Source organism: Aeromonas sp. BIGb0405 (assembly GCF_024807335.1).
Taxonomy (GTDB): domain Bacteria; phylum Pseudomonadota; class Gammaproteobacteria; order Enterobacterales; family Aeromonadaceae; genus Aeromonas; species Aeromonas rivuli.
In genome coordinates, this window is the sequence record NZ_JANUEP010000001.1 from 687,218 (window position 1) to 1,020,545 (window position 333,328).

A 333,328-nucleotide genomic window follows, 5' to 3' on the forward strand; every position below is an offset into this window, starting at 1 on the left:
GTTCAAGGAGAATGGCATAGACATCTCCTTCAACCAGATGGATGTCTATATCAAGAACCTGCAAGGGGACGAGCAGAAGATTGCCTCTCACCCCGCCCTCCCCCGTGAAGATGGCAAAGCCGTCTGATCCTGACGGGTGGATCACTGACCAAGGGAGGCCCTGCTGCAGGGCCTCCCTTTTTTGTGGCCGTTCAGGCGGGTCATGCCATGGCTTGCCCGCGCCTCAGCAATCAATGCCAGGACAGGCACCACCATTGCATTTGCGAAATGGGCCCCCATCTAATGGATTCAAAAAAGGACTATACAAAGGATGCTGTCATGGATTACCTCTACGCCGTGGTGCTGTTTGCCATCTCATCCTCCATCACCCCCGGCCCCAACAACATCATGGTGATGACCTCGGGGCTCAATTTCGGTGTCAGGAGAAGCTTGCCACTGCTGGCCGGGATCTGCGTCGGTTTCGCCATCATGCTGTTGCTGGTTGGCCTGGGCTTTGGCCAGCTGTTCAGCTTGTGGCCTGACCTGCATCTGCTTATCAAGGTCACAGGCACCCTCTATCTGCTCTATCTCGCCTGGTTGATCGCCCGCTCGGCCGGGATGGCGACGGGCAAGGAGCAACAGCAACCGCTCTCCTTCATCAAGGGGGCCCTGTTCCAGTGGGTCAATGCCAAGGCCTGGGTGGTTGCCACCGGCGCCATTGCCGCATTCACCACAGTGGGTGCGAGCTTTTACAGCCAGAATCTCACCATAGCCCTCACCTTCTTCATCGTCTCCTTCCCCAGTGTCGGCATCTGGATGCTGTTTGGCTCCCTGCTAAACCGCTGGCTGCAACATGACCAGGCCCGCCGGTGGTTCAACTACACCATGGCACTCCTGCTCGTCCTCTCGGTGGTGCCGGTGCTCGGCGAGCTGCTAGCACAGCTCGGATAAGCCCCTGCGGCAACGGCATCAAAAAGAACAGGCCCCGAAGCGGGGCCTGTTTCATAGGGGTGATTGCCATCACCTGATGCTGGTTGATGCCACCTTAGCTGCAGGGGCCAATCAGCTTCCAGGGATCCCCGGCCGTGGGCAGGTTACCGCTGCTCCACCACTTGGCCTCATAGATATTGCCGTTGTAGGTCACCTTGTTACCCGTGGTGTAGACGGAGCCGGTTGCCCAGTTCGCCGGGCAGGTGGTGCTGCTGCCAGGTTCGAAGCTGACCGACAGGCTATGAGCACCATTCAAGGCATTGAAGGTGTAGCTGCCGGCCACGGCCTGAGCCACCCCATCGACGCTCAGGGACTTCACCTTGTAACCGGTATTGGGCAGCAGGGTGACGGTAAAGTTGGTGCCGCCTTTTCCTTTCAGAATGCCGTTCGCCGGTGCAGGGGAGACAGTACCGCCCGCCCCTATGTTGACGCTGATGTCGAAGAAGACGGGGATGTCGATGGTGGCTTCGCTGTAATTACCGCTAAAGCCGGCGAAGTTGGCGGCCGTGATGGTGTTCACCGCCGTGTTCTTCAGCACTATCTTCTTGGCATCGCCCTTGGCATAAGGCTCCACCAGGGTGATGACCACATCACTCCCCTCCTGAGTCAGCTTGATGCCGGAGAAGGGCACCGGCTGATTGCTCGGAGTGGTGATGACCGTCTTGGCCGGATCGAAGCGATTGGCCACCAGGGTCATGTTCCAACCCCAGTTCAGCGAGCTGAGCGGCACTATGTAGCCGAGGCGATCGTAGCTGCCGGTGACATTGCTGAACATCTCGGGTCTGATGTCGTTGAGGGTCAGTCCCACCAGCTCGTAGGAGGAGTAGATGCCGCCATCTTCCGCCTGCGGGCCCATCACCACCGAGGTGGCCGTCTCATAGGCTTTCAGGTGTTTGAAGCCGATACCGGCACTGCCCGCTATCTTGTCGACCGCAGGATCGAAGCCCTGCACCACCTGCTTGCCCGAGTTCCAGGCCAGGGTATAGATGTCGGACTTGGTGATGACGGCGGCCGGATTGGCCTGCACAGAGGCCGCGCTGACCCCCTTGAGTACCACCCGCTGACCGGCGAATTGCAACTCGGCGCCATCGGCTACATCGCCAATGACCAGATCGGCCAAGGGTTCGGCCATGCTCCAGCCACGCAACACGATGAGATCGTCGCCGACCGTGAAGTCGTTGACCGTGGTCAGACCGTTCGCCTGCTCGTTGAGCAGGATCTGATCCTTGCCACCGCCGGTGATGACGGTGTCATTGCCCCAGCCCGCCGTCAGCACCTCATCATAGGGCGAGCCTTGGGTCGTGCTGTTGCCCGGTGTATCGAACAGGCTGTTGTAATCACCAAACTTGTAGACGTACTTGGTGATGCAGGTACCGAGTTCATCGCAGGTGATCTGGTTCTTGGTGAGCAGGGAGCCCACGCCCCAGGCGCCACGCAGGTGCGCCGCGGCCAGGATGCCGGACATGGTGGCCTGCACCTGGATAGGCTGACCATTGTCATCGGTGTCGGGCCAGCTCTTGGCAAGGGCCTGGGCCCAGGTCATGTTGGCGTCCTTGAGCAGCTTGCTGATCACCTGATAGTTGAAGTGCATGGCATCGCGCATCACCAGCTCCTGCTTCTCGGGCAGGCGCAGGTCGGCCAGGGAGTTGATGCCATTCTTGCCGACGAAGGTGCCCTGCCAGCGGTTGACATCGGTCACATAGACCTTGTTGCCGCCCGAGCCCTCGATCTCGGCCAGGGCTTCGGTCTTGCAACCCGCCCAGGTGGAATCCGGCACGAACATGTAGAAGCTGTCGTACTCCTTGCCATCTACCGTCACCTGTTTCGGACTGTAGTAGCCGGCATCGATCAACACGGCCTCACCCAACTGATAACCGATAAAACCCCACGCGTTCAAGGAGTTGTACTGCATGGTCCTGAACATGGCCGCATTCGTCGGGGTGGAGGAGTTATAAATATTGCCCACCCCCAGCTTGTTGAAGAAGCCGCTGATGGTGGTCGGCTCGGAGAGCATGGTGCCGGTGGAGCAGTCCCGCACCAGGCGACCCGGCGCCGTCACCTGGGCATAGGTGTAGACGGGGTTGTCGAGGTTTTGCAGATAGAAATCGGCCAGTGCCGGATTGATACCTGATTCAAAGTTGCGCAGTGCATCCAGGAAATCCTGGGTACCGCCCTTCGCCGCCAAGGCGGGGGCAGCCAATACCAGCAACACGGTTGCCGACACTATTTTCATGGTGGTTTTCAAATCCCGAACCCTCGTATTAGTCCATTAATAACTGGGCAATAGCCCATGAGCTCCCAACCACAGACTCCTAGGAGAAATCCCCCGCCATTCTCATGGCGGGAAAAGCAAAAACTTAACTGACCAGGCTCACCGCCCGGCTCTGCTGGGTAATCAGGGTGCCATTCAATACCTGCGCCGCGGCGCGAGCGCTCTCGGGGCGGGCCGAGTGACTGCACAGGTAGTAGCGCACATCCGGATAGCCGAGCAGGTCGTAGGGGCTGCGCAGCGCCACCACGATCAATTTCTCGACGTCAAGGCTGAGTCGGCGCACCAAGGCCTGAGCCTCCTCTTGGGCGAAGTCTTCGCCGGGCAGGGGGTGATTTTCGGTCACCACCAGCAGCCAGCCATCTCCCACCGCCCCAAGCTGATCCAGGGTCAGGGGTCGCACCAGGCGAGTGCCGTTGTCCAGGGCTGCGAGGAAGTGATCAAATGCTGGTTCGCGCTGATTGGGGCCTATGCCACGGGGATTGGTGAGGTTGTGATAGCTGGCGGCCGGGGTGGCATTGAGCACATGGAGTGGCCCCTCGCCAAGCTCTGGCACCTGACGCAGCCAGGTCAGCGCCTGGTTGGCGCAAGTGTTGGCCACCTTCTGGCTCGCGGCCATGTCGATGGTTTGATAGAGCGCCATGGGCACCAGTTTGGCGAGTTTGAAGGCGACGATGCGCGCCAGAGCGGCATCGATCAGCGCCTCGTCCAAGTCCCCAGCCGCCACCGCGGCCATGATGCCGTGGATCATGGCGAACTGCTTGTCGAGGTAGGAGTCGCTGTGATCGTAATGCTCCTCGGAGAGCATGATCATGTTGATGCCTGCCTTGAGCGCCTGCACCGCCGCCGTGGCGGGGGAGTAGTGATGAACGATGGCGCCCATGTTCATGCTGTCGGAGATGATGATGCCCTCAAAGCCCATCTCGTCGCGCAGCAGATCCTGCAAGATGACCGATGACAAGGTGGCCGGGTGTTGAGCATCTATCTGCGGGTAGAGGATGTGGCTGGTCATGATCAGATCCACCCCCGCATCGATGGCCGCCTGAAAGGGGCGCAGATCCTGCTCGCGCAGCTCATTCAGGGACTTGTCGACCCTGGGGATCTCCCTGTGGGTGTCACCATGGGTATCCCCATGACCCGGGAAGTGTTTGCCGCTGCCGCAGATCCCGCCCTGATGAAGGCCGCGCACCGCCGCCGCCGAGTGCAGTGCCACCTTGGCCGGTCGGTCGCCGAAGGCGCGGCTGTCGATGATGGGGGAGCTGGGATTGAAGTTGACGTCACAACAGGGCCCAAGGATGCAGTTGAACCCGGCAAAGCGCATCTCCTCGGCCATGGTTTTATACATGAGTTCTGTGCCCTGTCCGGTCTCGGCCACGCCGAGGGCCAGGTTGCCGGGCCCGGTGGTGGACTCCCCCACCAGTACCCCCCAGGCCCCCTCCTGATCCACCCCGAGCAACAGCGGCAGACGGCCTTGTTCGGCGCCTATGCTTGCCAGGTCCCGGGTCAACTGCTGCGCCTCGGCGAAGGTGTCGCTGTTGTCCTGGCTGAGGTAGCAGCCCCCCAGGTTGTACTCGGCTATCATGGTGCGCGCCTGCTCGGCGGACTTGCCGGGGAAGGCCAGAATGAACAGCTGGCCTACCTTCTCCTTCAAGCTCCAACCGGAAATGATGCTTGCCACCTTGGGATCTATCTTCATGTTCTCGTCCTTAAGTCTCAAAGAGTTAACTTACTTCTTACGCAGCTGTTTGAGCTGGCCCATGGTGAAGGTGACGGCGACGATGACGATGATGCCGCGCAGGATCAGCTGCTGATCCACGTTCAGCCCCATCAGGATCAGGCCGTTGTTGACCATGCCCATGATGAGGGCGCCGATGACGGAGCCCACCACCATGCCCTTGCCACCAAACAGGTTGGTGCCACCTATGATGACGGCGGCGATCACCAGCATGAGATCGCTCTCCCCCAGGGTGTAGCGGGCACTCTGCAGCCGTCCCGAGTAGAGGATGCCGGCCAGGGCGGCGAGAAAGCCGTTGAGCATCAGCACGTAGAGCTTGATGCGGTTGATATTGATGCCCGAATACATGGCGGAGATCTTGTTGCCACCCGTGGCCAGCACCTGTTTGCCAAAGCGGGTGTTGCGCAGCACGAAGGCCCCGATCACCGTCACCAGAATGGTCCAGATGAAAAGCACCGAGATGGGCCCTATGTCACCCGAGCCGAAGATGAACACATAGAGGTCGTTGTCGATGGGGATCGACTGCAAGGAGGTGGACCAGCGGGCGATGCCGGTGATGATGCCAGTGGTCCCCAGGGTCACCAGGAAGGAGGGGATACCGACCTGGGTCACGAACAGGCCGTTGATGGCCCCTATCATGGTGCCCACCAGCAGCGCCGCCGAGACCGCCAGCAAGATGCTGTCCGTCTCTTGCAGGGTCAGGGCCGAGACGATGGCGCTGAGGGCGACCGTGGCACCGAAGGAGAGATCTATCTCGGCGGCGCTCAGCACGAAGGTCATGCCCACCGCCATGATGGCGATGGTGGCAGTCTGGCGCGCGATGTTCATCAGGTTGACGGAGCTCAAGAAGCCCTTGTCATGGAGCACCACCGAAAAGAACACGAAGATGCCGACGAACACCATGTAGATGATGTAGTCACGCCAGTTGATACGGCTGCCCTTGGGGGCGGCCGGCAGGGTTAAATCTTTCATCCTTGACTCCTCGTTTGTCATTGAACCGCCGCCAGCAGCGTCTCTTCATTCATGCGCCGCCCTTCCAGGCAGGCAACGATGCGTCCTTTGTTTACCACATAAATGAGGTCGCAGAAGCTGGCGACCTCGGCATACTCGCTCGACACGAAGATGGCGCCATTACCGGCGGCGACATAGCTGTCCACTATCTTCATGATCTCGTACTTGGCATGGATATCGATGCCGAAGGTGGGATCGTCGAGCAGCAGCACCTTGGCCTCGGTGGAGAGGCATTTGCCGATCACCACCTTCTGCTGATTGCCGCCGGAGAGAAAACGCACCGACTGCTCGGGGCCGCTGGTCTTGACTCCCAGGCTCTTGATCTGGGCACGTACCATGGCGTCACCCTTGGGTTTGTCCAGGCTCAATCCCTGGGAGAGCCGGTCATAGGCGGCCATCAGCATGTTGTCGGCCACGGAAAAATCGAGTACCAATCCCTGACTGCGCCGCTCCTCCGGCACCATGTTGATGCCAAGCGCGATGGCCTGCTTGGGGGAACGGACTCGCACCGGCTCGCCATTGATGCGGATCTCGCCGCCCTGAATGGGGGTCAGACCATAGATGGCCTCGAGGATCTCGGTGCGCCCGCTGCCCAGCAGCCCCGCCAGTCCCACCACCTGGCCCGGCATCACCTTGAGGGAGATGTCGTGCAGTTGTGAATTTGATACCCCGTCCAGCTCGAGCAGCGCCACGGCATCCGGCGCCGATGCCGGGCGCGGCCAACTCAGGCTGGTGTCGCCCTTGCTGCCGAGCATGGCCTCGACCAGCGCCTCGACACTGGTGTTGCTGGTGTTGGTGGCGAGCACCGTATGGCCATCACGCAGTACGGTCACTGCATCGCAGACCCGCATGATGTCGCTCAAGTAGTGGGTGATGTAGATGATGGACATCCCCTGCCCCTTGAGGGTGGCGATCACCTTGAACAACTCGTTGATCTCGTTGTTGGACAGTGAGGCAGTCGGCTCATCGAGCACCAGGATCCGGGCATTCTGGGCCAGGGCCTTGGCTATCTCGACGAACTGCTGCTGGCCGACACTCAGGCGTCCCACCTCGCAGTTCGGGTCCAGATCGACACCCAGCATGGCCAGCAGGGGTGCGGCACGGCGCACCCTGTCCCGATTGGAGATGATGGCGCCACTCTCTGCCCCCCCCGCCAGGAAGATGTTGTCGGCCACCGAGAGGGTCGGCACCAGGCTCAAGTCCTGGTAGACCATGGCGATCCCCTCGGCCTGGGCCTCCTTGGGAGTCGTGAAGCGGCAAGGTTTGCCAAACAGCCGCACCTCGCCACCATCCCGGCCATGAAAGCCGTTGAGCAGCTTGACCAGGGTGGATTTGCCCGCCCCGTTCTGGCCGACGATGGCATGCACCTCGCCACGCTTGAGGCTGAACGACACATCCTTGAGTACAGGTATGCCGTCAAACCCCTTCTTGATACCACTCGCCTCTATGGCGTACAGCTCCATGTGATGACTCCTTCCATGGGATGAGGCAGCCAGCCGCCCTTGGGCGACGGGCTATGGGCTTATTGACTGAGTGCCTTGGTCACGGCGGCCGGCGGATCCCGCCGCAGGGCCTGCTGCCAGGCCTCGGCCAGGTTGTCACGGGTTACCGCATCGGCGGAGACGGTGACGAAGGGGGGAGTCTGCTCCCCCAGCTTGGCGAGGGCACCCATGGTGGCCAGAGTCTGGCCGAGGTCATAAGGTAAATCCGTCACTATGCCGGCCACGTTGCGGCCCTTGGCCATGTCTAGGGCATTGGCGGCGCCCAAGTCCATGGTGATCACCTTGATGTCACTGCGCCCGGCGGCGCGGGTGGCGGCCACCACCCCCTCTGCGATGGAATCCCAGGGGGCATAGATGGCCTGGATATCCGGGTGTTGGGTAATGAGAGCAGAGGCAACGACCTCGCCATCATTGGCGTTGGCAATGCCCTGCTTGGCGAGGATCTGGATGCCGGGGTGGTGCTTGGCCAGGTTGGTCAGCACCGCCTGATCCCGCTGATTGGTGACGTAGTAATTCGCCTCGTGGTAGATGAAACCTATCTTGCCCTGCTCACCCACCGTCTTGGCCAGCATGTCGGCGGCCAAACCGCCCATCTCGAACAGGTCATCGGTGACGATGCCGGCATAGTCCTTGCCGTACTCGAAACCGCTCGGCAGGTTGCTGATCAGCACCAGTTTGCTGCCCTGCTGCACCGCAGGACGGAAGGCGGCGGCGCCGGAGACGGGATCGACCACCAGGGTGAGAATGATGTCGGGGGACATGGCCATCACGGTTTCCACGTCCGTCTTCTGCTTGTTGGCATTGAATTCGGCATCGGTCACCGCCACCACCTTGACGTTCAGATCCTGGAACTTGTCCTTGGCACCCTTGATGAGGGCACTCGACCAGTCTGAGGTGGTGTGCATCAGGATGGCGGCCGTGTAGTTCTGGGCCTTGACCCTGTCTTGCTGAGCCGTGGTGAGTGTTACCTGGGTATAAGGGGTCGATTGTTCGCCATTGGGCCCCAGGGTCGTGGTCGCCTCGGCGGCGTGGGCCCCGTTGCCGAGCAGCATGGCGGCGGTCAATCCTGCCAGTAAAAAGTGTGAGCGTTTTGCCAACATGGTATTCTCCCTATATCCATTGAGTGGTTGATAGGTATTATCTAGGTGTTTTATAGCCTGTAATGAGATGCACCTCACTAAAGAGCGCGATTTTTTTGCGATTCAGCTCACAATACGTTTAATTTTTGTTAATTAATGACAGAAAAAAACCTGATCGCCTAGGTATTCCATGGATGAGCAGAGCGCGGAGTAGGGGTGAATGAAGGTGACATACGGGGCCCGATCACGAGATGCAGAACTGGAAGGAACATGAGTAACAAGCTGACCGCCATAGACGAGCAGGCGCTCTGCCATCAGCTGCTGGCGCGCAATGACATCTATTTCATCAGCTTCGATGAGCAGGAGCAGGTGGTCGCCTCCAGCTATCCGGTTGACACCCTGACCCTCAACCGGCTCGACGATCTGGTGTTCCTGGTCGGTCCCGACTATCTGAAGGCCATGCGCCAGCGGATCCGGGGCAACCTGCCCACTCTGCGGTTCGAGATCCTCAACCTTGCCTTCGAGCTGTTCGCTCACCACGGGCCGGACGGCACCCGCAGCTGGTGCCTGCAGATCAAGCCAAGCGATAACCAGGACGCCTCCGGCATAGAGCAGGATCACCGGCTCATCAACGAACTCGGTCACTCCCTGGCGGCCCTCAGCGGCAATCAGGGGGCAGCCCCCGGCGAGCAGCATCAGCAGCTGATCGCCCGCCACCTGCCCGAGGTGGAGCAGAAGCTGACCCAGATCCAGGATCCGGCCCTCAAGATGTGCCTGGAGCTTATTCGCGCCAGCATGGAGAAGAGCCTGCACGGCCTGCAGGAGGAGGGAAATCAACGCCTGCTGGAAGTGCTGACCCCCTCTGAGATGCAGGTGGCCGAGTTTATTCGCAGCGGCATGTCCAGCCAGGAGATCGCCAGCGCCCTCAATGTGGCGCGCAAGACGGTGGAAAATCATCGCAACAGCGTGCGCATCAAGCTTGGACTGGCCAACCGCGGCGTGAACCTGCGCAACTATCTGCTCAGTCTGGAAAAATAGTCTGGAAAAATAGCCTGCACAGTCACAACAGACGGGGCTGCTCTGTCATGGGTAAATCTATGCAACTATCTGCCTAGTCTGAAAAAATTGCCTGAGGCAACTTGCATCACCCGCCGCTCAGTCTGGAAAAATGACCCCATGATGGGCGTCAGCGCACAAGGAGAACCCCATGCAACAAGTTGTTTATGTCGCCAATCCGGTCAGCGGGTTGATCCATGTCTTTGCGCTGATGGAGGATGAGCTGGTGCCGCTGCAACAGGTGCAGACCGGGGGGGAAGTGCAACCACTGGTCATCAGCCCGGACCAGCGCTGGCTCCATGCGGGGGTGCGACCCGACTTCATGGTGCAGAGCTATCCCATCCAGGCTGATGGTCGACTCGGCGAACCGAGCTCGGCTCCCCTCGCGGGCAGCGCCTCCCACACCTGCACCGATGCACGGGGCAGACTGTTCTTCGCCGCCTCCTACGCCTTCAACCACGTCAGCGTCTCCCCCATGGATGCGGCGGGTCGGGTGCTGGCGCCCCACCAGCGCATCGATGCACTGATGGCCGCCCACTCGGTGACCCTGCTGGCCGATGAGCAGGGTCATCAGGAGCTGCTGGTCGCCTGCCTCAAGGAGGACGTCATTCGCCGCTTCACCCTGGGGGACGATGACCTGCTGGCCCCCCACCCCCTTGGTGACATTCACACCGCCCCCGGCGCCGGTCCGCGCCATCTGGCGCGCCACCCCGACAACGGTGATATCTATTGCCTCAATGAGCTCGATGGCACCCTCAATCGCTACCACCGGGAGGCGGATGGGCATATCAGCGCGCGGGAGAGTCTGGACATGCTGCCCGAGGGTTATCAGGGAGAGCGCTGGGGGGCCGACATCCACCTGACCCCGGATGGGCGTTTCCTCTATACCAGCGAGCGGGCCAGCAGCCTGCTCAGCCTGTTCGGTATTGACCAGGAGAGCGGCGCCCTGACCCCCCTCACCCACTTCCCGACCGAACCGTGCCCCCGTGGCTTTGCCATCGACCACAGCGGGCACGCGCTGATTGTGACCGGGCAGGATTCCCAGGATGTGGCCCTGCACCGCATCGCACCCGCGACGGGGCAATTGAGCCTCGCCTCCCGCCAGCCGGTGGGCAAGGGGGCCATGTGGGTGAGGATATTGAAGCTCGACGGACGCCCCGCCTGAGCGCCCGAGGCTCACGCGACCTCAGTCGCCACAAAGAGAGGCGGCGCTCAGATAGAGCGCCGCCAGCGGGAAAGATCAGCCAACCCGGCGACTACTTGCCGTTGAGATCATCATCCGGCCAATATTTGTAACCCTGCATGGTGGCCTGTACCGCGACCCCCTGCTCGGTGAGCTGGTACATCTTCACCTTCTGGAAATCGGCGTTGGCCGCTTCGCTGACCACCACCTTGCCATCATCGGCCGACTTGGCGGCCAGATCAGCCTGGGCACTGGCATCGAATCCTGTGGTGATGAATCTGTCCAGGGCGGTGACATCGTTGAAGATGATCAATGCCTGGAATTTCTTGATCCCCATGCCGATCCCCATCCCGGCCGTCGCCATCCTCATATAGGTGTCACGGCCGGTGCGGTTGTCATGGAGCACGCCATATCCGCTGCCCGCACTGAGCACCAGCAGGTTGTTGTTCACATTGGTAAAGACGGCATAACCCTTGGATTTTGCCACCTCCTGTCGGATGCCCGCATCCTGACCATACAGGGTGGCGAGGGTCTGCTGGCGCATCTGTTGAATGTTGCTACGCTGCTCGGCCGGGGTGTCTCCCTTGGCGGCACAACCAACAAGCAGCAGAACGGCCACAATATGAATCCATAGACGCATCTCATTTCTCCTTCATGTTTCACGTGCGGAAGCTGCCTTCAGATGAAGCTCCAGCTCCCACTCCAGAGTCCAGTCAGAGACAGGACTCTGATCCCTTCGATCACGCTCCCGTCTCCCGAAAACCCCAACCAGATATCAGTACCTTGTGAAGTCCATCTCCCCAACAGCCACAGGTTCTCTGCGGATCCCCCCAGCAACGCGCGCTGGGGGCGTGCACAGACAAGGCATCGATGGAATGAGGCACCGATACCCTTGCCTACCCCTTGCTCACCTCACCGAGAAATGCGGTGAAACGCTGCCAGGATTTGGCATCGGCGTCGGCGCGATAATTGGCGCCGCCAAAGACGCTGAAGGCATGGGGGGCACCGCTATAGCTGGTCGCCTCATGGGCCACCCCCGCCGCTTCCAGCTCACCTATCAGCGTGGCGAACTCTGTCAATGAAACAGCCTGATCCGCGCTGCCATGCTGGATGAGCAGGCTCGCCTTGGTCTGCTTGTAGTCCTGGCCGGGGGGCGTGGCCAGGCCACCATGAACACTCACCACCCCCTTGAGATCGGCGCCGCTGCGGGCCAGCTCCAACACGGCCGCGCCGCCGAAGCAGTAACCCAGTGCCACCACATTGTCGAGGCGCCCACCCAATCGGCCCGCTTCGGTCAACGCTGCCATCAGCAGTTTGCGCATCTTGGGTCTGTCCTGATAGAGCGCGCCGGTGAGCCGCTTTCTCTCCTCCATCTCGGTCGGGCGCACACCGGCCCCAAACAAGTCGACGGCAAACACGCTATAACCGAGCGCCGCCAGCATCTCGGCGCGTTTGACCTCGTAGTCGGTCAGACCGTCCCAATCATGCACCAGCAGCACCAGAGGGGCCTGCTTGTTGCTGCCAAGGTAAAAGCCCTCAAACGCTTGGCCATCGACGCTATAACTGACCGGGCCCGCCTGACTCACACCGCCCCATGCCAATCCGAACAGAGCCAAAATCCATACCATCTTCATCACGTTCTCCTTGTTAGCCCGTTGCAACTCACTGCGACCCTGATTGTAGCCGCTCTCAGGCCAGGCCTGCGGAGCATGACCCGCAGCCGTCCCACCATGGCTGGCGACCCAATAAGAAGAGGCCACCCTGGGGTGGCCTCTCATTGGCTATATGGCGACGAAGGGGGGCTTAATCCTTGGCCGACTCCATCGCGCCCTCTTGCGAGTGCGCAGGCAGGATCAGGTTGAGCAGGATGGCGGCTACCGAGGCCAGACCCACACCGGCCAGGGCGAAGTCACCGATCTTCAGCTCCAGGGCGCCGACGCCAACGGTCAGGGTCACGGCGACGATGGCGATGTTGCGGGCCAGGCCCAGATCCACCTTGGACTCCACCAGGGTCTTGAGGCCGATGGCGGCAATGGATCCGAACAGCAGCAGCATGATACCGCCCATCACCGGCATGGGGATGGAGGTGAGCAGGGCGTTGAACTTGCCGAAGAAGGCCAGGATGACGGCAAATACCGCAGCCCAGGTCATGGTGACCGGATTGAAGTTGCGGGTGATCATCACGGCGCCGGTCACTTCCGCATAGGTGGTGACGGGGGGGCCACCGATGAAACCGGCGAAGCAGACGCCGATGCCGTCACCGGCCAGGGTGCGGTGCAGACCCGGGTTCTTGGTGTAATCCTGGCCGGTCACACCACCGATGGCGAGCACGCCGCCGATGTGTTCGATGCAGGGGGCGATGGCCACCGGCAGCATGAACAGGGCGGCGGCCCAGTTGATCTCCGGGGTCTCAAAGTGAGGCATGGCCAGCCAGGGGGCGTTGGCCATCCCCTCAAAGCTCACCTGCCCCATCATGATGGCAGCCACATAACCGGCGATGACACCGGAGAGGATGGGAATGAGCTTGATCCAGCCCTTGCAGAACACGGCCGCAATCAGGGTCACCGCCAGGGAGATCCCCGCCAGGGTGAGGGCGGTGGTCGGCTCGACGACCTGATCGCTACCGGCACGGCCCATGGCCATGTTGCAGGCGACCTGGGCGACGGAGAGACCAATCACCATGATCACCGGGCCAATCACCACAGGCGGCAGCAGCTTGTGCACGAAGCCCATGCCCCGCACGCGGATCAGCGCCGCCAGGATGAAGTACATGAAGCCGGCCGCAAACAGGCCAAACATGGTGGACGGCAGTCCCCAGGTCTGGGTGGCGTAGATGATGGGGGCGATGAAGGCGAAGCTGGAGCCGAGGAAGATCGGCACCTGGCGGCGGGTGCAGAGCTGGAACAGCAGGGTACCCACACCGGCGCCGAGCAGGGCCATGGAGGGGTTCAGTCCGGTGAGCAGGGGCACCAGCACCATGGCACCGAAGGCGACAAACAGGATCTGCAGCCCGGCGACACTTTGCTTGACTAAGGAAAACATGAGCGTCCTTACGATTTTGATGACTGAGGGTGATATTTCACACTTTTCAATCATCACTACATCTTTTCAAGGCAGGCTTGACACAAAAAAGCATCAATTTTTACCTTTTACTGCTTGGGGAGGGCGAGAAACTAACCTTTTAGGCGGGATTCGTTGCTACAAGCATCGAGGACGCGATTTTACGCACCTTTATGGCAAATTCCAATCGTTTGCCTATGGGATAATTTTTTATTTGTCTATTTTGCGAACTTGAAACGAGACAGGCGACCCGAGGGTCGCCTGTCTTGATGGAGTAGCCTCTTATACCTTGCGATAAGGCAGGTAGGTCGGCTCCCACATGTGGCTGAGGATATGTTGTTCCAGATCCTGGCCTATCAGGGGATGGGTCGGATCTCGGCGAACGATGTCTTTGAGCACCGCGGTAGCAACCCGCACCGAGATGGCGCGCAGGTCACGGATCGGCGGGAAAACCGTGCCACGGGCCAGATCGGCCTCGCTCACGCACTCGGCCAGGGCGAAGGCCGCCGTGGTGAAGATGTCGGCGCCAATCTCTTTCACCTGGCTGACGATGGCGGCCAGCCCCACCCCGGGGAAGATAAAGACGTTATTGCCCTGACCGATGCGATAACGCTCCCCCTGATGCTCGACATCGGCGAACGGGCTGCCGGTGGCGACGATGGCCTTGCCCTGACTCCAGCGGTAGATGTCTTCCGGCAGTGCCTCGCAGTTGGCGGTCGGGTTGGAGAGCGGGAACACCATGGGGTGTTCGCAGTGCTCGAGCATCAGCTTGATGTGCTGCTCCTGGAAGGCCCCGCCAGCCCCGCTGGTGCCCAGCAGCACGGTGATGGGAACATGACGCAGCACCTCGGTCAGCCCGGCCTTGCCCTGCACATCCCATTGCGCCAGCAGCAGACCCGGTTTGGCGTAGCGGCGCTTGTACTCGTCGAGCCCCTCGCGGTTGTCACACACCAGCCCCTGGGTATCGAGGATATAGATGCGATCCCGCGCCGCCTGCGGATCCAGCCCCTCGCGGATCATGCCCGCACAGATCTGATCCGCCACCCCGACCCCGCCGGCGCCGGCGCCATAGACCAGATAGTTCTGCTGGCCCAGGGTCTCGCCCTTGAACTTGACCGCTCCAATGATGCCCGCCAGCACCACGGCGCCTGTCCCTTGGATGTCATCATTGAAGGAGGGCAGTGCCTGCTGGTAGCACGCCAGATTGTTGAAGGCATTGGACTTGCTGAAGTCCTCCCACTGCAGCACGGCATTGGGGAAGTGACGCTTGACCCCGGCCACGAACTTGTCGATGAAGTCGTCATACTCCTTGCCGCGAATACGACGATGGGGCTGGCCGAGATACATGGGATCATCCAGCAGCGCCTGATTGTCGGTGCCCACATCGAGCGCGATGGGCAGGCAGCAGGCCGGATGAATCCCCGCCCCCAGGGTATAGAGGGAGAGCTTGCCGATGGGGATGCCCATGCCGCCCACCCCCTGATCGCCGATACCGAGAATACCCTGGCTATCGGTGACCACTATGATGCGAATCCCTTTACCATCGAAGTGCCGTGCCTGGGATCCCATGTCCTCGACATTTTGCGGGGTGATATAGAGGCCGCGCGCCTTCTGGAAACGGTGGCTGAACTCCTGACACGCCTTGCCCACGGTCGGGGTATAGATGATGGGGGTCATCTCCTCCACATGCAGGGAGATCAGGGCGTAGAACAGGGTTTCGTTTCTGTCTTGCAGCGCGCGAAGATACTGATATTTCTCAATGTCGCTGCAGGCGCTTTGAAAACCCTGATAGACCCGTTCCAGCTGGGCCTCGAAGGTCTGTACCTGGGGTGGCAGCAGACCGTCCAGGTCAAAGTCGGCGCGCTCCTGTTCGGTGAAGGCCGTGCTCTTGTTGAGGTAGCGGTTGTTGAGCAAGTCGGTGCCGGTGAGGGACACGGGGCGAAAGGCATTGCCTTCTGCATCTTTCCAGAGCAGATATTGTCCAGTAGCCATAGTCATTCTCTTTGATTTACATGAAGTTGCCATTGCGGCGAAGAAGCGAGACACATAGTGAAATCAATCATATAACTTTTACTTCACCGATTTTGTGAGGCCGGGCATAAAGTCGCTCACCCCAGCGGTGTCCTCCCGGCCCCTGCCCCACCCTCGACTAAGCTAGATCTGCCATTGTCATGGAGCAGCCGCCGCTGGTGCCGTGGCTTCGCGACTCGGGCACACATATCAACCGCACTTCGGACTCAAGGAAGCTCATCATGGGAAGCACGCGACTGGAAGCCTTTAGCGATGGCGTCATCGCCATCTTGATCACCATCATGGTGCTGGAGCTCAAGGTGCCCCACGACGCCAGCTGGTCGGCGCTCATCCCGCTGCTGCCGGTGTTTCTGAGCTATGTGCTCAGCTTCATCTACTTGGGGATCTACTGGAACAATCATCATCACATGCTGCACACCTGCCGCCATATCACAGGCCCCATTCTCTGGGCCAACCTGCACCTGCTGTTCTGGCTCTCCCTGATCCCCTTTGCCACCGGCTGGATGGGGGAAAACCACTTCGCCAGCTTGCCGACCGCCCTCTACGGCCTGGTACTCTTGATGGCGGCCATCGCCTATTTCATGTTGCAGACGCTGATCATCCGCTCCCAGGGCCCGCACTCGCTGCTCAAGCGGGCACTCGGCAGCGACTGGAAGGGCAAGGTTTCCCCCCTGCTCTATTTCAGCGCCATCGTCGCCGCCTTCTGGGCCCAGTGGCTGTCCCAGCTCATCTATGTGCTGGCCGCCCTGATCTGGCTGGTGCCGGACAGTCGCATCGAGCACATCCTGGCCGAGCATGAGGCGCACTAGCTCGCCTTCCCCCATGGCGTCCATCAGCCAGTATCCCGGTTCGGCTGGCAGCATCACGCCCCGGCGAAGGGCTCAAGGCGGAGCGGATTGATCTGGATCACCCCAGAAAGCCCGGCAGCCGGATATAAATGCCATTGCCCTGCCGGCCCCCTTGGCGCAAGATCGGCCGGAGCCGAACCGCAAACGGCGACGGTGCCCGCAACGAGCCCGCGGCCAGCATCCTTCCACCGAACCTGACAGAGCGACATGACGCCAGACTCCGCAACCCCTAGTGCCCACTTTCCCGTTTCTGCCGTGATCCTGGCCGGTGGCCGCGCCACCCGCATGGGCGGCGACGACAAGGGTTGGGTGCCCCTGGCGGGTCAGCCCCTGATAGTCCACGTGCTCGATCGCCTGCGCCCCCAGGTGGACGAGGTGCTGATCAACGCCAACCGCAGCGAGGAGCGCTATCGGGCGCTGGCCCCGGTTATCGATGATGGCAACGGCAATTTCCTGGGTCCCCTGGCGGGCATGCAGGCTGGTCTTGCCGCCGCCCGCCACGACTGGGTGCTGTTCGTGCCCTGCGACGGCCCCGGCCTGCCGATGGATCTGATGAGCCGCTTTCGCGCCGCGCTGACGCCGGACATCGAGCTGGTGGTGGCCCATGATGGATCTCATCTGCAACCCGTGGTCGCCCTGCTGCACAAGTCCCTGCTCCCCTCCCTGCGCCAGACACTGGCTGAGGGGGAACGCAAGATAGCCTGCTGGTTTGCCCGCCACCGGATGGCGGTGGTCTCCTTCGTCGATCAGCCCGATGCCTTCATCAACCTCAATGATCAGACCGAGCTGGCCGCCTACGAGGCGCGCCTGCTGGGTGCAAGCGGATCGCTGGCAGGGGACGCACGCCCATGATCCCTGCGCAACGGCCCCTGCTCGGCTTCGTCGCCTGGAGCGGTACCGGCAAGACCACCCTGCTGGAGCGCCTCATCCCGCTGCTGACCCGGCGCGGCCTGCGGCTCGGGGTGCTCAAGCATACCCATCACGATTTCGACATGGATCAACCGGGCAAGGACAGCTATCGCCTGCGCCAGGCTGGCGCCTTGCAGGTGATGGCGGCCTCCTCCCTGCGCCACGCCCTGATCTGCGAGACCCCGGAGCAAGAGCCCTCATTCGAGGCGCTGCTGGCCCGCTTCGACTGGGAGCGGCTCGATCTGCTGCTGGTCGAGGGGTTCAAGCATCACCATTTTCCCAAGATAGAGCTCCATCGCCGCGCCCTCGGGAGGCCCCTGCTGTTCCCAAGCGACCCGGACATAGTGGCGCTCATCAGCAATGAGCCCGAGGCGACCACCCTGCCCCAGTTTCGTTTCGAGGCCCTGGACGCCATCGCCGACTTCCTCTGCGCCCGGCTGCCCCGGGATACAAGCAGCCAGCCCCCTTTATCGCCGCCGCTGCGCCTGTTCGCCCTGGCCCTGGAGGCCATGCCCAATCCGGCGGGGGAGGCTTGCCTGCCCGGCCACCTCAGCCAGGATGCCAACGGCTGCTTGCAGGTGCGCCCGGCAAGTGCTTTCATGCCCTCAGCCCTGCCCTCGGCCAACTGCGTGATCGAAAACCCCGCCCGATCGGCCATCATCCCCGGTGAGCGGGTCCGGATCCGCCTCTTGCCCTGATGGCGAGCGTCAGCCGGCACGGCAACACGAGAAGATCAACCTGACATGAGACGACTCCCTTGCGCCTGAACACGCCGCTCTCCCGCTTCGATCTGCTGATCTATGGTCGCTACCGTCTGGTCCACGGCCTGCGCATCTCCCTGGCCTTCACCCTCACCTTCCTGCTGACCCGGGAGCTCAAGCTGCCGGAGAGCACCTGGCCCCTCATCACCCTGGTGGTGGTGATGGGCCCCATCTCGTTCTGGGGCAATGTCTTGTCGCGGGCCCTGCAACGGGTGGTCGGCACCATCTTCGGCGCCGCCTGCGGGGTGGTGGCCCTCTATCTGGAGCTCTACTCCCTGCCGCTGATGCTGGTATGGTGCAGCGCCATCATGTTCCTGTGCGGCTATCTGGCGCTTGGCAAGCGCCCCTACGTAGGGCTGCTCATCGGCATCACCTTAGGCGTGACCATGGGCGCCATGCCGGGGGACATAGAGACGGCGCTGTGGCGCAGCGGCGATGTGATCCTCGGCTCTTTGCTGGCGCTGCTGTTTTGCAGCATCTACCCCCAGCGCGCCTACAGCCACTGGCGGTTGCAGCTGCACGACACCCTGCTGCAGGCGCACCGCCTCTATCACACCCACCTCTCCCCCAATATTCTGGAGCGCCCCAGGCTGGCCCAGAGCCACTCCCGCCTGCTCTCCAAAGTGGTCAGCCTGCGCCCCTTGCTGGCCCCCGCGGTCAAGGAGACCCGCCTCAACAGCTCCCTGTTCGAAGCCATCCAGACCACGATGCGCAACACGCTCTGCACCCTGGAGATGCTGGCCAACACCTACTGGCGGGATCGGCAGAGCCACTTCCTGATGCAGAGCAACCCCGCCTTGCGCACCTGTCAGCAGGCTGCCGAGGAGGTGTTCACCCAGCTCGCCCTCATGCTCAAGAGCGGCGACAGCAGCGCCGCCGAGCAGGCCATCGCCCGATTGCAAGCGGCGGCCGCCCAGGTGCAGGCCGAGGTGCGCCCGGGGGCCGATGACGAGGCCACCATCAGCGGCTACCTCTGGCTCAATCTGCAGCTCACCGAGCAGCTCAGCCACCTGGGGCGCTTGCTGGGACTGGTGCTGCAGCCATACGCCACCCCCGCGGCGCGAAAATGACAAAGCCCCGCAGAAGCGGGGCTTTGTCATCAGGATGGGAGCGGGATCCCCCCAGAGGCAGCGTGGCTCAGGCGGCCACGCGTCCGGTGCGACTCATGGTCGCCAGCTGCGCCTGGGTCAGGGTTGAGACCAGGCGACCCTGATAGTAGAGATCGACCACATCGCCCCGGCGCTGGCCTCGCATTGTGCTGCGGCTGCCATCCTTATAGTGCAGCTCCATCAGGGCGTTATCTGCATCCGGGTAGCTAATGTCCATGCTGCGAACATCGGCGGGCAGGCTGGCCAGGGGTACTGTCTTGAGGGAGCTGTCCAGATGCTGATTCACCTTGATGGCCGTGTCGACCTTATGATCGACCAGCGCAGGAGACTTCCCGGTGATGGGGTTGGTCCCTGACCAGAACTCCACGGTATTGAAGATGAAGAGATCCGCTGTTGCGGCCAGGCCATAGACGGGTGAAAGCAGCACGAAGACGCCGGCGCGGCCATAACGGTTATCCACCACCTTGAGGTTGCCTTTCGTCACCATGGAGGAGAGCCCCATCTGCCCCATGCAGCCACCCAGCCCCAGGGTGCCCATCGCCAGCAGCAGCGACAACGCCACCTTCTTGCTTATCTGTTGTGCCATATCCGTCATGTCCGCCGTCTTGAATCATCGAAAGGCGGCCAGCCTAAACAAGGGGGGAGAGGGTCACAATCGGCAAGGGGGAGGCAGTACAGGCAGGGTTCAGTTTAACGGTGCGATCGCGCAATGAATCAACAATGGAGGTGGCATCTCTCGCCATCCTCTGCTTGAGGGCAACCTCTTAACCAAGATGGTACCGGGCACGCACCGCCAACCCTCCCCCTTATAGCTAAGAGTCGATCGATTCCACCTGGCCCAATCTTGCCCGCCCGCAGCGGTCAATCCGGCTGCCGCTCCAGGTAGCCTGAATGCCCCACGAAGCCGGCCTGTTCATAGAGAGGGCGGCCAGCCTCGCTGGCATGGAGCCACAGCTTGCCAAACTTGGCCAGGTCGGCGTAGCGAGTCATGGCAGCCAGCAGTTGCCGAGCCAGTCCGCGCCTTCGCCATGAGGGGCGGGTATAGATGTTGAGCAGATAAGCCTCCCGGCCAGGCAGGTTGCCGGGGTACGGCGGCCGCTCGAACAGGGCCAGGCTGCCCACCGCCAAGAGCCCGCTCCCCGCCTCTCCTTCCTCGGCGATCCAGGAGATGAGCCTGCCTTCGGCCATGGCACGGCTGAAATAGTCGACACTGGCCTGATGCAGCGCCTCCCCCTGATCCCCCAACGCCTCCCCCAGCTCGGCAAAGAGCGCCATGCGCAGCGTGACCAGTTCAGGGATGTCGGCCAGGGTAGCCTGACGGATATTCATTGCCTGGTCTCCCAGCCACAATCGGGGTTCGCCATGTTGACGGGGGAGCCCGCGGCAAAGGCGATCAGGTTGTCAAAAGCCTGACCCAGATAGAGCTCGTAGCTGTCGCGGGTGACATAACCGAGGTGGGGCGTGCCTATCACATTGGCCATGGCAAGCAAGGGCTCCTGGCTCGGGGGCTCGCACTCGAACACATCGAGGGCGGCAAAGCCGGGTCGCCCGGCCTGGAGCGCCGCCAGCAGAGCGCCGGGCACCACCAGCTCGGCCCGGCTGATATTGACCAGCAGGGCATCGGGCTTCATCAATGCCAGACTTGCAGCAGTGACACAATGGCGGGTGGCCTCGCACAGTCGCAGGTGCAGGCTCAGCACATCACTATGGCGAAACAGCGCCGCCTGACTCGACGCCGCCCGATAACCTGCACTGCAGGCTGCCGCGCGGGATGCCTCACTGCCCCACACCAGCACCGTCATACCAAAGGCCTGACCGAAGGCCGCGACCCTGCGCCCTATCTTGCCAAACCCCCAGATACCCAGTGTCAGCCCCTCCAGGGAGCGCCCCAGCCCCAGGCTGCCGCTATCTTGCCACTGTCCCTGCTGCAACCCCTGCCAATAGGCGGGCAGCTGGCGGCTCGCCGCCAGGATCAGGGCCCAGCACAGCTCGCTTGGCGCGACAGGGGAGCCACTCCCCTCCACCACCAGCACCCCATGGCGGCTGCAGGCGGCAAGACTCAGGTGCTGGCTGACTTTGCCGGTCTGGCTGATGATCCGCAGCCGGGGCAGCTGTGCGAGCAGGCTCTCATCGACTTGGCTGCGCTCACGGATCAATACCAGGGCATCGAACGGGCGCAGCCGCGCGACCTGCTCGGCCTCGCTCTGGGCAGGAGTCCGAAACAGCGTCACCTCATGGTCTGCCAACTTGGCAAAACAGGCCAGCTCGCGCGTGGCCCCCTGATAGTCGTCCAGTATGGCTATCTTCATCCCTGCTCCCCTGGCCCATAAAAATGCCGGTCAATGACCGGCACCATGGTGCATCAAGGTATCTCCATCTGACAACTCAATGCGGCAACTGGCTCTCGCGCCCTCTCAACCGACTGGCGATGGCCTTATCTCTGTCTGGTGATCAGCCAGCGATCCAGCGAGACCGGACCCGCGCCCCATACCACCAGGGTCAGCAGCATCCAGCCCCAGAGCTGGTGATCGAAGAAGCCGCTCGGCCACAGGGTCGGATAAGAGATGACGGCGATGATATTGAAGCCAAACAACAGCAAGGCCGCGGGACGCGTCAGCAGACCAAGGAGCAGCAGCACAGGAATGAGCAGCTCGGTGGCCGTGCCCAGGTAGGCGGCCCACTGCCAGGGCAGCAGGGGCACCTGGTACTCGAACTCGAACAGATAGAGGGTCGAATCCCAGGCATTGAGCTTGAGCCAGCCCGCGCGAAAGAAAGCCTGGGCAACCCAGAGCCGCGCCAGCAGCAATACCCAGCCCGACAGGGTTCCCTGCCAACGATCGGCCAGTTGCTGACCACGGGCGATAAGATGTTCCATCAGATAATTCCTTTCTGTTTACTTATTGATCGTCAACGCCCGGTGCGGCGTCGAGTGAAAATGCCACCAGCAGCCCCTGCGCCACCAGTTGCGGCAAAAGTGCGCCAGGGTTGAGCGCTTCATCGAGCTCGGTCAGGGGGATCCCCTGGCGGCAGGCCTGCAACAATTGATACTGCGCGCCGTCTATGGCCACAGGGATGACACTGAAATCCGGCTGTTTTTGCAGCGCCAGCCAGCATGGTTGCAACGGCTCGGGGGGAGCCTCGCCCCCCGTCAACGCCATCCGCCACAGGCCGACCACGTCGGCGCTCACCGACAGCAAGAGAAGATTGTCGGCAACCAGCAAACGTACCCTGTCCCACTCATCCGGCGCCAGCGCAGCCAGCGCCTCCGCTGGCCATTGGCGATGCTCGAATGGCAACAGGCTCGCTCGCTCCAACTGCCATTCGAAGCGGGCCAACTCTGCCAACCAGGGCAGATGCGCCGTGGTCGGCAACTTCTCGAGCCAGTCGGCGAACCCTGCGCCATAGCAGGTCACACAGCCCTCTCCTGGCGGGTTGGCCAGAATGAACCCCCGGGCGGCGGCATTGAAAAAATCCTCCCCAACCATGGCCTGGCTCGCGGCATAGCTGATGGAGAGCACCTCGGTGAGACTGAGGATGAAGTTGTTTCGATAGACCTGCAGCAAGGCCTCGGGAGGAAAGCGTCCCGGCTGGATGTGTGCTGCGACCTCATTTGGCTCGCCGAGCAGGCTGGCGGCAAACTCCCGTTGCAACGCCCTGACGGATCCCGGGTCTGGTTGCTCAGTCACCCGCTCAGACATGGTGTCTCTCCTGGCGCCGAGCCATGGTAAGTTCGGTAATCTCGCTGGCCTTGTCCGCCTCGGCAATCAGCACAGTGAGCGCCGGGATCTCGAGATCCCACTCAATCAGGGTCGGAATAGTCCGCCTGACACAGATATCGCGATAGAGCGCCCAGACGGGTTCCACCACCGGGCAACTGTGGGTATCTATATAGAGGTGGCCCTGCTCGAGGGATTTGTCGGTAAAGCCGGCCAGGTGGATCTCTTTGACGGTATCGAGATCGATGGCTGCCAGGTACTCGGTGCAAGGGAAACCATGATTGAAGGCGCTGACATAGAGGTTGTTGAGATCGAGCAAGAGGCCGCAGCCACTGCGCTGCTGCAACTGCGCCAGAAATTCCCACTCCGGCATGCCTGCTTCAAATTGCAGGTAAGAAGAGGGATTTTCGATCAATAGCTCGCGACCCAACTGATCCTGCACCGCCTTTATCTTGTCGCTCATCTGGACCAAGGCCTGCTGGGTGTAGGGCATGGGCAGCAAATCATTGAAATGACGGCCGTCGACACTGCCCCAGCTCAGATGCTCAGAGATGCGCGCAGGCTTGATTGCCGTGAGCAGGGCGCGCAACTGGGCAAGATGGGCCCCATCGAGGGTATCGCTGGAGCCCAGGGACATGCCCACGCCGTGCAAGCTGATGGGGTAATCCTCGGCCAGCTGACTGAGCACATGAAAGGCCCGGCTGTGGGGCTCAAAATAGTTCTCGCTGTGCACTTCCAGCCAGCCAACATCGGGGCGTTCTGCCAGCATGACTTGGTAGTGCGGGGCGCGCAGGCCAATACCGATGGAGGAGTGCATCAACCCTGTCTCCCTTGCATACCAGGAGGAAGGGGCGACTCGTCAACCGCGCGTCGCCCCATGAGTGCTTACTTCGGCTGCAGGCTGCCACCAGCCAGTTTTTCGCACAGCCCTTTTGGCATGACCACGAAGGCATCACCCGCCGCATCAGCCTTGGCGGTACCGGCGCAAGAGCTGGTCTTGGTCGCGCAATCATTCTGGCCAGCCTTGACCACGCCGAAACACTTCTCTTTCTCGTCGGCGGCCATGGCGGGCGCGGCGATAAACTGGCTGCCCAGGGCCAGCAGACCGGTCATGGCAGAGGCAAGTGCGATCGATTTCTTCATGTTCATATTCCTTCTGAATAGAGGTCGTCGGGGTTGAATGAACCGCGGCGCGGATTCAGTGAATAGAACCGGCCCCCGCCCACTAATCTTTCAGGCAATGTCAGAAAAATGTCAAACAGGCAGGACAGCCTGCATTCAATACAACCTAACAATATGTTTTAAATGAAAAAATAAAATAAAAAAAAGGCAGCTGCTGCTGCCTTTTTTATTTTCGTGCCGAGGGGTTATCCCATCAGTAGAAGATGCGGTCGCCCCGTTCACTCATTTTCAACCAGACCGGCTTGGTACTGGTTTTGCTCCAGACTCGGTGCAGATAGCTGTAGAAACGCGCCCGATCGCGGCGAAACAGCATGATGGGAAACGCCAGCACGCCGACCAGGAGCACCAGGGTGCGACGCAGGATGATGCGAGTCAGGGAGAAGGGATGAAACATGATTGAACGCCTCACTGGTAAGACCACTCAGCAAAGTTTACGCCATGAATTGTTGAATTACTACACCATTCTTACCCATATGGCCGCCAAATCCTGCATTCAATGACAGAGATGAAACTTAATTACGTTTATTAACTAAACAATAACAATGTTTGCCCAAGCAGCCACCCTTGACCAGAGTTAGAGCAGATACGACAGGGGGATGACGGATGAAGATAGCGAACATGGTGCTCATCGGCCTGTGCGGCCTGCTCGCCCACAACGAATGGCAGGAGTGGCGCAGCAATGTCAATGACAGGATAGCCTTTGCTGACAAGGGGGTACCTACCGCCAGCCTGTGGCAGTGTGGTCTGCTCAAGCAACGCATGGCCGAGCTGGATGAAATCAGCACGCAAGGTTCGCCCATGCAACGGCAGGATATGATCGAATTGAGGAAATATCTGGATATGCAGTGGCTGTCACATCGGTGTGACATGGCATTGGAACAGGGCTAGAACGAGGGAAATGAAGGAGATAATGGAGGCACGTTCCGGAGTCGAACCGGACTAAACGGATTTGCAATCCGCTGCATAACCGCTTTGCTAACGCGCCACAGGGTCAAGACTTCAATACTGTAACTGACATCTCATCCTTGGTGTCGATGAGATAAATTGGAGCGGGAAACGAGACTCGAACTCGCGACCCCGACCTTGGCAAGGTCGTGCTCTACCAACTGAGCTATTCCCGCCTGAACTCATGCTGCCCGGTCTTGCCTGACAACGAGGCGCATTATACGTACCCCCGCAGGCAGCACAACCCTTTTTTGTGCCTCGAGCCCCGAGGCGCGACCGTTTGCTCAGGCTTTATTCGCTTTGGGTAAAAAAAGCGCGTCCCGCTGTGACCCCACTGACGAATTTAGGATAAAGCCATTGAAATACAATGCCTTTGGCCCGAAACTGGCAAAGTTACTAATTGGATTCTCAATAGAACTTGATACGATGAAATGGATCTTCAAGGCGCGCGGACTCAAAACACAACTGATGCTCGCGTTTTTCATGCTGGGCATGGTGCCCTTTCTGGTGGTCGCCCTCTTCTTCCTCCACACCCACGGCAAGGATCTCACCGCCCAGACTTCGAACCATCTGGTGTCGGTGCGTAACATCAAGAAAAACCAGCTGGAAGACTATTTCGCCAACCTCAAGGCTCAGGTGATGGGTTTCTCCCAGCAGGATTTTGCCGGTAACAGTATCGGTCGCTTCTATGGCTTCACCGGTGCCTTCGAGAAGTTGGGTACCACCCCCCAGGAGGCGCGCCTGCGGGCCCATAATCGCTACATCACCGGCTCCTGGGATCAACTGCGTAAACCCGATCCCCAAAACAGCGATATTGAACCCTCCATCAGTGCGCTGATCCTGGCGGACGAGATGTATGGCCGGGTCCATCAGCGTTTTCACCGTGGCTATGCCGACATGGTGCGCAAGTCAAACTACAGCGATATCTTCCTCATCGACATCAATGGTGATGTCGTCTATTCGGTCACCAAGCGTGCCAACTTCGCCACCAATTTACTCTCAGGCCCCTACCAGTCGAGCGGTCTTGGCGACACCTTCGCCCGTATCAAACGCCGGCTCGACAGCGGTGAATCACCACAGAAGATCTTCGAATTCACCGACTTCGGCCGCAATGAGTTGACCGGCGAAGTGGTCGCTTACCTGGCCGCCCCCGTGATGCAGTACGACTATGTGCGCGGTGTGGTCATCTTCGAACTGCGCCCGGACAAGCTCAACGAGATCATGGGGGAGCGTGAAGGGCTGGGGGAAACCGGCGAGACCATCCTCATAGGCCCGGACAAACGGATGCGGGCCAATGCCTGGCTGGCACCGGAGTTCAGCGTCGAGAAGAGCTTCTCCCCCGACTTTCGCCCCCTGGAGACCCCCCTTATCCTCAAGGCGCTCTCCGGTGAGCAGGGCGTCGGACTTTTCGAGTCCTATCAACGGGATGAGGTACTGGCCGCCTACACCCAGGTGAAGGTGTACGATACCGAGTGGGCCTTTATCGCCGAGATATCGACCCGGGAGGCCTATGATCCCATCCGCAAGCTGGAGACGCTCTCCGTGCTGCTCGGGGTTGGCTCCCTGGTGCTGCTCATTCTCTTCTCCCGCTGGCTGTCCAACTCCATCACGGCACCGCTGCGCTCCCTCACGGCTGCCGCCGAACAGGTGGCAGATGGCGCCCTGGATCACCCCATCGCCATCCCCCGCACCGAAGATGACATAGACCGCCTCGCCCAGGCGTTTCGTCATATGCAGCGCTCGGTGAGGGACAAGATAGATTTGATCGAACGCCAGACTCAGGAGCTGCAACAGCAGGTCAAGCTGACCCACAAGCAGAACCTCAGCCTGCAGCAGGCCGACAAACTCAAAGATGAACTGCTCGCCAACACCTCCCACGAGCTACGCACTCCCATCCATGGCATCAAGGGGATGGCGGAAGCCATGCTGGCCGGTCAACAGCAATTGACCGAGGGTCAACAGCAGCAGCTGGGTCTCATCATCAAGAGCGCCGATGGCCTGGCGCGGCTGGTGGACGATCTGCTCGATTACCACCAGATGCGCTATGGCCAGCTGGAGATCCACTCCCAGTCCGTCAACCCCAAGGGGGTGGTGCGCCTGGTGCTGGATCTCTGCCAGCATCTGGTACAGGCCAAACCGCTGACCCTGGTCGATATCACGCCACAGGCGCTGCCCGCCGTACTGGCGGACGAGCAACGGCTCGAACAGGTGCTCTACAATCTGGTCGGCAACGCCATCAAATACACCCCTCAGGGAAAAGTCGTGCTGAGCGCCAGCCAGGATGAGCACTTCCTCTGGATCAAGGTCACGGATACCGGCATCGGTATCGCCCAAGAGAATCTGGAACACATCTTTGAACCCCTGGTACAGATGAGCCATGAAGCGGGCAAGCAGGGAGCGGGGCTGGGCCTCTCCATCACCCGCCAGTTGATCGAGTTGATGGGAGGGCGACTCACGGTGCAGAGCGAGCCGAGCGTCGGCTCCACCTTCTGCTTCAGCCTGCCGCTCTCCCATCACGATGCCCTGCCCGGCCCGAGCGAGTTGCGTCCCAAAGAGCATCCACTGGTGCGCCATGTCCCTCTGAACCTGCCCGAATGGGAGAGTGAAGACCTGCCCCCCCCTCCGCCGGATGCGCCCTTGCTGCTGGTGGTGGATGACGAGCCCATCAACTTGCACATCTTGCGCCACCTGCTGCAACCTTGCGGCTATCGGATATTGCCGAGCAGCGATGGCCATGATGCCCTGGCCAAGCTCGCCACCGAGCCGGTGGATCTGGTGCTGCTCGATGTGATGATGCCCACCCTGTCCGGATTCGATGTCTGTCGCCGCCTGCGCGAGAAGAGCCCCAAGGATCAATTGCCGGTGCTGCTGCTCACCGCCCTCAATCAGCCCAAGGATATCGAAGAGGGCTTCAATGCGGGGGCCAACGACTATCTGGTCAAGCCGTTCTGCAAGGAGGAGCTGTTCGCCCGGGTACGCTCGCTGCTCGAGGCCAGACAAGGCCGTGCCACCCTGGTTGAAAACCGACTGCTCAAACAGGAGATAGAACACAGACTGAATCTGCAGGAGAGCCTGCGTCAGGATCAGCAACGCCTGCTCGCCCTCATCAGCGAGGGGGGGGATGCCATGGTGTTCATCGACCAGCAGGGCAGAGTGCTCTTTGCCAGCCGCGCCCTGGCCACCCGTCTCGGCCAGGAGCCCGAGGCCATGGAGGGGCAATCCCTCGATGAGTGGCTGAGCCAGCCCCTGCACAGCCAGTGGCCGGATATGACGAACCTTGGTGAACAGAGTCTGCAGTTCTGCGTGGCCGGTCAGAGTGAACTCACCCTGGTGCGCGCCCTGCCTATCCAGCTCAATGGTTGCCATGCCTATGCCCTCATCTGCAGCCAGAGCGCGCCGGATGAGCACAGAGTCGCGGCCCTGGAGAATGCCCTCAAGAGCCTGTCACGTCAGGCCATCATCGAAGATGAACACTTGCTTGGGGAGTTGAGCCGACTCGGTGGCGAGTTCCGCTCCCTGGCCGACAATCTGATCCGCCAGCAAGATGATGATCCCCTGCGCCACGCCCTGGTCGACACCATGCGCCTCTCCCTCGATGCCTGGCAACACAGCACCGGCAAGGGCAAGATAGTCTTGGCGGAGAAGAGCAAGCTGTGGCGAGTCTACATGGACAGATCCAGCCCCCAGACCCGCACCCTGGACAAGTATCTGAGTCTGGATACCCTGCCCAAGGCGCCACGCTGGAAGACGGTGGTCGCCACGGCCGAGTACGTGATCAAGCAGTGCCCCCTGAGCGAAGCCCAGCAGCAGAGCCTGCACCAGAGTGCCCAGCTGTTGCGCCAGCTCGCCAATCGCAAGGGCTGATCCTCAAAAGCCACTCTCAACCCAGAGTGCCCGCTGGCAGCGGGCACTCTGGCCCCTCTCCCTCTGCCCAAGACGTGCCATGGCAGGCGCTGGGCCCCATATCCCAGTCCAGGCTGAGACGAGGTTGCCCCTCAAGTCAGCCCCGTGCTCAGTGCACTGCCCGGGGCTGACTCGTCACCCCTCTGTATAGCACCTCTCTGTATCGACGCCTCCTCTAGGCTGCCAGGGCCCCCCGGACAGACGATGGCGCATCTCCTTGCCCCCTTTCCGCTCATCGGGCCCAAACCCTGTCAACCCCATGGGCCCGCTTAAAGGTCCCTCACCCCAGATGCAACCCGCAAACCGTGCAACCACAGATGAGCAGAGCTGAAGGAGCCACTCCTGGCCTGGCGGCGCTGCCCCAGACTCCGCCTGATGGCGTCTGACCCATGCGCAGCCCCCTGTCATCGTCCATGGTCCAGCACCGGGAACATCGCCCTCCATGAGCCTTGCCTGTCCGGGAACGAGCATCAGAAGCGGGCTGGCGATGGCGTTTTCTCCCCCCTCTCCCCCCCGTCATGGAGAGTGCCCCAGCAGCCGCACCAGGTTTTTTCCTCAAGAGAACAAAGAATGCAAAGGGCGGATAAAAACCGACCAGATCTTCGTCACATTATCGTCAAACCCAGGGCTTAAATAGCACTTTTTGCGCGAAAGCAAATAACTTAAACAATTGATGTTAATCATCTAATAAATGAAATTGACGTTTTCAACGTCGAGAAGGGGATTTTTACGATATCGACGTAAGGATTAAATGTTTCTTTCTTGTTAAACCTGCTTAGCTAAGGGGGGTCATACAGACCCAGACATGAGGTAGAGCGCCAGCCATGCGCCCCTCAACAAGATCAACAGGGACGTCCATATAACAAGGAAATAATATGCTTGCCAAAGTATCCCGGGTCGCCGCCGCCTGCATGCTGGGGAGCCTGATGCTCTCTGCCGGGGCCGCCAATGCCGCCGACAACAAGACTGTGCTGACCCTGGTCGCCCAACAGGAGACGGCGTGGGTCAAGAACTTCAACCCCTTCCTGCAGGCCGGTCTGCTGCACACCACCAAGGAGTTCATCTATGAGCCCCTGGTTATCTTCAACGAATTGCAGGGAGGCAGACCCGAGTACCGGCTCGCTACCCACTATGAATTTGGCAAAGACCTGAAATCGGTCACCTTCGACCTGCGTCAAGGGGTCAAATGGTCCGATGGCGAAGGCTTCGATGCCGATGACGTGCTCTTCTCCTTCAACCTGGTCAAGGCCCACAAGGCATTGGACGAACGGGCCATCTGGACCCAGATCACCGGGGTCGAGAAGCTGGGCCAATACAAGGTCAAGTTCGAGCTCGCTGGCGTCAATACCGGCGTGGTCAACCAGATAGCCCTGGTGCCGCTGGTGCCTGAGCATCAGTGGAAATCGGTCAAGGATCCGGTCTCCTTCACCAATGACCAGCCGGTCGGTACCGGCCCCTTCACCCAGGTCGACAACTTCTCCGCCCAGCTCTATACCCAGTGCCGCAACCCGCACTACTGGGATAATGCCAATCTCGCCATCGACTGCATTCGCATGCCCCAAATGGCTACCAACGATCAGGTGCTGGCCGCCGTCATGAAAGGGGATGTGGACTGGTTCGGCTCCTTCGTACCGGACATCGAGCGCCTCTACGTCGGCAACGATCCCAAGCACAACAAGTATTGGTTCCCCGCCTCCGGCACAGTGGCGTTCAACGTCAACTTCCAGACCAAGAACCCGGGCAATCACGAAGCCTTCAACGACATCAACTTCCGTCGCGCCTTCTCCATGGCCATGGACCGCCAGTCCATGGTGGACATCGCCGGTTACGGCTATCCCACCATCAACGAATACCCGTCCGGCCTTGGCAAACTGTTCGACAGCTGGAACAACCCGGATGTCGACAAGAAGTTTGGCAAGTACAACAAGTTCGACATGGCGGCCGCCCAGGCCCTGCTCAAGGAAGCCGGTTACAAGGACTGTGATGGCGACAAATTCCTCGATACCCCGAGCTGCAAGAAAATCGAGTTCAAGATCATAGTGCCGAACGGCTGGACCGACTGGGTCAACACCGTCCAGATCGGGGTGGAAGGGCTCAAGGCGCTGGGGATCGATGCCAAAACAGCCACCCCCGAAGCAGCCGTCTGGACCGACAACCTGGTCACTGGTGATTTCGATGTGGCCCTGCAAGGTTACCTGACCGGTGCCAACCCGCAGAACTACTTCGAGACCGCCTTCCATTCCCGGAACATGGGCGAACGTGGTAACCGCTTCGCGGCACCCCGCTACAAGGATCCCGCACTGGACAAGCTGATTGACGGCTTCAGCCAGACCGCGGATCTGGCCAAGCAAAAAGTGCTCATGAACGAGATCCAGGAGCGGGTCGGTGCCAACCAGACCATCATCCCTGTCTACAACAACCCGACCTGGTATGAGTACAACACCAAGCGCTTCCATGGCTGGTTCAACGCCGACAACCCGGTCGCCAAGCCCCAGGTACACAGCAACACCCCTGAGCGCCTGCTGCACGTGCTCGCCCTCAAACCTAACGTCTAAGGTTCATTTAAGTCTTGACAACACGGGCCCCGCGGGGCCCGTTTCCATTCATCCTTCTCCAGCACGCCAGCACCACCACGCATCAACGGGATCCCATCCCCCCGCCGCCCATCGCTTGCCATCCGCGCCCTCCCTCTCCAGGCCACCAACAAGGAGCCGCGCTTGATACCCCAAGCTCGGCAGAGCGCTTATCCGCCCCCCATCATCGATAGAGATGATCGGCAGGCAGAACTAAAAGCAAACTCCGCATCGCCCAATGACGCCCTCGCCAACCTCATGGGGCCAGATCCACCTGCCAGGGGCATGACAGCGCTCAGATAAGGAGACCGACTCGGCGCCACAGGTGACCAGCCAAGGTTGGGCTGTGGGTGCCAGTTGGGCGCATGGGGGCCATGCTTTTGCCACTTTCCAGTTCTCCCCATATCTGGCGTCCCCAGAAGCCAATGGACAGGGATGCCCTTGCCGCCTTCATGCTGACCGCCGGCCCCCAAGGAGATGCCTGCTCCGGCACCGATAACGGCCGCTGAGGCCTTGTCGGGCTCAGTGATGCAAAAGAAAGCCACCCCATCACAGTGATCGCCTCAAACCCTGGCCCAAGCCCGCCGAGTGCCTTCTTGATAGCTCTCTCTTTGCCAACCAAAGAGTCGAACGGTCCCCTTGGCTGGTGCACAACTGCGAGCCAGGATGGGTAAGGCAATATGGCGCTCACCAAGATCGCCGGCGGGTCGGAACCGGATCCCCAGACACAGTCTCCTCATTCGCTCCCCCCTCGCCCAAACGGCCCTGAAAACAGATGAGTGATAATCAATATCACCTGCAAGATAGGGCCTGCCTGGCACTTTCCAACCTTGTTTCAAATGTAAAAAAAAGCCCTGATGGCAACGGAAAAATCTGGGACGATCGAGGTCACACAATCGGCTGGCATGGCTTTTAAACGCGAACTTTATGTTTAGCGTAAATAAATGTAAGTATATAATTTTAAAAGGTTTGAAATGGAATTTAACGAGAATGACGAAAGAATTTTGGTTTTTACGAAATCGACGAAATCAGGCCTTGTTGTTCTTCTGTTAACTCTGCTTTGCTAGGGGCGTTGGATTAGATAAAGACAAGGGTGCAAAACCTGCCCAACACAGAGGGCCGATATGCATAGCATGCGATGTCGGTGCTCCATTCCAAAACATGGAAGACCAATAAGAAAGGAAAACATATGCTTGCCAAAGTATCCAAAATAGCTACCTCAGTCATGCTGGGAACCCTGATGATTGCTGGCGCCACCAGCAGTGCCATGGCCGCCGAGAACAAGACGGTGCTGACCATGGTCGCCCAACAGGAGACAGCCTGGGTCAAGAACTTCAACCCCTTCCTGCAGGCCGGTCTGCTGCACACCACCCGTCACTTCATCTATGAGCCGCTGGTGATCTTCAACGATATGCAGGGTGGCAAACCCGTCTATCGTCTGGCGACCCACTATGCCTTCAGCGATGACCTGAAGTCCGTCACCTTCGACCTGCGCGATGGCGTCAAGTGGTCCGACGGTGAAGCCTTCACCGCCGACGACATCATCTTCTCCTTCAATCTGGTCAAGGCCAACAAGGCGCTGGATGAGCGCTCTATCTGGACCCAGATCAAGGGCATCGAGAAGTTGGGTGACCACAAGATCAAGTTCGACCTGACCGAGGTCAACACCAACGTGGTCAACGACCTGGTGCTGATCCCCATAGTGCCTGAGCACCAGTGGAAGTCCGTCAAGGACCCGGTTGCCTTCACCAACGACAAGCCGGTCGGTACCGGTCCCTTCACCGAAGTGGACAACTTCTCCGCCCAGCTCTATACCCAATGCCGCAACCCGCACTACTGGGATAACGCCAACCTCGCCATCGACTGTATCCGCATGCCGCAGATGGCCACCAATGACCAGGTGCTGGCCGCCGTCATGAAGGGTGATGTTGACTGGTTCGGCTCCTTCGTACCGGACATCGAGCGCCTCTACGTCGGCAACGATCCCAAGAACAACAAATACTGGTTCCCGGCCTCCGGCACAGTGGCGTTCAACGTCAACTTCCAGAGCAAGAACCCGGGCAACCACGAAGCCTTCAACGACATCAACTTCCGTCGCGCCTTCTCCATGGCCATGGATCGCCAGTCCATGGTGGACATCGCCGGTTACGGTTACCCGACAGTCAACGACTATCCGTCAGGTTTGGGCAAGGCGTTCGCCTCCTGGGATAACCCGGACGTCGAGAAGAAATACGGCAAGTTCAGCAAGTTTGATGTCGAAGGTGCCAAGGCGCTGCTCAAACAGGCTGGCTACAAAGATTGTGACGGCGACAAGTTCCTCGACACCCCGAGCTGCAAGAAGATCGAGTTCAAGGTGCTGGTACCCAACGGCTGGACCGACTGGGTCAACACCGTCCAGATCGGCGTCGAAGGCCTGCAGGCACTGGGTCTGAACGCCAAGACCTCCACCCCGGAAGCCACCGTCTGGACAGACGCCCTGGTCACCGGTGACTTCGATGTCGCCCTGCAGGGTTACTTTGCCGGTGCCAACCCGCACAAGTACTTCGAGACCGCTTTCCACTCACGCAACATGGGTGAGCGTGGCAACCGCTTCGCGGCCAACCGCTACAAGGATCCGGCGCTGGACAAGTTGATCGATGACTTCACCCAGACCGCCGATGCTGCCAAGCAAAAAGAGATCATGTTCGCTATCCAGGAACGTGTCGGTGCCAACCAGACCATCATCCCGGTGTTCAACAACCCGACCTGGTATGAGTACAGCACCAAGCGCTTCCATGGCTGGTTCAGCGCCGACAACCCGGTCGCCAAACCGCAGCTCCACCCGGATACGCCTGAGCGTCTGCTGCACGTGCTGTCCCTCAAGCCGAACAGCTAAATCCTCCTGGCCCCCTGCGGGGGGCCTTCTTCCCCGCCGCCTGCCCACTTCCCGGATCTGCCGGGGTTGGGGTAGCTATGCCCGGTGCGGGGCAGACTTGCAGTAAAAGGTATCATCATGGGATTTATACTAAGACGTTTCTCCTTCTATCTGGTCGCCTTCCTGGTGGCCGCCACCATTAACTTCCTGCTACCCAGAGCCATGCCAGGGGATCCCGTCTCCGTCATGTTTGCCCGGGCCGGCGCCATGATGGAACCCGCAGCCCTCGAGGCACTCAAGGCCACCTTCGGCTTTGTAGATGGTCCGATTGGCACTCAATTTCTGACCTATGTGAAGAGCGTCTTCACCTGGGATCTGGGCACCTCGGTGCGCTACTACCCGCAGCAGGTTGCCGACGTACTGGGTCGCGCCATCGGCTGGACCCTGTTCCTGGTAGGCACCTCCACCATCATCAGCTTCTCCTTCGGCTCCATCGTCGGCATCTTCGCCGCCTGGTACCGGGGTGGCCGCATGGACAGCATCCTCTCGCCACTCACCCTGGTGATGCAGGCCATCCCCCCCGTGGTGGTCTCCCTGCTCGCCCTGTTCCTGTTCGGGGTCAGCCTGGAGTGGCTGCCCATCGGCTACGCCTACAGCCCCGAGATCACCGCCGATTATGGCTGGGAGCACATCAAGAGCATCATGCTGCACGCCATCATGCCGGTCGGCACCCTGGCCATCGTGCAGGTGGGGGGCTTCCTCATCACCATGCGCAACAACATGATCAACCTGCTGGGGGAAGACTACATCACCATGGCCAAGGCCAAGGGGCTCTCCAACAGACGGGTCATCTTCAACTACGGTGCCCGCAATGCCATCTTGCCAAGCGTCACCGCGCTCTCCATGGCGCTGGGGTTCGTCATCGGCGGCTCCCTCATCACCGAGGTCATCTTCAACTACCCGGGACTGGGCCTGACCCTCTACCAGGGCATCCTGGCGCGCGACTACCCGCTCATTCAGGGGCAGCTGCTCATCATGACCATCACCATGCTCAGTTTTAACTTCCTGGCCGACATGCTCTACGTCTTCCTGGATCCCCGTCTTCGTACCGGAGGTAAATAAGATGCGTATGCCTACCATCCTCAAGATTTTACTGGGCAACAAGAAGGCCGCCTTCGGCCTCGCCATCGTCGTCTCCTTCGTGTTGATGGCCCTGTTTGCTCCGCTGCTCGCCAGCAATGAGCCGACCAAGCGGGTTGCCCGTCCCCACCAGCCGCCCAGTGCCGAGTACGTGATGGGCAGCACCCGCATGGGGCACGATATCTGGTCCCAGTTCACCAATGGCGCCCGCATCTCGCTGATGGTGGGCTTCGGGGCAGGCCTCTTGGTCTGCGCCCTGGCCATCGGCATCGGCATCACCGCCGGTTACTTCGGCGGCCTCATCGACGAGTGCCTCACCTTCCTGATGAACGTCATGCTGGTGATCCCGGGGTTGCCGCTACTGCTGGTGCTGGCGAGCTTCATCGGGGAGGCATCCCCCCTGGTGATAGCCCTCATCATAGGGTTAACGTCCTGGGCCTATGGGGCGCGGGTCATTCGCGCCCAGACCCTGGCCCTGCGGGAGAAAGAGTTCGTCATCGCCGCCGAGGTGCTGGGTGAGCCGGCCTGGCGCATCATCCTGGTGGAGATCCTGCCCAACCTCATCTCCATCATCGGGGTGAGCTTCATCGGCTCCATCATCTACGCCATCGTCACCGAGGCGACCCTGGAGTTCCTGGGCCTGGGCGATCCGACCGTGGTCAGCTGGGGCATCATGCTCTACAACGCCCAGACCTCCAGTGCCATCCTGGTGGGCGCCTGGTGGGAAATTCTGGCCCCCTGCTTCGCCATCGCCACCTTGGGCGCCGGTCTGGCCCTGCTCAACTTCGCCATCGATGAGATAGCCAACCCGCAGCTGCGTTCCCACAAAGGTCTGCGTCGCTGGAAACAGCTCGCCACCCCCGTCACCCCCATCGCAGCCCAGGAGAAGACAGCATGAAATCGCAACAACCCCTGCTGTCGGTGCGCGAGCTGTGCGTCGACTACATCACCGAGAGCGGCGACGTGCGCGCCGTCAATTCGGTCAGCTTTGACATCATGCCGGGGGAGGTGTTCGGCCTCGCCGGTGAATCCGGCTGTGGCAAGTCCACGGTCGCCTTCTCGGTAGCCCGGCTGCACAAGCCGCCCGCCTACATCAGCGGCGGCGAGATCCTGTTCAAGGGGGAGAACATCCTCGGCTTCGACGACGAGCGGCTGCGCAGCTACCGCTGGCGTCAGGCGAGCGTGGTGTTCCAGTCCGCCATGAACGCGCTCAACCCGGTGTTGCGCATGGAGGAGCAGTTCTGCGACGTGCTGCAAGCCCACAACCCCAAGCTGACCCGCTATGAGGCGATCAAGCGCGCCCAGGAGCTGCTCGCCATCGTCGACATCCATCCGAGCCGGCTCAAGGATTATCCGCACCAGTTCTCGGGCGGCATGCGTCAGCGGCTGGTGATCGCCATCGCCATGGCCCTCAACCCCGAACTGCTGATCATGGATGAGCCCACCACGGCCCTGGATGTGGTGGTGCAGCGGGAGATCTTGCAGAAGGTCTATGCCCTCAAGGAGAAGTTCAACTTCTCCATCCTGTTCATCACTCACGATCTCTCGCTCATGGTCGAGTTCTGCGATCGCATCGGCATCATGTACGCCGGGGAGTTGATCGAAGTCGCCCCCTCCAAGGCGATCCTGACCGCGCCCCTGCACCCCTATACCAAGGGACTCGGCAACTCCTTCCCGCCCCTGCACGGCCCGAAAACCGTGCTGGAAGGGATACCCGGCACCCCGCTCAACCTGCTGGAGGTGCCGGTGGGCTGCCGCTTCCAGGCGCGCTGCGCCAAGGTGCACGAGCGTTGCCGTCAGGAGTACACGGCCCTGGCCGAAATTCGCCCCGGCCAACAAACCGCCTGCCATCTCTACGCCGACGGCCTGGCCGATGACGAGCTGGCATCCGAACCTTTGATCTTCGCTCAGGCCGCTGGCTGTTAAGGAGTCTTCCATGCATATCGCCGATACCCAGGCTCCCATCATCAAAGTCGAGCACCTCTACAAGGACTTCTCGGTCAACTCCAATGCCATCAAGAGCGGCAAGATGCGGGCCCTCTCCGACATCACCTTCAACCTGCACAAGGGCCGCGCCCTGGCGGTGGTGGGGGAGTCGGGCTCGGGCAAGAGCACCATCGCCAAGATCATCGCCAAGATGTACAAGCTCTCCAGCGGCCGCATCCTCTATCGCGGCCGGGATCTGGAGGAGTTCAACAAGGGCACCGCCCTGCTCGACTACCGTCAGAGCGTGCAGATGGTGTGGCAAGATCCGTTTGGTTCGCTCAACCCGACCCATACCATCTATCACCACATCGCCCGCCCCCTGCTGCTGCACAGCAAGGTGCTCGACAAGAGAGATCTGCCGGACATGGTCCATGACCTCTTGGAGAAAGTGGGGCTGACCCCGGCCAAGGCAACGGCGGCCAAGTACCCGCACCAGCTCTCCGGCGGCCAGCGCCAGCGGGTCAACATCGCCCGCAACCTGGCGGTGGAGGCGGAAGTGGTGCTCGCCGACGAGCCCACCTCCATGCTCGACGTCTCCATTCGCATCGGCATCCTCAACCTGATGGAGCAGATGAAGAACGAGCTCGGGGTCTCCATGCTCTACATCACCCATGACATCGCCACCGCCCGCTACGTGGCGGAGGATCTGGCGGTGATGTATGTGGGTCACATGGTGGAGTGGGGCGAGGTGGACGAGATCCTGCACCACCCGCAGCACCCCTATACCCAGCTGCTCATCTCGGCGGTGCCCGACCCCGAGAAGAGCATCCACGCCGAGCTCGAAGGCGGGCGCAAGGGGGAGATCCCGCTCTGGACGCCGGAATCCTATGGCTGCCCCTTCGCCGGGCGTTGCAACCAGGTGATGACCCGCTGCAAGGAGGCCATGCCGCCCGTCACCAAGCTTGCCGACAATCACTTCGTGCGCTGCTACCTGCACGAATAAGCCCGAAGGGGCGGCCTTGGGCCGTCCCCTTCCTGAATCAAATACAGAGGCGAGATGGCATCGCAGATGCGGGGAGTACCTCATGCCTGCACCGCTCATCCATCCTCTGTGCCCTTCCCCGAATGTTGAGGTATCGATGGAACTGCTAGTCAATCAGGTGGGTTATGAGTGTCAGGGTCGCAAGCAGGCACTGCTGCAGACCCGGCCCGGCCAGATCCAGGAGGGCCTGGCGCGATTGCTGCCGCTGACCGGCGGCCCTGCCCTGTTTGAGAAGCCCCTCAACGAGGAGGTCTGCGTCCCGGGCTGGCAGCAACGGGCCTTCTGGGTCATCGACTTCAGCGCAGTCACCCAGGCCGGCGACTACCGGCTCGAGGTGATCACCGCCCATGGCATAGTGCGCTCCGCCCGCTTCCGGCTGGGTGAGCGGTTACTGACCCAGCACTGCCTGTCTGACGTCATCCACTACTTCAAGGGTCAGCGTTGCAGCGGCCAATATGACAAGGCGGACAGAGCCGCCCCCCTGTTCGGCGGCGAGCAACGCCGTGACGTGCACGGTGGCTGGTATGACGCCAGCGGCGATGTCAGCAAGTACCTGAGTCACCTCTCCTACGCCAACTACCTCAACCCCCAGCAGACCCCGCTGGTGGTCTGGTCTCTGCTCAAGAGCCGGGAGCTGCTGGCCCGACGTCAGGATATCGACAGCCTGAACCTGGGCAAGCGTCTCGATGATGAGGGATTGCACGGCGCCGACTTCCTGTGCCGCATGCAAGACGAGTCCGGCTTCTTCTACATGACGCTGTTTGACAAGTGGAGCAAGGATGTCACCCAGCGCGAACTGTGCGCCTACGCCACCCAGCAGGGGCTCAAATCCGGCAGCTGGCAGGCGGGCTTTCGCCAAGGTGGGGGCCTGGCCATCGCCGCCCTGGCCCGCGCCGCCCGGGCCGGGGTGAGTGGTGACTTCGCACAGGCCGAGTATGGCGAGGCGGCCCGGCGCGGTTACCTGCACCTGCGCGAGCACAACTTTGCTTATCTGGATGATGGCCAGGAGAACATCATCGATGAGTATTGCGCCCTCCTGGCTGCGGTCGAGCTGACGCACAGCCTCGGGGATGAGTGGCGGGCCGAGGCGCGTCACTGGGCCGAGCGGCTCTGTGCCCGCTTGCGCCCCCACGACGCACTTGGTCACTACTGGAGCGCGAACCAGGATGGCTCGCGCCCTTACTACCATGCCGCCGAGGCAGGCTTGCCGGTACTGGCCCTGCTCGAATACCTGGCGCTGGAGACAGATCCCGACCGCATCGCCAGGGCCGAACTCGTCGTGCGCCAGGCCCTGCTCGCCGAGCTGGCCCTGACCGGGCGTCCCGGCAACCCCTTCGCCCTCGCCCGCCAGTACGTGAAAGGGGTGGATGAGGCACCTCGGGTGAGCTTCTTTATGCCCCATCACAACGAGTCAGGCTACTGGTGGCAAGGGGAGAACGCCCGGCTGGCCTCCCTGGCCGCCGCGGCCTTTGCCGCCGCCGCCCGGCTGCCGGATCTGGCCGCTTCCCTCGACGCCCACGGTCAACGACAACTGGACTGGATCCTGGGGCTCAATCCCTTCGACGCCTGCATGCTCATCGGGCACGGCATCAAGAACCCGGGCTACACCGCGGGCTACCCCAGCGCCCCGGGCGGCATCTGCAACGGCATCACCTCGGGTTTCGAGGACGAGGCCGATGTCGCCTTCATCCCCGATGAATATCGGGATCGCCTGGATCAAAACTGGCGCTGGGGCGAACAGTGGATCCCCCATGGCGCCTGGTTTGCCTTGGCGATCAGCTGGCAGGGGACTCGTCATGAGTAAGCACCCTGTGTTGCCCGATAACATCGCCTACTGGGTCGGCGTCGATGGTGGCGGCACCCATACCCGGGCTCGCATTCGCAACCAGAAAGGCGAGTTGCTCGGTGAGGGACGCGCCCCCGGCTCCAATCTGGAACTGGGCATCGATCTGGCCCAACGCCATGTGCTGGGTGCGGTGCAGGGCGCCATGACGGCGGCCCGGCTGCCGGACTCGGCCCTGGCCCGGATGAGCGCCGGGCTGGCGCTGGCCTCCGCCGAGCTGGAGAGCTGCTATCGGGACTTTCTGGCCCAGCCCCTGCCCTTTGCCGAAACCCGGTTGACCTCGGATGCCTTCGGCGCTTGCCTGGGTGCCTTTGGCGGCGACGAAGGGGCCATTCTCATCGCCGGCACCGGCTCGGTCGGGCTCATCTTTCAGGGAGGCCGCATTCGCACCTGTTCGGGCCGCGGCTTCCCCATCTCGGATCTGGGCAGCGGTGCCTGGCTGGGCCTGCGCGCCATCCAGCAATCCCTGCTCTGCCACGACGGCATACTGGCCCCCAGCCTGCTGGCGGTACGCCTGCTCGACCACTTCGGACGGGATCAGGCGGCGCTGGTCCGTTGGGCGGCCCAGGCGATCCCGGCCGACTATGGCCGCTTCGCCCCCTGGGTGTTCGAGGCGGCAAAGGACGAGGATCCCCTCGCCCAAGCCCTGCTGGCTGAAACCCGGGATCAGCTCGAGACCCTGATTGGCGGCATGCTGGCACAAGGTGCCAACCAGGTCGCCCTGCTCGGTGGCATAGGAGAGCGGCTGCGCCCTCGCCTCGGCCATCTTCCCCTTGTCACCCCGCAGGCGGATGCCCTGGAAGGCGCCATCCTCTTTGCGAAACGGAAGGAACTGCCATGTCTACACCCCTGATCACCATTGCCATCGAACGCCGCGATGAAGAGGACGTCTGGGTCTTGTTGACCCTGGACAGGCTGCCGAGCGAGCCCTGGCAACTGCACTTCTGCCTCGGCCGTCAGGTAGACGCCAGCAGCCTGAAAGGGGGTGAACTCATCCACCAGAGCGGCACTTACAAGGTGATAGCCCCCCACCCGGGGAGTCGAGAGCTGGCACTTTGCTGTCGCAAGACGGTGTTCAAACACCTCACCGACATGCCGCAAGGCTTCTTCCTCAGCCTGCCAGAGTCCCAGCATGGTCCCCAGATCATCCCCGTCACAGTGGCAAGCCAGGAGCTCGGTCTCGACTCTCCCGCGTCAGTGCAACCTGAACTGGCCAGCGTCGATAGCGAGCACGGCATAGTGCCGCAGCCCCGTCGCCTGGTGCGCCTTGAGGAGAGTTACTTTCGGCTCGCCGAGCGTGCTCATGTCAGGGGGCCGGGCAACCTCAGCGCCCTGCTCGGCCACTTCAACGAACTGACCTCCCTGGCCCTTGAGCAGGATCACGACGCCGAAATCACCCTGATCGAAGCCGGACTGGCCGATGAGGCCTATCGCCTGCACATCACGCCACAAGGGGTCGAGATTGCCGCCGCCGGCCTCACGGGCTGGCGTCATGGCCTGGTCAGCCTGGCCCAATGGTATCTGCAACATGGCGAGAGCCTGCCCTGCATCGAGATAGAAGATGAACCGCGCTTTGGCCTGCGGGTCATTCATCTGGATTGCGGCCGTCACTTCCAGCCGATGGCGAGCCTCAAGCGCCTGCTCAAGCAGATGAGCCTCTACAAATTCAACCGCTTCCACTGGCACCTGACCGATGACGAAGGCTGGCGCCTCGAGATCAAGGCCTTCCCGGCCCTGACCGAGGTGGGCGCCTGGCGTGGTCACGGCTTGGCCATCGGCCCCCAACTCAGTGGCGGCGCGCCGCGCTACGGCGGTTTCTACAGCCAGGATGAAGCCCGCGAGCTGATCGCATACGCCGCGAGCCTCGGCATCGAGGTGATCCCGGAGATCGACATTCCCGGCCACTGCCATGCCGCCATCAAGGCGCTGCCCGAACTGCTGATCGAGCCTGCGGATCACTCCCGCTACCTGTCTGTGCAATTTTTTGACGACAACGTGCTCAACCCGGCGCTGCCCGGAACCTATCAGTTCCTCGACAAGGTCATGGACGAAGTGTGCGAGCTGTTCCCGAGCAAGTTGGTGCACATGGGGGGCGATGAGGTGCCCCACGGCGTCTGGACCGACAGCCCGGCCTGCCAGGCGCTGATGCAGCAGCAGGGCTATCGGGACATCCGGGAATTGCAGGGTCACCTGCTGCGCCACTGTCAGGACTATCTTGCCGCCAAGGGGCGACAGATGGTGGGCTGGGAGGAGGTGTTGCAAGGGGACAAGGTGGGCAAAGAGGCCATCATCTGTGCCTGGACCAGCTTCCAGGCGGGCCTGGACGCTGCCAGTCAGGGGTATCCTGTGCTGATGGCGGCGGCCCAGTACCTCTATCTGGATCTCGCCTGCAACGACAACATTGACGAACCTGGCCTCTACTGGGCAGGCACTCCCAATCTGGAGCAGGTCTACTCCTGTGACCCTGCCCCAGCCGATTTCCATGCCAACGATAACATCCTGGGGGTGCTGAGCCCCCTGTGGTCCGAGCTGGTCCATACCCGTGACCGACTCGACTATATGCTGTTCCCACGCATGCTGGCCACGGCGGAAGTCGCCTGGAGTCTGCCGAGTGACAAGGATTGGGCGCACTTCTGTGCCCGGTTGCCCGGTCAACTGGCGATACTCGACCAGCAGCAGGTGCGCTACCGGACACCGCAAAGGTAATGTTGTCACTCTGTTTGGCGGTCTGCGCGGCCGCCTTTTTTTATCCCGTCCCCAACCTCTTGTTTACTTCTTCGCATCAAAAGACATACACTTTGCGCGGCTTTTAACGTGCCATATGGATACATATTATCCACCTGTTGCCCTGTAAATCCCATAAGCAGCCCTTAATGGATCTCGATTGAAGCCGATAATAATAACAACGCTCGCCCATACGAAAGGAACTCTCCCATGCCCAATCAGCCGGCTCCCCTGATCGACCAGGAAGTGACCTTCCCCGACTCGGTCCAACTCGTCTCTATCACGGACTTGCGTGGGGTGATCACCTATGCCAATCCGCACTTCTGCGAGGTGGCCGGTTATACCCGGGAACAGCTGATTGGCCAGCATCACAATCTGGTCCGCCACCCCGAGATGCCCAAGGCCGCCTTCGCCGACCTCTGGCTGCAACTCAAGGCAGGCAAACCCTGGCGCGGCATGGTCAAGAACCGTTGCAAGGATGGTCGCTACTACTGGGTCGATGCCTACGTCGCCCCGCTTTATGAGGAGGGCAAGATCAGCGGCTACCAGTCGGTGCGCTGCAAGCCCACCCCCGCCCTGATCCAGCGGGCCAGCACCATCTACCGCACCCTGCGCCAAGCGGAGCAGGGCGCAACCTCCATGAGCGTCTCCTTTACCCGCCTGCGGCCCGGGTTGGCGCTGGCTGGTCTCGCGGCCCTGGTGGTGCTGGCCTGGCAAATGGCCGGGACAACTGCGGCGCTGTTGATGCCAATGCCCTTGCTGCTGCTCGGTCTCCTCTATCGCGACGAGCTGATCGGCACCCGCCACTATCTGCGCGGGTTGCGCCACGACTATGACAGCCTGACCCGTCAGGTCTATTCGGGGGGGGAAGAGGTGGCCATTGCCGATTTCCACCTCAAGATGGGCGAGGCAAGGCTCAAGACGGTGCTGGGCCGGGTCAATGATGCCACCATGCCGCTGCAACAACTCGCCAGCTCCCTCAAACTCGCCTCGGGTCAGGCCTGCAGCGCCATCGGCGAGCAGGATGCCCAGACCCAGCAGATGGCGGCCGCCATGACCCAGATGGCCAGTACGGCCCAGGAGATAGCGCGCAATATCCAGGACTCCCACGGTCAGGTGGACGAGGCTCGCAGCCGCTGCCTGCAGACCGATGATCAACTCGCGCAGACCGAACGCCAGATCACCGCCCTGACCGGTCAGGCCGAGCAGGCGTATCAGGCGGCCGTCAGCCTGGCCGAGGAGTCGGCACGGATCGGTACCCTGATGAGCGAAATCCAGGGCATCGCCGATCAGACCAACCTGCTGGCCCTCAACGCCGCCATCGAGGCCGCTCGCGCTGGCGAACAGGGCCGTGGCTTCGCCGTGGTGGCCGACGAGGTGCGCACCCTCTCCACCCGCACCCACAAGGCAACCGAGCAGATCCAGGGCAGCATCAACCAGATCCAGCAGACCCTGACCCAGTGGCAGGCGATGATGCAGACCAACTTGCAGCAGACCCGCACCTGCGCCGACTTGACCCGCCAGGGATCAAGCAGCCTGCATCAGGTGCTGGAAGAGATAGAGCAAGTCAGTGCCTGCGGGGCCCAGATAGCAGCAGCCGCCGAGCAGCAGCAGGCCGTGGTTGAAGAGATCAGCCGCAACATCCACTCCATCTCCGAGCACTCCCAGCACAACAGCCACAAGATGCGCGAGGTCGATGAGGTGAGTCAGGCACTGCTCAACCAGTCCAGCCAGCTCAAGGGGCTGAGCCAGACCTTCGGCTGACCTTGCCCCCATAACGGGGCCTTTGTCACACTTGCCCAGCTGACGACACAGGCGCCACCAACATGGAGCCTTTGCCAAACTTGCCCCCATAACGACAAAGGCGCCACAATGGCGCCTTTGTCGTTATGGAAAATGATCAGCCATGCAAGGAACGGAAACCGGGCTCACCAAACAGGCCAGGATAGAGGCCATACTGGCGCTGATACCGGCCGGTCGGGTGGCAAGCTATGGCCAGGTAGCGGATCTCGCCGGCTTGCCAGGCCGGGCTCGTCTGGTCGGCAAGGTACTCAGAGAGACCCAGAAAACCCTGCCCTGGCACCGCGTGCTGGGGGCCGGGGGCAAACTCTCCCTGCCCAAGGGATCGGTGGGATTCGACGAACAGACGGGGCGCCTGCAACAGGAGGGGGTGCCAGTGATGGGGGGACGGGTCAGAATGAAGGAGTGGCAGTGGCAGCCCGATCTCGCCGAGCTGCTGTTCCTGATCCCCTTCTAGGGATCCCTTGCCATGACATGGCGCCCATGACGAGCCCCATGATAGGGCTCATCCCTCGCGAGATGAGAGGATCTCGTCACTGCGAACCTGCACGGGTATGGTTTCCGCCTCCCGCTGCAGCAACACCAGCTGGCTCTGTCTGTCGACCTCCAGCACGTAGCCAACCCCCTCGCGCGTCAGGCAGCTCATGCCTGGCCGGATCTCGTTGATATCCATCTTTGACTCCTTGTCTTGCCTGCCGCTACCTTGCAGCTTTTGCAGTATATCCCCATAAACGAAAAAGGCCCCGCGTTATGCGGGGCCTATCGACATACAGGGATCAGGCCTTCTTGGCCTTGGCCAGACTCTCCTGCCACTTGCCATTGTCGTAGTGGGCCGTCCAGCCTGTCGCCTTGCCGTTTACCTCGGTCATCACGTACTGCTCCTTGGTCTTGCGACTGAAGCGGACGATGGATGCGTTACCGTCAGGATCTGACGCCGGGGCATCGGCCAGGTACTGGTGCTTGGGCGAGAGCCGCTCCTTGAAGCGTTTGAGCTCTTCCACCAGGGGAGCTCGGGTCTCCCGGGATTTCGGGAAATTGCTGGCCGCGAGGAACAGACCCGCCGCGCCATCACGGAGCACGAAGTGCGCATCGGACTGGCTGCACTTGAGCTCTGGCAGCGGCACCGGATCTTCTTTTGGTGGTGCAATATCGCCATTTTTCAGGATCTTGCGAGTGTTTTTACAGGTCTCGTTGGTACAGCCCATGTACTTGCCGAAACGGCCGTTCTTGAGCTGCATTTCGCTGCCACAACGGTCGCAATCTATGCTGGGTCCTTCGTAGCCCTTGAGCTTGAACTGGCCCTTCTCGATTTCGTAACCCTCGCAGTCGGGGTTGCGACCACAGACGTGCAGCTTGCGGGTCTCATCGATGATGTAGGCATCCATGGCGGTGCCACAGAGGGTGCAACGATGCTTGGCGCGCAGTGCCTCGGTTTCGGCCTCTTCCCCATCGGCCGCGGAGACGAACTCGTCCGCCGAGACCAGGTTGATGGTCTTCTTGCAGCGCTCTTTGGGCGGCAGGGCATAGCCGGAGCAACCGAGGAAGACCCCGGTGGTGGCGGTGCGAATGCCCATTTTGCGCCCACAATCCGGGCAGTCGATGTCGGTCTGCACCATCTGGTTGGCGCGCATGCCCCCCTCTTCAGCGGGTTTGTCGGCCTGGGCCAGCTCTTCAGTGAACTCGGCGAAGAAGGCATCGAGTACGTCCTTCCACTCCTGCTCCCCCTGGGCCACCTCATCGAGCTTGTTCTCCATCTTGGCGGTGAACTCGTAGTTCATCAGTTCGACGAAGTTCTCCACCAGACGATCGGTAACTATCTCCCCCATCTTCTCGGCGAAGAAGCGGCGGCTCTCGACCCGCACATAGCCCCTGTCCACTATGGTGGAGATGATGGACGCGTAGGTGGATGGACGGCCAATACCGCGTTTTTCCAGTTCGCGCACCAGGGCCGCTTCGGTAAAGCGAGCAGGCGGCTTGGTGAAGTGCTGGCGAGGGTCCAGCTTGATCAGCTTGAGCGCCTCACCGACGGTCACCGCTGGCAACTGGGTATCTTCGCCTTTGCGGCCCATGGGCGGCATCGCCTTGGTCCAACCGGCGAAGCGCAGAATACGGCCACGGGCTTTCAGCTCGAACTCACCGGCCTTGACGGTCAGGGTGGAGGCATCGTACTGGGCCGGGGTCATCTGACAGGCGACGAACTGGCGCCAGATGAGGTCATAGAGCCGCACCGCGTCCGACTCCATCCCTTCCAGCTCGCTGGTGGTCAGGGTGACGTTGGAGGGACGGATCGCCTCGTGCGCCTCCTGGGCCCCGGCTTTGGAACCATAGAGGTTCGGCTCGCTTGGCAGATAGGGGGCGCCGTACTGGGTGGTGATGTAGTCACGCACCGCCTCGACCGCCTCTTTGCTGAGGTTGGTGGAGTCGGTACGCATATAGGTGATGTAACCGGCCTCATAGAGACGCTGAGCCATCATCATGGTCTTCTTCACCCCAAAGCCCAGACGCGTCGAGGCGGCCTGCTGCAGGGTGGAGGTGATGAAGGGAGCAGAGGGCTTGGAACCGGTCGGCTTGTCTTCGCGGCTGATGACCTTGTAATCCACCCCGTTCAGGGCGGCCAGGGCGGCATCGGTCTCGGCCTTGGTCACCGGCTTGAAGTCGGCACCATTGCGGCTGAGCACTTCCATGCGCAGGGATTCGTCCCCGGCGGTCATCAAGTCGGCATGCAAGTCCCAGAATTCCACCGGCACGAACGCCTTGATCTCGCGCTCCTTGTCGACGATGAGGCGCACGGCCACCGACTGCACCCGACCGGCGGAGAGGCCGCGGGCCAGCTTCTTCCAGAGCAGCGGGGAGACCATGTAGCCTACGACCCGGTCCAGGAAGCGCCTGGCCTGCTGGGCATTGACCCTGTGCATGTTCAACTCGGACGGCTGGGCAAAGGCCTCCTGGATCGCGCTCTTGGTGATCTCGTTGAACACCACCCGCTTGTAGCGGCTCTCGTCACCGCCGATGATCTCGCGCAGGTGCCATGCAATCGCCTCTCCCTCTCTATCCAAGTCGGTTGCGAGATAGATGGTGTCGGCCTTGGCGGCGAGACTCTGCAGTTCACTGACGACTTTCTCTTTGCCGGGCAAAATCTGGTAATTCGCCTGCCAGCCATTGGTCGGATTGATCCCCATGCGGGCAAACAAGGCGTTGCGATCCTTGGCAGCCTTCTCGGATTCGCTGAGCTTGATGCCGCGAATAACGGGTTTCTTGGGTTCGCTGCTGGCACTGCCGCTGGTCGGCAGGTCGCGGATATGACCGACGCTGGATTTCACCACGTAGTCTTTACCCAAGTATTTATTAATGGTCTTGGCCTTGGCCGGAGACTCTACGATGACCAGTGATTTGCCCATGCTGTAACTTTTATCCTCGTTGCACCCGTCGGGGTTGGTGTGCGGTTTTGTGGGGCTGTATAAGAGATTTGACGCCAAAAAGCAATCTTGGCGACAACTTTGCTTACCATGGCTAACCGCATCGCTTCTTTATTTATTAATGCGAAGCCGAGCCGCCGGACGCAACCGCTTTTTCATTTTTATGCCGCACATCGCCGTTTTTTATATCCGAAACAACATAACAAACCGCCCTCGTAACATAACAAAGCACTTTCGTTATCAGCTTGTTACAACAGACAAAATCTCTTTATAATGGCCACATCCCGCAGCTTTGTGCGCGGAAGGAACCGCAACCCATATAAAAATCGAAAGGATGTACTCTGATGAAGCACTTCGAGGTTAACTTCGACGGCCTGGTCGGCCCGACCCACAACTACGCCGGCCTCTCCTATGGCAACGTCGCCTCCCAGAACAATGCCAAAGAAGCCTCCAACCCGAAGGAAGCGGCCAAGCAGGGGCTGCGCAAAATGAAAGCGCTGACGGATCTCGGCATGACCCAGGGGGTACTGGCTCCTCAGGAGCGCCCGGATCTCGCCACCCTGCGTCGCCTGGGGTTCACCGGCTCCGATGCACGGGTGCTTGAGCAGGCAGCCCGCCAGGCGCCCGCCGTGCTGGCCGCCTGTTTCTCCGCCTCCAGCATGTGGACCGCCAACGCCGCCACCGTTTCGCCGAGCGCCGACACCCAGGATGGCCGCATCCACTTCACCCCGGCCAACCTGACCAACAAATTCCATCGCTCCCTCGAGCCCGACGTGACAGGGCGCATCCTGCGCGCCGTCTTCCCGGGCGATCGCCATTTCTGTCACCACAGTCACCTGCCGGACAATGATCACTTCGGCGACGAGGGGGCCGCCAACCATACCCGGCTGTGTCGCGCCTACGGCGAGGCGGGCGTCGAGCTGTTCGTCTATGGCCGCAGCGCCTTTGACGTATCCCAGCCTGCGCCCAAACGCTACCCGGCGCGCCAGACCCTGGAAGCGAGCCAGGCCATAGCCCGTCTGCACGGCCTCGGCGAGGAGACCGCCGTCTTCATCCAGCAGAATCCGGAGGTGATCGATCAGGGGGTATTCCACAACGACGTCATCGCGGTGGGCAACCAGAATGTGCTCTTCTTCCACCAGCAGGCCTTCCTCAATACCGACTCGGCCCTGGCCGAAGTGCGCACCAAGTTTGGTGAAGGCGACCTGCACTTTATCGAGGTGCCGACTGCCGAGGTCTCGGTACAAGATGCGGTGAAATCCTATCTGTTCAACACCCAGATCCTGACCCTGCCCTCAGGCGAGATGGCGATCATCGCCCCGACCGAGTGCCGTGACAACCCGGCCGTGTCCGCCTATCTCAACAAGCTGGTTGGCCTGGGCACCCCCATCAAGCAGGTGCACTTCATGGATGTGAAGCAGAGCATGCGTAACGGCGGCGGGCCCGCCTGCCTGCGGCTGCGGGTCGCCATGAATGATGCCGAGCTGACTGCGGTCAATCCGGCCTGCCTCATCAATGACGGCCAGTTTGCCCGACTGGACGCCTGGGTCGAGAAGCACTACCGCGACAGCCTGGCCCTGGATGACCTGCGCGATCCGGCCCTGGTGCAAGAGTCCCGCACCGCCCTGGACGAGCTGACCCAGATCCTCAAACTTGGCTCCGTCTATCCCTTCCAGCGCTAAGAACCTGGTCACGATCTTACTGCGAGGCCGTGATCAAGGCTCATGCGCGGCTCGGAATCCTCACGTATGCCTATACGCTCCGGTTCCTGCGCTGCTCTTTACCTTGCTGACGACCTCTCGTGACAGCTCGTAGACAGGTTCTAAGCCGCAACAAAGCCATAAACGAAGGGCCGGGCAAGAGCCCGGCTTTTTCATTTCGTTTGCGTAATGGCTGCTCAGCGCCAGGGGCTCTGCTGCCAGAGCCGCTCCAGCCCCTGCACCAGCCCCAGCGCCCCCTGCTGGCCCAGCTTCTGGGTCAGCGACTTGGGCTTTTGGAAGCAGAGTCCCACCAGATGCCGCTCTTGCGCACGGCGCAGCAGGTAGTCATCGCTGGTACAGAGCTCATCCACCAGCCCCAGCTCCTTGGCATGACCGGCGAGCCAGTGCTCCCCGGTGGTGACCTTGTCGATCTCCAGGGCCGGGCGATGGGCGGCCACGAAGCCTTTGAACTGCTCATGGATGGCCCCCAGCTCCTCGCGAAACTTCTCCCGACCCGGCTCATCGTTCTCGCCGAACATGGTGATGGTGCGCTTGTATTCGCCTGCGGTGTGCATCTCGAATTCAATGTCGTGCTTTTTCAGCAACTTGTTGAAGTTGGGCATCTGAGCCACCACGCCGATGGAGCCGACGATGGCGAAGGGGGCCGCCAGTATCCGGTCAGCCACGCAGGCCATCATGTAGCCACCGCTGGCCGCCACCTTGTCGATGGCCACCGTCAGGGTGATCTGCTTGTCCCGCAGTCGCTGCAACTGGGAGGCCGCCAGGCCATAGCCATGCACCACACCGCCGCCGGATTCGAGACGCAGCAATACCTCATCGCCAGGCTGGGCGACCCCTATCACGGCGCTCACCTCTTCCCGCAGGGAGGCGACTTCTCTGGCATCCATGCTGCCATGAAAGTCCATCACGAACAGACGGCGCCGCTCATCCCCTTGCTTGCCACGCTGCTTGCTGCGCTCTTTTTGCTGTTTCTCGATCAGCTTGCGCTCCTGCTTGCCGGCAAGAGAGGTGCGCAACCTGTCCTGGGTCTGCTCCAGCTCGGCGGAGAGATCCCTTATCACCAGCTCACCCTTGCGGGACTTGGGGTGGCGCGCACTGACCAGCATCAGGATCAAGGCGCCGATGGCCAGCAAGAAGGTGAGTGTCTTGGCCAGAAACAGGCCATATTCGCTCAGAAATGCCACAGAGAACTCCGTTGAGAGTGAAAATTTTTCCCATTCTAGGGAGTTTGCCCAAAGGGCGCAAAGACTGTTGCCAGCCCCAAAGCAGGCCGCGGCTGGGGAGCCGTCTCCCGCCCTTGGCGCCGGGTGTGCCTCGGCCAGCGAGCCGGGAGAAACAGTACACAGAGCGCGTCATTGCCTGGCGCCTTTGAATTATTTGCTGGCAAGCCTCTCGTTTTCTTCACATTTTTACCCCGGGACGCTGGTCAAACCGCCAAACGCCTCAGTACACTTGCCCGGATAATGCCAGCGCCTTGCTCGACAGCAATGATCGAGCGCACTGGCCAACCGCAGAGAATCAAAGGAGTCGTCATGCTCGATTATCAGGCCCCCGCCACCTTGCTCAACAACAAAGTCATCCTGGTGACGGGGGCTGGCGATGGCATTGGCCGTGAAGCGGCACTGACCTTCGCAGCCCATGGCGCCACCGTCATACTGCTCGGCCGCACCGTGGCCAAACTCGAAGCCGTCTATGACCAGATTGAAGCCGCCGGTCACCCCTTGCCCGCCATCGCCCCGGTCGATCTCAAGGGGGCCACCGCCAGCCACTACCGTGGCATGGCCGAGACCTTCGCGCAGCAGTTCGGGCGCCTCGATGGCGTCCTGTTCAATGCGGGCCTGCTCGGTACTCTGTCGCCCTTCGAGCATATCCAGGAGAAGGAGTGGGACGAGGTGATGCAGGTCAACGTCAAGTCCGAATTTCTGCTGACCCAGGCGCTGCTACCGCTGGTGCGTCAGACCGCCAAGCAACATGGCGAGGCCTCCCTGCTGTTTACCTCCTCCGGTGTGGGCCGCAAGGGCCGCGCCTACTGGGGCACCTATGCCATCTCCAAGTTCGCGGTCGAAGGCATGATGGAGGTACTGGCCGACGAGCTGGATAACACTGGGGTGCGGGTCAACAGCATCAATCCAGGGGGGACCCGCACCAAGATGCGGGCCAGCGCCTTCCCGGCCGAAGATGCCATGACGCTCAAGACGCCAGCCGATCTCATGCCCCTTTATCTCTACCTGATGGGGGCTGACAGCCAGGGCAAAACGGGCCAGACCTTCGTCGCCCAACCCAAATAACCAGAAAAACAGGCCTGTCCCGCCAATGGCAGTTAGTGTTATTAGAGTCCGTTGATACGGGCTTGGTGCAGAATAACCAGCAGGTGAGTTATGTTTCGACCCAAGAGTACCTTCGAGCAGTGGCGCATCTTTCAGGCCGTGGTCGACTGTGGCGGCTACGCCCAGGCGGCCGAGGCACTGAACAAGAGCCAGTCCTCCCTCAACCATGCGGTAGCCAAGCTGCAGCAGAGTCTGGGGGTGGCGCTGCTGGAGGTACGTGGTCGCAAGGCGGTGCTGACGCCTGCGGGAGAGATCTTCCTCAAGCGCGCCCGCCAACTCAGCCTGCAGGTTGAAGACCTCGAAAACCTGGCCGACAACCTGGAGCGCCAGTGGGAACCCCAGATCAACCTCTATGTCAGCACGCTGCAACCCAGGGAGCGACTCTACCGGGCGCTGGCCCGCTTCTATCCTCGCAGTAGGGGCTGCCGCATCAACCTCCATGAGCGGGTGCATTGCCACTTCAGTGCCTTGCAACTGGGGGACTTGATGATCTCGGAGCACCTGCCAAGCGATCGCACCGGCCTGCCCCTGGACGAGGTCACTCTGTTGCCCCTGTGCGCCCCCGGGCACCCCCTGGCCTGCGAACCAGCCCCCCTGCCCCTGGACAGACTGGCCAGCCATAACCAGATAGGTCTGCATCCCCCCATTCATCGCTCGGTGGACTGGAATGATGCCGAGGATACCGGCTGGAAGGTGACCCACTATCAGGAGGCGATCGCCCTGCTGCAACAAGGGCTCGGCTATGGTTGGCTGCCACGCCACCTGGCCAACGGCGCCCTGGCCGATGGCAGCCTGGTGCCGCTCACCCTGGAGGGTGGCAGCGAGCGCCACCTCTATACCTACCTGCTGACCATGAGCCCGGATGCCCTGGGCCCGGCTACCGAATTGCTGCTGCGTTGCCTGCGCGATGAGTACCAGCATCCGGATAAGCGCCCGGAGCGCTAAGGCCAAGACCCGGATCCACCGCCGGGGCCACCGTTGCACGCCACTCTTCCCTCACCCCCTTGCCAGCCAATAAAAAACCCGCACAACGCGGGTCTTCTCTTCTATTCATGCCGCTGGCCACAGGCCAGGCTCACTCAGGCATTGGGGACTCGCCAGCAGGCGACCAAGGCCAGCATGGCCAGGGTCAGCGCCACCATGAAGACACCGTGGAAGCTCCACAGCTCGGCGACGATGCCGGCGATGGCGCCCGCCAGTATGGAACCGGTGCGAATGCTGTTGGCGAACAGGGTGGTAGCGACCCCGGCCCGACCCGGCATCAAGTCCTGGAAGTAGGACATGCCGATGCCGGCGATGATGCCGATGAAGATGGCATTGAACAGCTGCAGCGCGATCAGTGCCTGCTGGCTCGACAGCGTCACCAGGCCGATGTAGAAACCGACCCCGGCCAGCACCGCCACCAGCATCATGGGCCGCTTGCCGAAGCGGCGGGTGTAGTAGCCCGCCAGCAGCATGAAGGGGATCTCCAGCGCCGCCGCCGTGCCCATCAAGATCCCGGCCAGCTTCTCATCCAGTCCGAGCTCGCGGGTGATGTAGAGCGGCATGTTGATGAGATACATGCTGTTGCAGGTCCACATCAGGGTCGAGGCGATGAACAGCGCCCGCACCGAAGGATCCCGCCAGCTGCTGACCCTGGGGGCAGTCTCATCTTTCACCGGCAGTGGCAGTGACGGCAGCCAGCGCCACACCACCAGACCACAAATGAGATAGGCCAGGGCGGAGGCGAGATACATCACCTCGAAGCCATAGCCAATGGCCAAGGCGAACGCCATGGGCGGCCCTATCACCCAGGCCAGGGAGAACTGGGCCCGCATCACTGAGCTGAACATGTCGGCGCGCTTCTGCTGGCGATCCGCGTGCTCGCGCGCCAGGGCGAATAGCTGGGGGCTGGCGGTGGCCGCCAGGCTGGCCAGCAGCACCCCGAGACTCACTAACAGCCAGTAGTTGCGGTTCCAGGCAAACAGCAGGGAGAGCACGATACCGGCGGCGCAGCAGCGCAGGATCAGGGTCTTGCGATCCCCCTGACTGTCGGATCTGTGGCCAAGCCATTGACTGACGAGGATGCCAACCAGGGCATTGACCGTGTAGAACAGGCCGACCAGGAAGGGACGAACCTGCACCTCCTCGGCCAGGAACAGGCTCAAGGTGGGCACCTGCAGGGCCACCGCGACCCCCGTCATGAAGGTGACGGCCAGAAACGACAACGAGACGGGATCCGGACGTTTGATGACCGCAGTCAAGGATTTCATAGGGCTATCACCGAATTGGAGGAAGGAGGTGCGAGTGCACTGCATGACGATGGCTATTTTATGACACTATCAAGAGCCAGCTCAAGGCTTGCGACTCCCCCACGGACACCGTACATTGAGAGGCCATGTCGCCAGGCGGCACTCCCCATGATGGCAAGCCAGTGGCAGCCAGGCCTCGCACCTCAGTGGCCGGGGCCCCAGACCGGCAACCCCATGGCGACAAGACTATTTGGCTAAAAAAGGATGGCAGATGTTTGATTTTGACAGGGAAATTGACCGCAGCGGCACCATGAGTCTGAAGTGGGACAAGTACAAGGGCCAGGACGTGCTGCCCATGTGGGTCGCGGATACCGACTTCGTCTCTCCTCCCAGCGTGCTGGCAGCACTGACCGAGCGGGTCGCCCACGGCATCTTTGGTTACTCGCGCCCCTCCCCTCGTCTGATTGAACTCATCATGGCTCGCCTGAGTGAGCGTTATGGCTGGCAGATAGAGGCCGAGTGGCTGGTATTCCTGCCCGGCGTGGTCCCTGGTCTCAATCTGGCCTGCAAGGCCTGGAGCCAGCACGGTCGCGGCATCATCACCCCCAAGCCGGTCTACTACCCCTTCTTGCAGGCACCAGGCTTCAATGACCGGCCCCTGCTGACCGTGCCCATGGTGGAGCAGGATGGCCGCTGGCTGATCGATATCGAAGAGCTGGAGCGTCAGGCTCCCTCGGCAGATCTGCTGCTGCTCTGCAATCCGCAAAACCCGGGCGGTACCATCTTCACCCGCGAAGAGCTGGCCACCATCGATGCCATCGCCGAGCGCCACAACCTGGTGGTCTGCTCGGACGAGATCCACTGCGACCTGCTGCTGGACAAGGATGCCAGGCACATTCCCTATGGCGCCATCAGTGCTGAAGCCGCCCAGCGCAGCGCCGTCATGATGGCGCCGAGCAAGACCTTCAATATCGCCGGCCTCTGCTGCTCCTTCGCCGTGGTGCCCAATGCCCGGCTGCGCCTCAAGTTGCAACAGGCGATGCGCGGCATCAGTGCCGACGTCAACCTGCTCGGTTTCGTGGCGGCCGAAGCCGCCTATGAAGGAGGCGAGGCCTGGCTCCTGGCGCAGCTCGACTATCTGCGTGGCAACCTGGCGCTGATCGAGGCGGCCGTGGCCCGCTGGCCGGGGGTCAAGATGGCGCGCAATCAAGCGACTTACCTGGCCTGGATAGATGTGGGCGCCCTGGGCCTGGAGAATCCCATCCCCTTCTTCGAGCAGGCGGGGGTTGGCCTCTCCCCGGGTGCCCAGTTTGGTGACGGCGATTTCGTGCGCCTCAACTTTGGCTGCACCAGAGCACTGCTAACCAAGGCGCTGGCTCGCATGGAGCAAGCCATCCTCACGCTGCCCAACTAAACCCGATGGGCCCAGTGGCCCATCCCTTTTTCCTGATTGGTTATCTATGCGCCCACGAATATCTACCCTGCTCGCCCCCCTGTTTGCCTTGCTCTGCTGGGGAACAAACGCCCAGGCCGCTGACAGCTACCTCACCATCAGCACCGGGGCCCTCACCGGCGTCTATTACCCTGTCGGTGGCGCCCTCTGTCGCCTGTTCAACGCAGATAGCGCGTACAACAACCTGCACTGCAGTGTGCAGAGCACCAAGGGTTCACTCGCCAATCTGCGCGATCTGGCGAGTGGCAAGAGCCAGCTCGCCCTGGTGCAATCCGATGTGCTCTATCACGCCGTGCATGGCACTGGCCCCTTCGTACAGCAGGGCCCAGATGCCTCACTACGCACCCTCTACCGGCTTCATCGCGAGTCGGTCGCCCTGCTGGTCAGCGAGAAGAGCAGTATCAGCAGCCTGGGGGATCTGCTGGGTAAGCGGGTCGATCTCGGCAGTGCCAACGGGGGGGACAGGATCACCATCATGGCCCTCATTGAGGCCATGGGCTGGCAGAGCAAGGATTTCGGCACCGTGGCCGAACAGGGGCCCGATCGCCTGCAAGGTCTGTGTGATGGCACCCTGGATGCCGCCTTCGTGGTCGCGGGTCAACCGAGTCAGGTTATCTCGGACTTGACCGGCCGTTGCAAGGCACGGCTGGTTGCCATCGAGGATGGCAAAATCAATCAACTGATCGAGGGCTCAACCTATTACGAGCAGGGTCGCATCGCGGCCAATCTCTATCCGGGCCAGACACTCTCTCTGCCCACCATCGCGGTGTACGCGGATCTGGTGGCCCTCGATACCTTGCCCGCCGAGACGGTACATCAACTGCGGCGGGTCATGGACGCGCGGCTCAAGCAGTTCACTCGCCTGCACCCGGCCCTGATCGCGCTCACCCAGGAGAGCATGATGGCGCCGACCCCGGCACCGCCCCATGCCGCCATGCTGGATGACGCCAATGCGCCCCCGGCAAGCGATGCCACACTGCCGAGCCTGATGCCAGCGTCACTGCAACCTGAGCTCTCATCGTCATCGGCCGACGCCACCACCCTGGTTTCCGGGGCTGTCTCGACCGAATCAACCCCGACCGAAGTGGATAATGCCGTCGAAGGTGCCGTCGAAGGTGCCGTCGAAGGATCCGCACCAGCGGCCATGGCAACAGGCACAGTCCCCGCCCCAGCCGAGACAGAGCAACCAGCCTCGGCCGCCAGCAACCCAGTGCCAGCTGGCCAGGAGCCCGCGGTGAGCGACCCCGTTCAGCCATCAGCGGCTCAGCCAGCCCCTTGAGTCTGCGGTCAGGCCCGCTGGGCAGATAACCGCACTACCCGATGAAACAACGGCCACCCCAGGGTGGCCGTTGTTATGTGGTGAGGATCCGCTCAGTCGCCATCCAAATGGGATGCATCGCGCCTGCCCATCTGAACCCATCGGCCCCCTGGCTGGCCCATCGACCGCTTATTCATCTCCTCCCCCTGTGCGCTCCTTGCCCTGTCCCTCCTTGGCCTGCTCACCCAAGGCCAACTCCAGCCCGAGATAGGGGTGAGGACGCTGTATCTCCTCCTCCACCCAGTGCAATAGCTGCTTGATAGCCCGGGACAACACCTGATTCTGGCGTACCACATAGCCCAGGCTGGTACTGGGGAAATCGTGCAGCTCGCTGACCGGCGCCGTGAGCTTCAGCCGCGGGTGCAAGGAGAAATCGGGCACTATGGCGACCCCGAACCCCGCCTCGGCCCAGTCGAGCTGGGCATCCACGCTGCCCACCTCCATGATGCGACAGGGTGGCAGCCCGAGCAGGGGCAAGGAGGGATCAATCAGCGCCCGGGTGCGGGTGTCGTGACCGAGCAAGATCAGGGTCGGCTCGTCGAGGGGATCGCTCTGCCCCGCCCTGACCCTGGCTTGCCAGCGGCTCAATCCCTGACCCAGGGCGCACCAGGTCACCTGTTGCAGCTCGGTATAGAACAGCGGTTCACTGCGCTTTTGCGCCATCACGAAGCCGAGATCCGCCCGCCCTGCCTTGACCAACTCGGCGGCCTGATCCGAGGTGGTGTTGAACAGGGTGAGATCGATGCCGGGGAAGGCTTGCTTGAAACGCTGAAATGGCTGGATCAGCAGCAGGCGCGAGATGATGTCGCTGGCGGCGATGGCGAGCTTACCTTGGCTGAATTGCCCCAGGGCATTGAGATCGGCTTGGCAGAGTTGCAGCTCGGCAATGGCGCGCTCGGCGCTTTGCAGCAAGCGCTCCCCCGCCTGGGTGAGCCGAAAGGGACTGCGCTCGATCAACCTCACCCGGGTCGCCTGCTCCAGATTCTTGAGGTGCAGACTGACATTGGGTTGGGTCATGTGCAGTTCGGTCGCCGTCTGGCCAAAGTGCTGCAAGCGCGCCAGGGTGACGAAGGTATTGAGCCAGTGAATATCCAACATGGGGTCACTCTCGCCCGCGGCAGGCGCGCAGTGGCGCGTCATGGCGGGTCTTTGCCGATAAATTGGTCACAATTATATGACTTCCTTATCGGAATTATAAAGATAATTAATTTTTCTAATCCGCCCCAGGCTCCTAGGATGAACGCCTAACGTCTTAGGAGAAAGTCACATGTCGTCTATCGTAGTCGTAGGTGCTAACTGGGGTGATGAAGGCAAAGGCCGCATCGTCGATTATCTGGCAGGCCAATCCGCCGCCAGCATCCGTTTTCAGGGCGGCAACAACGCCGGCCACACCGTCGTCAACGACCTGGGCACCTTCAAGCTGCACCAGCTGCCGAGTGGCGTATTCAACCCCGATTGCCTGGTCGTGCTTGGCCCTGGCATGGTCATCAGCCCAGAGCCTTTGACCAAGGAATTGGCCGAAGTGAAGGCCGCCGGTGTCAATCCCAAGATGGCCATTTCAGATCGTGCCACCTTCTGCCTGCCGATCCACGCCCTGGAAGATACCCTGGAAGAACTCCGTCTGGGCGATGGCGCCTACGGCTCCACCCGTCAGGGCATTGCCCCGGCTTACGGTGATCGGGTCATGAAAAAAGCGATCCTGGTCGGCTGGCTGAAACAGCCAGAAGTACTGGTCGAACGCATCCAGTTCTTCCTCGACTGGAAACTGCCGCAGCTCAAGGCGCTCTACCCGAGCTTCGAGTTCAGCCAGACCGCCCAGGAAATGGCCGACTGGCTGCTGGAAGTGTCCGCGCCCTGGATCGACGCCGTCTGCAACGTCAGCGAGCCGCTCAAGGCCATCCAGGCCCAGAACGGCACCCTGCTGTTCGAAGCCCAGCTGGGCGCCGGCCGTGACCTGATCTATGGCGAATACCCCTGGGTGACCTCCTCCCACGTCTCCGGCGCCTACGCCGGGATCGGTGGCGGCCTGCCGGCCCTGCGCCCCGAGCGCGTGATTGCCGTGGCCAAGGCGTTCAGTACCTCTGTGGGTACCGGCACCCTGATCACCGCCATGGAGAACCAGGAAGAGTTCCGCAAGTTCGCCAACGAGTTCGGCGCCACCACTGGCCGTCCCCGTGACATCGGCTACTTCGATGCGGTCGCCACCAAGCAGGGTCTGGAGATCCAGGCCGCCAACGAGATCGCCCTGACCAAGCTGGACTGCCTCTCCGGCATGCCGGACTTGAAGATCTGCGTGGCCTACGAAGGCGCCAACACCGAGAACCCGATCTGGCCGCAGACCGCCGGTCTCAAGCCGGTGTACGAGTCCATGGAAGCCTGGAGCGAAGAGATCTCCCACATCCGCAAGTTCGAAGACTTGCCCAAGGCTGCCCAGCACTATGTGCTGCGCATCGAAGCCCTGCTGGGTGTGCCGGTGCCCATGGTCTCCGTCGGCCCGGGCCGCGAGCAGATGATACTGCGCTAAGCCGCCTCAGCGCCCTTGGCAAGATAAAAACCGACACCTCCGGGTGTCGGTTTTTTTATGTCTTCACCCCGCACTCCACAGCGCCACCCCTTGAGAGCCCGCCATCACAAACGCACTCAGATTCACAATGGTGCCTATGTACGCGGGATGGGATTGAGTCGTTCAGTGACACCGCCTTTCCCCTGCCTCAACAGACTGATGCCATCCTCCATCGAGGCAGGCCAGCTGATGGACCAGGCATTCAGCTTCAACGGTGTCGGCCGCGAGGAGAGAACCGCTCTCCCAGCCGCTTCACCGCCTGTAGCAAGCTGGCACTCGGCCTGATCTGCGTACCTCGCCTTTCCCTGACCCAAGGCTGCACGTTGATCGTGGCTGGAGCACTGCCATCTTTAACCTCTGGTCATCACGCAACGCCGTTCACATCCCTATGTCTGGCGGCGTGGACCCGAGCAATGCGCATGGACGAGTTGGCCCTGCTGGTACGGAAAGCCGTTGCCGCCCTCTGAGTCGCCCCTGTTTCAGCAACAGTTCAAAGCCCTGCTCCTCAGGGCTTTTTTATGAACGCCTCTGTGCTGCTGGTTGATGGCCGGATCTGGCCAGGAGCCTTGCGCGCCCATGACCTTGGCGCAACCAGGATGGGAAGTATCGGGGTCAACCATAAGGAGGAGGAAGAGGCAGAGGGTTGCGCTGATATCCGATGGTCATCGGTGGCAAGAACATGCCAGTCACTCAGGATCCCCAACGCAACAGGGGGATCAGGCGCTCAGTGCTAGGTCAACAACAGCGCATAGTTACCACCTCTTCCCCAAGGTCGGCCTTGTGACCAACATCAAGCTAAGCCCATTAATGTGAAAGTGTGAACCACAGCCGATTATTAACTGCTTTCGTCACCTGAGCAGGTGAAATGACGAAAATAAAACTAAATGATTGAAATATATCTGTTTTTATAAAAATTAAGCCTCACTGAAAAACCACCCATCTGACTCCTTATTTTTCCATCCTTTGAAATCGTGAACGGCACCAAAGTGACAGGTCAATATGGGACTATTTTAGTGATACGCGAAATATCAGTTAGATCTGTAAGTCATTACAATGATGTCAATGAGGGATGATTAGTTAACCATAGGTTGTGACGGCAAGAGACAGCTTCATCCCCCCCTATACAACTGGTTTTTAATCGTGAGGTAGTGGTTATGGAAAAGAAACGGATTTACCTGTTTTGCTCTGCCGGGATGTCGACGTCACTGCTGGTCTCGAAGATGAAGGCCCAGGCTGAGAAATATGATGTGCCCGTGGAGATAGATGCCTACCCGGAAACCCTGGCAGCCGAGAAGGGGCAGGATGCGGATCTGGTGCTGCTGGGCCCGCAGATTGCCTACATGCTGTCTGAGATCCAGACCCTGTTGCCGGGCAAGCCGGTCGAAGTCATCGACTCCCTGCTCTATGGCAAGGTCGATGGGTTAGGGGTCCTCAAGGCCGCCGTCGCATCCATCAAGAAGAGCCTCACTCAGTAAGGAGAACACCGTGAGCACCATGATCGCATCCCTGGAAAAGGCCATATTGCCCATTGCCGTCAAGCTGGGTAAGCAGCCTCATGTCAACGCCATCAAGAATGGCTTCATCAAACTGATGCCCCTGACCCTGGCCGGGGCCATGTTCGTCCTGATCAACAATGTCTTCCTGAGTTTTGGGGAGGGATCCTTCTTCTACTCCATGGGGGTGCGACTCGATCCCGCCACCATAGCCACCCTGGACGGCTTCAAGAGCATTGGCGGCAGCGTCTACAACGGTACCCTGGGGATCATGTCCCTGATGGCACCCTTCTTCATCGGCCATGCCATGGCAGAAGAGCGCAAGGTTGATCCCCTCTCGGCCGGTCTGCTCTCGGTTGCCGCCTTCATGACGGTCACCCCCTTCAGCGTCGGTGAGGCCTATGCGGTCGGTGCCAACTGGCTGGGTGGCGCCAACATCATCTCCGGCATGATCATTGGTCTCGTCTCGGCCGAGATGTTTGCCTTCGTCATTCGCCGCAACTGGGTGATCCGCCTGCCTGACAGCGTACCGACCTCGGTAGCGCGCTCCTTCTCGGCGCTGATCCCCGGCTTCATCATCCTCTCCATCATGGGGATAGTCGCCTACCTGCTCCAGACAGAAGGCACCAACTTCCACCAGATCATCATGGACACCATCTCCACCCCCCTGTCCAACATGGGTGGCCTGGTCGGCTGGGTCTATGTGCTCTTCTCCCCGCTGCTCTGGTTCTTCGGGGTCCATGGTTCTTTGGCGCTGTCGGCACTGGAGAACGGCATTCTGGTGCCCTTCACCCTGGAAAACGTCGCCCTCTACACCCAATACGGCTCCGTTGAAGCCGCTATCGCCGCCGGCAAGACCTTCCACGTCTGGACCAAGCCGATGCTCGACTCCTACATCTTCCTCGGTGGCACCGGTGCAACATTAGGCCTCATCCTGGCGGTGTTCATGGTGTCGCGTCGCGATGACTACCGTCAGGTGGCCAAGCTGGGTCTGCCCGCCGGCATCTTCCAGATCAACGAGCCCATCCTGTTTGGTCTGCCGGTCATCATGAACCCTGTGTTGCTTATCCCCTTCGTGATGGTGCAGCCGGTGCTGGCGACCATCACCCTGTTTGCCTACAACACCGGCTTTATCCCGCCCATCACCAACATGGCGCCCTGGACCATGCCAGCCGGATTGGGGGCCTTCTTCAACACCAACGGCAGCATAGCCGCAGCCCTGCTGGCGATATTCAACTTAGGGATAGCCACCCTGATGTATGTCCCCTTCGTGCTGATTGCCAACAAGGCCCAGGCCGTTATCGAGGAAGAACAGGAGAGCGAAGAGGATATCGCCCTGGCCCTGAAATTCTGATGACACTCCCGGGAGGAGCCTGGCTCCTCCCTCTTCAAGCCGAAGGAGAAGATGATGATGTATCGCTTTGCGGATGATTTTTGGTGGGGCAGTGCCAGTTCGGCGCCCCAAGCGGAGGGAGCCTCCAGCCGAGATGGCAAGTCCGACAACATCTTCGATTACTGGCACACCCTTGAGCCGACGCGCTTCCATCAGGGCATAGGCCCGGCGCAAGCCTCGACCTTCTATGATCGTTTCGAGAGCGATATCGCACTGCTCAAGCAGCTCAATCACAACAGTTTTCGTACCTCCATCTCCTGGTCCCGGCTGATCCCGGACGGGACGGGCGAGGTCAATCAGCAGGCGGTCGCTTTCTACCATGCGGTCTTTGACCGCTTGCTGGCCGAGGGGATCACCCCCTTCATCAATCTCTACCACTTCGACATGCCCCTGTGCATGCAGGAGCAGGGCGGTTGGGAGAGCCGGGACGTGGTGGCGGCCTATGTGCGTTACGCCAGCATCTGTTTCGAGCTGTTTGGTTCGCGCATCCAGCACTGGTTTACCTTCAACGAACCCATAGTGCCAGTCGAGTGCGGCTATCTCGGCCACTTCCACTACCCCTGTGTGGTGGATTTTCGCCGCGCCGTCACTGTCGCCTATCACACCGCCCTGGCCCATGCCGGTGCGGTAAAGGCCTTTCGCGATGCCCATGCCAGTGGCGAGATTGGCATCATTCTCAACCTGAGCCCCACCTACCCCAGATCCGATTCGGCGGCAGACAGCCAGGCGGCGCGCTGGGCCGACTTGCTGCTCAACAAGAGTTTCCTCGATCCCGCCCTGAAGGGGAGCTATGACCCCGAGCTGATCGACCTGCTGCGCCAGCATGATTTGCTGCCAGAGGTGGAAGCCGGTGACAAGGCGCTACTCAGTGCCGGGCGAGTGGATTGGCTGGGCATCAACTACTACCAGCCACGGCGAGTCAAGGCCAAGGATCAGCCCTGCGCAGGGGCACCGCACACCCCCGAAGATCTGTTCGATTTCTACCAGATGCCGGGTCGCAAGATGAACCCGCACCGGGGCTGGGAGATCTATGAGAAAGGGGTCTACGACATCCTCACCGAGCTGCGCCTTGGCTATGGCAACCCCCGCTGCTACATCTCGGAGAACGGCATGGGGGTCGAGGGGGAAGAGCGCTTCATCGGCCCGGAGGGACGGGTAGAGGATGACTATCGCATCGACTTTATTCGTGGTCACCTCGAGTGGCTGCATCGCGGCCTGCAAGAGGGCAGCGCCTGCTGCGGGTATCACCTCTGGACCTTCATCGATAACTGGTCCTGGCTCAATGCCTACAAGAATCGCTATGGCCTGGTCCGGCTGGATCTTGACAGCCAGACCCGCACCATCAAGAAGAGTGGCTATTGGTTCGCCGAGGTGGCACGCAATCATGGTTTCAATTAAGTGAGATTCAATTAAACCGCTTTCAATCAACTAGCCGTAATCAAGGGGATAAAGAGATGTTCGATATGGACCACATAGAGGCTGAGACCACGACGTGCGATGACATGGAAGAGGTGGTGATGGGGCTCATCATCAACTCGGGGCAGGCACGCAGCCTGGCCTACAGCGCCCTGAAGAAGGCCAAGGAGGGCGACATGGCCGCCGCCCGCCTGCTGATGACCCAATCCCGCGAGGCCCTCAACGCCGCCCACCTGGTGCAGACCCAGCTGATTGAGAGCGATCAGGGCGAGGGCAAGATCCCGGTCACGCTAGTGCTGGTGCATGCCCAGGATCACCTGATGACCTCCATGCTGGCGCGGGAGCTCATCAACGAACTCATCGACGTGCACGAAAAGCTGCTCGGCAAGTAACAGCGGCATCGGCCAGTCACAAGGGGCGAATAATGAGCGTCAAGACCATCCGGGAAAACGAGCTGTTCAATAACAGACCCTTCCACATGTTCATCTACAACAAGCAGGTGAGCGGAACCGGGTTGCATCAGCACGACTATTACGAGTTCACCCTGGTGTTGACCGGCCGTTACTACCAGGAGGTCAACGGCAAGCGGGTACTGCTCGAGCGCGGCGATCTGGTGTTCATTCCGCTGGGCTCTTCCCATCAGAGCTTCTACGAGTTCGGCACCACCCGGATTTTCAACGTCGGGATCAGCCGCCACTACTTTGACGAGCACTTCAAGTACCTGCTGCCGGAGCACTTCGTGGCGTCCCAGGCCTATCCGCTCAAGCATGAATTTCTGAGTTATATCGAGTCGGTGCTGGTCTCCCCCGGTTTTCGGGAAGAGGCGCTGACCGAATTTCTCGAAGGGGTGACCTATTCGGTGATGAACCGGCTGCGCCACCATAAGGACACCTCGGCCAGCGAGGATCTGCCGCTCTGGCTCCATGAGGCGGTTGAGCGCATGCACGATCGCCCGCTGTTTGCCGAAGATGCCCTGGCCAATCTGATCCATCTCTCCGGCAAGAGCCAGGAGTACCTGACCCGTGCCACCCGGCGTTACTACAACAAGACGCCGATGCAGATCATCAACGAGATCCGGGTCAACTACGCCAAGATGCAGCTGGAAGTCACCAACGACTCCGTGGCCGACATTGCCTTCGAGACCGGCTACAACGATGTCAGCCTCTTTATCAAAAACTTCAAGAAGCTGACCTCCTTCACCCCGGGCAGTTACCGCAAATATCTCTATCCGAAATTTGAGACCCCAGTCTGAGATGGGCTAACCATATTTTTATTTAAAAACAGCGCGTTGCAAAACAGCTGTCCCAGATTGACCGGCCCCTGTCACAGGTGGCTGCGGCCCACTGCACCCCAGATGCAGGGCGGCCCCTTATTCAACCCAATTTGAAAATGATGAAAGAGGTGTTTATGAACAAGACGCTTAAAGTGGTCACCATAGGTGGCGGAAGCAGCTACACCCCGGAGCTGGTCGATGGCTTCATCAAGCGCTACGCCGAGCTACCCATCGACGAGCTGTGGCTGGTCGATGTCCCCGAAGGCCAGGGGAAACTGGACATCATTTTCGACCTCTGCCAGCGCATGATCAGCAAAGCCGGCATCCCCATGACGCTGCACAAGACCCTGGATCGCCGCGCCGCCCTGCAAGGCGCCAGCTTCGTCACCACCCAGCTGCGGGTCGGCCAGCTGCAAGCCCGGGAAAAAGATGAACGCATTCCCCTCAGCCACGGCCTGCTGGGTCAGGAGACCAATGGTGCGGGCGGCCTGTTCAAGGGGCTGCGCACCATACCGGTCATCTTCGACATCATCAGGGACGTCGAGGAGATCTGCCCGGATGCCTGGCTCATCAACTTCACCAATCCGGCCGGCATGGTGACCGAGGCCGTGCATCGCCACACCCAGTTCCGCCGCTTCATCGGGGTGTGCAACATTCCGGTCGGCATGCAGATGTTTGTGCGCGACGCCCTCAAGGTCAGCGCAGAGGACGCCCTCTCCATCGACATCTTCGGCCTCAATCACCTGGTGTTCATCGGCGACGTGCTGGTCAATGGGGTATCGCGCTTCGATGAACTGCTTGAGGGAGTGATAGACGGCAGCCTCACCAGCTCCAGCTCGGTCAAGAACATCTTCGATCTGCCCTTCGATGCGAGCCTGATGCGCGGACTGCGCCTGCTGCCCTGCTCCTACCTGCGTTACTACTTCAAAGAGAAAGAGATGCTGGGGATCGAGATGGGCGAATTCTACAAGGGCGGCGCCCGGGCCCAGGTGGTGCAGAAAGTCGAAAAAACGCTGTTTGAGCTCTACCAGAACCCTGAACTCAACGAGAAGCCCAAGGAGCTGGAGCTGCGCGGCGGCGCCTACTACTCGGATGCGGCCTGCGAGGTGATCAGCGCCATCCATAACGACAAGCGCAGCGAACAGTATGTGATAATCCCCCACCATGGCCATGTCACCAACATTCCGGCCGACTGGACCGTCGAGATGACCTGCCTGGTGGGCCGTGATGGCGCCACTCCTCACCCGCGCCTCACCCGCTTCGACGACAAGGTCAACGGACTCATTCACCTCATCAAGAGCTTCGAGATTGCCGCCTCCCAGGCTGCCTTGAGCGGCTCCTTCGATGACTTGCTGCTGGCCATGAACCTCAATCCGTTGATCCACTCGGACAACGAGGCAAAAATCGTTGCCCAGGAGCTGCTGCTGGCCCACCGCGAGCACCTGCCCAAGTTTGCCGCCGCCATTGCGGATCTCGCCTGAGAACACTGGGCCCCGTTGATCATCGGCGGGGCAATACAGGAGATAGAGATGCATAAAAGATTGATTATCAACGCCGACGACTTTGGTCTCTGCCCTGCCCAGAGCTACGGCATAGTGGAGGCTTTCGAGCATGGGGTGGTCAGCTCGACCACCGCCATGGTCAACTCCCCGGCCATAGAACACGCGGCCTGGCTGGCCAAACGCTTCCCGGACTTGCCCATCGGACTGCACTTCGTGCTCAGTTGGGGCAAGCCGCTCTCTCCTCTCTCCTGCCTGGTCAATGCCAAGGGCGAGCTGGACAAGAGCATCTGGCAAAAAAACGAGCAGGGTCTGCTGGTCGCAAGGGAAATCATGGAAGAGTTAAGGCAGCAGTTCGACCGTTTCGTCACCCTGTTTGGCCGCTCGCCCAGCCACATCGACAGCCATCACCATGTGCATATGCTGCCGAGCCTCTATCCCCTGGTGGAAGCCTTCGCCCACCAGCAGGGCATTGCGATGCGCATCGATCGGGAGGAGGTGCGCCGTCACGGCCTGACCGTCAACCATGAGCTCAGTTGCCAGCGTTTTGACAGCCGCTTCTATGGTGAATCACTCACCCGGGAGCTGTTGCTGCAACTGCTGGATGATGCCAATGAACAAGGGGTCAACTCCCTGGAGATCATGTGCCACCCTGCCTTTATCGATCTCGAGGTGCAGCGCAGCGCTTATCACCAGCCCAGGCTCACCGAGCTTGCCATCCTCACCGATCCGGCCTTGCCGGCTCTGATCGCCGAGCGAGGCTATCGCCTGTGCAGTTATCGAGATTGGTCATCGCAATAATGGCTGACCACCCAAGTACAAAAACATCCAATGCAAAAAGGCCACCCTTTGGGTGGCCTTTTTGGCTTCAATAAATGGCGGAGGAGGTGGGATTTGAACCCACGGATGGTCACCCATCGCCGGTTTTCAAGACCGGTGCATTCAGCCGCTCTGCCACCCCTCCGCAGCAGTGCGACGGATATTACCCATGCTCGGTGCCCTTGTAAATCCCCTGCCAGACTGTTTGCTGCTTTATTGGGCTATTTGGCGCATCTGGTAGACAAAAAGGTCATAATCCATGCTTTTTCAAGCAGATGGCTTGACTTGGGTTATGGCTACACCACTATAGGCAACACTGTAAAAATGCCAGGAAAGATGGAATGAAGACGATCAAGCATGCCCTGTTTTGCGCCCTGGCTGGCGCCTCCCTGCTCGCGGCCCCCGTCCAGGCCAGCGAACTGACCAAGTCCGATGTCGAACAGATAGTGCGTGATTATCTGGTCAAGAATCCGGAAATCCTGGTCGAGATGTCCAACGCCCTGCGTGCCAAGCAGGAGGGACAACAATCCGCGAATGACAAGGCGATGATCCAGTCCCATGCCAAGGAGCTCTATGCCGCCAAGGATCCCGAAACCGGTAATCCCAAAGGCAAGCTGACCGTGATCGAGTTCTTCGATTACAACTGCGGCTACTGCAAACGGGCTCACCCCCTTATCAAGCAGCTGCTGGCCGAAGACAAGGACATTCGCTACATCTACAAGCAGTTCCCCATACTGAGCCCGACCTCCGCCTATGCCGCTCGCGCAGCCCTCGCGGTTGAGCTCAGTCAGCCCGAGAAATATCAAGCCTTCCATGACGCTCTCTATGCCCATCAGGGCCCCCTGGCCAGCGAGGCTCAGGTCAAGCAGATCGCCGAGAGCGCCGGGGTCAACTGGAGCAAGGCCGAGGCCAAGTTCAAGGATGACAGCATAGACAAGGCACTGGGTACCAACCGAGCCCTTGCCGAAGCCATGAACATCTCGGGCACCCCGGGTTTCATCATCGGCGATCAGATCCTCCGTGGTGCGCCCCGCGACATGGCCAGTCTGCAAGACGTGATCAAGGATGTGCGCGCCGGTAAAGCCATCCAGTAACGGGTTAGTCACACTCTCGCTGTCAAACTAAAACGCCCCGACCATTGGTCGGGGCGTTTTGCTACTTGTCTTGCAGATCAGTCGGCGGTCAGCCCTTATACCCCTCGGGGTTGCCGCTCTGCCAGCGCCAGGTATCTGTCATCATCTGTTCCAGCCCACGCATTGCCTGCCAGCCGAGTTCGGCACTGGCTTTATGGGGTTCTGCCCAGCACTCGGCGATGTCGCCGGGGCGACGCGGTTTTATCTGGTAGGGAATGGTGCGACCACTGGCGGCCTCAAATGCGGCGATCATCTCCAGCACCGAATAGCCCTGACCGGTGCCCAGGTTGTAGGTGAACACCCCGGTGTCGCTCTGGATGCGGGCCAGCGCCTTGAGGTGGCCGATGGCGAGATCCACCACATGGATGTAGTCACGCACTCCGGTGCCATCCGGGGTCGGATAGTCGTTGCCAAACACCCCCAGCGCCTTGAGCTTGCCCACCCCGACCTGGCTGATATAGGGCAGCAGGTTGTTGGGGATGCCGTTGGGGTCTTCGCCGATGAGGCCGCTCTCGTGGGCGCCGACCGGGTTGAAGTAACGGAGCAGGACGATGGCCCAGCGGGGGTCGGACGTGGAGAGATCCCGCAGTATCTCCTCCACCATCAGCTTGGAGCGACCATAAGGGTTGGTGGCGCTGGTGGGGAAATCTTCTCGCAGGGGCACAGAGGCGGGATCGCCGTAGACGGTGGCCGAGGAGCTGAACACCAGCCGGAACACGCCGGCCCTGGCCATCTCCTCACACAGCACCAGGGTGCCGGTCACGTTGTTCTGGTAATAGGTGAGCGGGATCTGGCCGGACTCCCCTACTGCCTTCAACCCGGCAAAATGGATAACAGCGTCTATCTGGTGCGAGGCAAACAGCCCCTGCAGGCAGGCTCTGTCGAGAATATCCCCCTCGACGAAGGTAACGGCCTTGCCGGTGATCCGCTCAACCCGCCTGAGAGACTCAAGGGAGGAGTTCGACAGATTATCCAGTACCACCAGTTGCTGCCCGGCATTGAGCAGTTCAACCAGGGTGTGAGAGCCGATATATCCGGCGCCGCCCGTGACCAGTATTGTCATTCTTTTATTCCGTGTTCTGGTGAAACTGGCCAGAGTGTACTCGCCCTGACCCGGCGGGAAAAGAGTGAGATACTAATGAGCCCTCAGCAATCCAGGCCAATATCTCCCCGGGCCGTGCAAGAGCAGGCCAGCACCACTCCCTGCTCCAGCTCAGCCGGAGTCAGGGTCGCCACGCTCTGGCGATCTATATCCCCCGTGGTGGTACAACGGCAGCTGCCACAGACCCCGGCCCGACAAGCGGCATTGATACGCTCCCCCGCCTCTTCCAGGGCGGCGAGCAGGGTCTGCCCCGGCAGTATCTTCACCTTCTTGCCGCTCTTGGTGAGGGTCAGCCAGAAATGGTCGTCAACGGCCGCAACCGGCGCCGCACCCGATGTAACAGCAGGCAGGCCGAACGACTCCTGATGCAACTGCGCCGCCGGCAGCCCCAGCTCTGCCAGCATGGTGCTCACCGCCACCATGTAAGGGGCCGGGCCGCACAGATAGACGTGGCGGCCGAGCAAGTCCGGTGCCAGCTCCTTGAGCATGGCGGGGCTGAGCCGGCCCACCCAGGGATGATCCACCGGGGCATCTTCCTGCACTCTCTCCAGTACTAGGGCATGGCGCACGCCTGGATGAGCCTCGGCCAGCGCGGCCAGCTCGGTGGCGAAGATCACATCCGCTGGCGATCGGGCGCTGTGGACAAAGCGGATGTCCGCATCGGGCCGTCTGGCCAGCTCGTCTCGCAGCATGGCCCACATGGGGGTGATACCGGAGCCCGCGCTCAGCAGCAGCGGCCGCTCGCAGGGCAGCGCAGTCAGATTGAAGTCACCGAAGGGGCCGTCGGCCCGGATCTGGTCCCCCACCTGCAGGCTCTGATGCAGATGGTGGGAGACCCGCCCCACATCCTTGATGGTGACCTGCCAGCAAGGGTCCTGCGGGCTGGAGGAGAGGGTATAGGCACGGCACTGGGGCTGGCCGTCAATCTCGGTGTGCAGGGTCACGCACTGACCGGCCAGCACGGCGGGCAAGTGGCCATCAACGGCGACAAACTGCCAGCTTGTCACGTCGTGGGTCTCGGCGCGACGGCCGATGCAGTGCAGGGTGAGAGAGGTGGAGGTCATCACAAGGCTCCTCGGTCTGATGAAAAGGTCTGATTCGAAAAAAGGCGAGCCGGGGGCTCGCCAAAGGCTTACAACATGGTGGGCCACGCCCGGATCAGGCCGCCAGGATCTCGGCCAGATCTGCTTCGGCCGTGGTGGTTCCCTTGAGACCGAACTGCTCTTCCAGTACCTTGAGCAGGGCCGGTGTCAGGAAGGCCGGGGCGGTCGGGCCGGTGCGAATGTCTTTCACCCCGAGGGCCAGCAGGGTGAGCAGGATGACGATGGCCTTCTGCTCGAACCAGGAGAGCACCAGAGTCAGCGGCAGATCGTTGACGCCGCACTCGAACGCCTCGGAGAGCGCCAGGGCGAGCTGGATGGCGGAGTAGGCATCGTTGCACTGGCCCACGTCCAGCAGGCGGGGAATGCCGCCGATGTCGCCGAAATCAAGCTTGTTGAACTTGTACTTGCCGCAGCCCAGGGTGAGCAGCAGGCTGTCTTTGGGGGCGGCCTTGGCAAACTCGGTGAAGTAGGCGCGCTCGGCCTTGTCGCCGTCACAGCCGCCCACCAGGAAGAAGTGGCTGATTTCACCCGCTTTCACCTTGTCAATCACTGCCGGGGCGGCCTGCATCAGTGCGTTGCGGGCAAAGCCGATGGTGATGAAGTGCTCAAGCTCGGTGTGTTTGAAACCGTCCAGCGACAAGGCTTTCACCACCACGGCGGAGAAATCGTCTCCTTCGAGGTGTGTCACCCCCGGCCAGCCGACGATGGAGCGGGTAAAGATGCGATCGCTATAGTCGCCCACGTTGGGATCGATGATGCAATTGGAAGTCATCACCACGGCACCTGGGAAGTTGGCAAACTCCTTCTGCTGGTTCTGCCAGGCGGAGCCGTAGTTGCCCACCAGATGCGGGTACTGCTTGAAGAAGGGGTAGGCCAGCGCGGGCAGCATCTCGCCGTGGGTGTAAACATGGATGCCGGTGCCTGCGGTCTGCTCCAGGATCAGCTTGAGATCCATCATGTCGTGGCCGGAGACCAGGATGCACTTGCCTGGCACTGGAGTGACGCGCACTTGGGTCGGCTCGGGGTGGCCGAAGGCACTGGTTTCGCCCAGATCCAGCATCTCCATGATGCGGAAGTTGAGCAGGCCAATCTCCATGGCGCATTTGAACAAGGGATCCAGCTCGCTCGGATCCGTGCTGAGCCAGCTCATGATGCGATGGAACTCGGCGGCCACGGCGCTATCCTGCTGACCCAGTACCCGGGCATGTTCCATGTAGGCAGCGGCACCCTTGAGGCCGTAGAGGCAGAGCAGACGCAACCCCATGATGTCTTCGTGCACCTCGCTCTTGCCGCGATTGACCGCGGTTTGCGGCGCATGGGCCAGCTGGGCGAGCAGCTCTTCACCCGGCTCGAAACCGGCTGCCTCCGGCAAGCCGGTGACTTGTACCGCCAATGCAGACAGACGGTCGGCCAGCTGCTGACGATGAGCCAGCGCCTGGTTCACATAGCCAACGATACGGGCAGAGTCGAAGTTGACGTTGGTGAGGGTGGCGAAGAAGGCCTTGGGCACGAAGGCATCGATCTCGTTGTCGATGACGCCGTGCTCGCGGGCGGCCAGCGCCCAGGCGCTGAGCCCCTGCAGCGCATAGATCAGCACGTCCTGCAGATCCGAGGTTTCGGCCGTCTTGCCGCACATACCTTGTGCATAAGCGCAGCCATTGCCTGCCGGGGTACGAATTGTCTGTTCACATTGCACACAAAACATCATGCCTCTCCTAATTGGACATTTCAGTTGTTTGTTCTGTGGCAATTCTATGTCTCTCGCAAAAAACTTAATAGGCATTCAATTTACCAATTAACTTTTCATTGATGCAGATCAAAAACAAAAAAGCCGCCCAAACGGGCGGCAACTGGGTGGATAGCCAGATAAAAAGGAGAAACAACTCAGCGCATTGATACCGATAATGGGTTCAATCCAGATAGGCTCGCAACATCCACACCAACTTCTCCTGTTGCTGTATGTAGTCAGACAGCAGGGCACTGGTGCCCTCGTCCCCCGCCTCGGCGGCGAGATTCAGGATACGGCGCTGAGTGCCGAGCAATTCGCGAAAACCATCCAGCAGGGAACCGACACAGGCGCGGCCGTCATGCAGCCCTTTCTGCTCGGGGATCGCAGACACCTTGAGATAGTCGCTGAAGCTATGGAGCGGCACGCCATCCAGGGTGAGGATACGCTCGGCCAGGGCATCGACTTTCAGCAGCAGATCGTTGTAGATCTCTTCGAACTTCAGATGCAGTTCGAAAAACTGATTGCCGCGGATGTTCCAGTGGAAGCCACGCACATTCATGTAGAGGATCTGGTAGCTGGCCAACAGCTGATTCAGCTCGGTTGCCAGGGCTTGAGATTGGGCGGTATCCAGACCAATTGGATTTTTCATCATGCACCTCCAGATTTGAAAACAGGAGTAGCTTATCGCCAGGCAGACTCAAAAGGTAATCGTTGTTAACTAAGCCGCTGATAGGAATTGGCTATCAGTGCGCTCTCCCGAGGATCATGATGAGGCTCGGGAGGGCGCAGTGGTCTCCTGTCGCTCGATATAGAGGATCACCTCGCCGAGATGAATGCCGAACTTGCTGATCTCGGCCCGGTTGATGAGGCGATCTTGATCGAGCAGATACATCCAGTCATCGAAACTGACCCGCACCACCTGGTCATCCGGCAGCACCAGATCGAGTTGATAGCGCCAGTTGAGGGCAAAGCCTGCCGTCTTGCCCACCGCCTCCCCCACCACATCGCTCGCGGTGCCGCGCCAGTGACCGTCGGTTCCCCTGACGAGGTGCCAGGTTCGGGTCTGTTGGCGGCCGTCATCGAAATAGAACTGCTCGAACAGCTCCCCCTTGCCATCCTGCCAATGCCCCTGCATCTCGACCCGGAAGCGACTGGTCACCTCGCCGCTACGGTCGGTCACCAGGCCATGAGCCACCAGCTTGCCGTTGAAGAAGCGGGCAAGATCCCAGTCTGGCCCCTGGCCGCGATAGGTATCGAGGTTCACCCCACAGCCGCCGAGGCAGGCCAGAAGCAGCAAGAGAATGATGCCGCGCCCGCGGCCATGATATCCAGTCATAACAGACTCCTGATGGTGGGACTGCAACCCCCTGGCACTGTGTGGCTCTTGTCTGGAGCCTCCATCACAGGGATCGGGTCAAGCCAGCTGTCAGTGATGCTGACCCGGGCTATGCCTCACAGATGAGATACGAGGACACAGCGACGCAGGATCGCTGCCCGCATCAGGGTTGACCACGCAGGCGGCGAGTCAGGGCCGGATCCCGACTGTTGTCGGCGAGCCAGATGGCGAGAAAAGCGTCAGGAAAGCCAGGTTCTGTGATGGGGCCCAGGGGGGCGTCCCGCAGCCAGAGTTCACCCAGCCCCTGCTCGTTGACATAGAAGGTGAGCCTGTCACCCTTGTTGACGTCGGGCAGCAGGCTCGACAGCGCCCCCAGCCAGCGACCCTGCTGCTGCGCATCCCCAAGACCCAGCCGCTGCCACTCCTGGCCAGTAGCATCCAGAATATCCTGCCGGTCTATGTCCCGGGCATAGGTGAGGGAGAGCGCCTGAGGGTAGCGGCGCGCCACATAGCGGCCATCCTGGCTGTAGAGGGTTGCGTCATAGAGCTTGAACCAGAGCCAGTGCATCTCCCCCTGCCCCACAGTTCGAAGCTGCTGCCAGGGGGCCGCCCAGCTCACAGCGCTCCAACAGAGCAGGCTAATGCCAGCCCATGTGCCAACGCGCAGGATCTTCCAGTTCATGCCAATCTAGCTCCTGTTCTTGCAAGGTATTGATGTCTTGCAAAATGACCCTGTTGAGCTGGCCCTGGCCGTCCCGCTGGCAAGAGATCACCAGAAAGAAGCGCTCGGCCTGTTCGAACTGAGTCTCCTTGGTCCATTTTGAAAAAAGCAGTGTCTCGGTCGAAAAGGTGTTCATCTTGACTCACCTCCAAAGCATGACCCTTAGCCTCACCAGGAGGGGCAACAAAAAGCTCCATATGAGCAGTAAAATGATGCCACCTGACCAGATGCCCTCATCCCCGATGCCCCATCCTCCTATTTCAGATCCTAAGTGTACTGCGTCAAGTTTGGCACCGATAAGATAAGAGCCGGCGCCACCCAGCCCCCCTAGCACGGCCTGTTGCCAACGGGGCAGATTGGCCAGCCAATCCAGACCGTGGGCCAGGGTGAGGGCAAACCCGAGCCAGAGCAGGGCGAGCCAGGACGGAAAGCCGTCATCGAATTCAAAGAGCCCAAGCACCATCAATCCATAGTCCAGGGCACAGCCGAGCAATGCCAGCGGCAACAACCGCAGATCCCGCCAGGGTGTTGGCGAACAGAGCAGGTGTAGCGCCAGCAAGAGCCCCAGCGGCCAGATCAGCTGCTCACTGACCGCCAGCCACCAATAGAGGTTGAACCCCAGCAGCTGACCCCAGCGCCAGATGGGCGCCCCCGTGCGGGGCAAGGCGTTCAATCCCCGACCGGCGCGCCGCCGTGCCAGGCCGTCGGGCCCGGCTTGGCGGCCTCCAGCTGCACCAGGCTGATGGCCCGCTCCCAAAATCCCCCCTCGCAATAGGCGAAATAGAAGTGCCACAGCCGGATGAAGTCCTGGCTGTAACCGAGCCGGGGCAGCTCGGGGGCCAGGGCGAGGAAGCGTTCACGCCAGTGGGCCAGGGTTCTGGCATAGTGATGGCCGTGATCATGCAGCCGCACCAGCTGCATGTCGGTCTCCCTGGCAATCAATGACGCCATCTGGGAAACACTCGGCAGACAGCCGCCGGGGAAGATGTAGCGCTGGATGAAATCGACGCTGCGCAGATACTGGGCGTGGCGCTGATCGGCGATGGTGATGGCCTGGATCAGCAGCCGACCACCGGGTTTGAGCAGCCGCGACAGCTGGCGGAAGTAGTCCGGCAGGAAGACATGGCCCACCGCCTCGATCATCTCGATGGAGACCAGCTTGTCGAAGCGCCCCTCCAGCTTGCGGTAATCCTCCAGCAGCAGGGTGATGCGATCCCCGAGCCCCTCCCGCGCTATCCAGTCGCGAGCGTAGTCATGCTGAGCCTGGGAGATCGTCGTCGTGGTCACCCGGCAGCCATAATGGCGGGCGGCATAGATGGCGAGCCCCCCCCAGCCGGTGCCGATTTCCAGCAGATGATCATCCGGGCCCAACGCCAGCCGCTCGCAGATGGTGCGCAGCTTGGCCTCCTGCGCCACCTCCAGGCTCGCCTCCGCGTGGGGATAGATAGCGCTCGAATATTGCATCTGGCTATCGAGAAAGCCCTGATAGAGCCGATTGCCCAGATCGTAGTGAGCCGCAATGTTGGATCTAGACCCCGTAAGCGTGTTGCGATTGACCCAGTGACGCACCTTGTTGAACGGGAAGCTGAGCCAGCTCAAACGCCGCTCCAGCTTGTCGAGCAGCGCCATGTTGCGCACCAATAACCGCACCAGGGCGACCGGATCCGGGCTGGTCCAGAGCCCTTCAACCCAGGTCTCCCCGGCGGCGATACTGCCCCCCAGCAGCAGGCGACGGTAGAAGCCGGGATCGTGCACCACCAGCTCGCACTGCAGCTCAGCAGCGGGTTCGCCAAAGCTGAACTGGCGTTCGCCATCGCGCAACAATAGATGGCCCTGTTCCAGCCTGGGCAGCAGGCCAAGCACCAGGGTGCGGGCCCAGCGATCGATAAGCGTCATTGAGGTCGGGGATTGCACCAGTTCCATCAGCGAGTCTCCGGATGGCTAAAGAGTGGGGTTCGTTTGATAAACAGACGCAGCGCCTGCCAATAGATGCCGAGCAGTACCCGCATGGTCATCCAGGGCCAGCGCAGCAGCAGCCTAATCAGGGCGCCACGTTCGAACGGCTGCCTGGCCAGCGCCAGGGTGGCATCGAACAACTTGGCCTCCCCGGTGTCGGGATGGCTCTCTATGTGGATCAGGGTGTGCTCCCCCGGGGAGCGAATGCGCCAGTGATAACGCATCGCCAGTCCCATGAAGGGGGAGACGTGAAAATCCTTGGCATGGGGGGCCAGGGCGGCGAGGTCGAGCAGGTAGTAGTGGCGCTCGTTCCAGGGGGTATTGGCCACTTCGGCCAGCAGATAGCGGGCCACCGCCCCCCGATAGCAGAAATAGAAATTGACCGGGCTGAAGTAGAAACCCAGACAGCGCACGTTGCCCAGCAGCAGCACCCGCTCATCGGGCTCGGCTTCGCCGCCCAGCTCCCTCACCTTGGCCCACACAGCCCCCTTGAGGGAGCCCTCGCTGCCAGGCAGATAATCCCGCCGACAAAACGACAGCAAGCCTGCCCGCTCGACCCCGAACCAGGGGCCCCGGTTGAGAGTTGGCAGCTCATCCAAGTCCAGCCCCAGCATGAAGAGGCCATAGGAGAAAGCGTGGGCCCGGGGGGCGAAGCGGCGATGGCGCACCGACCCTTGCCAGAGGGCACTGTGCCTGATCGCATCGGCCGCAGTCATAGGTCCACCCCGAAACGGCGGGTCACGTCGAGGGCGCTGCGCACCCCGTCTTCGTGAAAGCCGTTGTACCAGTAAGCGCCGCAGAAATGGGTATGGCGCTGGCCACAAATCTGCATCCTCTGCTCCTGAGCCGCCAGGGACCCCAGATTGAAGACGGGATGCTCATAGACAAAGCGGCGCAATACCTTGCCCTCATCGACCTGTCCCTGGGGATTGAGACTGACGCAGAGCGCCTCTCTGGTGCGGATCCCCTGCAAGATGTTCATGTTGTAGCTGACCAGGGGGCGCTGGGTCTCGCCCTCCCCAAGCTGGTAGTTCCAGCTCGCCCAGGCCTTGGGGCGGGTCGGCAGACAAGTCGCATCGGTATGGAGCCAGACATCGTTGGCCTGATAGGCCATGGCACCAAGCAGGCGCTGCTCATCCGCGCTGGCATCCCGGAGCAGGCCGAGGGCCTGGTCGCTGTGACAGGCGAGGATCACCTCATCGAACGCCTCCTCCCCGTGGCGACTGTGGATCCTGACGCCCCGCTCGGTGCGAAAGATGGCCTGCACCGGACTGGCGAGCCGGACTCGCGCCTGCCAACCCCGAGTCAGGGGCGCTATGTATTGCCGTGAGCCCCCGGGGATCACGTACCACTGGGGACGATTTGCCACGTTGAGCAGGCCGTGATGATCGAAGAAGCGCAGGAAGAAACCGAGGGGGAAGCCGCGCATGTCCGCCAGGGTCGATGACCAGATGGCCGCCCCCATCGGCAAGATGTAATGGCGAGCGAAGTAGTCGCTAAATCGCCCCTCTTGCAGGAAGCGCCCCAGGGTCAGTTCCGGCTCTGCCTCTTTCCCCTCCTCGGCCAGCCAGGCCTTGGCCTCGCGATTGAAACGCAAGATCTCCCCGATGAAGCGGTAAAAACCGGGTCTGAGCAGATTGCGGCGCTGGGCAAACAGGGTGTCCAGATTGTGACCGTTGTATTCGAGCCCCGTGGCGCTCTTGACGGAAAAACTCATCTCCGTGGCCTGGCGGGCCACACCGATACGATCGAGCAGGCGCAGAAAATGGGGGTAGGTGCGGTCATTGAAGACGATGAAGCCGGTGTCGACGGCATGACTCTGCCCATCCAGGTTGACATCCACGGTCGCCGTGTGGCCACCGAGCACGGGGGCGGCTTCGAACAGGGTGATCTCATGATGGCGGTGCAGCAGGTGGCCCGCGGTCAATCCCGAGATCCCCGCGCCGACGATGGCGATTTTTTTCATTATCCGAGTCCTTTCGAGAGCCGTAACCAGAGCCCGGTCGGCAAGGCACCCAGCAGGCGCAGCAGGCAGATGAAGCCATTTGGGTAGTGAATATTGTGCAGGCCCCGCGCCAGACCACGCCGGGTGGCGCTGGCGGCCTGGGCCACCGTCATCAGACAGGGCATGGTGAAGCGGTTGCGGGCCGTGAGCGGTGTGTCGATGAATCCCGGACGGATCAGGCTGACCCCTATCCCCGATGCCTTCAGATCCAGGCGCAGGCTGGCCGCCAGATAATCAAGCGCCGCCTTGGAGGCGCCATAGGCCTCGGCCCTTGGCAGCGGCAGCCAGGTGACCGACGAGCTGACGATGGCCAAGCGGCCACCGGGACCGAGCTGGGGCAGCAGGGCCGCCAGACAGTGGCCGGTCGCCACCAGATTGGTCTCTATTACCCGGGCGAACAGGGCCCCATCGAAGCGCGGCAACTCATCCAGGTATTCGCAGCTACCGGCATTGAGGATCAACAGATCCAGCCCATTCAACTGCCGGGCCGCCCCCTGGCAGGCCGCGGGATCCCGGGCATCGAAGCAGAGCGTCTGGATCCCGAGGGCCGCCAGCTCGGCCAGCCGCCCCTCATCGCGGCCACAGGCCCACACCCGCCAACCATCGCCGTGATAATCCAGCGCCAACTGGCGACCGAGTCCCGAGCTGGCCCCCGTGATCAATACCCCCTTGCTCATGGCCCCCACCTCCTTGTGATGACAAAAGAGACAATAACAACAGGAAGAGAAATCGCTAACTGAAATAATGAGTTAGCCATCATTTCCCCAACCTTCCCTTGATGATGCGGACCAGGGGGCCGAGCAGGGGCAACTGCTCGTAGAGCATGGCGCCCAGGTCGAAATAGTCTTGATGCAGGCGAACCTGGCCCGCGTTATTGAACTCCAGCGCTGTGGCGCCCCGCACGCTCACCGGCGCCCCCCGGGCCAACCGCGGATGACGCAGTGTCATGGTCCAGCCGAGCCAGGCACAGTCGCCCTGCTGCTGACTGCGTTCTATCTCGAAGGTGCAGGATTCGAGCCCGCCATACAGCTCGGCGAAGTAGTGTTCGAGGGCCGCCAGCCCCTGGATGCGATGGGCCGGATCCACGAACAGCACATCCTCGGCATAGATCTCCCGCAGTCGGTGGAGCTGATGCTTGTCGAGCCCCTGATAGAGCGAGATAAAACGATCCAGGGCCGCGCTCATGTCAGCGCTCGGTCAGCGCAGAAGGCCAGAAACGAAATAACAGAGTCACTCATCAAGGTTTCTCCAGATGACGGAACATATCGATGGCCACCAGCCTCGCTTTGCCGTGGTCCACCATGGGAGCCGGATACCCATCGCGCCCCTTGGCTCTTAACCACTCATGGGGTTGATGCAGGTATGGCTCCGGCACATCAATCAGCTCTGTTACCCAAGTACGCACAAACTCCCCTTGTGGATCAAAACGTTGGCCCTGAGTAGTCGGATTGAACACCCGAAAATAGGGGGCGGCATCGGCGCCCGTTCCCGCCGCCCATTGCCAGCCACCGTTATTGGCAGCCAGATCGCCATCGATCAGCTTGCTCATGAAGTACTCCTCCCCCAGCCGCCAGTGAATGTGCAGATCCTTGGTGAGAAAGCTCGCCACTATCATCCGCAGCCGGTTGTGCATCCAGCCGGTGGCGTTGAGGCAGCGCATGGCGGCGTCGACGATGGGAAAACCGGTGCGCCCCTCGCGCCAGGCGGCGAAGGCCAGCGGATCCCAGCTCCAGGGCAGGGCCGCTGTTTCCGGTTTGAACGGCAAGTTCATGGAGAGGCCCGGCACCTTCACCAGCAAGTGACGGTAGAACTCGCGCCAGATGAGCTCACTCAACCAGACATAGCCGGGTTGCCCTTTGGCTTGAGGCCGATGACCGAGCCGCTGCTGCAATGCCGCCACGCACTGACGCGGGCTGATGATGCCCGCCGCCAGATAGGGGGAGAGGCAGGAGGTGCCCGGCAGGGCGGGAAAATCTCGCGCTGCGGGATAGTCCAGCACCCCCTGCTCGAGGAAGAGGTGCAGACGGCGCTCGGCCTCCTCCTCTCCCACCGGCCAGTGGGCGTTATCCCAGGGCTTGGTCAGCCCGGACGACACCAGGGATGCCCAGGCTAATGGCTTGCCCCGGGGAGGAGGGGCGCGGTGAATGACAAAGCCGTCCTCATCGAGGGCCTTGAGCCAGGCCCGGCTAAAGGGGGTGAATACCTTGAACATCTCACCACTGCCGGTCAGCACTCGCCCCGGTGGCAGTACGCAGCAGCCGTTGAACCAGTGACAGCCAATGCCCTCCTGCGCCAGCCGCGCACTCACGGCGCCATCGCGGCGTAGCTCGTCTATCTCTATGGCCTGATTGGCATAAAGATGGGTGACCCCCAGATCGTGACTGAACCTGGCCAGCGCCTCGGGGAGCTCGGCGAAGGTCTCGACCTCGAGCAGGTGAAGGCGGATGCCGAGGGCCGCCAATCCTGCGCCCAGGGTATCGAGCTGCGCCAGCATGAAATCCCGGCGAATGTCGGCCATATGATGCTGGCGCCACTGCCCCTGGCTGATGACAAAGAGGGCGGCCAGCTCGCCCGGTTCGGCGCAGGCGTGGCGCAGCGCCGGGTTATCCCGCAGACGCAGATCGTTTCGAAACCAGACCAGCTTCATGGTCGCTCCTGTTTCAATTCCATTAAAAACGCGATGAGAGAGAGAGGCCCCCTTCACCCTTTGGCTGCGGACTTGCCCCTCGATTGCCCCCCGGAGCCTCTGCCGGCAGGGACAGGGTTCGGCTGCATGGCGAGCCAGTCAGCCAGGCTCGGCTGCCAGGCAAGGGCCTGCAAGGCATCGATCTGGGGCGGCTCAGGGTAGAGACGGCCCAGGGGGCCCATGGCCTGAGTACCCACTGGCCAGGGGGTCGTCAGCTCCCCCCTGGGAATGGCCGCGCCCATCAGCACCAGCCAGTTGTCATGGCTGCGACCGGCAAGCAGTTGGGCGAGCCTGGGGTCGCAAGGGCCGATGAGTTGCACCTCATAACCCTGATTGATCAGTTCATAAGCGTGCCAGAGCAGTGCGAGTGGCCCCACCTTGCCCCAGCTCGCCAGCGTCAGTGGCCGCCCCTTCCCCTGACCGACCAGGTGGCGACCGAAGTAGTGGGCGAGCCAGTCTAGCCAGTGGTGACGCAACAGATCCGCATCCGGCCTGTCGGTCATGGCCATCAGTCGATCCAGCACGGGTTCGAGCAGCTGGCTGCGCACCAGATCGAACGGGTAACTGGCGATCAGATCGTTGAGCCCCTGTTCCAGCTGGCGGGTCTTGAGATCGAGCAGCAGCTGCCAGAGGCTCTCCTGGCTCTGTTGCCAGTGATCACTTGGCGCCACACTCTGGCTATCGCCAAGCAACCCCTTGACCTGACCTATGCTCACCCCCCGCTCCAGCCAGCTCAGGATCGCCTCTATGTGCCGGATATCCTGTTCGCTGTAGAGGCGATGCCCCTTCTCGGTGCGAGCCGGCTGCACCAGACCGTAACGGCGCTGCCAGGCGCGCAGGGTCACGGCATTGACCCCGGTCAGGCGGGATACCTCGCGGATGGGGTAGCGCGCCTCCCCCGAGGCCGCCTCCCGCTCCTCCCCCTCTTGCGGGGCTGTCTGTTGTGATGAAACGGATGGATCATGCATGAGTGAGTTCACCTTGCGGGCTTCCCGGGGTTCAGAGCCCATATCGGAGCCTGAGCGCCTCGGGATGCGGATTGAGATAGACCTGATCGGCGAGATAGGCATTGGGATATTCGCGCAGGTAGTGACGGATCAGGGTGAGCGGCACCAGCAGTGGCAACAGACCGGTGCGGTACTTCTCTATTGTCTCGGCCAGCTCCTGCTTCTGGCCCTGACTCAACACCTGTTTGAAGTAACCCTGCAAATGCATCAACACATTGGCATGACCACGGCGATTGGCGCGCAGCTTGAGCGCCGTCATCAACCCCTTGATATAAGCGTCGGCACTCTGGGAGAGGGTTTGTTGATGCAAGTTGCCGAGCAACCGGCCGAGGGCCTGGTAGTGGCTGGGGGCATGGGAGAAGACCAGATATTTGTAGCGGGAGTGAAAGGCAATCAGGCTCGCCTTGCTGATCCCGCTGGCACACAACTGTTGCCAGTCGTGATAGGCGAACACCCGCAACACGAAGTTCTCCCGCAATATGGGGTCGCAAAGGCGGCCATCTTCCTCCACCGGCAACAGGGGGTTGGCCTCCATCAGCGCCTTGGCGAACAGGCCAATGCCCTCCTTGGCACTGCCCTCGTTGTTGGTCGAGTAAATGCGCACCCGCTCCATGCCGCAGCTCGGCGACTTGGCGCAGAGGATGTAGCCGGCGATGTGGTCAAGCTGGCGCACCTGCCGTTCACTGAAGGCCGTCAGGGCGTCGGTGACATCGAAGCTGCCATTGCTCGCCTCGGCGCGGATCGACCCCTGGCGCTTGACCAGGCGGATGGCGGCCCGGGGCGAGCCCAGTCCTATGGCCATCTCCGGGCAGATAGGCTGGTATTCGAAGTGGACGCCAAGATCCCGTTCGCAGAAACTGGAGCGCTTGTGGCCCCCGTCGAAGCGCACTTCCTGCCCCAGCAGACAGGCACTGATACCGACCTTGATCTTGTACATGATTGCGCCCCTTGTATAAGCATTGAACCAGTTATAGCAGTTATACAAAGAAATGAAAGTTGTATAACTATTACGAACCGATACGACACAAGGGGGAAAACAGGATCACCGGAAAATAAAAAAGCCCATGACACTGTCATGGGCAAGCGGCTTACTTGGGGGAAATCCAGTATGAACAAGAGGATCAGAAGCTGTACTTCACACCCAGGCTGGTGATGGAGCCTTGCTGCAAGTCCCAGTGGCGATAGGTGTAATCGGCGGTCAGGGCCAAACTCTGGGTGAGCTTGTAGGCAGCGCCGACCTTGAAGTCTTGCATGTCGTCGGTCATGTTGGCGTAGCGATAGGCGGTAGAGAGTTCAACCTGACCCAGGTCGTAACGCATGCCCACTTCACCATAGAGACTGCCGCTCTGCTTGCGGGCCACGGAGTCCCAACCCTCGACGTCATGGCTCAACTCGCGCTCCAGGCTGTAACCCATCAGGCCGGTCTCCCCATAGAGGTTCAGGCCGGTGCTGATCGGCGTGAACACACCCACGCCCAGGCTGGAGATGGCCATGCTGTCATTGCCGCTGTTGCGGGAGCTGTATTCGGAACCGAAACGACCATAGAAGTTGCCTGCAAAGGACTTGGACAAGTCCAGGCTCAGACCACCAAAGTCGCGATTGTCATTGTCCTTGCCACCCACGAACTCGGACTTGGTATGGGCCCAGGTCGCGGCCCCTTTGGCATAACTGAAGGCATCCTGCGCCATGGCGGAAGCGGAAGAGCAGGCGGCCAGCACCATGACGGAAAGGGTAAGTTTTTTCATTTTGATGACTCCTCGTTGAGATGGCGTCATTGTGCACATCTCCCCTCCCGGTGCCGAGAGCCAAGCTGTTGCCAAACCATGTCAGATGTAAGCAACTGTTGCTGTCAGATTTAACCGACTGTTTTTAGGCATAAAAAAACCTCCCGCAGGAGGTTTTTATCGACAACAGGGCTCAACGGAACAGCACTTCCTCTATCTCGACCCGCACCAGAGGCTGGTCACCCTGCCCGGCCGGCCTGGCCATCTCGATCTCGAGGGAAGGACGCTTCTCGCCCTTGCGCAGATAGGTCTCGGGCAGGCGGTTCTCGGCGACCCAGAAGCGGGCCTCCTGGCGCACCAACTGGACACCCTGACCATCGAACAGGCTGACATAGCCCCGCACACCGACCACGTTGCGGGTCCCGGTGTTGTGCACCATGAAATGCAGCCGATAGGGATCTTCCGCCACCAGGCTGTCCAGGCTCACCACCACACCATCCCGGGATGCCTCGCTCAGCAACTTGGGATTGGCCAGGGCCTGCTCGGTCAATACGGGCACAGCCACGGCGCGAGGGGTCGTGGTCTGCGTCGTCGTTGTGCTGCTCTTTGCAGGCTTGATCAGCAGGTACTCCCAGCTGAAGTCATCGTTGAGCTGTACCACACGGCCGTCGGCCAGGGTCACCTGAGTGAGCGGCGCGGCCTGGGCCAGCACTGGACCGAGGGAGAGGGCGAGCAGCAGGGGAAGGGCTTTCATGGCATTCCTGTCAGGCAGATGCAAAAAGGGGCGCCAGTATAAACAGTCGCCCCCTGCTTGCCTATGACGCCGCTCACACTGCTGGCGTCACGACCGGTCAACCCGCGATGTCATGGCAATTGGGCAGGGCCATGTCCAGGGTGACATAGTCAAAGGCCATCCCCTTGAGGGCGCGATAGATGTCGAGTTGACGATCGAACCCATGGGCGCGCTGATGGGATGGCAGCCGCACCCTGGCCAGGGTGATGCAGTCATCGCTCAGGGTGTGAAAATGCACCTCCGCCTCGTCGAGTCCCATGTCGGCCAGGACCTGCTCCGCCATGTCGATCATCTGTACATGGCTTCGATCCATCTGGCTGATGTGCTGGAATCGGCGATTGAGGTAGCCACCGCTGGCCTTGCCCCAGCGGTCGAGTTCACGCTTGTGGAAACCGTAACGAAAATCCCTGTGGCACATGCCCTCCCTGGCGAAGAGCCAGAGAGTCCGTGGCGGCGCCTGATGAAAGCGCCCCAGATAGGCCTGCATCTCCTCGACCGACGCCGGGATCAGCAGCGGCAGATGTTCCCAGCCCGCCTGTTGCGCCCTGGCCTCATCGATGAGACGCACCGGATCCCGCGCCACCTTGGGCGGCTGCTCGATATCGCAAAACAGCATCTCGTCGGTCTTGAGGACGCGCTGCTCTATGTTGTAGCGCTGGCAGTAGCGATGGGCGCGAGCCAACTCACGTCGGCTGAGCAGTGGATTGTCCAGGGTCAGGGCACGGATGCGCGTCCCGCTGGCGCGACAGAGATCCATGCCATAGCAAGATTCCAACCGTCCCGAGAAAGAGACGACCAGCTCGTCATAGGTGGACAGGATGTCGATGAGGCGCTGCTCCCTGGCCTGAAAAGTCTGATCATATCCCTGATTCAGTAGAACAATATTGGTATCCATGGATGCCTCGTCTGTGAATCCAGAAGGGCATTTTGACCCGAGGATCCTGAATGGGCCATAAATGAGACATCAGAAAAATGACACTTCCATCGTCAATGACTATTAATCATGATCCAGATCAAGCCGCCCATATCAGCGAATGCGACCCTGTCCGCAGCCGTCAATGAGCATCCCCTGCTGGCAAGTTTTACTTGCATCACACCGGCAAATCCCTTAAAGCTAGGGCATTGACATTCCAAGGCAGTCCCATGCATTCACTATTCCTCTTTCGCTTCTCGTTTATCCGGCCCACCTGAGGGAAGGCCAATCGTCGTATAAACCGGAAACTAAAGACGAATCGAGCCTCCCTAGCGGAGGCTTTTTTATGAATAATATCAATGGCATATCTGGACAGGTACGTATCATGGTAACCCTAGACGACATCAGGCAGGACATCACCCAGTTGGATCAGGAGCTGCTTGCCCTGCTGGCCAAGCGCAAGGCCCTGAGCATAGCGGTCGCCCGCGCCAAACAAGCCAATCCGCGCCCCATTCGCGATCATCAGCGGGAGCAGGATCTGCTGGTCGCCCTGATCCAGAAAGGGCGGGTGCTGGGTCTGGATGCCCAGTATGTGACCCGTCTCTATCACACCATCATCGAAGATTCGGTGCTCTCCCAGCAGGCCTACCTGCAAGGGCTGCTCAACCCTGAGCAGCAAGAGCCCATGACCAGCGTCGCCTACCTGGGGCCCCGTGGCTCCTACTCCAGCCTGGCGGCACGCAAGTACCTGGCCCGCTACAAGGATCAGGTGGTCGAGGTCAACTGCCAGAACTTCCGCGAGGTACTGGACTCCGTGGAGTCAGGCCGTGCCGCCTTCGGGGTGCTGCCCATCGAGAACACCAGCTCGGGCTCCATCAACGAGGTGTATGACGTGATGCAGCACACCAGCCTCTCCATCGTCGGCGAGCTGACTTATCCGATTGAGCACTGCGTGCTGACGGCCGTGCCGACCGGGCTCGAACGCATCAAGACCTTCTACGCCCATCCCCAGGTGTTCCAGCAGTGCTCTCACTACCTGAGCAAACTGGAGGGAGCCCGCCACGAGATCTGCGACTCCTCCTCCAGTGCCATGATGAAAGTGAAAGAGCTGGCCAGCCCCGAGGCGGCGGCCATTGGCAGTGCGGATGGCGGCGAGTTGTATGGCCTGACGGTGCTGGCCGAGCAGTTGGCCAACCAGAAAGAGAACTACAGCCGCTTCATCGTCGTGGCGCGCAAGCCCATCGATGTGGCGTCGCAGATCCCGGCCAAGACCACGCTCATCATGTCCACCTCGCAAAAGCCGGGCTCCCTGGTCGAGGCGCTGCTGGTGCTGCGCAATAACAGCATCAACATGACCAAGCTGGAGTCCCGCCCCGTGCAGGGCAACCCCTGGGAGGAGATGTTCTATCTGGATGTCTCGGCCAATTTGCAGAGCGCCGAGATGCAGGCGGCCCTGGTCGAGCTGACCCAGATCACCCGCTACATCAAGGTGCTGGGCTGCTACCCGAGCGAGGATGTCAAACCCACGGCCGTGCCCCCCGTTATCCTGGGATAAGCCAAACCAGGGGTTCAGGCGTCAGGTAGGGGCGGCAAGATAGCGCCGCCCCGCACCATGCAGGGCACCTGAATCGACAAGCAACATGCCGCGAAAACAACAAGGCGACCCACGGGTCGCCTTGTTGTTTTCTACGCAACTGGTTGCTATCTAGCGATGCCGTCAATAGAGACTGATGCTCAGTATTGCCCCGCCATCAACTGATTGAGATGGTAGAGGTTGCGAGTATCAAGCTCCAGCTCGGTGGCATAGGTGTTGCCACGGGGATAGGTCGCCACCACCCGGGCGCCACGCACCATGCCTGCCACCGAGACATCCAGGGCATTGGAGACCTGTTTGAGATCCTGATAGCGGGAGCTGGCACTGACCTGCTGGCCATTGAGCTGCTCGGCCAGTTCACGATAGGCATCCATCTTGGAGGCGCGAATGGCTTGCAGCATCCGCTCGGACTGGGAGGGGCCGGGCTGGATGTCGATCACCGCATATCCCACCGCCTTGAGCACGGGGAAATCATCCGGCTCACTGACGTTGTTGCCATATTCCACCACACGGTTGCCACTGCATGCGGTGAGCAGCAGGGCGAGCAGGCATCCAAACAGGGTCTTCATCTTGCTTACTCCATCTTGGCTTGGGGGGCGCACCGGCGCCGCACCCTCAGGGGGTCAGGTTGACCAGGTGGCCCTGAGGGGTTGTCCCCGAGCCGCGCTGCAACAGGCCCCGGTTGACCGAGGCACGTCCGAATGAGTTGCTGGCACCAGAGAGGTACTGCAGCGGGATCAGGCTCTGGGCCGTGGTCTCCACCATCTTGGTACGCAAGTCTATGATGCGGGCGTTCACTAAAATGCCCTGCTTGTTGCGGCTGAAGGTGCCGGTCAGGATGCGGGTGATGGGCAGCCTGGCAGAGAGATCCTTGTAGTTGCGGCTCATCACGAAGTCCCCTTGCGGGGTCACCTTGATATTGCCGGTCATCTTGAAGTCGACCACCACCTCACCGCGCCGGTTCAGCTCATAGATGAAGCCCTCTTCTATCTGCTGGCCCATCCAGTTGGTGTCCTGCAGGGTATCGAGATCGACGAAGGAGGAGACGGCAATGGGTTCGGTCAGGGTGGAGAGGGATTTGCGCTCCATCAGCTGATCGGTCATGCGCGCCACCAGCCAGTTCAGCTCCATACCGGGCGCGGCCTGGCGGGGATCCCCCACCTTGCGGTCTATGGGCTCGGAACCACAGGCAGACAAGGCCAGGGCAAGGGCCAACGCCGTGATCAATCTATTCATGGATAAGCTTCCTGTTCTGCATCTCACCTGTTATCGGACGAGACTGACAAAGCTTGAGTGTGGAATAAGGCACGACTCTTGCTTTATTTTCGCCAGCATCCACACCCGAGTCGGCATGGGAACTCCCTGCCCCCTGCAAGGTTCATGTTATGAGAATAATCAAAACGTCGCTGCTGCTTGCCCTGCTGCTGGTCACCACTGGCCTGCGAGCCGAGCTGATCGAGGCCCAGGGCAGCGCCGCCATCCTGGATGGCGACGAGGCCTATGCCCGCGAGGAAGCCACCCGGGATGCCCTGCGCCAGGCGCTGTTGGCCAGCGGCGCCGCCGTCTCCAGCGTGCAGCGCCTGGAAAACGGCAGCCTGAAATCCGAGCAGATCCAGATCCGTTCAGGGGGGGACATTCGCCACTATCGCCTCAAACGCGAAGAGGTGCGCAACGGCCGCATGTACATCACTGTCCAGGCCGATATCCAGGCCCAGCGCCAGATCTGTCCGAGCCAGGAGTACGCCAAGGATTTGACGCTGGTCCGGCTCAGGTTGCGTCATCCCGAGCAGGCGAGCTATGGCGCCCTCGACGATCTGCCCGCCAGCCTCTCCCGCCGCCTGTTCGAGCAACTGGCCGCCGCCCCCAAAGGGGTGTTGGCACATCAGTGGCTCGATGAGAACCTCGCCATAGACCCGCTGCACCTGCAACAGGGGGATCGCAGCGCCCTGGAGGAGATCAAGGCGCTGAGTCTGCGCACCGACAGCCAGTATCTGGTGCTCGGCAGCCTGGACGATCTCTCCCTCGAGCCTCAGGGCAACCAGCTGACCAGCTGGTATCGGGATCCGGTGCGCAGTTTTCGCATGCAGCTCTATCTGTTTGATGGCATCAACGGCAGCCTGATGGGCCGCAAGGAGTACCAGGGGCGCGCCGACTGGACCTTCGCCAAGCAAGACCAGGTAGGCAGTGACAGCAGTGAATTCTGGCGTTCCAGCTACGGCCAGGAGGTGGATTATCAGCTCAAGCAGGCGGTGCAGGACATCATCAGCCAGCTGAGTTGCGCCCCGGTCACCGCCCGCATCGTCGCCATGGGCGAGCGCGGCCCCCATATCAATCTGGGGCGGCTAAATGGCGTCAAGCTGGGGGATCAATTCCGCATCCAGCACAGCGCCGACTTCACCGATCCCTACGGCAAGGCACGCATGCAACGCAACCCGGCCAATGGCCTGTTCGAGGTGGTTCAGCTGTTTGATGACGGCGCCATACTGTCGACACGGAACAAATATTCGCCATTTAACATCCAAGTCGGCGATTTTGCCCTATTGGAATAGAAATCAAGAGTTTAAAAGTGCGGTGGTTTTTGTATAATGCCCGCCACTCGCTCCCGTAGCTCAGCTGGATAGAGCGGTCCCCTCCTAAGGGACAGGCCACTGGTTCGAATCCAGTCGGGAGCACCAGATACAACGAGGGATTAGCATCTTTATGATGCTAATCCCTTTGTCATTTTCGGCCCGTTTCCCCTCTCGGCTACACGCGATTACCCCAAGGCCTGATGCAGAGTGCTTGCGACATTGTGAGGGAGTAACAAGGGGCATTCAGGCAAACAAGGTCGATAAGCCTCAGTCAACGATCTCTATGAATCCTATCTGGGAGATAGCCTATTTGAAGGCGCACTGCGCCGGGTCAAATACCACTTTCCAGTCCTTTTTCATGTCGACCACTGTCCAGCCATATTTGGGCGCCAGTTTCAGCCCCTCCACCAGAGTACCGCTGCTGGGGGGATGGCTGTCATAGGCATATTCCCGCGTCTCATCCGTATGGCGAACAATCAGGCCAAATGGCTTGAAGTCAGGATTGCTCGTGGTGTACTGCAACATAGGAACATCTCCGTCACTGTTGCCAAATGCACCCACCGGACGCTGACCCATAAAGAGGTGGATAGCGGCAGGTTTGGCGGCCTCATCATCGTAATAGGCCCCCTTCATCGTCTTCCTTATCGAGGTGCCATCCTCTGCCACCGCAAACTCGCCCAGCGCAAAAGAACCCACCACTTGCTCAGGAGGAATGCCGTACATCTGCTCGGCGAAGACGCGCATAAAATCGATGCCACCACCGGAAACTATCCAGGTTTTGAAACCATTATCCCGCAAATATTCAAGCAGTTGTTTCATGGGCAGATAAGCAAGTTGGTCATAATGGCAACCAAAGCGTGGATGCTCGCGGTTATCCAACCAGTGTCGAACCCGCTTGGCATATTCCTCTGTGGTCATGTCACTGTGAGTCAAGGTCAGCAGCTGCATCAGACCAGGTTTGCCCGCCTTGACCAGCGTTTTCATGTCATTGGCCAAGACCGCCTTGACGATGGCATCTTGCTGCCACTCGGGATGTGTCGGGGCGAGCCGCTTTATCTCATCGATGGCGAACTGCAATTGGAAGGTCAGCGGAGCCTCGGGCCAGAGGGTGCCATCGTTGTCAAAGACGACATAACGCTTGTTGACCGGAATGAAGGTGTTGGCGCCCGCCTCGGTCGCACCAGCCACCCAGGCTTTGATGGAGCCCTTGGCCGCCGTCTCTTGCCAGGCCGAGAGAGGGTCGGGAACGCTTTCGGCATTCGCACAAAATGCCGTGCCCAGGATCAAGGCGCAGAGTATGCGGTTTAGCTTCATCTTCATTTCTCCTTCGTAGTCGGGATGAGATCGGGTAAGGGAACAGGATCCCAGAATCGTTTTATGGCGGCCTGGGCAAACAGCCAGCTACGCCGGAGCGGACGACGTGCCAGGTATCCGGCACCAGCCAAGATGATGAGTATTGAGATTGTCAGTGCATACCACCATGGGTGAGCCTGGGCCGAAGCACGCAACACAGCTTCCCGACCGGCGGCCCGGGGGGCCCCTATCTGGTAATCGGCTCCGGGAAGTTCGGCCAATTGCCACTCTTGCCGCTCGGTATCCCACCACCTCAAGGCGAGCGGTGGGAGAGTGATGGTGCCTTGTTGCACGGGCAGATAGCGCAGGCGCTCTTCGCGTTGGCCACCAAGGAAGTCGCCTCGCCCAGACTCCAGCAGCCCACTCACGGGGGTGAGTCGCTGGGTTTGCGTTCCTTGGATGGCGTAGAGCAGTTGCGGTATTTGTGCGGGCACGGCTCCTTCTGCCTTCACCGTCACCTGACGCTCGATAGCGTCGCCGGCATGCAGGCTATCGCCCTCTCCTGCGCGATAAAGTGCAATCTGCTGGGTCAGCGTCACCTTGCTGGCGGGCAAAAAACGATCCGGTTGCCGGACATCCGCAGGCCAGGCGATCGCTTGCTCTATGGCAGGCAGTTGAACCGTATGAGGCGCCTGCCCCGCCGAGGAGAGGGTCACCTCCATCGGTGCAAACCTGAGGCTACCCTGATCCCAGGCAGCCACCAGTTTCTCCAGCCGAATACCACTCCAGCTCTTTCCCCCCTCCTGACGCGTCAACAGCTGATTGGGCAGCGGGGTGGTCAGCAGGGCACCATTCTCGACGACCATATCGGGCCAGCTTGGCGGCGGGTTGAACCAGGAATCTGTCCAGTAAGTCACGGCAATGCGCAACGGTTGGCCCGGCACGACCTTGGCAGGTGCCACCAGCTCACGGCTGATATTCATCTCGCTGTGCCCTGGAAAACTGATGATCAGCAGTAGCAATAGCCAGTGTCTCATTGGCCCTCCGGCGGGTCGGCCTGATAAAGATTGCGCAGCAAGCCCGCAGGAGAAAGTTGCACATTGTCATACCACTGCTCCAACTGGGGATTGGCAGTGTCCCCTGGTTGGATATCCTGCTGATTGACCCCCTCCCCTTTTTTCAGATCATCTTTGATCTCATCGGGATCAATCCCCTCTTGCTCCTCTTGTGAGGCCTCTTTGTCCCGCTCTTTTTTACGCAGTTGCATGATGATCTCGGCTATCTTGGCACGGTTGGCCTGTGCCATCTCCCAGTCGGGGCGCAGACTGAGGGCCTGATCATAACTGTCTATCGCCTGTTGCCAGGATTTCTGCTGGGCATAGCTGTTACCAAGCCAGAGCAGAGACTCCGGCGTCGCTGGCGCCTGGCGCAAGGCGGTCGAAGCCGCCACATAATCCCCGGCGTAATAGCTGGCTAGCCCCCGGCGCAAGGGCTCCTCAAACTGTTGCGCCGCCTGGGCATAATCCTGGCGATCAAACGCAAGCTGACCTTGCTGATCCCCTGTCAACCACCAGTTGATCCAAGCGGCCTCGCTGTGGCCGGAGTAGAGGCCGAGCGGCAAGGCCACCAATGCCACACACAGCAGTTGCCTGCGCCAAAAGAGCAGCAGCACCAAGATGGGAATCACCAACCAGTAGCCACTGTCTTTCCACTTCAGATCCTGGCGTGCATTGTTCTGCGCCTGCACCGCATGGGCGATGTTGCCCGAGATGGCGGCGATATCCCCATCATCAGCACTGGCCAGGGTGACCGGGATGCCGGCATCTTGCAGGGACTGAAACTGGTCGACATTGAGCCGGGTATCGATACCGCGATCGGCATAAGCCGCCGGCATGGTGCCCCCTCGCTCTGTGCCCACGACCCAGACCTGCACGGGGAGTCTGGACCCGGTCAAGAAGGTCGCCTCCTCGGCCGTGATGGCATCCGCGACGATCAGCAAGCTGTTTGCCCCATCCGGGGTGTCAGGTAAGTTTTTCTGCGCCAGATCAATGGCTTGACCCAGAGCCGAACCGTCCCCCTTGGGCATCAATCCCGGATCTTGCGCGTCGAGAAAGAGGGAGAAGAAGTCCGGATCCTGGGTCAAGGGCGTGGTCAGGTGCGCAGAACTGTCATAGGCGATGAGCCCAAATCCAGTGCCGGGGGAGCGCGACACCAGTGACATTATCTTGTGCTGCATGCGTTGGTGGCGACTGGGGGTCAGATCTTGCGCATACATCGCCAGATCCTGTTGAAACAACACCATGACGCTGCTCTGTGGCGACAAGGCTGCGGGCAGCTGCTTCTGCCAACTCGGTCCCGCCAACCCAATCACCCCCAACACACACAATAGGGGTAACAGCTGCAGCAAGGGCCTTGTTTGCCCGATGATCAGTGCCTTGGCCACCGGCTTGTCCATGACCTGATACCAGGCACTTCGCGAATGGCGGACCACAAACCACAGGCCCACGCAGAGCAGCAAGCCCAGCAGACGCCAGGGGTAGAGGAAATGAAAATCGCTCATGTCAGGCTCTCCTTGCGATGAGCCACCAGGGTCGAGAGCAACAAGAGCAGCAGGGCCAGCAACAAGGGCCATTGGTATAAGGGCTGCTGCCAGGACCAGCCCAGGGTTTTCACCTGTACCGGCGTCAGCTCATCAATGGCTTGCCAAGCGCTATCGAGGGCCGCGCCCGTGCGCGCCGCTTGCCAGCTACGCCCCCCGGTGATGTCGGCTATCTGCTTTAACAGGGCAAGATCGACCTTGTCATCGCCCTCACTCTGTTCATCCCCAAAGGCGATGGTGTGGATCTGCACCTGATGCTTGGCGGCCAACTGGGCGGCCAGGGTCGGCGCCAGCTGCGAGGCAGTATCATTGCCATCCGTCAACAAGATGGCTAACTTGCTGGTGTCCTCATCTTGTCCCTTGTCTAGCATCTTGACCGCAACCCCGATGGCATCCCCAATGGCAGTCTGCTCCCCTATCATGGCGGGAGCGAGCTGGGTGATGCGAGCCTGTAGCGCATGCTTATCCGCGCTGATCGGCGCAAACGGGTAAGCGTTGCTGGCAAAAATAACCAGACCCATTCTGTCTTGTTTTCGTGCCGAGACAAACTTGGCGACAGAATCCTGCATGGCTTTCAAGCGGGTATCCCCCCCTGGCAGATCATTTTTCCCCATGGACCCAGAAACATCGAGGATCAGCACCATGTCTCGCATCGGTTTGGTGATGTGCTGAGGCGGGGTCAGCAACTCGGGGCGAGCCAGTGCACAGACCAACAACCCCCAGATGAGCCAAAACAACAGGCGCTGCCACACACTGGATTGTGGCGGCGCCGCCTTGAGGTTCAGCTCTTCGATCAGATGAGGGAGAAAAGGGACCCGTACATACTCTGCAAGTGGCCGCTCTTGGGGTAGCAAGAAACGACTGATGAGGGGCAGCATTATCAGCAACCAGGCCCAGGGCCAGGCAAAGTCAAACCGGGATAGCCAATCAGACATGAGGCAGGCTCCCTATCCAGGTTGCGACCTGCTGAACCAATCGGGCATTTTGTTCATCAGACAACTGATTATCCTGTTGGCAGTAACGCTCGCACAACAGGGATCGCAGTGCCTCGTCGATGGGAACGCCATCCAATAATTGCACCGGCGAGAGGGCTTTCGCTATGTCGGCGCGGGGTCGATGCATGAGTAAAATACGTTTGATCATGGTGATCCAACCATCGGCATCTTCCAGCGTGGTAAGCAGCTGGCTTGCCTCACGCCGCCACAGGTTTCGCCGCCAACGGGCGAGACGGCTTATCAGCATAACAAGCGCCCCCAGCAGCAGCAGGGTAGCCAGCAGATACCAACCTGGGGCCTGTGGCAACCAAGAGACACTGGCTGGCAAGGGGGGGTGCAGCAACTCGGGTACGGTAAAGCCTTTTTCAAGCATTCATGCCCCTTTCTGGAGTTGCCGAACCAGATCCTGGCTGGTCACAATATGATGAACCCTGGCACCTAACCTGCTCAGACGCTGCTCCTGATCTGCCAGCCGCTGGGTGATAGCCCGTTGAATGTCCTGGGTCATGGAGGTCGAGAGCGACACTGTGGCATCGAGTCCCTGATAACGGGCTCCCACAGTCCCCTGAGTGGGGAGCCGCAGATGGAGATCGTCATAGACGACGAAGGCATTCACCTCACAGCGGCGCCTTAACCCCGCAAGGATGGCTTCACAGCGCGTATCCAGATCGTGAAAATCACTGATCATTGCCAGCCAGGCTCCCGGCGGGATCAAGCGATGCACCTGCTGCAATACCTCGGCCAATCCCAACTCTTTCTGGGGCTCGGCAGGGTAGCGCTGTACCAAGGCTTGATTGAAGCGGCTGATGTCCTCAAGCACCGGTCCCAGATTCTGTTTCGGGGAGCGGCAAGGGTGGACAGCCAGATCCTCATCGCTAAATACCACGGCCCCCAAGCGGTCGCTGTCATGCCAGCTGCGCCAGGCAAACAGGCCAGCTATCATGGCGGCCGCCACCGACTTGGTTTTGCCTCGCGTGGTGAAATACATATCCAGGCGTTGGTCAATCAACAGGAAAACGGGCCTCTCCCGCTCCTCGTTATAGAGACGAATCCAGGGAGTACGCAGGCGTGCCGTGGCTTGCCAGTCAATAAGGCGCACGTCATCACCCTCCTGATAGCGGCGCAGCCCTTCAAAGTTCAAGCCCCGTCCCTGCTGACGGGAGACTCGCTCCCCGGCAAGGGCTCCTGGCGAAAGCCGCTCGGGGGCATTGTTGAGCAACTTGGCCTCCCCTGCCAGCGCCATCAATGCGGCGCGATCGATGCTGAATAATGGTTCCATCAGGCGACAACGGTCTCGAGCAGTGTCCGGATGGCATCATCTGCCGAGAAACCGTCCGCATTGGCCTGATAGCTCATCATCAGACGATGGCGCAACACGGCAGGGGCAATATCCTTGATGTCTTGTGGCAAGACGCTGTCACGTCCTGCCAACCAGGCGTTGGCTCGGGCGCAGCGCTCCAGTGCCAATGTTCCCCGTGGACTGACACCGAGGCTGATGTAGCTCGCCAGGACGTCACTCACCCCTTGCGGATGGCGGGTCATGGCCACCAGGTTGACGATATAGTGCTCCATGGCCGGGGCAACATGGACTCGGGATACCTCCTGCCAACAGGCCTGTAGATCCTGTTGCGCCACCAGTTTGTCTGGCATCACAGAGGGCGCACTGTCTGTGCCGGGGCTGATGCCCTCATACTTCTCCCGCTGTTCTGCCCTGACCAGTTGCATGACAAGCTGTTCGTTCTCTTTGGAGGGATACTCCACCAACACTTTCATCAAGAATCTGTCCAACTGGGCCTCTGGCAGTGGCCAGGTCCCCTCCTGGTCGACCGGGTTCTGAGTGGCCAACACCATGAAGAGCCCTGGCAATGGCCAGCTTTTCCCAGCCACGGTCACATGGCGCTCTTCCATCGCCTCGAGCAAGGCCGACTGCACCCGGGCGGAGGCGCGGTTGATCTCGTCGGCGAGAATGATATTGCCAAACACGGGGCCAGGTCTGAACCTGAACTGCTCTTCCTCCGTGGTCGCATGCTGCTGGTAGATTTCGCTGCCGGTAATATCCGATGGCAGCAGATCAGGCGTGAACTGAATCCGGCTATATTCCCCTTCTATCTGTCGGGCAAGCGCGCGCACCGCGCGGGTCTTGGCCAAGCCTGGCAAGCCCTCCAGCAGCACGTGCCCATCGCACAGCAACGCGATGATCAGCATCCTGACCAACCCCTCTTGCCCGATCACCTGTTCATTCATGCGCAGCTCAAGCTGGCGCAGCTTCTCCCTGTGACTCATGAACGAGCTCCCGATTGTTCGTTTTGCAAGATAGTGGCAATCCCCACCACCATGGGCTGGGCGAAGTCGAAGAAGGCCTTGATGCCCGGGCAGAGGTAGTTGAGGCCCAACTCGCCATCAGGGGTTCTCACTATGCGATTTTTAGGGCACTCCCCCCAGCACAGGCTGAGGTAAGGACAACGCTTGCAGTAGTCAGGCAGGGTATCTTTCTTGCCGAACCCAAAGGCTTTCTGACGCTCGGAAAAGGCCATGTGCGCCAGTGGGGTGGTCTCAATATTGCCCAACTGATATTCCGGATAGACGTAGTGATCGCAGGAATAGATATCGCCATTCTTCTCAACGGCCAACCCCTTGCCACAAAACTCCGAGGTGATGCAGATCTGGGCAGGCATCCCCATGGTCTGGGCAACCGCCGTCTCGAACAGATTGACCTGCACACGGCCCAGATCGTTGTTGACCCACTCCTCAAACACCGCGATCAGGAAGCGTCCCCAGTCATCGGGATCGACCGACCAATCCGTCACAATAGAATCCAGATCTCCCGGTTTGGCCCGTCGCGATCCCGTTACGGGAATGGTGTCGTCATGCCAAAACTGCGGCGCGGTTGACTTAAAATCGACAGGTTCAACACAAGGGTTGAACTGGATGTAGGTTGCCCCCAGCTCCTGAGTCAGAAAACGATACACCTCGAGGGGGAAGCGAGCATTGGTGCGGTTGATGGTGACGAGGGCATTGAAAGGAACCTGATGGCGCTTGAGCGCGGCAACCCCATCCATCACCTTATCGAAGGTGGGCTTGCCGCTGCGGGTCAGGCGATATCTGTCATGTAACTCACGGGGCCCGTCGATGGACAGACCCACTAAAAAATGGTGTTCCTTCAGGAACTCGGCCCATTGATCATTGATCAGGATGCCATTGGTTTGCAGGTCATTCTCGATGCGTTGACCCGGCTTTTTATATTGCTGTTGAAACTTGACGACCTTGTGGAAAAACCCCAGGCCCATCAGCGTTGGTTCACCGCCTTGCCATGAGAAGACAACTTGTTCTCCATCCTGGCTGGCAATGTATTGACGGACAAAATTTTCCAGCACCTCATCGCTCATACCAGTATGGCGATCCTGATGCAGCAACTCTTCTTTATGCAGGTAGAAGCAGTAGGTGCAATCTATGTTGCAGGTTGAGCCTGTCGGCTTGGCCATCACATGAAAACGCCGCACCCAAGCTGGTCCCTTGCCGATATATTTCTCTGCCGACGCCAAGGCTTTAACAGGCAATGTTGTGCTGTGCTTCATAATGCTCCCTAAAGAGGGGTGGGGAAAATCCCCACCCAAATACATCTATCAGTTGTTCTTGGAGCCATTCTCAATCAGCGCACTGACATCAGAGACGGTGAAACTGCCCGGCTTCTGCCGTGGCGGGAACGCCTCGAAGCTCTTGATCATGTCTGTTGCGTATTTCTGCGCACCGCCAAGCAGATAGAGGCGATCATAGAACCAGGCGTTGTAGCCCATACCATCAGTGCCCTTCTCTAACGGATCCACTTCCAGATCGAAGATAAGGGGCACACGCAGCTTGGTGAAGGGATACTTCCACACATCCATGCCTGCGTGTTCCTGGATCATGAAGTGGGCCTTCCAGCGACCGTAGCGCATGGCAAGCAGGTCGCCGTCATCACTCCAGTAGAAGAACTCTTTACGTTGGCTCGGCTCCTTCCCTTGCAGATAGCCAAGCTGGTTATAACCATCCAGATGAACCTTGTAGGTCATCTTGGCGGTCTTGTAACCCTTGAGCAGCTTGTCCTTGATGTCAGGCTCGCCCGCTGCGGCCACCAGGGTCGGGAACCAGTCATTACTGCCAAAGATATCGTTGATCATGGTGCCCGGTTTGATGTGCCCCGGCCATTTGGCCATGGCCGGCACCCGGAAGCCCCCTTCCCAACCGGTGTTCTTCTCGCCGCGGAACGGTGTAATGCCGGCGTCAGGCCAGGTTGCCGTCATGGGACCGTTATCCGTGGTGTAGACGACGATGGTGTTGTCTTCGATACCGAGGTCTTTGATCTTCTTCAGGACCTCGCCAACCATCTTGTCGTGCTCGACCATGCCATCTGCGTAATCACCCAAGCCAGTCTCACCCTTGCTGCCATCTTTCAGGTGAGTCTTGTTGTGCATGCGGGTGGTGTTGAACCAGGTGAAGAATGGCTTCTTGGCCTTGACCTGACGCTCCATAAAGTCGTTGTTGGCGGCCAGGGTCTCTTCATCGACAGTGCCCATGCGCTTGATGGTAAGCGGGCCGGTATCTTCAATATTGCCATCGGCACTGCTCTTGATGACGCCGCGCGGGCCAAACTGCTTGCGGAAGGCGGGGTCTTTCGGGTAATCCGAGTTCTCCGGCTCCTCTTCCGCATTCAGGTGATAGAGGTTGCCCATGAACTCGTCGAAACCATGGGCGGTCGGCAAGAATTCATCGCGATCCCCCAGGTGGTTCTTGCCAAATTGGCCGGTAGCATAGCCAAGATTTTTCAACATTTCGGCTATGGTGGGATCTTCTTTTTGCAGACCCTGAGGTGCCCCGGGCATCCCTACCTTGCTCATCCCGGTACGAAACGGCATCTGACCGGTAATGAAAGAGGAACGGCCTGCCGTCGAGCTCTGCTCCGCATAGTAGGAGGTGAACTTGGCCCCCTCTGCAGCAATGCTGTCGATATTGGGGGTCTGGTAACCCATCATGCCCTGGTTATAGGTACTCAGGTTCCAATAACCAATGTCATCACCGAAGATGACCACTATGTTGGGTTTTCCTTTGTCTTGCTCTGGGGCGGTTTTGGCCGCGTCGGCAGCATGTGCCGAAGAAGTAGCACCAAAGGCCAGCGTCAACATGCTGGCGATCAAGGTCCTTTTGGATGGTAGGCTGTTCAGCATTCTCATGACTCCATTTTTTAGAAGGTCGGACTCAGTGTATAGACAAAGCAACTTAGGATGGTTGCCTTTGTTTATAAAACACACCGTTTCAGCCACCCGACATACGAAAGTGCCACATTAAAATGAGCACTAACACAAAGGGTTAACTCCAGCAGACTCGATGCATCGCTGGATCCCGGCTCGGCGCTGGTACTCATTTTTATGCTTGCAGCGTATGACGACATTGTGATGGCAGCACTGTCATACTGTGTCACAAATGAGCCACCATCAACCATGATACGGCCTGAACCAGAGGTCACTTCTGAGGCCCCAGCTTTGTGATATGCCTCGCAAAAGCGTGAGGGAAGCGTCTGGAGGTTAGGGGGCGCCGGGCGGTTCAGACCGCCGCCAGGGGTAAACCTCGGGTCAATCCAGTTGGCAGGAGCAGGTTTATCGAGCAAGAGTCCGTTTAACGCGGCTTTAAGGATGTGATCGAGATTAACTAATACAAATAAAAACAATTATCATTTGTTGTCATGAAAAAAATCCTCGGATAGAATTCGGGCTCCTTTGCTCGAGAAGACTCTTGTGATCCCTAAGCTCCACAGTGCCTACCCCTCGTCGGTCATACATTTAGCACTATTAATCAATATGTTATCTATGGGTAGCATGATGATGGTGATGCCGCTTGGAGCGGATCTGGTGCTTTATCTGGGCATGGCACCCGAGCTGACCGGTTATTTCAGTGGTGGCGCGACCCTGGGGGCGGCCCTGGTGGGACTCCTCGCCGCCCCCTGGCTGGATCGCTTCAATCGACGCCCTGCTCTGCTGCTGCTGCTCACCCTGCGCTTCCTGCTGCTGATGGCCTGCTCTCTGGTACAAGAGAGCCAGCAACTGCTGATCCTCTTCATTCTCTCCGGCTGTGTCGCCGGCCCGCTCTCGGCCATCTTGATGGCGGCCGTGCTGGATCTGGTACCCCCGGCCGAACGGGGCCGCAAGCTGGCCTATGTCGGCATGGCTTTTTCCCTCGCCGCCATATTGATAGTGCCTCTCTCCCTGACGCTCTCTCAATGGTTCGGCTGGCAGAGTCCCTTCCTGTTGCTCGGCGGCGCCGGGCTGCTGCTGGTGTTGGCCGCCTATCTGCTGCTGCCCTCCCTGCCGGTCAAGCAGGAGCCGAGTCTGCTTGGCATCTGGCGTCTGGCAACATCCCCCCTCTGCCAGGGAGCCCTCACCGTGCTTGCCCTGCAGATGGCCGGCCACTTTCTGCTCATTCCGCACTTTGCCAACTACTTCCAGTTCAACCTGGCTTTCCCCCGGGAACAGATAGCCGCCCTCTACCTGTGCGGTGGCCTGGCCAGCATGGCAACCATGCGCCTGTGCGGTGTCTGGATTGATGGCGGCCGCGCTCAGGGTGCCATCCTGATCACCAGTCTGCTGCTCGCGCTGGTCACCTTCGTTGGCTTCGCCCAGCCCTTGGGGCTGCCCATCTATCTGTTATTCACCCTGTTTATGGCGCTGAGCTCGGCCCGCTCCAGCACCACCCTGGCCATCACGGCGGCCATCCCCGCCCCCCAGCAGCGCGCCGCCTTCATGTCATTCCAGGGGACGGTCACCAATATTGCCGCCGGGCTCGCCAGCCTGGGATCGGCCCGCTATCTGCAATCGGATGAACAGGCCCGTCTGCTGGGCTTCGACACCCTCGCCTGGCTCAATATCGCCTGCACCCTGCTGGCTTGCCTGGGTGTGGTATTGCTGCTCAGGGCACTGAAGAATTCACATAACAATAATAGGTCTGACAAGCAGGTCAGACAGGGAAGTTAGTGAGCCTAACAAGCTGTTTTTCCTCAACAATAAATACGTTTAAATGGAGTTTTGACATGCAGTTCACCCCCGGCTTTCCCTTGAACCCGTTGCAAACCAGCCTGATCTCCCTCGGCCTGCTGGCGATGCCAGCCCTGGCTCAGACTGAGCCAACCAAAGCCAACGAGACCATAGTCGTCACTGCGACCCAGACCAAGCACACCGAGTTCACCGCACCGGCCAGCGTGTCCGTGGTGAGCCGCGCCGATCTGGACAAGATGAACGTCAATAACATTGGCGATGCGCTCAAGCATGTGCCGGGTGTCAACATCATCGCCACCAACCCCACCGGCCGTAACGAGATCAAGATCCGTGGCATGGGCGGTGACTACACCCTGCTGCTGATCAACGGCAAGCGCGTCAATGCCCGCGAAACCCTGGGCAGCGCCTATGGCAACGACTTCGACCTGAGCTCCATCCCCATGGCGGCCATCGAGCGCATCGAGGTGATCCGTGGCCCCGTCTCCTCCCTGTACGGTGCCGATGCACTGGGCGGCGTGGTCAACGTGATCCTGCGCCAGGCCAAGGAAAAAACCGAGGCAGCCGTGGCCTACACCCACACCATGCCCACCAAGGGTGAGGGTGGCGATGCCAACCAGGGCAGCGCCTTTGTCTCTGGTGCCCTGATCGACAACAAACTGCTGGGCAGCGTGGTGGTCGAGGGGTATCAGCGTGACAACTGGAAGAGCGAGCAGAGCAACAACCCGGATGCCGATGCCCTGGAAAAGCGTGAAGTGGTCAACGTGCTCTCCAGCCTGAAGTGGCTGGTCAGCGACAACCAGGACATCGATTTCGATCTGGGCTACAACCAGAACGACATGGACAGCTACTTCAACAACGTGCCGCGCGCCCCGACGGCGCCGGCCACCCCGCACAACGTGCAGGAGCTCGATCGCCTGAGCCTGGGGCTGACCCACAATGGCCGTTGGCAACATTTCGACAGCCGGGTCCGCTACTACTTCGAGCAGACCGATCTGATGGATGACTCCCAGCTCAATGGCGGCGCCGCCGATGTCACCCAGACCAACAACACCGTCGACGGTCAGGTCAGTGGCTACCTTGGGGATCACCTGCTCACCTCGGGCGCCGAATTCCGCGATACCGAGCTCGAGCACAGCCGCAACATCACCACTGGCAGCGTCAGCGCCAGCCAGAGCGCCGTCTATCTGCAAGACGAGTTCAGCTTCGGCGATCTGGCCCTGACCCTCTCCGGTCGCCTCGATCACCACGAGACCTATGGCAATGAGTTCAGCCCCCGTGCCTATGCCCTCTACACCCTGACCGACGAGTGGGTGCTCAAGGGCGGTATCGGCAAGGCGTTCAAAGCCCCGACCCTGGCCCAGTCCAGCGAAGGCTTCTCCACCACCGCCTGCCGTGGCGCCTGCCAGGTGATCGGCAACCCGGATCTGAAGCCGGAAACCGCGGTCAGCTATGAGTTCGGTACCGCCTACGAGGCCGATCGTTTCGGCGCCGGTGTGACCGGTTTCCACAACGAAATCGAAGACTTGATCCAGAGCGATCAGTGGGGCCCTGGCTACCGTCCGACCGTGATGACCTACCTCAACGTCAAGAAGGCCCGCATCAAGGGTCTGGAACTGACCGGTTGGGTCGATGTGCTGGACAATGTGCAGCTGGGTGCGAACTGGACCCTGCTTGACTCCGTCGATCGCAGCACCGGCGACGATCTGGCCAAGACCCCGGATCACACCGGCAACCTCAGCCTGGATTGGCAAGCGTCCGACGTCGTCAGCGCCAACCTGGCCTGGCAATATGTGGGCAGCCAGATCATCAAGGTGCCGGCGCGCAACGCCCAGGCGTTCAAGTCCGAGAGCTACCAGACCCTGGACGTCAACACCAACTGGACAGTGACCCAGGCCCTGGACTTCAAGCTCGGCATCACCAATCTCACCAACACCCAGCGAGACGAAGTCGCCACCGACGCAGACTTCATCCTGGAAGGTCGCTCCGTCTACGCCGGCGTAGAGTACAAGCTGTAATAACCCCTGTATGCGGGAGCCCAAGCGGGCTCCCTTTTTGCGTTTCTATCGTCTCGATTTAAAGGAGTCTTTGAGTGCTCAGGTACCAAGCGAAGCTGTTCTGGCTCGGAGTGCTGCTCCTCTTCCTGCTGATTTCTCTGTCACTGGCCACGGGCGCCGGTGTCTATGGTGGCCGCGAGGTCGCCGGTTTCCTGTTGGGCGATCCTCTCCTCGTCGCCGATGAAAAACTCGCCATGATAGTCAATACCCTGCGCCTGCCCCGCACCCTGGCGGCCCTGGTGGTGGGTGTCTGTCTCGCGCTGGCCGCCTCCATGCTGCAAAGTGCCACCCGCAATCCCCTGGCCGAACCCGGCCTGCTCGGCGTCAACGCCGGCGCCGTGTTCGCCCTGGTCATCGGCCTCACCTACTTCGGGGTCGAATCCGCCTACGGTTATCTGCTCTGGTCCGGCATGGGCGCCCTGCTCGGTAATGTCATCGTACTGGGCCTCGGCCTGATGGTGGGTAAATCCAACCCGCTCAAACTCATCCTGGTGGGGGTCGCCCTCTCCGCCACCTTCGGCGGCCTCTCCAACTTCCTGCTGCTCTCCAACAAGGTGGTGCTTGAGCAGTTCCGTTTCTGGAACTTAGGATCCCTGGCCGCCTCCAGTCAGGATGCGGTACTGACCGTGCTGCCCTTCGCCCTGGCTGGCCTGCTGCTGACCCTGGCCCTGTGCCGCCAGCTCACCCTGATGCAGATGGGGGACAACCAGGCCCAGGCGCTCGGCATCCGGCCGACCCGGGTGCGCATCGGCGTGCTCTTGGCCGCCACCCTGTTCACCGCCTGCGCCATCGCCATCGCCGGTCCCATCGGTTTCGTCGGCTTCCTCGCCGCCTATTGCGCCCGTCTGGTGGAGCCGGTACGCCTCGCCATCCAGGTGCGCTTCTCCGCCCTGTTTGGGGTGCTGTTCCTGCTCGGTGCCGACATACTGGCGCGCTGGCTGCTGCAGCCGTTCGAGCTGCCGAACGGGGTGATCCTGGCGCTGATCGGCGCCCCCGTGCTCATCCTGGTGGTGCGCAGCGGCGGTTTCCGCTCCCTGTTGGCCGTGAAATAGGGCATCTCATGACGCATACAATCAACAAGACTCCCTCGCCCGCCCTGCCAAGCGGCACCTTCTGCCTGCGAATGGGCAGCCGTACCCTGCTGCTTGAGCGCCGCGCCTGGTTCATCACCCTCGCCCTGGCGGTGGTGCTGGTGCTGCTCTCCCTGTTGGCGCTGACCCTGGGCTCGGGCAAGATCACCATGTTGGGGGTCATCCAGACCCTGCTGGGCGAGGGGAGCCGGCTCAGCGAGGTGACGGTGTTCAAGATCCGGTTGCCACGCATCGTCGCCGTGCTGGTGGCGGGCGCCGCCATGGGCCTCTCCGGCTGCCTGGTACAGACCCTCATTCGCAACCGCCTCGCCACCCCGGACATGATCGGGGTCAACGAGGGGGCCTCCCTGGCCATCATCATCTTCTCCCTCTACCTGACCCTGGGCAGCTGGCCCTGGTGGGCCGCGCCGCTCGGCGCCCTGTTCGCCGCGGCCGTGCTCTATGCCCTGTGCAACAAGCCGGGGGATCAGGGTTACCTGTTCGTGGTGATCGGCATCGGCGTCTCCGAGCTGATGAACGCCATCGGCCAGTTCGCCATGTCCACCCAATCCCTGGTGCACCTCACCAGCCTCTATCTGTGGAACATGGGCAACTTCGTCGGCCAGGGCTATGGCACTGTCGTACCGGTGGGAATACTGATCCTGCTGATCTGCCCCTGGATCATCTACCTCTCCCGCGCCCTCGGCGTGTTGCGCCTAGGATCCGTCACCGCCCAGACCCTCGGGGTGAATGTGAACCGGGTGCAGCTCGGGGTGCTGGCCCAGGCCATCATGGTGGCGGCGCTCGGCACCGCCATCGGCGGCCCGGTGGTGTTCATCGCCATGGCCGCCCCCATCCTCGCCTCCTGGCTCAGCCGGGATCGCACAGTGCCGCTCTGGATAGCAGCGCTGTCCGGCGCCCTGCTGCTGCTGGCGAGCGATACCCTGGTGCGGGTGCTGGCCAGCCCCCATGAGGTCGCCACCGGCATCATGACCCGTATTCTTGGCGGCATGCTGCTGCTGTTCATTCTGATCAAAGACAGACAACGGGCGGACTGATCATGACACTCATCCATTTCCAAGACAGACCGAGGGCCGCCTGATGACGCTCACCACCCATAACCTGCATTTCGGCTATCAGCACAAGACGGTCTTCAACGACGTCTCCTTCACCATTCCCAGGGGCAAACTGGTGGGCATCGTCGGCCCCAACGGCGGTGGCAAGTCCACCCTGCTCAAGCTGCTGGCGGGCCAGGAGCAGCCCCAGAGCGGGGAGATCCTGCTCAAAGGCAAGCCCCTAGGGAGCTATGGCATGAAGGCCCTGGCCCGGGAGCTGGCCTACCTGCCCCAGCGGCCGCTGATGCCCGCCGGTATCCGGGTCGAGCAGCTGGTGCAATATGGTCGCCACCCCCATCAGGGCTGGTTCAATCAGTGGAGCGAGGAGGATGCGCGCATGGTGCGCTGGGCCCGGGAGCAGATGCAGCTCGATACCATCTGGCAGCAGAGTGCCAGTTCCCTCTCCGGCGGTCAGGCGCAGCGGGTCTGGCTCGCCATGGTGCTGGCCCAGGATGCGGACATCATCTTGCTGGACGAACCCACCAGCGCGCTGGATATCGGCCACCAGACCGAGGTGATGGAGGCCATCCACCAGATCACCGCCGAGGGCAAGACGGTGCTCATCGTCATTCACGATCTCGCCACCGCCGCCCGTTACTGCGACGAGCTGATCGCCCTGGGAGACGGCGGCGTTCAGGCCATGGGGCCGGCCCGGGAGGTGGTGACCAAGGCGCTCATCGACCGCCTCTACCAGACCGACGTCGATATCCTGCACGCCCCCGGCGACGGCGCCCCCGTCATAGTGCCCCGTCGGCGCACCGAGGCGGCTGCGCAAACGGATAACCCTGCGGCCAGACAGCAGGCCTGAATGAAAAAACCGCCCATCCGGCGGTTTTTTACTGTCTCATCCCTTATGTCTTGCTCTCATCATCCGTCAAAGTGCCAGCAGGGTAAGCAGACCCCCGGGCAGCCGCTGCCAATGCAGGGTGCAGTGCCAGCCCGCGGGCAAGTCCGGGGCAAGCGCCGTCTTCAGGTTCAAAGTCAGAGTTTGGGCCTCCATGGCCGACCAGCTGGCATCGAGAAAATCGAAATAGCGCCCCACCCTGGGATGGAGCGCCTTGAACAGGCTCTCCTTGGCGGAGAACACCAGGGTCAGCCCCTGGGCCACGCTCAGATCGGCAGCGGTGGCGCTCTCTGCCAGCCTCGCCCACTCCTCCTCATCGACGATGCCGGGCCAGAGCTGCTCCGCCTGCCCCGCCCCCAGCCAGGCCTCCAGATCCAGCCCGAGCCCGGCGTGGCCGGGGCGCACCGCACAGAGCGCCATCCCCTCCCCCAGCAGCTGGCTGTGGCTGATGCTGCCCTCCATGCCTGCTGGCCAGCGCGGCTCGCGGGCCGCGCCTATGGTCACCACCTGGTCCCCCAGGCCGTAGGGGCTCAGGGCATGGCGCGCCGCCAGCCGACCCGCCAGAAACTCTCCCTGACGCTTGCTCACCGCCCCCTGCAGGGTCGCGGGCAACAGGATGCCGTGCGCCGCGAAGCAGGCCGGGCTGAAGGCGGCGGCATCGAAACAGACCCGGTGGATCGGCAGCTCGTCCATCCCCGCCACTGTCAGCAGGTCGGTGTGGTGGATGAACTCCGTAGCGGGGGTAAGGGAAGGTAGCATCAGCACAATCTCGCAATGGGGAGCCCATGGTAGCAAAGCGCCGTCATGGCACAAATACAAATGACAACGCTTCTCAATTGACTTGTGGTAGCATAGTCCCGCCCATTTGGGGCCGATAGCAGACGGCTCATTCAGGCAACGCGTTCCGGTAATCAAATAGTGCCCGCAAACGGTGGCGCCGATTTCACCCATTAAGGATGTAACCATGACGATCCCCTCCCCCTTGGTAGCCGCGCTGGTACTGGCCAGTGTGATCGGCTGTCAGGCCCAGGCCCAGACTGACACCCGTCAAGTGACCGATGCCGATGGCAACACCCTGAGCGTGCCCGCTCACCCCAAGCGGGTGGTGGTGCTGAGTGAGCTCGATCTCGACACCGCCCTGACCCTGGGCGTGCAACCGGTCGGCACCGTCAACGGCCGCGGCCAGGCTACCCTGCCCCGCTACCTGCAAGGCAAGGCGGGCAAAGATATCGCCGTGGTCGGGGATCTGGACAATCCCAATCTGGAGCGCTTGATCGATCTGGAGCCGGATCTCATCCTGACCAATCAGACCAAGCCCGAGCTGCTGAGCCTGCTCAAGGAAATCGCCCCCACAGTGGTCACCGGCAACTGGGGTCAGCCCTGGAAAGAGGTGTTCAGCCGCAGCGCCCTGGTGCTCAATAAAGAAGCCGAAGGCAAAGCCTTCCTCGCCCAGTATGAGGCCCGTCTGCAACAGGCCCGCACCACGCTTGCCCAGCATCAGGGCGAGCGCCTCAGCATAGTGCGCTGGAATCCGAAGGGACCGAGCTACATGCACGGCGGCACCTTCGCCAGCAGCGTGGTGATGGAGATGGGTCTGGCCCGCCCGCCGCACCAGATAGGCGACAAGAGCCCCCACTCCCCGGCCCTGAGCCTGGAGTCCCTCAATCTGCTGGACGGTGACTGGCTGGTGATCGGCACCCTGAGTGCCAGCGGCGATGCGGTGGATGCCATGCAGCAGGCCGAGCAGACCCCGGCCTTCCAGCAGCTGGGTGCCATCAAGGCCAAGCGTTTCGGCGCCGTGGACGGGTCGCTCTGGACCTCCACCGGTGGTCCCCAGGCCGCCCTCAAGGTGATCGACGATGTCGAGCAGCTGATGAGCAAACCGGATGCGCTCCCCGTCACCCGCTGATCCTGCCCGTCCCCCCGTCAAAAAGAGAAGCCCGCATCGCTGCGGGCTTCTTGTTTATCGGCTTCTTGAGTCTTCCTCGTCGCCTCACTCCGGCAAGGGCAGCGCCTTTCTGTCGAGCTTGCCGCTACCGGTCTTGGGCAGGGCGTCGAGCAAAATAATACGCGCCGGCACCATATAGTGCGGCAGGCTGGCCTGTAGCCCCTTGCGCAGGGCCAGGCGATTGAGGGTCACCCCGGCTTTGGCCTCCACATAGCCCACCAGCATGGCCTCGTCCCCTTCGCCAAGCAGCCGCACCGCCGCCTCCTGCACCCCGGCTTGACGGCGCAGGCCCGCCTCAACCTCGCCGAGTTCGATGCGAAAACCGCGCAGTTTTATCTGATCGTCCCGCCGCCCCAGATAGCGGAAGCTATCCGCCCCCAGCCGCCGCACCCTATCCCCGGTGCGATAGAGGCGATGATTATCGAGCCGCAGGAAGGCCGCCGCGGTGAGGGCGGGTTTGCGCCAGTAACCCTCGCACAGGGCCGGACTCTCGATGCAGAGCTCGCCGCACTCCCCCTCTGCCACCGGCTGCCCCGTCTCGTCCAGCACCCAGTGGCGATAGCCGGGCAGGCTGTGACTGATGGTGATCTGCCCGTCGATCGGGGGCCAGCGCACCTCGCTCACCAGAGACCAGACGGTGGCCTCGGTCGGGCCATAACAGTTCCACAGCCGCTGGGTGCGGCTGCACAGCTGCTCGGCCAGCCCCGGATCCAGCGCCTCGCCGCCGCACAGGGCGATGAGGCTGTCACTCCCCTGCCAGCCCGCTTTGAGCAGCATGCGCCAGCAAGCCGGGGTGGCCTGCAGCCAGTTGATCGACCTGTCCGCCGCCAGCAACGCCATCATCCCCAGGGGATCCTTGTTGTGCCGGTTGCCCGCCACCGTCAGCCGACCCCCGCTCCAGAGCGGCCCCAGCATCTCCAGCAGGGAGATGTCGAAGGCCGGGGTGGTGATGAAGAGCCAGTGACAAGCCGGGGTCAACCCGAGCCGCTCGCGGATCCCGTCGAGGAAGCAGAGCAGCGCACGCCGACTGATCACCACCCCCTTGGGTTCACCGGTCGAACCCGAGGTGAACATCATGTAGGCCGCTTGACTGTCATCCACCCGAGGCCAGTACATGGCCGCGTTCTCGTCGCCGGGTGCCAGCCGCGACAGCGGGCGCTGCGGGCAACCAAAGTCGGGCACCCCTTCGCCATGGTTGCAGATCACCGCCGAGAGCCGGGCCTGCCGGGCGATGCCCTGCAACCGCTCCCCCGGGAAATCCGGCTCCAGGGGCACGAAGGTGAGGCCGAGCCGCAAACAGGCGAGCAGGCTGGCCACCAGATCCGGCGTGCGATCCAGATAGAGACCTACCCGCTCCCCCACCGCCAGCCCCTGCAGGCTGGCGGCAATCTGGTCGACCCGGCCACTCAGCGCCCCATAGTCTTGCCAGACTCCATCCATGGCGATGGCCGGAGCCAGTGGTGTGCCATTGAGCATGCTCGTCAAGCGGGCACTCAGCCCCTGCCCAACCACCTCGGCATGTGGCGGGGTTGTCCCCGCCTTGCTGGCTGCCAGCAATGCCTGCGCCGTCATGACACCGCCTCCGCCAGACGCACCAGCCAGTGGTTGAACAGTGCGCTGGGTGAGGCATGGGCCTTGAGATCCCGCAGGGTCAGCGGCTGGTGATCCGCCGCAAAGGCCCGATTCAGCGCCGCCAGCAGGGTGAGCTGCTGCACCGAATCCACCCCGAGCCCGGTCAGGCTCTGCTGCCAGCTCGCCCCCTCGCCGCAGTGTTGCTGCCACAGGGCCAGCAGACGACGGGCCTGGGGATCCTGGGCCAAGGCATCGACCGGACAGGCCTCGCACTGCGCAGGGGCCAGGCTCGGAGCCACTGCACGGGCCGCCTCGACGCCCGCCAAACGAGCGGGCTCGGTCAAGGAGACCTGTGCCAGCCATTCAAGCTCCGCCATCCACTGCCCCAGGACCGCCTCGGCGCGTTCACGCCCTATCAGCTCGCCATCGTATTCGAAGCGCAGATTGAGTTGCCCGCCACGGGCATTCACCACCAGGGAGAGCGGCAGCTCCACCTTCTCGACCACGCTGCCAAAGTGCGGCATCAGCTGATGGGGCTCCAGCGTCCGGGGCCGCGCCGGCATGGGGTAGTTCTCGAACACGAACAGGCTCTGGAACAGACGAGCCCGGCCCTTGGTCAGGGCGGCGAGGGACTGGGTGCCGTGCTGGTTGAGGGCCAGCGAGTCCCGTTGCAGCTGCGCGATGTGCTGCCCGAGGCTCGCCTCGGTGCGCCAATCCAGGGCGAGCGGCAGGCTGTTGATATAGAGCCCGACGCTGTCGGTGATCCCCTCGATGGGGAAGTCCCGGCCCGGGGTCACGTTGCCGACCAGGGTGACCTCGTCGCCGCACTGGCGAGCGAGCAGCCGATGCCAGGCATACTGGGCCAACAGCCCGGCGGTCACGCCGAGCTCGCGGGCCCGACTTTCCAGTTGGGTAGAGATACCTGATGCCAGGGTCTGGCCGCAGACCTCGGGTCTGTGCTGGGTCAAGTGCGGCTCCAGTGCCACCCCGAACAGGGCGGCCAGATCGTTGGGCCGTGCCAGCAAGTGGGCGCGCCCCTTCCAATAGGCCTCATGCTCGGCTCTGTGACTGGCGATATGGCGGCCGAATTCGAGCCAGGCCCGGTCCGGACTTGGCTGCGGCAGCCGCTCGTCGAGCTCGGCCTGCTGCATCCCCTGTTGATAGTGACGATGCAGGCTACCCAGCAGCACAGGGCCGCTCCAGCCATCCAGCACCCCATGGTGAGCGCTCAGGATCACCCTATGGTGATCGGGGGCCAGTTTGAAACAGGCGATGCGCAGCAGCGGGGCTTTGTCCAGCGCAATGGGCCGGGCCAAGTCCTGCTGGCGATAGGCCGCGATGTGTGCCTCGGCCTGCACGTCGCCAGACAAGTCCTCATAGTGGAGCGGCAGCTCGGCGTGGCGCAGGATACGCTGCAGGGCAACGCCCTCCTCCACCAGCAAGGCGGCGCGCAGCACGGGCCAGCGGGCGAGCTGCCCCTGCCAGGCGGCCTGGTAGACAGTCACATCCAGCCCCTGGTGATAGTCCATCTCGGTCTGCAGGTGGTAGGCGCTATCTCTGGGGGCCAGCGCCCTGTGATAGACCATGCTCTCCTGCAAAGAGGTCATGGGCAGCAGGGTCTCGACCTCGCCCCCTGCCAGCCGCGGATCCAGTACCCGATCCAGCGCACTCTGGCAGAGCGGCAGCCCGGGGAAGTCACTCGGGGTGTGGCGCGGCGACTGCACCGCGCAGCAAGCCTCGACCAGCGCCGCCAGATTGGCCGCCAGGGCCGTCATCAGGGCGTCGCTCGCCCCTTGGTTGAGGGCACCGACCTGACGCAGGGTGAGGCAACCGCCGTAAACACCGCCGTGCAGACTGATGAGCTCGCGCGGCAGGTTCTGTGGCGCCGAGGGTTGGCCCGGCGCGATGGGCAATGGCTGCCAGGGGGCAGGCGTGCCTCTGTGGGAGACCCCCAGATAGTTGAAGACGATGGCAGATTGCGGCAAGGCGTGGGGCAACCCCTGACCACGAGGGTGGTGCAGGCCCAGGGCGTTGAAGCCCACCCCCTTGTCCGGCACCGCCCGCAGCCGCTCCTTGGTATCGCACACCAGATCCCCCCAGTTGCCCTGGTTGGCCAGCGCCAGCGGATAGGTGCTGGTAAACCAGCCGAGGGTGCGGCTCACATCCAGTCGCGGATCGATAGCTTCACGGCCGTGCCCCTCCAGCATCACGCACTGCTTGGCGCCGTAGCCGAGATCGCAGAGGGTGCGGGTCAGGGCCGCCAGCAGCAAGTCCGGCACCTGGGTGAAGTGAGCCCGATTGGCCTCATCAATGAGGCGAGCCGTGGTATTTTCATCAAGGCGCAGCAGGCTGGCGGCTGCGCGGCCATCCGGGGCGCGCTGCGCCTCCAGCAGCCGCTGATCCATACCTTTCCCCTGGGCCTGCCAGAATGCCAGCTGCTGCTCTTCACGCAAGGCATAGGCCTTGAGCCCCTCGCCCCACTGGCGGTAGCTGCTGCCCTTGGGTGCCAGTTCTCTGCCCTCGGCGAGACGCACCAGATCTTCGGCCAGGATGCGCCAGGAGACGGCATCGATGACCAGATGGTGGAAGGCGATAAAGAGCCCTTCAACCGGCGCTGCGTCCGCCTCGCTCGCGAGATTGCAAAGCCGGGCCCAGGCCAGGGTCTGGCCGAGCTCGGGCTGGAAGGAGCCCTGCCAGCGGGTCAGGCGAGCCTGCAACTCGGCCTCATCCAGTCCGGCCGCGTCCAGCACATGTAGGGGGGGCAGCGCCAGTTCGGGCAGATAGCGTTGGCCTGTCTCGGTCACGGCCAGACGCAGGGCGTCATGGTGAGCAGTCAGGGTATTCATCCAGCCAGTCAGGGCGGCGTCGTCGATACCGGCGGGCAGGCGCAGGATCACCCCCTGGTTCCAGTGACCGGACTTGGCGAAGCCCTGCTCGAAGAACCAGTGCTGGATCGGGTGCAGGGGGAATTCCCCCTCGAGCACGCCCTGCTCCGTCAGGTGGTTGACGACTTGCTGTTGACCGAGCTGGCGGCAGAGGCGGCGCACCGTCTTGGCCTCGAACACATCTTTCACGCTGCAGTGCAGCCCGGCATCCCGCAGCCGGGTGGTGAGCTGGATGCTGAGGATGGAATCCCCGCCGAGGCGGAAGAAGTCATCCTCGACCCCAAGGGGCTGCTTGAGCACCCCTTGCCAGATGGCGAGCACTTGTCGCTCCAGCTCATCCTTGGCCTCGCTCTTGCTCTGCTGCCAGTCGATGGCGGGCAGGCGGCGCAAGTCCAGCTTGCCGTTGGGGGTGAGCGGCATCTCGGGCAGCCAACAGAGCTTCACCGGCACCATGTATTCCGGCAGCTGTTCACCGGCCCGTTGCAACAGCGCCTCGCCATCTGGCTGCGTAGCGCCTGACTGCAAGCAGGCATAGGCCAGCAGGCGGCCCTGTTGCACCACCACCTTGATCTGGCGGATGGCGGGCTCCAACGCCGCAATCTGGGTTTCTATCTCGCCCGGCTCGATGCGATAGCCGCGCAGCTTGATCTGCTCGTCCAGTCGGCCCAGATAGCTGACATTGCCATCGCGGCGCAGCAGGGCACGATCGCCGGTGCGATAGAGGCGATAAGTCTGACCATCAAGAGTGAGCTCGACGAAGGCCTCATTGGTACGCTCCGGCAAGTTGAGGTAGCCACGGGCCAGGCCGAGCCCGGCCAGGCAGAGCTCGCCGGGTACCCCGACCGGGCAGGGGTTGCCTGCCTCGTCCAGGATCAGCGCTTTTAAATTGCTGATGGGCTGGCCTATGGTGATGGGCGCCCCCGGGCTGAGCCGCGCGCAGAGCGCCGTGACGGTGCACTCGGTCGGGCCGTACATGTTAAACAGCGCCACCCTGTCTCCCCAGCGATCCACCAGGCTGCTCGGGCAGGCTTCGCCGCCAAAGCCGATGGCCTTGAGGGAGCCGAGATCCGCTGGCGGCAGCAGATTGGCCAGCAGGGCAGTGGGCAATATCATATGGCTGGCGCCGCACGCCATGGCCCCATCGATCACCCCCTCCCCCGGCTCGCCGAAGTGCAGGGCCGCGCCGCAAGAGAGCGGCAGCAGGGTGGTCATGTTGCCCGCATCGAACGAGAGGGACATGCAGTTGAACATGGCGCCGTTCTGATCGAGGGCGATGCGCGCCCCGTGATCCCCCATCAGGTTGACCAGGCTGCCCTGCTCCACCATGACTCCCTTCGGCAAACCTGTGGAGCCCGAGGTGTAGATGATCTGGGCCAGCATGGCGGCGTCCCGGGGGATGGCGGGGGCGCTGGTTGGCAGCCCATCCAGCGCCAGCCGATGCAGGTTGTGGTAACCGGCAGCCGTGCCCGCCAGCGCCTCCCCAAGCCGCGCATCCGGCTCGCCCCCTAGCACCAGCGCGATGCCAGCGTCGCTCAGGATATGGGCCAGCCGCTCGGCAGGATAGGCGGGATCGAGCGGCACATAGGCCGCCCCCGCCTTCCAGCAAGCCAAGAGGCCAATGACGAAGGCAGCGTCCCGCCTGGCCTGGATGCCGATGGCGGCGCCCGGGGTCACCCCCTGGGCCTGCAGCCAGTGGGCCAGCCGGTTGGCGCGCTCTTCCAGCTCGCCGTAACTCAGGGCACCCTCGCCGTCACTCACCGCCAGGGCGTCTGGACGGGACGCTGCGCGACGTTCGAACTGGCAGAGCAGGGTGTCGCGGCTGGGGTAGTCCTGCGGCAGGCTGGCCAGCTCGGCGGCGAGCGCGGCACTGTCTGTACCCGCTTCCAGGGGCAGTTGCCAGATATCGGTCTCCGGGGCCGCCACCACGGCGCGCATCAAATGCAGCAGGCGATCGGCGTAAGACTCGATGGTGGCGCGCTCGAACAGGGCGGTGGCGAACAGCCAGTCCACCCTGACGGAATCCATCAGCTCGGTTACCTTGACCGAGATGTCGGTCTTGGCGGGCAGCACCGGCGAGGTCTCCTCCAGCAGCTGGCAGCCGGGAATGAGATCGTTGAAATCCACCTTGGCCTGATAGACCAGCATGATCTGGAAGATGGGGTTGATGGCGGTGGTGCGATCGGCGCCTATTGCCTCGGCCAGCGCCTCGAAGCGGTAGAGCTGGTGATCGAAGGCCGCCAGATCCTCCTCCCGGCACTGCTGCAGATAGTCGATAAAGCTGGGCTTACCGCTGAGTTGAGTGCGCAGTACCAGGGTATTGACGAAGAAGCCCACCAGAGACTCGATTTCGTGGCGCTCGCGGTAGGCGAGCGGGGTGCCGATGACGATTTCCTTTTCGCCGCTCTGGCGCACCATCAGCAGGGCGAACAGGGCGTGCAGACCGATAAAATTCGAGGTGCTATGGCGCTGGCAGAGGCGCTTGAAGCTCTCCCACAGGGCGTTGTCTATGGTGGAGAAGACCAGCTCGCCGCCGCTGGCCTGATGGGCCGGGCGCGGCTTGTCCAGCGGCAGGCCATGTACCTCGGGGCTGCCGCCGAGCCTGTCCACCCAAAACGGCTTGAACTCGGCGTGATAATCGAGAAAACGCGGGGAGTTGAACCAGCGGGCATAGTCGAGGTAGGTGAGCGGCAACTCGGCCACGCTCAAGGACTCCCGGTTCTGATGGGCCAGGAAGGCGCGCTTGAGATCGGCGAACATGTTCTTGACCGACCAGCCGTCGGAGATGATGTGGTGCTGGGTGATGAGCAGCACGTGCTCGCGGCTGCCGAGGCGGATCAGGTGCACCCGGCTGAGATCCCCCTGGGTCAGGGAGAAGGGGCGCCCTATCTCTTCGCGCACCCGGCGGGCCACATAGGCCTCGCGCTCGGCAATGGGCTCTGCGCTCACATCCTCTATCTGCAACTTGAAGGGCGTATGGGGCAGGATCTCCTGGGCCCCCCTGCCCACCTCGTCCTTGACGAAGCGGGTACGCATGCTGGGGTGGCGGGCAAACAGGTGATCGAAGGCAAATTCCAGGGCGGCCGTGTCCAGCTCGCCACTGACCCGGAAGTAGACCGGCATGTTGTAGAGGTGGGAGGCCTCTTCGTACTGCTCGATAAACCAGAGTCCGCTCTGGGAGGAGGAGAGCGGCCCCTGCTGGGCGCCTTTCGTTTCAATCTGGGCAAGGATGGGGGCCTCGAAGGCGGCGCGGGCCGCCAGGCAGCGCACCAGCTCATCCTTGTGCGCCTTGATGAGGGCGCCGATGGCCGGGGTCACCGCCTCCTTGCTCGATTGGGAGATGAGCTGGCCCTTGTCATTCAGGGCCAGCTTCACCCCCTGCCGCTCCAGCTGTTTCAACAGCAAAATCATATTGTTCATCTGTTTCTCAGACCTCAGGCACTCAAGGTGGCGCCGCCATCGACGACCAGATCCTGCAGGGTGATGTGACTGGCCAAGTCCGAGGCCAGGAAGAGGACGGTATTGGCAATCTCCGCCGGGGTGGCGATCTTGTTCAGTGGTATACCGAGCTTGAACTGATCCGGCAGCCCTTTGATGGTGCGGGCCATGGCCGCCTCATCCGGCAACATGCCGCGCAGCATTTCGGTATCCGTCGAGCCCGGTGACACCAGGTTGACCCGCACGCCGAAGGTTGCCAGCTCCAGCCCGACCGTCTGGGTCAGGCTGGTGACCGCCGCCTTGGAGGCGCAGTAGGCCGCCATCTGCATGCGCGGCACATGGGCGGCGTTGGAGCCGATGGTGACGATGGCGCCGCGCTGCTGCCCCTTGAAGTGGGGCACCAGGGCCCGCAAGAGATAGAAGACGCCGCTGGCGTTGACCCCTATGCAGTCATCCCAATCCGCGTCGCTCAGGGTTTCGGTGGGGCCGAGGCGCAACACCCCGGCCCCGTTGACCAGCACATCCAGCCCGCCATCGGCCAGCAGCCGTTCACAGCAGGCATTGACCGCACCTGAGTCGCGAATGTCCAGCAGCCGGGTGGCGAAGGGGTAATCCGCATGGGGGAAGGCTTGATCCAGCCCGATCACCTCGGCGCCGGCGGCGACGAACTGCTGTGCCACCTCGCGCCCTATGCCACGGCCGGCCCCGGTCACCCAGACCCGCTTGCCGGTGAAATCAAAGGCCATCTTTTGCTGCTCCTGCTTCATCACTGTCTCCATCACCACACCATCTCCACGCTCTCTTCGTCTTCAGTCAGCTTGCCGTCGAGGAAGCGGCAGAAATCATCGAGGCGCGGGTGATCGAACACGTCGGAGACCTTGACCTGCACCCCGAACTCGGCGCCGAGCCGGTTCACTATCTGTATGGTCTGCAGGGACTGGCCCCCCAGCTCGAAGAAGTTGTCCGCAGGCGCCATGGTGGCCAGCCCCAGGATCTGCTGCCAGATGGCGCCAACCCTGTTCTCGGTCTCGCTGCCCAGGGTCAGGGCTTCCCCACCCGCCTGGTACTGGGCCAGCAGCCCCTTACGATCCAGCTTGTTGGAGCCGGTGCGGGGCAGTTGATCAAAGTGGCGATAGTCGGTGGGGATCATGGCGGCGGGCAGCACTTTGGCGAGCTGCCCCTTGATGACCCGGCTGTCGCGCTCGGCCCCGGCCACGAAGGCCACCAGCCGGCGCACATTGCCGATGCTCACCCCCTGCACGCAGGCCTCATCCACCCCGGGCAGGGCCAGCAGCTGGGCCTCCACCTCGCCGGGCTGGATGCGATAGCCGCTTATCTTGAACTCGTTGTCACGGCGCCCCAGGTAGACCAGACGACCGGCCACCCAGCGCACCCGATCGCCGGTGCGATAGACGGGCAGATCCCCCTCACCGATCCTCAGGGTGCCAAAGCTTCCCGTAACGCCGCCCACATAGCCGTTGGCGAGCTGCGGGCCGAGCAGCACCAGCTCCCCCTCCTCGGCGGGTTGCTCCCCCGCCCCCAGAATGAGCGCCTGCATGCCAGGCAGCGGCAGGCCGATGGGCAGCTGGGCCTGGGTCGGATCTTCCCCTTGCAGCTCATGAGTAGTGACCACCACCGTGGTCTCGGTGGGGCCGTAGGTGTTGAACAGGCGCACATCAAGGCGGCCCTGGCGCTGCCACTGGGCCAGCTGCTCGGGGTAGACAGCCTCGCCACCGATGATGACGGTGGCGAGCGATGCCGGAATATGGGCCTGACCCGCCCCCAGCGACACCACCCACTCGTTCCAGAAGGCGGTAGGCAAATCGAGATGGGTGATCCCCTGCTGCTCTATCCCGGCCACGAAGGCGGGAATGGATTCGAGCAGGGCGTCGGTGCGCAGCACCAGGGTCGCACCGGCGCTCAGGGTGGCAAACACCTCCTCGATGCTGGCGTCGAAGTTGAAGGGGGCGAACTGCAGCATCCGCGCGCCTTCATCCAGGTGATAACGGCAGCGGGCGGCGGCGGCGAAGTGATCCAGGGCGCCGTGGCTGATGGCTACCCCCTTGGGCAGACCGGTCGAGCCCGAGGTGAACATCAGATAGGCCAGGGCGTTGCCGCTGGCGGGTTGGCAGAGGCGATCCGCGCTCACCAGATCCCCGGCCAACAGGGTGCGGCCTTCAAACAGGCTGGCCAGCTTGTGGCGATATTCGGCCTGGGTGATCAGGGTCTTTACCTCCCCCAGCCGCAGGATATGGCCCTGACGCTCCAGGGGCTGCTCGGGATCCAGCGGCACATAGACAGCGCCGGCCAGCAGCACCGCCAGCTGGGCGAAGATGGCCTGGGGAGAGCGAGAGAGCATGACGCCGACCCGCTCCCCCGGCTGCACGCCTGCGGCCTGCAGGGCTGCGGCCATCTGCTCGGCGCGGGCCAGCAGCCCTTCGTAGGTAAAGCGGGCCTCTCCCTGCTCCAGCGCTATCTTGTCCGGGGTGTGCGCCGCGAAGTGACAGAGCGCGTCCAGCACCGGCTGCACCTTGAGCTGCTCGTGGGCGGGGCCGCAGATAAGGGCCCCCTGACGCTGCTCGGCCAGCCAGTCGGCCTTGAGAGTGCCCAGGGTCAGGGCTGGCTGGGCCAGCCAGCGACCCAGCAGGGTGAACAGGGTATCGGCGATGGCCGCCAGATCCCCCTGCTGGTAGCAGCCGGGGTTGGCGTCCAGATCCAGCCTGGGCTGGCCGTCGACGCCGACCTGGATTTCGATGGTGAGATCCTCCACCGGCCCGGCGCTGATGTTGAGGATATGAGCACTGAGCGGCCCGAAGCGGCGGGCATGGTCGAACGGCATGATATTGACCAGGGGGCCAAACAGCCGCTTGTCGCCCCCCACCAGACCAAGGTCGCGGCGCAGCAGCTCGTAGCGATAGTGTTGATGCTTGCGCACCCCGCGCTTGGCCTTGGCCACGGCGCCTGCGGCCCCCGCCAGATCGCTCTCATCATTGAGTGCCAGCGCCAGGGGAGTGATGTTCATCTGCATGCAGGGCACGGTCAGGGACGCCGAGCCGATGCGGTTCATCATCATCAGGCCGAGCAGGGTCTCGCGCTGGCCGCTGGCAAGGGACAACTGGGCCGAGAGACCGGCCAGCAGCAGATCCGGCCAGCCCAGCTTGTGCTCGTCGGCAAAGCCGGTCAGGGATTGCCACAGTGCCGCCGGCAGCGGGCGGCTCTCGCGAATAAACTCGGCGGCGATGGGGGCGCGGGCCTCGCCAAAGGACTTCACCTCGGGCCAGTCCTGCAACTGCTCCTGCCAGAAGCTGCGGGCGGCGGCGTTCTTGCCACTCGAATCCCGGGTCAGCTCCTCGGCCAACACCTCGGCCAAACCGCCAAAGGGAGAAGGAGAGCACAAGGCCCCCTGCAACGCCTCGCCATAGAGCTCGGCGATGCGCTGGAACAGCAGGGTGGTGCCAAAGCCGTCCAGAGCGATGTGATGCACGCAGCTGTAGAGGAAGTCGCGGCCGGGGCCGCGCAGCAGGGCGAAGCGGCAGGGGGATTCGCGGGTCAGCTCGAACGGACGGCGCAGATCCGCCCAGGCCCAGGCGCGGGCGGCGGCCTCGTCGTCACTCGCAAGGTTCACCTCGCCATAGGCGAGCGGTGCCTCGTCCGAGACGAAGCAGACCGCCTCCCCGTTCTGCTCGAAGTGGCCCTTGAGGGCCTCGCACTCACCCACAGCCCGGCTGAGCGCGACCACCAGCAGGTTGCCATCGACCTTGCCATCGAAGGCGATGCACTCGGCGGTGTTGAATATCGCCTTGTCATCATTGAGCAGATGACCGGACCAGAGCCCCTGCTGGGGAATGGTGAGGGGGAAGCGACTCATGGGGTCACCTCCAAGGTTTTTTGCTCAGCCAGCTTAGACTCCACCAGGCGCCACCAGCCATTGAGGGTCGGCGTCTTGGCCAAGTCCACGAAGCCGAGCTCCACCCCGGCGGCGCGCCACTCGGTGAGCAGGGACATGATGCGCACCGAGTCGAGACCGTAGTCGATGAGGTTCTCGTCCGCATCGAACTCTTCTTCATCCTCGTCGATATGGCTCAGCAGCCTGGCCTTGAGCCCGTCATAGCTCAGCAAGGGGTTCTGCTCTTCTGCTTGAGCCGCCTTGGCCACTGGTGCTATGGCCAGCACCTCCTCGCAAAGCACTACCTTGCCGCAGCGGGTCGCCACGTAGTCGAGCGCCATCTGGTGGTCGGCCAGGGAGAAGTCCGCCACCCCGTCTGCCAGGAAGAAGGGCTGGATGTCGCGCATAAAGGCGTCGCAGGCGGTCATCATGCAGCCGATATGGCCGTAGATGCCGCCGATGATGAGCTGATCCCGGCCTTGGGCCTTGAGCATCTGCTCGAACTCGGAGCGCTGGAAGGCGCTGTAGCGCCACTTGACCAGTACTGTGTCGTCGCGCTCCGGGCGCAGCGCTGCCACCACCTGTTGCAGCTCGGGACTCTTGTTCAGACCCGGGCCCCACATGTCGTTGAGCAGGGCGCGATCCTCTGGCGCCTGATCCTTGGGCTGGGCCGTGTAGTAAACCGGAATGCCGAGGGCCTTGCAGTGCAGGCGCACCGCCGCCAGGCGCTCGGTGAGTTCCGCGATCAGCGGGCTGTGCTCGCCATAGAAGGCGGTGAAGTACTCCTGCATGTCGTGGATGAGCAGGGCGGCGCGGCGCGGCTCCAGGGTCCAGCTGACCTTGTTGGCCTTCCATTGGCTGGGCATGGCGTAATTGTTCAGAGTAGGGATAGCCATAACGTCATGATTCCTTTTAGTTTTAAACTGTGAATGTGCTGTCTGCCTGGCTGCTGGCAAGAGAGTGGGCGATGCGCTCACGCAGTCCCTTCTTGTCAATCTTGCCCACCGCCGTCATAGGCAGGGCCGCGAGGATCTCGAAGCGGTCCGGCAATTTGAATTCGGCCACGCCGCGCGAGCGCAGGAACTTGCGCAAGATAAGCGCCTTGAGGCCCGGCTCTGTGGTGACGATAAAGGCGCAGCTCTTCTCCCCCATGGTGCTGTCCGGCATGGAGACCAGGGCCGCCTGGGTGATGGCCGGGTGGTGCAGCAACTGGTTCTCCACCTCTTCCGCCGCTATCTTCTCGCCGCCGCGGTTGATCTGATCCTTCTGCCGACCCACCACGGTCAGGTAACCATCGGGGTCTTGCACCACCAGATCGCCGGAGCAGTAGAATCCCTCGCTATCGAACACCCGAGCGTTGTGGGCCGGGCTCTGGTAGTAGCCACGGAAGGTGTAAGGGCCGCGGGTGTGCAGGGCGCCGGGCTGGCCCGGGGCGACCGGATTGCCCGCCTCATCGAGGATGCGCACCTCGTCATCCGGGCTCATGGGGCTGCCCTGGGTGTGGATGATCTTCTCGTCGGGGTCAGAGAGCCGGGTGTAGTTGACCAGGCCTTCGGCCATGCCAAACACCTGTTGCAGCTGGCAACCGAGCAGCGGGCGGATCTTTCTGGCCACCGCCTCGGCCAGCTTGGCACCGCCCACTTGCAGCAAGGTCAGACTCTCGAGCTGGCGACGCACGGCAGGGTCGGCTTCGGCCGCCTGCAACCAGAGGGAGACCGCGGGCGGTACCAATGAGGTCAGGTTGACACTGTGGCGGGCCACCAGCGGGAAACAGCTCGTGGGGCTGGGATCTTGGGCCAGCACCACGGTGCCACCCGCCTCGAACACCCCTAGGGCGCCGGGGGAGCTCAGGGGGAAGTTGTGGGGGGCCGGCAGGGCGCACAGGTAACGGGTATAGGGGCCGAGGCCACAGATCTCGTTGCTGCGGCGCACGCTGTAGAGATAGTCGTCGTGAGTGCGGGGAATGAGCTTGGGAGTGCCTGTGCTGCCGCCGGAGAGCTGGAAGAAGGCCACCTCGTCCGCCGGGCTTGGGCCATGGCTCGGAGATGTGCCTTGCCACACGGGGTTGGCGGTCTTGTCTTCCCCCAGCCAGTGGGCCAGGCCCAGCTCACCCTCTTCACCATCGAGCAGCACCAGCTCGGCGCCCATGGTTTGCAGCAATTCACCGCTGCGATCTCCGCTTGCAAACAGGGGATGAGCGAGCGAGCCGATAAACAGCCTGGGGCGGATCTGCTCGGCGTAAGAGGACAGCTCCAGCCGATTGTGGCTAAAGAGCGCGTTGACCGGGGCTATGCCGACTTTCAGCAGGGCGAAGAACACCTGATAAAACTCGGCCACGTTGGGCAGTTGCACCAGGGCGGTATCGCCGACCCTGAAACCATGGCGGGCGAGCCGCGCCGCCAGCCGGGTCGAACTGGCATCAAGCTCACGGTAGCTGACGCTGCGCTCACCGCAGACAATGGCAGTGGCATCCGGCGCCGCGTCGCACTGGCGACTCAACATGGCGGTCAGCGGTTCACCCCGCCAATGACCCTTGGCGCGGTACGATTCGGCCAGCTCGGTCGGCCAGCGGGTGTAGGGCAGGAAGCGGTTGGATTGACTCATAATGCCACCTCGGTGCCGAGGCCCAGGGCTTTTAGCATGGTGCCAAGCTTGGTGCCGGTCTCTGCCCACTCCATGGCGGGATCCGAGCCCGCGACTATGCCGGCCCCGGCGAACAGCTCCACATGGTGGCCATCGAGCACGCCGCAGCGGATCACCACGGCCCACTCGCCGTTGCCCTGGCTGTCGCACCAGCCGACGATGCCGCTGAACAGGGCGCGCCTGAAGGGCTCCTGCTCGCGGATGAACTGGCGCGCCAGCTCGGTGGGATAACCGCACAGGGCCGGGGTGGGGTGCAGCTGGCAAGCGAGGGAGAGCACCGAGGCCTCTCCCCCATGCAACTGGCCCGCGATGGGGGTGCCCAGATGCCAGAGGGTGTCGGTGCTCATCAATGAGGGTGACGGGGGAATGGTCAGCTCACGGCAGTGAGGGGCCAGCACCCGCCGGATCTCGTCGATCACCAGCCGGTGTTCATGCTGATCCTTGTGGGAGGCCAGCAGCTTGCTCGCCACCGCCTCATCCTGCTCCGGCTCGCCGCCGCGCTTGGCCGAACCGGCCAGCGGATGGGTGAAGACCGCGCCCTCACTGACCCGCAGCAGCAGTTCGGGGCTGGCGCCGATAAGGCGGCCGCCCTGCCCGAGCGGCAAGGAGAAGTGAAAGGCGTTGGGGTTCTGGGCCATCAAGCGGGCCAGCACCTGCTCGGGGTCGGCGGGCTGGCTCAGTTGCAGCGTGAGCTTGCGCGACAGCACCACCTTGGCGAGGGCGCCTTGCGCGAACGCATCGAGGGCCGAACTCACCGAGGCCTGAAACTCGGCGGCGGCGGGGATGCTGCGCACCGAGATGGCCTGGTTAGACACCTGGGGAGAGGGCGCGCTGACCCGGCGCGAGCTGCGCTCAACGCGGCCAGGCACATAGAGGCAGGAGGCCTCGCCAGGATCGAAGGCAAAGGCGCCGATCAACAGCGGGTTAGCCTGGCCTGCGGCCTGCGCTGCCGCCAGGGCCTGGGCTATCTGCCGCTCCAGCCGCGACCATTCACAGGCTGGCGTCCTGATCGGCTGGCCCAGATCATGAGCCCGGATCTCTCCCAGGCTCGACGTAAACAGGATGTCGGGGGGCGCGGCCTGAACCGGCGCACGGGTTTCCATCACAAGAGTATCCATATCACACCCATCTAATACGACTCAAAATGATAATCATTATCAGTTTGTATTTATGCGGCGCTAAAATACTCGCTTTGAAATCCCCAGGTCAATGGAATTTACTCGGGACATAACTGGAACCTCTATACGGGTATAGCCATGCCGGGGGCCGGGTGCGATGAACGGCAGGACGCCTGCCCCTGAGCCAACTCCTTCTTCAATCCGGGGCTGCGACAAGGAATGACCGACTGGTGTCCGGGAAGGGCGCCAAACCGTCAGGCGCGAGCAAGTGGCAACCCATGACGAGGTGTCAGCCAAATCACACTCTCTCAGGCAATTGATAATAATTTTCATTTGCCTGAGAATAAGCGCCATTGTCAGCCAGGAGTCTTCCCATGTCCCAGCCCGTCCCGGTCAATCGTCCCCGTCTGCTCACCGTCAAGGGGGTGCAGGATCTAACCCCTCATATGCGCCGAGTCTGCCTGACAGGCCCCGATCTCGCCGACTACCCCTTCACCTGTGGTGGCGCCCATATCAAGATCATGTTGCCGCAACCCGGGCAGCCCCATGCCGTCTTGCCAACACCCACCCCGCAAGGCCCCCGCTGGGAGGACGCGAGTCAGAAGCCCATCATGCGCACCTTCACCATTCGCGCCTTTCGCCACGAAGCGCTGGAGCTGGATATCGATTTCGCCCTCCATGGCGAGACAGGCCCGGCCAGCCGGTTCGCCCTCCATGTCAAGCCGGGGGATAGCCTCGCCATCTCGGGCCCCGGTGGCCCCAACCCCATGTTGCAGGTGGCAGATAACTACTACATGGTGGGGGATCTCACCTCCCTGCCCGCCATCTGCGCCATGGCCGAGGTGATGCCAAGCCAGGCCCGGGGACACATAGCCCTGCTGGTGCCCCATGAGCAGGAGATCCAGGATATTGCTCTGCCAGCCGGCGTCAGCCTGCGCTGGTTCATCGGCAACCCGGATCAGACCGCGGCCCTGGTCAGCCACTTCACCAGCCTGCCCATGACGGGCGAGCAGAGTTACTTCTGGTTCGGTGGTGAGGAGGGCCTGGTCGTGCCCATGCGTCGCCACGTCAGGCGCACCCTGGACGTGGATCGCAGCCGCGTCTATGCCGTGCCCTACTGGCGCCATGGTAAAGACGAAGAGGCCTACCACCATGACCGCCACGACGTGATGGACAGCTAATCCTCCATCGGTTCCTGTCAGGGCCCGCGGCACACCAGCCCGGGCCCTGCTTGTTTCGGCCATCCCCATTCTGCTCTCCCCCCTCGTTAGTGCTTGCATGTCGGGCACAAAACAAGATAATGATAATCACTCTCAATTGAGGCGCTGGATAGCCCATGAGCAACACCAGATCTGTTGTATCCGGCCCCTTCTCTTTCGTTCGCATCACAAGGTAACCCTGATGGCAGTCTTGAACTCGGTAATGCGTGCCTGCGCAGTGGCAGCACTCCCCACCCCGGCCGAACTCTTGGCACAACAACCCTGCCCGGCCCCCATGCAGGCCCGGATAGCACAACATCGTCAGCAGGCCAGCAACATTCTGAGCGGCGCCGACGACCGCCTGCTGGTGGTGATAGGCCCCTGCTCCCTGCACGATCCCGAGGCTGCCCTCGACTATGCCAAACGGCTGGCCCCGCTGGCCGAGCAGTATGGCGATCGTCTGCAGATAGTGATGCGGGCCTACTTCGAAAAACCGCGCACCACTGTCGGCTGGAAAGGGCTGGTATTCGATCCGCACCTGGATGGCAGCCATGATCTCGACCAGGGCCTGCGCCTGGCGCGCCAACTGCTGCTCGACATCGGTGACCTTGGCCTGGCGACAGCGACCGAGTTCCTCGATACCACCAGCTTCCTCTATCTCGCCGACCTCATCAGCTGGGGCGCCATCGGCGCCCGCACCACGGAGTCCCAGGTCCATCGTCAGCTTGCCTCGGCCCTGCCCTGCCCGGTTGGCTTCAAGAATGGCACTGACGGTAATGTCAGGGTTGCCATGGATGCCATTCAGGCAAGTCAGGCCTCTCACCTGTTCACGGCGCCAGGCAGCGAGGGCGGCATGGTCGTGATCCGCAGTGAGGGCAATGAGGCAGGGCACATCATCTTGCGGGGTGGCGCCCACCCCAATTACCACAGAGCCGATGTGGAGGCCGCCGCCGCGCAGCTGCGCCAACAGGGGCTCAACGGGCGATTGATGGTCGATTGCAGCCATGGCAACAGCCAGAAGCAGCACAAGAACCAGCTCAGGGTGGCCGAGGCCCTCTGCCATCAGCTGGCCGATGGCAGCCAGGCCATCGCCGCCGTCATGGTCGAGAGCTTCCTGATCGAAGGCAGCCAGGCCCCCGCCCCCTTGAGCGAGCTCACTTACGGCCAGTCGGTGACCGATGCCTGCCTCCACTGGGACGACAGCCTGCGCCTGCTCGCCATGCTGGCCAATGCCGTGTCGGATCGGCGCCGTCAGCACCTGACCCAGAGAGCGCCACAGCCCCAGTGGGATGCCCAGCTCGCCGGATAGCCTCGACCGCTGGCGCCGCCTTCATTCAGGCGGCGCCAGCCACCCGGCGACCATTCCCCCTCCCCATCACGCCCCCACGCCAGACCCGGCGCAGATGGCGCCCTCCCCTCTATACTTGGCCGATGCCCCCTTCACCCAAGGCCTCCCATGCTGCTGCGCGTTATCCTCTGTCTGCTGCTCTGCCTCACCTTGGCCCCCCTGCCCGGGGCAAGCCCCCTCAAGGTCGAGATAGTGCACAAGGGGTTGGTACACCCCTGGGGCCTGGTCTTTCTGCCCGGCGGCGATCTGCTGGTGAGCGAACGACCCGGCCGCCTGCTGCGCATCCAGGCCGATGGCCAGCGCCAGAAGGTGTCAGGCCTGCCCGAGATAGCAGCCCAGGGCCAGGGTGGCCTGCTCGATCTGGCACTGGATGAGCAGGGCTGGCTCTATTTCAGCTACAGCGAGCCAGGCGCCGGGGGCAGCAGTACCGCCGTGTCGCGCGCCAAGCTGCAAAATAATGCGCTGGTCGAGGTGCAGCCTCTGTTCAGTCAACGACCCAAGGTGGAAGGGGGGGCGCACTTCGGCTCGCGCCTGGTGCTGGGGAGTGATGGCCTGCTCTACATTACCCTGGGCGATCGCTTCAATTACCGCAGTCAGGCCCAGCACCTCGACAATCACCTCGGCAAGACCATTCGCCTGAACCGGGACGGTAGCCTGCCGCCGGATAACCCCTTTATTCACACCCAGGGTGCCCTGCCCGAGATCTGGAGCCTGGGCCATCGCAACATGCAAGGAGCCGCCTGGCGGCCCGAGGTCAACCAGTTCTGGACCCACGAGCACGGCCCCCAGGGCGGGGATGAGGTCAATCTCATTCTGGGTGGTCGCAACTATGGCTGGCCCAGGGTCAGCTTCGGCGAGGAGTATGGCGGCGGCAAGATTGGCGAGGGCAGTTCGGCCCCCGGCTTGACGAGCCCGCTCAAGGTCTGGGTTCCCTCCATCGCCCCCTCGGGCATGGCATTTCACTCGGGCGCTCACTACCCCCAGTGGCGGGACAAGCTGTTTATCGGCGCCCTGCGCGGCCAGTCACTGCGAGAGCTGACCCTGGCCGGTGACATCATAGTCGGCGAACGCACCCTGCTCGGGGAGCGGGGGGAGCGGATCCGCACCGTCAAAGAGGGCCCGGATGGCGCACTCTACCTGCTCACCGACGGCGCGGCGGGCAAGTTGCTGCGGTTGACCCCCTGAGCGCCCCCTCGGCTAGACTTGAGGCGACCGGCATCCCCAACCTCCACAAGGAGCACAATGATGAAAACCCTGACGATTATCCTCTGCTGCGGCCTGCTGTTCGCTTGCAATACCATGAGCGGCATGGGCAAAGATGTCGAAAAGGTCGGCGAAAAGATTCAAAAGAGCGCCGACAAATAACCCCAGCCGGGCGGTACCCTGCCGCCTGGCTCCCTTCTCTGGCCGCCCCGGCTTGCCACAGCGTTTGTGTTGCCACTTCCCATTGCTCCGCGACCAGACAGGCATCCCGCTCGCCCGCGTCATCGCCTTCCCGTGCCGAGGATCCCCTTGCGCTTGTTCACTGCGCCAGCTCCCGTTAACAGAGCGCGGCTGGCTGCCAAGCAGGAGGCTCATCCTGGCGATCCACGGTTCCAGCTGTGACCGACCCCTTGACTCAGTTACACTCTTGCTGTTGGCCGTCGATGCAGGCGGCCCTCCTCCACAGGGATCAGACAAGAGAAGGGAATCATGGGTAACAAGAAGAAAACCAAAGCTGAACAATCAGTGCCGACAACGGCCCGTGAACAACTGGGTAACAAGGAGTACGCAAAGGAGCTACGCCGCCTGCACGTGGAGCTGGTGAAGCTGCAGCAGTGGGTCGTGCATAAAGGGCTCAAGGTGTGCATCGTCTTCGAGGGGCGCGACGGTGCCGGCAAGGGGGGCACCATCAAGGCGATCACCGAGCGGGTCAGTCCCCGCGTGTTCAGGGTCGTGGCCCTGCCCGCCCCCACAGAGCGGGAGAAGAGCCAGCTCTATGTCCAGCGCTACGTCCCCCATCTGCCCGCCGCCGGCGAGATCGTCATCTTCGATCGCAGCTGGTACAACAGGGCGGGGGTGGAGCGGATCATGGGGTTCTGCACCCCGGAGGCGAGCGACAAGTTCCTGGCCAGCACGCCGCAGATGGAGTGGTCCATGGTCGATTCGGGGATCATCTTGCTGAAATACTGGCTGGAAGTGAGCCCGGAGGAGCAGGAGCGGCGGCTGCGAGATCGTATCGATGATGGTCGCAAGACCTGGAAGCTCTCCCCCATGGACATCAAGTCATTCGATCGCTGGGATGACTACACCCAGGCACGGGATGCCATGTTTGCCGCCACCGACACCACCTGGGCCCCCTGGTTCGTGGCGCGCTCCGAGGACAAGAAACGGGTGCGACTCAACATCATCTCCCACCTGCTGGCCCACATCCCCTACGAGGATCTGCCCGCCGACACGGTCAAGTTGCCCAAGCGCAAGATTGGCAAGGTCAAACCCACCGACCATCCGTTCCGCTATATTCCGGAACTCTTCTGAGTACCAGCAGGGGGAGCCTGTCGCTCCCCCTGTACCACGGCTATTGACCGCCCCCTTGAAGCACAGGTGAAGCGCAGACGACGAGCCCGATACCGCCCCGAGGCGCTTAGCCGCGCCCAGAGCCCTCTCTAAGACCCCGTCAGGGCCACTAGGCGCTGGCCTGAGCCAGGGGATCCCCATCCAGGCTCACCAGAGATAGCTGAACCCCGTGCTGGGCCAGCATATCGCGGGCATTCTGGGCCAGTCTGTCATCGGTGATCACCTGATCGACCGCCTCCCAGCCCACCACCTTGAAGGTGCCCACCTTGCCATATTTGGACGAGTCACAGATGAGGATGCGGGTCGAGGCCGCCTCGACCACGGCGCGCTTGACCGGCACCTTCTCCTCATTGGGGGTCGAGATACCATGCAAGTCCCAGGAGGAGGAAGAGAGGAAGGCAATATCCAGATGCAGATTGCGCAGGAAGTGGGCGGTCGCCTCCCCGGCGCAAGACTGATTGTCACGGATCACCATGCCACCGGTGTGATAGAGGCGACCCAGACCATGTTCGATCAGGTAGGCGCACACCATGAAGTCATTGGTCACTATCATGAGGTCGTCGCGCAGGGCCAGCTCCCGCGCCAGCTCCAGGGAGGTGGTGCCCGCATCCAGATAGACAGTGCAACCCGCAGGTACCTGATCCGCGGCCAGGCGCGCGATGGCGAGCTTGGCCGCCTGCATCAGGCTGCGCTTGGCGGCGTGGGAAGGCTCGCTCTTGATCCGCTGGGAGAGGCTGACCCCGCCCGAGACCGACAGCACCCGCCCCTGTCGCTCCAGCTTCTGGATATCCCGGCGCACCGTCATGTGAGAGACGCCGAGCCGCTCGGTGAGCGCCAATATGCTGACTACGCCGCGCTCGGTCAGCAGTTGCAATATCTGTTGCTGTCGTTCTATGGGGATCATGGGGGCTCCTCCCTGTTGAGCCGCCATTCTAGCCCAGCTAAATGGTAAAAAATGATAAAACTTCACCACAATCACCAAAATTAACATTTAGTCACACACGTGACGTTATTAATCCGCATTAATAGGGCTTCAACCGAACCAAATCACAAAAAATAACATCAATTAAGTTAAAAAATGTGAGTTAAGCCTGATATTTGACCGGCGTTAATCCCTACTATGAGCCCATACGCCGTCTCATAGAGGAACTCAGCATGTCTCACCCTTATCAGGTTGCCGTCATCGGCCTTGGCGCCATGGGCATGGGCGCCGCCCTCTCCTGCCTGCGGGCCGGGCTCCACACCCATGGCATAGACCTCGACTTATCGGCCCGTGAACGACTGGCCACCGCCGGTGCCACCAGTGTCGGCGCGGATGCCCATGCCATCGCAGACCGGCTCGATGCCGTGCTGCTGCTGGTGGTCAATGCCGCCCAGGTGCGCCGCATCCTGCTCGGCGAAGAGGGGCTGGCTCGCCGCCTCACCCCCGGTACCGCCATCATGATCAGCGCCACCATCGCCAGCGAAGAGGCACAGGCCATCGCCGCCGAACTCGGCGCCCTGAACCTGCTGGTGCTGGATGCCCCGGTCTCCGGCGGCGCCATCAAGGCCGAGGCCGGCGAGATGACGGTGATGGCCTCAGGTAGCCAGGCCGCCTTCGATCGTCTGCAACCCGTGCTCGATGCGGTAGCCGCCCATGTCTTCGCCATCGGCGAGCGTCCGGGTCAGGGCAGCACGGTCAAGATCATCCACCAGCTGCTGGCCGGGGTACATATCGCCGTCGCCGCCGAGGCCATGGCGCTGGCGAGCCGCGCAGGGGTGCCGCTGGATCTCATGTATCAGGTGGTGACCCAGGCGGCAGGCAACTCCTGGATGTTTGAGAATCGCATGCCAAGGGTACTGAACGGCGACTACAGTCCCCGCTCTGCGGTGGACATCTTCGTCAAGGATCTCAAGCTGGTCGCCGAGCAGGGCCAGGCACTGAATTTCCCGCTGCCTCTGGCGAGCGCCGCCCTCAATCAGTTCCTCAGCGCCAGTAACGCAGGCCACGGCAAGGAGGACGACAGTGCCGTCATCAAGGCCTACGCGGGCATTCAACTGCCGGAGGCCGCCCAATGAAACTCGGGGTCATCGCGGACGACTTCACTGGCGCCACCGACATCGCCGGCTTCCTGGTAGAGAACGGCCTCGCCACCTTGCAGCTCTCGGGAATCCCGGACAACGCCGAGCTGCCCGCGGCGGACGCCCTGGTTGTCAGCCTCAAGAGCCGCTCCTGCCCGGCGCAGGAGGCGGTGACCCGCTCCCTCGCCGCCCTCGCCTGGCTGCGCGAACAAGGTTGCGATCGCATCTATCAGAAGTACTGCTCCACCTTCGACAGCACCCGCGAGGGCAACATAGGGCCGGTGACGGATGCGCTGCTCGATGCCCTGGGCGCTGACTTCACCCTGATCTGCCCTTCACTGCCAGTCAACGGCCGCACCGTCTATCAGGGCAACCTCTTTGTCGGTCCCCAGCCCCTGTCAGAATCCGGCATGCGCCACCATCCCCTCACCCCCATGACCGACAGCAATCTGCTGCGACTGATGGATGCCCAGGGTCGCGGGCGTACCGGACTGGTGCCCTTCAACACCATAGCGGCGGGGCCCGAGGCCATTGCCGCCGCCCTGACCACCCTCAGGGAAGATGGCTATCGCTACGCCGTGGTCGATACCCTGACCGAGCAACATCTGCTGGATATCGCCGCCGCCGTCAGCGACTGGCCGCTGGTCACCGGTGGATCCGGGCTCGCCATCGGTCTGGCCCGGCTGTTTAGCCAGGGCCAGGCAGAAACGGCCCGGGCGTCGGGCCATCCCATGCCGGGTCGCTGCGCCATCTTGTCCGGCTCCTGCTCCCAGATGACCAATCGCCAGGTCGCCCACTACCGCGAACAGGCACCGAGCCTGGCCCTGTCGGTCGAGGAGTGCCTCAAGGACCCGACCTACCCGGCCAGACTGGCCGATTGGGTGCTCAGTCAGGGCCCAGGCCCGGCCCCCCTGATCTACGCCACTACCACCCCTGAGGTCCTCGGCGACATCCAGCGCCAACATGGGGCTCAGGCCGCCAGCGAGGCGGTGGAAGCCTGCTTCGCCGCCCTGGCCGAGCGGCTGGTCGCCGCCGGGGTGAGCAACCTCATCATCGCCGGTGGCGAGACCTCGAGCCGGGTCACCCAGGCCCTCGACATCAACGCCTTCCACATTGGCCCCCAGATAGCGCCGGGTGTGCCCTGGGTCAGGGCCACGGACAGACCCCTCTCCCTGGCACTCAAGTCAGGCAATTTCGGCGATGAGGGCTTCTTCTCCATCGCTCAGGAGTTCTTTTATGACTGAACAATCACTGCGCGACACCATGGTCATGCTGGGGGCCTCCCTGTTTGCGCGAGGTTATGCCACGGGCGGGGCGGGCAATCTCTCGGCCCGGCTGCCGGATGGCACCCTGATCGCCACCCCGACCGGCTCTTGCCTGGGTCGCCTCGAGGCAGACCGCCTGGCCAAGGTGAGCCTGGATGGCCGTCATCTCGACGGGGATCGCCCCTCCAAGGAGGTGGCTTTCCACCTGGCCCTCTATCACAACAACCCTGAGTGCCAGGCGGTGGTGCACCTGCACTGTACCCATCTGACCGCGCTCTCCTGCCTGGATGGGCTGAACCCGGCCAATGTGATCCGCCCCTTCACCCCCTATTACGTGATGCGGGTCGGCAGCCTGCCGCTCATCCCCTACTACAAACCCGGGGATGCCCGCATCGCCGAAGAGCTGGGGCGGCGCGCCCAGGAGGCGGGCGCCTTCCTGCTCGCCAACCACGGCCCCGTGGTGATGGGCAAGAACCTGGTGGAAGCGGTCAACAACATGGAGGAGCTGGAAGAGACGGCTCGCCTCGCCCTGTTGCTCCATGGTCAGCCCATCCGTTACCTGAGCGAGTCCGAAGTGGCCGAATTGAGGAGTCTGAAGCCATGAGCAAATTTGCCGCCAACCTGACCCTGCTGTTCACCGAACTGCCCTTTATCGAGCGCTTCGCGGCGGCCCGCGCCGCCGGTTTCGAGGCCGTGGAGTGCCTCTTCCCCTACCAGTGGCCCGCCGCCGAGCTGGCCCGCCAGTTGAGCGAGCATGGCCTCACCCAGACACTGTTCAACATGCCCGCCGGAGACTGGTCGGCCGGGGAGCGCGGCATGGCCGCCATCCCGGGCCGTGAGGCCGAGTTTCGCGCCCAGCTGCCCAGGGTGCGTGACTACGCCCTGGCGCTCGGCTGCAAAAAGGTGCATGCCATGAGCGGCCTGATTGATCCGGCCCACTCCCTGGCCGCCCATCGCCAGACGCTGATTGACAACATTCGCCACGCCGCCGACTACCTGGCGGCGGACGGCATCAAGGTGCTGCTAGAACCCCTCAACAGCCGGGACGTGCCCGGGTACTTCCTGGCCCACCAGCTCGATGCCCTGGCGCTGGTGGAGGAGATAGACAGGCCGAACGTGGCGGTCCAGCTCGATCTCTACCACGCCCAGATCATGGATGGAGACCTGACCCGGCTCATCGACACCCTCGGCCAGGCCATCGGCCATGTCCAGATAGCCTCGGTGCCGGATCGCCACGAGCCGGATCGGGGGGAGATCCACTATCCCCACCTGCTCGCCGCACTGGCACGGGCCGGCTATCGGGACTGGATTGGCTGCGAATACCACCCCAAGGCTGGCACCCAGGCGGGCCTTGGCTGGCTGACGCAATGGCAGTCGCAATAACACAACAAGAACGACACACACACGAACGAGTCTGAGGATAACAAGATGCAGATCATCATCACGGGGGGCGGCGGCTTTCTCGGCCAGCGCCTGGCCCGAGCCCTGTTGCAAGGACCTCTCCCCTTCAGCGAATTGCTGCTGGTGGACATACAGATGCCGATGAGCCCGCTGCCCGATCCCAGGGTGCGCTGCCTGCAAGGGGATCTCACCGTCCCCGGGGTAGCCGAGACCCTGATCACCAAGGAGACGGGGATCGTCTATCACCTGGCCGCCATCGTCAGCAGCCATGCCGAGCAGGATTTCGATCTCGGCTGGCGGGTGAACCTGGACACCACCCGCACCCTGCTGGAGGCGTGCCGCCACGCCAGACCCGGCATCCGCTTCGTGTTCACCAGCTCCCTGGCGGTCTACGGCGGCACCCTGCCCGAGCAGGTGGACGACAGCACAGCACTGACGCCCACCAGCTCCTACGGCGCCCAGAAGGCGATGGGGGAGCTGCTGGTCAATGACTACAGCCGCAAGGGGTATGTGGATGGTCTGGTGCTGCGCCTGCCCACCATCTGCGTGCGCCCCGGCAAGCCGAACCGCGCCGCGTCTTCGTTCGTGAGCGCCATCATTCGCGAGCCACTCCAGGGGGAAGCCACCCAGTGCCCGGTCGATCCCGCCCTGCGACTCTGGCTGTCGAGCCCGGCGACAGTGGTGAGCAACTTCCTCACCGCCGCCACCCTGGAGGCCCCCAAGCACTGGCGCAGCATCAACCTGCCCGGCATCAGCGTCACCGTCGACGAGATGCTGGCCACCCTGACCCTCAGCGGCGGCCAAGCCGCCCGGGACAGGGTCACCATGACGCCGGATCCCGCCATCGAGCGCATCGTCGCGAGCTGGCCCGGTCGCATCGACAATAGCCGCGCTTGCGAGCTCGGCTTCATGGCGGACAGGACGTTCGCCGACATCATCGACAGCTTTATCACCCATGACATGCAGGAGGCATCATGATCGATATACCTACCCCCATCATAGGGCTCATCATCGCGGTATTTGCCCTGGTCTTCCTGGTGCTGCGCACCCGGGTTCACGCCCTGATCGCCATGCTGGTCGCGGCCTGCATCGCCGGGGTCACCGGTGGCATGAGCATCGACAAGACCCTCACCGTCATCACCCAGGGCTTTGGCTCCACCCTCGGCAGCATCGGCATCGTCATCGGCCTCGGGGTCATGATGGGTCGCCTGCTGGAGGTGTCGGGGGCGGCCGAACAGATCGCCTACAGCTTCATCAAGTGGCTCGGCAAACGCCGGGAAGAGTGGGCGCTGGCCATCACCGGCTATATCGTCAGCATCCCCATCTTCGTCGACTCCGCCTTCGTCATCCTGTTCCCGGTCGCCAAGGCGCTGGCCAAGAGTGGCAAGCGCTCCCTGCTGACCCTGGGGGTGGCCCTGGCCGGTGGTCTGGTGGTGACTCACCATACGGTACCCCCCACACCGGGTCCGCTCGGGGTAGCGGGCCTGTTCGGGGTCGACATCGGCGCCATGCTGCTGACCGGCATGTGCCTGGCGGTGCCCTGCGTCATCGGCATCGTGCTCTACGCCCAGTGGCTCGACAAGAAGTACCCGGAGTTTGGCGAGCAGGCGATCAAGAGCCAGGACGAGCTGCAAGTCACCTATGAGCAGTATCTCAAGGAGAAGGAGGGCAAAGTGCTGCCCAGCCTGACCCTCTCCCTGCTGCCGATCCTGGTGCCCATCGTCCTCATCTTCTGCAAGGCGATGCTGACCACTCTGGCCACGTTCGAGGGGTTTGAATCCCTCGGCAGCAACCCGCTGGTGCAAGGAATAGGCTTCATCGGTACCCCCATCATCGCGCTGGCCATCAGCGTCTTGCTGGCCGTCTATACCCTGGTGCCGCACCTGGATCGTCACGCCACCGCCGAGCGTCTCGAAGAGGGTCTGCAGTCCGCGGGCATCATACTGCTGGTCACCGGTGCCGGTGGCGCCCTGGGGGCCGTATTGCGCGACAGCGGGGCTGGCAACCAGCTCGCCGAACAGATAGCGGGGCTGCCCATCTCCCCCATTCTGATCCCCTTTATCGTCGCCACCCTGGTGCGGCTCATCCAGGGCTCGGGCACGGTTGCCATGGTGACGGCGGCCTCCATCTCGGCCCCCATACTGGCGCAGATCCCCGGGGTCAACATGCTGCTCGCCGCCCAGGCCGCCACCATGGGCTCGCTCTTCTTCGGTTACTTCAACGACAGCCTGTTCTGGGTCGTGAACCGCATGATGGGCATCTCGGACGTGAAGCAGCAGATGATCGTCTGGTCCATCCCGACCACCATCGCCTGGGCCATAGGTGGTACCGGGGTCGCCCTGCTCAACCTGCTGTTCGGTTCGGGGGGCACCTGGTTCGACCCCGTGCTGCCGCTGCTGGTGCTGGCCCTCATCATCTGGGGGGTGCGTCGTCAGCCGCTGGGGTTGCCTGGCCCGGCGCCGGTGCGTCAACCTTGAGTCAGGCTCGGACAACTCGCCTGGCATCACAAACCGGCGAATGAATGGATGAAAAAGCCTGCCCGACCCCAGGTCGGCAGGCATAGGAGAGAGGGGGCCCGTCTGCTAGACTGGCCCCCTCTCTGGCTTCTCTCACAAGGATTGGAAGATGTCTGGTTCGCCCCTGCGCGATCGCTCCACCGGTTTTGCCTTGCTCACCATCTTGCTGTGGGCCTCTCTGGCCGCTCTCACCTCCAGAGTCACCAGCGTGTCACCTCTGGTGCTGGTGGGCCTGGTGCTGCTGTTTTGCGGCGCAGGCGCCTTGCCATTCTGGCGCCAATGGCGCGCCAGCCCCGTCACCTGGCTGGTCACCATCACCGCGCTGCTGTTCTATCACCTGCTGCTGTTTATGAGCTTTCGCCACGCCCCCGTGCTTGAGGCCAATCTCATCAACTATCTGTGGCCGCTGTTCATCATACTGTTCACCCCGCTGTTGCTGCCCGGCCATCCCCTGCAGGGTCACCACCTGCTGGCGGGGCTGCTGGGGCTGGCCGGCAGCGTGCTGGTGATGGTCAATGGCGAGCTGCAGCTGCAATATGCCTATCTGCCCGGCTATCTGCTGGCCCTGGGCGCCGCCATCATCTGGGGCGGCTATTCGGTATTGTCACGGCGCCTGCCCGCCGCCCCGGCGGTCATGGTCGCGGCCGCCTGCCTGCCCGCAGGCCTGCTCGCCCTGCTGATGGCCTGGCAACTGGAAGGCCCCCTGCCCCTGACGACCATACCAACCGCTGACTGGGCCCTCATCACAGGCCTGGCCCTTGGGCCCATGGGCGCAGCCTTTGTCACCTGGTATCTGGCGCTGCGGGACGGGGATCCCCGCCGTATCGGGGCCCTCTCCTACCTGACGCCACTGCTCAGCACCCTGCTGCTGGTCTGGCTCAATGGGGAGGAGCTGACCCTGCGCCACGTGCTGGCCGGCACCCTGATCCTGGGGGGCGCCCTGCTCGGTCTCAAGGCCAGCCCGGCCAAACATGAGCCACTCCTGCCCAACGCAACCCCCTGAATCCTTGTCATCAAACTGCCATCAAGCCTGCTTAAGCTGACGCCGTTCGTCGTTCAAGCAGGACTCTTTTGGTGAATATCTCCCGTTACTCCGCCCTCGCAGCACTGGTTTTGATCTTGCTCGCCAGCGTGCTCAGCGCAGCCCTCGGCTATGGCTGGCGCCAGCTCAGTGTGAGCGAAGCCAACCAGCATCAGCATGATCGCCTCGCCCAGCGGCTCACCAGCACCCTGCAAGGGGCACTGCGCGACTATCTGGCCAGCGGTGATCCGGTGCGTCTCGCCAGTGCCGAAGGGGCGCGCCGCCAGGCCCTCAATCAGCTGGATCACCTGGATAGCCCGCAGACCATGCCCCTCAGAGCCGAGCTTGAGCTAATGGGCAAGAAGATAGCGAGCGACTATCTCGCCGCCGGCAAGCTCTCCGGCAACAGTCAGGGTTTGCTGCAAAATGCCGAACGCGAGCTGACCGAGCAGGCCAAGATGCTGCTGCGCTACGGCCAGGGCAGCGATGCCCCGAGCGCGGCCGCCTATCGCCAGGGCGCCGCGGACATGCTCGCCGCCCTGCCCCACCTCATTCATCTGCGCCAGCAATACATGGCCCAGGGCAGTGCCCAGCAATTAGAGGCCCTGCAGTTTGAGCTCGCCAGCCTGAGCCGCCAGGCCGACGCGCTGGCCGCCCTGCCGCTGCTTGGGCTGCTCGAGGCGGCTCCCGCCGAAGAGGAGTTCACCCTGGGCGAGCCCGAGCGGCGCGATCTGGGCCAGCAGCCCCGCAACGAGTTGCAGAGCCTGCTGCGTCGCTACCCTCAGGAGCTGATCAACAGCCAGCAGGCCCTGGCCCGGCAAGAGGCGGCCCGCGAGGCGGTCAATCGGGATCTCGACAAGATGCTCACCGCCTTGACCCGGATGGGGGATGCCCTCGGCGCCGAGCGCCAGCAGGTCAATGGCCAGCTGGCCACCGTGCTGGGCAGCCTGGCCCTCGCCCTGGTCATGACGGCGCTGCTGTTCGCCTGGTGTCAGCGGCGCTGGATAGTCGGCCCCCTGCATCGGTTGCGCGCCGCCTTCATCCAGCTCGAGCAGACCGGCCTGGCCGAGCCCTTGCGACAGGGGCGCGAGCGTAACGAGCTGGCCGACATAGTGGCAAGCTACAACCGGTTGCTCGCCCACAAGCAGCAGGAACAGTCGCACAAGGAGGGCCAGCTCGAGGCGGTCTCCCTCAGTTTGCAAGGCATGGTCAGTCAGGTGCAGGACATCCACCAGCGCACTCACACCACTGAGCAGGCGGTGGACGAAGGGGAGCTGATGATGAACGAACTGAACCTGCTCGCCAGCGAGGTGCATCAGGTGGCCGCGGATATCGCCCTCCATGCCCAACACAACGAACAGTCGATGACAGACAGTGAACAACTGGTGGGAGGCATGCTGCAGGCGACCGAACTGACCGGCCAGGCTATCCATGAGAGTGGCGATGCCCTGACCGAACTGCGCCGCTCCGTCGATGACGTCACCGCCATCGTCGATGTGATTGGCCATATCGCCCAGCAGACCAACTTGCTGGCGCTCAATGCCGCCATCGAAGCGGCCCGGGCAGGGGAGCATGGCCGGGGGTTTGCCGTGGTGGCCGACGAGGTGCGCCACCTCTCCGGCGACACCCAGCGCTCCCTTGGCCAGATCACCGAGATATTGCAGCGCCTCACCGGCTCGGGAGAGCAGATCACCGCAGTCCTTGGCCGCATTCATCGCGAGTCGGCCCAGCAACGCCAGCAGGCCGAGCAACTGCGCCAGACCACCCAGCAGGTACGGGACATGGCGCGCAGCACGGCCGTCATCGCCCTGCAGGGAGCGGACAACGCCAAGAGCCAGGAGCGCAAGCTCGCCACTTTCGCGGCACTGATCGGCAAGATCAGCCAGCATGCCCACCAGGTCAGCCAGCTCTCGGTCCAGGTCTCGGGGCACATACAGCACCAGGCAGGGCAGATCCCCAAGATCCTCGGCCATCAGCCCTGAATCACAGGCGCCAGCACCGCTCATTTTATTCGGCTCGCCTCGCGCGAGCTTTTTTTGCGGCACAAAATTAACTGTTAAATACTGGTTAACATACAAAGTTCGGCACAAGCCGCCTGCCACCGCACCGGGGTGACACAATTACATCTGAAAACGTTATCGTGCCAGTCATACCGCCGCCTGAGCGACTTTCCCCTTAATGATACATTTATTTGCACTCGGTCATATTTTTGAAACTTGGCGGGAACTTTTAATTGATATTTCGCACCGCGAACGTACTCTTGCCTTATCCGATCCGCCAAGGTCGGTACACAAAAAATAAAAGTTGTACAGAGCCAAGCACTGTTCGCGATTGATGAGCCAAGACATCGAGGCAGAACAGCGAGAGAAACGTCTTTTTTTTGCCCTTCAGGGTTTTGATTGCAATGCCAATACCGTGCGACGGCCTGATGCCAGATCGCCGGATAAAAAAGCTAAGTCCATATAATCAGGAGCAATTTAAAATGGAAAAAGTGATCTTCAAGCGTGCTGCCTTGAGTACTGCGGTCATCGCCGCGCTGCTCTCCCCCGGTTTGGCATTGGCTGCCGATGAAGTCAGCCCCGCCTATAAAGCGGCTGCCAGCAAATTCTACGAAGAGGGTAAGCTCAACGGCGGTCTCTTCTACTTCCAGCGTGACCGTGTCCGTAAAGAGGGCGCCGGTGACGGCAAGTACCACGATAACCTGGCCCACGCCACCTCCCAGATTTCCCTGAACTACAACTCCGGCCATGCCTGGGATGTAGTCGGTATCGATGTGGGTGGTTTCGGTGCCTATGACCTGTCTGTCGACGAGAGCAACGGCGTCAACGAGGAGAACGAATTCTCCTTCATCGGCACCAAGTGGGGCGACAAGATGGACGGTGTGCCCGAGGGTGGCTTCAGCCTCTCCAACGCGGCGCTGAAACTGCGCTTCATGGACGGTGCCATCACCGCCAAGGGTGGTCTGACTCAGCTCTACGTACCGGGTATCCTGGGCGTCAACTGGTCCTATCAACCCGGTACCTACCGTGGTGGTCAGATCGAGGGTAACTTCGGTGGTCTCTACCTGACCTACGCCATTGCCGACGAATACAAGGCCCCCTGGTTCAAGGAAACCGCTGGTTTCTCCAAGAAGACCATGTATGCCGGCAGCGATGTCGCCTTCAATGACGAAAACAGCATCGACTACATCCACGGTCTGGCCGCTCGCTACACCTTCGATGGCGGCACCGCGGTCACTGGCTCCTTCGGTCAATCCCAAGGCTACATGGACAGCTACCACTTCAAGCTGGCCCACAAATTTGACGTACTGGGTGGCCTGAACACCAGCTACCAGTTCTACGGCTCCAACACCGACAACGACGACTACGATGGTCTGGCATGGCAACAGGCGCTGACCGCCAGCTGGGCCATGGGTCCTTACGGCTTCCGTGCCGAGGGTCTGTACACCAAGGCTGATGGTGACCTGGGTAACTACCTGCCCCGTCTGACCACTGGCTACGCCAACTCCCAGGGTGCGAACGAGATTTGGTGGGATTCCCGCTCCGACTGGAACGAGAACGGCGAGATCGCCCTGTTTGCCGGTGTGACTCGCTCCCTGGATGACCTGGTCGGCGCCCCTGGCTGGACCGTCGGTGTCTCCGGTGCCTATGGTTGGGGCGCTCAGAATGGCGACAAGAGCCTGGATGAAGACGGCAAAGAGTGGGCCGCCAACTTCGACGTCATGTACACAGTGCAAGACGGCAAGCTGAAAGGCACCCTGTTCAAACTGCACTACACCGATTACAACAACGAACAAGACGAGAAGGGCAGCTGGTACTACCCGAACATGTTCACCTCAGAGCATGACGTCAAGTTCCACATCATCATGCCGTTTACCATTCTGTAAGCTGCTGACCATAAAGAAAAACCGGGCCAATTGGCCCGGTTTTGTTTTATGGGGTTGCGCGCTACTATGACGCCTTCCCTTCCCAAGGAGAGTGCCATGTCCCGTTTCGTGCTGATCACCGGTTGCTCAAGCGGCATAGGCCTGGCCGCCGCCCGGGCCCTCGGCGCTGCCGGCTTCACGGCCATCGCCTCGGCCAGACGCCCCGAAGACGTGACACGTTTGCAAGGGGAAGGTCTGCTGGCGGTGCGGCTGGATCTCGATGATGAAGCCAGCATTGAGGCTGGCGCCCGCGAGGCGATGCAACTGGCCGGAGGCCGCCTCTATGGCCTGTTCAATAACGGTGCCTACGGCCAGCCCGGCGCCATCGAAGATCTGCCGACCCCTGCCCTGCGTGCGCAATTCCAGACCAATCTGTTCGGCTGGCATCATCTCATTCGCCAGGTGCTGCCAAGCATGCTGGCCGCAGGCGAGGGCCGCATCGTGCAAAACAGCTCTGTGCTGGGACTGGTTGCCATGAGATATCGCGGCGCCTATAACGCCAGCAAGTTTGCCCTTGAGGGTTACACCGACACCCTGCGCCTCGAACTCAGGGGCAGCGGCGTCGAGGTCAGCCTGATAGAGCCGGGCCCTATCGACACCCGTTTTCGCGCCAATGCCCGCGCCGCGTTCTTGCATCACCTGGGCTCGGTCCGCAGTCGCCATGAAGGGGATTATCGCCTGACCCTCGCCAGGTTGGAGAAAGAGGGACCAAGCGGGCGCTTCACCCTGCCAAGTGAGGCGTGCGTGCCGCCCCTGCTCCATGCGCTAGGGAGCCGGCGCCCCCGCCATCGCTACGGGGTGACGCTGCCGACCAAGCTGTTTGCCATCTTGCGCCGCCTGCTGCCGAGTCGCTGGCTCGACGCCCTGCTCGCCAAATCCGCCTGATCTCCGTCAGCCTGGGGTAGACAGGAACAGGCCATAGCCCGTGGTTAACCGAAGTCGGGGCGGCTCCGCACAGTGACACCCTCAGTAATGCTCGCCGTTGCTGTAGTAGGCTGATTTGTCGATGGGCAACACCTGCACCACCACATGGGTCTGCTCCCCCAGCGCCTGCTTGAGATGGCGGGTGATGAGCGCCGCCGCCTCATCTTGTTGCGCCTGCGGGCGGGCAAACCAGACCAGCTCGACGAAGGGGTTGCCCCGCGCCTGCGCCCCGTCGCGCACGAAGGGATGGGTCAGGCACTCCAGGGTGACAAACTCGGGTTTACCGCCGGTCAGGGTGCAGAGATCGGCAACGAGCCGAGTGCTGATCCCTTGTACTGTCTCGATGTCGACGGCGCGAAAACGCAGGTGGGGCATGGGAAAACCTCTTGGCTGATAGTGATGAGGCCTTATCATAGACCCAAGCCATCCCATGAATCATGTGCAAACTGCCCACCGCTAAGGAGTTCCATGCCCACCCCCCGCCTGCTACTGCCCCTGCTCCTCTGGCTGCTGCTGCCAACAAGGCTGCTGGCCGAACCCGCCTTCTATCAGCTGAGCAAGGGGGACCAGCAGTTCTGGCTGCTCGGCTCCATCCATGCCGCCGAGGCGAGCATCTATCCCCTGCCGACCAGCATAGAGCGCGCCTGGGCCCAGAGTCGGGCCCTGGTCGTCGAGGTCGATATGCAGAATATCCCGAGCAGCGAATGGCAACAGATGGCGAGTCTGACGCGCTTGCCGAGCGGCCAGACCCTGGCCAGCCAGATAGAACCTGCGCTCTATCAACGCACCATAGTGGCGGCCAGACAGTTGGGCCTGCCGGATGGGAGCCTGGATGCGCTGCAACCCTGGTTTGCCGCCATCACCCTGACCCAGAGCGCCCTCGCCAAGACGGCGTTTAGCGGTCAATACGGCATCGATCAGCACTTCACCACCCTGGCCGCCAAGAGCGGCAAGCCCATACAGGGGCTGGAGAGTCTCACCGAACAGCTCGGTTACCTCGCGAGCGTGGCAGAGCATCAAGACCTGATGCTGAGTGCCACCCTGGACGAGCTGCCCGAACTCGATGCCAGCTTCGCCGCCATTCTCCAGGCGTGGCAGGATGGCGATCAGGGCCAGCTGATTGCTCTGCTCAAGGCCGACATGGCCCCTCCCGAGTTGCAACAGTGGCTGGAACAGACCCTGCTCGCCAAGCGCAACCACAACTGGCTCACTCGTCTGGGCAAGCTGCCAAACGAGAGTTTCGTGGTGGTCGGCGCCCTGCACCTGTATGGCGACCAGGGACTGCTGGCCCTGCTTGAAGGCGCGGGTTGGCGCATTGAAGCCCTGACCGAGGCCAGGTTCCAGGGCTAGGTGCAACCATGCTCGTGAGTCTGATCACAGAAGTCAGCGTCGATTAAATAAGCGGCATGGGAGTTGATCGAGATCATTCCTGCCCTCTAAAGGGGTATCTATCATGCCTGTCATCGATGGATGGCAGGAGCAGATGAGATGGATTTTTGGTTGAACCTGATGTTTGGTCACCCGGTGGGGTGGATGTCCATGCTGGTCATACTGGTGACGGCGGCCCTGATCAGCTTCTATGCCGGCTACTTCATCTACAAGGTACACAAGGCGCAGCCCCCGATAGAGGAGGTGCAGCCAGATACCAAGCCGTCCCACCACTGAACCCGTCCCAAATATCCGCAATAAAATGATATCCAGAGTAAAACGGGCGCCAAGGCGCCCGTTTTACTGCCTCTTTGCCACGCGGGACATGCGCCGCGCCGCCTGATGGCTGCACCATTGTCAGGCCTGTGTTGCGATGGCGATGACCTGCCATCCCTGAGCGCGCGCCGCCTCCTCAATCCGTCGTCACTGAGCGTGACAGCCTGCAGGTCAGCATGCCGATGCGATGGCGGGCTAAGCCAGGGATGACCGGCAAGCAACGACCCCTGAACACCGATGACTGACCAGGCGGGTGTTGGCCCGGGCGCCGGGGCGATGCTAGCATCAGGGCGCCCGCCCTTGCCAGGAGCGGGGCTGCCCACGGGCAGCAAGGACCCAAACACAATAACAAGGACCCTGTATGTCATATCAGAAGCTTGCACAGCACCAACAGCAGCTGCACCGTCTGGCACACCTTGGCGCCATCTGCGGCTGGGATCAGGCCGCCGTCATGCCAGAGGGGGGCAATGAGGCCCGCGCCGAGGCCATGGCCGAGCTGGAGGTGCTGATCCATGGCAAACGCACAGCGCCTCAGATAGCAGACTGGATTGCCGCCGCCGAGGGCGAGCCGCTCGACGAACTGCAAGGCGCCAACTTGCGCGAAATAAAACGCCATTGGCAAGATGCGAGCCTGCTGCCGAGCGATCTCGTCGAGGCATTGTCGCTCGCCGGCAGCAAGTGCGAACACGCCTGGCGCAGCCAGCGCAAGCAGAACGACTGGGCCGGTTTTGCCCCCAACCTCAAGGAGGTGGTGACCCTGTCGCGGGAGGTGGCCTCCTTGCGCGCCGAGGCGCTTGATGTCCGTCCCTATGACGCCATGCTGGCGCTCTATGAGCCGGGCATGACGAGCGCACGACTCGATGGCATCTTCGGCGATCTCAGCGCCTGGCTGCCGAACCTCATCCAGACGGTGAGCGCACGACAGCAGAGTGACGAGCTGCTTGCCCCGCAAGGCCCCTTCCCCATCGCCACCCAGCAGGCACTTGGCAAGGAGGTGATGGCACTGCTCGGCTTCGATTTCGCCCACGGCCGCCTCGACGTCAGCAGCCACCCGTTCTGCGGCGGCGTGCCGACGGATGTGCGGATCACGACCCGCTACAACGAGCAGGAGTTCGTCTCCAGCCTGATGGGCATAGTGCACGAGACGGGCCACGCCCGTTATGAGCAGGGTCTGCCACGCAATCTGCTCGGTCAGCCGGTCGCCGAGGCGCGATCCATGGGTATCCACGAGAGCCAGAGCCTGTTTTGCGAGATGCAGCTCGGCCATGATCCCGCGTTCTTGAATCTGATCGCCCCCCGTATCCAGCACCATTTCGGCACTCAGGCCGCCCTCGCCCCCGCGAATCTCGAAAAACTGTACCAGCGGGTCGAACCCGGCCTCATCCGTGTCGATGCGGACGAAGTGACCTACCCGGCGCACGTCATACTGCGCTACGAGCTGGAGCGCGATCTCATCGAGGGTCGCATCGAGGTCGCAGACATCCCCGGGTTGTGGGATATGAAGATGCAGCAGTGGCTCGGCCTGTCGACCAAGGACAATTACCAGAATGGTTGCATGCAGGACATCCACTGGACTGATGGCTCATTCGGCTACTTCCCTAGCTACACGCTCGGCGCCATGTACGCGGCGCAGCTGCGCTTCGCGCTGGAACGCAGCCTCGGTGAAACCCTGGGCAACCTGGTTGCCCAGGGGCGACTCGCCGAGGTGTTCGGCTGGTTGCAGCAAAACCTGTGGCAACACGGCAGCGCGTTCGACACGGACGAGCTGATCGCCAGGGCAACGGGCGAGGCGCTGAACCCGCAATGGCTGCGTAAACACCTCGAGCAACGCTACCTGCGCTGATGTGCGCGCCCAGCCACCTTGAGCCAGGCCCAGCCAACACAGACGCCCCCGGGCGTCTGTTTTTTTATATTGCTGTCCGATCCTGGCTAGTATCCGCCCACGACCCCGCTTACTCTGCCTATAGCAAACGCGAGTGATGGGGCCATCCCCCACCCTCGCCACCCTATTCCCAAGGCAATATTCGTGCTGCCGCACAGTCACAGGAGCCGCCCCATGGCCAGTTCAGATCCCGCGAAGCGTGCCGTTTCCGCCAGCACCGCCGCCCATGTGGTGAGCGAGGGGACCGCACCGGGCACGGATCATGCCGAGGCGCACGAGCAGGCCCGCATCGGCTTGAGTCGTGCCGAGTGTCTGGAGGCGCGGTTGGCGCACGATGCGCGTTTCGATGGCCGCTTCTTCACCGGCGTGCTGTCGACCGGCATCTATTGCCGTCCCATCTGCCCGGCGCGCGCGCCGCTTGAGCGCAACGTGCGTTATTTTCAGAGCGCCGCGAATGCGGAGCAGTTCGGGCTAAGACCCTGTCTGCGCTGTCGCCCCGAGCTTGCCCCCGGCCTACAGCAGGTGCTGCCTGAGGTGCTGACTCGCGCGCTCAGGGCGATAGATAGTGGCATGCTCGCCGAACAATCCCTGGCACAACTCGCGCGCGCGCTCGGCGTCACCGAGCGCACGCTGCGCCGCCAGTTCGAACAGCATCTCGGCGCCGCGCCGATGCAGATAGAGCAGACACGGCGTCTGCTGCTCGCGAAGCGTCTGCTCGCCGATACCCGCCTGCCGATCACCGAGATAGCCTACGCGGCCGGTTTCACGAGCATTCGCCGCTTCAATGATGCCTGGCAACACGCCTATGGCATGGCGCCGCGCACGCAGCGGGCCGCCTCCTCTCACCCATCCCTTCCCGAGCTCAAGGGGGAGACGACCTTGACGCTGCGCCTTGCCTACCGGCCCCCTTATGACGTGCACGCCATGCTGGCATTTTATCGGCTGCGCGCCATCCCGGGGCTGGAGCGAGCCGGAGCGGATTTTTACGAGCGACGCCACCGGGTTCAGGGCAGTGAGGGGTGGATCCGCGTCGAGCCAGGCCTGGGCCACAGCCTGAACGTGACGCTGAACGGTGTGACGCTGCGCGCCCTGCCGGACATCTTGCACAGGGTGCGGCGCATGTGGGATCTGGATGCAGATCTGGGACAGATAAGCGCACATCTGACCCGGGATCCGCTGTTGGCACGGCTCGCGGCGCACAGCCCTGGCGTGCGACTGCCCGCGGGCTGGAGTGATTATGAGGTGCTGCTGCGCGCCATCGTCGGCCAGCAGGTATCGGTCAAGGGTGCCATTACCATCATGGGGCGGCTGGTGGCTCGCACCGAGGCACAATTTGGCGAGGCGGCGCTGCCGACTCCGGCACAGTTGTGCGCACTGGATCTCGATGGCATCGGCATGCCCGGCAGCCGCATTCGCACGCTGCAAGGGGTCGCCGCCGCCATGGTGAGCGGCGAGCTGGTGCTGGAGGGGGATTGTGATGAGGCGTTACTCGCCCTTCCCGGCATAGGCCCCTGGACGATTGCTTACTGGCGCCTGCGCACCGGTCGCGATACGGATGCGTTTCCGGCCTCGGATCTCGTGTTGCAAAAGGCGCTCGGTACTGGACAAAAGCTGCCGGTTCCCGAGATGGAGACGCGCAGTCACCCCTGGCACCCCTGGCGCGCTTACGCCGCCAGCTGGTTATGGCACGCCATGAGCGTTGCCCCTGAACTGCTTGGCATCGAGAGTGGCCCCAGGCCGAAAAGGCCCAAGCGCGCCCCGACCGCCGCAACCCCTGACAACCCGGAGACAACATCATGATCCGTTACGACCTGCTGACCACCGACTGCGGTCCTTTGCTCATTGCCATCAATGCGCAGGGTCTGTGTCATGTGGATTTTCTGGAAGGTGAACGCCCCCTGGCCATCCAGGATGAGTGGCAGCAAGATGCCGCAGCCCTGGCCCCCTATCTGGCGGAGTTTCGCGAGTATTTTACCGGGGAGCGTCAAGAGTTCACCCTGCCACTCGCGGCCAAAGGAACCGAGTTCCAGCAAGCGGTGTGGCTGGCGCTGCGCGACATTCCCTATGGCGAGACCTGCAGCTATGGGGAGATAGCGCGTCGCATCGGCAGGCCCAAGGCGGTACGCGCCGTGGGCGCCGCCAACGGCCGCAATCCGCTCTCCATCATAGTGCCCTGCCATAGGGTGATAGGCCAAAATGGCAGCCTGACCGGCTACGCGGGGGGATTGGCGATCAAGCGGGCGCTGCTCAAGCTGGAGGGGATAGATAGTTAACGCATTGAGTCATCATCCCCCTGGCTCCGACCTCGTTGCACAGGCAGGAGCCAGGGAGATCGTCAGTGACAGATGACCCCGTGCCGAGCTGTCGCCGATAGATGGCCCATTACCTGACAGGTATCGCCTTCGCCGCACTGCTGATTGGCATCTGGGGGGGATCCTGGACTCAGGCTCCCACTCTGGGCCCGGCACTGATCATTGGCATTGGTACCGTCGTGGCGCCCTTCCTGCTCATGCAGCCAGGCATGGGCGCCGGCATCGCCGCCTCCCGCACAACGCACCCGACCTCTGCCCGGATCCAGAGTCTCATCGCCCATGGGGTGTTCGGTCTTGGCTTGTATGCATCAGGCTGGGCGATAAAGCTGCTTCATTGGGTATGAGCCTCAACAGAGGGTCAGAGCACCACTTTCAGCGCCAGTCCCAGCAGCACCAGGCCACTCAGTTTGTCGATGACGGAGGATTTGGCCTTGAGCCAGGCCAGCACGGGGCCACGGGAGAGCAGCAGGGCCACCAGCACATACCAGAGCGCGTCTATGCCACCTGCGGTCAGCATCATGATGCTCCCCTCCCGCCAACCGGTATCGGCGTGGACGAACTGGCTGAACAACGCCAGGAAGAAGATGGCAAGCTGGGGGTTGAGGAAGGCAACCATGAACCCTTCGAAGGCCCCCTGACGGCCCCGGCTCTGATGCTCACCCGCTTCGACGCCAGTGGCCTGGGGTTTGGCAAGCAGCGCCTTGATGCCGAGCCAGGCGAGGAAGGCGGCGCCGCCATAGCGGATGAGATCAAACAGCAGCGGGGTCTGAGTGATCAGGATGGCGAGGCCGAGGGCGGTGATCAGCGCATAGATCCCGACCCCCAGACCATGGCCGAGCGCGGTCGCCACCCCGTGCCGCTGCCCACCCTGTACCGTATTGCGGATGATCAATGCCAGACTGGGCCCCGGGCTGATGGCGCCCATCACGCAGATGGCAGCGAGGGCCAACCAGCTTGTCAATTCCATATCAGTGACTCCGAAAACCCATAGTGCTGGTCAAGGTAGCGCCATACCCACCATGCCAGTAGTGAAAGTTATGAATAGAATCCATAACCCATGGCTATAGCGGATCGGGTCGCACCAGTTCAGCACCCGATGCATGGGCGGTAGCCGCAACTGGCGGATGCACCGGGCGCCAAGATCAGGCCCGGCTGGCCCTCATGGTGCGCTGCAGATGCTCCTTCAGAAAAGGAAAAGCGAGTTCGCGAAACCAGCGATGTGCCGGATCCTGATGGTGACGCTGGTGCCACATCAGGTGGTACTGCTGGAAACTTGTCTGAAATGGCAGTGAGACAAAACAGAGCTGATGGCGCTGGCTCAACTGCCAGGCGATATGTGCCGGAGTCGTCATCAGGCAATCGGTGCGCAGCAAGACCTCGAGGGCAGCCTGGAAAAAAGGGACCCGGGCGAACCAACGCCGCGTCAACCCCTGCGGGGCCAGTACTTGCTCCACCGGGCTGTCTTTATCGCCGCCGCCACTCACCTGCAAGTGGGGCCAGGCCAGGTAATCTTCCAGGCTGAGCGCTCGCCCGGCGAGGGGGTGATGGCGTCCCATCAGCACCGCCAGCTGGTCCTCTCCCTGATGCAGACCCCGGATCTGATCCGGTACCAGATCCGTGATGGTGGACACGAGATCCAGGTCGGATTGCCACAATTCGGGTAACTGACGCTTGTCCCACAGGTTGTACTCCAGCGCCGCTCCCGGCGCCTGTCGGGCCAGTTCGGCACAAATATCCGGCAATATGTACTGAGCCACGTAGTCCGAGGAGGCCAGCTTGAAGACCCGCTCGCAGTCGGCGGGGGCAAAGGTGGGGGATGCATAGAGCCGCTCGATCCCGGCCAGCGACTCTCCCAGCACCACCGCAAGGGCCTCGGCCCTTGGCGTCAACAGCCAGCGTTGTCCCTCCCGAACCAGCAACGCATCGCCAAACTCCTCCCGAAGCTGGCTCAGCTGCTTGCTGATAGCCGGTTGGCTCAGATGCAAAAGCTCCGCCGCCCGGCTGAGATTGCGGGTTGCCAGCAGCACTTTCAGGGTGGGAAGCAGGTTCAGATTGGGGTTCATACTTGATGTCACGCGCGCACTCCTTGTCGGCCAAGTCCATCTTAATCCAGGGCGGCGTCATTCCCTAACCCGAGCCGAAATAGCCAACGACCTCAAGCACCTGCAACAGTTTGCAACCGGTAATCCAACCCGACGCAGCGCTTCATCCCCATGCCCCCCCAAGATGACCACTGGATGACAGATCCCGGCCATTACGCCATAATTGCGCCACTTTTCGCCTCATGCTTCGCCCGATTGAGGGCCCTCAGACAAGTGGTCACACCATGAATTACGCCAATATCACAGGTTGGGGAAAATGCCTGCCCCCCGCAGTGCTGAGCAATGACGATCTCTGCACCATCATGGCAACATCGGATGAGTGGATCCACTCCCGCACCGGCATCAAGGCCCGCCGAGTCTCCCATGTCAGCACCTCTGCCCTCGCCACCCTGGCCGCTCGTCGCGCCCTGGCCTGTGCCGGCCTCGATGCCGACCAACTCGATGGCATCATACTCGCGACCGCCACCCCGGGGACGCTGGTACCGAACGGCGCCTCAGCGGTGCAGCAAGCGCTGGGAGCGCACAATGCCGCCGTATTCGACCTCAATGCCGCCTGTACGGGATTTGTCTATGCCCTCTCGGTGGCCACCGCCCTGGTGCAGACCGGCATGATGAAGAAGGTGCTGGTGATAGGCGCCGAACGCCTGACCACACTGCTGGACTGGGCCAAGCGGGACACCGCCGTCTTGTTTGGTGATGGCGCCGGGGCCGTGGTGGTCGAGGCAAGCCACCAGCAAGCTGGGCTCATCGCCAACAAGCTGGGGTGTGACGGCGAGGCGCGCGAGATCCTGCACATCCCGAACTTTGGCACTGATCGCATCCGTTTCGCCGATATTGATGGCCTGTTCACCTTCAACTTCGAAGGTCAGGAGATCTTCAAACGCGCGGTACGTGGCATGGGTGAGGCGATCGGCGCCGTGTTGGCCCAGGCCAATATCAGCCCGGAGCAGGTCGACCTCATGGTGCCCCATCAGGCCAATATCCGCATCATAGAGACCCTCGCCAAGCGCATGAATGCCCCCATGGACAAGGTGATGATCAACATCGAAAACTATGGCAACACCTCCGCTGCCACAGTCCCTATCGCCCTGTGCGAGGCACTGGAGCAGGGCCGAGTCGCCCCCGATAGCTGGCTGCTCACCGCCGCCTTCGGCGCAGGCCTGACCTGGGGCGCCGCCCTCATCAAGTGGGGGGACAGGGTCACCCCGCTTCGCCACTGTGATGCCGAGCTCCCTCCTTGCGAGCAGACGGGCCTTGAACTCATTGCCCATGCCGTCGCGGGTTGCCAGCAGGCCGCTCGCCCGGAAGGATCCGCGTCGTAGCGAGGCGCTCCTCTGCGAGCGTCAGTCGCGGGTTTTCTGCAAGCGCTCTTTCACGAAGTAAGTTCCATAAGAGGATGGTCTAGTGCCATCCTCTGCCTCACCCCTCCCCCGGTTCATCCCCTCTCCACGCTTTATCTTGCTGATCCCTTGCCTTTTTTCTTTTTGAGCTACCATTACTGAGCAATCGATTATTAGCGGCATTTGCTTGTGCTTCCCAGCCCTTAAATAAGTACCGATTGCTCCCCTCGTGTTCACGGATGAGCTCACGTATGGCAAAACAAAACGCTATCTTCCCCGGTCGGGCGCCCCTCTTCTGGCTGCTCACCATGGCAGTGATCAACGGGATCCTGCTCTGTATCCAGGCCCAGGGGATACCTTATCCCTATCTGGCCCTCAACCTGGCATCGGCTCTGATCTTTGGCATCTGGCTCAGTCGCCACCAGACCAGCGCACAGCAACCTGCCCCTGAGAACCTGCAACCTGTGGTGGCGCCTGCCCTGGCTGGACTGGAGCAGGTCTGCGAACAGGCCGTCCCCATTTGGACCAAGCAGATCGAGAACTCCCGCCAGCAGAGTGAGGGAGCCATGATCAGCCTCACCGAACGCTTCGTCGGCATCTCCACCAAGCTCGAAGAGGCGGTCGCCGCGTCCCATCACGCAGCCGGGGATCTGGCCGGTGAAAACTCGCAAGGCATGGCCGCCGTGCTGACCGAGAGTCAGCAACAGCTCAATGCCGTGCTGGCCAGCATGCACAGGGCCCAGCAGAACAGGGACGCCATGCTGGCGGAGATCAAGGGGCTCACCGCCTATACCCAGGAGCTCAATGCCATGGCCCTGGATGTGGCCAAGATAGCGTCCCAAACCAATCTGCTCGCCCTCAATGCGGCCATCGAAGCGGCCCGGGCCGGCGAGGCGGGTCGCGGCTTCGCCGTGGTTGCCGGCGAGGTGCGCACCCTGTCGCACTTGTCGAGTGAGACGGCCAAGAAGATGTCCGGCAAGGTCGATACCATCAACACCGGCATTGGTCAGGTGCTCCAGATAGCCGAGTTGGCGGCAACCAAGGATCACGAGTCCGTTGCGAACTCGGAGCAATCCATAGAACAAGTGTTGACCCGCTTTCGCAGTGCCACCGCCAGCCTGGCCGAGTCTGCGGCCCTCTTGCAACACGAGAGCAGCGGCATCCATGCCGAGATATCTGACGTCATCGTCTCTCTCCAGTTCCAGGACAGGGTCAGCCAGATCCTCAGCCATGTTCGCCAGAACATGGAGAGCCTGTCTGACCACCTCATTGCGGCGAAACAGGCTCCAGCCCATGAACGGCTCGCCATCGATGCCGAGCGCTGGCTGTCGGACATGGAGCTCTCCTATGCCACCGACGAACAGCGCAATATCCACCATGGCAAGCACGCCGCCGCACAGAAAACAGACACTGACATCACCTTTTTTTAGGAGCTAAGCATGGGAAAAACCATCTTGATCGTGGATGACTCGGCCACCATTCGTCAGGTTGTCGGCATGACTCTCAAAACCGCTGGCTACGATGTCATCGATGCCTGCGATGGTCGGGATGCCTTGCGCAAACTCGATGGCAAGAAGATCAACCTCATCATCAGTGACGTCAATATGCCAAATATGGACGGGATCAGCTTCGTCAAGGAGGCCAAGAAGCTGCCCAGCTACAAATTCACTCCCATCATCATGCTGACCACCGAATCCCAGGACAGCAAGAAGCAGGAGGGGCAGGCAGCCGGGGCCAAGGCCTGGGTCGTCAAGCCGTTCCAACCGGAACAGATGTTGGCCGCCGTCGCCAAACTCATCATGCCTTAGTCAGAGGTGCCTATGCCGCTACATGCCGAACGAATGTCAGACAAGATCGCCATGAAACTGGAAGGAGAAATGACCATCTACCATGCCTGCGAACTCAAGGAACAGATGAGCGAGTGGCTGGAGCAGCCGCAAGAGATTGAGATGGACCTGTCCGGTGTCAGCGAAATAGACAGCGCCGGCCTGCAACTGCTGATCGCCGCCAAGCAAGCGTCCCAAGCCAAGGGGCGTAGCCTGCATCTGCTGTTTCACAGTCAGGCCGTGCTCGATGCCATAGAGCTGTGCAACCTCTCCGGCTTCTTCGGCGATCCCACTCTGCTGCGCTACACCCTCAACGACTAGACCGACAAGGAGCCCGAGCATGGATCTGGATCAGGCGTTACAAACCTACCTTGTCGAGGCACGGGAGTTGCTGGAGGAGATGGAATCTTCCCTGCTGCGCCTGGAGTCGACCCCGGACGATGACGAACTGATCGGTGCCGTATTCCGGGCCGCCCACACCATCAAGGGTTCGGCTGGCCTGTTCGGGCTGGCCCCCATCATAGGCTTTACCCACATCGTCGAGGACATACTCGATCAGGTGCGCAATCACCGGCTCGCCATCTCTGCCGAGCTGATCAAGCTGCTGCTGGAGAGCTGCGATCACATCAATCTGCTGGTCAATATCGTGGTCGAGCAGGGGGATGAACCTGGGCCGGCCGAGCTTGCCCAGGATGGGGCGCTGCGTGAGCGCCTGCAGATCTATCAGCAGGATGATATAGCCCCCCTGGCAATGCTCCCCAGGAGCCAGCCCAGCCCCGTCGAGCGACAAGACCAGGGTCCGCAGGCCATGACCGGGCTGTGGCATATCTCCCTGCGTTTTGGACAAGAGGTGTTCAAACACGGCATGGAGCCCACCTCGTTTCTGCGCTACCTCGCCACGCTGGGGGAAATAGTCTCGATAGAGACCATCACCATGGCCCTGCCCGACTGGCAAGGGTTCGACCCCGAGAACTGCTATCTCGGTTACGAGATCGACTTCGACTCCACCGCCAGCAAGGAGAGCATCAGCGAGGTGTTCGAATTCGTGCGCGACGACTGCCAGATCCTGATACTGCCTCCCCACAGCAAACTGGCAGAGTACCTGGCGCTGATCGAGGCGCTGCCGGAAGACAACGAGATGCTGGGCCAGTTGCTGGTCAAGACAGGGGCCCTCACCCAGCTCGAACTGGAGGCGGCCCTGCGCCTGCAGGATCGCCATGGGCAGATCCCTCATGCCCGGCTCGGCGAGATCCTCATCTCCCAGGGCGCCGTGGACGAGGTGGTGGTCGATGCCGCCCTCAGGAAACAGAGCCAGGGCAAGGAGCAGCGCTTCGTGCGGGTACACGCCGACAAACTGGATGACCTCATCAACCTGGTCGGCGAGTTGGTGGTGGCAAGCTCGGGAGCCAATTTGCTGGCCCAGCGTTCCCGCGACAGTCAGCTGCTGGAGGCGACCTCTGTCATCGCCATGCTGGTCGAGGAGATCCGCGACGGCGCCCTGCACCTGCGCATGGTGCCCATCGGCGAGACTTTCAACCGTTTCCAGAGGGTGGTACGGGACGTGAGCCAGGAGCTTGGCAAAGAGATCACCCTGCGCATCTCGGGGGCCGATACCGAACTCGACAAGTCGGTGGTGGAGAAAATTGGCGATCCCTTGATGCACCTGGTGCGCAATGCCATGGATCACGGCATCGAATCGGCCGAGCGCCGTCAGCAGGCTGGCAAGCCGAACCAGGGCATCCTCACCCTCAACGCCTTTCATGACTCCGGTAGCATAGTCCTCGAGATCCAAGACGATGGCGCCGGGCTCGACAAGGAGCGGATCCTCAAGAAAGCCCTCGAACGCGACATCATTGTCCCGGGGCAACAGCTCAGCGAGCAGGATATCTACCAGCTCATCTTCGAGCCGGGTTTTTCCACCGCCGAGGCAGTCACCAATTTGTCCGGGCGCGGGGTCGGCATGGATGTGGTCAAACGCAACATTCAGGCGCTGCGTGGCAGCGTCGAACTGTATAGCGAAGCCGGCAAGGGCACCCTGGTCCGGATCCGCCTGCCCCTGACCCTGGCCATCATAGACGGCTTCCTGGTGCGGGTTGGCAGCGCTCACTACGTCATCCCCCTGGACATGGTGATCGAGTGTGTCGAGCTGACCGAAGATGCACTGCAAGACACCCTGGGACGCGACTACATCAACCTGCGCGGCGAGGTGCTGCCCTTCGTTCGTCTGCAACAGCATTTCGACATCCAGAGCCAGCCGGGACGACGGGAAAACATAGTGGTAGTGAGCCATGGCGGTCAAAAATCCGGACTGGTGGTGGACGAACTGCTGGGGGAGCTGCAAACCGTCATCAAGCCCCTCGGCAAACTGTTCAACCATCTGCGCGGCATCAGCGGCTCCTCCATCCTCGGAGGGGGTGACATCGCCCTGATCCTGGATATCCCCGCCTTGATGCAGTCGGCCATCCAGCGGGAGTTACATCAGCTGGGCCATCAGGGCGCGGGGCATGTTCCGTCCCCATCGAGTATCAACTGAATAGGAGCAAGCCATGTTCAAGGATGCCACCATCAAGACCCGCCTCTTTCTGCTGCTCGGCGCGCTCTGCGCGTTGCTATTGCTGCTGAGCAGCCTGGGCCTGTACGGCATGCACCACGGCAATCAGGGCCTGCTGCGGGTCTATCAGGACAGGGTCGTGCCCCTCAAGCAACTCAAGGAGATATCGGATCTGTACGCCGTCGCCATCATCGATAACGTCAACAAGGCAAATGCGGGCCTCATCAGCGCCGAGGTGGCACTCAAGGAGCTTAAAGATGCCCAGCAGCAGATTGAACAGGTATGGCAAGCCTATCAGGCAACCCGTCTCACCGAAGATGAACAGCGGCTATCGGCCCAGGCCATCAACCTGTTCGAGGCGGCAAACCGGGATCTCAATTTGCTCACCCACCGCCTGGCGACCCAGCATGGCCTGGTAACGGGGACACTGGATGAGTTCGATGGCCGCCTCTATGGGACCATAGATCCCATCAGCAGCAAGGTAACCGAGCTGGTCAACCTGCAACTCGAGGTTGCCAAGGCCGAATTTGAACGGGCTCAATCCGCTTATCACAGCCTGCTGCCCACTGTGGTAGTGGGTATAGTCCTGGGGCTGATGGTAGCCATCTGGTTTGGCCTGCGCCTTATTCGCAGCATCACAGGCCCCATCAATCAGGCACTCAAAGCCGCCCGTCAGTTGGCCGAGGGGGATCTTGACGTCAAGCTGGAGATCCACTCCCGCGACGAGGCGGGGCAGCTGCTTGAGGCCATGCAATACATGGTCGACAAGCTGGGGGCCCTCATCAACGACATAGAGCAGCAGGTGAGCGCCGCCGTGGAGCAGGGCGACTTCAGCTACCGTATCAGCCTGGAACAGCGTCAGGGGTATGTGAAGCGACTGAGCGAGCTGCTCAATCGCCTCTCCGAGGTGACGGATACCAGCCTGGGAGATGTGATGCGCATCGCCACTGCCTTGGCCAAGGGAGACCTGACCCAGCGCATAGAACAACCCTATCCGGGCGTGTTCGGTCGCACCAAGGATGGTCTCAACGACACCATCACAGCCCTCACCAACATCATCGACGAGGTACGCAGCGCCACCGACAACCTGAGCAATGCCTCCAATCAGGTCAGTGTCACGGCCCAATCCCTGAGTCAGGCCACCAGCGAGCAGGCGGCCAGCGTCGAGCAAACCAGCGCGGCCGTCGAGCAGATGAGTGCCAGCATCAACCAGAACACGGACAACGCCCGCCAGACGGATGCCATGGCCGGTCAGGCGGCCCGGGAGGCGGGAGAAGGCGGTGCCTCTGTGCAACAAACCGTGACCGCCATGCAGCAGATAGCGCGCAAGGTGAGCATCATAGATGACATCGCCTACCAGACGAATCTGTTGGCCCTCAACGCGGCCATCGAAGCGGCCAGAGCGGGCGAACATGGTAAAGGTTTTGCCGTGGTGGCCGCCGAGGTGCGCAAGCTGGCCGAACGCAGCCAGGTCGCTGCTCAGGAAATTAGCGAGCTGTCGAGCAGCAGTGTGGAACAGGCCGAGCTGGCTGGCGAGCTGCTGGTACGGATAGTCCCCTCCATTCGCAAGACCTCGGATCTGGTACAGGAGATCAGTGCCGCCTCCGGCGAACAGGCGGGCGCAGTGACCCAGATAAGCCAGGCGATGAACCAGCTCAATCAGGTAACCCAGCAGAACGCGGCCAGCAGCGAGGAGCTGGCCGCCACGGCCGAAGAGATGAGTAGCCAAGCCGGGGATCTGCAACAGACCATGGACTTCTTCACCCTGGCAAGCGCCCCCGCCCGCAGCGTGGGTGCCAGTCAAATCAGAGTCAAAACCGCCCAACCCCGAGGCCACTTTCTGACCCCACCCCAGAGCGCACCCACGGGTCACAAGAGCCCGGTGGATGACGCCGACTTTATTCGTTTCTGACCGGAGGCCCCATGAATCCATCCACCGCACTGACCCTCGCCTCTCCCCTGCTGCCCTCCGTGGCCCAGGGAGATGCCCAGTACCTCACCTTCGTCATCAACGGCGAGATGTTTGCCATCAACATACTCGGGGTCAAGGAGATCCTCGAATACGGCAACATCACCCCCATCCCCCTGATGCCCGACTTTATTCGTGGTGTCATCAACCTGCGCGGCGCCGTCGTGTCCGTGGTCGATCTCAATGCCCGCTTCGGCAATATCGCCTCGACCATCACCCGCCGCAGTTGCATCGTCATCATAGAGGTCTTGAGCCAGGAGGGAGAACATCAGGGGGAGACCCAGGACATTGGGGTGGTGGTAGATGCCGTCTCCGAGGTGCTCACCATACCGCGCAACGAGATAGAGCCGCCCCCCAGCTTCGGCGCCAAGATCCGCGCCGACTTCATCAGCGGCATGGGCAAGGTCAATGGCAGATTCGTCATCTTGCTCAACACCCAAAAGGTGCTCTCCATCGACGAGATGGCGCAACTTCACGATCTATCCCATCGCCCGGACGCGGCCATGGCAGTGACCCAATAGTAAGGTACCCGACTTCTATCACCTGAGTGTCAGCACAAGGATAAGGCTCATGACTCAATCATTTTTCGGCAAGCTGTTTGGCAACAACGACGATCACCCCCAGCTGTTGTCCCAGTTAACCCAGACCCTGGGCGATGCCAGGGCCATCAACCTGGCCGCAGCCAGTGGCCAGTTCGAGCAGCCCTTGCCCCTCACCGGGCTCGGTGGCCCCTTGCTGGAGCTCTGTCAGGAGTTCAATCTTCTGCTCGATCGCCTCGGCCAGACGGTGCGCAACAACCTGGCCGAGGCCCAGACCAGTCAACAGCTTCATACCGAAAACTTCCGGGTGCGCAAGGCCCTCGACGGTGCCACGACCAACCTGATGATCGCCGACACAGACCTCAACATCATCTACATGAACGAGGCGATCAAGGAGATGCTCAGCCTGGCCGAAAGCGACATCAAGAAGGAGCTGACCGCCTTTGATGTCAAGCAGCTGATGGGCAAGAACATCGACAGCTTTCACAAGAATCCTTCCCACCAGCGGGCCATGCTGGCCAAGCTCGACAAAACCTACCGCACCCAGATAGCCCTGGGTGGTCGCATCTTCTCCCTCATCGCCAGCCCCGTCGTCAACAATGAAGGCGATCGGCTCGGCACAGTAGTGGAGTGGAACGATCTCACCAAAGAGGTCGCCATCGAGAACGAGATAAAGGCCGCCAACACCGCCGCCAAGCTGGCATCCGAGGAGAGCCTGAGGGTGAAGAAGGCGCTGGACTGCGCCACCACCAACGTGATGATCGCCGACAACAACCTCGACATCATCTATATGAACGAAGCGGTCGGCACCATGCTGCTCGACGCCGAGCCGGACATCAAGACCGATCTGCCCCACTTCAACGCCAGTCAGTTGATGGGTAAAAACATCGACATCTTCCACAAGAACCCGAGCCACCAGCGCACCATGCTGGCCAAACTCGCCAGTACTCACCGCGCTCAGATACTGCTCGGCGGGCGCACCTTCGCCCTGGTCGCCAACCCTGTGTTCAGCGATAGTGGTGAACGGCTCGGCACCGTGGTTGAGTGGAACGATCGCACCAAGGAGGTCGCCATCGAGTTGGAGGTCAAGGCCGCCAACGCCGCCGCCAAGCAGGCATCCGACGAGAGCATGAGGGTCAAGAAGGCGCTGGACTGCGCCACCACCAACGTCATGATCGCCGACAACGACCTCGACATCATCTACATGAACGAGTCGGTCAAGGTCATGCTGGCCGAGGCCGAGCGCGATATCAAGACAGAGCTGCCCCACTTCAACACCAGCCAGCTGATGGGCAGCAACATAGATACCTTCCACAAGAACCCCAGCCACCAGCGCGGCATGCTGGCCAAATTGGCCAACACCTATCGCACCCAGATCCAGCTCGGCGGGCGCACCTTCTCCCTGGTCGCCAACCCTGTGTTCAGCGATGCGGGCGAGCGACTCGGTTCAGTGGTGGAGTGGGACGACCGCACCAAGGAGGTCGCCGTCGAACGGGAGGTATCCGACATTGTGCAAGCCGTCATCGATGGCGAGCTGAGCAAACGCATGGCCCTCGGTGACAAGGCTGGCTTCTTCAAGAACTTGGGGGAAGGCATTAACAAGATTGCCGAGGTCATCGACACCAGCCTCAAGGACGTGATCCGGGTGGTTCAGGCCCTGGCCGAAGGGGATCTGACCCAAAAGGTCGAGGCGAACTACCCCGGGGTCTTTGGCACCACCAAGGATGCCCTGAACCAGACCATCACGGCCCTCACCACCATAGTCACAGAGGTGCGCAGCGCCTCGGACAACCTGTCCAGCGCCTCGGAACAGGTCAGCGCCACCGCCCAGAGCATCAGCCAATCGAGCAGTGAACAGGCCTCGAGCATGGAGGAGACCAGCGCCTCCATCGAGCAGATGAGCGCCAGCATCAACCAGAATACCGAGAACGCCCAGGTCACCGATGGCATGGCAAGCAAGGCCGCCAAGGAGGCGATAGAAGGGGGCGGCGCGGTCAAGCAGACGGTGGATGCCATGAAGCAGATAGCCAAACGCATCAGCATCATCGATGACATCGCCTACCAGACGAACCTGCTGGCACTCAACGCGGCCATAGAAGCAGCCCGGGCTGGCGATCATGGCAAGGGATTTGCCGTGGTGGCGGCCGAGGTGCGCAAGCTGGCAGAACGCAGCCAGGTCGCGGCCCAGGAGATTGGCGAGCTGGCCTCCAGCAGTGTCGACATGGCAGAGCGCGCGGGAGAGTTGCTCGATCAAATCGTGCCCTCCATCAACCGAACCTCGGATCTGGTGCAGGAGATCAGTGCCGCCTCGGCGGAACAATCCACCGGGGTCAGCCAGATCAACAAGGCCATGAGCCAGCTCAGCCAGGTGACCCAGCAGAACGCATCCAGCAGTGAGGAGCTGGCCGCCACCGCGGAGGAGATGAGCGGCCAGGCCGAACAGCTGCAACAATCCATGGGCTTCTTCACCCTGGCGCAGCACAGGACGGTGACCGAACTCAGGGTGCCGACCCCACGAGGAAACAGCCGCGGCCGCTTCCTCAATCAGGAGGGATCGCCGCAGGAGATCTCGGTCGCTCATGGCAAAAGTCAGAGCGACGGTGATTTTGTGCGCTTCTGATGCGCCGTTGAGCCAGGAGGGCGGGGAGCCAAGGCTTCCCGCTCGCTCCGGTCAGCGACCGGATACACCACACAAGGAAGGCGAACTTGCTGGAACATGCCGCCCTGAGCGATCAGGAATTCAGCCAATTTCAGCGCTGGCTGCATCAAGCCACCGGCATCGATCTCTCCCCTGCCAAGAAGACACTGGTCAGCAGTCGGCTGGCCAAACGGCTCTCCCACTACCAGTTGCCGAGTTTTGGGGATTACTTTCACCTCATCATGGGCGATTCGGCCAAGCTGGAGCTGCAACTGGCCCTGGACTTGCTGACCACCAATGAGACCTACTTCTTTCGCGAACCCAAACATTTCGAATTCCTGAGCGAGCAGATAGTGCCCCACTTCCCGCGGGAGCGTGCGCTGCGGATCTGGAGCGCGGCCAGCTCCTCGGGGGAAGAGGCCTACAGCCTCGCCATGACCCTGGCAGAGCGCCGCGTCGCGGCCCCCTGGGAGATCATCGCCTCCGATATCAGCTCCCGGGTTCTGACCCAGGCCAAGACTGGCCTCTATGCCATAGAGCGGGCCCACAACATACCGACCGCCTACCTGATGAAATACTGCCTCAAGGGCATAGGTCAGCAAGAGGGCACCTTCCTCATCGACCGCAAGCTCAAGGAGAGGGTGCATTTCAGCCAGGTCAACCTCAACAAGCCGCTGCCGGATCTCGGCCAATTCGACCTCATCTTCATCCGCAACGTGATGATCTACTTCAACCGGGAGACCAAGGAGCAAGTGCTCGCCCGCCTGCTTCCCCTGCTGCGTCAGGGGGGCTATCTCATCATCAGCCATGCCGAGAGTCTGCATGGCCTCCAGACTGGCCTGCAGCTGGTCTCCCCTTCCATCTATCGCAAACCCTGAGCCCCATGAGAGAGGTGACTCTGCAACCCGGCGAGGCCCTGTTTAGCCGGGAGCCTATGGTGATGCGCACCCAGCTCGGCTCCTGTGTCAGCCTGACACTCTGGCACCCACGCCACCACTGGGGCGGCATGTGCCACTTCATGCTGCCGAGTCGGCGCCATCGCGATCGACCGCTGAGCCAGAGGCAGATGGCACGGCAGAGACCTGACTCGCTCAATGGCAAGTATGCGGATGAGGCGCTGGCCATCTTGCTGCAAGGGGTTGCCAAAACGGGCTCAGCCCCCGGGGAATACGTGGTCAAGCTGTTTGGCGGCGGCAACATGTTCCCCCAGTTGGGGGGACGTCATGCCCCGGATATCGCCAGCCAGAATGTGGCGGCCGCCTGGGCGCTGGTCCGTGCTCAGGGCCTCGAGGTCAGCGCCCACGATCTGGGCGGCACAGGCCACAGGGCGCTTGTCTTCGAGCTCAATACCGGCCATGTCTGGGTCAGGCACAGTCCGTTGATACGGGATCCGGAGCGGGTCGATGAGCGTCGCCGCACCGGCCAATGAGGCCACAACAGCGCTGAACCTGCGGAAGCCGCCCCGCTAGCGGCCACGTTATGCGAATGAGGAGAGAGAGATGAAACAGATCACCGTCATGCTGGTCGATGACTCCGCCGTGGTCAGGCAGGTATTGCAGAGCGTGCTGGAGCGTGAGCCGGATATCAGTGTCATCGCCACCGCCTCGGATCCCCTCTTTGCCCTGGAAAAACTCAAGCGGGCCTGGCCGGACGTGATAGTGCTCGACGTGGAGATGCCGCGCATGGATGGCATCACCTTCCTGCAGAAGATAATGACCGAGCGACCGACCCCGGTCGTTATCTGCTCCTCCCTCACCGCGCGCGGCGCCGAGACCACCTTGCAGGCCATGGCGGCCGGTGCGGTGGATATCATCACCAAGCCGACCATAGGCCTCAAAGACTTTCTGCAAGAGTCCGCCCAGGATCTCGCCATGGCGGTACGGGCCGCGGCCATGGCCAATGTCAAACAGTTGCGCAAGGCACCGCTGGCCGTGCCCGCCAAGATCAGCGTTGATGCCTGGCTACCGGCGGGCGGCCAGGCCCTGGCACAGACCACGGAGCGCATCGTCGCCATGGGCACCTCCACCGGCGGCACCCAGGCCCTGGAGCTGGTACTCACCGCCTTGCCCAGGGTCAGCCCCGGCATCGTCATCGTGCAGCACATGCCGGAGAAGTTCACCGCCTCCTTCGCCGAACGGCTCAACGGCCTGTGCCAGATAGAAGTGCGTGAGGCCAGACACAATGACAGGGTGATCCCGGGGCTGGCCCTGATCGCGCCGGGTGGCAAACACATGCTGCTCAAGCGCAGCGGCGCCTACTACCATGTGGACGTCATGGATGGCCCTCTGATCAATCGCCATCGCCCCTCGGTCGATGTGCTGTTTCGCTCAGTGGCCAAATACGCTGGCAAGAATGCCACCGGCATCATCATGACCGGCATGGGAGATGATGGTGCCCGTGGCCTCAAGGAGATGCAGGAGGCGGGGGCCATCACCTATGCCCAGGATGAGGCCTCCTGCGTGGTATTCGGCATGCCCAAGGAGGCGATCAAGCTCGGCGCAGCCCGCCATATCGTCCCTCTCGATCAGATCCACCAGATTATTGCCAAATGAGAGACCCCGCTGTGGCGAACCGGCAGCGGGGTCTGATGGCGTGGCATCGCTGACTGCCGCGTTACGCCCCCGGCATGGCATCGAGCAGACTGAACAGCCTGTCTATTTCGGCATGGGTGTTGTAGTGCATGCAGCCGATGCGCAGTACCCCTCCCTCACCGACCCCCAGGGCCGCGATCAATCCCAGGGCATAGAAGTGCCCCGCCCAGCTGCATACCTGATGCTCCCCCAGATAGACAGCCATCTCGGCCGGCGTGTGGCGACTCGAGGTGAGGGCGAAGGTGGGCGTTCGCCCCTGCGCGCCATGGATACCATGCAGGCTCAACCAGGGACGCTCTGCCAGCTTGGTCAGTACCTGCTCGCTGAGCTGCTGTTCATGCCCCTGGCTGCGGGCAAAGGCGAGATCGAGCCGCTCTTCCAGGGAAGCCTCCTCCGCCTCCAGACCAGAGAGGGAGGCCAGGTAGTCAATGGTCGCCTCCAGCCCGGCCAAGGCCTCCCAGCTCTGGGTGCCCGTCTCCCACTTGTAGGGCGAGACGTTCTTGGCCGGTTCCACCTTGTAGGGGGTCAACCGCTCCAGATGGCGATGCTTGCCATAGAGGATCCCCAAGTGCGGACCGAAGAACTTGTAGGCCGAGCAGCCGAGGAAGTCGCAATCCCAGGCTTGCACATCGATGCGCTCATGGGGCGCAAAGTGCACCGCATCCACATAGAGCAGGGCACCCGCCTGGTGTACCGCATCGGCGATGGTGGGAATGTCCACCAGGGTGCCCGTGGTATTGGAAGCGGCGGTCACGGCCACCAGCCGGGTACGCGGGCCAAGCAGGCTCAGCAGATGATCCATGTCGAGGCCGCCGCTGGCGGTATCCACCCGCACCTGATGGACGATGGCGCCGCGATCCTCGGCCGCCTGCTGCCAGCTGGAAACATTGGAGTAGTGATCCAGGGCGCTGACGACTATCTCATCCCCCGCCTGCCACTCACGGGCCAGGGCACGGCTGAAGGCGAAGGTGAGGCTGGTGAAGTTGGCGCCAAACACTATCTCCTGCCAGCTGTCGGCACCGAGCAGGGTCGCCGCGGCCTTGCGGGCACGCAACGCCTGTTGCTCCGTCTCCCGGCCCGAGAAGAAGGTCCCCCCCAGATTGGCGTTGAAGCGCCCCAGATAGTCGGTCATTGCCCCCAAGACACGATGGGGAACCTGGGCACCCCCAGGGCCGTCGAAGAAGAGTGGGGATTTGCCATCGATCAACTGGTTGAGGGCAGGAAACTGGCCGCGCAGGACGGCGACATCGAGAGGCTGCATAGGATCACGTTCCATGTAACAGTTAGATAACATGGCGAGATTAAGATCAGGTAGCAGCAAAGTCCACACCCAAACCCATCCGCCATCACATTCACAGAACAAAGAGAGTAAACCAGCATAAAACACTACCAACAATGACTCGTCCCCCGAGATGACAAGGCGACAGCCTCGACTTCCTGCCCGGTTAGCTGTGTTTTTTTTGTTCTGAAGCCTATGAAAAGATTGAATTTTGAACGGCCAATATCAAAAAATGAGCGACTCGCATATTTTTCTACATTGATTGCAAGTTTGGGGTTCACAAAGCCGTGGGATCTGTTAGTATGCGCCTCGCACTTGAGGAGGGGTTCCCGAGTGGCCAAAGGGATCAGACTGTAAATCTGACGGCTCTGCCTTCGAAGGTTCGAATCCTTCTCCCTCCACCATTCAAGTGTGATGAGATAGTACAATCAGGAAAATACCCCGTGGAGGGGTTCCCGAGTGGCCAAAGGGATCAGACTGTAAATCTGACGGCTCTGCCTTCGAAGGTTCGAATCCTTCTCCCTCCACCATCTTCCTGAAATAAGTGGCTTTTAATACCCCTGTGGAGGGGTTCCCGAGTGGCCAAAGGGATCAGACTGTAAATCTGACGGCTCTGCCTTCGAAGGTTCGAATCCTTCTCCCTCCACCATCATTCAAGAAAACCCGGCCTAGCGCCGGGTTTTCGCTTTCTGTCCCTGTCAGATCTGACAATTGCCCGTTATGTAAACTGCCCGGATAGTAAGCCCTGATATTCGCAAGGCAGGCGCATCATGCTGGAAGTGTGGGATGAACAGGGTTATCACTCAGGCCTGAGCCTGGAGCAGTTGCAGATCCATATCAGTCGCTACAGCGGCGAACTCATGGTGCGTTATCGCAACCGCATCGGCCTGTCGAGCACCCTGTTTCTGACCGTGCGTAATGGCCAGCCGTTGCAGCGCTTCAAACAGAACAGCCCTCCCCTTGATTGGCACTGGTTGAGCCTGGCCCTGCACCCTCAGGCCCCGACCATGCGCCCCACCACTCTGTTGGTCAGCCCCCCGCAGTAACGCGGCTCACTGACACCGACAAGACAATCCTCTCTCCTTCACCTACCCGGGTTAATTGCGCCCGGGGAGCGGCAAGAGTACAATCTCGCACCCTTATTGGGATGTCATGGCCTTAACCCTCCAGAGGGTGCAGCGCTGTGCCGTCATCCTTATTGCGATGCCACTCGGTGGCGTCGCCCTGATTTGCAATCAGACCAGCGAGATAATCATGTTCAGACCAGAATTGCTCTCCCCCGCCGGGACCCTCAAAAATATGCGTTACGCCTTCGCCTATGGCGCCGATGCCGTCTATGCCGGCCAGCCGCGCTACAGCCTGCGGGTGCGTAACAACGAGTTCGACCACGACAACTTGCGCCTGGGCATCAACGAAGCCCACGCCCTCGGCAAGCAGTTCTATGTGGTGGCCAACATCCAGCCCCACAACTCCAAGCTCAAGACCTTCGTGCGCGACATGCGCCCGGTGATCGAGATGGGACCGGACGCCATCATCATGTCAGATCCCGGTCTCATCATGATGATGCGCGAAGCCTTCCCCCACATGCCCATTCACCTGTCGGTGCAGGCCAATGCGGTCAACTGGGCCACGGTAAAGTTCTGGCATCAAATGGGCCTGACTCGCGTCATCCTCTCCCGCGAACTCTCCCTGGACGAGATCGAAGAGATCCGCATGCAGGTGCCGGAGATGGAGCTGGAAGTCTTCGTGCACGGCGCCCTGTGCATGGCCTACTCCGGCCGCTGCCTGCTCTCTGGCTACATCAACAAACGCGACCCCAACCAGGGTACCTGCACCAACTCCTGCCGCTGGGACTACAAGGTTCACGAAGGCAAGGAGAATGAGGTGGGCCAGATAGTGCATCGCCAGGAGCCCATTGCGGTGCGCCCGGACAACACCCTGGGACTCGGCAAGCCGAGCGATGCGCTGGTACTGCTGGAAGAGGCCAACCGCCCCGGCGAGTACATGACGGCGTTCGAGGACGAGCACGGCACCTACATCATGAACTCCAAGGACCTGCGCGCCGTCGAGCACGTCGAGCGCCTGACCAGGATGGGAGTCCACTCCCTGAAGATCGAAGGCCGCACCAAGTCCTTCTACTATTGCGCCCGTACCGCTCAGGTCTATCGCAAGGCCATCGACGATGCCGTCGCCGGTCGTCCCTTCGATCCGACCCTGATGGGCACCCTGGAGAACCTGGCCCACCGTGGCTACACCGAGGGCTTCCTGCGCCGCCACAACCACAGCGAGTACCAGAACTATGACTATGGCTACTCCATCTCCGACACCCAGCAGTTCGTCGGCGAGATCACCGGTCGCAATGGCGACATGGTGGAAGTGGACGTGAAGAACAAGTTCCTGGTCGGCAACAGCCTGGAGTTGATGACCCCCCAGGGCAACCTCAGCTTCAATCTGGAGCAGATGCAAAACCGCAAGGGCGAGCTGGTCGACACCGCGCCGGGCAACGGTCACATCGTCTATGTGCCGGTTCCCCAGGAGATCGACATCAGCCACGGGATATTGCTGCGCAACCTGGGCGATCGTCAGGACAGCCGCAACCCCCATACGGCAGCCTGAGATGGCGCTGCTCATCACCGACAAGTGCATCAACTGTGACATGTGCGATCCCGAGTGTCCGAACCAGGCCATCAGCCTGGGTGAGGCCATCTACGAGATCAATCCAGACTTGTGCACCGAATGCGTCGGCCACTATGAGAAGCCCACCTGCATCAGCGTCTGCCCCATCGACTGCATCATCTGGGATCCCCAGCGGGTGGAGAGCGAAGCGCAGTTGATGGAGAAGTTTGTGAAGCTTCATCGCAGCTGACTGGCCAGAGATGGGCAAACAGTGAGGCCGGGCAATGCCCGGCCTCACTGTTATCCGCCACCATCATGGCTGGCCCGCCTCGCGGCCATCCCAGCCACGGCGCTGTCATCGCACCGAATAGAGCCATCCACATACACATAGGAGACCCCTACTCTGAGCAAGGCGTCAGCGGAGCCCGGAGGCAGTCAGTGTTCACTTACTCTTGCTATCGACCAGGGCACGCAAGGCTCCATTGTGGATCTGCTCCTGCTGATATTTGGCCTGAGCCTCATCGAGCTTGGTCTGCTTCTTGGCGATCTTGTCCGGCTTGCCCTCCACCCGGGCACTCTGCAACTCACTGAGCCGTTCGTCGACCTTGGTTTTCAACTCGGCCAGCTTGCTGTCACTCTCTTTGAGCAAAGCGCCATCGTCACAATAAGCCTCGACATTATTGAGCGCCTCCTGCAAGCCAGCGACCTGGCGATCGTTGTCATGGGCGCGAGCCTCGCTCAGAGCCGAGATAAGGGCATCACGCTTGGCAGCACACCCCACCGCAGGGGCCGCCACCACAGGTCCCGCCAGCCAGAACCCCAATGCCAGCACGGCTATCCTCTTGTTCATTTTCCACCTCTCGTTCACCGTCGTTCCGTGAATGATGCTCATCCAACTTCAAGCACACTGCTCATTCACCACCTTTTAAATGATGTTCATCTGACCTCAAGGGCACCTCGCAGGTCAAGACTGCACGAAAGTGGTGCGACACGGTTTGCGCAACATCATGATGGGGATCATCAGGGCGATCTACAATGGGGCTTTGTCATCAGGAGCTTCCATGAGCCAACAGATACTGATCATCGCCAGCGGTGCCCCCTATGGCAGCGAGTCCCTGTTCAACGCCCTGCGCCTCGGCTTGGCACTGCAGGAAGAGGGGGCCAGCCTCAGGCTGTTTCTCTTGTCGGATGCGGTGGGGGCCGCCATCGCCAGTCAGGCCCCGGCCGAGGGCTATCACCTGCGTCAGATGCTGGACATCTTGCTGGTGCAAGGGGCCGAAGTGCGATTGTGCCAGAGCTGTTGTGATGCCCGCGGCATTGGCACCCTGCCGCTTATCGAAGGGATCCGCATCGACCGCCTGCCGACCCTGGCCCAATGGACAGTGGCCGCCGACAAGGTACTGACCTTCTAGATTGCCAGGGGTGAGTCATCACTTACCCCTGAGCTAGCCTGCCTTGACCCCTTGACACTGCGCGGTCAAAAAACAAGCCAATAGTGACTAATCAATAATCATTTCGCTGTGTGGTTTCATGCGCAACAAGCCTTGACTTCCCCCCTTCCCGTACATAAAGTGCCCAGCCTTTGCAGCCCTTTGAGGCCTATGGAACCCCCTGTTCCCATGCCCAACAGGACGATTTTTTTGGCCAATGGCATCCGTTACACAAGCCTGGCCCTGCACTGACAATAAAAATGAACCGGTCGCCTCAGGCGGCCGTTTGGCTATTTCGGGATGAATAAGCGAAACCTGACTCCCTCGACTCTGGGTCGAGTCTTTCTGCCTACCGTTCCGGAACAGCGATGTCATTGATGAACATGAATATTGGTAAGAAGCTGAGCGTCGCCTTCGCGACCTTCGGCCTGATGATGGTCGCCATCGGCGGCTTCTCTCTGTTGCAATTTGACCGCATCAACAGTCGCTCACTCGAGCTGACCGATGCCATCATTCCCAGCATCAATCGCGTCAATGACATGGGGCAGACGGTAGCCAACTTGCGTCGCTTCGAACTGAGCTACCTGCTGGTCGATGAGAACCCAGCCCGTCAGGCGGAGTACGGCAACCAGATGCGCAGCGAAATAAGCAAGATCACGGGACTGCTGGACCAGTATGGCAAGACGCTGTTCGATGCCGAAGAGACACGCCGCTATCAGGCAGTCAGCGCCAACTGGCAGCGCTATCTGGCATTGCACGATGCCGTCATGGCACAACTGGCCCGGGGGGAACATGCCGCGGGTACGGAGCAGTTCCTGGCAGGCGCCCCGACCTATGTCGCACTCCATGATGCGGTCGAAGGGTTGATTGCCCAGAACCGCTACTATGCCAAGCTCGGCCGTGATGAGTCCCAGAGCACCTACGAGAGTGCCCGCACCGTCCTCCTCCTCACCCTGCTCCTCGCCATCCTACTGGTCATCGTCTTCGCCACCCTGCTGACCCGCCAGATCCGCGATCCCATCGTGCTGTTGGCCAAGCAGGCCAAACTGGTTGCCGGCGGTTATCTGGGCCGAGGCGAGCTGTGCGATTACATCGATGCAGGCAAGCTCAATCGGGATGAAATCGGCGAGCTGGCCCTGTCGGTGCGCCAGATGAAGGAGGGGCTCAGCGATCTGGTCAACGAGATCGCCACCTCGGTCAGCCAGCTCAGCACCTCGGTAGGCGAAGTGAGCGCCATCTCCGAACAGTCCGCCCTGGGGATACGCCAGCAACAAGGCGAGATAACCCAGGTGGCAACTGCCATGAACGAGATGCAGAGCACTGTGTTCGAGGTGTCCCGCAACACCACTGATGCCGCCAACGCCGCCCAGCATGCCTCCCAGGCTTCCATGGCAGGCCAGGCGGTGGTACAGAGCGCCATCGGCAGTATCGAGCAGGTCGCGGGCAAGATGGGTGAGGCAGGTCAGGTAGTGCAACAACTCGAGCAGGAGAGCGCCAATATCGGCCTGGTACTGGATGTGATCCGCAGCATCGCCGATCAGACCAACCTGCTGGCACTCAATGCCGCCATTGAAGCCGCCCGTGCCGGCGAACAGGGCCGAGGCTTTGCCGTGGTCGCCGATGAGGTTCGTACCCTGGCCAGACGCACCCAGGACTCCACCGCCGAGATCCATAAGATGATAGAGAGCCTGCAGAGCCGTGCAGCGCTGGCGGGCCAGGCCATGCACAGCAGCCATGCCCAGATGCAGACCAGCGTCGAACTGGCGCAGGATGCGGGCCAGAGCATTGCCAGGATCCATGAAGCGGTCACCCGGATCACCGACATGAACACTCAGATTGCCAGCGCTACCGAGCAACAGAATTCGGTCACCGCCGAGCTCAACCACAACATAGTGAACATTCACAATGTCTCGGATGAGAATGCCAAGGGGGCACAACACACCGCTCAGGCCTGCACCGAGCTGAGTCAGCTTACCAGCCACCTGCAGCAGCTCACCCTCCGCTTCACCCTGTAAAGCATCCAGATGAGTAAAGGCCGGGATCTGGGATCCCGGCCTTTTTCATGTGGTCTGATGGGGCCTCAGCTATTCGCGGGCGGGCACCGACTGCAGCTCGGTCGGGCGCGGCATGCGGGTGCCCCACTCATAGAGCGCCAGGATAGCGAGGCAGAGCAGGGCCATCAGCCCGTAGAGCCAGCCACCGCCCCAGTTTGCGATCATCCAGCCCCCGAGCAGGGCACCCATGGCGACCCCCATGCCAGACATGGAGGCCGCGCCGAAGTAACTGCCTTTGAGGTGTGCCGGTGCCATCTGGTCGATCAAGACATTGAGCAGCGGGAACAGGATGCACTCCCCCACGCTCAGCAGCACCACAGCCACCAACCAGTGCCACCAGATGGCGGTATCACCCAAGGCAAACAGCAGCTGGGCACCGAGAAAGAGGGCGACCCCGAGCTGCAACCTGTGCTTGATGCGCCAACTTGCGGTCAGGTGCAGCAGCGGGAACTGCAGTATCACGATGGTCAGCGCATTGGCGGTCACCAGCAGACCGATGAGCCGCTCCACCTCCGGTGTACCCGCCCGGGTCAAATATTGGATAAGCGGCGACTCGAACTGGGCGTAGACCAGCATCAGCAACACGTTGGCCAGGGTCAGCAGCAAGAAGCCGCGATCCCGGGCCAGCACCCTCAGCACGGCGCGCATGCCGGGACCGGCCGTGCTGCCAGCCCGGCAACGGGCCAACCTAAAACCGATGAAGAAGGTGACTCCGAGCAGCAGATAGCTGATGCAAAGCAGCAGGAAGGTCTCCTGGCGGGCACTCAAGCCATAAGTGACCCCAATCAGGGGACCAATGGCCGCCCCCAGGTTGAGCAGAAAATAGCGCAGGTGCAGCGCCAGTTCGCGGGCCTTGGGCTCGGCCAGGCTGTCGGCCATCAGCGCCTTGCCCGGTGAGTCGATGAGTCCGTAGGAGAGGCCGCTGCCAATCACCCCGAGTGCCAGCCAGGCGACTTGGTGGGAGAGGCCAAGCAGGCCGAAGCTGAGCGCAGAGACCAGGCAGCCGAACAGCAGTATGTTGCGCCGCCCCCACTTGTCCGACAGCCAGCCGCCATAGAAGCTCACCAGGGTCGAGAGGGCCGCCGTGGCCCCCAGGATGAGGCCGATCAGGGTCGCCGAGAGCGCATAATCGCGATAGAGCAGGATGGAGAGGAAGGGCCAGACCATGAAAAAGCTGGTGCGCACCATGAAGGTGCCCAGGATCACGATCCAGACGAGCGGGGGAAATTGCCTGAGATAGGCCCACGACATACTGCAACTCCTTATGACAGCTTGAGAGCGGGTCGTCCGTTATAACAATGGGCTTCAAAAGAAACAATGAAATTGGCACAGATAACATCCAGACACAAAAAAGCCGACCCTGAGGTCGGCTTTTTCACAGCACAGATGCCTTACTCGGCAGCTGGCTCTTCGGTGGCGGCAACGGCCACATCGGCGGCCGGAGCGGCAGCCTCGGTCGGTGCATTCGCTTCCTTGATGGAGAGACGCACACGGCCTTGACGATCCACTTCCAGTACCTTGACCTTGACCACGTCACCTATGGTCAGGTGGTCGGCCACGTTCTGTACGCGGGCATCGGTGATCTGGGAGATATGCACCAGACCGTCTTTACCCGGCAGAATGTTGACGAAGGCACCGAAATCGGCCAGACGCACAACCTTGCCTTCATAGATGCGGTTCACTTCGATCTCGGCGGTGATCGCCTCGATGCGACGGATGGCTTCCATGGCGGCTTCGTTGGCAACGGCGGAGATGCGGACAGTACCGTCATCATCCAGCTCGATGTTGGTGCCGGTCTCTTCGGTCAGGGCACGGATCACGGAGCCACCCTTGCCGATCACATCCTTGATCTTCTCAGGATTGATCTTGATGGTGTGGATACGCGGTGCGAAATCGGAGATCTCGCTGCGCGGAGCCTGGATGGCTTCGTCCATGACCTTCAGAATGTGCAGGCGAGCGCCACGAGCTTGCTTGAGGGCAATCTCCATGATCTCTTTGGTGATGCCTTCAATCTTGATGTCCATCTGCAGCGCAGTGATGCCCTGAGTGGTACCGGCAACCTTGAAGTCCATGTCACCCAGGTGATCTTCGTCACCCAGGATGTCGGACAGCACCACGAAACCTTCTTCTTCCTTCACCAGACCCATGGCGATACCAGCAACGGAGGCCTTGATCGGCACACCCGCATCCATCAGCGCCAGGGAGGAGCCACAGACGGAGGCCATGGAGGAGGAACCGTTGGATTCGGTGATCTCAGAGACCACACGCACCACATACGGGAACTCGGCGGCGCTCGGCATCACGGCAGCAACGCCGCGCTTGGCCAGACGACCGTGACCGATTTCACGACGCTTCGGGCTCCCCATCATGCCGGTCTCACCGACGCAGTACGGCGGGAAGTTGTAGTGCAGCATGAAGCGGTCGGCACGGTGGCCGGTCAGCTCGTCAATGTTCTGGGCGTCACGCTCGGTACCCAGGGTCGCAACGACCATGGCCTGAGTCTCACCACGGGTGAACAGGGCGGAGCCGTGAGCGCGCGGCAGTACGCCGGTGCCAACGTGCAGGGCACGGATCATCTCTGGATCGCGACCATCGATACGCGGCTCACCACGAACCACACGACCACGGACGATGCGGCTTTCCAGATTGTGGAAGGCTTCACCAATCTTCTTGGCATCGGCTTCCACGCCGGAGGCGATAACCTGCTCGACCACACGCTGCTTGATGGCACCGATGGCGGCGTAGCGCACGGCCTTCTCGGTGATGCGGTAGGCTTCACCCAGTTCAGCGGTTGCCAGCTCGGCAATCTTGGCCTTCAGCGGCTCGTTGACGGCAGGCGGGGTCCAATCCCATGGCTGGGTAGCCACGTCGGCGGCGAATTCGTTGATGGCATTGATCGCAACTTGCATCTGCTCGTGGCCATAAACGACCGCGCCCAGCATCACTTCTTCGGAGAGGATGGCCGCTTCGGATTCCACCATCAGCACCGCGTTGGCGGTACCGGCAACCACCAGATCCAGATCGCTCAGGGGCAGTTCGGTGGTGGTCGGGTTCAGCACATACTGACCGTTCATGTAACCGACGCGAGCAGCACCGATAGGGCCGCCGAACGGGATGCCGGAGGTGGCCAGGGCGGCGGAGGCACCGATCAGGGCAACGATATCAGGGGACACGGCCGGGTTCACGGACATGACGGTGGCAACCACCTGAACCTCATTGAGGAAGCCTTCCGGGAACAGCGGGCGGATAGGGCGGTCGATCAGGCGGGAGATCAGGGTCTCACCTTCGCTGGGACGGCCTTCACGACGGAAGAAACCACCCGGGATACGACCAGCAGCATAGGTACGCTCCTGATAGTTGACGGTCAGCGGGAAGAAATCGCGACCGTGGTCGGCCTCTTTCTTACCAACAACGGTCACAAATACGCAGGTATCGTCCATGCTGACCATAACGGCCGCAGTGGCTTGACGGGCCATCACACCGGTTTCCAGTGTGACGGTGTGTTGACCGTACTGGAATGACTTTACAATAGGATTCACGTGAATTTCCTTTTGACAATTTGGCTCTTTAAATTCGCGTGCAAGTATACTTGATCCGAACCAAAAGGTAAGCGCTTACCTGAATTGAGTGATAAGACAACAGCTTGCGAAGCAATAAAAAAGGGGAACCTCGCGGTTCCCCTTTTTCGCAAAATCTGATTGTCGATTAACGACGCAGACCCAGCTTGGCGATCAGAGCAGCATAACGCTGAACGTCCTTACGCTTCAGGTAGTCCAGCAGCTTACGACGCTGGGAAACCATGCGCAGCAGACCGCGACGACCGTGGTGGTCTTTGGAGTGCTGTTTGAAGTGACCTTGCAGATGGTTGATCTGGGCAGTCAGCAGGGCAACCTGAACTTCAGGAGAGCCAGTGTCATTGGCGCAACGAGCGTTGTCAGCAACGATGGAAGCTTTGATCTCAGCATTTAGAGACATAATGTTACTCCGATAGAGTGTTTAAAGAATCACAGCCAATCTCTAATTCAGCCGTGAAATGAGGGCGGTATCATAATCGCAGCGACCAGCTAACGCAATGGTTAACTCGGCCCCCACCTTATCCGCCATTAATCTTCGTCGTGATAGCGCACCAGACGCTTGGGAGCGACTCGCCCTTCGTCGTCGATCTCGCCCACCCCGATGAACTCGCGCTCCGGGCCGACCGTCATGCGGACCTGACCACTTTGCGGGCTACCCGCCACCTGCACCGCCTGACCCTGGTTCACGTAGGCGGCGACGGCCGTCAACATGTTCACCTCGGGCAGGGCTGCGACCGCGGTATCCATCGGCAGCAGCAAGGGATCGAGCTGCTCGCGGGGTGGCACGCTCTCGGCCTTGGTCTGCTCGAAGATGCACTCGAGCTGCTCCAGGGTCAGCATCCGATCATAGGGATACTGCGCCACTTGCGTGCGACGCAACGCGGTGACGTGCGCGCCACAGCCCAGCACCTCCCCCAGATCATCGACCAGGGTACGAATGTAGGTGCCCTTGCTGCAATGCACCTCAAGCTTCACTTCATCGCCCTCAAAGCTGAGCAGCTTGAGTTCGAAGATGGTGATGGGGCGCGCTTCCCGCTCGATGACGATGCCTTCACGGGCATATTCATAGAGCGGGCGGCCATTGTGCTTGAGGGCCGAGAACATGGATGGCACCTGCATGATGGGGCCGCGGAATTGATCCAGCGACTCTATCAGGGTCCCCATGGCCACGTTCACGGCACGGGTGGTGACCACTTCGCCGTCGGAGTCGCTGGTATTGGTGCGCTCGCCAAGCTTGGCGGTCACTTCATAACGCTTGTCCGCTTCCAGCAGATACTGGGAGAACTTGGTGGCCTCGCCGAGGCAAATCGGCAACATGCCAGTCGCCAGGGGATCCAGGGCACCGGTATGGCCAGCCTTGGCGGCGTTGTAGATGCGCTTGACCTTCTGCAACACATCGTTGGACGTCAGCCCGGTCGGCTTGTCCAGCAGCAGGATGCCGTGTACGTCACGGCCCTTGAAACGACGTTTACGAGACATCTCAGGCTTTATCCTCTGTGCTGTCATCGGCGGCGGGCGTTTCGTCTTCACGGCCGGCTTCGGCCATGCGACGCTTGTCGTCACGCACGGTATTGGACACCAGGTTGGAGATGCGCATCCCTTCGACCAGAGTCTGGTCGTAGTAGAAACGCAGCTCGGGTACCACGCGCAGACGCATGGCACTGCCGAGCAGGCTGCGGATGTAACCGGCCGCCTCGGTCAGGCCCTTGAGCCCTTCCTTGATACGCTCGCCGTCATTCTCCAGCTGCAAGAAGGTGACATACACCTTGGCGTAGTTAAGGTCCTTGGACACTTCCACGTCCGAGACGGTTACCATGCCGATACGTGGGTCTTTCACCTCACGTTGCAGAATGAGCGCGATTTCGCGCTGGATCTGCTGGCCGACCCTGTTGGTCCGGCTGAATTCTCTGCCCATATTTCTATCCTGCGATAAAAGGGGGCCGCAGCCCCCTATTTTGTCGTGCTCTCGGCTTACAGAGTCCGTTGAATTTCAACAGTCTCGTAAACTTCGATCTGGTCGCCTTCGCGTACGTCATTGTAGTTCTTGACCGCGATACCACACTCGTAACCGTTGCGGACTTCGTTGACGTCATCCTTGAAGCGGCGCAGGGATTCCAGCTCGCCTTCATAGATGACCACGTTCTCACGCAGTACACGGATACGGTTGGAGCGCTTGACCACACCTTCGGTGACCATACAGCCGGCAACGGCGCCGAACTTAGGTGACTTGAAGACGCTACGCACCTGAGCCAGACCGATGATCTCCTGACGATATTCAGGAGCCAGCATGCCGCTCATGGCCTGCTTCACTTCGTCGATCAGGTCATAGATGACGGAGTAGTAACGCAGATCCAGGTTCTCGGCTTCGATAACCTTGCGAGCGGAAGCGTCGGCACGGACGTTGAAGCCGACCAGGATACCGCTGGAAGCGGCAGCCAGGGTGGCATCGGTCTCGGTGATGCCACCGACGCCGGAGCCAACAATCTTGACCTTGACCTCTTCGGTGGACAGCTTGACCAGCGCATCACAGATGGCTTGCACTGAACCCTGTACGTCGGCCTTGATCACCACGTTCACTTCGGACACTTCGCCCTCGGTCATGTTGGCGAACATGTTCTCCAGCTTGGCCTTCTGCTGGCGAGCCAGCTTGACTTCGCGGAACTTGCCCTGACGATAGAGCGCCACTTCACGGGCTTTCTTCTCGTCACGTACCACGGTCGCTTCGTCACCGGCAGAGGGAACCCCGGACAGACCCAGGATTTCGACTGGCAGGGAAGGACCCGCTTCCTTGATCTCACGACCCAGTTCGTCACGCATGGCACGAACACGGCCGTATTCCAGACCACAGAGCACGATATCGCCCTGGCGCAGAGTACCTTCTTGTACCAGTACGGTCGCAACAGGACCGCGACCCTTGTCCAGGAAGGACTCGATCACGACGCCGTTGGCCATGCCATCGACCACCGCTTTCAGCTCCAGTACTTCGGACTGAACCAGGATGGCTTCCAGCAGATCGTCGATGCCTTCGCCAGACTTGGCGGAGACGTGCACGAACTGGCTGTCACCACCCCAATCTTCGGACATGACGTTGTAGCGGGACAGCTCGGTCTTGACGCGATCCGGATCCGCTTCTGGCTTGTCGATCTTGTTGACCGCAACCACGATGGGGACACCGGCCGCCTTGGCGTGCTGGATGGCTTCGATGGTCTGCGGCATGACGCCGTCATCGGCCGCCACGACCAGGACAACGATATCGGTCGCCTGAGCACCACGAGCACGCATGGAGGTAAAGGCCGCGTGACCCGGGGTATCCAGGAAGGTGATCATGCCACTGTCGGTTTCGACGTGGTAGGCACCGATGTGCTGGGTAATGCCACCGGCTTCCCCTGCGGCAACCTTGGCTTTACGGATGTAGTCGAGCAACGAGGTCTTGCCATGGTCAACGTGACCCATGATGGTGACCACGGGAGCGCGCGGCTTGGCTTCGGAGGTCTCGTCACGATCGGACAGTACCGCCTCTTCCAGTTCGTTCTCACGGCGCAGCACAACCTTGTGGCCCATCTCCTCGGCAACCAGCTGAGCGGTTTCCTGGTCGATGACCTGGTTGATGGTGGCCATGGCGCCCATCTTCATCATTGCCTTGATGACTTCGACACCCTTGACGGCCATCTTGTTGGCCAGCTCGGCCACTGTGATGGTCTCGCCGATGACGACGTCACGGTTGACCACGGCAGCCGGCTTGTTGAAGCCGTGCTTCATGGCGTTGGGCATGGCCATCTTGCCGCGCTTGCCCTTGCGAGCACGCGGGTCACGGGAGTTGCGATCATCTTCGCGGCGACCCGGTTTCTTGGGCGCACTCTTGGCTGCGGCGGCGGTACGACGGCTGGTCTCTTCTTTGCGATCCAGTTCGTCTTCGGCTGCTTGCGCATGCTTGTTGGTGGTCAGGTGGTAGTCGCTGCTCTCTTTGGCGCGAGCGGCTTCTTCCTCGGCCCAGCGGGGGCCGTTCTGTTCCGCCATGATGCGAGCCTCTTCGGCTTTCTTCGCGGCGAGTTCTTCAGCCTTGGTCAAGGCTGCTTGTTCCTGTTGGCGCTTCAGTTCTTCTGCTTCGCGCTTGGCCATCTTTTCTGCCTCTTGCTGAGCTGTGCTACCGGCTGCTTTAGCGGGCTGTTGAGCCTGCTTGGCCTTTGATTGTGCCTCGGTGCGCGCCTTTTCCTCAGCTTCACGACGAGTTTGCTCAGCCGCCAGGCGAGCCTTCTCTTCAGCCTCACGGCGAGCCTTTTCTTCGGCTTCGTGACGGACTTTTTCTTCTGCTTCCAAACGCGCTGTTTCCTCGGCTTCCGTCTGGCGCTGCTCATCTTCGAGCGCCGAACGTCTTACATAGGTGCGAGACTTACGCACTTCTACCTGCACTTCTTTATTCTTGCCGCCAGTACCTTGAACATTCAGGGTGCTCTTGGTCTTGCGCTGCAAGGTCATGCGGGCAGGTGCGAGCGTCTCATCACCGCCATGCTGTTTCTTCAGATGGGCCAACAGAGTCTGCTTCTCAGACTCGCTGACCAGATCGTCGGCCTTGCTCTTGCTGATACCGGCGTCGACAAACTGCTGGAGAAGACGATCAACCGGTGTGTCGATGTCAGTGGCAAGTTGTTTGACTGATACTTCTGCCATTCATTATCCTCCGTTTGATCTTAACTAGACTGCTCTTCTCCGAACCAGCAGATGTTGCGAGCAGCCATAATCAGCTCCCCCGCCTTCTCCGCGGTCAGTTCTTCAATATCAGCAAGGTCATCGATGCCTTGCTCTGCCAGATCTTCCAGATTGCCAATACCACGGGCGGCCAATGCATAAGCCATTTCGCGGTCAAGGCCTTTGAGACCGAGCAGTTCTTCGGAAGGCTCAACACCTTCGAACGATTCTTCTTTGGCCAGGGCCTGAGTGGTCAGAGCATCCTTGGCACGGGTGCGCAGCTCTTCGACCATCTCTTCATCCAGACCGTCGATAGCCAGCAACTCGTTGACCGGTACGAAGGCAATCTCTTCCAGCGTCGAGAAGCCCTCTTCCATCAGCAGACCGGCGAAATCATCGTCGATGTCCAGGGTGCTGGTGAACAGGGTCAGGATGCGGTCGTTCTCGGCCTGGTGCTTGGCACGCATGTCCTCGACGGTCATGACGTTCAGCTCCCAACCGGTCAGCTGGGACGCCAGACGCACGTTCTGACCGTTACGGCCGATGGCCTGGGCCAGGTTGGCCGCTTCCACGGCGATATCCATGGTGTGGTTGTCTTCATCAACGATGATGGAGGCTACATCAGCCGGTGCCATGGCATTGATCACGTATTGAGCCGGGTTGTCATCGTACAAGACGATGTCAGCGCGCTCGCCACTCAGCTCGGCGGAAACCGCCTGCACACGAGCGCCACGCATGCCGATGCAGGCACCGATAGGATCGATACGACGATCGTTGGTCTTGACCGCGATCTTGGCGCGGGAACCCGGGTCACGGGCGGCGCCCATGATTTCGATCATCTCTTCACCGATTTCCGGTACTTCGATGCGGAACAACTCTTTGATGAACTCGGGGCTGGAACGGCTGACGAACAGCTGGGAGCCACGCGCCTCAGGACGTACCGCATAGAGCAGACCACGAATACGGTCGCCGGGACGGAAGGTCTCGCGCGGCAGCATGTCGTCACGGAAGATCACGGCCTCGGCATTGCTGCCCAGATCCAGGATCACGTTGTCACGGTTGCTCTTCTTGACCACACCACTGATGATGGTGCCTTCTTTGTCCTTGAACTGATCCACGACCTGGGAACGCTCGGCTTCGCGCACTTTCTGCACGATAACCTGCTTGGCGGTCTGGGTGGTGATACGGTCGAAGGTGACAGAGTCAATCTGGTCTTCAACATAGTCACCGATCTGGATCTCGGGGTCATCGATCTGAGCCGCTTCCAGGGTGATCTCGCCGTAGGCGTTCTCCATGGAAGCCTGATCGGCGACCACAATCCAGCGACGATAGGTATCATAGTCACCGGTCTTGCGGTCGATCTCGACGCGAACTTCGATCTCGCCTTCATATTTCTTCTTGGTCGCCGTCGCCAGCGCAGTTTCCAGCGCCTCGAAGATCTTCTCGCGGGGCACGGCTTTCTCGTGTGACACGGCGTCAACGACCAGCAAAATTTCTTTATTCATATCCGATAGCCTCGTTAACCAAAGTTCGGCACTATGTTCGCTTTTTGGATATTGGTGAAAGCGAACAGCTCGTCCTTACTATCCACCGTCAGGGTGATGGTATCCCCCTGCACGGCTTTGATTACGCCTTTGAACTTGCGGCGGTTATTTGTTGCCATTCGAAGCTGCACCGCCGCCTCCTGGCCAACGTATTTTTCGAACTGGGCAACCTTGAACAGGGGGCGATCCAGACCGGGAGAGGAGACTTCCAGGTAGTACTCCTCAGTGATGGGATCTTCAACGTCCATGATGGCACCGGTCTGACGGCTCACCTCGGCGCAGTTTTCAACGGTCACACCCTGCTCGCTATCGATATAGACACGCAGGGTTGAGTGTTTACCCGCACGGATAAACTCCACACCCCAAAGTTCAAAACCCAAGGCTTTGATAGGCGCCTCGAGCAGATCGGTCAAACGCTGTTCCAACGTAGCCAAAGTTACCCTCCGAAAAAAACAAAAAAAGGGCATATAGCCCAGATGAAGTACAAAGTCAGAGTAAATTGCACATAACAAAAAGCCCCGATGTCAAATCGGGGCTTGGCGCTGTACCCTGATTGTCGCCTCGCAGCGACCGCTTTCCTGAGCGAAGGAATGCGTGAAATTTGGTTGCGGGGGCCGGATTTGAACCGACGACCTTCGGGTTATGAGCCCGACGAGCTACCATGCTGCTCCACCCCGCGTCCGAAATCGTGCGAGATTATAGCCTTATCAATCTTTTCGTACAAGAAAGAAGGGCCATAATATACTTGGTTACCCAAGCTCACTACTAAATTGGTGCCGTGGGCGGGACTCGAACCCGCACACCCTAGAGCACTACCCCCTCAAGATAGCGTGTCTACCAATTCCACCACCACGGCAAAACTCACTCAGTTGGGAACGTCGGAATCTTTCTTAACCGGCGTTTCAGTCTGCTCAACCTGTTGGGTTTGTTGCAGATTTTCCCACTCGCTACCCTGTTTCGCTTTATGACCGGACATAGATCCAAGCACCAAGCTGATAACAAAAAACAGAGTTGCCAAAATTGCTGTTGTACGGGTCAGGAAATTACCTGAGCCGCTGGAGCCGAATACGGTATTCGATGCCCCTGCGCCGAAGGAGGCGCCCATGTCAGCCCCTTTACCTTGCTGTATCATCACCAGACCAATCAGAGTCAGTGATACCAGCAGATAAACGACTAAAAGAATTTCGTACATTTAACTTGCACCCTTTGCCGCTTCAACAATTCCTAAGAACGCCTGGTCATCGAGGCTTGCTCCACCAATCAGACCGCCGTCAACGTCGGGCTGGGCAAACAAATCTCTCGCATTGGCCGGTGTCAGGCTCCCACCATAGATGATTCTAACTTTATCACCTATTACCGGAGTATCCTCCGCCAAGCGACCACGAATGAAGGAATGAACCTCTTGTGCCTGCTCGGGTGTGGCGCATTTACCTGTGCCTACAGCCCAAATCGGCTCGTAGGCGATGATAGCATTATCGAAAGCCATCGCGCCATTCTTCTCTAGGACTATGTCCAGCTCCTCAGCTATCACCTCGAAGGTACGCCTCGCCTGCCTTGCCGCCCCTGACTCACCCAAACAAAGGATGGGGATCAAGCCTGCCGCTCTGACGGCCGCGAACTTCTCCGCGACTATGAAACTGGTTTCTCCAAAGAGACGCCTACGCTCGGAGTGCCCTACAATAACGTATCGACACCCTGCCTCAATCAACATCTCACACGAGACTTCCCCCGTATAAGCGCCTGATTTGTGCTGACTCACACTCTGAGCCCCCAACTTCATCAAATGCTGCTCTGCGAGCAGATTCGACGTGAAGTCAAGATGCACATGGGATGGACACAACACAGTTTCAACGTCATCACTCAACCCCTTGAGGCAAGCGGTGGTGAATCTTTCTAACTGCGACCTGCTACCGTGTAACTTCCAGTTGGCTGCTACAAACGGCTTCCGATTTCCCATCGGCAAACTCCCTTGCGAAAGCGAGGCAGATAATATCCAGAGGACATTGAACTGACAAGCGCTATTTATGATTTTTCGAATCGTTTGAACAAGATACAACCAGGGCGGTGTAAAAACCGCCCTTATCGCTCATTAAAACGCCGATTTTACCTGTTGGGCAATGCGTTCGGCCATGTCACGGACCTGCTCTTCTTGCTCACCTTCCACCATGACACGGATCAAAGGCTCTGTACCTGACTTACGTAGCAGTACCCGCCCACGACCAGCCAGCTCTTGCTCCACCCGCTTCACCTCGTCGAGCACGGCGGGCGAGGTCAGGGGATCCTGCCCTTCGGCAAAGCGCACGTTGACCAGTATCTGGGGGAACTTGCTCATGCCAGAACGCAGTTTGGCAAGAGGCATCTCGGCGGTACACATGGCGGTGAGCACCTGCAGGGCGGCGACGATGCCATCTCCGGTGGTGGTTTGATCCAGGCAGATGATGTGGCCCGAGTTCTCGCCGCCGATGCGCCAACCTTTCTCGTTGAGCATCTCCAGTACATAGCGATCACCCACCTTGGCACGGGCAAACGGGATCCCCAGGGTCTGCAGCGCCAGCTCCAGGCCCATATTGGCCATCAGAGTACCGACCACACCGCCCTTGAGGCGGCCGTTACGCAGGGCGTCGCGCGCAATGATATAGAGGATCTCATCCCCATCTATGATGTAACCCGCATGATCGACCATGACCAGACGGTCACCATCACCATCAAAGGCGATACCCAGATCAGCCTTGGTTTCCAGCACCTTGGCGACCAGGGCCTCGGGCGCGGTGGAGCCAACCCCTTCATTGATGTTGAGGCCATCCGGGCTGCAACCGATGGCGATGACTTCGGCCCCTAACTCGCGAAATACGGAAGGCGCGATGTGATAAGTGGCACCATGACCACAATCTACCACCATCTTGAGCCCTTCCAGGCTGAGATGGGAGGGGAAGGTGCTCTTGCAAAACTCGATGTAGCGACCGGCGGCATCCTCGATGCGCACCGCCTTGCCAAGCTCTGCCGATTCGACGCACTTGAGCTCGTTGTCGAGTTCTGCCTCGATGGCCAATTCGACCTCATCTGGCAACTTGGTACCGTCGGCGGAGAAGAACTTGATGCCGTTATCGTAGAAGGGGTTGTGGGATGCACTGATGACGATACCCGCTTCGGCGCGGAATGTGCGGGTCAGATAAGCCACCGCCGGTGTGGGCATGGGGCCCATCAATATCGCTTTGAGGCCAGCGGCCGAGAGGCCAGCTTCCAGGGCCGACTCCAGCATGTAACCAGAGATACGGGTATCCTTGCCGATCAGCACCTTCTTGGTACCCTTCTTGGAGAGCACCTTACCGGCGGCCCAACCCAGCTTCATCACGAAGTCCGGAGTGATAGGGTATTCACCCACCTTGCCGCGCACCCCATCGGTGCCAAAGTATTTTCTAGCCATGGTTTGTTCTCGTTATTTTATTTGGAGATAAAATCATTTCCCGTCATTGCCAACCAACCGATGCGTAGCGCATCCATGGTAGCGCGCACGTCGTGCACCCGTATGATGCGAGCCCCCTGTTGCATCCCTATCAGGGCGCAAGCCAGACTGCCGGCGAGGCGCTCGTCGACATGGCGACCCAGCAAGCTCCCTATCATAGACTTTCGCGACATCCCCACCAAGAGCGGCAGCCCATAATCGAGCAAGTCAGCTTGCCTGGCGAGCAGTTGGTAATTGTGTGCGAGAGTCTTGCCAAAGCCGTAGCCGGGGTCGAGCAACAACTGCTCGCGGGGGATGCCAGCGGCGAGACAGGCGGCAATACGCTCATCGAAGAAAGCCCTCACCTCCCCCAGCAGATCATCGTAATGAGGCTCGGCCTGCATGGTTCTTGGCTGTCCTTGCATGTGCATCAGGCAAACGGACACGTCAGCCTGCGCCGCAGCGGCCAGGGCTCTGGGCTCCAGCAGGGCACGCACATCATTGATGAGGTGACCGCCAGCGGCGCACCCCTCGCTCATCACTATGGCCTTGGAGGTATCGAGGGAGATCATCACCTCCAGCTCGCTGGCGATCCGCTCTACCACAGGCACCACCCGATCCAGCTCTTCTTGCTCGCTCACATCGGGAGCACCGGGGCGAGTCGACTCTCCCCCTATGTCGATCAGGGTAGCGCCATCGCTCACCATCTGACGGGCGTGAGTCAGCGCCTGCTCTATCTGATTGAAGCGCCCACCATCGGAGAAGGAGTCCGGAGTCACATTGAGGATCCCCATGACATGGGGGCGGTCGAGGGAGAGGCTGATCCCCTTGCTGGATAACTGCATGATCGAATCCATTTTCATCAATGAAAAAACCCCGGGCGAGCCCGGGGTTTGAGAGAGATAAATCTTATTTGGCCGGAACGTCGTTGGCTTTGTCGATATCGACATTCGCCTCTTTCGGCTCTTCGGCTTTCACCTCTTCAGGCTCGGCCTTGGTCGCACTGCCACCGTTTGGTGTGTCGCCACTGTGATCGTCATGCCAGTTGCTGGGGGCACGTACCTCGCGACGGGCCATCAGATCGTCGATCTGCTTGGCGTCGATGGTTTCGTACTTCATCAGCGCATCCTTCATGGTGTGCAACACATCCATGTTGTCCATCAGGATCTGCTTGGCACGATCATAGTTGCGATCGATGACCAGTTTGATCTCGGCGTCGATGACCCGGGCAGTATCATCGGACATATGCTTGGCCTTGGCCATGCTACGGCCGAGGAACACCTCGCCATCTTCCTCTGCATAGAGCATGGGACCGAGACGCTCGGACATGCCCCACTGGGTCACCATCTTGCGTGCGATGTCGGTGGCGCGCTCGATGTCGTTGGACGCACCGGTCGATACCTTCTCGGCACCGTAGATCAGCTCTTCCGCCAAACGGCCGCCGTACAGGCTGGAAATCATGGACTCCAGATGCTGCTTGGAGTGGCTCCAGCGATCTTGCTCCGGCAGGTACATGGTCACACCCAGGGCACGGCCACGGGGGATGATCGAGACCTTATAGACAGGATCATGATCCGGCACCATACGACCGATGATGGCATGACCAGCCTCATGATAGGCCGTCATCTCCTTCTCGGACTCCTGCATCACCATGGAGCGGCGTTCGGCACCCATCATGATCTTGTCCTTGGCCCGTTCGAACTCGGACATGGAGACCACACGGCGGCTCTCACGCGCCGAGAACAGGGCGGCTTCGTTGACCAGGTTGGCCAAGTCGGCACCGGAGAAACCCGGGGTACCCCGTGCAATGACGGCCGCATTGACGTCATCGGCCAACGGCACTTTACGCATGTGCACTTTCAGGATCTGCTCGCGGCCACGCACATCCGGCAGACCAACCACGACCTGGCGGTCGAAACGGCCCGGGCGCAGCAAGGCAGGATCCAGCACGTCAGGACGGTTGGTGGCGGCGATGACGATGATGCCTTCATTGCCCTCGAAACCATCCATCTCAACCAGCATCTGGTTCAGGGTCTGCTCACGCTCGTCGTGACCACCACCCAGACCGGCGCCACGCTGACGACCGACCGCATCAATTTCATCGATGAAGATGATGCAGGGCGATGACTTCTTGGCTTGCTCGAACATGTCGCGTACCCGGGAGGCACCCACACCAACGAACATTTCGACAAAGTCGGAACCCGAGATGGTGAAGAAAGGCACCTTGGCCTCCCCCGCAATGGCCTTGGCCAGCAGGGTCTTACCGGTACCGGGCGGGCCGACCAGCAACACACCCGTCGGGATCTTGCCGCCCAGCTTCTGGAACTTGGAAGGATCGCGCAGATAGTCAACCAGCTCCTTCACCTCTTCCTTCGCTTCGTCACAGCCTGCGACGTCACCGAAGGTGGTCTTGATCTGCTCTTCACTCATCAGGCGAGCCTTGCTCTTGCCAAACGACATGGCACCCTTGCCACCGCCGCCTTGCATTTGACGCATGAAGAAGACCCAGACACCGATCAGCAACAGCATCGGGAACCAGGAGATGAAGATGGACGTCAGCAACGACGGCTCTTCCGGCTTCTCACCCATGACCTTCACATTGTGATTGAGCATGTCGTTGAGCAACTGGGGATCCGGCGCCGGAATGATCGTCTGGAAACGTTCACCGGTGCGCTTGACGCCATTGATGACCTTACCGTCCATCCGCACTTCACGGATCTGCTCTTGGGCCACTTCTTTTACAAAGCTGGAATAGTCCAGCTGGCGACTGGTGGTATCACTGGGGCTGAAGCTGTTGAATACCGACATCAGCACGACGGCGATGACCAGCCACAGGATTAAGTTTTTCGCCATGTCACTCAAATCAGTAACCTCGCAGACTGACAGTTAACGCTAAAAGGTAGGGTACTACAGTTTAAAACCGGTAGCCACAATGTACACTTCGCGCGAGCGGGCTCTTGATGAGTCCGGCTTGCGTATCTTGACTGCTGTAAAAAGTTGTCGTATTTCATTGAGATAGATATCAAATCCCTCTCCCTGGAACACCTTGGCCACGAAACTGCCATTCGCGCGCAGCACCTGGTTGCACATGTCCAGCGCCAGCTCGACCAGATACATGGCTCGCGCCTGATCCACCTGCTGAGTGCCGCTCATGTTGGGCGCCATGTCAGACATGACCACGTCCACCTTGTCCGGCCCCACCCGCGCCAGCAGCGCAGCCAGGACAGTTTCCTCCCGAAAGTCCCCTTGCAGGAAATCGACACCGGCGATGGAATCCATCGGCAAAATGTCGCATGCGATGACACGTCCATTGTCACCCACCTGATCGATGGCAAACTGGGACCAGCCACCGGGAGCGGCGCCAAGATCCACCACCGTCATGCCAGGCTTGAGCAACTTGTCCTTGTCCTGGATCTCGTCAATCTTGAACACGGCACGAGATCTCAACCCAAGTTTCTGGGCTTTTTTGACGTATTGGTCGTCGAAATGCTCTTTCAACCAGCGCGTTGAACTGGGGGAACGTTTTTTCTGGGTCATGGTGATCGGCTTTAAAAAACCACAAGGGTTATTAGTATTAAGGGCTAAGTGGGGGTAGAATACGCCCCTTTCAACCCTGACTTATGAAGAATTTTGCCATGATGCTCAACAATAAACAGAAACAGTACCTCAAGGGCTTGGCCCACAGCCTGAAACCCGTCGTACTGCTTGGCCAGCACGGCCTGACCGAAGGCGTTCTCGCCGAGATCGATCTCGCACTGGCCCATCACGAGCTGATCAAGGTGAAAGTTGCCGCCGAAGATCGTGAGATGAAGGCGCTGGTGATGGAAGCCATCGTTCGCGAAACTGGCGCCATCAAGGTGCAGAGCATGGGTCATGTGCTGACCATCTATCGCAAGGCCAACGAACCCAAAATCCAACTGCCCCGCAAGTAAGAGAGAGCACTGCTCTCTCCCTCATTCCCCCTCTTCCTAAGTCGCTTGCCAAAGTAGTCGCCGGGGCCTTAACCTGCGATGAATACTTGGAAACGACGCCATGGATCACCAGCAGATACTCACTGACGAAGAACTGACCATGTTGCGGGAGCTGGGGAAAGACCAGGAGTCGGCCGCCGGGCAATCCCTGAGCGGCTATCTGGATACCCCGCTGCTTGGCCTGCTGCAACGAGCCGACATGCTGGCCCTGGAGGCCCGCTTCGCCGGTCATCAGCTCCATTTCCCTCTCTATTTCACCCAAGGTGATGACGGCTTTCTCGAGCCACGCATCGCTGCCCCCGTCATTCAGGAACTCAGCCACGAGCATCCCCGCGCCTGGCGCCTGGATACGGAAGGCTGGCTGCAACACAACGGGGAGGATTATCGGATCACCAGCCTCTCCCTCAATGGTCTCATCGTCCAGCGACTGCCCAGTCATCTAAAGCGAGGGGATGCCATCAGTGCCATCCTGAGGCTGGATGAGTTGGCACCTCTGACGCTCAGTGGCGTCCTGATCCGGGAGGTGCGCGAGCAGCAAACCAGCATAGGCTGGGCCATCAACTTTCAGATGAACGAGACGGATCAGGAGCTGCTGCGTGGCTGGATGTTCCAGCACCACCAGAGCACCTTCACCCAGGCTTATGCGCCGCCCGCGGAGTGAGGCAGACGCACAAATGACAAGAGGGGAGCCAGGCTCCCCTCTTCGCTGTCACGCTGCCTATTACAGGTAGTCGACGCTCAATACTTCATATTCCACATCGCCCGCCGGGGTTTTGACGATGGCGACATCATCCACTTCCTTGCCGATCAGGGCACGGGCTATGGGGGAGTTCACCGAGATGAGGTTCTTTTTAATATCAGCCTCATCGTCACCGACGATGCGATAGGTCACCTCTTCTTCCGTCTCCGACTTGAGCAGATTGACGGTGGCACCGAAGATGACGCGACCATTGTTGGCGATCTTGGTGACATCGATGATCTGGACATTGGAGAGTTTGGCTTCAATTTCCTGAATGCGGCCTTCACAGAAGCCTTGCTGCTCACGGGCGGCATGGTATTCGGCGTTCTCTTTCAAATCACCATGCTCACGGGCATCAGCAATCGCTTCGATAATCTGCGGACGCAGCTCGGTCTTAAGATAATCGAGCTCTTTGCGCAGCTGCTCGGCGCCGCGCACAGTCATCGGAGTAGGATTCATAGTCAAAACCTGAGTTGCTTGAAAATGAGACAGCGGCTATCAAGGGAGAGCCGCTGCCATCGGTTTGGATGAGGCATCTTAATATGAAGTCAGGGGAAAATCCATGGCCCCCCCCAGCCCCACCTTTATCCTCTCTCCGGCTTATTTAACCTCGTTTGGCAGTGCAATCGGCGTCGAAGCGCTCGGCTTGCCTTGCATGATGGCAATCTCGACCCGGCGATTGGTACTGCGGTTCTCGGTCGAGTTATTCGGTACCAGCGGCTGAGAGTCAGCCATGCCTTGCACCACGAGCCGGCTTTGATCGAAACCTGGCACCTTGATCATCTGATGCGCAACCGCCACCGCCCGCTGGGAAGAGAGCTCCCAGTTGGAGTTAAATAGCTCATTCTCGGTCGCGACGTCATCGGTATGACCGGAGACGGTAATCTCCCCCGGCACATCCTTGAGCAGACTGGCGACCCTGCGGATCACCGGCCAGAACTGGGGCTGCAGGAAGGCAGAGCCCGCCGGGAAGGAGGCCTTCTCACGGATGCGAATGATGATCTGCTGGCCGAGGGACTCTATTTCGATGGCGCCATCCTGGATCTGATCCTGAAGCTGCTCCGCCAGCTTCTTGGCCAGCTCATTGGATTGGGCCTGTTGCTGCTGTTGCTCTTGCGCCTGCTCGCTGGTCTTGCCTCCGGTCAGGTTACCCGCATCCTTCTGCTGGCCACCGGACTGATCGGACTCCCCCGGCTGGAACTCCAGCTCGGTCTGGGTCATGTCGATGGTCTGCTGCATGATGGTGTCTATCGGGGTTGGCTCGGGTCGTCCCGGCCTGAACTCCTGGGCGATGACAGAGGTTCCCTTGGGGATATCCTTGACCTCCAATAAATTCTGTACCCCGAAGGCATACTTCATGGAGCCCGCGATCTGCTTGAACTTGAGCACATCCATCTCGGCAAAAGAGAGCAGCAGCACGAAAAAGCACATCAGCAGCGACATCAAGTCGGCGAAGGTACCCATATAGGCTGGCAGGCCGGGAGGAGGACAGTTGCATTTAGACATGGCGACTCCTACTCGGTGCCTGCGTTGCGTTTGGACTGATGCAGGTAGTTTTGCAGCATGGACTGGATCACCCTGGGGTTCTGGCCATCCTGGATCCCCATGATGGCGTCCAGGATCAACGCCCGTGAGAGGCGCTCCTCACCGCTGCGCAACTCCAGCTTGTCGGCAATGGGAATGGCAAACATGTTGGCCTGGATGGCGCCATAGAGGGTGGTCAGCAAGGCAACGGCCATGGCGGGGCCGATGGATTTGGGATCGCTCATGTTCGACAACATGGCAACCAGCCCCACCAGCGTGCCTATCATCCCCATGGCGGGTCCGAGATCGCCGAGGGCCCGAAACACCTTGATGGCGATGACGTGCCTGTCCGAGGTGAGCTCCATGTCTTTCTCCATCACGGCACGCACCACCTCAGCATCATGACCGTCGACCAGCATGTCGATGCCCTTCTTCATAAAGCTATTGGGGATTTCCGCCGCCTCCAATGCCAGGAAGCCCCCCTTGCGCGCCGCATCTGCCAGTTCGACCGCCTTCTGGATCAGATCGTCGATCTTCTCGCTTTTGTGAATGAACGCCTTGCCCGCAATCTTGAAGGCACCGAAGAACTGGCCAACGTTGAACTTCATCATGGCAATGAAGATGGAGCCCAGCACTGTGATACAGACAGAAGGCACATCAACGAACATGCTGAGGGATCCCCCCAGCACCATGCCGTAGATCACCACCGAGAAACCGAGCACTATGCCGATAAGACTACCTAGATCCACGCCGCAACTCCTGTCAGCCGATTCTTGAATTCACTATATTTCATTGAATTTTCTGCTATTGCATCCCGAGCAGCAAGCTCGAAAGTGCGCACTTGACCCCAGTCGCCTTATATATCGGCAGCGGTGGCCAGAGTTTGAGGCAATGACGCTTTCACCCTCCCCCCCAGGGGTCGAGGATGTTAAGATGAGCCGTTTTTTCAATCCTCGAGGATGAACATGGCCGTTAAGAAAATCGACCGACTGAGTTTTGATGCCACCTTGGAAGAGCTGGAAACCATTGTTCATCAACTCGAGCAGGGCGCGCTCCCCCTTGAAGAGGCACTCAAACAGTTCGAGCAGGGTATCCATCTGGTGCGAGCCGGTCAGCAGAAGCTGGAGCAGGCCGAGCAGAAAATCCACATCCTGCTGAGCCAGGCCGATGGCAGCGAGCAAGCTGTTCCCTTCCAACCCGAACAAGGAGCCTGAACCGTGTCGCTGGATAGTTTCTCTCGCCTCCATCGCCAGCGTATCGATGATCGGCTGTCACAACAGCTCGATGCCCTGCCCCCCATGGCGCCGCGTCTGCGCGACGCCATGAAATACGGTCTGCTATTGGGTGGGAAACGGGTGCGCCCCTTCCTGGTCTATGCCGTCGGCGAGATGTTGGCCGTTGAGGCTGATCTGCTCGATGGTCCGGCGGCGGCGGTAGAGTGCATTCACGCCTATTCCCTGCTGCACGACGATCTGCCCGCCATGGATGACGACGATCTGCGTCGTGGTCAACCCACTGTGCACAAGGCGTTCGACGAAGGTACCGCCATCCTGGCGGGAGACGCCCTGCAAACCCTGGCGTTCTCTATCCTGGCAGACCACCCCATGCCTGGCGCATTGATGGCAAACCGGGTCCGAATGCTCAGTACCCTGGCCCGCGCCTCGGGCTATCTGGGGATGTGCGGTGGCCAGGCACTCGACCTGCAAGCCGAAGGTCGGCAGATAAGCTTGACCGAACTCGAGCAGGTACATCGCCACAAGACCGGGGCGCTCATCGAATGCGCCGTCACCCTGGGGGCCCTGTGCAAGGCTGATATCGATGCACAGACCCTGAGTGCGCTGCAAGCGTATGCCGCCGCCATCGGTCTCGCCTTCCAGGTGCAAGACGACATACTGGACATCACCGGGGATACCGCCACCCTAGGCAAGCCTCAGGGCTCGGATCTGGCACTGGCCAAGAGCACCTACCCGGCGCTGCTCGGCCTGGAGCAGGCCCGTGAGCTGGCTCGCGAACTGCACGGCAAAGCCTTAACAGCCCTGCGCCCTTTGCCCTACAATACCGATATTCTGGAAGCGTTTGCCGATTACATCATCGAGCGAACCCACTGAACGCTGGATAACAGTAACAATATGAGCGTTGATATAAGCAAGTTCCCCAACCTGGCCCTCGCTGACACCCCGGTTGAGTTAAGATCCCTGCCCAAGGAGCGCCTGCCCGTCCTGTGCAACGAGTTACGTGAGTACTTGCTGCGCTCGGTGAGCCGTTCCAGCGGGCACTTCGCCTCTGGTCTTGGCACGGTCGAGCTGACGGTCGCCCTGCATTACGTCTACAACACCCCCTTCGATCGGCTGGTGTGGGACGTGGGCCATCAAGCCTATCCCCACAAGATTTTGACCGGGCGGCGCGAGCGCATTCATAGCATTCGCAAGAAGGATGGTCTGCACCCCTTCCCCTGGCGCGGCGAGAGCGAATATGACGTGCTCTCGGTCGGCCACTCCAGCACCTCCATCGGCGCTGCGCTCGGCATGGCCGTCGCCGCCGAAAGCGAAGGATTGGGCCGCAAGGTAGTGGCGGTGATCGGCGATGGCGCCATCACTGCCGGCATGGCCTTCGAGGCACTCAATCATGCAGGGGACGTCCACAAGGACATGTTGGTGGTGCTCAATGACAACGAGATGTCTATCTCGGAAAACGTCGGCGCGCTGAATAATCACCTCGCCCGCATCATGTCAGGCAAGCTCTACACCACCATTCGCGAAGGGGGCAAGAAGGTGTTGTCCGGCCTGCCTCCCGTCAAGGAACTGGCCAGGCGCGCAGAGGAGCACCTCAAGGGCATGGTGGTGCCAGGCACCCTGTTTGAAGAGTTCGGTTTCAATTACATAGGTCCCATCGACGGCCACGATATCGATGCCCTGGTCGAGACCCTGCGCAACATGCGCAACCTCAAGGGTCCCCAGCTGCTGCACATCAAAACCAAGAAGGGCAAGGGCTACGAGCCTGCCGAGAAGGATCCTATCGGTTATCACGCCGTGCCCAAGTTCAACCCGGACGAATGGGCACTGCCCAAGTCGACCCCGGGCAAACCGAGCTTCTCGGCTATCTTCGGCCAGTGGCTGTGCGACATGGCCGCCGCAGATGAACGTCTGGTCGGCATTACCCCCGCCATGCGCGAAGGTTCAGGGTTGGTCAAATTCAGCCAGCAGTACCCCAACCGCTACTTCGATGTGGCCATCGCCGAACAGCATGCAGTGACCTTCGCCGCCGGGCTCGCCATCTCGGGCCAGAAACCCGTGGTCGCCATCTACTCCAGCTTCCTGCAACGGGCCTATGACCAGCTGATCCACGACGTGGCCCTGCAAGAGCTGCCGGTGCTGTTCGCCATCGACCGCGCCGGTCTGGTCGGTGCCGACGGCCCCACTCATCAGGGCGCGTTTGACATCAGCTTCCTGCGCACCGTGCCGAACATGGTCGTCATGACCCCGTCCGATGAGAACGAGTGCCGCCAGATGCTCTACACCGGCTATCAGTGCAACCAGCCTGCGGCGGTGCGCTATCCGCGCGGCAGTGGCTGTGGCATCGAGGTTCAGACCGAGATGCAGGCATTGGCGCTGGGCAAGGGTCGCATCCTTCGCGACGGCAAGGGGCTCGCCATCTTGGCGTTTGGCACCCTGCTCCATCAGGCCAAGGCCGCCGCCGAGGCGCTGGACGCCACCCTGGTGGACATGCGCTTCGTCAAACCCATGGATGAGGCCCTGGTGCTCTCCCTGGCTGCCAGCCACCATGAGTTCGTCACCATAGAGGACAACGCCATCATGGGCGGGGCCGGCTCTGCGGTGAACGAGCTGCTGATGCGGACCAGGCAGTGCAAACCGGTACTCAATCTTGGCCTGCCCGACCGCTTTATCGAACAGGGCACCCAGGAGGAGATCTACGCCATGCTGGGTCTCGACAGTGCAGGCATCCTGGCCAGCATCCAGGCCTGGCAGCAGGCCTGATGAGATGACCTGCGAGCAATAGAGAAGGGCGCCTTATGGCGCCCTTCTTGTCTTACCGCTAACCCGAGTTAACCCTTGTAGATTTTCGGGTTAAACACATCCCGCAGCCAGTCACCCAGCAGGTTGATGACCAGCACCAGCACCACCAGACAGATGCCTGGGAAGGCGGTGATCCACCAGGAGCCGGAGAAGATGTAGTTGAAACCGACACTGATGAGCGACCCCAGGGAGGGCTGATCCACCGGCATGCCGAGCCCCAGGAAGGAGAGCGCCGCCTCACTCATGATGGCATTCGCAACCTGTACGGTAGAGATGACCAGGATGGGCGACAGGCAGTTTGGCAGTATGTGACGGAACATGATGCGCGGGGCACGGAATCCCATCACCTGGGCAGATTCCACATACTCTTTCTTCTTCTCCGCCAGCACGGAGGCGCGTACCGTCCGGGCATATTGCGGCCACTCGGCGATGCCGATGATCACCACCAACATGATGATGGCGAACTCGGCATAGAGTTCGGAGCCAAAACTTGCCTGGAAGATGGCAGAGATGATGATGGCCACCATCATGGTGGAGAATGACAACTGCACATCGGCGAAGCGCATCAGCAGGCTGTCGATACGGCCACCGTAATAGCCGGCGATGAGGCCGATGACGATGCCCAGCACCAGTTGCAGACCCACCGCGAACAGACCTATGGTCAGCGAGATACGGGCGCCATACAAAATGGTGCTCCAGATATCCCGTCCCTGGTTATCGGTGCCCAGCCAAAAACGTATGTCTCCCCCTTCCAGCCAGGAGGGCGGCAGCTCGGCATCCATCAGGTCGAAGCTGGTCAGATCGTAGACATTGTGCGGCGCCAGCCAGGGTGCCAGCAAGGCGGCCAACACGAATGCCACGAAGATGGCAAAACTGAACATGGCTACTTTATCGCGCAGGAAATAGTAGACGATGTCGGAATTTTTAAAACGCGCCCAGCGGCTTGGGCTTGCAGTCACAGCGTTAGTCATGCTTACCCCTTGGCAGTCAGGTTAACGGTCGGGTTGATGAACCCGTAGAGCAGGTCGACCAGGGTATTGGTCACCACGAAGATAAGACCCACGAAGATGACATAGGCAGTGATCAGCGGGGTATCGACCCGGTGGATGGCTTCCAGGAACAGGAAACCTGTCCCGGGCCACTGGAACACGCTCTCGGTCAAGATGGTATAGGCCACCATGGTACCGATCTGCACGCCGCCGACGGTGATCACCGGCAGCATGGTGTTCTTCAGGGCATGCTGGTAGTAGACCTTGTTGTTATCCAACCCCTTGGCACGGGCAAACTTCACGTACTCGGAAGAGAGCTGCTCCAGCATTTCGGAGCGCACCAGCCGGATAAACAGCGGCAGCATGATGGAAGAGAGCGACACCGCGGGCAGGATCAGGTGCAAGATGCCGTCCCAGGTGAAGAAACCGGATTCCCAACCCAGCAGGTTATAGGTCTCGCCACGGCCATAGGCGGGCAACCAGCCAAGTTGGATAGAGAAGAGGTACATCAGCATGATAGCGGTCAAGAACACAGGAATTGAGATGCCTATGCTGCTCACTGCCATGATGATTTTGGTCATTATGCTGCGCGGGCGGATAGCGGAATAAACGCCGAGCGGAATAGAGACCACGACTATGATGAGGGCCGCCCCGAACACCAGTTCGAGTGTCGCAACCAGCTTGTCGAGTATGACTTCGAGGGCCGGACGTTTGAAGAAATAGGACGTGCCCAGATCTCCTTGCAGCGCATTTTTCAAGAAGCGACTGTACTTCACCAGGAAGGGATCGTTGAGCCCCATCTGATCGCGCAACACCTGACGCTGAGCCTCGGAGACAGATTGTCCCACCAACTCACGCAGGGGATCCCCCAGATTGTCCTGGATGGAGAAGGCGACCAGGCTGATGACGAACATCACTATCACGGCCTGATAGAACCGTTTCAGCAGGAATGTAAACATGCTTGTCCTTGACTCTGGCCGATGTCTTGGCACCGGCTTCTGTTAATGGCGGGGGCCACTGTTGCCAGTGATGCCCCCGCCGGTCCTTCTTATGACGCTATTACTTGCCTACGACCAGGTCGCCAAAGTACGGGAAGTTCATCACGTTGACGATGGGCTTGATGTCGGCATTTTTCTTGGCACCGTAGGCCAGGTTTTCCCAATGCAAGGGCACATAGGCGGCATCGTCGATCAGCATGGCTTCGACTTTCTGCAGCATGGCACTGCGCTTGGCCGGGTCAGTTTCGGTGTTGGCTTCCATCACCATCTTGTCAGCTTCTGGGTTGGCGTAGCCACCACAGTTGTACTGGCCCATGCCAGTCTCGGCGCTCTTGGTGAAGGTCAGGAACTCGAAGAAGTTGGCGGTATCTTCGGTGTCTGAGTGCCAGCCGATCAGCTGCATGTCAGCGGCACACTTGTCAAACTCTGGCCAGTACTGAGCCACCGGCATGGTCTTCAGGTCAACCTTGATGTTGATCTTGGAGAGCATGGCGGAGACTGCCTGGGCAATTTTGACATCGTTGACATAACGGGCGGCCGGGGAGATGAAGCTCATCTTGAAGCCCTGCTCGTAACCGGCTTCCTTCATCAGCGCCTTGGCCTTGGTCAAATCATACTGAGGCACCAGGGCTTCGTTGTGACCGGCGTAGCCTTTCGGGCTCAGCTGGCCAGCGGGAGTACCGAAGCCTTTGTTGATCTTCTCGACGATGCCCACCTGGTTGATGGCGTAGTTGATGGCCTGACGCACACGCTTGTCTTTCAGGGCCGGGTTGGTGGCCTGGTTCAGCTCGATGATGATGGCGCGGGTACCGGACAGGGTCACCAGCTGGGTGTCCTTGCCTTTCTGGACGCGTTCCAGATCGTTCGGGGCGACCGGGTAGATGACATCAACGTCACCGCCGAGCAGGGCAGCGACACGGGTCGCATCTTCCTTGATCGGCACCAGGGTCAGATTCTGAACGTTACCCTTGGAGGCTTTGTCCCAGTAGTTGGCGTTGCGGGTGTATTCCAGCTTGACACCCTGCTCGCGGAACTTGACGCTGAACGGGCCAGTACCGGAAACATGGGTAGAGGCATAGGAGCTGCCATTCTTGACGATCTCGGCCTTGTCTTTACCGTTCTCATCCTTGCCGGTATAGAACTTGGAGTCCATCGGGAAGATGTAGGTCACTGTCTGCAGTACCAAGGGGAATGGCTTGGCCGTGATCAGATCGACGGTGTAGTCATCCACTTTCTTCACTTCGGCGATAGGGTCGAAGATGGCCTTGAAATCGACAGAGGCTTTCAGACGGTTGACGGTCCACACCACATCATCGGCGGTGAAGTCGTTGCCGGAGTGGAACTTGACGCCCTTGCGCAGGTGGAAACGGACCGTCTTGTCATCGATACGTTCAAATTTCTCGGCCAGACGCGGCTCGAACTGCAGATCCTGGGTGTAACGCATCAAGGGATCGAACACCAGGTGAGACATCTCCAGGGTCTGACCGGAGAGCTGCTCCTGGGGATCCAGCGAGGTCGGATCCGAGGCCACGGCAACCTTGATATCGGCGGCAGAGACATTGAAGGCCAAACCGGCCGCAAACAATGCCATTGCAATCTTGGATAATCCTTTCTTCATGTCTTTCTCCATGCTGTTAGCTTTTTATTGACACTCTTTTTCACAAAAAACCGGCAGGCCGGTGCTTTCCTAGCTTGCGATTTCCAGCCCCTCGCGGGACATTCCCTTAAATTCCGGCATGAGGGAGATCAGCTTGCGGCTGTACTCATGCTCGGCATTGGTAAAGAGTTTTTCCGTCTCGGCCACCTCGACCAGATGACCATGTTTCATCACCCCGATGCGATCGCACATCTGGCGGATAACCGGCAGATCATGGCTGATAAACAGCATGGTGAGGCCGAGCTCTTTTTGCAGATCCTTGAGCAAATTGAGTATCTGTGCCTGAACCGAGACATCCAGCGCCGAGGTAGGCTCGTCGCAGATCAGGAAACGGGGCCGGGTCGCCAGGGCGCGAGCGATAGAGATGCGCTGGCGCTGGCCGCCGGAGAACTCGTGGGGGTACTTGACCCCGGCGCCCCGACCAAGGCCGACATGATCGAGCAGATCGCTGACGATGCCGTCGATCTGATTCTCCTCGGCCAGTCGGTGGAAACGGATGGGCTCGGAGATGATGTCACGGACCTTCATGCGCGGATTCATCGAGGAGTAAGGGTTCTGGAACACCATCTGCATCTGGCGGCGCAGCGGACGACGCTCGCTCTCGTGCTTGATGGCGGTGAGATCTATCCCCTCGAACACTATCTTGCCGCTGTCAGGCGGATAGAGACCGGTGATGGCACGGGCTATGGTGGACTTGCCGGAGCCAGACTCCCCCACCAGACCGAAGGTCTCCCCTTCGAAGATCTCGAAGTTGATATTGTTGCAAGCCTGCACGTATTCACGGCGGCTCGGGAAGAAGGAGTCCTTGGTGACGAACTTCAGATCCACCTGCTCGACCCGCAACAGGGCGCCTTCATAGGCACGCTGATCCTGACTCTGGCCGAGCCAGTGGGTCTTGAGGTCGATGCTGGTATCGGGCGCACTGGCATCTTCGATGTACGAGACCAGCGGGAAGCGCACCAGCTTCACGTCGGAGCGGGGCACCGCCGAGATGAGGCTGCGGGTATAGGGGTGATTCGGGGCCCCCAGTACCTGCTCGGTAGTGCCGAATTCCACCAGATCACCGCGATACATGACCGCCACCTTGTCGGTGACGTTGGAGACCACGCCCATGTCATGGGTGACCAGCATGCAGCCCACGTCCCGCTCCTTGCAGAGGGTGCGGATGAGTTGCAGGATCTGATCCTGGATGGAGACGTCCAGCGCCGTGGTCGGCTCATCGGCGATGATGAGCTCGGGATCGCAGGAGAGTGCGATGGCGATGACCACCCGCTGACGCATGCCACCGGAAAACTGATGGGGATACTGCTTGATGCGCAGCTCCGGGCTCGGGATCCCGACCGCCGTCATCAGCTCGAGGGCCTTGGCGACCGCCTGACTGTGGTTGAGCTCGGTATTGGCGAGTATGGTCTCAACCAGCTGATGCTCCACGGTAAACAGCGGATTCAGCGAGGTCATGGGATCCTGGAAGATGAAACCGATGCGGGAGCCACGAATGGCCCGCATCTCGTTCTGACTCTTGCCGGAGATGAGTTCGCCATTGAGATAGATATCCCCCCGGGCGATATGGCCCGGTGGACTCAGCAAATCGATCACCGCATTGCCGATGGTGGATTTGCCAGCGCCGGACTCACCCACGACGCCAACGACCTCACCCTTCTCGACACAGAAAGAGAGATCCTTCACCGCGGCCAGTACCCCGTAGCGGGAGGGATACTCAATCCGCAAGTTTTTAACTTCTAGCAAGGACATATTTACCTCTGCGGGGGACATCCGTCCCAAATAATTCTTCCGTAAATCAGCCGCAGATGCCGGTTTGTACCTTGGGCAAAGAGTGCTCAATCCATGAGGCAGGGAAACCAGCGATCCGGGCGGGTTTTTTGCATTTTTTTGGAATAACCCGCCAGTAACTTAGACGCTTTGGCCGAAAGAGTAAATGATCTGGATATACAATTTCGCAATACTTTGCGGTGCGTCATGGTGTATCACCAGCTATAAATCGTGATCTATTACGCAAAAAGCAGCTGATTAAACTAATTATTGCCTATATAAACAAAGTTGATATGACACAATCTATTAACAAGCAGCATAAGTGACTAACGAAGTGATAGTGGGAAGTGTCGAGTGAGTAGTGAATATTTATGTGAAATGTTTTTTTGACGGCAGCATCTGCCAGTGAATGAAAACCAAACAGTCATATATAAGGAGGGCGCCTCAGGGGCGCCCTCCTTCATCCGGCTCAAATCAGCCAGATGGCCAGTAATTGCATACAAAGCAGGGCAAACAGGCCCGCGATGACATCATCGAGCATGATGCCGATCCCCCCATGAATGCGGCGATCGAACCAGCTGATGGGCCAGGGTTTGAGCACATCAAACAGCCGGAACAGCAGGAAACCCGCCAGGATCCAGCACCAGCCCGCTGGCGCCGCTATCATGGTGATGCCAAAGCCAATCACCTCGTCCCAGACGATGCCGCCATGGTCATCCATGCCGATGGCATCGGTGGCGCTCTGGCAGATAGAGATGCCAGCCACGAAGCCCAGCACCAACAGGGCGATAAACCAGGGCGTAGAGAGGCCACTCACCAGCAGATAGAGTGGAATGGCGACCAGTGTCCCCATGGTGCCAGGTGCCTTGGGAGAGAGACCTGCGCCAAACCCCACCGCCAGCAGATGGAGCGGATTTCTCAGGTTCAGTCTCTTAAGCTCGGGTTTGATCATGTGAGGAATCCCTCCTTTCAATTGCATCATGCAGATAATCCCAGCCTTGCCAAGGCATCACGCGAAGTGATCCCAGCCTTTTAGATCTAGTTCGACCGCTTGCTCTGCGCGCACATAATCGATGCCCGGTTCACCGGCCAGGATGCGGCCGATACGGCTGAACTTGACCCCACTGTGAGCCAGGGCGGTATCCAGGGCCCCTCGATGCTCTTCCGGCACGGTGAAGCAGAGTTCGTAATCATCACCCCCCGCCAGCGCCAACTGCCAGGCATCTTCCGGGAAGACGGCATCTTGCATGACGGGCGAGAGCGGCAGCAGATCCAAGTCAATCTGGGCCCTGACCCCGGATGCTTTCAAGATGTGGCCCAGATCCGACGCCAGACCATCGGAGAGATCCAGGGCACTGCCCGCCAGTCCCCGCAATGCCTGACCTGCCAGAATGCGTGGATGGGGATGATCGAGGCGCGGCAGCACCGCGGCCAGCTGGTTCTCGTTGAGCACCCGTTTGCCGAGCAGATGAGAGAGCGCCAGGGCCGCATCCCCGAGGGTGCCGGTGACATAGATGCCATCCCCCGCCTTGGCGCCACTGCGCAGCAGGGCGCGGCCGGTCGGCACAGAGCCTTTGACCGAGACGGTGATGGAGAGCGGCCCGCGGGTCATGTCTCCCCCCACCAGGGCCACGTTGTAATATTCGGCGAGTTCGAGGAAGCCCTCGGCAAACCCCGCGACCCACTGCTCGTTGATGGCTGGCAGGGTCAGCGCCAGGGAGACCCAGCGCGGCTCGGCGCCCATGGCGGCGAGATCGGACAGATTGACCGCCAACGCCTTGTAGCCGAGATCCACCGGATCCATGTCGGGAAAGAAGTGCACGCCACTCACCAGGGTATCGGTGCTCACCGCCAGTTGGGTATCGGCGGGCAGGGTCAGCAGGGCACAGTCATCTCCGGGGCCCATCACCACATCCTTGCGGGCGTGAGGGACCTTGAAGTACTTCTCTATCAGCTCAAATTCACCCATACAGTAAAAAGCCAGCGGTTAGGCTGGCTCCTCTCTTAATGCTGTGGAACAGGGATTAACGCTTGCTCAACGTCTTGATGACCTTGTCCAGGACGCCGTTGACAAACTTGTGGCTGTCATCGGCGGCAAACGCCTTGGCCAGCTCGATCGCCTCGTTGATCACCACCCGTGGCGGCACATCATCACGACGAGTCAGCTCATAGGTCGCCAGGCGCAGGATTGCCTTGTCCACCATGTCCACTTCTTCCAGCGGACGGGAGAGGAAAGGTGCAAACACCTTGTCCAGCTCGTTGCAATGCAGGGCAACCCCGAACAGCAAGTCACGGAAATAGCTCAGATCCACCCCTTTGGTGTCCTGATCTATCTTGAACTGCTCTTCGATGTCACCTACGTTTGCCTTGGTCATCTGCCACTGGTAGATGGCCTGAGTGGCGCAATGGCGGGCCTTACGGCGCTCGGACGGTTTCAATGTATTATTCCTTAAAGCTGTTTCAGGACGTTGATCATTTCGAGCGCACTCAATGCAGCCTCTGCACCCTTGTTACCCGCCTTGGTACCGGCGCGCTCGATGGCTTGTTCTATGTTCTCAGTGGTCAATACGCCAAAGGCGACGGGGATTTCATACTCCATCATCACCTGGGCCATGCCCTTGCTGCTCTCGCTGGCCACCAGTTCGAAGTGGTAAGTGCCACCGCGAATGACGGTGCCCAGGGCAACGATGGCGTCGTAGTTGCCACTCTTGGCCAGCTTCTTGATAGCCAGCGGAATTTCGACGGCACCCGGCACACGCACCAGGGTGAGATTGCTTTCTTGCACCTGACCTTGACGCTTCAATACGTCAACGGCGCCATCGATCAGGCTCTCGTTGATGAAGCTGTTGAAACGGGCAACGACAATTGCAACGCGCGCCTCGGGGGCGGCGATATTCCCTTCGATAACCTTCATTGGCAATCCTGTAGCTGTGCAGTCAAATGTGGCCGGGGTCAAAAGTGCGCACAGTCTAGCACAACAGACCCTCGACAAAAACCATGCCCGCATGGCGGGCATGAGTTTACATATTCAAAATCGGAGTCTCGTTTACTCGCCGACGTATTCGACCACTTCCAGGCCGAAACCGCCGAGGGCATGGTATTTCTTCGGCGAGCTAAGCAGACGCATCTTGCCGACCCCGAGCGCCTTGAGGATCTGGGAACCGACGCCGACCCGGCGCGAGGTGCCCTGCCACTTGGCCCCTTCCGGCGCCAGCCCTTTATCCGTGGCCTCGAATCCCTTGACCCGCGCCAGCAGCTCATTGCCATCGGCTTCCGCCCCCAGGATCACCAGCACACCGCCCTCGGCCGCGATACGGGCCATGGATTTGGGCAAAGGCCAGCTACGGGCGCTGTGGCGATCGGTCAGCAGCAGATCGCTCAGCACATCGTGCAGATGGACCCGCACCAGAGTGGGCTGGTCAGCCTTGACCTCCCCTTTCTTGAGGGCGAAGTGCACCTGGTTGTCTATGGTGTCGCGGAAGGTGACCAGATCAAATTCACCGAACTCGGTGGGCAGCTTGCACTCGGCCACCTTCTCCACCGTGGTCTCGTGCTGGTTGCGATACTCGATGAGGTCGGCGATGGTGCCGAGCTTGATGCCGTGCTGCTCGGCGAAGATCTCAAGGTCGGGACGACGGGCCATGCTGCCATCTTCGTTGAGGATCTCGACGATGACCGAAGCCGCCTCAAAGCCCGCAAGGCGAGCCAGATCGCAACCTGCCTCGGTGTGACCGGCACGGGTCAGCACGCCGCCATCCTGCGCCATCAACGGGAAGATGTGACCCGGCTGCACCAGATCGGCGGCCTTGGCATCGGGGGCCACGGCGGCCAGCACGGTCACGGCGCGATCGGCGGCGGAGATGCCGGTCGTCACCCCTTCGGCCGCTTCTATGGTCACGGTGAACGCGGTGGAGAACTGGGCGTTGTTGCGGTCTACCATGAGCGGCAGCGCCAGCTGTTTGCAGCGATCCCGGGTCAGGGTCAGACAGATGAGGCCACGGCCGTAGCGGGCCATGAAGTTGATGTCCTCGGGGCGCACGCAGGAGGCCGCCATGATGAGGTCCCCTTCATTCTCCCTGTCTTCGTCATCCATCAGGATAACCATCTTGCCAGCCTTGATATCGGCAATGATTTCCTGGGTTGTGCTCAGCGCCATGGGCTACTCCGTCAAAGGTGATAAAAGCATAAAGACTAGATGGGGGCAGCTGGCCCCGTTTCAATCAGACCGGGTTCACAAAAAACCCGATTGGGCCAACTTCTCCAAGGTCAGGTTGGAGGCCGGTGCCCCTTGTCTGCCTTGGGCGCCACCTTGCAGCAGCCGTTCGAGATAGCGGGCTATCTGATCCACCTCCAGGTTGACCCTGTGGCCCGGCTTCCAATTCGCGATCGTGGTCTCCTGGGCGGTGTGAGGCACTATGGTGAGCCGAAAATCGTCGCCCTTGACGGCGTTGACCGTCAGGCTGATGCCATCCACCGCGATGGATCCCTTCTCGGCGATGTAGCGCGAGAGTTCCGCGGGCGCCTTCACCCAGTACTCGATGGCGCGACCGCTGCTGGACTTGCTCTTCACCTCTCCCACGCCATCCACATGACCGGAGACCAGGTGGCCGCCGAGCCGCGAACTCGGGGTCAGTGCCTTCTCCAGATTGACCCTGTCCCCGACTCTTGCCTGGGCAAAGCCGCTGCGCGACAAGGTTTCGAGCGAGACATCCGCGCTGTAGCGCTTGTCGCCCAGGGTGACGACGGTGAGACATACGCCATTGGTGGCAATGGAGTCGCCCAGCTTGACGTCGCTAAAATCGAGCCCGGGGGCCTCGACCGTCAAGACCACGTCTTCCCCCTGGCGACGCAGCTCGACCAGGGTGCCCATGGTTTCGATAATTCCGGTAAACATGGTTTCTACCTCATCTGGCTCAAGCTAGCTTGGCCGTGATCCTGACGTCCTGACCGACCAGTCGCACATCTTTCAGGGTCAGTTTGGGTGCCTGGAACAGACGATCCAGGCCCGGCAACTGGAACATGCCTCTGCCCTCGTCACCCAGCAATTTAGGCGCCTGATAGAGCACCAGCTCGTCCACCAGCCCCTTCTCAAGCAGGGCACCACACAGGCGCGGCCCCGCCTCGACCAGCACAGAGTTGATCCCCTGTTTGGCCAGCAACATGAACAGACTGACCAGATCGACCCGCCCATCCAGCTTGGGCAGGGTGAGCTGCTGCACCGTCTCTGGCCACTCCCCTTCACTTTGCAGCCTCGCCAGCAGCACGGGACCCGGGCTTGCAAAGAGCGGCAAGTCCGGCGTGATGCGGTTTTGGGAGTCAATCACCACCCGCAAGGGCTGGCGCAGGCTCTCCTTGGGATAGGCAAGCTTGACCGAGGCTGGCAACTCGTCCCAGCGCACGTTGAGGGACGCGCCGTCGGCCAGCACCGTCTCGGCACTGGAGAGCACGGCATCGTGACGCGCCCGCAGCCGCTGTACGTCGGCACGGGCCAGGGGACCGGTGATCCACTGGCTCTCGCCACTCTTCATGGCGGTGCGCCCATCCAGGCTGGCACCGAGCTTGACGGTGACCTGCGGGAAACCAGTGCGCATCCGTTTGAAGAAACCGGGGTTGAGGGCTTCGGCCTCGGCGCTGAGCAGACCGAAGTCGGTCTTGATGCCGGCCTCGGAGAGCATGCGCAGACCACGCCCGCCGACCTGGGGATTGGGATCGACCATGGCGGCCACCACCCGGGCCACCCCCGCCTCAATCAAGGCCTCGGCGCAGGGCGGCGTGCGGCCATGATGGGAGCAGGGCTCCAGGGTCACGTAGGCAGTCGCGCCACGGGCGACTTCACCTGCGCCATGGAGGGCATAGACCTCGGCATGAGGCTGGCCGGCACGCTGGTGCCAGCCCTCGCCGACCACGACGCCATCCTTGACCAGCACGCAGCCGACGCAGGGGTTGGGGGCCGTGGTATAGCGGCCACGGCGAGCCAGTTCGAGGGCCCGACTCATCCATTGGTAATCATCTTGACTAAACATCTGGGCTCCTCTGACAAAACATCCCGGCTTTGCGCAGTATCGTAGGTTCGATTAGCGCAGCGTAATCGGACGCGGCAACATGGGTTAGCAGAAAGACTTACCTCTCCAGCTTGGCGATCTCTTCGCCGCATTATTTACATAAAAAGACGAATGTCTTCAAAGCGGTGACTGACGAAGAAAATCTCGTCTGTCGCATGTCGAGCCTTGTTCCAGGCTACTTCTCCAGCTTGGCGATCTCTTCGCCAAATTCACGAATGTCTTCAAAGCTGCGATAGACGGAGGCAAAGCGGATATAGGCGACCTTGTCGAGGCTCTTGAGCTCGTCCATCACCAGGTTGCCCACCATCTTGGAGGGGACTTCCCGCTCGCCGGTGGCGCGCAGCCGCGACTTGATGTGGTTGACCCCTTTTTCGATGGCCTCCATGCTCACCGGTCGCTTCTCCAGGGCCCGCAGTATGCCGGCACGCAGCTTGTCCTCGTTGAAGGGCTCGCGCGAGCCATTGGACTTGATGACTCGCGGCATCACCAGCTCGGCCATCTCGAAGGTAGTGAAACGCTCATGACAGAGCAGACACTCACGGCGGCGGCGCACCTGATGGCCTTCTGCCACCAACCGGGAATCGATCACCTTGGTATCAACGGCACTACAGAAAGGGCAATGCATCGGACCTCCGGCGTTAACGGAAAAGGCACCTGCCCCGCGGGGTCAGGATCGTGGCCGGCCAGTGTAACACGGCCACCCAAAACCGGTAAAAGCCCAGAAAAAACAATGCCACCCGCAGGTGTCACTGGGGCTTAAATGACGCCAATTCAGTCGTCATAGGGCAAGGTATCGGGATCGCAATCCACATAGTCGGGCACCGGATCTTGCCCGAACTGCACCGCATCGATGTGGGTCGCCCCCTGCATCAGCGCCTTGCTCACCCTGTGCATGCCATCCATGACCCGGCCCGCGCTGTCCAGGATGATGGGATAGGCGAGATCCGCGGCCAGCATCAGCTGGCAGTGCTCGACGATGCTGCGCACCGTGGGCTGCACGCTGCCATGCCCGTACCAGTGCACGCTGTCCAGCTCAGCAATCTGCGCAAGCGGCACCGCGCGCACTGGCAGCGCACGGCTGAGCCTCACCAGCCTGCGCACATCCCAGGCGAGCAGCCCCTCGGGCGCGGGGCGAAAGTGGTACTGGGCGCGGATGGACAGGATCGCTTCCTCGTCGGTGATGGTGGTCTCTTTGGGCATGCAGCCTCCTCGCTTGGTTGCACAAGCATGGTGCCCATGGCGGGGCCGGAATGCAAAAAACAATGCCACCCGAGGGTGGCATTGTTATCAAACCAAGATATCTGGCGTATCAGGCATAAACCGGCAGACGCGCGCAGATGGCCAGCACTTTCTCGCGCACTGTCGCCAGCACTTCGTCGTTGTCGTGATTGTCCAGCACGTCACAGATCCAGTGGGTCAGCTCGATGGACTCGGCTTCCTTGAAACCACGGCGGGTAATGGCCGGGGTACCGATCCGCACACCCGAGGTGACGAAGGGGGAACGCGGATCATTGGGCACCGAGTTCTTGTTGACGGTGATGTTGGCTTTACCAAGGGCCGCATCGGCCTCTTTGCCAGTCAGCTCACGGCCAATCAAGTCCACCAGCATCAGATGGTTGTCGGTACCGCCGGAGACGATCTTGTAGCCGCGCTCGATGAAGGTCGCCGCCATGGCTTTGGCGTTCTTGACAACCTGAGCCTGGTAGGTCTTGAACTCGGGCTCCAGCGCCTCTTTGAAGGCCACGGCCTTGCCGGCGATGACGTGCATCAGCGGGCCGCCCTGGCCGCCAGGGAAGACGGCGGAGTTCAGCTTCTTGTAGAGATCTTCGTCATCGGCGGCGGAGAGGATCAGACCACCACGGGGACCGGCCAGGGTCTTGTGGGTGGTGGAGGTGACGATGTGAGCATGGGGCACCGGGTTCGGGTAGACGCCAGCGGCGATCAGACCCGCCACGTGGGCCATGTCGACGAACAGCCAGGCACCAATCTTGTCGGCGATCTCGCGCATACGCGCCCAGTCAACCACGCCGGAGTAGGCGGAGAAGCCACCGATCATCATCTTCGGCTTGTGCTCAACGGCCAGGCGCTCCATCTCGTCATAGTCAATCTTGCCGGACTCATCGATGCCGTAAGGGATGATGTTGTACAGCTTGCCGGAGAAGTTGACCGGGGAGCCATGAGTCAGGTGACCGCCGTGGGCCAGGTTCATGCCCAGTACGGTATCGCCCGGCTGCAGCAGCGCCATATAGACGGCGCTGTTGGCCTGGGAGCCGGAGTGCGGCTGCACGTTGGCGTAAGTGGCACCAAACAGCTCCTTGGCACGTTCGATGGCCAGGGTTTCGACCACGTCGACGTACTCGCAACCACCGTAGTAGCGCTTGGCCGGATAGCCTTCGGCGTACTTGTTGGTCAACTGGGAGCCCTGGGCTTCCATGACCCGGGGGCTGGTGTAGTTCTCAGACGCGATCAGTTCGATATGCTCTTCCTGACGACGGGTTTCGTCTGTGATGGCCTGCCACAGCTGAGGGTCATAGCCTGCGATGGTCATGTCACGTTTCAACATCCGTTTATCTCCTGAAAATCGTTTGCGCGTGGGCGATATGGGGCCCGCGCATTGTAACCGCAGCGACATCAAAGGGACAGTCCGACCACCCAAAAAAATGTTGAATATATGTAAAAAAAACCATAAGTGAGTGTCACCACTCCCCGAATGGGGGCTCGGGCTGAGTGCCAGGCCCTATCCCTGCCAGATGCAACATGGCCTCGGCAGCGGCGGCATCATCAGGACTCGGCCAGCCAGGGCGACACCAGGAGAGTCAACGGTGGGCGGGATTGCCAGGCTATTGCAGCAAGCCTGAGTCAGGGAGGAGAGCGGGCATTCGCGCAGCCGGCAGAGCAGCAGGGGGGCGATGGGCAGCGCCACCACATCGCCGAGGCAGGCCAGATCCTGCGCCACCTTGGCCCGGAGCCCCCCAGCCTGACCGCGACCGTCCGCACCATAGCCTCACCGGCTCCCTGACTCCTCAACCCATCCCTGGGCCCGTCGCCACAGCGCCAGGGCGGCCAACGCCTGAGGCCACTGGCGTGCCAGCGCCTCGGGATCCCCCTGCCCCGCCTCCAGCTGCTCGCAGAGGGCGGCCAAGGCGTTCAGCCCCAGACTGGCGGCGCTGCCCCTGAGCTTGTGGGCGAGCCGACGACGCGCCTCGCCGGGGGCCGTCACCAGCAGCTCGCTCACCAACCCCTCTCCCTGCTGCTCGAACAACCTCAGCATGGTCGCGATGCGCTTGCTGCCCAGTTGGCGGAGATCCTCATCCAATATGGCTCCCACGGCGGCAAGCTCGGCAGGATCTGCCTCCCAGGGCCCGGCATGCCGCGAATACCCGACATGAGGAGGCGCCACCTCCTCCTCCCTTGCCTGGCCATCGGCAACAGGCAGGGCGGACTGCAAGGCATGTGGGTTCATCGGTGGGATGAAGATCCCGGCGATGCTGTCTGCCAGCTCAGCCAGCCGTACCGGCTTGCCGACGAACCCGGCAAAGCCGCTCCCCAGGCAGTGCTGTATATCTTCCGGGTACATCTGGGCCGAGATGGCGATGGCGGGCAGGGGTTGACCATGCTCCTCCTCGCTGATGGCGGCGAGATCCTCGCGCAGGCTGATGCCATCCATGTCTGGCAGATTGATGTCGAGCAGGGCCAGATCGAAGGGGCGCGCCGTGATGGCGGCCAGGGCGGTGCGGCCATCCTCGGCCATCACCACCCGATGACCGAGGCGCAGCAGCATCCCCTCGGCCACCAGCCGATTGATCTCGTTATCCTCCACCAGCAGGATGTCCCGCGGCTCGTTGAGGTTGATGCGGGCCTGCTGGCGCGGTCGCAACAAGGCGGTGGGTTGCAGCGCCAGACTGAAGGAGAAGCGGCAACCCTGACCCGGCTCGCTGGCGAGTTGCAGCTCCCCCCCCATGGCGCCGACCAGGCGGCGGCTGATGGCCAACCCCAGCCCGGTCCCGCCCTGATGACCCGCATCCCGACGGCGTTGGCGAAATGCCTCGAATACCCGCTCCTGCTCGCTCGCCGGTATGCCGGGCCCGCTATCGCTCACCGTGAACAGGATGCAGGGCTGGGGGCAGGGCCCATGGCAGCCCAGAGAGGAGAGGCTCAGCCGCACCTCGCCGCTGCGGGTGAACTTGATGCCATTGCCGAGCAGATTGGCCAGTACCTGGCGCAGCTTGCCGCCATCCCCCTCCACGGCGCGTGGCAGCTCGGGGGCCACTGACAGGCTCAATAGCAGCCCCTTGGCCTCGGCTCTTGGGCGAAACAGCGCCAACAGCTCATCGGCAAGCCCATGGAGATCGAAGGGCGCCCGCCTGGCCTCCAGGTGACCCGCCTCTATCTTGGAGTAGTCGAGTATGTCATTGAGGATCTCGAGCAGGGACTCGCCGCTCTGGCTGATGGCGGCCAGATAGCGCTGCTGGCCCGGACTCAGTCCTGTCTCCTCCAGCAGGCTGAGTCCACCGAGTATGCCGTTCATGGGGGTGCGAATTTCGTGGCTCATGGTGGCGAGGAAGATGGATTTGGCGCGGTTGGCCTGCTCCGCCTCAGCCCTGGCCTGAGCCTGCTTGGCCACCTCTTCGTTGAGACGCACATTGGCCAGGCTGAGCTGATCGGTGCGCTCCGCGACCCGGGATTCGAGCGCTTGCTGATAACGGCGCAGCTCGATGGCGTTGTCGCGAAAAACCCCAAGGGCCTGAGCAAGCCGCGCCAGTTCATCCCGCCCGCTGACAGGGACGAGGGGCTGACCCAGATCCCCCTGGGCCAGGGCGCTGAGGCTGCGGGTGGTGCGCTGCAACGGCCAGACAATGCGGCCATAGACGAAGCGCCACATCAGCAGCCCGAGCGACAGCAAGGTCAGGACGCCGATCACCCCCAGTGCATGTCTGGTCTGGGTCAGTCGCTCACTAAGCTGCTGCTGGCTCTGCTCGAGGGAGCTGCGTGCCCCCTTGACCCGCTCGGCCACGTTGCGATTGAGTCGCTCCATCAATACCTGATTGCTGGCCGAGAGCGCGACCAGGGCCTGACCCACCCCCAGCCATTGGCGGCGTGTCTGGGCGAGTCGCTCCCCTTGCGCCAATTGACTCAGTGCCTCCCTCACCTTCTGACTGCGCCCCGGATCGGCCACGGCCCCTGCCCTGAGCCGGATCACCGCCAAGTCCTGTGCATAATCGCTCATCAAGCTGTCGAGGCGCTCACCACGCTCGGCGCGCCACAGCTCCTCGATCCGCTGCTGCTGCATCAGGGTACGGTGGCGCAGCTCCGTCATCTGCTCGAGCCAGTCGAGATCCTGTTCGAGCAGGGTATCGAGCGCCGAGCGAGCGGCTTCCCCCTGCAGACGATAGAGGCCGCCGATGTTGGCCACCGTCACCGTCTGGGCATTCTCCATCTGGCTGCGCGCCAGCTCGGCGACTCGGCCAGCGGCCGCCACCAGTTCGGCGCGCAGTGGCTCCCCCTGCCCCTGCAACGCCAACCGCTCACCCACCAGCCGCCCCTGCTGCCCCACATTGCCGAGAATGGCTAGGCCCAACTGATCGAGAGACTGCCAGTCTGGATCCTGCTCGCGCCCCTCCCCAAGCTGACCCAGCAGGCGCTGGAGCTGCTGGCCCTGCAGGGTCAGCAATCGGCCCTGGTGGGTACGCTCCGCCTCGTTGGCCGCCATGGTGAGCAGACGGGAGGAGGCGAGTATGTCGCTGCTCACCTGGGCCAGCTCCCGGGCGCCATCCAGGGTCAACAAGGTGTGTTGCAGACGTCGATCCAGGGTGCCCAGATGACTGAGGCCAAACCAGCCGACTAGGGAGGCGGTCAGGGTCAGCAGGGCCATCAGGGAGAAGGCGAGCAGCAGCTTGCCACCAAGACCGGAGAGAGTTCGCACAACAGGGCCTCTTGGTTGTCACAGTGATTGTCGGGATAATATGGCCTCACACTCTAACAAAAGCCGCCGCCATGCGATGCCTGATCCTCAGCCTGCTGCTCACCTTGCCCCCTGCATTCGCCCATGCGGCCTTCGAGATCCAGCGCTGGCCCACGGCCGCGGAGGCATCCCCCGTGACCACCTGGACGGGGCCCGAGCGGGCCACGCAACCATGGGTGCTATGCGCCCTCTATCCGCACCTTCGCGATGCCTACTGGCTCTCGGTCAATCAGGGCATGGTGGAAGAGGCCAGGCGGCTCGGTGTCGGCTTGCGGGTCCATGAAGCGGGCGGTTATGGTGCCCAGGTCGAGCAGGCTCGCCAGCTCGATGAGTGTGCCAGAGAGGGGAGCGATGCCATCTTGCTCGGCGCCGTCGACGGCCCGGCGCTGGCCAACGCCATTCGCCAGAGCCCCTTGCCGGTGTTCGGGCTGGTCAATGCCCTGCCATCGGATCTGGTCGTCGCCCAGGTGGGGGTGGCCTGGTATCAGATGGGCTGGCGCATCGGCCACTGGTTGGCGGAGCGTCACCCGGCTGGCACGCCGCCGGTGCGAGTGGCCTTGTTGCCGGGCCCCGAGGGGCGAGGCGGCAATCAGGTGGTCGAGCCCGGCTTCACCGCCGCCATTGACGGCAGTGCGGTCGAGCTGGTCGACACCCTGCGCGGCGACAACAGCCGCGAGATCCAGCGCACTCTGGTACAGCAACTGCTGACCCAGCATCCCCATCTGGATTACCTGGTGGGAGGGGCCATGGCCGCCGAGGTGGCGGTGAACGAATTGACGCGGCGCAGCCCGGATGACGCGACAACCAGCCAGTCCCGCCAGCCCGCGGTGCTCGCCATCTATTCCAGCCACGGGGTGGAGCGCGCCCTGCTGCGCGGCAAACTGGCCCTGGCAAACAGCGACCAGATGCGCGAGCAAGGCCGTCTGGCCGTTGCCCAGGCCGTCTGTCTGCTGCAATCCCCCCAGGCCGATGAGCAGCAATGCCCTCGCCATATGGGCCCCCCTATCCTCACCCTGAGCAGTGCCATGATGACAGACAGCCGCACCCTGTCTGATCCCAATTTTCGCCCCGTCTATCGGGTCGAACCCAGCAACCACTCCACCGGGCACTAGCTCAGGCGCAGCGACGCGTCACTCATCTGCAGAGGGCCAAGAGCGAGGGCTGACAGACGACAAGCTGCCGGACAGGCCGTTCATGGGGTCTTTTTAGACACCGATACTGAACCGGAGCTGTACCAGGATTCGATTGTCACTTCTTTGTCGCGAAACCTGACCCTCGTCATGGTTCCTCGGGCAAGCCCCTCATATGATGGCTGCACGATCTCCATATGAACCTTTTTGTCTGTTCAACCTGTGACACGGTAGGAGAAGCAGATGACCAGCCTCAGACTCAAGCCTGCCTGCCTTGACCTCTATCCCGAGTTTGCTCTGGCCTGCCACCGCGATGCCTGGTGCATCAGTCATGGCAGCGTCGCCGGCTTTGATGAGGCGCAGACGCGGGTCTGGCTCGATACCCTGACACGGGAACAGCCCCAGGGGTTGCTGCACCTCTGGCGTCATCACAGCCCCATCGGTCAGCTTGAGTTGGCGCCCGCCATGGCACGCATGGATGGCAGCCTGGGGGGATACATCTATCTGCTTTATCTGGTGCCGCAATGGCGGGGCCGCGGTCTGGGACGCTGGTTGCTGGAACAGGCGCTGCAACGGATCCGCGCCGCAGGCAGTACCTCGGCCGGGTTGCGTTATGTGCCGACCCATCTCGCCGCCGAATGCTTCTATCTGCGCCAAGGCTGGCGCAAAGAGGGTCGCGCCGATGAGCGAGGTCAACTGCTCGTCAAAGATCTGACCCCCCTGATGCCCCCCATGCGCTATGCCAGCCCCCTTAGCACAAAGAGGAAATCACCATGAACAACCCCCTGTTTTTACTGATAGTGTTGGTCTTTTTCATCTTCTATTGGGTCTACTATTGTGCCGGGCGCAAACGGGCCAACCGAGCCGGCTGGCAGGCCCTGCCAACCCGGGAGCAGTACCTGATCCTGCACCCCGAGTCCCGGGTCGATGACCAGATAGCCTGCCACCACTGCGGTCACCAACATCTGCAAGCCCAGGGTCTGGTACATCTCGCCGACTTTCGCCATCAATACGCCTGTCCTCACTGCCGCCAGGTACTGTTCAGGACCCAGTAGCGCGGCCGGTGCGGGTGTGACCTCGCAAGCATGCGATGTCAGCGGGCCGTGACAAACCCCTGGGCGCTGGCATCTCCCTCCACGATATGACTCAGGACTGGATATCGGCGGCGAACAGGTATCCCTCGCCATGCACTGTGACAAACAGCTGGGGATCCTGTGGACTTTGTTCCATCTTGCCGCGCAGGCGGCGGATCAGCACGTCTATGGTGCGATCCCCTGGGCCGTCGCCGCGGTGACTGATGAGGGAGAGGATCCGCTCCCGACTCAGCACCCGGCCAGGGTGAGCCACGAAGGCCACCAGCAGCTCATATTCCGCCTTGGTCAGGCGCACGGCAATGCCATCCTTGCTGAGCTGGCGGCGGGGAATGTCGAAGCGCCAGGGGCCAAAACGCACCGCATCATCGCTCTCCTCGGCCTGAGTCTGGCTGCCCATCAGGGCGATGCGCCACAGCAAGTTTTTGACCCGCACCAGCAGCTCGCGCAACTCGAACGGCTTGGTGACATAGTCATCGGCCCCCATCTCCAGGCCGACGATCCTGTCCACCGCATCACTGCGTCCCGTCACCAAGATGATGCCAACCGTACTCTGGGCCCTGAGCTCACGGGTCAGCAGCAGGCCATCCTCACCGGGCAGGTTGATGTCGAGCATCACCAGGGAGACGCTATCACGCGCCATCAGGGCCCGCATCTCCTTGCCGTCACCCGCCGCGCTCACCCGATAGCCCTCACGCTCGAAATAGCCGACCAGCTTCTCGCGGGTCACGGCATCGTCTTCAACAACCAGGATATGAGGGCGCATCGGTAGATTCCACAGCAGTAACAGGGTCATTATTCTATTCATATTTTGTCATAAATACCCCTATTTCATTCATTTCCCCCGCCAACCCTGTTCACAGCATCTCCCTATCATGAGCCCATCAAAAGAGTCATAAGAGCAAACACTCATGAAAAAACTGTGGCAATGGCTGCGCACTCCCAGTCGACGCTGGTCGGTACTGGCCCTGGTACTGGTCGGCGTCGGCGTGACCCTGGCGGGCTCGGTGGGTCTGCATTACGGCTTCGAGAAGACCAGCAGCCTCGAGTTTTGTGTCTCCTGTCACACCATGGAGAGCACCGTCTACCCCGAGTACAAGGAGTCGGTGCACTTCAAGAACGCCTCAGGGGTGCAGGCCATCTGCACCGATTGCCATCAGCCCAAAGACTTCGTCGGCAAGGTGGTACGCAAGATGGAGGCGGCCAACGATCTCTATCAGCAGTTCATCGGCCACAGCATCGATACCCAGGAGAAGTTCGAGGACAGGCGTCTGCACCTGGCCGAACGGGTCTGGGCACGGATGAGCAGCCAGAACTCCAAGACCTGCAAGTCCTGCCACAGCTACGACAACATGGATCACGCCAAGCAGTCCCCCGCCGCGGCCCTGGCCATGAAAGATGCCGCCGCCAAGAACATGAACTGCATCGAGTGCCACAAGGGCATCGCCCATGAGCTGCCCAACATGGCGGGGGGCTTCAGGGCCAGCTTCGCCAAGTTGCAGGCAGAGGCCATAGCGGCACCGGCCGCCGAGGTGCTCTACAGCCTGGGCGAGAAGGACCTGTTTGCCAGCCAGACGGCGAGCGAGCCGGCCGGGCGCCTGCTGCCCGCCTCCCGTATCGAGGTGCTGGAACGCAGTGGCGATCGGCTCAGGGTCAACATCGAAGGCTGGCGCGAACGTGACGGCAAGGGTCGGGTACTGAGCGAGTACATGGGCAAGCGAGTCTTCGTCGCCACGGTGCGCGACGAGCTCAAGGCCGGTGAACAGATCCTCGCCGAGCAGACGGATCCGGCCACCCATATCCAGTGGCAGCAGGTGAAGGTGAGTGCCTGGGTCGACGGCCAGGGGCTCGAATCCTCACTCAAACCCATCTGGGACTACGCCGGCGAGATGTACAAATCCACCTGCAACTCCTGCCACGGGGCGCCGGATCCGGCCCACTTCACCGCCAATGGCTGGATCTCCGGGCTCAAGGCGATGTCTGCCTACTACCGCCTCAGCAAAGAGGAAGAGCGCACCCTGCTCAAATATCTGCAAAGCCACGCCGCCGATACCGGTGGTCAGGGCCAGCACTAACCCCATTTGAAAGAGGACAGACACAATGATCACAGTTTCCCGACGTGGTTTTCTGGGGGGCATGCTGGCCGGTGGCGCGGCGGCCCTGGTCGGCCCCTCCTTGCTGGGCCGTGCGGTGCAAGCCGCCGAGGCCCAGGACAAGCTGGTGCTGTCAGGTTCCCACTGGGGTGCGTTTCGCGCCCGGGTGGTCGAGGGGCGCTGGGTCGAGACCCGGCCATTCGAGCATGACAAACACCCGACCGAGATGTTGCAAGGCTTGCGTGAGGTGGTCTACAACCCCTCCCGCGTCCGCTACCCCATGGTGCGCCTCGATTGGCTGCGCAAGGGACACCTCTCCGATGCCCAGGAGCGTGGCCAGAATCGCTTCGTGCGCGTCAGCTGGTCCCAGGCCCTGGACTTCTTCTATCACGAGCTGGAACGAGTGCAGAAAAACCATGGCCCGAGCGCCCTCTATGCCGGCCACTCCGGCTGGCAATCGGTGGGCAAGTTCCACTCCGCCGGTGCCATGCTGGGGCGTGCCATGAACCTGCACGGCACCTATCTGAGCAAGGCCGGAGATTACTCCACCGGCGCCGCCCAGGTGATCCTGCCCCACGTGGCGGGCGCCATGGAGGTGTACGAACAGCAGACCTCCTGGCCCCTGGTGCTGGAGCACAGCAAGACCATCGTCATCTGGGGATCCGATCCCATCAAGAACCTGCAGGTGGGTTGGCTGGTGCCGGATCACGGGGTCTATGCCTATTGGGAGCAGCTCAGGGAGAAGGTCGCCAGGGGCGAGATCCGGGTGATCAGCGTCGATCCGGTCAAGTCCAAGACCCAGAAGTTCCTTGGCTGCGAGCAGGTCGCCCTCAACCCCCAGACGGATCTCCCCTTGATGCTGGCCCTGGCGCACACCCTGCACAGCGAGGGTCTGCACGATGCCAAGTTCCTCAAGGAGTACACCACCGGCTACGACAAGTTTCTGCCTTACTTGCTGGGGGAGCAGGACGGTCAAGCCAAGGACGCCGACTGGGCCGCCCCCCTCTGCGGCATCTCCGCCGACACCATCCGCGAGCTGGCCCGCACCCTCGCAGGCGGACGAACCCAGCTCATCGGTGGCTGGTGTGTGCAGCGCATGCACCACGGCGAACAGTACGCCTGGATGCTGGTGGTACTGGCCGCCATGCTGGGCCAGATTGGCCTGCCCGGGGGGGGATTTGGCTTTGGCTGGCACTACAACGGTGCCGGTACCATCACCTCGACCGGCCCCATCATGTCCGGCTTCAGCTCCGTCATCCCCGGCACCAAGCCGATCCATGACGGCGACTTCAAGGGGTACTCCAAGTACATCCCGGTGGCGCGCTTCGTGGACTGCATCCTCAATCCGGGGCAGACCATCGACTTCAACGGCCAGACCATCACCTACCCGGAAATGAAGATGGCGGTGTTCTGCGGCAACAACCCCTTCCATCACCAGCAGGATCGCAACAAGATGATCGCGGCCTGGCGCAAGCTGGAGACCGTGGTCAGCATCGATCACCAGTGGACCGCCAGCTGCCGCTTCGCCGACATAGTGCTGCCCGCCACCACCACCTACGAGCGCGATGACATCGAGCAGTGGGGTTCCCATGCCAATGCCGGCATCCTGGCGATGCACAAGATTGTGGATCCGCTGTTCGAAGCCCGCGACGACTACGATATCTTCGCCGATCTCTGCCGCCGCTTCGGGCGCGAGGCCGAGTTCACCGGCGGCAAGAGCAAGCTGGAGTGGATCCAGAGCATCTATGACGACGCCCGCCTGCAGGGTCGCGGCATCGGTATTCGTTTGCCTCGCTTCAGCCAGTTCTGGCACGGAGAGGGCTTCGTCAGTCTGCCTGCGGGTGAGCCCTGGGTGCGCCACGCGGCGTTCCGTCAGGAGCCAGATCTGGAGCCGCTCGGCACGCCATCCGGCCTCATCGAGATCTATTCCAAGACCATCGCCGACTTCGGTTACGCCGATTGCCCCGGCCATCCGGTCTGGATTGAACCCTATGAGCGCTCCCACGGTGGTTCTGGCAGCCAGCGCTATCCGCTGCATCTGCAATCTTGTCACCCGGACAAGCGGCTGCACAGCCAGCTCTGCTCCTCGGACCACTTCCGCGCCAGCTACGCGGTGCAGGGGCGGGAGCCACTCTACATGAGCCCGCAAGATGCCAAGGCACGCGGTCTCAAGGATGGCGATCTGGTGCGCGCCTTCAACGCCCGTGGTCAGGTGCTGGCGGGACTGGTGGTGAGCGAGGACTACGCCCCCGGGGTGGTGCGCATCCACGAAGGTGCCTGGTATGGCCCCCAGGAGGGGGGCAAGGTGGGCACCCTGTGCACCTATGGCGACCCGAACGTGTTGACTGCCGATATCGGCGCTTCTCGCCTCTCCCAGGCCACCACGGCGCACACCGCCCTGGTGGACGTCGAGAAGTTCGAAGGCGCCATCCCGGCCATCACCGCCTTTGGCGCGCCCGACACGGCAGCGGGCATAGACCCCATGTTCCCGGCTCGGGCGGCGAGCCAACGAGGCTAGCCCGGACAAAAGGGAAACCACGGTTTCCTTTATTATCAAAGTCGTTAGAATCGGGGGCCATCATGGCTCCCGATTGTCATCAACGGAGGAAAAATGCAGGAATTTCTGGCCACAAGCGAACGCAGGGCCGAACTCTACTGGTGGTTTGCCACCCTGTTTGCCGCCGAACTGTCTGATGAGCAGATCGCCGAATACGATAGCTACGACGTGCGCAGCTTCTTGAAGAGTCTCTCGACCCTGGATCCCATGCGTGACGCCGTGACCGAGCTCAACGACGCCATCGCCCGTCTGCTGGTGCGCCCCGATCGCCAGCTGGAGCTGGCCGCCGATTTCGCCGGCCTGTTCCTCAGTGACCCCAAGCAAGGGGTGCCGCCTTATGAATCCCTCTATCGCGGCGAAGGGGGCTTGTTGATGCAGGCGCCCATGACCCTGATGCAGGCGCGCCTCACCCGGCTTGGCATCAGCGTCAGCGACAAGTACAAGGAGCCGGAAGATCACCTGGCCATCGAACTGGATCTGATGGGCAACCTCATCATTCGCGCCGCCGAAGCCACCAACGCCGATGAGCGCAGCCGTTGGCTCGCCGAACAGGCTGCACTGCTGCATGACCACCTGCTCGGCTGGTTCGAACGCTTCGAACAGGGGTGCCGCGCCAAAGATGCCTTCGGCTTCTATGGCGCCTGCGCCCGCCTGCTCGGGGTCTTCCTGGTGATGGATGCCAATTACCTCAGCCTGGTTCAGGGCCAGGAGTCCTGAGTCATGAAGACGGCCCTGTTGCTCATCGCCTGCTGGCTACTCGCCCTGATCCCGAGCGAGCAGGGCCTGACTCCCCTTATCAGGTTGCTGTTTGACAGCAACCGTGACCTCTATGGCAGCGCCCAGCTCACCGGGTTTGGCGGTGTGCTGCTGACGCTCTATCTCGCCAATCTGGGGGTAGAAGTGGTGCTGCGCCGCCGCTTTCAGCTCGCAGGCATGCTGACCCTGCTGGTCGCCTGGGTGGCCTTCATCAACTGCTATGCGGGGGAACCCAACTGGTGGCAGCTGTGGGCACTGGCGCTGCCCTTCCACATCCTCAGCTTGCTGGTGCTGGTGCGCGGTCTTCAGGCCTTCGGCCGTCAGAAGGGCTAACCCGCACCGGCCTGCCTTGCCCCGCGCCAACCAAGGTCCCCTGAGAATGGCCACTTCGGCACTCTCTTCAGCACTCTCTTTGGCACTCTCTTCGCCAGCCCCCCAGCATACCGACACGCCCCCGCCGCCAGCCCTCACCCAAACCTTGAACCGGCAAAATACGCCGTTTGAAACACTAAGTGGGCGCTAGCGCACGGCTATCCAAAAGTCTAATTGCCCTCCCCCGGCAAAGGTATAAGTTGTTATGTAATCATTAAGAAGATGTATTCAAAGGAGTGAACAATGAGCGAGCACAAGGTCTACCCGGTCAAATCCCACATCAGCCAGGACGCCCTGCTGGACAAGGCCGGCTATGAGGCCATGTATCGGGCCTCGGTACAGGATCCCGATGCCTTCTGGGGAGAGCAAGGCAAGATCATCGACTGGATGAAGCCCTATACCAAGGTCAAGAACAGCTCCTACGATCCCGGCCACGTCTCCATCAAATGGTTCGAAGATGGCCAGCTCAACGTCTCCGCCAACTGCCTCGACCGTCATCTCCACGAGCGTGGCGACAAGGTCGCCATCATCTGGGAAGGGGACAACCCGGCCGAGGATCGCAAGCTGACCTACCGCGAGCTGCACGGTGAAGTGTGCAAGTTTGCCAACGTGCTCAAAGCCCAAGGGGTCAAACGCGGCGATGTGGTCTGTCTCTACATGCCCATGGTGCCGGAAGCCGCCGTGGCCATGCTGGCCTGTACCCGCATCGGCGCCGTTCACTCCATCGTCTTCGGCGGCTTCTCCCCCGAAGCCCTGGCCGGCCGCATCATCGACTCCGGCTCCTCCATCGTCATCACCGCCGATGAGGGGCTGCGCGGCGGCCGTGCCGTGCCCCTCAAGAAGAACGTCGACGACGCCCTCGCCAACCCCGAAACCCGCATCGAGAAAGTGATAGTGCTCAAGCGCACCGGCGGTCAGGTTGCCTGGCACGGCGCACGGGATCTCTGGTGGCACGAGGCCATGGCCACGGCAAGCAGCGACTGCCCGCCCGAGGCGATGAACGCCGAGGACCCGCTGTTCGTGCTCTACACCTCGGGCTCCACCGGCAAACCCAAGGGGGTGCTGCACACCACCGGCGGCTATCTGGTCTATGCGGCGCTCACCTTCAAGTACGTGTTCGACTACCACGAAGAGGACATCTACTGGTGTACCGCCGACGTGGGCTGGGTGACAGGCCACTCCTATCTGGTCTATGGGCCGCTCGCCAACGGTGCCACCACCCTCATGTTCGAAGGGGTGCCCAACTACCCGGCCACCAACCGCATGAGCCAGGTAGTGGACAAGCACCAGGTCAGCATCCTCTATACGGCACCGACCGCCATCCGTGCCCTGATGGCCAAAGGTAAAGATGCCATCGAAGGCACCTCTCGTGCCAGTCTGCGCATCATGGGGTCCGTGGGCGAGCCCATCAACCCGGAAGCCTGGGAGTGGTACTACCGCACCATAGGCGATGAGCGCTGCCCCATCGTCGACACCTGGTGGCAGACCGAGACTGGCGGCATCCTGATCAGCCCCCTGCCCGGCGTCACCGACCTCAAACCTGGCTCGGCCACCCGTCCCTTCTTCGGGGTACAACCGGCACTGGTAGACAACCTGGGCGAGCCACTGGAGGGCGCCACCGAGGGCAACCTGGTGATCACCGACTCCTGGCCGGGTCAGATGCGTACCGTGTTCGGCGACCATGAGCGTTTCGAGCAGACCTACTTCTCCACCTTCCCCGGTCGCTACTTCACCGGCGACGGCGCTCGTCGCGACGAGGATGGCTACTACTGGATCACGGGTCGGGTCGATGATGTACTGAACGTCTCCGGCCACCGCATGGGCACCGCCGAGATAGAGTCGGCCCTGGTCGCCCATCCCAAGATTGCCGAAGCGGCCGTGGTGGGGGTGCCCCACGAGATCAAGGGTCAGGGCATCTACGCCTATGTCACCCTGATCGCCGGAGAGGAGCCGAGCCGCGAGCTGCTTAAGGAAGTGAAGGATTGGGTGCGCAAGGAGATAGGCGCCATCGCCACGCCGGACGTGATCCACTGGGCCGAGGGGCTGCCCAAGACCCGCTCCGGCAAGATCATGCGTCGTATCTTGCGCAAGATAGCCACCGGCGAGACCGACAGCCTGGGAGATATCTCCACCCTGGCGGATCCGGGCGTGGTCGACAAGCTTATCCGCGAGAAGTCAGAGGCGGCATGATCATGCGTCCCATATGGCAGCGCAAGATCGCCACCGGCGAGACCGATAGCCTGGGGGACATCTCCAGCCTGGCGAGCCCGGGGGTCGTGGACAAACTTATCCGCGAGAAGTCAGAGGCGGCCTGAATCCGGCGCTGACTCTCACCATAAAGCCGGCCTTGTGCCGGCTTTATGCTTTCTGCCCAGGCCGTGGATCCAAGGTGAAGCCATTGGCTCACACTGTTCGTAAAACGCACAGATGTAGAGATTAGACCAGTAAAATGCTGCTAATTTTCACGAAATCAATATAATTGCGAAAACTGTGTGTCAGTGCACACCGAATTGCGCAAAAAATGGCTAGATTTCTGGTCATCCGCAAGATAGCTGATAGTTAACAGCATTATCATCGAGGATGTACTCATTATGTCGCAACATCACCGCATTCTTCTGCTCAACGGTCCTAACTTGAACCTGCTGGGCAAACGGGAACCCGGTATCTACGGCAGCCAGACCCTCGACGAGATCGTCGCCGATCTGCAGCGCCAGGCCAGCCAACTCGGTGTCACACTGGACCACCTGCAATCCAACGCCGAACATCTGCTGCTGGAGCGCATCCACCAGGCCATGGGCCAGGTGGATTTTATCATCATCAATCCTGCCGCCTTCACCCATACCAGTGTCGCGCTGCGAGATGCCCTGCTGGGGGTTGCTATCCCCTTTATCGAGGTGCACCTCTCCAACGTCCATGCCAGAGAGCCGTTCCGCCATCACTCTTATCTGTCTGATGTCGCGAAAGGGGTCATCTGTGGACTCGGGCCGGATGGTTATACCTTTGCTTTAACCGCGGCTGTGCGTCACTTGGCACGGCTTGATAATCACTGATCAGACAAAGAAGAAAGAGAATGCTAATGGATATCCGCAAAATCAAAAAGCTGATTGAACTGGTTGAAGAGTCCGGCATCGCCGAGCTGGAAATCTCCGAAGGGGAAGAGTCTGTTCGCATCAGCCGTAATTTCTCCGGCCAGGTCAACGTCGCACCACAGATGATGATGCAGCCTGCCATGGCACCTGCCGCTGCCGCAGTCGCCGCCCCTGCTGCTGCCACCGCCGAGGCTGCCGCCCCGAGTGGTCACCTGATGCGCTCCCCCATGGTTGGCTCCTTCTATCGCTCCTCCAGCCCGGAAGCCAAACCCTTCGTGGAAGTCGGTCAGCAAGTCAATGTCGGTGACACTCTGTGCATCGTCGAAGCCATGAAAATGATGAACCAGATTGAATCTGACAAGGCTGGCGTGATCAAGGCCGTTCTGGTCGAGAATGGCCAGGCCGTCGAATTCGACGAGCCGCTGTTCATCATCGAATAAGGGGATATTCACCCATGTTGGACAAAGTAGTCATCGCCAACCGCGGTGAAATTGCCCTGCGGATCCTGCGCGCCTGCAAAGAGCTCGGGATCAAGACAGTGGCCGTTCACTCCACCGCCGATCGGGAGCTCAAACATGTGCTGCTGGCCGACGAATCCATCTGCATCGGCAAGCCTGCCAGCGGGGAATCCTACCTCAATGTGCCGGCCATCATCGCCGCCGCCGAGGTGACGGGCGCCGTCGCCATCCACCCCGGCTACGGTTTCCTCTCCGAAAACGCCGACTTCGCCGAAGTGGTCGAGCAGTCCGGCTTCATCTTCATCGGCCCGCGCGCCGAAACCATTCGCCTGATGGGTGACAAGGTTTCCGCCATCGAAGCCATGAAGAAGGCCGGTGTGCCCTGCGTCCCCGGCTCCGACGGCCCGGTCGACAGCGATACCAAGCACAACGCCAGTGTCGCCAAGCGCATCGGCTATCCGGTGATCATCAAGGCCGCCGGTGGCGGTGGTGGTCGCGGCATGCGCGTGGTGCGCAGTGAAGCCGAGCTGGCTGCCGCCATCGCCCTGACCAAATCCGAAGCAGGCCAGTTCTTCAAGAACGACATGGTCTACATGGAGAAGTACCTGGAAAACCCACGCCATATCGAAATTCAGATATTGGCTGACGGTCAGGGCAGCGCCATCTATCTGGGTGAGCGTGACTGCTCCATGCAGCGTCGCCACCAGAAAGTGGTCGAAGAGGCACCGGCACCGGGCATCACCGAAGAGATGCGCAAGTTCATCGGTGAGCGCTGCGTGCGTGCCTGCCTCGAAATCGGCTACCGCGGTGCCGGTACCTTCGAGTTCCTGTACGAAAACGGCGAGTTCTACTTCATCGAGATGAACACCCGTATCCAGGTTGAGCATCCGGTCACCGAGATGGTCACCGGCGTGGATCTGATCAAGGAGCAGCTGCGCATCGCCGCCGGCCAGCCCCTGTCTATCACCCAGCAGGACATCCGCATCCGTGGCCATGCCATCGAATGCCGGATCAATGCCGAAGATCCGGCCACCTTCATGCCGTCTCCGGGCCTCATCCAGCGCTTCCATGCGCCGGGTGGCATGGGCGTGCGTTGGGACTCCCACATCTACGCTGGCTACAAGGTGCCGCCTTACTACGACTCCATGATTGGCAAGCTGATCTGTTACGGTGAGAACCGCGACATCGCCATCGCGCGTATGCGTCACTCTCTGGACGAACTGGTCGTCGAAGGGATCAAGACCAACGTGGCACTGCAAAAAGAGATCATGAAGGACGAAAACTTCCAGCACGGTGGCACCAACATCCACTACCTGCACAAGAAGTTGGGTCTGTAAGGGAGGGCGTTGCAAGGCAACTTCCCGCACGGCGGCATCTAGCCGCCCTCCTCTGCGCCAGAAGTTGAGTCTGTAATTCTCCCAAGGAAAAGGGCCATGGCGACATGGCCCTTTTTTGTTATCCTTGCGCCCTTCACTCTCTGGAGGCTGCATTCAACATGTCTCGTTTCAACCTCGCCCGCCGGGAAGCCACCCTCTGCCTGCTGCTGACCCTGCTCTATTTCGTCGCCTGGTATGGCTGTGCCTATTTCATTCCCGAGACGCTTCAGTATTGGGGTATGCCCCTCTGGTTCCTGCTCAGTTGCATGCTGATGCCCCTGCTGTTCATGGTGCTCTGCGCTGTCATGGTGAACTGGCTGTTTATCGAGATCCCCCTCGATCCCGAGTTGCCCAGCCCTCAGGAGCCCCGTCATGAAGCTTGATCAACTACCGATGCCTGCACCGCAGCTGTTGATGGGAATAGAGGCCTTCATGGTGAACCTGCCGTTTATCGAGATCCCCCTCGATCCCGAGTTGCCAAACCAGCAGGAGCCCCGTCATGAAGCTTGATCAACTACCGATGCCTGCACCGCAGCTGTTGATGGTGCTCTGCGCTGTCATGGTGAACCTGCCGTTTATAGAAGTCCCCCTCAGCCCCGAGTTACCCAGCCCGCAGGAGCCCCGTCATGAATATTGAACTGTTGCTGCCGCTGCTCATCTATCTGTTGCTGGTGCTTGGTATCGGCTACTGGGCCAGCCGCCGTCGCCAGGGTGGAGACTTCATGCAGGAGTACTTCATCGGCAATCGCAGCATGGGTGGCCTGGTGCTGGCCATGACCCTGGTGGCGACCTACACCTCGGCCTCTTCGTTTATCGGCGGCCCTGGCGCCGCTTACAAGATTGGGCTGGGATGGGTACTGCTGGCGATGATCCAGCTGCCCACCGTCTGGCTCACCCTGGGGGTGCTTGGCAAGAAATTCGCCATCATCGCCCGCCGGGTCAATGCGGTGACCATCAACGACATGCTGTGGGCCCGCTATCAGAGCAAGGCGGTGGTGGTGCTGGGTTCGGTCACCATCATTCTCGCCTTCATCGCCACCATGGTGGTGCAGTTCATCGGCGGGGCTCGTCTGCTGGAGACCGCCACCGGTCTTAGCTACCAGCAGGGGCTCTTCCTGTTTGCCAGCTGCGTGCTGCTCTACACGGTGATCGGCGGTTTTCGCGCCGTGGTGATGACGGATGCCCTGCAGGGGATCATCATGCTGATAGGCACCGGGGCCCTGCTGGCCGGGGTGTTGATAGCCGGTGACGGTCTGCCCAACCTCATCCACCAACTCGAGGTGATCGATCCCAAACTGGTCAGCCCCCAGGGGGCCGGGGACATGCTGACCCAGCCCTTCATGCTGAGCTTCTGGATCCTGGTCTGCGTCGGCGTCATCGGCCTGCCCCATTCGGCGCTGCGCTGCTTCGGCTACAAAGACAGCAAGGCGCTCCATCGCGGCATCCTCATCGGCACCATCGTCAGTGCCCTGCTGATGTTCGGCATGCACCTGGCTGGCGCTCTGGGCCGCGCCATCCTGCCCGCCATGGACAGTCCTGACAAGATCATGCCAGCCCTGATGATGGAGGTGCTGCCTCCCTGGCTGGCGGGTATCTTCCTGGCCGCCCCCATGGCCGCCATCATGTCGACCATCGACTCCCAGCTGATCCAGGCCTCGGCGACCCTGGTCAAGGATCTCTGGCTCAACTATCTGAGCCCCAAACAGTCCCAACAGAAGCTGGAGGTGCGGATTCCCCGCCTGTCGCTGATCACCACCCTGATCCTGGGTACCCTGGTGCTGCTGGCCGCGCTGCAGCCCCCCGAGATGATCATCTGGCTCAACCTGCTCGCCTTCGGCGGCCTGCAGGCCGTCTTCCTCTGGCCCCTGGTGCTCGGCCTCTATTGGCCCCGAGCCAACGGCCAGGGGGCACTGGCCTGCATGGTCAGCGGCATTCTCTGCTATGGCGTATTGAGCCATTGGGGCATCAAGCTGGCGGGACTGCACGCCATAGTGCCCAGCCTGGGGCTGGGTCTGTTCGTCTTCGTACTGGTAAGCCTGCTGACCCCACCACCAGGGGTGGTAGTACGCCAACTGTTTGATCGGGGTTAACTTATTGGTGATTAATCCCTCGAAGGCTATCCCTTAAGGGGAGTAAAGGGTAAAGTGTGCGCCATGTCACACTTCACCCCTCTTCAATGACGCCACCTTCTCGCCGACAGACGCTGATCCAGGCCATGCAGCGACTGGGCTATGCCTTGCTGCTGCCCGTCTCCATCCTGCCATTGGCCGCCCTGCTCCATCGACTCGGCCAGCCAGATGCCCTCGATCTGCCCGTGCTGGTGCTGAGCGGACAGGCCATCTTCGGTCAGATGCCCCTCATCTATGCGGTCGCCATTGCCTTCGGGATTGGCCGCACCGAGCGGGGGGGGTTGGCGCTCTCGGGGGCCGTCAACTTCCTGCTGCTGAGCTCCGCGCTCTCGGCGCTGGCCCCGGGCCTGCATGCCGATCTTGTCTGTGGCATGCTGGCGGGCATCATGACGGCCCTGTTTGGCCCCTGGTCGCCCTCAGTGCCCAAGCCGATACGCCTCTATCTGCCCGGTCCCTGGCAAGGCCCCCTGCTCAGTGCCTTCGTCTGCCTGCTGATCGCCGTGCCACTCTCACTGATCTGGCCAGCCCTGGAGCAGGGGATCAGCCAGATAACCACGGATCTGGGGACCCCCCTTGGCGCCTTCAGTTACGGGGTGCTCAACCGTCTGTTGCTCCCTCTCGGGTTGCACCAGCTGTTGGGCAATCTGGTGACCCTGGGTGCCAGCAATCAGCTGGCCCTGGCGGCGGCACAGCCGCTGCACCAAGGCTATGGCGCCGGTCTCTATCCCATTATCATGTTCGGCTTGCCCGGTGCCTGTTTCGCCATCTGGTTGCACCGTCATCGCCTCCGGCAACTGCCCCACGGTGCCCTGCTGCTGACCCTGGCCCTCACGTCCGCCTGCATCGGCATCACCGAGCCCATCGAGTTTCTGTTTGCCTTCACGGCGCCCTGGCTGTTTCTGGCCCATGCCCTGCTCACCGGCCTGTCGTTCGCCATCTGCAGTGCCCTCGATATCCAGCTCGGCAGTTACTTCTCCGCCGGGTTGCTGGATCTCAGTCTGAGCTATGGCAGCGGGGTGCATGCCTTCTGGATCATTCCCCTGGGGATCCTCTTTTTCGTGGCCTATGCCCTGCTGTTCTATCAGATGCTGGGGCGCTCCCCCCTCAGCCTCTCCAACCAGCAGCTTGTCCCCCAGGAGATGGCCAATGTTCCCCCTGCCGACCCCCAGATGCTGGCCATCCGCTATCTCAAGCTGCTCGGAGGCATGGACAACCTGCAAGCCATCAGCGTCTGCCTGACCCGGCTCAGCATCCGGGTACGCAACATGGAGTTGGTGGATCAATCCCAGCTGCTCAACCTGGGTTGCCTCTCCTGGATAGCACTCAACGAGCATCAGCTGGTATTGGTGCTGGGCCCCAATGCGGGGCTCATCGAGGGGCAGATCCGCATGCTGGCCGAGCGCCAGTCTGTGCCGCTTGGCCTCAAGCCCAATCAGGCGTCGAGCAGCCAGAGCCGCTGGTAGGCGCAGTCCCTGAACGTTGCCGGTCGGCAGGGCTCTTGCTAAGGGGTGAACGCCAGTCGCTCGGCGACAAAATCCATCAAGGATCGCAAGGCGGGCGCCAGATGCTCCCGGCTCGGGTAGATGAGATAGAAGGGATTGCTGGGTATGGGGTGCGCTGGCAACAGGCTGACCAGTTTGCCGCTGAGCAACTCATCCCGACAGACATGAGCAGGCAGCAGGGCGATTCCCCCTTCATGAATGGCCAGCTCTCGCAGGGCCAGCAGGCTATTGGAGAGACAGACTCCCTTTGGCCGCCACCCCCCTGGTTGCAATGGCCACAGGGGCAGCGCACTGTGCACCAGACAGGCATGCCCGCTCAGATCGGCCACGGTATCCGGCCGCCCCGCCCGGGCGAGGTAACCAGGCGCCGCCACCAGGTGACGCGCCACCTGCCCAATCTGTCGGCAAATAAGGCTGGAATCTTTCAGCGGCGCCGCCCGCAGCGCCAGATCGTAACCCTTTGCCACCAGGTCCAGCTGTTCATCGCTCAGGGTCAGCTCTATCACCACCTCGGGATAGAGGAGCCGAAACTCGGCCAGTATCTTGCCGAGCAGCAGGGTGCCGGTTGCCTCTGGCGCCGTGATCCTCACCTTCCCTGCCGGCGCCTCACGCAGCCGCGCCATCGCCAGGTGTGCCCCGCGCGCCACATTGAGCAACGCCTGGCAGTGCTCCACATAGATCTCGCCCTGGGGAGTCAGACTGAGGCGACGGGTGGTCCGTTGCAGCAGCCGCATGCCGAGCAGGGATTCGAGCCGCGATATCTTCTGGCTCACCGAAGACTTTGGCATGCCGAGCAACTCGGCGGCGGCGGTGAAACTGCCCTGCTCCACCACAGTGGCGAAGATCCCCATCAGCTCTAGTTCTGGATTGTTCATATATTCAAACAGTCTTTACCAATTACCCATCTTAATAGGAATAATTAACCAGACTAGACTGCGAGGCAATCCCAATCTGTCCGACAAGGAATTGCCATGAAAGCCATCGCCCTCACCCATTATCTGCCAAGCGATCATCCCCACTGCTTCATCGAGGCCAGCCTCCCCACCCCCACTCCCGGCCCGCGGGATCTGCTGGTGAAGGTCGGTGCCACCTCCATCAACCCGGTCGATACCAAGGTGCGCGCCCCCAAGGATAAAGTGGAGGCCAGCCCACGGGTACTGGGTTGGGATGCGGTGGGTAACGTGGTTGCCGTCGGCAGCGAGGTCACCCTGTTCAAGGCGGGTGACCGGGTCTGGTACGCGGGGGATATCAGTCGCCCCGGCAGCAACAGCGAACTGCAACTGGTCGATGAGCGGATCGTCGCCCTGGCCCCCGCCAGCCTGTCCGATGTCGAAGCCGCCGCCCTGCCGCTTACCGCCATCACCGCCTGGGAGGCGCTGTTCGATCGCATCGGCCTCCAGCGGGACAGCAAGGGGCACTTGCTCATCATCGGCGGGGCGGGCGGCGTGGGTTCCATCGCCATCCAGCTCGCTCGCCAGCTCACCGGGATGGAGGTGATCGCCACCGCCTCCCGGCCAGAAACCCGCGACTGGTGCCTGGCAATGGGGGCTCACCGGGTAGTGAGCCATCACAACCTGCAGGGAGATCTTGCGGCCCTTGGCATCAATCAGCTCGATGCTATCTTCTGCACCAATGCCACCGAACAGCACTGGAGCGCCATGGCCAGCCTGATACGTCCATTCGGCCATATCTGCACCATTGCCGAATCCAATGAGCCCTGGGATCTCGGCCTGCTCAAGGCAAAGAGCGTCACCTTCAGCCAGGAGTTCATGTTCACCCGCTCCCTGTTCCAGACTCCGGACATGATTGAACAGCACAGGCTGCTGAGCGAGGTCAGCCAGCTGGTCGACCTGGGGACAGTGCGCACCACCCTGGGCCAGACCCTGACTGCATTGACCCCAGCCACCCTGGCGCAAGCGCACGCAGAGGTGGAAGCGGGGCGGATGATCGGCAAGCTGGTGATCGACATGGCCGAGTTCGCTTAATTCCTCCCCTAAGTGGGTAGAAATCGCACCATCATGGGGTGATTTCACCAGGGATAGGCACCAAAAGCGTACAGGGAAGCGCCCCCCACCTCCCCAGCACGGCTATTTCGTGACGCCCTGAACCCTCGGCGAGCCCCCCTGGCGGCTCAAAGGGCCAACATACGCCATAGCGGACAAAAAAAGGGGCCATCCCGACCGGGATGACCCTAAATACCTGAACGTTGGGGGTAACAATCACACACACATCCTTTGCAGGATAATTTACTGATTGCAGCTACCGTGCCAACTCTATAAAACGACCCGCACTGGGTCATTTTTATTGGCCAGTGCGGCCGTGCCCTCCTCGCAGCCTCTCTCCTGGCTGGCTTTCACCAAAAAAATCGCCACCCGAGGGTGGCGTGAAAGATGACGGAACTTTCCTAGAGCAAAGCAGTAAGGATTAATACATTAACCGTGCCAACCTTGCTGATGGTCCTTGTTTTTCTCTCATGAGAGGCTGACGGACGGAGTCGGCCCCTTTCGGCCGCGGGCAAACCACGACAGCGCAGGCCCGGAATGGTAGAATCCCGCGGTTTCACATTCATGAAGAGTCGACCCCATGCCCTGGATACAAATTCGAATCAACGCCACCGCCAAGACCGCGGACAAGGTGAGCAACATGCTGCTGGGGCGTGGAGCCCAGGCGGTGACCTTTATGGATGCTCAGGATGTGCCCGTCTACGAGCCGCTGCCAGGTGAAACGCCGCTCTGGGGCGAGACCGAGGTGATGGGGCTGTTCGATGCCGAAACCGACCCGGCGCCCACCATCGCCTTCTTCCAGCAGATCTTCGGGGAAGATGTCGGTTACAAGGTCGAGCAGCTGGAAGACAAGGATTGGGTGCGCGAGTGGATGGATCACTTCCACCCTATGCAGTTTGGCGAGCGGCTCTGGATCTGCCCGAGCTGGCGCGATGTGCCCAACCCCGATGCGGTCAACGTCATGCTGGATCCCGGTCTGGCATTCGGTACCGGCACCCACCCCACCACGGCGCTCTGCCTGCAGTGGCTCGATGGCCTGGATCTGACCGGTAAAACCGTGGTCGACTTCGGTTGTGGCTCCGGCATCCTCGGCATCGCCGCCCTCAAGCTCGGCGCCGCCCGAGTCATCGGCATCGACATAGACCCGCAGGCCATTCAGGCCAGCCGCGATAACGCCGAACGTAATGGCGTCGCGGGTCAGATAGAGCTCTACCTGCCTGCGGATCAGCCGGACGGCATCAGTGCCGACGTGGTGGTCGCCAATATCCTGGCTGGCCCGCTGCGCGAACTGGCGCCGCTCATCAAGGGTCTGGGCAAGCCCGGCAGCCTGATGGCACTGTCCGGCGTGCTGGAGAGCCAGGCGCCGGAGCTGGAGACCATCTACGGCCAGTGGTTCGACATGGACCAGACCGCAGTGAAAGAGGAGTGGTGCCGCCTCTCGGGCCGCAAGCACGGCTGATTGAACGGCGGCGGTGCGCAAGCACCGCCCATGGCCAGCGAGTAAACCCACAAGGGCACCGTCAAGTGCCCTTGTTGTTTCTGGCTTTTGCTCCGATCCAGAGCAGGCCCGATTGTTAGCTCACGGTTCTGGATCAGCAGTGCGCCACCGCTCACCCTTCTCCTCGCCATAAAGGGGTAACATCTGCACGCACCGAACCTGCATGCCACCCAACCGACGAGGCCCTCCATGACCGACTACCAGTTGATGATCGACAGCCAGCCTTACAACTGCATGGCCCCCGAGCTCACCGCCTTGCGCAAGACGGCAATGAGCCTCTATCGCCGCTTCAATCGGGAGGACGATGAGGGTGCACAGCAGATCCTGCTCAAAGCCCTGGTGGGTGAACTGGCAGAAGGCGCCTTCATCTGCCCGCCCTTTCAGTGCAGCTATGGTCGCCATATCAGCCTGGGGGTGGGCTCGTTCATCAATATGGGGGCCACCCTGCTGGACAATGCCCCGATCCGCATCGGGGCCGGCGTCATGATGGGCCCCAATGTGCAGATCTATACCGCCGCCCATGCCCTGAATGCCGATGAGCGCCTGGCCGGGGTGGAGACGGCACTGCCGGTCACCATAGCAGACAGGGTGTGGATAGGTGGCGGCGCCATCTTGCTGCCAGGGGTCACCATAGGCCGGGAGGCCATCGTCGGCGCAGGCGCCGTGGTGAGCAGGGATGTACCGGCCGGGGCGCGGGTGGTGGGCAACCCTGCCCGCATACTGCCCCCGAGGCAGAGCCACTGACGGGCGGCCAATCCGGGGAGCGCACACTTTTTTTGCCCTCATGTCGCCCACTGGGCCCATGAGGTTGCACCCAAAAAATGAAGCCCAAGGTCACGAAGACGTTGGGCTATATAAAAGGTGCTACGGAATTGCGACTCTCATCGCAGAAAATCAGAAGGCGAGCCTTCTGAACTGGCGACAGGGATGATAACGGGGCGCAAACGTTTTACATAGTGAGATCGACTCATTTTGCGAACTTCCTCTCACTATTAAAAAAAGTGTTTGCTGCCACAGAAAATGCCTTGCTTGCCCCCTTTATTTCCCCTCCCCGCTCTGGTTATTATTTCCGGCTCCATAAAAAAAGCCCTGATAGAACAGGGCTTTCCATTCAAGTCTCATGGCATGCACCATTCACTCAGCTCGCCATCATCAGAAGTGGCGGACGAAATCGGCCAAGGGCAGTTCACGCAGCTTGCGAGCCTCCAGTTGAGGGGTACCCAGGTAGAGGAAACCCACCAGCTGATCCTGCTCCCCTAGCCCCAGCCCTTGACGAATGTGCTCGTCGAAGATAAACCAGCCGGAGCGCCAGATACCATTGAACCCTTGCGCCTGGGCGGCCATCTGCATCGCCATCAGCGCACAACCGGCAGAGAGTTCCTGCTCCAGCTTCGGCACCTTGGGGTGATCCTGAAAACGGCTCGCAACGGCCACCACCAGCGGCGCACGCAGGGGCGCCTGCTCACTCTTGCTGATGCTGTCATCGTCGTCACCACGCAGCCGGGCCGCATCGCCGAGCAGGGTGCCGAGTCGCTCACGCCCCTCCCCCTCAAACAGGATGAACTGCCAAGGGGTCAGGGTGCCGTGATCCGGTGCGCGCAGCCCCGCCTTGAGGATGTTGTCGAGCGCTTCGCCACTCGGGGCAGGCGTCGTCAGACGGGCACAGGAGTGGCGGTTGAGCAATAGGGTCAGTGCATCCATGTGATGCTCCTTCTGAGTCATGAGGGGCCAGCATAGGCCCCTGTGTCGATAAGGGATCAGAACGGCTTGGAGAGGTTGATGCGCCACTCCCAGATATTGAGATCATCCTGCCCTATGCTGGTGTAACCGGCACTGGTGGTCAGGGTGGCCTCGCCACCAATCAGGGTACGCAGCCCCAATCGCATGGTGCCGCTGAGCGGTTCTGTGCGAGCCGAACTGAGATCTCCCGTCAGGATATAGCCATCGTTCGGTCTCTCAAAGCCGTAATCCAGTCCCAGCTCGGCGTAAGGCATCAGCGGCAGACCTATGTCGGTGTAATAGACACGGCTAAATTCAACCGTCCCCGTCATGTTGCCCTGGTTGTAGCTGCCACTCTCATTATCAAGATGCAGCGCCAATCCCTGATAATCACCGCTCATCCGGTAACCCTTGCTGCGGTTGTGGCTGTAGTTGATAGCCAGACGCGGGCGTATTGAGGTATTGGACCAGAAGTACTGACCTGTGGCCCCCAGACTACCGCTCAGCGAGGTCGAGCCATAGTCACCGGAGAGGAACAGCAGATCCTGCTTGTTGTCCATCCAGCCATAGATCAGCGTGCCATCCAGCATCCAGCTGTCCGATACCTGATACGCCAGGTAGGGGCCTATGTTGAAGCCACCGGCCGCCATGCGCATGCCGCCATTGAAGGAGTCCACCTTGCTGTCGACCCGGGAGACGCTAAAGCCGAGGATGGTGTTCTTGTCCAACCGGGTATCGGCTCCCAGGCTGAACACATTGGTTGAGCCCGACATATCCAATCCCTCGCGGTGATCCGAGATGTCGTAATAGACCTCATCCGCCCACAGGTTCCAACGTCGTTCCACAGATTCAGGCTGAGCCACTGGCTGGCCCCCTTGACCTGCGGCCAACTCGGCACGGGTGAAGGGGCAATCCGGGTATTGAGCCTGTTGCTCGGGCGGCAATTTAGCCCGCTCATCGGCCATCACGCACAGGGTCCGCTCGTTCAGTGCTCGCTCGCTTGCCTGTTGGCCCGCGCTCTGCTGACCCGGTAAATAACCAGGCTGCGCCGGGATCGCCGGGGGCGGTAAGCGCCCTTCGGGAATCAAGGTGCCGGGCAGCGGCTGCACGCCGCCCGGCAGAGTGATAAAGGGCCGTTCACCCAAGGGAGGGCGAGTGGGCATCCCCCCCTGCGGCGGCAAGGTTCCTACCGGTGGCTGCACACCTCCCGGCAGGGTCGGCGTTATTCCCTGCGGCGGCAGAGTAGCTACCGGCGGCTGCACGCCTCCCGGCAGGGTTGGCGTTATCCCCTGCGGCGGCAAGGTGCCAACTGGCGGCTGCACACCACCGGGCAGAGTTGGTGTTATCCCCTGCGGCGGCAAGGTGGCTATTGGTGGCTGCATCGCACCTGGGCGGATGATAAAGGGCCTGTCTCCAAGAGTGGGGCGGCTTGGCATCAATCCCTGAGGAGGTGTAGTCGGCATACCTGGGGTCAACCCCTGCGGCGGCAGAGTGCCCACTGGCGGTTGCACGCCACCGGGCAGAGTCGGCGTTATTCCCTGCGGCGGCAGAGTACCCACTGGCGGCTGCACGCCACCGGGCAGAGTTGGCGTTATTCCCTGGGGCGGCAGAGTGCCCACCGGCGGCTGCACGCCTCCCGGCAGGGTCGGTGTTATCCCTTGCGGCGGCAGAGTACCCACTGGCGGCTGCACGCCACCGGGCAGGGTTGGCGTTATTCCCTGCGGCGGCAAAGTACCTACCGGCGGCTGAACACCACCGGGCAAGGTCGGCGTTATTCCCTGCGGCGGCAGAGTACCTACCGGCGGCTGAACACCACCGGGCAAGGTCGGCGTTATTCCCTGCGGCGGCAGAGTACCCACCGGCGGCTGCACGCCACCGGGCAGGGTTGGCGTTATTCCCTGCGGCGGCAAGGTGGCTATCGGTGGCTGCACGCCACCGGGCAGGGTCGGCGTTATTCCCTGCGGCGGCAAGGTGGCTATCGGTGGCTGCACGCCACCGGGCAGGGTCGGCGTTATTCCCTGCGGCGGCAAGGTACCCACCGGTGGCTGCACGCCACCGGGCAGGGTTGGCGTTATCCCCTCAGGGGGGGCACTGGGCCCGGGTTGGGTGGGTTTGGGGGGCAAAGTTGGCGGAGTGAACTGATTCGGGAAGGTGAAGCGATCCGGCCGCTGATTATCGGAATCGACGAAACGCCTGTCATAGATACTGGTATCGGCATTGGCATAGCTATAGAGAATATGGGTGCCGCCCCACTCCTCCCGCTCCGGGGAGACGGTGAGGTGCAATCCCTTGTGATTCTGAGTCCAGACATCATAGGGTTGGTTGGTCTTGGCGGAGCTGACATCGAATTTGCCGGGCGAGATGGCGGAGAGCCAGACCGAATGTTGCAGATCGGCGGTCCAGCCGAGGAAGATGATCTGCCCCTTGGGATCCGCCTGGCTGGCACCGCTGTGCAAGACCATGGCCATCGTCAAGGCGGTGGCGCTCAGTCGGTAACCCGTCTGGGCAAGGGAGGTGTTGGACTTTTCTTGGCTCATTATTATTTTCCTGCTAACGGATCGGCGGCTCATGTTGAGACCTGCACCGAACAGGACGTGGGATCCATTCCCGCTACCCTGCAGGACATGACATGTCCTTCATCTAATGGTTCGAACGCTTTTGCAACTTTGCCGTCATGTAACCCCAGGCAGAAGTCGACACAAACTGAATTATTTTGTGACATTGCGCAACATTTAAATGACGCAGCAGCTTAACAGCTAACTATTTGGATACGACAGGACGAGGGGCGCGGGAGGATGAAAAAAAGGGACCTTGCGTCCCTTTGTCATTCGGATGAGTGGCTTCAGATGATGGCAGCCAGTTCGGCTCCCTGACGGATGGCGCGCTTGGCATCCAGCTCTGCGGCCACATCGGCGCCGCCGATGATGTGTACCGGCTTGCCCGCCGCCTGCAACCCCGCTTGCAACTCCCGCAGCGGCTCCTGCCCCGCACAGATGATGACATTGTCTACCGGCAGGCACTGCTCTCTACCCTCTATCACCACATGCAGCCCCTCATCATCGATGCGCTGGTAGTGCACCCCTGCGAGCATCTTGACCTTGCGATTCTTGAGCACGGTACGGTGGATCCAGCCGGTGGTCTTGCCCAGGCCATCACCCACCTTGCTCTCCTTGCGTTGCAGCAGCCAGATCTCGCGCTCGGGTGCGTCAATTTCCGCTCTCATCAGGCCGCCAGGCTCCTTGAGGTTCTTGTCGATGCCCCACTCCTTGAGCCAGTGATCGCGATGATGATCAGCGCTCCCGTCCTTCTTCTTCTCCACCAGAAACTCGGCCACGTCGAAGCCGATGCCGCCGGCCCCGATCACCGCCACCTTGTCACCCACCGGTTTGCCATCGCGCAACACGTCGAGATAATTGAGTACCTTGGCATGTTCGATACCAGGAATATTGGGGGTACGTGGCCGGATGCCGGTGGCGAGGATCACCTCGTCAAAGCCACCGCCAAGCAGGCTCTCGGCGCTCTGGCGCTGGCCGAGATAGAGCTCGACGCCGCACTTCTCCAGCCGTCTGGCGAAGTAGCGCAGGGTCTCGTGAAACTCCTCCTTGCCCGGGATCTGCTTGGCGAAGTTGAACTGGCCGCCGATCTCGCTGCCCTGATCGAACAGGCTCACCTGGTGACCTCGCTCGGCGGCGTAGCAGGCAAAGGCCAGCCCGGCCGGGCCCGCGCCCACCACCGCCAGCCGTTTGGCTTGAGGTACCCGGCCAAAGGTGAGCTCGGTCTCGAAACAGGCGCGGGGATTGACCAGGCAGGAGGCACGTTTTTGTTTGAACACGTGATCGAGGCAGGCCTGGTTGCAGGCGATGCAGGTGTTGATCTCGTCCGCCCTGTTCTCGGCCGCCTTGATGACAAACTCGGGATCGGCCAGGAAGGGGCGCGCCATGGAGACCATGTCCGCATCCCCGCCCGCCAATATGTCCTCCGCCACTTGCGGGGTATTGATGCGGTTGGTGGCAATCAGGGGCACCTTGAGGTGCTTCTTCAGCTCGGCGGTGACCCAGCTGAAGGCACCGCGCGGCACGCTGGTGGCGATGGTGGGGATGCGCGCCTCATGCCAGCCGATGCCGGTATTGATGAGGCTGACCCCGGCCTGCTCCAGCGCTTTCCCGAGTGCTATCACCTCTTCCAGGGAGGAGCCCTTCTCTACCAGATCCAGCATGGAGAGACGGAAGATGATGATGAAATCGGTGCCGACCCGCTCGCGAATGGCCCGCACTATTTCCAGCGGGAAGCGCATCCGGTTTTCGCTGCTGCCGCCCCAGCCGTCGCGGCGCTGGTTGGTACGCTCACAGATGAACTGGTTGATGAGATAACCTTCCGAGCCCATTACCTCGACCCCGTCATAGCCTGCCGCCTTGGCGAGGGCGGCGGTCGAGGCGAAGTCCCGTATGGTGCCACGGATCTGCCGTTCGCTCATGGCACGGGGCTTGAACGGGGAGATCGGCGCCTTGAGGGCGCTCGGCGCCAGGCTGAACGGATGGTAGGCATAACGACCGGCATGGAGGATCTGCAGCGCGATTTTGCCCCCCTCACCATGCACCGCCTCGGTTAACTTGCGATGCTTGCCGACCTGCCAGGGGAAGCTGAGCTGGGAGCCATGAGGTACCAGGCGACCACGCAGGTTGGGGGCTATGCCGCCGGTGACGATCAAGGCCACACCGCCACGAGCCCGCTCGGCATAGAAGGCGGCCAGCTTGTCAAAGCCCCCCTTCTCCTCCTCCAGACCGGTATGCATGGAGCCCATCAATACCCGGTTCTTGAGCTGGGTAAACCCAAGATCAAGGGGGGCCAGCAGCTTGGGGTAACGGCTCATCATGCTCTCCTCTTTGAGGCCAGGTGGCATGGGATAGTACCCAATGCCCGGTATGACCACGGGGTAACGCCGGGGCCAGATGACATCAGCAGACCAGGGTTATGGCTCACGAGGCCTCCGGTTAATTTTTTGTTATCAAGTTGCAGTAGAGTAAAGAATCGAAATTGCTTTTTCAAACAAATGTTTGGGTGTTTTTTCAGCGAACAGGCGTAACGCCAAATCCGCGAGTGATGGAGCATGGCAATCGACGGTGCAACTGGTTAATAATGGCCTCACTAACCCATTAACAGGGCGATAACGCGACTATGTCTATTTTCAAAGGCCTGGGCTGGATTTTTCGCAGCCTCTGGCGCCTGATCAACTTCACCCGACTGATGCTGGTCAATCTGCTATTTCTGTTTGTCGTCCTGGTCCTGGTCTTTGTACTGGGACAGAAAGAGACGCCCCAGGCCCCGGTCGAAGGGGCCTTGACCCTGAATCTCGACGGCACCCTGGTCGAACAGCTCACCCAGACAAGTCCAACCGAGCAGCTGCTGCAACAGATGGGCAGCAGCGAAGACTTGCCCCATGAGTTCCTGCTATCGGATCTGCTGTGGGCCATCCGCTCCGCCAAGGAAGATGACCGCATTCAGGCTCTGGTGCTCAAGCCCCAGGGGCTGCAAGGCAACCTCTCCAAACTGCAGGAGGTGGCCGCCGCCATCGATGATTTCAAGCAAAGCGGCAAGCCGGTCATCGCCATGGCCGACTACTACACCCAGGGCCAGTACCTGCTGGCGGCCCACGCCGACCATGTGCTGCTCAACCAGAGCGGCGCCGTGCTGCTCGAAGGGCTGGGGGTCTACCAGACCTACTTCAAGTCAGCGCTGGAGAAGCTCAATGTCACTCCCCATGTGTTCAAGGTCGGCACCTACAAGTCTTTCGTCGAGCCCTATACCCGGGATGAGATGTCCCCGGAGAGCAAGGAGGCGAACCAGCGCTGGCTGGATCAGCTGTGGCAGGCCTATGTCCAGGACGTGGCCGAGCAGCGGGAAGTCGAGCCCGATGCCGTCTCCCCCAGCAAGGAGCAGTTCCTCGAGCGTCTGAAGAAAGCGGGGGGCAATGCCGCAGGCTATGCCCTGGACAATGGTCTGGTCGATGAGCTGGCGACCCGGGAAGAGATGAACCAGGCGGTGATCAAGGAGGTTGGCGAGACCGAGGATCACATCTGGAAAGGGATTGGCCTCGAGGATTATCTGGCCGCCATTCCCGAACAGTATCCCCAGAGTGGCAAGGATGAGGTGGGTCTCATTGTCGCCAGTGGCGCCATCATGGACGGCATCCAGCCCGCTGGCACCATAGGCGGCGACAGCCTGGCCAACTTGCTGGCCGATGCCCGGCTGGATGACCAGATCAAAGCCGTGGTATTGCGCGTCGACAGCCCGGGGGGCAGCGCCTTCGCCGCCGAGCAGATCCGTGCCGAACTGTTGTCCCTCAAGCAAGCGGGCAAGCCAGTGGTGGTCTCCATGGGCAGCTATGCCGCCTCCGGGGGCTACTGGATCTCCGCCGATGCGGACAAGATCTTCGCCTCCCCCACCACCCTCACCGGCTCAATCGGCGTCTTTGGCCTCTTTGCCACCGTCGATCAAGCCCTCTCCCAGTTCGGCATCCACAGTGATGGGGTCGGCACCACCGACTTCGTCGGCCTGGGCGTGACCCGCGCCCTGCCGGAACACGTGGGCCAGGCCATCCAGCTCAATGTGGAGAACACCTATCAGCGCTTCCTGGGGCTGGTCGGCAAGGGCCGTGGCCTGAGCCAGGAAGAGGCGGAGAAAGCGGCGGAGGGCCGTGTCTGGACTGGCCTGGATGCCAAGGCGCTGGGCCTGGTGGATGAATTTGGCAACCAGAGCGATGCCATTGCCGCCGCCGCCGAGCTGGCCAACCTGAAGGAGTGGCAGGTGACCCCCATCGAGCCTGAAGAGTCCACCAAGGATAAGTTCCTGCGTGAGCTGCTCGGCAGCAGCGCCCAGGCCCTGGCTCCCTCCCTCAAGGGGGTGATCCCGGCGCCACTCGGCCAGAGCCTCACCGCCCTCAACCGGGCCCTCGATCCCCTGGTGCGCTTCAACGACCCTCAGGGCACCTATGCCTGGTGTCCCGTCTGCCGTTGATAGCCATGGCTAATCGCCATCAAAAAAACCGCCTCTCGGGGCGGTTTTTTATTGGTTTTCACCGGGGCGATGGAGGGAAGATCCGCAATCTGTGCATGCCTACAGGGGCGGCAGCACGCCATCCTTGTGCCAGCGGTACAGCTGGGCCAGCACCCGGGTCTCACGATGGGTCCACTGCGGGCAGTGACCACCGAGCAGCCACTGGTTGTTGTGCAGCGCCTCCTCCAGTGCATGCCAGCCAGCCTTGAAGCCAAGACGCTCTTCATAGGCCTGCAGCCTTGGCGGGACCCTGTCCTCGCCCACCCGGCACAGGTAATAGAGGGAGCGGATGCAGTAGGCATCATAGTCAGGCTCGCGAGCGCTGCGATACTCCCGGGTCTCGCCGAGCAAGCCCCCCTTGGCCAGCAGCTCGGCACCGCACTCCTCGCGCAGCTCGCGGGCCAGGGCATCCTGATGGCTCTCCCCCGCCTCGACCCCGCCGCCCGGGAACATGAAGTCGCCATTGACGCTCGAATGCACCAGCAACAACTCATCGCCGCGCAGTACCACGGCGCGCACCGTCACGCGTTCGAGCAGCCTCTCCAGCTTGGGGAAATCACCGTGCATCAGACGCAGGGAGAAAGGGGACGGGCCCGTCATGATTGCATCTTCCATGGCCTCATTTGTGGTCTCGCTCACGGCCGGTAACTCCCCGCCTTGATCTGCTGCACCAACGCAGCAGCCTGGGTATCCAGGGTCGCCAGCTCCGCCTTGCTCAGACTGTGATAGAGACTGAAGCGCTTGGCCGAGACCTCGCTCCCCCCCAGAAAGGCCGCGCTGACCTTGCCCCACAGATACGCATCCGGGTAGTGCTTCTGACCCATGTGGAGCGTGCTGAGCGAGGTGAGCAGACGGCTGTCAACCTCATCCCCCTCCCGATAGAGGGAGAGGCCGTGTTTCATCACCTTGATGGCACGCTCGGGATCCGTCTTGGCATAGATACCCCCCAGCGCCAGCTGCAAGGCGGGCTCTTCCAGAGATGGTGTCCCCGCCTGCGCCAGAAACTGCTGACGGGCCTGATCATTGGTATTGTTGGTCCAGTGCCAGATAAGCAGATAGGGATCCAGGGATTGGCGGGTCTCGCCATCGAGTCGCTCCAGCTCGGCGCCGGCGGCCAGCATGCCCTCGACCCGGTCGCTCTTGCGCTCCTTGGCATACTTGTACTCGATGTGGGTCGAACGTTCGATGCAGCGCAGATAGCCTTCCAGCTTGCTCATCAGCTCGTACTTGTGGCGATCACTCGCCTCCTGCTTGAGGGAGAAGCGCGCCCGGATCACATCGGTGCGCTCAATGCGGCACCAGCCATCATCGACCAGATCCAGGCAGAGCTCAGCATGGTTGGCACAGATGTTCTGGAGGCGATCATCATTGCAGGCCACGAGGCTGAGCCCCATGGCGAGACCGAAAGCAGCCCGACGTAGTGGAAGATGGGTCATGGTTCATATCTGGTTGATAACATCGACAGCCCGCTTTAGCCACCATCGGCTAGCAAACCACTCACATATCCATTACAATGCGCGCGCCAAAAGCTGGCCGCGATTGCAGAATAATATAACGAATTATACGCCCCTACAGTGAGCTGCACTCGACGAATTTCTTTTTGCTTCAACAACGTGAAAAACACGGTTACGTGAAATAAAGGATCTGGTTAATGACCCACGAGCACCATTTGCAAGCGTGGCAGGAGAGCCAGGAGCTCGCCGAAGCCATGCAACCCTTGATAGGTCGCCTCTACCGCCAGCAAGGGATCGAGATCACCGTCTACGGACGCCCCCTGCAAAACGCCTCCACCATCGACATCCTCAAAGCCCACCGGGTGGTTCGCCGCCACGAAGGCCAACCCCTCGCCATACAACACAGCTTCCCGCTTCTTAAGGCCTTGTGCGAGCTGGCCCCCAGCGCCGCCGAGATAGACTTGGGCAAGCTGGCGGTCGGCTACTGGCGCGATCACAGCGATGAAAGCGGCATAGTCGATTACCTGGCCGCCAAGCTGGCACCCGCTCTCGGTCAGGGCGCCCTGCCGGCACCGACCGACGTGGTGCTCTACGGCTTTGGCCGCATCGGCCGTCTGCTCGCCCGGCTGCTGATCGAGCGCACCGGCGCCGCCAATGCCCTGCGTCTGCGCGCCATAGTCGTGCGCGGTGGCCGTGAGGGGGATCTGGAGAAGCGGGCCAGCCTGCTGCGTCGCGACTCGGTGCATGGCTCCTTCAACGGCTCCATCGAGGTGGATCTGGAACGCAGCGCCATCATCGCCAACGGCACCTTCATCCAGGTGATCTATGCCAAACAGCCCAGCGACATCGACTATACCGCCTATGGCATCGACTGTGCGCTCATCGTCGATAACACCGGGGTCTGGCGCGATGAGCTGGGCCTTAGCGAGCACCTCAAGGCCCGCGGCGCCGCCAAGGTGCTGCTGACCGCCCCCGGCAAGGGTGAGATGAAGAACGTGGTGTTCGGGGTCAATCACGACGTGATCACGCCGCAAGATAACATCATCTCCGCCGCCTCCTGCACCACCAATGCCATCACCCCGGTGCTCAAGGTGATGCAGGACAGATACGGCATTCGTCATGGCCATGTGGAGACAGTGCACTCCTACACCAACGATCAGAACCTGATCGACAACTACCACAGTGGCGAGCGACGCGGGCGCAGTGCCGTGCTCAACATGGTGATGACCAGCACGGGTGCTGCCAAGGCGGTCGCCAAGGCCCTGCCCGAGCTCAAGGGCAAGCTGACCGGCAACGCCATCCGGGTACCGACCCCCAACGTATCCCTGGCCATCATCAATCTGTCACTGGAACAGGGCACAGACCGGGAGAGCCTGAACGCTTATCTGCAGCAGGCCTCCTTGAGTTCCTCCCTCCATCGCCAGATTGATTTCAGCGCCAGCACTGAACTGGTCTCCTCCGACATGGTGGGTTCCCGTTTTGCCGGTATAGTGGACTCCCAGGCGACCATCGCCGAGGAGGATCACTGCGTGCTCTACGTCTGGTATGACAACGAGTTCGGTTACAGCTGCCAGGTGGTGCGGGTGATGGAGAAAATGGCCGGCGTGATCCGTCAGGATCTGCCCGCCTGAACCAGGCATTCATGATTTCGGGTTTTCAAGGAGAGACGCATGTCATTTCAACAGGTCATAGGGCAGATGCCCGAGGAAGTATACGAGCGGCTCAAGACCGCGGTTGAACTCGGCAAGTGGCCGGACGGCCAGCCTCTCTCCGAGGAGCAGAAGGCCACCTCGCTGCAAGCCGTGATGGCCTGGCAGGCGATGCACCTGACCAACCCCGAGCACATGAATATCGGGGCCGATGGCGAAATCGTGATGAAGAGCAAGAGTGAACTCAAGCGCCAGTATCGTGATGAGGAAGAGATCATCCGCGTCGACCTCAGTCACTGAGGCGCACCGCCCATGCCGCGACCGGGCACGGCGGATAACAGAGAGGGGAGCCATAATGGCTCCCCTCTCTTTTCCTCTCCCCCTCATGGTGAGGAGGCCAGAAGCTGTTCACGACCTGTCGCGAGAAGGCGTCAGCAAGGTGAAGAGCAGCGCAGGAACCGGAGCGTATAGATATACGTGAGCCTCTGGTTCACAAACACGCGAGCAGCACATGAGCCTTGATCACGGCTTCGCAGTAAGATCGTGGACAGTTTCTCAGGGCGTCAGTTCGCCACGCAGGGATTGCTGCATCAGCTCGCGAATGCGCGGCGCCGGCAGATCCTGGCTGAGCAGGAAGTGCAGCTTGGTGAGCGCCGCCTCGGCGGTCATGTCAAAGCCCGAGATCACCCCGGCGCGGGACAGGGCATTGCCGGTGGCATAGCCGCCCATGTTGACCTTGCCGTGCAGGCACTGGCTCAGATTGACAATGATGACGCCCCGGGCCGAGGCCTCGGAGAGCAGGGCCAGCATGGCGGGGTTCTGGGGGGCATTGCCCACCCCGAACGACAGCAGGATCAGCGCCCGGACCGGTTGCTGCAAGATATTGGCGATCACCTCGCTCGAGATCCCCGGATACAGGGTCACCACGCCGATGGGCTGGGGGGTGATGTCATGGAGCACCAGGGGCGCCTGACAAGGCTTGCCGAGCTCACCCGCATCCAGGGAGATGGCGATACCGGCATTGAGCAGCGGCGGGTAGTTCGGGGAGTCGAAGGCGTGGAAGCCATCCGCATGAACCTTCTTGCTGCGGTTGCCACGGTAGAGCTGATTGTTGAAAAACAGCGTCACCTCGTGGATCGGGTAGTTGGCGGCAATATAGAGCGCATTGAGCAAGTTCTGCTGACCGTCGGAGCGCAGCTCGGCGAGGGGGATCTGGGAACCTGTGATGATCACCGGCTTGTGCAACTCTTCCAGCATGAAGGAGAGGGCCGAGGCGGTGAACGACATGGTGTCGGTGCCGTGCAGGATCACGAAACCATCGTACTTGTCGTAGTTGTCACGAATGTCTTCGGCGATCCGTTGCCAATCCGCCGGGGTCATGTCGGAGGAGTCGATGAGGGGGGCGTACTCGTGGATATGGTAATCCGGCATCTCGGGTCTGTGGAACTCGGGCATCCGCGCCAGACAATCTTCCATGAAGCCCGCCATCGGCACATAACCGTGGTCGGAGCGCTGCATGCCTATGGTGCCGCCTGTATAGGCTATATAGATGGACTTCTTCACACCCTCTCCTCATCTGGGCTGGAAACCGGCGAATTATAGAGTTTACCGACGACAATGACAGCCCGAACCGTTGGAAATCAAGGCCAAGTCACCGAAATCACTCATTCACAAATTAGATAAAAATGTCAACAAAAGGTAATTAACAGGTTTAGTTTCTAAGAAATTTGGATGTTATCAGTGCTTTTTGCTAATATCGCCGCCGTTATAGCAAAGTCTACATCCGCGGCTCCTACCCTGCAGGGCCCGACAGGCCAGGTATATCACTGCCAGGCCGGGCAAGTTTGCCCCTCATTTTGATGGCCTCATATCCGTATGGTTCTTATCCATACTCTTGAGCCACACTGTTTCAATCCCGGCTGAATCTGTGCGTCTTCGCAAGCGAGGACACAGCCAATCACCATGGGAGTACTCAATGTTACAACTCGATGCTTATGCCACATTAGTTGCCGCCACCCTGGTCCTCCTGCTCGGCCGCCTGCTGGTCAACCGGGTCGAGCGGCTGCGCACCTTCAACATCCCCAAGCCGGTCGCTGGCGGCCTGCTGGTTGCCCTGGTACTGCTGACCCTGCGCCTGACTGCCGGGATCGAAATCAAGTTCGACACCAGCCTGCAAACGCCCTTGATGCTGGCCTTCTTCGCCTCCATCGGCCTCTCCGCCGATCTCGCCAGCCTCAAGCGCGGCGGGCGCGCCGTGTTCACCTTCCTCGGTGTAGTGACCGGCCTGCTCTTGATGCAAAACGGCCTGGGGGTCGCCCTGGCCAGCCTGATGGGGCTGGATCCCCATATGGGGCTGCTGGCCGGCTCCATCACCTTGTCCGGCGGACATGGTACCGGGGCGGCCTGGAGCGCGACCTTTGCCGACAAATACGGTGTCAAGTCGGCAGCTGAGCTGGCCATTGCCTGTGCCACCTTCGGACTGGTACTGGGTGGTCTGATTGGCGGCCCGGTGGCCCGTTATCTGGTCAAGAAGGTGCAAGTCCCGGGCGAGGAACATAACCTGGACGAAGTGCCCCAAGGCTTCGAGATGCCCGAAACGGAACGGCACATCACCACCTTCAGCGTCATCGAGACCCTGGCACTCATCGCCATCAGCCTCAAGGGGGGCGAACTGCTCTCCCAGGCGATGCTCGGCACCGCCTTCGAACTGCCAATCTTCGTCTGTGTCTTGTTCGTCGGCGTCTTGCTGCGCAACCTGCTGACCCTGCTCAACTGGCATGAGGTGAGCGACAGAGAGGTCTCCCTGCTCGGCAACGTCAGCCTGTCGCTCTTCCTCGCCATGGCTTTGATGAGCCTGAAATTGTGGGATCTGGCGAGTCTGGCGCTGCCCATCTTCGTGTTGCTGATGGCCCAGACCCTGGCCATGGCGCTCTACGCCATCTTCGTCACCTTCCGGGTCATGGGCAGTAACTATGATGCCGTCGTGCTGGCCGCCGGCCACTGTGGTTTCGGCCTCGGCGCCACCCCGACGGCCATTGCCAACATGCAGGCGGTCACCATGCGCTTTGGTCCCTCACACCTGGCCTTCCTGGTGGTGCCCATGGTCGGTGCCTTCTTCATCGACATCATCAACGCCATGGTGATCAAGCTGTTTATGGCGCTGCCCTTCCTCTCCTGAGCCATAGGTCGCGCCCAATAAAAAAACCGCAAGCCAGGGGCTTGCGGTTTTTTGTTGTCCGGCACTGGGTGCCTGCTTATTTGCACGACTCGCTGGAGGCCGAGTTGAGGTAGCTCACCTCACCCTTGGGGGCGTAGTCGGCTACATGGATCACCTGTTTGGCGGCCAGATAGTCCTTGAGCACCGCGGCATCGACCAGACCGGCATTGACGGTGTCTATCTTGGGATAGCCATCGCCACCGGCCGCGCTGAAGCTGGGGATGCTAAAGCTGTACTGAGTGCCCGCATCAAACGGCTTGCCGCCTATGCTGGTGATGCTGACCGACTTGGCCTGGCAATCCACCGCCATCTCTATGCCGCCAAACTGGGCATAACCGCCGGTGTTGCCGGTTTTGGTGGCCACCTGACCCAGATAAGTCACCAGCTCGCTGCCCGGCATCATCGCCTTGTTGACCGTGTTGCCAAACGGATGCACGGTCAGCACGTCGCGATAGGAGATATCCCCCGCCTGAATGGAGGCACGCACCCCGCCCGAGTTGACGATGCCAAAATCGGTGCGCAGGGTCTCTGCCGTCGCCGTGGTGATGAGTCGGCCCAGGTTGGTCTGCCTGTTGCGCACATTGGCGCGCTCGCCATCGAGCAGGCCATCGGTCGCGGCAATGACCACACCCAGCTCCTCGGAGCCCTTGTCCTGATAGACCTGCAACACCCCTTCCAGGGCCGGATCCCGCACTATCTCCTCCTGGATGAAGGCGCCGTTCTCATCCTTGAGGTTGACCGGGATCAGCTCATAGCTGGTGAGGGTGAAGTTGCCATCCTGGTAATCGAACTGGGCGCGCCCCACATACTTGCCCCATTCGTGGGCCTGCATGATCCAGGTGCCATTTTGCTGATCCGGCTGGCAATCATCGCCAGGTTTGAAGTCGGCGTACTGGTTCGCAACCCCCGGCTCCATGCAGACCGGATTCTGGGAGTGGCCGCCAATGATGGCATCGAGCTTGCCAGCGGGCAGCTGACGGGCCATCTCGACATCACCGGGCGCATTGCTGCCGTGTTCGCCATCGGCATAGTGACCCATGTGGGTGATGGCGAAGATGACATCGGCCGCATTGTCTTTCTTGATGCCATCGATCACCTGCTCAACTTCCACCTTGGGGTCGCGGAACTCCAGGTTGAGTACATGATTGGGGTCGACCAGCTGGGCGGTATCTTCCGTGGTCAGGCCGATAACGGCGATCCGCAGACCGTTGTTCAACTTGAAGATCTTGTAGGGGTCGAAGTAGCGCTTGCCGCTCTTCTTGTCATAGATGTTGGCCGACACCATGGGGAACTTGGCCCATTGGCGCTGCAGCTCGAGAATATCCAGCGGATTGTCGAACTCGTGGTTGCCGACCGCCATGGCGTCATAGCCGATGTGGTTCATGGCGATGAAATCGGGCTCGGCATTTTGCAGGTCTGACTCGGGCACCCCGGTGTTGACATCACCACCCGAGAGCACCAGCACCTCGCTGTTGGCGGCCTTGGCCTCGGCTCTCAGCCGATCGACCAGGGTCTTCTGGGCCGCCATGCCATATTCGCCATCTTCATTGTGCCAGAAGCGGCCATGGGTATCGTTGGTGTGCAGCACGGTCAGCTTGCACACATCCTCAACGCAGGCCTTGCTCTCATTTTTCGAACTGTTGCAGCCAGCCAGAGCCGCCAGCACGGCCAGTGCCAGGGTCCCCTTGATCAAATTATGTTTCATTCCTTCACACCTTGATTTTGTTAGTATTTAGTCTGACCATTCCGACTTTGGTCAGGGGCAATATATCAACGATTGATATCCAATCGGCATCCTGCCCGGGAAAAATGACATAAGTGTGATCTCGGCTTATTTCCAATTAGCTCAACAAGATTGGCAAACGTTTTTCTGCAGATGAAGGCCATCGCCCAGCGCTGGAGAGACCCAACACCGCTGCCGTCAGCGCCATGGCTATGCCATAATGCGCCCTCGCCCACATGGAGCAGCCAGATGGCCAAGTACGACAAAATTTCCCCTGAGACCCAGCAGGCGGCCTTGAGTGTGGCTCGCGCCAATCAAAAACCTGGCCAGACCAAGGAGCAGACTCAGCTGATCGCCCAGGGTATTCAAAAGGGCATCGAAGAGTACAAGAAGCAGATGAAGACCCGCGCCCGTGAGGCCAGCCGTCAGAAGAAACAGCAGAGCCGCAGCAAGGCGCCAGCGTCCCACACGCCAGAAGAGGAGTCCGCCATCGAGCTGGTCGAGGTGAGCCGTCAACACCCCCTGCCCTGGCTGCTGCTGGCGCTGAGCTGGGCAGGCTTTGCCGCCTGGTACTGGTTGAACCGCCACTGATCGCACCTGAGCGGCACGCCATTCGCAAACCTTTGCCTGGGATCTTCCTCACAGGACGGGTCCATTCGGCTGGTCAAGGGCCCGGCACACTGGTTAAATCCGCCACCCAGCCCTTGTCACATTCTGCGTCACCCCATTCGTTACTCACAGGACAGCATCATGAATCCGGCTCCTCTCTACCTGCTCGCGCCCCTGGTGCTCTTTATCGTCACCCTGGTGCTCTATCGCATCTCGCCCCTGCGCGCCGTGGCATCGGGCAGCGCCCGCTGGTTCATCCTGCCCGCCTTCACCCTGTTTATCCTGCTTATCGTCATCAACGGCGCCGCCGACCCCAGCCTGCGCAGCCCGGGTTTTCACTGGCTGATGCCAGGGCTGGGCTTTGCCCTGTGCCTGTTCCCTGCTCTGCCCAAGGCGCTGGTGCCACGTCTGGCCATCAAGGAGGGTGCCTTCGCGGCCCTGGGGTTGATGATGATGAGCCTGGCCATGGTCTACTGATCTAGCCGGTAAAAATGACGGGGCGACAGGCCCTGTTGCTGGGGCCCCGCCAGTCTGTCTCCACGTGATCAGGCTGTGACGGGGCCCTCTTGTATGAAGAGTGGTCAAGAGGCATGGTGTCATCAGGACGCATGGCACGGAGGCCAGATGCAGATCGACTTCATGACCCTCTGGGATTATCAGGATCCCGTCACCAGCGCCATGCGCTTTCAAACTCAACTCGCCGAGGCGGTCGCCAGCGGCGATCTCCCCCTCGAACTCGAGATCATTACCCAGCTGGCACGTACCCACTCCCTGCGCCACCAGTTCGATGAGGCTCATCAGCTACTCGATGCCATGACGCCCCGCCTCACCGCCCACACGGAACGGGCCAGGCTCAGGTGGCTGCTCGAGCGGGGACGCTGTTTCAACAGCGCAGCCGACAAGGAGGCCGCCCGCCCCCTGTTCGAACAGGCCTGGCAGTTGGCTCTCGCCCTGAAAGAGGATTACCTCGCCATCGATGCCGCCCACATGGTCGCCATCGCCGCACCGCTGGAGGAGCAGAGGCGCTGGCACCAGCTGGCGATGGCACTGGCGGAGCGCAGCAGTGACGAGAAGGTCCGCGGCTGGCTCCCCAGCCTCTACAGCAATCAGGGCTGGACGCTGTTCGAACTGGGCCGCCTGGAAGAGGCCCGCCAGTATCAGCAAAAATGCCTGGCCTGGCACGCGCAGCACCATAACCCGGCCAAGGCCTTTATCGCCCGCTGGAGTCTGGCGCGGCTAACCCGGGCGCAAGGCTTGCACGAGCAGGCGCTGACCGAACTGACGCAGTTGCAGGCACAGATGGTGGAGGCTGGCGAGCCGGAGGATGGCTATCTGTTCGAGGAGCTGGGGGAAAATGCACTGGCGCTGTCTGACCCGGCCGCGGCCGAATACTTCGCCCGCGCCTGGTTCCTGCTGTCACAGGATCCCTGGCTCAAGGCCAACGCGGCAGAGCGACTGGCCAGGCTCAAGCAGCTGGCCAAGCTCTAGACCGGGGCGACCCAAGCGCCGCCCACCACTCAGGCCAGATCAGCCTCTTCCCAGCTCTGTTTCTTGCGGTAGATGGTGGAGGGGCTGATCTCGAGCAGGGCCGCCGCCTTGGGGATGTTGCCATCACAGCTGGCGATGGCCCTCTCGATGGTCTCCTTCTCCACCTGCCAGAGCGGCCGGATCGGCCCTGCCTGATCGCGACTGCCGACCTGAGCCTGCCCCTGACTCAAGGGGGGTGGCGCGACCCCCATGCCCCCTTGCAACGGTGGCGGCAGTATGGCTGGGCTCACGATGTCGCAATCGTTGAGCACCACTATGTTGCGCACCACGTTTTGCAACTCGCGCACGTTGCCGGGCCAGGGGTAATCGAGCAGCACTCGTACGGCGCCGGCATCGAAGTCCTTGAAACGTTTATTCTCCTCCCTGGCATAGCTCTGCAGCAGATTACGGGCCAGCAGCAAGATGTCTTCGCCGCGCTCGCGCAAGGGGGGCAGGGTGAGCGGGATCACGTGCAGGCGGTAGTAGAGATCCTCCCGAAAACGTCCCGCCTTCACCTCGGTCAGCGGATCCCGGTTGGTGGCGCAGACGAAGCGCACGTCCACCGTCTCCAGCTTGCCGCTGCCGACCCGCTGCAAGGTGCCGGTCTGAATGAAACGCAGCAGTTTGCTTTGCAAGTCGAGATCCATCTCGCAGATCTCATCCAGAAACAGGGTACCGCCATCGGCCAGGCTGGCCGCCCCCTTGCGATCCCCCTGAGCGCCGGTAAAGGATCCCTTCACGTGGCCGAAGATCTCGCTCTCCATCAGATCATGGGGAATGGCGGCGCAGTTGAGTGCGATGAAGGGCTGATCCCGACGGGGGCTGCATTGATGAATGGCCTCGGCGCACACCTCCTTGCCGGTGCCACTCTCCCCCATGATAAAGACCGTCGCCTTGCTCGGCGCCGCGCTCTCTATGATGCGATAGACAGCCTGCATCGGCATGGACGAGCCGATGAAGCCGGCGAAGGAGCTGCGCTCGAAGTTCTCCCGGTATTGGGCCACCAGAGAGCTGAGCTGCTGATGATTGACCGCATTGCGCACAGTGGCGCACAACCGCTTGCCATCAAACGGCTTGGTCAGGAAGTCAAAGGCCCCCAGACGCATCGCCTCCACCGCCACATCCACCGAGCCGTGGGCAGTGATCACCACCACGGCACTCGGTAACTGCTGCTCGGTGATCTGCTGCAATATGTCCATCCCCGACATGTCCGGCAGTTCAAGATCGAGCAGCACCACCGTCGGCGGCCGAGTCAGCAACAGCTCGATGGCCCGCTGGCCACAGTCGGCCAAGGTGACCTCATAGCCCTCCTGACGCAAGTACTGCTCGTAGACCACAGCCAGACTGCGGGTATCTTCCACCAACAGCACTCGGGGTTTGTTTTCCGCCACGGCGACTCATCCTTGCAATTGATTTGCTTGTCTATTTTGATGGGCTATCGCCACGGACTCAAGCCTGCGATGGTTGCTATCTTCCCCCTAAACGGGGCTGGCACCAATAAAAACGGCTCCCGAGGGAGCCGTTTTTCATCACAGAGTCGCCTTACTGCTTGGCAGCGGCGTCCGCTTTGGCGGCATCGCCTTCGGCAGCCGGCTTCTCGATGGCGAGCAGCTCAACATCAAACTCCAGTACGGCGTTCGCCGGGATGGAGCCTGCGCCGTGCTCACCATAGCCCAGCTTGGAGGGCAGGAAGAATTTGAACTTGGAGCCAACTGGCATCAGCTGTACGCCTTCGGTCCAACCCGGGATAACCTGGTTGAGCGGGAAGGTCGCCGGCTCACCGCGATCGACGGAGCTGTCGAACTTGGTGCCGTCAATCAGGGTACCGGTATAGTGAACCTTGACCACGTCGGTGGCTTTGGGTTTGGCGCCGTCACCCATCTTCTCGACCTGATACTGCAGGCCGGATTCGGTGCTCTTGATGCCCTCTTTCTTCAGGTTGCCGGCCAGGAACTCTTCACCCTTCTTCAGGTTGTCCTGTGCATCCTTGTCAGCCTTGGACTTGGTCAGTTCATTGATCTTGGCGTCATAGGCCTGCAGCACTTTCTGGATCTCTTCATCCTTCATGTCTGCTTTCTTCTCCAGGCCGTCGGTTACCCCTTTGAGAATGACGGCGTTATCCAGCTTGATACCGAGTTCTTGCTGGCGCTCGAGGGTATTGGCGATATAACGACCCATGGAGAGGCCAATAGCATAACCAGACTGTTCTTCGAAGCTCTTGGCATCAGCCTTAGGGGCCTCTGCCGGCTTGCTGGCTTCTGCCTTCACCTCTGCATTCTTGGCGGCAGGGGCTTCATCTTTTTGGCAAGCAGTCAGACCTACGGCAACGGCCGCGGCCAACAGGGACACCTTCAGAAAATTGTTCATCAGTTTCTCCAAAACTCTAAATACCGCTCTCGGTTCCTTCGTGAAATGAGAGGTTTATCGTGATAAGCGCCTTATACTAACGCCGTGATCGCAGGTAACGAAAGCATGAGACAGGAAAAATGATAAAAAGTGCCATTTATCTTATCGGTATTTGTCTGATACTGACCGGCTGTCATTCGGAGCCTCCCTCCGACCGCCAGATCCCCCTCTCCAGTGTCGGCGCCGTGAGCGCGGATTTGAGTGCAGATGGCAAGCTGGCCCTGGTCACCAGCATCGAACAGGGCACCCTCGCCTGGGATCTGGAGCACGACAAGCAGTTATGGCGCTGGCACCTGTCTGACAGCCCCAAGGAGCAGGTGTTTATCACGCGTTTCGGGCCGGGCGACAGCCATGCCGTGATAGCGAGCCTGGACACCTTTGCCATCTGGCGACTGGATAATGGTCAGGCAGAAGGCTACTACTCCCTGCCCGAATCCAGGCTGCGCGACATCGCCATCTCGAGCGATGGTCGTGATGTGCTGGTCGGGCGCGAAGATGGCAAAGCGGAATGGATTGATACCCGCACCGGCCGTCGCTTGCAGTTTTTTGGTCATACCGAGCAGGTCAACAGCGTGGACCTCTCCCCCAATGGCCGCTATGCCCTGACCGGTGGCAATGACTACAGTGCCTACCTGTGGGATACCCAAAGCGGCCAAGTGCTGCATCGCTTCAACCATGAGGGACGAGTGGTGATGGTACGGCTCGACGAGTCCGGTCGCTATGCCTTCACCGCCGACAGTCGCAGCGGTCGCATCTGGGATCTGGTCAGCGGCAAGGAGTTGAGCCGGCTCGACAAACAGGCCCGTTTCGAGGTTTACACCAGCGCCCGCTTCGTCAATCAGGGGCAATGGCTGGTCACCGGGGCCCCGTCGCGCAAGCTGACCCTGTGGCAGGTAAAGGATGGCAAGGCGCTGGCAAACTGGGCGGTGGCCCCTCGTCCCGGGGTCAAACCACCGAGCGCAGTGGTGTACGCCGCCGCTTTGCGCGACAATGACCACCTCGTCAGTGCCAGCTCCAGCGGCCTGGCAGAAATCTGGACCATCAAGTGAGGACCCAAGGCCCATGAGCCAGCAAGAACGCGAACGCATCGAACTCCTGGAAACCCGTCTCGCCTATGCCGAGTACACCATAGAGCAGCTCAATGACGAGGTGACGACCCAGGGCCGCGAACTCGACAGGCTCAAGCATCAGATCCAGTTGTTGATCGACAAGCTGCAAGGGGTGGAACCGAGCCAGATCGCCAGCATGGCCGAAGAGATCCCCCCTCCCCATTACTGAGTCGCCGCAGACAATGGATCGCCCATAAAAAAACCCGCGCCTGGCGCGGGTTTTTTTACGAGAGAAGGCAGGGGATCAGTGTTGATGATCCTGGCTGCCGCAGCTGCCGCCACCGCAGCAACCGCTCTTCTCTTCGGCTGCATCATGGCTGTGAACATGATGACCGCCGCCGCAGCAACCGCCGCCGTGGTCGTGATCATGGTCGTGGCCGTGATCATGACCATGGTCATGACCGCAACCACCGGCACCGTGCACATGACCATGGGCCAGCTCTTCGGCGGTGGCGGCACGCACGTCTTTCACTTCCACCTTGAAGGCCAGGGTCACACCGGCCAGGGGATGGTTGCCATCAACCTTGACGAAGCTCTCGGATACCTCGACCACGGTCACGGGACGGTGACCATCGTCAGTCTCTGCCACAAAAGTATCCCCTTCGGACACTTCCATGCCATCGAACAGTTCGCCCGGCACTTCTTGTACCAGGGTCTCGTCAAATTCACCGTAAGCCTGGGCCGGGGCCAGGGTCACTTCGAAGGCATCGCCCACACTGCGACCTTCCAGCTCGGCTTCCAGGCCGGAGACCAGGTAGCGAGTGCCGTGCAGATAGATCAGCGGCTCTTTGCCGACTGTGGTGTCGATGACTTCACCGTGCTCGTCGGTGACCGTGTATTCCAGCGTGACTACGCTCAGGGGAGCTACTTTCATGTCAGTGATCCTGCGAATAGAGAGAAAAAACCGGCTCAGAATACCCTAAAAAGCAGGGCAAGCATATGGTGAGCGCCACTGAGGGGTCAGGAGACTCCGCCCTTATTCCGGCCGGAATACCCCTATGACCTGCTCAGCCTGACGGCCCGCCTCGGTCACGGCTGCCTGGGTCTGCACCTGGGTATCACCGCACTCGACACAGGTCACCTTCTCGACTCCATGCTCCATATACAGCATCATGGTGTCAATTTTGCCGCACGCCGGGCATTTGGCCCCGGCAATAAAGCGTTTTTTACGTCTGGTTTCCATTTTTGTTACCTCCAGGCAGCATCATATCAGGATTTACCCATGCATCACGCCATCGAATGCCAGCATTTTTCTCCCCGCTATCTGCAGGTCGGTGCCCGCAAGCGCGCCCCCCAGGGTCAATTGCTGCACCTGATCAAGGGCGTGGCGTTGCTGCGTCTCGGCCAACATGAGCTGCTGATCCCCGCTGGCAGCAGCTTCTGGCTGCCCGCCGATGCCCTGGCCGCGTTTACGCCTCTGGCTGGCTGCGAGTACGCCCTGTTGAGCTGCTCCATGCGCCTGTCCCAACCGGGCCAGTCTGGCTGGCTGACACCTTCCCCCCTGCTCGGCGCCTTGCTGGCCTCTCTGCACCACTGGGATCGCCCCCGTGATTGGCAAGGCTCCTATGGCGAGCGGCTGCGGGTGATCCACGATGAGTTGCAACACAGCCAGCTCGTCCCCCAGGCCCATGGCGCCTTGCAACAGGCCTGGCAGAACCTGGCCAGCGGCAAGGAAGAGGCGCAGGCCAGCTGGAACAGCATCGGGGGGCAGTGGCTCGATGGCGCCGCACTCGCCAGTCAATGGCGTCTGGTGCAAGCGCTGCGCCTGCTCAAGGGGGGGAGCAAACAAACGGCCCTCGAGGCCAAGCTCCACTATAAAGAGGGAGAGCTGGAGCAAGCCTGCCAACAGTGGCTTGGCTGCCCCTTGGCCGAGGCCGCAGGCCGCTAATCCGGCGCCAACATCTCGGACGCCAGGTCCAATGCAGACACTCACCGCCAGGGAGGATTACAGATTTCCCCTTGGCGGTCGCTAACAGAACAGAACCTAGGCATGCTAGTGAATCAGAGCCCGCTCGCTTAGCCCCTCTTCTCTCGAACACAGGATTTTTGCCATGAAAAGCAAGGCCAACCAATCTCAGGGAATGTTGCTGTTTCACCTCGCCGCGCGCCAGTCGTTTGCCATCGGTACCCTCAAGGTGAAGGAGATAGTGCCCTATACCCGATTGACTGCCCTGCCTCACTCCCATCCGACCGTGCTCGGCGCCGCCAACATGCGTGGCACCACCATCCCCGTCATCGACATGGCCATGGCGGTGGGCTATCGGCGGATCAGCGACGAGGAGATGGCAAGCTGCTTCATCATCATCACCGACTGCCGCCGCACCCTGGTCGGTTTTCTGGTGCGCGGCATCGACAAGATCACCGAGTGCAACTGGCGCGACATAGCGTCGCCGCCCCCGGCCCTTGGCAGCAATGTATTCGTCACCGGGGTGACCCGGGTCAATGATCAGCTTGTCCAGCTGCTGGACGTGGAACTGATCCTGTCGCGGGTCTACCCGGACGATCCCAGCCATCTCTATCCGGTGCTGACCGATGTGCAGCGGGAGCGCATCAAACCGATGCGGATCCTGCTGGTCGATGACTCCTCCGTGGCGCGCAAGCAACTGACCGCCGCCCTCGACTACATCAACATCCCCTACGAGGTATGCACCAACGGCAAAGATGCCCTGGCACTGATGCAGGACAGGGCCAGCAAGGGTCTGCCCATCGACATACTGGTGAGTGACATAGAGATGCCGGGACTGGATGGCTACGAGCTGGCGTTCGAGGCCCAGAGCGATGCGCGCCTGGCCGGTGCCTACATCATATTGCACACATCTCTGTCGAGTGAGATCAGCGTCGAGCGCGCTCATCAGGTCGGTGCCCACGAGGCACTCACCAAGTTCGAGGCCAATGAGCTGATCCAGGCTATGTTACGCGGTGCCGAGCACCATGACAGCCTGGTCAGCTAAACGCCATCTGATGATACTCACCGAAAGCCCAACCCCCACCGGAGCGGATCCAGAGGATCATGGTTACGTGGCGCCGAGCACCATGACAGCCTGGTCAGCTAAACGCCATCTAATGATACTCACCGAGAGCCCAACCCTCACCGGAGCGGATCCAGAGGATCATGGTTACGTGGCGCCGAGCACCATGACAGCCTGGTCAGCTAAACGCCATCTGATGATACTCACCGAGAGCCCAACCCTCACCGGAGCGGATCCAGAGGATCATGGTTACGCGGCGCCGAGCACCATGACAGCCTGGTCAGCTGATCTGGATCGGGAGCCCATATGCTGACCGAGAGTCATTTTCGCGCCCCCTGGTGGGCCCGCAATCCCCACCTGCAGACCATATTGCCCAAGTGGTTGCGCCGCAGGCCAGTCCGCTACGTGGCCGAACGCTTCGAACTGCCGGACGGGGATTTTGTCGATCTGGCCTGGAGCGGCCCGATCAGCACAGATAACCGGCCACTGCTGGTGCTGTTTCATGGTCTGGAGGGCAGTGTGGAGTCCCACTATGCCCGCGGCATGCTGCAACACTTGCAGCAACGGGGGGAAGAGGCGGTGCTGATGCACTTTCGCGGCTGCAGCGGCGAGCCAAATCGCCTGCTGAGTGCCTATCACTCCGGGGCCATCGAGGATGCACTGGCACTGCTCGCCGAACTGGCCCGCCGCTTTCCTGGCAAGCCCCTGCTGGCGGTAGGTTACTCCCTGGGCGGCAACATGCTGGTCAATCTGCTGGCCCGTGCCTGTCCGCCCGCCCTCAAGGCGGCGGCGGTGGTCTCGGCGCCGATGCGACTCGATGCCTGCGCACACAGGGTCAATCAAGGGTTCTCCAAGGTGTATCAGCGCTACCTGCTCGGTACCATGCGCGCACATTTGTTGAGCAAGCTGGCGGTTCACCCCCAGGCCGCGGCGCACTTTCGGGCCGGAGATATCAAGGGTATCCGCACCCTCTACCAGTTCGACCAGCAGGTCACGGCACCACTCCATGGCTTCGAGAGTGCGGATCACTACTACCAGTGCTGCTCGGGTCTGCCGCTACTGAGCCAGATTGCGGTGCCGACCCTGATCCTCCATGCCGCCGACGATCCCTTCATGACCCATGAGGTGATCCCGCAAGCCGAGCATCTCTCTCCTTCGGTGCAATATGAATTGAGCCAGCAGGGCGGCCATGTCGGATTCGTCTATGGCTCCCCCTGGCGACCCCGTTTCTGGCTGGAGGAGCGCATCAGCCAGTGGCTGGGGGAACAAGGTTACGGCGCGACCGAGTAACCGTCACGCCCCTGCTGCTTGACCCGATAGAGCGCGTCATCGGCCCGTTCGAGCAACATAGACAGCGTCTCGCCCTGTCGCCATTGAGCGATCCCCTGGCTCAGGGTGAGATGATCCGCAACCTCTGACCCCTCATGTCGCAAGGCACGCTCGGCCAAGGTGCTGCGAATGCGCTTGGCGACCTGCTCTGCGCCTGCCAATCCCGTCTCCGGCAGCAAGACAACGAACTCCTCACCGCCATAGCGCGCTACCAGATCCCTGGGCTCACGCACACTCTGCGTCAGACATTCGGCAACCAGGATCAGGCTCGCATCCCCCGCTTGATGACCGTAGCCATCGTTGTAACGTTTTAAGAAGTCCACATCGAGCAGGATCAGCGATAACTGGCTATCCGCGTCGCCATTGGTCAGGGTCTGCTCTCCCTCCTGATCGAAATGGCGACGATTGGCAAGCCCGGTCAGCGGGTCCTGATGCGCCAGCGCATCGAGCTGCTTGACCATCAACAGCTGTTCATATTCACGATTAACCGCCAGCACGAACCAGCTAAGCAACATGCGCCGCCCCGACTCCAACAAGATAAGCAGGATCAGCATGCCGGCCCCGAAGAGCCAGGGAAACGCCACCGCGTTGATCACTACATGGCTAGTCAGGCTCGTCAGAATAGGCAGGCAGAAGCCGTACAGGACCTGGCTCATGGGATAAAACGAAATGAGTCCAACCAGCAGCAGGGTGGTCGCTACGGCAGGCTCCATGGTTCCCCTGCCGGGCAGCTCTGTCTTGAGCAAGGCATAGATGGCACTTGCCCAGAGGCATCCCCATAGCAGCGCCAGAATGAAGACCGCCTTGCGCCAGCATGTCAGCGGCCATCGGTCCAGCCAATACCAGAGCAGCGGTTGCAGGATCAGTACCAGCACCAGCAGTTCGACATGGATGAGCTGCCAAGGCAGAGCTCCCTGCACCACCAAAGGGGCATCGTGCATCGCCTTGACATGAAACCACATGAAGGCGGCGAGCATCAGCTGTATACCCCAGGCCCAGTGGGCCCCTTTGAGCAGCGCCTGGCGAGTCGCTTGCGCGAGCAAACGTTGCAACTTCGGCGATTGACGCCGATTTGATAATGAGGTCATTGCTCTCCCGGAGAAAGAAAAACAGTTTGCAGCGAAGGCGCCCTGATCGACAATGGTGCATCCGCATTTAAGGGCACACCCTATGATCATTCCTTGGCAATCCTTGGAGTTCGACACCCTGCAACGATTAATCGAACAGTTCGTATTGATGGAGGGTACCGATTATGGTGAGCAAGAGTCCAGCTTGGCCGACAAGGTCGCCACCGTGCTGGCGCAGTTACGCCAGGGCAGCGCGGTGATAGTGTACAGTGAGCTGCACGAGAGCGTGAACATAGTACCGACCGATCGATTCGACGCATCCAAGGCTGAGATGCCCTAGGGCAAGCGCCCACCTGCCGTACCCGTTCGGCTCATTCTCATGGACAAACCCTCTTCATTGCAGGGACAACAGCAAGGAAACAGACGCTTATGTCGGCCAAGCATCCCATCATAGCGGTCACCGGTTCCTCCGGCGCCGGTACCTCCACCTCCACCAATGCCTTTCGCTCCATGTTTCATCAACTCGGCTATCAGGCGGCGGTGATCGAGGGAGACAGCTTTCATCGCTACACCCGCCCCGAGATGGACGTCGCCATCCGCAAGGCCCGCGAACAGGGCCGCCATATCAGTTACTTCGGACCCGAGGCAAACGACTTCGCCCTGCTCGAATCCTTCTTCCAGCAATATGGCCAGGATGGCAGCGGCCAGTATCGACGCTATCTGCACTCCTTCGACGAGGCGGTGCCCTTCAATCAGATGCCGGGCACCTTTACCCCCTGGCAGGATGTCGCCAGCGAAACGGATCTGATGTTTTACGAAGGCTTGCATGGGGGGGTCGTCACCGAGGATCACAATGTGGCTCGCCATGTCGACTTCCTGATAGGGGTGGTGCCCATCGTCAACCTGGAGTGGATCCAGAAGCTCATTCGTGACACCTCGGAGCGCGGTCACTCCCGGGAGGCGGTGGCCGACTCCATCGTCCGTTCCATGGATGACTATATCAACTTCATCACTCCCCAGTTCTCGCGCACCCATATCAACTTCCAGCGAGTACCGACCGTCGACACCTCAAATCCCTTCAGTGCCAAGATCATACCTAGCCTGGATGAGAGTATGCTGGTGATCCGTTTTCGCGGTATCAAGAACGTCGACTTCCCCTACTTGCTATCGATGATCGATGGCGCCTTCATGTCGCGCATGAACACCATAGTGGTACCAGGGGGAAAGATGGGCTTCGCTATGGAGCTGATCTTGCGTCCCCTCATCCAGCAACTGATCGAAACCGGAAAAATCACCTGAGAGTGAGGAGCAAACTATGCAGACAGCCCTGAAAAAACTATCCGCACTCATGCTGTTTGGGCTGCTCGGCGGCTGCAGCAGCGGCCACCAGGCTCCCGTGGTCGACATGGGCACACAGGTGATCCGCCCGGCCAGCCACTGGCCTTTCCCGGCCCAGCCACGCTACGCCCTGGCCGAGCAGTATCAATATGCGGGAGCCAGCACCGAAGGCTGGCTCGAGCCGATACAGCAGGCGGTGAGCCAGCATCTGGATGCCAAGGGCTGGCGCAGTGCCCCCCTGGATGAAGCGGATGTCTGGGTCGCCATCGGCGTCGCCGGTGCCCAGGATATCAGCGATGATGAGTTGTTCACTCGCCTCGGCATGAACCCTGGCGTACAAGCCAAGGCAGGAGAGCGCAAAGGAACCCTCGCCATCATCTTGCTGGACAGAACCCATCAGCAGGCGGTCTGGAGCAGCGTTATCCAGCTGACCACTGACAGCGCCATTCCCGCGCCCGATCGGGCCGCATTCAGCCAGGAACTGGCCGCCAAGATGCTGGACAAGCTCCCCTGAGCCTTGGGTCAGAACCCCCCATAAAGAGAGAGGCCTGCAGGATGCAGGCCTCTCTCTTTGCTGACGCCAACGGCTATTTCAGCGTGCAGTTCATCAGGGTGACCCCTTTCTGGGTCAGGGTCAGCTGGTCGCCTTGAGTCCAGAACATGGTCACACCATCGGAGTAACGAGCGCTATCTTTCTCGGACTCGACGCGATCCAATTTCTGATACACCCCGTTCAGGGGAAACTGCACCATGTCGGCCTGGGGATCATAGGTCACCGCCAACATCTCTTCACCACACTGGTACTGATTGTATTGATACTGGGTCGGCTGCGGTGAGCTACAGGCGGCCAGCCCCAGCAGGGGGATCAGAGCGACTAGTTTCTTCATTGCACTTTCCTTATGTGATGACGAGCGAAGCTGGGGTTCAGGCCTCAATGATTTGATAACTATGGGTAATTTCGACCGCTTTTTCCAGCATTAGGGAAACTGAACAGTACTTCTCCATGGAGAGGTCAACGGCGCGGGCCACCTGCTTTTCAACCAGCCCTTTACCGGTCACGACGAAGTTCAAGTGAATCTTCTCAAACACCCGTGGCACAGTATCGACCCGTTCACCGGATAACTCCACATGGCAGGCCGTCACGCTCTGACGTGCCTTCTCCAGAATGGAAACCACGTCGATGGAGCTGCAGCCACCAACCGCCAGCAGGATCAGTTCCATCGGGCTGGCCCCTTCTCCCGGGTTGGCGCCATCCAGGATCACCTGATGGCCAGACTCACTCTGCCCCACAAATTTCATGCCTTCAACCCAGCTGACCTTGGCTTTCATCTTCACTCACCTCATGCATCTATATTGGTGTCCGGGCGGACGCGATGCCATAGCATACCTCAGCCGAGCCCCCGACTGCATCTGGCGTCCGCACACGCCGGGACACCATGGCAGCCAAGGCGCCTTGCGAAAAAGCGCCACGAGAGCAGGCTCATATCGCCGTGGCCACTCTCTCTTCTCCTTGATTGCCCGTTGGGGCACCGAGAACCTGTGGCTAACCGGATCAAAATCAACGTTTACGGCATTTATCTTCCCTAGAATGCCTGTCCAGTGCAGTAGCTGGCGTCCAAAGGAGGCCCTAAGCCTTGTCAGCACAGACAAAGGCTCTTATCCTACTGCCACTGACACAAGGAAGGGCAAGACTGGCAACTTGTCTGGACGCATAACGTCCCGTAAAGACACTACAGAGGAAATCTCATGGTCATTGGCAAACCGCAAAGCGATCCCACCCTGGAATGGTTCTTGTCGCACTGCCACATTCATAAGTATCCCGCCAAGAGCACCCTGATCCATGCGGGTGAAAAAGCGGAGACCCTGTATTACATCGTCAAGGGTACAGTGGCTGTCCTCATCAAGGACGATGAGGGGAAAGAGATGATCCTCTCCTATCTCAACCAGGGGGATTTCCTCGGCGAGATGGGCATGTTCGAAGAGAACGATAACCCGGAGCGCAGTGCCTGGGTCCGTGCCAAGGGTCCCTGTGAAGTCGCCGAGATCTCCTACAAGAAATTTCGTCAGCTGATCCAGGTCAACCCCGAGATCCTGATGCGCCTCTCCGGCCAGATGGCGCTGCGTTTGCAGCACACCAGCCAGAAAGTAGGTAACCTGGCCTTCCTGGATGTCACAGGCCGGATCGCTCAGACCCTGCTCAACTTGGCCAAACAGCCAGATGCCATGACTCACCCGGATGGCATGCAGATCAAGATCACCCGTCAGGAGATAGGCCAGATCGTCGGCTGCTCCCGTGAAACCGTCGGCCGCATTCTCAAGATGCTGGAAGAGCAAGAGCTCATCTCCGCCCACGGCAAGACCATAGTGGTGTTTGGTACCCGCTGATCGCGGCATCCTCACCCAAGACAAAGGCTGCCCAGGCAGCCTTTTTCGATCCCGGTCCGGTCAAAAACATGCAGCGCCAAGATAAAATGCATCGAGGCCGCCCTTTTCGGCGCAATCCCCCTATAATGCCCCCCTATCAGCAGTCTCAGCATCAGGCTCGGCCTGCAAGTACTCTAGATCCGAAGCGAGAATCCCATGCACCTGCAATGTCCCCGCTGCCGCAGCCCACTGCACCTTCATCAGGCCTCCAACGGTCGCTACTGCGATAACAAGCACCACTTCGACCCGGAACCTGAAGGCTATCTGGACCTCATCCCGGGCAAGAAAAACCCCAAGGATAGCGACAGCCGCATGTTGATGCGTGCCAAGCGCAACTTCCTGGAACAGGGCCACATGCAGCCCCTGGTCGAGGCCATGGCCACCCTGCTCGCCCCCCTGGGTGAGCGTGAGCTTATCCACCTCGGTTGCGGCGAAGGCTACTACTGCCGAGCCCTGGCCGAGCATCTGCCTGGCTGGCGCTTCGCTGGCGTCGATCTGGCCAAGAATGCCATCTTCGCTGCCAGCAAGGCGCAGCCTGAGGCCAGCTTCATCATCGCCGATCCGGCCCGGGCCCCGCTGCAATTGGGCCAAGCCGAGCTGCTGCTGGTCAACGACCTCAAGGTCAAGACGGAGCAGCTGTGCGACTGGTTGGCACCGGGTGGCTATCTGCTTCATCTGCAGCCCGGCCCACGCCACCAGTGGCAACTGAGGGTCAGCCTCAATCCGGTCAGCATGGAGCACCCCCTGAGCTGGCCGACCCTGACCGGTCTGAACCAGGTCGCGCAGCAGCGCAGCCAGTTCTCCCTGACCCTGGATCAGAGCCTGCGCAGCTTCGTGCTCGAGACCAGCCGTCTCGGCTGGCGTGCCGATGCCGAGCAGCGTCATCTGTTCACTCAGCAAGGTCCGGATGAGCTGGAACAGGATCTGCTGCTGAGCCTGTGGCAAAAGCCGCTCTGAGCAACGGTCCGGGTGCATGGACAAGGTAAATAACAGAGGCCCAGCAGGGCCTCTGTTATTTCAAGGATGATGGCGACGCCCTGGCTGCCAGCAGGCCCCGCCAGGGGCAAGGTATCACGCCTTGACTGCGGGTAATGCGCAGCCCTGCGTTACCTGATGCCATGCCCCCTCACCCAGCCACCGGGATCCGTTGTCACGGGCGACCGGCAACCTTCGCACATGATCCGCACATAAAAAGAGGGGCGCCATGGCGCCCCTCTCCGACTTGTTACTCTTGGCAACTGATCAAGGACAGCTAGCCGCCCCCATGTCTTGCCAGACCACGGCAACACCTGGCTCCTCTCCTTTGGTCCAGTACTGGGCCTTCCAGCTGTGGCCCTGATGGGTGGTGAGATCGCCAGCATTGTAGGCAACGGCGGCATCCCACCCGAGCTGTACCTGGCTGACCAGTTTCCACTGATCGGCACTGCGGCTCGGCTCGTTACCTTGAGTCCAGTACTTGGCCTGCCAGACCAGGCTGTTATGGCTCACCTTGGCGCTGCCGTTATAGGCGACGCTGGCCTGCCAGGCTGGCCAGTTGGCGGCATCCGGATCCGTGCTGCCGCACTCGCCGCCACCGCTCACCGGCTTGACGGTGAGGCGGGTACTGGCCTGGGCATCCAGGGCGCCATCAGTGACGGTCACGCTCAGGTCATAGCCGGTCGCGGCATCGACCGCCGGGCCAGTCACCACTAACGTGGCGCTATTCTGGCCCGTAGCGGCCAGGCCGGCTGGCACTGTCCACTGGTAGCTCAAGGTATCACCATTGGGATCGCTGGCCTGGGCCTGGATGCTCACCTGCTTGCCGGACTCGACACTGGCAGTGGCAGGCAGGGTCACGGTGGGGGCCAGATTGGGCTGGGGTGCCTTATTGGTCACCACGGCTTGATCCTTGGCCTTGAGTCCATCGGCATCGGTCACTGTCAGTTCGAACACCAGGTTGACGTCCTGGGTCACCCCATCGAGGTTGAAGCTGGCTTGCGCCTGATTAGCCCCAGCCAACTGAACCGCCGGACCTGATACCTGTACCCAGGCGTAACCGATGGCCGAACCTTCAGGATCCCGGGAAGCCGAACCGTCCAGAGTCACGCTCGCCGGGCCTGTTACGCCAAGATCCTTGCCCGCGTTGGCAATGGGCGGCTTGTTGGCTGGCGGTGTGCCGCTACCATTGCCCAATCCCTCATGCATGGCGTTGAGGATGTCACCATTATCCGAGTCGATCTCCCACGCAAACAGACCGCCGAGCTGGTTCGCCAGCACATACTGCCCCTTGGCCTTGACCGAGCGATCGTTGTCAAAGGTGATGAGATCCCCGGTGCTGGCCTTGAACACATAGGGCGCCTCCGCCACCTCGTCATAACCCTGCTCCCAACCGGCGCCCATGTAGTCATTGACGATCTGGCGATAATCCACCACACCGTTTTCCCAGGTGCCCTTGACCGGGCCTGTGGCAGTGCCGGTGAAGGGGTTGCCAGCCTGATAGCCACTCACCCCGGTCCAGCCGCGACCATACATGGCCGCACCGACCACTATCTTGCCCGGGGTCACGCCCTGGCCAAGCAGCGCTTTGACTCCCTTGTCGGTGGTGTACTTGGTGTTGGCATCCCAGCTGGCTTCAAACAGGTTGGTCTGGTGACCCAGCTCGGTATTGGTCCAGGCGCCGTTGAAGTCGTAACTCATCAGGAAGATGTGGTCCATGTACTGCTGGGCCGCCTGATAATCGACCTTGGCAATCTTGTCGCCGCCGGCACTGATCGCCGAGGTCAGCTCATACTGGCGGCCCGTGCTGGCCTCCAGCTCGTCGAGCATGGTGCGCAGCTCCTTCATCAGCGTCACATAAGTGGCACCGTCATTGGGGCCACCCAGGCTGGGGTTCGCGCCCTGACCACCCGGGAATTCCCAGTCGATATCCACCCCATCGAAGAACTTCCAGGTCTGCAGGAACTCTTTGACCGAGGCGACGAAGGTATCGCGCTTGGTTTTATCGCTGAGGAAATAGAAGGGATCGGACAGGGTCCAGCCACCGACCGATGGCAGTATCTTGAGGTCGGGATGGGCCTGTTTGAGGGCCATCAAGTTACCGAAGTTGCCTTTATATGGCTCATCGAAATCCTTGAGGTTGCCCTGGGGCATCTGGATGGCAGCCCAGGGATCATGCATGGCCACCTTGAAATCGGCACGACCGGCGCAGGCCCGTTGCAACGCTTCAAAGCTACCTTCGATCGCTTTGAGGCTGTCATTGATGCCGTTGCCGCCACAGATGGGAGTAAAGCCATAGAGGATATGGGTCAGATTCTGGGCGGGGACCTTGTCGACGGTGAACTTGCGACCATAGACGCCCCACTCCACGTAATAGGCACCAACCACTTTGCCGGACTTGTTGGTATAAGGCTTGTTGTTCTCTTGCAGCGGTGCGTTGAGCGGCAGCAGATGGCTGCCATCGGTGTCGGCGACCACTATCTCTTTGGCATCGGAGCGGGTACAGCCATCGGCGTTGCAGAGCTCTATCTGCATCTGGTAGCGACCACCCTTGGTCACCTTGAAGTTGGCAGTGCCGGATGCGCCGGACGGGCCGCGCCACACCTCGACACCATCGAGCAGCACCTTGGCGGTCTGACCCACGTCACCAGACCAGAGATTCCAGCTCACGCTGACCGGCGCCCCATCGGCATGGACGGTCACCAGCTTGTTGTAGGCGGTCGCAGCCTGATCCACTTCGACGATGGCGAACTTGGTTTCGCCCCAGCCGATGGTGGGTTTGCCCGGGGCGGCCGCATAGGCGGAGGAGGCAAAGAGCCCGGCCACCATTAAGGCCAGCAAGGAGGGTTTTGGACTTAACATGTTGAATTTCCTTATTCGTTTATAATTTTGTCACGAAAAAGGCAACGCATGTCAGACAGGTACAGCAGACAACATCCCAGGCTGGCTTGGCGTCCGGCTGGAAACACAATCCTGTGGTGACCCCGCTATCTTAGGTACGACAGACCCTTAGACCGGAAGTTTTGCGTCCCGGCCTTTCGACCGGTTTGCCCTTTGGCACAACTTGATTCGCGATAAAAATAATCGCCAAGGAAATATAAGGCCCAACTGGCCAGCAGGCAAACACCCCACGCGAGTCAGCCCCTGTCGCAGGGAGCCAAATAGCACAAAAAAGGGCCATTCATTGACATAAATGGCCCTTTTTGCAGAGAACCTCTGCCAAGTTGTTTACCCGCAAGCTGATGACTAATGTGTTAATTCGTGATCATCATCAAGTTTGCAGACACCGCTCATGCTGTTCATCAGCGCCCTGAGCTTGAGGGGCTTGACCGGTTTGCTGATGTAGCCATAACCATGCTCGCGGATCTGGGCCTGCAGTTCGCCTTTTCGATCCGCACTGATGATGATCCCCCCCACCCCGGTCCCCAGGGCGAGCCGCAGCATATGCAGCGCCTGCAACCCCGTCTTGCCATCGTCCAGATGGTAATCGGACAGCACCAGGTCCGGTTTGAAGCTCTCCACCAGCGTCAGGGCCTGAGCCAGGTCCTGAACGCACTGCACCTCACAACCCCAACGCCCCAGCAGCGAGGCCATGGCCACCAGTATCTCGGGTTCATTATCGAGACAGAGCACCCGCACCCCTGCCAGCTGGCTATCCCGCCGCGGCTCTGGGCTCTGGAGAGCCCGCTCCACCAGAGGACGGCTGGCCAGATTGAGGCTGATGGCAAACACCGAGCCTGCCCCTGGCCAACTGCGCAGCGTCAGTTGGTGCCCCAACACCTGCGAGATACCGCGCGCGATGGCCAAGCCCAGCCCCAATCCCTGCTCGCGGGTGGTGCGGGAGTGATCCAGACGCTGGAACTCTTCGAAGATGGCCTCCTGCTTGTCCTGGGGGATGCCGGGTCCGGTGTCCCACACCTCGATCCGCAACCGCTGGCCCTGACGGCGACAACCGAGCAATACCCGGCCACCGGGGTTGTAACGAAACGCATTGGTGAGGAAGTTTTGCAGCACACGCCGCAACAAGCGCACGTCGCTGTGTACCGCCAGCCTGGTATCGACCACGGCAAACTCTATCTCTCCTGCCTGGGCCAGCACCCCAAACTCGGCCTTGAGGTTGTCAAAGACATCCGCCAGGGCAAAGTCGAGTTTCCTGGCCTTGAACTTGCCCGCCTCCAACCGGGAGATATCGAGCAAGTCGGTGATGAGATCCTCGGTTGCCCCCAGGGCATCATCGATATGACGGGCGAGCCGGGCGGGCTCCCCCTCATCGGGCAAGGTCTCTATCAAGGAGGAGGTAAACAGCTTGGCGGCATTGAGCGGCTGGGTCAGATCATGGCTCACCGCCGCCAGGAAGCGGCTCTTGGAGTGGTTGGCCCGCTCCACCTGCTCGTTGACGGTGCGCAGCTGGCTGTTGAGGGCCGAGAGCTCGCGGGTACGCTCGGCAACCCGCGCCTCCAGATGTTCATTGGCCTCACGCAGCACGCGCTCGGCATCGCGAAAGGGGGTGATGTCGGCGAAGGTCATGACGAAGCCGCCACCGGGCATGGGGTTGCCTTGCAGCTCGATGACCCGGCCATCCGGGCGCTCCCGGGAAGAGAGATGGGCACTGCCGCGCTTCATGAATCCGACCCGCCGTGCCACATGGGCCTCAACCTCTCCCTGGCCGCACAACCCCTTGACGGCGTTATGGCGGATAATCTCCTCGATGGGGCGCCCCACCTGGATAAGCCCCGCCGGATACTGGAACAGCTCGATGTAACGCTGGTTCCAGGCGACCAGCCGCAGCTCCCTGTCCACCACCGAAATACCCAGCCCTATGTGTTCGATCGCCCCCTGCAACAGACCACGGTTGAAGCGCAGCACGTCCGAGGCCTCGTCCACTATGGTGGCTATCTCCTCGAGCTGCATATTGCGACCCTGCAGGGCAGAGGCGAGCACCAGCCGCGCCGACGAGGTGCCAAACACCCCGGCCAGCAGCCGCTCCGTGTGCGCAATCAGCGCTGCGCTGGCCTGCATGTGCGGCGCCAGGGTGCCACCGGATTCACCGGCGAAGCGACCGAAGGATCGCTTGACCCGGCTCGGGCCGACGAAGCGGGCCGCCAGCATCTCCAGCTCCTTGACGCTCACCTTGGCCTGATAAAGGGCCGCGGTATCCCGGCTGGGCTGGCCGACGAAGTTCGCCGCCTGCAACCGCTCGCTCACCGCAGCCCGGGTCAGCAGGGAGCCCGCCACGTAGCCGAGCAGGTTGAGCACCAGGCTGAGAAAGAGGCACCAGGCCCCCAGGCTCAATTCACGAAATGCGGGCCAGTCGGGGGGGGCCAGCATGGCCTCCAGCGGCGAGCCCGCCAGCAAGCCGCTCTCGGCCAGCAGAGTGATGAACCAGAGGCTGATCCCAAGACCCAGACCGAGATAGACCCCCTTGCGGTTGCCATGGCGCCAATAGAGGCCGAGCAACAGCGCCGGGGCAAACTGGGCCACGGCGCCAAATGAGAGGTAACCGATGCGCGACAGGCTGGTGAGATCGCCGAGCCACAGATAGAGCGCCCAGGCCGCCAGCAGGATCAGCAAGATGGCGCCACGCCGTACCTGCAGCAGCAGATGCACCAGCCGTTCATCCCGCCCCTGCTGCCAGAAGCGGCGCAGCAGCACCGGCAATACCAGATCGTTGCTGACCATGATGGCCAGGGCGATGGTGGAGACGATGACCATACCAGTGGCGGCCGAGGTACCGCCAAGGAAGGCCAGCATGGCCATCCCCTGATTGCCCAGCGCCATGGGCAGGCTGATCACATAGGTATCAGAGGCCATCTCGGCGCCGACCCACTGCTTGCCCGCCAACGCCAGGGGCCAGATGAAGAGCCCCATCAGGAACAGATACGCGGGGAAAAGCCAGCGAGCCCAGTGCAGATCCTGGCCCTGATTGTTCTCCACCACAGTCACATGGAACTGGCGCGGCAGGCAGATCACCGCACACATGGTCAGCAGGGTATAGATGGCGAGTTCTAGCAGGTTGCCCGGGCTGACATCGACCACAGAGGCAAAGAACGCCTGGGTAACCAGGTCCCGGCTCTCGTTGGATTGTCCCAGGATGAGCCAGAGCGCAAAGCCCCCCACCACCATGAAGGCCAGCAGCTTGACCACAGACTCGAAGGCGATGGCCACCACCATGCCCCTGTGGTGTTCGGTCGCATCCAGGTTGCGGGTGCCAAACAGAATGCTGAACAGGGCCAGCAGCAGGGTGACCCCCAGGGCCAGCTGACCGGTGTTGCCTGAGCTGCCGACCAGGGTATCCCCCGCCATCAGCAGATCCAGCCCGGTCACTATGGCCTTGAGCTGCAATACCAGATAAGGCAGCACGCCTATGATGGCCACCAGACTGATCAGCATGGCGAGGCGCTGGGACTTGCCGTAGCGGGCGGCGATAAAGTCGGCGATGGAGGTGATGTGCTCACGCTTGGCCACCAGGATGAGTCGGGCCAGCAGCCGCCAGCCAAACAGGAACACCAGCATGGGGCCGAGGTAGATGGGCAAGGGCGACCAGGGGGACTCACTCGCCTGACCGACGGTGCCAAAGAAGGTCCAGGAGGTGCAATAAACCGCCAGCGACAGGCTGTAGAGCAGGGGTTGGCCCTTGAGGCGGCGGCGCTTGTTTTTGTCCGCCACGAAGGCTATCAGAAACAGCAGCCCCAGATAGGCGAGGGACAAACCGATGAGCAACCATCCTTGGTGCATTGCTAACTCCTTGTCATAAATAGGGTTTCATCAGGGAGCAACCTATGCCGCCCTCATGGAGATGAATCGAATTCAGGCCCGTTGCGAGCGGCCCGGTTTCAGCCGCAATACGAAAACAGGTAGCACCACCAGGGCCATGATGAAGAAGATGCCACCGCCCAGCGGTTCAAACAGCAGGCCAGATAACGTCATCAGGGTCGCCACAGTGATCCCGAGGGAGAGGGCGGCGTAGAGCGCCTGGGTAGGGATCAGCTGTTCCGGCGCCAGATCCTTGGTCATGAAGCGCACCGCGCCCAGGTGACTGATGCAGAAGCTCACCCCGTGCAGCAACTGGGCAAACAGCAGGACGCCAAACTCTGTGCTGGCCCCGAGCAGACTCCAGCGCAGCAGACAGCCGATGGCGCCAATCAGGAACAGGCGCTGGGCGCCAAAGCGGCTGAAATAGCGCTTGTCCGCGGCAAACATGGCAATCTCGGCCACCACGCCCAGGGCCCATAAGTAACCAATGGTGGAGCCACTGTAGCCCGCCGCCTTCCAGTGGATGGCGCTAAAGCCGTAATAAGCGGCATGGCTGCCTTGCAACAAGGCCGTCACCAGCAAGAAGCGGCGCACGGGGACGCTCTTGAGGGTATCACGCAGGGAGGCGTGGGCTCGCTCCCCCTGCACATCCTGAGGGGCTGGTCTGAGCGGCAACCAGCTGAGCAGCAACATGATCCCCAATCCCAGCACCATGATGTGCAGCACCCACTGGCTACCCCAATCGGTGATGAGGACCCCGACCAGGGTAGAGGCCAGAATGAAGGCGGCCGAGCCGCACAGTCGCACCTTGCCATAATCGAGCTGGGTCTGCAGCACCATGCGGGTGGCCAGCGCCTCTCCCATGGGCATCAGGGTTGGATAGATAAAATTGGCCACCAAGGTCAATGCCACCAGCCACCAGAGCTGATGACTGACATAGAAACCGAGGAAGGCGAGCAGGGAGAGCAGGCAGAGCAGTCGGGTGACCGGCAGCAGCTGGGCCGCCCCCTTGATGCGCCCCATCACCATCAGGTTGCCCGCAAAACGGATCGCCATGCCAGCCCCCAACAGCATGCCGATCGCCTCGGCGCTGACCCCGATCCCTTCCAGCCAGAGCGACCAGAACGGCAAATAGGCGCCGTAGACGAAATAAAAGGCACCAAAAAACAGGGCTAACCAGGAGAAAGCAGGCATAGGACCTCACAGGGCCGGATCGGGACGCAGATGATAACCCATTTCCCGGGCAGGATCCCGAGCGACCCCGCCCGGATAATCATGAAAAATATCAATAAAGTTGAACTATTGGCGAAACCCCGCTGTCTATTGAGACACACACCTCTCCTGGTTAGTGTTGCAATCCTTCTACCCGCCCCTGGCGGGTTTCTTTTTTGGGGCATGCGTCGAGGGCGGCGACCAGAACCGCGCTTCAGCAAAACCCGCTGACCGGGGATCCGGCGGCGAGCGCCCATAAAAAAGAGGAGCCGCAGCTCCTCTTTCCACATGCCTATCTTTGACGATCAGAATACGTACTTGACCCTGGCGCTCAGGTTGCGGCCCGGCTCCGTCATGTACTGGGTATCTGTGCCGGCAGCCTGGCCCGCCACCCGTTCGTAGCTGACATACTCTTTGTCGAACAGGTTGAAGACGCCGACGTTGAGTTGCAAGTCGGTCAACGGCTTGAACTGGGCATAGAGATCCACCACGCCCCAGCCTGCACTCTGGATATTGTCATTGCCGCGGGAGTCCTGGCTGACCTTGTTCATGTCATCGGCAAAGCGCAGGGCAGTGTTGATGTTCCAGTTCGGTTGTTCGAGGCGAACCCCCACTGAGCCGTTGAGCGGACTCAGACTGTTGATGTAGTTGCCTTCGCCATCCTCACCTTCGATATACGCCAGGTTGCCCCAGACATTGACCAGGTCGTTGAGCCAGTAGTCGGCCTTGGCTTCGACCCCCTTGGTGGTGGCCTCATCCAGGTTCTGGTACTGGTAGAGAGCGGTCCGGCCCGAGGTGCCGATGGATTGCAGCTCGATAAAGTCTTCGAACTTGTTGTAGAAGGCGGTCACTTCATAGCTGAACCCACCCTGGCTGCCACGCACCCCGGCATCGATACCGTCACTGCTCTCGGATTTCAGATTGGGGTTAGGCTCGATACGATAGCCGTAAGCCTGGTGGTTAAGGGTCGAGAAGGCACTGTCATACATGGGCGCCTTGAAGCCATGGCTATATTGGGTGAACAGATTGGCCAGCTCATGCGCCTTGTACACCAGGCCCAGTTTCGGGGAGAACTCGCCCTCGGAAATGGTCTTGAGATCATCCCCCGTGTAGGCGGGATCACTATCCGGCTTCATATGGTAATACTCATAGCGGGCCCCCGGGGTCAGCACCCAGCGCTCGCCAAATTTGATCTCGTCGAATGCCCAGAGTGCGGCACGCTGACTGGTGGTCGAGGGGAAGCTCAACTCGCTGTAGGAGTCGAAATCACCGGGCACGGTCGGGTTCTTGATGCGCGTCCGCTCGTTATCCGTGTGTTCATACTCCACTCCCCAGGCCAGACGCTGGCTAGCGAGGGCCTTGCTGAATTGCACCTGGGCACCCAGGCTCTCCTGCTCGAAGCCATTGTGATCGAGCGAGTTCTTGGTCACATAGGGGTTGCGCGGATTGACCGGATACTTGGAGGAGGCGTACTGATCCAGGGTCTGCTTGGTGCGGGCGTAGTAGAGCTTGCTGTCGATGCGATCAACCCAGTTGGCCCCTAAGGCGATGCCGTGATCCAGCACCACCGAGAGGTTGTCCGTCTCTTTGTCGGTGATGGGCTGATTGAAGACGCTGGCAGTCTTGGAGAGATCGATCGAGTCTGGATCTTGATTCTCGCTGAGGTAGTCGACGGTCAGCTTGAGGAATTGATCCTCGTTGATATTCCATTGACTCTTGAGCAGCACGGCATTGGTGCCGATATCGAAATCTGTCTTGGTGGAATCGTAATTCTGAGTCACACCGCTGTCGCGCCAGGTGTAACGCAGCAGGCTCTCGACATCACCGCTGCGCAGTGCGCCGGTAAAGCCCAACATCCGCTGATGGCTGTCGGACACATAGCCACTGGTCGCATCCAGGTAGTGATCCTTGTCAGTGAGGAAATCACTGGCATCCTTGGTGGTGATGGCGATGACGCCCCCCAGGGCATCGGAGCCATAAGCGGCAGATGCCGGGCCCTTGGCAACCTCCACCTGCTTGATCATGTCGGTATCAAAGTAGCTCTGACCAACGCCCCCCTTGCTGTAGGCATCATTCTGACGCACGCCGTCCACCACGACCTTGACCCGGTTTTCACCCATACCACGTATGATGAAGGTCTGGGCACTGCCCACGCCGCCAACCACCTTGACACCCGGCTCATAGCGGAACAAGTCAGCCGCATTGGTGACCATCTGTTCTTCTATGTCGGTGGCGGTGATGACGCTGACCGAACTGGCGACATCTTCCAGTTTCTGGGGCATGCGCGAGGCACTGACCACGACGACCTCGTCGGCGTTGGGCTTGGAAGTCTGGTTCTGTGCGGCGTGAAGCGGGGAAGTGAGTGCTGTCATGACCGCAATTGCGATCAAAGAGGGGGGGTTAGTATAAGCCACTGCATGTCCTTGATTGAGAATTATTATCAACATTAGCATCTTAGCCAGCCACAAATAAAGATCAATGATAATCGTTATCATTTTTATTTGATTGGGGTTGACACTAGCGACCCTTTACTCGATTGTGACCGCGCCCGCCAACTTGGCGAAGCCCCATCACCCAACCTCTGAACGCGAGAAATCATGTTTCGACCCATTGCCCTTGGCACCCTATCCCTGCTACTCAGCGCCTGTACCCATCACACCATCAGCCCCCGTCCCCAGACGGCCGCGACCCTGTATGATTATCGACTGACCGATGAAGCAGGCTCGGCCATCTCCCTCGCCCAGGCCGTGGATAAGGTGGAGGATGCCGACATAGTGCTGGTCGGGGAGCTGCACACCCATCCGGCGCTGCATCTGCTGGAAGCCGAATTACTGGCAGCCTTGCAACTGCATTCCCAAGACGATGGCCGGGCCCTGGTGCTCTCCATGGAGCAGTTCAGTCGCGGCTCCCAACCCGTTCTGGACGCCTACCTGGCTGGCCAGATTGGGGAGGCCAAACTGATCCGCGATAGCGATGCCTGGCCCAACTATGTGAGTGATTACCGCCCGCTGGTTGAGTTTGCCAAATCCCAGCGACTCACTGTGCTGGCCGCCAATGCCCCCAAACCCCTGATCAGCTGCATCGGCCAGGAAGGCCCCGCCTGGCTGGACAAGCTGCCTGCCACCCGCCGCAGCCAGCTGGCCCGGGAGCTGACCCTGGGCGATGATCCTTACCGCCAGACATTCATGGCCTCCATGCATCATGGGGATGCGGATAGCAATGACCGCCGCTTTGCCGCCCAGACGGGCTGGGATGACACCATGGCCGAAACCATGGTGGACTACCTCAGATCCCATCCGGGCAGACGCATCATGCACATCGCCGGCAATTTCCATGTAGAGGGTGGATTGGGCCTTGCCAGCCGCATTGCCAGTCGCAATCCGGCACTCAAGGTTGCCCTGGTGGTGCCCCAGAGCGGCACCGATCAGGTTGCAGGGCGCCGTGCCGAGGTGGGGGTCAGCATCGAAGCTTTACCCAAACGCTGGCAAAGCGAGGGGGAAATGAAGCAAGATATGGGCGCACTGCATCAATCCCGGCAGCGGGACTGCAACCAGTGGTTACAGCCCTGACCAGGGCCCGAGGGGTGATCAGCGCAAGATGACGAGCATCAGGCTCCCTGATGCTCCACCACACAGCCGAGATGGGGGACTCCCCCAACCTCTTTGAGGAGTGCATATGGACGTGTTACTGGTTATCGATGTGCAACAAGGGCTGTTTGATGTTCCGCGCCATGAGGACACCCAGGTGTTCTCCAATATCAATCGCCTGACCGACGGTGTGCGTCAGGGCGGTGGCAGAGTCATCTATGTGCAACATGACGAACCAGGTGGCGAACTCGAACCAGGTAGTCCGGCCTGGCAAATCCATGCGGCCCTCTCCCCAAGACCCACAGACAGCCGGGTACGCAAGACGGCATGTGACAGTTTTCTCGATACTGAACTCGGCTTCCTGCTGGCGGAGCAGAGCGTGGACAGATTGATCCTGTGTGGCTGCGCGACCGACTTCTGTGTCGATACCACAGTGCGCAGCGCCGCCTCCCACGGCTTCGACGTCACAGTGGCACAGGATGCACATACCACGGCAGACAGGGCTCACCTGAATGCAAACCTCATCATCAAACACCATAACTGGATGTGGGAGAACCTGGCTCTGCCGGGAGAGCGTCTCGTCCTGGTTCAACCCACAGAACAGATTATTTGAATGAAATTTCCCGTGCGCCCCCATACCGCTTTGCTCATCGTCATGCTGCCAGGCCTGGTTGCCTGTGGCTTCACTCAGCCATCGGATCAGCCGCCTCCTCTGTTCAGCACTCATATCAATGAGGAGGGCAGCAAACGCTTCCTGTTCGAGGCCGCGCCGCTGGAGACATTGCCCACCCGGCTGCAAGATGACGACGGTAGCAAGTTGCAACGCCAACAGAGCCTGCTCGAACGGCGCACCGCCCTGCAGGATGCCCAGCTCCAGCAAACGCTGGAAGAGCGGGGTTACTGCCATCAGGGTTTCATCGTGCTGAGTCAGACCTCCTGGCGGATCAGGGGCGAATGCAATGAGACGGCCAATGAGGGTGATCGCCAGGCCTTCCCCAACCGGGTTGACTGGCAAGGTTGATGAGCGTTGAAGTACCCGACATAAAAACGGACAGCCAAGGCTGTCCGTTTTTATGTCGAAGGGGCGCTTAAAGCACCTTGTCGGTGCGGGTGATCACTTCACCTGTATCGACGCGCTTGTGGCCTTCCACCAGATGCACCACCTCCACCAGCTCATCACTCGAGACCTGGAAGGCCTGGCCAAATCCTTTCACGAACAGACCTTGCTGGGGCTTGAGGCAGAACAGCTTGAAGTCCTCCAGCCTGGACAGACCGGCAATGATCTCGCCGAAACGATCCTGCAAGGCGGTCACCGCGGCCTGCCAGCGGCCATCATCCCGTGCCACCACTTCGGCGCTGGCATCGAAGGTGAGGCGCTTGCGCGCAAACAACTCACGGGCACCGCCTTCATCTTCGATCAGCATCAGCGAGACCTGAGGCACCTGCTGCAAGTTGCGGGCGTGACGGGCTATCTCGGAGATAAGCACATAATAGCCATCGGATTGCAGCACAAAGGGGGCATAGCTGGCATTGGGCCGCCCTTCGCCATCCACGGTCGCGAGCTGCAGGGTGCGACATGCATCACGAAACTCGCGGATTTCCGGCTGCAACCGATTTTGCAGGCGCTCCTGACGTTCACTCATGCTTTTACTTCCTCTTGATGCTGATGGCGCAGGGCCATGAAACGCTCGACTTGGGCGGGAAGCAGCTGACGCTTCTCATCCCGGCCCAGATAGACCTTGAAAATGCAGCGGCCCCTGTGGCCAAAGAACTGGAAGGAGTGACCCTCCTTGCCCATGAACAGCTTGCTGACCAGAGCCACGTGCAGGACGTTGTCGAGCTTGAGGTGACCGTGCATCTCGCCATCTCGTCCCATCAGGTTGTAATAACCCCGGGCATTCTTGCCCTTGGGGAAAGGCGCCTTCACTTCGAAGATGGACCCCTCTGATTCCACAATCGTGGTCACTTGTCCCCAATCGGCCAGATCCGCCAACAAGCCTTCGGCTTGATCCCCTGCCAACAGGGTGACCAGCTCCCTCGGCAAATGGCGAACCACTTCCCATTCACTGACCGCCAACTGGCTCGCTATGCTCGATGGGTGAGCGCCGGGATCCTGTTCCAGCAGTTCATGAATGCGCAGTGCAATGCTCATCTGTTTTCTCCCTCGGGACTCACATCCCCTCTGCAAATCGTGGTGGCACTCTAATAAAACGGGGCAAAAAGCACAATTGATAATTGTTTGCATTTGTGTTCATATTTGAGTTGTTGGCTACCAACCCCGTTCACCCCCTATCTATCTTCTGGAGATTAGCATGGCCCCACGCCTTGCCCTCGCCCTCTGGCTGAGTTGCATTCCCCTGTCCGCCTCCATCATGGCGGCAGAACGCATCATCAGCGTAGGCCCCGCCACCACTGAACTTATCCTGGCACTCGGCGGCGAAAAACAGCTCGTCGCGACCGATATCAGCAGCCAGGATCCCAAGGGGTTACCCAGGGTGGGTTATCACAGGGCCCTGGCCGCGGAGGGGATGTTGAGCCTCTCCCCCACCCTGGTGGTCGGCAGTGATGAGATGGGGCCCAAGGCCACCCTGGAACAGCTCGGCCGTGCAGGCGTCAAAGTGGAAGTGCAAGCCACCGCACCTACCCTGGCCAACCTGAATCAACGCATCACGACCCTCGCCACGCTGCTCGGCATGCCGCAAGCCGGTGATGCATTGAACGCGCGCGTCAATCAGGAGGCCGCCAGCCTCGCCACCGAAGCGAAACAGAACAAGCCGCTCAACGTGGTCTTCCTGCTGCTGCACAAGGGGCAGCCCACCAGCATTGCCGGTGGCGATACCACGGCCAGTGCCCTGATCACCCTCGCCGGAGGCGTCAATCCGGTCGCTACCCTGCGCGGTTACAAGCCCGTCTCGGCCGAGTCATTGATTGAGATGCAGCCCGACCTGGTACTGGTCAGTGGGCGTGACTGGCAACAATATCAGGATCCCCACACAGTGTTGCAGCAAGTCTCTTCCCTGAGCGCCACCCCGGCAGGCAAGCGCCTCGCCATTCATGCCATCGATGGGCATGCTCTGCAGGGGGGGCTCAGCCTGACGACCTTGGCACAGGCCAGCAAGGCCGCCGGCTGGATCAAACAGGGCTCATGATGCGGCTGCCCCTCCCCTGGTTGCTGCTTGGACTCGGTCTGCTGCTGAGCGGGCTCCTGCTCGGCTCCCTGGCCACAGGGCCGCTGCCTCTCTCGTTCAGCGAGAGCTTGCAGGCGCTGTTGGCCAGTGAGACCAGCCAGCTTGCACCTCACAAATTGCTGGTAGTACAAGAGATCCGTCTGCCCCGAACCCTGCTCTGCCTGGCCGTGGGCGGCATACTGGGCCTGTGCGGCGCCGTGATGCAGGGGCTGTTTCGCAACCCCCTCGCCGATCCCGGCATCATAGGGGTTTCAGGAGGCGCTGCCTTGGGCGCCGCCCTGGCCATAGTGCTGCTGGCCCCCCTGGAGCAACAACTGCAAGCCAAGCTCGGCATCGGCTTGCTGCCTCTGCTCGCCTTTCTCGGCGGAGCCATCACCACCACCCTGGTCTATCTGCTCGGCAGTCGCCAGGGGGGGACTTCCGTCACCGTCATGTTGCTGGCCGGGGTGGCCATCACGGCGTTATCGGGCGCCGTGATGGGGCTGCTCAGTTATCTGGCAGACGATCAGATGCTGCGCGACCTCAGCCTGTGGCAGATGGGCACGCTTGCGGCTGGGAAGCCCGCTGACATGCTGCTTTCCCTCGCGACCCTGGCCATACTCCTGCTGTTATTTAGCCGCGATGCCGGCCCCCTCAACGCCCTGCTGCTGGGGGAGTCCGAGGCCCGTCATCTGGGGGTCAATGTGCAGTCCCTGAAGCGGCGACTGATCCTGCTCACCGCCGCCGGTGTCGGTGTCGCCGTGGCGATCGCCGGCATGATAGGTTTTGTCGGCCTGGTGGTGCCGCATCTGGTGCGGCTGCTGTGTGGACCCAACCATGTTCGCCTGCTGCCCCTCTCGGCACTGGTCGGTGCGGCCCTGCTGCTGGGGGCAGACATGCTGGCTCGCACCCTGCTGGCGCCAGCCGAGTTGCCGGTCGGCATCATCACCGCCCTGCTCGGCGCCCCCTTCTTCATCTGGCTGCTGCTGCGCGGCCGTCGCACACTCTAGGCGCCCCATGTCCATCCCCCCCCAACACAATCCGGCCGAGCCGCTGCTCAGTTGCCACGCCCTCAACCTGCACCGCGGTGGCAAACCGATACTCCGTGACCTGAACCTGACCCTGAGTGGCGGCACCCTCACCGCCCTGCTCGGCCCCAATGGCGCGGGCAAGAGCAGCCTGCTCAAGTGCCTCACCGGAGAGCTCGATTATGGTGGTGAGATACGGCTATTCGGCCAGCCCCGTGAGCAGTGGCAGGCCAGTATCCTGGCCCATCGACTGGGTGTGCTGCCCCAAAGCTCTTCCCTGAACTTTCCGTTTCTGTGCGAAGAGGTGGTCACCATGGGCCGCCTGCCCCACAGCGAACCTGCGGCACGCCAGCGCGAGATTGTCAGTGCCGCCATGGCCCATTGCGGGGTCGAGCATCTGGCCAATCGCCTCTACCCTGGGCTATCGGGGGGTGAGCGCCAGCGAGTGCAGTTCGCCCGGGTACTGGCCCAGATCTGGCAAGCGCCCAATGCACCGAGCTCCCCTCGGCTGTTGCTGCTCGATGAGCCCACCTCGGCACTGGATCTGAAATACCAGCATCAGCTGCTCACCCTGGCACGCGCCTTGGCGGCCCGTGATACCGCGGTACTGGTGGTGTTGCACGATCTCAATCTCGCCGCCCGTTACGCCGATCGCCTGCTGATGTTGGCCGATGGCAAGCTGATGGCCGACGGCCCTCCCGCCGAGGTGCTGACGCCGACCCTTATCCACTCTCTCTATGACTATCCCGCCGAGGTCATGCTTCACCCCCAGAGCGGGCTGCCCATCGTCAGCTAAACCAGATAACAACAACGAAAAGAGCGCCTCTGTGGCGCTCTTTTCAATGGGATGGCTGTACTGGATTCAGGCTATCTGATAACGGCCCGGCTTGTGGTTGAGTGTCAACATCAGGTTACAGATGATGGCCGCCGCCACGGAAAGGGTCAGCAGCCAGAGGGATACCACGAAGAAGGAGGTGACGACGATGGCGCAATCAAGCCCCATTTGCAGCTTGCCAGCGCGGATGCCGAACCTGTCCTGGATAAACAACGCCAGGATATTGAAGCCCCCCAGACTCGATTTATGGCGAAACATGATGAGCAATCCCATGCCTATCAGGGTGCCGCCAATCAGGGCCGCGTAGGCGGGCTCAATCTTTCCTATCTGCAACACGCCATTGAGATGATCCGTCATGAAGGAGACCGCCGCCACAGAGACAAAGGTATTGAGGGTAAAACGGGGCCCCATCCTCAGCCAGGCCAGGGCATAAAAAGGCAGGTTGATGCCAAAGAACAGCAGACCAAAGCTCAGCCCTGTCACCTGTTGCAGCAGCAACGCCAGGCCAGCAGTGCCGCCGGTGAGCAGACCTACCTGATGAAACAGAAAGATGCCAAGAGAAACGAAGCCAGATGCGATCAGCAAGGCCAGCACATCCTCATAGAGGGGATGTGCACTGGTGTGGGGGGTCTTGTCCATAAGTTGTATCCGTTTGCGAAGGAGTGCGCCTTGCTGAGCCAGGCGAGTGCGGGCCCTCTCTTCAGGGCCTTCTTGATTCGCACCAGTCTATTTTTTGTGAACAGGATCACAATAGCCAACCAGCATGCACCAACTTGGTATCTGTCACCTCACCTTGACAGGGGTTGCACCAATATAAAGCGGCCCACCAACCCCGGAGTGATCAAGAGATATCCATGCCAGTCCCTTCCTTGCAGGGCTGTTCGGCTTGCAGCCCTTCAATCATGATGGCGGCTATCTCGTCATAGGCGCTGGACCAGGCCAGAGCGAGCGCCGGGGTAAAGTGCTCGCCCAATCGCTTGGCCATGACATTGGTCATGGCCAGCTTGACCAAATCGAAGTGTTCGGAAGTGACGCCATAGCGCCTGTGTTGCTGTCCCAGGTGGCGAATGATATAACGCAACGCATCGAGCTGCTCCAGGCTGGTCAGCACAGTGTTGAGGGTCTGGGAGACCTTGCTGACAAGCTGCTCATTCGTCATGGTGAACATGGGGACAAGGCCCGGGTCCAGGATAAACAACTCCTGGTAGATCTCCCTGACAAAATCATTGCTGAACAGGGAAATACGGCTCCAGGCCCGTTGTACCAAATCGATATCATCAGAGGTCATAGGCAATCCTTAGCCATCATTGCTCCTCGTCCAGAGGCAGCCACACAGAATCTAATAACAAAGTAGTTATTAGCGCCATGTTTGGCATTACCTCATGCATCAATTCATTCGTATCCTTGTGGTTTACCTCGGCGTCAGGGCGTCCGGCGATAAGTTCCAGACCATTTCGTTCTTGAAGCTCGCCATACCATAACCACAGAGTCCACCCTCTGGCTGGCACTTCCCCCGCATTTCCCCTATAGCTTTTGGACGTTGAATGGAGAGATGTCATGGTGAATGGGCTAGAGAAGCAGCTGTTTATGCTATTGACCCTGCTGTTACTCAGCACCGGGATAGCAGAGGCCGCCACCAAGGAACCATTTCGTCAGGCACCTCGCGCCATCAATGCCCTCCAGCAGGGGCAGGCGGCTCAAAATAGGGGCAACATCAGCCAGGCGATACGGCACTATTGTGTCGCCGCCAGCACCGGCAACCCCGAAGGCTATTATCGTATTGGTCGCCTGCTCGCCCCCCGCAACCCCAAGTTGGCCAACGGCTATCTCTCCATGGCTATGCGCCTTGGCAACCAGCAAGCCGCCCGCTACTACAACAGCCGGGTTGGCAATGTGCCCATGGGGGACAACTGCGGCGCGGGCATCGCGGGGGGCGGCGGTTATTTTGCCATTCCCACTACCCCCTTCAACCTCGACGCCTATGTGGCGCGTCAATCCCCCGAAAAGCGAAAACTGGTGAATATGTTGCGTCAGGCCGCCGATCGCCACGATATAGACCCGCGTCTGGTACTGGCCATCGCCATCGCCGAGTCCAATCTCGAACCCGGCGCCATCTCCCCCAAAAATGCCCAGGGCGTGATGCAGCTCATCCCCGCCACCCAGGCTCGCTTCGGTGTCACTCACCCCTTCGATCCCGAGCAGAACATCCGCGGTGCCATGGCCTATCTCAAGTGGCTGCATCGCCGCTTCGACGGCGACTGGGTGCGGATATCGGCGGCCTATAACGCCGGGGAAAAATCCGTGGATCAATACGGCGGCATTCCCCCCTATGCCGAGACCCAGCAATATGTGCGCAAGGTGCTCTACTTCGCGGGCAAAGAGCCCACCCCACACCAGGCCAGGAGCCGAACCAGCAAGCCATAGTCCCACCACTGAGCCCACGCAGAACCTTGTGTGACACTCAACCTCTTATCCCCCATTGAATGCCCCTCTCGTGCGCCATTTCCACACCGGCATCGACTTTCCCCCCGTCGGCCATTGGTTTACAATCGCACCGTTATTCGGAACCGGCTGGCCCCTGTCGCCAGTTGGCCCCACCACGACATCAGCCTGTTGACGAAATAAAGTTAACCTGATGAAAAGGAAAGAGAATTAGCCAATGGCTCAATTTATTTACACCATGAACAGGGTGGGTAAAGTCGTACCGCCCAAGCGTCATATTCTCAAGAACATCTCCCTCTCCTTCTTCCCAGGCGCCAAGATCGGCGTATTGGGTCTGAATGGCGCCGGTAAATCCACCCTGCTGCGCATCATGGCGGGGATAGACACCGAGATCGAAGGGGAAGCCCGTCCGCAGCCCGGCATCAAGATTGGCTACCTGCCCCAGGAGCCCAAGCTGGATCCGGAGCAGACAGTGCGCGAAGCGGTCGAAGAGGCCATTGGCGAAGTAAAGCGCGCCATGGCCCGTCTGGACGAGGTCTATGCGGCCTATGCCGACCCGGATGCCGACTTTGACAAGCTGGCCCGCGAACAGGGTGAGCTGGAGGCCATCATCGAGTCTCAGGGTGGCCACAACATGGAAAATCAGCTGGAGCGCGCGGCCGATGCCCTGCGTCTGCCCGCCTGGGATGCCAAGATCCAGCACCTCTCCGGTGGTGAGCGTCGCCGGGTGGCCCTGTGCCGCCTGCTGCTGGAAAAGCCGGACATGCTGCTGCTGGATGAACCGACCAACCACCTGGATGCCGAGTCCGTAGCCTGGCTGGAGCGCTTCCTGCACGACTACGAGGGCACTGTGGTCGCCATCACCCACGACCGCTACTTCCTCGACAACGTGGCTGGCTGGATCCTGGAGCTGGACCGCGGCGAAGGCATTCCGTGGGAGGGCAACTACTCCTCCTGGCTGGAGCAAAAAGATGCCCGCCTGGCCCAGGAAGCCAGCTCCGAGGCTGCTCGTCGCAAGTCCATCGAGAAAGAGTTGGAGTGGGTTCGTCAAAACCCCAAGGGTCGTCAGGCCAAGTCCAAGGCCCGGATGGCGCGCTTCGAAGAGCTCAACAACAACGACTACCAGAAGCGCAACGAGACCAACGAGCTGTTCATTCCCCCCGGACCCCGCCTCGGCGACAAGGTGCTGGAAGTGAGCAACCTGCGCAAGTCCTATGGGGACCGCGTGCTGATCGACGATCTCTCCTTCGCCATTCCGAAGGGGGCCATCGTCGGCATCATAGGCCCGAACGGTGCCGGTAAATCGACCCTGTTCCGCATGATGTCAGGCCAGGAGCAACCGGATTCCGGCACCATCAGCCTGGGGGATACCGTGGTGCTGGCCTCGGTGGATCAGTTCCGTGACAGCATGGATGACAAGAAGACGGTGTTCCAGGAAGTGGCGGACGGCCAGGACATATTGCGCATTGGCAACCATGAGTTCCCGAGTCGCGCCTATATTGGCCGCTTCAACTTCAAGGGTGCCGATCAGCAGAAGCGGGTCGGCGAGCTCTCCGGGGGTGAACGTGGCCGTCTGCACCTGGCCAAGCTGCTGCAAACCGGTGGCAACGTGTTGCTGCTCGATGAACCGACCAACGATCTGGACATCGAAACCCTGCGCGCCCTCGAGAACGCCCTGTTGGAGTTCCCGGGTTGCGCCATGGTCATCTCCCACGATCGCTGGTTCCTTGACCGCATCGCCACGCATATTCTCGATTATCAGGACGAGGGCAACATCGCCTTCTTCGAGGGTAACTTCACCGAATATGAAGAGTGGAAAAAGAAGACCTATGGCGCCGAGTCGGTTCAGCCGCACAGAGCCAAGTACAAACGCATCACCAAGTAAGTGAGCCGAGTACAAGATGGCGCGAGGCGGTACAACCGCACCGAACCAGATAGGCAAGCGTATCGCCCCATCAGGGTGATTGCATCGTGACAAGGGGAGCCAAGGCTCCCCTTTCTACTGCCTTTTGACTTACAATCTCCCCGCCTTCCCCTACCGATACCAGCCGATGACCCAGACCACTGTCACCGCGAAGAGACTCACTATCCAGATCCGGCTCGAACCCGGCTGCCTCGGCCCCGACGGCAAGTCACACATAGAGACCTTCTGCGCCGCCGCCACCCGGATCTTTGCGGCCATCGAACCCGAACGGGTGCACTGGGTGCTGCTACCGCGCCATGACAAGCAGTTGCCCGAACAGACATTCTTCCTCGGGGATCGCAAATTGAGCGAGGAGCAAGCCGCTCAACTGATGGGTCGCATGGGGCTGGATCTTGCCACCCTGCAGGAGCGCAGCGATGCCATGCTGGCACTGCTGGTCGAACGCTACTTCAAGACCCTCTGAGCCTCACCCGAGGGTCTCATGGTCTCTATCGAGCTCCATTTTCACTGCACTGACGGCAAACGTTTGAATTTTTACTCTATTCGTTGATCCCCTTCGCAGATCCGGGGTTTGTAAACGACGACGCCTGTGTGAAAATGTGCGCGCTGTCACGGTATCAGGACGAGTCCGGCTATTCATTAGCCAGCGACGCCGGTCAGGATCCCTCATGGATGGGTCTGGCCGCGAGCCTGCTGCTTATTTCACGTCACCCATTGGAATACAACATGAATCAACCACATCAAACCGACCATCAGGCCGCCAGCCAAGCTGCCGGGCAAGGATTGCTCGAACGCCTGTTCGCCCTGAAAGGCCATGGCACCACCGCCCGCACCGAGGTCATCGCCGGGATCACCACCTTCCTGACCATGGTCTATATCGTGTTCGTCAACCCGCAGATCCTCTCCAATGCGGGCATGGACACCCAGGCGGTATTTGTCACCACCTGCCTCATCGCCGGCATCGGCAGCATTCTGATGGGTCTGCTGGCCAACCTGCCCATCGCCCTGGCCCCCGCCATGGGTCTCAACGCCTTCTTCGCCTTCGTGGTCGTCGCCGGCATGGGTTACTCCTGGCAGGTCGGCATGGGCACCATCTTCTGGGGCGCCCTGGGCTTGCTGATCCTCACCCTGCTACGGGTGCGCTACTGGCTCATCGCCAATATCCCGCTCACCCTGCGAGTCGGCATCACCGCCGGTATCGGTCTGCTCATCGCCCTGCTCGGCCTGCACAACGCCGGCATAGTAGTGGCGAGCCCGGCCACCATGGTGACGGTGGGCAATCTCACCTCCCTGCCCTGCCTGCTGGGGCTGCTCGGCTTCTTCCTGATCTGCATCTTCTCCGCCCGCGGCGTCCACTCCGCCGTGCTGATCGCCATCGTGGTCACCACCACCCTGGGCTGGCTGTTTGGCGATGTGACCTTCAAGGGCTTCGTCTCCATGCCGCCCAGCATCACCCCGGTGTTCGGCCAGCTGGATCTGATGGGCTCGCTGGACATCAGCCTCGCGGGGATCATCTTCTCCTTCATGCTGGTCAACCTGTTTGACTCCTCCGGTACCCTGATAGGTGTCACCAGCCGGGCCAAGCTCGCCGATGACAAGGGCCGCTTCCCACGCATGAAGCAGGCGCTGATGGTCGACAGCGTGAGTTCAGTGGGCGGCGCCTTCATGGGCACCTCCTCGGTCACGGCCTATATCGAGAGCAGCTCAGGGGTCGCCGTCGGCGGTCGCACCGGCCTGACCGCCATAGTAGTAGGCGTCTTGTTCCTGCTGGCGATCTTCTTCTCCCCCATCGCCGCCATGGTGCCCGCCTATGCCGCCGCCGGCGCCCTCATCTACGTGGGGGTGCTGATGTGCTCCGAGCTGACCAAAGTCAAATGGGAAGACTTGACCGAGGCGGTGCCGGCCTTCATGACAGCGGTGATGATGCCGTTCAGCTTCTCCATCACCGAGGGGATCGCCGTGGGCTTCATCTCCTACTGCGTGATGAAGGCGGGCACCGGTCGCTGGCGCGAGATCAACCCCTGCGTACTGGTGGTCGCCCTGCTGTTCGTGATCAAATTCGTCTGGGTCGATAGCCACTAAACCCCGGCTTTCGCACACAAAAATGCCCGTCATCGACGGGCATTTTTGTTGGATGACATTCAGGCACAGGCCGCTAGCGAATGCCGCGCGCCTCGCGGATCCACTCCCAGGCCTGCTGTATCTCCTGGGCTTTCTCCTTGGCCATCTCCATCATCTCCGGCGGCAGACCCTTGGCGGCCAGCTTGTCCGGGTGATGCTTGCTCATCTCCTTGCGATAGGCCTTCTTCACGTCGGCATCCGACATCTCTTCGCTCACCCCCAGCAACTGGTAGGCGTCCTTGAGCCTGTCACGGCTCGGTGGCTGCTGGCCCGCGGAGTGATGACCCCCCTGATACTGGCCCCGGCCGCCGTGGCGGAAGAAGTTCATCTGTGCCTCGGCCATGGCCAGGATCCGCGCCAGCTCTATCTGGCTAAAGCCCAGCTCCTCGGCAATGGTCTGCAAGATGGCGCGTTCGGCCGCTTCGACCTGACCATCGGCAAAGGCCGCTTGCAGTTGTACCTCCAGGAAGAAACGCAAGATGTCACGCTGGCCCTGGCTCGCACTGCGAAACCCGGCCAGGGTCTGACGCAGGGGAAAATCAGCCTCTTTACCCTCGCGAAACGAACGCTGGGCGTTGCTGCGTTGTTCGGGGGAGAGCCGCATCCGCTCCATCAACGCCGCAGCGACCCGGATCTCCTGCTCGGTGACCTGACCACCCGCCTTGGCAATGTGGCCCATGACCGCGAAGGTCGCGTGGAAGAAGATAGCTTGCTGCTCGGCACTCGGGGTGCGACGAAATGCCCCCTGGATGCCGATACCGCGGTCAAACCGGTGACCGAGCCAGAGACCAATCAGCAACCCGAAGATATTGCCGAGTAAAAAACCGAAGAAGGCGCCGAGCACCTTGCCCCAAATACGCATGACTCAAGACCTCATATTAATTAGTGGAGCTTAACTCGTCGTCCAGGGCACGCAGCCGCGCCACGGTGCCGATATCGCGCCAGTCCCCGATCAGCTGTGAGCCACCCACTCGCCCTTGCGCCATCCAGTCTCGCAGCAGCGGGGCCAGTTTACGGCTGCCCTGGGTGAGGCCACTGAAGGCTGACGTGTGGTAAAGACCGACGCCGCTAAAGGTCAATCCGGGGCGATCCAGTACTCTGTCTCCCTCGAGGGAAAAATCCCCGTCCGGGTGTTGGGGAGGATTGGCTACCAGCCAGAGATGGGCGAGATCGTCTCCCAGAGACTGAGACACCAGAGGCGCGTAATCCATTCCCAGCCAGGTATCCCCATTGATCACCAGAAAAGGGCCATCCCCCAGCAGTGGCAGGGCCTGCACTATGCCCCCCGCCGTTTCGAGTGCCGCAGCCTCGGCAGACCAGGCGATCTGTACCCCGACGTCACTGCCATCACCGAGCGCCGCCACCAGCTTGTCGCCGAGCCAGGCATGGTTGATGACCACCTCGCTGATGCCAGCGGCTTTGAGCTTCTCGAGATGATGAACGATAAGCGGCTTGCCCCCCACCCTCAGCAGCGGCTTGGGCACACTGTCGGTGAGCGGACGCATCCGCTCACCGCGACCGGCCGCCAGTATCATGGCCTTCATGGGCCCTTGCCCTCCAGCACTGCGCCATCAAAACCGGGCAGAACCCGGCGCACCAGCCAGTCTCCGAACTCGGCCAGCACCGGATAGGCGGTGCCGTGCAGCTCGCACACGTCCACCACATAGCCCAGAGTACGGGGAATATCCTTGAGGTAACCTGACTTGCCATCGCGATGATAGAGACGGGTAAACAGGCCCGCCGCCTTCAGGTGACGCTGCATACCGGTCAGGTCCGCATGACGACGGAAACTGGCATAATCCAGCTCGCCGAGCAGCCCGGCTTGACTCAATCGGGCATAGCCAAGCTGCATTCCCTGCTCGAGCACCTCATCGGGCCAGCGCACGTAGCAATCCTTCAACAGCGAGACGAGGTCATAGCTGAGGGGGCCCATGACCATGTCTTGAAAATCGATGATGGCCAACTCGCTCAGGGCCGGGACAGGGTCCCCCGCCCCTTCGCTGCACACCATCAGATTGCGACTATGGAAATCTCTGTGCATCACCCCCTGGGGCTGAGCCAGGTTATTGGCGGTGAGGCAGGCGAAAGTGTCATCCAGCAACTGCTGTTCTGCCTCGCTGAGCAGCAGTTGCAGATGCTTGCCCAGCAGCCATTCGGGGAAGATAGCGTTCTCCCGGGCCATGAAGAGCTCATCGAAAGGCTCGAGCGGCAACGCCACGCCCCCCAGCCGGGGCAGCAGCGCAATGGCTTTCTCGTACCAGGCCAGTACGCTGTGCTCACCCAGACAATGAATGAGCTGGATATCGCCAAGATCTGTCACTGCCAGCAGGCCAAGGCTGTAATCGACCGCTCGCACTTCGGGCGCCAGCAGATTGCAGGCATGCAGGGCTGCCGCATTGCGAACAAATTCGTGATTCTTTTCGGTGTGGGGATTGGCATCCACCCAGACAAGATCTGCCCCCCGATAGTAACGGCGGAAACTGGCATCGCCAGAGATAAGGGTCAGCGTCAGCTGGGGGTCGCCGGTGTACTGGCGAGCAAACTGGAGCAGGGAGTCGAAGCGATTGGACATGAGTGAAGGACCGGCTGAAGGTGGAAAGCAGCGCTTGGCTGTTAGCCCTGGCCGCAATAATGCTTTATCATTGCCGGCTAACATAAAGCAATGAGATGCAATGTCAACTCGATGAGTCCTGGCGTATTATGCATGCTCTTGAATCAGCCGTTTCGATACGGATTGCGCGAGTCTTCTAAATGACAAAATGGACACTGGGGCGTGCCTGTCCCATCGCCCTGACCATTGGCCTTGCCAGCCCGGCATATCTCCAGGCTGCGCCATTGAGCGTACCCGCCGCCACTGGTCTGCTGGACGGGCTCTGCTATGACTATGTTCCCAAGATAGAGAAAGCCCCCGCCAATGAGGACGCCAACGCCCTGCCGGTGGAGGTCGATGCCGACAGGCTCGAGGCCAAGCAGGGTGGCACCGCCGTCTATCAGGGCGACGTCAAGGTTCGCCAGGGTGTGCGCAAGTTTGATTCTGATTATGCCCAGGTCGATCAGAAGAGCCGGGATGTGATCGCTATCGGCAACATCTATTACAACGACGGCCAGGTCACTGTCACCAGCGACAAGACCCTGAAATCCAACCTCACCACCAAAGATTCCGAGCTGGAAGAGGGTGTCTATCAGGTGCATGGCTCACCGGTGCGTGGCTCGGCCGAGCGGGTCATCATGACCAATAACAACCAGAACATCACCCTGGAAGGCGCGCAATACACCACCTGCCCACCGGGCCAGGAAGCCTGGACCCTGAAGGCGGGCAGCATCGACATCGATCAGAACGAGGTGTTTGGCGAAGCCTGGAACGCCAGTCTCTGGCTCTATGACTACCCGGTGTTCTACTTCCCCTATATCAACTTTCCGATCAAGGATCAGCGCAAGACGGGTCTGCTCTATCCCAGCTACGAGCAGAGCTCCAAGAACGGCATGGACATCAACCAGCCGTTTTACTGGAACATAGCCCCCAACTACGACGCGACTATCAGCTCTCGTTTCATGGACAGGCGTGGCCTGATGGAGCAGGTCGAGTTCCGCTATATGCCGAACCCGTCCCATACCGGCAGCCTCTATTTCGAGAACCTGGCCGATGACAAGCAGTATGACGAGACGGATACCCTCAATGATTATCTCGCCGATGGTCATCGCTATCTGCTCAGTGCCCGTCATACCTCGCGCTTCCTCGACAATGCCCTGGTGATGTCCCTCGACTACACCAAGGTACGCGATAACGATTACAACTATTTCAACGACTTCTCGCCGCCGGTCGGCACTCAGGTCGATAACCAGTTGCAACAATCCTTCAAGGCCGGTTATTACCAGCAGAACTGGAACCTGACCACAGAGGCGCGCACCTATCAGATATTGCTGGCCGGTGCCCAGCAGCCTCACACCATGTTGCCGCGCATCAATCACAACTTTTACCATCAGGGCAACTGGTACGATCTGGCCTGGAATACCGAATTGACCAATTTCGGCTATGACAACGATCAGTCCACAATCGGCGAGGCCTACACTGGCACCCGCCTCTACAGTGCACCTACCCTGACGGTGCCGCTCATCGATGCGGCTGGCTACTACCTGGATAGCCAATACAAGCTGATGTACACCCAGTACAACCAGGATGTACCGGATAGCAGCAAGCTCACGGCCTATTACCGCAACAAGGGGCTGACCGATCTCGACGACAAGGTCACCCGGGTACTGCCCTCGTTCCGCCTCAAGGGTGGCATGACCTTCGATCGCCAGCAGGATTGGTTTGGTGAAACTGCCAACCAGACCCTGGAGCCCGAGTTTCAGTACCTCTATGTTCCCTACGAGGATCAGGACAACATTGGTATCTATGACTCGACCAGCATGCGCCAGGACTACTACAGCCTGTTCAGCGATCGCCGTTTCGCCGGCCTGGACCGGATAAGTGATTCCAACCGGGTCTCCGTGGGTCTCACCAGCCGGGTCTATGATGCCGTAGGTGATGAACGTCTCCGTCTGGCGGTGGCTCAGGCATTCGACTTCGTCGCCCCCAAGGTAACGCTCTATCCCAGCGATGAGGCGAGCACCAATACCCGCTCCCCCTTGTCGTTCGAGGGGGATGCCAAGATAAGCGAACAGTGGTTCGCCCATGCCGGCGCCCAGTATGACGTGCAGGAAAAAGAGTTCAGCTCCGCCAACAGTGCCCTGGAATACCGCCATGAGAAGCTGGTCAGCCAGGTCAACTACCGCTTCGTGCGTGATGCCAACTATGACCTCACCCGCAGCGGTGAGACGGCCAACATCAATCAGGTCGGCATGGTGGTGGGCTCGCCCATCAATGACCAGTGGCACATGTATGGCGGCTATTACTACGACCTGGATCAGAACGTCAAAGTCGACCGCAAAATAGGCGTCAAATATGACTCCTGTTGCTGGAGCATCAACTTCAACCTGGAGTGGGTCAACAGCCCGGATAACGTCACCTACCAGCCCACTTCGGAGCGTAGTTTCGGCATCCAGTTTGAAATGAAAGGATTGGGTAGTGTGGGTACAGGGGCCAAGGGCACCAGTCTGGATACAGATGCCCTGCCTTACATTCGTCCGTTTAACCTGCGGGACAAGTGAGTCATCGCAAAACGCCTTGAGAGATGGATATGAAGAAGACGTGGATTTCCCTGCTGACCGCAGGCCTGTTAGGTGTCATGAGCCAGAGTGCCCTTGCCTCCCCCGAGCTCATCGACAAGGTGCTGGCGGTGGTCAACAAAGACGTGGTACTCGCCAGCCAGCAAGAGGCCCTGGTCAACAAGATCAAGTTCTCTGCCAAGGAGAGCGGCCAGGCGCTGCCCGATGACGCCACCCTGCGCAAACAGGCGCTGGATCGCCTGATCCAGGAGAGCCTGCAATTGCAGCTGGCGGACCGGCAAGGTCTGAAGATCAGCGATACCCAGCTCGAGCAGGCGATCAACAGCATCGCCGCCGATAACAAGATGAACCTGGAGCAGCTGCGGGCCCAGCTCGACCGTGAGGGTCTGAGTTATGCCCAGTACCGGGAAGAGGTGCGCCGCGAAATCCTGATGAACGAGGTTCGCCGCAACCAGATCCGTCGCCGCATCAACATTTCCGATCAAGAGGTCAAGCAAGTGGTGCAGGCACTGCAGAAACAGGGCCAGCAACAGCAGGAGTTCCATGTCGGTCACATCCAGATAGCCCTGCCGGACAACCCGAGCACCGAACAGCTCAATGCCGCCAAAGCCAAGATCGACAGCCTGCTCAAACGCCTGCGTGATGGCGCGGACTTCCGCGAGCTGGCCATCGCCGAGAGCAATGGTCCCAAGGCCCTGGAAGGGGGGGATTGGGGCTGGATGAGCCCGCAAGAGATGCCCACGCTCATGGCTGAGGCCGTGCAGGGTGCCAAGAAGGGTGACATCGTCGGCCCGCTGCGCTCCGGGGCAGGCCTGCACATCGTCAAGGTGTTTGATGCCAAAGGTGCCCAGCAAGTGGTGCAGACCGAGGTCAAGGCCCGCCACATTCTGATCAAGCCCTCGATCATCCTGAGTGAAGAGAAGGCCAAGGGTATGCTTGATGGCTTCCTCCACGACATCAAGAGCGGCAAGGCTGACTTCGCCGCCCTGGCAGAGAAGTACTCCGAAGACCCCGGTTCTGCGGTACAAGGTGGCGAGCTCGGCTGGTCCGATCCCGGCGTCTATGTGCCCGAGTTCCGCGATATGGTCAATCGCCTGCAACCCGGTCAGTACAGCGAGCCGTTCCGTACCAGCCACGGCTGGCACATAGTGCAGCTCGAAGACAGACGCAGTCAGGACGCCACCGACAAGGCCCAGGAACAGCGCGCTTACCAGCTGATCTACAATCGCCGCTTCGTGGAAGAGTCCCAAGCCTGGCTGGATGAGCTGCGCGATGAAGCCTATATCCGCATCGAAGGCGCCGGCAGTTGATGATTTGCCAACGTCTCGCCATCACCCCGGGTGAGCCGGCCGGTATTGGGCCGGACCTGGTGCTCGACATTGCCCAGCGCGATTGGCCCCACCAGCTCGTGGTGGTGGCCGATCCTGCGCTGATGCGCCGCCGCGCCGCCATGCTGGGGCTCGATATCGAGCTTGTCCCCTATGATCCAGCCCTGCCGGCCAGCCCCCAGCGGGCCGGTAGCCTGACCCTCTGCCCCGTCACCCTGGGGGCAACGGAGACCGCAGGCGCGCTCAACGAAGCCAATGGCGCCTATGTGCTGGCCACCCTGCAGCGAGCCTGTGATGGCAACCTGAGCGGCGAGTTTGCCGCCGTGGTCACAGGCCCGGTGCACAAGGGCATCATCAACCAGGCCGGGGTCTCGTTTAGCGGCCACACCGAGTTCTTTGCCCAGCAGGCAGGGGTCGGTGATGTAGTCATGCTGCTCGCCACCGACGGCCTGAGGGTGGCGCTGGCCACCACTCATATTCCCCTCGCCAATGTCGCTCGCGCCATTACGGCGGAGCGTCTGGGCAAGGTGATCCGGATCCTGAATGCGGATCTGAACAGCAAGTTTGGTATCACTCGTCCCAGGATCTACGTCTGCGGCCTCAATCCCCACGCCGGGGAAGGGGGTCACCTGGGCCGGGAAGAGATAGATGTGATCGAACCCGCCCTGACCGCCCTGCGCCAGGAAGGGATCGATCTGGTTGGCCCCCTGCCAGCCGACACCCTGTTCCAGGAGAAGTACCTCAAGGATGCGGACGCGGTACTGACTATGTACCACGACCAGGGGCTGCCCGTGCTCAAATACAAGGGCTTCGGGCGCTCGGTCAATATCACCCTCGGACTCCCCTTTATCCGCACCTCGGTGGATCACGGCACGGCCCTGGACTTGGCAGGCAAGGGCCTGGCCGATTCTGGCAGCCTGATCACCGCGCTTAACCACGCCATTCTGATGGTAGAGAAAAAAATATGAGCAGTAAGATGCACATGGGCCACACGGCCCGTAAGCGTTTCGGTCAGAACTTCTTGCACGACAGCTATGTGATCGATCAGATAGTGGCCGCCATCAATCCCCAGCCGGGTCAGAACCTGGTGGAGATAGGCCCGGGTCTGGCGGCGCTGACCGAACCGGTCGCCTCCCAGATGGACAAGATGACGGTAGTCGAGCTGGACCGTGACTTGGCCGCACGCCTGCGTGAGCACCCCACCCTGAAAGAGAAGCTGACCGTGATTGAAGCCGATGCCATGCGCTTCGACTTCGGCACCCTGATGGGCGAAGGCAAGGGGCCGCTGCGCATCTTCGGCAACCTGCCCTATAACATCTCCACCCCCCTCATCTTCCACCTGTGCGAGTTCGCCGACCGGGTCGAGGACATGCACTTCATGTTGCAAAAAGAGGTGGTATTGCGGATGTGCGCCGGCCCGGGCAGCAAGGCCTATGGTCGCCTGAGCGTCATGGTTCAGTACTACTGCCAGGTGATCCCTGTGCTGGAAGTGGGCCCAAGCGCCTTCAAGCCAGCCCCGAAAGTGGACTCAGCCGTGGTACGCCTGGTGCCTCACAAGACCCCACCCCTGGTCGCCAAGGATCTGCGCTGCCTGAGCCGGGTCTGTACCGAAGGCTTCGGCCAGCGTCGCAAGACCATCCGCAACAGCTTTGCGAACTTCATTACCGTGGACCAGCTCGCCGAGCTTGGCATTGACAGCACCCTGCGCCCGGAGAACCTCTCCCTGGCACAGTTTGTGACCATCGCCAACTGGCTGGCCGACCAACAGCAGGCCTGACACCATGGCGACACCGACCATTCATATCCGCCCCCATCCCAGCTATGTCGAAGGCAGCCAGGATCCCTACCAGTTTATCTATCTCATCGAGATCCATAACCTGGGGCCAGGCTCGGCACAACTGCTCGCCCGGCGCTGGATCATCACCGATGCCAACGGCAAGATAGTGGAGGTCGAGGGGCCTGGCGTGGTCGGTGAGCAGCCCGTCATTCCCCCTGGTGAGACCTTCCGCTACCAGAGCGGGGTTCCCCTCGATACCCCCCTCGGGGTCATGGAGGGGAGCTATCGGATGCGCGATGAAGCGGGCAACGAATTTGATGCCCCCATAGCGCCCTTTACCCTGGCGGTTCCCCACATTATCAATTGAGGTTTCATGGCAAACTGTTTTGTCGGCGATGTCCAGGGTTGTTATGACGATCTGCGTCGCCTGCTTGAGCTGGCTGATTTTGATCCCCAGGCAGATACCCTCTGGCTGGCGGGAGATCTGGTGGCGCGGGGGCCGGACTCCCTCTCCGTGCTGCGCTTTGCCAAGTCCCTGGGTGACAAGGCCGTCTGCATACTCGGCAATCATGATCTGCATCTGCTCGCCGTCGCCGAAGGGGTGGCCCCCCTCAAGAAAAAGGACAGATTGCAGGCCTTGATGGAAGCACCGGACAGAGAGGCCCTGCTGGAATGGCTGCGCCATCGACCGCTGCTTGCCGAGTGCCCCCACCCGACACGCCCTGTGATGATGGTCCATGCCGGTCTCTCTCCGACCTGGGATGCCGATACCGCCCGCCGCTGTGCCCGCGAGGTGGAGAGTCTGCTGCAAAGCGATCAGTACCTCTGGCTGCTGCACCACATGTATGGGGATCATCCGGATAGCTGGGACGAAGGCCTGCTCGGCATAGAGCGCTATCGCTACATCATCAACAGCTTCACCCGGATGCGCTTTTGTCACGCCGATGGTCGACTCGACTTCAAGTGCAAGCTGGGGCCCGATGACTCGACCCCCGGCCTGCATCCCTGGTTCGAGCTGCGGGAGCGTCACAGCGATGACCCCACCCTGGTATTCGGCCACTGGGCGGCACTGATGGGCAACACAGGCCGTCCTCATATCAAGGCCCTCGATACCGGCTGCGTCTGGGGCAACACTCTTACCCTGTGGCGTCTGGAAGATGATGCCCTGATCAGCACCCCCTGCCCCCTGCATGCTCGCTGAGCAAGGGATGGTGCATCACGGACAGCAAAAAGGCCCTCACGGGCCTTTTTTCATGGTGTGACTGGGGGATCAATGGGCGATCCGCTCCAGGGTCTCGAAACAGTAAGGATGGGGATTGCGCTCATCGGGCTGATGGGCTTCCCGCTCCACGCAATGCCACTGCTGCCCCTCATACTCCGGGAAGCGGGTGTCACCCTCGACGGCCAGCTCAATGTGAGTCAGATAGAGGCGATCCGCGCGCGGCAATAGCTGGGCATAGAGATAACCCCCGCCAATCACCATCAACTCATCGGGCATCTCGCTCTCGGACAAGGTTGCGAAGACTTCCTCGATGGATGAGAAAACCTCAATGTTGGGCGCGCTAAATCCTGAATTACGACTGATCACCAAATTTCGGCGCCCAGGCAGCGGGCGGCCAATGGACTCGAATGTCTTTCGCCCCATCAATACCGGTTTGCCAAGGGTGACCCTCTTGAAGTGGGCCAGATCCGCGGGCAGGTGCCAGGGCATCTGGTTGTCCTTGCCGATCACCCGATCCCGGGCCATGGCGGCAATCATGGAAATCTTCATGGGTTCAGCCTCTCACGCCGTCTCTCACACAATGGGGCGATTACGGTACACGACCAGCGAGGGTATCGCCAGCCCGAAGCTCAATGCTCCTACGATAAAAATAGCCTTCAAACCATTCTCCAAGGCGCTCTGAATAAGCGCCAGGGTCACGCCGTGAATGTTGAGTTCGACGATGGCTATCATCGTCTTGAACGCATAGCTGCCCGGGATCATCGGGATGATAGAGGCCACGCTGAACACGGGGCGCGGGGCCAGCAGCCGCCGCGACCAATAGACACAGACAAAGCCGACCGTGGTCGCCGCCGCCAGGGTTGCCCACTCGATGGGCATCCCCTCATGCATCAGCAAGGTGCGCAGACTATGGGCCAGGGCGCCCCCCATGGCGCAGTACTTGAGCATGCGGGGCGGCACGTTGAACAACATGGCAAACCCCACCGCGGGAATGGCCGACCAGAAGGCATCCCTGGCCAACAACCATGATAGCTCCATCATGGCCTGCTCCCATCACCACCGGCTGACGGGAGCGCTGCCATAGCATGCGAGATGCGGTTCATATCAGCCTCCACCATACCTTGCCTCCCCAGACCTCGGCGATGGACATGGCCAGTATGATGCCGATGGCGGCGCTGATGGTGAGCAGGGTTGCCGTCCCCCAGCGGGCCAGCCCCATGTTGAAGTAACCCTTGACCATGTCAGAGACCGCATTGATGAGGGGGAACCCCGGCACCAGCAACAGCACGCTGGCCGCCATGGCGAGGTAGGGCTGCTCGCCCCAGCCAAAGAAGGTGGCGCTGGAGGCAAGGAGCGTTGCGATAAAGCCGGTCAGGGCGAAATTGATAAGCGGACTGTGATGGTGGCGCGCCATCAGCTGGCGTACCCGCATGGCAACGGCGCTGGCGACAAAGGTCACCAGGAAAATGGGCCAATCGCCGCCGAACAACAGGCTGAAGGCACCACAGGATAGACCCACCATGGGCACGACCAGCCAGGGGTGATAGTGGAAGGGCTTGATGGCATCGAGTCGCTGCCTGACTTCCCGCGCCCCAATGAGATGCTTCTCAGCCATGATGCACAGTCGTTGTACCTCACACACCACCTGCATATTGATGCCGTGCTCGCGCACCCTGCGGGTGGTGGTGACACAATGCCCCTGATAGAGGCTGGTCAACACGATGGCACTTGAGGAGATGGCCATCTCGACACTCTCCAGTCCAAGCGCCAGGCCCAGCCGCGTTGTCGTTTGCTCAATGAGTCGGCTTTCGGCACCAAACTGGGCCAACATCTGCCCTGCCTTGACGAGGATACGGGTGACCTCCGTCTGCTGTTCCCGGGACAGCACCCTTCTTGGACTGATACTTCTCATGTTCCCTTCGAGTCGTAGCGTTAAAGGCACTATCTTAGCCTGGCTGGTCAGGCTATTCATCCACCCCTGGCAGGGTAAAATAGGGGGCAAGATCAACGAACCGGATGATAAATAGCTTGCAACCGGTATCACTCATAATAAAGCGCTCAGCCAACGGCCCCCATGGGATAGCGGTCTCTTTCGGATCACCCAATGTCAGCGCGCGATCGGGATATGCCAAATACGGCCCAGCTGGGTCAGCGGAAATAATCCATTCCCGTCTATAACCCGGTATTGAATATTTCCGAATGACACTTATTTGTGGCGATGGTCCTGCAATGAGACCACATTATTACGGGGTGGCAAGGGAGGGAGTTCATCTTCGTCCGAGAGATAGCAGAGCCGGCTCATTTCACTTCGCATCAGGAAGAAGGAGTCTTGCATCATATTGACGATGCGAAGGCAGCTATCGATGGGGTTCTTGGCCAGCCTGCGCTGGCAGTCGACCTGAAACTGCAACCCTCTCAATCTGCGCTGCTGATCCGGGGTGGCCGTTTCTATCACCGCCTCTATCTGTTCATAGAGCAGGGTCTCAAGCAGATGAGGCTCTGTCGCGGCAAGCCGTTTCAAGGTGTCAAAATCAGGTAATTCCATGTCGCCCTCCACTCTCGCATTGAGAGGGTGTGATGCTGGCACATTGACTCTTCCAGCCTCTCCTACTGGTTATATATGCCAAGGGTGAGCGGAGTTCAATTTACCACCAGACAGTCGACAAGCTTCCATTGAATACTGCCAATCAGGACATCAAGATATTAACCATTACAGATCAGCACGTTGAATTTGAAACGCCAATATCCTGTCTAACCATCACTCCTTATACATTTTTCACAAGCAGGGCGGCACTATTATTCCCATTACTGACTTCCGGCCTGAAAATGTATTTTCAAGCCGTATGCCAAGAGCCGGATCAAGCAGGCGACACCTCGGGCATCAAGGCCAGCATTTAACATATCTATCTGATTATGCTATTTTATTTTCCTATCCACCGCGACAGACAAGGGGTCGTATGAATAAGGCAAAGATCGGCATCGTCACCGTCAGTGACAGGGCCAGTGCAGGCATCTACGAGGATCTCTCCGGCAAGGCCATCATGGACACGCTCGGCTGCTATCTGAGCTCTGAGTGGGAAGCCGTCTACCGCCTGATCCCGGACGAGCAACCCCAGATTGAGGCGTGTCTGGCTCAACTGGCGGATGACATGCAGTGCTGCCTCATCGTCACCACGGGGGGCACAGGCCCTGCCAAGCGGGATGTCACCCCGGAGGCGACCGAAGCGGTGTGCGATCGCATGATGCCGGGCTTCGGTGAACTGATGCGCGCCGAGTCCCTCAAGTTCGTCCCGACCGCCATACTGTCGCGCCAGACCGCGGGGCTGCGGGGCAGCACCCTTATCGTCAACCTGCCAGGCAAACCAAAATCCATTCGCGAGTGCCTGGATGCGGTCTTCCCCGCCATTCCCTACTGCATCGATCTGATGGACGGCCCCTATCTCGAGTGCGATGAGAGCGTCATCAAGCCGTTTCGCCCCAAGCAGTAAGCGCAGCTCATCCCCCATAAAAAGAGGCGCCCAGGGGCGCCTCTTTTACCATCTTGATGGTCACGACCAGCGCTTGAAGATGAGCGAGGTATTGATGCCGCCAAAGGCGAAGTTGTTGGACATCAGATACGCCACATCCAGCACCCGGCCACCGCTGCGGATATGGTCCAGCGGGGCGCAGGCGGGATCCGGCTCGTTCAGGTTGAGGGTGGGAGAGAACCAGCCCTCATTCATCATCTCCAGAGAGAGCCAGGCCTCGATGGCGCCGCAGGCCCCCAGGGTGTGACCAAAGTAGCTTTTCAATGAGGAGATGGGGGTCTTGTCCCCGAAAATAGCACCAGTGGCATGGCTTTCGGCAATATCGCCGCGCTCGGTCGCCGTGCCGTGAGCACTGATATAGCCAATATCCCCTGCCTGCAAACCGGCATCATTCAGGGCCATCGCCATGCAGAGCTGCATGGTCTCTCTCTGGGGCTGGGTGACATGGGCCGCATCGCAATTGGTGGCAAAGCCCACCAACTCGGCGAGTATGGTCGCGCCCCGGGCCAGGGCATGCTCCAGCTCCTCCAGAATAAGGGTGCCTGCCCCCTCCCCGATCACCAGCCCATCGCGCTCCCTGTCGAAGGGCCTGGGACTCAGCTGCGGGGTCTCATTTTGCAAGCTGGTCGCGAACAGGGTGTCAAACACCACCGCCTCGGAGGGGCAGAGCTCCTCGGCGCCCCCCGCCACCATCAGATCCTGATAGCCATGCTTGATCGCCTCATAGGCATAACCAATGCCCTGGCTGCCGGAGGTGCAGGCGCTCGAGGTGGGAATGACCCGGCCTCGCAGACCGAAGAAGAGGCCGGTATTGACCGCCGCCGTGTGGGGCATCATCTGCACATAGGTGGTGGCCGTGATGCTGGCGGTGGTCTTGTCGTTGAGCATGGCGCCGAAGGCACTGATAGGCGCGGTGCTGCCGGTGGAGGAGCCATAGGCGATGCCGGTGCGTCCGCCGGTGAGAACCGGATGGCCAATCAGGCCGGCGCGGATCAGGGCAAGCTCGGTCGCCACCGTGGAGAGCTGTGAGACCCGGCCCATGGCGCGGGTCTGCTTGCGGGTATAGTGGCTCGGCAGCACAAAGTCCGGGATGGGGGCGGCCAACCGGGTATTGAGCCCCTCATAGACCGCCCACTCCGGCATCTGGCACACCCCATTGCACTCGGCCTTGAGGCGGGGCCCCACGCTCTGCCAATCGTTGCCAAAGGCGGTCACTCCGGCCATGCCGGTGACCACGACCCGCCTGCTGTTCGCGCTCATATCAGCCCCCCGTTGATGGAGATCACCTGACGGGTGACATAAGCCGCTATGTCCGACATCAGGTAGGAGACCAGCCCCGCCACTTCATCTGCCTGGCCCATGCGCTTGAGCGGGATCATCTTCATCGCCTCGGCCTCCACCTCGGCATTGACCATGCCGGTATCGATAAGTCCGGGGGCCACGCAGTTGACCGTGATCTTGCGTTTGGCCAGCTCCAGGGCCAGGGCCTTGCTGGCCCCTATGATGCCCGCCTTGGCCGCGCTGTAGTTGACTTGGCCCCTGTTACCCATGATGCCGGAGACTGAGGAGAGGGTGACGATGCGCCCCCCCCGCCGCAGCCCAATCATCGGCATGATGCAGGGCTTGAGCAGGTTGTAGAAACCATCCAGATTGGTGTGCACTACCCCATCCCAATCCTCATCGGTCAGGGCCGGGAAGGCACCGTCGCGGATGACACCGGCATTGCTGACCACGCCGTAATAGGCGCCATGGGTCTCGATGTCCGACTCGAGCCGGCTGCGGCACGCCTCCCGGTTCGAGATATCGAACTGGATCAGTCGCCCCTGGCCCCCCGCCGCCACGAGCTCGGCCAGGGTTGCCTCGGCACCCGAACGGTCACTGTGATAGTGCACCACGATGTGAAAACCATCCCTGGCCAGCTGCAGAGCGATGGCACGGCCTATGCCCTTGCTGGCACCCGTCACCAATACGGTGGAACTCATAAATCAATCCTTCCCTAACAAATTCAGATAATGGGGTCTCAGGCACCCAGAGCGCCCCTCAGGCGGCACTCTGTTGCCCGCCGAGCCAGCCCCCTGGCCAGCCCGGCGCTATCGGTCAAGCGGCAAGATATTGGCCAGTTCGCTATCACTGGGCAGATAGGTGCTCAGCCGCGCCTCGGCGCAGAGCCTATCGCCGCGCAAGATCCGGCACTCGAAACTGGCCATGCCACCATCTTCCAGCAGGCATTCGGCCTCGATGACGAGCCGCTCCCCGGCCGCGAAGGCGGGCAGCTGGCTCTGATACTGGCGACTGCCGAGCAGCATGCCGATGCGCACCGGTTCGCCCCGCTCGCGCCCCCGCATCCCGGCCCAGGCGGCTATGGTCTGGGCCATCAGCTCCAGGCCGACCCAGGCGGGCAGGCTCCCCTGCTCATCGAGCAGCAGGCGGTGGCGATCCCCCACCCGGGTCTCGCAGCGCACCCGCGTCCCCTGGTAATCGAGCAGGCTATCGAGCAGCAGCATGGGGGCCTGATGGGGCAACAGCTCGGCGATGGTTATCTCATTCATGTTCGGTATTCATCTCTTGTGCCGCAAGGGGCGCAGTCCCCTCGGCGGAGCCTGCCACGTCCCGGCGACCCAGCAGCAGACTGACGTTATTGCCACCAAAGGCGAAGGAGTTCGACAGAGTCAGGGCGAGGGGCTCACCGGCGAGAGCAGACCCGCGTCCCTGCATGAGTTCAATCTGGGCCAGGGCCGCATCCTGCACGCTTCCCTGCCCGGGAGCTGGCAGCCCTAGCTCCATCAACAGGCAGCAGAGCGCCGCCTCTATGGCGCCCGCCGCCCCCAGACAATGACCGGTCAGCATCTTGCTGGAGCTGCAGGGGGCCGTCTCATCGCCCCCGAATAACCGGGCCAGAGCGCGGCTCTCCATCTCATCGTTGAGTCGGGTCGCGGTGCCATGCAGGTTGATGTAGTCGAGCGCCCTGGCCTCCACCCCTCCCTGCTGCAGGGCCATGCGCATGGCCGCCTCGGCCCCCACCCCTTCCGGATGAGGGGCCGAGATATGCCAGGCATCGGAGGATTCCCCCGCCCCCAGCAACGCCAGCGGCGCCGGGGCCTGGCTCAGCAAAAAGAGGGCGGCCCCCTCGCCGATGTTGATGCCGCGTCTATCCGCGGCGAAGGGGCGGCAGCGCGCCAGACTCAGGGACTCCAGGCTGTCAAAACCATTGAGGGTCAAGCCGCACAAGCTGTCGGCCCCGCCGACGATCACCGCGTCGGCCAACCCGGCCGCCAGCAGCCGCTGGCCGCTGATAAAGGCGCGGGCACTGGATGAACAGGCGGTCGAAAGGGTGTAAGCCGGCCCCGTAAGGGCCAGCTGGCGTGCCAGAAACTCACTCGGCGAGCCCAGTTCCTGCTGGCGATAATCAAATGCAGCTGGCAGTGACGTCCCTCGCTCCCTGGCCGCCACCGCCAGCTCCGCCTCGGCAATCCCCGCCGTGCTGGTACCCAGTACGATGGCGATGCGATCCGCCCCCAGTCGGGTCACCAGCGCATCGACACTGGGGCGGATCTGGGCCAGGGCCGCCAGCAGCAGTCGATTGTTGCGAGAGTCATAGGCCGCCAGTGTGTCAGGGACGGGAGGCAGCGCCCCCCTCACCCGGCCCACCGGGGTGAGTCGGCCATCACTCAGGGCTTGCTGTTCAGTGTCGAGGGGGCTGATGCCCTCCGCCTGCCAGGCGGTCAGGGCCGTGCTCACCGCCGCCTTGCCCTCCCCCAGGGCACAGATCAGGCCGTAAGCCTGGATATAGCAGGGGGAGATGGGGTTCATTGCCTGGGTCATGGGGCCAGCTTCTCCATCTGCAACTGGTAATCGAAGGCATGCTGCACCAGACGCACAGGTTCTCGCTCTCCGGCGATATCTTGATAGAAGATCTCGCTCACCAGCGTGCCCTTGGGGTCTCGCAGGCGCCGCACCATGCCCTCGTCCTTGAGCTGCCAACCCCTGGGCAGCTGCGGCTGCCAGGATTGAATGGGCCAGTAGCTGAGCATGACATCGGCCAATACCTGAGCCACCGGGGGCAGGGTCGTGCCTCCCAGCAGGCTGGAGAGTTGCTCGGTGCGAATCGCCTCACCGTCATAACTCACGCGAAACAGCCGGATCCCGCTCGGGGTCAACCCCACCAGGGTGAGCTGGCGGCCATCGGCCTCCAACACCGTCAGCAGCTGATGCTCACCCCCCTGGGTTCTGGCACTCAGCAACTGTTGGCGATAGAGCGGCTGAGCCAGGGTCGGCGCCGGCAACACCAGACGGGTCTCCTGGGTCAGGAAAGCGCGATTATCCGGCACCGCGGTCGGCGCACTGGCACAGGCGCTCAGCAAGCTGGCGCATAAACAGAGAGGCAGAAGCGACTTCATCTTGTGTCCCGGGCGTCTGGGGTGGACCAAAAAGGGGTGGATCATGGGATCATCTCCGGTCCAGCACCAGCGGCGACAGGAGGAAAGCGGTAAAGATACCGCCGCTCAGCACCAGACCAAAACCCGCAATGGCCGGAGTGTGACTCAGGGCCAATAGCCCGAATGCCAGCTGGGTGGTCAGGTTGGCCAGCAAGATGGCAAGCAGGGTCGAGCGCTGCCGGTGGGGATCGACGCCACTGTGGGCAAAAAAGAGCCCGTAGTCGATGCCGATGCCAAAGATGAGACTCAGGGCCAGGACACCAAACAGGGTGAGCGGCTGACCACAGGCGGCAAGCAGGGCCAGGCCCGCCCCCAGGGCCAGGACGTTGACCAGCAGGACTCGCCCCCCCTTGCGCCAGCCCAGCCGCCAGCCGAGCAACAGGGCGACCAGTCCCATGGCCACTCCCAGCAGCTCGGCCAGCTTGATGCGATAGTGGGCGAACAGCTGGCTCCATTGCGCCCGCTGATCCTGCCAATAGACGCCGGGCTGGTTTGCCGCCAGGTTCGCCATGGCCGTCGGCGCGCTCACCCCTAAGATCGGCAGCCAGATGGCGACCCGGCCATCGGCCATGCCGTGCCAGAGCAGGCGGCTCCCCTCGCTGACCGGGCTGGCCAGCCACAGCGCGGGCGTCAGTGGTTGCCAGGGTCTGGCGACACCCTTGACCGGCACCCCGGCCTGGTTGAGCCCTGCCACTACCTCGGGCAGGAGCTTGCCAAGGGCGTCGTGATCCGCCCTTTGCTGCGCGAGGGATGGCAGCCACTGCGCCAGCGAGACGAATCCGGTCAGTTGCCCCTGGGCCTTGGCCAGGGCAAGCGTCCGGGTCAGGGCCTCCAGCCGTTGCAAGGCCGCCTCCCCATCGTTCCCCGTCACCAGAAAACCCGCCATGCCCCCCTGCTGGCCAATGAGGCGCTGGATCTGCTGCTCCTGGGCTTGCAGCTCAGCGGGCAGCGGTTGCAGACGGCCGATATCATCATCGATCTGCAACCGGCTCAGACCCGCGACCACCAGCAACAGGCACGTCAGCGGCAGGCCCCAGCGCAAGCCGCGTCGCTCGCGCCACAGATTGAGCCAGCCGCTTAGCCACACCAACCCCCTGGGCTCTCCTTGTGGCAGGGGGCCCAGCCAGAGCGGGAAGAGGCAGATCACTGTGATGAAGGCGGCAAAGAGTCCGGCCAGGGCGCACAGCGCGAGCTGTTGCAAACCGGGGAAGGGCGCCAACCAGAGCAGGCCATAGCCGATCAGGGTGGTGAGCAGCGCCAGCCAGAGGCTGGGCAGCAGCCGGATCCTCGTCTGATGGGGGCTCTCCTCACCCCCATGCAGACGCCGCTCGCTCAGAAAATGCAGGCCATAGTCGATGGCGATGCCGATGAGACTGGTGCTGATCACCAGGGTAAAGAGGTGCACTTCGCCAAACCAGAGCAGCACGGCCAAGAGCCCCCAGCCCAGACCGATGAGGATGGGCAGCAGGGCAAGCCAGAGCGCACGGGCCGAGCGGAACACCACCCAGATGAGCAGCACCACCCCAATCAGCGAGCCCAGCCCTATGGTGGAGATATCCGCCTGAGCCAGGTTGCTGGCATGCTGGCTATAAAACAGCGTGCCACGACGCAGCAGCTCGACCCCCGGATAGTCCGCCTTGAGGGTCTGCTCGGCCTCGTCGAGTCGGCCGAGCAGGGCGCCGTTGCGGGAGAGATCGAAGGCGGAGCGATCCAGCTCGGCCCGCAGCATATACCAGCGCCGTCCCGTCTCATCCTGGCTCACCAGCCAGTCATGGTCGAGGCGCAGCGGCGTGGCTGCCTGGCCCTGTACCCCGGCCCGGGTCAGCAGCAGGGGATCGGATTGCCACTCGGCGCGGGAGACGCCGCCAAAGGGGCTGTAGATCTGGCCGAGTACCCACTGGCTCCACGCCTCGGGGCCAGCCGCCAACCTGACACGGCTGCGCTCATCGAGCCGCTGCCAGGCGTAGTCATGCAGATACCCTTGCCAGGCTCCCGTCAGCTCAGGCTGAGCACCGCGAACGCTACTGAGCTCAGGCAGCCGTGCGAGAGACCTGGCCCAGGCCTCTGCCGCGGCGCGACCATCCTGGCCCGCCGGCAGGCTCAGCATCCAGACCAGCTGACCATCGAGCTGGCGCAGCAACCCCTGCTGCAGAGCCGGATCCAGGGCGGAACGCTCACTTTGGGGCAGCAGATCCATCAGGCTGGTGTTGATGCGACTGTGGGGCAGCAGATAGCCGAGCAGCGCCAACGCCAGCAGGCAGAGCAGCAACCAGCCCAGGGCAAGCTTGCGCCAGCTGGCCTCGCCGATGCCAAGGGTCGGTTGCGATGGGACTATGGGCGCTTTATCGGGCAAAATAGGCCTCTTGCTCGGGGGGAAGTGGCAGCGTCACTGCCTGCCAGCGGGAGAAGTGGATGCGGGTCTCATCCCCTTGTCTGTCTGTGATCGACAGCTTATCCAACTGCTCGCGACCACTCAGGGTGAGCTTGGCAAATACCTTGTCAAGGGGCGACGCCAGCGGCGTCAGGGTCAGGGCCCACCCCTGCTCGCCGGACTGAAAATCGAGGTCAAAATAGCGGGCCAGCGCCTGCTCGTCCGAACCAAACAGCGCCAGCAGCATCTTGCTGAATTCGAGCAACTGGGGGTTATCTATCACCTCGGCCCGCCCCTGACCCACCCGCTGGCTCATGCGCTGGTCGGTGAGGCTGAGGGCGAGATCAAAGGGCGCCTGCTGATGCCACCAGAGCCCCTTGCCCCGTACCAGCAGCAGCTCGCCGCTGGCCCGCAGGGGCTGGCTTAAGCCTGCCACCTGTTTCTCCTGCTCAAACCGGGCGCGCTGAGCGGGTTGTTCGCTCAGCAACTGACGCACCTCGGCCTGGGTCATGGCCGCGGCCTGGAGAGGTAACGGGCTCAGCACCGTCGTCAGCAGCAGCGCCAGGCTTAACCAGCGCCTCATTCGCTCACTCCCAGTTTGTCGAGCAGCACCCGGGGCGAGGCCAGGCACATCTCGCCACTCTCCTTGTCCACCGCCACCTGAATGCTGTAGCCCTTGCTGGTACGCACGCCACTGGCGGCGTCGAACAGCTCGTACTCGATTTTGAGCCGGTTCTGATACTCGCAGAGTCGGGCCTCGACTCGCACCTTCTGACCAAAGCGCAGGGGCGCCATGTACTTGAGTCGCAAGTCGATGACGGGCCAGACATAGCCGGAGGCCTCCATCTGGGGATAGTTGTAATCGATGCGCTCGAGCAGGGCGCAGCGGGCCAGCTCGATATAACGCACATAATGGCCATGCCAGGCCACCGCCATCATGTCCACGTCGTGAAACGGGATCTCTATCTCGATGCTGTGGCTAATCATCCAGGACTCATGCTGCATGCAGACTCTCCATCGGGCCGTGCCAGACATCCGCTGCCATCATGTCCACGTCGTGAAACGGGATCTCTATCTCGATACTGTGGCTAATCATCCAGGCTTCACTCCCCATGGGAGATCTCCTCATAGAGCGGGTAGTGACGGGCCTGCAGACGGGCGATCAGTGCCCTGAGTTCCTGCTCCAGGGGCCTGTCTTCCACCAGGGCCGGGTGGTGTTCGCGTACCCCTAGCACCATCTTCTGCAGCTCAGCGCCAAGCTCGCTGAGGGTGCGGCCCTGGGCCAGCAACCGCAGCTCGACCCCCTGCACCGCCGCCAGCAGGCAGGCGGCGCCAACCTGCTCACTCAGGGTCAGCACCCGCAGGGCATCCCGCGCCGCTATGGTGCCCATGCTCACCTTGTCCTGGTTGTGGCACTCGGTGGAGCGGGAGAAGACGCTGGCGGGCATGGTCAGCTTGAGGGCCTCGGCGGTCCAGGCGGAGACGCCGATCTGCACCGCCTTGAAACCGTGATTGATCATGCGTCGCTCGCCGCTGGCACCCGACAGGTTGCTCGGCAGGCCACCGTTGAACTTGCTGTCCACCAGCTGGGCCAGCTGACGATCGAGCAGATCGGCCAGATTGGCCACCGCCGTCTTCATGCTGTCCATGGCCATGGCGATGTGGCCGCCATAGAAGTGGCCGCCGTGCATCACATGCTCAAAGTCGCCATCGATCAGCGGATTGTCATTGGCGCTGTTGAGCTCGTTCTCGATGAGCTGACGCCACCAGGGCAGGCTGTCGGCCACCACGCCGATGACATGGGGGGCGCAGCGCAGGGAGTAGCGATCTTGCAGCCGGTCGCTGTGGCGCGGCAGCTCGCCACTCTGCAAGTCGGCCCGCAGCCAGGCGGCGATGCCCTGCATGCCGGGGTGAGGCTTGGCCGCGAACAGCCGCTCATCGAAGTGGAAGGCGTTGCCGGCCATGGCGACGCTGACCAGGGCGGTGATGCGGGTGGCAAGCTTCATCAGGTATTCGGTGCGGGCATAGGCCAGACAGGCCAGCGCCGTCATCACCGAGGTGCCGTTCATCAGCGCCAGCCCCTCCTTGGGCCTCAGGATCAGGGGCGTGACCCCGAGCGAACCATAGACATCGGCGGTATCGGCCAACTCTCCGTTCCGATAGAGCTCGCGCTCCCCCACCAGCACGGCGGCCACGTAGGAGAGCGGGGTGAGATCGCCGCTGGCACCGACCGATCCCTCTTCGGGAATACGGGGGATTAAGTCCTGCTCCAGCAACCAGCAGAGCCGCTCCAGCAACGCAGGGCTGACCCCGGAGACCCCCTGGGTCAGGGAGCAGAGCCGGGTCGCCAACACGGCGCGGCCAGCCTCCAGGCTCAGATCCGCCCCCAGGCCGCAGCCATGGAAACGGGTCAGGTGCAGGGGCAGCTCGGCCACCAGGGCGGGCGGCACGGCCCGGGTCACGGAGTCGCCATAGCCGGTGGTCACCCCGTAGATGACTCCCTCATCCTCGAGCAGCCGATCGAGAAAATCGGCGCCGCGCTGGATACGGGCCATAAAGGCGGGATCCGGATTGAGTACGGGTCTGGCCCGCCCCTCGGCCAGGGCCACTACCTGCTCTATGGTGAGCCTGTCTGCGCCGAAGGTGACCTGGGGAGAAGGAGTATCACTGTTCATCATGAGTTAGCTGCCAAAAATCGAAGAAGTTGAACCAGTCGAGAGGGGCTCGCAGGCAGTGGTGTTGCAACCTGTCCGCATAGGCCTGCACCCAGTGCTGCAGCGCCGCCTCCCGATTGCTACGCGGCAGCAACAGCCGCTCTGCGAAGGGCTCGAAATGGACCCGGAACCGGCCCTGTTCCTTGAGGCCGAACATCAGATAGACGGGGCAGGCCAGCACGCTGGCCAGGGCGAAGGGGCCAAGGGGAAAAGGGGCCGGGGCGCCGAGAAAATCGGCCCAGACCACCCGCTTCTCCCTGGTGACCGAGGTGCGATCCCCGACGATCACCACCCACTCCCCCGCCTCTATCTTCTCCTTGAGCAAGATGGCGGTGTCGGCCCCCATCTCCTGCACCTGGATGAGATTGAGCCCGGATCCTGGATTGATCTGCTTGAGCAGGGCATTGAAACGGGCCGCATGGCGGGTGAACACCAGGGCGTTGATGCGCACTTGGCCCGCCTGGGTGCCAAGGGCCCGGCACAGCTCGAGATCCCCGAGATGGGAGCCGAGCAGCAACAGGCCACGCCCCGAAGCAAGAGCAGCCTCCTGGTGTTCGCGCCCCACCAGCTCGACCTGCTCCGGGGCTATGTCGCCGCGCCAGCCCGCCAGCTTGTCCAGGGCCGCCTCGCCAAAGCGCAGCAAGTGACGAAAGCTGGATCTCGGCTCGGCAGGCAGTGGAATGTCGTTGGCCGCAGCAAACGCCTCTAGCCGGGCCAGATACTGCTCCGAAGCCGCCCGCTGACGGCGGCCGGTCAACCAGAAGTAGCCGATGACCGGATAGAGCAGCGCCTTGAAGCCCCTGCGTCCCAGCAGCCGATAACTGGCCAGCATGATCCGCAAGCCAAGCAGACTGCCTCGTTCCGGGGTGCGCGACCAGTGTGCCCTGCCCCGGTGCCAGAGGCGAGCGGGCCAGCGCAGCAGCTGGCGGGTCAGATCCCAGAGCAGGCGGCACACCAGCCGGGTGTGCATCCAGGAGATATCCAGATTGTCTTGCCAGAGCCGAAAATGGGAGCTGCCATCGGCGGGATAGATGACCCGGGTCGCCACGAAGCGACTCTTCACCCCGCGCCAGTGGAGGCGCACCATGATCTCGGTGTCAAAATCCATCCGCGCGCCGAGGCGCACCTCGTCAAACAGGGCGCAGCTCGCCGCCAAGGGGTAGACCCGAAAGCCGCACATGCTGTCTTCGATGGTGAAGGAGAGCGTCTCTATCCAGACCCAGACATGGGTGACATAGCGGCCATAGAGCCGCCCCTTGGGCACAGAGTCGTCATAGAGGGGGCGGCCCGAGATCAGCGCCTCGGGATGGGCCTCGGCCTCGTGCAATAGCCGCGGCACGTCAGCGAGATCATGCTGACCGTCCGCGTCTATCTGCACTCCATGGCTAAAACCGCGCTCGAAGGCGGCCTTGAGCCCGGTCATCACCGCGGCCCCCTTGCCCAGATTATGGGGATGACGCAGCAGGCTCACCCAGGCCTGATGCTCCCTCGCCAAGCCATCGAGACGGGCGGCGGCGCCTGGCTCGCTACCATCGTCGATGAGCAGACAGGGCAGCCCCAGGGGGGCCAGCCTGGTCAGCACCCCGGCCAGGGGAGCCGAGTGGTTGTAGCAGGGGATAATGATGCAAGGGGTCAGGGACATAACCGCACTCTTCCACTACTGGCGAGCTCATCGGCGAGTCGATAGCTGAATAACAACTGGCCCTTGTCGGCCTGCCAAGTCAGGTGCAGGCTGCACTGCTGACCCGGGCGCAGGGGGCGCTGGAACTTGAGCTGGCTCATGCCGCCAAAGGAGCCAGAGAGGCCAAGCAACTGCCGACCATAGTGGATGGCCCAGTGCACCTGCGTAACACCAGGCAGCAGCGGCGCCCCCGGAAAATGGCCGCTGAACCAGGGGAGCGCGGGGTCAAGATGAAGCCGCAGCACCAGCGCATCCAGGGTCTGAGTCTGCTCGAGCAGCGTCGGTAGGGTAGCTGCTTGCATGGCGGCAGCCCCTGAGTCGTTGTTGTTCATCTCTTTTCTCATCGGCTGACCGGCTCCGCCACCCGCCATCTTGTCCGCAGGCAGCTCATCAAATAGCGCTTTCAACTCGGACCAGGGGCGCTTGCCCTGACTGCTCAGGGGCAGGGTCGCCAAGAGTCGTACCCGGCGCGGCAGCGCCACCGGTTCGAGCCAGGGTCTGAGCCGCTCGCGCAGGGCGATGAGGAAGCGCCCATGCCCCAGTGTCTGCCACTGGCGCTGCCCCTCAGGGGTCAACACCAGCACGGCGCCGAGCGCTTGCCGGGTCGCCACCGTCAGGGGCAGCACGGCGGCGGCCTCCACCCAGGGCAGGGCCTGCAAGCGGGTCTCGACCTCATCGAGGGAGATCCGCTTCTCTTCGATCTTGATGAGCCGATCCCCGCGCCCAAGCAGATGAAAGCCAGCCTCTTCCCATCGAATGCGATCGGCGCAGAGCAGCGGCTCGCCATCGGGCAGAAAGGGGGAGTGCAGCAACAAGCGATCCTCGGCCGCCACCAGGACCCGGATCCCCGGCATGGGCTGCCAGGGGGTATGGGGCGCCTGACTCTGGCGCCAGGCGATGCCACCGGTCTCGCTGCTGCCAAATACTTCGATGGGCAACTGACCAAACAGCTGGGCGCTGCGGAGTGCATCCGCCAGGGCCAGGGGACCGCCGGAGGAGACAATCAGACGGCACTCCCCCTCCCCGAGCTCAGGATCGAGTCGACTGAGAAAGGCGGGAGAGGCGATCAGGGCCCAGGGGGTGCGCTGCCCCTTGAGCTGCTCCGGATAGAGGGTCAGGGTGCGGGCGAAGGGGACACCCAGTACCAGGGGCAGCAGGATGCGAAACAGCAGGCCATAGATATGCTGATGGCTGACGCTCGCCAGCAGACGTGTGCCATCGAGCCTCTCCCCCCAGAGCGCAATCAAGACTCGCAACTCGGCCTCTAGCTGGTGCCAGGCCTTGGGGATCGCCTTGGGCACGCCGGTCGAGCCCGAGGTGAACAGGGTCAGTTGCAAGCCGGTGGGGGCGGCCCAGCGCGGCGCCGGGCTCTCATGCTGCGAAGCCGTCAGGGGCAGACGCAACCAGAGATGCTCGCCCCCCTCCCCCAGCTGCTGGCTATCGGTCAGTATGCCGTCGAAACCCGCACCGAGTTCGGTCAGGGCGGCCGGGCGCTGATGTCCGGGCAACACGACCTCACGACCCGACAGGGCGCAGGCCAGCAGGGCCTGGGCAAACAGCAGGCTGTCATCGAAGCAGAGTGCCCAGCGCGTTGCCGGTGAGGCCGCCAGCACGCTGGCCAACGCCTCGGCGCCGCCTCTTAGCTCCCCGAACAGGCTCTCGCCCTGTGGGCCGAACGCCACCACCTCCTCGTCTGCCCGCTCCCAGATGGCGGCGAGCAGACGTTGACAGGGCTCGAAAGAGTCAGCTGCATGACTCATCAGGCAAAACTCCGTTTGACCCGCAGGCGCACCAGATATTCCCCGCCCATTAACAGCCCCATCAGCAGGTAGCTGATGAGACCGTTGTAGAGGCTCCACAGCGCCAGGTCTCCGTGCCAGATGGTGGCGGCGGCAAGCAAGCCATTGACCACGAAGAAGCCGCACCAGACCTGGGTCACGGTGCGGGTATAGCGCACTCCCGCCGGCGGCAAGTCGGGATCGGTCAGGCGGGCGAGGCGCTCCACCAGCGTCATCGGCTGGCGCAGACTCCAGCCAAACAGGCAGAGCAGCGCCAGAGAGACGACGAGGGGGTAATAGAGCAGCCAGTGCTGGGCCGAAAAAATGGCACTCAAGCCCGTCAGCAGCAGGCCGACACCGGCGAGCAGGCGGCCGAGCAGCAACCACTCGCGCACCGGGGAAACACCGGGCAGCAGCCGCAAGGCAAAGGTGACCAGCAAGATGGCGAGCAGGGCGGAGCCGCCCCAATGGGTCAGCCCCCAATAGACGGCCAGGGGATAGGCCAGCAGCAAGCCCCCTGCCAGCAGGGAGAGCAGTCGCAGCACGGGTCTGACCTTGGGATCAGGCATCGGCCAGCAGGCGCTCGACCGCGTCGACCACATCGGCCACGCTGCGCACCGTCTTGAACTCTTCGGGCTTGATCTTCTTGCCGGTCAGTTTTTGCAGATGCACCACCAGATCGATGGCATCTATGCTGTCGAGTTCCAGGTCCTGATAGAGCTGGGCGTCCAGGGTGATCTCCCCTTCATCCACCTCGAACAGCTTCACCAGGGTGGCCTTGATCTCGGTAAAAATCTCGTCTCTGTTCATCTGCGTTTCTCCGAAAAGGGACGGGCTCAGGCTTGGGAGTGAACCAGGGCAACCAGGGCTGCGACACTGGCAAAGTGACGACGGGTATTCTCGTCATCGGCGGAGAGCACTATGCCGTAGCGACCCTTGATGGCGAGCCCGAGCTCGAGCGCATCGATGGAGTCCAGGCCCAGACCATCCCCAAACAGGGGAGCCTGGCTGTCGATGTCGTCCGGGGTCAATCCTTCCAGATTGAGGCTGTCGATAATGAGTTGCTTTATTTCTTGTTGCAGGTCTTGCATTGCTGTTCCATACGCTGTCATTGGGCCCCGGGTTGCAGGACCCTGGTGAGAAATCGGGTTAGCTGGCGGGCGGCCAGGGCGCTGCCCTGTTCGTTGTCGACCACCTCTGCGGCAGTGATCTGCGGCAGGAATTCCAGGGTGAAGCTTGGCTTGTGCTTCGGTGTCCTGAACCACTTGTCCTGCTTGGTGAGGAAGCGCTCACTGCAGTGAATGCGCACCGGCTGCAGCGGCACCTGACTGCGCAGTGCGAGCTGGGCCGCCCCCCGTTGCAGGTGCAGTGGCTGGCCTGGGGTGGTGCGAGTCCCTTCCGGAAACACCAGCAGCAGGCCGCCGCTGCGTACCCGCGCCATACAGAGTGGCAATAACCGCTCGGCCTCCACATTGGGAATGTAATCGGCGGCACGCACCACCCCCCCCAGAAACGGATTATGCCACAAGGCTTGCTTGACGATGCAGTCACATACCGGCAGCTCGGCGGCCAGCATCACATAGTCGAGCAGGCTGGGGTGATTGGCGACCACCAAGGCCCCGCGCAGATCCTGGGGCATGCCGCTCACCCGGTAATCCAGTACCCCCAGCCCCTTGAGCAGCGACATAAACAGTCGAAAACTCTGCTTGATGCTGGCCTGGGCCAGGGTGCGACGCCGTTCCCCGCGCAGGCAGAGCGCCAGCAGCGGGAACCAGCAGAGACTGAGCAGCAGCCCCCCCAAACCAAAGAGGGTGAAGCCAAGGGCGGTGCCAAACAGCCGCCAGAGCCGGTTCAACCGCGCCGCCATGCCCACTCCTGACGTCCATCCCCCAGCAGGCATGTCGTTTGCTGCAACAAGTGCGCGCGCCAGAATGCCAGGGGCTGGGCCAGCGCGGGAGCATGGCCATGAATCCTCGCCCCCTCGCAGTGCCAGCGCTCGCCTTGCTCCTCATCCCCGAGTACCAGCGCGATCCCATAGGGGGGAGTGGCCGGGATCCAGGGGTGATGAAAGGCGGGGATCTCCCCCTCGAAGAGCACCAGCAGCACCCGCCGGTAACCGGCCTGCAGGTTGGCGACCGCCTCGGTCAGTCCCGCCATCAGTCCCCCTTCCCCTGCCGCCAGCGAGCTCATGGGCAGCGCCGCCTTGCCCTGAATGGAGCAGAGTCCGGCCGCGGTGTTGTGCACCGACATGGAGAAATCCGTGGGCGAGAGGGGGTTCGCCGCAGCCAATCCTTGCAACAGCGTGAGAGAGCGGGCCAGCTCACCGTGGCGGCTGACAAAGATGGCGTTGTCTATCTCGTGGCGACCGAGCATCTCCAGGCCGAGCTGCACCGCGAGCCGGGCCCCGGCGCTGAGGCGACGGGCCATCATCATGGGCAGCAGCGGAGTCGGTGGCAACAGGGCAGCATCGGGCCACAGGCCCTGTTCCGCCCACTGTTGCCATTGACTGACCTGGTTCAGCCCGGGGGAGAGCGCCTGCGCATCAAGGAGTGAAAATGAGAGCATGATGACGAGCTTCCGTCCTGGTGCGGCGCAATGGCTGATGAGTTGGGTTAATCAGATTGCCGGCTGTCATCCGGCGAGAAACATGGAGAAATAATGCTGGTTTCATGCCTGTCATTAATTCGGCGGCCATCATAGCATTATTTTCCGTAAATAATAGATGCGAACCATATAAGCCTTTGTCTTCAGTCATATTTATTGAAAATAACGCCATTATGTTGTCTCATTGCCCCGCTTCATAAGAAACCGACCTCGGGGAACAATAATGAACATGATGTCCAAATCCGCTTTGCTGCTCGGCTGCGCCCTGCTGGCCGCCTGCGCCACCAGTCAGCCGGTGCATAATTTGCCGGCCAATCAGGTGAACTTCACCCTGACCCAAGAACAGGTCGGCAACGCCATCCTCAATGGTGGTCTCAGCAAGGGCTGGGTGATGAAAAAAGAGCAGCCAGGGCTTATTCGCGGTCAATTGAATGTGCGCCAACATCAGGCGGTGATCAATATTCCCTATGGCGCTCATGACTACGCCATCAATTATGTCAGCAGCATCAATCTCGATGATGATGGCAAAGGTGCCATACACCGCAGTTATAACCGCTGGGTCATGGGATTGAACCAGGCCATCCAGATCGAGCTGTCCCGCACTAGCAATAATAAATAACCCCGGAGTGGCAAGTCCTGTGAAACATTACCAAAGCGAGGGACATGACGCCCTCGCCGCCATCAGCCAGGCGCAGCGCATCGCCTTCGCTCCCATGTTGTTCCAGGCGAGCTGGTGCCTGCGTGAAACCGGTGTGCTCGCCTACCTGGAGAGCCGTGGTAAAGAAGGCGCGACCACCGCCGAGATAGCCCGCCACTGCGCGATCAGTGAATACGGCGTCGGTGTGCTGCTCGACATGGGGTTGGGGGGCGGGATCTGCCATCTGGCCGGGGCGTGCTATGTGCTCGGCAAAGTGGGCAAATACCTGCAAAACGATCCCATGACCCGGGTCAATATGGACTTCACCCAGCATGTCTGCTATCAGCCCCTCGCCCACCTGCTCGATGCCATTCGGGAAGGCAAGCCCGAGGGGCTCAAGGTGTTCAACCGCGACTGGGCCACCATCTACCCTCATCTCGACGAGTTGCCGGAGCCAGCCCGAGCCAGCTGGTTTGCCTTCGATCACTTCTACTCCGACTGGGCCTTCCAGCAGGCTCAGGACCATGTGCTGGGCTATGAGCCGCGCACCCTGTATGACGTGGGCGGCAATACCGGCAAGTGGGCACTCTCTTGCGCGGCCCGGGATCCCGGACTCAAGGTCACAATACTGGACTTGCCCGAGCAGCTCGCCCTGGCCCAGCCCCGGATAGAGGCCGCCGGGCTGACAGCCAGAGTCAGCGGCCATGCCGTCAACATGCTCGAAGCCGAAGGCCCGTTGCCCGGTGAAGCGGACGTCTGGTGGATGAGCCAGTTCCTGGACTGCTTCAGCCACGAGCAGATAGTCGCCATCCTCAAGCGTATTCGCCAACACATGAAACCCGGGGCCCGGGTCTGCATCCTTGAGCTGTTCTGGGACAGGCAGAGCTTCGAGGCGGCCAGCTTCAGCCTCAATGCCACCTCCCTCTACTTCACCGCCATCGCCAACGGCAACAGTCGCTTCTACCACTCCAAGCAGATGTACCAGTGCCTGCGGGAAGCCGGTTTCCATGTGGAGGCCGAGCACGAGATCCCGGGCCCCGGTCACACCCTGCTGGTTGCCCGCCCGCTCCCTCAGGGGCAATAATGACCTCAACCCTTAACGAGGAGGTTGGCATGCGTCATTTATCCCTGCGTCACTCATCCCTGATGGCGCTGCTCACCGGCCTGGTGCTGGCCGGTTGTGCCGATATCAAGGAGGCGGGCCGCACCATAGGCCACACCACCAAGCATGTGACCCGGGAGATTGGCCACACCAGCCGGGATGTCACCCGTGAAATAGGTCACAGCACCCGGGATGCGGTCAAACAGGTCGGGGATGAGCTGAGCGACTGATTTCGTCTCAACGCGTACCCATAACAAGAGGGCCCCGGGGCCCTCTTGTTATTGCGCAGTGATCTCGACTCAGAGGCTGGCGGCAATGCGTGCCCCCAGGGCGGCGTTGTTCAGCACCAGCTGGATATTAACGGCCAGGGAGTCACCACCGGTCAGTTCGCTCACAGGGGGCAGCAGTTACAAGCTGGCGACAATCTTTGCCCCCAGAACGGCGTTGTTCAGCACCAGCTGGATATTAACGGCCAGGGAGTTGCCACCGGTCAGTTCGCTCACAGGGGCAGCAGTTACAAGCTGGCGGCGATCCGTGCCCCCAGGGCAGCGTTGTTCAGCACCAGCTGGATATTAACGGCCAGGGAGTCACCGCCGGTCAGTTCGCTCACAGGGGCCAACAGTTACAGACTGGCGGCGATGCGTGCCCCCAGGGCAGCGTTGTTCAGCACCAGCTGGATGTTCGCCGCCAGGGAGTTGCCGCCGGTCAGCTCGCACACCCGCGCCAGCAGGAAGGGGGTGGATGCCTTGCCCTTGACGCCCTGCTCGTCCGCTTCCTGCAGCGCCTGTTTGATCGCGGCGTCTATGTCGGCCTTGGGCATGGCAAACTGGGTCGGGATGGGGTTGGTGACCACGGCGCCACCGGCCAGCCCCAGCTCCCACTTCAGACGCAGCGCCTCGGCAATGGCCGCCGGGGTGTCGAGGCGGTAATCCACCTTGAAGCCGCTTTCGCGGGTGTAGAAGGCGGGCAGCTCCTCGGTCTGATAACCGATGACCGGCACCCCCTGGGTCTCCAGATACTCCAGGGTCAGGCCGATGTCGAGTATCGACTTGGCACCGGCGCAGACCACGGCCACCGGGGTCTGGGCAAACTCCTGCAGATCCGCCGAGATATCGAAGCTCTCCTGGGCACCGCGGTGCACGCCGCCGATGCCGCCGGTGGCGAACACCCGGATCCCCGCCATGGCCGCAATGATCATGGTGGAGGCGACCGTGGTTGCTCCCAGCCCCTTGTTGGCCAGCACGAAGGGGATGTCGCGGCGGCTGCACTTGGTGGCGGCGTGACCGGCCCGGCCCAGCGCCTCCAGCGCCCCCGCATCCAGACCCACCTTGAGGCGGCCATCCAGAATGGCGATGGTGGCCGGCACGGCGCCGTTGTCCCGCACCACCTGCTCTACCTGGCGCGCCGTCTCCACATTCTGCGGATAGGGCATGCCGTGGGAGATGATGGTGGACTCCAGGGCTACGACGGGTTTGCCGGCGGCCAGGGCCGCGGCGACGACCGGTTGGATATCGAGGTAAGCGTTCAACATGGGTACTCCTCCAGAACACGTTCAACGGCGGCCTTGGACAGGCCGGAAAAAACAGTTTCATGACAACCGACGGTGAGGGCGGCGCAACCCAGGGCAAAGCGGGTGCTTTGCGCCATGTCGCTACCGGCCAGCCAGCCATGGACCAGACCGGCCATGAAGGCATCACCGCCGCCGGTCACATTGCTGACCGGGCAACCGAGGATGGGCAGGTGACCCTGCGTCTCCCCGTCGCTGTAAAAAATGCCCTGCTCCCCCAGACTCAGGAACAGGCGCTGCACCCCGGCGCTGTGGAACCAGTGCGCCGCCCTGGGCCAGGTATCGGGCCCTGCAATGGCGAAGCCGCACAGCTGTTCGGCCTCGCTGCGATTGGGCTTGAGGGTATGAATGCGGCCGAGCCAGGGGCGGATCTTCTCCACCTTGGCCACGGAGACGGTATCGACAAAGAGCACCTGCTCCCCATGGCGGTCGAACAGCCAGTCCAGGGTGCCGGTGGCGAGATTGGTGTCCAGCACCAGCACGTTGGCGGCAGCGAGAAAACCGCCAAGGGGGCTCAACCGGGCAGGGGTCAGCTCATCGATGATGCCCATGGCATTGATGGCGCAGCTCATCTCCCCCAGGCCATCGTGCAGGCTCAGGTAGCAGGAGGTGGTTTTGCCGTCGAGCACCAGCGTCTGGCGCACATCGACACCAGCCTGCTGGCTCACCTCCAGCAACTGATGGCCATGCTGATCGTTGCCCACCGCCGTCACCAGACGGGTATCCGTGCCAAGCCGCGCCAGGTTCTCGGCTATGTTGCGTCCCACCCCGCCGGCCGAGGTGCGCACCGAGCCCGGATTGGAATCCCCCATGCGCAGGGCTCCCTGGCTCTGGCCACAGATATCCATGTTGGCCCCCCCCACCACCACGGCGTAAGGGCCCTCGCGCAGCACATAACCGCGCCCCATCACGAACCCCTGCCGTGTCAGGCTGGAGACATGGCTGGCCAGCGCCGAGCGACTGATGCCAAGTTGAGTCGCCAGCTCCTGCTGGGGGATCATGGGGTCCTGGCGCAGCAGGGCGAGGATCTCTTGCTCACGGTCTGTCATAGACAAATATCCATATCTAGGCTTTTGTTTAAGTTAGCAGGAAAACGTTTCGACAAAAGAGGGGCGGTGCAGAATTGTCGGGTGGTGCACAAAAAAAAACACCGGGCAGGCCCGGTGCTGGTGACGCATCTGATTGCATGTTGGTGACCTGGCTCAGGAGAGCTTGACCCAGATGGTCTCTCCCTCCAGCCGGGTGGGCCAGGCGCGCACCCCGAGGGCCGGATCGTCGAGGCAACGCCCATCGTCCAGGGCATAGCGCTGCTTGTAGAGTGGCGAGGCCACCACCGGCTCCCCGCCAAGATCCCCCACTATGCCTCGCGAGAGCAGGGCAATACCCGAGACGGGATCCCTGTCGTCAAGCACATATACCCGCTCCCCGAGCAGAAACAGCGCCAGCTGCTGCTCCCCAACCCGGGCACTGCGGCCCTGGCCGGGCAGCAGACTGGCCAGGGCGCAGACCGGCAACCAGGTTTCTTGCTGCATCATATCAACTCCTTGATCTTGATCGCCGGGACCCACTGGCCACGCTCCTCGCGCCTTGGCGGCGTGGCAACCGGCTCGTCATCGACGAATGCCTTGAACAGCGCCACCTTGTCCGGATCGGCCAATGTACTCCGCCACTCGCACTGCCAACTGCCGACAATGGACTCCATGTGGGCCTCAAGTTCGGCCCCGAGGCCCAGTCTGTCCTCCACGATCACCGACTTGAGATAGTCGAGCCCCCCCTCCATGCTCTCCATCCAGACCGAGGTGCGCTGCAGGCGCTCCCCGGTGCGCACATAGAACATCAGCAATCGGTCTATGTAGCGGATCAGGGTCGGCTCATCGAGATCGGTGGCGAACAGGTCGGCGTGGCGCGGCCGCATGCCGCCATTGCCACAGACATAGAGGTTCCAGCCTCGCTCGGTGGCGATGACGCCGATGTCCTTGCTCTGGGCCTCGGCGCACTCCCGGGTGCAACCGGAGACGGCAAACTTCAACTTGTGGGGCGCTCTGAGCCCCTTGTACCTGTGCTCGAGCCGCATGGTCAGCCCCATGGAGTCCTGCACCCCGTAGCGACACCAGGTGGAGCCCACACAGGATTTGACGGTGCGCACCGACTTGCCATAGGCCTGGCCGGTCTCGAAGCCCGCCGCAATGAGCTCCCCCCAGATGTCCGGCAACTGATCGACCCTGGCACCGAACAAGTCGATGCGCTGGCCGCCGGTGATCTTGGTGTAGAGCCCGTATTTGCGGGCCACCTCGCCGATGGTGATGAGGCCGTCCGGGGTGATCTCGCCGCCGGGGATGCGCGGCACCACCGAGTAGGTGCCGTCTCTTTGCAGGTTGGCCAGGAAGGCGTCGTTGGTATCTTGCAGTCCCCGATGGGGCTTCTCCAGCACGTGCTCGTTCCAGAGCGAAGCCAGAATGGAGGCCACGGTCGGCTTGCAGATATCGCAACCCAGCCCCTGACCGTGACGATCCCGCAGGGCATCGAAGGTCTTGATCTCCCCCACGCGGGCCAGGTGGTAGAGCTCCTGACGGCTGTAGGCGAAGTGCTCGCACAGACTGTGGTCGGCCTCCACCCCCAGCTCGGCCAGGGCCACGTCCACCACCTGCTTGAGCAAGTTGCTGCAACCGCCACAGCCGGTGCCCGCCTTGGTGCAGCTCTTCACCGCCGCCAGCTCGTGATTGCCGGCCCGCACCGCCGCCACCACGGCCCCCTTGCTGACGTTATGGCAGGAGCAGAGGATGGCGCTGTCGGGCAGCACCATGGGCGCCGCCGCCTCGACCCCCTCCCCCATCAACAGGGAGAGCACGGGTTCGGGCAGGGGCAGAGCGTTCTGGTAGTACTGGAGCAGCCGCTCATAATCACTGCCATCCCCCACCAGGATGGCGCCGAGCAGCCGCTTGCCCTCGCCATCGGTCACCAGTTTCTTGTAGATGCCATTGACCCTGTCCAGCAGCAACAGCTCCTGAGCCCCTTCGCTGCTGCCATGGGCATCGCCGATGGAGCCCACATCCACCCCCATCAGCTTGAGCTTGGTGGACATGTCGGCGCCCTGGAAGCGGGTCTCACCGCCACAGAGGGTCGCCACGGCGGCACGGGCCATCTGATAACCGGGGGCCACCAGTCCGTAGATGCGCCCCTGCCAGAGCGCACACTCACCGATGGCCAGGATGGCGGGATCCGAGCTGATGCAGCCCTCATCGATGCAGATACCCCCTCGCTCACCCACCCTCAGCCCCCCCTGACGGGCCAGGGCATCCGCCGGGCGTATCCCGGCCGAGAAGAGGATCACATCCGTCTCCAGATGCTGACCATCGGCGAAACGCAGGCGATGGCGCGCCGTCTCGCCATCCTCGATGGCCTCGGTGGCGGTGGCCGTGTATACCTCGACCCCCAGCCCCTGGATCTTCTCCCTGAGCAGGGCGCCGCCGCTCTCATCGAGCTGAACCGGCATCAGCCTGGGGGCGAACTCCACCACCCGCGTCTTGAGTCCCAGCAATCGCAGGGCATTGGCCGCTTCCAAGCCGAGCAGGCCGCCGCCGATGACGACGCCAGTGCGGGCGGCGGCGCAGGCATCGCGGATCTCGTCCAGATCCCCCAGGGTGCGATAGACGAAACAGCCAGCCCGCTCATGACCGGGGATGGGCGGCACGAAGGGCACAGAGCCGGTGGCCAGCACCAGACGGTCATAGTCGAGGCGCTCCCCGGACTCGAGGCAGAGCTGGCGAGCGGCCCTGTCCAGACTCTCGACCTTGGCACCGAGCCGCAAGCTCACCCCTTGCTCGGCGTACCAGGCCGGGTCGGCGAGACGCAACGCGTCGGGCGCCTTGCCGCCAAACACCTCGGAGAGATGCACCCTGTCATAGGCGGGATCGGGTTCGGCCCCCAATACGGTGACCTCGAAGCGGGCCAGTCCATCTGCCGCCACCAGCTGTTCGATGAAGTGATGACCGACCATGCCATTGCCGACGACCAGCAGTTGCTGTTTCTCAACCACCTTGGGTTGTTCGGTGAAGTGATGGTCTATCTCACCAGCCATGCCATTGCCTATCACCACCAATTTTTGTTTATCCATCTCGTTCATCCTTGTTCCCTTGTCCCGATTCAGGCGGTGCGTCTGATGACGCCCCCGGTGGCCGTCTTGAGCTGTGTCACCTTGCGCTGCTTCTCGTAGAGGAAACGCAGCACCTGCTGGCGCAATTTGTGGTACGCCGGGTCGTCGGCCAGGGCCACCCTGTCCCTGGGTCTGGGCAGGTTGACCGCCAGAATTTCCCCCACGGTCGCCGCCGGGCCATTGGTCATCATGATGATGCGATCCGACAGCAATACCGCCTCGTCCACGTCGTGGGTGATCATGATGACGGTGTTGCCCAGCTCCGCCTGGATGGCCATCAGCGCATCCTGCAGATGAGCCCGGGTCAGGGCATCCAGGGCGCCGAAGGGTTCATCCATCAACAGCACCTTGGGGGAGAGCGACAGCGCCCGCGCGATGCCGACCCGCTGCTTCATGCCCCCCGAGATCTCATGGGGCATCTTGTGGCTGGCATGCTCCATCTGCACCAGGGAGAGGAAGTAGTGCACCTGTTCGGCCACCTCCTCGCGCCCCGTTACCCGCCGCCTGACCGCCAGTTCAACGTTCTGATGAACACTGAGCCAGGGCAGCAGGGCGTGGTTCTGGAACACCATGGCCCGCTCGGGCCCTGGCCCATCCACCTCGCGGCCATCGAGGATGATGCCCCCCTGGCTCGGCTCCAGCAGCCCGGCCACCAGATTGAGCACAGTGCTCTTGCCACAACCGGAGTGGCCTATCAGGGAGATGAACTCCCCCTTCTCTATCTTCAGGTTCACCCCGGTCAGGGCCTCGAAGACCCCGTGCTCAGTGGTGAACGACATGCCGAGTTCACTCAAATCCAGATAGGTTTTCATCACGACTCCTTGCCCGTCAGGGCCATCAACGCAGCAGTTGCCGCTTGTCCCAGGACAACCACTGCTGCAGCGCCAACATCAGGCGATCCAGCGCGAAACCGATGAGACCTATGGTCACCACGGCCACCATGATCCGGGCCAGGGAGGCGGAACTGCCGCTCTGGAACTCGTCCCAGACGAACTTGCCGAGCCCCGGGTTCTGGGCCAGCATCTCGGCGGCAATCAACACCATCCAGGCGACGCCCAGGGAGAGGCGCATGCCGGTGAAGATCATCGGCAGGGCGCTGGGCAGCACTATCTTGGCGATATGCGTCAGGAAGGGCAGCCGCAGCACCCGGCTCACGTTATGGAGATCCGGGTCCACCGAGCTCACCCCGACCGCCGTGTTGAGCAGAGTCGGCCAGAGTGAACAGAGGGCCACGGTCAACGCCGAGTTGACGAAGGATTTCGCCAGCCAGGGATCCGGGCTCACATAGACGGCACTCACCACCATGGTGATCAGCGGTAGCCAGGCCAGGGGGGAGACCGGCTTGAGCAGCTGGATCACCGGGTTGGCGATGCGATAGAGCTGCGGGTGTATGCCAAGCACTATCCCCAGGGGGACGGCCAGCAGGGTCGCCAACCCAAAGCCGGTGGCCACCGTCAGCAAGCTGGTGCCAATCTGGTCGAAGAAGGTCGCCCGTCCCGGGTAGGATCTCACCTTGATGCTGGCAGCGGGATCCGCCGCCAGCCGCTCGGCATTGCGACTGGCCTGGCGGGCCAGGAAGCCGGATTCGCGCTCCCGCTCGGCCAGGTGCTCCTGACCCAGTTGCCAGAGCTGGCTGGCGGTCGCCCCGGGGCCCGGCAAGGTACCCAGACTGGTCTTGACCTGACTGGCCCCCAGCTGCCAACAGAGCAGAAACAACACTATGCCGAAACAGGGGGCCAGCAGGCGCCCTATCGCTGTCGCTTTCATCATGAAGACTCCTTGTCCTTGGCTTCACTGCACCTGTTCATCGCCCTTGAGGCCGATGGCAAAGTGGTTCAGATAGTCATTGGGATGGCGACCGTCATAGACGATGCCGTCGATAAAACCTTGTTGCGGGCCGCGATAACCGCTCTCGGTCGCAAACGCCGGGAAATCCGTCGCCTGGAGCTTGCCCTCCTTGATAAGTGACAGCGCCGCCTGCTGGTACACCTCGGGCCGATAGACGGCGCGGGCGACCTGCTCGAACCAGGCATCGGATTGCGCCTGGGGGATCTGCCCCCAGCGGCGCATCTGGGTCAGGAACCAGATGGCATCGGAGTAGTAGGGGTAGGTGGCATGATGGCGAAAGAAGACATTGAAATCGGGCAGGCTGCGCACGTCGCCCTTGTTGTATTCGAAGCTGCCGGTCATGGCGGCGGCGATCACCCCTTCGTCCGCCCCCACGTAATCGGGGCGAGCCAGCAGCTTGGCCGCCGCCCGGCGATTGCCATTGTCGTTGGCATCGAGCCAGTGGGCGGCGCGGATCAGCGCCTTGACCAGACGGACATGGGTATTGGGATAGCGTTCGGCCCAGGCCTGGGTGACGCCCAGCACCTTCTCGGGGTTATTGCGCCAGATCTCAAGGTCGGTGATGACCGGGACTCCGATCCCCTTGGCGATCGCCTGCTGGTTCCAGGGCTCGCCCACGCTGTAACCCGAGATGGTGCCTGCCTCCAGGGTGGCGGGCATCTGGGGGGGCGGGGTGACCGAGAGCCGCACCTCCCCCTGACGCTGACCCGAGTCATCCCCCTTGAGCGGGGCATAGTAGCCAGGGTGTATGCCCCCTGCCGCCAACCAGTAGCGCAACTCGTAGTTGTGGGATGAGACGGGGAACACCATGCCGAAGTTGAAGGCCTTGCCCGACTGGCGGTACTGGTCCAGCACCGGCTTGAGGCTGCTGGCCGAGACGGGGCGCACCACCTGGCCATCGGCCTGCTTGGCCAGCTGAGGCAGCATGGCCTGCCACACCGAGTTGGCAACCGTGATGCCATTGCCATTGAGATCCATGGAGAAGGCGGTCACCAGCTCGGCCTGGGTGCCGATGCCGATGTGAGCTCCCAAGGGCTGGCCCGCCAGCATCTGGGCACCGTCGAGCTCGCCATCGATGACCCTGTCCAGCAGCACCTTCCAATTGGCCTGAGCCTCCAGGGTGACATAGAGGCCCTCGTCCTCGAAATAGCCCTGCTCATAGGCCACCGCCAGGGGCACCATGTCGGTCAACTTGATGAAGCCCAGCTTGAGCTCTTCCTTCTCGGGGGCTCCGATGCTGACCGTCTCAGACGCAGCCGTTACCGCCCCCAGGGCTGGCCAGGCCAACATGGCCAGCAGCGCACCTTTGCACATCATTCTTGGCTTCATAGTTACCTCTTCACTTCGCTCATCCGGGTCTGGCCATCACGCGCCGTTGCGTTGTTGCCATCCCCGTTTTGCCAAAAAAAAGGCCCCACCGACCTGATGGTCGATGGGGCCACATTGCCCAGTTTTCATGGTGCCAGCGTTCATGGTGCCAGCACTCATGGTGATAGCCCCGAAGGGCCTGACGCCTGTCCGCCCTTGGCGGCACCGGCTTGTTATTGCTCTCTAAATTAGCTATTCAGGATACGTGCCAACTTCTCACATGCCCTGTCTACCGGGCGAATGGGGCTGCGCGTCGGGCCAGGGTGCGCCAGCGCGGCGCATCTGCACCAAGTTGGCCACCCATCCCCCCTCACCGCGCTCGGGTCGCCTGAGTGACGCCCGCCTCTCAGGCGGGCAACACCTGGAGCAGGCGGCGGGCCAGTTCCGCCAGGCTGTGGTTCTGGGCCATGGCGGTGCTGCGCATCGCCTGGTAAGCCGCCTCCTCATCCAGCCCCTGGTGGCGCATCAAGCGCCCCTTGGCCTGCTCGATAAGCCGTCGCTCTTCCAGCTTCACCTTCAATGCATCCTGAGCCTGCTGCTGTTGCTGCACCATGGCCAACTGGGCACGGGCCAGTCGCAGCCACTGCTCGACAGGTTCCCGCTCACCACAACCATGGGGTACCACCAGGGCTCCCTGGGCCAGCAGCTCAGCCTGCTGTTGCGCCGTCAGACGATCGCAAAACAGTATCCGGGGCAGTAATTGCCCCTGGGTCATGGCCAGCCTGATTTCGGCACTGAAGCGCCGACAGCTGATCAGCAGCCCGTCCCCTTGTATCTTGCCGCCCAGCAACCCCCGCTCATCCAGGATGCGGGGGCTGTGACCATAATGGCTGACCAGGATACCCAGCCGGTTGGCCTGTATCCTGTCATCGGCATGGATCAGCAGTATGGAGTGGCGCCCCTCAGAGTTACCGCCTTGATGTTGCATGCCTCACCTCTTGTCAGTTCAATCCATCGAACAGGCTCTCTTTGACGCAACATGGGGGCCAAGTGTTTGAATCTACCCCTAAATTATCCAGCTCTAGGTAGTAGGGGTAGATCAGGCGACCCGGCTCTCCAGGCCAGTGAGCAGTTGATCCAGTTCATCACGCAGCACCACCACCTCTCCCAGAATGATGAGCACTGGCGTCGCGCCCCGCAGGGCCTCTGCGGCCCGGGCCAGGCCACCGAGCCGGCAGCGGATCACCCGCTCATGCTCGCTGCACCCTGCCACGATCAGGGCCACCGGCAGCGCCCCATCGGCGCCCGCCCCCAGCAAACCAGCCTCTATCTTGCCAGCCTGCTCCAGCCCCATGTAACAGACCAGGGTCTGGCCCTCTCCGACCAGGGTGCGCCAACCATTGAAGCTCTCCTCCCCCTGCAGATGGCCCGTCACCAACGTCACCGAGCGAGCCAGCCCCCGGTGGGTCAAGGGGATGGCCGTGCTGGCAGCGCAGCCGAGCGCCGCCGTGATCCCGGGCACCAGCTCGGCTCGAAAACCGTGATGGGCCAGATAGAGGGCCTCCTCCCCTCCCCGGCCGAAGATGAGCGGATCCCCCCCCTTGAGCCGCACCACTCGCTTGCCGGTACGCGCCAGCGCCAGCAGCAGGGCATTGATCTCCTGCTGGCTCGGGCTGGGCTCGCCACAGCGCTTGCCCACATCGAAGCGGGCCGCACCGACCGGTATGATGGCGAGGATCTCGGCCCCCACCAGGCGGTCGTAAACCACGACCTCGGCCGCTTCGATGCGGCGCAAGGCCCTCAGGGTCAACAACTCGAGAGGGCCAGGGCCTGCCCCCACCAAAGCTATATGAACGGCGGTCTGTTCCGGATAGTGTTTCATCATGCTGACTCCAGGAAGCGGTGTTGTATCAATAGCTTGTCAATCTCTGGCAGACAGGTGCCGCAGTTGCTGCCGCACTGAAGCAGCCCCTGCAGCCCCGCCAGTTCACTCACCCCCTGCTCGCGGATGGCGTTGACGATGCGCGCCTCCGTCACCCGGAAGCAGGAGCAGACGAGCCGGGAGTCACCGGCAAAGGCATCGCTCAGGGTCTGGCTGAGGGCCCCCGCCTGCAGAGGCAAGCCGAGCAGGCTCGCCAGCAACTCAACCTTCAGGGTCGGCCAACGCTCACCGACCAGCAGCAGGCTCTGGATCCGTCCCTGGGAGAGGGCAATGGCGAGCCAGCCCCCCTTGACGGGCAGGCGCAGCCAGTGCCCATCCAGGGCCAGTCGCTGCCAGCACTCACTCATCCCCTCTGACCAGGAGGCGAGCAACCAGCACTCCCCGCCCTCCAGGGGGCGGCGCGCCCACCAGTCCCCCCGCTCGGCAGGCGCCTGCTGGCCAAGCCAGACGCCCTGCCAATGGGTGGGTTGTTTGTTGAGCCTCACCCTGGCCTGTTTGAACATGGGCTGACCGGAGTGCGGATCCGTGCGCGGGGCCACCAGCCGGTTGACCGCGCCCTGGCTGCACTGGCTGTCGGTCCAGTGCATGGGCAAGAAGGCCTCCCCCTCCCGCAACCCCTCATCCAGTCCCACCCGCACCCGCACCTGACCCCGGCCATTGTCCAGGCTGACCAGATCCCCGGCATTCAGCCCCAGGCTGAGCAGGCTGGCCGGTCCCACCATGACCCGGGGCCAGGGTTCGGCCTCCAGCAGGCGAGGCACATGGCCGCTGCGGGTCATGGTGTGCCACTGATCCCGCAACCTGCCGGAGTTGAGCAGCAAGGGCACTCCTGCTCCGGGTGGCAGCGGCTCCAGTGCGGGGGCCTGTTGTTTCAGGGGCAACAAGCGGGCCCGGCCATCCGGGGTAGGGAAGCGACCATCCTCAAACAACCGATCGCACCCCTGGGGGTGAGCCTCATTGACCGGCCAGCGCAGGGGGGCAAGCGCCTCGAACTGGGCTGGGGTCAGCCCGGCCAGCCCCGAGATGTCGAACTGGCGCTCCCCGCGGTTTTCAAAGCCGGAGAGGGCGGCATGTTCGCTGAAAATGGCATGCTCATCGGCGAAGGCGAACGCCTCCCCAAAGCCGAGACGCTGGCCGAGGCTGGCCAGGGCCCACCAGTCGGGACGCGCTTCACCGGGAGCCGGCAGGAAGGCGCGCTGGCGGCTGATGCAGCGCTCCGAGTTGGTGACGGTGCCGCTCTTCTCACCCCAGCCAAGGGCGGGCAACAGCAGATTGGCATAGCGCGCCGTGTCGGTCTGCGCCGTCAGATCAGAGACCACCAGAAACTCGCAGCGCGCCAGGGACTCCCGCACCCGGTCGCCATCTGGCAGGGAAGCCGCCGGGTTGCTGCCCAGCACCCAGAGTGCACGGATCTGACCGCTGTGCACCGCCTCGAACAACTCGACGGCCTTGTGGCCAGGCCCCGTCACCATCCGTGGGCTGCCCCAGAAACGCTGCAGGCGATCGCGCTCCGCGTCGCTAAAGCCCATGTGTGCGGCCAACTGACTGGCCAGCCCGCCCACCTCGCGCCCGCCCATGGCATTGGGTTGCCCCGTGAGGGAGAAGGGGGAGGCACCGGGCTTGCCTATCCGGCCGGTCAGCAGATGCGCATTGATGATGGCATTGGCCTTGTCCGTCCCCTGATTGGACTGATTGATGCCCTGGCAGTAGAGGCTGAGGGTGCGCGGGTGGCGGGCGAACAGCTGGTAGAAACCGAGCAGATCGGAGAGGGCCAGATCGCAATGCTGGGCCACCGCCTCCGGCATCCAGGCGGGATCGTCCAGCTCCCGAGCCAGGGCCGAGATGCCGCTGACATGGGCCGCCACATAATCTCGGTCCCAGATGTCGTGATCGAGCAGGTAGCGGCCCAAGCCGTTCCAGAGCGCCACATCGGTGCCGGGACGCAGGGCCAGATGCAAGTCGGCCTGCTCCGCCGTCATGGTGCGGCGGGGATCCATCACCACCAGCTTGAGTTCGGGACGGCGGCTGCGCGCCTGTTGGATGCGGCGAAACAGTACCGGGTGTGTCCAGGCCGTGTTGGCCCCGGTGATAATGATGAGATCCGCCAGTTCCAGATCCTCATAGCAGGCCGGGACCAGATCCTCCCCGAACGCCCGCTGCTGGGCCACCACGGCCGAGGACATGCAGAGCCGGGAGTTGGTGTCGACATTGGCGCTGCCGATGTAGCCCTTCATCAGCTTGTTGGCCACATAGTAATCTTCCGTGGTGAGCTGCCCGGAGAGGTAGATGCCGATCGCCTCGGGGCCGGATTCCGCCATGATCCGGCTGAACTGGGCCGACATCATACTGAGCGCCTCGTCCCAGCTGATGCGCTGGCCCCGATGGCGGGGGTAGAGCAGACGCTGGGGAAAGGCCAGGGTCTCCAGCAGGCTGGCCCCCTTGACGCAGAGTGCGCCGCCATTGGCCGGATGAGCGCTGTCCCCCTCGAGCTGCCACTCGCCCGCCTGCTGCGTGACGCTGATGCCACAGCCAACACCGCAATATGCACATGTGGTCTTCATCCTTCCTCCTGCCTGCCCGCAATAAAAAGGCGTCCGCCCCATCGAAGGGAACGGACGCCTCTGTCCTGTCATTGATATTGTTGGTGGTCTATCAGCACAAGATAATGCAAAGAGCTTGCCAGCCTGCCGGACGCCTGCCAGCGCCAACGCTGGACCCTCGCCCTCCCTCATGACTCCCCAACTCGGTGCAACTGCCCCAGCCTGGGCAGGCGAGCGAGGTCCGACAGGGTTGCCAAGCCAGCAAGAGCGGTGGGCTGGGCAGAACGGGGCATGGCCCTTTATAATGGCGCCGCAAACCAGGAGAGCGAGATGAGTGAACAGAACAACAGAGGCTGCGTCGAGTCTGCAAGGGAGACGGGGAGCGACTATGTCGGCCTGGGCCTGGTCAATCCAAAGTCACCAAGCAATGTCGGGGCCGTGCTGCGGGCCGCGGGCTGCTATGGCGCCGACGAGGTGTGCTACACCGGCAGCCGCTTCGAACTGGCACGTCGCTTTGCCACTGACACCAAACAGATGGTGGACAAGATCCCCCTGCTCGGGGTGGATGACTTGCTCGGCGTGATGCCTGCAGGGTGCGAGCCGGTCTTGGTGGACTTGATTGAGGGGGCCACCCCCTTGCCGGAGTTCGACCATCCGGCCCGGGCTTTTTACATCTTCGGCCCAGAGGATGGCACCCTGGAACCGGCGCTGTTTGCCGGGGTAAAACGGGTGGTCTATATCCCGACCCACGGCTGCATGAACCTGGCCGCCACGGTCAATGTCATCCTCTATGACCGGCTGGCCAAACGTCTGCGCAAGCCAGAGGAATAAGGATGTGGTCTATCCCCCCCAAGGATGCATGAGCTTGGCCACTACAACCAACGTCATCCCTCATGACCGGCTGGCCAAACGTCTGCGCAAGCCAGAGGAATAAGGATGTGGTCTATCCCCCCCAAGGATGCATGAGCTTGGCCACTACAACCAACGT

302 protein-coding genes, 9 tRNA genes, 1 riboswitch and 1 other annotated feature (1 of these 313 only partly in view) are annotated in these 333,328 nt (G+C 61.3%); of the genes, 147 read left to right on the forward strand and 164 right to left on the reverse strand.

Annotated elements, in window-relative coordinates; all coding sequences use genetic code 11:
• A protein-coding gene (gene mscK, locus M2366_RS03235) for a mechanosensitive channel MscK (RefSeq protein WP_259268939.1) crosses the window boundary here: on the forward strand, nt 1-127 show its 3' end. It extends 3,173 nt beyond the left edge of the window; 127 of the gene's 3,300 nt are visible here — the last part of the coding sequence; the start codon falls outside the window, past its left edge; its stop codon occupies nt 125-127.
• Between the two features lie 191 nt (nt 128-318).
• Complete coding sequence (locus M2366_RS03240) at nt 319-930, forward strand: LysE family translocator (protein WP_259268940.1); 612 nt, start codon at nt 319-321, stop codon at nt 928-930.
• 94 nt (nt 931-1,024) lie between these two features.
• On the opposite strand, the gene M2366_RS03245 is transcribed toward M2366_RS03240, so the two are convergent.
• From M2366_RS03245 to M2366_RS03265, 5 genes are all read right to left on the reverse strand, one after another.
• Nucleotides 1,025-3,202, reverse strand: coding sequence for a carbohydrate-binding protein (locus M2366_RS03245; RefSeq protein WP_232301920.1), 2,178 nt, complete (start codon nt 3,200-3,202; stop codon nt 1,025-1,027).
• Between the two features lie 124 nt (nt 3,203-3,326).
• Nucleotides 3,327-4,934: a glycoside hydrolase family 3 N-terminal domain-containing protein gene (locus tag M2366_RS03250; RefSeq protein WP_259268941.1), complete on the reverse strand. Its 1,608-nt coding sequence runs from the start codon at nt 4,932-4,934 to the stop codon at nt 3,327-3,329.
• A 30-nt stretch (nt 4,935-4,964) separates the two neighbouring features.
• Entirely contained in the window at nt 4,965-5,945 is a 981-nt protein-coding gene (locus M2366_RS03255) for an ABC transporter permease (RefSeq protein WP_084218170.1), read from the reverse strand.
• Between the two features lie 17 nt (nt 5,946-5,962).
• The gene (locus tag M2366_RS03260) at nt 5,963-7,447 is read right to left on the reverse strand and encodes a sugar ABC transporter ATP-binding protein (protein ID WP_042041526.1); all 1,485 of its coding nucleotides are present in this window, start codon (nt 7,445-7,447) and stop codon (nt 5,963-5,965) included.
• Nucleotides 7,448-7,506: 59 nt separating this feature from the next.
• Entirely contained in the window at nt 7,507-8,586 is a 1,080-nt protein-coding gene (locus M2366_RS03265; RefSeq protein WP_259268942.1) for a substrate-binding domain-containing protein, read from the reverse strand.
• A 249-nt stretch (nt 8,587-8,835) separates the two neighbouring features.
• Between M2366_RS03265 and M2366_RS03270 the strand changes: the two genes are divergently transcribed.
• The gene (locus M2366_RS03270; RefSeq protein ID WP_259268943.1) at nt 8,836-9,603 is read left to right on the forward strand and encodes a LuxR family transcriptional regulator; all 768 of its coding nucleotides are present in this window, start codon (nt 8,836-8,838) and stop codon (nt 9,601-9,603) included.
• A gap of 169 nt (nt 9,604-9,772) precedes the next feature.
• Nucleotides 9,773-10,786 (forward strand): beta-propeller fold lactonase family protein, encoded by a 1,014-nt coding sequence (locus M2366_RS03275; protein ID WP_224432440.1) that lies wholly within the window; start codon nt 9,773-9,775, stop codon nt 10,784-10,786.
• A 91-nt stretch (nt 10,787-10,877) separates the two neighbouring features.
• Here the strand turns inward: M2366_RS03275 and M2366_RS03280 are convergent, their stop codons facing one another.
• The 4 genes from M2366_RS03280 to M2366_RS03295 all read right to left on the reverse strand — a co-directional run bounded on the left by M2366_RS03280 (nt 10,878) and on the right by M2366_RS03295 (nt 15,856).
• Nucleotides 10,878-11,444, reverse strand: a complete 567-nt coding sequence (locus M2366_RS03280; protein WP_042041520.1) for a lipoprotein — start codon at nt 11,442-11,444, stop codon at nt 10,878-10,880.
• 256 nt (nt 11,445-11,700) lie between these two features.
• Entirely contained in the window at nt 11,701-12,438 is a 738-nt protein-coding gene (locus M2366_RS03285) for a dienelactone hydrolase family protein (RefSeq protein WP_259268944.1), read from the reverse strand.
• 169 nt (nt 12,439-12,607) lie between these two features.
• The gene (locus M2366_RS03290; RefSeq protein ID WP_042041518.1) at nt 12,608-13,846 is read right to left on the reverse strand and encodes a uracil-xanthine permease family protein; all 1,239 of its coding nucleotides are present in this window, start codon (nt 13,844-13,846) and stop codon (nt 12,608-12,610) included.
• Between the two features lie 300 nt (nt 13,847-14,146).
• Nucleotides 14,147-15,856, reverse strand: a complete 1,710-nt coding sequence (locus M2366_RS03295; RefSeq protein WP_042041517.1) for an NAD-dependent malic enzyme — start codon at nt 15,854-15,856, stop codon at nt 14,147-14,149.
• Between the two features lie 260 nt (nt 15,857-16,116).
• On the opposite strand from M2366_RS03295, the gene M2366_RS03300 reads away from it, so the two are divergent.
• The 4 genes from M2366_RS03300 to M2366_RS03315 all read left to right on the forward strand — a co-directional run bounded on the left by M2366_RS03300 (nt 16,117) and on the right by M2366_RS03315 (nt 19,483).
• Entirely contained in the window at nt 16,117-16,704 is a 588-nt protein-coding gene (locus M2366_RS03300; RefSeq protein WP_259268945.1) for a TMEM175 family protein, read from the forward strand.
• Nucleotides 16,705-16,950: 246 nt separating this feature from the next.
• The gene (gene mobA / locus M2366_RS03305) at nt 16,951-17,595 is read left to right on the forward strand and encodes a molybdenum cofactor guanylyltransferase MobA (RefSeq protein ID WP_259268946.1); all 645 of its coding nucleotides are present in this window, start codon (nt 16,951-16,953) and stop codon (nt 17,593-17,595) included.
• Entirely contained in the window at nt 17,592-18,350 is a 759-nt protein-coding gene (gene mobB / locus M2366_RS19890) for a molybdopterin-guanine dinucleotide biosynthesis protein B (RefSeq protein ID WP_259268947.1), read from the forward strand. The genes mobA and mobB overlap by 4 nt, the downstream gene beginning before the upstream one ends.
• A gap of 59 nt (nt 18,351-18,409) precedes the next feature.
• A complete protein-coding gene (locus M2366_RS03315; RefSeq protein WP_259268948.1) occupies nt 18,410-19,483 on the forward strand; it encodes an FUSC family protein in 1,074 nt (357 codons plus the stop codon).
• A 67-nt stretch (nt 19,484-19,550) separates the two neighbouring features.
• Here the strand turns inward: M2366_RS03315 and M2366_RS03320 are convergent, their stop codons facing one another.
• The 8 genes from M2366_RS03320 to M2366_RS03355 form a co-directional block, all read right to left on the reverse strand.
• Nucleotides 19,551-20,108 (reverse strand): DUF3332 domain-containing protein, encoded by a 558-nt coding sequence (locus M2366_RS03320; protein ID WP_224432962.1) that lies wholly within the window; start codon nt 20,106-20,108, stop codon nt 19,551-19,553.
• Nucleotides 20,109-20,383: 275 nt separating this feature from the next.
• Nucleotides 20,384-20,851, reverse strand: a complete 468-nt coding sequence (locus M2366_RS03325; protein ID WP_259268949.1) for a GNAT family N-acetyltransferase — start codon at nt 20,849-20,851, stop codon at nt 20,384-20,386.
• Complete coding sequence (locus M2366_RS03330) at nt 20,848-21,831, reverse strand: D-2-hydroxyacid dehydrogenase family protein (RefSeq protein ID WP_259268950.1); 984 nt, start codon at nt 21,829-21,831, stop codon at nt 20,848-20,850. The genes M2366_RS03325 and M2366_RS03330 overlap by 4 nt, the downstream gene beginning before the upstream one ends.
• 125 nt (nt 21,832-21,956) lie before the next feature.
• Nucleotides 21,957-22,397: a DoxX family protein gene (locus M2366_RS03335; protein ID WP_259268951.1), complete on the reverse strand. Its 441-nt coding sequence runs from the start codon at nt 22,395-22,397 to the stop codon at nt 21,957-21,959.
• Between the two features lie 22 nt (nt 22,398-22,419).
• Entirely contained in the window at nt 22,420-23,220 is an 801-nt protein-coding gene (locus M2366_RS03340; RefSeq protein ID WP_259268952.1) for a DNA-binding domain-containing protein, read from the reverse strand.
• Nucleotides 23,213-24,055 carry a DUF692 domain-containing protein gene (locus tag M2366_RS03345; protein WP_259268953.1) on the reverse strand — a complete coding sequence of 281 codons (843 nt, stop codon included), beginning with the start codon at nt 24,053-24,055 and terminating at the stop codon, nt 23,213-23,215. Before M2366_RS03345 ends, M2366_RS03340 begins: the two co-directional genes overlap by 8 nt.
• A 68-nt stretch (nt 24,056-24,123) precedes the next feature.
• Nucleotides 24,124-24,387 carry a DUF2282 domain-containing protein gene (locus tag M2366_RS03350; protein WP_157013955.1) on the reverse strand — a complete coding sequence of 88 codons (264 nt, stop codon included), beginning with the start codon at nt 24,385-24,387 and terminating at the stop codon, nt 24,124-24,126.
• A 226-nt stretch (nt 24,388-24,613) separates the two neighbouring features.
• Nucleotides 24,614-24,814 carry a YbfA family protein gene (locus tag M2366_RS03355; RefSeq protein ID WP_042041503.1) on the reverse strand — a complete coding sequence of 67 codons (201 nt, stop codon included), beginning with the start codon at nt 24,812-24,814 and terminating at the stop codon, nt 24,614-24,616.
• Nucleotides 24,815-25,023: 209 nt separating this feature from the next.
• Here M2366_RS03355 and M2366_RS03360 point away from each other — a divergent pair, with 209 nt between their 5' ends.
• On the forward strand, nt 25,024-25,308 hold the full coding sequence (locus M2366_RS03360) for a hypothetical protein (RefSeq protein WP_259268954.1): 285 nt from the start codon (nt 25,024-25,026) through the stop codon (nt 25,306-25,308).
• 23 nt (nt 25,309-25,331) lie between these two features.
• Here M2366_RS03360 and M2366_RS03365 read toward each other — a convergent pair.
• Nucleotides 25,332-25,405 (reverse strand) — tRNA-Cys (locus M2366_RS03365).
• Between the two features lie 60 nt (nt 25,406-25,465).
• Nucleotides 25,466-25,541 (reverse strand) — tRNA-Gly (locus M2366_RS03370).
• A 250-nt stretch (nt 25,542-25,791) separates the two neighbouring features.
• Between M2366_RS03370 and M2366_RS03375 the strand changes: the two genes are divergently transcribed.
• From M2366_RS03375 to M2366_RS03430, 12 genes are all read left to right on the forward strand, one after another.
• Nucleotides 25,792-29,229 (forward strand): ATP-binding protein, encoded by a 3,438-nt coding sequence (locus M2366_RS03375; protein ID WP_259268955.1) that lies wholly within the window; start codon nt 25,792-25,794, stop codon nt 29,227-29,229.
• A 914-nt stretch (nt 29,230-30,143) separates the two neighbouring features.
• On the forward strand, nt 30,144-31,823 hold the full coding sequence (locus M2366_RS03380) for an ABC transporter substrate-binding protein (protein ID WP_259268956.1): 1,680 nt from the start codon (nt 30,144-30,146) through the stop codon (nt 31,821-31,823).
• Nucleotides 31,824-33,030: 1,207 nt separating this feature from the next.
• Nucleotides 33,031-34,716 (forward strand): ABC transporter substrate-binding protein, encoded by a 1,686-nt coding sequence (locus M2366_RS03385; protein ID WP_042041499.1) that lies wholly within the window; start codon nt 33,031-33,033, stop codon nt 34,714-34,716.
• A 117-nt stretch (nt 34,717-34,833) separates the two neighbouring features.
• Complete coding sequence (locus M2366_RS03390) at nt 34,834-35,817, forward strand: ABC transporter permease (protein WP_042041498.1); 984 nt, start codon at nt 34,834-34,836, stop codon at nt 35,815-35,817.
• Between the two features lies 1 nt (nt 35,818).
• The gene (locus M2366_RS03395) at nt 35,819-36,733 is read left to right on the forward strand and encodes an ABC transporter permease (RefSeq protein WP_259236412.1); all 915 of its coding nucleotides are present in this window, start codon (nt 35,819-35,821) and stop codon (nt 36,731-36,733) included.
• Entirely contained in the window at nt 36,730-37,761 is a 1,032-nt protein-coding gene (locus M2366_RS03400) for an ABC transporter ATP-binding protein (protein ID WP_042041495.1), read from the forward strand. The genes M2366_RS03395 and M2366_RS03400 overlap by 4 nt, the downstream gene beginning before the upstream one ends.
• A 10-nt stretch (nt 37,762-37,771) precedes the next feature.
• Nucleotides 37,772-38,764: an ABC transporter ATP-binding protein gene (locus M2366_RS03405; RefSeq protein ID WP_042041494.1), complete on the forward strand. Its 993-nt coding sequence runs from the start codon at nt 37,772-37,774 to the stop codon at nt 38,762-38,764.
• Between the two features lie 136 nt (nt 38,765-38,900).
• The gene (locus M2366_RS03410; protein WP_259268957.1) at nt 38,901-40,607 is read left to right on the forward strand and encodes a glycoside hydrolase family 9 protein; all 1,707 of its coding nucleotides are present in this window, start codon (nt 38,901-38,903) and stop codon (nt 40,605-40,607) included.
• Nucleotides 40,600-41,499, forward strand: a complete 900-nt coding sequence (locus M2366_RS03415) for a BadF/BadG/BcrA/BcrD ATPase family protein (protein ID WP_259268958.1) — start codon at nt 40,600-40,602, stop codon at nt 41,497-41,499. The genes M2366_RS03410 and M2366_RS03415 overlap by 8 nt, the downstream gene beginning before the upstream one ends.
• A complete protein-coding gene (locus tag M2366_RS03420; protein ID WP_259268959.1) occupies nt 41,484-43,352 on the forward strand; it encodes a beta-N-acetylhexosaminidase in 1,869 nt (622 codons plus the stop codon). The genes M2366_RS03415 and M2366_RS03420 overlap by 16 nt, the downstream gene beginning before the upstream one ends.
• 228 nt (nt 43,353-43,580) lie before the next feature.
• Entirely contained in the window at nt 43,581-45,134 is a 1,554-nt protein-coding gene (locus M2366_RS03425) for a PAS domain-containing methyl-accepting chemotaxis protein (protein WP_259268960.1), read from the forward strand.
• Between the two features lie 142 nt (nt 45,135-45,276).
• Nucleotides 45,277-45,627 (forward strand): MGMT family protein, encoded by a 351-nt coding sequence (locus tag M2366_RS03430; RefSeq protein WP_259268961.1) that lies wholly within the window; start codon nt 45,277-45,279, stop codon nt 45,625-45,627.
• Between the two features lie 48 nt (nt 45,628-45,675).
• On the opposite strand, the gene M2366_RS03435 is transcribed toward M2366_RS03430, so the two are convergent.
• Together M2366_RS03435 and topA are read right to left on the reverse strand one after the other, a co-directional pair.
• Nucleotides 45,676-45,843 (reverse strand): hypothetical protein, encoded by a 168-nt coding sequence (locus M2366_RS03435; protein WP_198135252.1) that lies wholly within the window; start codon nt 45,841-45,843, stop codon nt 45,676-45,678.
• A gap of 103 nt (nt 45,844-45,946) precedes the next feature.
• Nucleotides 45,947-48,568 carry a type I DNA topoisomerase gene (topA, locus tag M2366_RS03440; protein WP_042041488.1) on the reverse strand — a complete coding sequence of 874 codons (2,622 nt, stop codon included), beginning with the start codon at nt 48,566-48,568 and terminating at the stop codon, nt 45,947-45,949.
• 362 nt (nt 48,569-48,930) lie between these two features.
• Here topA and astB point away from each other — a divergent pair, with 362 nt between their 5' ends.
• Entirely contained in the window at nt 48,931-50,268 is a 1,338-nt protein-coding gene (astB, locus tag M2366_RS03445) for an N-succinylarginine dihydrolase (RefSeq protein WP_042041487.1), read from the forward strand.
• A 215-nt stretch (nt 50,269-50,483) separates the two neighbouring features.
• Here the strand turns inward: astB and sohB are convergent, their stop codons facing one another.
• Nucleotides 50,484-51,491: a protease SohB gene (sohB, locus tag M2366_RS03450; protein ID WP_042041486.1), complete on the reverse strand. Its 1,008-nt coding sequence runs from the start codon at nt 51,489-51,491 to the stop codon at nt 50,484-50,486.
• A 348-nt stretch (nt 51,492-51,839) separates the two neighbouring features.
• On the opposite strand from sohB, the gene M2366_RS03455 reads away from it, so the two are divergent.
• Together M2366_RS03455 and M2366_RS03460 are read left to right on the forward strand one after the other, a co-directional pair.
• Entirely contained in the window at nt 51,840-52,595 is a 756-nt protein-coding gene (locus M2366_RS03455; protein ID WP_224432419.1) for a YciK family oxidoreductase, read from the forward strand.
• A gap of 90 nt (nt 52,596-52,685) precedes the next feature.
• Nucleotides 52,686-53,579 carry a LysR family transcriptional regulator gene (locus M2366_RS03460; RefSeq protein ID WP_259236416.1) on the forward strand — a complete coding sequence of 298 codons (894 nt, stop codon included), beginning with the start codon at nt 52,686-52,688 and terminating at the stop codon, nt 53,577-53,579.
• 134 nt (nt 53,580-53,713) lie between these two features.
• Here the strand turns inward: M2366_RS03460 and M2366_RS03465 are convergent, their stop codons facing one another.
• The gene (locus tag M2366_RS03465) at nt 53,714-54,886 is read right to left on the reverse strand and encodes an MFS transporter (protein ID WP_224432417.1); all 1,173 of its coding nucleotides are present in this window, start codon (nt 54,884-54,886) and stop codon (nt 53,714-53,716) included.
• A 250-nt stretch (nt 54,887-55,136) separates the two neighbouring features.
• Here M2366_RS03465 and M2366_RS03470 point away from each other — a divergent pair, with 250 nt between their 5' ends.
• A complete protein-coding gene (locus M2366_RS03470; protein ID WP_259268962.1) occupies nt 55,137-56,279 on the forward strand; it encodes a MalY/PatB family protein in 1,143 nt (380 codons plus the stop codon).
• 46 nt (nt 56,280-56,325) lie between these two features.
• Nucleotides 56,326-57,597 carry a TAXI family TRAP transporter solute-binding subunit gene (locus M2366_RS03475; protein ID WP_259268963.1) on the forward strand — a complete coding sequence of 424 codons (1,272 nt, stop codon included), beginning with the start codon at nt 56,326-56,328 and terminating at the stop codon, nt 57,595-57,597.
• A gap of 168 nt (nt 57,598-57,765) precedes the next feature.
• On the opposite strand, the gene M2366_RS03480 is transcribed toward M2366_RS03475, so the two are convergent.
• Nucleotides 57,766-58,734, reverse strand: a complete 969-nt coding sequence (locus M2366_RS03480) for a LysR family transcriptional regulator (RefSeq protein WP_259268964.1) — start codon at nt 58,732-58,734, stop codon at nt 57,766-57,768.
• A 169-nt stretch (nt 58,735-58,903) separates the two neighbouring features.
• Here M2366_RS03480 and M2366_RS03485 point away from each other — a divergent pair, with 169 nt between their 5' ends.
• The 8 genes from M2366_RS03485 to chbG all read left to right on the forward strand — a co-directional run bounded on the left by M2366_RS03485 (nt 58,904) and on the right by chbG (nt 68,074).
• The gene (locus M2366_RS03485; protein WP_224432414.1) at nt 58,904-60,160 is read left to right on the forward strand and encodes an adenylosuccinate synthetase; all 1,257 of its coding nucleotides are present in this window, start codon (nt 58,904-58,906) and stop codon (nt 60,158-60,160) included.
• Between the two features lie 1,193 nt (nt 60,161-61,353).
• A complete protein-coding gene (locus M2366_RS03490; RefSeq protein ID WP_224432413.1) occupies nt 61,354-61,674 on the forward strand; it encodes a PTS sugar transporter subunit IIB in 321 nt (106 codons plus the stop codon).
• 19 nt (nt 61,675-61,693) lie between these two features.
• Complete coding sequence (chbC, locus tag M2366_RS03495; RefSeq protein ID WP_224432960.1) at nt 61,694-63,046, forward strand: PTS N,N'-diacetylchitobiose transporter subunit IIC; 1,353 nt, start codon at nt 61,694-61,696, stop codon at nt 63,044-63,046.
• 54 nt (nt 63,047-63,100) lie between these two features.
• Nucleotides 63,101-64,483: a glycoside hydrolase family 1 protein gene (locus M2366_RS03500; RefSeq protein ID WP_310508846.1), complete on the forward strand. Its 1,383-nt coding sequence runs from the start codon at nt 63,101-63,103 to the stop codon at nt 64,481-64,483.
• Between the two features lie 56 nt (nt 64,484-64,539).
• Entirely contained in the window at nt 64,540-64,893 is a 354-nt protein-coding gene (gene chbA / locus M2366_RS03505) for a PTS N,N'-diacetylchitobiose transporter subunit IIA (RefSeq protein ID WP_224432412.1), read from the forward strand.
• A 32-nt stretch (nt 64,894-64,925) separates the two neighbouring features.
• On the forward strand, nt 64,926-65,753 hold the full coding sequence (chbR, locus tag M2366_RS03510; protein WP_259268965.1) for a transcriptional regulator ChbR: 828 nt from the start codon (nt 64,926-64,928) through the stop codon (nt 65,751-65,753).
• Between the two features lie 155 nt (nt 65,754-65,908).
• Nucleotides 65,909-67,255, forward strand: coding sequence for a 6-phospho-beta-glucosidase (locus M2366_RS03515; RefSeq protein ID WP_259268966.1), 1,347 nt, complete (start codon nt 65,909-65,911; stop codon nt 67,253-67,255).
• A 48-nt stretch (nt 67,256-67,303) separates the two neighbouring features.
• The gene (chbG, locus tag M2366_RS03520; RefSeq protein WP_259268967.1) at nt 67,304-68,074 is read left to right on the forward strand and encodes a chitin disaccharide deacetylase; all 771 of its coding nucleotides are present in this window, start codon (nt 67,304-67,306) and stop codon (nt 68,072-68,074) included.
• A 75-nt stretch (nt 68,075-68,149) separates the two neighbouring features.
• Here the strand turns inward: chbG and M2366_RS03525 are convergent.
• Nucleotides 68,150-68,237: transfer RNA gene (locus M2366_RS03525), tRNA-Ser, on the reverse strand.
• Nucleotides 68,238-68,433: 196 nt separating this feature from the next.
• Between M2366_RS03525 and M2366_RS03530 the strand changes: the two genes are divergently transcribed.
• Complete coding sequence (locus M2366_RS03530; RefSeq protein ID WP_042041457.1) at nt 68,434-69,186, forward strand: DsbA family protein; 753 nt, start codon at nt 68,434-68,436, stop codon at nt 69,184-69,186.
• A gap of 88 nt (nt 69,187-69,274) precedes the next feature.
• Here M2366_RS03530 and galE read toward each other — a convergent pair whose 3' ends face one another.
• From galE to M2366_RS03625, 19 genes are all read right to left on the reverse strand, one after another.
• Entirely contained in the window at nt 69,275-70,288 is a 1,014-nt protein-coding gene (gene galE / locus M2366_RS03535) for a UDP-glucose 4-epimerase GalE (RefSeq protein ID WP_259268968.1), read from the reverse strand.
• A gap of 83 nt (nt 70,289-70,371) precedes the next feature.
• Entirely contained in the window at nt 70,372-71,391 is a 1,020-nt protein-coding gene (locus M2366_RS03540; RefSeq protein WP_259268969.1) for a hybrid-cluster NAD(P)-dependent oxidoreductase, read from the reverse strand.
• Between the two features lie 94 nt (nt 71,392-71,485).
• Nucleotides 71,486-73,135, reverse strand: a complete 1,650-nt coding sequence (hcp, locus tag M2366_RS03545; RefSeq protein WP_005897020.1) for a hydroxylamine reductase — start codon at nt 73,133-73,135, stop codon at nt 71,486-71,488.
• A gap of 205 nt (nt 73,136-73,340) precedes the next feature.
• Nucleotides 73,341-73,808, reverse strand: a complete 468-nt coding sequence (locus M2366_RS03550) for a Dps family protein (RefSeq protein WP_259268970.1) — start codon at nt 73,806-73,808, stop codon at nt 73,341-73,343.
• 114 nt (nt 73,809-73,922) lie between these two features.
• Nucleotides 73,923-74,495, reverse strand: a complete 573-nt coding sequence (locus M2366_RS03555) for a DUF3833 domain-containing protein (RefSeq protein ID WP_259268971.1) — start codon at nt 74,493-74,495, stop codon at nt 73,923-73,925.
• A gap of 163 nt (nt 74,496-74,658) precedes the next feature.
• Nucleotides 74,659-75,177 (reverse strand): chalcone isomerase family protein, encoded by a 519-nt coding sequence (locus tag M2366_RS03560; RefSeq protein ID WP_042041447.1) that lies wholly within the window; start codon nt 75,175-75,177, stop codon nt 74,659-74,661.
• Nucleotides 75,134-75,352 (reverse strand): TIGR02450 family Trp-rich protein, encoded by a 219-nt coding sequence (locus tag M2366_RS03565; protein WP_042041445.1) that lies wholly within the window; start codon nt 75,350-75,352, stop codon nt 75,134-75,136. The genes M2366_RS03560 and M2366_RS03565 overlap by 44 nt, the downstream gene beginning before the upstream one ends.
• A 6-nt stretch (nt 75,353-75,358) precedes the next feature.
• Nucleotides 75,359-75,889, reverse strand: coding sequence for a DUF2878 family protein (locus M2366_RS03570; protein ID WP_404972777.1), 531 nt, complete (start codon nt 75,887-75,889; stop codon nt 75,359-75,361).
• Nucleotides 75,886-77,139, reverse strand: coding sequence for a cyclopropane-fatty-acyl-phospholipid synthase family protein (locus tag M2366_RS03575; protein ID WP_224432378.1), 1,254 nt, complete (start codon nt 77,137-77,139; stop codon nt 75,886-75,888). The genes M2366_RS03570 and M2366_RS03575 overlap by 4 nt, the downstream gene beginning before the upstream one ends.
• Nucleotides 77,139-77,888, reverse strand: a complete 750-nt coding sequence (locus M2366_RS03580; RefSeq protein ID WP_259268972.1) for a DUF1365 domain-containing protein — start codon at nt 77,886-77,888, stop codon at nt 77,139-77,141. The genes M2366_RS03575 and M2366_RS03580 overlap by 1 nt, the downstream gene beginning before the upstream one ends.
• The gene (locus M2366_RS03585) at nt 77,885-79,141 is read right to left on the reverse strand and encodes an NAD(P)/FAD-dependent oxidoreductase (protein ID WP_224432957.1); all 1,257 of its coding nucleotides are present in this window, start codon (nt 79,139-79,141) and stop codon (nt 77,885-77,887) included. Before M2366_RS03585 ends, M2366_RS03580 begins: the two co-directional genes overlap by 4 nt.
• Nucleotides 79,138-79,854, reverse strand: coding sequence for an SDR family NAD(P)-dependent oxidoreductase (locus tag M2366_RS03590; RefSeq protein WP_259268973.1), 717 nt, complete (start codon nt 79,852-79,854; stop codon nt 79,138-79,140). Before M2366_RS03590 ends, M2366_RS03585 begins: the two co-directional genes overlap by 4 nt.
• Before the next feature lie 79 nt (nt 79,855-79,933).
• Complete coding sequence (locus tag M2366_RS03595; RefSeq protein ID WP_259268974.1) at nt 79,934-80,362, reverse strand: nuclear transport factor 2 family protein; 429 nt, start codon at nt 80,360-80,362, stop codon at nt 79,934-79,936.
• Between the two features lie 52 nt (nt 80,363-80,414).
• The gene (phrB, locus tag M2366_RS03600) at nt 80,415-81,824 is read right to left on the reverse strand and encodes a deoxyribodipyrimidine photo-lyase (RefSeq protein ID WP_259268975.1); all 1,410 of its coding nucleotides are present in this window, start codon (nt 81,822-81,824) and stop codon (nt 80,415-80,417) included.
• Nucleotides 81,825-81,877: 53 nt separating this feature from the next.
• Entirely contained in the window at nt 81,878-82,831 is a 954-nt protein-coding gene (locus tag M2366_RS03605; RefSeq protein ID WP_259268976.1) for a MerR family transcriptional regulator, read from the reverse strand.
• 31 nt (nt 82,832-82,862) lie between these two features.
• A complete protein-coding gene (locus tag M2366_RS03610; RefSeq protein ID WP_042041430.1) occupies nt 82,863-83,807 on the reverse strand; it encodes a DUF523 and DUF1722 domain-containing protein in 945 nt (314 codons plus the stop codon).
• A gap of 184 nt (nt 83,808-83,991) precedes the next feature.
• Complete coding sequence (locus tag M2366_RS03615) at nt 83,992-84,615, reverse strand: outer membrane beta-barrel protein (RefSeq protein WP_259268977.1); 624 nt, start codon at nt 84,613-84,615, stop codon at nt 83,992-83,994.
• A 172-nt stretch (nt 84,616-84,787) separates the two neighbouring features.
• Nucleotides 84,788-85,348: a DUF3157 family protein gene (locus M2366_RS03620; protein ID WP_259268978.1), complete on the reverse strand. Its 561-nt coding sequence runs from the start codon at nt 85,346-85,348 to the stop codon at nt 84,788-84,790.
• 97 nt (nt 85,349-85,445) lie between these two features.
• The gene (locus M2366_RS03625; protein WP_259268979.1) at nt 85,446-86,282 is read right to left on the reverse strand and encodes a hypothetical protein; all 837 of its coding nucleotides are present in this window, start codon (nt 86,280-86,282) and stop codon (nt 85,446-85,448) included.
• A gap of 244 nt (nt 86,283-86,526) precedes the next feature.
• Nucleotides 86,527-86,648 (forward strand) — a sequence feature (Phe leader region).
• A 37-nt stretch (nt 86,649-86,685) separates the two neighbouring features.
• Between M2366_RS03625 and M2366_RS03630 the strand changes: the two genes are divergently transcribed.
• Entirely contained in the window at nt 86,686-87,855 is a 1,170-nt protein-coding gene (locus M2366_RS03630; protein WP_259236582.1) for a chorismate mutase, read from the forward strand.
• 179 nt (nt 87,856-88,034) lie between these two features.
• Here M2366_RS03630 and M2366_RS03635 read toward each other — a convergent pair whose 3' ends face one another.
• Both M2366_RS03635 and M2366_RS03640 read right to left on the reverse strand, forming a co-directional pair.
• Nucleotides 88,035-88,463: an LPP20 family lipoprotein gene (locus M2366_RS03635; RefSeq protein WP_042041422.1), complete on the reverse strand. Its 429-nt coding sequence runs from the start codon at nt 88,461-88,463 to the stop codon at nt 88,035-88,037.
• A 46-nt stretch (nt 88,464-88,509) separates the two neighbouring features.
• Nucleotides 88,510-89,130, reverse strand: coding sequence for a FlgO family outer membrane protein (locus M2366_RS03640; protein ID WP_042041420.1), 621 nt, complete (start codon nt 89,128-89,130; stop codon nt 88,510-88,512).
• Between the two features lie 158 nt (nt 89,131-89,288).
• Between M2366_RS03640 and M2366_RS03645 the strand changes: the two genes are divergently transcribed.
• Both M2366_RS03645 and M2366_RS03650 read left to right on the forward strand, forming a co-directional pair.
• Entirely contained in the window at nt 89,289-90,443 is a 1,155-nt protein-coding gene (locus tag M2366_RS03645; protein WP_042041544.1) for a flagellar assembly protein FlgT, read from the forward strand.
• Nucleotides 90,444-90,492: 49 nt separating this feature from the next.
• Nucleotides 90,493-90,569: transfer RNA gene (locus M2366_RS03650), tRNA-Arg, on the forward strand.
• A gap of 201 nt (nt 90,570-90,770) precedes the next feature.
• Here the strand turns inward: M2366_RS03650 and M2366_RS03655 are convergent.
• From M2366_RS03655 to M2366_RS03695, 9 genes are all read right to left on the reverse strand, one after another.
• Entirely contained in the window at nt 90,771-91,778 is a 1,008-nt protein-coding gene (locus M2366_RS03655) for an HAD family phosphatase (RefSeq protein WP_259268980.1), read from the reverse strand.
• A gap of 2 nt (nt 91,779-91,780) precedes the next feature.
• Nucleotides 91,781-92,794 (reverse strand): oxygen tolerance domain protein, encoded by a 1,014-nt coding sequence (locus M2366_RS03660; RefSeq protein ID WP_259268981.1) that lies wholly within the window; start codon nt 92,792-92,794, stop codon nt 91,781-91,783.
• Complete coding sequence (locus M2366_RS03665; RefSeq protein WP_259268982.1) at nt 92,791-94,317, reverse strand: VWA domain-containing protein; 1,527 nt, start codon at nt 94,315-94,317, stop codon at nt 92,791-92,793. The genes M2366_RS03660 and M2366_RS03665 overlap by 4 nt, the downstream gene beginning before the upstream one ends.
• Complete coding sequence (locus tag M2366_RS03670; RefSeq protein WP_259268983.1) at nt 94,314-95,291, reverse strand: VWA domain-containing protein; 978 nt, start codon at nt 95,289-95,291, stop codon at nt 94,314-94,316. The genes M2366_RS03665 and M2366_RS03670 overlap by 4 nt, the downstream gene beginning before the upstream one ends.
• Nucleotides 95,284-95,724: a DUF4381 domain-containing protein gene (locus M2366_RS03675; protein ID WP_224432364.1), complete on the reverse strand. Its 441-nt coding sequence runs from the start codon at nt 95,722-95,724 to the stop codon at nt 95,284-95,286. The genes M2366_RS03670 and M2366_RS03675 overlap by 8 nt, the downstream gene beginning before the upstream one ends.
• On the reverse strand, nt 95,725-96,630 hold the full coding sequence (locus M2366_RS03680; RefSeq protein ID WP_259236475.1) for a DUF58 domain-containing protein: 906 nt from the start codon (nt 96,628-96,630) through the stop codon (nt 95,725-95,727).
• Nucleotides 96,630-97,634: a MoxR family ATPase gene (locus M2366_RS03685; RefSeq protein WP_259268984.1), complete on the reverse strand. Its 1,005-nt coding sequence runs from the start codon at nt 97,632-97,634 to the stop codon at nt 96,630-96,632. The genes M2366_RS03680 and M2366_RS03685 overlap by 1 nt, the downstream gene beginning before the upstream one ends.
• Nucleotides 97,631-98,851 (reverse strand): anaerobic sulfatase maturase, encoded by a 1,221-nt coding sequence (locus M2366_RS03690; RefSeq protein ID WP_224432361.1) that lies wholly within the window; start codon nt 98,849-98,851, stop codon nt 97,631-97,633. Before M2366_RS03690 ends, M2366_RS03685 begins: the two co-directional genes overlap by 4 nt.
• Nucleotides 98,852-98,974: 123 nt before the next feature.
• A complete protein-coding gene (locus M2366_RS03695) occupies nt 98,975-100,510 on the reverse strand; it encodes an arylsulfatase (RefSeq protein ID WP_259268985.1) in 1,536 nt (511 codons plus the stop codon).
• 672 nt (nt 100,511-101,182) lie between these two features.
• Here M2366_RS03695 and M2366_RS03700 point away from each other — a divergent pair.
• From M2366_RS03700 to M2366_RS03720, 5 genes are all read left to right on the forward strand, one after another.
• Nucleotides 101,183-102,352: an MFS transporter gene (locus M2366_RS03700; protein WP_259268986.1), complete on the forward strand. Its 1,170-nt coding sequence runs from the start codon at nt 101,183-101,185 to the stop codon at nt 102,350-102,352.
• 56 nt (nt 102,353-102,408) lie between these two features.
• A complete protein-coding gene (locus M2366_RS03705; protein WP_259236480.1) occupies nt 102,409-104,388 on the forward strand; it encodes a siderophore amonabactin TonB-dependent receptor in 1,980 nt (659 codons plus the stop codon).
• Between the two features lie 74 nt (nt 104,389-104,462).
• Nucleotides 104,463-105,479 (forward strand): amonabactin ABC transporter permease subunit 2, encoded by a 1,017-nt coding sequence (locus M2366_RS03710; RefSeq protein ID WP_259236481.1) that lies wholly within the window; start codon nt 104,463-104,465, stop codon nt 105,477-105,479.
• 8 nt (nt 105,480-105,487) lie between these two features.
• The gene (locus M2366_RS03715) at nt 105,488-106,555 is read left to right on the forward strand and encodes an amonabactin ABC transporter permease subunit 1 (protein WP_259268987.1); all 1,068 of its coding nucleotides are present in this window, start codon (nt 105,488-105,490) and stop codon (nt 106,553-106,555) included.
• A gap of 43 nt (nt 106,556-106,598) precedes the next feature.
• A complete protein-coding gene (locus M2366_RS03720; protein WP_259268988.1) occupies nt 106,599-107,420 on the forward strand; it encodes an amonabactin ABC transporter ATP-binding protein in 822 nt (273 codons plus the stop codon).
• A gap of 66 nt (nt 107,421-107,486) precedes the next feature.
• Here M2366_RS03720 and M2366_RS03725 read toward each other — a convergent pair whose 3' ends face one another.
• Complete coding sequence (locus tag M2366_RS03725; protein ID WP_404972778.1) at nt 107,487-108,215, reverse strand: 4'-phosphopantetheinyl transferase; 729 nt, start codon at nt 108,213-108,215, stop codon at nt 107,487-107,489.
• Nucleotides 108,216-108,420: 205 nt separating this feature from the next.
• On the opposite strand from M2366_RS03725, the gene M2366_RS03730 reads away from it, so the two are divergent.
• Nucleotides 108,421-109,365, forward strand: coding sequence for an iron-siderophore ABC transporter substrate-binding protein (locus M2366_RS03730; protein ID WP_224432353.1), 945 nt, complete (start codon nt 108,421-108,423; stop codon nt 109,363-109,365).
• 84 nt (nt 109,366-109,449) lie between these two features.
• Here M2366_RS03730 and M2366_RS03735 read toward each other — a convergent pair whose 3' ends face one another.
• From M2366_RS03735 to M2366_RS03765, 7 genes are read right to left on the reverse strand one after another with little or no spacing between them, the layout of a single operon-like run.
• Nucleotides 109,450-110,961 carry an amino acid adenylation domain-containing protein gene (locus M2366_RS03735; RefSeq protein WP_404972781.1) on the reverse strand — a complete coding sequence of 504 codons (1,512 nt, stop codon included), beginning with the start codon at nt 110,959-110,961 and terminating at the stop codon, nt 109,450-109,452.
• A gap of 11 nt (nt 110,962-110,972) precedes the next feature.
• Nucleotides 110,973-117,278 (reverse strand): non-ribosomal peptide synthetase, encoded by a 6,306-nt coding sequence (locus M2366_RS03740; protein ID WP_259268990.1) that lies wholly within the window; start codon nt 117,276-117,278, stop codon nt 110,973-110,975.
• 14 nt (nt 117,279-117,292) lie between these two features.
• The gene (gene dhbA, locus M2366_RS03745) at nt 117,293-118,042 is read right to left on the reverse strand and encodes a 2,3-dihydro-2,3-dihydroxybenzoate dehydrogenase (RefSeq protein ID WP_224432954.1); all 750 of its coding nucleotides are present in this window, start codon (nt 118,040-118,042) and stop codon (nt 117,293-117,295) included.
• Nucleotides 118,043-118,074: 32 nt separating this feature from the next.
• Nucleotides 118,075-121,164: an amonabactin biosynthesis non-ribosomal peptide synthetase AmoF gene (gene amoF / locus M2366_RS03750; protein ID WP_259268991.1), complete on the reverse strand. Its 3,090-nt coding sequence runs from the start codon at nt 121,162-121,164 to the stop codon at nt 118,075-118,077.
• Nucleotides 121,161-122,078, reverse strand: coding sequence for an isochorismatase family protein (locus tag M2366_RS03755; RefSeq protein WP_259268992.1), 918 nt, complete (start codon nt 122,076-122,078; stop codon nt 121,161-121,163). Before M2366_RS03755 ends, amoF begins: the two co-directional genes overlap by 4 nt.
• A 22-nt stretch (nt 122,079-122,100) precedes the next feature.
• Nucleotides 122,101-123,786: a (2,3-dihydroxybenzoyl)adenylate synthase gene (locus M2366_RS03760; RefSeq protein ID WP_259268993.1), complete on the reverse strand. Its 1,686-nt coding sequence runs from the start codon at nt 123,784-123,786 to the stop codon at nt 122,101-122,103.
• The gene (locus tag M2366_RS03765; protein ID WP_259268994.1) at nt 123,783-124,943 is read right to left on the reverse strand and encodes an isochorismate synthase MenF; all 1,161 of its coding nucleotides are present in this window, start codon (nt 124,941-124,943) and stop codon (nt 123,783-123,785) included. Before M2366_RS03765 ends, M2366_RS03760 begins: the two co-directional genes overlap by 4 nt.
• Nucleotides 124,944-125,317: 374 nt before the next feature.
• On the opposite strand from M2366_RS03765, the gene M2366_RS03770 reads away from it, so the two are divergent.
• The 5 genes from M2366_RS03770 to ppk2 all read left to right on the forward strand — a co-directional run bounded on the left by M2366_RS03770 (nt 125,318) and on the right by ppk2 (nt 130,007).
• Nucleotides 125,318-126,124 (forward strand): siderophore-interacting protein, encoded by an 807-nt coding sequence (locus M2366_RS03770; protein WP_259268995.1) that lies wholly within the window; start codon nt 125,318-125,320, stop codon nt 126,122-126,124.
• A gap of 220 nt (nt 126,125-126,344) precedes the next feature.
• The gene (locus M2366_RS03775) at nt 126,345-127,451 is read left to right on the forward strand and encodes a 3-deoxy-7-phosphoheptulonate synthase (RefSeq protein WP_259268996.1); all 1,107 of its coding nucleotides are present in this window, start codon (nt 126,345-126,347) and stop codon (nt 127,449-127,451) included.
• Nucleotides 127,452-127,598: 147 nt separating this feature from the next.
• Nucleotides 127,599-128,675 (forward strand): PQQ-dependent sugar dehydrogenase, encoded by a 1,077-nt coding sequence (locus tag M2366_RS03780; RefSeq protein WP_259268997.1) that lies wholly within the window; start codon nt 127,599-127,601, stop codon nt 128,673-128,675.
• Between the two features lie 57 nt (nt 128,676-128,732).
• A complete protein-coding gene (locus M2366_RS03785) occupies nt 128,733-128,855 on the forward strand; it encodes an entericidin A/B family lipoprotein (RefSeq protein ID WP_259236492.1) in 123 nt (40 codons plus the stop codon).
• A gap of 327 nt (nt 128,856-129,182) precedes the next feature.
• Nucleotides 129,183-130,007, forward strand: coding sequence for a polyphosphate kinase 2 (gene ppk2, locus M2366_RS03790; protein ID WP_259268998.1), 825 nt, complete (start codon nt 129,183-129,185; stop codon nt 130,005-130,007).
• A 148-nt stretch (nt 130,008-130,155) separates the two neighbouring features.
• On the opposite strand, the gene M2366_RS03795 is transcribed toward ppk2, so the two are convergent.
• On the reverse strand, nt 130,156-130,950 hold the full coding sequence (locus M2366_RS03795) for a DeoR/GlpR family DNA-binding transcription regulator (protein WP_042041376.1): 795 nt from the start codon (nt 130,948-130,950) through the stop codon (nt 130,156-130,158).
• Between the two features lie 251 nt (nt 130,951-131,201).
• Between M2366_RS03795 and ltnD the strand changes: the two genes are divergently transcribed.
• The 10 genes from ltnD to M2366_RS03845 all read left to right on the forward strand — a co-directional run bounded on the left by ltnD (nt 131,202) and on the right by M2366_RS03845 (nt 143,120).
• The gene (ltnD, locus tag M2366_RS03800) at nt 131,202-132,104 is read left to right on the forward strand and encodes an L-threonate dehydrogenase (protein WP_259268999.1); all 903 of its coding nucleotides are present in this window, start codon (nt 131,202-131,204) and stop codon (nt 132,102-132,104) included.
• The gene (gene otnK, locus M2366_RS03805) at nt 132,101-133,351 is read left to right on the forward strand and encodes a 3-oxo-tetronate kinase (protein WP_259269000.1); all 1,251 of its coding nucleotides are present in this window, start codon (nt 132,101-132,103) and stop codon (nt 133,349-133,351) included. Before ltnD ends, otnK begins: the two co-directional genes overlap by 4 nt.
• A complete protein-coding gene (locus M2366_RS03810; protein ID WP_042041370.1) occupies nt 133,344-133,976 on the forward strand; it encodes an aldolase in 633 nt (210 codons plus the stop codon). The genes otnK and M2366_RS03810 overlap by 8 nt, the downstream gene beginning before the upstream one ends.
• Complete coding sequence (gene otnI, locus M2366_RS03815; protein WP_259269001.1) at nt 133,973-134,755, forward strand: 2-oxo-tetronate isomerase; 783 nt, start codon at nt 133,973-133,975, stop codon at nt 134,753-134,755. Before M2366_RS03810 ends, otnI begins: the two co-directional genes overlap by 4 nt.
• Nucleotides 134,756-134,800: 45 nt before the next feature.
• The gene (gene denD / locus M2366_RS03820; protein ID WP_259236495.1) at nt 134,801-135,751 is read left to right on the forward strand and encodes a D-erythronate dehydrogenase; all 951 of its coding nucleotides are present in this window, start codon (nt 134,801-134,803) and stop codon (nt 135,749-135,751) included.
• A complete protein-coding gene (locus tag M2366_RS03825; protein WP_259269002.1) occupies nt 135,748-137,250 on the forward strand; it encodes a GntP family permease in 1,503 nt (500 codons plus the stop codon). Before denD ends, M2366_RS03825 begins: the two co-directional genes overlap by 4 nt.
• Before the next feature lie 148 nt (nt 137,251-137,398).
• Nucleotides 137,399-138,292 carry a DMT family transporter gene (locus M2366_RS03830; protein WP_259269003.1) on the forward strand — a complete coding sequence of 298 codons (894 nt, stop codon included), beginning with the start codon at nt 137,399-137,401 and terminating at the stop codon, nt 138,290-138,292.
• 71 nt (nt 138,293-138,363) lie between these two features.
• Nucleotides 138,364-140,292: a methyl-accepting chemotaxis protein gene (locus tag M2366_RS03835; protein WP_259269004.1), complete on the forward strand. Its 1,929-nt coding sequence runs from the start codon at nt 138,364-138,366 to the stop codon at nt 140,290-140,292.
• Between the two features lie 500 nt (nt 140,293-140,792).
• Nucleotides 140,793-142,196, forward strand: a complete 1,404-nt coding sequence (locus tag M2366_RS03840; protein ID WP_042041362.1) for an OprD family outer membrane porin — start codon at nt 140,793-140,795, stop codon at nt 142,194-142,196.
• 96 nt (nt 142,197-142,292) lie between these two features.
• Nucleotides 142,293-143,120 (forward strand): SDR family oxidoreductase, encoded by an 828-nt coding sequence (locus M2366_RS03845; RefSeq protein WP_224432336.1) that lies wholly within the window; start codon nt 142,293-142,295, stop codon nt 143,118-143,120.
• 81 nt (nt 143,121-143,201) lie between these two features.
• Here the strand turns inward: M2366_RS03845 and M2366_RS03850 are convergent, their stop codons facing one another.
• Nucleotides 143,202-143,534, reverse strand: a complete 333-nt coding sequence (locus tag M2366_RS03850; protein ID WP_259269005.1) for a DUF1904 domain-containing protein — start codon at nt 143,532-143,534, stop codon at nt 143,202-143,204.
• 93 nt (nt 143,535-143,627) lie between these two features.
• Between M2366_RS03850 and M2366_RS03855 the strand changes: the two genes are divergently transcribed.
• The 6 genes from M2366_RS03855 to M2366_RS03880 all read left to right on the forward strand — a co-directional run bounded on the left by M2366_RS03855 (nt 143,628) and on the right by M2366_RS03880 (nt 149,401).
• Nucleotides 143,628-144,509: a TraB/GumN family protein gene (locus tag M2366_RS03855; protein ID WP_259269006.1), complete on the forward strand. Its 882-nt coding sequence runs from the start codon at nt 143,628-143,630 to the stop codon at nt 144,507-144,509.
• A gap of 138 nt (nt 144,510-144,647) precedes the next feature.
• A complete protein-coding gene (locus M2366_RS03860) occupies nt 144,648-144,824 on the forward strand; it encodes a DUF3149 domain-containing protein (protein WP_084218167.1) in 177 nt (58 codons plus the stop codon).
• Between the two features lie 400 nt (nt 144,825-145,224).
• On the forward strand, nt 145,225-146,706 hold the full coding sequence (locus M2366_RS03865; protein ID WP_259269007.1) for a carboxypeptidase M32: 1,482 nt from the start codon (nt 145,225-145,227) through the stop codon (nt 146,704-146,706).
• Nucleotides 146,707-146,919: 213 nt separating this feature from the next.
• A complete protein-coding gene (locus M2366_RS03870) occupies nt 146,920-148,545 on the forward strand; it encodes an AlkA N-terminal domain-containing protein (protein WP_259269008.1) in 1,626 nt (541 codons plus the stop codon).
• Nucleotides 148,542-149,018 (forward strand): methylated-DNA--[protein]-cysteine S-methyltransferase, encoded by a 477-nt coding sequence (locus M2366_RS03875; RefSeq protein WP_259269009.1) that lies wholly within the window; start codon nt 148,542-148,544, stop codon nt 149,016-149,018. The genes M2366_RS03870 and M2366_RS03875 overlap by 4 nt, the downstream gene beginning before the upstream one ends.
• Before the next feature lie 101 nt (nt 149,019-149,119).
• On the forward strand, nt 149,120-149,401 hold the full coding sequence (locus tag M2366_RS03880; RefSeq protein WP_259236502.1) for a DUF2938 domain-containing protein: 282 nt from the start codon (nt 149,120-149,122) through the stop codon (nt 149,399-149,401).
• Nucleotides 149,402-149,415: 14 nt separating this feature from the next.
• Here the strand turns inward: M2366_RS03880 and M2366_RS03885 are convergent, their stop codons facing one another.
• Nucleotides 149,416-150,024 carry a LysE family translocator gene (locus M2366_RS03885; protein WP_224432329.1) on the reverse strand — a complete coding sequence of 203 codons (609 nt, stop codon included), beginning with the start codon at nt 150,022-150,024 and terminating at the stop codon, nt 149,416-149,418.
• Nucleotides 150,025-150,199: 175 nt separating this feature from the next.
• Nucleotides 150,200-151,120, reverse strand: a complete 921-nt coding sequence (locus tag M2366_RS03890) for a LysR family transcriptional regulator (protein ID WP_259269107.1) — start codon at nt 151,118-151,120, stop codon at nt 150,200-150,202.
• A gap of 263 nt (nt 151,121-151,383) precedes the next feature.
• Here M2366_RS03890 and M2366_RS03895 point away from each other — a divergent pair, with 263 nt between their 5' ends.
• The 11 genes from M2366_RS03895 to M2366_RS03945 all read left to right on the forward strand — a co-directional run bounded on the left by M2366_RS03895 (nt 151,384) and on the right by M2366_RS03945 (nt 164,574).
• Entirely contained in the window at nt 151,384-152,481 is a 1,098-nt protein-coding gene (locus tag M2366_RS03895) for a ketoacyl-ACP synthase III (RefSeq protein ID WP_259269010.1), read from the forward strand.
• A gap of 269 nt (nt 152,482-152,750) precedes the next feature.
• Complete coding sequence (locus M2366_RS03900; RefSeq protein ID WP_259269011.1) at nt 152,751-153,929, forward strand: methyl-accepting chemotaxis protein; 1,179 nt, start codon at nt 152,751-152,753, stop codon at nt 153,927-153,929.
• 9 nt (nt 153,930-153,938) lie between these two features.
• Nucleotides 153,939-154,307, forward strand: a complete 369-nt coding sequence (locus tag M2366_RS03905) for a response regulator (protein ID WP_042041350.1) — start codon at nt 153,939-153,941, stop codon at nt 154,305-154,307.
• A gap of 51 nt (nt 154,308-154,358) precedes the next feature.
• Entirely contained in the window at nt 154,359-154,646 is a 288-nt protein-coding gene (locus M2366_RS03910; RefSeq protein WP_259269012.1) for a lipid asymmetry maintenance protein MlaB, read from the forward strand.
• Between the two features lie 19 nt (nt 154,647-154,665).
• On the forward strand, nt 154,666-156,858 hold the full coding sequence (locus M2366_RS03915) for a chemotaxis protein CheA (protein ID WP_259269013.1): 2,193 nt from the start codon (nt 154,666-154,668) through the stop codon (nt 156,856-156,858).
• Between the two features lie 13 nt (nt 156,859-156,871).
• Entirely contained in the window at nt 156,872-158,788 is a 1,917-nt protein-coding gene (locus M2366_RS03920; RefSeq protein ID WP_259269014.1) for a methyl-accepting chemotaxis protein, read from the forward strand.
• Between the two features lie 11 nt (nt 158,789-158,799).
• Nucleotides 158,800-159,366, forward strand: coding sequence for a chemotaxis protein CheW (locus M2366_RS03925; protein ID WP_042041345.1), 567 nt, complete (start codon nt 158,800-158,802; stop codon nt 159,364-159,366).
• Nucleotides 159,367-159,415: 49 nt separating this feature from the next.
• Nucleotides 159,416-162,004: a methyl-accepting chemotaxis protein gene (locus M2366_RS03930; protein ID WP_310508847.1), complete on the forward strand. Its 2,589-nt coding sequence runs from the start codon at nt 159,416-159,418 to the stop codon at nt 162,002-162,004.
• 86 nt (nt 162,005-162,090) lie between these two features.
• Nucleotides 162,091-162,900, forward strand: coding sequence for a protein-glutamate O-methyltransferase CheR (locus M2366_RS03935; RefSeq protein ID WP_259269015.1), 810 nt, complete (start codon nt 162,091-162,093; stop codon nt 162,898-162,900).
• Nucleotides 162,901-162,905: 5 nt separating this feature from the next.
• Complete coding sequence (locus tag M2366_RS03940) at nt 162,906-163,451, forward strand: chemotaxis protein CheD (RefSeq protein ID WP_259269016.1); 546 nt, start codon at nt 162,906-162,908, stop codon at nt 163,449-163,451.
• A 70-nt stretch (nt 163,452-163,521) separates the two neighbouring features.
• Nucleotides 163,522-164,574, forward strand: a complete 1,053-nt coding sequence (locus M2366_RS03945) for a chemotaxis response regulator protein-glutamate methylesterase (RefSeq protein ID WP_042041340.1) — start codon at nt 163,522-163,524, stop codon at nt 164,572-164,574.
• Between the two features lie 61 nt (nt 164,575-164,635).
• On the opposite strand, the gene M2366_RS03950 is transcribed toward M2366_RS03945, so the two are convergent.
• Nucleotides 164,636-165,874, reverse strand: a complete 1,239-nt coding sequence (locus tag M2366_RS03950) for a cysteine desulfurase-like protein (RefSeq protein WP_259269017.1) — start codon at nt 165,872-165,874, stop codon at nt 164,636-164,638.
• Between the two features lie 337 nt (nt 165,875-166,211).
• On the opposite strand from M2366_RS03950, the gene M2366_RS03955 reads away from it, so the two are divergent.
• From M2366_RS03955 to M2366_RS03980, 6 genes are all read left to right on the forward strand, one after another.
• Nucleotides 166,212-166,296: transfer RNA gene (locus M2366_RS03955), tRNA-Tyr, on the forward strand.
• Between the two features lie 41 nt (nt 166,297-166,337).
• Nucleotides 166,338-166,422, forward strand: a tRNA-Tyr gene (locus M2366_RS03960).
• Nucleotides 166,423-166,456: 34 nt separating this feature from the next.
• Nucleotides 166,457-166,541 (forward strand) — tRNA-Tyr (locus tag M2366_RS03965).
• A 121-nt stretch (nt 166,542-166,662) separates the two neighbouring features.
• A complete protein-coding gene (locus tag M2366_RS03970; protein WP_259236510.1) occupies nt 166,663-166,938 on the forward strand; it encodes a hypothetical protein in 276 nt (91 codons plus the stop codon).
• Nucleotides 166,939-167,146: 208 nt separating this feature from the next.
• Nucleotides 167,147-168,508: a tRNA 5-hydroxyuridine modification protein YegQ gene (gene yegQ, locus M2366_RS03975; protein ID WP_259236511.1), complete on the forward strand. Its 1,362-nt coding sequence runs from the start codon at nt 167,147-167,149 to the stop codon at nt 168,506-168,508.
• A gap of 1 nt (nt 168,509) precedes the next feature.
• A complete protein-coding gene (locus tag M2366_RS03980; protein ID WP_042041337.1) occupies nt 168,510-168,758 on the forward strand; it encodes a YfhL family 4Fe-4S dicluster ferredoxin in 249 nt (82 codons plus the stop codon).
• 192 nt (nt 168,759-168,950) lie between these two features.
• On the opposite strand, the gene M2366_RS03985 is transcribed toward M2366_RS03980, so the two are convergent.
• The gene (locus M2366_RS03985) at nt 168,951-169,358 is read right to left on the reverse strand and encodes a DUF1090 domain-containing protein (RefSeq protein ID WP_224432319.1); all 408 of its coding nucleotides are present in this window, start codon (nt 169,356-169,358) and stop codon (nt 168,951-168,953) included.
• Nucleotides 169,359-169,569: 211 nt separating this feature from the next.
• Here M2366_RS03985 and M2366_RS03990 point away from each other — a divergent pair, with 211 nt between their 5' ends.
• Together M2366_RS03990 and M2366_RS03995 are read left to right on the forward strand one after the other, a co-directional pair.
• Nucleotides 169,570-169,920: a DsrE/DsrF/TusD sulfur relay family protein gene (locus M2366_RS03990; protein ID WP_042041335.1), complete on the forward strand. Its 351-nt coding sequence runs from the start codon at nt 169,570-169,572 to the stop codon at nt 169,918-169,920.
• A gap of 386 nt (nt 169,921-170,306) precedes the next feature.
• On the forward strand, nt 170,307-171,953 hold the full coding sequence (locus M2366_RS03995; protein WP_042041334.1) for a methyl-accepting chemotaxis protein: 1,647 nt from the start codon (nt 170,307-170,309) through the stop codon (nt 171,951-171,953).
• A 69-nt stretch (nt 171,954-172,022) separates the two neighbouring features.
• On the opposite strand, the gene M2366_RS04000 is transcribed toward M2366_RS03995, so the two are convergent.
• The 16 genes from M2366_RS04000 to rlmE form a co-directional block, all read right to left on the reverse strand.
• Complete coding sequence (locus M2366_RS04000) at nt 172,023-173,243, reverse strand: MFS transporter (RefSeq protein WP_259269018.1); 1,221 nt, start codon at nt 173,241-173,243, stop codon at nt 172,023-172,025.
• 140 nt (nt 173,244-173,383) lie between these two features.
• A complete protein-coding gene (gene pnp, locus M2366_RS04005; RefSeq protein WP_042041331.1) occupies nt 173,384-175,531 on the reverse strand; it encodes a polyribonucleotide nucleotidyltransferase in 2,148 nt (715 codons plus the stop codon).
• Nucleotides 175,532-175,697: 166 nt separating this feature from the next.
• Nucleotides 175,698-175,967, reverse strand: a complete 270-nt coding sequence (rpsO, locus tag M2366_RS04010) for a 30S ribosomal protein S15 (protein ID WP_005905044.1) — start codon at nt 175,965-175,967, stop codon at nt 175,698-175,700.
• A 128-nt stretch (nt 175,968-176,095) separates the two neighbouring features.
• On the reverse strand, nt 176,096-177,046 hold the full coding sequence (gene truB / locus M2366_RS04015; RefSeq protein ID WP_224432316.1) for a tRNA pseudouridine(55) synthase TruB: 951 nt from the start codon (nt 177,044-177,046) through the stop codon (nt 176,096-176,098).
• Between the two features lies 1 nt (nt 177,047).
• Nucleotides 177,048-177,482 (reverse strand): 30S ribosome-binding factor RbfA, encoded by a 435-nt coding sequence (gene rbfA, locus M2366_RS04020; protein ID WP_042041328.1) that lies wholly within the window; start codon nt 177,480-177,482, stop codon nt 177,048-177,050.
• 56 nt (nt 177,483-177,538) lie between these two features.
• The gene (gene infB / locus M2366_RS04025) at nt 177,539-180,235 is read right to left on the reverse strand and encodes a translation initiation factor IF-2 (protein WP_042041326.1); all 2,697 of its coding nucleotides are present in this window, start codon (nt 180,233-180,235) and stop codon (nt 177,539-177,541) included.
• 20 nt (nt 180,236-180,255) lie between these two features.
• The gene (gene nusA, locus M2366_RS04030; RefSeq protein WP_259269019.1) at nt 180,256-181,758 is read right to left on the reverse strand and encodes a transcription termination factor NusA; all 1,503 of its coding nucleotides are present in this window, start codon (nt 181,756-181,758) and stop codon (nt 180,256-180,258) included.
• A 14-nt stretch (nt 181,759-181,772) separates the two neighbouring features.
• Entirely contained in the window at nt 181,773-182,231 is a 459-nt protein-coding gene (rimP, locus tag M2366_RS04035) for a ribosome maturation factor RimP (protein ID WP_259269020.1), read from the reverse strand.
• Between the two features lie 168 nt (nt 182,232-182,399).
• Nucleotides 182,400-182,476: transfer RNA gene (locus M2366_RS04040), tRNA-Met, on the reverse strand.
• A gap of 92 nt (nt 182,477-182,568) precedes the next feature.
• Nucleotides 182,569-182,653, reverse strand: a tRNA-Leu gene (locus M2366_RS04045).
• 9 nt (nt 182,654-182,662) lie between these two features.
• The gene (secG, locus tag M2366_RS04050) at nt 182,663-182,989 is read right to left on the reverse strand and encodes a preprotein translocase subunit SecG (RefSeq protein WP_005903953.1); all 327 of its coding nucleotides are present in this window, start codon (nt 182,987-182,989) and stop codon (nt 182,663-182,665) included.
• A complete protein-coding gene (gene tpiA / locus M2366_RS04055; RefSeq protein WP_224432313.1) occupies nt 182,990-183,754 on the reverse strand; it encodes a triose-phosphate isomerase in 765 nt (254 codons plus the stop codon).
• Nucleotides 183,755-183,886: 132 nt separating this feature from the next.
• The gene (gene glmM, locus M2366_RS04060; RefSeq protein ID WP_224432312.1) at nt 183,887-185,221 is read right to left on the reverse strand and encodes a phosphoglucosamine mutase; all 1,335 of its coding nucleotides are present in this window, start codon (nt 185,219-185,221) and stop codon (nt 183,887-183,889) included.
• Nucleotides 185,222-185,238: 17 nt separating this feature from the next.
• Complete coding sequence (gene folP / locus M2366_RS04065; protein ID WP_259269021.1) at nt 185,239-186,084, reverse strand: dihydropteroate synthase; 846 nt, start codon at nt 186,082-186,084, stop codon at nt 185,239-185,241.
• Nucleotides 186,085-186,148: 64 nt separating this feature from the next.
• The gene (gene ftsH / locus M2366_RS04070; RefSeq protein ID WP_042041318.1) at nt 186,149-188,101 is read right to left on the reverse strand and encodes an ATP-dependent zinc metalloprotease FtsH; all 1,953 of its coding nucleotides are present in this window, start codon (nt 188,099-188,101) and stop codon (nt 186,149-186,151) included.
• A gap of 45 nt (nt 188,102-188,146) precedes the next feature.
• Complete coding sequence (gene rlmE / locus M2366_RS04075) at nt 188,147-188,776, reverse strand: 23S rRNA (uridine(2552)-2'-O)-methyltransferase RlmE (RefSeq protein ID WP_042041317.1); 630 nt, start codon at nt 188,774-188,776, stop codon at nt 188,147-188,149.
• Between the two features lie 98 nt (nt 188,777-188,874).
• Here rlmE and yhbY point away from each other — a divergent pair, with 98 nt between their 5' ends.
• Nucleotides 188,875-189,171, forward strand: coding sequence for a ribosome assembly RNA-binding protein YhbY (gene yhbY / locus M2366_RS04080; RefSeq protein ID WP_005903964.1), 297 nt, complete (start codon nt 188,875-188,877; stop codon nt 189,169-189,171).
• Nucleotides 189,172-189,271: 100 nt separating this feature from the next.
• Nucleotides 189,272-189,871: a PilZ domain-containing protein gene (locus M2366_RS04085; protein WP_259269022.1), complete on the forward strand. Its 600-nt coding sequence runs from the start codon at nt 189,272-189,274 to the stop codon at nt 189,869-189,871.
• A 60-nt stretch (nt 189,872-189,931) separates the two neighbouring features.
• On the opposite strand, the gene greA is transcribed toward M2366_RS04085, so the two are convergent.
• The 3 genes from greA to pomA all read right to left on the reverse strand — a co-directional run bounded on the left by greA (nt 189,932) and on the right by pomA (nt 192,222).
• Nucleotides 189,932-190,408, reverse strand: a complete 477-nt coding sequence (gene greA / locus M2366_RS04090; protein WP_005903968.1) for a transcription elongation factor GreA — start codon at nt 190,406-190,408, stop codon at nt 189,932-189,934.
• A 141-nt stretch (nt 190,409-190,549) separates the two neighbouring features.
• Entirely contained in the window at nt 190,550-191,455 is a 906-nt protein-coding gene (locus M2366_RS04095) for a flagellar motor protein MotB (RefSeq protein WP_259269023.1), read from the reverse strand.
• A gap of 8 nt (nt 191,456-191,463) precedes the next feature.
• Nucleotides 191,464-192,222: a flagellar motor protein PomA gene (gene pomA, locus M2366_RS04100; RefSeq protein ID WP_042041313.1), complete on the reverse strand. Its 759-nt coding sequence runs from the start codon at nt 192,220-192,222 to the stop codon at nt 191,464-191,466.
• Nucleotides 192,223-192,438: 216 nt separating this feature from the next.
• Between pomA and xseB the strand changes: the two genes are divergently transcribed.
• From xseB to dxs, 3 genes are read left to right on the forward strand one after another with little or no spacing between them, the layout of a single operon-like run.
• Entirely contained in the window at nt 192,439-192,687 is a 249-nt protein-coding gene (xseB, locus tag M2366_RS04105) for an exodeoxyribonuclease VII small subunit (protein WP_042041532.1), read from the forward strand.
• Nucleotides 192,688-192,690: 3 nt separating this feature from the next.
• Nucleotides 192,691-193,581: a (2E,6E)-farnesyl diphosphate synthase gene (gene ispA, locus M2366_RS04110; RefSeq protein WP_224432307.1), complete on the forward strand. Its 891-nt coding sequence runs from the start codon at nt 192,691-192,693 to the stop codon at nt 193,579-193,581.
• A gap of 21 nt (nt 193,582-193,602) precedes the next feature.
• Complete coding sequence (dxs, locus tag M2366_RS04115) at nt 193,603-195,468, forward strand: 1-deoxy-D-xylulose-5-phosphate synthase (protein ID WP_259269024.1); 1,866 nt, start codon at nt 193,603-193,605, stop codon at nt 195,466-195,468.
• A 68-nt stretch (nt 195,469-195,536) separates the two neighbouring features.
• On the opposite strand, the gene M2366_RS04120 is transcribed toward dxs, so the two are convergent.
• From M2366_RS04120 to torS, 16 genes are all read right to left on the reverse strand, one after another.
• Nucleotides 195,537-196,478: an ABC transporter permease gene (locus tag M2366_RS04120; protein ID WP_042041310.1), complete on the reverse strand. Its 942-nt coding sequence runs from the start codon at nt 196,476-196,478 to the stop codon at nt 195,537-195,539.
• Between the two features lie 2 nt (nt 196,479-196,480).
• A complete protein-coding gene (locus tag M2366_RS04125; RefSeq protein ID WP_042041309.1) occupies nt 196,481-197,455 on the reverse strand; it encodes an ABC transporter permease in 975 nt (324 codons plus the stop codon).
• Nucleotides 197,456-197,555: 100 nt separating this feature from the next.
• Nucleotides 197,556-199,112 (reverse strand): ABC transporter substrate-binding protein, encoded by a 1,557-nt coding sequence (locus M2366_RS04130; RefSeq protein ID WP_224432305.1) that lies wholly within the window; start codon nt 199,110-199,112, stop codon nt 197,556-197,558.
• Between the two features lie 69 nt (nt 199,113-199,181).
• The gene (locus M2366_RS04135) at nt 199,182-200,903 is read right to left on the reverse strand and encodes an ABC transporter ATP-binding protein (RefSeq protein WP_042041307.1); all 1,722 of its coding nucleotides are present in this window, start codon (nt 200,901-200,903) and stop codon (nt 199,182-199,184) included.
• Nucleotides 200,904-201,390: 487 nt separating this feature from the next.
• Nucleotides 201,391-201,873 (reverse strand): phosphatidylglycerophosphatase A, encoded by a 483-nt coding sequence (locus M2366_RS04140; RefSeq protein WP_042041306.1) that lies wholly within the window; start codon nt 201,871-201,873, stop codon nt 201,391-201,393.
• A gap of 57 nt (nt 201,874-201,930) precedes the next feature.
• Nucleotides 201,931-202,890 (reverse strand): thiamine-phosphate kinase, encoded by a 960-nt coding sequence (gene thiL, locus M2366_RS04145; protein WP_224432303.1) that lies wholly within the window; start codon nt 202,888-202,890, stop codon nt 201,931-201,933.
• Nucleotides 202,891-202,945: 55 nt separating this feature from the next.
• On the reverse strand, nt 202,946-203,359 hold the full coding sequence (gene nusB, locus M2366_RS04150; protein WP_042018200.1) for a transcription antitermination factor NusB: 414 nt from the start codon (nt 203,357-203,359) through the stop codon (nt 202,946-202,948).
• Nucleotides 203,360-203,370: 11 nt separating this feature from the next.
• A complete protein-coding gene (gene ribE, locus M2366_RS04155) occupies nt 203,371-203,835 on the reverse strand; it encodes a 6,7-dimethyl-8-ribityllumazine synthase (protein ID WP_259269025.1) in 465 nt (154 codons plus the stop codon).
• Between the two features lie 132 nt (nt 203,836-203,967).
• Nucleotides 203,968-205,077 (reverse strand): bifunctional 3,4-dihydroxy-2-butanone-4-phosphate synthase/GTP cyclohydrolase II, encoded by a 1,110-nt coding sequence (gene ribBA / locus M2366_RS04160; RefSeq protein WP_259269026.1) that lies wholly within the window; start codon nt 205,075-205,077, stop codon nt 203,968-203,970.
• Nucleotides 205,078-205,152: 75 nt separating this feature from the next.
• The gene (locus tag M2366_RS04165; protein WP_042041302.1) at nt 205,153-205,815 is read right to left on the reverse strand and encodes a riboflavin synthase; all 663 of its coding nucleotides are present in this window, start codon (nt 205,813-205,815) and stop codon (nt 205,153-205,155) included.
• 19 nt (nt 205,816-205,834) lie between these two features.
• Nucleotides 205,835-206,944 (reverse strand): bifunctional diaminohydroxyphosphoribosylaminopyrimidine deaminase/5-amino-6-(5-phosphoribosylamino)uracil reductase RibD, encoded by a 1,110-nt coding sequence (gene ribD / locus M2366_RS04170; protein WP_259269027.1) that lies wholly within the window; start codon nt 206,942-206,944, stop codon nt 205,835-205,837.
• 214 nt (nt 206,945-207,158) lie between these two features.
• The gene (gene nrdR / locus M2366_RS04175) at nt 207,159-207,608 is read right to left on the reverse strand and encodes a transcriptional regulator NrdR (RefSeq protein WP_042041300.1); all 450 of its coding nucleotides are present in this window, start codon (nt 207,606-207,608) and stop codon (nt 207,159-207,161) included.
• Between the two features lie 146 nt (nt 207,609-207,754).
• Nucleotides 207,755-208,183, reverse strand: coding sequence for a hypothetical protein (locus tag M2366_RS04180; RefSeq protein WP_259269028.1), 429 nt, complete (start codon nt 208,181-208,183; stop codon nt 207,755-207,757).
• A 109-nt stretch (nt 208,184-208,292) separates the two neighbouring features.
• Nucleotides 208,293-209,546 (reverse strand): serine hydroxymethyltransferase, encoded by a 1,254-nt coding sequence (glyA, locus tag M2366_RS04185; protein WP_224432300.1) that lies wholly within the window; start codon nt 209,544-209,546, stop codon nt 208,293-208,295.
• 174 nt (nt 209,547-209,720) lie between these two features.
• A complete protein-coding gene (locus M2366_RS04190) occupies nt 209,721-209,939 on the reverse strand; it encodes a hypothetical protein (RefSeq protein WP_259269029.1) in 219 nt (72 codons plus the stop codon).
• 48 nt (nt 209,940-209,987) lie between these two features.
• Entirely contained in the window at nt 209,988-212,906 is a 2,919-nt protein-coding gene (gene torS / locus M2366_RS04195) for a TMAO reductase system sensor histidine kinase/response regulator TorS (protein ID WP_259269030.1), read from the reverse strand.
• A 71-nt stretch (nt 212,907-212,977) separates the two neighbouring features.
• Here torS and torT point away from each other — a divergent pair, with 71 nt between their 5' ends.
• The 3 genes from torT (at nt 212,978) to M2366_RS04210 (ending at nt 215,130) form a co-directional block, all read left to right on the forward strand.
• Nucleotides 212,978-214,057: a TMAO reductase system periplasmic protein TorT gene (gene torT, locus M2366_RS04200; protein ID WP_259269031.1), complete on the forward strand. Its 1,080-nt coding sequence runs from the start codon at nt 212,978-212,980 to the stop codon at nt 214,055-214,057.
• Nucleotides 214,058-214,318: 261 nt separating this feature from the next.
• Nucleotides 214,319-214,852, forward strand: coding sequence for a GNAT family N-acetyltransferase (locus tag M2366_RS04205; protein ID WP_224432296.1), 534 nt, complete (start codon nt 214,319-214,321; stop codon nt 214,850-214,852).
• Complete coding sequence (locus M2366_RS04210) at nt 214,849-215,130, forward strand: phage terminase large subunit family protein (protein WP_259269032.1); 282 nt, start codon at nt 214,849-214,851, stop codon at nt 215,128-215,130. The genes M2366_RS04205 and M2366_RS04210 overlap by 4 nt, the downstream gene beginning before the upstream one ends.
• Before the next feature lie 91 nt (nt 215,131-215,221).
• Here M2366_RS04210 and torR read toward each other — a convergent pair whose 3' ends face one another.
• Nucleotides 215,222-215,932 (reverse strand): two-component system response regulator TorR, encoded by a 711-nt coding sequence (gene torR, locus M2366_RS04215; RefSeq protein ID WP_259269108.1) that lies wholly within the window; start codon nt 215,930-215,932, stop codon nt 215,222-215,224.
• 145 nt (nt 215,933-216,077) lie between these two features.
• Here torR and torC point away from each other — a divergent pair, with 145 nt between their 5' ends.
• The 14 genes from torC to M2366_RS04285 all read left to right on the forward strand — a co-directional run bounded on the left by torC (nt 216,078) and on the right by M2366_RS04285 (nt 229,459).
• The gene (gene torC, locus M2366_RS04220; protein WP_259236524.1) at nt 216,078-217,241 is read left to right on the forward strand and encodes a pentaheme c-type cytochrome TorC; all 1,164 of its coding nucleotides are present in this window, start codon (nt 216,078-216,080) and stop codon (nt 217,239-217,241) included.
• Nucleotides 217,242-217,266: 25 nt separating this feature from the next.
• Entirely contained in the window at nt 217,267-219,777 is a 2,511-nt protein-coding gene (gene torA / locus M2366_RS04225) for a trimethylamine-N-oxide reductase TorA (RefSeq protein WP_259269033.1), read from the forward strand.
• A 93-nt stretch (nt 219,778-219,870) separates the two neighbouring features.
• Entirely contained in the window at nt 219,871-220,533 is a 663-nt protein-coding gene (torD, locus tag M2366_RS04230) for a molecular chaperone TorD (protein WP_259269034.1), read from the forward strand.
• 3 nt (nt 220,534-220,536) lie between these two features.
• Entirely contained in the window at nt 220,537-220,905 is a 369-nt protein-coding gene (locus M2366_RS04235; protein ID WP_224432292.1) for a hypothetical protein, read from the forward strand.
• A 282-nt stretch (nt 220,906-221,187) separates the two neighbouring features.
• Complete coding sequence (acs, locus tag M2366_RS04240; RefSeq protein WP_259269035.1) at nt 221,188-223,134, forward strand: acetate--CoA ligase; 1,947 nt, start codon at nt 221,188-221,190, stop codon at nt 223,132-223,134.
• A gap of 2 nt (nt 223,135-223,136) precedes the next feature.
• Nucleotides 223,137-223,259, forward strand: coding sequence for a hypothetical protein (locus M2366_RS04245; RefSeq protein WP_259269036.1), 123 nt, complete (start codon nt 223,137-223,139; stop codon nt 223,257-223,259).
• A 276-nt stretch (nt 223,260-223,535) separates the two neighbouring features.
• On the forward strand, nt 223,536-223,994 hold the full coding sequence (aroQ, locus tag M2366_RS04250) for a type II 3-dehydroquinate dehydratase (protein WP_005900347.1): 459 nt from the start codon (nt 223,536-223,538) through the stop codon (nt 223,992-223,994).
• A gap of 26 nt (nt 223,995-224,020) precedes the next feature.
• Nucleotides 224,021-224,473 (forward strand): acetyl-CoA carboxylase biotin carboxyl carrier protein, encoded by a 453-nt coding sequence (accB, locus tag M2366_RS04255; protein WP_224432290.1) that lies wholly within the window; start codon nt 224,021-224,023, stop codon nt 224,471-224,473.
• A 14-nt stretch (nt 224,474-224,487) separates the two neighbouring features.
• Entirely contained in the window at nt 224,488-225,828 is a 1,341-nt protein-coding gene (gene accC / locus M2366_RS04260; RefSeq protein WP_005900342.1) for an acetyl-CoA carboxylase biotin carboxylase subunit, read from the forward strand.
• Between the two features lie 158 nt (nt 225,829-225,986).
• Complete coding sequence (locus M2366_RS04265) at nt 225,987-226,250, forward strand: YhdT family protein (RefSeq protein ID WP_042041292.1); 264 nt, start codon at nt 225,987-225,989, stop codon at nt 226,248-226,250.
• The gene (locus M2366_RS04270) at nt 226,240-226,377 is read left to right on the forward strand and encodes a hypothetical protein (RefSeq protein WP_259269037.1); all 138 of its coding nucleotides are present in this window, start codon (nt 226,240-226,242) and stop codon (nt 226,375-226,377) included. The genes M2366_RS04265 and M2366_RS04270 overlap by 11 nt, the downstream gene beginning before the upstream one ends.
• The gene (locus M2366_RS04275) at nt 226,367-226,504 is read left to right on the forward strand and encodes a hypothetical protein (RefSeq protein ID WP_259269038.1); all 138 of its coding nucleotides are present in this window, start codon (nt 226,367-226,369) and stop codon (nt 226,502-226,504) included. The genes M2366_RS04270 and M2366_RS04275 overlap by 11 nt, the downstream gene beginning before the upstream one ends.
• Nucleotides 226,494-227,957, forward strand: a complete 1,464-nt coding sequence (gene panF / locus M2366_RS04280; protein ID WP_259269039.1) for a sodium/pantothenate symporter — start codon at nt 226,494-226,496, stop codon at nt 227,955-227,957. The genes M2366_RS04275 and panF overlap by 11 nt, the downstream gene beginning before the upstream one ends.
• Before the next feature lie 86 nt (nt 227,958-228,043).
• Complete coding sequence (locus tag M2366_RS04285) at nt 228,044-229,459, forward strand: PTS transporter subunit EIIC (protein WP_259269109.1); 1,416 nt, start codon at nt 228,044-228,046, stop codon at nt 229,457-229,459.
• A 38-nt stretch (nt 229,460-229,497) separates the two neighbouring features.
• Here M2366_RS04285 and M2366_RS04290 read toward each other — a convergent pair whose 3' ends face one another.
• A complete protein-coding gene (locus M2366_RS04290; protein ID WP_259269040.1) occupies nt 229,498-230,373 on the reverse strand; it encodes a LysR family transcriptional regulator in 876 nt (291 codons plus the stop codon).
• Between the two features lie 96 nt (nt 230,374-230,469).
• Between M2366_RS04290 and M2366_RS04295 the strand changes: the two genes are divergently transcribed.
• The 3 genes from M2366_RS04295 (at nt 230,470) to M2366_RS04305 (ending at nt 233,743) form a co-directional block, all read left to right on the forward strand.
• Nucleotides 230,470-231,483: a zinc-binding alcohol dehydrogenase family protein gene (locus M2366_RS04295; protein WP_259236530.1), complete on the forward strand. Its 1,014-nt coding sequence runs from the start codon at nt 230,470-230,472 to the stop codon at nt 231,481-231,483.
• A gap of 598 nt (nt 231,484-232,081) precedes the next feature.
• The gene (gene prmA / locus M2366_RS04300; RefSeq protein ID WP_224432282.1) at nt 232,082-232,960 is read left to right on the forward strand and encodes a 50S ribosomal protein L11 methyltransferase; all 879 of its coding nucleotides are present in this window, start codon (nt 232,082-232,084) and stop codon (nt 232,958-232,960) included.
• A 228-nt stretch (nt 232,961-233,188) separates the two neighbouring features.
• Nucleotides 233,189-233,743, forward strand: a complete 555-nt coding sequence (locus M2366_RS04305; protein WP_259269041.1) for a sugar O-acetyltransferase — start codon at nt 233,189-233,191, stop codon at nt 233,741-233,743.
• Nucleotides 233,744-234,151: 408 nt separating this feature from the next.
• On the opposite strand, the gene M2366_RS04310 is transcribed toward M2366_RS04305, so the two are convergent.
• The 3 genes from M2366_RS04310 to M2366_RS04320 all read right to left on the reverse strand — a co-directional run bounded on the left by M2366_RS04310 (nt 234,152) and on the right by M2366_RS04320 (nt 239,588).
• Nucleotides 234,152-234,700: an NAD(P)H nitroreductase gene (locus tag M2366_RS04310; protein WP_042041284.1), complete on the reverse strand. Its 549-nt coding sequence runs from the start codon at nt 234,698-234,700 to the stop codon at nt 234,152-234,154.
• 56 nt (nt 234,701-234,756) lie between these two features.
• On the reverse strand, nt 234,757-237,255 hold the full coding sequence (locus M2366_RS04315; RefSeq protein ID WP_259269042.1) for an autotransporter outer membrane beta-barrel domain-containing protein: 2,499 nt from the start codon (nt 237,253-237,255) through the stop codon (nt 234,757-234,759).
• A 305-nt stretch (nt 237,256-237,560) separates the two neighbouring features.
• Nucleotides 237,561-239,588, reverse strand: a complete 2,028-nt coding sequence (locus M2366_RS04320) for an NADPH-dependent 2,4-dienoyl-CoA reductase (protein ID WP_042040249.1) — start codon at nt 239,586-239,588, stop codon at nt 237,561-237,563.
• Between the two features lie 305 nt (nt 239,589-239,893).
• Between M2366_RS04320 and sppA the strand changes: the two genes are divergently transcribed.
• A complete protein-coding gene (gene sppA / locus M2366_RS04325; RefSeq protein WP_042040232.1) occupies nt 239,894-241,732 on the forward strand; it encodes a signal peptide peptidase SppA in 1,839 nt (612 codons plus the stop codon).
• Between the two features lie 99 nt (nt 241,733-241,831).
• Here the strand turns inward: sppA and M2366_RS04330 are convergent, their stop codons facing one another.
• Together M2366_RS04330 and M2366_RS04335 are read right to left on the reverse strand one after the other, a co-directional pair.
• A complete protein-coding gene (locus tag M2366_RS04330) occupies nt 241,832-242,371 on the reverse strand; it encodes an NUDIX hydrolase (RefSeq protein ID WP_404972782.1) in 540 nt (179 codons plus the stop codon).
• 35 nt (nt 242,372-242,406) lie between these two features.
• Complete coding sequence (locus M2366_RS04335) at nt 242,407-243,207, reverse strand: DUF2989 domain-containing protein (protein ID WP_259269043.1); 801 nt, start codon at nt 243,205-243,207, stop codon at nt 242,407-242,409.
• Between the two features lie 215 nt (nt 243,208-243,422).
• On the opposite strand from M2366_RS04335, the gene M2366_RS04340 reads away from it, so the two are divergent.
• Entirely contained in the window at nt 243,423-244,856 is a 1,434-nt protein-coding gene (locus tag M2366_RS04340) for a glyceraldehyde-3-phosphate dehydrogenase (protein WP_259269044.1), read from the forward strand.
• Between the two features lie 39 nt (nt 244,857-244,895).
• Complete coding sequence (locus M2366_RS04345; RefSeq protein ID WP_224432277.1) at nt 244,896-245,174, forward strand: YeaC family protein; 279 nt, start codon at nt 244,896-244,898, stop codon at nt 245,172-245,174.
• A gap of 255 nt (nt 245,175-245,429) precedes the next feature.
• Here M2366_RS04345 and ansA read toward each other — a convergent pair whose 3' ends face one another.
• Nucleotides 245,430-246,437, reverse strand: coding sequence for an asparaginase (gene ansA, locus M2366_RS04350; protein WP_042040225.1), 1,008 nt, complete (start codon nt 246,435-246,437; stop codon nt 245,430-245,432).
• Nucleotides 246,438-246,849: 412 nt separating this feature from the next.
• Between ansA and gltS the strand changes: the two genes are divergently transcribed.
• Nucleotides 246,850-248,052: a sodium/glutamate symporter gene (gene gltS, locus M2366_RS04355; protein ID WP_224432276.1), complete on the forward strand. Its 1,203-nt coding sequence runs from the start codon at nt 246,850-246,852 to the stop codon at nt 248,050-248,052.
• A gap of 76 nt (nt 248,053-248,128) precedes the next feature.
• Here the strand turns inward: gltS and ushA are convergent, their stop codons facing one another.
• The gene (gene ushA, locus M2366_RS04360) at nt 248,129-249,796 is read right to left on the reverse strand and encodes a bifunctional UDP-sugar hydrolase/5'-nucleotidase UshA (protein ID WP_259236535.1); all 1,668 of its coding nucleotides are present in this window, start codon (nt 249,794-249,796) and stop codon (nt 248,129-248,131) included.
• Between the two features lie 267 nt (nt 249,797-250,063).
• On the opposite strand from ushA, the gene M2366_RS04365 reads away from it, so the two are divergent.
• The 3 genes from M2366_RS04365 (at nt 250,064) to M2366_RS04375 (ending at nt 251,911) form a co-directional block, all read left to right on the forward strand.
• Nucleotides 250,064-250,405 (forward strand): DUF2956 domain-containing protein, encoded by a 342-nt coding sequence (locus M2366_RS04365; protein ID WP_042040221.1) that lies wholly within the window; start codon nt 250,064-250,066, stop codon nt 250,403-250,405.
• Nucleotides 250,406-250,564: 159 nt separating this feature from the next.
• Entirely contained in the window at nt 250,565-250,900 is a 336-nt protein-coding gene (locus M2366_RS04370; RefSeq protein ID WP_042040220.1) for a hypothetical protein, read from the forward strand.
• A gap of 147 nt (nt 250,901-251,047) precedes the next feature.
• On the forward strand, nt 251,048-251,911 hold the full coding sequence (locus M2366_RS04375) for a lipopolysaccharide assembly protein LapB (RefSeq protein WP_259269045.1): 864 nt from the start codon (nt 251,048-251,050) through the stop codon (nt 251,909-251,911).
• A gap of 29 nt (nt 251,912-251,940) precedes the next feature.
• On the opposite strand, the gene M2366_RS04380 is transcribed toward M2366_RS04375, so the two are convergent.
• Nucleotides 251,941-253,341 carry a sigma-54 dependent transcriptional regulator gene (locus M2366_RS04380; protein WP_042040216.1) on the reverse strand — a complete coding sequence of 467 codons (1,401 nt, stop codon included), beginning with the start codon at nt 253,339-253,341 and terminating at the stop codon, nt 251,941-251,943.
• Between the two features lie 151 nt (nt 253,342-253,492).
• On the reverse strand, nt 253,493-254,317 hold the full coding sequence (gene fkpA, locus M2366_RS04385; protein WP_224432272.1) for an FKBP-type peptidyl-prolyl cis-trans isomerase: 825 nt from the start codon (nt 254,315-254,317) through the stop codon (nt 253,493-253,495).
• 119 nt (nt 254,318-254,436) lie between these two features.
• Between fkpA and M2366_RS04390 the strand changes: the two genes are divergently transcribed.
• The gene (locus M2366_RS04390) at nt 254,437-255,405 is read left to right on the forward strand and encodes a WD40 repeat domain-containing protein (RefSeq protein ID WP_259269046.1); all 969 of its coding nucleotides are present in this window, start codon (nt 254,437-254,439) and stop codon (nt 255,403-255,405) included.
• A 13-nt stretch (nt 255,406-255,418) separates the two neighbouring features.
• Nucleotides 255,419-255,634, forward strand: coding sequence for a SlyX family protein (locus M2366_RS04395; protein ID WP_224432270.1), 216 nt, complete (start codon nt 255,419-255,421; stop codon nt 255,632-255,634).
• Between the two features lie 75 nt (nt 255,635-255,709).
• On the opposite strand, the gene M2366_RS04400 is transcribed toward M2366_RS04395, so the two are convergent.
• Together M2366_RS04400 and M2366_RS04405 are read right to left on the reverse strand one after the other, a co-directional pair.
• Nucleotides 255,710-256,339 carry a peptidylprolyl isomerase gene (locus M2366_RS04400; protein ID WP_259269047.1) on the reverse strand — a complete coding sequence of 210 codons (630 nt, stop codon included), beginning with the start codon at nt 256,337-256,339 and terminating at the stop codon, nt 255,710-255,712.
• Nucleotides 256,340-256,441: 102 nt separating this feature from the next.
• Nucleotides 256,442-256,648, reverse strand: a complete 207-nt coding sequence (locus M2366_RS04405; RefSeq protein WP_042040211.1) for a YheV family putative zinc ribbon protein — start codon at nt 256,646-256,648, stop codon at nt 256,442-256,444.
• Nucleotides 256,649-256,687: 39 nt separating this feature from the next.
• Between M2366_RS04405 and M2366_RS04410 the strand changes: the two genes are divergently transcribed.
• The 3 genes from M2366_RS04410 (at nt 256,688) to M2366_RS04420 (ending at nt 259,724) form a co-directional block, all read left to right on the forward strand.
• Nucleotides 256,688-257,353 (forward strand): hypothetical protein, encoded by a 666-nt coding sequence (locus tag M2366_RS04410; RefSeq protein ID WP_259269048.1) that lies wholly within the window; start codon nt 256,688-256,690, stop codon nt 257,351-257,353.
• A gap of 163 nt (nt 257,354-257,516) precedes the next feature.
• Nucleotides 257,517-258,416 (forward strand): chemotaxis protein, encoded by a 900-nt coding sequence (locus tag M2366_RS04415; protein ID WP_259269049.1) that lies wholly within the window; start codon nt 257,517-257,519, stop codon nt 258,414-258,416.
• Between the two features lie 324 nt (nt 258,417-258,740).
• A complete protein-coding gene (locus M2366_RS04420) occupies nt 258,741-259,724 on the forward strand; it encodes a hydrolase (protein WP_259269050.1) in 984 nt (327 codons plus the stop codon).
• On the opposite strand, the gene M2366_RS04425 is transcribed toward M2366_RS04420, so the two are convergent.
• Complete coding sequence (locus M2366_RS04425; protein ID WP_259269051.1) at nt 259,706-260,851, reverse strand: GGDEF domain-containing protein; 1,146 nt, start codon at nt 260,849-260,851, stop codon at nt 259,706-259,708. The two genes, M2366_RS04420 and M2366_RS04425, sit on opposite strands and share 19 nt — an antisense overlap.
• Nucleotides 260,852-260,933: 82 nt before the next feature.
• Between M2366_RS04425 and M2366_RS04430 the strand changes: the two genes are divergently transcribed.
• The 3 genes from M2366_RS04430 (at nt 260,934) to M2366_RS04440 (ending at nt 262,682) form a co-directional block, all read left to right on the forward strand.
• Nucleotides 260,934-261,170 (forward strand): YheU family protein, encoded by a 237-nt coding sequence (locus M2366_RS04430; RefSeq protein ID WP_259236541.1) that lies wholly within the window; start codon nt 260,934-260,936, stop codon nt 261,168-261,170.
• A gap of 89 nt (nt 261,171-261,259) precedes the next feature.
• Complete coding sequence (locus M2366_RS04435; protein ID WP_005896722.1) at nt 261,260-262,129, forward strand: phosphoribulokinase; 870 nt, start codon at nt 261,260-261,262, stop codon at nt 262,127-262,129.
• A 16-nt stretch (nt 262,130-262,145) separates the two neighbouring features.
• Entirely contained in the window at nt 262,146-262,682 is a 537-nt protein-coding gene (locus tag M2366_RS04440) for a DUF4136 domain-containing protein (RefSeq protein WP_259269052.1), read from the forward strand.
• A 73-nt stretch (nt 262,683-262,755) separates the two neighbouring features.
• Here M2366_RS04440 and M2366_RS04445 read toward each other — a convergent pair whose 3' ends face one another.
• On the reverse strand, nt 262,756-263,055 hold the full coding sequence (locus tag M2366_RS04445; RefSeq protein ID WP_042040200.1) for an MliC family protein: 300 nt from the start codon (nt 263,053-263,055) through the stop codon (nt 262,756-262,758).
• A 37-nt stretch (nt 263,056-263,092) separates the two neighbouring features.
• A complete protein-coding gene (locus M2366_RS04450; RefSeq protein ID WP_042040199.1) occupies nt 263,093-263,497 on the reverse strand; it encodes an OsmC family protein in 405 nt (134 codons plus the stop codon).
• Between the two features lie 417 nt (nt 263,498-263,914).
• Here M2366_RS04450 and crp point away from each other — a divergent pair, with 417 nt between their 5' ends.
• Nucleotides 263,915-264,553, forward strand: coding sequence for a cAMP-activated global transcriptional regulator CRP (crp, locus tag M2366_RS04455; RefSeq protein WP_005896734.1), 639 nt, complete (start codon nt 263,915-263,917; stop codon nt 264,551-264,553).
• Nucleotides 264,554-264,748: 195 nt separating this feature from the next.
• Nucleotides 264,749-265,549 (forward strand): putative RNA methyltransferase, encoded by an 801-nt coding sequence (locus tag M2366_RS04460; RefSeq protein WP_259269053.1) that lies wholly within the window; start codon nt 264,749-264,751, stop codon nt 265,547-265,549.
• A 285-nt stretch (nt 265,550-265,834) separates the two neighbouring features.
• Here the strand turns inward: M2366_RS04460 and M2366_RS04465 are convergent, their stop codons facing one another.
• From M2366_RS04465 to M2366_RS04480, 4 genes are all read right to left on the reverse strand, one after another.
• Nucleotides 265,835-268,429, reverse strand: a complete 2,595-nt coding sequence (locus M2366_RS04465) for a glycosyl hydrolase family 18 protein (RefSeq protein WP_259269054.1) — start codon at nt 268,427-268,429, stop codon at nt 265,835-265,837.
• Between the two features lie 112 nt (nt 268,430-268,541).
• Nucleotides 268,542-268,629, reverse strand: a riboswitch (cyclic di-GMP riboswitch).
• Between the two features lie 184 nt (nt 268,630-268,813).
• Entirely contained in the window at nt 268,814-272,302 is a 3,489-nt protein-coding gene (locus M2366_RS04470) for a PAS domain-containing hybrid sensor histidine kinase/response regulator (RefSeq protein ID WP_259236545.1), read from the reverse strand.
• Nucleotides 272,303-272,374: 72 nt separating this feature from the next.
• Entirely contained in the window at nt 272,375-273,514 is a 1,140-nt protein-coding gene (locus M2366_RS04475; RefSeq protein ID WP_259269055.1) for a 3-phenylpropionate MFS transporter, read from the reverse strand.
• A gap of 323 nt (nt 273,515-273,837) precedes the next feature.
• Nucleotides 273,838-275,985, reverse strand: coding sequence for a TonB-dependent hemoglobin/transferrin/lactoferrin family receptor (locus M2366_RS04480; RefSeq protein ID WP_404972779.1), 2,148 nt, complete (start codon nt 275,983-275,985; stop codon nt 273,838-273,840).
• A 144-nt stretch (nt 275,986-276,129) separates the two neighbouring features.
• On the opposite strand from M2366_RS04480, the gene M2366_RS04485 reads away from it, so the two are divergent.
• The 3 genes from M2366_RS04485 to M2366_RS04495 all read left to right on the forward strand — a co-directional run bounded on the left by M2366_RS04485 (nt 276,130) and on the right by M2366_RS04495 (nt 278,140).
• Nucleotides 276,130-277,101 (forward strand): ChaN family lipoprotein, encoded by a 972-nt coding sequence (locus M2366_RS04485; protein WP_259269057.1) that lies wholly within the window; start codon nt 276,130-276,132, stop codon nt 277,099-277,101.
• A gap of 106 nt (nt 277,102-277,207) precedes the next feature.
• A complete protein-coding gene (locus M2366_RS04490; protein WP_042040190.1) occupies nt 277,208-277,732 on the forward strand; it encodes a cysteine hydrolase family protein in 525 nt (174 codons plus the stop codon).
• Nucleotides 277,733-278,140 carry a hypothetical protein gene (locus M2366_RS04495; RefSeq protein ID WP_157013871.1) on the forward strand — a complete coding sequence of 136 codons (408 nt, stop codon included), beginning with the start codon at nt 277,733-277,735 and terminating at the stop codon, nt 278,138-278,140.
• A 67-nt stretch (nt 278,141-278,207) separates the two neighbouring features.
• Here the strand turns inward: M2366_RS04495 and hutZ are convergent, their stop codons facing one another.
• Together hutZ and hutX are read right to left on the reverse strand one after the other, a co-directional pair.
• Complete coding sequence (gene hutZ, locus M2366_RS04500; protein WP_259269058.1) at nt 278,208-278,762, reverse strand: heme utilization protein HutZ; 555 nt, start codon at nt 278,760-278,762, stop codon at nt 278,208-278,210.
• Entirely contained in the window at nt 278,759-279,271 is a 513-nt protein-coding gene (gene hutX, locus M2366_RS04505; RefSeq protein ID WP_042040188.1) for a heme utilization cystosolic carrier protein HutX, read from the reverse strand. The genes hutZ and hutX overlap by 4 nt, the downstream gene beginning before the upstream one ends.
• 160 nt (nt 279,272-279,431) lie before the next feature.
• On the opposite strand from hutX, the gene M2366_RS04510 reads away from it, so the two are divergent.
• From M2366_RS04510 to M2366_RS04520, 3 genes are read left to right on the forward strand one after another with little or no spacing between them, the layout of a single operon-like run.
• Nucleotides 279,432-280,268 (forward strand): hemin ABC transporter substrate-binding protein, encoded by an 837-nt coding sequence (locus M2366_RS04510; RefSeq protein WP_259269059.1) that lies wholly within the window; start codon nt 279,432-279,434, stop codon nt 280,266-280,268.
• Complete coding sequence (locus M2366_RS04515) at nt 280,265-281,296, forward strand: iron ABC transporter permease (protein WP_042040185.1); 1,032 nt, start codon at nt 280,265-280,267, stop codon at nt 281,294-281,296. Before M2366_RS04510 ends, M2366_RS04515 begins: the two co-directional genes overlap by 4 nt.
• 7 nt (nt 281,297-281,303) lie before the next feature.
• On the forward strand, nt 281,304-282,110 hold the full coding sequence (locus M2366_RS04520) for a heme ABC transporter ATP-binding protein (protein WP_224432254.1): 807 nt from the start codon (nt 281,304-281,306) through the stop codon (nt 282,108-282,110).
• Nucleotides 282,111-282,176: 66 nt separating this feature from the next.
• On the opposite strand, the gene M2366_RS04525 is transcribed toward M2366_RS04520, so the two are convergent.
• Nucleotides 282,177-282,788: a YitT family protein gene (locus M2366_RS04525; RefSeq protein ID WP_259269060.1), complete on the reverse strand. Its 612-nt coding sequence runs from the start codon at nt 282,786-282,788 to the stop codon at nt 282,177-282,179.
• A 202-nt stretch (nt 282,789-282,990) separates the two neighbouring features.
• Nucleotides 282,991-283,437: a globin domain-containing protein gene (locus M2366_RS04530; RefSeq protein ID WP_259269061.1), complete on the reverse strand. Its 447-nt coding sequence runs from the start codon at nt 283,435-283,437 to the stop codon at nt 282,991-282,993.
• Nucleotides 283,438-283,706: 269 nt separating this feature from the next.
• Between M2366_RS04530 and M2366_RS04535 the strand changes: the two genes are divergently transcribed.
• The 4 genes from M2366_RS04535 (at nt 283,707) to M2366_RS04550 (ending at nt 288,597) form a co-directional block, all read left to right on the forward strand.
• Complete coding sequence (locus M2366_RS04535; protein WP_259269062.1) at nt 283,707-284,573, forward strand: lytic transglycosylase domain-containing protein; 867 nt, start codon at nt 283,707-283,709, stop codon at nt 284,571-284,573.
• 235 nt (nt 284,574-284,808) lie between these two features.
• Nucleotides 284,809-286,476: an energy-dependent translational throttle protein EttA gene (gene ettA, locus M2366_RS04540; protein ID WP_042040177.1), complete on the forward strand. Its 1,668-nt coding sequence runs from the start codon at nt 284,809-284,811 to the stop codon at nt 286,474-286,476.
• A 166-nt stretch (nt 286,477-286,642) separates the two neighbouring features.
• Nucleotides 286,643-286,978, forward strand: coding sequence for a hypothetical protein (locus M2366_RS04545; RefSeq protein WP_224432250.1), 336 nt, complete (start codon nt 286,643-286,645; stop codon nt 286,976-286,978).
• A gap of 263 nt (nt 286,979-287,241) precedes the next feature.
• Nucleotides 287,242-288,597 (forward strand): NCS2 family permease, encoded by a 1,356-nt coding sequence (locus tag M2366_RS04550; protein ID WP_259269063.1) that lies wholly within the window; start codon nt 287,242-287,244, stop codon nt 288,595-288,597.
• Between the two features lie 73 nt (nt 288,598-288,670).
• Here M2366_RS04550 and djlA read toward each other — a convergent pair whose 3' ends face one another.
• Genes djlA through M2366_RS04565 form a run of 3 tightly spaced genes read right to left on the reverse strand, consistent with a single transcriptional unit; the run spans nt 288,671 to nt 291,208 of the window.
• Nucleotides 288,671-289,498 (reverse strand): co-chaperone DjlA, encoded by an 828-nt coding sequence (gene djlA, locus M2366_RS04555; protein WP_042040173.1) that lies wholly within the window; start codon nt 289,496-289,498, stop codon nt 288,671-288,673.
• A 16-nt stretch (nt 289,499-289,514) separates the two neighbouring features.
• A complete protein-coding gene (gene murU / locus M2366_RS04560; protein ID WP_259269064.1) occupies nt 289,515-290,180 on the reverse strand; it encodes an N-acetylmuramate alpha-1-phosphate uridylyltransferase MurU in 666 nt (221 codons plus the stop codon).
• On the reverse strand, nt 290,177-291,208 hold the full coding sequence (locus M2366_RS04565) for an aminoglycoside phosphotransferase family protein (protein ID WP_259269065.1): 1,032 nt from the start codon (nt 291,206-291,208) through the stop codon (nt 290,177-290,179). The genes murU and M2366_RS04565 overlap by 4 nt, the downstream gene beginning before the upstream one ends.
• Nucleotides 291,209-291,387: 179 nt before the next feature.
• Between M2366_RS04565 and lptD the strand changes: the two genes are divergently transcribed.
• The 6 genes from lptD to M2366_RS04595 are packed head-to-tail and all read left to right on the forward strand — an operon-like array spanning nt 291,388 to nt 298,111.
• Entirely contained in the window at nt 291,388-293,787 is a 2,400-nt protein-coding gene (lptD, locus tag M2366_RS04570; RefSeq protein ID WP_259236560.1) for an LPS assembly protein LptD, read from the forward strand.
• Between the two features lie 29 nt (nt 293,788-293,816).
• Nucleotides 293,817-295,115 (forward strand): peptidylprolyl isomerase SurA, encoded by a 1,299-nt coding sequence (gene surA, locus M2366_RS04575; protein WP_224432245.1) that lies wholly within the window; start codon nt 293,817-293,819, stop codon nt 295,113-295,115.
• Nucleotides 295,115-296,101, forward strand: a complete 987-nt coding sequence (gene pdxA / locus M2366_RS04580) for a 4-hydroxythreonine-4-phosphate dehydrogenase PdxA (protein ID WP_259269066.1) — start codon at nt 295,115-295,117, stop codon at nt 296,099-296,101. Before surA ends, pdxA begins: the two co-directional genes overlap by 1 nt.
• Nucleotides 296,098-296,910 carry a 16S rRNA (adenine(1518)-N(6)/adenine(1519)-N(6))-dimethyltransferase RsmA gene (rsmA, locus tag M2366_RS04585; RefSeq protein WP_259269067.1) on the forward strand — a complete coding sequence of 271 codons (813 nt, stop codon included), beginning with the start codon at nt 296,098-296,100 and terminating at the stop codon, nt 296,908-296,910. The genes pdxA and rsmA overlap by 4 nt, the downstream gene beginning before the upstream one ends.
• Nucleotides 296,911-296,914: 4 nt before the next feature.
• A complete protein-coding gene (apaG, locus tag M2366_RS04590) occupies nt 296,915-297,277 on the forward strand; it encodes a Co2+/Mg2+ efflux protein ApaG (RefSeq protein ID WP_259269068.1) in 363 nt (120 codons plus the stop codon).
• A gap of 6 nt (nt 297,278-297,283) precedes the next feature.
• Nucleotides 297,284-298,111 (forward strand): symmetrical bis(5'-nucleosyl)-tetraphosphatase, encoded by an 828-nt coding sequence (locus M2366_RS04595; RefSeq protein ID WP_259236562.1) that lies wholly within the window; start codon nt 297,284-297,286, stop codon nt 298,109-298,111.
• 69 nt (nt 298,112-298,180) lie between these two features.
• Here M2366_RS04595 and folA read toward each other — a convergent pair whose 3' ends face one another.
• The 4 genes from folA to M2366_RS04615 all read right to left on the reverse strand — a co-directional run bounded on the left by folA (nt 298,181) and on the right by M2366_RS04615 (nt 300,677).
• On the reverse strand, nt 298,181-298,681 hold the full coding sequence (gene folA, locus M2366_RS04600) for a type 3 dihydrofolate reductase (protein ID WP_042040160.1): 501 nt from the start codon (nt 298,679-298,681) through the stop codon (nt 298,181-298,183).
• A 24-nt stretch (nt 298,682-298,705) separates the two neighbouring features.
• Nucleotides 298,706-299,173: a threonine/serine exporter family protein gene (locus M2366_RS04605; protein ID WP_259269069.1), complete on the reverse strand. Its 468-nt coding sequence runs from the start codon at nt 299,171-299,173 to the stop codon at nt 298,706-298,708.
• A 58-nt stretch (nt 299,174-299,231) separates the two neighbouring features.
• A complete protein-coding gene (locus tag M2366_RS04610) occupies nt 299,232-300,044 on the reverse strand; it encodes a threonine/serine exporter family protein (protein ID WP_042040158.1) in 813 nt (270 codons plus the stop codon).
• Nucleotides 300,045-300,338: 294 nt separating this feature from the next.
• On the reverse strand, nt 300,339-300,677 hold the full coding sequence (locus tag M2366_RS04615; protein ID WP_224432239.1) for a DUF3135 domain-containing protein: 339 nt from the start codon (nt 300,675-300,677) through the stop codon (nt 300,339-300,341).
• Between the two features lie 412 nt (nt 300,678-301,089).
• On the opposite strand from M2366_RS04615, the gene mog reads away from it, so the two are divergent.
• A complete protein-coding gene (gene mog / locus M2366_RS04620; RefSeq protein ID WP_042040156.1) occupies nt 301,090-301,620 on the forward strand; it encodes a molybdopterin adenylyltransferase in 531 nt (176 codons plus the stop codon).
• A 60-nt stretch (nt 301,621-301,680) separates the two neighbouring features.
• Here mog and M2366_RS04625 read toward each other — a convergent pair whose 3' ends face one another.
• From M2366_RS04625 to M2366_RS04705, 17 genes are all read right to left on the reverse strand, one after another.
• Entirely contained in the window at nt 301,681-302,919 is a 1,239-nt protein-coding gene (locus M2366_RS04625; protein ID WP_259269070.1) for a beta-ketoacyl-ACP synthase, read from the reverse strand.
• Nucleotides 302,916-303,641 (reverse strand): 3-ketoacyl-ACP reductase FabG2, encoded by a 726-nt coding sequence (locus M2366_RS04630; protein WP_259269071.1) that lies wholly within the window; start codon nt 303,639-303,641, stop codon nt 302,916-302,918. Before M2366_RS04630 ends, M2366_RS04625 begins: the two co-directional genes overlap by 4 nt.
• A 108-nt stretch (nt 303,642-303,749) precedes the next feature.
• Entirely contained in the window at nt 303,750-304,208 is a 459-nt protein-coding gene (locus M2366_RS04635) for a hotdog family protein (RefSeq protein WP_042040152.1), read from the reverse strand.
• On the reverse strand, nt 304,201-305,481 hold the full coding sequence (locus M2366_RS04640; protein ID WP_259269072.1) for a beta-ketoacyl-[acyl-carrier-protein] synthase family protein: 1,281 nt from the start codon (nt 305,479-305,481) through the stop codon (nt 304,201-304,203). Before M2366_RS04640 ends, M2366_RS04635 begins: the two co-directional genes overlap by 8 nt.
• Nucleotides 305,478-306,056, reverse strand: coding sequence for a DUF3261 domain-containing protein (locus M2366_RS04645; RefSeq protein ID WP_259269073.1), 579 nt, complete (start codon nt 306,054-306,056; stop codon nt 305,478-305,480). The genes M2366_RS04640 and M2366_RS04645 overlap by 4 nt, the downstream gene beginning before the upstream one ends.
• Nucleotides 306,057-306,105: 49 nt before the next feature.
• Nucleotides 306,106-308,448 (reverse strand): MMPL family transporter, encoded by a 2,343-nt coding sequence (locus tag M2366_RS04650; protein WP_259269074.1) that lies wholly within the window; start codon nt 308,446-308,448, stop codon nt 306,106-306,108.
• On the reverse strand, nt 308,438-309,049 hold the full coding sequence (locus tag M2366_RS04655; protein ID WP_259269075.1) for an outer membrane lipoprotein carrier protein LolA: 612 nt from the start codon (nt 309,047-309,049) through the stop codon (nt 308,438-308,440). The genes M2366_RS04650 and M2366_RS04655 overlap by 11 nt, the downstream gene beginning before the upstream one ends.
• Complete coding sequence (locus M2366_RS04660) at nt 309,046-309,471, reverse strand: thioesterase family protein (protein ID WP_259236569.1); 426 nt, start codon at nt 309,469-309,471, stop codon at nt 309,046-309,048. Before M2366_RS04660 ends, M2366_RS04655 begins: the two co-directional genes overlap by 4 nt.
• A 98-nt stretch (nt 309,472-309,569) precedes the next feature.
• Nucleotides 309,570-311,141 carry a histidine ammonia-lyase gene (gene hutH, locus M2366_RS04665; RefSeq protein ID WP_259269111.1) on the reverse strand — a complete coding sequence of 524 codons (1,572 nt, stop codon included), beginning with the start codon at nt 311,139-311,141 and terminating at the stop codon, nt 309,570-309,572.
• Nucleotides 311,131-312,816 carry a glycosyltransferase gene (locus M2366_RS04670; protein WP_042040242.1) on the reverse strand — a complete coding sequence of 562 codons (1,686 nt, stop codon included), beginning with the start codon at nt 312,814-312,816 and terminating at the stop codon, nt 311,131-311,133. The genes hutH and M2366_RS04670 overlap by 11 nt, the downstream gene beginning before the upstream one ends.
• Nucleotides 312,813-314,621: an AMP-binding protein gene (locus M2366_RS04675; RefSeq protein ID WP_259269076.1), complete on the reverse strand. Its 1,809-nt coding sequence runs from the start codon at nt 314,619-314,621 to the stop codon at nt 312,813-312,815. Before M2366_RS04675 ends, M2366_RS04670 begins: the two co-directional genes overlap by 4 nt.
• Nucleotides 314,621-315,208: a hypothetical protein gene (locus tag M2366_RS04680; RefSeq protein ID WP_259269077.1), complete on the reverse strand. Its 588-nt coding sequence runs from the start codon at nt 315,206-315,208 to the stop codon at nt 314,621-314,623. Before M2366_RS04680 ends, M2366_RS04675 begins: the two co-directional genes overlap by 1 nt.
• Nucleotides 315,201-315,449: an acyl carrier protein gene (locus M2366_RS04685; RefSeq protein WP_042040144.1), complete on the reverse strand. Its 249-nt coding sequence runs from the start codon at nt 315,447-315,449 to the stop codon at nt 315,201-315,203. Before M2366_RS04685 ends, M2366_RS04680 begins: the two co-directional genes overlap by 8 nt.
• A gap of 26 nt (nt 315,450-315,475) precedes the next feature.
• Nucleotides 315,476-315,730: a phosphopantetheine-binding protein gene (locus M2366_RS04690; RefSeq protein ID WP_042040142.1), complete on the reverse strand. Its 255-nt coding sequence runs from the start codon at nt 315,728-315,730 to the stop codon at nt 315,476-315,478.
• A 17-nt stretch (nt 315,731-315,747) separates the two neighbouring features.
• Nucleotides 315,748-316,506, reverse strand: a complete 759-nt coding sequence (locus M2366_RS04695; RefSeq protein WP_042040141.1) for a lysophospholipid acyltransferase family protein — start codon at nt 316,504-316,506, stop codon at nt 315,748-315,750.
• The gene (locus M2366_RS04700; RefSeq protein WP_259269078.1) at nt 316,491-317,204 is read right to left on the reverse strand and encodes a beta-ketoacyl synthase chain length factor; all 714 of its coding nucleotides are present in this window, start codon (nt 317,202-317,204) and stop codon (nt 316,491-316,493) included. Before M2366_RS04700 ends, M2366_RS04695 begins: the two co-directional genes overlap by 16 nt.
• Nucleotides 317,182-317,415, reverse strand: coding sequence for a hypothetical protein (locus M2366_RS04705; RefSeq protein ID WP_259269079.1), 234 nt, complete (start codon nt 317,413-317,415; stop codon nt 317,182-317,184). Before M2366_RS04705 ends, M2366_RS04700 begins: the two co-directional genes overlap by 23 nt.
• Nucleotides 317,416-317,466: 51 nt before the next feature.
• Between M2366_RS04705 and M2366_RS04710 the strand changes: the two genes are divergently transcribed.
• From M2366_RS04710 to M2366_RS04720, 3 genes are all read left to right on the forward strand, one after another.
• Nucleotides 317,467-317,862 (forward strand): hypothetical protein, encoded by a 396-nt coding sequence (locus M2366_RS04710; protein ID WP_259269080.1) that lies wholly within the window; start codon nt 317,467-317,469, stop codon nt 317,860-317,862.
• Nucleotides 317,863-317,881: 19 nt separating this feature from the next.
• Nucleotides 317,882-318,964 (forward strand): methyltransferase, encoded by a 1,083-nt coding sequence (locus M2366_RS04715; RefSeq protein WP_259269081.1) that lies wholly within the window; start codon nt 317,882-317,884, stop codon nt 318,962-318,964.
• Nucleotides 318,965-319,026: 62 nt separating this feature from the next.
• Nucleotides 319,027-319,212 (forward strand): hypothetical protein, encoded by a 186-nt coding sequence (locus M2366_RS04720; protein WP_396021392.1) that lies wholly within the window; start codon nt 319,027-319,029, stop codon nt 319,210-319,212.
• 69 nt (nt 319,213-319,281) lie between these two features.
• On the opposite strand, the gene M2366_RS04725 is transcribed toward M2366_RS04720, so the two are convergent.
• The 12 genes from M2366_RS04725 to M2366_RS04785 all read right to left on the reverse strand — a co-directional run bounded on the left by M2366_RS04725 (nt 319,282) and on the right by M2366_RS04785 (nt 332,361).
• Nucleotides 319,282-319,377 (reverse strand): pseudouridine-5'-phosphate glycosidase, encoded by a 96-nt coding sequence (locus M2366_RS04725; protein ID WP_310508850.1) that lies wholly within the window; start codon nt 319,375-319,377, stop codon nt 319,282-319,284.
• Between the two features lie 119 nt (nt 319,378-319,496).
• A complete protein-coding gene (locus M2366_RS04735; RefSeq protein WP_404972783.1) occupies nt 319,497-319,604 on the reverse strand; it encodes a pseudouridine-5'-phosphate glycosidase in 108 nt (35 codons plus the stop codon).
• Complete coding sequence (locus M2366_RS04740; protein WP_259269082.1) at nt 319,605-320,513, reverse strand: pseudouridine-5'-phosphate glycosidase; 909 nt, start codon at nt 320,511-320,513, stop codon at nt 319,605-319,607.
• Nucleotides 320,507-321,598 (reverse strand): PfkB family carbohydrate kinase, encoded by a 1,092-nt coding sequence (locus tag M2366_RS04745; RefSeq protein ID WP_259269083.1) that lies wholly within the window; start codon nt 321,596-321,598, stop codon nt 320,507-320,509. Before M2366_RS04745 ends, M2366_RS04740 begins: the two co-directional genes overlap by 7 nt.
• A 153-nt stretch (nt 321,599-321,751) precedes the next feature.
• The gene (gene nirD, locus M2366_RS04750) at nt 321,752-322,084 is read right to left on the reverse strand and encodes a nitrite reductase small subunit NirD (RefSeq protein ID WP_259269084.1); all 333 of its coding nucleotides are present in this window, start codon (nt 322,082-322,084) and stop codon (nt 321,752-321,754) included.
• Entirely contained in the window at nt 322,081-324,627 is a 2,547-nt protein-coding gene (nirB, locus tag M2366_RS04755) for a nitrite reductase large subunit NirB (protein WP_404972784.1), read from the reverse strand. Before nirB ends, nirD begins: the two co-directional genes overlap by 4 nt.
• Nucleotides 324,628-324,692: 65 nt before the next feature.
• Nucleotides 324,693-325,514: an ABC transporter ATP-binding protein gene (locus M2366_RS04760; RefSeq protein ID WP_224432218.1), complete on the reverse strand. Its 822-nt coding sequence runs from the start codon at nt 325,512-325,514 to the stop codon at nt 324,693-324,695.
• Between the two features lie 25 nt (nt 325,515-325,539).
• Complete coding sequence (locus M2366_RS04765; RefSeq protein ID WP_259269086.1) at nt 325,540-326,472, reverse strand: ABC transporter permease; 933 nt, start codon at nt 326,470-326,472, stop codon at nt 325,540-325,542.
• Nucleotides 326,473-326,493: 21 nt separating this feature from the next.
• Nucleotides 326,494-327,879 carry a CmpA/NrtA family ABC transporter substrate-binding protein gene (locus M2366_RS04770; RefSeq protein WP_259269087.1) on the reverse strand — a complete coding sequence of 462 codons (1,386 nt, stop codon included), beginning with the start codon at nt 327,877-327,879 and terminating at the stop codon, nt 326,494-326,496.
• A gap of 385 nt (nt 327,880-328,264) precedes the next feature.
• Entirely contained in the window at nt 328,265-328,846 is a 582-nt protein-coding gene (locus M2366_RS04775) for an ANTAR domain-containing response regulator (RefSeq protein WP_259269088.1), read from the reverse strand.
• A gap of 111 nt (nt 328,847-328,957) precedes the next feature.
• Nucleotides 328,958-329,743 (reverse strand): uroporphyrinogen-III C-methyltransferase, encoded by a 786-nt coding sequence (gene cobA, locus M2366_RS04780; protein ID WP_259269089.1) that lies wholly within the window; start codon nt 329,741-329,743, stop codon nt 328,958-328,960.
• Nucleotides 329,740-332,361 (reverse strand): nitrate reductase, encoded by a 2,622-nt coding sequence (locus M2366_RS04785; RefSeq protein ID WP_259269090.1) that lies wholly within the window; start codon nt 332,359-332,361, stop codon nt 329,740-329,742. Before M2366_RS04785 ends, cobA begins: the two co-directional genes overlap by 4 nt.
• Before the next feature lie 309 nt (nt 332,362-332,670).
• Between M2366_RS04785 and M2366_RS04790 the strand changes: the two genes are divergently transcribed.
• Nucleotides 332,671-333,171, forward strand: coding sequence for an RNA methyltransferase (locus tag M2366_RS04790; RefSeq protein ID WP_224432213.1), 501 nt, complete (start codon nt 332,671-332,673; stop codon nt 333,169-333,171).
• The last annotated feature ends 157 nt before the right edge of the window (nt 333,172-333,328 follow it).

Coding starts and splice junctions, on each gene's coding strand:
- M2366_RS03760 (WP_259268993.1), bottom strand. CDS start 123,786: ATGAGTCAATCCAACCGCTTCCTGCCCTACACCCGCTGGCCGACCGAG.
- M2366_RS04430 (WP_259236541.1), top strand. CDS start 260,934: ATGATCATTCCTTGGCAATCCTTGGAGTTCGACACCCTGCAACGATTA.
- M2366_RS03595 (WP_259268974.1), bottom strand. CDS start 80,362: ATGAGCGCGGCCCTGGATCGTTTTATCTCGCTCTATCAGGGGCTCGAC.
- M2366_RS04395 (WP_224432270.1), top strand. CDS start 255,419: ATGAGCCAGCAAGAACGCGAACGCATCGAACTCCTGGAAACCCGTCTC.
- M2366_RS03830 (WP_259269003.1), top strand. CDS start 137,399: ATGTCTGGTTCGCCCCTGCGCGATCGCTCCACCGGTTTTGCCTTGCTC.
- rpsO (WP_005905044.1), bottom strand. CDS start 175,967: ATGTCTCTAAATGCTGAGATCAAAGCTTCCATCGTTGCTGACAACGCT.
- M2366_RS03500 (WP_310508846.1), top strand. CDS start 63,101: ATGATGTATCGCTTTGCGGATGATTTTTGGTGGGGCAGTGCCAGTTCG.
- M2366_RS03810 (WP_042041370.1), top strand. CDS start 133,344: ATGACTGAACAATCACTGCGCGACACCATGGTCATGCTGGGGGCCTCC.
- M2366_RS04480 (WP_404972779.1), bottom strand. CDS start 275,985: ATGCTAATGTTGATAATAATTCTCAATCAAGGACATGCAGTGGCTTAT.
- M2366_RS03515 (WP_259268966.1), top strand. CDS start 65,909: ATGAACAAGACGCTTAAAGTGGTCACCATAGGTGGCGGAAGCAGCTAC.
- accB (WP_224432290.1), top strand. CDS start 224,021: ATGGATATCCGCAAAATCAAAAAGCTGATTGAACTGGTTGAAGAGTCC.
- M2366_RS03925 (WP_042041345.1), top strand. CDS start 158,800: ATGAATCCATCCACCGCACTGACCCTCGCCTCTCCCCTGCTGCCCTCC.
- astB (WP_042041487.1), top strand. CDS start 48,931: ATGAAGCACTTCGAGGTTAACTTCGACGGCCTGGTCGGCCCGACCCAC.
- M2366_RS03945 (WP_042041340.1), top strand. CDS start 163,522: ATGAAACAGATCACCGTCATGCTGGTCGATGACTCCGCCGTGGTCAGG.
- M2366_RS03355 (WP_042041503.1), bottom strand. CDS start 24,814: ATGTTTCATCCCTTCTCCCTGACTCGCATCATCCTGCGTCGCACCCTG.
- M2366_RS04675 (WP_259269076.1), bottom strand. CDS start 314,621: ATGAGTCATGCAGCTGACTCTTTCGAGCCCTGTCAACGTCTGCTCGCC.
- M2366_RS04345 (WP_224432277.1), top strand. CDS start 244,896: ATGTCATTTCAACAGGTCATAGGGCAGATGCCCGAGGAAGTATACGAG.
- M2366_RS03605 (WP_259268976.1), bottom strand. CDS start 82,831: ATGCATGATCCATCCGTTTCATCACAACAGACAGCCCCGCAAGAGGGG.
- M2366_RS03695 (WP_259268985.1), bottom strand. CDS start 100,510: ATGTTGACGCTGGCCTTTGGTGCTACTTCTTCGGCACATGCTGCCGAC.
- yhbY (WP_005903964.1), top strand. CDS start 188,875: ATGATGCTCAACAATAAACAGAAACAGTACCTCAAGGGCTTGGCCCAC.
- glyA (WP_224432300.1), bottom strand. CDS start 209,546: ATGTTGAAACGTGACATGACCATCGCAGGCTATGACCCTCAGCTGTGG.
- M2366_RS03425 (WP_259268960.1), top strand. CDS start 43,581: ATGCCCAATCAGCCGGCTCCCCTGATCGACCAGGAAGTGACCTTCCCC.
- chbG (WP_259268967.1), top strand. CDS start 67,304: ATGCATAAAAGATTGATTATCAACGCCGACGACTTTGGTCTCTGCCCT.
- M2366_RS03245 (WP_232301920.1), bottom strand. CDS start 3,202: ATGAAAATAGTGTCGGCAACCGTGTTGCTGGTATTGGCTGCCCCCGCC.
- dhbA (WP_224432954.1), bottom strand. CDS start 118,042: ATGGCCTTTGATTTCACCGGCAAGCGGGTCTGGGTGACCGGGGCCGGC.
- lptD (WP_259236560.1), top strand. CDS start 291,388: ATGACAAAATGGACACTGGGGCGTGCCTGTCCCATCGCCCTGACCATT.
- ushA (WP_259236535.1), bottom strand. CDS start 249,796: ATGAAACATAATTTGATCAAGGGGACCCTGGCACTGGCCGTGCTGGCG.
- M2366_RS03490 (WP_224432413.1), top strand. CDS start 61,354: ATGGAAAAGAAACGGATTTACCTGTTTTGCTCTGCCGGGATGTCGACG.
- M2366_RS04165 (WP_042041302.1), bottom strand. CDS start 205,815: ATGTTTACCGGAATTATCGAAACCATGGGCACCCTGGTCGAGCTGCGT.
- M2366_RS03655 (WP_259268980.1), bottom strand. CDS start 91,778: ATGAAGCTAAACCGCATACTCTGCGCCTTGATCCTGGGCACGGCATTT.
- M2366_RS03420 (WP_259268959.1), top strand. CDS start 41,484: ATGTCTACACCCCTGATCACCATTGCCATCGAACGCCGCGATGAAGAG.
- M2366_RS03700 (WP_259268986.1), top strand. CDS start 101,183: ATGTTATCTATGGGTAGCATGATGATGGTGATGCCGCTTGGAGCGGAT.
- M2366_RS04545 (WP_224432250.1), top strand. CDS start 286,643: ATGACCCAGACCACTGTCACCGCGAAGAGACTCACTATCCAGATCCGG.
- M2366_RS04720 (WP_396021392.1), top strand. CDS start 319,027: ATGGCGCTGCTCACCGGCCTGGTGCTGGCCGGTTGTGCCGATATCAAG.
- M2366_RS03285 (WP_259268944.1), bottom strand. CDS start 12,438: ATGAAGATGGTATGGATTTTGGCTCTGTTCGGATTGGCATGGGGCGGT.
- torC (WP_259236524.1), top strand. CDS start 216,078: ATGAAAAAACTGTGGCAATGGCTGCGCACTCCCAGTCGACGCTGGTCG.
- M2366_RS04660 (WP_259236569.1), bottom strand. CDS start 309,471: ATGCAGCATGAGTCCTGGATGATTAGCCACAGCATCGAGATAGAGATC.
- M2366_RS04180 (WP_259269028.1), bottom strand. CDS start 208,183: ATGCCCAAAGAGACCACCATCACCGACGAGGAAGCGATCCTGTCCATC.
- M2366_RS03325 (WP_259268949.1), bottom strand. CDS start 20,851: ATGAATATCCGTCAGGCTACCCTGGCCGACATCCCTGAACTGGTCACG.
- M2366_RS03825 (WP_259269002.1), top strand. CDS start 135,748: ATGATCGATATACCTACCCCCATCATAGGGCTCATCATCGCGGTATTT.
- M2366_RS03530 (WP_042041457.1), top strand. CDS start 68,434: ATGAAGACGATCAAGCATGCCCTGTTTTGCGCCCTGGCTGGCGCCTCC.
- hutH (WP_259269111.1), bottom strand. CDS start 311,141: ATGAACAGTGATACTCCTTCTCCCCAGGTCACCTTCGGCGCAGACAGG.
- M2366_RS04465 (WP_259269054.1), bottom strand. CDS start 268,429: ATGTTAAGTCCAAAACCCTCCTTGCTGGCCTTAATGGTGGCCGGGCTC.
- M2366_RS04525 (WP_259269060.1), bottom strand. CDS start 282,788: ATGGACAAGACCCCCCACACCAGTGCACATCCCCTCTATGAGGATGTG.
- mobA (WP_259268946.1), top strand. CDS start 16,951: ATGACGCCAGACTCCGCAACCCCTAGTGCCCACTTTCCCGTTTCTGCC.
- tpiA (WP_224432313.1), bottom strand. CDS start 183,754: ATGGGAAATCGGAAGCCGTTTGTAGCAGCCAACTGGAAGTTACACGGT.
- chbA (WP_224432412.1), top strand. CDS start 64,540: ATGTTCGATATGGACCACATAGAGGCTGAGACCACGACGTGCGATGAC.
- M2366_RS04450 (WP_042040199.1), bottom strand. CDS start 263,497: ATGAAAGCCAAGGTCAGCTGGGTTGAAGGCATGAAATTTGTGGGGCAG.
- secG (WP_005903953.1), bottom strand. CDS start 182,989: ATGTACGAAATTCTTTTAGTCGTTTATCTGCTGGTATCACTGACTCTG.
- M2366_RS03255 (WP_084218170.1), bottom strand. CDS start 5,945: ATGAAAGATTTAACCCTGCCGGCCGCCCCCAAGGGCAGCCGTATCAAC.
- M2366_RS04420 (WP_259269050.1), top strand. CDS start 258,741: ATGCTGACCGAGAGTCATTTTCGCGCCCCCTGGTGGGCCCGCAATCCC.
- xseB (WP_042041532.1), top strand. CDS start 192,439: ATGGCCGTTAAGAAAATCGACCGACTGAGTTTTGATGCCACCTTGGAA.
- M2366_RS04135 (WP_042041307.1), bottom strand. CDS start 200,903: ATGTCCTTGCTAGAAGTTAAAAACTTGCGGATTGAGTATCCCTCCCGC.
- M2366_RS03995 (WP_042041334.1), top strand. CDS start 170,307: ATGTCATTGATGAACATGAATATTGGTAAGAAGCTGAGCGTCGCCTTC.
- glmM (WP_224432312.1), bottom strand. CDS start 185,221: ATGGCTAGAAAATACTTTGGCACCGATGGGGTGCGCGGCAAGGTGGGT.
- M2366_RS04490 (WP_042040190.1), top strand. CDS start 277,208: ATGGACGTGTTACTGGTTATCGATGTGCAACAAGGGCTGTTTGATGTT.
- thiL (WP_224432303.1), bottom strand. CDS start 202,890: ATGGGTGAATTTGAGCTGATAGAGAAGTACTTCAAGGTCCCTCACGCC.
- M2366_RS03880 (WP_259236502.1), top strand. CDS start 149,120: ATGGCCCATTACCTGACAGGTATCGCCTTCGCCGCACTGCTGATTGGC.
- rlmE (WP_042041317.1), bottom strand. CDS start 188,776: ATGACCCAGAAAAAACGTTCCCCCAGTTCAACGCGCTGGTTGAAAGAG.
- cobA (WP_259269089.1), bottom strand. CDS start 329,743: ATGATGAAACACTATCCGGAACAGACCGCCGTTCATATAGCTTTGGTG.
- M2366_RS03620 (WP_259268978.1), bottom strand. CDS start 85,348: ATGAAAGCCCTTCCCCTGCTGCTCGCCCTCTCCCTCGGTCCAGTGCTG.
- M2366_RS04710 (WP_259269080.1), top strand. CDS start 317,467: ATGAACATGATGTCCAAATCCGCTTTGCTGCTCGGCTGCGCCCTGCTG.
- M2366_RS03560 (WP_042041447.1), bottom strand. CDS start 75,177: ATGAACTGGAAGATCCTGCGCGTTGGCACATGGGCTGGCATTAGCCTG.
- M2366_RS03410 (WP_259268957.1), top strand. CDS start 38,901: ATGGAACTGCTAGTCAATCAGGTGGGTTATGAGTGTCAGGGTCGCAAG.
- mobB (WP_259268947.1), top strand. CDS start 17,592: ATGATCCCTGCGCAACGGCCCCTGCTCGGCTTCGTCGCCTGGAGCGGT.
- M2366_RS03280 (WP_042041520.1), bottom strand. CDS start 11,444: ATGCGTCTATGGATTCATATTGTGGCCGTTCTGCTGCTTGTTGGTTGT.
- torD (WP_259269034.1), top strand. CDS start 219,871: ATGCAGGAATTTCTGGCCACAAGCGAACGCAGGGCCGAACTCTACTGG.
- M2366_RS03580 (WP_259268972.1), bottom strand. CDS start 77,888: ATGACTGCGGCCGATGCGATCAGGCACAGTGCCCTCTGGCAAGGGTCG.
- M2366_RS04770 (WP_259269087.1), bottom strand. CDS start 327,879: ATGAAGCCAAGAATGATGTGCAAAGGTGCGCTGCTGGCCATGTTGGCC.
- M2366_RS04275 (WP_259269038.1), top strand. CDS start 226,367: ATGAAGCTTGATCAACTACCGATGCCTGCACCGCAGCTGTTGATGGTG.
- M2366_RS04365 (WP_042040221.1), top strand. CDS start 250,064: ATGGCCAAGTACGACAAAATTTCCCCTGAGACCCAGCAGGCGGCCTTG.
- nrdR (WP_042041300.1), bottom strand. CDS start 207,608: ATGCATTGCCCTTTCTGTAGTGCCGTTGATACCAAGGTGATCGATTCC.
- M2366_RS04270 (WP_259269037.1), top strand. CDS start 226,240: ATGAAGCTTGATCAACTACCGATGCCTGCACCGCAGCTGTTGATGGGA.
- M2366_RS04530 (WP_259269061.1), bottom strand. CDS start 283,437: ATGACCTCTGATGATATCGATTTGGTACAACGGGCCTGGAGCCGTATT.
- M2366_RS03390 (WP_042041498.1), top strand. CDS start 34,834: ATGGGATTTATACTAAGACGTTTCTCCTTCTATCTGGTCGCCTTCCTG.
- nusA (WP_259269019.1), bottom strand. CDS start 181,758: ATGAATAAAGAAATTTTGCTGGTCGTTGACGCCGTGTCACACGAGAAA.
- ribD (WP_259269027.1), bottom strand. CDS start 206,944: ATGTTTAGTCAAGATGATTACCAATGGATGAGTCGGGCCCTCGAACTG.
- M2366_RS04680 (WP_259269077.1), bottom strand. CDS start 315,208: ATGCCTGATCCCAAGGTCAGACCCGTGCTGCGACTGCTCTCCCTGCTG.
- accC (WP_005900342.1), top strand. CDS start 224,488: ATGTTGGACAAAGTAGTCATCGCCAACCGCGGTGAAATTGCCCTGCGG.
- ppk2 (WP_259268998.1), top strand. CDS start 129,183: ATGGGTAACAAGAAGAAAACCAAAGCTGAACAATCAGTGCCGACAACG.
- M2366_RS03335 (WP_259268951.1), bottom strand. CDS start 22,397: ATGGAACATCTTATCGCCCGTGGTCAGCAACTGGCCGATCGTTGGCAG.
- M2366_RS04740 (WP_259269082.1), bottom strand. CDS start 320,513: ATGTTGAACGCTTACCTCGATATCCAACCGGTCGTCGCCGCGGCCCTG.
- M2366_RS04760 (WP_224432218.1), bottom strand. CDS start 325,514: ATGAAAACCTATCTGGATTTGAGTGAACTCGGCATGTCGTTCACCACT.
- M2366_RS04435 (WP_005896722.1), top strand. CDS start 261,260: ATGTCGGCCAAGCATCCCATCATAGCGGTCACCGGTTCCTCCGGCGCC.
- M2366_RS04130 (WP_224432305.1), bottom strand. CDS start 199,112: ATGAAGAAAGGATTATCCAAGATTGCAATGGCATTGTTTGCGGCCGGT.
- folP (WP_259269021.1), bottom strand. CDS start 186,084: ATGCAGTTATCCAGCAAGGGGATCAGCCTCTCCCTCGACCGCCCCCAT.
- M2366_RS03890 (WP_259269107.1), bottom strand. CDS start 151,120: ATGAACCCCAATCTGAACCTGCTTCCCACCCTGAAAGTGCTGCTGGCA.
- M2366_RS04535 (WP_259269062.1), top strand. CDS start 283,707: ATGGTGAATGGGCTAGAGAAGCAGCTGTTTATGCTATTGACCCTGCTG.
- M2366_RS03930 (WP_310508847.1), top strand. CDS start 159,416: ATGACTCAATCATTTTTCGGCAAGCTGTTTGGCAACAACGACGATCAC.
- M2366_RS03910 (WP_259269012.1), top strand. CDS start 154,359: ATGAAACTGGAAGGAGAAATGACCATCTACCATGCCTGCGAACTCAAG.
- acs (WP_259269035.1), top strand. CDS start 221,188: ATGAGCGAGCACAAGGTCTACCCGGTCAAATCCCACATCAGCCAGGAC.
- M2366_RS04295 (WP_259236530.1), top strand. CDS start 230,470: ATGAAAGCCATCGCCCTCACCCATTATCTGCCAAGCGATCATCCCCAC.
- M2366_RS04485 (WP_259269057.1), top strand. CDS start 276,130: ATGTTTCGACCCATTGCCCTTGGCACCCTATCCCTGCTACTCAGCGCC.
- M2366_RS03290 (WP_042041518.1), bottom strand. CDS start 13,846: ATGTTTTCCTTAGTCAAGCAAAGTGTCGCCGGGCTGCAGATCCTGTTT.
- phrB (WP_259268975.1), bottom strand. CDS start 81,824: ATGAAGCTGGTCTGGTTTCGAAACGATCTGCGTCTGCGGGATAACCCG.
- rsmA (WP_259269067.1), top strand. CDS start 296,098: ATGAGCAGTAAGATGCACATGGGCCACACGGCCCGTAAGCGTTTCGGT.
- M2366_RS04700 (WP_259269078.1), bottom strand. CDS start 317,204: ATGCTCTCATTTTCACTCCTTGATGCGCAGGCGCTCTCCCCCGGGCTG.
- M2366_RS03670 (WP_259268983.1), bottom strand. CDS start 95,291: ATGTCTGATTGGCTATCCCGGTTTGACTTTGCCTGGCCCTGGGCCTGG.
- M2366_RS03895 (WP_259269010.1), top strand. CDS start 151,384: ATGAATTACGCCAATATCACAGGTTGGGGAAAATGCCTGCCCCCCGCA.
- M2366_RS03240 (WP_259268940.1), top strand. CDS start 319: ATGGATTACCTCTACGCCGTGGTGCTGTTTGCCATCTCATCCTCCATC.
- folA (WP_042040160.1), bottom strand. CDS start 298,681: ATGAAGATTTCCATGATTGCCGCCATGGCCCGGGATCGGGTGATCGGC.
- M2366_RS03780 (WP_259268997.1), top strand. CDS start 127,599: ATGCTGCTGCGCGTTATCCTCTGTCTGCTGCTCTGCCTCACCTTGGCC.
- torR (WP_259269108.1), bottom strand. CDS start 215,932: ATGCGCCCTCATATCCTGGTTGTTGAAGACGATGCCGTGACCCGCGAG.
- M2366_RS03260 (WP_042041526.1), bottom strand. CDS start 7,447: ATGGAGCTGTACGCCATAGAGGCGAGTGGTATCAAGAAGGGGTTTGAC.
- M2366_RS03540 (WP_259268969.1), bottom strand. CDS start 71,391: ATGACCTCCACCTCTCTCACCCTGCACTGCATCGGCCGTCGCGCCGAG.
- M2366_RS03980 (WP_042041337.1), top strand. CDS start 168,510: ATGGCGCTGCTCATCACCGACAAGTGCATCAACTGTGACATGTGCGAT.
- ribBA (WP_259269026.1), bottom strand. CDS start 205,077: ATGGCGCTGAGCACAACCCAGGAAATCATTGCCGATATCAAGGCTGGC.
- gltS (WP_224432276.1), top strand. CDS start 246,850: ATGTTACAACTCGATGCTTATGCCACATTAGTTGCCGCCACCCTGGTC.
- M2366_RS04375 (WP_259269045.1), top strand. CDS start 251,048: ATGCAGATCGACTTCATGACCCTCTGGGATTATCAGGATCCCGTCACC.
- M2366_RS03300 (WP_259268945.1), top strand. CDS start 16,117: ATGGGAAGCACGCGACTGGAAGCCTTTAGCGATGGCGTCATCGCCATC.
- M2366_RS03635 (WP_042041422.1), bottom strand. CDS start 88,463: ATGAAGACCCTGTTTGGATGCCTGCTCGCCCTGCTGCTCACCGCATGC.
- M2366_RS03415 (WP_259268958.1), top strand. CDS start 40,600: ATGAGTAAGCACCCTGTGTTGCCCGATAACATCGCCTACTGGGTCGGC.
- M2366_RS04095 (WP_259269023.1), bottom strand. CDS start 191,455: ATGTCTAAATGCAACTGTCCTCCTCCCGGCCTGCCAGCCTATATGGGT.
- M2366_RS03685 (WP_259268984.1), bottom strand. CDS start 97,634: ATGAGTCACAGGGAGAAGCTGCGCCAGCTTGAGCTGCGCATGAATGAA.
- M2366_RS03875 (WP_259269009.1), top strand. CDS start 148,542: ATGATCCGTTACGACCTGCTGACCACCGACTGCGGTCCTTTGCTCATT.
- surA (WP_224432245.1), top strand. CDS start 293,817: ATGAAGAAGACGTGGATTTCCCTGCTGACCGCAGGCCTGTTAGGTGTC.
- torT (WP_259269031.1), top strand. CDS start 212,978: ATGCGATGCCTGATCCTCAGCCTGCTGCTCACCTTGCCCCCTGCATTC.
- M2366_RS04690 (WP_042040142.1), bottom strand. CDS start 315,730: ATGCAAGACCTGCAACAAGAAATAAAGCAACTCATTATCGACAGCCTC.
- hutZ (WP_259269058.1), bottom strand. CDS start 278,762: ATGAGTGAACGTCAGGAGCGCCTGCAAAATCGGTTGCAGCCGGAAATC.
- M2366_RS04460 (WP_259269053.1), top strand. CDS start 264,749: ATGCACCTGCAATGTCCCCGCTGCCGCAGCCCACTGCACCTTCATCAG.
- M2366_RS03870 (WP_259269008.1), top strand. CDS start 146,920: ATGGCCAGTTCAGATCCCGCGAAGCGTGCCGTTTCCGCCAGCACCGCC.
- nirB (WP_404972784.1), bottom strand. CDS start 324,627: ATGGCTGGTGAGATAGACCATCACTTCACCGAACAACCCAAGGTGGTT.
- M2366_RS03345 (WP_259268953.1), bottom strand. CDS start 24,055: ATGCACTCCTCCATCGGTATTGGCCTGCGCGCCCCGCACTACCAAGTC.
- M2366_RS03395 (WP_259236412.1), top strand. CDS start 35,819: ATGCGTATGCCTACCATCCTCAAGATTTTACTGGGCAACAAGAAGGCC.
- M2366_RS03845 (WP_224432336.1), top strand. CDS start 142,293: ATGTCCCGTTTCGTGCTGATCACCGGTTGCTCAAGCGGCATAGGCCTG.
- M2366_RS03990 (WP_042041335.1), top strand. CDS start 169,570: ATGAGCCAACAGATACTGATCATCGCCAGCGGTGCCCCCTATGGCAGC.
- galE (WP_259268968.1), bottom strand. CDS start 70,288: ATGACAATACTGGTCACGGGCGGCGCCGGATATATCGGCTCTCACACC.
- M2366_RS03610 (WP_042041430.1), bottom strand. CDS start 83,807: ATGTACAAGATCAAGGTCGGTATCAGTGCCTGTCTGCTGGGGCAGGAA.
- djlA (WP_042040173.1), bottom strand. CDS start 289,498: ATGCGTATTTGGGGCAAGGTGCTCGGCGCCTTCTTCGGTTTTTTACTC.
- M2366_RS04685 (WP_042040144.1), bottom strand. CDS start 315,449: ATGAACAGAGACGAGATTTTTACCGAGATCAAGGCCACCCTGGTGAAG.
- M2366_RS03730 (WP_224432353.1), top strand. CDS start 108,421: ATGACGATCCCCTCCCCCTTGGTAGCCGCGCTGGTACTGGCCAGTGTG.
- M2366_RS03905 (WP_042041350.1), top strand. CDS start 153,939: ATGGGAAAAACCATCTTGATCGTGGATGACTCGGCCACCATTCGTCAG.
- M2366_RS03940 (WP_259269016.1), top strand. CDS start 162,906: ATGAGAGAGGTGACTCTGCAACCCGGCGAGGCCCTGTTTAGCCGGGAG.
- M2366_RS03660 (WP_259268981.1), bottom strand. CDS start 92,794: ATGAGACACTGGCTATTGCTACTGCTGATCATCAGTTTTCCAGGGCAC.
- M2366_RS03455 (WP_224432419.1), top strand. CDS start 51,840: ATGCTCGATTATCAGGCCCCCGCCACCTTGCTCAACAACAAAGTCATC.
- M2366_RS03900 (WP_259269011.1), top strand. CDS start 152,751: ATGGCAAAACAAAACGCTATCTTCCCCGGTCGGGCGCCCCTCTTCTGG.
- pdxA (WP_259269066.1), top strand. CDS start 295,115: ATGATTTGCCAACGTCTCGCCATCACCCCGGGTGAGCCGGCCGGTATT.
- M2366_RS04405 (WP_042040211.1), bottom strand. CDS start 256,648: ATGGAAACCAGACGTAAAAAACGCTTTATTGCCGGGGCCAAATGCCCG.
- chbC (WP_224432960.1), top strand. CDS start 61,694: ATGATCGCATCCCTGGAAAAGGCCATATTGCCCATTGCCGTCAAGCTG.
- M2366_RS04635 (WP_042040152.1), bottom strand. CDS start 304,208: ATGAATGAGATAACCATCGCCGAGCTGTTGCCCCATCAGGCCCCCATG.
- M2366_RS03460 (WP_259236416.1), top strand. CDS start 52,686: ATGTTTCGACCCAAGAGTACCTTCGAGCAGTGGCGCATCTTTCAGGCC.
- M2366_RS03705 (WP_259236480.1), top strand. CDS start 102,409: ATGCAGTTCACCCCCGGCTTTCCCTTGAACCCGTTGCAAACCAGCCTG.
- M2366_RS03565 (WP_042041445.1), bottom strand. CDS start 75,352: ATGAACACCTTTTCGACCGAGACACTGCTTTTTTCAAAATGGACCAAG.
- M2366_RS03275 (WP_224432440.1), top strand. CDS start 9,773: ATGCAACAAGTTGTTTATGTCGCCAATCCGGTCAGCGGGTTGATCCAT.
- M2366_RS03385 (WP_042041499.1), top strand. CDS start 33,031: ATGCTTGCCAAAGTATCCAAAATAGCTACCTCAGTCATGCTGGGAACC.
- M2366_RS03970 (WP_259236510.1), top strand. CDS start 166,663: ATGCTGGAAGTGTGGGATGAACAGGGTTATCACTCAGGCCTGAGCCTG.
- M2366_RS03550 (WP_259268970.1), bottom strand. CDS start 73,808: ATGAAAAATCCAATTGGTCTGGATACCGCCCAATCTCAAGCCCTGGCA.
- M2366_RS03675 (WP_224432364.1), bottom strand. CDS start 95,724: ATGCTTGAAAAAGGCTTTACCGTACCCGAGTTGCTGCACCCCCCCTTG.
- M2366_RS03915 (WP_259269013.1), top strand. CDS start 154,666: ATGGATCTGGATCAGGCGTTACAAACCTACCTTGTCGAGGCACGGGAG.
- ettA (WP_042040177.1), top strand. CDS start 284,809: ATGGCTCAATTTATTTACACCATGAACAGGGTGGGTAAAGTCGTACCG.
- M2366_RS04610 (WP_042040158.1), bottom strand. CDS start 300,044: ATGAGAAGTATCAGTCCAAGAAGGGTGCTGTCCCGGGAACAGCAGACG.
- otnK (WP_259269000.1), top strand. CDS start 132,101: ATGAAACTCGGGGTCATCGCGGACGACTTCACTGGCGCCACCGACATC.
- hutX (WP_042040188.1), bottom strand. CDS start 279,271: ATGAGCATTGCACTGCGCATTCATGAACTGCTGGAACAGGATCCCGGC.
- M2366_RS03795 (WP_042041376.1), bottom strand. CDS start 130,950: ATGATCCCCATAGAACGACAGCAACAGATATTGCAACTGCTGACCGAG.
- M2366_RS04475 (WP_259269055.1), bottom strand. CDS start 273,514: ATGCCTGCTTTCTCCTGGTTAGCCCTGTTTTTTGGTGCCTTTTATTTC.
- M2366_RS04085 (WP_259269022.1), top strand. CDS start 189,272: ATGGATCACCAGCAGATACTCACTGACGAAGAACTGACCATGTTGCGG.
- M2366_RS03380 (WP_259268956.1), top strand. CDS start 30,144: ATGCTTGCCAAAGTATCCCGGGTCGCCGCCGCCTGCATGCTGGGGAGC.
- ribE (WP_259269025.1), bottom strand. CDS start 203,835: ATGAAGGTTATCGAAGGGAATATCGCCGCCCCCGAGGCGCGCGTTGCA.
- yegQ (WP_259236511.1), top strand. CDS start 167,147: ATGTTCAGACCAGAATTGCTCTCCCCCGCCGGGACCCTCAAAAATATG.
- M2366_RS04630 (WP_259269071.1), bottom strand. CDS start 303,641: ATGAGTTCCACCGTATTGGTGACGGGTGCCAGCAAGGGCATAGGCCGT.
- M2366_RS03320 (WP_224432962.1), bottom strand. CDS start 20,108: ATGGCACAACAGATAAGCAAGAAGGTGGCGTTGTCGCTGCTGCTGGCG.
- M2366_RS03885 (WP_224432329.1), bottom strand. CDS start 150,024: ATGGAATTGACAAGCTGGTTGGCCCTCGCTGCCATCTGCGTGATGGGC.
- M2366_RS04705 (WP_259269079.1), bottom strand. CDS start 317,415: ATGGCGTTATTTTCAATAAATATGACTGAAGACAAAGGCTTATATGGT.
- M2366_RS03840 (WP_042041362.1), top strand. CDS start 140,793: ATGGAAAAAGTGATCTTCAAGCGTGCTGCCTTGAGTACTGCGGTCATC.
- M2366_RS04775 (WP_259269088.1), bottom strand. CDS start 328,846: ATGCAACATCAAGGCGGTAACTCTGAGGGGCGCCACTCCATACTGCTG.
- M2366_RS04595 (WP_259236562.1), top strand. CDS start 297,284: ATGGCAAACTGTTTTGTCGGCGATGTCCAGGGTTGTTATGACGATCTG.
- M2366_RS03400 (WP_042041495.1), top strand. CDS start 36,730: ATGAAATCGCAACAACCCCTGCTGTCGGTGCGCGAGCTGTGCGTCGAC.
- sppA (WP_042040232.1), top strand. CDS start 239,894: ATGTCTATTTTCAAAGGCCTGGGCTGGATTTTTCGCAGCCTCTGGCGC.
- ltnD (WP_259268999.1), top strand. CDS start 131,202: ATGTCTCACCCTTATCAGGTTGCCGTCATCGGCCTTGGCGCCATGGGC.
- M2366_RS03340 (WP_259268952.1), bottom strand. CDS start 23,220: ATGTCTGAGCGGGTGACTGAGCAACCAGACCCGGGATCCGTCAGGGCG.
- M2366_RS04290 (WP_259269040.1), bottom strand. CDS start 230,373: ATGAACAATCCAGAACTAGAGCTGATGGGGATCTTCGCCACTGTGGTG.
- amoF (WP_259268991.1), bottom strand. CDS start 121,164: ATGAGTCGCTTCCCCCTCACCATTCCCCAGCAGGGGCTCTGGTCCGGT.
- M2366_RS04320 (WP_042040249.1), bottom strand. CDS start 239,588: ATGAGCCGTTACCCCAAGCTGCTGGCCCCCCTTGATCTTGGGTTTACC.
- M2366_RS03270 (WP_259268943.1), top strand. CDS start 8,836: ATGAGTAACAAGCTGACCGCCATAGACGAGCAGGCGCTCTGCCATCAG.
- M2366_RS04235 (WP_224432292.1), top strand. CDS start 220,537: ATGAAGACGGCCCTGTTGCTCATCGCCTGCTGGCTACTCGCCCTGATC.
- M2366_RS03480 (WP_259268964.1), bottom strand. CDS start 58,734: ATGTTGGATATTCACTGGCTCAATACCTTCGTCACCCTGGCGCGCTTG.
- M2366_RS03250 (WP_259268941.1), bottom strand. CDS start 4,934: ATGAAGATAGATCCCAAGGTGGCAAGCATCATTTCCGGTTGGAGCTTG.
- M2366_RS03265 (WP_259268942.1), bottom strand. CDS start 8,586: ATGTTGGCAAAACGCTCACACTTTTTACTGGCAGGATTGACCGCCGCC.
- M2366_RS04305 (WP_259269041.1), top strand. CDS start 233,189: ATGACCGACTACCAGTTGATGATCGACAGCCAGCCTTACAACTGCATG.
- M2366_RS03625 (WP_259268979.1), bottom strand. CDS start 86,282: ATGGATACCAATATTGTTCTACTGAATCAGGGATATGATCAGACTTTT.
- M2366_RS04390 (WP_259269046.1), top strand. CDS start 254,437: ATGATAAAAAGTGCCATTTATCTTATCGGTATTTGTCTGATACTGACC.
- denD (WP_259236495.1), top strand. CDS start 134,801: ATGCAGATCATCATCACGGGGGGCGGCGGCTTTCTCGGCCAGCGCCTG.
- M2366_RS03430 (WP_259268961.1), top strand. CDS start 45,277: ATGCAAGGAACGGAAACCGGGCTCACCAAACAGGCCAGGATAGAGGCC.
- M2366_RS03680 (WP_259236475.1), bottom strand. CDS start 96,630: ATGGAACCATTATTCAGCATCGATCGCGCCGCATTGATGGCGCTGGCA.
- M2366_RS03725 (WP_404972778.1), bottom strand. CDS start 108,215: ATGCTACCTTCCCTTACCCCCGCTACGGAGTTCATCCACCACACCGAC.
- M2366_RS04565 (WP_259269065.1), bottom strand. CDS start 291,208: ATGTCCAATCGCTTCGACTCCCTGCTCCAGTTTGCTCGCCAGTACACC.
- chbR (WP_259268965.1), top strand. CDS start 64,926: ATGAGCGTCAAGACCATCCGGGAAAACGAGCTGTTCAATAACAGACCC.
- M2366_RS03350 (WP_157013955.1), bottom strand. CDS start 24,387: ATGAACATGAAGAAATCGATCGCACTTGCCTCTGCCATGACCGGTCTG.
- mog (WP_042040156.1), top strand. CDS start 301,090: ATGAATAAGGCAAAGATCGGCATCGTCACCGTCAGTGACAGGGCCAGT.
- panF (WP_259269039.1), top strand. CDS start 226,494: ATGAATATTGAACTGTTGCTGCCGCTGCTCATCTATCTGTTGCTGGTG.
- M2366_RS03850 (WP_259269005.1), bottom strand. CDS start 143,534: ATGCCCCACCTGCGTTTTCGCGCCGTCGACATCGAGACAGTACAAGGG.
- M2366_RS04495 (WP_157013871.1), top strand. CDS start 277,733: ATGAAATTTCCCGTGCGCCCCCATACCGCTTTGCTCATCGTCATGCTG.
- M2366_RS04625 (WP_259269070.1), bottom strand. CDS start 302,919: ATGAGCGCGAACAGCAGGCGGGTCGTGGTCACCGGCATGGCCGGAGTG.
- M2366_RS03720 (WP_259268988.1), top strand. CDS start 106,599: ATGACGCTCACCACCCATAACCTGCATTTCGGCTATCAGCACAAGACG.
- M2366_RS04790 (WP_224432213.1), top strand. CDS start 332,671: ATGAGTGAACAGAACAACAGAGGCTGCGTCGAGTCTGCAAGGGAGACG.
- M2366_RS03405 (WP_042041494.1), top strand. CDS start 37,772: ATGCATATCGCCGATACCCAGGCTCCCATCATCAAAGTCGAGCACCTC.
- M2366_RS04765 (WP_259269086.1), bottom strand. CDS start 326,472: ATGATGAAAGCGACAGCGATAGGGCGCCTGCTGGCCCCCTGTTTCGGC.
- M2366_RS03715 (WP_259268987.1), top strand. CDS start 105,488: ATGACGCATACAATCAACAAGACTCCCTCGCCCGCCCTGCCAAGCGGC.
- M2366_RS03665 (WP_259268982.1), bottom strand. CDS start 94,317: ATGAGCGATTTTCATTTCCTCTACCCCTGGCGTCTGCTGGGCTTGCTG.
- M2366_RS03435 (WP_198135252.1), bottom strand. CDS start 45,843: ATGGATATCAACGAGATCCGGCCAGGCATGAGCTGCCTGACGCGCGAG.
- M2366_RS04640 (WP_259269072.1), bottom strand. CDS start 305,481: ATGACCCAGGCAATGAACCCCATCTCCCCCTGCTATATCCAGGCTTAC.
- M2366_RS04655 (WP_259269075.1), bottom strand. CDS start 309,049: ATGAGGCGCTGGTTAAGCCTGGCGCTGCTGCTGACGACGGTGCTGAGC.
- M2366_RS04265 (WP_042041292.1), top strand. CDS start 225,987: ATGTCTCGTTTCAACCTCGCCCGCCGGGAAGCCACCCTCTGCCTGCTG.
- M2366_RS04515 (WP_042040185.1), top strand. CDS start 280,265: ATGATGCGGCTGCCCCTCCCCTGGTTGCTGCTTGGACTCGGTCTGCTG.
- M2366_RS03950 (WP_259269017.1), bottom strand. CDS start 165,874: ATGCAGCCTCTCGATGTCGCCGTCCTGCGCGGCCAGTTTCCTGCCCTC.
- otnI (WP_259269001.1), top strand. CDS start 133,973: ATGAGCAAATTTGCCGCCAACCTGACCCTGCTGTTCACCGAACTGCCC.
- torA (WP_259269033.1), top strand. CDS start 217,267: ATGATCACAGTTTCCCGACGTGGTTTTCTGGGGGGCATGCTGGCCGGT.
- M2366_RS03865 (WP_259269007.1), top strand. CDS start 145,225: ATGTCATATCAGAAGCTTGCACAGCACCAACAGCAGCTGCACCGTCTG.
- truB (WP_224432316.1), bottom strand. CDS start 177,046: ATGTCTCGTAAACGTCGTTTCAAGGGCCGTGACGTACACGGCATCCTG.
- M2366_RS04410 (WP_259269048.1), top strand. CDS start 256,688: ATGCATCACGCCATCGAATGCCAGCATTTTTCTCCCCGCTATCTGCAG.
- M2366_RS03375 (WP_259268955.1), top strand. CDS start 25,792: ATGAAATGGATCTTCAAGGCGCGCGGACTCAAAACACAACTGATGCTC.
- M2366_RS04605 (WP_259269069.1), bottom strand. CDS start 299,173: ATGATGGAGCTATCATGGTTGTTGGCCAGGGATGCCTTCTGGTCGGCC.
- M2366_RS04370 (WP_042040220.1), top strand. CDS start 250,565: ATGAATCCGGCTCCTCTCTACCTGCTCGCGCCCCTGGTGCTCTTTATC.
- infB (WP_042041326.1), bottom strand. CDS start 180,235: ATGGCAGAAGTATCAGTCAAACAACTTGCCACTGACATCGACACACCG.
- greA (WP_005903968.1), bottom strand. CDS start 190,408: ATGAATCCTACTCCGATGACTGTGCGCGGCGCCGAGCAGCTGCGCAAA.
- M2366_RS04470 (WP_259236545.1), bottom strand. CDS start 272,302: ATGCACCAAGGATGGTTGCTCATCGGTTTGTCCCTCGCCTATCTGGGG.
- M2366_RS04425 (WP_259269051.1), bottom strand. CDS start 260,851: ATGACCTCATTATCAAATCGGCGTCAATCGCCGAAGTTGCAACGTTTG.
- dxs (WP_259269024.1), top strand. CDS start 193,603: ATGAGCGTTGATATAAGCAAGTTCCCCAACCTGGCCCTCGCTGACACC.
- M2366_RS03330 (WP_259268950.1), bottom strand. CDS start 21,831: ATGAAGATAGCCATACTGGACGACTATCAGGGGGCCACGCGCGAGCTG.
- M2366_RS03640 (WP_042041420.1), bottom strand. CDS start 89,130: ATGAATAGATTGATCACGGCGTTGGCCCTTGCCCTGGCCTTGTCTGCC.
- M2366_RS03765 (WP_259268994.1), bottom strand. CDS start 124,943: ATGGATACTCTTGTGATGGAAACCCGTGCGCCGGTTCAGGCCGCGCCC.
- M2366_RS04330 (WP_404972782.1), bottom strand. CDS start 242,371: ATGACGGGCCCGTCCCCTTTCTCCCTGCGTCTGATGCACGGTGATTTC.
- M2366_RS04340 (WP_259269044.1), top strand. CDS start 243,423: ATGACCCACGAGCACCATTTGCAAGCGTGGCAGGAGAGCCAGGAGCTC.
- M2366_RS03360 (WP_259268954.1), top strand. CDS start 25,024: ATGAAGATAGCGAACATGGTGCTCATCGGCCTGTGCGGCCTGCTCGCC.
- M2366_RS03860 (WP_084218167.1), top strand. CDS start 144,648: ATGGATTTTTGGTTGAACCTGATGTTTGGTCACCCGGTGGGGTGGATG.
- M2366_RS03465 (WP_224432417.1), bottom strand. CDS start 54,886: ATGAAATCCTTGACTGCGGTCATCAAACGTCCGGATCCCGTCTCGTTG.
- M2366_RS04445 (WP_042040200.1), bottom strand. CDS start 263,055: ATGAAGAAACTAGTCGCTCTGATCCCCCTGCTGGGGCTGGCCGCCTGT.
- M2366_RS03475 (WP_259268963.1), top strand. CDS start 56,326: ATGCGCCCACGAATATCTACCCTGCTCGCCCCCCTGTTTGCCTTGCTC.
- M2366_RS03985 (WP_224432319.1), bottom strand. CDS start 169,358: ATGAACAAGAGGATAGCCGTGCTGGCATTGGGGTTCTGGCTGGCGGGA.
- M2366_RS04315 (WP_259269042.1), bottom strand. CDS start 237,255: ATGAGCCAAGAAAAGTCCAACACCTCCCTTGCCCAGACGGGTTACCGA.
- M2366_RS04695 (WP_042040141.1), bottom strand. CDS start 316,506: ATGGCGGCGCGGTTGAACCGGCTCTGGCGGCTGTTTGGCACCGCCCTT.
- M2366_RS04440 (WP_259269052.1), top strand. CDS start 262,146: ATGCAGACAGCCCTGAAAAAACTATCCGCACTCATGCTGTTTGGGCTG.
- M2366_RS04615 (WP_224432239.1), bottom strand. CDS start 300,677: ATGGAATTACCTGATTTTGACACCTTGAAACGGCTTGCCGCGACAGAG.
- M2366_RS03775 (WP_259268996.1), top strand. CDS start 126,345: ATGGCAGTCTTGAACTCGGTAATGCGTGCCTGCGCAGTGGCAGCACTC.
- murU (WP_259269064.1), bottom strand. CDS start 290,180: ATGAAGGCCATGATACTGGCGGCCGGTCGCGGTGAGCGGATGCGTCCG.
- M2366_RS04140 (WP_042041306.1), bottom strand. CDS start 201,873: ATGATCAAACCCGAGCTTAAGAGACTGAACCTGAGAAATCCGCTCCAT.
- M2366_RS04285 (WP_259269109.1), top strand. CDS start 228,044: ATGACGCCACCTTCTCGCCGACAGACGCTGATCCAGGCCATGCAGCGA.
- M2366_RS04210 (WP_259269032.1), top strand. CDS start 214,849: ATGAACAACCCCCTGTTTTTACTGATAGTGTTGGTCTTTTTCATCTTC.
- apaG (WP_259269068.1), top strand. CDS start 296,915: ATGGCGACACCGACCATTCATATCCGCCCCCATCCCAGCTATGTCGAA.
- prmA (WP_224432282.1), top strand. CDS start 232,082: ATGCCCTGGATACAAATTCGAATCAACGCCACCGCCAAGACCGCGGAC.
- M2366_RS04550 (WP_259269063.1), top strand. CDS start 287,242: ATGAATCAACCACATCAAACCGACCATCAGGCCGCCAGCCAAGCTGCC.
- M2366_RS04400 (WP_259269047.1), bottom strand. CDS start 256,339: ATGAAAGTAGCTCCCCTGAGCGTAGTCACGCTGGAATACACGGTCACC.
- M2366_RS03470 (WP_259268962.1), top strand. CDS start 55,137: ATGTTTGATTTTGACAGGGAAATTGACCGCAGCGGCACCATGAGTCTG.
- M2366_RS04785 (WP_259269090.1), bottom strand. CDS start 332,361: ATGAAGACCACATGTGCATATTGCGGTGTTGGCTGTGGCATCAGCGTC.
- M2366_RS03740 (WP_259268990.1), bottom strand. CDS start 117,278: ATGAACAATATGATTTTGCTGTTGAAACAGCTGGAGCGGCAGGGGGTG.
- M2366_RS03785 (WP_259236492.1), top strand. CDS start 128,733: ATGATGAAAACCCTGACGATTATCCTCTGCTGCGGCCTGCTGTTCGCT.
- M2366_RS03555 (WP_259268971.1), bottom strand. CDS start 74,495: ATGACTGGATATCATGGCCGCGGGCGCGGCATCATTCTCTTGCTGCTT.
- M2366_RS03630 (WP_259236582.1), top strand. CDS start 86,686: ATGGTAACCCTAGACGACATCAGGCAGGACATCACCCAGTTGGATCAG.
- M2366_RS04310 (WP_042041284.1), bottom strand. CDS start 234,700: ATGGATGCACTGACCCTATTGCTCAACCGCCACTCCTGTGCCCGTCTG.
- hcp (WP_005897020.1), bottom strand. CDS start 73,135: ATGTTTTGTGTGCAATGTGAACAGACAATTCGTACCCCGGCAGGCAAT.
- M2366_RS03755 (WP_259268992.1), bottom strand. CDS start 122,078: ATGGCTATCCCTACTCTGAACAATTACGCCATGCCCAGCCAATGGAAG.
- M2366_RS04510 (WP_259269059.1), top strand. CDS start 279,432: ATGGCCCCACGCCTTGCCCTCGCCCTCTGGCTGAGTTGCATTCCCCTG.
- rbfA (WP_042041328.1), bottom strand. CDS start 177,482: ATGGGCAGAGAATTCAGCCGGACCAACAGGGTCGGCCAGCAGATCCAG.
- M2366_RS04745 (WP_259269083.1), bottom strand. CDS start 321,598: ATGACAGACCGTGAGCAAGAGATCCTCGCCCTGCTGCGCCAGGACCCC.
- M2366_RS03615 (WP_259268977.1), bottom strand. CDS start 84,615: ATGAAAAAACTTACCCTTTCCGTCATGGTGCTGGCCGCCTGCTCTTCC.
- M2366_RS04335 (WP_259269043.1), bottom strand. CDS start 243,207: ATGACCCATCTTCCACTACGTCGGGCTGCTTTCGGTCTCGCCATGGGG.
- M2366_RS04520 (WP_224432254.1), top strand. CDS start 281,304: ATGTCCATCCCCCCCCAACACAATCCGGCCGAGCCGCTGCTCAGTTGC.
- crp (WP_005896734.1), top strand. CDS start 263,915: ATGGTCATTGGCAAACCGCAAAGCGATCCCACCCTGGAATGGTTCTTG.
- fkpA (WP_224432272.1), bottom strand. CDS start 254,317: ATGAACAATTTTCTGAAGGTGTCCCTGTTGGCCGCGGCCGTTGCCGTA.
- M2366_RS03590 (WP_259268973.1), bottom strand. CDS start 79,854: ATGAGCAAGGGGGTATTGATCACGGGGGCCAGCTCGGGACTCGGTCGC.
- topA (WP_042041488.1), bottom strand. CDS start 48,568: ATGGGCAAATCACTGGTCATCGTAGAGTCTCCGGCCAAGGCCAAGACC.
- M2366_RS04000 (WP_259269018.1), bottom strand. CDS start 173,243: ATGTCGTGGGCCTATCTCAGGCAATTTCCCCCGCTCGTCTGGATCGTG.
- M2366_RS03920 (WP_259269014.1), top strand. CDS start 156,872: ATGTTCAAGGATGCCACCATCAAGACCCGCCTCTTTCTGCTGCTCGGC.
- M2366_RS04205 (WP_224432296.1), top strand. CDS start 214,319: ATGACCAGCCTCAGACTCAAGCCTGCCTGCCTTGACCTCTATCCCGAG.
- M2366_RS03295 (WP_042041517.1), bottom strand. CDS start 15,856: ATGGCTACTGGACAATATCTGCTCTGGAAAGATGCAGAAGGCAATGCC.
- M2366_RS04125 (WP_042041309.1), bottom strand. CDS start 197,455: ATGTTTACATTCCTGCTGAAACGGTTCTATCAGGCCGTGATAGTGATG.
- M2366_RS04415 (WP_259269049.1), top strand. CDS start 257,517: ATGAAAAGCAAGGCCAACCAATCTCAGGGAATGTTGCTGTTTCACCTC.
- aroQ (WP_005900347.1), top strand. CDS start 223,536: ATGTCGCAACATCACCGCATTCTTCTGCTCAACGGTCCTAACTTGAAC.
- M2366_RS04645 (WP_259269073.1), bottom strand. CDS start 306,056: ATGAAGTCGCTTCTGCCTCTCTGTTTATGCGCCAGCTTGCTGAGCGCC.
- M2366_RS04245 (WP_259269036.1), top strand. CDS start 223,137: ATGCGTCCCATATGGCAGCGCAAGATCGCCACCGGCGAGACCGATAGC.
- M2366_RS03575 (WP_224432378.1), bottom strand. CDS start 77,139: ATGGAACTGGTGCAATCCCCGACCTCAATGACGCTTATCGATCGCTGG.
- M2366_RS03855 (WP_259269006.1), top strand. CDS start 143,628: ATGCCCACCCCCCGCCTGCTACTGCCCCTGCTCCTCTGGCTGCTGCTG.
- M2366_RS03485 (WP_224432414.1), top strand. CDS start 58,904: ATGTCGTCTATCGTAGTCGTAGGTGCTAACTGGGGTGATGAAGGCAAA.
- M2366_RS04120 (WP_042041310.1), bottom strand. CDS start 196,478: ATGACTAACGCTGTGACTGCAAGCCCAAGCCGCTGGGCGCGTTTTAAA.
- M2366_RS03770 (WP_259268995.1), top strand. CDS start 125,318: ATGTCCCAGCCCGTCCCGGTCAATCGTCCCCGTCTGCTCACCGTCAAG.
- nirD (WP_259269084.1), bottom strand. CDS start 322,084: ATGATGCAGCAAGAAACCTGGTTGCCGGTCTGCGCCCTGGCCAGTCTG.